The sequence below is a fragment of the Bacillus sp. OV166 genome (assembly GCF_900177675.1).
GTDB lineage: Bacteria > Bacillota > Bacilli > Bacillales > Cytobacillaceae > Neobacillus.
In genome coordinates this window covers 3,385,007-3,846,379 of sequence record NZ_FXWM01000001.1, presented here as the reverse complement: position 1 = coordinate 3,846,379, position 461,373 = coordinate 3,385,007, and the positions used below count along the sequence as shown (strand labels likewise).

General features: G+C 37.9%; 411 protein-coding genes, 1 tRNA gene, 16 pseudogenes, 2 riboswitches and 1 other annotated feature (1 of these 431 running past the window's edge). Of the genes and pseudogenes, 240 read left to right on the top strand and 188 right to left on the bottom strand.

Annotation, left to right across the window (positions count from 1 at the left end; all coding sequences use genetic code 11):
• A protein-coding gene (locus tag CCK98_RS18675; RefSeq protein ID WP_088087946.1) for an aspartate dehydrogenase crosses the window boundary here: on the bottom strand, positions 1–98 show its start. 709 nt of this gene lie to the left of the window's left edge; 98 of the gene's 807 nt are visible here — the first part of the coding sequence; the start codon lies at positions 96–98; its stop codon lies beyond the left edge, outside the window.
• A gap of 674 nt (positions 99–772) precedes the next feature.
• Between CCK98_RS18675 and CCK98_RS18670 the strand changes: the two genes are divergently transcribed.
• The gene (locus CCK98_RS18670; protein ID WP_088087945.1) at positions 773–2,215 is read left to right on the top strand and encodes a hypothetical protein; all 1,443 of its coding nucleotides are present in this window, start codon (positions 773–775) and stop codon (positions 2,213–2,215) included.
• 191 nt (positions 2,216–2,406) lie between these two features.
• On the top strand, positions 2,407–3,114 hold the full coding sequence (locus CCK98_RS18665; protein WP_088087944.1) for a hypothetical protein: 708 nt from the start codon (positions 2,407–2,409) through the stop codon (positions 3,112–3,114).
• A gap of 53 nt (positions 3,115–3,167) precedes the next feature.
• Here CCK98_RS18665 and CCK98_RS18660 read toward each other — a convergent pair whose 3' ends face one another.
• Both CCK98_RS18660 and CCK98_RS18655 read right to left on the bottom strand, forming a co-directional pair.
• Positions 3,168–4,391, bottom strand: a complete 1,224-nt coding sequence (locus tag CCK98_RS18660) for a hypothetical protein (protein ID WP_256942398.1) — start codon at positions 4,389–4,391, stop codon at positions 3,168–3,170.
• A 566-nt stretch (positions 4,392–4,957) separates the two neighbouring features.
• Positions 4,958–5,293 (bottom strand): hypothetical protein, encoded by a 336-nt coding sequence (locus CCK98_RS18655; protein ID WP_088087942.1) that lies wholly within the window; start codon positions 5,291–5,293, stop codon positions 4,958–4,960.
• 345 nt (positions 5,294–5,638) lie between these two features.
• Here CCK98_RS18655 and CCK98_RS18650 point away from each other — a divergent pair, with 345 nt between their 5' ends.
• From CCK98_RS18650 to CCK98_RS18600, 10 genes are all read left to right on the top strand, one after another.
• Positions 5,639–5,968, top strand: coding sequence for a 2Fe-2S iron-sulfur cluster-binding protein (locus tag CCK98_RS18650; RefSeq protein ID WP_088087941.1), 330 nt, complete (start codon positions 5,639–5,641; stop codon positions 5,966–5,968).
• A 64-nt stretch (positions 5,969–6,032) separates the two neighbouring features.
• Positions 6,033–6,803 carry a creatininase family protein gene (locus CCK98_RS18645; RefSeq protein WP_088087940.1) on the top strand — a complete coding sequence of 257 codons (771 nt, stop codon included), beginning with the start codon at positions 6,033–6,035 and terminating at the stop codon, positions 6,801–6,803.
• A gap of 242 nt (positions 6,804–7,045) precedes the next feature.
• Positions 7,046–7,777, top strand: coding sequence for a TenA family transcriptional regulator (locus CCK98_RS18640; protein WP_088087939.1), 732 nt, complete (start codon positions 7,046–7,048; stop codon positions 7,775–7,777).
• Between the two features lie 108 nt (positions 7,778–7,885).
• Complete coding sequence (locus CCK98_RS18635; protein ID WP_218780163.1) at positions 7,886–9,349, top strand: aldehyde dehydrogenase family protein; 1,464 nt, start codon at positions 7,886–7,888, stop codon at positions 9,347–9,349.
• Between the two features lie 29 nt (positions 9,350–9,378).
• A complete protein-coding gene (locus CCK98_RS18630; RefSeq protein ID WP_088087937.1) occupies positions 9,379–9,858 on the top strand; it encodes a heme-binding protein in 480 nt (159 codons plus the stop codon).
• Between the two features lie 39 nt (positions 9,859–9,897).
• The gene (locus CCK98_RS18625; RefSeq protein WP_256942397.1) at positions 9,898–10,572 is read left to right on the top strand and encodes a chromate transporter; all 675 of its coding nucleotides are present in this window, start codon (positions 9,898–9,900) and stop codon (positions 10,570–10,572) included.
• Entirely contained in the window at positions 10,569–11,099 is a 531-nt protein-coding gene (locus CCK98_RS18620) for a chromate transporter (protein WP_088087936.1), read from the top strand. The genes CCK98_RS18625 and CCK98_RS18620 overlap by 4 nt, the downstream gene beginning before the upstream one ends.
• A gap of 43 nt (positions 11,100–11,142) precedes the next feature.
• On the top strand, positions 11,143–11,844 hold the full coding sequence (locus CCK98_RS18615; RefSeq protein ID WP_088087935.1) for a GntR family transcriptional regulator: 702 nt from the start codon (positions 11,143–11,145) through the stop codon (positions 11,842–11,844).
• 184 nt (positions 11,845–12,028) lie between these two features.
• On the top strand, positions 12,029–12,376 hold the full coding sequence (locus CCK98_RS18610; protein WP_088087934.1) for a 2Fe-2S iron-sulfur cluster-binding protein: 348 nt from the start codon (positions 12,029–12,031) through the stop codon (positions 12,374–12,376).
• Between the two features lie 441 nt (positions 12,377–12,817).
• Positions 12,818–13,591 carry an NAD-dependent protein deacylase gene (locus CCK98_RS18600; protein WP_088087932.1) on the top strand — a complete coding sequence of 258 codons (774 nt, stop codon included), beginning with the start codon at positions 12,818–12,820 and terminating at the stop codon, positions 13,589–13,591.
• A 115-nt stretch (positions 13,592–13,706) separates the two neighbouring features.
• On the opposite strand, the gene CCK98_RS18595 is transcribed toward CCK98_RS18600, so the two are convergent.
• The 3 genes from CCK98_RS18595 to CCK98_RS18585 all read right to left on the bottom strand — a co-directional run bounded on the left by CCK98_RS18595 (position 13,707) and on the right by CCK98_RS18585 (position 16,816).
• Positions 13,707–14,843, bottom strand: coding sequence for a CAP domain-containing protein (locus tag CCK98_RS18595; protein WP_088087931.1), 1,137 nt, complete (start codon positions 14,841–14,843; stop codon positions 13,707–13,709).
• 299 nt (positions 14,844–15,142) lie between these two features.
• Positions 15,143–15,820 (bottom strand): YdeI/OmpD-associated family protein, encoded by a 678-nt coding sequence (locus tag CCK98_RS18590; RefSeq protein ID WP_088087930.1) that lies wholly within the window; start codon positions 15,818–15,820, stop codon positions 15,143–15,145.
• A 21-nt stretch (positions 15,821–15,841) separates the two neighbouring features.
• Positions 15,842–16,816: a D-glycerate dehydrogenase gene (locus CCK98_RS18585; RefSeq protein ID WP_088087929.1), complete on the bottom strand. Its 975-nt coding sequence runs from the start codon at positions 16,814–16,816 to the stop codon at positions 15,842–15,844.
• 480 nt (positions 16,817–17,296) lie between these two features.
• Between CCK98_RS18585 and CCK98_RS18580 the strand changes: the two genes are divergently transcribed.
• From CCK98_RS18580 to cysI, 16 genes are all read left to right on the top strand, one after another.
• Entirely contained in the window at positions 17,297–17,608 is a 312-nt protein-coding gene (locus CCK98_RS18580; RefSeq protein ID WP_088087928.1) for a MerR family transcriptional regulator, read from the top strand.
• Positions 17,609–17,810: 202 nt separating this feature from the next.
• Positions 17,811–19,001 carry a MalY/PatB family protein gene (locus CCK98_RS18575; protein WP_088087927.1) on the top strand — a complete coding sequence of 397 codons (1,191 nt, stop codon included), beginning with the start codon at positions 17,811–17,813 and terminating at the stop codon, positions 18,999–19,001.
• A 385-nt stretch (positions 19,002–19,386) separates the two neighbouring features.
• Complete coding sequence (locus CCK98_RS18570) at positions 19,387–20,157, top strand: transporter substrate-binding domain-containing protein (RefSeq protein WP_088087926.1); 771 nt, start codon at positions 19,387–19,389, stop codon at positions 20,155–20,157.
• 61 nt (positions 20,158–20,218) lie between these two features.
• Positions 20,219–20,863: an amino acid ABC transporter permease gene (locus tag CCK98_RS18565; protein WP_088087925.1), complete on the top strand. Its 645-nt coding sequence runs from the start codon at positions 20,219–20,221 to the stop codon at positions 20,861–20,863.
• The gene (locus tag CCK98_RS18560) at positions 20,860–21,588 is read left to right on the top strand and encodes an amino acid ABC transporter ATP-binding protein (protein WP_088087924.1); all 729 of its coding nucleotides are present in this window, start codon (positions 20,860–20,862) and stop codon (positions 21,586–21,588) included. The genes CCK98_RS18565 and CCK98_RS18560 overlap by 4 nt, the downstream gene beginning before the upstream one ends.
• Before the next feature lie 418 nt (positions 21,589–22,006).
• Complete coding sequence (locus tag CCK98_RS18555; RefSeq protein WP_088087923.1) at positions 22,007–22,660, top strand: DUF2238 domain-containing protein; 654 nt, start codon at positions 22,007–22,009, stop codon at positions 22,658–22,660.
• Between the two features lie 162 nt (positions 22,661–22,822).
• A complete protein-coding gene (locus CCK98_RS18550; RefSeq protein WP_088087922.1) occupies positions 22,823–23,755 on the top strand; it encodes an ABC transporter ATP-binding protein in 933 nt (310 codons plus the stop codon).
• On the top strand, positions 23,752–24,852 hold the full coding sequence (locus CCK98_RS18545) for an ABC transporter permease (protein WP_088087921.1): 1,101 nt from the start codon (positions 23,752–23,754) through the stop codon (positions 24,850–24,852). The genes CCK98_RS18550 and CCK98_RS18545 overlap by 4 nt, the downstream gene beginning before the upstream one ends.
• Positions 24,853–24,880: 28 nt before the next feature.
• Positions 24,881–25,300 carry a DUF6526 family protein gene (locus CCK98_RS18540; protein WP_088087920.1) on the top strand — a complete coding sequence of 140 codons (420 nt, stop codon included), beginning with the start codon at positions 24,881–24,883 and terminating at the stop codon, positions 25,298–25,300.
• A gap of 496 nt (positions 25,301–25,796) precedes the next feature.
• Positions 25,797–26,024 carry a hypothetical protein gene (locus CCK98_RS18535; protein WP_088087919.1) on the top strand — a complete coding sequence of 76 codons (228 nt, stop codon included), beginning with the start codon at positions 25,797–25,799 and terminating at the stop codon, positions 26,022–26,024.
• 160 nt (positions 26,025–26,184) lie between these two features.
• Positions 26,185–28,788: a bifunctional acetaldehyde-CoA/alcohol dehydrogenase gene (gene adhE, locus CCK98_RS18530; RefSeq protein ID WP_088087918.1), complete on the top strand. Its 2,604-nt coding sequence runs from the start codon at positions 26,185–26,187 to the stop codon at positions 28,786–28,788.
• Positions 28,789–28,867: 79 nt separating this feature from the next.
• On the top strand, positions 28,868–29,395 hold the full coding sequence (gene hpt, locus CCK98_RS18525; protein ID WP_088087917.1) for a hypoxanthine phosphoribosyltransferase: 528 nt from the start codon (positions 28,868–28,870) through the stop codon (positions 29,393–29,395).
• Positions 29,396–29,498: 103 nt separating this feature from the next.
• Entirely contained in the window at positions 29,499–30,002 is a 504-nt protein-coding gene (locus CCK98_RS18520) for a DinB family protein (RefSeq protein ID WP_088087916.1), read from the top strand.
• 451 nt (positions 30,003–30,453) lie between these two features.
• Positions 30,454–31,599 (top strand): cell division protein FtsZ, encoded by a 1,146-nt coding sequence (ftsZ, locus tag CCK98_RS18515; RefSeq protein WP_088087915.1) that lies wholly within the window; start codon positions 30,454–30,456, stop codon positions 31,597–31,599.
• A 313-nt stretch (positions 31,600–31,912) separates the two neighbouring features.
• Positions 31,913–33,733: an assimilatory sulfite reductase (NADPH) flavoprotein subunit gene (locus CCK98_RS18510; RefSeq protein WP_088087914.1), complete on the top strand. Its 1,821-nt coding sequence runs from the start codon at positions 31,913–31,915 to the stop codon at positions 33,731–33,733.
• A 24-nt stretch (positions 33,734–33,757) separates the two neighbouring features.
• Entirely contained in the window at positions 33,758–35,476 is a 1,719-nt protein-coding gene (gene cysI, locus CCK98_RS18505) for an assimilatory sulfite reductase (NADPH) hemoprotein subunit (RefSeq protein ID WP_088087913.1), read from the top strand.
• Positions 35,477–35,617: 141 nt separating this feature from the next.
• Here the strand turns inward: cysI and CCK98_RS18500 are convergent, their stop codons facing one another.
• The gene (locus CCK98_RS18500; RefSeq protein WP_066255074.1) at positions 35,618–36,073 is read right to left on the bottom strand and encodes a S1 domain-containing RNA-binding protein; all 456 of its coding nucleotides are present in this window, start codon (positions 36,071–36,073) and stop codon (positions 35,618–35,620) included.
• Positions 36,074–36,281: 208 nt separating this feature from the next.
• On the opposite strand from CCK98_RS18500, the gene CCK98_RS18495 reads away from it, so the two are divergent.
• The 12 genes and pseudogenes from CCK98_RS18495 (at position 36,282) to CCK98_RS18440 (ending at position 48,402) form a co-directional block, all read left to right on the top strand.
• Positions 36,282–36,707, top strand: a complete 426-nt coding sequence (locus CCK98_RS18495) for a hemerythrin domain-containing protein (RefSeq protein WP_088087912.1) — start codon at positions 36,282–36,284, stop codon at positions 36,705–36,707.
• Positions 36,708–36,745: 38 nt separating this feature from the next.
• Positions 36,746–37,057 (top strand): hypothetical protein, encoded by a 312-nt coding sequence (locus CCK98_RS18490; RefSeq protein ID WP_088087911.1) that lies wholly within the window; start codon positions 36,746–36,748, stop codon positions 37,055–37,057.
• Positions 37,058–37,075: 18 nt separating this feature from the next.
• Positions 37,076–37,363: a hypothetical protein gene (locus CCK98_RS18485; protein WP_088087910.1), complete on the top strand. Its 288-nt coding sequence runs from the start codon at positions 37,076–37,078 to the stop codon at positions 37,361–37,363.
• Entirely contained in the window at positions 37,353–41,036 is a 3,684-nt protein-coding gene (locus CCK98_RS18480) for a nitrate reductase subunit alpha (RefSeq protein ID WP_088087909.1), read from the top strand. Before CCK98_RS18485 ends, CCK98_RS18480 begins: the two co-directional genes overlap by 11 nt.
• Positions 41,026–42,528 (top strand): nitrate reductase subunit beta, encoded by a 1,503-nt coding sequence (gene narH / locus CCK98_RS18475; RefSeq protein WP_088087908.1) that lies wholly within the window; start codon positions 41,026–41,028, stop codon positions 42,526–42,528. Before CCK98_RS18480 ends, narH begins: the two co-directional genes overlap by 11 nt.
• Positions 42,525–43,127, top strand: a complete 603-nt coding sequence (narJ, locus tag CCK98_RS18470) for a nitrate reductase molybdenum cofactor assembly chaperone (RefSeq protein ID WP_088087907.1) — start codon at positions 42,525–42,527, stop codon at positions 43,125–43,127. The genes narH and narJ overlap by 4 nt, the downstream gene beginning before the upstream one ends.
• Before the next feature lie 113 nt (positions 43,128–43,240).
• The gene (gene narI / locus CCK98_RS18465) at positions 43,241–43,930 is read left to right on the top strand and encodes a respiratory nitrate reductase subunit gamma (protein WP_088087906.1); all 690 of its coding nucleotides are present in this window, start codon (positions 43,241–43,243) and stop codon (positions 43,928–43,930) included.
• A 366-nt stretch (positions 43,931–44,296) separates the two neighbouring features.
• Positions 44,297–44,632, top strand: coding sequence for a zinc ribbon domain-containing protein (locus CCK98_RS18460; protein WP_179195854.1), 336 nt, complete (start codon positions 44,297–44,299; stop codon positions 44,630–44,632).
• Between the two features lie 244 nt (positions 44,633–44,876).
• Positions 44,877–45,209: pseudogene (locus tag CCK98_RS18455) on the top strand (enolase C-terminal domain-like protein); the annotation flags it as partial.
• 159 nt (positions 45,210–45,368) lie between these two features.
• Positions 45,369–46,497, top strand: a pseudogene (locus CCK98_RS18450) (glycerate kinase).
• Positions 46,498–46,620: 123 nt separating this feature from the next.
• Positions 46,621–47,307, top strand: coding sequence for a FadR/GntR family transcriptional regulator (locus CCK98_RS18445; protein ID WP_088087903.1), 687 nt, complete (start codon positions 46,621–46,623; stop codon positions 47,305–47,307).
• 111 nt (positions 47,308–47,418) lie between these two features.
• Positions 47,419–48,402, top strand: coding sequence for a proline dehydrogenase family protein (locus CCK98_RS18440; protein WP_088087902.1), 984 nt, complete (start codon positions 47,419–47,421; stop codon positions 48,400–48,402).
• Between the two features lie 227 nt (positions 48,403–48,629).
• Here CCK98_RS18440 and CCK98_RS18435 read toward each other — a convergent pair whose 3' ends face one another.
• The gene (locus CCK98_RS18435) at positions 48,630–49,055 is read right to left on the bottom strand and encodes a hypothetical protein (protein WP_088087901.1); all 426 of its coding nucleotides are present in this window, start codon (positions 49,053–49,055) and stop codon (positions 48,630–48,632) included.
• Positions 49,056–49,469: 414 nt separating this feature from the next.
• On the opposite strand from CCK98_RS18435, the gene CCK98_RS18430 reads away from it, so the two are divergent.
• The gene (locus CCK98_RS18430; protein ID WP_088087900.1) at positions 49,470–50,621 is read left to right on the top strand and encodes an SH3 domain-containing protein; all 1,152 of its coding nucleotides are present in this window, start codon (positions 49,470–49,472) and stop codon (positions 50,619–50,621) included.
• A 99-nt stretch (positions 50,622–50,720) separates the two neighbouring features.
• Positions 50,721–51,062, top strand: coding sequence for an SH3 domain-containing protein (locus tag CCK98_RS18425; RefSeq protein ID WP_088087899.1), 342 nt, complete (start codon positions 50,721–50,723; stop codon positions 51,060–51,062).
• Between the two features lie 33 nt (positions 51,063–51,095).
• Here CCK98_RS18425 and CCK98_RS18420 read toward each other — a convergent pair whose 3' ends face one another.
• Entirely contained in the window at positions 51,096–51,635 is a 540-nt protein-coding gene (locus CCK98_RS18420) for a methylated-DNA--[protein]-cysteine S-methyltransferase (RefSeq protein ID WP_256942396.1), read from the bottom strand.
• 433 nt (positions 51,636–52,068) lie between these two features.
• Between CCK98_RS18420 and CCK98_RS18415 the strand changes: the two genes are divergently transcribed.
• From CCK98_RS18415 to CCK98_RS18405, 3 genes are all read left to right on the top strand, one after another.
• Positions 52,069–52,893 carry a formate/nitrite transporter family protein gene (locus CCK98_RS18415; protein ID WP_088087897.1) on the top strand — a complete coding sequence of 275 codons (825 nt, stop codon included), beginning with the start codon at positions 52,069–52,071 and terminating at the stop codon, positions 52,891–52,893.
• A 187-nt stretch (positions 52,894–53,080) separates the two neighbouring features.
• On the top strand, positions 53,081–54,079 hold the full coding sequence (locus CCK98_RS18410; RefSeq protein WP_088087896.1) for a VanW family protein: 999 nt from the start codon (positions 53,081–53,083) through the stop codon (positions 54,077–54,079).
• A gap of 102 nt (positions 54,080–54,181) precedes the next feature.
• Positions 54,182–55,939 carry a bifunctional UDP-sugar hydrolase/5'-nucleotidase gene (locus CCK98_RS18405; RefSeq protein ID WP_256942395.1) on the top strand — a complete coding sequence of 586 codons (1,758 nt, stop codon included), beginning with the start codon at positions 54,182–54,184 and terminating at the stop codon, positions 55,937–55,939.
• A gap of 66 nt (positions 55,940–56,005) precedes the next feature.
• Here CCK98_RS18405 and CCK98_RS18400 read toward each other — a convergent pair whose 3' ends face one another.
• Positions 56,006–57,688, bottom strand: coding sequence for a hypothetical protein (locus CCK98_RS18400; protein WP_088087895.1), 1,683 nt, complete (start codon positions 57,686–57,688; stop codon positions 56,006–56,008).
• Positions 57,689–57,855: 167 nt separating this feature from the next.
• Positions 57,856–58,057: riboswitch (cobalamin riboswitch) on the top strand.
• Between the two features lie 135 nt (positions 58,058–58,192).
• Between CCK98_RS18400 and CCK98_RS18395 the strand changes: the two genes are divergently transcribed.
• The 7 genes from CCK98_RS18395 (at position 58,193) to CCK98_RS18365 (ending at position 64,664) form a co-directional block, all read left to right on the top strand.
• Complete coding sequence (locus CCK98_RS18395) at positions 58,193–60,484, top strand: ribonucleoside-diphosphate reductase subunit alpha (protein ID WP_088087894.1); 2,292 nt, start codon at positions 58,193–58,195, stop codon at positions 60,482–60,484.
• Positions 60,485–60,518: 34 nt separating this feature from the next.
• Positions 60,519–61,565: a ribonucleotide-diphosphate reductase subunit beta gene (locus CCK98_RS18390; protein WP_088087893.1), complete on the top strand. Its 1,047-nt coding sequence runs from the start codon at positions 60,519–60,521 to the stop codon at positions 61,563–61,565.
• A complete protein-coding gene (locus CCK98_RS18385; protein WP_088087892.1) occupies positions 61,562–62,014 on the top strand; it encodes a flavodoxin domain-containing protein in 453 nt (150 codons plus the stop codon). The genes CCK98_RS18390 and CCK98_RS18385 overlap by 4 nt, the downstream gene beginning before the upstream one ends.
• 234 nt (positions 62,015–62,248) lie before the next feature.
• Positions 62,249–62,728 carry a PaaI family thioesterase gene (locus CCK98_RS18380; RefSeq protein WP_088087891.1) on the top strand — a complete coding sequence of 160 codons (480 nt, stop codon included), beginning with the start codon at positions 62,249–62,251 and terminating at the stop codon, positions 62,726–62,728.
• A 253-nt stretch (positions 62,729–62,981) separates the two neighbouring features.
• Positions 62,982–63,362, top strand: coding sequence for a CidA/LrgA family protein (locus tag CCK98_RS18375; protein WP_088087890.1), 381 nt, complete (start codon positions 62,982–62,984; stop codon positions 63,360–63,362).
• Positions 63,343–64,038, top strand: coding sequence for an LrgB family protein (locus tag CCK98_RS18370; protein WP_088087889.1), 696 nt, complete (start codon positions 63,343–63,345; stop codon positions 64,036–64,038). Before CCK98_RS18375 ends, CCK98_RS18370 begins: the two co-directional genes overlap by 20 nt.
• Positions 64,039–64,178: 140 nt before the next feature.
• The gene (locus tag CCK98_RS18365; protein WP_088087888.1) at positions 64,179–64,664 is read left to right on the top strand and encodes a hypothetical protein; all 486 of its coding nucleotides are present in this window, start codon (positions 64,179–64,181) and stop codon (positions 64,662–64,664) included.
• On the opposite strand, the gene CCK98_RS18360 is transcribed toward CCK98_RS18365, so the two are convergent.
• Positions 64,606–65,526: a TetR/AcrR family transcriptional regulator gene (locus CCK98_RS18360; RefSeq protein WP_088090459.1), complete on the bottom strand. Its 921-nt coding sequence runs from the start codon at positions 65,524–65,526 to the stop codon at positions 64,606–64,608. The two genes, CCK98_RS18365 and CCK98_RS18360, sit on opposite strands and share 59 nt — an antisense overlap.
• Before the next feature lie 183 nt (positions 65,527–65,709).
• On the opposite strand from CCK98_RS18360, the gene CCK98_RS18355 reads away from it, so the two are divergent.
• The 3 genes from CCK98_RS18355 to CCK98_RS18345 all read left to right on the top strand — a co-directional run bounded on the left by CCK98_RS18355 (position 65,710) and on the right by CCK98_RS18345 (position 68,842).
• Complete coding sequence (locus tag CCK98_RS18355) at positions 65,710–67,248, top strand: DHA2 family efflux MFS transporter permease subunit (RefSeq protein WP_088087887.1); 1,539 nt, start codon at positions 65,710–65,712, stop codon at positions 67,246–67,248.
• 129 nt (positions 67,249–67,377) lie between these two features.
• Positions 67,378–67,980 carry a branched-chain amino acid aminotransferase gene (locus CCK98_RS18350; RefSeq protein WP_088087886.1) on the top strand — a complete coding sequence of 201 codons (603 nt, stop codon included), beginning with the start codon at positions 67,378–67,380 and terminating at the stop codon, positions 67,978–67,980.
• Between the two features lie 88 nt (positions 67,981–68,068).
• Positions 68,069–68,842, top strand: coding sequence for a cobalamin-binding protein (locus CCK98_RS18345; protein ID WP_088087885.1), 774 nt, complete (start codon positions 68,069–68,071; stop codon positions 68,840–68,842).
• A 65-nt stretch (positions 68,843–68,907) separates the two neighbouring features.
• On the opposite strand, the gene CCK98_RS18340 is transcribed toward CCK98_RS18345, so the two are convergent.
• A complete protein-coding gene (locus CCK98_RS18340) occupies positions 68,908–69,207 on the bottom strand; it encodes a hypothetical protein (protein WP_088087884.1) in 300 nt (99 codons plus the stop codon).
• A gap of 257 nt (positions 69,208–69,464) precedes the next feature.
• Between CCK98_RS18340 and CCK98_RS18335 the strand changes: the two genes are divergently transcribed.
• From CCK98_RS18335 to CCK98_RS18290, 11 genes and pseudogenes are all read left to right on the top strand, one after another.
• Positions 69,465–70,142, top strand: a complete 678-nt coding sequence (locus CCK98_RS18335; RefSeq protein WP_088087883.1) for an NAD-dependent epimerase/dehydratase family protein — start codon at positions 69,465–69,467, stop codon at positions 70,140–70,142.
• 22 nt (positions 70,143–70,164) lie between these two features.
• Complete coding sequence (locus CCK98_RS18330) at positions 70,165–70,971, top strand: uroporphyrinogen-III synthase (protein WP_088087882.1); 807 nt, start codon at positions 70,165–70,167, stop codon at positions 70,969–70,971.
• Positions 70,972–71,629: 658 nt separating this feature from the next.
• Positions 71,630–72,985 (top strand): NAD(P)-dependent oxidoreductase, encoded by a 1,356-nt coding sequence (locus CCK98_RS18325; protein ID WP_088090458.1) that lies wholly within the window; start codon positions 71,630–71,632, stop codon positions 72,983–72,985.
• A gap of 32 nt (positions 72,986–73,017) precedes the next feature.
• Positions 73,018–74,304: an NAD-dependent dihydropyrimidine dehydrogenase subunit PreA gene (gene preA, locus CCK98_RS18320; protein WP_088087881.1), complete on the top strand. Its 1,287-nt coding sequence runs from the start codon at positions 73,018–73,020 to the stop codon at positions 74,302–74,304.
• A 21-nt stretch (positions 74,305–74,325) separates the two neighbouring features.
• Positions 74,326–75,744, top strand: a complete 1,419-nt coding sequence (gene hydA, locus CCK98_RS18315; RefSeq protein ID WP_088087880.1) for a dihydropyrimidinase — start codon at positions 74,326–74,328, stop codon at positions 75,742–75,744.
• A gap of 114 nt (positions 75,745–75,858) precedes the next feature.
• Positions 75,859–76,038, top strand: a pseudogene (locus tag CCK98_RS36420) (nitrate reductase); the annotation flags it as partial.
• 1 nt (position 76,039) lies between these two features.
• Positions 76,040–76,258, top strand: a complete 219-nt coding sequence (locus tag CCK98_RS18310) for a hypothetical protein (RefSeq protein ID WP_088087879.1) — start codon at positions 76,040–76,042, stop codon at positions 76,256–76,258.
• A 30-nt stretch (positions 76,259–76,288) separates the two neighbouring features.
• Positions 76,289–76,531: a hypothetical protein gene (locus CCK98_RS18305; RefSeq protein ID WP_373408501.1), complete on the top strand. Its 243-nt coding sequence runs from the start codon at positions 76,289–76,291 to the stop codon at positions 76,529–76,531.
• Positions 76,532–76,614: 83 nt separating this feature from the next.
• Entirely contained in the window at positions 76,615–78,243 is a 1,629-nt protein-coding gene (locus tag CCK98_RS18300; RefSeq protein WP_088087877.1) for a PucR family transcriptional regulator, read from the top strand.
• A 157-nt stretch (positions 78,244–78,400) separates the two neighbouring features.
• Complete coding sequence (locus CCK98_RS18295) at positions 78,401–79,867, top strand: CoA-acylating methylmalonate-semialdehyde dehydrogenase (protein ID WP_088087876.1); 1,467 nt, start codon at positions 78,401–78,403, stop codon at positions 79,865–79,867.
• A gap of 55 nt (positions 79,868–79,922) precedes the next feature.
• Positions 79,923–81,278 (top strand): aspartate aminotransferase family protein, encoded by a 1,356-nt coding sequence (locus CCK98_RS18290; protein WP_088087875.1) that lies wholly within the window; start codon positions 79,923–79,925, stop codon positions 81,276–81,278.
• A 76-nt stretch (positions 81,279–81,354) separates the two neighbouring features.
• Here the strand turns inward: CCK98_RS18290 and CCK98_RS18285 are convergent.
• Positions 81,355–82,913, bottom strand: a protein-coding gene (locus tag CCK98_RS18285; protein WP_088087874.1) for an IS3 family transposase whose coding sequence is annotated in 2 segments (ribosomal slippage) — positions 81,355–82,280 and positions 82,280–82,913 — 1,560 coding nt in all. Because the reading frame shifts where the segments join, the coding sequence is not laid out codon by codon here.
• A gap of 103 nt (positions 82,914–83,016) precedes the next feature.
• On the bottom strand, positions 83,017–83,922 hold the full coding sequence (locus CCK98_RS18280) for a hypothetical protein (protein WP_088087873.1): 906 nt from the start codon (positions 83,920–83,922) through the stop codon (positions 83,017–83,019).
• Positions 83,923–84,029: 107 nt separating this feature from the next.
• Here CCK98_RS18280 and CCK98_RS18275 point away from each other — a divergent pair, with 107 nt between their 5' ends.
• The 6 genes from CCK98_RS18275 (at position 84,030) to CCK98_RS18250 (ending at position 92,762) form a co-directional block, all read left to right on the top strand.
• Positions 84,030–86,273 carry an AAA domain-containing protein gene (locus tag CCK98_RS18275; RefSeq protein WP_088087872.1) on the top strand — a complete coding sequence of 748 codons (2,244 nt, stop codon included), beginning with the start codon at positions 84,030–84,032 and terminating at the stop codon, positions 86,271–86,273.
• 160 nt (positions 86,274–86,433) lie between these two features.
• Entirely contained in the window at positions 86,434–87,231 is a 798-nt protein-coding gene (locus tag CCK98_RS18270; RefSeq protein WP_088087871.1) for a hypothetical protein, read from the top strand.
• A 26-nt stretch (positions 87,232–87,257) separates the two neighbouring features.
• The gene (locus tag CCK98_RS18265; protein WP_088087870.1) at positions 87,258–88,106 is read left to right on the top strand and encodes a DUF3307 domain-containing protein; all 849 of its coding nucleotides are present in this window, start codon (positions 87,258–87,260) and stop codon (positions 88,104–88,106) included.
• Between the two features lie 670 nt (positions 88,107–88,776).
• Entirely contained in the window at positions 88,777–90,423 is a 1,647-nt protein-coding gene (locus CCK98_RS18260; RefSeq protein ID WP_088087869.1) for a spore germination protein, read from the top strand.
• Positions 90,413–91,612 (top strand): Ger(x)C family spore germination protein, encoded by a 1,200-nt coding sequence (locus tag CCK98_RS18255; protein ID WP_179195853.1) that lies wholly within the window; start codon positions 90,413–90,415, stop codon positions 91,610–91,612. Before CCK98_RS18260 ends, CCK98_RS18255 begins: the two co-directional genes overlap by 11 nt.
• Before the next feature lie 46 nt (positions 91,613–91,658).
• On the top strand, positions 91,659–92,762 hold the full coding sequence (locus tag CCK98_RS18250) for a GerAB/ArcD/ProY family transporter (RefSeq protein WP_088087867.1): 1,104 nt from the start codon (positions 91,659–91,661) through the stop codon (positions 92,760–92,762).
• A gap of 10 nt (positions 92,763–92,772) precedes the next feature.
• Here the strand turns inward: CCK98_RS18250 and CCK98_RS18245 are convergent, their stop codons facing one another.
• On the bottom strand, positions 92,773–92,991 hold the full coding sequence (locus CCK98_RS18245) for a hypothetical protein (protein ID WP_088087866.1): 219 nt from the start codon (positions 92,989–92,991) through the stop codon (positions 92,773–92,775).
• Positions 92,992–93,348: 357 nt separating this feature from the next.
• Here CCK98_RS18245 and CCK98_RS18240 point away from each other — a divergent pair, with 357 nt between their 5' ends.
• The 7 genes from CCK98_RS18240 to CCK98_RS18210 all read left to right on the top strand — a co-directional run bounded on the left by CCK98_RS18240 (position 93,349) and on the right by CCK98_RS18210 (position 101,617).
• On the top strand, positions 93,349–93,954 hold the full coding sequence (locus CCK98_RS18240) for an alpha/beta hydrolase (RefSeq protein ID WP_088087865.1): 606 nt from the start codon (positions 93,349–93,351) through the stop codon (positions 93,952–93,954).
• A gap of 348 nt (positions 93,955–94,302) precedes the next feature.
• Positions 94,303–95,415 carry a glutamate 5-kinase gene (gene proB / locus CCK98_RS18235; protein WP_088090457.1) on the top strand — a complete coding sequence of 371 codons (1,113 nt, stop codon included), beginning with the start codon at positions 94,303–94,305 and terminating at the stop codon, positions 95,413–95,415.
• 6 nt (positions 95,416–95,421) lie between these two features.
• A complete protein-coding gene (locus tag CCK98_RS18230) occupies positions 95,422–96,663 on the top strand; it encodes a glutamate-5-semialdehyde dehydrogenase (protein WP_088087864.1) in 1,242 nt (413 codons plus the stop codon).
• 162 nt (positions 96,664–96,825) lie between these two features.
• A complete protein-coding gene (locus CCK98_RS18225) occupies positions 96,826–99,132 on the top strand; it encodes an ATP-dependent DNA helicase (protein WP_088087863.1) in 2,307 nt (768 codons plus the stop codon).
• A 173-nt stretch (positions 99,133–99,305) separates the two neighbouring features.
• A complete protein-coding gene (locus CCK98_RS18220) occupies positions 99,306–99,557 on the top strand; it encodes a FeoA domain-containing protein (protein ID WP_088087862.1) in 252 nt (83 codons plus the stop codon).
• Positions 99,550–100,269 carry a FeoB small GTPase domain-containing protein gene (locus CCK98_RS18215; RefSeq protein ID WP_088087861.1) on the top strand — a complete coding sequence of 240 codons (720 nt, stop codon included), beginning with the start codon at positions 99,550–99,552 and terminating at the stop codon, positions 100,267–100,269. The genes CCK98_RS18220 and CCK98_RS18215 overlap by 8 nt, the downstream gene beginning before the upstream one ends.
• Positions 100,244–101,617 (top strand): nucleoside recognition domain-containing protein, encoded by a 1,374-nt coding sequence (locus CCK98_RS18210; RefSeq protein ID WP_088087860.1) that lies wholly within the window; start codon positions 100,244–100,246, stop codon positions 101,615–101,617. The genes CCK98_RS18215 and CCK98_RS18210 overlap by 26 nt, the downstream gene beginning before the upstream one ends.
• Before the next feature lie 70 nt (positions 101,618–101,687).
• On the opposite strand, the gene CCK98_RS35490 is transcribed toward CCK98_RS18210, so the two are convergent.
• The 4 genes from CCK98_RS35490 to CCK98_RS18195 form a co-directional block, all read right to left on the bottom strand.
• Positions 101,688–101,774: transfer RNA gene (locus CCK98_RS35490), tRNA-OTHER, on the bottom strand.
• Positions 101,775–101,825: 51 nt separating this feature from the next.
• The gene (locus tag CCK98_RS18205) at positions 101,826–102,911 is read right to left on the bottom strand and encodes a Ger(x)C family spore germination protein (protein WP_088087859.1); all 1,086 of its coding nucleotides are present in this window, start codon (positions 102,909–102,911) and stop codon (positions 101,826–101,828) included.
• On the bottom strand, positions 102,904–103,983 hold the full coding sequence (locus tag CCK98_RS18200; protein ID WP_256942573.1) for a spore germination protein: 1,080 nt from the start codon (positions 103,981–103,983) through the stop codon (positions 102,904–102,906). Before CCK98_RS18200 ends, CCK98_RS18205 begins: the two co-directional genes overlap by 8 nt.
• A gap of 25 nt (positions 103,984–104,008) precedes the next feature.
• Positions 104,009–105,505: a spore germination protein gene (locus tag CCK98_RS18195; protein ID WP_088087857.1), complete on the bottom strand. Its 1,497-nt coding sequence runs from the start codon at positions 105,503–105,505 to the stop codon at positions 104,009–104,011.
• Between the two features lie 180 nt (positions 105,506–105,685).
• On the opposite strand from CCK98_RS18195, the gene CCK98_RS18190 reads away from it, so the two are divergent.
• Positions 105,686–106,606, top strand: a complete 921-nt coding sequence (locus CCK98_RS18190) for an LCP family protein (protein ID WP_088087856.1) — start codon at positions 105,686–105,688, stop codon at positions 106,604–106,606.
• Between the two features lie 88 nt (positions 106,607–106,694).
• Here the strand turns inward: CCK98_RS18190 and CCK98_RS18185 are convergent, their stop codons facing one another.
• A complete protein-coding gene (locus tag CCK98_RS18185) occupies positions 106,695–106,994 on the bottom strand; it encodes a hypothetical protein (RefSeq protein ID WP_088087855.1) in 300 nt (99 codons plus the stop codon).
• Positions 106,995–107,141: 147 nt separating this feature from the next.
• Between CCK98_RS18185 and CCK98_RS18180 the strand changes: the two genes are divergently transcribed.
• The 6 genes from CCK98_RS18180 to CCK98_RS18155 all read left to right on the top strand — a co-directional run bounded on the left by CCK98_RS18180 (position 107,142) and on the right by CCK98_RS18155 (position 111,000).
• Entirely contained in the window at positions 107,142–107,423 is a 282-nt protein-coding gene (locus tag CCK98_RS18180) for a DUF1292 domain-containing protein (RefSeq protein WP_088087854.1), read from the top strand.
• Between the two features lie 133 nt (positions 107,424–107,556).
• The gene (locus CCK98_RS18175; protein WP_088087853.1) at positions 107,557–107,805 is read left to right on the top strand and encodes a hypothetical protein; all 249 of its coding nucleotides are present in this window, start codon (positions 107,557–107,559) and stop codon (positions 107,803–107,805) included.
• Between the two features lie 162 nt (positions 107,806–107,967).
• Positions 107,968–108,753: an alpha/beta fold hydrolase gene (locus tag CCK98_RS18170; protein ID WP_088087852.1), complete on the top strand. Its 786-nt coding sequence runs from the start codon at positions 107,968–107,970 to the stop codon at positions 108,751–108,753.
• A 330-nt stretch (positions 108,754–109,083) separates the two neighbouring features.
• A complete protein-coding gene (locus CCK98_RS18165; protein WP_373408539.1) occupies positions 109,084–109,734 on the top strand; it encodes an alpha/beta hydrolase in 651 nt (216 codons plus the stop codon).
• A gap of 30 nt (positions 109,735–109,764) precedes the next feature.
• On the top strand, positions 109,765–110,196 hold the full coding sequence (locus CCK98_RS18160) for a DoxX family protein (protein ID WP_088087851.1): 432 nt from the start codon (positions 109,765–109,767) through the stop codon (positions 110,194–110,196).
• A gap of 21 nt (positions 110,197–110,217) precedes the next feature.
• Positions 110,218–111,000, top strand: a complete 783-nt coding sequence (locus CCK98_RS18155) for a dioxygenase (protein WP_088087850.1) — start codon at positions 110,218–110,220, stop codon at positions 110,998–111,000.
• Between the two features lie 77 nt (positions 111,001–111,077).
• Here CCK98_RS18155 and CCK98_RS18150 read toward each other — a convergent pair whose 3' ends face one another.
• The gene (locus CCK98_RS18150; RefSeq protein ID WP_088087849.1) at positions 111,078–111,440 is read right to left on the bottom strand and encodes a hypothetical protein; all 363 of its coding nucleotides are present in this window, start codon (positions 111,438–111,440) and stop codon (positions 111,078–111,080) included.
• Between the two features lie 230 nt (positions 111,441–111,670).
• Positions 111,671–112,843, bottom strand: coding sequence for a glycoside hydrolase family 18 protein (locus CCK98_RS18145; RefSeq protein WP_088087848.1), 1,173 nt, complete (start codon positions 112,841–112,843; stop codon positions 111,671–111,673).
• Positions 112,844–113,049: 206 nt separating this feature from the next.
• Between CCK98_RS18145 and CCK98_RS18140 the strand changes: the two genes are divergently transcribed.
• The 3 genes from CCK98_RS18140 (at position 113,050) to CCK98_RS18130 (ending at position 117,267) form a co-directional block, all read left to right on the top strand.
• Positions 113,050–114,009, top strand: a complete 960-nt coding sequence (locus CCK98_RS18140) for a rhodanese-related sulfurtransferase (RefSeq protein ID WP_088087847.1) — start codon at positions 113,050–113,052, stop codon at positions 114,007–114,009.
• A gap of 151 nt (positions 114,010–114,160) precedes the next feature.
• Positions 114,161–115,948: an oligoendopeptidase F gene (gene pepF, locus CCK98_RS18135; protein WP_088087846.1), complete on the top strand. Its 1,788-nt coding sequence runs from the start codon at positions 114,161–114,163 to the stop codon at positions 115,946–115,948.
• Positions 115,949–116,079: 131 nt separating this feature from the next.
• Positions 116,080–117,267 carry a CapA family protein gene (locus CCK98_RS18130; RefSeq protein WP_256942394.1) on the top strand — a complete coding sequence of 396 codons (1,188 nt, stop codon included), beginning with the start codon at positions 116,080–116,082 and terminating at the stop codon, positions 117,265–117,267.
• 54 nt (positions 117,268–117,321) lie between these two features.
• On the opposite strand, the gene CCK98_RS18125 is transcribed toward CCK98_RS18130, so the two are convergent.
• Entirely contained in the window at positions 117,322–118,866 is a 1,545-nt protein-coding gene (locus tag CCK98_RS18125) for a glycosyltransferase family 2 protein (protein ID WP_088087845.1), read from the bottom strand.
• Positions 118,867–119,102: 236 nt separating this feature from the next.
• Here CCK98_RS18125 and CCK98_RS18120 point away from each other — a divergent pair, with 236 nt between their 5' ends.
• From CCK98_RS18120 to CCK98_RS18100, 5 genes are read left to right on the top strand one after another with little or no spacing between them, the layout of a single operon-like run.
• Complete coding sequence (locus CCK98_RS18120) at positions 119,103–120,017, top strand: hypothetical protein (RefSeq protein ID WP_088087844.1); 915 nt, start codon at positions 119,103–119,105, stop codon at positions 120,015–120,017.
• Between the two features lie 28 nt (positions 120,018–120,045).
• The gene (locus CCK98_RS18115; RefSeq protein ID WP_088087843.1) at positions 120,046–120,684 is read left to right on the top strand and encodes a DUF4129 domain-containing protein; all 639 of its coding nucleotides are present in this window, start codon (positions 120,046–120,048) and stop codon (positions 120,682–120,684) included.
• The gene (locus tag CCK98_RS18110) at positions 120,681–121,802 is read left to right on the top strand and encodes a DUF4350 domain-containing protein (protein ID WP_088087842.1); all 1,122 of its coding nucleotides are present in this window, start codon (positions 120,681–120,683) and stop codon (positions 121,800–121,802) included. The genes CCK98_RS18115 and CCK98_RS18110 overlap by 4 nt, the downstream gene beginning before the upstream one ends.
• Positions 121,799–122,728, top strand: a complete 930-nt coding sequence (locus CCK98_RS18105; protein ID WP_088087841.1) for a MoxR family ATPase — start codon at positions 121,799–121,801, stop codon at positions 122,726–122,728. Before CCK98_RS18110 ends, CCK98_RS18105 begins: the two co-directional genes overlap by 4 nt.
• Positions 122,679–124,037 carry a DUF58 domain-containing protein gene (locus CCK98_RS18100; RefSeq protein ID WP_088087840.1) on the top strand — a complete coding sequence of 453 codons (1,359 nt, stop codon included), beginning with the start codon at positions 122,679–122,681 and terminating at the stop codon, positions 124,035–124,037. Before CCK98_RS18105 ends, CCK98_RS18100 begins: the two co-directional genes overlap by 50 nt.
• On the opposite strand, the gene CCK98_RS18095 is transcribed toward CCK98_RS18100, so the two are convergent.
• Positions 124,018–124,989: a stage II sporulation protein M gene (locus CCK98_RS18095; protein WP_088087839.1), complete on the bottom strand. Its 972-nt coding sequence runs from the start codon at positions 124,987–124,989 to the stop codon at positions 124,018–124,020. The genes CCK98_RS18100 and CCK98_RS18095 overlap by 20 nt on opposite strands.
• A 114-nt stretch (positions 124,990–125,103) precedes the next feature.
• Between CCK98_RS18095 and CCK98_RS18090 the strand changes: the two genes are divergently transcribed.
• From CCK98_RS18090 to CCK98_RS18080, 3 genes are all read left to right on the top strand, one after another.
• Positions 125,104–125,907 carry an RDD family protein gene (locus CCK98_RS18090; protein WP_088087838.1) on the top strand — a complete coding sequence of 268 codons (804 nt, stop codon included), beginning with the start codon at positions 125,104–125,106 and terminating at the stop codon, positions 125,905–125,907.
• Positions 125,908–126,109: 202 nt separating this feature from the next.
• Positions 126,110–126,493, top strand: coding sequence for a hypothetical protein (locus CCK98_RS18085; RefSeq protein WP_306298951.1), 384 nt, complete (start codon positions 126,110–126,112; stop codon positions 126,491–126,493).
• Positions 126,483–126,983, top strand: coding sequence for an aminodeoxychorismate lyase (locus CCK98_RS18080; protein WP_088087837.1), 501 nt, complete (start codon positions 126,483–126,485; stop codon positions 126,981–126,983). Before CCK98_RS18085 ends, CCK98_RS18080 begins: the two co-directional genes overlap by 11 nt.
• A gap of 1,159 nt (positions 126,984–128,142) precedes the next feature.
• Here CCK98_RS18080 and CCK98_RS18070 read toward each other — a convergent pair.
• Positions 128,143–128,613: a DinB family protein gene (locus CCK98_RS18070; protein WP_088087835.1), complete on the bottom strand. Its 471-nt coding sequence runs from the start codon at positions 128,611–128,613 to the stop codon at positions 128,143–128,145.
• A gap of 348 nt (positions 128,614–128,961) precedes the next feature.
• Here CCK98_RS18070 and CCK98_RS18060 point away from each other — a divergent pair, with 348 nt between their 5' ends.
• Both CCK98_RS18060 and CCK98_RS18055 read left to right on the top strand, forming a co-directional pair.
• The gene (locus CCK98_RS18060; RefSeq protein ID WP_088087833.1) at positions 128,962–129,426 is read left to right on the top strand and encodes a Gmad2 immunoglobulin-like domain-containing protein; all 465 of its coding nucleotides are present in this window, start codon (positions 128,962–128,964) and stop codon (positions 129,424–129,426) included.
• Positions 129,427–129,591: 165 nt separating this feature from the next.
• Positions 129,592–130,416: a GNAT family N-acetyltransferase gene (locus CCK98_RS18055; RefSeq protein ID WP_088087832.1), complete on the top strand. Its 825-nt coding sequence runs from the start codon at positions 129,592–129,594 to the stop codon at positions 130,414–130,416.
• Between the two features lie 87 nt (positions 130,417–130,503).
• On the opposite strand, the gene CCK98_RS18050 is transcribed toward CCK98_RS18055, so the two are convergent.
• The gene (locus CCK98_RS18050; RefSeq protein ID WP_256942393.1) at positions 130,504–130,833 is read right to left on the bottom strand and encodes an ATP-binding protein; all 330 of its coding nucleotides are present in this window, start codon (positions 130,831–130,833) and stop codon (positions 130,504–130,506) included.
• A 21-nt stretch (positions 130,834–130,854) separates the two neighbouring features.
• The gene (locus CCK98_RS37080; RefSeq protein ID WP_088087831.1) at positions 130,855–131,109 is read right to left on the bottom strand and encodes a PAS domain-containing protein; all 255 of its coding nucleotides are present in this window, start codon (positions 131,107–131,109) and stop codon (positions 130,855–130,857) included.
• Between the two features lie 279 nt (positions 131,110–131,388).
• Here CCK98_RS37080 and CCK98_RS18040 point away from each other — a divergent pair, with 279 nt between their 5' ends.
• From CCK98_RS18040 to CCK98_RS18015, 6 genes are all read left to right on the top strand, one after another.
• The gene (locus tag CCK98_RS18040) at positions 131,389–132,381 is read left to right on the top strand and encodes a peptidoglycan recognition family protein (RefSeq protein ID WP_088087830.1); all 993 of its coding nucleotides are present in this window, start codon (positions 131,389–131,391) and stop codon (positions 132,379–132,381) included.
• Positions 132,382–132,567: 186 nt separating this feature from the next.
• Positions 132,568–133,020: a MarR family winged helix-turn-helix transcriptional regulator gene (locus tag CCK98_RS18035; protein WP_088087829.1), complete on the top strand. Its 453-nt coding sequence runs from the start codon at positions 132,568–132,570 to the stop codon at positions 133,018–133,020.
• Between the two features lie 149 nt (positions 133,021–133,169).
• On the top strand, positions 133,170–133,730 hold the full coding sequence (locus tag CCK98_RS18030) for a TetR/AcrR family transcriptional regulator (protein ID WP_088087828.1): 561 nt from the start codon (positions 133,170–133,172) through the stop codon (positions 133,728–133,730).
• Positions 133,731–134,060: 330 nt separating this feature from the next.
• Positions 134,061–135,470 carry a DHA2 family efflux MFS transporter permease subunit gene (locus CCK98_RS18025; RefSeq protein WP_373408538.1) on the top strand — a complete coding sequence of 470 codons (1,410 nt, stop codon included), beginning with the start codon at positions 134,061–134,063 and terminating at the stop codon, positions 135,468–135,470.
• 50 nt (positions 135,471–135,520) lie between these two features.
• Positions 135,521–135,976: a universal stress protein gene (locus CCK98_RS18020; protein ID WP_088087827.1), complete on the top strand. Its 456-nt coding sequence runs from the start codon at positions 135,521–135,523 to the stop codon at positions 135,974–135,976.
• 250 nt (positions 135,977–136,226) lie between these two features.
• Entirely contained in the window at positions 136,227–137,387 is a 1,161-nt protein-coding gene (locus tag CCK98_RS18015; protein ID WP_088087826.1) for a DUF4317 domain-containing protein, read from the top strand.
• 428 nt (positions 137,388–137,815) lie between these two features.
• On the opposite strand, the gene CCK98_RS18010 is transcribed toward CCK98_RS18015, so the two are convergent.
• Together CCK98_RS18010 and CCK98_RS18005 are read right to left on the bottom strand one after the other, a co-directional pair.
• A complete protein-coding gene (locus CCK98_RS18010; RefSeq protein ID WP_088087825.1) occupies positions 137,816–138,784 on the bottom strand; it encodes an NAD(P)-dependent alcohol dehydrogenase in 969 nt (322 codons plus the stop codon).
• Positions 138,785–138,990: 206 nt separating this feature from the next.
• Positions 138,991–139,599 carry a LysE/ArgO family amino acid transporter gene (locus tag CCK98_RS18005; protein ID WP_088087824.1) on the bottom strand — a complete coding sequence of 203 codons (609 nt, stop codon included), beginning with the start codon at positions 139,597–139,599 and terminating at the stop codon, positions 138,991–138,993.
• A gap of 127 nt (positions 139,600–139,726) precedes the next feature.
• Here CCK98_RS18005 and CCK98_RS18000 point away from each other — a divergent pair, with 127 nt between their 5' ends.
• The 4 genes from CCK98_RS18000 to CCK98_RS17985 all read left to right on the top strand — a co-directional run bounded on the left by CCK98_RS18000 (position 139,727) and on the right by CCK98_RS17985 (position 143,711).
• On the top strand, positions 139,727–141,178 hold the full coding sequence (locus CCK98_RS18000; protein ID WP_373408500.1) for a PLP-dependent aminotransferase family protein: 1,452 nt from the start codon (positions 139,727–139,729) through the stop codon (positions 141,176–141,178).
• A gap of 228 nt (positions 141,179–141,406) precedes the next feature.
• On the top strand, positions 141,407–141,490 hold the full coding sequence (locus CCK98_RS17995; protein ID WP_088087823.1) for a YjcZ family sporulation protein: 84 nt from the start codon (positions 141,407–141,409) through the stop codon (positions 141,488–141,490).
• 70 nt (positions 141,491–141,560) lie between these two features.
• Positions 141,561–142,799, top strand: coding sequence for a glycosyltransferase family 2 protein (locus tag CCK98_RS17990; RefSeq protein WP_088087822.1), 1,239 nt, complete (start codon positions 141,561–141,563; stop codon positions 142,797–142,799).
• A 435-nt stretch (positions 142,800–143,234) separates the two neighbouring features.
• A complete protein-coding gene (locus tag CCK98_RS17985; RefSeq protein ID WP_088087821.1) occupies positions 143,235–143,711 on the top strand; it encodes a hypothetical protein in 477 nt (158 codons plus the stop codon).
• 328 nt (positions 143,712–144,039) lie between these two features.
• Here CCK98_RS17985 and CCK98_RS17980 read toward each other — a convergent pair whose 3' ends face one another.
• The gene (locus CCK98_RS17980; protein WP_088087820.1) at positions 144,040–145,518 is read right to left on the bottom strand and encodes a PLP-dependent aminotransferase family protein; all 1,479 of its coding nucleotides are present in this window, start codon (positions 145,516–145,518) and stop codon (positions 144,040–144,042) included.
• Between the two features lie 109 nt (positions 145,519–145,627).
• Here CCK98_RS17980 and CCK98_RS17975 point away from each other — a divergent pair.
• Both CCK98_RS17975 and CCK98_RS17970 read left to right on the top strand, forming a co-directional pair.
• Positions 145,628–146,410 (top strand): annotated as a pseudogene (locus tag CCK98_RS17975) (PhzF family phenazine biosynthesis protein).
• Positions 146,411–146,563: 153 nt separating this feature from the next.
• Positions 146,564–147,835 (top strand): MFS transporter, encoded by a 1,272-nt coding sequence (locus CCK98_RS17970; RefSeq protein WP_088087819.1) that lies wholly within the window; start codon positions 146,564–146,566, stop codon positions 147,833–147,835.
• Positions 147,836–147,893: 58 nt separating this feature from the next.
• On the opposite strand, the gene CCK98_RS17965 is transcribed toward CCK98_RS17970, so the two are convergent.
• Positions 147,894–149,336 (bottom strand): flavin monoamine oxidase family protein, encoded by a 1,443-nt coding sequence (locus CCK98_RS17965; protein WP_088087818.1) that lies wholly within the window; start codon positions 149,334–149,336, stop codon positions 147,894–147,896.
• A 229-nt stretch (positions 149,337–149,565) separates the two neighbouring features.
• On the opposite strand from CCK98_RS17965, the gene CCK98_RS17960 reads away from it, so the two are divergent.
• The 3 genes from CCK98_RS17960 (at position 149,566) to CCK98_RS17950 (ending at position 152,239) form a co-directional block, all read left to right on the top strand.
• Positions 149,566–150,111: a GNAT family N-acetyltransferase gene (locus CCK98_RS17960; protein WP_088087817.1), complete on the top strand. Its 546-nt coding sequence runs from the start codon at positions 149,566–149,568 to the stop codon at positions 150,109–150,111.
• A 133-nt stretch (positions 150,112–150,244) separates the two neighbouring features.
• Entirely contained in the window at positions 150,245–151,534 is a 1,290-nt protein-coding gene (locus CCK98_RS17955) for an AAA family ATPase (protein ID WP_088087816.1), read from the top strand.
• 48 nt (positions 151,535–151,582) lie between these two features.
• Positions 151,583–152,239: a DUF429 domain-containing protein gene (locus CCK98_RS17950; RefSeq protein ID WP_088087815.1), complete on the top strand. Its 657-nt coding sequence runs from the start codon at positions 151,583–151,585 to the stop codon at positions 152,237–152,239.
• 645 nt (positions 152,240–152,884) lie between these two features.
• Here CCK98_RS17950 and phaC read toward each other — a convergent pair.
• The 3 genes from phaC to CCK98_RS17935 all read right to left on the bottom strand — a co-directional run bounded on the left by phaC (position 152,885) and on the right by CCK98_RS17935 (position 155,275).
• Entirely contained in the window at positions 152,885–153,961 is a 1,077-nt protein-coding gene (gene phaC, locus CCK98_RS17945; protein WP_088087814.1) for a class III poly(R)-hydroxyalkanoic acid synthase subunit PhaC, read from the bottom strand.
• Between the two features lie 80 nt (positions 153,962–154,041).
• A complete protein-coding gene (locus CCK98_RS17940) occupies positions 154,042–154,785 on the bottom strand; it encodes a 3-oxoacyl-ACP reductase (protein WP_088087813.1) in 744 nt (247 codons plus the stop codon).
• 88 nt (positions 154,786–154,873) lie between these two features.
• Positions 154,874–155,275 (bottom strand): polyhydroxyalkanoic acid synthase subunit PhaR, encoded by a 402-nt coding sequence (locus CCK98_RS17935; RefSeq protein WP_088087812.1) that lies wholly within the window; start codon positions 155,273–155,275, stop codon positions 154,874–154,876.
• A gap of 323 nt (positions 155,276–155,598) precedes the next feature.
• On the opposite strand from CCK98_RS17935, the gene fabG reads away from it, so the two are divergent.
• The 3 genes from fabG to CCK98_RS17920 all read left to right on the top strand — a co-directional run bounded on the left by fabG (position 155,599) and on the right by CCK98_RS17920 (position 158,414).
• Complete coding sequence (gene fabG / locus CCK98_RS17930) at positions 155,599–156,333, top strand: 3-oxoacyl-[acyl-carrier-protein] reductase (protein WP_088087811.1); 735 nt, start codon at positions 155,599–155,601, stop codon at positions 156,331–156,333.
• 463 nt (positions 156,334–156,796) lie between these two features.
• Positions 156,797–157,987: an acetyl-CoA C-acetyltransferase gene (locus CCK98_RS17925; protein ID WP_088087810.1), complete on the top strand. Its 1,191-nt coding sequence runs from the start codon at positions 156,797–156,799 to the stop codon at positions 157,985–157,987.
• Between the two features lie 220 nt (positions 157,988–158,207).
• The gene (locus CCK98_RS17920) at positions 158,208–158,414 is read left to right on the top strand and encodes a hypothetical protein (protein ID WP_088087809.1); all 207 of its coding nucleotides are present in this window, start codon (positions 158,208–158,210) and stop codon (positions 158,412–158,414) included.
• A gap of 117 nt (positions 158,415–158,531) precedes the next feature.
• Here the strand turns inward: CCK98_RS17920 and CCK98_RS17915 are convergent, their stop codons facing one another.
• Positions 158,532–158,849 carry a hypothetical protein gene (locus CCK98_RS17915; protein WP_088087808.1) on the bottom strand — a complete coding sequence of 106 codons (318 nt, stop codon included), beginning with the start codon at positions 158,847–158,849 and terminating at the stop codon, positions 158,532–158,534.
• Between the two features lie 233 nt (positions 158,850–159,082).
• Between CCK98_RS17915 and CCK98_RS17910 the strand changes: the two genes are divergently transcribed.
• The 4 genes from CCK98_RS17910 to CCK98_RS17895 all read left to right on the top strand — a co-directional run bounded on the left by CCK98_RS17910 (position 159,083) and on the right by CCK98_RS17895 (position 161,225).
• On the top strand, positions 159,083–159,376 hold the full coding sequence (locus tag CCK98_RS17910) for an antibiotic biosynthesis monooxygenase (protein ID WP_088087807.1): 294 nt from the start codon (positions 159,083–159,085) through the stop codon (positions 159,374–159,376).
• Positions 159,377–159,522: 146 nt separating this feature from the next.
• Positions 159,523–159,870 (top strand): n-acetylglutamate synthase, encoded by a 348-nt coding sequence (locus tag CCK98_RS17905; protein ID WP_218780187.1) that lies wholly within the window; start codon positions 159,523–159,525, stop codon positions 159,868–159,870.
• Positions 159,871–159,892: 22 nt separating this feature from the next.
• Positions 159,893–160,396: a GNAT family N-acetyltransferase gene (locus CCK98_RS17900; protein ID WP_088087806.1), complete on the top strand. Its 504-nt coding sequence runs from the start codon at positions 159,893–159,895 to the stop codon at positions 160,394–160,396.
• A 97-nt stretch (positions 160,397–160,493) separates the two neighbouring features.
• Positions 160,494–161,225: a class I SAM-dependent methyltransferase gene (locus CCK98_RS17895; RefSeq protein WP_088087805.1), complete on the top strand. Its 732-nt coding sequence runs from the start codon at positions 160,494–160,496 to the stop codon at positions 161,223–161,225.
• 113 nt (positions 161,226–161,338) lie between these two features.
• Here the strand turns inward: CCK98_RS17895 and CCK98_RS17890 are convergent, their stop codons facing one another.
• The 4 genes from CCK98_RS17890 to CCK98_RS17875 all read right to left on the bottom strand — a co-directional run bounded on the left by CCK98_RS17890 (position 161,339) and on the right by CCK98_RS17875 (position 165,383).
• On the bottom strand, positions 161,339–162,253 hold the full coding sequence (locus CCK98_RS17890; RefSeq protein ID WP_088087804.1) for a pseudouridine-5'-phosphate glycosidase: 915 nt from the start codon (positions 162,251–162,253) through the stop codon (positions 161,339–161,341).
• A complete protein-coding gene (locus tag CCK98_RS17885) occupies positions 162,250–163,347 on the bottom strand; it encodes a carbohydrate kinase (RefSeq protein WP_088090450.1) in 1,098 nt (365 codons plus the stop codon). Before CCK98_RS17885 ends, CCK98_RS17890 begins: the two co-directional genes overlap by 4 nt.
• 47 nt (positions 163,348–163,394) lie before the next feature.
• Entirely contained in the window at positions 163,395–164,462 is a 1,068-nt protein-coding gene (locus CCK98_RS17880; RefSeq protein WP_088087803.1) for a BMP family protein, read from the bottom strand.
• 447 nt (positions 164,463–164,909) lie between these two features.
• Positions 164,910–165,383, bottom strand: a complete 474-nt coding sequence (locus tag CCK98_RS17875) for a hypothetical protein (RefSeq protein WP_088087802.1) — start codon at positions 165,381–165,383, stop codon at positions 164,910–164,912.
• A gap of 272 nt (positions 165,384–165,655) precedes the next feature.
• On the opposite strand from CCK98_RS17875, the gene CCK98_RS17870 reads away from it, so the two are divergent.
• The 6 genes from CCK98_RS17870 to CCK98_RS17845 all read left to right on the top strand — a co-directional run bounded on the left by CCK98_RS17870 (position 165,656) and on the right by CCK98_RS17845 (position 171,827).
• The gene (locus CCK98_RS17870) at positions 165,656–166,138 is read left to right on the top strand and encodes a GNAT family N-acetyltransferase (RefSeq protein ID WP_088087801.1); all 483 of its coding nucleotides are present in this window, start codon (positions 165,656–165,658) and stop codon (positions 166,136–166,138) included.
• Between the two features lie 236 nt (positions 166,139–166,374).
• Positions 166,375–167,649 carry an RNA-guided endonuclease TnpB family protein gene (locus tag CCK98_RS17865; RefSeq protein ID WP_088087800.1) on the top strand — a complete coding sequence of 425 codons (1,275 nt, stop codon included), beginning with the start codon at positions 166,375–166,377 and terminating at the stop codon, positions 167,647–167,649.
• A 214-nt stretch (positions 167,650–167,863) separates the two neighbouring features.
• Positions 167,864–168,352 (top strand): GNAT family N-acetyltransferase, encoded by a 489-nt coding sequence (locus CCK98_RS17860; RefSeq protein WP_088087799.1) that lies wholly within the window; start codon positions 167,864–167,866, stop codon positions 168,350–168,352.
• A 359-nt stretch (positions 168,353–168,711) separates the two neighbouring features.
• Complete coding sequence (locus CCK98_RS17855; RefSeq protein WP_088087798.1) at positions 168,712–169,443, top strand: DUF475 domain-containing protein; 732 nt, start codon at positions 168,712–168,714, stop codon at positions 169,441–169,443.
• A gap of 211 nt (positions 169,444–169,654) precedes the next feature.
• On the top strand, positions 169,655–170,860 hold the full coding sequence (locus CCK98_RS17850; RefSeq protein ID WP_088087797.1) for an MFS transporter: 1,206 nt from the start codon (positions 169,655–169,657) through the stop codon (positions 170,858–170,860).
• Between the two features lie 127 nt (positions 170,861–170,987).
• Positions 170,988–171,827, top strand: a complete 840-nt coding sequence (locus CCK98_RS17845; protein ID WP_088087796.1) for a pentapeptide repeat-containing protein — start codon at positions 170,988–170,990, stop codon at positions 171,825–171,827.
• A gap of 105 nt (positions 171,828–171,932) precedes the next feature.
• On the opposite strand, the gene CCK98_RS17840 is transcribed toward CCK98_RS17845, so the two are convergent.
• On the bottom strand, positions 171,933–172,445 hold the full coding sequence (locus tag CCK98_RS17840; protein ID WP_088087795.1) for a DUF3231 family protein: 513 nt from the start codon (positions 172,443–172,445) through the stop codon (positions 171,933–171,935).
• 191 nt (positions 172,446–172,636) lie between these two features.
• Between CCK98_RS17840 and CCK98_RS17835 the strand changes: the two genes are divergently transcribed.
• Positions 172,637–174,103, top strand: coding sequence for a spore germination protein (locus tag CCK98_RS17835; protein ID WP_088087794.1), 1,467 nt, complete (start codon positions 172,637–172,639; stop codon positions 174,101–174,103).
• Between the two features lie 59 nt (positions 174,104–174,162).
• On the opposite strand, the gene CCK98_RS17830 is transcribed toward CCK98_RS17835, so the two are convergent.
• The 3 genes from CCK98_RS17830 to CCK98_RS17820 all read right to left on the bottom strand — a co-directional run bounded on the left by CCK98_RS17830 (position 174,163) and on the right by CCK98_RS17820 (position 176,651).
• The gene (locus CCK98_RS17830; RefSeq protein ID WP_088087793.1) at positions 174,163–174,927 is read right to left on the bottom strand and encodes a sulfite exporter TauE/SafE family protein; all 765 of its coding nucleotides are present in this window, start codon (positions 174,925–174,927) and stop codon (positions 174,163–174,165) included.
• A gap of 127 nt (positions 174,928–175,054) precedes the next feature.
• Positions 175,055–175,345: a hypothetical protein gene (locus CCK98_RS17825; RefSeq protein ID WP_373408499.1), complete on the bottom strand. Its 291-nt coding sequence runs from the start codon at positions 175,343–175,345 to the stop codon at positions 175,055–175,057.
• A gap of 61 nt (positions 175,346–175,406) precedes the next feature.
• Positions 175,407–176,651, bottom strand: a complete 1,245-nt coding sequence (locus CCK98_RS17820) for an MFS transporter (protein ID WP_088087791.1) — start codon at positions 176,649–176,651, stop codon at positions 175,407–175,409.
• Positions 176,652–176,817: 166 nt separating this feature from the next.
• Between CCK98_RS17820 and CCK98_RS17815 the strand changes: the two genes are divergently transcribed.
• From CCK98_RS17815 to CCK98_RS17795, 5 genes and pseudogenes are all read left to right on the top strand, one after another.
• Complete coding sequence (locus CCK98_RS17815; protein ID WP_088087790.1) at positions 176,818–177,579, top strand: phosphosulfolactate synthase; 762 nt, start codon at positions 176,818–176,820, stop codon at positions 177,577–177,579.
• Positions 177,570–178,115: a histidine phosphatase family protein gene (locus CCK98_RS17810; RefSeq protein WP_088087789.1), complete on the top strand. Its 546-nt coding sequence runs from the start codon at positions 177,570–177,572 to the stop codon at positions 178,113–178,115. The genes CCK98_RS17815 and CCK98_RS17810 overlap by 10 nt, the downstream gene beginning before the upstream one ends.
• A gap of 28 nt (positions 178,116–178,143) precedes the next feature.
• Positions 178,144–178,845, top strand: a complete 702-nt coding sequence (locus CCK98_RS17805) for a phosphoadenylyl-sulfate reductase (RefSeq protein ID WP_306298991.1) — start codon at positions 178,144–178,146, stop codon at positions 178,843–178,845.
• Positions 178,846–178,887: 42 nt separating this feature from the next.
• Complete coding sequence (gene sat / locus CCK98_RS17800) at positions 178,888–180,057, top strand: sulfate adenylyltransferase (protein WP_088087787.1); 1,170 nt, start codon at positions 178,888–178,890, stop codon at positions 180,055–180,057.
• 57 nt (positions 180,058–180,114) lie between these two features.
• A pseudogene (locus CCK98_RS17795) lies at positions 180,115–180,276 on the top strand (adenylyl-sulfate kinase); the annotation flags it as partial.
• Positions 180,277–180,283: 7 nt separating this feature from the next.
• Here CCK98_RS17795 and CCK98_RS17790 read toward each other — a convergent pair.
• On the bottom strand, positions 180,284–180,901 hold the full coding sequence (locus CCK98_RS17790; RefSeq protein ID WP_088087785.1) for a YitT family protein: 618 nt from the start codon (positions 180,899–180,901) through the stop codon (positions 180,284–180,286).
• Between the two features lie 345 nt (positions 180,902–181,246).
• On the opposite strand from CCK98_RS17790, the gene CCK98_RS17785 reads away from it, so the two are divergent.
• Positions 181,247–182,098 carry a DUF2935 domain-containing protein gene (locus CCK98_RS17785; protein WP_088087784.1) on the top strand — a complete coding sequence of 284 codons (852 nt, stop codon included), beginning with the start codon at positions 181,247–181,249 and terminating at the stop codon, positions 182,096–182,098.
• Between the two features lie 151 nt (positions 182,099–182,249).
• Here CCK98_RS17785 and CCK98_RS17780 read toward each other — a convergent pair whose 3' ends face one another.
• Positions 182,250–183,455: an MFS transporter gene (locus CCK98_RS17780; RefSeq protein WP_088087783.1), complete on the bottom strand. Its 1,206-nt coding sequence runs from the start codon at positions 183,453–183,455 to the stop codon at positions 182,250–182,252.
• A 367-nt stretch (positions 183,456–183,822) separates the two neighbouring features.
• Between CCK98_RS17780 and nirB (CCK98_RS17775) the strand changes: the two genes are divergently transcribed.
• The 8 genes and pseudogenes from nirB (CCK98_RS17775) (at position 183,823) to CCK98_RS17740 (ending at position 196,224) form a co-directional block, all read left to right on the top strand.
• Positions 183,823–186,198, top strand: coding sequence for a nitrite reductase large subunit NirB (gene nirB, locus CCK98_RS17775; protein WP_088087782.1), 2,376 nt, complete (start codon positions 183,823–183,825; stop codon positions 186,196–186,198).
• Between the two features lie 56 nt (positions 186,199–186,254).
• A complete protein-coding gene (locus CCK98_RS17770; RefSeq protein WP_088087781.1) occupies positions 186,255–188,402 on the top strand; it encodes a molybdopterin oxidoreductase family protein in 2,148 nt (715 codons plus the stop codon).
• Between the two features lie 91 nt (positions 188,403–188,493).
• Positions 188,494–190,908, top strand: a complete 2,415-nt coding sequence (gene nirB, locus CCK98_RS17765) for a nitrite reductase large subunit NirB (protein WP_088087780.1) — start codon at positions 188,494–188,496, stop codon at positions 190,906–190,908.
• Positions 190,909–190,938: 30 nt separating this feature from the next.
• Positions 190,939–191,262, top strand: a complete 324-nt coding sequence (gene nirD / locus CCK98_RS17760; RefSeq protein ID WP_088087779.1) for a nitrite reductase small subunit NirD — start codon at positions 190,939–190,941, stop codon at positions 191,260–191,262.
• A 21-nt stretch (positions 191,263–191,283) separates the two neighbouring features.
• Entirely contained in the window at positions 191,284–192,060 is a 777-nt protein-coding gene (gene cobA, locus CCK98_RS17755; protein WP_088087778.1) for a uroporphyrinogen-III C-methyltransferase, read from the top strand.
• A 239-nt stretch (positions 192,061–192,299) separates the two neighbouring features.
• A complete protein-coding gene (locus tag CCK98_RS17750) occupies positions 192,300–193,541 on the top strand; it encodes an ATP-binding protein (protein WP_179195850.1) in 1,242 nt (413 codons plus the stop codon).
• A 103-nt stretch (positions 193,542–193,644) separates the two neighbouring features.
• A pseudogene (locus CCK98_RS17745) lies at positions 193,645–194,877 on the top strand (MFS transporter).
• 18 nt (positions 194,878–194,895) lie between these two features.
• Positions 194,896–196,224, top strand: coding sequence for an MDR family MFS transporter (locus CCK98_RS17740; RefSeq protein ID WP_088087776.1), 1,329 nt, complete (start codon positions 194,896–194,898; stop codon positions 196,222–196,224).
• A 69-nt stretch (positions 196,225–196,293) separates the two neighbouring features.
• Here CCK98_RS17740 and CCK98_RS17735 read toward each other — a convergent pair whose 3' ends face one another.
• Positions 196,294–196,806, bottom strand: coding sequence for a gamma carbonic anhydrase family protein (locus CCK98_RS17735; RefSeq protein WP_088087775.1), 513 nt, complete (start codon positions 196,804–196,806; stop codon positions 196,294–196,296).
• 322 nt (positions 196,807–197,128) lie between these two features.
• On the opposite strand from CCK98_RS17735, the gene pruA (CCK98_RS17730) reads away from it, so the two are divergent.
• The 7 genes from pruA (CCK98_RS17730) to CCK98_RS17700 all read left to right on the top strand — a co-directional run bounded on the left by pruA (CCK98_RS17730) (position 197,129) and on the right by CCK98_RS17700 (position 206,320).
• Positions 197,129–198,673 (top strand): L-glutamate gamma-semialdehyde dehydrogenase, encoded by a 1,545-nt coding sequence (pruA, locus tag CCK98_RS17730; protein WP_088087774.1) that lies wholly within the window; start codon positions 197,129–197,131, stop codon positions 198,671–198,673.
• Between the two features lie 78 nt (positions 198,674–198,751).
• Complete coding sequence (locus tag CCK98_RS17725; RefSeq protein WP_088087773.1) at positions 198,752–199,957, top strand: ornithine--oxo-acid transaminase; 1,206 nt, start codon at positions 198,752–198,754, stop codon at positions 199,955–199,957.
• A 224-nt stretch (positions 199,958–200,181) separates the two neighbouring features.
• The gene (locus CCK98_RS17720) at positions 200,182–201,447 is read left to right on the top strand and encodes a Glu/Leu/Phe/Val dehydrogenase (protein WP_256942571.1); all 1,266 of its coding nucleotides are present in this window, start codon (positions 200,182–200,184) and stop codon (positions 201,445–201,447) included.
• A gap of 106 nt (positions 201,448–201,553) precedes the next feature.
• Positions 201,554–201,811 carry a hypothetical protein gene (locus CCK98_RS17715; protein WP_088087771.1) on the top strand — a complete coding sequence of 86 codons (258 nt, stop codon included), beginning with the start codon at positions 201,554–201,556 and terminating at the stop codon, positions 201,809–201,811.
• Positions 201,812–202,010: 199 nt separating this feature from the next.
• A complete protein-coding gene (locus tag CCK98_RS17710) occupies positions 202,011–203,609 on the top strand; it encodes an amidohydrolase (protein WP_088087770.1) in 1,599 nt (532 codons plus the stop codon).
• Positions 203,610–203,732: 123 nt separating this feature from the next.
• Positions 203,733–203,979, top strand: a binding site (T-box leader).
• 90 nt (positions 203,980–204,069) lie between these two features.
• Complete coding sequence (gene ilvA, locus CCK98_RS17705) at positions 204,070–205,335, top strand: threonine ammonia-lyase IlvA (protein WP_088087769.1); 1,266 nt, start codon at positions 204,070–204,072, stop codon at positions 205,333–205,335.
• A gap of 265 nt (positions 205,336–205,600) precedes the next feature.
• Entirely contained in the window at positions 205,601–206,320 is a 720-nt protein-coding gene (locus tag CCK98_RS17700; protein ID WP_088087768.1) for a YebC/PmpR family DNA-binding transcriptional regulator, read from the top strand.
• A gap of 76 nt (positions 206,321–206,396) precedes the next feature.
• Here CCK98_RS17700 and CCK98_RS17695 read toward each other — a convergent pair whose 3' ends face one another.
• Complete coding sequence (locus CCK98_RS17695) at positions 206,397–207,308, bottom strand: DMT family transporter (RefSeq protein ID WP_088087767.1); 912 nt, start codon at positions 207,306–207,308, stop codon at positions 206,397–206,399.
• Positions 207,309–207,461: 153 nt separating this feature from the next.
• Between CCK98_RS17695 and CCK98_RS17690 the strand changes: the two genes are divergently transcribed.
• Positions 207,462–207,875 (top strand): hypothetical protein, encoded by a 414-nt coding sequence (locus tag CCK98_RS17690; protein ID WP_142292177.1) that lies wholly within the window; start codon positions 207,462–207,464, stop codon positions 207,873–207,875.
• Positions 207,876–207,981: 106 nt separating this feature from the next.
• A complete protein-coding gene (locus CCK98_RS17685; RefSeq protein ID WP_088087765.1) occupies positions 207,982–208,497 on the top strand; it encodes a YbaK/EbsC family protein in 516 nt (171 codons plus the stop codon).
• 96 nt (positions 208,498–208,593) lie between these two features.
• Here the strand turns inward: CCK98_RS17685 and CCK98_RS17680 are convergent, their stop codons facing one another.
• Positions 208,594–209,022 (bottom strand): VOC family protein, encoded by a 429-nt coding sequence (locus tag CCK98_RS17680; RefSeq protein WP_088087764.1) that lies wholly within the window; start codon positions 209,020–209,022, stop codon positions 208,594–208,596.
• Positions 209,023–209,199: 177 nt separating this feature from the next.
• Between CCK98_RS17680 and CCK98_RS17675 the strand changes: the two genes are divergently transcribed.
• Positions 209,200–209,529: a hypothetical protein gene (locus CCK98_RS17675; protein ID WP_088087763.1), complete on the top strand. Its 330-nt coding sequence runs from the start codon at positions 209,200–209,202 to the stop codon at positions 209,527–209,529.
• Positions 209,530–209,883: 354 nt separating this feature from the next.
• On the opposite strand, the gene CCK98_RS17670 is transcribed toward CCK98_RS17675, so the two are convergent.
• Positions 209,884–210,276, bottom strand: coding sequence for a hypothetical protein (locus tag CCK98_RS17670; protein ID WP_179195849.1), 393 nt, complete (start codon positions 210,274–210,276; stop codon positions 209,884–209,886).
• Between the two features lie 247 nt (positions 210,277–210,523).
• Here CCK98_RS17670 and CCK98_RS17665 point away from each other — a divergent pair, with 247 nt between their 5' ends.
• On the top strand, positions 210,524–210,916 hold the full coding sequence (locus CCK98_RS17665) for an SET domain-containing protein (RefSeq protein WP_142292176.1): 393 nt from the start codon (positions 210,524–210,526) through the stop codon (positions 210,914–210,916).
• Between the two features lie 262 nt (positions 210,917–211,178).
• Positions 211,179–211,526: a cytochrome c gene (locus CCK98_RS17660; protein ID WP_088087761.1), complete on the top strand. Its 348-nt coding sequence runs from the start codon at positions 211,179–211,181 to the stop codon at positions 211,524–211,526.
• 127 nt (positions 211,527–211,653) lie between these two features.
• Here CCK98_RS17660 and yyaC read toward each other — a convergent pair whose 3' ends face one another.
• The gene (gene yyaC, locus CCK98_RS17655) at positions 211,654–212,253 is read right to left on the bottom strand and encodes a spore protease YyaC (RefSeq protein WP_088087760.1); all 600 of its coding nucleotides are present in this window, start codon (positions 212,251–212,253) and stop codon (positions 211,654–211,656) included.
• 175 nt (positions 212,254–212,428) lie between these two features.
• Here yyaC and CCK98_RS17650 point away from each other — a divergent pair, with 175 nt between their 5' ends.
• The gene (locus tag CCK98_RS17650; RefSeq protein ID WP_088087759.1) at positions 212,429–212,866 is read left to right on the top strand and encodes a GNAT family N-acetyltransferase; all 438 of its coding nucleotides are present in this window, start codon (positions 212,429–212,431) and stop codon (positions 212,864–212,866) included.
• A gap of 44 nt (positions 212,867–212,910) precedes the next feature.
• On the opposite strand, the gene CCK98_RS17645 is transcribed toward CCK98_RS17650, so the two are convergent.
• On the bottom strand, positions 212,911–213,951 hold the full coding sequence (locus tag CCK98_RS17645) for a potassium channel family protein (RefSeq protein WP_179195848.1): 1,041 nt from the start codon (positions 213,949–213,951) through the stop codon (positions 212,911–212,913).
• 208 nt (positions 213,952–214,159) lie between these two features.
• On the opposite strand from CCK98_RS17645, the gene CCK98_RS17640 reads away from it, so the two are divergent.
• On the top strand, positions 214,160–214,384 hold the full coding sequence (locus CCK98_RS17640) for a hypothetical protein (RefSeq protein ID WP_088087757.1): 225 nt from the start codon (positions 214,160–214,162) through the stop codon (positions 214,382–214,384).
• A 48-nt stretch (positions 214,385–214,432) separates the two neighbouring features.
• Here the strand turns inward: CCK98_RS17640 and CCK98_RS17635 are convergent, their stop codons facing one another.
• The 5 genes from CCK98_RS17635 to treP all read right to left on the bottom strand — a co-directional run bounded on the left by CCK98_RS17635 (position 214,433) and on the right by treP (position 220,001).
• Complete coding sequence (locus CCK98_RS17635) at positions 214,433–215,050, bottom strand: RraA family protein (protein WP_088087756.1); 618 nt, start codon at positions 215,048–215,050, stop codon at positions 214,433–214,435.
• Positions 215,051–215,279: 229 nt separating this feature from the next.
• Positions 215,280–215,957, bottom strand: coding sequence for an SOS response-associated peptidase (locus CCK98_RS17630; RefSeq protein WP_088087755.1), 678 nt, complete (start codon positions 215,955–215,957; stop codon positions 215,280–215,282).
• A gap of 138 nt (positions 215,958–216,095) precedes the next feature.
• On the bottom strand, positions 216,096–216,809 hold the full coding sequence (treR, locus tag CCK98_RS17625) for a trehalose operon repressor (protein ID WP_088087754.1): 714 nt from the start codon (positions 216,807–216,809) through the stop codon (positions 216,096–216,098).
• Positions 216,810–216,823: 14 nt separating this feature from the next.
• Positions 216,824–218,491: an alpha,alpha-phosphotrehalase gene (gene treC / locus CCK98_RS17620; protein ID WP_088087753.1), complete on the bottom strand. Its 1,668-nt coding sequence runs from the start codon at positions 218,489–218,491 to the stop codon at positions 216,824–216,826.
• A gap of 85 nt (positions 218,492–218,576) precedes the next feature.
• Positions 218,577–220,001 carry a PTS system trehalose-specific EIIBC component gene (treP, locus tag CCK98_RS17615; protein ID WP_088087752.1) on the bottom strand — a complete coding sequence of 475 codons (1,425 nt, stop codon included), beginning with the start codon at positions 219,999–220,001 and terminating at the stop codon, positions 218,577–218,579.
• Positions 220,002–220,419: 418 nt separating this feature from the next.
• Between treP and CCK98_RS17610 the strand changes: the two genes are divergently transcribed.
• Together CCK98_RS17610 and CCK98_RS17605 are read left to right on the top strand one after the other, a co-directional pair.
• Positions 220,420–220,992 (top strand): N-acetyltransferase, encoded by a 573-nt coding sequence (locus CCK98_RS17610; protein ID WP_179195847.1) that lies wholly within the window; start codon positions 220,420–220,422, stop codon positions 220,990–220,992.
• Between the two features lie 75 nt (positions 220,993–221,067).
• Positions 221,068–221,478 carry a VOC family protein gene (locus tag CCK98_RS17605; RefSeq protein WP_088087750.1) on the top strand — a complete coding sequence of 137 codons (411 nt, stop codon included), beginning with the start codon at positions 221,068–221,070 and terminating at the stop codon, positions 221,476–221,478.
• 45 nt (positions 221,479–221,523) lie between these two features.
• On the opposite strand, the gene CCK98_RS17600 is transcribed toward CCK98_RS17605, so the two are convergent.
• Entirely contained in the window at positions 221,524–222,714 is a 1,191-nt protein-coding gene (locus CCK98_RS17600; protein WP_088087749.1) for a M14 family metallopeptidase, read from the bottom strand.
• A gap of 122 nt (positions 222,715–222,836) precedes the next feature.
• On the bottom strand, positions 222,837–223,229 hold the full coding sequence (locus tag CCK98_RS17595) for a thiol-disulfide oxidoreductase DCC family protein (protein WP_088087748.1): 393 nt from the start codon (positions 223,227–223,229) through the stop codon (positions 222,837–222,839).
• 345 nt (positions 223,230–223,574) lie between these two features.
• Between CCK98_RS17595 and CCK98_RS17590 the strand changes: the two genes are divergently transcribed.
• Positions 223,575–224,216 carry a phosphatase PAP2 family protein gene (locus CCK98_RS17590; protein WP_088087747.1) on the top strand — a complete coding sequence of 214 codons (642 nt, stop codon included), beginning with the start codon at positions 223,575–223,577 and terminating at the stop codon, positions 224,214–224,216.
• 84 nt (positions 224,217–224,300) lie between these two features.
• Here the strand turns inward: CCK98_RS17590 and CCK98_RS17585 are convergent, their stop codons facing one another.
• The 4 genes from CCK98_RS17585 to CCK98_RS17570 form a co-directional block, all read right to left on the bottom strand.
• On the bottom strand, positions 224,301–224,978 hold the full coding sequence (locus tag CCK98_RS17585; protein WP_088087746.1) for a DUF2642 domain-containing protein: 678 nt from the start codon (positions 224,976–224,978) through the stop codon (positions 224,301–224,303).
• Between the two features lie 184 nt (positions 224,979–225,162).
• Entirely contained in the window at positions 225,163–226,653 is a 1,491-nt protein-coding gene (locus CCK98_RS17580; protein ID WP_088087745.1) for a hypothetical protein, read from the bottom strand.
• A 72-nt stretch (positions 226,654–226,725) separates the two neighbouring features.
• Positions 226,726–227,343 (bottom strand): hypothetical protein, encoded by a 618-nt coding sequence (locus tag CCK98_RS35485; RefSeq protein WP_088087744.1) that lies wholly within the window; start codon positions 227,341–227,343, stop codon positions 226,726–226,728.
• A gap of 154 nt (positions 227,344–227,497) precedes the next feature.
• Positions 227,498–228,568: a CotH kinase family protein gene (locus tag CCK98_RS17570; RefSeq protein WP_088087743.1), complete on the bottom strand. Its 1,071-nt coding sequence runs from the start codon at positions 228,566–228,568 to the stop codon at positions 227,498–227,500.
• Positions 228,569–228,877: 309 nt separating this feature from the next.
• Between CCK98_RS17570 and CCK98_RS35480 the strand changes: the two genes are divergently transcribed.
• The gene (locus CCK98_RS35480) at positions 228,878–230,251 is read left to right on the top strand and encodes a hypothetical protein (RefSeq protein ID WP_179195845.1); all 1,374 of its coding nucleotides are present in this window, start codon (positions 228,878–228,880) and stop codon (positions 230,249–230,251) included.
• A 223-nt stretch (positions 230,252–230,474) separates the two neighbouring features.
• A complete protein-coding gene (locus tag CCK98_RS17560) occupies positions 230,475–231,833 on the top strand; it encodes an arsenic transporter (RefSeq protein WP_088087742.1) in 1,359 nt (452 codons plus the stop codon).
• 20 nt (positions 231,834–231,853) lie between these two features.
• On the opposite strand, the gene CCK98_RS17555 is transcribed toward CCK98_RS17560, so the two are convergent.
• Positions 231,854–232,459: a VanZ family protein gene (locus tag CCK98_RS17555; RefSeq protein ID WP_088087741.1), complete on the bottom strand. Its 606-nt coding sequence runs from the start codon at positions 232,457–232,459 to the stop codon at positions 231,854–231,856.
• Complete coding sequence (locus CCK98_RS17550; protein WP_373408498.1) at positions 232,460–233,815, bottom strand: D-serine ammonia-lyase; 1,356 nt, start codon at positions 233,813–233,815, stop codon at positions 232,460–232,462.
• A 213-nt stretch (positions 233,816–234,028) separates the two neighbouring features.
• On the opposite strand from CCK98_RS17550, the gene CCK98_RS17545 reads away from it, so the two are divergent.
• The 14 genes from CCK98_RS17545 to CCK98_RS17475 all read left to right on the top strand — a co-directional run bounded on the left by CCK98_RS17545 (position 234,029) and on the right by CCK98_RS17475 (position 248,903).
• The gene (locus CCK98_RS17545; protein ID WP_142292175.1) at positions 234,029–234,778 is read left to right on the top strand and encodes a hypothetical protein; all 750 of its coding nucleotides are present in this window, start codon (positions 234,029–234,031) and stop codon (positions 234,776–234,778) included.
• 149 nt (positions 234,779–234,927) lie between these two features.
• Positions 234,928–235,668 carry a type I methionyl aminopeptidase gene (gene map / locus CCK98_RS17540; RefSeq protein ID WP_088087739.1) on the top strand — a complete coding sequence of 247 codons (741 nt, stop codon included), beginning with the start codon at positions 234,928–234,930 and terminating at the stop codon, positions 235,666–235,668.
• Between the two features lie 95 nt (positions 235,669–235,763).
• Positions 235,764–236,177, top strand: coding sequence for a MerR family transcriptional regulator (locus CCK98_RS17535; RefSeq protein ID WP_088087738.1), 414 nt, complete (start codon positions 235,764–235,766; stop codon positions 236,175–236,177).
• 89 nt (positions 236,178–236,266) lie between these two features.
• Positions 236,267–237,577 (top strand): hemolysin family protein, encoded by a 1,311-nt coding sequence (locus CCK98_RS17530; RefSeq protein WP_088087737.1) that lies wholly within the window; start codon positions 236,267–236,269, stop codon positions 237,575–237,577.
• Positions 237,578–237,872: 295 nt separating this feature from the next.
• Entirely contained in the window at positions 237,873–238,532 is a 660-nt protein-coding gene (locus CCK98_RS17525) for a sugar transferase (protein ID WP_088087736.1), read from the top strand.
• A gap of 18 nt (positions 238,533–238,550) precedes the next feature.
• On the top strand, positions 238,551–240,011 hold the full coding sequence (locus tag CCK98_RS17520; RefSeq protein WP_088087735.1) for an MOP flippase family protein: 1,461 nt from the start codon (positions 238,551–238,553) through the stop codon (positions 240,009–240,011).
• Positions 240,011–241,204 (top strand): glycosyltransferase, encoded by a 1,194-nt coding sequence (locus tag CCK98_RS17515; RefSeq protein ID WP_088087734.1) that lies wholly within the window; start codon positions 240,011–240,013, stop codon positions 241,202–241,204. The genes CCK98_RS17520 and CCK98_RS17515 overlap by 1 nt, the downstream gene beginning before the upstream one ends.
• Positions 241,205–241,235: 31 nt before the next feature.
• Entirely contained in the window at positions 241,236–242,579 is a 1,344-nt protein-coding gene (locus CCK98_RS17510; protein ID WP_306298949.1) for a UDP-glucose/GDP-mannose dehydrogenase family protein, read from the top strand.
• A gap of 11 nt (positions 242,580–242,590) precedes the next feature.
• A complete protein-coding gene (locus CCK98_RS17505) occupies positions 242,591–243,535 on the top strand; it encodes an NAD-dependent epimerase/dehydratase family protein (protein WP_088087732.1) in 945 nt (314 codons plus the stop codon).
• 24 nt (positions 243,536–243,559) lie between these two features.
• Complete coding sequence (locus CCK98_RS17500) at positions 243,560–244,876, top strand: O-antigen ligase (RefSeq protein WP_088087731.1); 1,317 nt, start codon at positions 243,560–243,562, stop codon at positions 244,874–244,876.
• A gap of 14 nt (positions 244,877–244,890) precedes the next feature.
• Complete coding sequence (locus tag CCK98_RS17495; protein ID WP_088087730.1) at positions 244,891–245,577, top strand: hypothetical protein; 687 nt, start codon at positions 244,891–244,893, stop codon at positions 245,575–245,577.
• A gap of 11 nt (positions 245,578–245,588) precedes the next feature.
• Complete coding sequence (locus tag CCK98_RS17490) at positions 245,589–246,347, top strand: glycosyltransferase family 2 protein (protein ID WP_088087729.1); 759 nt, start codon at positions 245,589–245,591, stop codon at positions 246,345–246,347.
• Positions 246,348–246,353: 6 nt separating this feature from the next.
• The gene (locus CCK98_RS17485) at positions 246,354–247,520 is read left to right on the top strand and encodes a glycosyltransferase (protein WP_373408497.1); all 1,167 of its coding nucleotides are present in this window, start codon (positions 246,354–246,356) and stop codon (positions 247,518–247,520) included.
• A gap of 1,044 nt (positions 247,521–248,564) precedes the next feature.
• Positions 248,565–248,903, top strand: coding sequence for a YmaF family protein (locus CCK98_RS17475; RefSeq protein WP_088087727.1), 339 nt, complete (start codon positions 248,565–248,567; stop codon positions 248,901–248,903).
• A 73-nt stretch (positions 248,904–248,976) separates the two neighbouring features.
• On the opposite strand, the gene CCK98_RS17470 is transcribed toward CCK98_RS17475, so the two are convergent.
• Entirely contained in the window at positions 248,977–249,915 is a 939-nt protein-coding gene (locus tag CCK98_RS17470; protein WP_088087726.1) for a TIGR03943 family protein, read from the bottom strand.
• An 11-nt stretch (positions 249,916–249,926) separates the two neighbouring features.
• Positions 249,927–250,934 (bottom strand): permease, encoded by a 1,008-nt coding sequence (locus CCK98_RS17465; protein ID WP_088087725.1) that lies wholly within the window; start codon positions 250,932–250,934, stop codon positions 249,927–249,929.
• Positions 250,935–251,159: 225 nt separating this feature from the next.
• Here CCK98_RS17465 and CCK98_RS17460 point away from each other — a divergent pair, with 225 nt between their 5' ends.
• Positions 251,160–252,098 (top strand): metal ABC transporter substrate-binding protein, encoded by a 939-nt coding sequence (locus CCK98_RS17460; RefSeq protein ID WP_088087724.1) that lies wholly within the window; start codon positions 251,160–251,162, stop codon positions 252,096–252,098.
• A gap of 103 nt (positions 252,099–252,201) precedes the next feature.
• Here CCK98_RS17460 and CCK98_RS17455 read toward each other — a convergent pair whose 3' ends face one another.
• The 10 genes from CCK98_RS17455 to CCK98_RS17410 all read right to left on the bottom strand — a co-directional run bounded on the left by CCK98_RS17455 (position 252,202) and on the right by CCK98_RS17410 (position 262,760).
• Positions 252,202–253,050 (bottom strand): TIGR03943 family protein, encoded by an 849-nt coding sequence (locus tag CCK98_RS17455; RefSeq protein ID WP_088087723.1) that lies wholly within the window; start codon positions 253,048–253,050, stop codon positions 252,202–252,204.
• Positions 253,051–253,062: 12 nt separating this feature from the next.
• Positions 253,063–253,950, bottom strand: coding sequence for a permease (locus CCK98_RS17450; RefSeq protein WP_088087722.1), 888 nt, complete (start codon positions 253,948–253,950; stop codon positions 253,063–253,065).
• Positions 253,951–254,180: 230 nt separating this feature from the next.
• Entirely contained in the window at positions 254,181–254,807 is a 627-nt protein-coding gene (locus CCK98_RS17445; RefSeq protein ID WP_088087721.1) for a metal-dependent hydrolase, read from the bottom strand.
• Positions 254,808–255,116: 309 nt separating this feature from the next.
• Complete coding sequence (locus CCK98_RS17440) at positions 255,117–255,680, bottom strand: YitT family protein (protein ID WP_179195844.1); 564 nt, start codon at positions 255,678–255,680, stop codon at positions 255,117–255,119.
• 132 nt (positions 255,681–255,812) lie between these two features.
• On the bottom strand, positions 255,813–256,139 hold the full coding sequence (locus CCK98_RS17435; protein ID WP_088087719.1) for a hypothetical protein: 327 nt from the start codon (positions 256,137–256,139) through the stop codon (positions 255,813–255,815).
• 71 nt (positions 256,140–256,210) lie between these two features.
• A complete protein-coding gene (locus CCK98_RS17430) occupies positions 256,211–257,383 on the bottom strand; it encodes an MFS transporter (RefSeq protein ID WP_088087718.1) in 1,173 nt (390 codons plus the stop codon).
• Between the two features lie 313 nt (positions 257,384–257,696).
• Positions 257,697–259,334 (bottom strand): ABC transporter permease, encoded by a 1,638-nt coding sequence (locus CCK98_RS17425; protein WP_088087717.1) that lies wholly within the window; start codon positions 259,332–259,334, stop codon positions 257,697–257,699.
• A gap of 1 nt (position 259,335) precedes the next feature.
• On the bottom strand, positions 259,336–260,088 hold the full coding sequence (locus tag CCK98_RS17420; protein ID WP_088087716.1) for a phosphonate ABC transporter ATP-binding protein: 753 nt from the start codon (positions 260,086–260,088) through the stop codon (positions 259,336–259,338).
• Positions 260,089–260,102: 14 nt separating this feature from the next.
• Positions 260,103–261,002: a putative selenate ABC transporter substrate-binding protein gene (locus CCK98_RS17415; protein WP_088087715.1), complete on the bottom strand. Its 900-nt coding sequence runs from the start codon at positions 261,000–261,002 to the stop codon at positions 260,103–260,105.
• Between the two features lie 204 nt (positions 261,003–261,206).
• Entirely contained in the window at positions 261,207–262,760 is a 1,554-nt protein-coding gene (locus CCK98_RS17410) for an ABC-F family ATP-binding cassette domain-containing protein (protein WP_088087714.1), read from the bottom strand.
• A gap of 162 nt (positions 262,761–262,922) precedes the next feature.
• On the opposite strand from CCK98_RS17410, the gene CCK98_RS17405 reads away from it, so the two are divergent.
• Entirely contained in the window at positions 262,923–263,402 is a 480-nt protein-coding gene (locus CCK98_RS17405; RefSeq protein WP_088087713.1) for a hypothetical protein, read from the top strand.
• 136 nt (positions 263,403–263,538) lie between these two features.
• Positions 263,539–263,757: a spore germination protein gene (locus CCK98_RS17400; protein WP_088087712.1), complete on the top strand. Its 219-nt coding sequence runs from the start codon at positions 263,539–263,541 to the stop codon at positions 263,755–263,757.
• Between the two features lie 316 nt (positions 263,758–264,073).
• On the opposite strand, the gene CCK98_RS17395 is transcribed toward CCK98_RS17400, so the two are convergent.
• Complete coding sequence (locus tag CCK98_RS17395; protein ID WP_088087711.1) at positions 264,074–264,379, bottom strand: hypothetical protein; 306 nt, start codon at positions 264,377–264,379, stop codon at positions 264,074–264,076.
• A 180-nt stretch (positions 264,380–264,559) separates the two neighbouring features.
• Between CCK98_RS17395 and CCK98_RS36845 the strand changes: the two are divergent.
• Positions 264,560–264,730: pseudogene (locus CCK98_RS36845) on the top strand (hypothetical protein); the annotation flags it as partial.
• Between the two features lie 615 nt (positions 264,731–265,345).
• On the opposite strand, the gene CCK98_RS17390 reads toward CCK98_RS36845, so the two are convergent.
• Together CCK98_RS17390 and CCK98_RS17385 are read right to left on the bottom strand one after the other, a co-directional pair.
• A complete protein-coding gene (locus CCK98_RS17390; protein ID WP_088087710.1) occupies positions 265,346–266,650 on the bottom strand; it encodes a nucleobase:cation symporter-2 family protein in 1,305 nt (434 codons plus the stop codon).
• A complete protein-coding gene (locus tag CCK98_RS17385; protein ID WP_088087709.1) occupies positions 266,647–267,243 on the bottom strand; it encodes a xanthine phosphoribosyltransferase in 597 nt (198 codons plus the stop codon). The genes CCK98_RS17390 and CCK98_RS17385 overlap by 4 nt, the downstream gene beginning before the upstream one ends.
• A 131-nt stretch (positions 267,244–267,374) precedes the next feature.
• Positions 267,375–267,476: riboswitch (purine riboswitch) on the bottom strand.
• Positions 267,477–267,686: 210 nt separating this feature from the next.
• On the opposite strand from CCK98_RS17385, the gene CCK98_RS17380 reads away from it, so the two are divergent.
• Entirely contained in the window at positions 267,687–268,685 is a 999-nt protein-coding gene (locus tag CCK98_RS17380; RefSeq protein ID WP_088087708.1) for a nitronate monooxygenase family protein, read from the top strand.
• 139 nt (positions 268,686–268,824) lie between these two features.
• On the opposite strand, the gene CCK98_RS17375 is transcribed toward CCK98_RS17380, so the two are convergent.
• Positions 268,825–269,112 (bottom strand): hypothetical protein, encoded by a 288-nt coding sequence (locus CCK98_RS17375; RefSeq protein WP_088087707.1) that lies wholly within the window; start codon positions 269,110–269,112, stop codon positions 268,825–268,827.
• Positions 269,113–269,448: 336 nt separating this feature from the next.
• Between CCK98_RS17375 and CCK98_RS17370 the strand changes: the two genes are divergently transcribed.
• Both CCK98_RS17370 and CCK98_RS17365 read left to right on the top strand, forming a co-directional pair.
• Positions 269,449–270,639 carry a glycine C-acetyltransferase gene (locus CCK98_RS17370; RefSeq protein WP_088087706.1) on the top strand — a complete coding sequence of 397 codons (1,191 nt, stop codon included), beginning with the start codon at positions 269,449–269,451 and terminating at the stop codon, positions 270,637–270,639.
• 82 nt (positions 270,640–270,721) lie between these two features.
• Entirely contained in the window at positions 270,722–271,666 is a 945-nt protein-coding gene (locus tag CCK98_RS17365) for an L-threonine 3-dehydrogenase (protein WP_088087705.1), read from the top strand.
• Positions 271,667–271,746: 80 nt separating this feature from the next.
• Here CCK98_RS17365 and selD read toward each other — a convergent pair whose 3' ends face one another.
• Positions 271,747–272,802: a selenide, water dikinase SelD gene (selD, locus tag CCK98_RS17360; protein WP_373408496.1), complete on the bottom strand. Its 1,056-nt coding sequence runs from the start codon at positions 272,800–272,802 to the stop codon at positions 271,747–271,749.
• Positions 272,803–272,939: 137 nt separating this feature from the next.
• On the opposite strand from selD, the gene CCK98_RS37075 reads away from it, so the two are divergent.
• Positions 272,940–273,179 (top strand): Rdx family protein, encoded by a 240-nt coding sequence (locus CCK98_RS37075; protein WP_373408495.1) that lies wholly within the window; start codon positions 272,940–272,942, stop codon positions 273,177–273,179.
• A gap of 97 nt (positions 273,180–273,276) precedes the next feature.
• Here the strand turns inward: CCK98_RS37075 and CCK98_RS17350 are convergent, their stop codons facing one another.
• Positions 273,277–273,675 (bottom strand): Hsp20/alpha crystallin family protein, encoded by a 399-nt coding sequence (locus CCK98_RS17350; RefSeq protein WP_088087703.1) that lies wholly within the window; start codon positions 273,673–273,675, stop codon positions 273,277–273,279.
• 169 nt (positions 273,676–273,844) lie between these two features.
• Here CCK98_RS17350 and selA point away from each other — a divergent pair, with 169 nt between their 5' ends.
• Positions 273,845–275,251 carry an L-seryl-tRNA(Sec) selenium transferase gene (gene selA / locus CCK98_RS17345; protein WP_088087702.1) on the top strand — a complete coding sequence of 469 codons (1,407 nt, stop codon included), beginning with the start codon at positions 273,845–273,847 and terminating at the stop codon, positions 275,249–275,251.
• Positions 275,252–275,333: 82 nt separating this feature from the next.
• Here selA and CCK98_RS17340 read toward each other — a convergent pair whose 3' ends face one another.
• On the bottom strand, positions 275,334–275,471 hold the full coding sequence (locus tag CCK98_RS17340; RefSeq protein WP_088087701.1) for a small acid-soluble spore protein P: 138 nt from the start codon (positions 275,469–275,471) through the stop codon (positions 275,334–275,336).
• A gap of 113 nt (positions 275,472–275,584) precedes the next feature.
• Between CCK98_RS17340 and CCK98_RS17335 the strand changes: the two genes are divergently transcribed.
• Positions 275,585–275,854 (top strand): hypothetical protein, encoded by a 270-nt coding sequence (locus CCK98_RS17335; RefSeq protein WP_088087700.1) that lies wholly within the window; start codon positions 275,585–275,587, stop codon positions 275,852–275,854.
• Positions 275,855–275,890: 36 nt separating this feature from the next.
• Here the strand turns inward: CCK98_RS17335 and sspO are convergent, their stop codons facing one another.
• The gene (sspO, locus tag CCK98_RS17330) at positions 275,891–276,043 is read right to left on the bottom strand and encodes a small acid-soluble spore protein O (RefSeq protein WP_066087231.1); all 153 of its coding nucleotides are present in this window, start codon (positions 276,041–276,043) and stop codon (positions 275,891–275,893) included.
• 329 nt (positions 276,044–276,372) lie between these two features.
• Here sspO and acnA point away from each other — a divergent pair, with 329 nt between their 5' ends.
• Entirely contained in the window at positions 276,373–279,078 is a 2,706-nt protein-coding gene (gene acnA, locus CCK98_RS17325) for an aconitate hydratase AcnA (RefSeq protein WP_088087699.1), read from the top strand.
• Between the two features lie 323 nt (positions 279,079–279,401).
• On the top strand, positions 279,402–281,132 hold the full coding sequence (gene abc-f / locus CCK98_RS17320) for a ribosomal protection-like ABC-F family protein (RefSeq protein WP_088087698.1): 1,731 nt from the start codon (positions 279,402–279,404) through the stop codon (positions 281,130–281,132).
• An 85-nt stretch (positions 281,133–281,217) separates the two neighbouring features.
• On the opposite strand, the gene CCK98_RS17315 is transcribed toward abc-f, so the two are convergent.
• Positions 281,218–282,255, bottom strand: coding sequence for an NAD-dependent epimerase/dehydratase family protein (locus tag CCK98_RS17315; protein WP_088087697.1), 1,038 nt, complete (start codon positions 282,253–282,255; stop codon positions 281,218–281,220).
• Positions 282,256–282,438: 183 nt separating this feature from the next.
• Here CCK98_RS17315 and mtnA point away from each other — a divergent pair, with 183 nt between their 5' ends.
• From mtnA to CCK98_RS17275, 8 genes are all read left to right on the top strand, one after another.
• Positions 282,439–283,488 carry an S-methyl-5-thioribose-1-phosphate isomerase gene (gene mtnA / locus CCK98_RS17310; protein ID WP_088087696.1) on the top strand — a complete coding sequence of 350 codons (1,050 nt, stop codon included), beginning with the start codon at positions 282,439–282,441 and terminating at the stop codon, positions 283,486–283,488.
• Between the two features lie 188 nt (positions 283,489–283,676).
• On the top strand, positions 283,677–284,213 hold the full coding sequence (locus CCK98_RS17305) for a redoxin domain-containing protein (RefSeq protein ID WP_088087695.1): 537 nt from the start codon (positions 283,677–283,679) through the stop codon (positions 284,211–284,213).
• Positions 284,214–284,357: 144 nt separating this feature from the next.
• Positions 284,358–284,489 carry an FbpB family small basic protein gene (locus tag CCK98_RS17300; RefSeq protein WP_088087694.1) on the top strand — a complete coding sequence of 44 codons (132 nt, stop codon included), beginning with the start codon at positions 284,358–284,360 and terminating at the stop codon, positions 284,487–284,489.
• A 67-nt stretch (positions 284,490–284,556) separates the two neighbouring features.
• Positions 284,557–284,700, top strand: coding sequence for an acid-soluble spore protein N (locus CCK98_RS17295; RefSeq protein WP_088087693.1), 144 nt, complete (start codon positions 284,557–284,559; stop codon positions 284,698–284,700).
• Positions 284,701–284,825: 125 nt separating this feature from the next.
• On the top strand, positions 284,826–285,059 hold the full coding sequence (gene tlp / locus CCK98_RS17290) for a small acid-soluble spore protein Tlp (RefSeq protein ID WP_373408494.1): 234 nt from the start codon (positions 284,826–284,828) through the stop codon (positions 285,057–285,059).
• Positions 285,060–285,160: 101 nt separating this feature from the next.
• Positions 285,161–287,485 (top strand): AAA family ATPase, encoded by a 2,325-nt coding sequence (locus CCK98_RS17285; protein WP_088087691.1) that lies wholly within the window; start codon positions 285,161–285,163, stop codon positions 287,483–287,485.
• A 27-nt stretch (positions 287,486–287,512) separates the two neighbouring features.
• On the top strand, positions 287,513–287,944 hold the full coding sequence (locus tag CCK98_RS17280) for a thioesterase family protein (RefSeq protein WP_088087690.1): 432 nt from the start codon (positions 287,513–287,515) through the stop codon (positions 287,942–287,944).
• 48 nt (positions 287,945–287,992) lie between these two features.
• Positions 287,993–288,304, top strand: a complete 312-nt coding sequence (locus CCK98_RS17275) for a hypothetical protein (RefSeq protein ID WP_088087689.1) — start codon at positions 287,993–287,995, stop codon at positions 288,302–288,304.
• 55 nt (positions 288,305–288,359) lie between these two features.
• On the opposite strand, the gene CCK98_RS17270 is transcribed toward CCK98_RS17275, so the two are convergent.
• The 4 genes from CCK98_RS17270 to plsY form a co-directional block, all read right to left on the bottom strand.
• Positions 288,360–288,950, bottom strand: a complete 591-nt coding sequence (locus tag CCK98_RS17270) for a CPBP family intramembrane glutamic endopeptidase (RefSeq protein WP_256942569.1) — start codon at positions 288,948–288,950, stop codon at positions 288,360–288,362.
• 20 nt (positions 288,951–288,970) lie between these two features.
• The gene (locus CCK98_RS17265; RefSeq protein ID WP_088087687.1) at positions 288,971–289,150 is read right to left on the bottom strand and encodes a hypothetical protein; all 180 of its coding nucleotides are present in this window, start codon (positions 289,148–289,150) and stop codon (positions 288,971–288,973) included.
• A gap of 47 nt (positions 289,151–289,197) precedes the next feature.
• Positions 289,198–290,349, bottom strand: a complete 1,152-nt coding sequence (locus tag CCK98_RS17260; RefSeq protein WP_088087686.1) for a CapA family protein — start codon at positions 290,347–290,349, stop codon at positions 289,198–289,200.
• A gap of 131 nt (positions 290,350–290,480) precedes the next feature.
• Positions 290,481–291,080 carry a glycerol-3-phosphate 1-O-acyltransferase PlsY gene (gene plsY, locus CCK98_RS17255; RefSeq protein ID WP_088087685.1) on the bottom strand — a complete coding sequence of 200 codons (600 nt, stop codon included), beginning with the start codon at positions 291,078–291,080 and terminating at the stop codon, positions 290,481–290,483.
• Positions 291,081–291,371: 291 nt separating this feature from the next.
• Here plsY and CCK98_RS17250 point away from each other — a divergent pair, with 291 nt between their 5' ends.
• From CCK98_RS17250 to CCK98_RS17215, 8 genes and pseudogenes are all read left to right on the top strand, one after another.
• Entirely contained in the window at positions 291,372–292,250 is an 879-nt protein-coding gene (locus CCK98_RS17250) for a diguanylate cyclase domain-containing protein (protein WP_088087684.1), read from the top strand.
• A gap of 7 nt (positions 292,251–292,257) precedes the next feature.
• The gene (locus tag CCK98_RS17245) at positions 292,258–293,190 is read left to right on the top strand and encodes a sensor histidine kinase (protein WP_088087683.1); all 933 of its coding nucleotides are present in this window, start codon (positions 292,258–292,260) and stop codon (positions 293,188–293,190) included.
• 108 nt (positions 293,191–293,298) lie between these two features.
• Entirely contained in the window at positions 293,299–293,715 is a 417-nt protein-coding gene (locus CCK98_RS17240) for a CoA-binding protein (protein ID WP_088087682.1), read from the top strand.
• Between the two features lie 287 nt (positions 293,716–294,002).
• Positions 294,003–295,981: pseudogene (parE, locus tag CCK98_RS17235) on the top strand (DNA topoisomerase IV subunit B).
• Positions 295,978–298,416 (top strand): DNA topoisomerase IV subunit A, encoded by a 2,439-nt coding sequence (parC, locus tag CCK98_RS17230; protein WP_088087681.1) that lies wholly within the window; start codon positions 295,978–295,980, stop codon positions 298,414–298,416. Before parE ends, parC begins: the two are co-directional and overlap by 4 nt.
• Before the next feature lie 96 nt (positions 298,417–298,512).
• Positions 298,513–299,271 carry a hypothetical protein gene (locus tag CCK98_RS17225; protein WP_088087680.1) on the top strand — a complete coding sequence of 253 codons (759 nt, stop codon included), beginning with the start codon at positions 298,513–298,515 and terminating at the stop codon, positions 299,269–299,271.
• A 191-nt stretch (positions 299,272–299,462) separates the two neighbouring features.
• Positions 299,463–301,190, top strand: a complete 1,728-nt coding sequence (locus tag CCK98_RS17220; RefSeq protein ID WP_088090447.1) for an ABC transporter ATP-binding protein — start codon at positions 299,463–299,465, stop codon at positions 301,188–301,190.
• Entirely contained in the window at positions 301,187–303,085 is a 1,899-nt protein-coding gene (locus tag CCK98_RS17215; protein ID WP_088087679.1) for an ABC transporter ATP-binding protein, read from the top strand. Before CCK98_RS17220 ends, CCK98_RS17215 begins: the two co-directional genes overlap by 4 nt.
• Before the next feature lie 197 nt (positions 303,086–303,282).
• Here CCK98_RS17215 and xerS read toward each other — a convergent pair whose 3' ends face one another.
• The 6 genes and pseudogenes from xerS to CCK98_RS17185 all read right to left on the bottom strand — a co-directional run bounded on the left by xerS (position 303,283) and on the right by CCK98_RS17185 (position 310,218).
• Positions 303,283–304,371: a tyrosine recombinase XerS gene (gene xerS / locus CCK98_RS17210; RefSeq protein ID WP_088087678.1), complete on the bottom strand. Its 1,089-nt coding sequence runs from the start codon at positions 304,369–304,371 to the stop codon at positions 303,283–303,285.
• Between the two features lie 181 nt (positions 304,372–304,552).
• Complete coding sequence (locus CCK98_RS17205; RefSeq protein WP_256942392.1) at positions 304,553–304,972, bottom strand: MATE family efflux transporter; 420 nt, start codon at positions 304,970–304,972, stop codon at positions 304,553–304,555.
• Between the two features lie 503 nt (positions 304,973–305,475).
• Positions 305,476–306,600, bottom strand: coding sequence for an NADH-dependent flavin oxidoreductase (locus CCK98_RS17200; RefSeq protein WP_088087677.1), 1,125 nt, complete (start codon positions 306,598–306,600; stop codon positions 305,476–305,478).
• Positions 306,601–306,814: 214 nt separating this feature from the next.
• The gene (locus CCK98_RS17195) at positions 306,815–307,189 is read right to left on the bottom strand and encodes a MerR family transcriptional regulator (protein ID WP_088087676.1); all 375 of its coding nucleotides are present in this window, start codon (positions 307,187–307,189) and stop codon (positions 306,815–306,817) included.
• A gap of 445 nt (positions 307,190–307,634) precedes the next feature.
• Positions 307,635–308,419: pseudogene (locus tag CCK98_RS17190) on the bottom strand (ring-cleaving dioxygenase); the annotation flags it as partial.
• A 365-nt stretch (positions 308,420–308,784) separates the two neighbouring features.
• Positions 308,785–310,218, bottom strand: coding sequence for an MDR family MFS transporter (locus CCK98_RS17185; RefSeq protein ID WP_088087675.1), 1,434 nt, complete (start codon positions 310,216–310,218; stop codon positions 308,785–308,787).
• A 273-nt stretch (positions 310,219–310,491) separates the two neighbouring features.
• Here CCK98_RS17185 and CCK98_RS17180 point away from each other — a divergent pair, with 273 nt between their 5' ends.
• Positions 310,492–310,743: a DUF2533 family protein gene (locus tag CCK98_RS17180; RefSeq protein WP_088087674.1), complete on the top strand. Its 252-nt coding sequence runs from the start codon at positions 310,492–310,494 to the stop codon at positions 310,741–310,743.
• A 117-nt stretch (positions 310,744–310,860) separates the two neighbouring features.
• Here CCK98_RS17180 and CCK98_RS17175 read toward each other — a convergent pair whose 3' ends face one another.
• A complete protein-coding gene (locus CCK98_RS17175) occupies positions 310,861–311,223 on the bottom strand; it encodes a hypothetical protein (RefSeq protein ID WP_142292172.1) in 363 nt (120 codons plus the stop codon).
• 219 nt (positions 311,224–311,442) lie between these two features.
• Here CCK98_RS17175 and CCK98_RS17170 point away from each other — a divergent pair, with 219 nt between their 5' ends.
• Positions 311,443–312,042, top strand: coding sequence for a hypothetical protein (locus CCK98_RS17170; RefSeq protein ID WP_088087673.1), 600 nt, complete (start codon positions 311,443–311,445; stop codon positions 312,040–312,042).
• 658 nt (positions 312,043–312,700) lie between these two features.
• A complete protein-coding gene (locus CCK98_RS17165; RefSeq protein ID WP_088087672.1) occupies positions 312,701–313,180 on the top strand; it encodes a DUF3920 family protein in 480 nt (159 codons plus the stop codon).
• Positions 313,181–313,300: 120 nt separating this feature from the next.
• Here CCK98_RS17165 and CCK98_RS17160 read toward each other — a convergent pair whose 3' ends face one another.
• Positions 313,301–314,416, bottom strand: a complete 1,116-nt coding sequence (locus CCK98_RS17160) for a mechanosensitive ion channel family protein (RefSeq protein ID WP_256942391.1) — start codon at positions 314,414–314,416, stop codon at positions 313,301–313,303.
• Positions 314,417–314,864: 448 nt separating this feature from the next.
• Between CCK98_RS17160 and CCK98_RS17155 the strand changes: the two genes are divergently transcribed.
• Positions 314,865–315,497: a LysE family translocator gene (locus tag CCK98_RS17155; RefSeq protein WP_088087671.1), complete on the top strand. Its 633-nt coding sequence runs from the start codon at positions 314,865–314,867 to the stop codon at positions 315,495–315,497.
• A gap of 190 nt (positions 315,498–315,687) precedes the next feature.
• On the top strand, positions 315,688–316,206 hold the full coding sequence (locus tag CCK98_RS17150) for a hypothetical protein (protein WP_088087670.1): 519 nt from the start codon (positions 315,688–315,690) through the stop codon (positions 316,204–316,206).
• A 482-nt stretch (positions 316,207–316,688) separates the two neighbouring features.
• Here CCK98_RS17150 and CCK98_RS17145 read toward each other — a convergent pair whose 3' ends face one another.
• From CCK98_RS17145 to CCK98_RS36415, 4 genes and pseudogenes are all read right to left on the bottom strand, one after another.
• Entirely contained in the window at positions 316,689–317,027 is a 339-nt protein-coding gene (locus CCK98_RS17145; RefSeq protein ID WP_088087669.1) for a YolD-like family protein, read from the bottom strand.
• Between the two features lie 128 nt (positions 317,028–317,155).
• Positions 317,156–317,482: pseudogene (locus tag CCK98_RS17140) on the bottom strand (TetR-like C-terminal domain-containing protein); the annotation flags it as partial.
• A 45-nt stretch (positions 317,483–317,527) separates the two neighbouring features.
• Entirely contained in the window at positions 317,528–318,322 is a 795-nt protein-coding gene (locus CCK98_RS17135; protein WP_256942390.1) for an MFS transporter, read from the bottom strand.
• Between the two features lie 16 nt (positions 318,323–318,338).
• Complete coding sequence (locus tag CCK98_RS36415; RefSeq protein ID WP_256942389.1) at positions 318,339–318,749, bottom strand: MFS transporter; 411 nt, start codon at positions 318,747–318,749, stop codon at positions 318,339–318,341.
• Positions 318,750–318,973: 224 nt separating this feature from the next.
• Between CCK98_RS36415 and CCK98_RS17130 the strand changes: the two genes are divergently transcribed.
• Positions 318,974–319,891 (top strand): AraC family transcriptional regulator, encoded by a 918-nt coding sequence (locus tag CCK98_RS17130; RefSeq protein WP_088087668.1) that lies wholly within the window; start codon positions 318,974–318,976, stop codon positions 319,889–319,891.
• Positions 319,892–319,990: 99 nt separating this feature from the next.
• On the opposite strand, the gene CCK98_RS17125 is transcribed toward CCK98_RS17130, so the two are convergent.
• Together CCK98_RS17125 and CCK98_RS17120 are read right to left on the bottom strand one after the other, a co-directional pair.
• Positions 319,991–320,545 (bottom strand): dihydrofolate reductase family protein, encoded by a 555-nt coding sequence (locus CCK98_RS17125; RefSeq protein ID WP_088090443.1) that lies wholly within the window; start codon positions 320,543–320,545, stop codon positions 319,991–319,993.
• Between the two features lie 311 nt (positions 320,546–320,856).
• On the bottom strand, positions 320,857–321,771 hold the full coding sequence (locus CCK98_RS17120; RefSeq protein ID WP_088087667.1) for a VOC family protein: 915 nt from the start codon (positions 321,769–321,771) through the stop codon (positions 320,857–320,859).
• Between the two features lie 405 nt (positions 321,772–322,176).
• On the opposite strand from CCK98_RS17120, the gene CCK98_RS17115 reads away from it, so the two are divergent.
• Positions 322,177–322,518 carry a hypothetical protein gene (locus tag CCK98_RS17115; protein ID WP_088087666.1) on the top strand — a complete coding sequence of 114 codons (342 nt, stop codon included), beginning with the start codon at positions 322,177–322,179 and terminating at the stop codon, positions 322,516–322,518.
• Positions 322,519–322,707: 189 nt separating this feature from the next.
• On the opposite strand, the gene CCK98_RS17110 is transcribed toward CCK98_RS17115, so the two are convergent.
• Both CCK98_RS17110 and CCK98_RS17105 read right to left on the bottom strand, forming a co-directional pair.
• Positions 322,708–323,148, bottom strand: a complete 441-nt coding sequence (locus tag CCK98_RS17110) for a cell wall hydrolase (protein ID WP_088085474.1) — start codon at positions 323,146–323,148, stop codon at positions 322,708–322,710.
• Positions 323,149–323,317: 169 nt separating this feature from the next.
• Positions 323,318–323,866 (bottom strand): hypothetical protein, encoded by a 549-nt coding sequence (locus tag CCK98_RS17105; protein WP_088087665.1) that lies wholly within the window; start codon positions 323,864–323,866, stop codon positions 323,318–323,320.
• Positions 323,867–324,509: 643 nt separating this feature from the next.
• On the opposite strand from CCK98_RS17105, the gene CCK98_RS17100 reads away from it, so the two are divergent.
• A complete protein-coding gene (locus CCK98_RS17100) occupies positions 324,510–324,596 on the top strand; it encodes a YjcZ family sporulation protein (protein ID WP_179196021.1) in 87 nt (28 codons plus the stop codon).
• Between the two features lie 134 nt (positions 324,597–324,730).
• Positions 324,731–325,195, top strand: a complete 465-nt coding sequence (locus CCK98_RS17095) for a low molecular weight protein-tyrosine-phosphatase (RefSeq protein WP_088087663.1) — start codon at positions 324,731–324,733, stop codon at positions 325,193–325,195.
• A 697-nt stretch (positions 325,196–325,892) separates the two neighbouring features.
• Here the strand turns inward: CCK98_RS17095 and modB are convergent.
• Both modB and modA read right to left on the bottom strand, forming a co-directional pair.
• A complete protein-coding gene (modB, locus tag CCK98_RS17090) occupies positions 325,893–326,549 on the bottom strand; it encodes a molybdate ABC transporter permease subunit (protein WP_088087662.1) in 657 nt (218 codons plus the stop codon).
• A gap of 6 nt (positions 326,550–326,555) precedes the next feature.
• Positions 326,556–327,365, bottom strand: a complete 810-nt coding sequence (gene modA / locus CCK98_RS17085; protein WP_088087661.1) for a molybdate ABC transporter substrate-binding protein — start codon at positions 327,363–327,365, stop codon at positions 326,556–326,558.
• 157 nt (positions 327,366–327,522) lie between these two features.
• On the opposite strand from modA, the gene CCK98_RS17080 reads away from it, so the two are divergent.
• The 3 genes from CCK98_RS17080 to CCK98_RS17070 all read left to right on the top strand — a co-directional run bounded on the left by CCK98_RS17080 (position 327,523) and on the right by CCK98_RS17070 (position 330,641).
• Entirely contained in the window at positions 327,523–328,458 is a 936-nt protein-coding gene (locus CCK98_RS17080; protein WP_088087660.1) for a helix-turn-helix transcriptional regulator, read from the top strand.
• Between the two features lie 139 nt (positions 328,459–328,597).
• Positions 328,598–328,933: a YciI family protein gene (locus CCK98_RS17075; protein ID WP_088090442.1), complete on the top strand. Its 336-nt coding sequence runs from the start codon at positions 328,598–328,600 to the stop codon at positions 328,931–328,933.
• A gap of 346 nt (positions 328,934–329,279) precedes the next feature.
• Positions 329,280–330,641 carry an IS1182 family transposase gene (locus tag CCK98_RS17070; protein WP_088085959.1) on the top strand — a complete coding sequence of 454 codons (1,362 nt, stop codon included), beginning with the start codon at positions 329,280–329,282 and terminating at the stop codon, positions 330,639–330,641.
• A gap of 420 nt (positions 330,642–331,061) precedes the next feature.
• Here CCK98_RS17070 and CCK98_RS17065 read toward each other — a convergent pair whose 3' ends face one another.
• Positions 331,062–331,553: a DinB family protein gene (locus CCK98_RS17065; RefSeq protein ID WP_088087659.1), complete on the bottom strand. Its 492-nt coding sequence runs from the start codon at positions 331,551–331,553 to the stop codon at positions 331,062–331,064.
• A 207-nt stretch (positions 331,554–331,760) separates the two neighbouring features.
• On the opposite strand from CCK98_RS17065, the gene CCK98_RS17060 reads away from it, so the two are divergent.
• Positions 331,761–331,964 carry a helix-turn-helix transcriptional regulator gene (locus CCK98_RS17060; RefSeq protein ID WP_088087658.1) on the top strand — a complete coding sequence of 68 codons (204 nt, stop codon included), beginning with the start codon at positions 331,761–331,763 and terminating at the stop codon, positions 331,962–331,964.
• A 35-nt stretch (positions 331,965–331,999) separates the two neighbouring features.
• On the top strand, positions 332,000–332,497 hold the full coding sequence (locus CCK98_RS17055) for an SRPBCC domain-containing protein (RefSeq protein ID WP_088087657.1): 498 nt from the start codon (positions 332,000–332,002) through the stop codon (positions 332,495–332,497).
• A gap of 94 nt (positions 332,498–332,591) precedes the next feature.
• Here the strand turns inward: CCK98_RS17055 and CCK98_RS17050 are convergent, their stop codons facing one another.
• Together CCK98_RS17050 and CCK98_RS17045 are read right to left on the bottom strand one after the other, a co-directional pair.
• The gene (locus tag CCK98_RS17050; RefSeq protein WP_088087656.1) at positions 332,592–332,918 is read right to left on the bottom strand and encodes a hypothetical protein; all 327 of its coding nucleotides are present in this window, start codon (positions 332,916–332,918) and stop codon (positions 332,592–332,594) included.
• A gap of 121 nt (positions 332,919–333,039) precedes the next feature.
• Positions 333,040–333,498 (bottom strand): carbohydrate-binding protein, encoded by a 459-nt coding sequence (locus CCK98_RS17045; RefSeq protein WP_088087655.1) that lies wholly within the window; start codon positions 333,496–333,498, stop codon positions 333,040–333,042.
• Between the two features lie 337 nt (positions 333,499–333,835).
• On the opposite strand from CCK98_RS17045, the gene CCK98_RS17040 reads away from it, so the two are divergent.
• Together CCK98_RS17040 and CCK98_RS17035 are read left to right on the top strand one after the other, a co-directional pair.
• Positions 333,836–334,633 carry a Cof-type HAD-IIB family hydrolase gene (locus tag CCK98_RS17040; RefSeq protein ID WP_088087654.1) on the top strand — a complete coding sequence of 266 codons (798 nt, stop codon included), beginning with the start codon at positions 333,836–333,838 and terminating at the stop codon, positions 334,631–334,633.
• Positions 334,634–334,954: 321 nt separating this feature from the next.
• Positions 334,955–335,830 carry a DMT family transporter gene (locus CCK98_RS17035; RefSeq protein WP_088087653.1) on the top strand — a complete coding sequence of 292 codons (876 nt, stop codon included), beginning with the start codon at positions 334,955–334,957 and terminating at the stop codon, positions 335,828–335,830.
• 170 nt (positions 335,831–336,000) lie between these two features.
• On the opposite strand, the gene CCK98_RS36410 is transcribed toward CCK98_RS17035, so the two are convergent.
• Positions 336,001–336,135 (bottom strand): hypothetical protein, encoded by a 135-nt coding sequence (locus CCK98_RS36410; protein WP_256942388.1) that lies wholly within the window; start codon positions 336,133–336,135, stop codon positions 336,001–336,003.
• 40 nt (positions 336,136–336,175) lie between these two features.
• Positions 336,176–336,349 carry a hypothetical protein gene (locus CCK98_RS35475; protein ID WP_179195843.1) on the bottom strand — a complete coding sequence of 58 codons (174 nt, stop codon included), beginning with the start codon at positions 336,347–336,349 and terminating at the stop codon, positions 336,176–336,178.
• 316 nt (positions 336,350–336,665) lie between these two features.
• Here CCK98_RS35475 and CCK98_RS17030 point away from each other — a divergent pair, with 316 nt between their 5' ends.
• The 3 genes from CCK98_RS17030 to CCK98_RS17020 all read left to right on the top strand — a co-directional run bounded on the left by CCK98_RS17030 (position 336,666) and on the right by CCK98_RS17020 (position 340,849).
• Positions 336,666–338,093: a sorbosone dehydrogenase family protein gene (locus tag CCK98_RS17030; protein ID WP_088087652.1), complete on the top strand. Its 1,428-nt coding sequence runs from the start codon at positions 336,666–336,668 to the stop codon at positions 338,091–338,093.
• 370 nt (positions 338,094–338,463) lie between these two features.
• The gene (locus CCK98_RS17025) at positions 338,464–339,681 is read left to right on the top strand and encodes an ATP-grasp domain-containing protein (protein WP_088087651.1); all 1,218 of its coding nucleotides are present in this window, start codon (positions 338,464–338,466) and stop codon (positions 339,679–339,681) included.
• Positions 339,682–339,820: 139 nt separating this feature from the next.
• Complete coding sequence (locus CCK98_RS17020; RefSeq protein ID WP_088087650.1) at positions 339,821–340,849, top strand: YheC/YheD family protein; 1,029 nt, start codon at positions 339,821–339,823, stop codon at positions 340,847–340,849.
• Positions 340,850–341,013: 164 nt separating this feature from the next.
• Here CCK98_RS17020 and CCK98_RS17015 read toward each other — a convergent pair whose 3' ends face one another.
• From CCK98_RS17015 to CCK98_RS17005, 3 genes and pseudogenes are all read right to left on the bottom strand, one after another.
• Entirely contained in the window at positions 341,014–342,393 is a 1,380-nt protein-coding gene (locus CCK98_RS17015; RefSeq protein ID WP_088087649.1) for a UDP-N-acetylmuramoyl-tripeptide--D-alanyl-D-alanine ligase, read from the bottom strand.
• A gap of 444 nt (positions 342,394–342,837) precedes the next feature.
• Positions 342,838–343,964: pseudogene (locus tag CCK98_RS17010) on the bottom strand (lactonase family protein).
• Positions 343,965–344,124: 160 nt separating this feature from the next.
• The gene (locus CCK98_RS17005) at positions 344,125–344,424 is read right to left on the bottom strand and encodes a hypothetical protein (RefSeq protein WP_088087648.1); all 300 of its coding nucleotides are present in this window, start codon (positions 344,422–344,424) and stop codon (positions 344,125–344,127) included.
• A 1,185-nt stretch (positions 344,425–345,609) separates the two neighbouring features.
• Here CCK98_RS17005 and CCK98_RS16995 point away from each other — a divergent pair.
• Positions 345,610–346,689, top strand: a complete 1,080-nt coding sequence (locus CCK98_RS16995) for a PIG-L deacetylase family protein (RefSeq protein ID WP_088087646.1) — start codon at positions 345,610–345,612, stop codon at positions 346,687–346,689.
• 358 nt (positions 346,690–347,047) lie between these two features.
• On the opposite strand, the gene CCK98_RS16990 is transcribed toward CCK98_RS16995, so the two are convergent.
• The 17 genes and pseudogenes from CCK98_RS16990 to CCK98_RS16900 all read right to left on the bottom strand — a co-directional run bounded on the left by CCK98_RS16990 (position 347,048) and on the right by CCK98_RS16900 (position 363,636).
• Positions 347,048–347,233: a hypothetical protein gene (locus tag CCK98_RS16990; protein WP_088087645.1), complete on the bottom strand. Its 186-nt coding sequence runs from the start codon at positions 347,231–347,233 to the stop codon at positions 347,048–347,050.
• Positions 347,217–348,068, bottom strand: a complete 852-nt coding sequence (locus CCK98_RS16985; protein WP_088087644.1) for a hypothetical protein — start codon at positions 348,066–348,068, stop codon at positions 347,217–347,219. The genes CCK98_RS16990 and CCK98_RS16985 overlap by 17 nt, the downstream gene beginning before the upstream one ends.
• 268 nt (positions 348,069–348,336) lie before the next feature.
• Positions 348,337–348,906: a cupin domain-containing protein gene (locus CCK98_RS16980; RefSeq protein ID WP_088087643.1), complete on the bottom strand. Its 570-nt coding sequence runs from the start codon at positions 348,904–348,906 to the stop codon at positions 348,337–348,339.
• A gap of 873 nt (positions 348,907–349,779) precedes the next feature.
• Entirely contained in the window at positions 349,780–350,349 is a 570-nt protein-coding gene (locus CCK98_RS16970) for a dihydrofolate reductase family protein (RefSeq protein WP_088087641.1), read from the bottom strand.
• Between the two features lie 76 nt (positions 350,350–350,425).
• Positions 350,426–350,788: a CBO0543 family protein gene (locus CCK98_RS16965; RefSeq protein ID WP_088087640.1), complete on the bottom strand. Its 363-nt coding sequence runs from the start codon at positions 350,786–350,788 to the stop codon at positions 350,426–350,428.
• A 380-nt stretch (positions 350,789–351,168) separates the two neighbouring features.
• Positions 351,169–351,816, bottom strand: coding sequence for a 2OG-Fe(II) oxygenase (locus CCK98_RS16960; protein WP_088090441.1), 648 nt, complete (start codon positions 351,814–351,816; stop codon positions 351,169–351,171).
• A 166-nt stretch (positions 351,817–351,982) separates the two neighbouring features.
• On the bottom strand, positions 351,983–352,960 hold the full coding sequence (locus tag CCK98_RS16955; RefSeq protein ID WP_088087639.1) for a ring-cleaving dioxygenase: 978 nt from the start codon (positions 352,958–352,960) through the stop codon (positions 351,983–351,985).
• 138 nt (positions 352,961–353,098) lie between these two features.
• Positions 353,099–353,354: pseudogene (locus tag CCK98_RS16950) on the bottom strand (VOC family protein); the annotation flags it as partial.
• Between the two features lie 94 nt (positions 353,355–353,448).
• Complete coding sequence (locus tag CCK98_RS16945; RefSeq protein WP_088087638.1) at positions 353,449–353,847, bottom strand: DoxX family protein; 399 nt, start codon at positions 353,845–353,847, stop codon at positions 353,449–353,451.
• Between the two features lie 64 nt (positions 353,848–353,911).
• Complete coding sequence (locus CCK98_RS16940; protein WP_179195842.1) at positions 353,912–354,253, bottom strand: MarR family winged helix-turn-helix transcriptional regulator; 342 nt, start codon at positions 354,251–354,253, stop codon at positions 353,912–353,914.
• Between the two features lie 426 nt (positions 354,254–354,679).
• Positions 354,680–355,342 (bottom strand): GGDEF domain-containing protein, encoded by a 663-nt coding sequence (locus tag CCK98_RS16935; protein WP_179195841.1) that lies wholly within the window; start codon positions 355,340–355,342, stop codon positions 354,680–354,682.
• Between the two features lie 207 nt (positions 355,343–355,549).
• The gene (locus CCK98_RS36400) at positions 355,550–357,865 is read right to left on the bottom strand and encodes a TIM barrel protein (RefSeq protein ID WP_256942386.1); all 2,316 of its coding nucleotides are present in this window, start codon (positions 357,863–357,865) and stop codon (positions 355,550–355,552) included.
• Positions 357,862–359,319 carry a GMC oxidoreductase gene (locus CCK98_RS16920; protein ID WP_256942385.1) on the bottom strand — a complete coding sequence of 486 codons (1,458 nt, stop codon included), beginning with the start codon at positions 359,317–359,319 and terminating at the stop codon, positions 357,862–357,864. The genes CCK98_RS36400 and CCK98_RS16920 overlap by 4 nt, the downstream gene beginning before the upstream one ends.
• Before the next feature lie 243 nt (positions 359,320–359,562).
• Positions 359,563–360,669, bottom strand: a complete 1,107-nt coding sequence (locus CCK98_RS16915) for a spore germination protein (RefSeq protein ID WP_256942567.1) — start codon at positions 360,667–360,669, stop codon at positions 359,563–359,565.
• A gap of 41 nt (positions 360,670–360,710) precedes the next feature.
• Positions 360,711–360,953 carry a hypothetical protein gene (locus CCK98_RS16910; protein WP_088087634.1) on the bottom strand — a complete coding sequence of 81 codons (243 nt, stop codon included), beginning with the start codon at positions 360,951–360,953 and terminating at the stop codon, positions 360,711–360,713.
• Between the two features lie 3 nt (positions 360,954–360,956).
• Positions 360,957–362,123 (bottom strand): Ger(x)C family spore germination protein, encoded by a 1,167-nt coding sequence (locus CCK98_RS16905; RefSeq protein ID WP_088087633.1) that lies wholly within the window; start codon positions 362,121–362,123, stop codon positions 360,957–360,959.
• A gap of 25 nt (positions 362,124–362,148) precedes the next feature.
• Entirely contained in the window at positions 362,149–363,636 is a 1,488-nt protein-coding gene (locus CCK98_RS16900; protein ID WP_088087632.1) for a spore germination protein, read from the bottom strand.
• A gap of 165 nt (positions 363,637–363,801) precedes the next feature.
• On the opposite strand from CCK98_RS16900, the gene CCK98_RS16895 reads away from it, so the two are divergent.
• Positions 363,802–364,809 (top strand): DUF3231 family protein, encoded by a 1,008-nt coding sequence (locus tag CCK98_RS16895; protein WP_256942384.1) that lies wholly within the window; start codon positions 363,802–363,804, stop codon positions 364,807–364,809.
• Positions 364,810–364,898: 89 nt separating this feature from the next.
• Here the strand turns inward: CCK98_RS16895 and CCK98_RS16890 are convergent, their stop codons facing one another.
• The 3 genes from CCK98_RS16890 to CCK98_RS16880 form a co-directional block, all read right to left on the bottom strand.
• Positions 364,899–366,146 (bottom strand): OFA family MFS transporter, encoded by a 1,248-nt coding sequence (locus CCK98_RS16890; protein ID WP_088087630.1) that lies wholly within the window; start codon positions 366,144–366,146, stop codon positions 364,899–364,901.
• Between the two features lie 148 nt (positions 366,147–366,294).
• The gene (locus tag CCK98_RS16885; RefSeq protein WP_088087629.1) at positions 366,295–367,074 is read right to left on the bottom strand and encodes a LytTR family DNA-binding domain-containing protein; all 780 of its coding nucleotides are present in this window, start codon (positions 367,072–367,074) and stop codon (positions 366,295–366,297) included.
• Positions 367,071–368,732: a sensor histidine kinase gene (locus tag CCK98_RS16880; protein WP_088087628.1), complete on the bottom strand. Its 1,662-nt coding sequence runs from the start codon at positions 368,730–368,732 to the stop codon at positions 367,071–367,073. The genes CCK98_RS16885 and CCK98_RS16880 overlap by 4 nt, the downstream gene beginning before the upstream one ends.
• 203 nt (positions 368,733–368,935) lie before the next feature.
• On the opposite strand from CCK98_RS16880, the gene CCK98_RS16870 reads away from it, so the two are divergent.
• The 4 genes from CCK98_RS16870 (at position 368,936) to acpP (ending at position 373,027) form a co-directional block, all read left to right on the top strand.
• Entirely contained in the window at positions 368,936–370,480 is a 1,545-nt protein-coding gene (locus tag CCK98_RS16870; RefSeq protein WP_088087626.1) for a spore germination protein, read from the top strand.
• The gene (locus tag CCK98_RS16865; RefSeq protein ID WP_088087625.1) at positions 370,461–371,561 is read left to right on the top strand and encodes an endospore germination permease; all 1,101 of its coding nucleotides are present in this window, start codon (positions 370,461–370,463) and stop codon (positions 371,559–371,561) included. Before CCK98_RS16870 ends, CCK98_RS16865 begins: the two co-directional genes overlap by 20 nt.
• Positions 371,558–372,667, top strand: a complete 1,110-nt coding sequence (locus CCK98_RS16860) for a Ger(x)C family spore germination protein (RefSeq protein WP_088087624.1) — start codon at positions 371,558–371,560, stop codon at positions 372,665–372,667. The genes CCK98_RS16865 and CCK98_RS16860 overlap by 4 nt, the downstream gene beginning before the upstream one ends.
• Before the next feature lie 129 nt (positions 372,668–372,796).
• Positions 372,797–373,027: an acyl carrier protein gene (gene acpP / locus CCK98_RS16855; protein WP_088087623.1), complete on the top strand. Its 231-nt coding sequence runs from the start codon at positions 372,797–372,799 to the stop codon at positions 373,025–373,027.
• 135 nt (positions 373,028–373,162) lie between these two features.
• Here acpP and CCK98_RS16850 read toward each other — a convergent pair whose 3' ends face one another.
• The 4 genes from CCK98_RS16850 to gdhA form a co-directional block, all read right to left on the bottom strand.
• On the bottom strand, positions 373,163–373,576 hold the full coding sequence (locus tag CCK98_RS16850) for a VOC family protein (RefSeq protein WP_088087622.1): 414 nt from the start codon (positions 373,574–373,576) through the stop codon (positions 373,163–373,165).
• A 140-nt stretch (positions 373,577–373,716) separates the two neighbouring features.
• Positions 373,717–374,202 (bottom strand): nitroreductase family protein, encoded by a 486-nt coding sequence (locus CCK98_RS16845; protein WP_088087621.1) that lies wholly within the window; start codon positions 374,200–374,202, stop codon positions 373,717–373,719.
• A gap of 98 nt (positions 374,203–374,300) precedes the next feature.
• On the bottom strand, positions 374,301–374,858 hold the full coding sequence (locus CCK98_RS16840; RefSeq protein ID WP_088087620.1) for a PadR family transcriptional regulator: 558 nt from the start codon (positions 374,856–374,858) through the stop codon (positions 374,301–374,303).
• Positions 374,859–375,015: 157 nt separating this feature from the next.
• On the bottom strand, positions 375,016–376,398 hold the full coding sequence (gene gdhA / locus CCK98_RS16835; RefSeq protein WP_088087619.1) for an NADP-specific glutamate dehydrogenase: 1,383 nt from the start codon (positions 376,396–376,398) through the stop codon (positions 375,016–375,018).
• A gap of 148 nt (positions 376,399–376,546) precedes the next feature.
• Here gdhA and CCK98_RS16830 point away from each other — a divergent pair, with 148 nt between their 5' ends.
• A complete protein-coding gene (locus CCK98_RS16830) occupies positions 376,547–377,458 on the top strand; it encodes a LysR family transcriptional regulator (RefSeq protein WP_088087618.1) in 912 nt (303 codons plus the stop codon).
• Positions 377,459–377,610: 152 nt separating this feature from the next.
• On the opposite strand, the gene CCK98_RS16825 is transcribed toward CCK98_RS16830, so the two are convergent.
• Complete coding sequence (locus CCK98_RS16825) at positions 377,611–377,973, bottom strand: group 1 truncated hemoglobin (protein WP_088087617.1); 363 nt, start codon at positions 377,971–377,973, stop codon at positions 377,611–377,613.
• Positions 377,974–378,082: 109 nt separating this feature from the next.
• Positions 378,083–379,294 carry a sensor histidine kinase gene (locus CCK98_RS16820; RefSeq protein ID WP_256942566.1) on the bottom strand — a complete coding sequence of 404 codons (1,212 nt, stop codon included), beginning with the start codon at positions 379,292–379,294 and terminating at the stop codon, positions 378,083–378,085.
• Between the two features lie 476 nt (positions 379,295–379,770).
• Between CCK98_RS16820 and CCK98_RS16815 the strand changes: the two genes are divergently transcribed.
• Positions 379,771–380,952 (top strand): YsnF/AvaK domain-containing protein, encoded by a 1,182-nt coding sequence (locus tag CCK98_RS16815; protein WP_088087615.1) that lies wholly within the window; start codon positions 379,771–379,773, stop codon positions 380,950–380,952.
• Between the two features lie 238 nt (positions 380,953–381,190).
• Here the strand turns inward: CCK98_RS16815 and CCK98_RS16810 are convergent, their stop codons facing one another.
• The 4 genes from CCK98_RS16810 to CCK98_RS16795 all read right to left on the bottom strand — a co-directional run bounded on the left by CCK98_RS16810 (position 381,191) and on the right by CCK98_RS16795 (position 386,654).
• On the bottom strand, positions 381,191–381,997 hold the full coding sequence (locus tag CCK98_RS16810; RefSeq protein ID WP_088087614.1) for a hypothetical protein: 807 nt from the start codon (positions 381,995–381,997) through the stop codon (positions 381,191–381,193).
• Between the two features lie 231 nt (positions 381,998–382,228).
• Positions 382,229–383,923, bottom strand: coding sequence for a sigma-54-dependent Fis family transcriptional regulator (locus tag CCK98_RS16805; protein WP_088087613.1), 1,695 nt, complete (start codon positions 383,921–383,923; stop codon positions 382,229–382,231).
• Positions 383,924–384,140: 217 nt separating this feature from the next.
• Positions 384,141–385,709 carry an L-glutamate gamma-semialdehyde dehydrogenase gene (pruA, locus tag CCK98_RS16800; RefSeq protein ID WP_088087612.1) on the bottom strand — a complete coding sequence of 523 codons (1,569 nt, stop codon included), beginning with the start codon at positions 385,707–385,709 and terminating at the stop codon, positions 384,141–384,143.
• 30 nt (positions 385,710–385,739) lie between these two features.
• The gene (locus tag CCK98_RS16795; protein WP_088087611.1) at positions 385,740–386,654 is read right to left on the bottom strand and encodes a proline dehydrogenase family protein; all 915 of its coding nucleotides are present in this window, start codon (positions 386,652–386,654) and stop codon (positions 385,740–385,742) included.
• 375 nt (positions 386,655–387,029) lie between these two features.
• Between CCK98_RS16795 and CCK98_RS16790 the strand changes: the two genes are divergently transcribed.
• Both CCK98_RS16790 and CCK98_RS16785 read left to right on the top strand, forming a co-directional pair.
• Positions 387,030–387,458, top strand: a complete 429-nt coding sequence (locus tag CCK98_RS16790) for a hypothetical protein (RefSeq protein WP_088087610.1) — start codon at positions 387,030–387,032, stop codon at positions 387,456–387,458.
• Between the two features lie 29 nt (positions 387,459–387,487).
• Positions 387,488–388,363 (top strand): nuclease-related domain-containing protein, encoded by an 876-nt coding sequence (locus CCK98_RS16785; protein WP_088087609.1) that lies wholly within the window; start codon positions 387,488–387,490, stop codon positions 388,361–388,363.
• Positions 388,364–388,665: 302 nt separating this feature from the next.
• On the opposite strand, the gene CCK98_RS16780 is transcribed toward CCK98_RS16785, so the two are convergent.
• The 4 genes and pseudogenes from CCK98_RS16780 to CCK98_RS16770 form a co-directional block, all read right to left on the bottom strand.
• Positions 388,666–389,817: a metallophosphoesterase family protein gene (locus CCK98_RS16780; RefSeq protein ID WP_256942383.1), complete on the bottom strand. Its 1,152-nt coding sequence runs from the start codon at positions 389,815–389,817 to the stop codon at positions 388,666–388,668.
• 194 nt (positions 389,818–390,011) lie between these two features.
• Complete coding sequence (locus CCK98_RS36395; protein WP_373408537.1) at positions 390,012–391,466, bottom strand: glycerophosphodiester phosphodiesterase family protein; 1,455 nt, start codon at positions 391,464–391,466, stop codon at positions 390,012–390,014.
• 219 nt (positions 391,467–391,685) lie between these two features.
• Positions 391,686–391,958: pseudogene (locus CCK98_RS36390) on the bottom strand (family 16 glycoside hydrolase); the annotation flags it as partial.
• A 24-nt stretch (positions 391,959–391,982) separates the two neighbouring features.
• Entirely contained in the window at positions 391,983–392,339 is a 357-nt protein-coding gene (locus CCK98_RS16770; protein WP_088087607.1) for a hypothetical protein, read from the bottom strand.
• 374 nt (positions 392,340–392,713) lie between these two features.
• Between CCK98_RS16770 and CCK98_RS35470 the strand changes: the two genes are divergently transcribed.
• Entirely contained in the window at positions 392,714–392,887 is a 174-nt protein-coding gene (locus tag CCK98_RS35470; RefSeq protein ID WP_179195840.1) for a hypothetical protein, read from the top strand.
• Positions 392,888–393,073: 186 nt separating this feature from the next.
• Here CCK98_RS35470 and CCK98_RS16765 read toward each other — a convergent pair whose 3' ends face one another.
• The 5 genes and pseudogenes from CCK98_RS16765 to CCK98_RS16745 all read right to left on the bottom strand — a co-directional run bounded on the left by CCK98_RS16765 (position 393,074) and on the right by CCK98_RS16745 (position 398,008).
• Complete coding sequence (locus tag CCK98_RS16765) at positions 393,074–394,069, bottom strand: zinc-dependent alcohol dehydrogenase family protein (protein WP_088087606.1); 996 nt, start codon at positions 394,067–394,069, stop codon at positions 393,074–393,076.
• 204 nt (positions 394,070–394,273) lie between these two features.
• Positions 394,274–395,515, bottom strand: coding sequence for a Bcr/CflA family multidrug efflux MFS transporter (locus CCK98_RS16760; RefSeq protein ID WP_088090438.1), 1,242 nt, complete (start codon positions 395,513–395,515; stop codon positions 394,274–394,276).
• A 441-nt stretch (positions 395,516–395,956) separates the two neighbouring features.
• Complete coding sequence (locus CCK98_RS16755; protein WP_088090437.1) at positions 395,957–396,730, bottom strand: DUF817 domain-containing protein; 774 nt, start codon at positions 396,728–396,730, stop codon at positions 395,957–395,959.
• Between the two features lie 100 nt (positions 396,731–396,830).
• Positions 396,831–396,923, bottom strand: a pseudogene (locus CCK98_RS37070) (DUF2975 domain-containing protein); the annotation flags it as partial.
• 437 nt (positions 396,924–397,360) lie between these two features.
• On the bottom strand, positions 397,361–398,008 hold the full coding sequence (locus tag CCK98_RS16745; RefSeq protein ID WP_088087605.1) for a uracil-DNA glycosylase: 648 nt from the start codon (positions 398,006–398,008) through the stop codon (positions 397,361–397,363).
• A gap of 353 nt (positions 398,009–398,361) precedes the next feature.
• Here CCK98_RS16745 and CCK98_RS36380 point away from each other — a divergent pair, with 353 nt between their 5' ends.
• Both CCK98_RS36380 and mcrC read left to right on the top strand, forming a co-directional pair.
• Positions 398,362–400,842, top strand: a complete 2,481-nt coding sequence (locus CCK98_RS36380; RefSeq protein WP_256942382.1) for an AAA family ATPase — start codon at positions 398,362–398,364, stop codon at positions 400,840–400,842.
• Entirely contained in the window at positions 400,835–401,863 is a 1,029-nt protein-coding gene (gene mcrC / locus CCK98_RS16735; RefSeq protein ID WP_088087604.1) for a 5-methylcytosine-specific restriction endonuclease system specificity protein McrC, read from the top strand. Before CCK98_RS36380 ends, mcrC begins: the two co-directional genes overlap by 8 nt.
• Positions 401,864–402,146: 283 nt before the next feature.
• On the opposite strand, the gene CCK98_RS37065 is transcribed toward mcrC, so the two are convergent.
• The 20 genes and pseudogenes from CCK98_RS37065 to CCK98_RS16645 form a co-directional block, all read right to left on the bottom strand.
• The gene (locus CCK98_RS37065; RefSeq protein ID WP_373408536.1) at positions 402,147–402,227 is read right to left on the bottom strand and encodes a putative holin-like toxin; all 81 of its coding nucleotides are present in this window, start codon (positions 402,225–402,227) and stop codon (positions 402,147–402,149) included.
• Between the two features lie 147 nt (positions 402,228–402,374).
• Entirely contained in the window at positions 402,375–402,749 is a 375-nt protein-coding gene (locus CCK98_RS16730; RefSeq protein ID WP_179195838.1) for a FixH family protein, read from the bottom strand.
• Positions 402,750–402,945: 196 nt separating this feature from the next.
• Positions 402,946–403,644, bottom strand: a complete 699-nt coding sequence (locus tag CCK98_RS16725; protein WP_088087602.1) for an SDR family oxidoreductase — start codon at positions 403,642–403,644, stop codon at positions 402,946–402,948.
• 2 nt (positions 403,645–403,646) lie between these two features.
• Positions 403,647–403,793 (bottom strand): hypothetical protein, encoded by a 147-nt coding sequence (locus CCK98_RS35465; protein WP_179195837.1) that lies wholly within the window; start codon positions 403,791–403,793, stop codon positions 403,647–403,649.
• Between the two features lie 191 nt (positions 403,794–403,984).
• Entirely contained in the window at positions 403,985–405,001 is a 1,017-nt protein-coding gene (locus tag CCK98_RS16720; RefSeq protein ID WP_088087601.1) for an SDR family oxidoreductase, read from the bottom strand.
• A 129-nt stretch (positions 405,002–405,130) separates the two neighbouring features.
• The gene (locus CCK98_RS16715; protein ID WP_179195836.1) at positions 405,131–406,147 is read right to left on the bottom strand and encodes a Gfo/Idh/MocA family protein; all 1,017 of its coding nucleotides are present in this window, start codon (positions 406,145–406,147) and stop codon (positions 405,131–405,133) included.
• 481 nt (positions 406,148–406,628) lie between these two features.
• Positions 406,629–410,636, bottom strand: coding sequence for a carbohydrate-binding protein (locus CCK98_RS16710; protein ID WP_256942381.1), 4,008 nt, complete (start codon positions 410,634–410,636; stop codon positions 406,629–406,631).
• 382 nt (positions 410,637–411,018) lie between these two features.
• Positions 411,019–411,429, bottom strand: a complete 411-nt coding sequence (locus tag CCK98_RS16705; protein ID WP_088087598.1) for a hypothetical protein — start codon at positions 411,427–411,429, stop codon at positions 411,019–411,021.
• A gap of 35 nt (positions 411,430–411,464) precedes the next feature.
• Complete coding sequence (locus CCK98_RS16700; RefSeq protein ID WP_306298947.1) at positions 411,465–412,310, bottom strand: carbohydrate ABC transporter permease; 846 nt, start codon at positions 412,308–412,310, stop codon at positions 411,465–411,467.
• A gap of 3 nt (positions 412,311–412,313) precedes the next feature.
• Positions 412,314–413,243 carry a carbohydrate ABC transporter permease gene (locus tag CCK98_RS16695; RefSeq protein ID WP_088087596.1) on the bottom strand — a complete coding sequence of 310 codons (930 nt, stop codon included), beginning with the start codon at positions 413,241–413,243 and terminating at the stop codon, positions 412,314–412,316.
• A gap of 116 nt (positions 413,244–413,359) precedes the next feature.
• Entirely contained in the window at positions 413,360–414,619 is a 1,260-nt protein-coding gene (locus CCK98_RS16690) for an extracellular solute-binding protein (RefSeq protein ID WP_088087595.1), read from the bottom strand.
• A 216-nt stretch (positions 414,620–414,835) separates the two neighbouring features.
• Positions 414,836–416,626 carry a glycoside hydrolase family 2 protein gene (locus tag CCK98_RS16685; protein WP_088087594.1) on the bottom strand — a complete coding sequence of 597 codons (1,791 nt, stop codon included), beginning with the start codon at positions 416,624–416,626 and terminating at the stop codon, positions 414,836–414,838.
• A gap of 26 nt (positions 416,627–416,652) precedes the next feature.
• Positions 416,653–418,410 carry a glycoside hydrolase family 2 protein gene (locus CCK98_RS16680; protein WP_088087593.1) on the bottom strand — a complete coding sequence of 586 codons (1,758 nt, stop codon included), beginning with the start codon at positions 418,408–418,410 and terminating at the stop codon, positions 416,653–416,655.
• A gap of 281 nt (positions 418,411–418,691) precedes the next feature.
• On the bottom strand, positions 418,692–419,753 hold the full coding sequence (locus CCK98_RS16675) for a GntR family transcriptional regulator (RefSeq protein WP_256942564.1): 1,062 nt from the start codon (positions 419,751–419,753) through the stop codon (positions 418,692–418,694).
• Between the two features lie 192 nt (positions 419,754–419,945).
• A pseudogene (locus CCK98_RS37060) lies at positions 419,946–420,047 on the bottom strand (hypothetical protein); the annotation flags it as partial.
• A gap of 166 nt (positions 420,048–420,213) precedes the next feature.
• Complete coding sequence (locus CCK98_RS16665; protein ID WP_088087590.1) at positions 420,214–421,698, bottom strand: flavin monoamine oxidase family protein; 1,485 nt, start codon at positions 421,696–421,698, stop codon at positions 420,214–420,216.
• 444 nt (positions 421,699–422,142) lie between these two features.
• A complete protein-coding gene (locus tag CCK98_RS16660) occupies positions 422,143–422,922 on the bottom strand; it encodes a fumarylacetoacetate hydrolase family protein (protein WP_088087589.1) in 780 nt (259 codons plus the stop codon).
• Between the two features lie 235 nt (positions 422,923–423,157).
• Complete coding sequence (locus CCK98_RS16655) at positions 423,158–423,493, bottom strand: DUF1904 family protein (RefSeq protein WP_088087588.1); 336 nt, start codon at positions 423,491–423,493, stop codon at positions 423,158–423,160.
• A 57-nt stretch (positions 423,494–423,550) separates the two neighbouring features.
• Positions 423,551–424,636, bottom strand: a complete 1,086-nt coding sequence (locus CCK98_RS16650; RefSeq protein WP_088087587.1) for an FAD-binding oxidoreductase — start codon at positions 424,634–424,636, stop codon at positions 423,551–423,553.
• Positions 424,637–424,939 (bottom strand): (2Fe-2S)-binding protein, encoded by a 303-nt coding sequence (locus tag CCK98_RS16645; RefSeq protein ID WP_088087586.1) that lies wholly within the window; start codon positions 424,937–424,939, stop codon positions 424,637–424,639. It lies immediately after the preceding gene.
• A 109-nt stretch (positions 424,940–425,048) separates the two neighbouring features.
• Here CCK98_RS16645 and CCK98_RS16640 point away from each other — a divergent pair, with 109 nt between their 5' ends.
• Complete coding sequence (locus CCK98_RS16640) at positions 425,049–426,059, top strand: DUF3231 family protein (RefSeq protein ID WP_088087585.1); 1,011 nt, start codon at positions 425,049–425,051, stop codon at positions 426,057–426,059.
• A gap of 253 nt (positions 426,060–426,312) precedes the next feature.
• Here the strand turns inward: CCK98_RS16640 and CCK98_RS34895 are convergent.
• A pseudogene (locus tag CCK98_RS34895) lies at positions 426,313–426,563 on the bottom strand (mechanosensitive ion channel domain-containing protein); the annotation flags it as partial.
• A 253-nt stretch (positions 426,564–426,816) separates the two neighbouring features.
• Here CCK98_RS34895 and CCK98_RS16635 point away from each other — a divergent pair.
• On the top strand, positions 426,817–427,770 hold the full coding sequence (locus CCK98_RS16635) for an LCP family protein (RefSeq protein ID WP_256942380.1): 954 nt from the start codon (positions 426,817–426,819) through the stop codon (positions 427,768–427,770).
• Positions 427,771–428,080: 310 nt separating this feature from the next.
• Here CCK98_RS16635 and CCK98_RS16630 read toward each other — a convergent pair whose 3' ends face one another.
• From CCK98_RS16630 to CCK98_RS16605, 5 genes are all read right to left on the bottom strand, one after another.
• The gene (locus tag CCK98_RS16630) at positions 428,081–428,404 is read right to left on the bottom strand and encodes a FixH family protein (RefSeq protein ID WP_088087583.1); all 324 of its coding nucleotides are present in this window, start codon (positions 428,402–428,404) and stop codon (positions 428,081–428,083) included.
• Between the two features lie 4 nt (positions 428,405–428,408).
• Positions 428,409–428,747 (bottom strand): hydrolase, encoded by a 339-nt coding sequence (locus CCK98_RS16625; protein WP_256942379.1) that lies wholly within the window; start codon positions 428,745–428,747, stop codon positions 428,409–428,411.
• A 980-nt stretch (positions 428,748–429,727) separates the two neighbouring features.
• The gene (locus CCK98_RS16615) at positions 429,728–431,503 is read right to left on the bottom strand and encodes a patatin-like phospholipase family protein (protein ID WP_179195834.1); all 1,776 of its coding nucleotides are present in this window, start codon (positions 431,501–431,503) and stop codon (positions 429,728–429,730) included.
• Positions 431,504–431,777: 274 nt separating this feature from the next.
• A complete protein-coding gene (locus tag CCK98_RS16610) occupies positions 431,778–432,746 on the bottom strand; it encodes a phage tail tip lysozyme (RefSeq protein WP_179195833.1) in 969 nt (322 codons plus the stop codon).
• A 382-nt stretch (positions 432,747–433,128) separates the two neighbouring features.
• The gene (locus CCK98_RS16605; RefSeq protein WP_256942378.1) at positions 433,129–433,476 is read right to left on the bottom strand and encodes an NADH:ubiquinone oxidoreductase; all 348 of its coding nucleotides are present in this window, start codon (positions 433,474–433,476) and stop codon (positions 433,129–433,131) included.
• Between the two features lie 545 nt (positions 433,477–434,021).
• Here CCK98_RS16605 and CCK98_RS16600 point away from each other — a divergent pair.
• On the top strand, positions 434,022–434,567 hold the full coding sequence (locus CCK98_RS16600) for an N-acetylmuramoyl-L-alanine amidase (RefSeq protein WP_088087578.1): 546 nt from the start codon (positions 434,022–434,024) through the stop codon (positions 434,565–434,567).
• A 193-nt stretch (positions 434,568–434,760) separates the two neighbouring features.
• On the opposite strand, the gene CCK98_RS16595 is transcribed toward CCK98_RS16600, so the two are convergent.
• The 4 genes from CCK98_RS16595 to CCK98_RS16580 form a co-directional block, all read right to left on the bottom strand.
• A complete protein-coding gene (locus tag CCK98_RS16595; protein WP_088087577.1) occupies positions 434,761–436,008 on the bottom strand; it encodes a peptidoglycan-binding protein in 1,248 nt (415 codons plus the stop codon).
• 184 nt (positions 436,009–436,192) lie between these two features.
• Positions 436,193–436,561, bottom strand: a complete 369-nt coding sequence (locus CCK98_RS16590) for a hypothetical protein (protein ID WP_088087576.1) — start codon at positions 436,559–436,561, stop codon at positions 436,193–436,195.
• Between the two features lie 303 nt (positions 436,562–436,864).
• Positions 436,865–438,184: a LysM peptidoglycan-binding domain-containing protein gene (locus CCK98_RS16585; RefSeq protein WP_256942377.1), complete on the bottom strand. Its 1,320-nt coding sequence runs from the start codon at positions 438,182–438,184 to the stop codon at positions 436,865–436,867.
• A 17-nt stretch (positions 438,185–438,201) separates the two neighbouring features.
• Positions 438,202–439,068: a LysM peptidoglycan-binding domain-containing protein gene (locus CCK98_RS16580; protein WP_088087574.1), complete on the bottom strand. Its 867-nt coding sequence runs from the start codon at positions 439,066–439,068 to the stop codon at positions 438,202–438,204.
• A 619-nt stretch (positions 439,069–439,687) separates the two neighbouring features.
• Between CCK98_RS16580 and CCK98_RS16575 the strand changes: the two genes are divergently transcribed.
• Together CCK98_RS16575 and CCK98_RS16570 are read left to right on the top strand one after the other, a co-directional pair.
• Positions 439,688–440,749, top strand: a complete 1,062-nt coding sequence (locus CCK98_RS16575; RefSeq protein ID WP_088087573.1) for a M4 family metallopeptidase — start codon at positions 439,688–439,690, stop codon at positions 440,747–440,749.
• A 35-nt stretch (positions 440,750–440,784) separates the two neighbouring features.
• A complete protein-coding gene (locus tag CCK98_RS16570; protein ID WP_088087572.1) occupies positions 440,785–441,102 on the top strand; it encodes a protealysin inhibitor emfourin in 318 nt (105 codons plus the stop codon).
• A 186-nt stretch (positions 441,103–441,288) separates the two neighbouring features.
• On the opposite strand, the gene CCK98_RS16565 is transcribed toward CCK98_RS16570, so the two are convergent.
• The 4 genes from CCK98_RS16565 to CCK98_RS16550 all read right to left on the bottom strand — a co-directional run bounded on the left by CCK98_RS16565 (position 441,289) and on the right by CCK98_RS16550 (position 460,558).
• Positions 441,289–442,257 (bottom strand): hypothetical protein, encoded by a 969-nt coding sequence (locus CCK98_RS16565; protein WP_256942563.1) that lies wholly within the window; start codon positions 442,255–442,257, stop codon positions 441,289–441,291.
• A gap of 11 nt (positions 442,258–442,268) precedes the next feature.
• A complete protein-coding gene (locus tag CCK98_RS16560; RefSeq protein WP_088087570.1) occupies positions 442,269–445,046 on the bottom strand; it encodes a hypothetical protein in 2,778 nt (925 codons plus the stop codon).
• A complete protein-coding gene (locus CCK98_RS16555) occupies positions 445,043–452,581 on the bottom strand; it encodes a neuraminidase-like domain-containing protein (protein WP_088087569.1) in 7,539 nt (2,512 codons plus the stop codon). Before CCK98_RS16555 ends, CCK98_RS16560 begins: the two co-directional genes overlap by 4 nt.
• 102 nt (positions 452,582–452,683) lie before the next feature.
• Positions 452,684–460,558 carry a SpvB/TcaC N-terminal domain-containing protein gene (locus CCK98_RS16550; RefSeq protein WP_088087568.1) on the bottom strand — a complete coding sequence of 2,625 codons (7,875 nt, stop codon included), beginning with the start codon at positions 460,556–460,558 and terminating at the stop codon, positions 452,684–452,686.
• Positions 460,559–461,373: the final 815 nt, after the last annotated feature.

The following is a 461,373-nucleotide window of genomic DNA, read 5'->3' as shown; positions in this document are numbered from 1 at the left end:
AGGGCTTGAAGGGCGACATCACCAGCATGTCCTGACTCAATTAACTCGCTAATACTCTTTCCAAGCGTTCCATATCCAATGATACCTGCTCTAAGCATTTTCATTCTCCTCGGATTAAAATTTTTATAGCTATGAACTATAAAGTTACCAATCTATGTATTAAAAGTAATTTGTATACCATATACCATCGATTTTATACATTTTAGCCGATTCGATCCACAAAAGCAATAGTAATCATATGAATTTATATAAACTTCTAAATTTTCTAAATTATTTGCAAAGATTAAAAAATAATGGTATATTATTTTCAACCTTAAGAAAACAAGGTGTACATAGTGAAAAAGAAGGGGATGATCTGGATTATTCCTTCATAATCAAACTACTTAAAAACCAGTAAAAAACGTGTAAGCGCATTCATATTCAAATTTATTTTTAGGTAGATTGATTGCTTTAGGAAGTCGAAAAATGGTGGTATGGAAGGTTGATTTTAATTCAGTATTTAGTTGTAATCAGAAATTACGAAAATATTTTTTTATTATCATGGTATACAATCTACAATATGCAAGGTAATCTCTTGAATTTATTCTTTTATTGAAAATAGCAATTGTAATCTTTATAGGGAATAAGAAAAGAAATTCAGAAGTAGAGGATATACACCATGGTAACGAGCCATTAATAACTGGTATTCCTTCACCTACGGTTTTTTCCAATAATTAAAGAAATCTTTCGCATCAATCGTTTTAAAAATTTTTTAAAACAACGGAGGGGAAATATGGAATTAACAGCAGCTCATTGGGTTTATCTAGTAGTCACTGTAGCCGTTATTATTATCATGCTTTTTAGAAAAGGTGTTGTCTTACCTCTTATAGTTGGAACCTTTTTAGTAGCTGCCGTGTATAAAGGGAGCGTGATCGGCGGTTTTCAAGCCGTCTTTAATGCAAACCTGGTTGCCGCTAAGGAACTTTTTAGTATTTTCCTAATCATTTCCATCATGATCGGTCTCCTTAATTCCTTGAAGGATCTAGGGTCAGATAAAAGGATGGTCGTGCCGATCCAAAAAATAATGGTAAACGGACACGTTTCTTATTTAGTGTTAATGGTCACTACGTTTGTGATTTCACTATTTTTTTGGCCAACCCCAGCTGTTCCGTTAATTTGTGCTTTGTTAGTGCCTGCAGCAGTAAGTGCAGGATTGCCAGTCATGACTTCAGCAATGGTTATTGTTATTTCAGGACAAGGTATGGCACTTTCATCAGACTATATTATGCAAGTAGCCCCAATGCTTAGTGCGAAAGCCGCAGGAATTGATAAATCCTTAGTATCAGATAAGGCCTTCATACTTTCTCTCATTACTGGAATAACTTCTCTAGCGATTGTGTATGCCACACATCGAAAAGCGATTACAAAAAGATCTGTTAATGAGATTAATAAAGAGGAAAAGGCATTCTTTCAAGTTACCGAAGAACTTGCTGCTACAGTAGAAGAAACTGCTGAAGTTATTAAAGTAAAAGAAAAATGGGGAAAAATCTTTGCGATTATTGTGCCTTTAGCAATGCTTGCTGTTATGATTTTTATGTTCCAAACAAAAATTGGCGGTGGAGCTGGATTTGAGGGAGGCGACGGCGCAGCTTTTATTGGAGGAGTGGCAACCATTCTCTTAGTGTTGGCGACGATCGCTTTTAACCGAATTCATGCACTCGATAAAATTAGTGAACATATTACCGAAGGTTTTGTGTTCGCATTTAGGGCGATGGCACCCGTTATTCCGATTGCAGGCTACTTCTTTATGGGAAGCGGAGACTTTTCAGCGTCAATCCTTTCCTTAGGTGAAGATGCTGCCAAACCAGGCTTTCTATTTGATTTGATCCAAGCAGGTCAAAATTATATTCCACATAGCCCAGTTATAGCAGCATTTAGTATCTTAATCGTTGGAATCATTACAGGGTTAGATGGTTCTGGGTTTGCAGGGCTTCCGTTAACAGGTGCTTTGTCTGGAGCGATTGGACCTGGAAGTAATATCGATCCTTCCGTTCTGGCAGCTATTGGGCAGATGGGTGCGGTTTGGAGCGGCGGAGGTACGCTGATTGCATGGTCATCTCTTGTTGCAGTTGCCGGGTTCCTACAAGTATCACCGTTAGAACTGGCCAGAAAGAACTTCTTCCCAGTTATAACCGGACTTACCATTGCAACAATACTGGCAGTTTTCATTTGGTAAAGTAACAGTTTTAATGTATTTAAGTATACTAGATATAGAAATTAGGGGTCGCAAATAAATAAAGAAGCTATTCCAAAAGTCAGCGCAAAACTGATTTTTGGGATAGCTTTATTATTTTAGTTTGAATGATGACAATTTGTTATCTTGAAAAGACAAAATACATCGGATGAAAAGATGAAAGGGGCTACAAGATGAAACAACAAAGGATTGGTTTAGTAGGGATAGGAAAATTAGGAACAGCGTTGATGACTCATTGGGATAAAAAGTCAATCCCAATAGGTGTTTACCACCCAGTTGAAACAAAAGCCAGAAATTATCTCCACCTTTTTCAAAATGGCTATCACTTAACAGAAAGTGAAATAGGTAATGTAGATATCTTAGTTCTCGCACTTCCTGCTACGGAGATTATTCCGTTTATCTCAAGCTTAAAGCTCCAGAGCAATGCTCAGCATACACCATCTATCATTAATATGGCAACGAACTTTGCTACCAATGAGCTAATGACCAAATTTCCAAGCTTAGAGGTTCATGGCATGAAGTATATGGGTCATTCTAGAGATTTATTGGAACACGCAAATGGTTTATTTATTACTGAATCCGTATTACCCCCAAAGATTAAAGAGCTTTTTGAGGAGATTGGAAGGGTAAAAATTGATCGTGAAAGTTGTTTAACAGAGGTAAATAAATTAGCCACGTATTTTGCCTTAAAAACGGCAATCAATATCGAGACTGAATTTGCGGACAGAGGATTATCTCCAGAATACCTTAAAAGAGCGCTAACATCGCTAGCACCCGAAGTGATACGTTCCTATAATGAGGGGAGTCTTGGGCACTTTGCTAAGGAAATAGTCAAAGAAATTAAAGCAGAGAAATCTAGTGATGGTCCTACAAGCCATTAAATTGCTAAAGGTGTCAATCAAATGATTGACACCTTTAGTGATGAGCGGCTGTGTTAGGCAAAAAACACTTGTAAAATAAATAGATACAACATGACAAATCCGATATAAATACTTGCGAAGGAAAGATTCCAGTTCGATACTTTATAGGAGCTTTCCTTGACGATGTTTGACATAAGTCCCAATGTGGCATTATATGGACCCACTAGAAACGCTGATACAGCTCCTGCTAACATCGCCACAGTCAGAATATGTGGTGAAATCCCAATCACCTCTGGATTCAAGCCTTCTGTCATTAGAGCTAATGAAACTGCGGGATGCAGCCCTAGAAAAGCAAAAGTTAGCGGGATTAAAGGCAGTAATATCAAAAAGATTTCCACACCTGAAAAATTAATAAATTTATTTACCCATGCATCCAGCAATACATTATTATGGGAAACATTAATGGTTGAGATAAAAAAACCTGCTGATAAATAAATGAAGAATTGATCCTTCATACTTACAGAGAAGGATTGAAAATGCTGGACCAACTGGGCTCCGAACTCTTTACTCTGTTTTAAGAGGAAGGACCAGGTAAACGAAAATGGAATGACAAGTAAGGATACTAAAATTAAAAACGGATAAGGAAACTTTGATTCTAGTACAGAAATGACCACGTTAAAAATGATGATTGCCAAGAGAATTTGAAAGACTCTACCCGAACGATTCATCTGACCTGTTGGTTCGACCGTAGCAGCGGTTTCGTGGACGGATAGGTCCTTTTTGTTTTGGATCATGAAATTTGCCTTACGTGATCCGATATACCAATCCACCCCCATACCTACGATGCTTAAGGGAATGACATACGGGAGTATCGAGACCCAGCTAACTCCTGTCATTGTGATAACTATCCCGACAATTGGTGTAACAGGTGCCCATATTAAAGGCATGGCAAACCCGCGCGTAATCGCTCGGCTCATGAACCGTTCCTTATTCTCAACGGGAATGACATCTAATGCTGGCCTAATCGAGTAGTATGTCATTGGTAATGTGGCCAGATTCATAAAAATACTAAAAAAATAAGATAGGCCAGACGTAATCATGTACAATTGACCAGAGGTTTTTACTCTTTTTTGAATAATATTTTGGATGCCCCCGCTATAACCGCCTAGTTTTATCGGTATCCCTAAAATCGGAATCAGTGTAAACATGGTAAGCAAGTCCAGCATAGGGCCGAAAGAAAGAATATATTGATGCCAGGAAGCCCCGCTTGTCCATAATAAGACCACTCCAAGCAACAAAAATGTACCTCCTAAAACTTGAACAAATCGCTTGGCTTGAAATAAGGTAATTAGCACAATCGCAAGACATAGACAGGAGATTAGTACACTCAGATTTAGCACAGGCACTAACACAGAGAATAGATACAATAAAATTACGATAAAAAACATATACCTCAGCATATCAACCACCCAATCTTTAATGAATTGTATACCATATATTATTATTTAGGCCAATTTTGTCACGAATTTGCCATTAATTATGAATAAATATGGTATTTGGTATACAAAAACCTTGTTTTATTGTTAATTCCATTATACAATTACATTATCAAATAACTCAATTAATAGGGGGCTTTTAAATGTTTAACTTTCTATTTAGATCCAAAAGGGCTGCAGAAAAAGCTGAGAAAAAACTAGCTTCACTAAGAAAAACTCTTAAGTTCTAACGTTACTTATTCAACCGCCGCTTAAAAGCCGGCGGTTTTTTGTACTTTAAAAACAATATCAAGACAAAAAAACGGAGAGCCAAACTACCTCTCCGGAAATTATATATAGAAAAGCTATCTTTTTGTACAATAAATTTTCTAAACGGCTACCTCAGCTGATTTTACCAGTTTGGAGTTGACAGAATCCACGCTGTTCCCGGACGCCTTGACAATCTCATTTAATTCCTCGCGAGCAGCTTCAATGGTATCAAACTTTTCAAAAAACTTTACAGCTATCTGATTAACATATTCTTTTCCTTCAAAATTTTCAAATAATCGAATTTTAATCGTTTCATCAAGGACTTCAGCAATCGTATATTTCGCTTTTAAATTGTCAAAGAAATAGAAATGGTAGGTTTCAATCGGTTTTAACCCATCGTTTTCGAGAATTGTTTGGAAGGTATCTTTATTAGTTAAGACAATATATTTCCCCATGTAGAACACTCCTTTGAGTTTTTAATACCCTTTAATTTCAAGTCGGATAAGTATTTAATTTCTGTTCCTCTAAGTATAGTAACTTCCTACGTTAATTTTTTTCTTTTCTCACCTCCAAGGGATATTGTATACCAAACTCCTTATGTGTATTTTATATCAGGATGTTAAAATGTTCAAGGTTATATTCTAAATATTTAAATAATTATCTAAGTTGTTGATAGACTAACTGATTTACATGAAAAAAATTCGTTCCAATTAAAAATTCTAGTTTGCTTATCTAACAAAAAGATTGTATACTTCAGAAAAGTATCAAAATTTTTGGAATAAACAGAAAGGGGTATCAATATGCCAAAAGTGATCATTCATGTTGATGGAACAACAATTGAACAAGAAGTGAAAAACAATGCCAATTTAGTAGTATTAGCAGGGACCCGTCAATTACCAAAATTAAAGTATGGCTGCGGAATGGGGCGATGTACAAAATGCACTTGTATCGTCGTAAACGGAGCTGAGTCATTATCTCCACCGAATTGGAAAGAAGAAAAAATGCTTGGAAATAAGGTCAATGAGGGCTATCGCTTAACATGTCAATTAACCATTAAAGAAGATATTGAAATTACACAGGAAAATATCTCGATCCAAGCCCCGAAGAAACAATCTGCTATCCAATCTTGATAGGGAATTTATTTATATTTTTTATGGTATACAAAATACAATCAACTTAAGTAGGTGAGTTAAAATGGATTGTTATGATTTAACCAGTATGACATGGAAAGAAGTAGAAGAATCGCTTAATACTGTTGAATTTGCGATCATTCCAATTGGTGCTCACGAACAACATGGTCCCCATATGGTAGAAAGTTGCGATGCTGTCTTAGCTGAAAAGATGGCCAAGAAGTTAGGCCAACGAATGTTTCCTTTTGCATTGGTCACACCAACCATTAATATGGGTGTTTCGCAACACCATTTAAATTTTCCGGGAACCATCTCCTTGCAGCCCACTACATTAATTGCGGTTTTAAAGGATGTTGTCTCATCATTGAAGCATCACGGCATTAAAAGGTTTTTGTTTTTAAATTCTCACGGCGGTAACCAATCAACCTTAAACGTTGCTTCTATGATGTTAACCAAAGAACTGGATGTTGAAATTTACTATGCTAAGACGACTGCATCTGCTAAAAAAGCGATTAAGGAAAATGTAACATCACTATTATTTGGTCATAGCTGTGAACGAGAAGTTTCTGAAGCACTTTATTTGGCTCCTGAGCTAGTCCGTCCCGAAAACCTAGAAAAAGGTGATATCCAAGAAGAGGGAAGATGGAAGCAGCTTCGACCTGGAAAAGCGATTCAAGGATTTTATTATTATGAAGAAATGACGAAAAACGGCTGTATTGGGGATGCCACTAAAGCAAGCTGGGAAATCGGTCAGCAGATCGTAGAGGAATCCATAGAGAATCTTTCAAAAGAACTCTATAAATTATTAGAACTGAAAGTGGACGTCCATCAATAATTTTAGTAGTAGAGAAAAAAGAGTATCAATCTTTAAAAAATTCTAAAAATTATATTTACAAATAAACAATATATTGGTAGTATAAACGTAAGGTATACCAAAACGATATTTTCACCGAATTAAAGAGTGCTGGAAGAGGAAAGAATCCACAATCTTTTTATTTTTAATCTAATTTGGTATACAAAATATCAAATACCAAGTTAAACTTGGGTACCTACATAATATTAGAGGAGGAGTTTCAGTTGACAGAATTATTATCTAAAGATGAATTTCGCAAACAATTAGAAGAAGCAATTAAGGGTAACCATAGCCAGAAGGCTCCATTTACAGTAGCTTGGGCTGAGGGCAAACTTGGAAGAAAGCACTTTTCTAGATGGGCTGAAAATCACTACCATTATGTAGGACCATTCGCAGACTATTTAGCGTATATTTATCACAACACTCCATCAGACCCAAAATTTGCAGCTGCAAAAGATTTCACTTTACAGAACATGTATGAAGAAGAAATTGCAGCTGACCGTCACACTGATTTATTGATTCGTTTTGCGGAAGCCTGTGGTACGACTGCAGAAAGAATTATCGATCCAAACAATATGGCTCCAACCACTTTAGGGCTTCAAAGCTGGTGTTTCGCAGTTGCAGCACGCGAGAATTTCGTCGTAGCAACAGCAGCTCTGGTTGTAGGCTTGGAATCACAAGTACCAGATATTTACCGTAAGCAAACACCTGCTTTACGTGAACAATATGGGTTTACAGATGAAGAAATTGAATTTTTTGACTTACACATCGTATCTGATGAAATCCATGGTGAGCGCGGTTATAAAATTGTTCTTGACCACGCCGATACTCCTGAGTTACAGCAACGCTGCTTAGAAGTCGTTCGTACAGGTGCAAAAATGCGCCGTATGTACATGGATGGGTTATGGAGAGAGTATTGTGAGCAGGATTTAGGAGCACTAGTAGAAACAAAGTAATAAGAAAACTTTACCGGCCGTCCTATTAATCTTGTAATTTAAAGGTTTAAGTGACGGCCATTTTTTTATAAAACCATGGAAACAAATAAATGAAAAAAGGTGATAGTTGTGATAACTACAAAAGTAGAGACATTCAATAACTATATAAATGGAGAATGGCAGGAATCGGGGAGCCGAAAAACATTTTTTAGTGTGAACCCTGCAAATACTGAAGATCTTGTTGGGGAATTCCAGGCTTCAAACGAACAGGATGTTAAAATTGCGATTGAAGCGGCTAAGAATGCTTTTCCTAGCTGGTCCCAAACAGCTCCATCCAAGCGTGCGGCTATCTTAAATCAAGCAGCGAGTATCCTAGAACAAAATGCAGATTCTTTGGCAGAAGAATTAACAAGAGAAGAAGGAAAGCATGTTGATGATGCCAAGAATGAAGTCATACGTTCAGCTCAAACGCTCCGTTATTATGCAGTAGAAGGACAAAGTTTTACTGGGGAAACCTTTCCAAATGATGATGCAAATATGAAAGTTTCAACGGAAAGAGAACCGCTTGGAGTGGTGAGTGTCATAACTCCTTGGAACTTTCCACTTTCTATTCCTGCCCGAAAAATCGCTCCCGCTTTAATCACGGGGAATACGGTTGTGTTTAAACCTTCCTCAGATACTCCATTAATAGCTTATCGTCTAGTCGAAGCACTAGATAAGGCAGGAATTCCTAAAGGCGTGATTAACTTTGTTACGGGTAAAGCTTCAGACGTGGGTGACTTGCTGGTAACCCATCCTGCTGTTAGGGCTGTCACTTTCACAGGTTCAACCGCAGCTGGGGAAGACATTCATAAAAAGGCAGGCTTTACAACCCGGACGCAAATGGAACTTGGCGGGAAGAATCCGTTAATTGTTATGGATGATGCTGATCTTAATCTAGCCGCCACTTTGACTGTCAACGGGGGCTTTTCGTTAACAGGGCAAGCTTGTACAGGAACAAGCCGTGTCATCGTCTTGAAAAACATAAAAGAAGAATTTGTTCAGAAACTTGTTGAAAAAACAAGGGCACTAAAAGTAGGTAATGGTTTTGGAGCAGGCGTGAAAATTGGTCCGCTTGCCAACGAAAGACAATTGAAGAATGTTTTAAAGTATATCCAATACGGAAAAGAAGATGGTGCTGAATTAGTATATGGCGGTGAGCCATTAGTGACTGGAGAATTTGAAAAGGGATACTATGTTCAGCCAGCTATTTTTACCAATGTAAATGCTAATTCGCGGATTGCGAAAGAAGAAATCTTTGGACCGGTTGTGGCTGTGATTGAAGTAGATACATATGAAGAAGCCATCGCCGTTGCGAATGACGTCGAGTATGGGTTATCCGCTTCGATTGTTACCAATAATCTCAAAATCGCCAACCAATTTACAAAGGATATCCAAGCAGGAACAGTCAAGGTTAACCGCACAACGACAGGGAACTTAATGAATGCACCATTTGGAGGCCTGAAAAAATCAAGTACTTCTACATTCCGTGAATCCGGAAGAGTGGGTTTAGAGTTCTTTACGCAATTAAAAACTGTCTATATGGGCTATTAAAATAATTCATTAGGTAAAGGAGAACATCCATGAAATCTGTATTGAAATTAGAACTAGAAGAAGCAAAGATAATGATTGAGGCAGCTAAGAAAAAATCAGAAGAGATCAATGTTCTAGAAACCATCGCTATTGTCGATGATGGCGGCAACCTGCTTGCGCTTGAACGTATGAATGGAGCGCGGATCACGGGACCTGAAATCTCGATTGCTAAAGCGTATACGGCTGCTGGCCATAAACGCTCTACCCATTTATTTAACAAAGAGCCGAATGGACCTGCACTTCCTGGAAATGAAGCCTTTGGAATCCAACAGATGCTTCCAGGGAAATTCGCCATTTTTGTTGGTGGGTTCCCGATTGTTGTCAATGGTGAAGTCGTAGGTGGAATTGGTGTAAGTGGTGGAAACGGCGAGCAAGACACGGCCGTGGGAACAGCAGCCTTGAAAGCATTGCAAAGCTTTATAGAAAGTGCCGGATATGAAGTAATCACCGAAGCCGATATAAAAAAATAATAATAACAGGACCTCATTCGAAGCATTTGTTTTAGCAGAATGGGGTCTATCTTAATCTTCGGTTCTATTAAAATATGCGACAGAATGTTATATTGGTATAAAAAGGGGGAGAGTCAACTGAAAGCATATGTTGAGTTAGCTATTGGATTTGCCCGCACCGGTGTGACCGGTTATGGGGGCGGGCCCTCGACGATACCGCTGATTGAATTTGAAGCTGTTAAAAAATACAAATGGATGAACGAACAAGAATTTGTCGAAATCCTGGCATTAGCCAATACTTTGCCAGGACCGATTGCTACCAAAATGGCGGCGTACATCGGTTATAAAGTGAAGGGGTATTTAGGTGCGACCGTGGCTATTCTTACTCACATTTTACCATCAATTATTGCCATGATCGCCTTATTGGGTGTGCTTTATAGGTTTAAAGAATCATCAATTGTTAGTGGGATGGTTCAAGGGGTTACGCCTGTGATCGGATTTATGCTCTTGGAGATGGCTTATCGTTTTTTCCAAAATGGACGTAAAGGCTTAGGTTTTCCGATTATGCTCTCACTATCGGTCGTTTCTTTAATATTTGTCCAGTTTCTTGACTGGCATCCCGGCATCTTGATTGCGGTATTTCTCATCACTGCCTATATCATTGCGGATCGAAAAGAAAAAGCGGCAAAAGCTTCCGCTGAGGTGCTTCTTCAGAGAAAGGAAAAAAGTTCATGATCTATTTGCATATCTTTTGGGCGTTTTTTATTGCTAATTTATTGGGATATGGCGGCGGTCCTGCAACCATTCCGTTAATACAAAATGAAGTGGTCAACAATTACCATTGGATGAGTTTATCCGAGTTTGGGGATGTATTGGCGATTGGGAATGCCTTGCCAGGACCAATTGCCACCAAAATGGGCGGTTATATTGGTTATGAAGTGGGCGGGATTCTTGGTGCAGTAATTGCTCTAATCGCAACGATCCTTCCTTCTGCTCTCGCCGTTATTTTACTTTTTAAGTTTGTAAATCTATTTAAAGGTTCTCCAAAAGTAGCACTTATGACAAAGTCAGTACAGCCAATTATTGCAATTTTACTTGCTGTGATGGCCTATCAATTCTTTTTAACAGCTTATGAGAATAGTGGTGTTTTTCATTTAGTCTTTTTGGCTGTGGTTAGTTATTTTACTTTGATTAGAGTAAAAATGCATCCATCCCTGCTAATTGTTTGCTGCTTGATCTATGGTGGAGTATTTCTTTCGTAAAAATGAATGTTAGAAAATAATAAAAAATAAGCGGGTGGAATTTATGGACGTAAGATGGGAGGAAAACAATCTTTTATCGATTCGGGAACATGCATATATTTATTTAAAGGAAATGATTCTGGAGGGCGAATTAAAAGCGGGCGATCGTTTAATTGAAAGAGAACTTGCCGGGAAATTAGGCATCAGCCGCACACCGATTCGGGAGGCTTTGTTCCGATTGGAATCCCAAGGCTTTGTAAAAACGGTTCCCCGAAAAGGTGTCGTCGTCTCCAATATTTCCGAGAGTGAAGTCATCGAAGTATTTACAATTCTTGCCTCTTTAGAAGTTTTGGCCGTTAAATTAGCTGCGGGGCGGATGGATAGAGAAACGCAACTAGAATTGGATCAAAAGATCGAAGAACTGATGTTGTTAAGAGATCAAGCCGAAGAAAACTTTAATCTTGAACATATACAAATGAATCGTCTGATTAATAAGGCATCGAAAAGCCCCAAATTGTTTGAGATTCTCTCTGGTCTGATTGACTATATACATATGGCTGCAAATATGGGATATGAGACACCAGGCAGAAGAAAAGAATCCTTAAGGGAACATATTGATATCATGAAAGCCTTGCGCGATAAAGAAGCGGAAATGGCAGAGTATTTAATGAGAATTCATATTGAAAACTCGAAAAAGGCGTATATCACTTATATTGAAAATATTAAAGAAAAGCTGTATAAAAAAGAAAAATTAGTGTCGACTTGAAAAATACCAATGAAAGATCTCGTAGCGAGCTATCATCTATGTTAATGACCACACCGACTTCACGATGTGGTCTTATATTTATCTTTTTTTTAAAATAAAAAAATTAAAATATTTGTATTGTCTGAAAATTATAATTATGGTATATTGTATACCAAGAAGATTAATTTTAGGGAGGATACGAGGCATGCCAAAAATAAATTTCATTAACAGCAATAAACAATTAGATGTACCAGAGGATTCGAATATCTTGAGGATGTCCCTTCGTTACGATGGAGAACTCCCAAACCGATGTGGCGGGGGAATTTGCGGCAGCTGCGTTTTTAAGGCGGAAGAAGGCGCTGAATTCCTAGATAAAGTCAAGGTACAAGAAAGAAGAAAATTAGGTGAAGAGTGGTTAAAAGAAGGATATCGCCTCGGGTGTCAAACATTTGTGACAAATGGAGATATTTCGATTTCTTGGGAAGATGCATTTACAGAAGTCGTGAAGAAAAGAAAGCCTGATAAACTCCAGAAAGAAGTCTCTACCATTTAGTAAGCTTAGTTAAAGAAATATATGAATTCGGGGTGAGATCATGTGGGCCTGTGATAAACATATGAAAGAAATATTAACCTTCTTAGAAACTCCCCATATTAGCAAAGCTTCTTATCAAATTAAATGTTCACTTTGTGATAATCATGCACTAGCAAAAATCTATTACACTCATAAACCTTTGCATATGAGAAAAAATAAAAAATTACGTGCATTTGCATAGCATCTATTATGGCCTACCTCGAGTGCTTAAAGTTGTAAAGTAGTGAGGGACAGGCACCATTTATAAAGGCTGTCCCATTTGTTTAACTTGGGGGCAGTTTTTTTATGAAATATATCCTGATTTGTAAATACTATACTTGACATGTACTAGGAATTGTTTTTTCCTATAAACTAAGTATTATTATTGTTGCCCTAACAGCGTATTTAAAGGAGAAGGAATCGATGGAAAACAAACTGATTGAAACCTGTACAAGCCACATTAAAAATGCAAAAAACATCGTTGTGCTAACTGGAGCGGGGATTAGTACAGAATCTGGCATAAAAGATTTTCGTTCAAGGTCTGGGGTTTATCAACTTGCGCCGGAATATATCCTTTCCTTGGATTATTTTTATCGAAGTCCAAGGGAGTTTTATCAATTTGCATTCGAAAATCTTTACCATCCGGATGCTGTGCCGAATGTAGGGCACAAGATTTTGGCGAAGTGGGAAAAAGATGGGAAGGTTTCTCATATCATTACCCAAAATATTGATGGACTTCATCAAAAAGCGGGCAATAAGAATGTCATAGAATTCCATGGAACCATAAAAACAGCAACTTGCTTGCATTGCGGTAAAAGCTATTCGACAGAAGAGATGGAAAATCGTCTCGATACCATCGATGAATTCTATATCTGTGACCATTGTGATACCAGCGATAAAAGCGAACGTTTTATAAAACCGGATGTCGTTTTGTTTGGTGATACAGGCAAGTGGTTTACTGTAGAGGGATTTGATGCGATTTTACATATGATAGATGTTGCGGATTGTGTGTTGGTATTAGGGACGAGTCTAAAAGTAATGCCATTCTCCACTTTCCCCCAATACAGAAGGCAAGGCGTTCCACTAATTATTATTAATATAGGAGAAACTCCTTATGATACTGACAGTAATACATATGTTATTCAAGAGTCTATCGGGAAAACCTTGTCCTTATTGGATCAAAAACTAGGAAACTGAAACCGTACAATAACTATACAAGATGTTCCTCATTTTTCCATCGTAAAAGTAAAATCCACAAAACATAGGGTTTTGTGGATTTTTTAGTGTTCTGAATAATAACCCCTTGGCCGTACTACTTCGCAAAAAAGTTTTCTGTATAGTAGGGCTGCGATTCGTCATTAAAAGCTACGCCTACTCCTAAAAACTCGTAACCCTTCCGCAAAATATTTTCACGATGTCCGAGGGAGTTCATTAAACCTTCATGGGCGAAGATGCTGCTAAATTGTCCATAGGCAAGGTTTTCTCCAGCCATATGAAAACTGATATCATCCTCTTTCATCCGGTCGAACGGTGATTGTCCCTTCAGATTGGTGTGATCAAAATACTGATGGACCGCCATATCGGTGCTATGTTTACGGGCTGTTCCTCTAACATGCTCATCCCATGTTAGAACTGTAAGCTGATGATTGACTCGTGCTGCATTGGTCAAATCGAATAATTGATATTCGAAGCCTTCTTTTAACGCTGAATTGGCTTTGGTGTAAAAGCCTGTTTTCTTCTGCTCAAAGTCTTTACTGATTAATTGTATCGCTGTTACCGTATTATTTTCATGTTTATCATAAAAGATAGTTACGTAAGTTCCCTCAAGCAAGAACACATCATAGTCACTATTTTCCTGTAATTGATAAACTGTCAATCCTTTTTGGATATTGGTGATAGGTTCACCTAGTTTTGCGCGAACATCTATCTTGGAACTTCCGAATTGGATTCCTTTAGTGGATGCAATTAAATCTTGGTTCGTGTATAATCCTGCTGCTTTGTTGTTTTCATCATACATAACCATAAAAAAATCATGGTAATTTTCGTGATAGGCGTACCAATTCGTCCCATATTCATTAAGTGATGACCGATTTGCCTTGCCTAAATTATGATCAATATCTTCTTTTAGATTACCAAGTTCTATATTATTAACTGAAAATACTTGGTTAGTAGGGATATTTAATTCTACTTTTTCTTTTTGTGGTTGCGGCTGTTGTTTAGTGAGTGGAAGTTCACCCGCCTGAAAGCCAAGCTGCCCAACTAATTGTTGAACCTTTTCATAAAAACTATTAAGTGTTTCTAATACTGCTGAGCTATCTTTTATATTCATTTCAGATTGAACAGAATCAATCTTTTTTTCTATATCGTTTTTCCCCATCTGTTTATCAATAACTGGCAATGAAAAATAAAATAAAAGTATAAATGAGATAATCGCAAGTAAACGAACCATGATATTTCCTCCATTTCTATTAGAATTGTACCCAATCTAGATAAAATGTATAAGTAATATGCTTGGGGGGAATGATATTTAGGTTTTTTTTGAAAAATGATGCTATGTCATAATATTTTGATGATATTAATAAGTAATATAGGAAGAAAGTGGGGAATAGAACTGATAGGAGCTGATTGTATAAAAAATTTAGACAACCTTCTGCTTACTTGTGATAAAATTTGCTCTTGCCCTCTTAATAAAACGATCCCGTCTATCTAATTAGATAGACGGGATCGTTTTGAATTTACATCCTCTGACTATTTCTGCTTCCTTCGATATAATTCCATTGATTTATAGCCTTCTCCAAGAACCGTCTCCATTTCTAACAAACGCTTTTCTTGAGTTTCTTTTCTTTTCGCACTATAGACATAACGGGCCCAATCCTTTTGATATCCAAAAGTTAATTGATTAAAAGCTCCCAATAGGTCCTCATTTTTGTTTAAGTACTGTTTAATATCATCCACATGAACAATATAGTCATCCACACATTGGCTAGATTTACTGCTGTCAGCCTTTTTTGTCTTTTTTGGGGCAGACTTTAAGCCCACCACTGTAAAAACATCGTTTAGACTGACCATTCTAGAAAACTTTATATCACTGTCAAGCGTATATCCATCATCATCCATAGCAAATACGTTTAACAAGCTGTCGCGTTCAATGTATTCTTTATATTTTGGATTATTCTTCTTTGGATAGGCAAAGTACACATAACCATTTTTCTCGAGTAATTGGTTTGCAATTACAGATTGAAGTTGCCGCGAAAATTCCTCTAAACTAAAAACGAACATAAATATAAGATCATATTTATCGTTATTAAAAGATGAGTCATAGTCTAATTCATGAAAGTCATCCAAATCTTCCGGTTTCTGCAGAACAAGCTTCCGTCGATATTTATTCAAATTTAGTTTTTCAACAATACTTTTCGGTGAATTCAAGTGTTTAACTCCTTCGTAATATTAATTCAGTACTTCGGGATTAATCAGGTTCCTTGGGCGTCTTCCCGTTAGTCCTGCTAGTAAATTCTCGACCGCAAGCTTGGCCATTTTAAATTCCGTTTCGAAAGTGGATGACCCGATATGCGGAGTTGTCACCACATTTGGAAATTTGAGAAGCGGATGGTCCGCTTTGACTGGCTCACTTTGGAAAACGTCTAATGCCGCTCCGTGAATCTCGTTCGCTCTTAATGCTTCAATTAGTGCCTTTTCATCAACTGTTTTTCCGCGAGAACCATTCACGAAAATAGCAGACTTTTGCATCAAATTAAATTCCCGTGCCCCCATTAAATTTTCTGTTTCAGGTGTGAGCGGTGTCATTAAACAAACAAAATCACTTTCCATAAGTAAGCGGTCAAGCTCTGTATAGACAGCGTGATATTTTTCCTCAGCCTCCAGGTTGCGCGTGCGATTGTGGTAAAGAATATTCATATCAAAGCCTAAATGCCCTCGCTTCGCAATTAATGCCCCGATTTTTCCCATCCCAATAATTCCTAAGGTTTTATGATGAACATCAATGGCATATTCATTTCTAGTTAAATGCTGCTTCCAATTTCCGACTTTCACGAACTGGTCCAATTCAGGGATACGTCTAGCCGCCGCAAGAAGTAGCCCGAAAATCGCATCAGCGGTAGTATCTTCAAGTACACCGGGTGTATTTGTTCCCATAACACCGTGTTTTGTCATTTCATCAATGGAAAGGTTATTAAATCCAGTTGAGTTATTAGATACAATTTTTAAATTCGGAGCTTGATTCAGTAATTCTTGATCGACAGGAAGGGCTAGACCGACAATACCTTCAGCTGCTTTTAGAGATTGTAAAAAAGCCGGGTCTGTTTTGGGATTTATCCCCTCAAAAATTTCAATGTCAAAACTATCTCTTAAACGATCTAGGGTCTCAGAGAATTCAAAATTATAGGCAAGTATTTTTCTTTTCATCGTTATTGAGTTCTCCTTTTGTATCTGAAAGTAAGAATATATTTTTAAAGTGACATAGAATTTTTAAAGAGTCAACAATTCAGAAAATATTGGAATCGAAAATTAATAAAAAAACCAGGGGAATCACGACAAGTCAGTTGAAAGTTAGCAATTTTTTTGATGAATCAAGATTATAGTAGTATATCAAAAAGGAACTATTTGTGTAAGCGCTCAACAAAATCTTTAATAATCTGCTCATAATTATCAAATCTAAAGTTATACGATTTTACCGTGTTAAATAAGTGCAAAACTGAATCCGCTTACATTTTTAAGCTAAATATTTTTAAAATAATAGTAGAATTAGCTTGAAATGAATATTTTTGTAAGAAAGGAATTTCTTGTTTCAGTGTATTACATCTTATGTTAGAATATATAACATAATAATTGTTTTAAAATTCATATTTTTTCAAATAAACTAAAACAAAATTGGCAGGTGGTATTTTGGGAAACGAAAACCCATCCTATCGTGATCAAAAGGTTATCACCATAGGAATTGTGACAGAATTAACAGGTCTTTCCAGCAGACAAATTCATTATTATGAAACGCGGAAGCTAATTTTTCCAGATAGAACCCCAAATGGGACCCGTAAGTATTCATTTGCGGATATTGAAAGACTGATTGAAATTGCGGAAAAAATAGAAGAAGGGGTACAAACACTTGAAATTCGGAGGGATTTAGCGAAACGGGAAAAACATAAGATGATTATAGGTCAAATCAATTCCCATTTTAATCGGAACGGACCAATAAAATAACGAGGTTTTGAAGGATTAACGCGCATTAAAGAGCGAGGTTCATATACTGGACCTGCTCTTTTTTTAGTGTCATCGCCTACATTTTTGAAAAATTTAGCTACCCAAATTTTCAATCATTTCTTTTAATCGTTATAATTGGAGTAATCAATAAAATTTTTACATGTGAATCATTCACAGGATGAAAATTGAAAGGTGGATGTAAATGAAATATAACTTTGATGAAATTGTCAACCGAAGAGGAACCTATTCAATCAAATGGGATGGCGGGGAGTTAATTAAACAGATTGGTCTGACGGAACGATATGACGATGAGACGATTCCATTGTTTACAGCTGATATGGATTTACCTGTACCCCAGCCGTTAGTAGATGCCTTACATAAGACGGTCGATCACCGGATTTTCGGATATACCATCTTTCCAAAAGAGTATTTTGAAGCCATCCAGCATTGGTTTAAAAAGAGACATGATTGGGATATTCCGCAGGAAGAAATCAGCTTTAGTCCAGGAACTGTCCATGCCTTGAATGTTGCAGTCAAAGCATTAACCGATCCGGGAGATGGAATCATTATCCAACGACCGGTTTATCCTCCGTTTACTTCGGCGATTGAAGCCAACGGACGAAAAGTTCGGAATAATGCACTTAAATCGAATAGCGAAGGCTATTATCAAATCGATTTCGAGGATTTTGAAGCGAAGGCAAAAGAAGATACGACGAAAATGTTCATCCTATGTAACCCTCATAATCCAACTGGCAGAGTGTTTACTCGGGAAGAACTAAGGAAATTAGCCGATATTTGTGCGGAAAATGATGTCATCATCGTTGCTGACGAAATTCATGGAGATTTAGTACGCTGTAATCAAACCTTTATTCCAATTGCAAAAGCTACCGAACATGGTGATCGACTTATTACTTTTACTGCCATCAATAAAACATTCAATGTTGCAGGGCTTCATTGTACAAATGTAATCATCTCAAATCCTGAACTTAGAAAAACCTTTAATACTGTTATGGGGATGCATTTACCCTCACCTTTTACCGTTTCTGCACTGATCGCCGTTTACAATGAGGGCGAAGATTGGTTAGAACAATTAAAGGAATATATCGATGGGACAATGGAATGGGCAGTCCAATTCTTAGCGGAGAAAATGCCAAAAGTTAAGGTGAGAATCCCAGAGGGAACCTATATCTTGTGGATGGATTTTAGTGATTATGGACTCTCGCCTGAAGAAGTCCATGATCGGATTTATAATAAAGCAAATGTTCTACTAGAAGATGGGAAGATGTTTGGTAAAGAAGGGTTACAATGGCAAAGAATTTGTATCCCGTCCCCTCGACCACTAATTCAGGAAGCAATTGAAAGGATTGCAAGAGAATTCGAGGATGTCAATTAATAGGTGAAATTATAACCAAAACCACGTGGTATCTATATTCCAAGTGGTTTTGTCTTGTGGATAAAAGTGAGGAAAAGTTATAGGATATTTAATATTGAAATATAAATTGATTAAAAAATGAAAAGTAAATTTTTCCTTTAATGAATGCATTCTTAAAGAATGGATAAAATAAAAGTATTAATAGTATTGATTTGTTTAATCCAAATCTCTATTATTTCAGTAAATCATAAAAATCAATATTATTATATTATGTGTATTATTAAATTTTTTTGTATATTCATATAGTTTAATCCCTTTTTTCTGTTAACTATATGTGATATATTAAATAAGTAAATTTGCTATATTCAGCAAGTGAGAACAATCTGAAAATTAAGGGGAGAATGAAATGAAAAAGTTAGGTCTATTAAGTTTGTTATTAATCCTTTCAATCTTTATCGCTGCTTGTGGAAGCAAAGACACAGCAGACGAGAAAGAAAAAGGTGGAAAAGTATATAAAGTTGGTGTTGATACAACTTACCCGCCGTTTGAATTTAAAGAAGGAAATGATTATAAGGGAATTGATATTGAGTTAATCAATGCAATTGCGAAAAACCAAGACTTTAAAATCGAACTTTCTCCAATGGATTTCGGTGGTATCATCCCAGCAATGCAAGCTAATCAGCTAGATGTGGCCATTGCAGGAATGAGCATTACGGATGAAAGAAAAAAGGTGGTAGATTTCTCAACACCATATTTTGATGCAGGGTTAACAGTCGTTGTTAAAAAAGATAATACAAGTATTAAATCAGTCGAAAACCTTAAAGGCAAAAAAGTTGCTGTTAAAAAAGGTACAACTGGTGCAAAATATGCACAAGATAATGCTGCGAAATTAGGAATTACTGTTGTTCAATTTAATGATAGTCCTGCCATGTTCCAAGAAGTATCTAACGGAAATGCAGATGCACTTATTGAAGATTATCCTGTAATTTCTTATGCAATTGCTCAAAAAGACCTTGGATTAAAAATCGTCGGTGAGCGCTTAAATGGAGATCAATATGGAATTGCTGTTCTAAAAGGACAAAACGCAGATCTTTTGAAAAAAATTAACAATGGTCTTGCTGAGTTAAAGAAAGATGGTACGTATGATAAAATTATTAAAACGTATCTAGGTGAATAAAGGATACGAAATGATTAAGCGCGCTTAATGCGCGCTTTCTTTTTGAAAGGGGATGAACAGGATGGATATTATTTCTGCAGCACTGCCAATGTTATTAAAAGGTCTTCAAGTGACTCTATATATATTTGTTATAGCAATTATTCTAGGATTTTTAATAGGTTTAGTAATAGCGTTATTTCGATTAGCACCGCTCAAGATCTTGAACTGGATTGCTAAGGTTTATGTTGATGCCATTCGTGGAACACCATTTATTGTGCAATTATTTTTTATCTATTTTGGTGTGAATTCTCTACAAGTGGTGTCCCTAAATAGCACTACTGCTGGGATCATCACTGTAGCCATTAATGCGGGTGCATATTTTGCTGAGATTATCAGAGCGGGAATTCAATCAATTGATAAAGGACAAACAGAAGCAGCAAGATCAATTGGTTTTACAGGCTCACAAACCATGCGATATGTGGTGCTTCCTCAGGCCTTTAGAAGAATGCTTCCTACGATTACAAACCAATCCATTATAAGTTTAAAGGATACGTCTCTTTTATCTGTAATTGGGATTGCAGATTTAACACAGCAAGGACAAATTCAGGCTTCTGCCACTTTTGAAGCATTTAAGATTTGGCTGGCTGTTGGTATCATTTACTTTATTATTATTTATTTATTAACCATGCTTGCTAATTTCATCGAAAGGAGGATTCAGCTTAGATGAGCATGATTACAGTTAAAAACTTACGAAAATCGTTTGGTAATGTTGAGGTATTAAAAGATATCAATGCAGAAGTTAAAGAAAAAGAAGTAGTTTGTGTTATTGGTCCATCTGGCTCAGGTAAGAGTACGTTCCTCCGCTGCTTAAATCGCCTTGAAGAAATTTCGGGTGGAGAGGTAGTTATTAACGGACAGGATATAACAGACCCAAAAATCAATATTAACAAAGTAAGACAAGAAGTAGGAATGGTGTTTCAGCAATTTAATCTGTTTCCTCATAAAAGTGTATTAGAGAACATCACCATGGGACCGATTAAAATTCACGCTATAGATAAAGCAGCTGCTGAAAAATTGGCATTTGATCTATTAGATAAAGTGGGTCTAAGAGAAAAAGCCAATAGCTTTCCAGGGGAACTATCTGGGGGGCAAAAACAACGGGTTGCGATTGCAAGGGCACTCGCCATGAATCCAAAAATTATGCTATTTGACGAGCCGACATCCGCACTTGACCCTGAAATGGTTGGTGATGTTTTAGAAGTAATGAAACAGCTGGCACTAGAAGGTATGACAATGGTTGTTGTTACTCATGAAATGGGCTTTGCCAGGGAAGTCGGCGATCGGGTCATCTTCATGGACGGAGGCTACATTGTTGAAGAAAATGAACCGAATGAGTTATTCAGTAACCCTCAGCATGAAAGAACCAAGGCGTTTTTAAGCAAGGTACTTTAAACTATAACATGTTTTCCTACCTGAATTAGGAAAACATGTTTGCAAATTACTTGTTAATACATTTTTTTAAATTGAGGCGTAGCATATATAAGCTATCAAATACTAGAGTATGAACGAATCTAGTATTTGATGGCTTATTTTTATTTACTATATTAGTGGTCCTTGTTGGAGAGGATACCAGTGATGTTAGAAAAATACCTGCGATTTATATATTCCTATTTCGTTCTACTCCTAGATAACTCCATTGATTTAAAACCTACCGCTTTTGATATTCATTTTGAACAGAAATTTAAAAAGCTATGTTGTTTAATAAAAGAAAGGATGGACAACCTATAACAGTTATCTTTTAACTTTGTACCGGAGAGCAAGTTAATTAGTTTTTAACTTTACAACTGTAATATCATTAGGAGTGAGTTAAGTGATAAGAGACAAAAGTGTTTACTTTCATTTACTACTTATCTTGTTTGTAATTGCCGTTTTTATTTGGTCAATCTATAAGCCAGCAGGATATTTAATATGGGCGATGGAAGTACTTCCTGCCATTGTGATATGTATGATTGTACTTATTACCTATAATAAGTTTCGTCTTACTTCGCTATCCTATATCATAATTGCCATTCTTTCGATTCTTACCTTCATTGGTGGTCATTATACTTACGCAAAGGTTCCACTTTTTACTTGGATAAAAGATTATTTTGAATTAAACCGAAACCACTATGACCGCTTTGGGCATTTCTTAAAAGGGTTGTTTGCAATTGTAATAAGAGAAATATTAATCCGAAAAAGAGTGACTAAAAAAGGTCCTTGGTTAATTTCTGTGATATTAAGTTTTTCACTTGCAATTGGAGCTATGTATGAAATTATCGAATGGATATCGACTAAATTAACAAAGAACAGAAAGACTTCCACTGAGTTTTTAGGAGCACAAGGTGATATTTGGGACGCGCAGTGGGATATGTTGTTAAACTTTATTGGTTCTATCCTCGCGTTACTCATCTTATCAAAAGTACATAACAGACTATTAGAAAAAATTAAGGGAATGAAATATAAGAAAGAAAAGGGATTATTGTAATTCTTGTTACTAGTTATTTAAGCCATTCTTTTATTTTGTAGACGTAACACATTTGTAATGGTAAGGTTTTCCTGTGGAGGAAAGTATTTTAGCAATAAATTAGGTAAACAGGGAGGTCTGACGCTTCCTATTCAATTCTAATTGAGAGGAGGAAGCACCTACATGAAATTTTCTCATGATACAATAATTGATGTAAAAGGACTTGTAAAGAACTATGGATCATTTAAAGCAGTGAGTGGTGTCCATTTTCAAGTACGAAAGGGTGAGATATTCGGTCTTTTGGGTCCTAATGGCGCAGGGAAAACGACTACGCTTGAAATGCTGGTAGGCCTGCGTAAACCAGATGAAGGAACGGCCATAATTGGTTCACACGATATCTTACGTGAGCTTTCGAAGGTAAAGGAAATCATCGGGGTACAGTTACAATCAACTTCGCTTTTTGAATTGCTGACAGTTGAGGAAATTCTGAAAATGTACGCAAGCTTTTATCCATCACATATTTCTATTTCTCAACTTATAGAAGATGTGTTGCTTACTGAGAAAAGCAAAAGCCGAATAAAAGGTCTTTCAGGTGGTCAAAAACAGCGTTTAGCGATTGCTCTAGCGTTGGTTCACGATCCACACGTTATTTTCTTGGATGAACCGACCACGGGTTTAGATCCTCAAGCTAGACGAACATTGTGGGATATTGTTCTTCAATTGAAAAATAAAGGTAAAACAATCGTGTTAACCACTCATTACATGGATGAAGCACACAATCTATGCGATCGGATTGCCATCATGGACCAAGGGGAACTGATTGCTTTGGATGCCCCTTCTCAATTAGTGAAAAGTCTCCAGTCAGATAGTGCATTAGAGTTTAGAGTCATAGAACAAGTAGACTTCATTGATTTCTCTAGTATTGACGGTGTTAAGAAACTTGGAAATCAAACAGATATTCATGTTCTTTATACGGATCATTTACAGAACACATTGACAAGCTTAATCCAATTTGCTGCTGATAATAATCTGCAAATAGTTGATCTGCAAACAAGGACAGCGACACTAGAAGATGTATTTATTCACATGACGGGAAGGAGATTAAGAGAAGCATGAAAGCTTACTGGCAGTTAACTCTCGCACAACTGCGCATTTTTCTACGGAATCGACAGGTGCTGATGTGGACTTTGATCTTCCCTATCCTCCTCATGACCATGCTAGGTTTATTTTTAGGTAAAGGAAATGGACTATCCCTGTCAATTGGACTGATTGATGAAGATCACACAGCGTTTTCAAGTGAGTTTATAAAAGCTCTTAAAAAAAATGAAGCTATTCATTTAGAGATAAGAAAAGATGAAGATTCAGCACAAACCAGTTTGAAAAATGGTGATTTACAACTTGTCGTAATCATTCCAAAGGGCTATGAATCTAGCTTGAAAAATAGTGGATCACAAGCAAAGCCCTTCAACATCCCGGTTTATTTTAATGATACGAATTTTGCTGTTTCACAGGTAGGAGTAGCTCTAGTTAATGGAGTAATAGATGAGATCAGTAAACAAAGAGTTTCCTATGAGCCTGTCGTTGTAATGGAATCTCACGGCATCAAAGCTCTTAATTTAAAATATATTGATTTTTTGGTACCAGGAATAGTTGCGATGATGATTATGAGTAACAACATGAATGGAGTAGCTGGTCAGATAGCAGCATGGAGAGAGCGTGGGATTTTACGTAGGATGCAGGGGACTACACTCAAAGCCTCAACTTTCATAGCAGCACAAATTACAGCACGGTTGCTGATGAATGGAATGCAAGCGCTGATAGTATTACTAGTTGCCCATCTCTTATTTGGCGTAGAAGTTCGCGGTTCTTGGTTTACCTTGATATGTTTTATTGTTCTTGGAACACTAGCTTTTATGGCAATTGGTTTCATCATTGCGGGAATTGCGAAAACACCTGAAAGTGCTGCACCGATCGCAGGCGTTCTATCATTTCCAATGTTATTTTTAGGGGGAGTTTTCTTCCCAATAAAAAATATGCCGGACTTTCTTCAACCTATCGTAAAGCTCCTGCCGATTTCACATTTAAGCACGGCATTACGAGAAATCATGAATGTTGGGGCAAGCTGGACGAGTTTGGGTTTGGAAACAGCTATTTTAGGCGGTTGGCTAATTGCTGCATTTGTGATAGCTAGTTATACATTTAAATGGGAGTAAAAACAAAAACATTATAGGAGGAAAAACAATGAATCAAAATTACCAGAATCATCGTAGATTTCACCCATTGTTTCATTATATCTTATCGCTCTTATTGTTACTTACATTGGTAGTAGCTATTTGGTTAATTATTAGAAACGGAATCAGTCTATCTGCCATCCTTTTTTTAGCCATCGTTATTATCTTGGTCATCATGTTTTTATTAATTAGACAGTATCCTTTAAAGGCACAGGACCGAGCGATACGAGCAGAAGAAAATCTTCGACATTATGTTTTGACAGGAAAATTACTTGATGCCAGACTTACAATTGGTCAAATTATAGCTCTTCGGTTTGCTAGTGATGCTGAGTTACCTGAACTAAGTGAAAAGGCAGCTTCACAAAATTTAAGCCCAGATGAAATTAAGAAACAGATTACTAATTGGAAAGCAGATTATGATAGAGTGTAAGATTAGCAAAAATCTACTCTCCAAATTGGATAATCTGTTAAACTGCCAAGAGGGATTGTATTGTTGTAGTAGGCTCCTTAATGACTGAAAGCTGATTTCACAAGGGGTTGCGGTAAGAAAGAGGGCTCCTTAATGACCTTAACCTGATTTCACAGGGGGTTATGGTAAGAATTAGGGCTCACTAATAGACCGTTACCCTCTTTTAAATAATGTTACAGTCACTAACTGTTCGTTTTCAATAACCGTACATATACAATTGATAACTTTGTTTATCAGACATTATTCTGATATATCAAAATAAATGTAATCGTTTTCAATAGATAGAGTATTTCACCAAATATATGCCAATATTATCATTCATAACTATTGATATATAAGGATATAGTACTATTTTTGGTAGAATTAATCACAATTCACACTTTGTTCAACACTTCACAAACCGTTATTCAAAATACATGTTATGATAAATCCATAAACAAACAAGGAGTGATAAGACATGATGGTATGTGAATGGAAAACCTTCTCTACAGATTCTGAAACTTATACCCTAGAAGTATTTGAAGAAGCAGTTGGGGATGAATTTGAGGCAATGTATTTTAAAGAAAATGAAGAAATCCCCGCCTATATCTGGACCGTAAATTATGTGGTTATTGTTAAAAAGTATTCGAAGGTTCTAACTGACATTTTATTTGAAAAGATTCCACGCAATCCAGTTTGTGAGTAAAAATCAAGTAGAGTGTTATTATTTTTAATCAAAAATGTGAAACTTTTCACAAATATAACGATACATGACATCCAGAGAAAATATCAGCTTGATTGTGTATTATTTTTTAAAAGTACTTGTGAAAAACTTCACAAACACTTAATCAAATGGAGGTATTACGATGGCAGTAGTAGAAAAGGCAGTTAATGAAAAACAAACCGTAACACAAATGGTTAACTTTTTGGTGGAAAACGGTCTAAAAGCATTGAATGAATTCCGCAGCTTCGACCAAGACATGATTAATAATATTGTCAAAGAAATGGCTTTGGCCGGTCTTGATCAGCATATGCCACTTGCAAAGCTAGCCGTTGAAGAAACAGGAAGAGGCGTGTACGAAGATAAAATCATCAAAAACATGTTTGCTACTGAATATGTCTATCATAATATCAAATATGATAAAACTGTTGGTGTTATTAACGAAAATGAACATGAAGGAATGATTGAAATTGCGGAGCCGGTCGGGGTGATTGCTGGTGTTACACCTGTAACGAATCCAACATCGACCACCATGTTTAAAGCACTCATTTCAATTAAAACCAGAAATCCAATTATTTTTGCCTTTCATCCATCGGCACAGAAATGCAGCAGCGAAGCGGCTAGGGTGCTTAGAGATGCAGCAATCAAGGCGGGTGCGCCAGAAAATTGCATTCAATGGATTGAAACACCGTCGCTTGAAGCAACACAAGCCTTAATGAACCATTCAAAAATATCATTAGTTCTTGCCACTGGCGGTGCGGGGATGGTTAAATCTGCTTACAGTTCAGGTAAGCCAGCACTCGGAGTTGGGCCAGGAAATGTCCCTTGTTATATTGAAAAAACAGCCAATCTTCATCAGGCAGTTAATGACTTAATTTTATCAAAAACGTTTGATAATGGAATGATTTGCGCTTCCGAACAAGCAGTCATTATTGATAAAGAAATTTACGAAGTTGTAAAACAAGAAATGATAGCAAATAACTGTTATTTTTTAAATGAAGAAGAAAAAGCGAAGGTTGAAAAATTAGTTATTAATGAGCAATCCTGTGCTGTTAATCCAGTAATTGTTGGGATGGCTGCTTCAAAGATTGCACAGTTAGCAGGAGTAAAGGTTCCTGATGATACAAAGATACTTATCGCAGAATTAAAAGGTGTCGGAACAGGATACCCACTTTCAAGGGAAAAATTGAGCCCAGTGCTTGCTTGTTACAAGGTAAGTGATCTTGAGGAAGGATTAAAACGGACCGAAGAAATGCTGGAGTTCGGCGGGCTAGGTCATTCAGCTGTTATTCATACCACTGATCAAACAGTGATTAAGAAGTTTGGACTGCGGATGAGAGCGGGACGTATTATTGTCAACGCCCCATCTTCACAAGGTGCGATTGGTGATATCTACAATGCCTACATGCCGTCCTTAACCCTCGGATGTGGAACGTATGGTGGGAATTCTGTCTCTACAAATGTGGGTACTATTCACTTAATTAATATTAAAAAAGTGGCGAAAAGGAATATTAATATGCAATGGTTTAAAGTTCCATCTAAAATTTATTTCGAGAAAAATTCAACTCAATATCTTGCCAAAATGCCGAAAATTTCGAAAGCATTTATTGTCACCGACCCTGGAATGGTGAAATTAGGATATGTGGATAAAGTCCTTTACTATTTAAGAAAGCGTCAAGATTATGTTCACTGCGAAATTTTCTCAGAGGTTGAACCAGACCCATCGATTGAAACAGTGATGAAAGGTGCAGAAATGATGGCTAACTTCCAGCCAGATGTTATCATTGCGCTTGGCGGTGGCTCTGCAATGGATGCGGCCAAAGGAATGTGGCTGTTCTATGAACATCCAGATACAGAATTCTTTGGCTTGAAACAAAAGTTCTTAGATATTCGAAAACGAATTGTTAAATATCCGAATCTTGGCCAAAGGGCACAATTTGTAGCCATTCCTACCACTTCTGGAACAGGCTCGGAAGTAACATCATTCTCGGTTATTACTGATAAAGAGGCAAATATTAAATATCCGCTTGCTGATTATGAATTGACTCCAGACGTAGCCATTATCGATCCGCAGTTTGTGATGACGGTGCCTAAACATATAACTGCTGATACAGGATTGGACGTGTTGACACATGCGATTGAAGCATTTGTATCCTGTATGGCCAATGATTTTACGGATGGCCTTGCAATAAAAGCAATCCAGCTCGTATTTGAATACCTGCCAAGAGCTTACAAAAACGGTATGGATGAAGAAGCGCGCGAAAAGGTCCATAATGCTTCAACCATTGCCGGCATGGCCTTTGCAAATGCATTTTTAGGCATTAATCATAGTCTTGCACATAAGCTGGGAGCGGAATTCCATATCGCACACGGACGGGCAAATGCTGTGCTTATGCCGCATGTGATTCGCTATAATGCAGCTAAACCTAAGAAATTCACAGCCTTTCCAAAGTATGATCATTTCAAAGCTGACAAACGATATGCTGAAATTGCTAGAATACTAGGTTTACCTGCTAGTACTACTGAGGAAGGTGTGGAGAGCCTCGTTCAAGCTATTATTAAATTGGCGAAGGAACTTGAGGTTCCAATGAGCCTTGAAGCAAATAATATAAATAAAATCGAGTTTGAAAACAAGGTTGACTATTTAGCAGACCGGGCCTTCGAAGACCAATGTACCACTGCAAACCCTAAGCTTCCATTAGTAACAGAATTGGCTGAAATTTACCGCCAAGCCTATAAAGGGGTATAATAATCATTGCCAATACGAAAAATCAAATTAATTGGTTTTTCGTATTGGCATTTTATTTTTTAAGAAGAGGGTGTATTTTGTGGGGTACAGAATTAAAGATGTGATGATTTCCGAGACAGAGATTAAAGACAGAGTGAAACAATTAGCAGAGGAAATTGAAAGTGATTTTAATAATGAAGCAATTGTCCTTATTGTTGTCCTGAAAGGGTCGTTTGTTTTTGCAGCAGATTTGATTCGTGAGATGAAGGGGGAAATAAAAATTGATTTCATCTCTGTTTCTAGCTATGGTGACGAGACCGAGTCAACGGGGAAAGTAAGGTTATTAAAGGACCTTGATGCGAATATTACCAATCAGAATGTGGTTGTAGTTGAGGATATTATTGACAGTGGCCTGACATTGCATTTCTTGCGCGGTCATTTAAACACACATAAGCCGAAACAAATTAGAATTTGTACTCTTTTAGATAAGCCTGAAAGAAGGAAAGTTGATTTGCCCGTGGATTATGTTGGCTTTGTGATCCCAGATGAATTCATTGTTGGTTATGGGATTGACTATGCCCAAAAATATAGAAATTTACCTAATATATCTACTGTAGAGGAGTATTAAGGAATTCTATTATAAAAAAAAATTCCATCGTGGGAAATTTTGTTATATATACCAACGATGATATACTTTTACTGTAAACTATTTAAAGATGGAGGAATGATTAATGTATACTTCTATAACTGAATTTATTGAGGATTGGAATCAAGAAGCAGCCTCTACGCAAAAGGTTTTGGATGTGTTGACAGATGAATCTCTTCAACAAGCGGTATCACCTGAGGATCGTACATTAGGAAGAATTGCCTGGCATGTTGTAACAAGTACACCTGAAATGCTAAACGAGTTCGGTGTAAAGGTTGAAAATGTAGAAAACTCCAATACAGTCCCATCTACTGCCAAGGAAATCGCTGAGACCTTTCGAAAGGTTAGTGCAGACACAATGGACGCTGTGAAGCAGCAGTGGACAGATGAATCCTTAAAAGAAATGAAAAATGTGTTCGGGATGGATATGCAAAAAGCAGTAACACTTTCTCTTTTAATCAAACACATCATTCATCACCGCGGTCAAATGACAGTCTTAATGCGCCAAGCTGGATTAAATGTCCCTGGAGTGTATGGCCCATCAAGAAACGAATGGAGTCAAATGGGGATGGAAGCTCCAGCGCTATAAATGTACATACTAGACTCTCAAGCACACCTAGCAAAGGTGTGCTGTTTTTATGTCTAACATGATAGCGCGTTGTATCATAGTGCTAGCAAACTAATATATATTTGATATTGCTATCCTATTACCGGGTTTCTCTTTATATATCGTTGGTTGTATATCAAAAGAACTACTTTATCTGCACGTTTTATAAATTTTGCATTTATGTTAAATATTTCTACATTATTCTACAAAATAATCTAATTCAAGTGTCACCTTTCTATATTAAATCCTCCATTATTTTGGTAAAATATCAATAAGCAAAAATTATACATACTCAAAAAAAGATTAGTTGTAAAGTTAATCATTCAACAATCTCTACTACTAGATCATTAAAATCTTCAATTAGATCATAAGTCTACGATTATTTTTTTGAATAGTGAGGCAATTAACTAAACGCATGATGAGGAGGAAGAATATGTGGGATTTTGACATGAATATAGATCAAGTTGCAAGAATTAAAGTAATTGGTGTTGGCGGCGGAGGGAATAATGCTGTCAATCGTATGATTGAAGGTGGAGTTCAAGGGGTAGAATTTATTGCAGTGAATACTGATGCACAAGCTCTTAACCTATCAAAAGCTGAGATAAAAATGCAAATTGGTGCACAATTGACAAGAGGTTTAGGAGCAGGTGCTAATCCAGAAGTAGGCAGGAAAGCAGTTGAAGAAAGCAGAAGGCAGTTGGAAGATGTATTAAAAGGAGCAGACATGGTGTTCGTTACCGCCGGAATGGGTGGTGGTACGGGAACCGGTGCTGCTCCAGCGATTGCTGAAATTTCACGCGAAATTGGTGCATTGACTATCGGTGTCGTTACTCGTCCGTTTGGATTTGAGGGACGTAAACGTGCGCAAAATGCAGCAAACGGTATTGAATTAATGAGGGAAGCGGTTGACACCTTAATTATTGTACCTAACGATCGATTATTGCAAATTGTTGACAAAAGAACACCGATGATTGAAGCGTTCCGGGAGGCAGATAATGTACTTCGCCAGGGGGTTCAAGGTATTTCCGATTTAATTGCTGTCCCAGGATTAATTAATCTGGATTTTGCAGACGTTAAAACGATAATGAGTAATCAAGGGACAGCCTTAATGGGCATAGGGGTTGCAAAAGGGGATGACCGCGCGGTTGAAGCAGCAAAAAAAGCTATTTCTAGTCCATTATTAGAAACGTCGATTGACGGTGCCCAAGGGATACTCATGAACATCACAGGTGGTAAAGATTTAAGTCTTTATGAGGTGCAAGAAGCAGCCGACCTTGTTGCTTCTGCAGCAGATAAGGAACTAAATATGATTTTTGGTTCAATTATCAATGAAAATTTTAAAAATGAAATTATGATCACGGTCATTGCTACTGGTTTCGATGATAAACCGGTACGAAGCAAACCGTCTACCCTTTCACATAAGGAACCACAATCAAAATCACAAATACAAGCCCCAACCCGACGTGAGCAAGTGAGACATGAAGAACCAATTCATGTTAACGATCAATATGGGCAGGAATCAGAGGACTCGCTCGACATTCCGACGTTTTTGCGTAACCGAAACAAAAGGAATCGATAGCAGTTCCTGCATCCGGCGCAATGAGTAGTGTGCACAGGACAACACCCTAAATTGGAAAATGTCCCGGTGGACTCCTACCTTGCGCCATTGTTATAAATATGGCAATATTCAATAAAATATTTTAATAAAAATATGAAATAATCTGATTTTAATCGTTTAAATCGTTAAAACCGACTTGACTTATAGGAATAGTAAAACTATTATTATATTAATCATTTTTTGACTGAAAAGTATGTATTGTAAGATTGTTGAAACTAGTCATGATAAATAAATGATCACTGTAAGTTAATAATCCTTTGTGAGGTGGATTTTGGTGCAACTTCAAGTATTGAACAGTCCTTTTAATCAGGAGCAGGCAGAGCTCCTCAACCGCATTCTGCCTACCTTGACAGAATCACAAAAAGTCTGGCTGAGCGGTTTTTTGGCAGCAGCCCAATTTGCTTCGATTCCGGGTTCAGGAAATATTCAGGTGGCAGATGGTCCTGCAGGGAACACCGCCCCAACTATTTCAAAAGATGTGACCATCCTTTTTGGTTCACAAACAGGTAACGCTCAGGGCCTTGCTAAGAAGGCGGGCAAAAAGCTTGAGGGAGAAGGCTTTCAAGTAACGATTCAGTCAATGAGCGATTTTAAACCAAACAATTTAAAGAAGATCCAAAACCTGCTGATTGTCACAAGTACTCATGGAGAAGGTACGCCCCCTGACAACGCGCTGTCATTTCACGAATTTCTAATAGGAAAGCGGGCTCCGAAGCTTGATAATCTCCGCTTCGCCGTATTGGCGCTTGGAGACAGCTCGTATGAGTTTTTCTGTCAAACGGGAAAAGACTTTGATGCTCGGCTGGGGGAACTTGGAGGAACAAGGCTATATCCTCGCTTTGACTGTGACCTTGATTATGATGAGCCTGCAGCTGAATGGCTGGCAGGTGTCCTTATCAGCCTAAATGAAGCCGTTGGCGTAAGTCCAATACCTGAAAAAGAATTAGCATCACAACTAGTTGAATCAACGTATTCAAGAACCAATCCGTTTAAAGCAGAAGTCCTTGAAAATATAAATTTGAACGGCCGCGGCTCGAATAAAGAAACACGTCACCTCGAGTTATCACTCGAAGGTTCTGGACTTACCTTTGAACCAGGGGATAGTCTTGGTATTTATCCGGAAAATGATCCCGCCCTTGTTAAATTACTGCTAGACGAAATGAACTGGGATCCGGAACAGAAGGTGACAGTCAATAAAAAGGGTGAGGTGCTTTCACTTAACGACGCGCTCCTCTCACACTTTGAAATAACGACCTTAACCAAACCGCTTTTTGAGAAGGCAGCATCGCTTTCTGCCAATGAGAAAATAAAGGAACTTCTATCAGCGGGGAATGAAGATAAATTAAAAACGTACCTTGATGGACGTGATTTGCTTGATTTGGTCCGTGATTTTACACCATGGATTGGCTCAGCTCAAGAGTTTGTCTCAATCCTTCGAAAGATGCCGTCCCGTCTTTATTCAATCGCGAGCAGTTTATCGGCAAATCCTGATGAAGTCCATTTGACGATCGGTGCGGTCCGCTATGAGGCACATGGACGTGAACGAAAAGGCGTTTGTTCCATTCTAGCAGCGGAACGTCTGCAGCCAGGTGAAACAGTGCCAGTATATATTCAACAAAACGAAAACTTTAAGCTGCCAAAGAACGCGGATGCCCCAATCATCATGGTTGGTCCGGGGACAGGTGCAGCACCGTTTCGTTCCTTTATGCAAGAACGGGAAGAAACCGGAGCAACAGGTAAATCATGGATGTTCTTTGGAGACCAGCATTTCGTAACGGATTTTCTTTATCAAACAGAATGGCAAAAGTGGCTGGAAAACGGCATACTTACAAAAATGGATGTTGCATTTTCTCGAGACACGTATCAAAAAGTATATGTGCAGCACCGCATGTTGGAACAAAGTCAAGAGGTATTTAAGTGGCTTCAAGAAGGTGCTCACCTCTATATCTGCGGTGACGAAAAACACATGGCACATGATGTTCATAAAACGTTAATTGAGATTATTGAAAAAGAAGGCGGCTTGAACCGTGAAAAAGCTGAAGAATATTTAGCCGAGATGCAGCAGCAAAAACGTTATCAGCGTGATGTATACTGATTTGGATTGGAAAGGAGTTTCAACATGGTAAATCAAATTTTAAAAGCGCCAGATGGCCCGCCAAGTGATGTAGAATGTATTAAAGAAAGAAGTAATTATTTGCGCGGAACTCTTAAAGAAGTAATGCTCGATCGGATTAGCGCAGGTATACCGGATGATGATAACCGTCTGATGAAACATCACGGTAGTTACTTGCAGGATGACCGGGATCTCAGGAATGAGCGTCAAAAGCAGAAACTTGAACCAGCATACCAATTTATGCTGCGTGTTCGCCTCCCGGGCGGGGTTGCCTCACCGGATCAATGGCTTGTTATGGATGAGCTTGCGGATAAATATGGCAATGGCACATTAAAGCTGACTACTCGTGAAACATTCCAAATGCATGGGATTTTAAAATGGAACATGAAAAGCACCATTCAGGGAATCCATAACGCGCTGATGGATACGATTGCTGCTTGCGGCGACGTAAACCGAAACGTCATGTGTTCATCAAATCCATACCAATCTGAACTTCATGCCGAAGTTTATGAATGGTCAAAAAAATTAAGCAATGATTTATTACCTCGGACAAGAGCGTATCATGAAATTTGGCTGGATGAAGAAAAAGTAGCCGGGACTCCGGAAATCGACGAAGTCGAACCAATGTACGGTCCGCTTTACTTACCGAGGAAGTTCAAAATCGGAATTGCCGTGCCGCCTGGAAATGATATTGACATCTTTTCACAGGATCTAGGCTTTATTGCGATTGTAGAAGATGAAAAGCTTATCGGTTTCAACGTAGCGATTGGCGGCGGGATGGGGATGTCGCACGGAGACAAAGCAACCTATCCGCAGCTTGCTAAAGTCATTGGCTTCTGTAAACCAGATCAATTGTATGAAATAGCTGAAAAAACGATTACGATTCAACGGGACTACGGTAACCGTTCTGTCCGCAAAAACGCTCGTTTCAAGTACACTGTAGACAGACTTGGCCTTGAAACCGTTAAGGCTGAATTGGAACATCGTCTTGGCTGGACATTAGATGAAGCAAAGCCTTACCATTTTGACCATAACGGTGACCGTTATGGCTGGGTAAAGGGCGTAAAAGGTCAATGGCATTTAACACTGTTTATTGAAGGCGGCCGTGTCGCAGACTTTGATGATTACAAGTTGAAGACAGGATTGCGTGAAATCGCCAAAATTCATACCGGTGATTTCCACTTAACAGGAAATCAAAACGTAATTATAGCCAATGTGTCCACGCAGAATAAGAAAAAAATTAATGATTTGATTGAACAATATGGTTTAACTGATGGCAAACATGCTTCTGCGCTGCGTCGCAGTTCAATGGTTTGCGTTGCACTTCCAACCTGTGGTTTGGCGATGGCGGAAGCAGAGCGGTATTTACCATCTTTAATCAGTAAAATCGAAACCATTGTCGAAGAAAATGGTCTGAGCGAAAAAGAGATTACTATCCGAATGACCGGTTGTCCGAATGGCTGTGCCCGTCATGCTCTTGGGGAAATTGGCTTTATTGGGAAAGCGCCTGGCAAATACAATATGTATCTTGGTGCCGCCCATGACGGCAGCCGTCTAAGTAAAATGTACCGTGAGAACATAGGAGAAGAAGATATTTTAAACGAACTGCAAGTGTTGCTTCCTCGCTATGCGAAAGAACGGGAAGAAGGCGAGCATTTTGGTGATTTTGTGATTCGAGCCGGTGTGATCGAAGCTACAACTGACGGTACCAATTTTCACAATTAATCAAAAGAGACAGGGAATGAAAATCCCTGTCTCTTTTGTCGTTTAATTCAAATGGAAATTTTATGTGCAAATAAAAAAGGCAAACATGTCTAAATGCATGTTTGCCTTTCGCTATATAATGTTGTATTAAAAACGATACAGTTATCCGCGTCTTCCGCCTCTGCCGCCCCGTTTTGTTTCAGTGCTGCGTTTTAAGGTGGATAAGTTCTCTTCACTAGCCTTTAAAAATTTAGCCATTTTGTCTTCAAAATTTTCTTTAGGTTTAAAAGTGCTGCCGCCTTTTGAACGGAAATCTTTAGAACGGCTATCTACTCTTCCCTGACGTGGTGGACGTTGGGAATAAGACGAGGTTTGTCCTTCGGGCTTATCTATAGCTTTTTTGATGGACAAGGCAGTCTTTCCGTCCTTCTCACTAATTACTTTTACTTCAATTAGGTCGCCAACTTTAAGATGGTCATTAACGTCTTTAACATAGCTGTCCGCTACCTCACTGATATGGACTAACCCTGTTGTGCCACCAGGCAATTCTACGAATGCCCCAAAACTAGTGATGCCTGTTACTTTACCTTGTACCTTAGTACCTACCTCGATTGACATAAAAAAATGTTCCTCCTCAATAATGTTACAACCACCTCATTATAACAAATAGATGGGTATAATATCAATTCTTTCATCAAGTGCCTGACATCTTTTTTTATATAACCCTCAATTTCTAAAGTTTATTGATGTGTTATATGGAAAAGATTATAATGATTTCCATTTTTAGTTAAATAATACCATTCGACAATTAAGGAGTGAAGTGACTTTGTCAGGAACAAGTTTAAGAAAACCAGATGCACATTCGTCGATCCACGAAGCAGCACTTAATGAGGCAGTAGAGTTAAGAGATTTATTCCAGAAATGTCTGGAAGATGGTGAAAAGGAAAAAGCATTTCAGGTGATAGAAGTAGCAATTGAACATTGGGAATCACGAACTTTGAAACATGCGGAGGCTGAGGAGGAAGGACTATATAAGGATATTGTCGATGAGAATCCAGATATGATATCCACTGTAATTCAATTAACCCGTGATCATGATCTTATGCGTAGAATTGTAGAAAACATGAAAGAGAGGCTTCAATCACATCAGCCAGACCAACGGATGATTACTTTATTAGATAGTCTTGTCATCATAGACCAAATACATAATGAGGATGAAATGAATAAACTTTTAAATCACGGAGAAAAATAAGCAGGAAAATTTGGGTAATAAAGGAAATGAGGGTGAAAATGAGTAATAATCCGGCGCTAGATGAAAAGTTATTACGTTTTGCCGCACCAGCATTATATCAACAAATGGCCGACATATTTTCAAGTTATCATATCCACCCTTACGATATCCATGGGACTGTGATAAAAAACGAAAATGGATTTGATGTCACCTTACGGTTTTCTCAATCTTTTTCACAGTCTGTTACAACACAGGTAAGCTTTGACCAGGCGAAGAACCCTGATAAAGATGTGGTTCTTTTTTTTGAAGAAACGGCAGAGAAATGTAAATCACTGTTAATTTCAGATTACTATAAAATGATTAAATTATAGAAGGAGCTGAATAGACCATTGTTTTCATTTGAAACAGATCCATTGCTTGTCAATGATCGGGAGGATTTAATTGCAGTACTCAGGATGCGCTTTGGAGAAATATCTGGAGAAATTATTCAAAAAATCTATGAAATAGACGACATGAATACCTTTCAAAGGCTTATTATTGCAGCAGCAAATGCGGCAAGTTGGAATGTCTTTTTGGAGGAGTTTCAGAGTGGGGAAAACTCATTTAAAATTTTGGGCGAAGAATTTAACCCATTAGGAGAGATGCTGAAAGGAAGGGGTGACGTAGATGCAGTCTAAAAAAAATAACCTGTTCCATTCTCTTAAACATTTAGTGCGCGGGGAACGAATAAATGACGGGTGGACAGAAGAGAATCCCCGTCCTCGGGATTGGGAAGAGGTCTACCGACGTCGCTGGCAGCATGATAAAATTGTACGTTCAACACATGGGGTTAACTGTACTGGTTCCTGCAGCTGTAAAATTCATGTGAAGGATGGCATTATCGCATGGGAAACCCAGCAAACGGATTATCCGTCAACAGGTGATGATTTTCCAGAATATGAACCGAGAGGCTGTCCGCGTGGAGCCAGCTTTTCCTGGTATACATATAGTCCTACTCGAGTGAAATACCCGTACGTACGCGGGGATTTGTATGCATTATGGCAAGACGAACTTACTCGGGCAAGTAACCCTGTTGAAGCCTGGGAAAATATTGTGACCCACCAAAAAAAACGCGAACAATATGTGCAGGCTCGTGGAAAAGGCGGTTTTGTTAGGGGAACGTGGAAAGACGTTTGTCTAATGATTGCCGCATCGAGCATTTATACGATCAAAAAATATGGACCAGACCGAATTGTTGGATTTAGTCCCATTCCTGCGATGTCAATGGTTAGTTATTCTGGTGGAACTAGATTCTTATCGTTAATTGGTGGGACTATTCTAAGTTTTTACGATTGGTATGCCGATCTTCCTCCTGCTTCCCCTCAGGTATGGGGGGATCAAACGGACGTTCCTGAAAGTGGAGATTGGTATAATTCAAAGTATTTCATCATTTGGGGAACGAATATCCCACAAACAAGAACGCCAGATGCCCACTTTATGGTTGAATCTCGTTATAACGGTACGAAAGTAGTCGGTGTAAGTCCTGATTATGCGGAATATGATAAGTTCGCAGATATGTGGCTGCCGGCAAAAGCTGGTACTGATGGGGCCCTTGCGATGGCAATGACGCATGTCATTTTAAAGGAATTTTATGTGGATAAAGAAACACCCTATTTTAGCGGATATGCAAAACAATATACTGACTTACCCTACCTTGTCACGTTAACTAAAAAGAATGGCAGCTATCGTTCCGATCGGTTTTTACGAGCATCCGATATTTCAGACCAGGAAGATAAATTAGGGGATTGGAAAACTGTTGTTTGGGATGAAAATCTTAAGAATTTTGCGATACCTAACGGCAGTCAAGGGTTTAGATGGGATGAAGGGAATAAGTGGAATTTAGATTTGACAGAGGAAGATGGTTCAAAGATTAATCCTCTGCTTAGCTTATTAAATGAAAAAGATGATGTAGCAATGGTTGAATTCCCTTATTTTGCTGAAAAAGAAGGCGGGAAAAGCGAACGTGGTGTTCCGGTTAAGCGTATTAAAGACCAATCTGGAAACGAACTAATTGTTACGACCGTCTATGATTTGATGCTTGCTCATACCGGAATCAACAGGGGTCTTCCAGGTGATTATCCAGCGGATTATAATGACGCAAATAGGCCTTATACACCTGCGTGGCAGGAAAGTATTACGGGTGTGAATAAGGCACATGTAATCCAGGTGGCAAGAGAATTTGCTGACAATGCTGCCCGGACACAAGGGAAATCTATGATTGCGATGGGCGGCGGCACAAACCATTGGTTCCATAGTGATCAAATTTACCGGTCGATTTTGAATCTGGTTTTATTAACGGGTTCGCAAGGGGTAAATGGCGGCGGCTGGGCCCATTATGTTGGCCAGGAAAAGGTCCGCCCCTTAGAAGGATTTTCACAGATTGCGTTTGCGAATGATTGGGTCAAATCACCACGCTTCATGAACGGCACTTCCTTCTTTTACTTTGCAACGGAACAATTCCGCTATGAATATGATATTGATGATTCACAAACTGACTGGGGAAGTCAATATGCCAAAATGCATCCTGCTGATTTTAATGCCATGTCTGCACGTCTTGGCTGGCTGCCAAGCTTTCCACAGCTTTCGCAAAATTCATTAGAGGTCATGAAAGAGGCACGGTCACGGACGCTTAACGATCATGCTCTCATTGAAGATGTGGCCAAGCAGCTAAAAGAAGGTAAGCTTGATTTTGCGATAGAAAATCCTAATGACCCGCGTAATTTTCCGCGTGTTTTTTTTAACTGGCGATCGAATCTACTCGGCGACAGTGGGAAGGGTCATGAATACTTTGTCAAGCATTTAATAGGTTCCACGGATTCGGTCCTATCGGATGTTGAAAACTCCTGGCAGCCAAAAGATGTGAATATTTCTGAAAAGCCGCCGGAAGGGAAAACTGACCTTTTCGTGAGTATGGATTTCCGGATGACAAGCTCAGGACTTTTCTCTGATATTATTTTGCCTGCTGCGACTTGGTATGAAAAACATGATATCAGCAGCACGGATCTGCATCCATTCGTGCATCCATTTAATGCAGCGATTAACCCGCCATGGGATACACGGAGCGATTGGGATGCCTTCAGAGAAATAGCAAAGGTTTTTTCAGAGCTTGCTAAGGAGCATCTTCCGGCCCAAGAAGACCTGATCATGTCACCGCTTACCCACGACACGATTAATGAAATTGCCCAGCCATTTGGAAAAGTCAAAGACTGGCGGAAGGGTGAAGTGGAGGCAATTCCAGGTAAAACCATGCCTAACTTCACGATTTTGAAACGGGATTATCCTCATGTCTATGATATGTGGATCACGGTCGGGCCAAATATTAAGAACGGCTACGGAACAAAGGGTGTTCGGATTCCAGGCGATAAGGTTTATAAGGAATTACTCAGTCGGCTCGGACCGTCCAAGCATGAAGGGATAGGAAAGGGTTATCCTGATTTATATTCTGATAAAAAGGCGATAAATGCTATCCTCCTTATGTCTGGTGCTACAAACGGGAAACGTGCGGTAGAAGGCTGGAAATCGATGGAGAAAAAAACGGGTAAGAAACTTGCTCATATTTCGGAAGGGCGCGAAGAAGAGGATTATACGCTCGATGCATTAACGATCCAACCGCGTCAGGCGATATCGACTCCTGTTTGGAGCGGCCTTGAGAATGATAACCGTCGCTATTCGCCCTTTACGGTGAATAAGGAATACCATATTCCATGGCATACACTGACGGGACGTCAAAGCTTCTATCTGGATCATGAGGTAATGCTAGATTATGGTGAGGGTCTTCCCCTATACATCCCACCAATCTCGAAGGGACCGTTTATAAAGGGTGAAAAAGAATTTGAAGATAGTGGAAAATCGATTACGCTTCGTTATATGACCCCCCATCAAAAGTGGGGCATTCATACCATGTTTACGGATACAACCAATATGATTCAGTTGTTCCGTGGCTGGCAGGTCGTCTGGATGAATGAACAGGATGGGGCCGAAATTGGCATAAAGGATAATGATTGGATTGAGCTCTATAACCGTAATGGTGTCGTTGTGGCAAGGGCCGTTCTCACGTACCGAATGCCGCGCGGGGCTGTTTATATGCACCACGCCCAGGACCGAACGATGGGAGTGCCAGGTAATACGATTAATAAAACGCGCGGCGGTACACATAACAGTGTCACGCGAATTTATCCGAAAGCCACCCATATGATTGGCGGGTATTCACAACTGAGCTACGGATTTAATTATTATGGACCAACAGGAAGCCAGAGGGACACTTTAACGATTGTCCGACCATTAAAGGAGGTCGATTGGCTTGAAAATTAAAGCACAAGTGGCAATGGTCATGCACCTGGATAAATGTATTGGCTGTCATACTTGTTCTGTTACATGTAAAAATGTTTGGACAAACCGCCCAGGGATGGAATATGTCTGGTATAACAATGTGGAGACACGTCCGGGACCCGGTTATCCCAAGGAATGGGAAAATACCGACCGTTACAAGGGCGGCTGGGTCATGCGAAATGGAAAATTACATTTAAGAGCAGGGGGACCTGTCTCGAAGCTGGCTAATATTTTTTATAATCCCAATATGGCCGAAATGGACGATTTTTATGAGCCATGGACCTATGATTTTCAACATTTGCATAAAAGCCCGAAGAAAGAAAATTTACCGGTTGCACGACCAAAGTCAATGATCACGGGTAAGTATATAGATAAGCCTGAATGGGGTCCCAACTGGGATGATGATCTGGCAGGCGGCAGTGCAGTGGTTCCCATGGATCCGAATGTACAAAAGATTCAGGAACATATTGCGATGGAATATGAAAAGACATTCATGATGTACTTGCCAAGAATTTGTGAGCATTGTCTTAATCCATCTTGTGTGGCCTCGTGTCCTACCGGTGCTTTATATAAAAGGGATGAAGATGGAATTGTGCTTGTGGACCAGGATGCCTGCCGGGGCTGGCGTTTCTGCCAGAATGGCTGTCCCTATCATAAGGTGTATTACAATTGGAATACCCATAAAGCGGAGAAATGTAATTTCTGTTATCCAAGGACGGAGGCAGGACTTCCAACGATTTGTTCAGAAACCTGTGTTGGACGTATTCGCTACATTGGCGTTGTGTTATATGATGCAGATAGGGTAAAGGAGGCAGCCTCTGTTGAGGATCCAAAGGAATTGTATGAAGCACAGCTTTCAGTCTTTTTAGATCCGTTTGACCCCAAGGTGATTGAGGAAGCAGAAAAACAGGGAATCAATCATAGCTGGATTGAAAGTGCACAGCAATCGCCTATCTATAAAATGGCGATGAAGTGGAAAATCGCCTTGCCGTTACATCCAGAGTATCGGACATTACCGATGGTTTGGTATGTACCGCCGCTTAGCCCTATCATGAATCATATTACCAATGAAAATGAGTTAAGTGTGGATGGCTATATACCAGCGGTTGATCAAATGAGAATTCCAATGGAGTACTTAGCGTCATTGTTAGCGGCAGACGATACAGATGTAATCCGCAGGGTCCTATTAAAAATGGCAGCGATGCGCGTTCATATGCGTGAAAAAACGGTGGGTGGGGCCGATAAGCTGAAGGTCAGCAAGCTTTTGGAAGAAGCGAAAACCTCACCAGAGGAACTGGAAGAGATGGCTCGGTTACTTGCGGTTGCGAAATATAATGAGCGATTTGTTATTCCAACGGGACGTCGTGAAATGGATGATGATTTACATTATAAGCAAGGGTCCTGCAGCATTGAAGATATAGCACCAGCTGAAGGAATGACGACATATCCATATGAAAGAAGTGAAAGTCAATGACGAATGAATCCTCCGCCCTGTTAGTCATCCTGTCCCGGATTTTGGAATATCCAAATGATGATTTTTTTGACGAGCGCCCGATAATTGAAAAATTCGTCAATGAACAGATTCATATAAAAACGCATCGGAAGGAAATTTTGGATGGGATTGACCCATTATTTGAAATGGGGCAAAAGAAACTCCAAGAACTTTATGTGGAAACATTTGATTATAAGGAAAAAACGAGTCTTTATTTAACCGCACATGAGCTGGGTGACAGTCGAAAGCGTGGCGCCGCCTTGATTAAATTACAGAAGCGCATCTGTGAAGGTGGCTTTGAATACGAAGGGAAGGAATTGGCTGATTATATCCCGATGCTATTAGAGCTCTTGGCAGTGGCACCAGAGGAAGAGAATTTTATTAGACTTAGGCGTCGTTTGTCCTATGCAATCCATAGGCTTTTAAACAATCTTCCTAGCAGCAATCCCTATCACAAAGCCATTGACCTTTTGATGATGTTTGTCTTTACAGCACCAGAAAAGGAGGAAATTGCTTTATTGGAAAATGAACGTGAGGAAGCTGATTTGGATGAACTTCCCTACCCTGTAATGTATCGGTAGAAGAAGGGATGGGGTAAGAATTTGTTTGTTTTGGGTGACTGACAAATTGATATCCGCATCTTTTTCTTGCTAACGCTGTTACCTTTTAAGCTTGTTTACTAAGGAGGTTCGAGATGGAATTAATTTTTTGGTGGACCATTTTTCCTTATATTTGCGGTGCCATTCTCATCGTTGGGACATTTTATCGCTTTATTTTTCGAGGGAAAAGCTGGTATGCCCCGTCAACAGAAATTTTTGAAAAAAAGTGGCTGCGATTCGGTTCCGTCCTGTTCCATTATGGGATTATTTTTGCCTTTATTGGACATGTAATGGGCGTCTTGATTCCAATTGGGGTCTATGAAGCACTTGGCGTTGGTGAACATCTGTATCATATTGGTGCAATTGCAGGCGGTGGGGTCGCAGGACTAATGGTTGTCATTGGCTTGGTGGTGATGATCATTCGAAAGTTGTCGTTTCCAAAGGTACGCGTACATACGACCTTTGGAGATTATTTCACGATTGTTCTGTTACTCATTATTGCAGCCCTTGGAACCTATATGACACTCATTTATAGTTATACAGTGGTAGCCTATGAGTATCGATTAACTATTGGTCCGTGGTTTAGGAGTTTATTCACTTTCCAGCCGCTTTCTGAGCTCATGTTAGGGATACCAACCCTCTTTAAGGTCCATGTCATTTTGTCATTCTTTTTATTTGCATCCATACCGTTTACACAGCTAGTTCATATGTTTAGTTTTCCAGCACGTTATCCAACAAGGGCACCACAGCAATACCGTTCACGTGATGGGTATGATAAGAGCTGATTTGGTGCCGGACACCATTAGAAACCTACAGAATAATTACCTTTATTGGAATCGCCTTTCTTTCCGTTATAGGATAAGTAATTATCAAGAAGCGGCCTTCACATCATTAATGTGAAGGCTGTTTTACTATCCCTTTATTGCTTATTCAGTGGTAGAATACTTTATTTTGTAAAAGACATATCCAGTGAAGAGAGGAATCAATAAATTTTTTAGTTGATTGTGGTATTGCTGATTTTATAAAAGATTTAACAGCCGCCAGGGATATTTCGCTAATTATTCTTGCTTGGTTAATTGTAGCACTCAGTTTATTGTGGGTGATTTACACCTACAAATGGAACGGCTCCTTTTGATCAAATGAAAAGAAGCATGTTAAACCAAGAAAAAATGGGTGAGTTCCGTACAATTGTAGAATGGGTAGCGGCAAAACTAGGAAAGTACTATCTTCTAGCGAACGAACGAAATACCACAAAAGACTGTTGCGTTTGTGGCCACCAAGAGAAAAAAGACCCGTCTATTCGTCGTTTCGATTGTATGATTTGTGGAACAGAAATGATGAGAGACAGTAATGCCAGTGTGAATATTGGAAAGAAAGTGGGTTTCTCGTTAGATGTTCAAAAATACAAACACAAACTAAAAAACTTTACCCATAAGGGCAAAGTAGTTTACGGACAGTCTATTTATTGGATAGAAAACAAGATATAATGGCCACGCTCAGGCTAGTTAGGAGTGCTCACGGCACGATGGTACTAACTATACTTATGATGACATTGCTTTCCCATTCGAGAGCAGATAGTGCAATTTGCACTTGAAAAGGTGTTGTTCTGCCAACAAGGCTCACATTGATTCACAGTCTTGATTTGGAGAAAAGTTTTTTACTCAGGTGTGACAATTCTTAAATTTTATCTATTTTGGTAGAATTGATAAGAATTGAGTAGTAAATTCGAGCGGCTCCCACTCAAACAATCATTTCGATATCTCATTTGCTATGTTTACACATGTTGCCGCTGCAGATCCTGGCGAGATTACTGCAATTGATACTCACTGGATTTGGCAGGAAGGGACAGAACGGTTAACAAAGGAGCCATTCCAAATTGTTGACGGTGACATTACAGGTCCTAACAAACCAGGTCTAGGCGTTGAAGTGGATATGGATCAAATTATGAAAGCACATGAAATGTATAACAACATGGGACTAGGCTCTCGTGATGATGCAGTCAGAATGCAATTCTTAATTCCAGACTGGAAATTCGATAACAAACGTCCTTGTTTAGTTAGATAAAGTTATTAGGGTGGCTGTATGTAAAGTCACCCTTATCTTTTCATATACAGTTTTTGGTCGGGACAAAGCTAAACACCCATTAAATTCTTAGGATTTAAATAGGTGTTTAGGTACTATTTATTTAATAGTTTTTACTTTAATCGTAAAGGACAGATTACTATGAAGTTTGTGTTAGCGCCTGATTCATTTAAGGAAAGTATGACAGCGAAAAATGCTGCCCTTGCTATGGAGAAAGGAATCCTAAAGGTTTTCCCTGATGCGGAATGCGTAATCGTGCCAATGGCGGACGGTGGGGAAGGAACAGTTGAGTCTCTTGTTAGTATGACTAATGGAGAAATTATCAAAACTGAAGTTCTAGGACCATTAGGAGAGAAAAGATTTGCGGAATTTGGTCTTTTAGGGGAAGGGCAAACTGCTGTTATTGAAATGGCTACAGCGAGTGGATTAGAATTAATCCAACCACAGGATCGCAATCCATTAATCACAACAACCTACGGTACCGGTCAGTTAATTAAAATCTGCCCTAGACAAGGGTGTAACCCGTATCCTTATAGGAATTGGCGGAAGTGCAACCAATGACGGCGGCGTTGGAATGCTTCAAGCTCTTGGAGTTTCATTTAAGGATAAGAACGGTGAAGAACTTGTCTTTGGCGGCGGTGCGTTGGGTCAATTACATTCCATTGATTTGAGTGGATTAGATGACCGAATTAACCAAGTCAAAATTGATGTAGCCTGTGATGTCACGAATCCACTAATTGGAGAAAACGGTGCATCCGCAATCTTTGGCCCACAAAAGGGTGCAACACCTGAAATAGTCCAACTTCTTGATCAAAATTTAGCTCTATACGCTGACTTAATTAAGCAAGACCTCGGAAAGGATATCGCATATACGGAAGGTGCAGGAGCCGCTGGTGGTCTAGGTGCAGGGTTAATGGCATTTCTAAATGCTCATTTAAAAAAGGGCGTCGAACTTGTAATCGAGTATACTGGACTTGAGGAAAGAGTTAAGGGTGCAGACTATGTTTTTACTGGCGAGGGCAGTATTGATGGCCAAACTTTATTTGGGAAGACACCGTTTGGGGTTGCTACCATCGCACAGAAATATTCTATTCCAGTCATTGCATTTGCAGGTAGAATTGGAACGGGTGTCGAGCCATTATTTGATCATGGATTCACTGCAATTATTGGAATTTTAATGGGTGTTACTTCTTTAAATGAAGCACTAGAATCAGGTGAAGCTAATCTTGCTTTCGCAGCAGAAAATATTTGCCGGGTATTAAAAATATAATATTTATCCGAAAAAAGTAGCTGTCGAGTTTTCGACAGCTATTTTTCATATAAATTGTTGCATAATATAGGTATAATATTATTAGTCTTACAAATAAAGACAAAAAATTCAAGGGGCGAAATGATGGTTGGTTCTCCGAAAAAAATAATTGTAGAATCCGTTAATCGAAATACCTTATCGAAGCAGGTTGTTGAAAGTATTATTAACTTATTAATTAGTGGACAATTGAAACCAGGTGATAAATTGCCGACTGAAATGGAACTAATGGAAGTTCTAGATGTCAGCCGGCCAGTGTTACGTGAGGCTTTAAGTTCACTCGATACACTTGGTGTAATAACACGTAAAACCCGTGAAGGAACTTTTTTTAACAATAAAATTGGCAGTCATCCATTTTCAGTCATGTTAGCTCTGGCCCATGATAATTTGCCAGCAATCATCGAGGCACGGATGGCATTAGAACTAGGATTAGTTACGATTGCGGCAGAGAAAATCAATGAGGAACAGCTTACGAAATTAAAAGAGACGATAGATATTATCGCCAACAGCAAAGACAATAACTATGTCGAAGCGGATAAGGAATTTCATCAAACCATTGCCTTAAGTGCAGATAATCCAATTGTCGAAGGTATGATCGATTCATTAATTATCACTTTTAAAAAAATCGATAGCGAAATTATATATCGTGAGCGTGAGCGAACACTCAAAGAACACATTGCTATTTACGAGGCATTGGTAAAAAGGGATCCGTTTGAAGCATTTCATCACATGTTCCTACACCTTGATTCTGTTCGAAAGAAACTATTGAAATAAAACCAATTATTAAGCGGTTTCAGGCAATTTATGTTGGAAAATTCGCAAAATAAATTTTATTGAAAGCGTATGCTATAATGATGGTAAAAACAACAGCAAGGGGTAATCGCTATGTTGAAAGACATTTTTATGGGCTTATCACAAAATCAATTTCTGAATAGTACAGCTAAAAAATACGGCTTAAAATTAGGTGCACAAACTGTCGTAGCTGGTACAAATATTCCTGAAGTGATCCAAAGTATTAAAGATCTGAATGCACATGGAATTTCATGTACTGTCGATAACTTAGGTGAATTCGTTTTTAAAGAAGAAGAGGCCACTGAGGCAAAAGAACAAATACTTAACGTAATCGACGCGATCCATGAGAATAAAGTGAATGCACATATCTCCTTAAAACCGACTCAAATAGGTTTAGATATAGATTATGAATTTTGCTTAAATAATTTAAGAGAAATCGTTGATAAAGCCCATCGATACGATATTTTTGTCAATATTGATATGGAGGACTTCAAACATCTGGAGCCAACATTTAATTTATTGGACGAACTGTCGTTGGAGTATGCTAATGTAGGTACAGTCATTCAGTCCTATTTCCACAACGCACAAGAATACCTTGAAAGATATAAAAATTTCCGGATTCGTCTTGTTAAAGGTGCCTACAAAGAGTCAGCAGAAATTGCCTATCAAGATAAGAAGGATATTGATGCAAACTTTATCAAGATTACCGAATGGCATCTATTAAATGGCAAATTCACTTCGATTGCCACACATGATCATCGAATTATTAATCATGTGAAAGAATTTGTTAAGAAGCACGATATTCCGAATGAGAAATTCGAATTTCAAATGCTTTATGGGTTTAGGAAAGATATGCAGCTGCAACTTGCCAGTGAAGGATACAATTTTTGTACCTATGTTCCTTTCGGCAATGACTGGTATGGGTATTTTATGAGAAGGCTAGCTGAAAGACCACAAAACTTAAATCTTGTCGCTAAACAAGTTTTTAATAAAAAAACGAACACAGTGATTGGTGTAGCAGCAGGGGCATTTCTATTAGGAAGAATGACTAAGGCGGATAAGAAAAAGCGTCGTTAATGACCTAAATTCCAATGATAACTAACTGCAATCCTTCAACCTCCCATTTTAAGCAGATGGGGGGTTTTTGTATGGGTTTAAATTCTGCTAAAAAAGTGCGTAAACAATGGAACCACTTATTTTTGATATGCAGTTGCCTTAGAACATCGGATTTTTTTGGACCAAATCTCCCGGAACAAAAAAAAGGCACCTAGCCTTTGTTAGTTATTTTAGTAACAACAAAGGTATTAGGCACCAGTTTTCACTGCATTATATGAAAAATTGCTGTCATCCCATTGGAAAATACCTTCTTGAAGTTTTATGGTGGCATCAAAAGGGCAAGTAATGGCTAAATCACCATCTGCAGGTGTTTCATAAAGGATGTTATTCTTTTGGTCCATCAATTCTTTTTTTAGACGAAGCATGTCCAGTTTTGAAGCGACACGAAGGATTTTATCAAGAGTTATCTTCTTTTCACTAATGCCATGACTGTTACAAATGCTGGTCTGAAAACTCTTGTTATATTGGATCATCATATGCAAATCATTGATACAGGCTACGCCAAAAACCTCTTTTATTACGTCCTCATAGCGCAGCTGGGTGCCAGTTGCAAATTTAATAATATTCTTTTCAGGATTTTCTAAGAAATAAACCGTTTCAATAAAATTTTCCATATAAACACCCTTTCTATATTTTAAATTCTGTTTCCGAGTCATTAAGTTGATTTTCCAATGAGTCAGTTTTTAAGAAACTTATGGCTATTTGAGTCGATTAGGAGCTACTCCCCTTAGTGTTACTCACTGAAAAATCAGTAGGTTATTTCTATTATAACATATTTTGAATGTGTTTGCTGATTCAACTCGAGATATGTAGATATTTGTCGGAAAACTTATTTCTCACGAACTCAGTGTTCAATTAGCGTTTGTCGTTTTTTAATAGATTATGTTACTGATAAAACTAAGTTTTTTCATAAAATACGACAAAACACGAATGGATATCTTTCCCTTGTAAAATTATAGATTATTTTGTAATTTTTGATATAATAATAGAGTTATATTTTATCAGAAAATCACATACGAGGAGGAAAAATGAGGTTTATTGCTAAAATTACTTTTTATATCATTGTGTTAGGATTATTTTTCCCATTGATTTTTCCAGGAGAAAAGGTGCAAGCAAGTACATGTAAGGGGGTAACACCATTAACTGATCCAGTCGCATTAAGAATGGAGAAGGGGGAAATGGTCATATGGGAAAATATTCACCCAAATCTACTAAAAGCGAAAATTAATTATGAAAAACTCCTGAAAGCAAAAGGCTGGAAGATTCAATACAATTCCGCCTATCGACCATATCAATATCAAAATCACTTTTATGAAATTGTTACTGGCGTTGCGTCAACATGTAAAAGGTCTGAAAAGACCAAACATGGGTTGGGGCCTTTAGTTGCTAAGCCCACTGCCAAAGCGCCTCATACGAAGGGGATAGCATTTGATGCCATTGTTTTTGACAATAAAGGAAAGCCTTTAAATGGATTACACTATGTAAATTCTTCACTTTTAAAGCTAGCAAAGCAAGTTGGCCTTAAATTTATTAGTACTAGCAGGGATGGCGTTCATCATGAATTGATTAATGCCAGTCCGCCGAAAGTCAATGACGTGGTACCTCCAGGTGTACAAACTACATATTTAGTAAAAGGTATGATAACTATCAATCCTAGTCTCGATGTGAGAAACTTCCCATATAATGATTCACCTAAAATAGGTAAGGTCATTTTAAAGGATAGAGTTGAAATTTCTGCAAAGTCTGGTGATTGGTACAAAATTAAATATGGAAAAGGTTTTGGATGGATAAAAAGTGGAAATAAAAATCTCTTTATACTTCCTTTTATGCCGATCTTATCAAATATAAAGATTACATACGATGTTAATTTATATGACCAGCCAAGTCTTTTATTGAAAAATAGCGGTGCGCTTACACCGCAAACTGCAAAGGTTATGAAGAATAGCGGGAAGGGATGGTACATGATTCATACCTCCTTAGGAGCTAAATGGGTATATATTAATCCAAAACCATTGAAATATCTACAAGTAAAAAGTCAAGAAAAATTGTATAGTAAACCATCCATATCGTCTAAGACATACGGGCAGATTACTCCACAAAAAGTAAAGGTCTTGGCTGACCGTGGAGATGGATGGTATCAAATTTCCACTAAAATGGGAGCTAAATGGATTAATTATTAATTTTACACGCTAATTTTTTCTCACCTAATTTGGTGAGTTTTTTTATTTCTATATGTAACCGTCTATATAAAAAATAGTACTGGTAAAACCCTTAGCTACTTGAAAAAGGACGTTATAACAAAAGCAGGTACAATCAACCTAGGATACAGCACTGCCTCCCTTGGAAATGGGAAATACTCTGTAGTGATGGCAGCGACAGACACAAGTAAAAATCGTTCGAGCGTGACAACTACTTTCGTTGTAAAAAAAGTGGTCAAACCAAAAATGGGAAAAGTAACTGTATCACGTCTTAATGTACGTGCAACAACATCAACCAAAAGCAAGGTAATTAGTACTTTAAAGAAAAATCAATCAGTAACCATTGTCTCAACAAAAGGTTCATGGAAAAAAATCAAATTTGGTAAAGCAACAGGTTATGTTTCAAGTAAATATATAAAATAAAAAGGGCAGAGACTTTCTCTCTGCCTTTTTGGTTTATTTAGCATGTGTGATTACACCTTTCAAACTGGAGGGTTCTTTTTCCAAATCTAACAGTTTTTCCTTCATATCTAAACCGCCGCGAAAACCAGTTAACTTCCCGTTCTTACCAATCACACGATGACAAGGAACAGTAATTAATATCGGGTTTGCTCCAATTGCAGCGGCAACGGCACGTACCGATTTAGGTTTCTGCAGGAGTTCCGCGATTTCTGAGTAAGTATGTGTGCATCCATAGGGAATTTCATTTAATACGTTCCAAACAGATTGTTGAAAGGGAGTCCCGTGAAAATCGATTGGAAAGGTAAAAGACGTGCGCTTTCCTTGAAAATATTCGGTGAATTCGTCTACAAAAGGTTGTAATTTACTATCATCACGTTCCAAAAGGTGATGAGGGAGTTTTTTTTGGACCCAAGTCACCAGTTCTTCTAAGTCCTTATGATCGGAACCTACATAACAAAGTCCATCTACCGTTGCTGCGAGATACATTTTCCATGGACCATATATAAACAAACTCCAATAAATTTTCTTTTCCATTGTATAAACCTCCATTCTTTATTCCTTTCGGATCATTTGACGATACTCTGATGAAGTATGGCTGGTTATTTTTTTAAAAAGTGTAGCAAAATGGGCTGGGTGAGGGATACCGACTAACATATTGGTTTATCATCATAGGACGGAACATTTTTGATAATTGCCTGCCATCTTTCTTCTGTTAGACCATTCGTCTCCGTCCGTAACTCCTGTGGTGTTTTTACACTCTTCACCATATCACCTCAGAATCAGTATACCTTTATTAAGAAAGGGAGGTAAGATATTTTGAATATAAAAGCAAGATTACAAAGGTAAATGTAAGCGCTCTAAAATAGTTAAAGAAATATTCACAGGATTTTAAAAGAATTTGTTATAAAATAGAAGTATGTTAAATATTTCACATACTAAATGGTTCATTTAAAAAGGAGTATATCATATGGGATATAGTAAACCCGAAACAATCATTGAAATTACCGTTGAAAATGGAGTAAAAAAATCAAAATACCCTCCTTTACAGACCCTGATATTAGGTTTTGAAGCAGGTGCATTCATTGCTTTAGGTTATTTACTTTTCATCCGTGTCACAGCAACTTTAACAGGAAATTTAGAGGGGTTAAGCAGTTTGATTGGTGCGACTGTCTTCCCAATCGGCCTTATCCTCACCTTGCTTGCAGGTGGTGAGCTATTAACAGGAAATATGATGGCTGTGCCTCTAGCTCGAATGGCGAATAAGATTAGCACTAGACAGGTTGTTTATAATTGGTTTCTTGTTACGGTCAGTAACTTTATCGGGGCCATTTTTGTAGCATACTTTTTTGGACATCTGGTTGGACTTACCGAATCAGGCCCCTTCTTGGAAAGAACGATTAGTATTGCTGACCATAAATTAGAAGCAACCTTTCTCCAAGCCTTCGTTTCGGGGATTGGCTGTAATTGGCTGGTGGCAGCGGCAGTGTGGCTTTGTTATGGAGCAAACGATATGGTCGGAAAAATTGCAGGTATTTGGTTTCCAACAATGGCATTTGTCGCAATCGGATTCCAACACGTTGTAGCGAATATGTTTGTGATTCCTGCAGCGATATTTGCCGGCCATTTTACTTGGCTAGGATATATTGAAAATTTTATCCCTGTCTTTCTAGGCAATGCGGTTGGCGGATCTGTCTTTATCGCACTCGCATATTGGCACTCTTATAAGAAAAATGAACGCACATATTCGGAACCATTAGTGGTTCAACCAATGATGAAAAGCAGCGTAAGATAATTTACAGCTTAAAAAAATTATATATCTTCACTGATTAAGCTCCTTACATCTAAGGGGCTTTTTTGCATATTAATCAATACTTATAAGTCATATTGACATGCAAACGGGAATAAAATCCAAGAATGAATGGACTTCGTTTGGAGGTCAGCATTTACTGCATGAAAATAAAGGATAAGAGGTTGGGGAAATGACAAAGAGCTCGTGGCTAGTATCAATTTTATTAATCTGTAGCTTATTAATTATTGCCGGATGTACAGAAAAAACGAATACAAAAAAGACAGTTGAAGAAAAAGTATCTGAATCAGGACAACAAAAGCCTAATAAAACACCAGAACCACCACAGAAAGAAGAAAAACCAAAACCAATTACGGTAAGTGTCATTGATCCGAATACAAATGCTATTTTGGAAACCTTTTTACCGGTGGAAATGGGTTTTGGAACCGATAATGAAACCTACAAAAAGGAACTTGAAAAATGGGCAAAGGATTTAGCAAGAGGGACGGAAAGTACCAAAGGATATGACCAACGAATGGTTCTTGATAAGATTGGCCCCAATGGTCAAATCATTAAAGGCAAACCTAGAATTATCTTAGAGGAATCAGAGTTAGTTGAAAAGGTCATAACAGCATCGGCAACGGGTGGAGATATTGAACTACCTTTATATGTGACCGAGAGCGGTTATAAGCCTGAGGATGTTGACCAGTTAGGGGAAGTTGTCGTGGCAAGCTTTACAACGAGATTTAATAGCGGAGTTGTAGGCCGTTCAAAGAATATTCAGCTGTCGGCCGAGGCCATTAATAATATCATTGTCGGAGCGGGAGATATTTTCTCATTTAATACCACTGTTGGTCCAAGTGATGCCGCCCATGGATATCAAAAGGCGAAGGAAATTGTAAATAAGCAACTAGTCGACGGTATCGGGGGAGGAATTTGCCAGACGTCATCAACCCTGTTTAATGCAGTGGATCAAGTAGGTGTTAGTTATATTGAAAAACATCACCATTCCTTGTCTGTTGGGTATGTACCTGCTGGCAGAGATGCAACCGTATCTTATGGTGGACCGGACTTTCAATTTCAGAACAACACTGGTGCTCCATTTATTATCAAATCCATCTATAAAAAGGGGACCTTGACCATTGAAGTAAGAACATCAGCAGCCTACCAAAGTCTGATCGCCAAACATTAATAGTGTCAGGCACCAAGCTCCTTTGGTGCCTTTTCTGTATATTCCAAACCTACAATGCGAAAAATACCCTTGGCTCTTTTAGAAAATTGTGGGAGGAATTGTATGAAATTGATTCAGAAGGCGTTTCTTGCCTTAACGATCCTAGCCTTGGTGGGAATAACAGGAAATCAAAGTGCTTCAGCTCGTGCCCTAAGGGATATGGATAATCAAATTCAAACTGTTACAAAGCCTCAAGTTGTAGAGGTTAGCAAACCGAAACCCTCGGAAGGAAAGAATCATGGGTTATCTGAAGAATATCATGGGCATAAATCCAACCGTCCAGAAACGGTCAATCCCAAAAAGGGAAAACCACCGGCCGCAAATAATCGTTTCATTCAAGTTCAGCTTTTAGGTATTAATGACTTGCATGGTCAATTAAATGTGACCCGGAAAGTTAACGGGAAACCGGCTGGTCGGGTCGATTATTTAGCAGCTTATTTAAAACAGCGTGAAGCTGAAAATAAAAATACGCTATTGGTTGAAGATGGAGACATGGTTGGGGCCAGCCCTCCAATTTCGGCCCTTTTACAGGATGAACCGACAATCGAGATCTTGAACAAACTGGGTTTTGACATCGGTACTGTTGGTAATCATGAGTTTGATGAAGGCCTAACGGAACTGATGCGCCTTATAAAAGGGGGAACACATCCGAAAACAGGAAATTTCGCTGGATCAAATTTCCCATGGATTGTTGCCAATGTGGTCAATGAGAAAACAGGAAAAACGATTCTCCCTCCTTATCAAGTGATCAAAGTAAATGGGATGCCCATCGGTTTTATCGGTGTGGTAACTACTGAGACCCCAACACTTGTTGTCCCTAGCGGTGTGGCAGGATTAAAATTCACGGATGAAGTAGAAGCAATTAATCAGAATGTAGCTGAGTTGAAAAAACAAGGGGTAAAAGCGATTGTCGTTTTAGCCCATAACCCAGGTACATCAGGTCCAAACGGAGAAAATCCAAAAGGACAACTTGTCGATATCGCAAACCGGGTCGACGATGAAGTGGATATTATCTTCGGCGGCCATAATCATGCCTATATGAACGCAACGATTGACAATAAACTAGTTGTTCAATCCTATTCCTATGGAACTGCTTTCTCTGATGTTGATCTTGAGATAGATCCTAAAACAAAGGATATTGTCTCAAAAAGAGCTGAGATTGTAACTACCTTTCAAGAAGGAATCGAGCCCGATCCGGAAATAAAGAAAATGATAGAAGGCTATGAAGCAAAAATAGAACCGATTGTTAATCGAGTTGTTGGCTCTTCATCTGAAAGTCTGACGGCAAAGCAAAATGAAAATGGTGAGTCAGTGCTTGGCGATTTCATTGCGGATGCACAAAGGAAAGCGTTGAATACCGAATTAGCCTTTATGAATCCTGGCGGTATTCGAGCCGATATTGACCCTGGCGATATCACCTGGGGAGAAATTTACACAGTTCAGCCCTTTAATAATGATCTTGTCAAAATGTCGATGACGGGACAGCAAATCCGAGAATTGCTCAACCAGCAGTGGGGGGCAACAAAAACGAACATGCTGCAGATTTCTGGCTTAAGCTATACTTGGGATCCAAATAAACCAGCAGGGCAAAGGGTAGTGAGCATCAAGCTTCCAGATGGCACGGAAATGGTTCATAATAAATCCTATTCTGTGACAGCGAATATTTTTCTTTCTGGAGGCGGAGATGGATTTACTGTATTTACTCAAGCTAAAAACAAAGAAGTCGGACCCGTTGACCTTGATGCATTAGTTAACTTCAGTAAAGCCCAGCCAAAACCGTTCACCTATGGCATTCAAAATAGAATACAAAGGGTTCAGTGACATCCTTGGTGTTTTAAAAAATGGGTGTCCGGCACTAATTAGTGCAGGACACCCATTTTTGTTTCCCTATTGTAATGCATCTATTACTAACTCTTTTGCCGGCAGGAAGTCTCCGCCAGTGTCCAAGTAGCGAATGGTTACTTTATCTCCTTCTTTTAAGTAGATAGCTAGCGGGACTCTTTCCGAAGAGATGATAAAGTTTTGGCGATTGTCTAATAAAAAAGAAACAATGATGAAATCTTCTCTTTGTTCTTTATAGACTCTCACCACTGTTCCGCTGATTTGCTTTTCAACCGCTTTAGAACTGCCGTCTACAGTGCCCTTGCCTCTTTGTAGGGCTGTTTTATATTGTTTTAGGGCCTCATTTGGAGTATTGGCGTACACAGAAATTTCTGGATTTGCTGCAGAGACGATAAAGTAATTTTGCAGAAAACCGTTCGAATCCAATACAGACGTTAACCAGCTTGCTTCTCCGTAAAAATTGTAAAGAATCGGCATTTGCCCATGCCATTTCTTTTCAATAAATTTCTTCTCAATGATCTGTAAGGCACCCTGTGAATCCATATAAGATTGCTCTGGATTTCCGGTATAGAAAGTTGCTTTTCCCGTCCTTGAGTTAGTCAACGAGTAACCAAGCATAGAATCTACGCCTTCTTTGGGACTTGTGAAATCAGTAAAATAATACATCTTTCCATTTTCATCAAAGATCGGACTTACATTTGACTCAGTTCCTTCATCAGATGGGAGTTTCACGTCAGATTTTCCGAATTTACTATTCCAAAATCCATGGACGAGGTTCCCATAATAGCTGTTTTGCAGACTAACTGCCTCAGGTGAGACCGCGCCATCAATAAATTCGGGGACATTTGAAATATGATAATCTTTCATTGCGCCACTCTTAGAATCAACTACGACTAGCCCTTTGGCCGTAAATCCATTTCGGGCTGAAATAAATTCACCATAAGTACGGATGTAAAAAGGTTTTCCTTCTTCGTTAATTTCTAATTGAACATCTCCGTAGAAAATCTTCTTGGGATATTGCATGCGAATATGCCGCTCGATTTGTCTATTAAAATAAGAGGAAGGGGTATAAACCATTTCGGCCTTAATAAATTTTGGATTAGCGCTAGAATCCGTTGCACTTAATGAAAAGTAACCAGGAGTTCTTTCGCCTTTCCACCATTTAAAAAATCCAGAAAATTCAACGGGAGCAATATATACATAATCACCGTTCAGTTTTTGAATCTGAAGATTTCCAAGCTCAAAGTAGCTTGTGTTCGGTACTTGCCCAAAAGCCTTTTTCATTTTGTTACGTGCAAACTGCGGTGGAACGCTAGCTGGTGTTTCCTTCTCATCAAAGGTCTGAATCTCTACCTTTGCATCCATCTTTGCTACTTGATATTTTTCATCGGCATTAAAAATGAAGGCGGTTAAGAAATAAATTCCTAGACCTAGACTTGCTAGAAAGAGAAGTCCTTTAATCTTTCTTTCTGTGCCTTTGGCAAGAACTGCTCCTCCTACAGTTAGGAAGATTGCTAACGGCCATAAAGAAGTGAAGTTTCTATCAAAATTACTAAAATAAAAGAATGAAAACACTGGAAGCATAAGAAAAACCATAACAGCAATGAAGACGCCGATTTTTTGTTTTTTATCAACTTTTTTATTTGCCTCTTCATGTTTAAAAATGGGTATTAAAACAAGTGCTGAAGCTATTCCAATGATCATCGTAAATAGAAAAATGTTCCCCATAAAATTGCCCCTTTTCACCTTGGACTTTCTTAATATACGGAAACTAAACCAGATAGGTTTCATTTTTATTTAATAATAGACTTGAATTATTTTGGTGACTATACTATTATTTAAATTAATTGATTCACTATATATTGTTTCAATAAATAATAATCAAACTATATATTGTGTTAGCCTTAAGAGACGATGCCATTGTGGCTTAATAGGGAATCTGGTGTAAATCCAGAACTGCCCCCGCAACTGTAAATGCTGACGAAATGAGCAAACCACTGTATAAGAAATGTCTAATATATTAGGCAATTATATGGGAAGGGTTCAAAGTAGGATGAAGCATGAGTCAGGAGACCTGTCTTTCTTAAGTTGTTTCAACTTCTTCGGGGATTGAGAAGATGAACGGTGGCGACAGGAGGCATTGGATACTTTTATTTTAGTCCTTTTGTAGTGTTATCGTTTCATCCGCTCAATTCCCCTTGAGCGGATTTTTTTATTATAGGGGGAAATGAAATGGTAACAAAGGAGCTTCAAGTTGATTTCAATTATGTTTTAGAATCTATTAATCAAGTTACAGAAAAATATCAGATGGATACAACTGAGCTTAAAAACCGTATAAGCGAACTGGAAGTAACAGAGGTGGAAGCAAACCAACAAGCTTTAGTCTATGCAATAAATCAAGTGGCAATGGACCAACCGAATTGGACATTTGTCGCTGCCCGTTTATATCTGAATGAATTATATGGAAAATCTGCAAAAAGTCGAGGCAATAATCGTTCTTTAAAATATGGAGACTTTTATAGATTAATAAAAGAATTGACTGATAAAGGTATATATTCTAATGATCTCCTAAGTTTATATAGTAAAGATGAAATCGATCAACTAGCAAAAGAGATAAATCCAGATAAAGATTTATTATTTAATTACATAGGGTTATTTTTACTAGCGGATCGTTATCTTGCTCAAGATCATAATAGAAACGTATATGAACTCCCGCAGGAGCGGTTCATGGTTATTGCCATGACGATTATGAAGGATGAAAAGGAGTCCATCCGCTTACAGCTTGTAAAGGAAGCATATTGGGCACTAAGTAATTTATTTATGACAGTTGCTACCCCTACTTTAGCGAATGCGGGCAAAAGCTTTGGGCAGCTTTCCTCCTGCTTTATTGATACAGTAGACGATTCCCTTGATAGCATTTATTTAAATAATTGGGATATTGCTCGGCTAAGTAAGGATGGCGGAGGTATTGGGATCTATTATGGTAAAATTCGTGCCCTAGGTTCCGATATTAAGAAATTTAAAGGAAACTCCTCTGGAATTGTACCATGGATTAAATTGCTAAATAATACAGCTGTCAGTGTCGATCAGTTAGGTCAACGGCAAGGTGCCATTGCTGTTTATCTAGATTTGTTTCATAAAGATATCATGAACGGATTTCTCGATTTGAAAACCAATAATGGAGATGAACGTCGTAAAGCCCATGACATTTTCACGGGTGTCACCATACCAGACCTATTTATGAAAAAATTAGAAGAGAAAGATGAGGATGGAAGAAGTATCGGGCAGTGGCATACATTTTGTCCCCATCAAGTAAAACAATTTATGGGCTGGAAGGATGAAAAAGGGAACCTTCTCGGACTTGAGGATTTTTATGATGAAACGGATGTTAAATACTTTACCGAGAAATATGAAGAGGCCGCAGGTAACCAGCTTCTTCCTCGTAAAACCTACCGTGCAATGGATATTATGACACGAATAATGGTTGCTCAATTAGAAACAGGAACACCATACATGTTCTATCGTGATGAAGTAAACAGGCAAAATCCAAATAAGCATGTATTAGGCAAGGGCCGTACAACTATTTTCTGCAGTAACCTATGTACAGAAATTGCTCAAAATATGTCAGCTACGACCATAGTTAACGAATACCAAAATGAAGATGGCAATCTCGTGATTGTTCGTAAACCAGGTGATTTCGTTGTTTGTAATTTATCTTCTATTAATTTGGCAAAAGCAGTTCCTGCAGATGTTTTAGAGCGTTTAATTAGGATCCAAGTAAGAATGCTCGATAACGTGATTGATTTAAATACAATCTCAGTTGGACAGGCTCAACTAACAAATACAAAGTACAGAGCCGTGGGTCTTGGTACATTTGGCTGGCACCACCTTTTAGCACTTAAAGGTATATATTGGGAATCTGAAAAGGCTGTTACGTATGCGGATCGCTTGTATGAAGATATCGCCTTTTATACCATTCGTTCTTCAATGGAACTAGCCAAGGAGAAAGGGTCTTATAGTCTATTTAAAGATTCAGAATGGCATACTGGGAGCTATTTTGATCGGAAAAATTACCAAACGAAAAGATGGATTGAACTAAAAAGGGATGTCGTCAATCATGGTATTCGAAATGGTTGGTTAATGGCTATCGCTCCCAACTCATCAACAGCGAAAATAGGAGGTTCCACTGATGGAATAGATCCTATCTATTCTGTTGAATATGCAGAGGAAAAGAAGAATTTTAAATTTAAAGTAACGGCACCTGATTTAGATCATATTACGTACGAATTTTATCGCCGGTCCAGACATGAATTAGATCAAGTTTGGAGTATTAAACAGAATGCGGCACGAGGGCGTCACATTGATCAAGGCATTAGCTTTAATTTATATGTTAGGCACGATATAAAAGCAAAGGACTTGCTCAACCTGCATATGGAAGCTTGGAAGCAAGGATTAAAGACAACGTACTATGTAAGAAGCACATCTCAAACGGAAATTGACGAATGTGAGGCTTGCCATAGCTAACACCTTTTTAGAATAGATTGGAGAAGATTATTTTATGGATATTCATTTACCGCTATCAAGAATAAAACTGTTAAACCCTGAGTTTCCCAATAAATCAACCGGTATTATCAACGGAAAATCATCAGGCTTGCTCAACTGGAATGATATTGCCTATCCTCAGATATACGATTTATATCAAACTTTATTGTCAAACTTTTGGAAAGCTCAAGAGATTAATATGCAAGATGATATAAAGCAATGGGACTTTCTAAGTTCAACGGAGAAAGATGTCTTTTTACGAATAAATACACAACTTGCTTGTTTAGATAGCCTGCAGACCCCTACCATGTGTCAAGTGATGGATTATGTGTCGGATTCTAGCTTTAAAGCAATATTTGCCGTCATCGCTCAGCAGGAAGCAGTTCATAATGAATCCTATTCCTATATATTAAGTTCTCTTGTCCCCTTAAATGAACAAAAGGATTGGTTCAATCAAGCCAAAAATGATCCAATCGTTCAAAAAAGAAACCAACTGATATTAGATGCATATGAATGTTTCCGTGAGAATCCTACACCACAAAATTTATTTCAACTAGGTGTGAATTCTATTAATCTAGAGGGTATATATTTTTATGCTGGGTTTGCTTTTTTCTATCATCTTGCCCGCCAGCAAAAAATGCTTAAGTCTAGTACAATGATTAGCTATATACAACGGGATGAAATGCAGCATGCGTATTTCATGGCACAGTTTCTACGAATACTTTTAACAGAAAATCCGGATTTACATACAGAGGCTAACATTGATTATGTGTATAAAGTGGTTGGACAAGCTGTTCGACTTGAAAAAGAGTGGGCACATATGATTTTGAAGGATATAGATGGTATTGAATTGAGCGAGTACGAAAAATACACCGAATATCTTGCTAATAAGCGGCTTCGACAGCTAGGTTTACAGAACTTATATAAAGAAAGAGTAAACCCTATGCCTTGGATCCATGTTTTCAGTGATGAAATGATGAATGGAACAAAATCCGATTTTTTTGAACAGAAGTCAAGAAGCTATGCAAAGGTAACACAATCAAACGGTTTCGATGAATTATGAAAATTGCCATCGTATATTCTTCCAAAACAGGAAATACTGAAGAATTAGCTCAACTAATTTTCCATTTATTTTTAAAGAAGAATGTAATGGTTTCTCTCTTTCGGATCGAGCAATTTCGAGTTAGGGATTTATCCCAATTTGAGGCTGTTGTAATCGGAACCTATACTTGGGGAAATGGCGAAATTCCTCAAGAAATGATGGAGCTATATCGTGCATTCGAAACTCAGGACGTAAAAAAGGTACTGACAGGTGTAATCGGCACAGGGGATAGTGGTTACCCGAAGTTTTGTGGAGCTGTTGATGAATTTAAGGATATGCTTTACGTACACACAAATTTAAGTGCCACCCTAAAAATCGAGGTTAGCCTCCAAATGAAGGATATTGATCGGTGTAGTAGATTCGTGACTATCTTTTTGGATCAATTAAGCCGGAAGCAGGGTATAGGGTAATTGCAGAGGAGGTTTGGAATTAGTAGTCTAATTGTTTTTTTTTGCTCCATATTGAGTCTATTTGTTATTACTACCGAAATATTCAGAAGAAAACCCTTGCATCACAAGGGTTTTTTCTTTTCTGAATTATGTGAAATATTTGGATTTTCTAATATTTTGTCTATTGATTGACCAGGGAATTTTAACAATGTTATCATGTCTATGAAAGCGTTTTCGGTGAAGGGGGAGAAATTAATGGAAGATAAAGTTTTAAAAGCAATTCAGGATGATTATCCGGATGATTTCGCCTGGTGTTATGGCTGTGGTCGATTGAACGAAGGGGGACATCATTTTCGAACTGGCTGGCAGGGTGAACAAACAGTAACTATATTCACACCAGAAGCAGAGCATCTAGCACTTCCAGGTTTTGTTTATGGTGGAATTGTTGCCTCTTTAATAGATTGTCATGGAACAGGGTCTGCTGCATTGGCGCTTCATCGAAAAAATGGACATGAAGCTGGTGATGGAGAGGAGCCCCCAAGATTCGTAACGGCTTCATTAAATGTGAACTTTCTCAAGCCCACTCCACATGGTATACCATTAAAAGCAATCGGAACTGTCCATGAAATACACCCTAAAAAGTTTAAGGTTGAGACAGAAGTTTATGCGAATGATATTCTCTGTGCTCGTGGAGAGGTCGTCGTTGTTGTCATGCCTAAATCCTTTCTTAAATAGGCATTAAATATTCAGTTTTAGCCGGTCCTACTATTGGGAATCGGCTTTTTTTGCTTTATGAAGGTAACTCGAAATAAAAGTAAGTTATTCTACCATGTATTAAATCAAATTTTATAAATCTATGTTAGATACCATTCCACATTTACAGAAAAACTCAAAAAGGTATGCGATACTGACTTTAGAGAAATAAATTGTGACCACATTTGTTAAAAAATAATGGGGCATTAATCTTAATGTAGGGGGTTGGAGCCGAATGGTTCGTACTATTGCTCAGTTTCTCACAATCTTAGTTATATATTTGATTGGAACAAGACTCGTTACTTGGCTTGATCTTCCTGTCCCTGGAAGTATTATCGGAATGGCGCTCTTATTCATTGCATTAATGTCAGGTGCTTGTAAGCTCAAATGGGTCGAAGCAGCCGCCCAGCTGCATATCAAACATATAACTCTTCTATTTATTCCATTTATCGTAGGTGTTTGGCATTTTGCAGGGATTTTTAGAGTAGAAGGAATAAAATTAGCAATCATCCTAGCAGCAAGCAGCCTGGTTGTCCTACTTGTTACAGCTTTTATTGCTGAGTATTTAGAAACTAAAAGAAAAAGGAGTAAACAAAATGGGAACAATGATTTCTAATATATTGTTATGTACCTGCATTACTGTTATGAGTTATGCAGTAGGAAATAAGGTGTTTAAAACTTATAACAAGTCATGGTTAAATCCGTTATATACTGTAACAGTGTTCATCATTGGTTTATTGACGCTTTCTCATATACATGTTGCCCAATATTCTTCTGGAACAGGTATATTTTCACTTTTATTAGGAACTGCTACTGTGTCCCTTGCTGTTCCCTTATATAGAAATGTAAGCATTATTAGAAAAAATTTCGTAATTATTTTCTGGGCGGTTATGCCAGGCACATTAACTGGTGTAATTTCAATTGTCTTGTTGACGAAGTATTTGCACATGAATAAGGAAATTATGTTGTCGCTAATTCCAAAATCGGTCACTGCTCCCATTGCCTTATCAGTATCCCAGTCATTAGGGGGGATACCGTCATTAACGATTTTGTTTGTTTGTATTTCTGCGGTTTTTTCTTTAATGGTTGGGCCATTTCTTTTAAATATTACACGGATTAGAAGCAGAATTGCTAAGGGATTAGCGTTAGGAACCTCAGCCCAGGCAATCGGTGCCAACCGTGCATTTGAATGGGGAGAAATAGAAGGGGTCATGGGGAGCATAGCGATGATTACTTCCGCATTGATCATGTCTATTATGATACCCCTATTATTGCAGCTTTCCCTTTCTTAAACTAACTCTAAATACTAATTAATAAATTCATTACCGACATCTTAAATAATTTTAATGAAAATGATATATTTCTATCTGAAACCAAAAATACCCATCCGTCGTCAAATTAAATAGTAGCAGATAAATAAGGAGGCGAACGGGTGGAGGGTATTAGAAAAATGGCCGTTATCCTAGTGAGTGTTTTGGTCATAGGATTTGGTCTAGTTGTCAGCAGATTTGGTTCTGCGCTTTTTCAGGAGGGAAATCCAATACCATTAATTGTTTCTGCAATGAAGCTTCACTTATGCGATTCAGAATTTGAGCTGTTCTCAAAAACAGATAAACGAAGCAGATACTTATCCGAAAGTAGTCAAGATAGCAGCTATAATGTTGTGAAAAAATATATGAAATCAAAAGGATGGAAGTTTCAAGAACAAATGGGTTTAGGGTTAATATTTACAAAAAATGGTGAAGATGCAATCGTGGTGGTAAAACAATATTCAAGGAATTACTTTATTTGGGAAATTCAGCAACGCTTTTCAAATAATAAAAGCCTTACCTACACAAAACAAACCCCTAATCCTTGGATTAGGGGTTTGTTTCTTCCGACTCTGTCACACTATAAAAAGACTCGATCAATTCATTAAGCTGCCCTAGTTCTTTTTTCCAAAGTGATTCGGGGTTTTGCTTTAATGATAATAGGGCACTTTGAATAAGAAACTTTCTTGGTGATTTTGTATGGATGATTTCTTCTTGAATAAAATCCAGAAGTTCATTGTATTTGCTTTGTTCTTCTACATCTTGAATGCTTTTCGTTATCGATGCCCTTAACGTTACCGCCATTTTCATCAACTGGGTGATAATCTCGAGATTGTTTTTTTGGCAGCCAGGGACCCATTTTTCTAAAGTATTTGGTTCTATTAATTGATCCCCTGATTCAGAAACCTCATCAACTATTTTAACCAATCGCGCCACGCTGTAGCGGACAACACTGCTTACTTTTTCTCCAGATTCATGGGCCATTCTATTGTATTGAACATTATATTGTAATATCCCTTGAAACATAATCGCACAATCTAATAGGAATGGTTTTTTCTCTTCGCCGAAGATGTCGATAAACCGATTGTAATACCAACGAAGTGAATTTAAACGAAGTCGTTGGATAAATTGTTTGAGGTCGGCATCATTAGAGGACAATACTTCCTCGTAAAGGGCAATTAGTTTATTTTTCCTATTAGAAATCATTTGCAGTTCCACTTGCTTAATGAAAATTTCTATACTGGAAGGGTTTTGACCAATTAATAAATCGTTTCGATCCTTTTCGAGCCTCTTAAAAATTGTTTTATAAATCGCGATTAATAATTCGCTTTTCGATGAAAAATAATTATAAAACGTTCCTTTAGAAATCCCGCTATAGTCTAAAATATCTTGAATAGATGTTGCTTGGAATCCTTTTTCGATGAATAATTGATGAGCCATATTTACTACATGCTGCTTTCGGTCATTCATAAAATCACCTTTATTTCCATTTGTACTATTAGTATAAAAATATAGTACATTATTTAAAGCATTATTACAAACCCATAATTTTGCAGGTTTTTTTAATTGCAAAAATTGAACACTGCGTATATTATTATGTAAGTGTGAAACAGGTGTATAAAAAAATGAACATATATTATAGGGGGAAATTGAATGGATCAAACCATAAAAAAGACTGCTGGCCCACCGTATGGCGTTCTTGCCGTACTGATTGTCGGAGCTTTTATTGCATTCTTAAATAACACATTATTAAATATCGCACTGCCTTCAATCATGGCTGACTTAAAAATAGACCCATCAACTGGTCAATGGTTGATAACCGGTTTTATGTTAGTAAATGGAATTTTGATTCCATTATCAGCATTTTTAATTCAAAAATTTTCGGTCCGGCAATTATTCCTAGCAGCCATGCTTTTATTTACTTTTGGAACTGTTTTAGCTGGCTTTGCTCATGACTTTCCACTTTTATTATCTGGTCGGATGATTCAGGCTTCTGGGTCAGCGATTATGATGCCCTTGTTAATGAATGTAATGTTAACAAGTTTTCCTGTTGAAAAACGTGGATTAGCAATGGGGGTTTTCGGGTTAGTATTAATGTTTGCTCCGGCAATTGGACCGACTTTATCGGGTTGGATTATTGAACACTATGACTGGAGAATGCTCTTCCATTTTGTCACACCAATCGCGATTCTCGTCGTATTGCTTGGCTTTTTCTTACTTAAAGATAAAAAAGGTAAGGTTGATATTCGTCTTGATTTCTTATCTGTGGTGTTATCAAGCATAGGTTTCGGCGGAATACTTTATGGATTCAGTTCCGCTGGTAAAGAAGGATGGGATAGTCCGCAAGTTTATGGGACGCTTGCAGTTGGTCTCATTTCATTGGTAACATTTATTTTGCGTCAATTAAGACAAGAACGGCCACTTCTTAACTTCCGGATTTATAAATATCCAATGTTTGCATTATCTTCTGCTATATCCATGGTAGTTACAATGGCGATGTTTTCCGGGATGCTTCTTCTACCAATTTATGTCCAAAATATTCGCGGGATTTCCCCGATAGATGCGGGTTTAATGTTGTTGCCAGGGGCAATTCTAATGGCCATTATGATGCCGATTACAGGTAAACTTTTTGATAAATTCGGTGGTCGTGCTTTAGCTATTATTGGTTTAGCTATTACAGTGATAACAAGTTATTTATTTAGTAAATTAACACTGGAAACCACCTATACTCATTTAATTATTTTATACACGATCCGTATGTTTGGTTTTTCGATGGTAAATATGCCAATTACGACCAATGGCTTAAACCAGTTACCGGCACGGTTTTATCCTCATGGCACGGCGATGAATAATACGATGTCGCAGGTATCTGGTGCCATTGGTACAGCGTTGTTGGTTACGGTTATGACAACTCGTGCCAAAACACATGCAACTGAAATCGTTGAGGCTGCAAAGAAGGTTGTACCTAACCCTTCAATAAAGATTACAGAAGCCATGAAACTAAAAATGCAACATCAAATTGAGATGCAAGCTCTTTTGGAAGGAATTAATGATGCTTTCTTTGTAAGTGTATTTATCGCTGGCCTCGCTTTAGTTCTTGCCTTATTTATTAAACGGGCAAAACAAGCAGAAGATCCAGGTGAGATAAAACCGTCCGCTCATAAGGTAAAAACGAAATTAGCGGAAAATTAAATAGCTATTAGAGGGGGGCTTATATATAGTCACCTCTTTTTTTTGCAAAAAAACATTATCATATTTGCTTTTTTACACATAAACACTCAAAATTAAAGATGAAAAGTGAATCATAGGAGGACATTCCTTATGTTAAAAGACCAAATCAAACAGTACATATCTGAACAGAAAAATAACTCAAACGGCAATAGTATTACCATTTTTAAAGAAGAAAAGGAGTATCTCGAAAAAAATCAGCTGGGTGATAATATCCAATTTTCGGAGAAGGATGTTAGTGTCCGCTTTGCAGACGCCTACATTGAACGTTGTGATAAAGAAACAGAAAATATGCTAAAGAATGAATCGACTTCATTCTTGGCTCAGCCTCTCGATTACTTAAAAATGCATAAAAATGAATTTATTTATTTGGAGTCTAATTGGTTTGATTTAATTGGTGTCGAGGCTGTTTCAATAGAAGCGGATGATGTATTTGGGACATACGATGTAATGTTGGGATTAAAACTGCAAAAGAAATTTGAAAAAGCGTTAAAGGAAAATTTAAATACCCAATTACACGGGGATGAAGCAAAATTTGACTTAATGTTCAGCTTGGAAGATGGATTATGGAATTTGAATTTTGCCTTAAACTATGTGGAAGGTTTTACCGAAGAGATATCCATAGGTGAGGCGTTCCAGCTTATTTATCGCTTTTTATTTCAGTTGGTTGCGGCCGTAGAAGGGGAAAGGAAATAAAAATACCCAAAAACGCATGGATGATTTTCCATCCATGCGTTTTATGATTCCTTTGCTTTAACTATATCGAGAGGAGAGATGGTAGAACATGCGAGTCATTTCCTTGTGCCCTAGTAATACCGAAGTTATGGAATATCTGGGTTTAACACACTTATTAGTAGGAGTTGATGACTTTTCCGATTGGCCAGCCTCAATCAAAAATCTACCAAAGTTAGGTCCTGATTTATCGATTAACATGGATCTAGTTGAACAATTGCAGCCTGATATGGTCCTTGCTTCTTTAAGTGTTCCAGGGATGGAAAATAATATTGAGGATCTAAAGAAACGAGATATCCCCCATCTTGTTTTAAATCCACAATCATTAACAGATATTGAAAACGATTTAATCACAACCGCTGGAGTTCTTGGCGAACAAGAACGGGGAGTGGAGGCGGCTCGGCAATTTCGTTCCCGGCTTGAAAAAGTAAAACAGCAGAGTGTAAATCAAAGTTACCGACCACGTTTGTACTGGGAATGGTGGCCAAAGCCGATATTTACACCAGGAAAAATAAATTGGCTCACGGAGATATCCGAAGCTGCTGGGGCAATAAACATCTTTCAGGATATTGAATTGGCCAGTGTTCAAACGGAGTGGGAAGATGTAATAAGTCGCAAGCCCGATTTTATTTGTCTTGCTTGGGTAGGAGTGAGGAAAGATAAGATTCAAAAAAGCCTTGTTAAAAAGCGAACTGGATTTGAAGAACTAGGGTTTAAAAGTGATGACCAGATTCTCATTCTTGAGGAAGAACTGTACTGCCGCCCCTCACCCAGACTGCTCGATGGATTAGAAAGGTTAGTAGATTTGATTCATAGATTTAAATGACCACAGAAGCACTTTTTTTATTTTTGGATAAATGAAAAGGGAGGGTATTACCTCCTCCCTAAAAATCAACTAAAATCCTGCTCTGTAATCGAAATGGCTGAACCCGTTGATGTGTGCTGGTTTACCCAGTCTAACGAGGTTTCCGAGACATTAGTCCAATTGGGTATTTCTTCCTTATGCTGTTCAACCCAACTCATGCAGTACTGTGGGTCAATATTATAATCGAGGCACTGGGCTAGGAAAGATTGAATCGTTTCTTGGTTGCAATTCTCCCATGAACCACAAGTATTACTCCACACATTCTCCATTTTCGTTTGCAGCGATACATCATTAATAAAATTACTAAATTGGAAATCGTTAGGCATCCATGTTCCTCCTTAAAAAAATTTTCACTTCCTCAGTATGTCCAAGGAAAAAATAATTGAACAAAAATAATCTATAATATTGACAACTTTATCGTGATTTACCTTATTGAATTTTGTATCTTCCTTTTTAGGGTAAGATACAAAGTCAAAATTATACATCTAAGGATTAATATTCTTCATTATTCACGAGGATTGTGTAATAATCTTAATGATACCGATTTAATGAGATAAAGGTTGGATCGTAAAGGGGATTAGATATGAAAAACAGAAAAAAAACGGCACTTGTTCTAGGTGCTAGCGGACTAGTAGGAAATGAATTAGTAAAAATCCTCATTCAACAAAAAAATTATGAAAAGATCCATATATTAGTCCGAAGACCAATTGAAAGCAATCATCCCTCCTGTGAAGTGCATGTCGTTGATTTTGACAAGCTAGATACATACTCGGAATTATTTCAGGTAACAGATGTTTTTTGTTGTTTAGGGACTACTATTAAAAAGGCAAAAAGCAAGGAAGCTTTTCGAAAAGTAGACTATGAATATCCGGTCGAGGCAGCAAAAATCTCATCAAAAACTGGTGTAGAAAAATTTCTCATTATTACCGCGATGGGGTCAAATTCTAAATCATTAATTTTCTACAATCAAGTGAAGGGACGAGTGGAGGAAGCTTTACGTAAGTTAATTATACCATCTGTTCATATTTTCAGGCCATCATTATTGTTAGGAGAGCGGACAGAGTTTCGTTTTGGGGAAAGAATTGCGGAAAAAGCAAGTGCCTTTTTAAATATACTCATGGTTGGCGCATTACGACCTTATAAAGCGATTGAAGCAAGGAACGTCGCAGCAGCAATGGCAGCCGTGGCCCAGACTGATAAAAGTGGTGTGAACATTTATCCTTCACATGAGATTGAAAGAATCGCAAGAGAAAAAAATTAATACGATTTGAGAGGTTAGTGCAATGGAGAAGGGTTTAACTGGAAAGCGAGTTGTCATTAGCGGTTCGCGAAAAATAGAAGAAATAAGTACGATAATTGGAAAACAAGGAGGTGTTCCTCTAGTCCGTACTCTTCAAGGGACTGTATTTTTAGCAGAAAAGGAAGTGGAACCTGATTTACGCGAATTTGTAAAGAAAGGTGCCGATTGGGTGATCTTCACAACGGGGATTGGTTTTGAGACACTTGTGGAATTAGCAACAAAGCTTGGATTAAAAGAGTCCTTTTTAAAGAACCTTCGTGAAGCACAGATAGCATCTAGAGGCTATAAAACCCTTTCTGCATTAAAGAAATATGAAATTAAACCAATCGTGGTCGATGATGATGGAACAACAAAGGGATTAGCTCAATCACTCGAAACCGTAGATCTCTCTGGAAAAAGAGTTATGTTACAACTTCACGGGGAAACAGCACCAGTATTAACAAAATTTCTCGAAGATCGCGGTGCCATTGTCCAGAAGTTACTCCCATACCAGCATATAGCACCTGAAAAAGAGATGGTGGCAAGGTTATGTAATGAACTTCAGTCAGGTGAATGTGACGCGGTATGCTTTACTACGGCAACCCAGGTTCACTCGCTTTTTGACTATGCAAGAGAACATGAAATATTTACAGACATTGTTAATTCATTCAAGGAAAAAACAGTAGCTGCAGCCGTTGGAAAAGTTACCGCAGCAGCATTAAAAGAGCAAGGGGTAGAACGGATCCTTGTTCCTGAAAATGAGAGAATGGGAGCAATGGTTATCGAGTTGTCTAAATATTTTCAAAGTTAAACATGGCTGGGTGTACCTTCTAAATGGGGTACACTTTTTTTTTATAAAAAGGGGGGTCATTTCCTCCACATTCGTAGAAAATGTCGAGAAGTTTTTTACGATTGTTTTATAATAAGTCAGTTTTCCTTAGAAGGAAGAAGCATTGTTAGGTAAGTAATACTTTACTGATTAGACATTTGAAAATGAACAAATAAAGCTTGTAAGATTAATTGACAATTCGATTTCTTTTTACAATATTTTTGGTATTATTGTGTTAAATTGAAAAAGGATTCAGAAAAGTGTACAAGCAATCTGCCCTCTGATAAAACTATTTACAATATTCCATATAATTTCCAATTTACATCTAACAACAATACTCCCCTTAGGGTTACATTCATAGTAAACTACTTTCTTTTTACATAATGATTAAATAAATGCTTGCATCAATTTACAGATTGTTAGGTGAAATGTCTAAAATCAGTCTGTAAAATAATAATAAGATGCAGAATTTTCTGCGAAATAGATATTTGACTAAAGGAGTTGGTCCCTTTTTGGTAATATCAGTTTATTAAAGCGCTTACATTTTAAAGATCAGCACTTAAATAATTTATTTATTCCATATGTATTGGCCATAAACCATTCATATAAGAAGGAGGGCTTCTCTTTGGCGAATGAAAAAATGCAGCGTATATCCTTATCCAATCTTGAAAAGAACTTTCTAGAGGTGGAGCAGGGACTGACAAACCAAGAAGCTGTTGAAGAATCCAATCGGTGCCTCTATTGCTATGATGCTCCATGTATAAAGGCCTGCCCGACAGGTATTGATATTCCAACCTTTATTAAAAAAATTGCCTCAGGAAACTTACTAGGTTCCGCTAAAACAATCATGTCTTCAAATCCAGTTGGTGCAAGCTGTTCTAGGGTTTGTCCAACCGATGAACTATGTGAAGGTGCTTGCGTCCTAAATCATTCAACCAAGCCGATTATGATAGGCAATCTACAAAGATATGCTACGGATTGGGCAATGACAAATGAGCAAGTACTTTTTCGACCAGGTCAAGCGAATGGACGAACAGTTGCTGTCATCGGCGGTGGTCCGGCTGGACTATCGGCGGCAAGGGAACTGGCGAGATTGGGATACGAGGTTACAATATTTGAGGGGGCCGAGAAAGCAGGCGGCTTAAATACGTATGGAATTGTCTCTTTCCGTTTACCTCAAAGAATTTCCTTCTGGGAAGTAGAGCAGGTTGAGAAATTGAATGTAACCATTAAAACGAACACAATGGTCGGCAAGGATATTTCAGCCGAAGAAATTACTGAAAATTTTGATTATATAGTATTAGCAATAGGTATGGCACATGTTCCAAACCTGGGTGTTGAAGGCGAAAACTTAGCGGGTGTATTTGATGCGATTGAATTTGTCAAGGCAACAAAAAGTGGCCAGTTATCCGAAGAGTTTGTTGGAAAACGGGTTGTCGTAATTGGTGCTGGGAATACCGCGATTGATGGTGCGACTTGTTCCGTTCGGTTAGGAGCTGAAAACGTCAAAATCTTATACCGGAGAACGGAAGAAGAAATGACGGCCTATGAATTTGAATATGATTTTGCCAAACAAGACGGTGTGGAATTCCGCTGGTTAACAGCACCAAAAAGGATTATCGGTGATGAAACCGGGAAGGTAACCGGAATAGAGTGTATCAAAATGAAACTTGGGGATCCAGAAAAAGATGGACGGCGCAGACCTGTAGCAATCGAGGGTTCCGAATATGTACTTCCTGTCGATGCTGTGGTAAAAGCAATCGGTCAAACCAGACACCTGAAGTTAATTGAAGGGTTCGATCTTAGCCATGATGGCGGGGTTGTCAAGGTAAATCAAGAAACGTTCCAAACCTCCAATCCCAAAGTGTTTGGATGCGGAGATGTTGTGTTTGGTAAGGGGAATGGGGACGCCATGGTCGTAACCGCTGCGCAACAGGGAAAAGATGTGGCCTATGCCATTCATAAACAATATTCTGTTGTCGGAACGGCAAAATAACTTCTTATTTGATAAAAAGGGGAGAAAAATAGATGGCTGATTTACGTATTAATCTTGCAGGGATAAAATCTCCTAACCCGTTCTGGCTGGCATCAGCACCGCCTACCAACTCTGGCTATCAGGTACAAAGAGCCTTTGATGCTGGTTGGGGCGGGGCAGTCTGGAAAACATTGGGTGATCCTATTTTGAATGTATCATCAAGGTTTGCTGCAATTAGTTTTAACGGACAAAGGGTGGCCGGTTTCAATAATATTGAACTAATCACCGACCGACCTTTAGATGTCAATTTAAAAGAAATCTATGAAACCAAAAAGCGATTTCCTAACCATGCGATCATTGCTTCGTTAATGGTGGAACCAAAGCAGGAAAAGTGGCATGAAATCGTTAAACGTGTGGAGGATGTCGGTGTTGATGGACTTGAGTTGAATTTTGGCTGTCCCCACGGGATGGCAGAGCGCGGCATGGGTTCGGCTTCGGGCCAGGTCCCTGCACTTGTTGAGCGTCAGACCTTTTGGGTGAAAGAAGTTGCAAAGACACCTGTGATTGTAAAATTAACGCCAAATATCACTGATATTACGGCGACCGCAGAAGCTGCCTGCAATGGCGGTGCGGACGCGATCAGTATGATCAATACGATTAACAGTCTCATGGGTGTTGATCTCGATTCATGGAATACGATTCCACATGTGGCCGGAAAGGGTGCACACGGCGGCTATTGCGGACCTGCAGTTAAGCCGATTGCCTTAAACATGGTCGCTGAATGTGCAAGACATCCGCATATTAACGTGCCAATTTCGGGGATTGGCGGTATTTCCAATTGGAGGGATGCCGTTGAATTTATGTTGATGGGAGCCGCTGGCGTTCAAATTTGTACGGCCGCCATGCACCATGGGTTCCGAATCGTTGAAGATATGATTGAAGGACTCAGCAATTATCTAGATAGTAAAGGAATTGCCTCTGTGACTGAAATCATCGGAAAATCCGTCCCTAAATACTCGGATTGGGGCAACTTGGATTTAAATTACAATATCGTCGCAAAAATCAATACCGATGTCTGTATCAATTGCAATAAGTGTCATATTGCCTGCGAAGATACCTCGCATCAATGTATCGATATGTTGACGGACGCAAATGGAAAGAGCTTCCTCAAAGTGAGGGAAGAGGATTGTGTCGGTTGTAATTTATGTTCGATCGTATGTCCTGTAGATGGGGCGATTGATATGGTCGAAGCAGCAAGAGAACTGCCGCCGATGACTTGGAATGAACGACAGGCTGCCTTAAGTGGAGTTGTAGAATGTAAAGCAGATCTAACCAAGTAGAAGATATGGAGGGAATTATTGATGAAAAAAATTATCAAAAACGGAACCATTGTCACGGCTACAGACACATACCAAGCAGAAATATTAATTGAAGATGGTAAAATATCACAAATCGGGACAAATCTATCAGCGACTGGCGCGGAAATAATCGATGCGAAAGGTTGTTTTGTTTTTCCTGGAGGGATCGATCCACACACCCATCTCGATATGCCATTTGGTGGAACGGTGACAAAGGATGATTTCGAATCAGGGACCATTGCTGCTGCCTTTGGCGGAACGACAACGGTTATTGATTTTTGCTTAACCAATAAGGGGGAGCCGCTGAAAAATGCGATTCAAACATGGCATGATAAATCAGGAGAAAAAGCTGTTATTGATTATGGTTTCCACTTAATGATCTCAGAAATCAACGAGAATGTTCTCAGTGAGCTCCCTCAAGTTATTACTGAAGAAGGAATTACCTCTTTTAAGGTATTTATGGCTTACAAAAATGTATTTCAAGCGGATGATGAAACATTGTTCAAGACACTTATCTCTGCAAAAGAACACGGAGCCTTGGTCATGGTCCATGCAGAAAATGGGGATGTCATTGATTACTTAACGAAAAAAGCCCTTGATGAAGGGAAAACGGCCCCGATTTATCACGCACTAACGAGACCGCAGGAATTAGAGGGCGAAGCTACAGGGCGTGCAGCAAAATTTACGGGACTTGCCAATTCACAGCTATACGTAGTACATGTCTCTTGTGCAGATGCAGTGGAACAAATAGCGATAGCCCGAAGCAAGGGCTTTGATGTCTGGGGAGAAACCTGTCCTCAATATTTAGTCCTTGATCAAGACTGTTTAGAAAAGCCTAATTTTGAAGGGGCTAAATATGTTTGGTCACCGCCATTAAGAGAGAAGTGGAATCAGGATGTTCTTTGGAATGCTTTGAAGAGTGGTCAATTGCAAACGATTGGTTCTGACCAATGTTCCTTTGATTTTAAAGGGCAAAAGGATTTAGGAAGAGATGATTTTACTAAAATACCGAACGGCGGTCCAATTATTGAAGATCGTTTGTCGGTATTATTCTCTGAGGGGGTGAAGAAGGGACGGATTAGTCTAAATCAATTTGTTGATATTACCTCAACCCGCAGCGCAAAGCTTTTTGGCTTATTCCCGAAAAAAGGGACAATCACCATCGGTGCAGATGCAGACATTGTTATCTTTGATCCGAATATCGAACGTGTGATTTCGGCCGAAACACATCATATGGCTGTTGATTACAATGCGTTTGAAGGTATGAAGGTAACCGGCGAGCCGGTTTCGGTGTTGTCACGTGGGGAATTTGTTGTTCGCGACAAGCAATTTGTTGGAAAACCAGGTTCTGGCCAATATTTGAAGAGGGCAAAATATAATAAAAATACACTAGTAAACCAAAGTGAAACACTATCTATCTAGCTAATTATCTTAGCTTCACTTAAACACTAATCGAACTACTCCTATCTGCAATTGCTCAGATTTGCTGAGCAATTGCTTGATTAATTGTTGTTGACCGTTTGTTGAATTTGTCAGGCAACAGCTGCGGGCAGAGAGGTCTGGAGTTGGGTCGAGTCCCCTGTAACCGGCGGCGCTGCTTTTTCAGCCTTTTTAGTTGTTATTTTTAGTAATATGGGTTTTTGGGCGACATTAAGTGCAGATATTCCCACTATTTCACGCTTCATCAAGGCACCAAAAAATAAAAGGGGGAGATTTGATGTCAGATTATCAGCAATTTCTAGATGAAAGAGACAAAATTGATTTCCTTATTCAGAAGGGCTATCGCATAAATGGTGTTAAAGAACATTTAAATGGGGCTACTGTGGAATTTTTACATCCCAAAGGAAATGTATTTGAAACACTTTTGATTGGAACAGCAAATGCACGAAAATATTTTACTAGTCTTTTATTGAAGCAGAATCACACAAGTTCGTGAGGTGCTAAGTGTTAAAAGATAATAATAGGGGTGGGAAGTTTGGAATTCTATTTAAGATCAAAGGATAATGCGTACCCTTGTGTAGTCACAATAGATGAAGACAATGGACGTTATACGATACGAAAATCTGATTCTAGCGGTGAGTACTTCAACTCTCCTAAAGAATTAGTGGCCTGGATCATGGAAAATTGGCAGTCTGAAGACTTTCTAGATCGAAATGAATTTGAGTCAATGCTTAGTGAAATAAAAGTAAACTTCCCGATAATACTCTAGATATATATTGAAAGGATTGGTTGCAGGACCAATCCTTTTTCACCTATTCAATCTGTTTTCACTTTTGCGAGGAGAGCCAAATGATGAAAGAACATTTTCAATTAACGGTGGCAGATATTTTAAATCGAAAGCATTTTGAAAATGCACGGGTTATCGCTGGGGAAGACGGTATTCATCGATTCGTCAAATGGGTTCATATCGTCGAGGTCACCAGTATTCGAAATCTTCTTAATGGAGATGAACTTATTCTAGCAACAGGTGTTGCCTGGAAAGATAATACCGATTTATTTGTTTCGATGATAATGGAATTTCTTGAAAACAATGCAGCTGGTTTATGTATTGAAATGGGGACATACATGACAGCCATCCCAGCGGAAGTCATAGATATTGCTAATGAACATCAATTTCCGATTATTATTTTTACACAGGAAGTTCCGTTTGTGAAAATTACTCAAGACATCCACTCAATCATTATTAACCAGCAATACCAGAAGATTTCAGATTTAGAGCATTACTCGCAAAGCTTAAATAAACGACTTCTAACGATGGAGAGTTATGGTGATATTCTTCAATGCATTTTTTCTGCATTGGACTTACAAATTATTTTCCGCTTAAAGAATCTGGACTATGAATTTGTCCCGGAAATTAGTCAAACTGAACAAAAAAAACTAATGACCCAGCTTGAAGGGACCAAAATACACCCATGTGATCATATAGCGTCTGCCCCTATATTCTTGTTTGGACAAGAATATGCAGAGTTATTTATTTGTTCAGAGGATATCCCTATCAGTGAATACGATTTATTGATTTTGGATCGTACCGCAACAGCACTGGCCCAGCATTTATTAAGGGAAATGTATGTTGAAGAAAAAAAGCGTGTCGAGGAGTTTGAGTGGCTTTACGGCTGGCTTGAGGGTGAACATTCACTCGAAAGCATTAGTGAATATTTTACCCTGAACGGGATTAAAACAAAAACGAATGAAGCAGTGGTCTTAATCACAAAGCTTATTCCTCTAAAAGAAAAAATAACCCAAGATGTTACCTATTTAAAGTTATTATTTCGCTCGGTATTTGAACAGAATGGCTTCACTGTGTTTCCTGTTGAAAAAAGGAATGAGCTTACATTCATTCTTGTAAATAATCGGACGAAAAAGAATGTAAAGGAACGGATTAAGAAGGCAATTGAATCCATTACCGAATCAGAGTTTATTAGAAAACAGTGCTCAGCAAAAATCTTGATTGCGGTAGGAAATTTTATTGGAAATTTAAATGAAGTACATAAAAGTTATCTCACAGCGAAGGAAACTCAGCGAATACAACAAAAGATGACCAATAAAGCGACCTATTATTTTTATGAGGATCTGCATTTATATCGTCTTATTTCACAAATGAGTAAACACGTTAACCTAAAAGAGATTGCAGCAGAGTATTTACAGCCTGTTATTCAATATGATCAAAAATATAATGGCAAGCTGCTAGAGACATTAAAGGTCTATTTAGAATGTAATGGATCAAAACAAGAAGCCGCAAGCAAGCTTTTTATTGTCAGGCAAACACTGTACCATCGCCTACAAAAGCTTGAAAACATTCTGGGAGAAGACTTTATGGAACATGAAAAACGAGTAGCTATCGAATTCATGCTACTTGTCCAAGATTACTTATCAGCTTCCCAACAAAATACAAGCAATACCAGTTTCAGAAAAACAGAATAAATGTCCAATTGACTATTCAAATCGTCAAAGAATTGGTTCGCCTCAATTAACAGTTCGTCTAATGAAAGCGTGGTTTAGATACGAGATAATGAGATTATAAGGCTATCAAGGTAGAAAATTCAAACACTATATATAAAAAATTTAGGAGGTTAGATATATGAGTGTAACAAAAAAAGATACGGCCATTTTAAAAAATTTCATTAACGGTGAATGGGTGAACTCGAACAGCGTCCAAACACTAGATGTACCCAATCCTGCTACGAATGAGCTGTTAACAAAGGTGCCTGTGTCAACGAAAGAGGATGTAAATCTAGCAGTGGCAGCGGCTAAGGCTGCATTTAAGGAGTGGAAGAATGTCCCGGTTCCAAAAAGAGCCAGAATTCTTTTTAAATACCACCATCTGTTAACTGAAAACCATAAAGAATTAGCAAGATTAATTGTGCTAGAAAATGGAAAGGCATACAAAGAAGCTTACGGTGAGGTCCAGCGCGGGATTGAGTGTGTTGAATTTGCATCAGGTGCTCCAACGTTAATGATGGGAGAAACGTTATCAGGTATTGCTGAAGATATTGATTCCGAAATGTTCCGTTACCCTGTAGGGATTGTCGGCGGGATTACACCCTTTAACTTCCCGATGATGGTCCCGCTATGGATGTTCCCGCTAGCGATCGCTTGTGGTAATACGTTTGTGCTAAAGCCATCTGAACGCACACCAATATTAGCTAATAGATTAGCAGAGTTGTTCATGGAAGCTGGTGCACCAAAAGGCGTGTTAAATGTGGTCCACGGTGCTCATGATGTTGTCAATGGCTTACTCGAGCATATGGACATTGCGGCCATTTCATTTGTTGGCTCACAACCTGTTGCAAAGTATGTTTATCAGCGAGCTGCTGCAGAAGGAAAGAGAGTTCAAGCCCTATCTGGAGCTAAAAATCATCATATTGTCATGCCTGATGCAGATATGGATAAGGCTGTCCAACATGTGATAACTTCTACGTTTGGAAGTGCGGGACAACGTTGTATGGCCTGCAGTGCAGTTGTTGTTGTCGGTGATAATGAGCCGTTTGTAGCCGCATTAAAGAAAAAGGCAGATGAACTAATCATTGGTAACGGAATGGATGATGAAGTGTTATTAACACCGATTATCCGGAGGGAACACCGTGAAAAAGTACTTGGCTATATTGAAAAAGGCCTTGCGGAAGGCGCTGATTTGATTAGGGATGGACGCAGAGAAATGGATGAGCTCCCAGAAGGAAATTTCTTGGGACCTACTATTTTTGATCACGTCACACCTGAAATGACAATTGCCAAGGAGGAACTCTTTGCCCCGGTATTAAGTCTCCTTCGTGCCAATGATTTAGACGAAGGGTTGGAATATATTCGAAAGTCCAGGTATGGCAACGGCGCAACCATCTATACGAACAATGCGAAAGCGATCCGTCAATTCCGTGAAGAAGCAGAAGCAGGTATGCTTGGCATTAATGTTGGCGTACCGGCAACAATGGCATTCTTCCCATTTTCGGGCTGGAAGGATTCCTTCTATGGTGACATGCATGTAAACGGGAAAGACGGCTTAAATTTCTATACGCGCAAAAAAATGATTACATCTCGTTTTGACGGTTAAGCAAGTGGCAAAATTACTTTTGGTGTCAGGCACCTTTGAAATGGAGGGAAGCACGATGGTTCAAACAAGTCGTCCTCAGGAAACTTTATTGGAACAGGATGATAAATATGTATGGCACTCAATGAAGCCTTATAACCCTAAAGCCACAATCGTTGCAGCCAAGGCTGAAGGGTCATGGGTGACTGATGCCGACGGGAAACGTTACTTAGATGCGATGGCAGGCCTTTGGTGTGTGAACGTCGGTTATGGCAGGACCGAGCTTGCCGAAGCGGCCTATGAACAACTGAAGGAAATGGCCTATTTTCCACTTTCTCAAAGCCATGTTCCAGCAATTAAACTAGCAGAAAAGCTGAATCAGATGTTAGGAGATGAATATGTCATCTTTTTCTCAAACAGCGGCTCCGAGGCAAACGAAACCGCCTTTAAAATAGTAAGACAGTACCATCAGCAAAAGGGTGAACAAAATCGTTACAAAATTGTCTCCCGCTATCGAGCGTATCACGGGAATTCTATGGGGGCCTTGGCTGCCACCGGGCAAGCGCAAAGAAAATACAAGTACGAACCGCTTGCACCAGGTTTTATTCATGTCTCACCACCGGATTCCTACCGGGATGATACGAATGTAGGAGATCCGAAGGAATTGTCTTCCGTCAAAGAAATTGACCGGACCATGACATGGGAGTTAAGTGAAACAATTGCGGCAATGATTATGGAACCGATTATTACCGGAGGTGGTGTCCTCATTCCGCCCGATGGCTATATGAAAGCGGCAAAAGAGGTATGTGAAAAACACGGGGCACTGCTCATTGTCGATGAAGTCATTTGTGGCTTCGGCCGTACAGGAAAGCCATTCGGGTTTATGAACTATGGCGTGAAGCCAGACATCATAACGATGGCAAAAGGGATTACCAGTGCGTACCTGCCCCTTTCCGTTACAGCTGTCCGTAAAGACATTTACGAAGCATTTAAAGGCACAGAGGAGTATGATTACTTCCGCCATGTCAATACGTTTGGAGGAAATCCAGCTGCTTGTGCGCTCGCTTTAAAAAATCTTGAAATTATGGAAAATGAAAAATTATTTGATCGTTCCCGTGATTTAGGGGAGCAACTCTTAAATGATTTAAAGAATCTTTTACAAGACCATCCCCATGTTGGCGATGTCCGTGGAAAAGGGTTATTGATCGGAATTGAATTAGTAAAGGATAAGCGGACCAAGGAACCATTGGAGAATGACCTTGTCAATCAGGTTATCGTCAATTGTAAGCAGGAAGGAATTATCATCGGAAAAAATGGCGCAACAGTAGCAGGATATAACAATGTATTAACACTGGCACCGCCATTAACGATTAAGCAGGTAGATTTAACCTTCCTGATCAAAACACTTACTGAGTCACTTCAGAAAATTAGATGAAAATAAAAAAAGAACCCATGTATTTACAAATTGAACTGCCCCCCGTCAAGTAGACAGTGGAAATAATAAAAATGCACTAAGCGGCTTTAGCTCTATATTCCATAGGGCTAAGGCCGTTTAGTCGTTTTTGATATCTTTCATAATTATAAAATTTAATGTAATCGTCTATCGCAATAGAAAGTTCTTCGAATGTCTCATACTTATGTAAATAATACTTTTCACATTTAAGTGTTCCCCAAAAAGATTCCATTGGCCCGTTATCAATACATCTACCCACCCGCGACATACTATGCGTCATCTCTTCGGCATCTAACTTTCGTTTAAATCCATGAGAGGTGTATTGATACCCTCGATCACTATGAATAAGTGGTTTGTCTCCATCTAAATGGGTTATTGCTTGGTCTAGTGTCTTAAAGACAAGGTTATTATTATTTGAATGTCCTAAAACATAGCTAACAATCGACCCATCATATAGATCACGAATCGCACTTAAATAAGCCTTTTTTGATTGGCCATATTTAAATTCGGTGACATCCGTAACCCATTTTTCATTCGGTTTTTCCGCTGTGAACTCACGATTGAGCACATTTTCTGCAACGTGTTGGGGAGTTGAGGGCTTATAACGTTTCTTCTTTTTCCGAATGACGCTTTCAAGGCCAGATATCTTCATTAGTCTATAAATTCGCTTATGATTGAGGTCCTCCTCGAATTTTCGATTCATATTTAAAGTCATTTGACGGTATCCATAGATTCCATCAACTTTCTCATGAAGAGACTTCATTTCCTTTATAATTTCTTCATTTCGAATCTCACGAACAGAAGGTGTGCGATTTAGCCACTTATAATAAGCAGATCGTGCAATTCCTGCAACCTCACAGAGTAAGACAATAGCGAGATTTTCTTCCTGATGTAGCTCTTGAATTGCGATATACTTATCTTCAAATCGAATTTGACTTATCTTCGCCTCCTTTCGATCTCCTCTAACTTTTTTAAGAATTCGTTCTCTGCACGTAAACGTTCATTTTCTTTTTCCAGCTTTCGCATCTCGAGTTTAACCTTCTCTTCTGGAGAAAGCTCTGCTTCTACTTTATTCTTTCCTCGCTTATCCCTAAGCGCTTCGTCTCCACCATCTTCATGCTTTTTAACCCACTGATATACTTGTTGATAAGAAACTTGATAGGTCTCGGCTGCTTTTTGATAATCTTTACCGTTCTCCAAGCAATAATAAACAATTTGTTTCCGTTCATCTAAAGTGGTTTTTCTTCCTTTAGTCATAGAGCTCGTCCTTCCGTGTGACGTATCCTTTAATTCACTATGACTATTATACTTGTTAATCCATTTCCTGAGGACCGATAAATCCGATATTTCATACCTTCTTGTAATCTCTCGTAAAGAATATTTACCAGAAAGGTAATCCCTTATGGCGGATAGTTTTAGTTCCTTAGAATACCTTTTCCAAGTGGAAGACTCCTTTAGACCGTCCGTCCCATACTTATCAAATTTATGTTTCCATTCCAAAATAGAGGAGTGGTGTACTTTATAAATTGATGCGACTTCGTTTATCGAATATTGATTATCCACCAACACTTTCAATATCTCGAATTTTTCTTCTACAGAATAGGACCTTTTAGACATAATAAATACTCCCCAATAAGTAGCCAGATTTTTTATTTTTTAATCTGTCTACCTATTGGGGAGCATATCAAATGTAAATTTCATGGGTTCTTTTTTTCAAAGGTTATCTATTTTTTCTCCTTCTAGGTCGAAACCGGAAATCGTCACTACTTTCATAATCGGTAAAGGTATTAACAACTGGGGCAGCATCCACAAAATTATTTTTCACTTTTTTAGGCATCACAGCCGCCACTTTAACCTCCTTAACTACATCAGCTATTACCACTTCAATTTCCTGTTGCGGCTTTTTGTTCTTAGCATTTCCAGTTTCATCTTGGACACCTTCAACCTCATTACTCAGAGTCTCAACATCAGTACTAAAAGTTTTTACGTCAGTACTTAAAATTTCACCATCAGTACTTAGAGTTTCATCATCAGTACTAAAACTTTTTAATTCAGTACTAAAACTTTTTAATTCAGTATTAAAAGTTTTTAATTCAGTACTATGAGTTCTAACTTCAGGTACTTCCTCTTTAATTTCATCCATTACATCGATCACCTCAACCACCACTTCTTCATCGGCAACAACGTCCTCATTTTCATTACTTAATTGCGCTTCATCCTCAGTTACTTCAAGCATTTCGTCATCTTCGATTAAAGGTTGTTGTTTTACTCTTATAATTTTTCCAAGTGCATTTGTCCTCTTAACAGCGATTCCAATTATTTCATCAATTAGAGCAGTGAATTGATCAAAGTCCACATAATTTTCACCGCTAGTTTGGATGACTTTTAGAAAATCCTGATGAAATAGATTAAATTCTTGTTCGAACTGTTCGCGGTCCATTTCTCTAAAAGATGTTCCTTTAATACGAATAAATCCATAAATTAATTTACTCAATACCTTAGAAACGGCTTGCAATTCCTCCTCACTTAAATCAGAATCATTCGTTAGATAATAATGGACATCCCGTAGGGTTTGATAATAACTCTTAAAATTCCGGCTTATTTGTAGAAAATCAAAATTACTCATAAGAAATATCCCTCCATATATATTTAATGTATAATATTCGGAAGCAACGCAATGGTCTTTTTTATTTAAGATATGTAGGGATTATGCATATAGAAGGGATTATTTTTATGAAAGTGATAAATTTTATTAAAGAGTGGCAGCAGGCTCTTCAAAATGAAATATTCCATTTAAAAAAATTTGGCAGTAATAAATTTCAAGTTTCAAATGGCAGGTTGCTTTCAACGGAAGGTTCCTATACATACTACTTTGATACCGCTATTTCTATCCGTATACCGATTGGGTCTCAGGTTCGACTGGAATGGGGAAGCATGAAACTGAGTGGACGAGTCCTTTCTTCAGAAGGTAAAGGAGTGATGCTCTCCTTGGAGCAATCTTTCGGAGATTTAATCCCTGAAGCGCAGCTTTTTCACGATCCTTGGGAGCTGCTAGACCAGCTCATTGAACGTCTCGATGAGATGAAAAAAAATAAGCAAAAACGAATCAGAGTGAAACGGTTGATGGACCCTTCGATGCCTGCTAAGCATCCGGTTGAAAAAAGTAAAAGCAATGTTCATGAGTTAGTTTTACGTTCCAAATACAACCCAGTTACCTTCGTTTGGGGCCCACCTGGAACAGGTAAAACCTACACCTTGGCTCGGGTAGCTGCTAATAAGTATTTTCAGGAAAAAAAAGTGTTGATTTTATCGCACAGTAACCAAGCGGTCGATGTTTTAATTAATGAGATATCGACCTTTATTAAAAAGAAAGACCGGTTCCGTGAAGGGGATGTTCTCCGCTATGGCTTAAATACTGGAGAGCAGCTCGTACATCATGAAGCGGTTACAACAAGCCAGCTCCTTCAGAAAGAAGACCCTCAGCTTGCGGAAGAGAAAGAAATGTTAATAGAGGAAAGACGGAAACTAAAACAGGGTATCGCCCGTTCTTTTAGCAAAAGGGATACAAATCAATTGCTAGAGCTTGAGACCAAGATTGCCAGGGTCCTCGAAAAGATTCGCCAAAAGGAACTTGAATTTATCAAGGAAGCGTTTATTGTCGGGACAACATTGGCTAAGGCAGCGGGAGATGCAGCCATCTATGAAAAAGAATTTGAGATTGTAATCCTTGATGAGGCAAGCATGGCTTATGTTCCTCAGGCGGCATTCGCTGCTTCACTCGGAAAGCGTGTCATTATTTGTGGCGATTTTAAACAATTACCACCAATTGCCTCTTCTCGAGATCCGTTAGTCACGATGTGGCTAAAAGAGGACATCTTCCACCGGGCAGGCGTTGTCGATTGGGTAAAGAATGGGATGCTTCATCCGCACTTATTTTTATTAAAAGAGCAACGGAGAATGCACCCGGATATTTCTGCGTTTACGAATCAGACTATTTATCATTCGCTTGTGGGGGATCATGAAAGTGTTCTAAAAAGTAGAAAAAGAATCGTCGACCTAGCGCCTTTTCCAGGAATGGCAGCGGTACTTCTTGATACAAGTCATCTTGGGGCACATTGCATGACAGAAAAGGGGTCAAATTCACGGTTGAATTTGTGGCAGGTATTATTGTCCTTTCAATTAATCCATGAATCCTACCAGGCTGGGTCAAGATCGATTGGATATGCCACACCATACCGTGCTCAAGCCAATTTAATGGAGCTGATTCTATCAGATTTATATGAACAAGAACTCTTAGCAGCCGATATTATTGCTGCGACCGTACACAGATTCCAAGGCAGTGAGCGTGATGTCATGGTTTTTGACACCGTTGACAGTGAGCCACAAACACGGGCTGGGATGCTTCTAACTGGCAAGGATAGTGAACGGTTGATCAATGTTGCGATCACAAGAACGAAGGGAAAGTTCATTCATGTCAGCAATCAATCCTTTATCCGGAAGCATGTCTATAATCGTAAAACAATGCGTCAGCTTGTAGAACATCAAGAAAGAAATCAGCAAACTATCGGGACAAAAGATATTGGAAAATGGATAAAGGATCAGCACCCAAGATTGCAATGGATCCATGCACTTAAGTTAGAGAAAGTATTCAGAGACATTGATTCTGCTAGATCATCGATCATTATTTCTTTACCAGAACAAACATTTCTTTCCGCACAATGGAAGGATAAGCTGAAAAATAGGAGCCATTCTGTAAAATTAACTGTCTTTTCAGGAGAGCCTTGGGCGGAGTTGCAACCAAATCAATTGTTGCACGAAAGCCTGTCGTTTCCATTTATCATGATTGATGAGCAGCTTTTGTGGTTAGGTTTACCGGTTGAGGCGGTAAAAGGAGTACAACCGCCTTATATTGCAGCCAGACTCAATTCAGAGATGGTATGTGAGTATTTTATGGGACAGTTTCAGGCTCGGGAGTAGTTGTAATATAAGTTTGAGTGGAGGGGAGTCCCTCCACTTTTAAATAACCAGAATGATAATTTCACTAAATGAACTAATTTGTCTATAGTTTGACATAATAACCTAATTTAATTAAAATTAGATTATATAATCTAATTAATTTGGTTAAAGGGGATAAAAAATGAATTATCCTATATCAATTTTTATACTGGATGTAAGCAATTCCTCATCAGAAAAAATGGGGGAGGAACTCACCGTTTATTTGGATGAGTTAGTCGACAGGATTACTTGTTGGACAAAGAATATTGGTCCTATTCAAATAAAGCATCGTGCTGGAGATGAAATTATTTTTGTTGGACCTGGTTATTCGACCGCTTATAAGATTGCATTTTTTGTAAGCAGGATATGGAGATACAAGGATCATATGCCTTATTTTGGCTTGGCATTTGGTGATATTGAAAAGGAATTAAAGGAAGTAGATCTTGAAAAATGGATCCATCCATTAGTCAAACAGGCTAGATATGCAAATGATTTAATAAAACAAGAAAAGAACAGAACGCTATTTAAGTTTGAACTGGACCAGTTTTACCCAAGTGATATGAATTACTCGTTACCATATCACCAGTTCAGAAATGAATTTGAGACACTGATGAATACGTTATTAAATTTGCAGCTAAAATTTATTAGGAGTCAAACGGAAATTCAGGAGCTCGTATGTTCACTCTACCTTATTTTAAATCAGCAAAAGGCGATTGGAAAGCTTCTAGGGAGAACGGCTCCTACAATATCGAGCCATTTTAAAAAGGGAAATAGTGAAGAAATCCTAGATACTTTTTCAAAAATTATTAGTATACTGCATTCATTACAGGAAAAGGCCTACCCTGAATGTACAAACAATCCACAACAGATAAATGAAAAATTAACTAAAAGCATCCGGAATGATTTGAAGGGAAGAATGAATACATTCATTGATTCTTAGATTCCAACATAGAGAGAGGAGAAACCATGTTATTTTTCTGTCTAGTTATTGCACACTTAATTGCTGATTTTTATTTACAAACAGATGACATGGTCATTGAAAAACGAAAGAATTTACGAAAGCATATCGTTCACCATTTTTTCATGACTGCCCTTGTCCTAATCAGTTTCTGGATTTTCCAGTTCAATGTTGAGAATGTCCTTAAAAACCTATTAATCCCCTTGATTGTTATCGTGCTGACGCATCTTTTGGTGGATTTTTTAAAGATTAAACTGTTTGAAAATATAAAATTGACTAACGAAGAAAACATGAAGCGGTTAGGTTTCTTCGTTCTAGATCAGTTACTGCATCTAGGAGTAATTATTTTAGCATGTCAGTTGTGTTTTGATTTTAAAATTGAGCGTTTTTTTCAGAAGCAATCGGACCTGAATTTTATAGATTCTGTCCTATTTATAGTCATCATTGTCATCTTAGCAACAAGTGTAAGCGGGCATATGATCAAAATTCTCCTAGGCTCTTTACCCAACCAGCTTTTAACCTTTGAGGGGAAATATACATTTAAAAATGAACGAAATGAAGCAGCGTTTGTACATAAGGGTAATAACGGATTAACCGAGGTATACAATTATACTATATTTAGTAAGCATGAACTTTCGCGTGGCAAATTAATCGGCTATATTGAGAGATTACTAGTTTTATTGCTAACGTTTTATAGTGCCTATCCAGCAATAGGATTTATTGTTACTGCCAAATCGATTGCCCGGTTTAAACAAATGGATGACAGGGACTGGGCAGAATATTTTCTGCTGGGAACACTTTCCTCAATGTTTCTAGGAATTACACTTGGCATTTTGTTAAAAGTGGTATTGACGTAGGTTCGTATTGCGCAAAAAGTATCCATTTGGTGCTTTTTATTATTTATTGAGTTAATTGTGACACATCAGCTGGTTTCACATGATCCATACTTGACGCTTGAGTTAACGCAAATAATCCGGTTGAAGAACAGCTCAAAAATTACAATGTGGATAGTGAATCTTATAATATTGGATGTAGGAAAACAAGATTCTTATAACCTAAAATTGGTAAAATATGAAAGGGATTTGGCTTTCCACCATAAATGTCTGAAACCCCTATAAAATCAAGGATTAACAATAACTTGTGATACCTATGGGAAACCAGAAATTAAAAGTCACCAGTTTTTTCCTGCAAAATCACAGTACCAGTGCGACTGATTCTATGTGTACTAGAATGTCAATTCCACCAAATTTTGTATGAAGGGTGGATTTTTTTATGCCTACTTTTATTTGGAAAGGCCAACATAGTAAAACGCATAACCTCCGTCCTCTTAAGAGCAATTGAATTAAAAACTAATTTGATAGAGTCCCTTTAGGAAATTCCTTCTTTTTATGTTCTGAGCCACTAATGGATTAATCTGGCCCACTGCTTCAAAAGAGAATAAAAAATGGAAAAACGTAGAGTATATATAATTAGATAAGACTTAGGATTCTTGATTGAGTACATTCTAAATTTGGAGTGTAATAAAACATGAATAGTGCATGGAATCGGTTAATAAAAAAACGAAAAAAAGGAAAGGCTCCTTTTCATTATGAGGACTTAGAAATAACCTCAAACACAGAGGAGCTCAGTTTATACTTAGATGAAAACATTAAAAGGATTAGGGAATCTTTAGGTAACAGCGGTGATTTAGCCGTTCGCGAATTCAAAATGGGAAAGCCTTTTCTCCACAACGTTGCTTCTATTTATATAAATGGGTTAACGGATAAGGAAATCATGGGAAGTTCTATCATAGAGCGGCTCATGAATGATGTTCATATGGCGGATAGCAATGAATCTTGCTTACCAAGCCAATTAGGTACATATATTAAAGAGCATATTTTGACGATTACAAACGTGGAGGACATTACGGACTGGAAAAAGATGTTGTTTTTGCTTTTATCGGGCCAAACCATTGTTCTCGTTGATGGCTGGAAGCGAGCACTTGGGTGTTCTTCTCAAGGAGGGGAATTAAGATCTATTACAGAACCTACCTCAGAATCTTCCGTGCGAGGACCTAAAGATAGCTTTACGGAATCGCTTATTACCAATTCAGCTATGATTCGTCGTAGAATTAAAAGTCCCAATCTATGGCTTGAAATGATGCAAATAGGTAATATTACTCAAACCGAAGTTGGAATTATGTACGTAAAAGGGATTGTCAATGACAAGCTTCTTACCGAAGTGAAAGAACGGCTAGGTAAAATTGCAGTAGATGAAGTTCTTGGTACTAATACCATTGATGAATGGATTACTGACGAAACATTTACACCTTGGCCGACCATCTTTTCAACCGAACGTCCGGATGTTGTGACAGGAAATTTGCTGGAAGGTCGTGTTGTGATTTTTGTGGATGGGACACCGAATAATTTGATTGTACCTGCAACATGGAACCAATTTTTTCAAACGGCTGAAGATTATTACCTAAATTGGATTATGGTTAGTTTTTTGAGGTTTTTAAGAATTGGTTCCTTTTTAATTACTCTTCTTGGACCTTCACTTTTCATTGCGTTTGTTTCGTTTCATCCAGAATTGATTCCAACTCCCTTACTCATTAACTTATCAGCACAGCGCCAAGCAATTCCATTTCCCATCATTATAGAGGCCTTGTTAATGGAATTTACATTTGAAGTTTTGCGGGAAGCAGGTATCCGGATGCCACGACCTGTTGGCCAGGCTGTTTCCATTGTTGGTGCACTGGTATTAGGAGATGCGGCTGTTACGGCCGGAATTGTTTCAAGTGCCATGGTCATAGTGGTGGCAGCGACGGCAATCGCTAGCTTTACAATCCCCCATTATTCGATGACTGATTCGGTACGTTTACTTCGATTTTGTATGATGATTTTGGCGGGTTTTTTGGGTATTTATGGGATTGGTTTAGGAATCATTTTATTAGTTGCTCATTCTTGCAGCCTCCGCTCTTTTGGTATCCCTTACATGGCTCCCTTTGCTCCAATTATTTTTGACGATCAAAAAGATGCCATCTTGCGCTTACCTTTACCATTTTTGTCAAAACGACCTCGGTTAGTTAACCAGAACAGAGTCAAAAGGACAGATAATACTCAAAGTCGTGGACCATCATCAAGAGAAGAGAACAAAAAAGACCATGAATCACAGAGGGATTCCAATGAGAGGTAAACTATCCTTAATTTTTTTGCTCTGTTTAGCGACTGTATTGTTATCAGGATGCTGGGATAGTGCAGAATTACAGAATTTGAGCGTTGTATCTGCAATAGGCATTGATAAAGGTGGTAACAAGGTGAAGAACAGGTATCGTGTTACCGTTCAAATTGTCAATCCATCACAAGTAGCTGGTGGCTCAACAGGGGGGAAAACGCAAGCATCTCCTGTTTTAACCTTTACCAATACAGGAAGCACCCTTTCAGAAGCGCTTCGGAAAATGTCAGGCACGGCGCCTGAAGAGCTTTTTTTTCCTCATCTCCAATTAATGGTAATTAGTGAAGAAATGGCTAAAGAAGGAATTGGAGATTTGTTTGATATGATAGAACGCGACTCCCAGTTTCGGCTTCTTTTTCCAGTCTTAATCGTAAGAGGCCATTCAGCAGAGGATGTTCTTAAAGTAACGACACCTTTAGAAGCGATCCCTTCGGAGAGAATTGTTGATACCTTAAAATCTTCTAAAAAAGTATGGGGGGAGTACGCGTTATATGCCGGTCAAGTCATAGATCGATTAGAGGAAGGCAGTTTTGGGATTACTGGAGTTCAACTAAACGGAGCTGTAGAAAAAGGGAACACATCCAACAATATGCAAAAAATTTCTCCAGATGCAATGATACAAATAAGAGGGCTTGCTCTTTTTAAAGATAGAAAATTTAAAAAATGGCTAGATGGAGATGATGCACATGGTGTAACGTGGATTATGGATGAAATGAAAAGAACGGTTATGAACATTGATTGTGAAAAGAGGAAGGATGCAATTTCTATTGAGATTGCACGTTCTAAATCAGACATTAAGGTTAAAATCAAAAGCCAGAGACCTGTTATTAATATAACAGTCCACTCAGAAGGGTCTGTTATAGAAAGTAATTGTTCTATTGATCTAAGTAAAAATAAAATAATTGAAAAACTAGAAAAACAGACGGAAAAAAAAATAAAGGCTGAGGTAATGGCAGCGGTAAAAGCTGCCCAAAGGCATAAAAGTGATATTTTTGGGTTTAGTGAATTTATCAACATTGCAGATAAAGGACTATGGAAAAATATAGATAATAAATGGAATAATGAGGTCTTCCCTGAAACGGAAGTCAATGTAAAAGTAAAAGCTTTTATCCGTCGGACAGGCATGCGAACAAAATCATATCTAAAGTAAATAAAAAAACTAACCAAATTGGGTAAGAAGGGAGGTTCTCTCAGACATGGAGAAAGCTAAAATTAGTGCCATTCAACTCTTTGCCATGATGTTTATATTTGACTTGGGAACTGCAGTGGTCGTAAGTTATGGAATAGATGCCGGAAAAGATGCCTGGCTGGCAATTCTTTTTGGAATGTGCGGGGGAATTGTCCTATTGTTTATTTACTACTTATTATTTCGTCAATATCCAACTCTGCCCCTTACCGGATATGCAATAAAAATATTTGGTAAATACTTGGGGGGGATCGTTGGGTTGCTATATATTTTTTATTTTTTGTATATTGCTGCCAGAAATGTGCGTGATTTTAGTGAGTTGCTGATTTCATCGACATTGACAGAAACACCTTTATTAGTGGTTCATATCACTTTTGTACTTGTAGTATGTTTTGTACTATATCTAGGAATTGAAGTATTAGGGAGAACAGCAGAAGTATTTATAGTCATTTTACTCTTGTTTGGAGCTACAGGATATTTTTTTATCCTTGTTTCAGGTACTATTGAATTTCGGCATTTACGGCCATTTCTGGAAAATGGATGGAAACCAATTTTAACTACAGCCTTTCCTTTCTTGACAGATGTCCCTTTTGGAGAAATGATTGTCTTCACGATGCTTGTTCCTTATTTAAATAGGCCTAAATTATTGAAAAAAGTGTGGTTGTCTGCTTTAGTTTCTAGCGGTCTTATTTTAGGTTTTACAGCAGCTTTAAATATCGCTGTTCTTGGTGTCGAAGTAATGGAGAGGGCTACATTTCCTTCGTTAGCAACAATTGGAAGGGTTAATCTTTTAGAATTTATACAAAGACTTGATGCTATTGTGGTTTTTACTTTATTGATTACGGTTTTTTTCAAGGTATCTATCTTTCTTTATAGTGCTGTAATCGGAGTAGTCGATTTGTTCAAGTTGAAAAATCATCGACCGATTCTCCTGCCAGCCGGAGGGACCCTCATCTTTTCATCCATGATGATTGCCTCTAATTATTCCGAGCATATAGAAGAAGGTCGTTACGTAGTAGGCCCTTATTTTCACACTGTTTTTTTTATAATTCTTCCATTACTAATGGTTTTTGTTTCCATCATCCGAAACCGTTTCAACAAGAAAACTAATTAGAGCCATTTTGTTATTCAGTTCTATTTTTTATGACGATAAAGATTTGTTGACCAATGATAAGCAAAAAAAGACATACTAACATTAAATATTCTCCTGACTCGATTACCCAAAAAGGATTTACAAGATGGTAGAATGCATGAGGGAGGCTAAATCCTAAAAGGATGTCCAATAATAAAATGAATGAAAGAGACGATAATAATACCAATACATAAATACCTAACACTTTCATGGCTTTTCTCCCTTACTTAATTATGTTTTAAATGTAGTATTTGTCAGAAGAGAATTTCTTAATAAAAATAATAGACGGCTTTGGTTGTTTTATGAAATAGTTTCATTTCATAGTTGTTTATATTTCCATTTATGATTACACGATGTTTTAAAATGGGGAAGCTAGTTGACGTGAAAAAAATTTAGTATTACTATTATCTCATAATCGAGATATTTGTAATTAAGAGATTTTCATATTTGGACGATTATGAAATAATCAAGTCAAATATCGGAATCACTTCCTGTAAGGGTAACACCTTCTGATGTAGCTGTGATAACTGTAAGGAAACTTTTATATTAAGGAAGGGGACGGACGACGATGAAACATATTTTTCAAAAAGGGAAAGTCGCAAGCAAACCAACTTTTTTATTGCTGCATGGGACAGGCGGAACAGAATTAGATTTGATTCCTATAGCAGGGAAAATTGATGAGGAGGCTTCGTTTCTAAGTGTGCGTGGAAATGTCCTTGAAAATGGGATGCCGCGTTTTTTCCGAAGATTAGCGGAGGGTATTTTTGATGAAGAGGATCTTATTTTTCGCACAAAAGAATTATATGAATTTCTAGATGATGCAGCTAAAAAATATGAATTTGATCGAAACAATGTCATTGCGATTGGGTATTCAAATGGTGCAAATATTGCTGCCAGTTTGTTGTTCCATTATCAAGATGCCTTAAAAGGAGCCATTCTCCATCATCCAATGGTTCCTTTAAGAGGGATTTCTTTGCCTGATTTATCAGGAACATCCGTTTTTATTGGTGCTGGAACAAATGATCCTATTTGTTCACCATTGGAATCAGGCGAACTCGAAAAGATGTTGGAGCAGGCTCAGGCGAAGGTCCATCTTCATTGGGAGCATAATGGACATCAATTAACCTTTGATGAAGTTGAGGCAGCAGCTCAGTGGTATAAAAAACTCATTTAAAAGAGCTAATCTATTTAGCTCTTTTTTCAATAATTTAAAATATTCTATTGACTTTTATCCAATTTCTAAGGATAATCAAAGAAATATAAATCGAAAACAGTTTGGGATTAGTAAATCTTTGGAACGTGATAGAGAGTGAAACCCGTTGGCTGAAAGGTTTCTCACGGAAAAAAGTCTGAACCTGCCCTCACACGCTGCTTATGCAAACATAAGCCGTCACCCTCGTTACGGGATTAAAGTGGGTGCATGGCATCAATAAAGGTGGTACCGCGGAAACGACTTTCCGTCCTTTTTTTTAGGACAGAAGAGTCGTTTTTTTATTTTACAAAAAGAAAGGTTCGGAATGCGATGAAAAAACAGCTGGTGGTTGTAAAGATTGGGAGCAGCTCGCTCACGAATGCCTCAGGAACAATTTCTGAAGAGAAAATACGAGACCATGTAGAGGCACTTGCCTTTTTGAAAGAGCAAGGGCATGATGTTCTCCTTATTTCATCCGGAGCAGTTGCTGCAGGATTTGGCTCACTTGGATATCCATCTCGTCCAAAGACAGTTGCTGGGAAACAAGCGGCCGCAGCTGTGGGACAAGGGTTGTTGATGCAGAATTATATACAGTTATTTAAAGAGTTTGCGATAGTGCCAGCCCAAATCCTATTAACTCGTGAAGATTTTTACAGCCAGGTTCGGTTTCATAACCTCTTTAATACCATTCATGAGTTACTTCAAAAAGGTGTTTTACCGATCATTAATGAAAATGATTCGGTTGCGATTGAGGAATTGACTTTCGGTGACAATGATATGCTCTCAGCGCTCGTAAGTGGTTTTTTACATGCGAATGCATTGATTATTTTAACAGATGTGAATGGTTTATATGATGGCAATCCAAAATCATCGAAAGAGGCAAAAAAATATCATTTTATTCCTGAAATATCTGAAAAACTCCTCGGTGTTGCCGGAGAAAGTGGTTCTTCTGTTGGAACAGGTGGAATGAAATCAAAATTACTAGCATCAAAAAAAGCTCTTTCCCTTGGTGTCAGTGTCTTCGTCGGCACTGGTGCTGGAAAGGAAAAACTGGTTGATATTTTAACTGGTAAGGGTGATGGGACTTATATCGGCGGACCATTCCAGACGCAAATGCAAATGAGAAAACAATGGATTGCTTACCACTCTCAGGTCGGTGGTGTGATCGAAATTGATGATGGCGCGGAAAAGGCCGTTGTGTTCCAGGGTAAAAGTTTACTTCCAGTGGGTGTCACGAATGTCATTGGTGAGTTTAACGCCTTAGATGTGGTCGTTGTCCAGAATCAAAAAGGCAAAATTGTCGGGAAAGGCCAAATTTATTATTCTTCTAAGAATTTACTAAAAGTAAAAGGTTTGCCAAGTGAACAATCGAAGGATTATTCCATTAATAAAAAAGCAGAAGTCATTCATCGTGACAATTGGGTCACAATGCCAAAGGAGTGAAACTGAATGAGTGAGTTGTTAGAAAAAGCCAGTAAATTAAAGAAAGCCGCTAAACAATTGGGAATGGTGTCAGCGGAAGAAAAAAACAATGCGTTATCGATGATGGCTGACCATTTATTAACAGAAAAAGAATGGTTAATTACTGAAAATGCCAAGGATATTGAAGCAGGAAAAGAAAATGGATTTTCCGCTTCACTGTTGGATCGACTTATGTTAACAGAAGAAAGAATCGAGCAGATCGTGGATGGAGTTCGCCAGTTAATTGATTTGAAGGATCCAATTGGTGAAATAATCGAAGCATGGGACCGTCCGAATGGTTTACAAATAGAGATGATCCGTGTTGCTCTCGGGGTGGTTGGAATGGTGTATGAAGCACGACCCAATGTTACCGTTGATGCGGGAAGTCTTTGCTTAAAAGCCGGAAATGCTGTTCTTTTAAGAGGGAGCTCTTCAGCCATTCATTCCAATAAGGCACTTGTCCATGTAATGCGCAAGGCACTTGCAGAAACCGCAATACCTGTCGATGCCGTTCAACTATTGGAGGACACGAGCCGTGAAACAGCTTCAGAAATGTTTAAACTGAATCAATACCTAGATGTTCTTATACCACGCGGTGGAGCTGGATTAATTCAATCAGTAATCCAAAACGCTACGGTTCCAGTTTTGGAGACGGGTGTAGGCAACTGTCATGTTTTTATTGATGAAACAGCAAATGAAACGATGGCAATAGATATCGCAATAAATGCAAAATTGCACCGTCCATCTGTTTGTAATGCAGCCGAAACCGTAATTATTCACAAAAAGTGGCCTTTTGCAGCTGAATTATTAAGGTCGCTTTATGACCATGGGGTGGAGTTGCGTGGAGATAAAGAATTAGCTTCTGCCTATTCATTTGTAAAACAAGCAACAGAAGAAGATTGGTGTTCAGAATTTTTAGCACCAATTTTGGCGGTAAAACTGGTAAGTGATGTGAAGGAAGCAATTGACCATATCGATCAATATGGAACAAAACATTCTGAGGCAATTATCAGTGAAAATCCTGAAAATGTTGGTTTGTTTTTTCAGGCAGTGGATGCAGCGGTGTTATACCATAATGCATCGACTCGGTTCACCGATGGTGAGCAGTTTGGATATGGGGCAGAAATTGGAATTAGCACACAAAAGCTTCATGCTCGTGGACCAATGGGACTCCGTGCACTCACAACGACAAAAGCGATTGTCCGTGGCACTGGTCAGATTCGGTCATAATCATTTCAAGAAAAGAACAAGTAAGGAGGCTGGTTAGTCCTTACTTGTTTTTTATTTGAATTGGCTTTCGGTCGATGCTATCAGATGGTTATGAAAATATGGTATACTTTAAGTAGCAAACATATATTCTCATGATTGATTTTCTAGTAAGTTGGTGAGCCAATGTCAGAGGCTATTCATATATCGGTAAGAACGCTCGTTGAACATGTTTTCAAGGGCGGCAGTATTGATTCACGTTTCCGCTCTCAATCGACGCTTCTGGATGGGACAAGGATTCATCAAAAGATTCAAAAAACGTATCAAGAAGATGATCAAAAAGAAGTGTATCTCCACGCGGAAGTCCCGTTTGATGAGCTTTCCTTCTTTATTGATGGCAGGTGTGATGGGCTATTGTTTCGTGGGGATGAAGTGATCATCGACGAAATCAAATCATTTTCACAGATGTCAGAGCAGATACAAAATGGAGGGTATCCTGTGCACTGGGCGCAGGCAAAGATGTATGCCTATATGTATGCCAAGAACAAGGTGCTAGAGGAAATCTTTGTCCAACTTACCTATGTCCACGTTGAAACAGAAGTGAAAACATATTATAAAAAGAAGTGCGCGATTTCAGAACTTGAAGCATTTGTTGGAAAGATAATTGAAGACTATGCCCCATACGCTAAGCTGCTGCACGAGCATCGGGAAAAACGAAATGGAAGTTGTAAAGAGCTAGCCTTCCCATTTGATTCCTATCGCGAGGGACAGCGGAAATTAGCTGGGGTGATTTATAAGACGATTTTAGATGAAAAAAATCTGTTCGCTAAAGCGCCAACCGGAATCGGCAAGACGATATCGACACTGTTTCCATCAGTAAAGGCAATCGGGGAGGGGCTTCTGAATCGAGTTTTCTACCTTACGGCTAAAACGATTACCCGTACAACTGCCGAAGAGGCGTTTAAGAAAATGCGCTCTTCAGGTCTTTGTATCAACACGCTGACCATTACGGCCAAGGACAAGGTTTGTTTTAAAGAGGAAACTGTTTGCCAAAAAGATTATTGTGAATTTGCAAATGGCTATTATGATCGGATCAATGACGCAATTCATGATATTCTAACAAATGAAACCGGCATGACCCGTGAAGTAATTGAAATATATGCAAGGAAACATACGGTCTGTCCATTTGAATTTTCGATTGACCTTACCTATACAGTGGACTGTATCATCTGTGACTACAATTATATTTTCGACCCGCGGGTATCGCTAAAACGTCTGTTTGAAGAGCAAAAAAAACATACCGCACTCCTAGTCGACGAGGCACATAATCTGGTGGACCGGGGGCGTGAGATGTTTTCAGCAACCTTAAACAAAGAATTATTTCTCCAATTGAAAAAGGATTTTAAGGGTGTCAATAAAGCAATATATGAGTCTGCAACCAAGCTAAATGCTTGGTTTATTTCCCTCAAAAAAGAAAATCTAGATAAATATGAATTCACCATTGATCATTTGGATGAAGAATTAATTGAACAACTGATTCAATTTGTAGAAAGCGCAGAACAGGTTCTTCAAACAGAAACGTCCCAAACTCTTTTGGAAGCATACTTTGTGGTAAATAATTTTTTAAAAATTACCGAGTTGCTTGATGAACATTATGTCGTTTATGCCGAAAAAATTAAAAACGATTTACTCGTGAAGCTTTTTTGCATTGATCCTTCAAAGCTTCTAAGACAAATGGGGAAGGGCTATCGATCAAAACTATTCTTTTCGGCCACATTGTCACCTTTATCCTATTATCAAGAAATCCTTGGTGGGCAGGACGATGATTATGCAATATCCATCCCTTCACCATTTTCAAGCGACCAAGTCGACGTCTTTATCAATCCATTATCTACTCGTTACCGAGACCGGGAACAGACAAAGCGTTCAATTGTATCTTCAATCCAAGCCTTGATTAAAAACCGGCCTGGGAATTATTTTATCTTTTTCCCATCCTATCAGTATTTACTTTCTGTTTATGACCAGTTCAAGCAACAAGACCAAGAAACCAATACGATCATCCAAGCATCAGGGATGACCGAAACTGAAAGGGAAGCTTTCTTGGCGGCATTTAAACCCAATCAAACAGAAACATTACTGGGCTTCGCTGTCCTCGGCGGTATTTTTTCGGAGGGCGTTGATTTAATCGGAGATCGTTTAAATGGGGTTGTCGTTGTAGGTGTAGGATTGCCACAACTTTGTTTTGAGCGGAACCTCATTAAGGAACATTTTTATCAAAAAGACAAAAACGGTTATGACTATGCCTACGTATATCCTGGCATGAATAAAGTGCTGCAAGCAGGGGGAAGGTTGATTCGCTCGGAGGAGGACCACGGAACCATCGTATTGATCGATGACCGATTCCTCCAGCGACAGTATCAAATGCTCATGCCGCTGGAATGGCAGCAGTATACAGTTGGTTATCCACAAACACCTCTATTAAAAGGCAAATAAACCCTTATGGAAAATATCCATAAGGGCTTTTTTAGTTAAATTTTTGATAAAATCCTAGTTTCCAACACGCAGATAATATTTATTTTTACAAATAAGGTGACAATTTTGGAAATTAAACATATAATTAATAAAAAGTTGCACAAGGTAAAAACTTTGAAGGAGGGGAAAGAGAGATGGATAACCCTAACATTATCAAATTGGTAAATGGTGAAAAAGGCAATTTAATTAAAATTACTTCTTTAAATCTGGACGGTGTGATGAGAAGAAGATTATTAGACTTAGGATTTGTGGCAGGTGCATTAGTTGAGGTCATGCGTAAAAGTCCGTTGGGAGACCCGATTGCCTTTCGTGTCAGTCAAACAACGATTGCTCTTCGGAGAGAGGAAAGTTCAAGAATAGAGGGGGAGCTGGTGTCTTATGAGTAATGAATATCGAATTGCCTTAGCTGGAAATCCGAATACGGGTAAAAGCACCTTGTTTAATGCCTTAACGGGCCTAAGACAGCATACCGGAAATTGGGCTGGGAAAACGGTTTCACTTGCGCAAGGGACTGTTCAGCATAAGGATAAAACGTTTAATCTTATTGACCTTCCTGGCACCTATTCGCTATTCTCGAATTCAACGGATGAAGAAGTAGCGCGAAATTATATCGTTTTTGAAAAACCAGATGTGACAGTTGTGGTACTAGATGCGACCTCATTAGAGCGGAATTTTAATCTAGCGTTGCAGGTATTAGAGATGACAACAAATGTTATCATTTGTATCAATTTAATTGATGTTGCGGAAGAACAAGGAATTCAGATTAATGAGCGATTGTTGACCAATCGGTTGGGAGTTCCCGTCATCAAGATTTCTGCCAGGAACAAAAAGGGATTTCCTATGCTCTTAGATACGATTGATCGCATTGTGACAGGGGTGATTGAATGCAACCCGGTTCAAGTGACGTATCCTGCTGAAATCGAAGCCAAAATTAAAAAAATTGAACCTAAAGTACGAGAATTTGTTGGAGATCAACTATCCGCTCGTTGGGTTTCTTTGAGATTGCTAGATGGAGACGAAACATTACTGAATGAAATTAGTAACCGATTGGTTGCAGGAGGTGGTATAGAGAATGAATATTCAAAAGCTTTATGCTGAAGCTCAGGAGCTTTCGACACCAAAGCTAAGAGATGACATTGTTCAACATCTTTATGACCGCAGTCATAAATTATGTGGCGAAGGAATCACCTATACCAAATCAAAGAGGGATACTCGAACCGAAAAACTAGATGCGGTTTTTACCTCACCAATTTTTGGTTTTCCCATCATGATTGCTATGTTAGGAGTTCTATTTTATTTAACAATCGCTGGAGCAAATATCCCATCCTCCATGATAGCTGAGTTTTTCGGATTCTTAGAGGGGTATATTACAGCATTTTTTACTTTCCTGCATGCACCCGATTGGTTGCACGGAGTCCTTGTTCTCGGTTTATACCGAGGAACAACATGGGTGATTAGCGTTATGCTACCGCCGATGGCGATCTTTTTTCCAACATTTGCATTATTAGAAAATTATGGTTATCTTCCAAGGGTAGCCTTTAACATGGATCGGCTCTTTAAAAGGGTAGGTGCCCATGGGAAGCAATCATTAACAATGGCGATGGGATTTGGCTGTAATGCGGCAGCCGTTATTTCAACAAGGATTATTGAATCACCAAGAGAGCGGATGCTGGCCATCCTGACAAACAACTTTGTTCCATGTAATGGCAGATGGGGAACTTTAATTGTTCTAGCTTCGTTATTCATGGCTGCCAATTTTACAGGTGGGGCAGCATCACTTGTTACCACAGGGGTCGTTGTCGGTATTGTTTTATTTGGTATAGTGGTAACCTTTTTTGTTTCTTGGGTTCTGTCGAAAACGGCCCTTAAAGGAGTACCAACTCATTACACGTTAGAACTGCCGCCATACCGTAAACCGAAGATATTTGATACCGTGATTCGCTCATCTTTAACAAAGTCTTGGTCTGTGTTAGTTCGCGCCGTTAAAGTTGCTGCTCCAGCAGCGATTTTGACTTGGGTGTTCGCGAATATTTACATTGGTGATACCAGTATTTTGATGTATGCTGTTGAGTTTTTGGACCCATTTGGAAAAATGCTTGGTCTTGACGGCTATATCATGATGGCGTTTATTTTGGGGTTACCGGCAAACGAAATTGTCCTTCCAATCTTATTGATGGGTTATTTATCAACAGGATCTTTAACAGAAGTTGATAGCATGGTAGATTTGAAGAAAATCTTTCTTGATCACGGTTGGACGTGGCTTACAGCATTAAATATGATGTTATTTTCGCTTCTTCATTATCCATGCGGCACGACGTTGCTTAATATTTATAAAGAAACAAAGAGTAAGAAATGGACCTTTCTTGCCTTCCTTATACCGACCGTTATCGCGATCCTTGTCCCACTTATTATTACACAAACCGTGAAATATTTTGGCTTACTATAAAATCGCTATAACAAATGTTTAAAAGGGACTGACACTTTTGTCAGTCCCTTTACTAATGCTGGAAGATATTTGGGCTTGGTGGGATTTGAACCCACAAAGACACACTGCAGTCAACAAGAGGGACTACAGGTTGCTCTACACATTGAGCTACAAGCCCTGATTATATTTTGACCATGTTCCTCGAAAGTATCCTTTTCATTTTAAAGAATTAATCTACAGTTCCAGTTTGTTTGATTTTCACCTTTACATGTACATGAACTTTTGCTGTTGGATAGAATCTCTTCCATTTTTTTTCATTAAAATCGCGATCATGCTCTCTATATTTTGCACCTAGACCTAAAGGGTCCACGCCATGTTTTTGAAACTTTTTGATGAGTTTTAATGAGTTTTCTTCTAATTGCCCGGCAATATCTTTTTGGATATGTTTTTTATCCAATGCTACCCTTTTTTTCTTTGGAGATGTGAATTCTTGAAGCCTTGTTTTCAACTTAAGATTAATCGTAAATTCCGGTCGGCCTTTTTTTATTTTTACTTGATAGTGTGCTTTTGAATGAAGATTATCTAGAACGACCCTTTCACCATTTTCTAATGTGAAACGCTGTAAGCCTTGTATATATTTATCAACTAAACATTTAAATGTGAATGCATCCTCCATAAAAATAGGAAAGACATATCGATCATCTTTTAATATCGCCAGGCCAATAATTTTAATATTATCTTCTATCTGTTTGATTAATGGCAAGTAGGGATCCTGTCCATCTTGGTTAAATTGAAATGAATATGTTTGTAAATTTGATTCAGGAAGATTATCTGATTTCATGGAGTGATCCAGCATTTCTTGTACAAACAACGAAACATTTTCTTTTTTGAATTTCTCTATTTTAAGTAGTTCACTGGCATCCCCATCGACGACAGCCATTTGAATAACACTGCCTATGGCTGGGTCACGGTTTAGGGTGTCAACCACATCAGTAATCCCTTTTTTTGCTAGTGATTTTCCAAAAAGTGCAACCCGTAATTGACCGCTGACTAATGGATACCGTGACTCATTATTTATGTTGCTCCGAATTTCTTTACTCGTTTCACCTAAGGATATTTTGACTTCAGTGGTAGAGGGCTTATCCTTCTTATAAATTGGATAGGTAATGGTTCCTTTTATCATTTTCTTTCCGGCCCAATCATATCCTACACCCTGGGCCATATTTATTTGATTGACGATATTGGTGGGTATCAGAGAACAACCGGATAATAAGAAAATAAGAACCCATATTCCTATTAAGGCTCGATTAGGCATTTTGTTTTCTCCTTCTTAGTATTATGAAAAGTATTAGGAGGATTGGGATGTAGCCGTAAAAGATCCATAAATTCATTTGGGTAACGTATTTATCCAGTGTTTCTTTCCATTGTTCGTTTATTAATTGAGATATAACCACACTAATTAGACTTAGAATAATTAAAAAGTTCTTTTGTTTCTTTTTAAAAATTCTCTTTAAACCTCGTGTTGAACACCATAATAGAACTGCGATTAATGCTGAAACGATAATTAAATACATGGAGATATATAGGTATTCAAAGCGTTCTAAATAAGATAGCCGGATAATTTTTATTAAAGTTAATTCTGGCCAAATGGTTTCTTTTAATTGTCTCTCACTATAAAACGTAAATGATACAATCGCAGAAAGCGTATATAGTAAGGTAGTAAACAATACCGCTAAATGAGCGAACTTTTTTGACGATTTAGGATCTCTAATAAATGGATAGAATATGAGTAACGTTTCTGTTCCTGCTAACGTATACATAGAACTTTTGACTGCATCCAGCATATCCAAAAAAGAATGATTCATGATTGGCAGTAAATTGGTAAAATGAGAAGCCTTCAATGGAAAAATATAAAGTGCGATTAGTATGATTTGTGGATAAATAAATGACAAAAAAGAAACACCAACAACAACTCGAAATCCTCCAGACACACAATAATAAACTAAAACTAAGATTAATGAACAAAGTATCCATGAAGGTAATGTAGGGAACATCCAAACTTGAATAATCTCAATAAAACCAAGCAAGACCGAGAGACTAGCCAACCAGTAATAAATCATAATGATAAAACTAAAAAAATTACCAAGAATATTCCCAAACACTTTTGAATGGACATCAACGATATCTCCATCGGCTTTTTCGAGCAGTTTAAACATCATCCATATGAATAGTTGAACTAAACACCCTGCCAAGATTACACCAATCCATGCATCATATCCTGCTTTCGCAGCAATGGTTCTTTGGAATCCTAATATGCCAACCCCAACTTGTGAATTGTAAACAATAAAGAAAACTAAATAGGGAGAAACTTGATGCCTTTTATTCACTTGCAATGGAATACCCCTTTACGATTTATTCATAAAAATCGTTCACTGGTTCTGGGTTTTCTCGATTCCCAGTTGATTTTCTTTTCTTTTGTGGTCTAAGGGTGGTCGGATTTTCTAGCTGTTTGGAAAAAGGAAGTCTAAACCAAAGATCTTGAAAGGATGTAGAGCGTATTGGGTACATGCTTAAATAAGGACGCCCGAGAGAAGTTAAGCGTAATACATGGAGAACTGTAAATTGGACTCCTAAAAACACCCCAAGCAATCCAAACCATTGGGAAAGAATAATAAAAGGAAACTTAATAAACCGAACAGTGTTGCTAAATTTATAAACCGGCGCCGTATAGGAAGCTAAGGTTCCTAGACCTACTAAAATAAGCAATACATTACTAGTTAACCCCGCTTCAACGACTGCCTGTCCGATAACAATACCACCCACAACCCCAAGAGATTGCCCGATTTTATATGGTAATCGAATCCCTGCTTCTTTTACCATTTCAATCATGAGTTCTAACATTAAAGCCTCTAAAAAAGGAGGAAAGGGAACAGTTACCCTTGAACCAACTAGAGTTTCGAGCAATGGGGCAGGAATCAATTCATAATGATAGGTCATGATCGCTACATACAATGGACTAGCAAGCGCGGAAATGAACATAGCACCAAAGCGTAAGAGTCGAAAGAAATTTCCAATAATCCAGGAATAACTATAATCTTCCATCGAAATAAACGATTCAACCATGGTAACTGGAACAAGGACAAGATTTGGTGACCCATCCACTGCAATGATTATTTTGCCTTCCGTTAACCCTGCAGCCACACGATCGACTCGCTCAGTTGAAATCGATTGCGGAAACAAAGAATTCGAATTGTCTTCAATCATTGAAGAGAGATAAGCACTGTCCTGGATATGATCATATTGAACATCGTTGATTCTTTGAACAACCGTGTTCACATTTTCCGGATCGGCAATCCCATCCATATAGATAACGGCAACATTTGTTTTTGAAAGTTCGCCGACATTCATTTCGATGACAAGCAGTTCAGGGACAGGTAATCGTTTTCGAATAAGATTAATATTGGTGTCTAATTCTTCAATAAAACCCACTTGTGGTCCAACAGCCGAAGATTCCATCATTGCTATGCTAACATCTCGAAATTTACTGTTTGCAATGTTAATTAATAGACAATCTTTATCTTGGTCATGCTTTTGTATCACCAAGAATCCCCGCATCAGGTTTTCAATGATTACCTTAGGATCATTTGTACAAAGAATTTCTTGTACAGGTATAACACTTTTTAATTCCTCTAATGATAGCTGCTCATTCAAAAAGGGCAAAACATCCTGATGGAGGATGTCAGATGAAATCAGTGTGCGATAATACGAAAGCCAAAAAGGATGATCTTCTTTTATGGAAGTATGCTCATGAACAAAGTCATTTGATTTTGATAAACGTTGGAGCCAATCTTGTTCGTTAGATTTTTGCAGAGTTCCTTCCTTGCCTGGTTGTTCTGCCTTAGGTGTCATTGGTATCCCTCAAAATATTTTTTTTTATTTTGTGTAGAATAGGAATTTTTATGCAAATTTTCCAAGGATAGAAAATAGGAAAGATAATGGTAGGAAGAATAAACAAAAGTAATAAATGAGAAATTAAGATGGTAGCAACTTTTATCTTTGAGCGAATATTATTGAAAGTTGGTGAAAAGTGTGAAATTAATCAAATTAATTGTACTTTCCTTGTTATTAGGAGGTTGTTCAGCGGGAGATTTCAGTGATCAAAATCAAGTTCAACCCTCTTCACCATCAAAAATTGAAGACAGTACACATAAAGATTCAAAAGGAATCATGAATTTTCTTTTAATTGGCAGCGATTCAAGAGGCGAACCTCAATCCTTCTCAGATGCAATCATTATTGCCCAATATGTTCCTAAAGAAGGTAATATCAAGTTAATTTCCTTGATGAGAGACAGTTATGTCAAAATTCCAGGGCATCCAAAAGGGTACGACAAGCTTAACATGGCCTATTTTATCGGCGGAAATGAATTATTAAAAAAGACGATTAATGATAATTTCGGAATTAAAGTGGACCACTCCGTTTCGATCGATTTTGAAGGGTTTGCTAATTTTATTGATCTGATTGCCCCAGAAGGAATCACAGTGAATGTAAGTCAAAAAATGATTGATGATTTCAATATGAAGGTAAAACCTGGAGAAAATGCGCTTAAAGGAAGGGAGTTACTTAAATATGTACGGTTTAGACACGATGATGAAAGTGATTTTGGTCGCGTTCGACGCCAGCAAGAAGTCCTTGTAAAGGTAAAGGAACAATTAAGGAATAAATTTAGTCATTTTGAGTCGCTAGCAGCACTTCCAGATTTTGTGGATCAAGGTTTAAATCATGTGGAGTCTGATATGGAAAAAGGAGAAATTTTATCGGTTTTATCTAAATTGGTCTTTTATCCAGTTAAGAATATCGATAGTTTACGGATTCCAGTTCAAAATAGCTATGTAAATAAAACCTATCCACATTCGGGTGCAGTTCTTGAGATTAATTTGGAAGAAAATAGAGAGGCTTTAAAAGATTTCTTGCTCAAGCCTTCCCCAGTTAACAGGGAATATAATTATTAAATAGACCATTAAGCAGACATAGCTGTTAAGTATGTCTGCTTTTTAGCAATGTCTAAACGTAAAAAACCACTCTGGAATTGCACAAAACTTATTTTTTCAATTTGCTTATTTCTTCTGTAACAACAAAAGCAAGATCATCATTGCCAAACAACGCCAACACACCCAGTAAGGTTTGGTCACCCACTTCGCCCGCTTCTTCTTTCGAAACGGTTAGCTCAATCGCTTCTTTTAAGGCAGGATTGGAGGCCTGATTCGGATAGGCTCGCAAGTATAACTTTTCTGGATCAAGATCATGATTCACGCACCATTGTGCAAATACAAGAATCATCATATTTTCTTCTCCACGATAGTTTTCGATAATTTTTTCTTCTAGCTGTTTTTGATTCATTGGGATTCTCCTTAGAAAGCTTAATAAACTTATTATATTAGATTTTTGTCGAATATGTAGTGGTAAACCATGTTTTCGAATGAAAACTAATCTTTTTAGGGATACTGTGTTAAGTATATACTTTTTATATGAAAGGGGAACGTATAGATGAGTAAAATTGAAGTAGGCGAAATTTTTACCATTAGCGATGAAACCGGCGAAGAACAAGAAGTGGAAGTGCTAGGGGTAATGACTATAGAAGGAAATGAATATGTGGCTGTCGGATTTGCTGAAGATGTCGCACAAGAATCCGATGAAGATATTGATATCTTCTTTCTGAAGGTAGACGAAGATGGTGATTTTTCCGCGATTGAAAGTGATGAAGAGTTCGAAAAGGTGTCTGCAGCATTTGATGAAATAATGGACGAAGAGGAGGAAAAGGGAGAGTAATATGCCTTGGTCTGGGAGGGATTAATTAATCTCTCTTTTATTTTTTCCTGATTCAATTGGGAAAATTATGTATGTATAAAATCTTTCTTGGCATACTACTACCTATGAAAAACATATAAAAAGGAGTAATCTAATGTTAATTGAAGAAGGTATGAAATATCAAATTTCACAAGGTATTAAAGGTTTTTTTAATTCAGCTGAGACAATGACTGTCAAAAGTTATAATGGTGTTACTGTCCAATTCATACTTGCAGATAGCAAAGGTCACGGTTCCATGCCGATTGAACATTTAACGTATTTATTGAAAAAATCAAATTTAACGCAAATTCCAAGTAAAAGAACCTTACTGAGTATTGATAATAGTGAAGAGCAAATTAGTTGAAAAGTTAAATATAGAAAAGTTAAAGAGAGGGCAATTATGCTCTCTCTTTTTGAAAGTGAAGATTTTTAAAGGAAATACCAAGGAAGACTCGAATATTTAGTAATGAAAACTAGTAAGCAGCAATTTTGAATAAAATAAAAATGAAAAGGAGCTGGTACCAATATGGAATCTAAGAAAGTTACGCTTCAAGATTCAACGATAGCCTACATAGATAAGGGTGAAGGGAAACCAATCGTTCTTTTGCACGGTTTTTGTGGAAGCTCCCGTTACTGGGAACATGTTATTCCTGTGTTGTCAGACAGCTGCCGGGTGATTGCTCTTGATCTTCCGGGACATGGACAGTCAGGACCTCTAAAAGGAAGCAGTACGATTGAGAATCTTGCGGATCAAGTAAAAAACCTTTTGGCTGAATTAAATTTACAGGAAGTAACGATGTTTGGTCACTCTTTAGGCGGCTATATCACCCTGGCCTTTGCAGAAAAGTACAGCAATCAATTAAACGGCTTTTCGCTCATTCATTCCACGGCCTTTCCAGATTCGGAGGAAGCGAAAAAAGGCAGGCTGTCAAATATTGAGAAAGTAAACAAGTCAGGCATTTATTCGCTTATCGACGGCTTGGTACCGAAACTATTCTCGCCTGTTAACCAGGATGAGAATTATGTTGGAGCAGCAATGGAAATAGGCTATACTACTTCCGCAGAGGGCGCAATCGATGCATTAAATGCAATGAAAGACCGTACTGACCGTAATCAAGTATTAGAAGCTTCTACCATGCCCGTTCTATTAATCGCAGGTGAACAAGATCAAATCATTCCGGCAGAAAAGACATTTTCGGTCAGCAGAGCGAATATTAGACAATCAATCATAAAAGATTCCGGTCATATGAGTATGTATGAGAATCCACATGATCTGATTAAAGAGATAAAGGATTTTGTGTCTACTATATAAGTATCTTGAAAGATTATCGATACCATTTAGAGAAACCAATTCGGTTTCTCTTTTTATGTGTTTTCTAATGTGAAACAAATTTTTATATTAGAAAATATTTATTGACAATCTGACTAGGTCTTTGTTATCCTATAAACAATAAATATTCATATATAAAAACAAATGAGCCATCTTCTTTTTTTGCCTATTTGTTTCTTAATATGAATCATTTTTATTTATTTGTATTTAAGGGTTGATGCCGTTAGAAGATATTTACCTTTTATAGAGGTTAAGTATTCAAATAAACAGCCACCCTAATGGTATTAGGAGTGAATTTTTTAAGAAAGGATGATGGAATTGAATTCACCGATGATTTATGAACTTCGTCGACCAGCACAAATCGAACCTGGTAAAAAATATCCTGCACTGTTTCTAATGCATGGAATTGGAAGTAATGAACAAAATATGCTGTCTTTGGTTAACGGGTTAGAAGACCACTTCTTTATTTTTAGTGTCCGCGGGCATCTTTCGCAGCCGCCAGGCTATGCATATTTTACTATTCAGGGATATGGAAAACCTCATCGGGAAGTGTTCGATGAAGGAATTAGTAAACTGACTAGTTTTATTGATTACGCCTGCAGCGAATACTCGATTGATGAGAGTCAGATATTCTTACTCGGCTTTAGCCAAGGAGCAATCCTTTCTATGACGCTTGGCCTATCACTGGGAAATCGGATCAAGGGTATAATTGCCCTCAGCGGTTACGTACCTGCTTTTGTCAAAGAAGAGTACAACATTCTGCCCGTCGAACAATTATCCTTGTTTATTTCACATGGTGAGATGGATCAGGTGCTTCCATTTGAATGGGGTCTAGCTAATAACGAATATTTTCGTAAGCTCGGGGCGATGGTAACTTTTAAAACGTATCAAGAAGGACATTCAGTATCAGTAGAAAACCATAAAGATTTCACGCAATGGTTATTAGAAAAAGTGGAGAAATAAAAACAAATTTACTAAAAAGGGGAAATAATAATGTTAAAAAAATATGAGGCAAGTACATTAATTTTAAGAGTAATATTAGGTGTGACGTTTTTTGTTCATGGGTTAGTTAAATTCCAAGGCGGAATCGAAAATATCGTAGGATGGTTTGAAAGCATTGGTTTACCTGGATTCTTAGCATATGGTGTTGCTTTAGTAGAAATGATCGGTGGAGCTGCATTAGTTTTAGGTTTAGGCAGTAGAATCGTTTCAGCTTTATTGGCTTTGTTAATGATTGGTGCAACAATCAAAGTGAAACTAGCTATAGGCTTTTTAGGGAATGGACAAATGGCTGGTTATGAATTAGATTTAGCTTTAATGGCGATGGCTGTGTTTATTGCCATCAATGGCAGCAAAATGTTTGCATTAGATCAGATTATTTTTAAAGGTCAACGAACAGATTCAACTTCATTAACAAGAAATTAATCATAAAGAGGGGGAAGTAGTATGATGCCATCATTTTTTATTGCTCATGGTGCACCTTTACTTGCGGTTGAGAACAATGAATATACTCAGTTTCTAAATCAACTCGGGCAAAATCTGCCCCGCCCAAAGGCAATTATCTTGTTTTCGGCCCATTGGGAATCATCAATGCAAAAAGTAAGCGAAGTTGATACGTATGATACTATTTATGATTTCGGTGGATTTGATCCAGCTTTATACCAGATTAAGTATCCAGCTCAAGGTAATCCGCAGCTTTCACAAGAAATTAAGGATCTGTTTGCAAAAAACGGTGTTCCATTTGATGTCGAATCAAAACGCGGCTTGGATCATGGGGCATGGGTGGTTCTTCGTCTACTTTATCCAGATGCTGATATACCGGTCATTGCGATGTCAGTCAACCCGAAACTTAAACCAGAGGAACAATATAAAATCGGCAAAAGCTTATCGGCATTACGAGCTAATGATGTTTTAATTATTGCAAGCGGGGGAACAGTGCACAATCTCCGCGCGGTGAAATGGGCAGATAACGAGATTGATCAATGGGCCCTTGAGTTTGATGATTGGTTGGCAACCCATCTGAATAATTGGGATTTGGATTCCTTATTTAAGTATGATTCACTTGCTCCAAATGCTGAATATGCCGTACCTCGCTATGGCAATGAACACTTCATCCCGATTTTCTATGCGATGGGAGCAGCCGATGATAGTCAAAAAGCTACTTTGCTGCATCGCAGTTTTCGATATGGAAACCTTAGTCATAGTGTTTGGCAGTTTGGGGATAAATAGTGGAAATAGCTCCTCCCTAAATAGTTCGAATGTAAAACTAAAAAATTCCCAACCTAATTGGTTAGGAATTTTTTTTATTATTCCATATCGGGTGCAGGTCCAACGTAATCACCATTTACAAAAGCATGTCTTTCTATAATTCCTTCTTTATTTGTAAATAGTACTCCAACCGCGGTAACGCCCTCAAATTGATATACCTCGATAGAATTTGCACCATTCCATTTATATCCATCCTCTTGAAGATCTTTTTTCGCTTCCTTGAACACGTCGCTGCTAATTAACTTTGCAACAATCTTATTTCTTTCTGCACCCTGAAGTGGTAAAAGATTATGACAGGTGCAATCATCATCTGGACCTGCAGCTTTTGCCGTATTCCCAGTAGTCACAAACAACGATAATGCAATAATGACTCCACATAAAACTGTTAGCAATTTCTTCATATATATTTCCTCCTTTATTTAACCTCCTTAACTTGATTCTCTCTTTTTCGACAATCTCCTTCAAAAATTTTGGAAAAATATTCGACAAATACCAATATTTATTACAATTTCGTGTCAAAATGGGTGTCAGGCACCTAGTTGTTTGAAAAGGGGAAAGAGGCTTCAGTCGAAGGTATGGAGGCTATTGACGTCCGAAAAAAGGCCGTTCCTGTGGGAACAGCCTTTTCTTGTTAATATCCTTTTGCAGTATAATATTTAACTGGTTCTTTACCCGATGCTTTAAGTTCTGTAAAAATTGTCCCTGTCAGACTATGTGACCCTTGTGCATCAAGACCAACTTCCCACATCATCATGCCGCCAAAGCCGTGATCGAGGGCCAGACGTGTTTTTTTTATCATCGTAACACCGCCATTATAATGGTAGGTCGTACCATTCATCTGAACAGTGTCCTTTCCAGCATTGGCAGGATTATTGTTAATTATTGCAGCAAAGGATACCTGTTTGATTTTAGGATCTTCCGGTGTGGCGTAAGACGGGACGCCCAATACTAATTTTTCCTTTGAAAGTTTCTGAGTTTCAAATAGGTTCGTCCAATAGTTTACGATTTTCTCTGTATAGGGATAGGGCGATAAATTTGCGGCATTGTAACTTCCGTCATACTGACCATCGTACGCCATAATATTAACATGGTCTACCGTTTTGAACATAGATGGATCATACTGAATAAAGGCTACTTCCGTTAACGTTACCGCATGAATCTTTGAATTAACAGCAATGGATAGCTCTTTCTTTTTTGGATGAAGCTGGGCACTTAACTCTTTCGCAAAAGCAGAGAGATTTTGTGCATCCTCTGTTGAACGAGGGTGTTCAAAATCGATATCTATCCCATCCAGCTTTTCACGGACTGCGATATTAGTCAGCTCTTTAACTAGCTTTGCCCTTGATTTAGGATCAGAAATCGCCGGTTTAAAATAATTATAGGATTCTCCACCCTTGATGTGGTACCATCCACCAATCGCCAGCATCACCTTCGTATCATGCTTTTTTGCATTTTTAACAACAGCTCTAAGGTTTTTTAAAGCTTGATCACCATTAAATAAAATTCCTCCATCCTTAGTAGGATGAACAAAGGAGAAAATGACATGTGTTAATTTGGAATAATCAACCATGTTTGGATCACGAAAATCCTGAACATAGCCGATCATCACTTTTGATGATGCCTTCTTCAATTTAGGGAGTTCTTTTGAATTTGGCTTAATGGCCGATTTAGGTGCATCTTCTAATATTTGCGTATTGGGACGATCTTGCTTTTCATTATTTTTAGTGAAAATGACTCCAGTTAGTATTCCTCCAATGAAGGTCACCGCAATTACCAGACCAAGGAGGAGATGACGTTTATTCATAGATTGTGTTCCTCCTTATTATTTCTCATATAAAAAATTGTAACAGAAAAAACGAGCAAGAACGGTTGGTAATATCAACCTATATAGGTACAGCAGCCTTCGAAGAGTAAAATAATTTGAATTTATTTGTTGGTTTTTGCTATAATTATAAGGTTAATGTTAAAAAATTAAGTATTTAATATATATAAAATTGTAAGGTGGTAAACATGAATCAAGACTATAGAGTGTTATTGTATTATAAATATGTCTCAATAGAGAATCCTGAAGAAGTGACCCAGGAACATCTTAACTACTGTAATGAACTAGGTCTCAAGGGTCGAATTATCATTGCGGCGGAAGGAATTAATGGAACGGTGTCAGGCACCATTGAACAAACTGACGCTTACATGAAATATATGGATGAGCATCCACTTTTTGCAGGAACTATTTTTAAAATTGATGAAGTGTCCGAGCATGCTTTCAAAAAAATGAAGGTACGGTTTAGACCGGAGCTTGTTACTTTGCGTTTGGAAGATGACGTGAACCCCAATTGGCAAACCGGTAAGCATTTGAAACCAAAAGAATTCTTTGCGGAAATGCAAAAGGAAGATACGGTTGTCATCGATGCTCGAAATGATTATGAATATGATTTAGGTCATTTTAGAGGGGCTGTAAGACCGGATATTCTTAACTTCCGTGACCTCCCACAATGGATAAGAGAAAATAAGCAGGAGTTTGAAGGCAAAAAGATACTTACCTATTGTACGGGTGGCATTCGTTGTGAAAAATTCTCAGGCTGGTTATTGAAAGAGGGCTTTGAGGATGTATCGCAACTAGAGGGCGGAATTGTTACCTACGGAAAAGACCCAGAAGTTAAAGGGGATTTATGGGATGGTCAGCTCTATGTTTTCGATGAGCGAATAAGTGTTCCTGTTAATCAAAAAGAGCACGTAGTTGTCGGGAAGGATTATTACACTGGTGAGCCTTGCGAGCGCTACGTAAATTGTGCTAACCCAGCATGTAATCGAAAAATTCTTTGCTCTGAGGAAAACGAACATAAACACTTACGAAGCTGTTCGCATGAGTGCCGGGTTCATCCTCGCAACCGTTATGTTGCACAACACGGTTTAAGCGAAGATGAGGTAAAGGAAAGATTAGCGGTGATTGAGAAAGAATTAACCATATAAGTATTATTTAAGAAGTAGGTCAAAATTAATGGCCTGCTTTTTTTGTTCTTCTTTTTTAAGGTTTACGAATAGGAATTTAAGAATAGATTTATTATGATAGAGAGTATAAGTTGATTGTAATTTTTTACATTGAGAGGAGCGAATTGGATAAATGGTAACCTATACAAATCGAAAAGAAGTCCCAGCGCATGAAAAGTGGAACTTAACTGATATTTATTCGGATATCAAGAAATGGGAAGAAGATTACCTGCTAATAGAAAAGATGGCAGCTAACCTAAAACAATATGATGGTACCATTCAAGACGGACACTCACTATATCAATATCTTAAGCAAAGAGAAGAGTTATCTTTTCTATTCAACAAAGTTTATGCCTATGCTATGTTGAGTGTAGATGAAAATACAAGGGATAACCAGGCACAGTCCCACTTAGACAGAGCAAAACAACTGAGTGTTAAGGTTAGTGCTGCCACCTCTTTCTTTATGCCTTATTTATTAAGCCTGGATGAAAAGACTTTATCAGGGTACATATCATCTGAAAAGAGGCTGGATTACTTTGAAGAGGATTTATGGGAGTCGTTTCGATACAAGCAGCATGTATTAACAAAGGAACAGGAAGCAGTTCTTTCCCAATTAGGTGAAGCACTCTCGGCCCCAGGTAATATCTTTGGAATGATGAATAACGCTGATATTAAGTTTGGGGAAGTAACCAGTGATAACGGGGAACGGGTGGAATTAACAAGGGGCATGTATTCAAAATTAATCGATGAAAAAGATCGTGAAAAGCGAAGAGAGGCCTATAAAGCTTATTATCAACCATACCTGCAATTGAAAAATTCGATAGCCGCCACCCTATCCGCCGCTATCAAAAATAATGTGACAACTGCTAAAATCCGACAATATCCTTCTGCATTAGAAAAGGCATTATTTGGGGATAAGGTACCAAAAGAAGTCTATGAGAATCTAATCAAAACAACCAAACAAAATATCGGTCCACTCCATCAATATTCACGCATCCGCAGAGAAAAATTGGAGCTAGATGAACTACGTCAATATGATATGAGTGTCCCGCTTGTCAGTGGAGTCAAACAAGTGATTTCATATGATGAAGCCTATGACACGATGTGTAAAGCTTTAGCACCGCTCGGGGAAGATTATATCCAGATTCTTAAGGAGTTTAAAGATGCTCGTTATCTTGATGTTAGGGAAACACCTGGGAAGCGGTCAGGTGCCTACAATCTTGGTGTCTATGGGGTCCATCCCTATATTCTCTTAAATCATCAGGATGATTTGGACAGTTTATTCACGCTGGTCCATGAATGCGGGCATGGTGTCCACAGCCGGCTGAGTTCGCAGTACCAGCCACAGATTACGGCTCGTTACAGCATCTTTGTGGCCGAAGTGGCGTCAACCGTCAATGAAGTTCTGTTAATTAACTATTTACTAAACAACGAGAAAGATCCTGATGTTCGAAAACATTTAGTTAATCATTTTATCGATCAATTTAAGGGGACATTTTTCACACAAGTCATGTTTGCCGAGTTTGAGATGAAGACACATGAAATGGCTGAAAAGGGGCTGCCTTTAAATGTGGAAGTATTTAATCAAACCTATGAGACACTATTCCGGGAATACAACGGGGATGAGGTTGTCTTTGATGAGGAAGTAAAATTTGGATGGTCCAGAATCCCTCATTTCTACCGCCCATTCTATGTTTACAAGTATGCCACAGGATTTGCATCTGCGATTCATTTGGCGACTAAGATTCTTGAAGGCGACCAAGAAACGCTAACTTCCTATTTGGAATTCTTAAAGAGCGGTAGTTCGGATTTTCCGCTTGAACTGTTAAAAAAGACCGGCGTCGACCTAACTACTCCATATCCAATTGAAAATTCTATGAAACGGTTTGGTGAATTAGTAGAAGAATTCTCGCGAATGTAAAAATAACTACTCCAAAAAAACCCATGTTGTCTTCCTAAAGGAAACTAACGTGGGTTATTTTTTTATAGAGGAAATTTTGAACTTATTGTAGAATTAGGAAAGTTCAATAAATAAAAGGGGTAATTGGTACTATGATGAGTAGAAAAGACAAAAAACGAGGAAAAATGAAATCATTGGTACCGTTCATTATCATTGCGGTTATATTACTTATTACTGGTGGTTTTTACTTAAATAGTAGTATGAAGGAAAAGAATGCTGTTTCAAAAACAACCAAGATTAAGGAAAAACCTGTTAAGAAGATAAAAGAGGAACCAAAGCAAGGAACTAAACCGGAAGTAAAACCTGAACCAGTTAAAGAAACAACGATAAAAATAAGTGCTGCTGGTGATTTTACACTTGGGTCGGATGAATCATTTAATTATAGTTCTTCCTTCATCAAAGCAGCTTCTGACAATGGACTAGCGTATTTTGTCAAAGGCTTGGATAATATTTTTTTAAATGATGATTTCACAACGGTCAATTTGGAAACGACACTAACAAATGCAACCCAAAAAGCGGTGAAGACATTTCGTTTTAAAGGTGATCCATCCTATGCGAAAATTTTAGAATTGGGCGGAATTGAAGCGGTAAATCTAGCAAATAATCATATCCATGATTACCTAGATAAAGGCTATCAGGATACGATAACTTCATTGCAAAATGAGAAAATTGGTTACTTTGGTTATGATCATAAATATATTACGACTGTCAAAGATTCGAAAATTGGCGCTTTAGGTTATGAGGGGTGGGCGGACACACCAGAAATACGCAGTCAGGTGGAGCAGGATATTAAGGATTTACGGGCACAAGGTGCCCAAATTGTTCTCGTTCATTATCATTGGGGCAGTGAACGGCATTATGTCCCTGACAGCTCTCAAAAGTCATTAGCACGGTTTACCATCGATAGCGGTGCAGACCTTATACTTGGACATCATCCTCATGTAGTCCAAGGGATTGAAGAATACAAAGGGAAATTTATTGTCTATAGTCTCGGCAACTTTATGTTTGGCGGGAATAGAAATCCAAGTGACAAGGATACGTTTGTTTTTCAACAAACCTTTCATTTGAAAAATGGAGTACTTTCAGATGCCAAAGAAATTAATGTGATTCCATTTTCGATTTCTTCGGTTTCCTCGAGAAATGATTATCAACCTACGTTATTAACTGGCTCAGAACGGAAAAGAGTCAAGCAGAAAATCATTGATGGTTCCAACAAAATCAATGGATCAGATTGGCTGGTATATGAAAATAATGATCAAGTTGTGAAAAAAGAGAACTAGTCTTTTTCTAGTGGCTTAATAATAAAGTTTAAAGGGACAGTAACCACTGACCCTTTATTTTATGGAAGATATTTTTAAGCCAACGTTCGAGTAGGTGGTATTGTAAAAAGTAAAATCACGATTCTTATATTGATATTGTTTCTTACTTTGGATCTGTTTTCTGATATTAATTTTTAAATAATCATTGAAACGTAGAAAGATAGCATAATTTGATGACGGATAATGGTTTAGTAGCTCTAAATCCAACTCTAATATCCCATTCCCACTCTTATCAACGTTCACAGGCAGGGAAGATTCAAGCAGGCCATTGTTTGTATCACGAATCAGTCCATCTGTGAGTGAATCCAGATGATCACCAAATACCTTAAATTTAAGATAATATTTATTCTTATCAACATATTCTTCTTCAAATGTCGAATGCATTGGAATTCTTATATATTTGAATGGGTCTTCTAGAAAGGGGACAACAACATAGGGAAGATTATCTTTAATGATAACATCCTTTATTTTTTCATTCTTATCCCACGCAAAAAGGTTCTCAAGTTGCTTATATTTTCGATCAGTGTACAAGTTATATACGACTTTGTTCATTGGTTGAAAGAATTCCCCTGAAAACTCATAATTTAACTTTTTCGTTGTTTTTAACACTTGATTAAACTTATAGTAATAGACGCGCTTAAGTCTTGTTTTTTGAAAATGAGGTGTAGTGAAAAATCTCGTAATTGAATCAAATTCATATAATCGATTTAAAACCATCTTCTTTTTTTCTATTTCTAAATTCTTGTTGATAATATGGTTAATCACTTTAAGATTACAATTTGTCTTTTGGATAATGTTGGTCTGATTTGACAAACGAGTGTTTTGATTATCGATTCGATTCAAATAATAAATTGGATGTTGCGTCGTGGAAATTGAATGACAATGCGTTAAAACGTCAATGAAAAATTGTTTGTCTTCAGCAAATTTCATTTCAGGAAAAAAAATCTGATTATCCTTAATTACACTCGTTTTTATCATTCGTGCCCTGGGTCCTAAATGATGAAAGATATGTGGGATCGTAAATGGTGATTCACTTCTTCTTTCTTTACATGATTCATGCTCTCCGATAATAATTGTCTTACCTTTTGCCTGAATCTGAATGGTTTTCCCAACTGCATAATCATCACTTGTTTCCTCTAAAATGGTCGATAATACTTCGAGTCCATTGGGTTCAAGCCAATCATCCGCATCCAAAAAAGTCATATATTTGGAGCTAGCCAATTGAATACCAATATTACGCGGACGACCAGGTGTACCAGTATTTTTTTTAAGAAAAACGACAATGATGTTATCAAATTTTGAAGAGTATTCTAATAAAATATCTCTTGAGGAATCGGTAGAACCATCATCGATTAATATATATTCGAAATTTTCCATGCCAAGGGATTGATTTAGGACAGAGTTAATCGTTTTTCTCAGATATTTTTCAGCATTATAAACGGGGGTAATGACAGAAACTAATGTGGGATTCCGCTGGGTGTTTAATTTTTGATCAACGATATAATATCCTTCAGCGTTATAATTCATTATTTGCTGATTTTGTTTCCATTTCCATAGCATGTTTTATACCTCAACTTTCTGTCCCTCTTTTTCTTACTTTTACTAATATGTAAAAAGCAAAACCATTATTTATTCTTTGACAAAAATTACAATATTATTCGAAAAACAGATCTCCTACGTATAATTACTTTGGAAGCAGTCCATAATTTACGATCTTTGACAACTTTTTACACTAAATATATCTGAATAATGTTAAAATAATTCTTATTGATAATTATTCTAGGAGGATATTACCAGTGGATAAAAAGTTTTCTAGCCCAAAAGGTTTTGGAGAAATACTCGATCATACTTTTCATTTAACTAAAAATCGCTTTAAGGACTTTTTTATGATTTTACTGATTTTCATGGGACCGGTTTACTTGCTTCAAGCGATACTCCAGCTCATGGCTGGAACCAGCTTTTTTCGAGAGGTTGGCAGCGATGGTGCTTGGTTTGAGCAAATACTTACGAGCTTTGAAGAATCAGGGACCTTCGATTCCAGCAGTTTGAGCGCAGACATCGGATTAATCGTAGTTGGCTTGATTAGTGCCATTTTGGCACCTGTTGCGGAGGCAGCGATCCTATTTACTATCAATCATGTTCGAAAAAATGAAGAATATACCGTCGGTTCCGTAATTAAACAAGCCTTTTCACGATTTTGGCCGATGATTGGCAGCAGTATCTTATTCTTTCTGATTACCATGGGGATTATCATTATTCCACTCGCGATCGTCGGAGTCACCGGTGGTGTGGTTGCGACGACAGTAAATCCGGTTTTAGGGATCCTTCTAGGAGTTGTCCTATTTCTGGGGTTTGCCCTTGGAATTGGACTATTATTAACCCGCTGGAGCTTTTATTTTGGCTCTGTCGTACTGGATAAGGATTCACCTGGTTTAGGAAGAAGCTGGAGATTGTCAAGGAAGCGTACATGGGTGTTGATGGGTCTCTATATCGTGTTTTATTTTATTATTTCAAGTATCAGCTTTGGTGTCCAAGTAACGTTTGGAATGGTTTTAGGTAATAGTGTGTTGTTAACCTTGATTTCAAACCTCGTCACTCTAGTTACGACAATGATTTTCTCCGTGGGCTATGGGGTTATGTATCTTGATTTAAAAACAAGACACGATGCGGATGATATCAAAGAGATGCTAGAAGACTATAAGACTGTTTAATAAAAACCTATTATGTTAGGTGATGATTATGTTAGATGCAAACAAGGCACGCGATGACCTTGAGGAAATATTAAAAACAAAAGAATACACAGTTTATTACGAATCAAAGGGTATCATTGCAACATGGTGGGATCATGCCAAAGACTGGATCGCAGCACAGCTCGAAAAATTGTTTCCTGCCATCGATTCAGCAAGCGGAGCTTCCGGTCCGATTCTTATTTCAATCATGGTGGTTATCATCTTCCTGTTAGCTTTATCAACTTTTTTTCTCATCCGTCATACTCGCCGAACTCGGCTCCTTCGCAAACAAAAGCCGCTTCAATCGATGAAGGAAATAAATTGGACGTATCAAAAACATCTGGAAGAGGCAGAAAAACAAGAGGCGTTAGGAGCATATACACTTTCCACCCGCCATTTATTTTTAGCACTACTTCTTTACTTTCATGAAAAGGGATTGCTGGAGGCTAGAATTTGGAAAACGAATTGGGAATATTATGATGAACTAAGAAAAGTAGAGTCACAAAAGGCAGAACTCTTTTTTAAGCTTGCACACTTCTTTGAGGAAGTGACCTATGGGGAACGCAACGTACAGAAAGAAGAATACTCCCAGTTTCATTATGAAGGAAGAAAAGTACTTGGCGAAACAGGGGAGGAAAATATTTTATGAAATCTCTTTCCAAAATACGCACTTGGATCGGGCTTTTGATCCTGCTCAGTTTATTTCTAGTCTTCAGCTATTTTAGCTATTCGCCTAGACCGCAAGTTTTCCCAGCATATCTTACTGATTCACCTTCGCCGACTGGTGTGAAGGCATTTTATACATATGTAAAAAAAGATAAAGCTGGGGAAATCTGGAGTCAATCACCAGATTTACTAAAAGCAACAGCTGACCACCAATTACTAGTTATGGCTGAACCTGCTTTTATTCCTGAAAAGGAAGAAATGAACGCTTATATCAATTTTATGAAGGCCGGAAACACCATCTTGTTATTACAAAACGATCCACAAGGGATGTTTGACCTAAAAACAGTATCAGTTGACACACAAGAAACAATGAAGGTTTACACTCAAGGTCATACTTCTTACCGTGCTCAAATCGATTCAGTCATCCGTCTGCAGACCAAGAAGGAAGAGGAAGTATTAATATATGATGAGGCTGGTCCCATTGCAGTTAAACAATCATATGGAAATGGTCATTTAATTGTGGCGATAACCCCTGGGTGGATGACAAATGAGGATCTATTAAAAAAAGACCATTTACGACTTCTTCTCTATCTGATCAATGAAGGGTCCACGGATAAGATTCTGTTTGATGAATACATTCATGGTGGAGAAAATGCGTCTACTTTTTTGAATGTGTACCCGAAGTGGTTTTTACTCCTGGTTTTGCAAGGGGGACTATTGATGATTCTCTGGTTATGGTCGAAGGGAAAGCGTTTCGGACCTATTTTCGTCCCAAGGGAAGAGTCGGTTCGTTTTAGTGATGAGGGAATCCAAGCGGTAGCTGCCTGGTTCCTCCGCGGCAAACGCTATCGTGATTCAATCATTATCCAAGCAGACTATGTCAAACTGCTTCTCCAGGAACGATGGCAAATTCCATATAATCGGGAATGGAATGATTTATCTAGTTATTTTGAAAGAAAATGGACTAAAGTGCCTGCAAATGAAATTAGACCTTTTCTAATAGGGTTAGTAAACATCCTCGAAAAAGAAAAAATCACAAAACAGGAATACTTATTATGGTCGAAAAAGCTTGAGCAATTAAGGAGAGAGGTTGAAGAATGAAAACAGAATTAACATCCTTTTTGGAAAAATATGAAGAGAGGATTTTAGGTCAGAGTCTAAATTTAAGACTCCTTTTATCCGCTATTTTAGCAGGAGGGCATGTCTTGCTAGAAGGAGTGCCTGGCACCGGAAAAACTCAAATGGTACGTACTCTAGCGAATCTTTTAGGAGGTACCTTTAATCGGATCCAGTTCACACCTGACTTATTGCCAAGTGATATTACCGGAAGCACGATTTACAATATGAAGGAAAACACTTTTCAAACGTTAAAGGGACCAATTTTTACAAATATCCTTTTAGCTGATGAAATAAATCGGACACCTGCAAAGACCCAGGCTGCCCTTTTAGAAGCAATGGAAGAAAAACAGGTGACGATCCAAGGTGAAACGTATCCGTTACCCGAGGTGTTTTTTGTTGTCGCCACTCAAAATCCGATTGAATTTGAAGGTACCTACCCGCTTCCAGAAGCACAGCAGGATCGATTCCTTTTTAAACTGAGAATTGAATTTCCAAGCTATGAGGAAGAGAAAAATGTCTTAAAACAAGTAATTGAAAACAGCTTTAACGAAAAGGTTGTTTCACCCATCTTAGATATGGAAGATTTTTTAAGGATTAGAAAAGAAATCGAAAAAGTTACTGTTAGTGAGAATGTATTAGATTACATGATGAAAATTGTCAGAAAAACGCGGGATGCAGATGCCATCCGATTTGGTGCCAGTACCCGAGCAGGAATATCGATAGGAAAGGCAGCACAAGCATGGGCCTACCTTTCAGGAAGGGATTATGTGACGCCAGACGATATCAAAATAGTCGCCAAACCGGCCCTGCGCCATCGCATTCAGTTATCCCCGCATGTAGAATTGGAGGGAGCAACCGTTGACCAAATTATTGAAGAGCTGGTGGGCTCGGTTCCTGTTCCAAGATAGAGGGATTTTACCAACTAAACGATTACTACTTGTTTTCCTAATTCTATCTTTAGGTTTAGGTCTCGGTACGATTTGGGAAATTTCTTGGGGTTTTGTTATTACTACTAATATCATTGTGCTTTTCATAAGTCTGACAGACTTGTTTTTTTCACCCAAAAAGAAGCAACTATTCTTTCAACGATTGATGGCGGAAGAGTTTGAAAGAGGAATTTCATATACAGTAAAGATTGAGGTTCAGAATGACTCTCCTTATCCTTTTTCATACCGAATGGTCGATGGTTTACCGCAGTCCTTCGAAATGCCGTTTCCTATCATTGGATCAATATCTAAGGAATCAACGGTCGAGATTTCGTTTCGTACGAGTGCGTTGATGCGGGGAAAATACGAGATCAATAAGCTATATTTTCGTTATGCGAGTTTACTGGGTTTGTGGGAAAAGCAAATGACAGTTGAATTAGCGGATACAGTGAAAGTCATTCCTGATTTAACCGAGACCAAACAGTATTTAGAAAATGCACAGAAGTATTTGGTTTACGAAGGGTTAAAGATTCGAAGACAGCGCAGTGGAGTTGGCGAATTTTCCAAGATTAGAAATTATGTCGTCGGGGATGATCCGCGTAAAATCAACTGGCGCCAAACAGCGAAGCTTCGTGAAGTGATGACAAATGAATATGAACCGGAGCATGGAAAGTATATTACGATCTTAATTGATTGCGGAAGAATGATGGGGGCAGAATTATCGAAGGGGAATCGCTTAGAAAAAGCATTAGAAGCGGCATTAACCGTTACAGCGGCAGCACTCCAAAAGGGAGATTATGTGTCGGTACTTGCCTTTTCAAAGGACATAAAGGTCTTTGTGCCCCCTGCCAAAGGGATCGCCCATCTACAGACCATCCTTCAAGCAATCTATTCATTAAAAGTGGATGCAGCCGAGTCTAATTATGCTGCCATCCTGCAATATTTAGAAATGGTTCAAAAGAAACGAAGTCTGCTCCTATTATTTAGTGATGTCCGCACCTTTCTTCATGAGGAAAGTGCTCTTATGCTATTAAGACGTCTAAGACAACGGCATTTATTTTTAATGATTGGGATTGAGGATCAGACACTTTTAAGAAGAGTCAAAGAGGAGCCGAATACGGTCCAAGCAGCGATGCGAAAAAGTATTGCACAGCAGCAAATTCTTGTTAAGAAAAGAGAAAAAATCAAATGGGAAAAACAAGGCCTCCAAATGATAGAGGCCCGTGAGGAAAAGTTGGCGATTACAGCTGTTTCGCATTATATTGACACTATCAATCAGAATCTTTTATAACCTTTGTAAGTTTTAGCTTTCCAATTACAATATAAAGGAGCAACCCGATTACCGTTAAGAATGCAACAATATACTTTGCTTCTAATGAAATATCTGCTGGTGTGATAAACCCTTCAATGATGCCAGCAATAACAAACAAGGGAATTGTTCCAAGCAGAAGTTGAACGGAGCGCATCGCTTGCTGCTTTAATTGAAAACTCCTTGAATATTGCCCTGGGACAAACAGCTTATAGCCCATTAAAAGACCAGCTCCTCCGGCAATAAATATGGCTGTAAGCTCAATTATCCCATGGGGAACAATAAATGCCCAAAAGTCATACGATTTACTGTGATGCCAAAATAGGGCAGCGAGCGCACCAATGATGATGCCATTGTAGACCATCAAATAAACGGTCACAAGCCCAAATGTAATACCACCGGCAAAAGCAAAGATCGCGACCTTGATATTATTTGTCATAATGCTTGCCGACATGAGGGATGAGTCCACCGCATCATGGCTCTTCCCAAGTTGTTCCGGGTCCACACCTTTTGCGATTTCCGCTGGGAGAATGGAATAGATATGCAGAGGGTCATTCATGACTGAAAGAAAGCTTCCCAAAGCACCAATCATAAATAAGACCATTGCAAACATGACAAATTTCCATTGCTCTAACAAGAGCCCAATAAATTTTTCACTAAAAAAATGACGGATTTGTTTGAAGCTTGATACCTGGTCTTTATACAATAGATTATGTGATTTAGCTACAAGTCCGTTCAAATATTGGGTGACATCATCATTAGGAAAATAAGTTTGACTGTAGGAAAGATGTTGGGCCGCCTTTTGATAGAGACGATGGTATTGAGTGATTCGGTCACCAGTTATATTATTTCTGTGCTTGCTTATCGTTGTGATTAACTGTTCGAGCTGTTTCCATTCTTCACGATGTATTTTTACAAATTGTTTAACATTCATCCTGACACCTACTTTAATGGGGCTATGTATTAATTTTGTCTTTATTCTCCTTATTATAGTAATATTGTAGAAAAATAGAAATAGAAATAATCAACCATGTGACGGGGGAAGCTTATGAATGAAGATCATGTAGATATAAAAACACCCGAATTCGTGTCGATTCAGTTTCAAATCGCTGGTTTAGGCAGCAGGTCTGCAGCCTTTATCATTGACCAGTTACTATTAATGGCTTTTAACATTTTGTCCTTGATTGTTCTTTTTTTCATCCTGGACGGGATGTCAAAAATGGAATTTGTTTTGATCGGGAATTCACTGCCTATTGCAATAACGATTATCATGTTGTTTCTCGTTAATTTGGGCTACTTTTTTGCGTTTGAGTTTTTCTCGGGGGGGAGAACACTTGGGAAGAAGTTAATGGGAATCCGGGTCATTCAGGAAAACGGTCATAGCATCACGTTGCTTTCCAGCTTTATCCGGAATCTGATCCGAATCATTGATTCCTTGCCGACAGCTTATTTTCTAGGTATTATTATGATCTTTTTCCATTCTAAACATAAACGGCTCGGCGATCTTGTCGCTGGGACGATTGTCGTTCATGAGCGCAAGGCAAAACGGAATAAGAAACCATCACCTCTCGAAGAAGAAATCAACAACAGAGAGCTTACCAAGGAAGATCTCACTATTGATGAATGGACGCTGAAATCATTGGGAACTAAGGATTGGAAGCTCGTCAGTACATATGCCAGCCGTTTTTTGCAAATCCCGTTAATGGAAAGAAATCAACTCACGGAACAAATCGCCGAACTGTTATTTCCGAAAATCGGCCTGGTTCCAGAAGGGGAAAAAACCTTTGATTTAGAAAACACTCTTCTTGTCCTTTATTTAATTCTTAAGGATGAATGGGAGTTTGAAATGTGAGGATGAATATAAAACCACGAAAAAAGTAATGCATTCGTACCTGCATTGCTTTTTTTCGTGTAGTAATTTTATAGAAAAGGAGGTTCGATTTGTCAAATCCATCCGACTTGTGTCTCATTTAGTCGGTTTTAATCGAAATATTTATATTTAGGATGTATAATAGGGAATTGTGGATTGCTATGTAAAAAAGGAGGAAACTAATATGATGGAATGGACTATAATTCTGTTGATTGCGATATCAGCTGTGTTGCTAATCGTTTCAATTATATCGAATCGCAACTTAGAAAAACAAAAACATAAGGAAATTGATATGGTTCATGTGGCTGTTATGAAAGATATCAATAACGTGCACGAGCAAATTCGCAATTTGGAACTTGATATAGAAGTGGTCACAAAGGAAGCAGGCGTTCAACTGACTCCAGAAGAAATGATATTTAAGCGTGAAGTACTAGATTTATATAAACGCAAATATTCGATTGAGACTATTGCTCAGAAAAAACAAGTTTCAGAGAGTGAAATTAACCAATTCCTTGCACCTTATCTAGCAGCAAAGGATGAAAGGAGCAAAATAGCAAATGAAATTTAATGTAGTGAGCAGCTTTGCGGCCGGAATTCTTCTAGCTTCGACCATTTGTGGTGCTGTTTACTTCACTGAAGATCCTGCAGTCACAAAAGCAGCTCCCAAACCTACCAAAAGCGAGCAGAAAACAGTCCTTCAGCCAACTGAAGCAGAGATGAAAGATAAGCTTTTAACAGCTGGGTATATTGTTCAACCGAAGGCAGACTATGATAAGACAATAGAGGCAACCAAAAAAGCTGCTTCAACAGCTTCAGCAGCTTCAGCCAATAATAATTCCAAAAAGATCGTCTATCGAGCAGTTATTTCAGTGACACAAGGGATGACCAGCATCGATGTTGGTAGAATGCTTGAAAAAGCAAAAATCGTACCTGATGATTTTAAATTCTCAAGAGATGTAGAGAAAAAAGGTGTCGAGAAAAATTTGCGTCCGGGTACATTCACAGTCGATACAGAAATGACCTATGATCAAGTCATCGCGACTATTTTTAAAAAGTAACCATCTATAAAACAAAGACGGACAGTATCTACCGTGAACTATAACCCGAATAATGGACACTTTATAAAAAGTCCCTTATTCGGGTTTTTCTGTGTCCATTTCACAAAAACCCGTTTATAATCAAACTCAATGATGTGAGCGGAGGACATATAATGAGTAAAATTATTTTTAATGAAATTCAAATGAAACTACTAGAACAGAATCCAAATGTACAACACGAATCGGATCTAGAAAGGATATCAATGGAGCCTAAATAAAATGACTCCGGCACAATACCGGAGTCACTTATTAGCAGCTTAAAATATTCGGTCTTTATTTAGACTGTCCATTTTATGGGTCTCAGTTCATTTTATTCAATAAAGGGTTTTTATATTTTCTTATTTTCTCAAACAATAATTGAAAGCTATATAAAAGCAAGGCTCTCATTTGAAGGAACAAAAAATGCTGGAATGGATTTATTCTGACTAATGTAACTATTCGTTTTCGTTTTAAAAGTTTTAATCCCCAAACATCAAATAAAATATGAACTATAATATTTGTAATTAGATACAAAGGAAATCTACTGTATGTCAATTTAAGAATCCAGAGTGCTGAAAGAAAGAAAGGACCAAATACAAATGCAGTGTCACCGCTTATTTTAGGATTTACTTTTGTATAAAACAACCACCACCTACGCTTTTTACCTATCGTGTATAATATTTTTGAGATGACACTAATTAAAATAGTGGCGGGTAAAAATCTAATTATTGTTCTCCGACCTAATAGAGGGAATGAAAGCCAGGGAAGAACAAACAGTAATATTAATAGCATTTTTGATTTCTTCATTTTGCACCTCTATTTTTCTCCTTAAGCAAATAAATGAGCGATTAGTTTTAACCTTTATATTTTATCCGTGAATAATAAATCCATTCAAACTACAAAATTCCACCCCTAAGGGTTCACGGAAGAGTTCAATTAAAAACCTGGTGCTTGTTGAGCTAACGCACGGGTGCAATAATTGAAACTCAGGTTGCTGCTGCAGCCTTTTTTTCTTTTTCCACTACCGGGCAAGTTAGTGGAAAAAGAGAAATGAAAATATCTATCTCGTTAATGCCACATTTGACACAAACTGTGTAATAATAAAGGTGTACCATTTTTTTGTTATCCAAGATGGAATTGCTTAATCCCAGATACGGATTCTTGGAACCCCTGCGGTCCTTAAATAATCCAATAACTGCCCAGTATGAACGGATTCGTGATAGGCAACACGTAAAAGCATATCCCCTAAATCTCTTATGTACCCCGATTCAGAGCGGTCAATTTTTATATTTTCTAAATCACCTTCAGAAAATGACTTAATAGTATCAATGAATTGCTTTCGGTAGGGTTCTGCAAATTCCAATTCTGCATTTACAGAAGTGAAGGGCTGATTTTCGAAAGGGGAATCGAAAGCGGCTAAACTCCCTCTATTTCTAATTGCAAGGTCATAGTAATGTTCGCTTTCTAGTACGTGCCTAATCATTTCTAGGCAATTCATTGCTTCATCATCTGGCTTCCAGAGAAGCTTTTCTTCAGGAATAGATGTCCAGACCTTTATGCTTCTCCTTCTTACTTCATTAAAGTTTAGAATAATTAAATCGATTGACTTCATAAAAATTCCTCCTTAGTAAGGCATATATTAATTATATGCGAATGAACGTTCGTGCGAAATTTTCCTATATAATTTTCATCAGCAAGAACACCAGAATAGATCCCATCATACTCTTTATCATCCCACTTAATAAAATCAACCCAATCAATTACTGTATGTTGGCCTAATGTCTGGCAGCCTGTTAGGACCATCAATCATTAATAAAAATAACAGACTTTTTGATTTCCGCATATTACCACCTCAAAAATATAGACGGATTATATTTTTTTTAGTTTCGATGTTTAAAAACAGGGTTTTTATGAAAAGAAATACAATATAATAAGTTAAAAGAAAAATAGGTGGGATAAAATGATGAAGAAAATTGCTTATTTGTTCGCGATGATAATAGCTGCAATCAGTTTAGCGGCTTGTAACCAACAAAAAGACGTGGTGAAAGATAAACCACCTATAACTGAACCAAAGGGAGAAAATCCATCCAAACCTGAAGAGCCTGTTACACCTGAACCAGAGGAAAAAGTGTATCAAAATGAAGTGTTTAAAGATGTTGTCGTCACGGAAACTTCAGATACACTCACAATAACCGGAAAAGCCCAAGTATTTGAAGGGGTGTTTCAATATGCTCTTTACGATGGCGAGAAAGTGGTCAAAGAAAGTAACTACCAAACAGCGGGTGCACCTGCCTGGGGTGAATTTAAAATCACTTTCGAAAAAGGGTTAGTATCTTCTAATAATGCTAAATTTGAATTATTTGTTTACTCAGCAAAAGATGGATCAAAAATAAATACGTTAGAAATTCCAATTTCAAAGCCTTAACCAACTAACTAAATGTATTTTCGAAGACCTCATCACAACTGAACGCCCTTTTCTTGAACTATTTGGCATGCAAATTACCTTAAATGTATTTTGTTTTTTGAAAAGAAGGAATGACACGGCATGGTCAAGAATAGGAATAGGTGAATATGAACAGAGGTGAAATGAATGCTAACAAAGGAAGAATTGATAGAAATAAAAGCACTTCAAGAGGTTTGTGAAAAAGAGGGAGGATTTCAGCTCAAGCTGAATTTTGATATGCTTGAAAATCGGTTAGGAAATAAAAAGGAAGACTTCTTCCATTATGGAGATGGCAGGCTTGTCGGTTTTCTTGGATGCTATGGTTTTGGAGATAAAGTGGAGCTTTGCGGGATGGTGCACCCGGATTATCGAAGGAAAGGGTTATTTTCTAAGTTGCTAGAAATGGGACTTGGAGAAGCGAAAAAACGTTTTACCACTGTTTTGTTAAATGCTCCAACAGAATCACAATCTGCCAAGCAGTTTTTAAAGAATATTCCATGTGTATTTTCGTTAGCAGAATATCAAATGAAATGGCAGGAAACTGAATTGTCTATGGATCCCAATATAACCTTAAGGAAGTCCTTTACAAATGAGGATTGGGAAGCAGAAATACGACTCGAAGTCTTGGGATTTGGATTGAATGAAAATGCAGCAAGGGAATTTAATCAGTTGATTCGGGAGAACAGCAGTGATCAACGTTTACTTATTGAAGTAGAAGGAAAAACTGCTGGAAAAATGCGTGTTTCCGAATCCAATGGAGAAGCATGGATTTATGGTTTTGCTGTTTTTCCAGAGCTTCAGGGAAAAGGGATTGGGAGAAACGCTTTATCAAGAGTGGTAAAAATGGAACATCAAAAAGGGCTGCCTATTTTTCTAGAGGTTGAAGCCAAAAATTCCCATGCCCTAAGGCTCTATGAATCATGTGGATTTAAAAGTTACCATTCCCAGGATTACTATAAATATCTTGATTAATTTCAAGTACTGTAGAGGGAGTAGCTTGGCGATTGCCAAGCTATTTTTTTAATATGGTATTAAATAGAGCCAAAATCATAAAAAATCTTAGACCTTTTTAACTGGAAGTTGAATATGGAACGTTGTGCCTTTTCCAACCAAGCTTTGAACCGAAATATTTCCCCCGTGCTCGTGTACCGTTGTAAACACTTGCGTCAATCCTAGTCCCGTTCCATCTGGTTTACTAGAATAAAAAGGTGTTCCTAAAATGACCAACTTTTCTTCAGGAATACCTTGCCCTGTATCACTCACCTTAATATGAATCCAACCTTCATGATAATAATGCTCAATTTTTATTTTTCCATCGGCCATTATTGCTTCAATGGCATTCTTGATCAGATTGAAAAAAGATTTTAAGAGTAAATTTTTTCTTTCCATAAAATCTCTTATCAGAATCTCTTAAGTCCATTTCAACCTCAACGGAATAAAATTTTTAACCCTGGTTAATCCTTCATTGCACATATCATGAAGATTAGGAGGGAGGAATTGGCTTATTTTTTTATTTAATATTTGATCTAGAGATGGAAGATTTAGTAAGTGTAAACCAGCTTTGTTACAGTAGCGGATCGTTTGATCTTCACAAACAATCAATATCGAGTTAAGGGAATTCTCAACTAATTGGTGAAAGTCTAAATTATCTATTGTTAGATTCAATTAAATCCCCACTTTTTATCTCTTTTTGTCAGAAATTAGTTTATCAATAAAGTAGCCAAACTTAAATACCAATTTATGTATTCAATCGTGTAGTAACGTCTTAAAAACAAAATGTTCACAGAAACGACATAATTACTTAAAAGTAGTACAAAATAATAGGTAAAAGTCATGAAAAGTTCGAAAGAATACAATGCAAGTATGCTTTTTTAATGCTATTTTATTTCACGTTCCTTTTAAGTTTGCAAGATTAAACTGATTTACTTTGAAAGGATATGTAAAATGAAAAATAATTTTGTCATTGTCTTTGGTTTGATTGTAATCATGCTTATTCATCCATTTCCTGCTCAGGCTGCTGGTAATAAACCTAGTAATATTTATTTGGTAAAATCAGGGGATACTTTACCTGGAATAGCAAATAGATATAACACTTCAGTTAATGATCTCAAGGTAACCAATGGATTGCAATCCAATTCATTATTAGTGGGGCAGAAGTTGTGGGTTCCAATCATGTATGAAGTGATTGCCGGAGATACCCTGAGGGGAATTTCATTAGCCTTTCATTCTACAGTCGACAGTATAAAAGCAAAGAATCAACTTTCATCAGAAGACCTTTATATCGGGCAAGTATTAAAGATTCCTCCTAAAAAAATGACCATGCAAGGTCAGCATATCCTGATGACGAGGGAGGAATTTAGCGACTGGTTATTTAACGCTAGAATTAATAGGAAGGTAACTATCATTCAGCAGCATCACACATGGTTACCGTCATATAAGCATTTTAATGTATCCAATCATTTTAGAATGTTGATGGGGATGGAAAATTTCAATAAGAGAAGAATGGGCTGGAGTAATATCGCTCAGAATATTACCACCTTTCCGGATGGAAAAGTAGCTGTTTCAAGGCCTTTTAACATAGCCCCCGAAGGCACTATTGGGCCAAAGGCTAATAAAACAGGGATTACCATCGAAAATGTTGGCAACTTCGATAAAGGTCATGATGTTATGACTGCCGAACAGAAGGAAACCATTGTTTATATTACCGCCATGTTATCTATAAAATTCGGATTAACTCCTTCCATTGATACTATTACTTATCATCATTGGTGGAATTTGAGAACGAAGGAAAGAGTGCTAGATAGAGGGCCAGATTATAATGTAAAAACGTGCCCAGGGACAGGATTTTTCGGGGGAAATTCCACAACTAGCGCGATTAACAATTTTTATCCCCTCGTGTCACGCAAGATGCAAGAAATTTTAGCGAATAGGCATTAAACAAACATTTCATGAGGACAAGTTTTATCTATATAAAGAATTTATATTTTATATGGAGTGCAGTATTTATTTGAGAAAATGAAAAGATTTAGCTAAGGTTATTATCTTCTTTAGCACCTTGTCGGGCTATGGAAGTAAACCAAATTGACAACCATTACCGTATTTTGTATAGTAGGTGCGAGGATTATGATTGGAGTGAATCATTTGATTTCAAACGCTGAATTACAAAATTTAGATCTTATCGACTTATTAAGTGAGCGTCATAGTTTGGTCCGAAGTATCTCAGAGAAAGCTTGGAACGATCAAAGTGAGATTTATATTTCAAATTCTGAATGGTATATCATGGCTAGGATTTATAAAAAACAGCCTAGCATTTCGTATGTTACAAAAAATGTAGAAATTTCACGTCAGGCGATACATAAGTTTATCCAAAAGCTTTCTGAAAAAGGATTAGTTGAAATCAACAATGTAGAAAACAACAAGAAAGAAAAGTGTATCCAGTTAACAGATTTAGGAGAAGAATGCTACGAAAAAAACGCGGCCCTTAAAGCCCAACTTGAGAATAAAATTGCAGAAAAAATAGGGACTGAACAAGTAAGTATTCTAAAAGGAATATTAAAGTTAGATTGGAAGATATAAAAAATAGCAAAAAACCCCCGCTTTGTTAATCTAATTAAATGATTTACTCCTTTTTTGATGGAAATTACCTTAAAATTCTTGAAATATGGAAAACTTTATTGATATAGTAATAAAAAGACCGGTCCGTATGAAGGAGTTTTTCAACAGAAATGGATACAAAACTACATATAATCAACATTGCGACTACGCTTTTCCAGCAAAAAGGATATAAAGGTGTAGGCTTAACCGAAATTTTAAAAGCATGTGATATTTCAAAAGGTTCGTTTTATCATCACTTTCCAAATGGAAAAGAAGAATTACTAATTGCTTGCCTTCAGTCCATAAAGGAAGTGATTACTGCGGATATTGATAACACTTTCAAACGGTTTCCAACTACTCAAGAAGCCACACAGGCGATGATTGATAAATTAGTAGTTGACTTTGAACGCGAAGGTACGATTGCTGGTTCTACGTTTACGAGTATTGTTAGTGAAATGGGATCTTTAAGTGAACCAGTCCGAGATTCCTGTTCGGACCTTTACTCAAAAATGCAAGAGATTTATTCGATCAAGTTAGTAGCAGATGGGTTTTCCAAAGAGACTGCTCATTCAATTGCTCTCATGATGACGGCTTCTATTGAAGGTGGAATTATGCTTTGTTTGACACAAAAAGAAAGCAGTCCACTCAAAATTATTTCGCATGTATTACCCAATCTATTAAAGAAATTCTAATGAATCAATAAATCATTGAATTCTAAAAACCCTTGCTTTGTCAATCTATTTGACGAAGTGGGGGTTTTTTCTTTTTCTAAAATAGTCAACTCAGTTGATAATAACTTAATAAAAAAATATTGTCAACTGAGTTGACATAAGGAAAAAATTTTTGATATAGTTAACGAACCGTTTAGTGTTCGGGGGTGTACTACGGAAATGCTCTTTGCTGAAATTGAAATTACGACAATTCTTTTTTAGTAAGAAGGGAAGACGAAGGGGTAAATGAAATTTTAATTAAAGGAGTTTTTATTAGTGAATCAACAAATCAATACAGTTCAGAAACAAAAAATCAAGACTGACACGATGGTGAAAAAGAAAAAACAATACAAAACAGCTCCGATTATGGCGGCTCTTTTTGTAGCTGGATTTGTCGGGCTTTTTAGTGAAACGGCATTAAATATCGCCTTAGGAGATTTAGCCCAAATATTTAACGTGAATGCAACGACGATCGGATGGTTAGCAACAGGCTATTTCTTAACATTAGGTATTTTAGTACCAGTAACGGGTATTTTGATGCAAAAATTCACAACAAGACAAATGTTTTTGACTGCTATATCACTATCCCTTATCGGGACCATTCTAGCAGCAATAGCTCCTATATTTAGTCTTTTATTGGTGGCACGTGTTATCCAAGCAGCAGGATTAGCGATTGCTTTACCTTTAACGCAAAATGTTATTTTTACCATCTTCCCACCAAATAAACGAGGCGCCGCGATGGGAATTATGGGCTTAGTTATGTTAGCTGGTCCAGCCTTAGGCCCAACCATTGCAGGGCTTATTTTAGATACATTATCCTGGCATTGGATTTTCTGGGTTACCTTACCTTTCTTACTGTTCTCTCTTATTTTTGGACTCCTTTATTTACCGAATGTGAATGAGATTCGTAAGGTTTCGATAGATGCAGTATCTGTTATTCTCTCAACCATTGGATTCGGTGGGGTCGTTTACGGATTCAGTGTATCTGGTGATGCCGGTTGGACTAGCGCTGCCGTACTTGGGTCCATCATTGTCGGATTAGCAGCACTTATTCTTTTTTCCATTCGTCAAACGAAAATGGAGAATCCGATGCTGAATCTAAGAGCATTTAAGTACCCACTGTTCGTACTTGGTGTCTTTATGAGTTTTATTACGTTCTTTAATATGTTGTCCATGCTTGTTATTTTACCAATGTATATGCAAATGTCTTTATTAATTGCAGCTTTTACAACAGGTCTTATCTTGCTGCCAGGCAGCTTACTAAACTGTGTATTAGCTCCAAGCATTGGTAGTCTATTCGACAAATATGGTCCGAAAGCGGTTATTATACCTGGAACCATTTTAGTAGCGATTGGTTATGCACTCTATGCACAATTTGGCACTGAAACGGCTTTATGGATGGTCGTGGTAACTCATATTTTCATGATGTTGGGTATAGGGGCGGTGCTTGCTTCTGTACAAACAAACACATTAAATTCTCTTCCGAAACAATACTATCCAGATGGAATCGCAATCACTCAAACGATTCAACAGGTAGCGGGCGCTATTGGTATTGCGGTAATGGTATCGATTTTTTCATCCAAAGAAACTAGTTACTTAGCAGCCACTGCCAATGAATTGCCACATGCAGCAGCAGCGGGAACTTCCCTAGTGTTTACCATTAGTTTAGTGTTAGCGGTGATTAATGTTGTATTGTCATTATTTATCAAAAAGCCAAATTAATCTAAAGAAAAAAACAGTTTTCTAATAATTTTAGAAGGGAATTAGGACAGATGCTAAATCATTATAAAAGTATTTTAGTAGCTGTAGACGGTTCAAAAGAAGCAGAATACGCATTTCAAAAATCAATCGATGTTGCAAAACGTAACAAAAATTCAATTTTAACCATAGTAAACGTAATCAATTCTCGTTCATTCGAAGCATATGACCGTTCAGTTGTTGAGCGAGCACAGAGGTCATCAGAGGAACTGTTAAATAGCTATAAGTCACAAGCTGAGGGCGCTGGTATTAAAAACGTAATAGTAATCATCGAATTTGGTTCTCCAAAAGTGATCATTACTGGAGATATTGCAAAGGTAGTTAAGGCAGATTTAATTATGTGTGGCGCTACAGGGTTAAATGCTGTTGAACGATTCTTGACTGGTTCTGTTTCTGAAGCAATTGTACGATCAGCTAAATGTGATGTTTTAGTAATCCGCAGACCTAGTATACATGCTGTTATAGGGTAAATATACTTCAAACATCAACGGGCGAATAGATTATTATAACGTAATTAACATCAATCCAATGTTTTTTAAGATACTTTTGATTAAAATATTTAATAGCTGCTAATGTCAGTTAACCATTCGTAAAAGCGAGCATTTACGAATGGTTTATTTATTTTTAGCAAAAATTGAAAAATAGAACAGGTAGGAGATGGTAAAGAGTATTCCTATTTTCCTGTCTGAACAGTATAATCATGAACGGGAGCTGATACATATGAATAAAAAAGATATCGCTGAAATCCGTAAGCAATTTAAATTCGACAATGATCTCATGAAAATTCGAGAAATCTTCAATGTTTATGTTCAGAAAGAAACAGGTGAGATTTACCATCATGTCAGTCAACCGTTTCAAATGTTAGAACTAGAAGCACAAGAATTGTTTTTGGCCAACTTTAAAAAGGTTTTGACTGGTTATCTCGATGCCAAACTGTTTGAACTCAAATTTATCCGGGATGTAGAAGACAGTACACAACATATCCTCTTCGATGGATTACGAGCTGATTCAACAGAAGATTGGAAAGAAAACATGCTGCAAATTGTCGGAAAAATGTTTGCTCATACGGTTTATGAGTTTGATACGATGGTGACATTTATTCGAGGAGAATATCGAAAGGTTACCAGGAAACGAGACCTAGAATCCGAAGAAGGTGGGAATGATGAAGTTTATTCCAACGAGTTTATCCTCTGCAGTCTCAATAAAACGGATCAGCCGAAAAAAGCCTTGCTGTTTGATTATATCGAGAAAGAATTCAAATCGAATAACGTCTTTGATCCAATTATCAATCTAGCGTCTCCGTTGTCAGGCTTTCTGTTCCCTGCTTTTAATGACAATTCTGCAGATGTAAACCATATTCTTTATTGTGCAGGAAAAGCGAATCAACCAGATGGGACATTTATTGAAGTGGTCCTCAATTGCGAAGAGATCATTACTGCCCAGGAAGATAAGGACAGCTTCGAACAGATCTTAAAAAAAGTAATAGGAGACCAAGTGGATTCCAAGGTCATTTCGAATGTCTATGAGGAAATCGATAAAATGGTGCAGGAAAATGAAGAAAGCGAAGAAAGTGAAGCTCCTACATTGGATTATCGGGACATCGAACGCATCTTAACAGTAAGCGGGGTTGAAAATGTCGAGACTGCCCAAGTGGAACATGCCTTCAAAGCTGTCGTTGATGACGAAAAACATGAATTCAAAGCAAGCAGTTTAGTTCCTAAATCCATAAAAATCAATACGAAAGTGGCAGATGTATCCATCAGCCCGAAAGAGCTGAAAAATGTAAAATATATTATGTACCAAGGAAAACGGTGCCTATTATTGGAGATTGATGAAGATGTGGTCGTGGAAGGATTTCGACTAGAATCGGAGACGCTCTAATCCGTTTCAGGGACAGATAACGAACTTTCCTTTGATAGTTATAACAAACATAGAGAGAACGCAAACTTTAGTTAGGTCTAAATGTGCGTTCTCTTTATAATTAAAGATGATTTTTGATTATTTTTATAACAAATACAATTCAGTTAATAAAAGACCGAGGTTATTGATAAAAGCGATTTATATAGCCCGCTTGGTTTAATAATTTTAGGAGATGGGTAATAAGAAGTATTTATAAAGCCCGTCTGCGCTAATAAATCATTGAAACGGTCCATAAGAAGGGTTCATAAAGCCCATCTGCGCTGATAAAATCACTGAAGCGGTCATAATGAACGTATATACGAGTCGGGTTGCTAACTGGAACCACAAAGCCTTAAATTATCTAACAAATTGACTTCTTTCTACTACTTTATTATTCTTTTAAAGATGATTCACATAGTAATGACAACTTTTCCCTGAGCATGACCTTCTTCAAAATACCTGAAAGCTTCGGGCACTTCACTCAACTTATAACGTTTATCAATAACGGGTTTTACTTTACCGGCTTCAAGCAGTTCTTTAATATATATCAGATCTTTTTGGTTTGACCTTTGTAAAAAAGTACCCATTTTCTTACTTCCGGTCATTGAAATCCAAGGCCCAAGGACCATTGCTTGAAACATTTGTGCTCCGGAACCCCCGACGTGAACAAAAATTCCATTGGGACTTAATGTACGCTTATAGTCTGAAAGTGGTTTATGTCCGTTCACCCCAAGAATAAGATCATAACTCTGCATTTTTTGAGAAAAATCTTCCTTTGAATAATCAATGGCATGGTCAGCTCCAAGCGATTGCAAAATATCTAAATTTCTCGTACTGCACACCCCAGTTACCTCAGCCCCGAAGGATTTGGCAATCTGTACGGCGAAAGTTCCCACACCACCAGAGGCACCATTAATCAATACCTTCTGTCCCGACTGGATCTTGCCTTTATCACGGAGGCCCTGTAACGCAGTGACTCCCGCCATAGGTACAGCTGCAGCTTCCTCAAATGAAAGATTGGCTGGTTTCAAGGCTAATACATTTTCGGGAACAGAAACATATTCGGCAAAACCACCCCAACCACATCCAGATAGGTCTCCGAATACCTCATCGCCTGGTTGAAACTGCGTAACATCTTTGCCAACTGCTTCAACCATACCTGCTATGTCGCCTCCAGGTATAGGGTATTTTGGTTTCAGAAGACCAAAAGCAAACCGTGCTAAGAACGGTTCACCCTTCAAAAGGACTATGTTACCATAATTCACCGATGCTGCATGAATTTTCACAAGTACTTGATTGTCCTCTGGGATAGGCTTTTCCACCTCTGTTAATTCAAGCACATCAGGTGGACCATATTTGTTAGAAACGATAGCCTTCATAATTAACCTCCTAATTGCCTTCGAATTTCTCCATTTAATCCATTAAACAGATAAATCTTTCTAAAGACCCTCAAATTAAAAGATATTCTAGTTAAAGATATTCAGACTGGAATTAGTAAAAAAATTAAAAACGAAGATTTTCATGGACTTGTCCTTGTAAGGAGGGGGTCGCTTGTTGGAGAGCTGTCTAATGGCCAGAAATTATTTTATAAAAGTGAAGAACTAATATAAACAGCTGTACCCCACATGACGATAGCAGAAATTTTATTTAGGACCACTAGGTAATTACCTGATTTGTCTATTTTTCCGAGCATTCTTCCTGTTATGCCCAATCCTGCAAACCATACCCACGAAACGAATATACATGCCACAGCAAATGCTACTTTCTCAAAGCCTATGTATTTTAAGGAACTTGTTCCGATTACACCAACGGTATCTAAAATGGCATGTGGGTTTAATAATGACACTGACATAGCAAAAGATATTTGTTTTTTGTATGAAAAAGCTAATCCTACTTCCTGTACATTTTGAGGCTTAGACCTCCATACAACAAAACCCATGTAGAGTAAAAATAAACTACCAATTATATAAAGAACTATTTTTATCCAATAAGAACCAAGTACAACGACTGACACTCCTAAGACCGCTATTGAAATAAGCAAAGTATCACAAATAGCTGCGGTAATAATGACTGGCAGTGCCCTCACGAATTTGGGCTGACTTGCACCTTGATTAAAGACAAAAACATTTTGTACCCCTAAAGGTAGGATTAAACCGAATGCTAAGATCATTCCGTGTAAAATTGCTTCTAACATTTTTCTCCCCCTGATATGTAATAACTGCATTGTATTAGATTTGATTACACTCGTCTCCAACCAATTGGATGGAATATTACCCAACCAATCATTTATAATTAATATAAAAATGATAGGGGAGTTCCTTTTGATAGAAAAAGACTGGATCCTAAACAAATCCTCCTTGATTCCACTCCATCAACAAATCTATGAGTTTATGAAAAGAAAAATAATAAACGGTGAATGGACGGTTGGAACTAAAATTCCTACGCAAAGAGATTTAGCAAAGAAATTCAATGTGAATCGGAGTACCATTGTTTTTGCACTTGATGAGTTATCAGCTGATGGGTTAATCGAATCAAAAGTTGGAAAAGGGACATTTGTGGTCAATAATACGTGGAGTTTACTTGCTTCAACCCCGCCACCTGATTGGAACAGCTACGTTAAGTCGGGATCTTACCAACCCAATAACAAAACAATTCAAGAAATTAATAGAGCAGAAATTAATCCAAAAGTAATACGCCTTGGAACGGGAGAACTTTCACCAGAGTTGCTGCCTGTCAAAGAAATGGAACAAATGTTCAAGAGGCATTCTCCCCATACGATTTCGTTAGGATACTCGGAGCCAAAAGGAAGTCTCTATTTAAGAGAAATGATAAGCAATTATTTAAAAACGAAGAAAATAGAAGTTTCTCCAACATCGATAATGATTGTTTCAGGAGGACTACAGGCATTGCAATTGATTTCATTAGGATTATTGTACCGTGATTCAACAATTTTTCTTGAAACTCCTTCATATCTAAATTCAGTGCATGTATTTCAATCAGCAGGAATGAACTTACTTGGAATTCCCATGGATGATGAAGGGATTAGACCCGAGTCGATTAGGAGGTTAAAAAAGCAGCATAATGGTGCATTACTTTACACCATCCCAACTTTCCATAATCCCACGGGTATTTTAATGTCAGCTAATAGAAGAAAGGAATTGTTGGATGTTTGTAAGAATGAAAAGCTGCCAATTATTGAGGATGATGTATACGGAGATTTATGGTTTGAGAACCCGCCACCGAATCCATTAAAATCAATTGATGGTCAAGGACTTATCTTATACATAGGGAGTATGTCTAAAACTCTGAGTCCTGGCTTACGAATTGGTTGGATCGTTGGACCCGAACCAGTGATAGATCGGTTAGCCGATATAAAAATGCAAACTGATTATGGCTCAAGTTCTTTATCTCAATTCATCGTCGCAGAGTGGCTATCAAGTGGTTTATATGATGAACATATAAAGAAGATAAGGACAAAACTAAAATTCCGTAGAGATTTCACCCTTGAAATACTAAATACACATTTTAAGCAATTAGCCACATGGAATATCCCACAGGGTGGTTTTTATATTTGGCTGCAAATCAAAAAACAAATTTCAATTAGAAAATTATTTGAAAAAGCACTAAACGAGGGGATTTTACTAAACCCAGGAAATATTTACGACAGTAATAATCACTTTCATCTTCGTTTGTCCTATGCCTATGCATCACTTCACGAATTAAATAAGGGGCTAATAAGACTTTCAGAACTGATTGAAGAAATTTCCTATTAGGCTAATGGGTGCTTGAATTCAAAAAGGGTTGCTGCGGCGATCCTTTTTCTTATTCGAAGGTGGCAGGTTACTTGAATAAGCAAAATATCTTTGAAATGTGGAGCAAGCTAATAGCATTTTTAAATATTAAGATTATGTAAATATATGTAAATTTTTGTTCTTGTCCAATTCGATTTTTAATGTTCTGACATACGATGTTCTATCAAATAATTAAGGTGGTGATCTATTATGTCAGATGGTTATGGCGTTAATTTTGCTTTATTCGTGGTGCTTTTCATCCTTTTAATTATTGTCGGTATATCTTTTCGTTAAATACTAGTTTTAAATAAAACAAATTAAGCCGAACTTTATAATTGTTCGAGCTATAGGCTCTCAAGGAGGAATGAGTAAACACATGGAAATTGAAGTCACAATCATCATGCCTTCATATAACCGCTATCCCCTTAATCTGCTTAGCCTTTATGCATTGGAGAAACAGTGCTTTGATTTATCCAAAATGGAAGTGATATTGATTGATGACGCCTCTACCGACCAGACCCCAAAAATTAAGGAATATTGCCCTCCCTACCATTTTCAATATATTCGCAATAGTACCAATGTTGGTGTTGCTGCTTCAAGAAATATTGGACTTAGGCATGCGAGGGGAGAGATTATTATCATTTTGGATGCAGAAACCATCGTTTCCCCTAACTATGTTACCCTTAACCGCCAGCATCATCTAACTCACGAGAAATCCGTTGTTATTGCAGGAAGCAAGCGGGGGCGCATTTATACTTTTTTATCCCCGAATTTTACTAATAATCAAATCAACGCGATTTATAAGTGGAGCGAAAAAAATTCTCTCTTCAACCAACGCCTTAAAGAGGTGGTATCGCAAGAACAGACACTTAGTAGCTTAACGACTCATATTAGGCATTTACAAGAGCCCCAACAAGTGGTTAATAGAGAGGATATTGACGATATAAAAAATTTATACTCGATGGTAAAATACAGAAGTTATGCTCATCATTTATTAAAATACCTTAGGGAACATTTTTATAGCAGCCCATTGCGTTGGATGGCTTGCTTAGGTTTTCTTTCTATTAAAAGAAGTTTTATGGAGCAAGTCGGCGGCTATGAAGAGAATTTCAAAGGATGGGGACCCGAGGATGCTGAGCTTGCTTATAGATTATATAAGGCCAATGCTAATTTTATTATCGAAGATGATTTAGAAACGTTTCATCAAGAACATCCGCCTTCGAAAACGAAGGAGGAAGATATGAACTTAAATCGTCTGTTGTTTCAACTAAAGCACCCGGTTCTTGATGTATCCATTAGAGCCCTGCACTCTATTCATCCGACGGATTATGGACTCATGGAAAAGATTATATTAGAACATCAATCCCTTACTGCAAGCTTTCCCGATGAGTTTCATGAATTTAACAAAGCAATCATAACATTACTTCATCAAATTCGTATAAATATTGCTGAAAACCGTCCCCCTGTTAACCTAGTTCAAAATACCGGGTTCGGCGACGACTCGATTGCAATGGAACGTATCCTGATCGAGAGAGATCACATACAATCCTGTGGTAAATACAATCATCTTGTATGGTTATTCGATAAACTGAGTACGATCTAAAGATGAGTGGAGCAGGTCTTTCAGCTAGGGGAAGAAGCAATTTTACTGAGCAATCTGGTGCCGACCAGGATAGGTTGACTACACATAAATGTTGGTCTTTCTATTTCAGTCTGCCAACCTCTCCATGTATTTCATGCTTCCATTCTAGGAGGCTTTTTCTTATTGTGGGTAATTTATCTGGAAACTTGAATAAGACATATAAAGGTAGGTAAAACAAATTGTTAAATGTTTTTTGCTTACTTCGTATGTGACATGCGCCCATTTCATACATATGAACTATAGGGATTTCAGTTTAATCATGTGTTTTTCATAACGATAATTAACACTAACCCTAGAAAAGTCTAATGGTAATTACCATTCATCAGTTTGACGCACCTGCTGTAAGTAAACCTAAGCATTTGAGGAGAGGTAAATGAAAAACAGGAGGGGCTGAGAATGAAATTCACAATACAGTATATACCACTGAACAAAATCAAACCTGATTTATCGGTGAAAATTACAGAGCACATCAAAAAACTGCAGAGATTAATGTGGGACTGCATGTTTGTTTTGGTTGTCAAAAAAAATCGGAAGGATGACAATTACATCATTGTTAGCGGGCAAGATCGATTTGAATCCCTTAAAAAACACACTAAAAATATTTATGCGCCATGTATAGTCGATAAAAGTAGAAGTTCAAACGGAATGATATCATGGCTTCAGCGTTTCCGAAACAAACAACCCCTAGATGACTTTCCGTTAATGCCGACTAGCTGGTCAATCGTACGCTCCTTTTTGAAACAAGAACCCCGTTTTAAACATCTCTCCCGATCCGAACAGATAAGAGTGCTACTTATAGCAGTTCGGTACAAAAAAACCGTGATTTATTCCATGAAAACGACAGTAAATGAAATTCTAAGAAGTAAAAAGTAATTCAACCTTCTTTTATAAAAGACTATGTTAAAGCTTTTTGTTGATATTGGCACCCTGTTGACCTTCGTTCCAGGCGCCGAAGACTCCTGCGGGAGGACGGGGCAGGGGAGACCCCGCAGGAGCGCAGCGACGAGGAGGCGGTTAGTACCCGCGAACCGCACGCGCCTGGAGCGGAAATCAACAGGCAAGTTTAACAGAGTTTTATAAAAAACTAAAGGCACAGTTGAAAAAAGAAATTTAAGGACAGTCCGATTATACTTCAGGATTGAAGTATAAGCAGGCTGTCCTTAAATTATTTACTTCCAAAGCCTTTTACACCTGATTTGTATCAAAAATATGGTGAGCAGTCATGGACTGTTTTTGATGTAATTTGGGAATGAAGAATATTACATAATGTTGTAACCCCTTGTTGTAATAATTGCTCGTTCATATAAGAGTAACTCACTCGTAGGTGATGATTTTCTTGCTCAACCGGATAACACGCTGATCCGGGCAAGAAGGTTAGTTGCTGTTTTTTTGCCTCTATTAGAACATGATTACTATCTAACCAAGAAGGTAAACTGATCCATAGATTTAATCCCCCCTCTGGAATTACCCATGATACGCCATCAGGCATATGTTGTGAAAGTAATTCAAGAACCAAATCACGTCGAATCCTTAAAGCTGTTCTCAATTTTTTATTGTGATCCATCATTCTTTTAGAGTTGATAAACGGTAAAATGGATTTTTGGGTAAGTAAAGGACTTCCCAGGTCAGTATTTGCCTTGGCGGCCAATAAACGATTGAATACGGAGCCAGAAGCAGATAATATTCCAATTCTACAACCCGGCGCAAGTGTTTTGCTTAAGCCTCTCAAGTAAATCACATGACCATTATGATCTATACTTTTAATAGGAGCCGGCGGCTTTTTACCAAAGTAAATCTCATTACATGGGTCGTCCTCAATAATAAGGCTCTGGATACTTTGTGCTATATCAAGAATTTGTCTGCGGCGTTTAGAAGTCATAACGGCACCAGTTGGGTTATGAAAAGTAGGAATCGTATAAATAATTTTCGGTTTATGTTTGTCACATAAATTTTGGAGGATATCTACGCGCATTCCGTCCTTATCAACAGGTACAGTGAGTATCGTAGCTCCTCTCCCTCGAAAAACATCAATCGCTCCTGGATAGGTAGGAGCTTCCATTACTACTACATCTCCCGGCCCCACAAATGTACGGGCAACAAGATCAATCCCTTGTTGTGAACCACTTGTAACTAAAATGTTCTCAGGTGTAGAAGGAACTCCTGAACTTTTCAAATACTCAGCCATTTCCTTTCTAAGATGTGTGTCTCCTTGAATCTCTCCGTATTGAGACAAAATTCTGGGGTTTTCCGAAAGCATTTGCTGAATTTCACGTTCTAAATATCGATTAGGGAGAAGTCCGGGATCAACCATAGAAGAGGAAAGGTTAATCTTTTCAGGGACAAGATGAAATCGGCCAAATTGTGATCTAGGTAAATAATCTTGAACAGATAGCTGCCAATCAAACGAAAAAATCTCTTCTTTTCTTTCCTCTACCGCTATTCTTTTCACTTTTACAAACGTTCCTTTTCCTTGGACAGATGTGATAAACCCATCTTGCTCCAATTGCTGGTAGGCCTTCACTGCTGTAACCAAACTAACTCCAAGTTGTTTCGATAAGATGCGCACAGAAGGTAATTGTAACCCTTCTTGCAATAGTCCTGAACGGATACGATCCACAATCGATTGATATATTTGCTTTGATAGTGAAACATCAGCATTTCGTTGAATTTCGATTTGCATCATGAATATCCCCTTAGTGTTATACATCTGTATTGAGTGTTATATAGTGTTCAATATAAAATACCCATAAATAATTAATTTACATTATAACACTAGGAGGGAATTATCAATGAAATATTTTGTTATCGATGCCTTTGCAGAAAAAGTTTTTGAAGGAAATCCAGCGGGAGTATGTATTATGAAGAATTGGATTCCGGACGAGATCATGCAGAAAATAGCGATTGAAAATAATCTATCGGAAACGGCATTTGCGGTAAAGGAAGAGAAAATGTATCAGCTTCGTTGGTTTACTCCCGGTGGGGAGATCAACCTATGCGGTCACGCAACGTTAGCTACTGCATACGTCATTATGAACTATATAGAAATGCAAGTGGATACCTTGCAATTTGAAACGATGAGTGGAGTGCTGACAGTAAACAAATTAGGGTAATTGTATGAAATGGATTTCCCAGCTGTTCCATCAGAAGAATTGCCTATCACGGAACAGATGATCGATGCTTTGGGAGTTAGGCCCGTAGAAACCTATTTAAATAGAGACTTAGTATTTGTATTAGAATCAGAAGAAGCTGTGAAAAATGCCAATCCTGACTTTTCAAAATTAGAAAAATTACCAGAAGGTCTTGGCGTCTGTATTACCGCAAAAGGAAGCGAATATGATTTTGTTTCTAGAGGATTTTTTCCAAAGTTAAAAATCAATGAGGATCCCGTGACTGGTTCTTTGCACTGCAGCTTGATTCCATTCTGGTCCGAAAGATTAGAAAAACGAGAGATGGTCGCAAAGCAGTTATCCAGTAGAGGCGGTACGCTATATTGTAAACATGAAGGTACACGAGTGAAGATGGCAGGAAAAGCAGCACTCTATTCGATCGCTGATTTACATATCGGATATTGACAATGAAAAAATTGAAATATAACGAAATGAATGAAGGAAAATGGATCAATTAAAAGCGGTATTTTATGCCGCTTTTCTACACACCATTCCAGTGTTGACAAGTGGGATCTATTAATTTATTCTGAATATTCACAACAACTGGAGGGTAAGGAATTGAGACGTATTCATTATAGTTGGTTTATTTTATTGATAACATTCTTTTCTATTATTGTAGCAGGAATTGTTCGCTCCTCATCAGGAGTGTTAATTGTCCCATTTGAAAATGCGTTCGGATGGGATCGTTCATTAATCTCCATTGCCTTTGCGATTAACCTTCTATTATACGGGATTTCTGGTCCTTTTATGGCTGCGCTGCTGGAGGAAATTGGATTAAAGAAAATGATGATTTTGGCTATGACAACGCTAATGGTCGGTGTTTTGCTCACCCTTTTTATGGTGAAACCATGGCAATTAATTTTAATTTGGGGATTGATTATCGGCTTAGGATCTGGGTTATTCTTAACGATATTAAGCCCATATGTTGCGAATCATTGGTTTGAAAAAAGAAGAGGACTTGCAGTTGGTATTTTGACCGCAAGTACAGCGACTGGACAATTAATCCTACTTCCGTTGTTAGCTATTATTATAGAATCGTATTCGTGGAAATGGGCGATAGGTTTTATTCTTATCCTTAGCTTTATTATGTTGTTAATCATCCTATTATTTATGAAAAATTCACCAAAAGAAGTAGGACTCCTTCCATATGGACTTGAAGAAGAATCACCTGTGAAGCAAGTGGTCCAAAAGAATAACCCCATAATAATAGCCTTTCGCACTTTATTTGAAGCGGTAAAAGTGAAGGAATTTTGGTTATTATCAGGCAGCTTTTTTATATGCGGACTTTCGACTAGTGGATTAATCGGTACCCATTTCATCTCTTATTGTATAGGGTTTGGATTTACTGCTGTTACAGCGGCCTCTATGCTTTCTTTTATGGGGATTTTCGATTTGATTGGAACCACTCTTTCTGGCTGGTTATCAGACCGTTTCGATAACCGTTGGTTGCTGTTTTGGTATTATAGTCTAAGAGGGGCTTCACTTGTATTTCTTCCTTTTGCACTAAATGAAGGTTCTATTACTCTACTTATTATTTTTTCTGTGTTTTATGGACTAGATTGGATTGCGACTGTACCGCCAACTATTAACATTTCAAGGCAAATCTTTGGAATTGAAAAAAGTGTAGTGGTATATGGCTGGATCTTTGCAGCCCACCAATTAGGTTCAGCTGTTGCCGCAGGTGGGGCCGGGATAATATATAAAATCTTCACCTCATATACATCGGCATTTGTACTTGCAGGAATGTTTTGTTTATTAGCAAGTCTGTTTGTAATAGTGATAAAAAAACAAAAAATAAAAGTTGAAGTGAGTCAATCTTATAAAGCCTAGATTGTTCATCTATTTTTTCAAAAGTGAGAGGCTGTCTAGCAGCCTTTTTTTACTAAGATTATTTTGGTAAGTCATTTACATCGTTTGCGACTCGTATTCCTGATTCAATTGCACCTTGTATCCAACCGTGGGTAAGTGAAGTATGTTCCCCAGCAAAGTGCACTCTTCCTTCGGGTATAGAAATATAAGGATATAGCTCCGAGTCCTGTCCAGGTTCAAAAGCAGTAAATGCTCCGCAAGAATATGGATTCTTACTCCAACTAAAAGAAGCCCCTGTAACGAATTCTGAATAAACCTGATACCCAAAAATTTCTGCCAAGTTCAGTAGAGCATATTGGATCAGCTCTCTTTCAGATAAGCTTTCCAATGTTAAAGCCTCATCTGCCCATGTATAGCTCGCGATAACTACCGCAGGTCCGGTTGTGCCAATACCATAACTTGGGTAATATGAAAATCGAATCGGCAAATCCGTTATTGATTTACCACCCAATTGACCTACTTTTTCCCAAAACCTACTTTTAAACTCGATCGCGATCTTTGAAGAGGCCATATAATTGAGTTCGCGAATCGCTATCCTTTTATAATAGGAAAAAGACTCATATGGTTCGACTTTCACAAATCGTAAGGTTGAAAAAGGTATCGTTACAATCGCAAGATCACCGGTTATACTGAAACTCTCGTCGGTTTTTTGGTTTTTACAATGAATCGTTACACTGTTTTGAGATTGAGATATTTTCATCAACCTTTGGTTGAACTGAATATCCTCGTTTAATTGCGGCAGGAATGCTTTTGGCAATCGGTCCATGCCACCCGTTATTTCATAAAATTTCTTTGTTTCTGTTAAGATGATGAGTTCTCGTATGACTTCAACAAAGGTCATCCCCATATATGCTTCCAAATCAATAAGTACACCTATCATATCAATGGCACCGATTGAAAAATAATAGTTTAAGTAAGAACCAAAGGCTAGATTTCTATATTGTTTTTCTATTAGAGGCCAATTCTTTTTAGGATCTTTGTTAATAAAATTGATAATTGGTTGAATGACTGAAAATAAAAGTTCTTCCGACGATTTCCCGCTTTCATTAGGAGTAACTGGGAATTTTATAATGCTTGGATTTTTTTCATATACATTCAGACGTGTTTTGATGCCATTTGCGTATATGTGGTCATTAGGAGTCCGGTTAATAAATAGATTTGTAGGCAATTTGAATTTATTAATATATTCCAAGGTTAAATGATGTTTTTCGGGAATTCGCATGGGTCCGACATTGAAATATAAGTTATTGCTAAAGGGGGCCCTTATGGTGTAAACACGTCCTCCAACTCGATCATTGGCTTCCAGAATTGTGACTTTATGTCCCGCTTCCTTTAATAAAGAGGCAGCGACGAGTCCAGCCATGCCTGCACCGATTATAAGAATATGTCTAGGAACTTGTGATGTTTTTAGACCATCCCTAATAATTTTGAGCATTTGATGATCAGTTAGTTGAGAATTCATGTAATGTGGCATCCTCCCTTGCTTTTCCAAAAAATGACTTATTGCATTATATACAAATTTAAGGATGCATATGTGCTATTTTCCAGTTAGGTCATTACTCTTACAGTCGATAACACTTGTGGCTCCGGCATAACGAAAATCAACCATTATTGTATTTATTTTACTTAACGTATGTGCTATAACCTATTTAGATTAAAAAGATGGTCTTATTAAAAAGGGGGGCACCGTAATGAGAGTTGAGCAGAAAGAATTTCATGTTCAAAATTTACGTTATGTTATCAGGTCTGCCATAGAGAATGATGCAAAAAACTTATCTGAATTAAGATTGCAAATAGATGGTGAAACAGAAAATTTAGATAGAGAAAAAGGCGAAGCGTACATAGATGAATTAGGTTTCAAACAGATCATTAAAGAAGATACCGAAAGTAATAGCAATCTATTTTTAGTGGTTGAAGTTAATGATAGAATTGTAGGTTTTTCAAGATGCGAAGGGAATAAATTGATAAGATTTTCTCATAAAGTAGAATTTGGAGTTTGTGTATTAAAAGATTATTGGGGATTTGGGATCGGAAAAAACCTTTTAAAAGAATCTGTTCATTGGGCAGATTTAAATAACATAAAGAAAATAATATTGAATGTTCTCGAAACGAATGTTAATGCCATAAAACTTTATGAAAAACTTGGTTTTGAAGTGGAAGGTATTTTAAAAAAAGACAAAAAGCTATCTGATGGAAAATACTATAATACCATAATGATGGGGAGGGTTAATGGGTGACGATAGGAGAACAATCCGATATCTCAATATAACATCTGTATATAGGAAATGGTATAAACTAGATTTACCTAATGAAAGATAAAAATGCTATCATGTTAGTAAATGGGAAATTACTAATGCTAAGGAGAACTAGATGAAAACTAATGTTCTGTTTGACACTAATAAAATCGATCGTAAGGCATTGCCGTATTATTATGACTATGCAAAAATTGTTTCTACACTTCAGGAGAAACTAATAGACGAAGTGGGAATCGATTTTCATATGTACTCGGATGAAGATACCTCAAATGAGATTTGGGATATCCTTGAGGAAGACTTAAAGGAGGAATCTCCCGAAGTACAATTAATTTGTCATGTTTATAAAGAAGGCGAGACCAAAACGATCTCATCTAACCATACCGATAAAGCGATGGAGCTCATTGTAAAACCACGGATCACCAACGGTCTTTTTTACTATCCGAATTATCAGGTTGCGCTGGCCAGATTGGTCATTTTTCAAAGTGACGGAGAAATGACCCGGGATTTCATTTTTGCCAAAAATGATGCTTGCTTAGTTACCTTTTTGAAATATGTTCTTAAAAGAAAAAGAGATTATATTAAAAACTATGTGACTGTTTTTACGGATACAGAAGATGGGGTAGAAACAGAGATTGATAGTATTACTACTTTGGTAAGAAGAGAAGATGTATTTTTAGAGGATTCCTTAAAGAGAGAAATTTATCGATCGATTGACGAATTTTTTTCGGAAAGCGGTCAGTTTTTCAAAACATATGATATTCCCTACAAACGCGGGATTCTTCTCTACGGAAAACCTGGGAATGGAAAGACCACTCTTGTGAAATCTATCGCCAGCAGCATTAATGCTCCGGTAGCGTATTGGCAGATCACTGAATTTACATCAAGCTATACGATTAAAGAGGTCTTTACGTCTGTATTAAAATTGACACCATTAGTGTTAGTCATTGAAGATATTGATTCCATGCCAGCAAGTGTCCGGTCCGTCTTCCTGAACATATTAGACGGTGCTACCTCGAAGGAAGGAATCTTCATCATCGGGACAACGAATTATCCGGAAAAAATAGATCCTGCCCTTATGAACCGCTCTGGCCGGTTTGACCGGGCATATGAGATCCATGTACCAACAAAAGAGCTTCGCTATCAGTATCTATTAAACAAGAATATTGCTCGAATTCTTTCAGAGGAAGAGATTCAGCAAGTAGTTGATTCAACAAAGGATTTCTCTTATGCACAGCTCAATGAATTGTATACATCGATTGCCCTTGAATGGCATTACGAACAGCAGGTTGATGTGAAGAGACTTTGTGCGGACTTAAAATCAATGCAGCAAAAACAACAAAAACAAGAATGGGACCAAGCTCTTGCCTCTGCATCGATCGGATTTTCTGGGTTTGGAGATGATTAATTTTGATGTATTAACTCTAGTAAAACCAAAAGAAAGAGAAGATTGCTGATGAGAGTAATAGGGATTGATTTGTCCGGTCCAAGTAATCATAAAGATACTGTTTTGACGGTATTTGAATTACAAAATGATCAATTAAATTTTATTAAGTTAATAAGCAATATTGGGGATCTGGACATTTTAAAAGAAATAGAGGCACAAAGTCACTTAGATGAAGTCGTTATCGGAATAGATGCCCCTTTATCTTATCAGGACGGCGGAGGAGATAGACTAGGTGATAAACTGCTGCGTCAGTTTATTGTTTCTATTGGGATGAAGCCTGGATCAATTATGCCGCCAACTTTAAATCGAATGGTTTATCTTACACTACGAGGAATAAAGCTTAGTAGAGAAATAGGGTATCTATCTTCTAGTTATCCGATTTCAATCGTGGAAGTGCATCCAGGTGCAGTGATTGGCTCAAGACTCTCTCAAGAAGAATTGGAGTATGTTTTGAGTTACAAACAAAGTCTATCAGCGAGAAGTTGGATTCGGAACTGGCTTGGTGAGCAAAAGTTAACTAAGCTTCCTGTTTTTATTGAGGAAAGTCATTTAATTGATGCCTGTGCAGCAGCATTAGGGGCCTGGCATTGGAAGGATCCATCCTTGCAGCCAAAGTGGTCAATTCCTGCGAATTCTCCACTGCATCCGTATGATTATTGTTGTTAATGGTTATTCTGCCACAGTACTGGATACTGTGGCGTTTTTTTATTTGTCTGTACAGCGAGAGAATTGTATGATGCCAGTTGAATGGTGAAAATTGATTCAGCGGTAACTAGTGGAAGATACTAATGCTCGAGGATGTTAAAAAATCAATTCAGATGGATTCAAAGGAGTCGTCTTAAGCTTGTGGGAGAGTGGATACAGAAGACAAAAAAGTCCCCGGGATATTTCTAATAAACCACTGACCTAATCTTTGCTTGCTATGCTGAAAATCATATTGGCAGGAGAAGAAGGGGACTAATGACTATTTCCATTAGTTGGTACTAAGCATAGAGTGGAGGGAAAAGGGAGGAATCTTCCAGTTTTAATTGATTTATTCTTTAGTTTAAATCTCGGCAACATTTTAATAGGAAGGACAAATCACTCTATTAAGCCATATACAAGTATTCACTGAATTAATAGAATATTTTATTTATTTATCTCTTGTCAATTCTCTGAAAATTGCATATAATTAATTTTACCACTACTAATAACTTGTTTTCCTCGCAGAAGTGTTTGCTACTAGATATAATAAAAAATGAGTGCCCCACGTGTTTCGGGACACTCTTGTAATATAAAAGAAATTCCACATTGATTAGACTTTCTCTATAATTAGTTGGATCGTTCTTCTAACCAGTCGGAAATGGTTGGATAAGTTATTTTTGTTGCTTGACTGCCATAAGTAATGGAGGTATGCCCAACAGGTAAAACTTTAAATTGTTTATCTTCACTAGATATCTTGTTCATCAATGCTTCAACTTGATGTGGTGGGGCAATGAGGTCGTTTATCCCAGCTAAGTTGAGCACATTTGCCTTGATATTTTCAAGTTTGACCTTTTGACCACGAATAACCATTTCACCTTTTATCAGTTTGTTTTTTTGATAAAAGTCTCTAATCCACTGACGGTAGGCTTCACCAGGGAATAAAATTCCGTCGTTTAACCATTTTCGCAGTAGTTTAAAGCTCTTTATGAAATTTTCGTTGTCAGCACGCTCAACAAGACTAATAAATGGTCCAAAGTTAGTTCCCATTGGATTGATCATTTTGTTTCCAAAGTCAATCATTTCTGGTGGAATCACACCAAGGGTTTCTACCACTTTATCAATATTAAAATATCGCTCATCTAACATCGAACCATATGCGCCGCTATTTTCAAAATCAAAAGGACTAGTCATAAAGATGAGGTTGCGGATTGGCAATTCAGGATGTAGTGCCGCAAATGCAGACGTGATCGTTCCACCCATGCAATAACCAAGGATCGATACTTCCTCAACATTAGATCTTCTCATTACTTTACGAACGGCACGTGGTATATAGTCCATAATATAATCATCCAGTTTCATATGTCTATCTTCGTAACCTGGTGTACCCCAGTCAAGAAGGTAAACATCAAACCCACGTTCAACCAAAAATTCTATTAAACTGCCACCCTTGGTTAGATCCAATATATAGGGTTTATTAATTAGAGCATAAACTAAAAGAAGTGGAGTTTTATGTTTTTTTGGGTGATCGGATATATACCGATAGAGCTTCGCTTTATTTCTAGTCCAAACAACTTCTTTCGGTGTAGGTGCTACTTCCGGTTCGGGATCGGTCGTTAACACTTGAGATGCCCTCATTACACGTTGGTACATCTCTTGATACTTTTGAGGTGTAGCCTCTAGCATCTCATTCCATTCTTTTAACATTTGAGCGTTAATGACTGTTCACTCCTTACATGATTTATTTACTCTTTTAATATATAAAGAAGTTTGTACATTCATTACACTTACATGTAAAGTCCACCGTTAATATTTAATTGCTGACCAGTAATATAGTCACCATCTTTACATAGGAAAACAACACCACGAGCGATTTCTTCTGGTTTGCCTAGGCGTTTTTGTGGTACTTTTTCAACGATTCCTGCAAGAACTTTTTCAGGAATGGCTTGGACCATCTCGGTTCCAATAAATCCTGGGCAAATCGCATTAACTGTTACTTTACTTCTAGCAAGTTCAAGAGCGAGAGATTTAGTGTATCCAATTAGTCCTGCTTTTGCTGCAGCATAGTTTGTTTGTCCAAACCCGCCTGCTTGCCCAATAATAGACGAAATGTTGATGATGCGGCCTGCATCTGATTCAAGAAGATAAGGTAATGCTGCAGATGTATTGTTGAAAACACTGTTTAAATTAACATCAATTACTTTTTTCCAATCTTCTTCTTTCAATTTTTTGAACGTGCTGTCTCTTGTAATTCCTGCATTATTAATCAGGATATCTAATTTGCCATAATGGTTGATGGTTTCTTGTACAAGGTATGCTGCTTCATTACTTTCTGAAACATCTGCTTGAACTGCGTATGCTTCTCCGCCAAATTCATTTATTTCTGCGACTACTTTATCTGCTAGTTCTTTACGAATATTATAGTTAATAACAACTTTCGCGCCATTTTTAGCCAGTTCCAATGCAATTGATGCACCGATTCCTCTGCTGCCGCCTGTTACGATTGCTACTTTATCTTTTAATTCTGTCATTGTTGTCCACCCCATCTATTGTAGTTGTAAAAATAATCCTGATAGTTTACTAAATTACTTGGTTTTACATGCATTATGTAATGCGTTTCTATTTCGCTTTTTCTGGTGTTTTTAATAAATTTAGGATTTGATTCAATTTTTGATCTAAATTCTTCATATCCTTTTTTAAATTCGACAATTCTGTTTTAAATGACTCTTGGTCTTGGTTATCCAAGTTCTCTTCCAATCTTTCTTCTAAATCATCTACTTTTGCATCGACATTGACAATCAGCGAAGAAATGTTAGCAATGTCATTTCGAGTTGGTACATTCATAAATTCTAAAGATTTTACCGTTGACTCATCAATCATTTTTTTTAATTGAAGATTCATCTCCAATACCTGTCCCATGCCTTGAGAAGGGAAATCATTGCTTACTTTCTCATCGAAAAACTTACTGGAGTGTGAATAAAGATCCTTCCACATATCATAAAAATTAAAGTCTGTGCTCATTTTTTTCCTCCTACATTTGTTTTGTTGACCTATCCATCATACTAACTTCATCGAAATTTTAAAAGGTGAAAGATTAAAAATTCTCAAAATACATTTCATCATTTTTTGACAAATTTCTCACTTTCTTGCGAATTGTAAAGTATTTTAACAAGAGTGATAATTAGCGATAATCCATCATAATATGGGTAAAAATGGATTTAATTTTGTCCAAAGCCTAGTTTCATCGCCACTTTTTTGTTTTGGATTTCTTTTCTCATTTGCCTAGGGATGCTGATGAAAGTGCAGAGGTCTATTCTGAAAAGAAAAAAACGAGGTGATATATTTTGGAGTTTAGTAAAAAGGTTGTGTTAATTACAGGTGGTGCACAGGGGATTGGAAAAGAAACGGCTAAACAATTTCTCCAAGAGGGTGCAAACGTCGTCATCTGTGATTATGATGAGTCGGCTGGTAAATCTGCATTAGAAGAATTGAATCATGAAAAAGTAGAATTTTATAAAGTCGATGTAACGGACAGCACCCAGATAGAAGAAATGGTTCAATCCACAATAGGTAAGCATGGCCGAATCGATATCTTAATTAACAATGCCGGAATTACACTTGATGGTTTTTTAACAAAGATGGAGGAATCGGATTGGGAAAGAGTCATTTCTGTCAATCTATCAGGTGTTTTTAAATGCACGAAGGCTGTAGCTCCTAGTATGTTAAAGCAGGGGTCGGGCGTTATTCTTAACGCATCTTCCGTCGTTGGTTTATATGGGAATATTGGTCAAACAAATTATGCTGCAACAAAGGCGGGCGTCATTGGGCTGACGAAAAGCTGGGCAAAAGAATTTGGCCCTAAGGGGATCCGAGTCAATGCAGTTGCTCCAGGTTTCATTGAAACAGGTATGACTGCAGCGGTGCCAGATAAGGTGCTTCAATTTATGAAGGAAAAGACTCCGCTTAGGAAGCTTGGCAAACCAGAAGATATTGCCGCAGCATATGTATTCTTGGCTTCGGATAAGGCGAATTATATTAACGGAACCATCTTAAGTGTGGATGGCGGATTAGTTATTTAGACAATATATCTGCAAATTGAGGGAGAAAATAATGATTTTCTCTCTTTTTGGTTTATTAAGGTAACCACTATTACTAAATTGTTATATTACAATATATGGAGGTTCGGTCATATTCTGATCGTTCATTTATTTGTTCAAATGCCAAGTTAGTATAAACTCGAAAATTATTCTACAAAACATGTCAATTTACACTAAAGTTCGACAGGTTTTTTTTGCCTGTTTTATTAATATTTTCAATCGATGTAATTACACCTTTTACTTTGCCAATAGTGGATTTTCTAGGCCTTTTTTAAAGGGGATAAACGTTGAATATGTCAGGTTTAGATCTTAATTTTTTTATAGCGATAAATAAAAAAACTCTGAATTTGTCGAATAGTTTGTCACGAAAAATACCGCGAAATGTAGTAAAATTTGTGAGGAATTATTATTCGAATACATAAATCACTTTTTGGGGGAAATCAGAATGACTGTAAATGAAGTTGTAATTGTAAGTGCGGTAAGGACAGCAATTGGTAGTTTTTTAGGGAGTTTAGAAAATGTTTCAGCTGTACAGTTAGGATCTACTGTAATTAAAGCAGCTATTCAAAAAGCTGGAATTAATCCTAATGATGTAGATGAAGTGATTATGGGGAATGTTTTACAAGCAGGAGTTGGACAAAATCCGGCAAGACAAGCTTCCCTTGCTGCAGGTATTCCTCAAGAGGCACCAGCTATGACAATTAATAAGGTCTGTGGATCAGGATTAAAGGCTGTTCACTTAGCAACACAAGCGATTCTTGCTGGAGAGGCAGAAGTGGTTGTTGCAGGCGGTATGGAGAATATGAGTCAAGCTCCACATCTGTTAAAAGGCGGACGAAATGGATTTAAAATGGGCGATCAGAAAATTTTAGACAGTATGATTAAAGACGGATTATGGTGTGCAGAAAATGACTATCATATGGGAACTACAGCTGAAAATCTTGCTGAGAAATATGAAATCACACGTGCTGAACAAGATGAATTTGCTGCATGGAGTCAGCAAAAAGCTCAAGCAGCAATTGAATCCAATCGATTTGCTGATGAAATTGTCCCAGTTGAGGTACCTGGCCGTAAAGGACAAGTGACATTATTCAGCCAAGATGAGTTCCCACGGTTTGGAACTACTGCAGAAGGATTAGGTAAGCTTCGTCCTGCATTCAAAAAGGATGGATCTGTTACTGCTGCTAACTCTTCAGGAATTAACGATGGTGCGGCAGCATTTGTAGTAATGAGCCGTAAAAAGGCAGAAGAATTAGGCGTCACTCCTCTAGTAACAATTAAAGCAAATGCTACTGCGGGTGTGGATCCGAGTATAATGGGAATCGGTCCTGTCCCTGCAGTGAAAAAAGCTTTAAAAACAGCGTCTTTATCTTTAGAAGACATTGAATTAATTGAAGCAAACGAAGCATTTGCGGCACAATCGATTGCAGTAGATCGCGAGCTTCAATTTAATAAAGAAAAGTTAAATGTTAATGGTGGTGCGATTGCACTTGGTCACCCAATCGGTGCAAGTGGAGCAAGAATTTTGGTGACTTTAATTCATGAAATGAAGAAAAGAGAAAACCGCTATGGTTTAGCTACGTTATGTGTCGGTGGAGGACAAGGTGTAGCAACCATTATCGAAAATGTTAAGTAAGAATGAATAAAAATTGTAAAAAATGTCTTGGAGGAAACTCCGAGGCATTTTTTTTCGAGGTAATTTTTACCTTAAATAAAAATAAAATGCATGGTGATGATATAGAAGTAATTTAAAACAAAGGCTGTGTTAAAGGTTATTGTTGATATTGTAACTTTGTTGATTGGAGCGGAAATCAACAAACTAGTTTAACACAGCCGAAACAAAAGGAGAGAAACTCATGCCACAAATTGATGTAAATCAACTAAACCAAGCAAAAGCAAATGTAACACTAACCCAAGAATTGTTAACAAAAGCAATTGAAAAAGCAAATTCCGATCCTACTCTCGCCCAGGAAGCGATGAAACAGGCATCAAACGAAATTTCGTCTGCTTTAACGGCCGTAACACAAGTACAAAACACATCTAAAGCCCAATCCACAGAATGATAAAATAGTTTTACCAAATATTACTGTGTAAAATAGTTGACCCATGCAAGGCTAGATACCTGATAAATCAAAGAACACCCCATAGAAATGGGGCGTTCTTTGTCAATATGAACGAAATCATCTTTCGATTTCAATATGTTGAAAGCCATTTTTGGTGGCATACACTTCATACCATTTGTAATTTGGGGTTTTGAACCATTCGTACTGCGGCAAATAAACCAAATATCTTACATTGCCATCGGCATCAAACATTGTTTTAAATATTTTTACCGGTCCAATTCCAAATGTTTGATCCAAATAACCTTCCATGCCATCTCTAACAATATTTTTTTTATCTTCCTTTTCTTGCTTATGCAGCCTCATCAGCCCATCAATAAAAAGACTCAATAAGATTAGAGTAATAGCAATTAAAACGAATATTAGTAAATTGAACAAAAGAACAACCTCCTAAACTTTTATGTATAGATTCCGATAAATAAATAGACAATGCTCCTTTTCTTTTAATAGATTCACTACGATTGTACATCCGATTGTTAAAAGGAGATGTGATGAAAAATACATATAAGCGACTTTCTTAAGAATTATTCGACTGTAATAAAGGAAAAAAATAGATTTATGTCGAATTTTTCACTAAACGCCAAAGGCAAATCTATTTAAGGGGGAATTAGATGATATTGGAAGCAGTTATGCTTAAGGTTAGACCAGGAATGGAAGAGGAATATGAGGAAGCATTTCGTCGGGCATCAGAAATCATTGCATCGATGAAAGGTTACATATCTCACGAACTACAACGTTGTATAGAAGTTAAAGGGAAATATTTGTTAATGGTAAAGTGGGAAACATTAGAAGATCATACAGTTGGATTTAGGAAATCAAACGAGTACCAAGAATGGAAAAAAATGTTACATCGTTTTTATGACCCATTTCCCACTGTTGAACATTTTGAAAATATTCAACTTTGATAGGTGTTATTATTTTTGTTCATTCTTAATATCAATATAAACATTTCCTCCTGTTCCAACTACAGCATATGAGATATCAATAACAGAAAGATTTCTTTTTATTAACTCAGACATTAACCATTTTTCCTTACTAGGGAGGTAGAATGTTGATAAATTACAATGGACGAAAATTTGTTTCAGTCAAAAATACAGCTAACGGTGAGGTTTCAATAGAAACATTTTTTGAGTACCAACAAGAGGGAAACATACTTTCAGCTACATATTATGGAGGAGACATTGTAAAAGGATCACTTATTGGAATAGTTGAGGAAAATGGCAGTTTACAGTTTAGATATAACCATGTAAATACAAAGAACGAAATAAGAGGCGGACAATGTTTCTCTACGCCAGAAACTCTGCCAGATGGAAGAATTAGATTACATGAGAAGTGGAAATGGACAGATTCCGACCATAGTGAAGGGGAATCTATTATTGAAGAAGTTAAATCAAAATAAATAATTTAATTCAGGTGGAACAATGGAAAATTCTATTATTATTGATAATATGCAAAATGAGGATTGGGATCAGGTTCGTGAAATCTACCAAGAAGGAATTGCGACTGGAAATGCAACATTTCAAAAAGAGCCTCCTACATGGGAAGATTGGGATATGGGGCATATCTTAGAGTGTCGTCTTGTCGCACGTTTAGCTGGTAAAGTTCTAGGTTGGGCGGCGTTAAGCCCAGTTTCCAGCCGATGTGTTTATGCCGGTGTGGCTGAGGTTAGTATTTATGTTGGACAAAATAGTAAGGGAAAGGGTATTGGTAGTAAGCTATTAAAATCTTTAATTGAAATTAGTGAACAGTACGGGTACTGGACATTACAATCTGGGATTTTTCCTGAAAATATATACAGTCTCAAATTACATCTTAAGTTTGGGTTTCGGAAAGTTGGAAGGCGAGATCGTATTGGAAAAATGGATGGCGTATGGCGTGATACGATATTGTTAGAAAGAAGAAGTCATTCAGTTGGAATTAATTAAGATTGTTTAATAGCAAGTGCGATGCATTAAAAAAGCATCGCACTTTCCTTGTTTACTATATAATTTTCAAGGTTTGATTTAATAAGGGGGAGATTTAATGGAGTTTAGTGGTGCATCGGCTTACGACAATGATCAATTTTTTGAAAATTACATCACACGAAGAAATCGTGAGGAAAGTCCCAATAATATGATTGAAAAGCCTATCTTGCTTGAACTAATTGGTGATATAGAAGGAAGAAAGGTGTTAGATTTAGGTTGTGGTGACGCTAAATTTGGTATTGAACTCCTGCAAAAAAGATGTATTTCGTACGACGGAGTAGAAGGCTCAAAAAATATGGTAAAAGAAGCTACTAAGAATCTAAATGGTTCGTTGGGAAAAGTACATCTTTCTTCAATGGAAACATGGGATTTTCAACCAGATCAATATGATCTAATTGTGTCACGATTAGCGCTCCATTATTTAGCAGACTTAAAGGATCTATTTAAAGGAGTTCATTATTCTCTTACAGAAAACGGAAGATTCATATTCAGTGTCCAGCATCCATTATTACTTTCATCCATAAAAAGTGCAGAGGCATCATCCTTAAAAACAGATTGGATCGTCGATGATTATTTTACAAGTGGTAAAAGGGTTGAGCCGTGGATAGATAAAAATGTTGTTAAATATCATCGAACAACTGAAGAATACTATCAACTTTTAAAACAAACTGGATTTAAGATTGATGATTTAAGAGAAGGTACTCCAAGGCCAGAAGAATTTAAGAATGAAAGTGAGTATAAACGAAGGATGAGGATTCCGCTCTTTTTAATATTTTCTTGTGTAAAATAGCAGCTAAACTTCCAATAGAATCCTATATCAAGAAAAAAGCTTGCAGACTCATCTAGAAGCTAGATTGTGTCTGCAAGCATGAGGTTGCTGCCGGAAAAAGTGTTTTTCAATCCTTATTTCATACCATTAAAACTTACAGCTATTTGAGCTCCCACAACTGCATTGTTTTTAACTAAAGCAATGTTTGCATCTAGGCTCTTACCTTCAGTTAATTCTTTCACCTTACCTAGTAAGAATGGCGTTACATTTTTACCGGATATGTGTTTTTCTTCTGCTTCTTTTAAAGCGGCTTCAATTACGTTAGTAATGGTTTTTTCATCCATAGCGAATTCTTCAGGTATTGGATTGGCAATCACAGCTCCGCCTTTTAGGTTTAAATCCCATTTAACTTTTAACGTCGAGGCGATTGTTTCCGCATCGTCTGCACGGAAGTTCACTGAGAATTCGCTATTGCGCGTATAGAAGGCAGGGAGTACATCGGTTTGATAACCAATAACAGGTACGCCTTTTGTTTCAAGATATTCCATTGTTAACCCTAAATCTAGAATCGATTTGGCGCCTGCACAAATGACAGCCACGTTGGTTTGTCCGAGTTCTTCTAGGTCTGCAGAGATATCCATGGTAGTCTCTGCACCACGGTGAGCACCGCCAATACCACCAGTTACGAAGATATTAATTCCTGCAGCCTCGGCACAAATCATCGTTGCGGCTACTGTTGTTGCCCCCAATTTTTTTGTAGCGAGTAAATAAGCTAAATCACGTCTAGATGCTTTTGCTACATCTGTACTCTTACCGAACATTTCTAGCTCTTCGTCGGATAATCCAATTTTAATTTTTCCATCAACGATTGCAATTGTTGCCGGAACAGCACCATTATCACGGATAATTTGTTCCACTTCACGTGCGGTTTTCACATTTTGTGGGTATGGCATTCCATGAGAGATAATTGTAGACTCTAAGGCAACGATTGGTTTTCCTTGTTCCTTTGCGATCCGTACTTCTTCAGATAATGTAATGTATTGTTTCATGATAATTCCTCCATGTCTTTTTGTAGTTGTTCTGCTGATAAATCCTGTCTAACTGTATAAGATGATTGCAATGTTTTAGATGCATTCATGCTCCCAGCTTTAGCAATTTCGACCAACGATTTACCTTCTAACCAAGAGTAAATAACAGCGGAGGAAAAAGCGTCTCCTGCACCCGTTACATCGACGACTTCAGTAATTTCAATAGAAGGTACATGAAAAATTCCTTCTTTTTTATTACCTATCATCGAGCCTTGTTTTCCATTCGTAATAACCACATTGGCTATCCCTAGTGCCAGCCATTTTTCTAGTGCGTTCTTCCAATCTTCCTCATTCTTGATTTCAGTTTGGAAGTAAGTTTCTGATTCATCTCGGTTCGTAATGAGCCATGCAACACCTTCTAAATTATCTGGTAATCGATTCATCTTTGGTGATGAAACGGGTATTAACACAATCGGTAAATCATGGCTATTTGCGAAATGACACAAGAATTGAATCGTTTCTTTCGGACAGTTTAAATCGACCATAATACATTTGGCGTGACTTAATTGTATGTCATGTTTAAGCAGTAAATCAGGTGTGATGGCCTCATACACTTCCATATCCGCTAACGCAATAACTAATTCTCCGTTAGAGTCTAAAACAGCCGTGTAGGAACCTGTTGATTTTTCAGGAAATTGGGTCACGGTTTCTAAGTTCATGTAAAGAGATGATGAATCTTCAATGACCGACCAGTCCTTATCGGTGCCGCATGTAGAAATAAGTGATACATCCATTCCAAGTCGCCCTAGATTTTCAGCGATATTCCGGGCAACCCCGCCGGCATTCTGAGTGGCGTAAATCGGATTGGATGTACCTAACTGCGCTTTGTCTTTGATATGGAATTTACGGTCAATATTAGCCCCGCCTATACAAATAACATGTTGTGATTCACTAAGAATATAAGCTCTTCCTAGAATATTACCTTTTTTAATTAAGCCAGAAATAATATTTGCAATGGAAGGCCTAGATAAGCCTAATATTTCAGCCAGTTCTTGCTGAGAAACATAGGGGTTCTTACGTATTAAATCGATAATCAATTGTTCTTTATCATTCATTCTTTCAGGCACAAACTCACCCCATTTAATCTTCCTAATCAGTACGATTACTTTGGACTAAAAGTTTTTAATTCTTTACGTGATTCAGGAACTTTTACATCACCTGATTTAATCTTTTCAACCCATTCTTTTATGGCAGCTTCAATTTCTGCTTTGTTTGTAGCTTTTGCATTGATAGGGGCTAAGCCAACACCATCTTCTGCTAAACCAAATAGCGCAACTTCGCCGCCTGGGAAATTACCTTCTTTTGTTTTTGTTGCCAGTTCTTTAACAGCTACATCAACACGTTTTAAAGCAGATGTAAGAACCACATCTTTACCCATATCAGCTTGATCGCGGTCTACACCGATAGCCCAAATATCTTTGCCAGGTTCTTTTGCTTTTCGGTCATTTGCTTCTTTGAATAAACCGACACCAGTTCCCCCTGCGGAGTGGAAAATCACGTCCGCACCAGATGAATACATTTTAGAAGCGATTGTTTGACCAAGTTCTGCCTTGTCAAACGCACCTGCATATTGCACGTCCACTTTTACCTCAGGTTTAGCAGCTTTAACCCCGGCTAAAAAACCAGTTTCGAAACGTTCAACCACTGGAATTTCCATGCCGCCAATAAATCCGATATGGTTAGATTTTGTTGTTTTAGCCGCTGCTATTCCAGCAAGGAATCCAGCTTCTTGCTCTTTGAATAAGATACTTGCAACGTTTGGCTCCTTTACTTCAGCATCGACGATTGCAAATTTGGAATCTTTTTGCTGGGTTGCAATTTCCTCAACTGCTGCTGGCATCAAGAAGCCGATCGCATAAACTAAGTCAAATCCTTCACGAGCAAGTTTATTTAAGTTTGTTGTATAATCGGCATCCGATTTGGATTGAAGGTAATCGTAACCGCCTTTACCTTTTTTTAAACCGTTTTCTTCGCCAAAACTTTTGAGACCTTCCCAAGATGATTGGTTAAATGATTTGTCATCAACACCCCCGATATCAGTCACCATTGCAGCAGTGAAAGTTTGATCATTCCCACCGCCTTTGTTGTCATTACTTTTTCCACAAGCTCCTAACAGTGTACCTGCAGCAAGAACAAGTGATAGTGCCATCCCAACTTTTTGTTTTTTCAAAATATGTACCCCCTTATGATGTTTGTTCGGTTAGAAAAACGGCCTTATAAACTTTTGTTTAAAGGTTAAACTTATGTTTGGATTATACATCCTGCCAGAAGTTAGGTCAACCTATATATAAAGGCATTTCATTCAATTGGTAGGAAAATAAGGAGGAATTATTAATGGGAAATTAAAAGCATCATTAAGCGGCACTTATGAAGGACAAATCTATAGCTTCAGCGTAGACCTATGTCCTTCATAAAGGATAATTGTGCCCGTCACCATAGAAAAAAGGAGTCAACGGTAACAATTAGAGGATAATTGTGCCCGCCACCATAGGAAAAAGGAGTCAACGGTAACAATTAGGGTTAATTGTGCCCGCCACCATAGAAAAAAGGAGTCAACTTTGACAATTAGGGGTTAATCGTGCCCGTCAACATAGAAAAATAGAGTCGTCGGTAAAGATTAATGGTTATCAAAATCCGGTTCATTTAAACCTGAAACGAGTGCGTCTCGAGCGGCTTCTAAACTTAGTTTAATGAAAAAGAGCTGCCCATTTAGTCGATCATTTTTACCGCTTAACAGAATTGCTTGGTCAAGGTAGTTAATGGTATCTTCCGTCTTATCTAATGCCAGTGAGATACGGTTATCGGATAGTTGAATAAGGTGTTGGTTATCTTGGCTTTGGGGAACAATAGGGGCATTTGGAAAAACGGGATCACTAGGAAAATGAGTATCGAAAGGTAAAGCTTTCATGGCAAGATATGCCTCTGTGAGATTATCGACGACATCTTGGTAGAATTGTACTTTAATTGGATTCGGTGGTAAAGGAAATGCGGACATTTCTAAAAAAAGGATTAAGGCACTATCGGCATATCGAATGGCCTGTACCGTGTAAGCCAAGGCTGTTCTAACATTTGTAACTAAGTTAGAATACATTTATTTCACTCCCAAACTGTTGAATTGTTTTAGTGTATGTAAATAAGACGAGCCCGTAAAGGACACTTAGGTAAATTTATTTACTCAGGCTGAAAACATTTTACTGGAATAATTTTGTAATAAAATAGGAAGGTAAGTGTCTTTTTTGTTCATCGTCATTTTGTTCCACAAAGCAAGAATCCAGTTAGTTAGGAAGGATTCGCAGCATAGTATTTAGAACTCTATTTATCCAGGAAATGTTCATTTTTGGAATTAACAATCAGGAGGATATTATGTTGGATTTTAGGATTGAGAAGATAACAAACCTAGCTTCTATTGATTTAACGCTTTTAATGAAAGAAAGCAATGAGAATGGGTTTCGTTTTACCGAAAGGTTGGTTAATGATTTTATAAATGGTAAAAATACATTTAATCAAAGAGGTGAGGGTTTTTATGGGGTTTTCAATGAGGAGGGTGTAATAATTGCGATTGGAGGAATTAATATTGATCCTTTTGCAAATGATCCCCAAATAGGCCGCATAAGAAGATTTTACGTATTAAAAGAGTATCGAAGAAAAGGTATTGGGAGGTTCTTAATAAACAAGATTCTTTTTGATGCAAGAAAAACTTTTAAAGAAGTAGTTCTCCATACAGAAACTGAAGACGCAGATCAGTTTTATACTTCGCTTGGATTTTCAAAAAGCACCAGTTATCAAAATTCTACACATCATATTAAGTTAAAACTTTTCATGCAAAAGCTCTACAATCCAGAATGACAAAGTAATAAATTCAAGATAAAATCTAATAATCATTAGTTGAGAGTGGCTTAAACTGTCACTCTTTTTGTAATGCTAGAAATAATACTGTAAGAATTATCAAATAGTGGCGTAAAACCCCTTTCTTCAGAAATGGGGATATAAGCCATATTTTTTTCTTTTTACTATCAATTCCTATTCCATAGTAGTATAATAAGTATATAGAACAAGTGTTCCGTTAGGTGTTGAAAAAAGAAATGGAACCCCCTAAAAAGAACATGAAAGAACAAAAGAAAAAAGTATCGAAAGGAGATATTGTCATTCGGAAATTTCCGCTCCGTTTAACCGGCGAGGAGGGAAGATTAGTCGATACTCTACGTATGGAAGCAGCGAATCTGTGGAATGACTGCCTAGATCTCCATTGGTGGCTATATGATGAATATAAAGTTTGGACAAGTGCATCTGAAAAAAAGCAATGGTACAATGCCACCACCCATAAATTACACTCGCAAACGATTCAATCGATCATCGAATTACATGAAGAAACCTGCAAAAGAACAAGGGAGTTACGGGCAAAAGGTGAGAAACAGTGGCGGTACCCTTGGAAATACAAAAAGTTCTTTTCCGTTAAATATAAAATAACTGCGATTACATTGTCCGGTAAGAAGCTCAGGATTAGCAATGGGAAACAACAATCCCCCTTAGTGATTCCTCAACCGAAGCATATTGATTTCCATACGATAAAAAGTGCCGAAATCGTTTGGCACAAAAACCAATACTGGATGCATCTAGCAGTGGAAGTACCAAAACAAAAGCAGGTTCAAGGTAAAAAGGAAGCCGGCTGCGATTTAGGGATTATCCATGCGGCCGTTTTAAGTAATGGGAAAATTCACCTCATTGTAACAGGAAGAGAACTTCGCTCGTTACAGCGCTACAGAAACAAAAGGTTGAAAGAATTTCAGAAGCTGATTACCCGGAGGAAGCCGGGTTCGAATAAAAGGCAAAACCTCATTTTGCGTAAACGCCGTTTTTTAGAAAAACTGGAGCGGAGAATGGAGTATCTATTGCATTCTATTTCGAAAATGGTCACGGATTGGTGTGTGGAAAACCAAATTAAAACACTCAATATAGGAACACCGGATGGCGTTCAAAAGAATACGAAAAAGAAAAAGAAAACCCGTAAAGAAATTCGTCAACAATTGTCCAATTGGAGTTTTGGGCAATTAATTGAAAAGATAAAATACAAATTAAAACTTCGAGGGGTCAAAGTCCAACTAGTGGAAGAGTCCTATACATCCGGCACGTGCCCGTCATGTGGGGAATTCCGCAAACAAAGGAATCGAAACTTCGGCTGTCAGTGCGACGCGGAAGGACATCGGGATGTAGTAGGTGCCATGAATATTTTGGACAAGTCTGTTAATAAACAGCTTACGAAAAATCGGGAACTACCTAAAATAGAAGATACAAAGTATCGCCGAGTCCTTTTAGCTCCTATTGTCTCGCACAATGAGGCTAAAAGGGCAGTGGCGTAGTGCCTATGATTGGGCTGCGGTATGTGGTTTTTACTACATGTCGTAATGAACTGGAGAAGTAGTAGGACCTGGAGGCCACGGTCAAAAGGCGGCTTTGATGAAGGTTTAAAAAAGAATCCCCTGGATTTATCCATGGGGCGAAGTCAATAACGAAAATAACTAAGGAGCTGCATTCACAGAGCCATTTGGCATTTAGGAAGAGGGATAAATTAATATGTTAAAAATTCGAAACGTAAAAATGGAAGATTTACCTGAACTAATAGTAATTGAACATCTTTGTTTTACAAAAGAAGAGGCTGCGACGAAGGAAGCATTTGAAAAGCGCATTCAATTTATTTCAGATAGTTTTTTTGTAGCTGAAGAGGAGGGGGTGATTGCTGGTCTTGTTAATGGTCCTGTCATTAATCAAGCACACATTACAGATGACCTCTTTAGTGATATAAGGGAGAACCCTGTGTCTGGCGGGCATCAAAGTATTTTAGGATTAGCGGTGTCCCCGTATTTTCAAAAACGAGGTGTGGCATCAGCGTTACTTGCACATATAGAAACAGAAGCAAGTGAAAAAAATCGTGAGACGATGACCCTCACCTGTAAAGCTGACTTAATTCGCTTCTATGAAAACCATGGATACCTCAACAATGGTGTTTCAAGCTCCCACCATGGCGGAGTGATTTGGTACAACATGAGTAAAAAATTAGTATGAATGTTTCGGTGATATAATTAACTATATAGAAAAAAACTTACAGAAAAAGGAATGAAAAAAGACGATTCGGGACCGAATCGTCTTTTTGATTAGGATAAATTTATACATTTAGCTTGGCATTTCCGCGATAGTACCTTTGTTGCTCATTTTTCAATCAAATAGTAAAAATATATAATCTCATTCAAAGTTAGGGATGTTTTTGGTTCATTAATATCAGGGCTATACATACATATAAAGTAGGATGCGAGAAAAGGGACAACATCAATGGGGTGAATGATTGTTTATTGGGACAAGCACCGGAAGTATAGAATTTGAACTGAGAAGCTTAAAGTAAAAAAAGTAATGGAAAGGGAGAAAAAATGGAATTTCTACAGGAAATTATCAATAGCTATAGTTCATTTTTTTCACTAGAAGCATTTGAAAAGGTATTTTCTAATCCAGCTAGTTGGGGAGTCATTGGGACCCTTGTTGTTCTTGAAGGGCTATTATCTGCCGATAACGCCCTTGTTTTAGCTATTTTAGTGAAAAAATTACCTAAAGATCAACGAAAGAAAGCCCTATTCTACGGTATTTTTGGTGCGTATCTTTTCCGAATTTTAGCAATAGGTGTAGGAGTTACTTTAATTAATATTGGTTGGATAAAAATTGTAGGCGGTCATTACTTACTTTGGATTGTCATTCAAAACTTTATCAAGAATAATGAAGGCGAAGATGAAGTCCCAAATAAAAAAATGGGATTTTGGAGAACCGTGTTAACGGTTGAGTTAATGGACATTGCCTTTAGTTTGGACAGTGTAATTGCGGCATTTGGAGTTTCTAATCAAGAGTGGGTTCTCTTTCTAGGTGGTGTGATCGGGATTTTAATGATGCGAGGGGTAGCTCAACTATTCCTAACATTGATTGAAAAGGTTCCTGAAGTAGAAACTACCGCGTTTATCTTAATTGCGATAATCGCGATAAAAATGATCATTTCTGCATTTGGATACCAATTAGATGAATTTGTTTTCTTTTCCATATTAATTGCGGTATTCTCAGGTACATTCCTGGTTCATTCAGTCAGGAAAAATTCCGGAAAAGAAAAAACCCTTTAATTAAAATATCAAGCTCAAAAGATCAGGAATCCTGGTCTTTTTTTTGTGGTAGAAAGAAAAGCTATTCTTTCATAGAATCCATATATTTCTGTATACAAATATTTCGGAAGTGAAAATAAATGAACAGTATGTTATTATTAACCAAAATAAAATGATCATTGGTAAGGAAGAAAATTGGTACTAATTTGATCAAACATTGGAGATGGAATGCATGCTAAACTGGAAGCGGAATTTATGGGTACTTTGGGTTGGGGTCTTTTTTACAGCCGCAAGCTTTTCTATGGTCATTCCCTTTTTACCAATTTTTCTTCTGCAAATTGGTGTGCACGAACATACGGAAATATGGTCAGGGTTATTATTTAGTTCCGCCTTTTTTGCAGGGGCGATTGCATCCCCGTTTTGGGGGAGGATGGCAGATAAGTATGGAAGAAAACCGATGATTATCCGTGCAGGATTTGTCCTCTTTGTCATCTATACGTTAATGGCTTTTGTTACGAATCCCTATGAAATATTAGTTCTGCGCATTTTGCAAGGATTACTTAGTGGATTCATTCCTGGTTCAATCGCTTTGATAGGGACCAATACTCCTAATAATAAGGTAGGGTATGCCCTTTCCTTGATTTCTACCGCATCAGCATCAGGAACGATTCTTGGTCCCTTGTTAGGTGGGGGGATATCTCATTTAGTCGGAAATCGCTGGGCCTTTGCGACTGCGGGTATGATTGTTTTCATTGCCACCCTCCTCATCATTTTTTGGGTAGTTGAGGAAAATTTCACTCCAAGTAAGGTTCGGGGTTCTATTAAGACTGACTTTAAAGTAGCGTTGTCCAATCGCCCTTTTTTACTCGTCCTTATTCTAACTGTTCTCACTAGTTGTTCCGTAATGACGATTGAGCCCGTGCTCCCCTTATATATCGTGAAACTGGGTGGGTCGTCTGAAAATGCCTCATTATTAGCGGGTGTAGTGTTCTCTTTGCCTGGAATCGCTAGTGCTCTTTTTGCTCCAATATGGGGGAAATGGGCGGACAAAGTTGGATTTCATCGTGTTTTATTTATCGGGTTATTGGGCGGCGGATTAGGAACCATTGCTCAAGTTTTATTTAGTGAGATTTGGGGATTTTCGTTCATTCGCTTTGTATTTGGGATATTTTTCTGTGCAGTCTTCCCAGCGTTAAATGGGCTCGTTGTAAAGTCGACCCCAGAGGATTTCCGTGGCAGAGCATTTAGTTTGAATCAAACTGCTAACCAACTAGGCGGGATGATTGGGCCGATGATTGGAGGGTTCCTCGGTGGAATGTTCCCGGTTCAAAGTGTTTTTATTGTAACAGGTATCTTATTATTAATTGCTACCAGTATGGCTTTTTGGAATGGTAATAATTTAAACAGTAGGGCGCTAAAGAGAAAAGCACTTTCCTGAATGATTCATTGGTCATAAACCCTCTTATCTATTGCGGATAAGAGGGTATTTTGTGTTTAATTAGAAGTATAGAAGATTTATAAATAACTTGGCGCAATAGCTGATTTACATAAAAGGATGTGAAGGAATGTCTAGTCAAATAAAAGAAAACAACACTAATCTTAAAAAATTTAGTGCGGACTGTGAAAATTGTTTTGGATTATGCTGTGTTGCGCTGCCCTATGCTAAATCGGCTGATTTTGCATTTGATAAAGAAGCAGGTACTCCTTGTCCCAATTTACAATCAGATTATCGTTGTGGTATCCATAAAAATCTCAGAAAAGAAGGATTTAGAGGCTGTGTTGGATATGAATGCTTTGGTGCAGGTCAAAAGGTATCACAAGTGACATACAATGGAAGGGATTGGCGGGATAACCCAGCCATAGCTAAAGAAATGTTTAATGTATTTCCAATTATGCAACAACTTCACGAGATGCTTTGTTACTTAAATGAAGCGCTTAGCTTAGAAGATGCACAGCCTATCCATAAAGATTTGCAGTCAGTACTAGAAGAAACGGAGCATCTTACCCATCTGAATCCAAAATCTATCATAGAGCTTAATGTACAAGCGCATCGAGTGGTCGTTAATGATTTACTTCTCCGCACTAGTGAACTTGTCCGTGCTAAAGTTTCACCTAAGAAAGACATAAGAAGGGGGAAAGACCTTTTTGGCGCAAAATTAAAAGGTGTTGACCTAAGGGGAGCTAATTTAAGAGGAGCGTTGCTAATTGCTGCGGATCTCCGGAAATCTGATATGAGAGTAACAGATCTGATTGGTGCAGACTTTAGAGATGCTGATATACGTGGTGCTGATCTCACCGGAAGTATCTTTCTCACACAAGCACAAGTCAATTCGGCATTGGGAGATAGTACTACCAAATTACCATCTGCTTTAAGAATTCCAGATCATTGGATAAAAGTTGGGTAATAACATGATTTTTGAAATATGCACAAAAAAATCCACCTGACTTTGACATGGTGGATTTTTTGAATTAATTATTGAATGTTATAACTCGTATTCTTAAAACACTGTTTAGCAATCATGATGTTTATTTAGATGCAGTGGAGGTGGGATTAACCAGCCTTTTTCTTTGTTCAAGCGAAGGACTTTTGCTCCGAGTGCTGCCTTTTGAATATGAAATTGACCATACATCATTGCAACATCTTCTCTAATGGATTTACCTATAATCATGCTGCAAGCAACTAAACCAGCAGCTAAATCTGCTGAAAGTGTAGCGGCAATGGCTGGATCCGGGATTCTTGCTCCAACCGGGATCTCTTCTAGGCATGCTTCTGGCGGCTCAGGTGCTGCAGGTGGTAATCCAATACCATTTTCTTTTAAAAGTTCTTCCACCTGTTTCTTTTGCTGCTGGCAGGTTTCAATCGCTTCAACTAATAACTTTTTTAAATCATCGTCCCCGGTATGGTTTAACATCGTTTGATAACCAGCTATCATACTATTTCCGACTAATTGAGAAGCCCAAATATCAAAGACTTCACCGTAATGTAAAGGTTCTTCCTTAGGATTTCCACTTAAAATTCCCATTGTTGCCCTCCTCAGTGTATAAGAAATTTTATTCATCTCCAAGTGCCACCTTTCTTTAAGCACAGCACGAAAATAGTTTTTCCGAATCATTAAACATTAATGTATAGAACTCCTTAATGATATTGAAAAGAGAATATTAACCTCAAACATGTTGCAAAATACCAATAATGAAAATTTAGGAGTTGGCATGTTTGGGAAAAAAGGGGACTCAAATTCCGGTTAAGGAAAAGTTTGAAGATAATATAGAATACTTAATAAAAGAATTACGAATTGGAAAAAGCTTTGATGTGATTCATCGACCGTTGGAATACGGAGGACTCCGGTTCGGGATGTTTTTGATAGATGGGTTTGCTTCAGCTAATCTCTTACTTTTAATTATGAAGGAAATTGAGAAACGCAAACCAGAGGATTTTGGAAATAATCCCATTGATAAGCTATTTAAAAGTTTTATTCCTCATGTAGAGGTGAATACATCAGATGATTTAGAGGAAGTTATAGCCCAAATTCTTGCAGGACAAACTGCAGTAGTAGTAGAAGGCGGGAAACAAGTAATCCTGATTGATTCACGTGAATATCCAATCCGTTCTCCTCAGGAACCAGATATTGAACGGGTTGTACGGGGACCCCGTGATGGCTTTGTTGAAACGATTGTATTTAACTTAGCGTTAATTCGCAGGCGTGTACGGGATCGTTCCCTTGTAATGGAATACGTCCAAGTAGGAAAACGATCCAAAACAGATATTGCATTAGTATACATAGATAGCATTGTTGACCCGGATAATGTAAAAATGTTAAGGAATGAACTTGAAAAAATATCCATAGATGGGATTCCTATGGCGGAAAAAACGATTGAAGAATTTGTATTTGGCCGAAATTATAATCCATATCCATTAGTTCGATACACAGAAAGATCAGATACAAGTGCCGTTCATTTAATGGAAGGCCATGTATTAATAGTGGTGGATGGGTCACCAAGTGTAATGATTTGTCCAGCAACCTATTGGCATCACCTGCAGCATGCTGAAGAATATCGTCAAAAGCCGGTAATTGGGATTTTTTTACGTTGGGCACGATTTATCGCTGTGTTATCCTCCTTATTTCTCTTACCACTTTGGTATACTTATGCGACCAATGAACAATTACTCTCCGATCGATGGAAGTTTATCGGTGTAGAAGATCAAGGGGAGATTGGTTTAATCTGGCAATTTCTCATTGCTGAAGTCGGAATCGAAATTTTGCGAATGGCAGCTATTCATACCCCGAATGCCCTTGCTACAGCACTTGGTATCGTTTCTGCAATTATCATTGGAGATGTAGCTGTAAAGGTAGGGATTTTTACTCATGAGGTCGTCCTATATGTGGCTGTTGCTGCAATTGGAACTTTTGCCACACCAAGTTATGAGTTAAGCCTTGCCAATCGACTTTTTCGGGTTTTCTTTTTAATCATGGTTGCTTTATTTAAAGTTCCAGGGTTGATCATAGGAATAACGTTATGGATCATGCTCCTTGTTGTAACTAAGAGCATGAATACACCTTTTTTGTATCCGTTTATTCCATTTAATCCACGAGATTTTCGGATAATGCTCTCTCGGACGCCAATCCCGCTTAATAATACAAGGGCTGCAATCCTAACGCCACAAGATAGAACAAGGCAATAAAAATAAAGTCTATCAAATTTGATAGACTTTTTAGCTGTTACAGAAGTTAATTGATTATATTAAATTAGTTTAAACCCACTAATCAAAATCATCAGTGCCATAATGGTTCTTAGAGGTTTTGCGGGTAACTTAGAGGATAAGGTGCTTCCTAAAATAACACCGGGGATTGACCCCATTAATAGGTTAAACACTAATAGATAATCAACATTGCCGATTCCTGCGTGCATAATCCCTGCAGCGGAGACTAATAAAAAGGCATGAGCGATATCGGTTCCGACCAATTCTGGAGTTCTCAATCTGTACAAGTAAATCATAGCTAATGCAAACAATGAACCAGATCCAATCGATGTCAAGCCTACAATAAAACCTAATATAGCACCAATCAGAATGGTTAAGCTCCGTTTTTCATGGATCGGCTTCTTTTGAAAATGATTCCATTCTAATTTATTTTTCATAAATGTTTTAAAAAGGGTAGTCAATGCTACCAATATTAAAACGTAACCTAATGCGTGTTTAATCACTACTTCTTGATTATGAAAAAAAGAATCAAATAAATGAAGAATTCCTACTGCACAGATCGCACTTGGAATACTCCCAATCGCTAGATACTTAACTAATTTGAAGTTTATCGTCTTCTGCCTCCAATGTTGAATTGAACCAAAAAGTTTAGTTATGGAGTTATAAACAAGATCAGTACCTACCGCAATAGAAGGGCTGATACCTAATAAAATTAAAATTGGTGTCAACAAAGCGGCCCCTCCAACACCTGTTAATCCGACCATAAAGCCGATTAAAAGACCCATTACAATGATCCCCATGCTCATTCACGCACACCCCGAATATCTAATCTAATGTTGATTTATAACATTAAAATATGAAAGAGTTAGACACCTGTGACATGGAAGGTATGCAAAAAAAAAAGTGGACCCAGCTTGGAGTCCACCTAAACCATTATTTATCTTTTTCTTCTTCATTCAAATTTATTTTTTTACATCCAACATATAAACAAGAGAAAATATCTAATCCGGGCCGAGCCTTAGCTAAACCTTTTATATAAGGTGTGACTAAATCCTTAAAATCCGCTCCGACTTCTATTTCTTCTAAAATTCCATAAACATAAAGCTTTTTTTCATCAAATAGAAGAGCCACGTTTCCTACTGCTTTGTTTTTTCCATCCACCACATTTAATACCTGAAACTGCGGTGTGATTACCTCAGGAGAAAAATAAATTTGCAATGACATCTACTCCTTTTTATCTTGCTCCATTGTCAAGTAAACTCTCCTAAACGGACCTTTTTCAATTTTATGTGAAAGATAATTTTTCAAACAAGGAATCACTATCTTCTGAAGGCTCCTTTTTAGCAACATGGATGAGCATCATGGAAAGCAATCCACATAATAATGTTAAACCTGCTGTAGATAAGAACATCCCTGAACGGGACCATTCCATTAATGCCCCAAAAATAGGTGGACCAATGGCAACACCTAAAAATCTAACAGATCCATAGAGGGAGGTAACGAATCCACGCCGGTCTGCCGGTACTGAACCAGTAATAAAGCTATTGATACATGGAAGAACGAGTCCAGTTCCAATACTGCTTATGACTAAGACTGCAAAAAATGGAAGTAAATTCGTAAAGAAGACCAATGATGCAAAGGAAGCAGTCATTAATAAACAGCCAATGACGATTAATCTTTTCATTACCTTCATTTTTTTTCCAATATTACTGCCTGTAAAATAGGAGGTTGTTGTCATAAATAAAAGGGGGATCGCTAAAATGGCACCTTTTAGTAAACCATCAATCTGATGATCTTTCTCGAGAATATCGGATATATAAAACAAAATCCCAAATAGTGTAAAAAGGCAGGAGGAACCTGTGAAATAAGCGGCAAATAACCAGCGTCCTTCTGTTTTGAAAACAGAAACAAGGCCCTTTACATATTTTCCTAAAGGGGGAGGTTCTTTCTCTGCTTTCTTTTCCTTGATAAAAAAGATGGTAAAGAGGACTGATAGGGCACAAAAAATTGGAAAGGCAAAAAATGCTGCGTACCAAAACAGAAGGGCTAGTAGCGAACCGATAATTGGGCTGATTACCTTCCCGAATCCATTCGACGCTTCCACTAAACCTAAAACTTTACTTTGTTCTCCACCCTTAAATAAATCGCCTGCCAATGCCATGGCAATTGGAGCCGTACCAGCAGCACCCATTCCTTGCAAAATCCTCCCTGCTATAATCCATGTATAAGAATTGGAGAACCAGGCAGCTGCAGCTCCAGCTAAAAGGCCTCCGCTGCCATATAAAATAAGTGCAGGGATAATAATCGCTTTACGTGAAAATCGGTCAGATAAATATCCTAATACAGGTATAGATATTGCCGCTGCAATCGAAAATACGGAGATAATTAAGCTAGTCTGAAATTGAGTTATATTCAATTCTGATTTCATTTTTGGGAGAATTGGGATTAGCATTGAGTTTCCTAACACCAAAATAAGCGGGATTGAACTGATTGCAGTAATCGTCAAGCCTTTATGCTTTTGCTTCGGCAATGTATGTACACCCCTAACTGTAAAATTAAGCCCTATTATTATTTGGAATGAGACAGCAGATTATACAATCGCAATTGCTTACTTCCTAGGAATAATGCCCATTATATACACATTCACCCATTTTTCGAATAATCTATTCTAGAAAAATAGAGGAGGCGCATTCCCTATGAGTTTTTTAACCATTCCTGAAAGGACTTCAGGAAGTAGATCATACGGTCTAACATCTGTGATCGATTCAGGGACCCCGCTGGGAGAATTAATGAATATCTTAGCTGATTATGGCAGCTTTATTGATATAGCTAAGATCGGGATTGGTTCAGCATATGTAACGCCAAACATAAAGGAAAAGGTTCAGCTGTACAAGGAATATCATATTCGGACTTATTGTGGCGGTACATTATTTGAAAAATGCTTTTACCAAAAAAAAATTCCTGAATACTTATCCTTTTTACAGGATTTAGGGATTGAATGGCTTGAAATATCTAATGGGACACTAGATATTCCGATAAATGAACGCCTTCGTTTAATTTCACAATTAAAAAATGACTTTCATATCATCGCCGAGGTTGGTTCCAAAGATCCTAATCAGGAAATGTCTATTTCTGGGTGGAAAGAAGAAATATCGATCTTCTTAGAAGCCGGTTGTGAATATGTGATTACAGAAGGGAGAGAATCTGGGACATCAGGTATTTATGAAAAATGTGGTGATCTTAAGTCCGATTTAATACAAGAGTTGGTTAGCGATGTTGACAGCAAAAAAATCATCTTTGAAGCACCATCGGCAAAACATCAAATGTATTTTATTAAAGAAATTGGACCGAATGTCAATTTAGGAAATGTGAAAATACGAGATGTTCTAATATTAGAAGCGCAACGCTGTGGTCTTAGAAGTGAAACATTTTTTTTGGAGGGAAATGAATGCAAATAACGCTAATCAGACATCTCCCCACCGAATGGAATAAAAAAACCTGGCTGCAAGGCAGGAGAGATATAGAACTATCCCCATTAACAGATGAATTATATTTAGGAATCGAAGAGAATGCGCAGCGGCTAAAACAATTAGCACCATTTGAACTTGTTTTGGCCAGCACCCTAAAACGAACTCATCAAACAGCTCAGTTGTATGGACACGTATGCCAAACAGAGGGTTTATTAGATGAATTAGATTTTGGTCCATTTGAAGGGCGTCCAAAGGAAGAACTTTTCGAGAAATATCGTGAGCTTTGGATTCATAATCCAAAAGATCTCGTTTTAGGAGAAAGTATTAAGAATTTAGAAGATAGGGTTGTTTTGTTTATTGAAAAATATAAAAAGTTGTCCAATATTTTAGTGTTTGGCCATGGATCGTGGATTAGGGCAATGATTTCTTATTCGCAGTTTGGCGATGTTAATCACATGAATAAAATAATTGTAGAAAACAATGCCTGTATTACACTCGCATTGAATTCCAATCTTCGTGAATAGAAAGTCGAGGTGACCTTAATTGTCTGATCTGTTGACGTATGAAAATTGGGATGAAAAAAAGGTAGGTACCCTTTTGGACCATCCTCGTGATTTTCTAGATATATTAAAATGGGCATACCAAAATTATGGAGACAGAATTGTCTATTCGTGCAGCTTTGGCGCTGAAGGAATGGTCTTAATCGATTTAATTCATAAAGTAAATAAACATGCGAAAATAATTTTCCTCGATACCGGCCTCCACTTTCCAGAAACTTATCAATTAATTGAGGAAGTTAGGAACAGCTACCCATCGCTGCAGATCAATCTTATTAAACCAAGGATATCGTTGGATGAACAAACCAAATGGTATGGAGACGAATTGTGGCAGAGTAACCCCAATCTGTGCTGTCATTTAAGAAAGGTGGTTCCTCTTAAGGAAGCATTACAGGATGTTGAAGCATGGATCTCAGGTCTAAGGCGAGATCAATCTTCCACAAGGAGTAACACCCAATATATAAATAAGGATGAAAAATTTAAGAAAATAAAAATATGCCCCCTCATTCACTGGTCATGGGAAGACATTATGACTTATATTCATCTAAATCATTTACCCTACAATCCCTTACACGATAAAGGGTACCCAAGTATTGGCTGTGCTCCCTGTACAAAGCCTGTCGCAGATTCAAGAGACTCCCGTTCCGGACGGTGGGCTGGTCAATCGAAAACTGAATGCGGACTACATGAAACATAATATGCTACAAAGGCAAATTCAAGAGATTAGGGAGGGAGTAAAATGAGTGAAAGTGTCCCCCATGGGGGTGAATTGGTAAATAGGATCAACCTAAATACTCCAATTGATTACACTCGTAATTATGTAGAACTAGGAAATTTAGAATTAAGTGATTTGGAGTTAATTGCAAATGGTGCCTATAGTCCGCTTACAGGGTTTATGGGTATATCTGATTATAATTCAGTCGTTAGAAATATGAGATTGTCCGATGGACTCCCGTGGTCGTTACCGATTACATTAGCTATCAACAAAGATAAAGCGAAGGAACTTAAAACCGGTGAGATGATCAATCTAATCCATAATGGCACTGTGTATGGTGTAATGGATGTGAAGGAATTATTTATCCCTGATAAAAAGTTTGAAGCTGAGATGGTATACAGAACAACCGATATTCATCACCCAGGGGTTAAAAGGCTGTTAGAACGACCGGATATCTATCTCGGAGGTCCCATTACCCTGATAAAAAGACCTGAGAAAAGTAAGTTTGAAAGCTATTATTTGGACCCCATTCAAACAAGGAAGCAGTTTAAGAGATTAGGTTGGAATACGGTAGTAGGTTTCCAAACTCGAAATCCCGTGCACCGGGCCCATGAATATATTCAAAAAACAGCATTAGAGACTGTCGATGGGCTTTTCTTAAATCCGTTGATGGGTGAGACCAAATCGGATGATATTCCCGGTGAAATCCGTATGAAAAGCTATCAAGTCTTAATCGAAAATTATTACCCGAAAGATCGGGTGTTCCTTTCTGTTTTTCCTGCCGCGATGAGATATGCTGGACCTAGGGAAGCTATTTTTCATGCCATCGTCCGGAAGAATTATGGATGTACTCATTTTATAGTAGGGAGAGATCATGCTGGAGTAGGAAACTATTATGGAACATATGATGCCCAAAAAATATTTAGTCACTTCACTGACGAAGTACTCGGCATTAAACCGCTCTTTTTTGAACATAGCTTTTATTGTAAAAAATGTGAAAACATGGCCTCTGAAAAAACATGTCCTCATGATTCACAGCAACACGTAATTTTATCAGGTACAAAGGTTAGAGGTATGTTAAAAAACGGGGAACAGCCGCCAAAGGAATTTAGCCGGCCTGAAGTGGTCGAAATTCTAATCCAAGGAATGAAAGAAGCTTACTTAGATGAAACCCGCCGTTTGGAGACCCCTTAAGTCGAACCATTTGTAAAAAATAGAGGGGAGATGAAATGGGAAATAGATGCGGCCTGATATAAAAAAGCAAGAAATGGAGAAATCCCTGACTTTACGGGAATATCCTCTCCGTATGAGGTTCCAATTGATCCAGAAATCATGATTGAAACTAATACAATGACACTTGATCTATCAGTTGAAAAAATTTTAGCCTATTTAAAGGAAGAGAAGATTCTTTAGGATCTTCTTATCTTTTTCTCCAATTTGTCGTTAGGATTCTTATTTTTTGTAATTTTAATTCAAAAATAAAATCAATGATATTCGTCGAAAAGAATTGGCAAATAACCGCGAAAATAACAATTTTATAATCAATCACAAGGGCGGTTAATAAAAAAATCAAAAAGTTTATTCCCATCATTACTTTTCCAGGACTCCATTTCTTATAGGAAGCGATCATTAATGCTGGAATGACCATTCCGCCGCTGGATGCCCCCGCTCGAATCAATAATCCTACACCAATACCAAAGAAAACACTTCCACATAGTATATCCACCATAATATGGATATGAATATGTGGAACTAGGGCTGTTAGAAAAGTTACGGTCGTGGAGGTAATAGCAACCGAAAGAATCGTTCGAATGGTCCAGGTGTATCCAAAATACTTTAAAGCGAAAAGTAGAAAAACAATATTAGATAGCCATAAAGAGAAACCAAGAGATAAATGAAACCAGTGATTTACCAAGATCGCAAGTCCCGCTGCCCCTCCGGAAGGGATGGAGTGAGGAAATAAAAACAAGGACATCGACATGCCCTGAAGGGTAGCCCCAAATAAAATGCAGAAATAGGTTAAATAAGTTCTTTTCATAGTTTAAAGAAATAAACCATATCAATTGTATTTTTCACTTCCACATAAATACCTCCTCAGGACTATCACTCCTTGTCCATTTTATGAGAAGAAAAAAAGGAATATGTACAATTAACAACCAAAAACAAGGCCAACCCAATAAAAACCCATTATTATACCCCCTAATTTATCATTTCTACAATAATAAATATATGTATGTATGTTAACTTCATTTATAATCCATGAAATTCCGCTTTATTTCATTATGTTTTAAGGGGGAAACTTTTGAACCTTTTATTGCGGTATATTTATATGAATTTATTAATAAGAATAGAACGAATGAAGTATTTACTGGGGGGGTTTTGAATGAATGGGAATGAAAACTTACAACATCCTGATACAGGTGTTACATCCGGAATGTTTGTTGAGCGATCGTTAAATGAAATTCGTTTTTGGTCTAGGATCATGAAAGAGCATTCTTTATTTCTTCGATTAGGCTTTAGAGCAGAGGATACTCAACTAATCCAAGAGGCTAATCAATTTTATCAATTGTTTGAACGCATCGAACAAACTGCACATTCCACTTCCAATCAAGCAGATCCTGAACAAATAAGAAGATTTAATTCGGAAGTACAACAAGCTGCAACCAGCATTTTTGCATTTAAACGAAAAGTACTAGGTTTAATACTTACATGTAAATTGCCGGGGGCAAATAATTTTCCACTATTAGTTGATCATACAAGTAGAGAAGCTAATTATTTTAGAAAACGATTAGTGGAATTAAACGAAGGTAAATTAAAACCCCTTCCAGATGCCATAATAAAGGAAAATGTCTTCTTCCTAAGAATTATGGCAGACCATGCTAAATTTATTGGTCATCTACTAGATCCATCCGAAAGGAAGTTAATTGATATAGCCCAAAATTTCAGCAATGACTTTGATCAATTGATGTATCAAGCAAGAGACTTAGAATCTATGAAACCACAATCTCAAACCGTTCCTCTTTTAGATCAATTCCTGGATCAGAATCGTGTGTCGGTCTCCTCTCTACGGGACTTCAAGAAAACGGCACGTGATTTAATTGAGCAATGTAAAATAAAGAGTATCATCCATCCACTATTAGCAGACCATGTTTTTCGTGAGGCTGATAGATTTCTTGAAATTATTGATATGTTTGATGCGCATCTTACAAGTGGTAACCCACAACCTAGAATTTAGAAGATGGGTGAATGCATCATATACAAAGAAGCAGTTAAATTGAAGAAGGCTATTCTAGGACCCATTTAGGTTCAAGAATAGCCTTCTTCAGGTTCTGCTTCTTTTTCTTACTATTTAATACTATTTAGTAGCTGTCCATAAAAAATTATCTCTAATTTTTTATGGAGGCTTCCTTTGGCGACCAGGTTTTTCGCCATGACATTTGTGCAATAAGTAACACTATTAAAGCCGTGATTCCAACCCCTGTATAAACGATAAATCCAGATCCGTACGTTCCGGTAATTTCCTTAAGTGATCCAAGTATATTTGGTACAAAAAATCCGCCAACCCCGCCAGCTGCTCCGACAATCCCGGTAATCATTCCAATTTCCTCTTGGAAGCGCTGTGGAACCAATTGAAAGACTGCACCATTTCCCATTCCTAGGCAGAGCATTCCGAAAAACAATAAGGTTGTCACAATAGCCAAAGATGGAAGCTGACTCACGCCGAACATAGTAAGAGCTACCCCGATAAATAAAAAGGTCAGAAGACGTACGCCGCCGATTTTATCGGCTATGAAACCCCCAACCGGCCGGAAAAAGCTTCCTGCTGCTACGCAAAGAGTGACAAAATCACCTGCTCTTACTTTTGATAAATCGTATTGATCCACAAAAAAGATGCTTAAGAAACTGGACAAACCGACAAATCCTCCGAAGGTAACACTATAAAGCAAACAAAAAAACCATGTATCTTTTTGTTTAAATACTTTCAAATATTCAACCACCGGTTTTGCTGCTGGTTGTGAAGGTGCATCTTTCGCAAGAAGAATATACAAGATAAATACAATCAAAAGAGGAATAATAGCTAATCCCATTACATTATGCCAGCCAATATTTTCTGCAAGACGCGGACCGAATAATGTAGCAAAAAGTGTTCCGCTATTCCCAGCACCTGCAATCCCCATCGCTAGTCCTTGTAAGTGTGGCGGGTACCAACGGCTTGCCATTGGTATGGCAGCCGCAAAACTTGCTCCTGCTACTCCGAGTAGGATTCCTATCAAGTAAAGTTCGGTTAACGTCTGTCCGAATAACCAGCCCCAAGCTAGCGGGATGATAGTGACGAGCATCCCGCTTATTGCTGTTTTTCGAGGACCAATACGATCCGTTAAGACTCCAAGGATGAGCCGGAAAAACGATCCGCTTAGGATTGGAACAGCTACGATGAAACCCTTCTGAGCGGGAGATAGTCCAAAATCCTTTGTTATATAAACCCCTAGTGCCCCCAAAATCACCCAAATCATGAAACTAACATCAAAATATAAAAATGACGCTGCTAATGATGGCGTATGCCCGCTTTTTTTTAGATCTGATAACCTCATAATGTTGTTCTCCCTTCAATTTGTATCATAGTTAACTTCCAATATACATTTTTACTTTTATTACCATTCAAAACAGCTATTTTTTGAAAACATGACCCTTACTAGTAAAACCAAGAATGAAAATAAACCGATATTGTTTTTCATCACTTTCCCTCCTTAACATTGTTGGTATTTGTGTTTCCCTTGCTTTGTTAAACAATAACGTATTGAAACAGGAGATGTCTCATAGCGTGTAAGGAACTCTAACATAAAACTTATTGTGTTAGAAAATGTGACACACTGAATTTCTTTTGATGAGTTTTATGGAATAATAGGTGATATTTATCGTTGCAGTTACCCAAATATCGAACATACGGAGGCTTTTAGAATGAATAAGCAAAAACTCGTACTGATAGGTAATGGAATGGCAGGGGTGCGGTGCATTGAGGAGATTTTAAAGCATTCACCTGATTCCTTTAACATTACGATTTTCGGAAGCGAACCACACCCTAACTATAATCGGATCCAATTGTCAGCCGTCTTGCAGGGTGATACATCGTTTAAAGATATTACAATCAATGATCGTGATTGGTATAACCAACAGAATATCAGACTGTTTACCGGAGAAACGGTGAAAATAATTGATACCGAAAAACAACTTGTTAAGACGGATAAAAATCAGGAGGTTCCTTATGACCGACTAATTATCGCAACAGGTTCTGTTCCATTTCAGCTTCCTCTGCCAGGTGTTGATAAAGAAGGAGTCATCACGTTTCGTACCATGGAAGATTGTCAGAAAATGATTGAAACAGCGAAGCGACATAAAAAAGCGGTAGTCATTGGAGGTGGAGTCTTAGGTTTAGAAGCTGCCAAAGGTTTGCTCAATCTTGGTATGGAAGTAACAGTGATTCATAATGCCCGAAATTTAATGGAAAGACAACTGGATGAAAGCGCAGCGAAATTGTTGCAAACAGAGTTAGAAAGGCAAGGATTTCATTTTCTTTTTGAAAAAGAAACAAAGGAGATTTGGGGAAGCAAGCGCGTGGAAAAAGTGTCATTTAAGGACAGTACCGAAGTAGAAGCTGATTTGGTTGTAATGGCAGTAGGGGTGCGACCGAATATACAGTTAGCAAAGGAAAGTGGAATCGAAACTAACCGTGCCATCCTCATTAATGATTATATGGAAACGAATATACCGAATATTTATGCTGTTGGTGAATGTGTGGAGCATCGAGGAATTGTCTATGGATTGGTAAAACCTCTTTATGACCAAGGGAAGATTTTATCCAAACGTCTTTGCGGGTTGGAATCTAAAGGATACGAAGGAACTATTCTTTCCACTCAATTAAAAATATCGGGTGTGGATGTGTTTTCGGCTGGTCAGTTTACTTGTGATGATGGTCTTAAATCAATTGAAATTCATGATGAGTTAGCTGGCGTTTATAAAAAGCTTGTCTTTGAAGATTCTAAAATAGTTGGCGCCGTTTTATTTGGCGATACAAGGGATCGTACAAGATTGCTAGATATGATCATGAAAAAACAAGATGTGTCGGACGTAGAGAAAGTTACTTTGTTTCAATCTTTAAGTGGAGGTGGAGATTCCATCGCTTCTATGGCACATAGTGAAATGATCTGCAATTGTAACGGAGTGCCGAAAGGGGCCATTATTGAAGCGGTTCTAAAAAATGGTTTAACGACCGTGGAACAAGTAAAAAAGTGCACCAAGGCGTCCAGCTCGTGCGGCGGCTGTAAACCGTTAGTATCCGATCTTCTTTCCTATATCCAGAGCGATGAATTTGATGAGGTCATTGAACAAAAATCGATGTGCCCTTGTACATCATTAACAGAGGATGAAGTGGTTTATGAGATGCAATTGCAAAGCTGCACTACGGTACAAGAAGTAATGGAGGTGCTTGATTGGAAAAGTAAGGAAGGATGTACTACCTGTTGTCCTGCCTTGGCCTATTATTTAGGAATGATCTATCCGGAGTATGAGAGCCAACAAGAAACACTTTTTGTATCCGAACAAATGAATGCAATTGTTCAACAAGATGGTACTTACACCGTTGTCCCACAGATGTACGGCGGGAAAACGACAGCAGAACAATTGCGAACGATTGCCAATGTTGCTGAGAAATATAGAATCTCTAATGTTGCGATAACAAGTGAACAAAGAATTCATTTGATGGAGGTGAAGAAAGAGGACCTGGCTGATGTTTGGGCTGATTTGAACATGGATGTTAGTTCGACTTATGGAAATATGGTTCAAAATATTAAAACAAGTATCGGTGAACATATTTGCCGATGTGACAAACAATCTTCGATTCAACTGGCTGTCAGTCTCGAAAAAAATTTGGAATTTCTCACCACGCCCTACCGTGTGAAAATGGGCATATCTGCTTGTATGCATAATGGTGCAGGTTCGACTACGAAAGATATTGGTGTAATTGGAACAGGTCTTGGCTGGGAAATTTATGTCGGTGGCAGCAGCGGACGAAATGTACGCGCAGGAGAGTTATTATGCCTTGAATCATTGAATCATGATGTGATCGAAATTATTTGTGCATTTATTCAATATTACCGTGAAACGGCCAATTTCCTTGAACGTACATGGCAATGGATCGAACGAGTTGGTTTAGTGCATGTGCGCGAAATTCTCTTTGACTTAGAACATCGCCAGCAATTATTGCTGCGGTTAGAGAAAGATCGTTTCTTACGCAAAAAGCTTTTAGTAAAAAGTTCCAGGTCATCAACCGTCCTGTAAGGAACGTTCGTTAAAGTTAACTATTACGAAAAAAGGTGAGAAAAGGGTGAGCTATTTTGACGGAAGCATTTTTAAAGTATTTTCGTACAAAGGAACAAGAAGTGAAATCAGAAAAAAAATACGAGTCTCAATGTCCATACTGCAGTATGCAATGTAAAATGCAATTGATTGAACAATCGATTGTTACGAGAAAAAAATATATAACCATTGGTAAAGAGAATCCAACCTCGGAGGGGCGTTTATGTATTAAAGGTATGAACGCCCATCAACATGCATTTCATAAGGACCGTTTGAAATATCCATTATTAAAAGTAAATGGAGAATTTGTTCGTGTTTCTTGGGAGACGGCCTTGAATGAAATTAAAGAAAACTTTACTAAAATCCAGGCGGAATCTGGACTGAATGCCTTAGCTGTTTATGGGAGCGCGTCAATCACAAATGAAGAAGCTTACTTATTGGGTAAATTCGCCCGGGTTGCTTTAAAAACAAAATACATTGATTATAATGGACGCCTTTGTATGTCTGCAGCTGCTTCGGCGGCAAGTCAAACCTTTGGGTTGGACCGAGGATTCACGAACAGCTTGGCAGAAATTCCATCGACTCGTTGCATTATATTAGCCGGGACGAATATTGCTGAATGTCAGCCAACGATTATGCCCTATTTTGAAAAAGCGAAAGATAATGGTACCTATATTATCGCTATCGATCCTCGGGAAACAGCAACAACGAAAATAGCAGACTTGCATTTAAAACCTAAACCGGGAACAGATGCTGTGTTAGCTAATGGGTTATTGAAAGTTATCATTGAAGAAAATTATGTTGATAAGGATTTTATTCAAGAACGCGTGAACGGATTTGAAGAAGTTAGAGAGTATGTATTATCCCTTAATTTAGAGGAAATTGAAGAGATAACCGGCGTTCCAATTGAACTCATTCGCAAAGCGGCAGTAAGGTTTGGTAAAGAAGAAACAGGAATGATATTTACAGCGAGAGGGGTAGAGCAGCACACAAATGGCTCGATGACTGTCCGTAATTTCCTAAATATTCTGGTATCAACTGGGAAAATCGGCAAACCGGGCTGCGGTTATGGTGCTATTACAGGCCAGGGAAATGGCCAAGGGGCGCGAGAGCATGGCCAAAAAGCAGATCAACTGCCTGGATACCGTTCGATTGAGAATGAAGAACATCGAGAATATGTGGCCAGTGTCTGGGGAGTTAACAAGGACGATTTACCACGTAAAGGTGTTTCTGCCTATGAAATGATCGAGAAAATCCATGAAGGTGAAATTCAGGGCTTGTTCCTGATGTGTTCCAATCCGATGGTCTCCAATCCAAATGCCCACTTCGTCAAAGAGGCAATTAAAAAATTAAAATTTTTTGTCGCGGTGGAGCTGTTTGTTTCAGAAACAGCAAGATTAGCCGATTTAATATTGCCGGCTTCTTCCTACCTAGAAGATGAAGGAACGATGACGAATGTAGAGGGGCGGGTAACATTACGGGAAGCAAGCTATCCTTGTCCGGGAGAAGTGAAGCATGATTGGCAAATCATTTGCGAAATTGCCCGTGTGCTTGGAAAAGAAAAATATTTTTCCTATTCATCTGCTGAGGAAATTTTTACTGAATTAAGAATGGCAAGCTGTGGGGGTAATGCTGATTATTTTGGAATGACATATGAACGTCTTAGAAAGGAAGGCGGAATATTATGGCCATGCCCAGCTCCTGACCATAGAGGTACGAAAAGAGTGTTTGAGACATCCTTTGCCCATTCAGATGGAAAGGCAGCGATGGTGGTTGTACCGAACATCCCTGAGGTTCCAAAAGAACAACTATCTGAAGAGTTTCCACTCTATTTAACAACAGGAAGAGTCATGTCACACTACTTAACAGGAGTGCAAACAAGAAAAAGTCCAGCCTTAGCGGCAAGGAATGTGGAACCATTTATGGAAATTCACCCTGCAACCGCATTGAAATTTCAGATCCATGATCAATCATTAGTGAAAATTGAATCCAGAAGAGGAAGTATAGTGGTTAGAAGCAAATGGTCGGAAACGATTCGTCATGATACCATTTTTGTTCCCTTTCACTGGGCAGATTCACAAAATATTAATCTCCTCGTTTCAAAAGAATTGGATCCTGCCTGTAAAATGCCTGGATTTAAAGTTAGTGTTGTAAAGGTAAGTCCAGTAAAGGATTTCCTAAATTAAAATTTCTATGTTAGAAGACCTTACACATTGAGTTAGTTATTGAATGCTCTGTGCTATAGTTTAAGAAACATTCTAAGGGAGGAAACCTAACGTGAATAAGAAAAAGTTGGTTCTTGTAGGTAATGGAATGGCGGGAGTTAAAGCCATTGAAGAGATTTTAAAACTATCTAAGGAGTTATTTGAGATTACCATTTTTGGAAGCGAACCACATCCGAATTATAATAGAATACTGCTTTCAAAGGTTTTACAAGGTGATACGGAGGTAAAAGACATTACGCTTAATGACTGGGATTGGTACACAGAAAACAATATTCAGTTGTTTACAAGTGAAACAGTGATCAAAGTTGATCCGATGAAGAAAGTCGTTGTAACTGACTTAGGAAGAATCGAACCGTATGATGAGTTGATCATTGCATCAGGGTCACTCCCATTTATTCTTCCGGTTCCAGGAGCTGAAAAGATCGGTGTGACTGCTTTTCGGGATATCAGGGATACCGAAGTGATGCTTGAGGCCTCGAGGAAGTATAAAAAAGCGGCCGTAATTGGCGGCGGATTACTCGGGCTCGAAGCTGCTAGAGGACTTTTAAACCTAGGAATGGATGTTTCTGTTATACATCTCGCCCCTTATTTGATGGAAAGACAATTAGATCCGCAGGCAGGGAAACTATTACAGTCGGAATTAGAAAAACAAGGAATGAAGTTTTTATTAGAAAAACAAACGCAAGAAATTGTTGGAGATGACCGCGTAGAAGGTGTAAGGTTTGGCGATGGAACGGTCCTTGATGCAGACTTAGTCGTGATGGCTGTTGGTATTAAGCCAAATATCGAATTGGCCAAAGTAAGTGGTATTGCTATTAATCGCGGTATTGTCGTGAATGATTTCCTACAAACGAGTGTTCCTAATATTTACTCTGTAGGAGAGTGTGCCGAACACAACGGATCGGTATACGGTCTTGTAGCACCATTGTTTGACCAAGGAAAAGTATTAGCTCATCACATTTGCGGAGCGAAGACCAATGGCTATCATGGTTCCGTTTTGTCTACACAACTGAAGGTTTCTGGGGTCGAGGTATTCTCTGCCGGAGATTTTATGGAAGGTGAAGGAAAGGAAGCCATTAAAGTCTTTGATGGAAATGACAGCATTTATAAGAAGATCGTGATTCAAGACAATAAAATTGTTGGCGCCGTGCTGTTTGGTGATAGCAGTGATGGAAATCGCCTTTTTTCGATGATTCAAAAGCAAGCAGATGTCTCCTTTACCACGAAGGTATCACTTTTACAGCCACTAAATGATGATTTCGGGAGCAGTTTAGTAGCTTCCATGAGTGAGGAGGACATTATTTGCGGATGTAATGGTGTAACCAAAGGAACTATTATCCAAGCGATACAGAATCAGGGTTGTTCATCAGTTGATGAAATCAAAGCTTGTACCAGTGCTTCTCGGTCTTGCGGGGGATGTAAGCCACTTGTGGCAGAAGTGTTACAACATACACTTGGGTCAGCGTATGACGGCACTTTACAGAAAGAAGCGATTTGCAGCTGCACTCATTTTTCGAGAGATGAAATAGTGGAAGAGATTAAAACCAAAGGTTTGACCCATATCAAAGAAATGATGAATGTTCTTGGGTGGAGTACTGAAGAAGGTTGTTCAAAATGCCGCCCTGCTTTGAATTACTATTTAGGGATGGTCCATCCGATTGAATATACGGACGAAAGAGAGTCCCGGTTTGTCAATGAGCGGATGCATGCCAATATACAAAAGGATGGAACATATTCTGTTGTACCACGAATGTACGGTGGTGTAACGAATTCACAAGACCTACGCCGGATTGCTGACGTGGTAGATAAATACGAAATACCATTAGTAAAACTAACAGGAGGACAACGGATTGACTTACTCGGGGTAAAAAAGGAAGACTTGCCAAAAGTATGGACTGATTTGGATATGCCTTCAGGATCTGCCTACGGAAAATCACTACGTACAGTGAAAACATGTGTCGGTGAACAGTTCTGCCGTTTTGGAACCCAAGATTCCATGGGGCTGGGAATCGACCTCGAGAAGAAATTTGAAGGACTACAAACACCTCATAAAGTGAAAATGGCCGTTTCTGCTTGTCCGAGAAGCTGTGCGGAGTCGGGGTTTAAAGATATTGGGTTTATTGGAATTGACGGGGGCTGGGAACTTTATGTCGGCGGGAACGGCGGAACCCATGTACGCGGGGGAGATTTACTATACACCGTGAAAACATCAGAAGAGGCGGTGGAAATTACCGGTGCGTACCTTCAATATTACCGTGAAACAGCCAACTATTTAGAACGTACTTCGGCATGGATTGAACGTGTGGGGTTAACACATGTACGAACGGTTCTTGATGATAAGGGAAAACGTCAAGAATTAAATAAACGTATGGATGACGCATTATCTGTAATTAAGGACCCATGGAAGACAATAACAGAGGATGAAAAAGTAAGAAAAGAATTGTTTGAGAGTGTAGTAATGTCGTAAGTACTTACATTTAAAGGAGGAAATAGTCAAATGACAAAGAAAAGTGTTGAAGCGGTGTCGATCGGTTCTGTACGGGATCTTCCAGAACGATTAGGAAAGACTGTTTGTGTCGGGGATAAAGAAGTGGCTGTATTTAAATTATTAAATGGTAGCGTGCGTGCCGTTGAAAATCGCTGTCCACATAAAGGCGGGGTTTTGAGCGAAGGAATGGTAAGCGGCGAATTTGTTTTCTGTCCCATGCATGATTGGAAAATATGTTTGGATAATGGGAAGGTACAAGAGCCGGATGCAGGGTGTGTGAAAACCTATAAAACCAGAATAGAAGGGGAAGAAGTATTTCTCTTAATCGATTAGTTCAGTAAAATGGAGGTCTTTATGATTCAAACAAAGGGGAAAGTCTATATTGTTGGAGCTGGTCCTGGTGATCCTGATTTAATTACGGTTAAAGCAGCGAAATGTCTTGAACAGGCAGACGTTATTCTTTATGATCGGTTAGTTAATCCGGTGTTGCTGAAATACGGTAAGAGCGACGCTGAGTTCATCTATTGCGGAAAAGAGCCGGGAAACCATTGTGTTTCCCAAGAATCCATCCATCAAATATTAGTAGATAAGGCCTTGGCAGGTAAAACAGTTGTTCGATTAAAAGGGGGAGACCCATTTATTTTTGGCAGAGGCGGTGAAGAAGCGGAAGTGCTTGTTCAAAATGGGCTCGAATTTGAAATTGTACCTGGGATTACTTCTGGTATTTCTGCCCCGGCTTATGCGGGAATTCCTGTCACTCACCGAGAATGGAGTCAATCGTTTGCTATGATTACAGGGCACTGTTTGAGTGGCAAACCTAAAAACATTCGGTGGGACCATCTAGCCCATGGTGTCGATACACTTGCCATATATATGGGTATCAAACATATTCCTTTTATATGCAGCCAACTAATTTCCTGTGGAAAGGAGTCTCAAACACCTATAGCTGTAATTGAACAAGGGACAACAGGAAATCAACGGACAGTTGTCGGTACACTTGAGACGATTGTTGAAGTTGTAAATGAAAATCGAATCACAAATCCAGCCATGATAGTCATCGGAGAAGTTGTCAAACTATCTGAAAAACTATCCTGGTTTCCGGAAAGAATCAAAGAAAAGATACTTATATAAAAAAATGAGATTGTAAGAGTTTATAATTAAATATTATAGACTCTTTTTTTGTGATAAAATATGATATTACAATCAGAAAAAATTCGAAAATCGTCGAACTAAAAATCATTGTCCTTGAAATTTGGTGGATTTTTTCTGTTTCTCTCCATAATAATAATAATTAATAAATTTTAATGGAGGATTAAATAGAATTATGTCGAATAGCATAAGTAAATATACCTGATTAAGAGGGCGGAATAATGAATAAATCTGGTCAAATTATCCTGGTGCTGATTTCGGTTGTATATAGCAGTTACCAAAAGATTTACGATCATCATCCTTTTTTTTCGATAGACTTTTTTCTTTTTACCCTTATTGCATGGGGAGTGGGTTGGCAATATGATAAAGCACGCTATTATGAAAAAAAGGCACGTGCTAGTGAGGAGAGCTATAAGAAGTTAATAGATTCATTGCCTGCACCCGTCTATATTACGAGTAATCATAGGTTTTTATATGTAAATAAGGCTGCCATGAACTTGATTGGTGCTACCAAACTAGAAGATGTAATGGGGAAATCCATTTTTGAATTTATTATTCCAGACTATAACAGTCGTTTGTTTGAACGTTTTAAACAAATAAAGAAAGAAAAGCAGCCCGTAAACACAATCGAATACAAAGCAAAACGTTTGGATGGAACACAATTTTTCTTTGAAGTATCTTCCTTGTTTATTGTTTTTGGGGGAAAAGAGGCGGTGTTGTCCATTGGTAAGGATATTACTGAAAAAATGGAAGAAACAGAACGTCTCCTTCAAAAGTCTGAAAAATTGGCATTATTAGGCCAAATGGCCGCAGGTATAGCCCATGAAATACGAAATCCACTCACATCTATAAAAGGTTTTATCCAACTCCTAAGGACCAGCACTAGGAAAGAGGAATACTTTGATATTCTGTTAACAGAGCTTGACCGGATCAATGATATCGTCGGGGAGTTCCTCGTGCTTGCCAAACCGACAGCTGCCGTTTACATTACAAAGGATATAAGGATATTATTAAAGGATGTTGTCACTTTAATTAACAACCAGTCTCTTTTAAATAATGTTCTAATCTTTATTGAATATGACAATGATTTGCCGTTGATTAGCTGCGAAGAAAATCAACTAAAACAAGTTTTTTTAAACTTACTTAAGAACGCGATTGAAGCAATGCCTAAAGGCGGAAATATTAATGTATATGTTATGAAAAAAGAAGATGGGAAAATTTCGGTACAAATCATTGATCAGGGGGTTGGGATTCCTGAGGAACGAATCTCTACTCTAGGGGAACCTTTTTATACTACGAAGGAAAAGGGAACTGGACTCGGCTTAATGACCTGCTACAAAATTATCGAAGGCCATAATGGGGAACTAAACATCTATAGTAAAATTAACGAAGGAACTACCATTGAAATAATTTTACCAACAATTACTCAGCCATTATTGAAGATGGAAGTGAGCCATTCATAGCGAATGGCTTATTCTATTTACTTGAAAAAATGATAAAATATCATAATAGACAGAGATTCAAGAGATTAGGAGGGGGTTTGTGGGTTTGTTACAAACTAAACAGATGCTTCGTGAGGTTTCTTATTTGCAAATATTTAGGAAATCTAGACATTTTACCGCGTTGCTTTTTGGCCAAATTTTTTCATTGTTTGGAAGTTCGATTACAAATGTGATTCTCCCGATTGTAGTCCTTCAAGTATCAAAATCAACGGCGATGATGGGTACTGTCATGGCAATCTATATGCTGCCATTTGTTATTCTTCTCCCATTTTCAGGTGTACTTGTCGATAAAATGAACAAAGTCAAAATTATGTTTGTTGTTGATATTGTTCGTTTTTTTCTGATGATGATTTTAGCTAGTTTTGCTATTTTGGATCAGCTAAATATGATTTATCTTTTTATCATAATGTTTATTATGGGAACAATGGATAGCTTCTTTCAGCCAGCGTATTCTGCAGTATGAGCGAAGGTGTTTACCCAGGATATTCGAAATGCTGCAAACTCCATGACTCAAGTAAGTGTGCAGGCATTACGAATATTTGGTCCGATCATAGGTGGATTGATTGTCACCTCTTTTTCAGCGGCCTGGGGTTTTGGTATTGATGCGCTAACATATATAATTTCTTTGTTCTTTTTATTTAGCCTGCGTTCTTTGTCTTTTCAAAAACCCACAGAGATGCTTGGAAAGGAAAATTCTCTTAAACAAGATTTTTTCGAAGGGATCGTGGTACTGAAGGAGGAGTCATGGCTTTGGATTACCATTCTGGCATTCTCGTTAATTAATATTTTTTCAGGCGGGATTATTCGAATCTTAATTCCATGGCTCATTAATATATATTATGAATTTGAACCAGTTGTGTATGGCTTGGTCCTTTCCGCTTCAGGGGCTGGTGCCATCGTATGCGGGCTTGTCTTTGGAATACGGCAAGAATGGAAGAAAAGAGGATTGCTCGCATATGTTGGTGTGGCGATAAGCGGTCTTGCCTTACTGTTTATGCCATTCGTGTCGAGCATCCCCTTATTGATGCTATGTATGTTTCTAGAGGGTGCAGGGATTATGTTATTTGGATTGATCTGGGAAACTAGTCTTCAAGAACTTGTTCCCGAAGACAAATTCGGACGGGTAGCGAGTTTAGATATGCTGGGGTCCTTTTCCTTACTGCCTGTTGGTTATTTAGTTACGGGGTGGTTAGCTGAAGGGATCGGTGAAATCTTCACCTTAGTTACTTTTAGTATTGTAATAGTAGTTATATCTATTTTGGTTATGTTCAACAAAGGAATTAGGAATTTTAATTAAACTGTGTCGGAGGAATGTATGAAAAAGAATAGGTATGTGTTTTGGGGTCTTGTAATATCTACCCTAATATCAGCACTTGATGCAAATATTATGCAAACGGCAAGTCCCACCATAGTGAAACAGCTCGGAGGGATGGAGCTGTTTGCTTGGATATTTGTTGTCTATATGTTAGCAAGTACGGTTACGGTCCCGCTTTACGGGAAATTATCTGATATGTATGGTCGGAAAAAGCTGTTAATTATCGCTGTTTCAATATTTACCTTAGGTTCGATTCTCTGTGGAATGGCCAATTCCATTAGTACGCTGATTATTTTTAGAGGTGTCCAAGGAATAGGGGCAGGCGGGATGATCCCTCTCTCCATGATCATCGTAGGTGATTTGTTTACAATAGAAAACCGAGGGAAAATTCAAGCGGTCTTTAGCAGCATATGGGCAATTTCATCCATTGTTGGACCTGTATTGGGTTCCTTCTTTGTTGAAGCACTAACGTGGAGATGGATTTTCTTTATCAATATTCCCATTGGCATTGCAACGGTTCTTTGTATGATTCCTTATAAGGAAAAAATCGAATTTAAAAAGACACATATCGACTACAAAGGTTTCTTCTTATTTGGGATTTCGATTACGCTATTATTGTTATCTACGAATGTAAAAAATTCTATTTGGTACATTATCATTGGGATTATCGGTTTGATTGTTTTCATATTGGTGGAGAGGAAAGAAGCACATCCGTTCCTTCCAGTATCATTGTTTAAAAACAAAGGAATCCTAATGACTAACCTTTTCATGTTATTTTACTGTCTGTCCTTTTTTGGAACATCCAACTTTATTCCATTGTATCTCCAAGAAGGAAATGATATGAGTATTTATAAAAGTGGACTAATTCTTCTCAGTATTGCGGTGGGCTGGATGTTTGGCAGTACCCCGGCAGGGAAGTGGATTATACGCTATGGTTATAAAAGCTTATTTATTATCGGAAGCTTCATCACAACTGCTTCAGGCTTAGCATTATACCTATTCATCACTGATTTATCTTATCTCGGCCTGTTTCTAATCTTAACTATCCAAGGAGTTTCCTTTGGATTATTATTTGCGGTTGGAACGATCGCTTCCCAAGAATTTGCTGAATCCCATATCAGAGGCATGTCCACTTCGCTGCAAATGTTTCTAAAAAACATTGGGACATCGATTGGGGTTACCATCATGGGACTCATCATCAATCAGGCAGCAAGCATCGTTATTGGAATGAAAAACGTGTTTCTTTATGCCCTTTGTTTGAGCTTAATTACGATTGTACTCAGCTTTGTCATTCCTGCTAAAACAACTGCTTTAAGTGAGAGTAAATAGTTTTAAACTTCATGGTGCCTGACACCCAGCAATGGTTGGTGTCAGGCACCACTTTTTTATTCTTAAGGTTTATTTAAGTATTTCCCTAAACTCTTTTCCCCTTTGGACATAGTGCTCGCTGGACATTTGTAACAAGTCCAGGTCCTTCTGAGTAATTTCGCGGACCACCCTTCCTGGAGAACCCAACACAAGTGAGCGAGGGGGAATTTTAATGCCTCCAGATAGCAGCGTATTGGCTCCTATAATACAATCCTCGCCAACTTCTACATTGTCTAAAAGCGTTGAACCCATTCCAATAATACATCGATTGCCAACCTTACAGCCATGCAAAATAACATTATGGCCAATTGTCACATCATCAGCAATTTCGACTGGGAATCCTTCGAATAAATGAATCGTTGAATTGTCCTGAATACTGCACCGTTCACCGATGATAATTGGCCCGTCATCACCACGTAATACCGCATTAAACCAAACAGATGAATCCTTTCCAATTCTCACATCACCAATTAAATAAGCGCCAGGTGCCACAAAAACTGATTCATGAATATCTGGGGAAATTCCTTTGTAAGGGATAATCATATAAATCTCTCCTTTGAAATAACTGAATTATCTTTCTATTAATCTAAATATATCATGAAATCAAAGACAAGATGTCTAATATGTATTTATTCAGTTCCAATGAACTCTTTTTGCACATTCGATTAAAACAATTTGTATGCACCTATTTAAGTATTGAGTTTTTAAAATGCAAAATTTTTTTGCTGTTTTCAATTAATTATATATTTTGCGCAAAATATTTTGGCACATATTGAACAAGAAATCCTTTATTCATGCAAAATCAATGTTGGCACGGAACTTGCATTATAAATAACTGTAACAAACGACAAGGGGGAACAAACAAATGAAATCGTATACACATGAACCATTTACAAACTTTGAAGATGAAAAAAATATACTAGCTTTTCAAGCTGCTCTTGACTACGTTCAATCGCAGTTAGGAAAGGATTATCCAGTTGTAATTGGAGGGGAATCAATTACAACAGAAGAAAAAATTATCTCTATTAATCCATCAAATACAGAAGAAATCATTGGTAGAGTTTCCATGGCTGATCAACAGTTAGCAGAAAAGGCTATGCATGCCGCATTAACCACATTCGAAACGTGGAAAACATGGAAGCCGGAAAATCGTGCCAACATTTTGTTCAAGGCAGCAGCAATTATGCGCCGCCGGAAACATGAGTTTTCTGCTTATCTTGTCAAGGAAGCCGGAAAGCCATGGAAAGAAGCAGATGCCGATACAGCAGAAGCAATTGACTTCATCGAATATTATGGCCGTCAAATGCTGAGATTGAAAGAGGGCTCACCAGTACAAAGCCGTGACGGAGAATACAATCAATATAATTATATTCCACTAGGTGTGGGGATTATCATTTCACCTTTTAACTTCCCATTAGCGATTATGGCAGGAACAACAATAGCAGCCATCGTCTCTGGGAATACAGTTCTTCTAAAGCCAGCTAACTCGACACCAGTAGTAGCAGCAAAATTCGTTGAGTTAATGGAGGAAGCAGGACTTCCAAAAGGAGTTCTAAACTTCGTTCCAGGCAGCGGTGCGCAAATCGGGGATTACCTTGTTGATCATCCAAAAACACGCTTCGTATCCTTTACCGGTTCTCGTGAAGTTGGCTGTCGCATTAATGAACGTGCTGCCAAGGTTCATCCAGGCCAAAAATGGATCAAACGAGTTATTGCTGAAATGGGCGGTAAAGATACCGTAGTAGTAGATAATGATGCGGATTTAGATTTAGCATCAGCAAGCATTGTCTATTCCGCTTTCGGCTTTTCAGGTCAAAAATGTTCGGCAGGATCTCGTGCAGTTATTCATCAGGATGTCTATGATGTCGTACTTGAGAAGGTGGTTGCTTTAACAAGAACACTAACTCTTGGCAACCCTGAAGATGCAAATACCTATATGGGACCTGTTATTGATGGAAAATCCTTCAAAAAAATCATGAATTATATTGAAGTTGGCAAGCAAGAAGGCAGGCTTATGACTGGCGGAGAAGGCGATGATTCTAAAGGTTACTTCATCCAACCAACAATCTTCGCTGATTTAGATGAAAATGCACGCCTCATGCAGGAAGAAATTTTTGGTCCAGTTCTTGGTATTAGTAAAGCACGTGACTTTGATCATATGATGACCATTGCAAATAACACTGACTACGGATTAACAGGTGCATTAATTTCAAATAATCGTTCGCATATTGAACGAGCACGTGACGAATTCCACGTTGGAAATCTTTATTTTAACCGCACATGTACCGGCGCGATTGTTGGTTATCAACCGTTTGGCGGATTTAATATGTCGGGTACAGATTCCAAAGCAGGCGGTCCTGAATATTTACTGCTTCACATGCAGGCTAAAACAACATCTGAAACACTATAAAAACTACAGCTTAGATGCCTCGATAGGTGGAGGTGGGTTTTACTCCACCTGTCGAGGAAATTTGAAGGAGGAACTATAATGACAGTAACTGAGACAACTAAAACAAATCAAATCATAGAACAAACAGATAAATTTGGTGCAAATAACTATCATCCACTGCCAATCGTTATTGCAAAGGCAGAAGGAGTTTGGGTAGAAAGTCCAGAAGGTAATCGGTACATGGATATGCTAAGCGCTTATTCTGCTGTTAACCAAGGACATCGTCATCCAAAAATTATTCAAGCATTGAAAGACCAAGCCGATAAAGTAACGCTTACTTCCCGTGCTTTTCATAATGATCAACTTGGTCCATGGTACGAGAAAATTTGTCAGTTAACCAATAAAAATATGGCACTCCCAATGAATACTGGAGCAGAAGCTGTTGAAACAGCACTAAAAGCAGCACGTCGCTGGGGTTATGATGTAAAAGGGATTGCTGAAAATCAAGCAGAAATTATTGCCTGCGTAGGGAATTTCCACGGCCGTACAATGGGTGCCGTTTCCTTATCATCTGATCCGGAATATAAGCGTGGTTTTGGTCCGATGCTGCCTGGAATCAACTTAATTCCTTACGGTGACCTCGAAGCATTGAAAGCAGCGATCACACCAAACACAGCAGCATTTTTAATCGAGCCAATTCAAGGTGAAGCAGGAATTATTTTACCACCAGAAGGATTTTTGAAAGCGGCATCTGATTTATCTAAAGAAAACAAAGTATTATTCATTGCTGATGAGATTCAAGTAGGCTTGGCACGTACTGGAAAAATGTTTGCATGTGATTGGGAAGATGTAAACCCTGACATGTTGATACTAGGTAAAGCACTAGGCGGCGGTGTGTTCCCAATATCTTGTGTTGTTGCCAATTCGGATGTATTAGGCGTATTCAATCCAGGTTCCCACGGTTCAACGTTTGGGGGAAATCCACTTGCTTGCGCAGTATCGCTTGCAGCCTTGGATGTAATTGAAGAAGAGAAACTAGCCGAACGTTCACTTGAATTAGGTAAATACTTCTTTGAACAATTACAATCTATCGATAATCCAAAAATTAAAACAATAAGAGGCAGAGGATTATTTATCGGAGTAGAACTTACAGAAGCTGCAAGACCTTATTGTGAGCAGTTAAAAGAAAAAGGTTTATTATGCAAAGAAACACATGATACCGTTATTCGTTTCGCACCACCGCTTACTATTACAAAAGAAGAAATCGATTGGGCTTTTGAAAAAATCAAAACAGTTTTAAGCTAATTTTTAAATAAAGGCTATGTTAAAGCTTATTGTTGATTGGAGCGGAAGGCGCGAAGACTCCTACGGGAGGACGGGGCCGAGGAAGGCTCCCCGGACCGCCCGCGGAAAGCGAAGCGCCTGGAGCGGAAATCAACAGCCAAATATAACAGAGCCTAAATAAAAAAGCTAATAATCTATTATACGACGGGGTGTAAGTCATGTCTGTTAAAGCGATAGTAACTGAAATGGAAAAAGAACAACAAAAAGAACAAGAATCATTAAATTTATTCAATTCAACCCAAACAATTATTCAACAAGCATTATCAAAATTGGGCTATAATAGCGAAATGTATGAATTACTAAAAGAACCGATCAGATTGTTAACAGTCCGCATTCCCGTAAAAATGGATGATGGTTCTGTCAAAATATTTACGGGCTATCGCTCCCAGCATAATGATGCGGTCGGCCCAACTAAAGGCGGCGTCCGTTTCCATCCTGAAGTGGATGAAGAAGAAGTAAAAGCGTTGTCCATTTGGATGAGCTTAAAGTGTGGAATCACGAATCTTCCCTATGGCGGCGGTAAAGGCGGTATCATTTGTGATCCGCGAAATATGTCCTTTAGAGAGCTGGAAGGTTTAAGCCGCGGCTATGTTCGTGCGGTCAGCCAAATCGTAGGACCTTCAAAAGACATTCCAGCACCAGATGTTTATACGAATTCACAAATTATGGCATGGATGATGGATGAGTACAGCCGTTTACGTGAATTTGATTCACCAGGATTTATTACTGGGAAACCAATCGTCCTTGGAGGTTCTCAAGGCCGTGAAACAGCGACTGCCCGTGGTGTAACAATTTGTATTGAAGAAGCAGTCAAGAAAATAGGGAAACAGTTGCAAGGAGCCCGTGTAGTCATTCAAGGCTTTGGGAATGCGGGAAGTTATTTGGCCAAATTTATGCATGATGCAGGTGCTAAGGTTGTTGCTGTATCCGATGTGTATGGCGCTATATACGATCCAAACGGACTTGATATTAATTACTTGCTTGATCGAAGGGATAGCTTCGGCACCTTCTCGCAACTATTTAAAAATACGATCACAAACCAAGAGCTACTTGAATTAGAGTGTGATATTCTAGTGCCTGCAGCTATCTCGAACCAAATCACAGCCAAAAATGCTGCCAATATTAAAGCAGCGATTGTTGTGGAAGCAGCGAATGGTCCGACAACAATCGAGGCAACAAAGATACTAACGGAACGTGGTATTATTCTTGTTCCTGACATCCTTGCAAGCGCAGGCGGGGTAACTGTATCTTATTTTGAATGGGTGCAAAATAATCAAGGTTATTATTGGACTGAGGAAGAAGTAGAAGAAAAGCTGAAGAAGGTAATGGTTAGCTCGTTTGATACTATCTATCAAACTTCTAAAACACATCAAGTAGACATGCGTTTAGCAGCTTATATGGTTGGAATAAAGAAAGTTGCGGAGGCCTCTCGTTTCAGAGGATGGGTTTAAAAGGAGTAGAGTAACCTTTAAATGATTGAAATCTCCCTACAAGGATGGACGGAAAAATCTCTATCTGTTCTATGACTGTACGAAATTAAAAAAGGAGTGACGAAAATTGTCAGTAGTAGTGGAAGAAGTTATTTTCAGTCCATGTTCTGGGACCGTGGAAACTGTTTTAACAGAGGAAAACGACCATGTATATGAGTGGGAAAAACTGTTTTTAATAAAAACCCAGAATGGTAGAATTGAAGAGATTTCGATCGGGATCAGCGGGTATATCACATCTATACCTATTAAGAAGGGCCAAGAAGTTACTACTCAAACAGCCCTAGCAACCATCCAAGATGATTTGTTAATTACAGGATCTGATTAAATAACTCGATAAGCTGTTAAAAAACTCTTTCCATTCGACCGGAAAGAGTTTTTTTGCATGTTTGCGATAATTTTTTCATGAATTTTTTTAAAATTTGTTTTGCTGTATACTAAAAGGGTTCAACCGTTTAATTATAAAAATAATATAATCACTCATAATTATAATAGGAGATAAGTTCTATTTAGGTAGGAGGGTTTTGATGACAAAGACAATTTTTACAAATGGAACAATTTATACTTTGGAAACGAATCAGCCGGTAGTGGAAGCTGTGGTTGTTGAGAAAGGTAGAATTGTAGATATAGGTTCTCACGACGAGATGATCCTACAATGGGGTAGAAAAGGGTCAAACATAATTGATTTACAGGGGAAAATGGTTACACCTGGATTGACTGATAGCCACCTGCATCTTTCAGGTGTAGCTTTCAACTTTTTAGACCTTGATTTAACTGGTGTAAAATCAAAAAGCGAAATGCTTGATAAAATTAGGGAGAAGGCGAATAAAGTTGCGCCTGGAAAGTGGCTTGTCGGTATGGGCTGGGATGAAAACCTTTTTAAAGGAGGAACTATTCCTACAATAGGAGAGTTAGACTTTGTTGCACCACACTGTCCTGTTTATCTAAAACGGATTTGTCACCATGCCTTTTTAGTGAATAGCAAGGCACTTGAAATGAGCCAGTATTATCCGGAGATTAATATTCCAACTGGCGGAACAGTTGTACTTGATCCGATTACCAAAAAGCCGACAGGGATGCTGCTCGAATCGGCTTCCCAGCTGATAACAAAATACATACCGGTACGAACATATCAAGAGTTAAAGAATGGCTTGCAACAAGCGATGCAATTTGCAGTGAAGAAGGGTTTAACAAGTGTACATACCAATGATCCTGCTTATTTAGGCGGTTTGGAATCAACGTATAAAATGTATGATGAATTAATTAACCATGAAGCCCAAGGCTTACGCTGTAATCTGCTCATTGATTACCCCTATCTTAATCAATTGAAAGAAAGAGGATTGTATGCAGGCTATGGAAATGAGAAATTACAAATAGGAGCAATAAAAATTTTTGCTGATGGAGCATTTGGGAGAAGAACTGCGCTACTTTCAGAACCCTATCACGATGAACCAAACCAGCTTGGGGATGCCATGTTTGACCAAGAAACCCTTTATAGAGTGGTAAAAGAGGTACGAGATTACTCCATGCCAATAGCTGTACATACGATTGGTGACAAGGCGTTAGAAAATGTTCTAGATGTACTTGATCAATTGCCAAGAGTGGAATATCGTGATCGGATTATTCACACATCCCTGGTTCGGAATGATTTAATTCACCGCTTAGTTGATTCGAGTCGGATTGCTGATATTCAACCAAGGTTCGTGGTGGGTGATTATCCATGGGTGAAAGAAAGAGTAGGCAAAAAGAGGGAGCCATATTTATATGCATGGAAAACGTTACTTGATTCGGGCGTATTATGTGCTGGCGGGTCCGATGCACCAATTGAACCTATAGACCCTCTGCTTGGCATCCATGCTGCGATAACTCGTAGAACTCCTGGGGATCATCATGAAGGCTGGAACGCCAAAGAGAAGCTCTCGATGATTGATGCCGTTAAGTTATTTACAGTTGGGGGCTCATTTGCCACCAATGAAGAAAATCAAAAAGGTACGATTTCAAGAGGAAAACTAGCGGATCTAACGGTTTATTCTAAAAACTTATTTACAATGGAGAATCCTGATGATCTACTCCAAACTGAAATTGAAATGACGATCATCGATGGCGAAATAAAATATAAAATTTAAGGGAATGAAATAGGTGAAAGAACCCTAAAAACGATGTAAGCGCTTTATAATTAACTAAATAATTAAAATAGTCAAAAAATATTGACAGGTTATTTTTTCAGTGGTAACCTTATAAAAATTGAAGATGAATCAATGATGAGAAAAGTAGATTAAGCCCTTGTTCTACAGAGAGTCGACAGTTGCTGAAAGTCGATGTCAGGACGTATTCGAAGATCATCTCGGAGATGTGTAGCTGAAACTGTTAAGTAAGCTAGACCGGAAATTCCGCCGTTACAATGGAACACGTACTTAGAATGGTACGTTGATCGAGAGCCGCAGTGTTTGTTTGTTGCGGAAGTAGGGTGGTATCGCGAGTTAACTCGTCCCTATACATTGGGGGCGAGTTTTTTGTGTTTAAAAAATGTATTTATTCTAATGAAAATTTCTTTATGGATGCAAAAAATTAGGAGGGAAAAGGAAGATGAATCAACAAGTTGATAAGAAAGTGTTTAATGTGGAGGATATTATTATTGCCAGCCATACCATTAAGGATGTTATTTCGCCAACTCCCCTGCAATACAATCACTTGTTGTCAGAACGATACGGCTGCCATGTCTACTTAAAACGAGAGGATTTACAAAGCGTTCGTTCCTTTAAAATCCGCGGCGCATATAATCGAATTAAGAAACTAAATGAAGATGAGTTAAAGAATGGAATTATCTGTGCAAGTGCAGGAAACCATGCGCAGGGGGTTGCTTATTCTTGTCATCTCTTAAATATTCATGGGAAAATCTTTATGCCAAGTACAACACCAAAGCAAAAGGTAAAACAAGTTAAATTTTGGGGTAAAGATGATGTTGAGATTGTTTTGGTTGGGGATACCTTTGACGATGCTTATGAAAAAGCAAGGGAATGCAGTCAAGAGGAAAATCGGACATTTATTCACCCCTTTGATGATCCCGATGTGATTGCTGGACAAGGGACGGTTGCCGTTGAATTGCTCAATGATTGCCCTGAAAAAATTGACTATCTGTTTGCCGCAATTGGCGGAGGCGGGCTTTTATCTGGGGTAGGCACGTATTTAAGGCACTATTCTCCAGAAACGCAATTAATTGGTGTCGAGCCACAAGGTGCACCTGGTATGAAGGAATCATTTTTAAAAGGGGAAGTTACCTCATTGAAAGAAATTGACCCGTTCGTGGATGGTGCAGCTGTGAAGACGGTGGGATCAATGACCTTTAGCATTTGCAAAGAAATCGTTGATGATATTCTTGTTGTTCCGGAAGGAAAGGTTTGCACGACATTATTATCGTTATACAATGAAAATGCCATCGTTGTGGAGCCGACTGGAGCCCTTTCTGTAGCAGCCTTGGATATGTATGCAGATGAAATTAAGGGCAAAACGGTTGTCTGTATCGTAAGTGGCGGTAACAATGATATTGGTCGGATGCAGGAAATCAAAGAGCGCTCAAAAATTTATGAAGGACTGCAGCATTATTTTATTGTCCAATTCCCGCAACGCCCGGGTGCGTTACGTGAGTTTTTGGATGATGTCCTTGGACCAAACGATGATATTAGCCATTTTGAATATACGAAAAAGAATAATCGAGAAACAGGTCCAGCCTTGGTTGGAATTGAACTAAAGGATAAGGAAGACTATACACCATTAATTGAACGAATCAAAGCGAAGGGCTTTTTATATCGCGAAGTCAATAAAGATAGTACTCTGTTTCAAATGCTGGTTTAGTTATCTAATACTATGAAGAGGTCGAAACTCATCGGTTTCGACCTCTGTTTGTCATTTAATCTATACTAAAAGCAATTTCTTAACTGAATTTAAGTAATAGACTCTTAACAAATGATGCAATTACTGTATAATATTATTTGTCAATGATAGAAACAATCAAATAAGTAATGAACACTTAATTATTATTTGGAACATGTCTTGAAGTAGATCTAGTTTCATATTAATAATTTTGTGTAGATTCAAAAGCGGAAAGAGAGTGTTCATAATGGGACGTAAGTGGAACAATATTAAAGAAAAAAAAGCTTCAAAGGATGCAAATACGAGCCGTATTTATGCGAAATTTGGGGTTGAAATCTATGTAGCTGCTAGACAGGGTGAACCAAATCCTGAATCGAATCAATCTTTAAAATTCGTATTAGAGCGTGCAAAAACATACAATGTACCCAAACACATTATTGACCGAGCAATTGAAAAAGCTAAAGGCGGTTCTGAGGAAAGCTATTCTGAACTTCGGTATGAAGGCTTCGGTCCAAACGGGTCGATGGTTATTGTTGATGCCCTAACAAACAACGTGAACCGCACGGCTTCCGATGTACGTGCTGCATTTGGTAAAAACGGCGGAAACATGGGAGTAAGTGGATCAGTTGCTTATATGTTTGATGCAACTGCTGTTATCGGCGTCGAAGGAAAAACGGCGGACGATGTACTTGAATTGTTGATGGAAGCAGATGTTGATGTACGTGACATCATTGAAGAAGATGAGTCGGTGATTGTTTATGCTGAGCCAGAACAATTCCATGCCGTGCAGGAAGCATTCAAAAATGCGGGGATTACTGATTTTACTGTGGCTGAACTAACGATGCTTGCGCAAAATGAAATTGACCTTCCTGAAGACGCACAAGCTAAATTCGAGAAAATGATTGATGTATTAGAAGACCTAGAAGACGTTCAACAAGTGTACCATAACGTTGATTTAGGTGAGTAAATAAAAGAAGCAGACCTTTGTAGGTCTGCTTCTTTTATTTACTTAGTGGTGTCAGGCACCATTTTTAAAGCTATGATTACCGTTTAACAGCAGATAAAATAAAAATAGTTGAAATTATTGAAATGGACCCAATCCATTCGGCAGGGCCGAATGATACTTGGAGCCAGGCTACGGCTAAAAAGGCCGCTGATAATGGCTCGACACAAGCGAGAAGACTAGCTTCAGAAGCACGAATGTATTTAAGGCTTTCCATAAAACAAAAAAAGGCGATTAATGTACCGAAAATAATCACAAAAACTACAGCTAGAAAGGACGTTAAGCTCCAATGGCCTTGAAACTTCCATGGAGGATGAATTAAGCTAAAGCCAATCCCACCGATCATCATTCCCCAGCCAACAGTAAGAAGCGACCCCCATTTATTCAACAAACTTCCAGGATAGAGTGTATAAAAAGCGAGTGCAAAAGCAGATAGAATTCCCCATGTAAAGGCAGAGGATGAAATGGAGAGTGAATGGATATTACCCTTCGTCACTAGTAGAAAGGTTCCGAAGATGGCTAATCCAATCGCAATTACTTCATGTATTTTGGGTAATTCCTTTGCACGAAAACTTAAATAACAGACAATAATCACTGGTGCAAGGTACTGCAAAACGGTTGCCGTTGCTGCATTTCCTTGTTCGATGGCAGCGAAATACGTATATTGTACGCCAAACATGCCAATAACACCAAAGATTACTAGGCGGACGATATCCTGTTTATTTCTCCAAATGGTCCAGATATTCTGTTTCCCCACCGTATGAGAAAAAAATAACAAACCAAAACCTGAAAAAATCAGCCTGTTAACAACTAGCCAGTTGGTACTAAATCCTTGTTGATGAAATAAGTATTGAGCGACAGTTCCTGAAACACCCCATAATGTCGCAGCAATCAGCACTAAAAAAATGCCTTTTATCCTTGGGGAGGACATTACTGCTACTTGCGAATTCATTTGATCCCTCCGTTATGAACCAATACTAATATCCTAATCTTTTAAATATAACAATGATTATAACACTTCTTAGGAAACTAGTTTAAAAAACTTATGGAAAAATCATTTTTAATGAAAGGATTATATGAGGGGAGTAGCGAATAAAGAAAATATATGTTTGAAGTTGAGAGGAGAAGAGAATTTATGGTCTATAAGAAAGCTGGTCATGCAGATTTGATGGATCAAATAGTAAGTGATTCCCAATTAGATGAGGAGATCAAAAAGCACCCGCGATTCGGCAAACCCATTCCATCCCTTCTATTTTCTGGGGATGTCTATTCCAATTTCCTCAACACAGCTAGCGAGGCTGGTTATCTCCCCCCATTTGTAATTTTGCAAAAGGAAATCAGATATGAGATTTCTAAAGCCATAACATTAAAAGAACTAGAATCCGCTGAATTTGAAATAATGAACTTGATAGATGCCATTAATGAAATAATCCTGAAATATAACTCGATTTGTCCTCCAAAGATGAAAAAAGGAAGAATTGATTTTGACAATATTGAAAATCATTATAAAATTTGGTAATAAAAATATAAACATTACCTAACTTACTGGTACAAGACGTCTTTTCGCTTTATCCCTTTAAAGTATGATATTATTCTAATAATACGTTAGGGAAAGGATGTATAAGATGTCATTGGAAAGTGTGATGGCCCATTTTAAACAATGGGATCGTGATGGAGATGTAATGGAATTTGACACCTCAAGTGCCACAGTGGAACAGGCTGCCGAGACCATCGGAGTAGCTTCAGCTCGAATTGCGAAAACTTTATCTTTTAGAGGGAGCGAGGAAAATGCTATTTTAATTGTTGCTGCAGGTGATGCAAAAATTGATAATAAGAAGTTTCGTCATCAATTCGGATTCAAAGCAAGGATGCTCTCACCAGATGAAGTTCTCGAACAAACTGGTCATGCCATTGGCGGTGTTTGTCCGTTTGGGCTGAATAATGAGCTTGAAGTCTATTTGGATGTATCAATGCAGCGCTTCGAGACAGTTTTCCCCGCTTGTGGCAGCACGAACTCTGCAATCGAATTAACGAAAGATGAATTATATCAGTATTCATTTGCTAAAGAATGGATTGATGTTTGCAAAGGGTGGGGACAAGACGAAGAGCAATCAAAAGTAAGTCAGCAAATCGAGGTTTAATGGTACCCTTAGGAAGCGTATGATGCCCTTATAAAAAATTCAAAATAAACAAAAAAGGACCGGGCAAATTTGCCCGGTCTTCCTTATTAAACCCAATTACATTACGCTTTCGCCATTATCGTAATTAAATTGCCATTCAATTCCAAACTTGTCTTTTAGGGAGCCGTAGCATTTGCTCCAGAATGTTTCTTGAAGCTCCATGACTACCGTGCCGCCTTCTTGAAGTTTGTTAAAATAAGATTTAATTTTATCCAAGTCCTTATTTACAATAGCAAGGCTTATGTTGTTACCAGCTACAAAAGGCATTCCAGGAAAAACATCAGAGAACATGACGTTGCTTCCATCAATGTTCAGTCGTGTGTGCATAACCAAGTTTTTTGCTTCTTCTGGAAGTTGATATTCTGGGTTTGGAGGCGCTTCCCCGAAAGTCATAATTTGTGGTTTTTCTGTACCAAAAACCACCGCGTAAAACTCTGCTGCCTCACGACAGTTTCCATTAAAATTAAGATAAACATCAACTGACATTTGCGATAACCCCTTTGTAATAAACTTCAATGGCAATTATACCATTAACTGGAACAATATCAAATTCTTTGGAGGACCTATCTTCAATCAGACTACTATAAATAATTATTAAACTGCGGGAATACAATTTACAATAATCATATTTTGAATTTTTCAGTTGAAAGAGGGTATTGGGTGATGAAATTCAAAATACATCGTTGTAATTGTCGAAAGCTTTGGTCTGTTCAAACCAGAAAAACAAAGTTTACCGCATGTTCCGTTCTTCTAGATGGCAGTTGGAGTACAGAATTAAAGCCCGAAAGGAAATATAACCCAAAAGGATTTGTTACGACACATGGAAAACAAGATATCATTGTAAACCCATCAAAAGAAGTCGTTGAGAAATTTGAAAAATTAGCAAAACTGATTTATGACAAAAAAAATGTTAATTTCAACGTGAAAGAAGGGGAATCTTTATTTTTTGCCGAAGATGGAACTTGCTATATTCTTAAAAAGTTAATGAATTGAAGGAAAACTAATACTCCAAATGCGTTACCCATTCAGCAGGAATTCCCTCAATGATTGTTTTTTCGAAGTTGATATCTGGTGCAAGAGGGGTTAAGGCGGATAATGCTTCTAATCCGAGTCTAGCTGTTTCAATATCAGTTCCTGCTGTGGCTTGCTTTTGCAGTCTTTAAATATTGTCTTACAAGTAAACTTTCTTGACTTGCCATAACGATATTCTCCTTTCAAAGAAATATGTAAGCGTGTATATATATGTATTTCTTTATTGCTTCCTAAATTCCTCCTTTAATTTACAACGATTTTATGAAAAAAAAAACCCTGCATCAAAAGGGTAGATGCGGGGGTCTTTGTCATACCTTATCTTGGTGTGATTGGTTTCACTGAAATAGCAGGGGAGCTAGTCGAAATTATGCAGCCCTCTAAATGATCGGGATTTAATAAGCCTAGGTTAAGAGCGGCTTTGATTTTTACATCATCTGGTTTTTTCACCACTTGGATGAGCTCATTCATCTGTAATTCTTCTAATCTTTTAATGGTTTCAACCTCGTCATATTTTTCTGTTTTTCGTATTTGCCGTTGAAGCTTATAGCCGCTTATGGTAATTTCTCCTTTATGATTAGATCCTACTAGATTATTAAAGTAATTTTGAAAGGCATCCTTTAATTCATTCATTTCCATTTCTATTTCCTTTTTCTGTTTATTCAGCTCGTAATACTTAACCAACATTTCTCCTGTAATCAAGTTCCCCATGCACTCGCCTCCTGTTGCGAACATATATTCTTATTTTATGTTTTCCTCTTCAAAAAAATGACTTATTCACCTAAAGCTGTGAAGAATATCTTTTGACAGTTTTTTGATGATTGTAGTTTTATCTGTCTTGGTGTCAGGCACCAGCGAAAAATGTGTGGAAAGAAAAAACATTTGCTTTCTTCTGTAGATAATGGCAAGCTATATTATGATTAAAAACTTTAATGGAAAGTACAAATAGGTGATTAAGATGATTGAGATTAAGACTTCGAAGCTTAGTGATGGGGAATTAAATAGAGGGGTATTTGCGACTCGTGATATTGCAAAAGGTGAGCTGATCCATGAAGCACCCGTTATTCCTTATCCTAATGAGGAGCATGTTCATATAGAGAAAACACTGCTTGCTGATTATGCATTTGAATATGGGATTAACCACACCGCACTTCTTTTAGGATACGGGATGTTGTTTAACCATTCATATGAGCCCAATGCTACATATGAAATTAACTTCCCGAATCACACGTTTGATTTTTACGCGTACAAGGATATCAAAGCAGGGGAAGAAATCCTTATTAACTATAATGGTGAAGAGGATAATAATGATCCACTTTGGTTTAATAAAGATGAATCCGAAAGTGAATAAATGAAAAAAGGATAGATAAGGGCAGGTTATCTGCTTTATCTGTCCTTTTTTCTTTGCAAAAAAAATCACTCGGTCAAAAAAGTCATACAGTGGAATCAAAATAGAAAATTAAGTAACTTAACCATAGTATTTATGAAGGAATAATCATAGGACTTTAGAAATAAGATGTCATAGGGCATGTTTATTTTTACCTGTGAGATTGCCAGTAGGCCTCTATTTCCAATATGAAGCATTCCGAGGAAACCAAAAAAGGGGTGGAAGCTTGAAAAGGATTTTTGGTTTGGGATTATTTATTTTAATGATTGGTTTATTGAGTGCCTGTAATGATGATGACACATCAAATGAACCGTCTAGTAAACCAGCAAGTGAAACCGCTAGCACGGTTGCAGGGGATGACATCTTTCAAAAAAGCTGTATTACCTGCCATAGTTCTGGTGATATTACTGGCGGTCAAGTAAAACTGGATTCAACGAAAATTCATGCCGATTTTCAAAAGAAAGAGGATCTTTATAGTTTTGTAGAAAAGAAGATGCCTAAGTCCGCTCCAGGTTCATTATCAAAAGAACAATATGATGCCGTTGTCAATTATTTATGGGATCAAAAGGAATAGTAAATGAAGGAAGATAATAGTCCGGAGGAATCTCCGGGCCATTTTTTCATTCTCTCTTGAAGTGGTTCGTTTCAATTAATAGAAATATCTGATACTATAAGTATAGTACATAAATCGACCTCATCCATTACCAGCAATTATGCAAAATTGGATGGAGCGAAGGATATTTGTAATATTGCCTCACAGCTAGTGATATCCCTTTGGCAATATTTGTTGCCATAGTGAAAATAAGATGCAGATTCGTGGAAAGGAGAGAGCATTCCAATCGCGGATCATTATCTTGTACAACCCCCATAATGCTGCAATCTCCCATCGGAGGAAGTTTTTTTCCTAACCCTTCCCCAGGCAACAATGAACCGTCTCGAACAACAATAGTGTTAACGATTCTTTCATACCCTAGAACACTATCAATGGCAATGACAAAACTATTTTGGGGCAAAGTAAGCCGAGAAACCTGTGGGATAAGTGTTTGTGCATCTAAGGGAGATTCAAGGTTTCCGAATACTGTTAAGTGTTTGGGGTATAGATTATGTAGTAAGGTACCAACAAATGGACCTAGACTGTCACCACTTATGACATTTGAACCAATCCCTATTACGTAAATATGTTCTGTGCCTTCCGGAATGAGAGAATGTAAGCTGTCTCGAATGAATAGTGGTGCTAGCCTATGATTGAAAGGAATAATTCTTTCAGACAAAGCGTGCCTTACGTCTAAAGAAGTGTTCATGTCTAATTACCCCCAAGCAAAATTATTCTACAGAGTTGAACAAACGACCAAATATCGTGTTCAATATTAATGTTTTAATATTCTGCATTTACTTAAGATAATCCTTCTGTAATATTGTGAATTTCACTCAATCTCATAGATTAGTAAACTGTTCTTAACTAGGAGGAAATAAAAATTGATTATCCAAAAAGCAACTATTAATGATCTCGAATCGTTGACGGTATTGTTTGATTTATATCGGGTATTTTATGAGCAAACGTCCGACTTGGAGGGAGCACGAGAGTTTTTAAAAGCAAGAATAATGAATGACGAATCCGTTGTGTTAATGGCTGTTGATGGGGAACATCCCATTGGTTTTGTTCAGTTATATCCATCTTTTTCTTCTGTTAGCATGGTGCGATCATGGGTATTAAATGATTTGTATGTAAAAGAACAATTCCGTGGCAGAGGAGCAGGGGAGAAATTAATACATAACGCGATTCAGTTTGTAAAGGAAACAGGAGCAAAAGGGATATTGCTTGAGACAGGTAAGGAAAATAGTAAGGCCCAACGACTTTATGAAAAAGTTGGTTTTGAAAGGGAATCAAACTATTTTTATTATTATTCGATTTAAAAAACAGGATGCTAGCCATGGCATCCTGTTTTTGTGCGGTTAAGCTAATTCAGTTGAGAAATGGTCTCTTTATCACATATAACAAAAAGTTGTGCTTCTTCTGGAATTATCGTGTCAAGTTTTTGATTTATCTGGAGATCACCGCGATCCGCCACCAATGTAGCCCCCTTGTTAAGAAGATCTTCAAAGGCATCACGATACGTCTTCCATTCTGGTCGTGTAGGAATTTCATACATTGTTTCCCGATATTGGCTGCTCATTAATTCAGAATACATATGGGTCACACCGTGTGAAAATAAAGATCGCACTGCTGCATGGGATATCATTTCTTGGGTAGGAATAAACTCATCGACATTCACATGCTCAAATAACCGGATATGCTTTTGGTTAATTACCTCGGCAGTGACGTGGATGGATTTATGTAATTTTTCTTCTATGGAGGTGATTGCGGTTGCAATTAATAGTGTTTTTCCATCGACTAGTACTGGATCTGTGGTTGCATAATTGTTCTGTGTTATTTGGTCTGCAAAAATGATAACGCCCTTTGCCATCGCTAAATTTGCATTATACAGTGTTTCTTCATCTGTAGCATCTCCGCGAACATAATATAGCCGTTGCTCCATTAATGGAGCTTTTTCTAATAAATCAATGATAACAATTTCAATTTTCTTATCAGATTTTAATATTTCTTCAATCGCTAATTTCGATTTCGCACTCCAGCCGATCAAAATGATATGATTTTTACCAGTAAATTTCATTTTTCCTCCATCTTTCAGTTTATCCATTAAATATATCGAATTTATGACTTTTCCAATTACTAGACTGACAAGTCCGATTCCGGTGATATAGAGGAAAATTGTATATACTTTCCCAGGATGAGTAACTGGTGCATAGTCTCCAAATCCAACGGTTGCCAGTGTGGTAAGAACCCAATAAACCGCAGTTATATATGTTTTAAATGTTTTCGGCTCAATCAAATAAATCCCATATGCCGCCATTAATATGTAAAAAAAGACAAATGGTATAAAAATTTTGTCCCGAAGCTTTATTAAATGATAGAGCATGTTTTTAATCTTCATCCCCATGAGCATCCATCCTTATCTCTTGCACGTAAATATAGCTTATATTTCCCAATATTTGTAGATTAATGCTATAGAAACTCAGTGGTCACCCCACTCCAGAGATAGTAGTTCCTTTAAACTAGGAAATGGCTCAAAATTTCGTTATTTTTTATTTTTTGAAGCATTTAATCTGCTAATCTGAGAATAAAGTAATGTAAGGAGTTGGTGAGTCATGAGAAATTTAGTAGCAGAAAATGAAGATATGAGCGGAAAAGTTTATATGGTTGAAATGAAAGATGGGGAAATCAGTTCCTTTCGAATAATAGGCGAAACATCCACCCACTATATTTTCTCTTATTCCACTAACGAAACGGTAGAGGTTTTTGAAAAAGCTAAAAATGAAGTCATCGGCATTTTTGAGGTTCGGGAATGGTGGGACTCGAAAGGGAGCGAATAAGATAATAGCTAACCCCAGTTCCGCATGGAAAAGGGGTTAGTTAGTCTTTTACCTATTAATGAGTTCATCTAAATGTTTCATAACTGCCTCACGATTACCAGCTATACGTTCTTCTCTAATCTGATCGTTTTTTAATTTTTCGAGGGACTTTTCCAATACAGCTTGTTCAACCATTTGTGGAATGACTACGACGCCGTCCGCGTCCCCAACAACGATATCGCCTGGATGTACTGTCATTCCGCCGCATGAAATCGGGATATTAATCTCTCCAACTCCGGCCTTACCACTTGCTGCAACGGTAGTGCCCCTCGAGAAGACAGGGAAGTTCAAGCCCTTGATTCCAACAATATCACGAATAACTCCATCAACTACGATTCCACCGATTCCAAGTGTTTGAGCCATGCCAACCACAAAATCACCAGCAATGGCACGATATGGATCTCCTTTAGCATCAATAACTAAAATATCCCCTGGTTTTGACGTGCGGATGGCCTTTAGGACGGCAAGATTATCACCGACAGGAATCTTCACTGTTAATGCTCTTCCAGCAAGCTTATATTCCTCTTTTAGAGGTTTAATCGCAGGGTGGAGGTTATTTAAGCCATCCATAGCGTCGGATATACAAGTTGTGGGAAGGTCCAGAAATTTTTTTACCAGTTGGTCCATGAGAATTCTCCTCTCATTTTTTATCTCTTTACCGCCATTATAGCGCGGTTTGCTGGCCTTTGCCCATTTTTATCCATAAAAAAAAGAAAGTGGCCGATTACCACTTTCTAAAGAAGGAAAACTTTTATGGGTTAATACATGATATGTAGAACCTTGGACATGCATGTAGTAAACATGTCCATATGGAAAAAATATTTTTAAAAATTTAAGCCTATTTTTTTAAAAAGGACTAACAAATTTTTTGAATAAGCTCAACGTTGTTATTTCTCGGTGAGTTTACTAAGGAAGAAACTTCGTAAGTCTCCATTAAGTTTTCATCAAAGGGGATAAGTAGTTTACTTAAATCATTGGTATCGGAGATGGATGGATCCAGCCATGTTTTTTCATCGTCTGGCTTCAAAATAACGGGCATCCGATCATGAATATCTTTCATTAGTTCATTGGGTTCGGTTGTAATCACGGAACAAGTATAGAGCGTTTTTCCTTCAGGTGATTTCCAAGCCTCCCATATGCCTGCCATGGCAAACAGATTATCGGACTTTAGTTTAATTCGCATCGGGGTTTTGCTTTTATCCTCATGTCGTTTCCATTCATAAAAACTATCGGCGATGACTAGACAACGCTTCTTTTTAAAGGCAGTTCGGAAGCTCGGCTTTTCCGATAATGTTTCTGCTCGGGCATTAATCATCTTATGGCCAATGGATGCATCCTTTGCCCAGGGCGGAACTAAGCCCCATTTTAAAAATCCCATCCGATTTGACTTGCCGTCGTTAATCACGGCAAGTACGGCCTGAGATGGAGCAATATTATAACTTGGAGCATAATTTTCTTCCTCAAGAAAAGTAATAATATCGAAACGATCAATGATTTCCTCGAACGTAGCTGTTAACGTGAATCGGCCGCACATACAATTTTCACCTCACGATTTGGTTACATCTATTGTAACAAACATAATGGACAAAATCCTTTTTATACGAAACTCTAAATATGTCGTGAAGTAAAAAAAGGAGACCCCCGAAATTGGATTGGAGGTCTCCTTGTGAAATCAATGGGATCTGCGAGCAAAATCTACAAACCGAAATTTATCAGGCCGATGCCTTGATTCCGTAAATTGAAAGAGGGTGGCATCATCTAAATAAACATAGTTTTTTATGACGACTACATTGTGAAAGCCTTCAAGGTCTAATAGGGAGCGATCCTCGAATGAAGGTTCTTCAACGACAATTTCTTTTTTGGCAAAACTAATGGTCAGGTTTAATTGATTTTCAATATATTGGTAAATGGAATCCGCACAAATTTCTTCTGTTAGCGAAGGAACATGCTTTTTAGATAAAAAATCTTTATCTAAAATGATTTTCTCTCCGCCCATTTCCCTTGTACGAACTACCTTCCATACCAGGTCCTTACTTCCCAGCTGAAGCTGCTGCCTGACAAAGCCATCGGGCTTGATTAACGAGAGCTCGTTCACAATCGTTTTTGGTTTACTGCCCATTTTATTTGCCAGTTCTTTAAAACTAACCAGCCCCGAAACAGGAAAATCAAATTTGCTGATGTCGATCACTATCGAACCTTTTCCTCTAACTTTTTGGATATAGCCATTTTGCGAAAGCAAATTTAACGCCTTTCTAATCGTTTCTCTCGATGTATCGAATTGATCTTTTAATTCGTTCTCAGAGGGAAGAAGGGTTTGTGGCGGAATTTCTCCACTTTTTATTTGCTCGACAATAATGTTGTAAATTGTTAGGTACTTGTTCGTCATTATGACATCTCCGTTCATCTTTTCAGGTAATACACAACCGACTCGTATGGCCGCAAGGAGATTTCCGGGCCAATTGGTGTCGAATCCTCATAATTAGAGAGTAACATCTCACTATCATACTCATCAAGATGTAAATCAGCTGGGAGAACGAAGGCTTTCTCTTTACCGTAAAAATTGTTGATTACTAGTAATTTTTCAGAACCACTTGTTCTAACATATGCAAATATAGCATCATCTTCATTAGAAATAGGGAGATATTTTCCATCTGTAATCACATCATACCTTTTTCGTAATTGTATAAGTTTTTGATAGTGGAAAAAGATAGAGTCTGAATCTTTAAGTGCCTGTTCCGCATTGATTTCCTGGAAATTACTTGCCGTTTGAATCCAAGGAGTCCCGCTTGTGAAGCCTGCGTTTTCATTTGCATTCCATTGGACTGGCGTTCTTGAATTGTCACGGGATTTTTGTTTTAAGATGTCAATAATCGCCTGCTCGTCCGTGCCTTCCTTTTTCTTGATGTTAAAAATATTTAAGGACTCAACATCTCGATATTCATCGATCGAGTTGAAGTTTGGATTGGTCATCCCAAATTCTTCGCCCTGATAAATATAAGGAGTCCCCTGAAGCATATGAAGGGCGGTGGCCAGCATTTTAGCCGATTCCTTATGATATTTTTGATCATCGCCGAAACGGGACACGACTCGTGGCTGGTCATGATTACACCAGAAGAGGGCATTCCAGCCGCCGCCATGATTCATTCCAACCTGCCAATTAGATAAAATCTGTTTTAAGGAATGAAAATCAAAGTCCGCTTTAGTCCATTTATCACCATTGGGATAGTCGACTTTTAAATGATGGAAGCTAAATGTCATGTTTAATTCTTCTTGAGTTGGGTTCGTGTATTTAATGCAGTTATCAACCGATGTGGATGACATTTCACCGACCGTCATAATATCGTATTTTGAAAAAACTTGTTCGTTAACTTCATGTAAAAATTCATGGATTCTTGGTCCATCGGTATAGAATTTACGACCGTCACTGTCATCCTGTGGAAAACTTTGGTCTTTGGAAATTAGATTGATGACATCGAGGCGGAAGCCGTCGACACCTTTTTTTAACCAAAAGTGCATCATTTCGTATAGGGCTGCCCGGACCTTTTCATTTTCCCAGTTTAAATCTGCTTGGGTCACATCGAATAAATGTAAGTAATACTGTTCAGTTGTCTCATCATATTCCCATGCCGAACCACCAAATTTAGATTCCCAGTTTGTCGGCGTCTCACCGTCCTTGCCGTCCTTCCAGATGTAGAAGTCACGGTAAGGATTATCTCGAGAGGACCGTGCTTGTTTAAACCATTCATGCTCAGTGGATGTGTGATTAATGACAATATCCATAATGATTTTTAAGCCTCGTTTGTGGGCCTCTGCTAACAACTGGTCAAAGTCTTCCATCGTTCCATAATCTTCATGAATGGTATAGTAATCGCTGATGTCATAACCATTATCTCTTTGAGGAGATTTATAGATGGGAGTAAGCCAAAGGACTTCTACCCCGAGATCTTTTAGATAGTCTAATTTTTCAATAATGCCTTGGATATCTCCGGTTCCATTTCCAGTCGTATCATTAAAGCTTTTTGGATAGATTTGATAGACGACTGCTTTTTTCCACCATGCAACTGACATTTCAAAACACCTGCCTATTTAATTTAAGTAATTTAATGGAGAAAAGGAGGGAGCATGTCTCCCTCCTAAATATGTGAATTAGCTTTTATTTTTTAAAAGTAAATTTATTCATGCGTGTTTTAGCAAAAACAATTGTTAGTAGGAATGGAACGACAATGGCTACAACCATTGAAATGGCAAACATCGTCATGTGCTGACCTTGGATGGAAAGGAAGCCTGGAAGACCACCGACACCGATTGAGTTAGCCATAACGTGGCTACCAACGGAGACAACGCCTGCAATCATGGAACCAATCATCGCAGCAAGGAAAGGGAAGCCATACTTTAAGTTAATCCCGAACATTGCTGGCTCTGTTACTCCAAGGTAACAAGAGATGGCTGCTGGAATCGATACTTGTTTTTCTTCTTCATTTTTACGATTGATAAAGATCATCGCAAGTACAGCTGAACCTTGGGCAATATTAGATAGTGCAATCATTGGCCATAGGTTTGTTCCGCCAAGTTCACTCATTAATTGTAAGTCAATCGCATTCGTCATGTGGTGCAACCCTGTAATAACAAGTGGTGCATATGCGAACCCGAAGATTGCCGCAAATACCCAGCCAAATGCAGAAGTTAAGCTTGAATACACTACATGAGAAATTCCAGAACCGATGCTCCAGCCGATAGGGCCTAAAACAGTATGAGCGATTAAAACAGTAGGAATTAACGCTAAGAATGGAACGACAATCATCGAAATGGAATTTGGAACAATTTTACGTAATCTAGTTTCTAAGAAAGCAAGCACTAATCCAGCTAAAATGGCAGGAATTACTTGTGCTTGGTAACCAATCATTTCAATTTTTGCAAAACCGAAATCCCAGACAGGAATATCCTTTGCACCTGCTACACCATAGGCATTAAGCAATTGCGGAGACACGAGGGTAATACCAAGGACGATACCTAGGATTTGTGAACCGCCCATTTTTTTCGTAACCGACCAGGTAATTCCGACTGGAAGGAAGTGGAATACTGCTTCACCAATCAACCATAGGAAGGAATGAACACCTGCCCAGAACTGTGAAACCTCGATGATGGACTTTGTTCCATTCTCAAGTAATTTGATATCACCGATGATGTTTCTAAAGCCGAGGATTAAACCTCCGACAACTAGTGCAGGAATTAATGGGGTAAAGATTTCGGCTAGGTGGGCCATCATTCGTTGCAGCCAGTTCATATTCTGTTTGGCTGCTTCTTTTGCTTCTTCTTTAGAAGTTCCATCCACACCAGCAATTTTTACAAATTCATTATAAAAGCTAGATACTTCATTCCCAATGATGACTTGGAATTGTCCGGCTTGGGTAAATGTACCTTTTACCAGCTTAATGGACTCGATTTCTTTAATATCCGCTTTGCTTGGATCGTTTAAAACGAACCGCATTCTTGTAACACAATGGGTAACGGCTGCAATGTTTTCTTTACCGCCAATGTGTTTTAATAGATCATTTGAAGGATCTGTGTACTTCGTCATTTGTCTTTCCCCCTGTTTGAATGGGTATGTCCCCATTTTCTATCCTCTATTTTTTTATCACTCTATATACAGTCAATGGGTACGTTTTCATAAACGATCGTTGCTTGTATATACAAGTTATGATTACGATTTCATTTTAACTTGTATATACATGTATGTCAACTAGGAAAATTTTTGTTTTTTAAAATTGCAAAAACTTTTACACTTTAAAGTAATAATGATTGAAAGAAAATTTTGAAAATGGTAATATAAAGATGTTTAAATTCTTCTGAGTTTAGACCTCCTAATTAAGGACTTGGCCTAGACCACCAAGTTCTCATTTGGACCTTTGATTTTATTTCAAAGGTCCTTTTTTTTATAAAAATCTTCCTTACTGGGTATTTTGGTAATAAAAGAAAAATGTAGGAGGCAAACTGCCTTGGAATTTCAAACAATAAATCAATGGGATGAAAAACTTTGGAAACAGGTGAGTCCTATTTACCATCAAGCTTTCGATGGCAAAGGAGCGAAGCCGGAGGAGATCATTCTGAATATGTTTCAGAAACAGCTTTGTTTCCTACATATTGGAGTTGAAGAAGGTCAAATAGTGGCGATGGCATTGACCGGAAAGTTGGAAGGAACGCAGGCACTACTAATTGATTATTTGGCTGTCCACCACAAATGGCAGCATCGTGGGATAGGCATGAAAATGATGAAGTATATTCAAGAATGGTCAATGACCAAAGGAAATATGAAAAATTTGGTGATTGAAGTTGAATCCGAAGAAACGCCAGAGACACTTTCAAGGAATCATTTTTGGAAAAAGTGCGGTTTTACCTTAACTGATTACATACATGATTACAAATGGGTGCCCGAATCTTACCGAGCTATGTTTTTGAACATGGTGCCTGACACCAACTTGCCTGAAAAGGGTGAGGAACTGTTTAAGTTAATTGAAAAGTTTCATAAGGCATCTTATCAGGGATCAGAAGTCGGAGGAAATAAAAATTAATTTTTAGGAATAGCAGGTCTTGTTGCGGTAAGTGTAGTAATTAATATTGATGTTAATCAAAAGGGAGTGTTATAAATGAAGGGTCCAGCGACACCATACTTAATGTTCGATGGAAATGCAAAAGAGGCATTAGAGTACTACCGTGAAGTATTCGGCGGTGAAATATCAAATCTTCAAACTTTTGGTGAGGCAGACTATCCGACACCGCCAGAGGCGCATGATCGTGTAATCCATGCTCAATTTAAAAAGGATGATCTTTTCCTAATGGCCTCAGACGCGTTTCCGGGGAATTCTGTCGTAGTAGGGAGTAATATTTCATTAACACTGGAATTTGAAAGCGAAGATGAAATCCGTGAGATATATGATACTCTTAGTCAAAAAGGAACGGTTTATATGGAGCTGCAAGATACTTTTTGGGGAGCAAAATATGCGAAGGTAAAAGATGCCTTTGGTGTGATTTGGGATCTTAATTATACAAAAGCCTAATATTATCTAGAGGGAAAGGAGGCAGGAGTTTTTCGGCCTCCTTTTTTACATATAAAGCCCCGCCAAGAAAATTCCCAGTGATTTTTGATAGATCTCATCAAATTGTGACAATGGAAGTGGATTTATTCCTCGGCCGAGTTCAATCGTAAATCCTGGTCGCTTCCAATCTTGAATAAACCAATCCTTGCAACCGGCATAGCTCTCGATCGTTTTGATAGGCTCGTAACCACTTACTCGGCTAAATTCTTTCACAATGTCCTCTGATTCAGGAGGTTCAAGATTTTCAAAACCCCAGTAGATGACCTCACCTTGTGTATGAAAGGCTAGAACTCTTACAAAATCTCGTTTTTTTATTAGTTTTGCCATTGCCATTGCTTCAGGCTCCGATAAAGGTTTTTCTCCCACAAAATCTCTTGGTCCAGGCTCAGTCTGATTCCTTGCCTTTTCTAATTCCCATCTAGCCGGGAATTGGTCATTTAGGTCAACCCCTCGAATATTAGCTTTCCAGTCCGTAAAATCTGTACTGCCCTTATTGAAATCAACCACTCTTTTATTCCAATTTTCGATTTCTGGGGGGCCATGTAGAACGAGGTCTACTCCATCTGGATTTACCATTGGGACAATAGATAAAATGCTTTGTTGGTAAAGTGGGAACATGGGTAATCCGCGGATCAGATTATGATTTGTCAGGGCTAATAAATAATCATTTAAAAAGGTCATGATGATTGATGTGGTTATCCATTCATTGGCATGAAATGATCCATTATAATGAACTCTTTTTTCACCCGTTCCGATGACGATCTCTGGGATTTTTTTCCCAAGAACAGTCTTACCAATCACAGGTATCTGCATAAACGGATAAACGTCTAATAATCTCTTGATATCATTCATCAATTTGATGTAATCATAACTTTGGCCACTATCCACTAATCTCCAAGTGATCCTAGTTGGAACCTTAATGGTTTGACCTACATTTAAATTTTTTTCATCCAGGTTGGGATTAACCAAAGTAATAGCCTCTAGGGGAAGAGATCTGCGTTGACCAATACTCCATAAGGTATCGCCAGGGCGAATCTGATAATCCTGGGCAGTAAAGCCTGGTATTCGTACACGTTTGCCTTCAGAAAGATTATTATGATCGACATTCCTATTCGAATCATTTATTAGCTGCAAATTTATATGAAACATCTGGCTGTAATGCCATAATGAATCTCCTTTTCTAACCACAACCTCCATATATACCCTCCTGCAGTAAAAAATAGTATTAATAATATCTATGCTATAGGGAATAAAATATTAGTTAGAATTAGAGTGTCTGCAACCATTTACCAGTTACCGATGTATTAAACAATTCACCCTTAGTCCAAAAATCTCTGCTTCCATTTTGGCAAAGGGAGGATACAACTTTCTTCTTTTCCAAACCATTTATAACGATTCTTTGCAACTATGTCGTAAAGGAAATCCCTGAAAAGTGGAGGGAGGAAGCGGAAGATCGATAATATGCGCCAAGTCCCGCCTAATTGACTGCAAACACGAAGAGCAGCACTTGATTTTATATAGACCTTTTCCTTTTCAATTAGGACGAAACTATTGAGGTCATAGTTTAAGCTATGCTTTTTTAATAATCTTTGGCCAGTCTCACCTTGGAGTGAGGCAAATTTAAAATAGCCCGAGGTGTCTCTTTTTATTATAAATTTCACACTGTTGTTACACAGATTGCAAACCCCATCAAACAAGATAATCCGATCCACCATTCCACCACCTTCACAACTAAGTTTGTGTTGTAATTTAGTTTAGCATAATTTCATCCTGGGACACTTTTGTAAGCACTTGGAAATTCAAAAATTGTCCATTGGAGACGGACAAATTATTAGAAGTGTCCACGAATGGTGCCTGACACCAAAGATGACAACAAAGATCACAACAAAGATGACACCAATGTAGTGGAACTAAAAAAGGACTCCAAAAAAATTTGAGAGATGTATGGAAATTTCGTTTATTTTTACCGTATTTGTGGTACCATGGAGTGTGTTCGACTATTTCTGTATAGTAAACTAGAAAATTAGGTTTTTATATATATTAAGGGAGGAATATGATTGAAAAGTTTAATAAAAAAAGCTCCCTATTTACTATTTTTGCTTGTGATTCCTCTTCTAGCCAAAATTTATGAATTATTAAATTCCCGTTCACATAGAGCTGTAGATATTAGTACGTCAATTGACCAAGCGATCCCGTTTTTGTCGGTCTTTATCATTCCATATATCCTTTGGTATGCTTATATTTTTTGTTATTTAATCTACTTTTGTTTTAAGGACACAAAAGTATACCTTAAAACGTTAATTTTAATTGTTGCAGCAGAACTGATTTGTTTTGTTATTTATTTCTTTTTTCAAACCACAGTCCCAAGACCAACTATTGAAGGTAATAATATCTTTAATCATCTTGTTTTGTGGATCTATGCAAATGATCGTCCGTTTAATTGTTTTCCGAGTATCCATGTACTTACCACATTTGTTATCATGCTTGCTTCACTTCATATTAAAAACAAACATCTAATTAACAATGTTTGTATCCATGTTGTCGGGACTTTGATTATCATTTCAACCCTATTTGTTAAACAGCATGTCATATTTGATATGATTGGTTCGATGTTCCTTGTTACTTTCCTATACGGAATTGCGTTTGAATTATTGTCATTTACTCGAAAAACGGAAACAGCTTATGTAAAAGAAAAATAGTTTTATAAAAAGAGTGTCTTTAGACACTCTGTTTTTTTGTTTTAAAAGCTTGTTTACAAATAAGCTATAGAAAAAATAAACCAGTTAAGTCAAATGGATTGTTTTAATATGTTGAAGATTAATAAAGACTGGATCTTCTTTTGCACCGATTAATTCCACAAAATTATCCTTAATCCCTTTTACCTTTCCGATAACATTTTCATTCTCTCCGATATTAAAGACGATCAATTCTCCAGTTAGTTTTTCAATTTGAACCTCAAACGATCTGGCAAAGGTGATATTGCTCGGATTTACTGGCAGATTTGCGTTGCTTAGACCGTATGGACGTTGATTATTTGTGTATGGAATTAGCCATTTTAAATGGTTAAGAGATATAAACATGGTTTTGTATATTGGCGAGTAGAAAACAAAATAATTATTCATAATACTTATGATATAACCATGTACTGCTTGATTGCTTGTTACATATATTTCTGTAAAAATACCTTTAGCAGCTGTCAGAGTTTTTCTTAGTGAAATTTCTTCGTTATTATTATAAATAGGTGTTGGTTCGTCATTAAGGGTAATTTCATCAAATTCTTTAATTTCATCTTGTTTTAAATATCGCCAATTTTGGCAATGAATAGCAGGGATGTAAAGGTAGTCATAACCATTGAAAACAACCCATAAATCGCTGCCGACATCAATTAATATTCCCCTAATGAATTTCTTTCCCGAAATCTCCAATTGGATAAATTTTCCGATATTATCTTTCAACTTCATGAATTCACATCCTTTCCTAGGTAATCCCATTTACAAATAGAGAGGGCTGAATAGATTAATTGCCTTTTATAAATTTACTCACTAGAACTGCCCAACTCATATTTGTATGGTTTTTGGGGATTTTAACAGGGGCAATATGAAGGAATGGACTTATATATATTTTCACTATTACGATGAGATTTCATTAATTCAATCTTGATGTTCGATTGTTTCTGTTTGGCCATCCGGAAAACGGGAAAGCTATTTTGCTGTCAGGATTAACTGGTTCACCTGAATAACGAAGAACTTTTTGCTCTTTCTCCTTTTGTGTCCATACATTCTGATTGTTGATATTAGTATTCATATCATTTGGTTTATTATTTTCTGATTTCTTATTTGCTTGGTTTTGTGTAGTTGCTGATTTAACTACATTCGCTGCTTCTTCTTGTGTTTTTGTTGATTTTGTTTCAATCTGTTGTAATTTATAAGGTGGAGCTGGCTGATTATCTGTTTTTTGAATAGAAACTGCTTCTTTTACTGGTTTCATTTCAGTGGAATTTTTGAATGAGTCATTTTCGTCTGTTTGTGATTTCTTAACCTTAAAGATATTAGAAACGACTTCATCCTTGGTTTGAACCATTGTTGACTCAATTTTTATTGGTTGTGACCAAACCATTGTATTATTAGGTTCAATCACTTCTTCTTTAACGGGCTCTTCTTTTTTCTTAGCAGAATTTTCTTTACTATTCGAATTTTTTTGTTTCTTCTTTTTGGAATCCTCTTTATCACCGGAAGACGATGAATGATTCTTTGAGCACTCTTTATCACCGGAAGACGATGAATGATTCTTTGAGCTCATTTTATCACCGGAAGACGATGAATGATTCTTTGAGCACTCTTTATCACCGGAAGACGATGAATGATTCTTTGAGCTCATTTTATCACCGGAAGACGATGAATGATTCTTTGAGCTCTTTTTATCACCGGAAGACGATGAATGATTCTTTGAGCTCATTTTATCACCGGAAGACGATGAATGATTCTTTGAGCTCTTTTTATCACCGGAAGACGATGAATGATTCTTTGAGCTCTTTTTATCACCGGAAGAAGATGAATGATTCTTTGAGCTCTTTTTATCACCGGAAGAAGATGAATGATTCTTTGAGCTCTTTTTATCACCGGAAGACGATGATTGATCCTTTGATTCGTTTTTATTATCAGAATCTTTATTACCTTTTTCATTTTCGTTTGATGAAGATGTCTTTACAGCCTCTTCTTTAATAATCCCTTTGAGGATGTTGGACACATGTGTTAATTTAATTAAGATTCGTTCATCACCGTTAATTAAAGTAGCAAAGTCTGTATCAATTTCGCTTAAAACACCGGTAAATCTTTGTTTGTTGATAGTCAATATCGTTATCCAAGTATGCTGAAAGGAATGGAGTAAATCTATTAAACTTTGTGTTTTTTGAAACGTTGCATTTGTTTTCTCAGGTTGAAACTCTCTTGTGTTTTTTGTGATTGCTTGAATTTTATCAATATTATAATAAAAAACGTATTTATTATCAGTTTCCAGCACTACATGGTCTGCCTCAACACCGATTAGTTTTCCATTAAATACGTCTTCACCCACATAGAGATTTACACTAAAGCCTTTTAATAAACCCAATGCAGCTGAAAATTTATCTATCCCCATCTTTAATCCTCCTTAAAGAGATAATAGGTCGCTCCTCTAGAGGGAGAAGCGACAATATTTTTATTCGTCATCTTAGTTATCGTTGTTCTTTTTGTTGTTACTGTTGTTCTTGTTACTGTTGTTCTTGTTACTGTTGTTCTTGTTACTGTTGTTCTTATTACTGTTGTCCTTATTACTGTTGTTCTTGTTATCATCGTCTTTATTGTCGTTCTTGTTGTCGTTGTCATTACCATTAGATCCATTGGAATCATTTTTTTGAGAATTATCAACTTTCAGTCCGTAGCTTATGTTTCGAATATGTTTCATCGAGACACGGACAACTTCTTCTTTAACAATCAGTGAAGCAAAATGTTTGTTTACATCGCTTAGTACGCCTTCAAATGATTCAGGACCGCCACGATTAATTTTCACCCATTGAAATCTTATTTTTCTTAAAAGCTTCACAAAGTTTTCGGCCGTATTAATATCAAATTTATTGGGGACCTTCAATCCAAACTTCATATCATCTTTTGAACTTTCTGTGATACTTCTGACATGATTTGTCTTATAATATACGACTCCATCGTGTTCGGTTAAGATGGCAAAGAAGTCATCAAATACTGCCAGTAATTTTCCACTTCTTGATTCTGGACCACCCCGGTCAACTTTAATTATTTTGCCAACAAATTGTTCCATCATTTCTCTATCCATAAAAGAATTATCCTCCTTTAAATTAAATAAACATTTACACTGCATCTATATGTATCACGGGATGATGTTGTACTAATAAAGGAGCCTTTTTTTACTGTTTTGGGTAAAAATAGGCAAAAAAAAAAGTATATGATTAGATTCATATACTGTTTATCTATACGAATAATGCTAGTTCTTCTTTAAGGTAAGAGCTTCTTTTTTTAATAAAATTAAAATAAACCTTTTTTTCTTGTTCTAATGTTGCTGGGTTTGAACTAATAAAGGGATCTAGACTCATGTGTGGTTTTAAATAATTAAATAATTCATTAATAATTGGTTTTTGGACATCCAGAGTAAAGTCATTTTCCAAAATACTTGAAAGTATTTCTTTATATTGTTTTCTAAAGTGTTTAAAGTGGAAAAGTCTTGCTGAAAGTGTGTTAAATCCTGTTAATGGTACATAATCATAATCAAGTTTTCTGCCATGGAGGTTTCTACCCCATGTCCCATCATAATCCCAAGGAGTAATTTCATATAGTCCGGTTTTACCATTTTTATATAATGCATAATTATGGATAAACCCGTCATAATTTTGGACACAAACAGCTCCAGCGACCCATCTGAAATATTTCTCGACATCCAATACATGTGGGATTTCTTTTTCAAAATCTTGATTGTTTAGGGCATTAATCATCGCGATAAAGTTTTTTAAATCAAGGATATCTTCTTTATCACCATATTTTAATGTATATCCCTGGTCTAAACGTTTTTTTATCTCCTTTTTCTTGGTTATTAACGAGAAATTGGCTCGATTATTGGTTGCATAAATAATTGCGCCATCTGGCAATTTTCTTTTTTCAAGAAGATATTGATCAAAAGATTCAATCTCTAAATAGATGCCCTTACTATATCCATTGATATTCAGCAGAACATGCCGGGAGTGGGGAGATATGACTCCAATTCGATCAAAAAAATCCAGCGATAATTTGTTTCTACTTAATGATACATCTGAAAATTCCGCATTAAGATGAATTTCATGTGCACCATTGACCTTGTAAGGATTTTGAAAAACAATTCGATAAGATTTTTTTTTCTTATCCCTTATTACATTTCCTCGATAGGAAATTTTTATATTAAAACGATCTTCTCCTATCTTTAATACTGCAGGTACTAATTCATCATTCCAAATGTCTTTATCCAATTTTTTTAACCACTTCGGATTAATTAAAATTTCATATTTTAACACTTGAATTCTCCTAAATAACATTTTTTTTAGATATATGCATTCTCTTGGGTGGTTGTGTATAGAAACTCTAAAAAATATGGTTTAAAAATATATGATTGTCTATGTCAAATGGATAAAATCATCATAAATTGAAATAGAAAAGAAAAATTTGTTAAGAAAGTGGTGGAATAATGGTACTAAAGCTTGATATTGAACAATTACTTTCACAAGCTAAAGAAAATGGTGTAGTTGGGTTTCTAGATAATAATCCTGTTGGTAAAAAAGGAGGTAACAATAAGTCAAGTTCAGACAGTTCAGGATCTACTGGCAGTGGTAAAAGTGGTAGCAGCAAAAGCAGCAGCGGTAGCTCTGGCAAAAGCAGCAGTGGCAGCTCAGGCAAAAGTGGCAGCGGTAGCTCAGGCAAAAGTGGCAGCGGTAGCTCTGGCAAAAGCGGAAGCGGTAGCTCTGGCAAAAGTGGCAGCGGTAGCTCTGGCAAAAGCGGAAGCGGTAGCTCAGGCAAAAGTGGCAGCGGTAGCTCTGGTAGCGGAAGCAGCGGTAGCTCTGGTAGCAGAAAAAAACCAAAAGGCCCTAAAGGACATAAACGCCCTAAAGGTAGCAAGGGTAGCAGTGGAAGCTCAGGCAGCTCAGGCAGCTCAGGCAGCTCAGGCAGCTCAGGTAGCTCAGGTAGCTCAGGCAGCTCAGGCAGCTCAGGCAGCTCAGGCAGCTCAGGCAGCTCAGGCAGCTCAGGCAGCTCAGGCAGCTCAGGCAGCTCAGGCAGCTCAGGCAGCTCAGGCAGCTCAGGCAGCTCAGGCAGCTCAGGCAGCTCAGGCAGCTCAGGCAGCTCAGGCAGCAAAGGCAGCAAAGGCAGCTCAGGTAGCAAAGGCAGCTCAGGTAGCTCAGGCAGCTCAGGCAGCTCAGGCAGCTCAGGCAGCAAAGGCAGCAAAGGCAGCAAAGGCAGCAAAGGCAGCTCAGGTAGCAAAGGCAGCTCAGGTAGCTCAGGCAGCTCAGGCAGCTCAGGCAGCTCAGGCAGCTCAGGCAGCTCAGGCAGCTCAGGCAGCTCAGGTAGCTCAGGCAGCTCAGGTAGCTCAGGCAGCTCAGGCAGCAAAGGCAGCGGCAGTCACGGAAGCGGCAAAAAACCAAAAGGTCCAAAAGGTAAGAAAGGTCCAAAAGGTAGCAAGGGAAGCAGCGGTAGTGGCAGCTCAGGCAGCTCAGGTAGCTCAGGTAGCTCAGGTAGCTCGGGTAGCTCAGGAAGTCACGGTAGCTCAGGTAGCGGTAGCAGTGGCAGCAAAGGCAGTGGCAGCTCAGGTAGCTCAGGCAGCTCAGGCAGCTCAGGCAGCTCGGGCAGCTCAGGAAGCTCAGGCAGCTCAGGCAGCTCAGGTAGTTCGGGCAGCTCAGGCAGCTCAGGCAGCTCAGGCAGCTCAGGCAGCTCAGGAAGCTCAGGCAGCTCAGGCAGCTCAGGCAGCTCAGGTAGCTCAGGCAGCTCAGGAAGCTCAGGCAGTCACGGTAGCTCAGGCAGCTCAGGCAGTGGAAGTCACGGTAGCAGTGGCAGCTCAGGCAGCGGAAGCTCAGGCAGCAAAGGAAGCAGCGGTAGTAGCGGAAGCCACGGTAGCCATGGTAAAAAAGGTCCAAAAGGAAAAAAACACTAACAGTAGCAACCGATACTTTCAAAAGTATCGGTTTTTTTGTTCATTTCTTGTTACATAAACCTATTAAGATGCATGTGTGGCATTCGTCTATATATAAAAATATAGGTAAAAATCTAGGAGGATTTTTGAAAATACTTCTAGTTACATGCTGATTTATGAAAAGACGAGACATTCGTTTAGAACAAGCCTTCACATTGGGACGTAATATAAAGCAAAGGACAAGAAGGAAATAAACGGAAAATAATGAAGGAAACTTATGTGAAGGGAGTAAATTAATTTATATGTATCATCAATCGACGGTAATCATTACCATCCTTGCTTTTATTCTAACAATGGTCCTGATCTTTATCCGTCCAAAAAATATGAACGAAGCAATCCCAGCAGCAATAGGCGCCATTATTGTTTTTGTAAGTGGAAGCGTTTCGATTGGGGATTTAGTTGACATAAGTTCAAAGGTTACAGGGGCAGCAATTACCATTATCGCCACAATCGTTATGGCTATCGTACTTGAAAGCTTTGGTTTTTTTAGCTGGACCGCTGCTTTAATGTTAAAAATATCAAAAGGGTCAGGAATTCGCTTATTTTGGAATACCTTGATACTCTGCTTTTTAATGACACTATTTTTTAATAACGATGGAAGTATCTTAATTACTACACCAATTCTGATCTTAATTTTAAATAATTTAAAATTAAAAAACAGGCAAAAGATACCGTTTCTCTTAAGCGGTGCGTTAATCGCGACTGCTTCAAGTGCTCCAATAGGTGTTAGTAACATCGTTAATCTAATAGCCTTGAAAATAATAGGAATGGATTTGTATCTCCAAACGGAAATGATGTTTGTTCCTGGGGTTCTGGGATTACTATTTTTATCCTATCTATTATTCCTAGTTTTTAAGAAAGATATTCCGAAAGAAATCCGCTTCCATTCCTACTCCATTCCACTGCATAAAAACCGTCCATATCATCCCTTACAACAAGGCTCTGAAACTTTATTCAATCAACAAAAGAAACTCATGCTCAATATGCTCATCTTTGTATTCCTTGTACGGATTAGTCTTTTCGTCGCATCCTTTATTGGCATCTCAGTCTCGTTGGTAGCTGTGTGTGGTTCGGTTATCTTACTTATATGGAGATGGATTCACTTAAAGGTAAATCCAAAAGATGTAGTCGGCAAAATTCCGTGGCATATCTTAATATTCGCCTTTAGTATGTATGTCATCATCTATGGTTTACACAATATTGGATTATCGAATCTTCTTATAAGCTATCTAAAACCAATCGTTAATGATAGTCTGATTCATGCTAGTTTAACCATGGGTGTCATAACAGCATTTCTTTCAAATATCTTTAACAACCATCCAGCCTTAATGATTTCAACCTTAGCCTTGACGGATATGGGACTAGAACCCTTATTAACGAAAACCGTTTACTTATCAAACATCATTGGCAGTGATATTGGGTCGCTGATCCTCCCAATCGGAACTCTTGCAACACTACTTTGGATGCATATTTTAAAGACTAATAAGATTAAAATAACTTGGATGGAATATATTAAAGTGACCATTGTTGTCATACCTCTAACACTAATTTTCACGCTAATTAGCTTGTATTTATGGCTATTACTCGTATTTGCAGCTTGATAATAAATGATAAAAAGGACTCATCTATCGATGGGTCCTTTAGTATTCGGGATATTCACTACTTGTTGAACCAAAGGAAAGAGAACGCAGCCAAGATAAATTCCAAGTAAATTTAAAATCAAATCGTCTATGTCCAAGCTCCCGCGATGGGAAACAAATTGAAAAACCTCAATGCAAGCAATGATCAGTGAAGCAATAAATATTGCCTTCCATTGAGAGAAACGTTTAAACCTAAGGAAAAGGCCGTAGGGGATGAACAAACCAATATTAGCAGCCAAATTATAAAAGGAAATTAACCAGTTTACCTTTCCTGACAAATAAAATGTAACTGTGGAAAAGGGGACAAGATTCATTGAGTTATAGCTTTGCTCGTTCGGTCGGAAAAATAACAAAATCACAAGTGCAACCGAGTAGAGAGTTAACCCTACCAAAAACAGTGGGTAGGGAAGATTGATTGTTTCTTTCCGGATAAATAAAACCAACCCTATGACCAACCAAACAATACATAACAGGACCACTACTAAAACGATTGGGTGTAAATATGAAACTAGTCGAATAAAAACAGGTGAAAAAAGAATAAATATAACAAAAGAAATCATCGTTGAAATAAATAATGTTTTTCTCAATTATTTTGATCCTTTTTGATAATATTCTGCCATCATTTCTGCAGGAACCATGCTTCCGCCAGTTGCCCAAACGATATGTGCAGCATTGCTCATTTTATCCAATAAATTATGGTCTCGTAAGTAATCAATTCCCTCTCTAAATAAGAAAACCGGTCCAATCATGCCTGCGAGTGCAGAAGGCTCTAAATGAATTTCTTCAGTATCGACAAGATCCTTGAGCAATTTGTATAATTGTTCGTCGCATATTGTATAACTTCCACTTAAGAAGGGTTCAATTATTTTGCCGACAAATCCCGAGGGTCTACCGACAGCAAGTCCATCTGCATCTGTCACATTATCAATCCCAACATCTTGGACAGATATTTGATCATGTAATCCCGTCATTATTCCGAGTAACATACAAGGAGAATGGGTGGGTTCAGCAAAGAAACAGTGTATGTTATCTTTAAACAATTGCTTCAATCCAAATGCTACGCCTCCGGGACCACCGCCAACCCCACATGGCAGGTAAACGAATAAAGGATGATTTTCATCGACGGTGTACTCTAATTGTTCTAACTGCTTCTTTAAGCGGGAAGCGGCCACCGCGTATCCTAGGAATAAATCACTTGAATTTTCATCATCCACGAAATAACATCTAGGATCTGCTTTTGCTTGGATTCGTCCTTGCTCGACAGCTTTGCTGTAATCGGCTTCATATTCAATTACCTGCACATTTTTGCTGCAAAGCAAGTCCTTTTTCCATTGTTTTGCGTCCGCGGACATATGAACTGTTACCTTAAATCCTAATTTAGCACTGATGATACCAATACTTAGCCCTGAATTTCCAGTAGAACCGACGGCAATAGAATAAAGGGAAAAGAAGGATCGGAATTTTTCACTTGCTAGAATCGAATAATCATCTTGGATGGTAAGCAATTGATGTGAAAGAGCCAATTCTTCTGCATGTTTGAGTATTTCATAAATACCGCCTCGCGCTTTAATTGATCCAGAGATTGGCAGGTGACTATCACACTTTAGTAATAAATCACCTAAGATAGGCTGTCCGTAATCCTGGGCTAATTTTTGCTGCATAGATGGTATGCTCACTAATGGAGATTCAATGATCCCATTAGCTGCTTTTGTTTCCGGGAAAACCTTAGCGAGATAGGGAGCAAAACGATTTAATCTTTCTTCAGCATCTTTAATCTCCTCTAAAGTCAGCGGAGATTTTTCGATTCCTCGCTGAGAATTTTCAAGGGTAGGATTCACCCAAAATACTTCATCTAATGATTTGAGTTTTTCTAATAATGGGAGTTTTTTGCTATCGAGCCATGTTTGTATTTCTTTGTTAATCATGTTCTTCATGTTCTTCATTAGGATACCTCTGTCTTTTTGGAATATAATAAAGCTCTTTTTTAGAATATATAAATTTTATCACAAGAATATTTTTCTACGTTATTAATTGTATAGTAGTCGCTTGTCTTTAACACTTGTTTTCTTCTTGCATATGATTTAAATAAAAGGCATGTGAGGGACATGTATTTAGTTGGCTTTTACTCTCCAAAAGCAAAATCAGGTGTAACTGAATTGTCTTTATCCATTTATAATTGGCTTAAATTAAATACAAATATAGCTGCAGCATTCATTTCTTACGGGACTTTAGAAAAAGAAGAGACTTCAAATGAGCTCATCCACGAATTTTCGAAATTAACTTTAATCGAACAAAAACGAAAAGTGAAGTTAATGAAAAACGAGTATGATATCATTATTTATGATGCATCAAGTCAACTTTCCGAGGGAGTCTTAAAGCTTTTACCGATTGTTGACCGGCTATTTGTTGTGGGTGAAGAACATACTGATTTTGCCGTTAAACTGCAAAAAATTATTCAATTTGATAAAATTTTTGATAAAAGCGTCAAAAATTTTATTACACATTTACGAGGTAGTAAAACGTTTATTATTCGTGAAAATAAGGAAGATCGTGTGATTGGATTCAACTTCTCAAAAAATGAAACAAATACTATTGGTCAGATGGTGTATACAGACTATGTAACACGGTATATAGAAGAGAAATTCATTGAAAAAAATATTAAAATATTTAAGAAGATCTTACGTATACCTAAGAAGGACTTATATAAAGGCTTACATGAATTAGGTATTGATTTTGAAAAAGCACTGCTCTTTCATGAATATGTTTTTCTCCGGGAAGCGTTAGGTCAAGAATACCAAGAAGCACTAGAAAACCTCTTTCCACTTTTAATTAATTCCACCTACAAAGAAATTTTTGAAAAATTTCTAAATGAAATAAATTTTATCAAAAAAGTAAAATTATTATGATGGATAAAAAACAGTGTTACATTGGGTAACTCTGTTTTTTGTTGTTTTAAACTTCATGAAATTATTATGCTTGGATTTTATCTGAGGATAAATGTACAATCTAATAGGTGAACGTTTATTAAGATAAAATAATTTAGGTGGGAAAAAGCATGATTGCAAAGACGGAAGAGGATTTTAATGGATTGAAAGAAATTGGCAGAATCGTTGCCGGGATTCGCGATGAATTAGTGCAACGAGCGGTACCTGGGGTAACTACTAAAGAGCTCGATGATATAGCTGGTCAGTTATTTGAGAAGGAGGGTGCCATTTCTGCTCCAAAGGGGGAGTACGATTTTCCCGGGTTTACGTGTATTAGTGTCAACGAAGAAGTGGCTCATGGAATTCCTAGTGATCGAGTGATTCAAGAAGGAGATCTTGTTAATATAGATGTTTCTGGTTCCAAGAACGGTTATTTTGCAGACACAGGCGTCTCGATTGTCGTTGGAAAAGGTGAGGAAATCTTATTGAAAATTTGCGACGTTGCAAAAGAGGCATTTGAAGCTGGTCTTAAAAAAGCAAAACCAGGTTCCAAAATAAACGGGATGGGTAAAGTCGTTTTCCAAACGGCTAGAAATCATGGATTAACCGTGATTAAAAATCTTACAGGACACGGTATTGGACGAACCATCCATGAAAAACCTGAATATATTTATAATTATAATGAAACCTCTGACAATGGATTGCTTAGAGAAGGCATGGTTATTGCATTTGAACCATTTATCTCCACCCATGATGAAGAAGTATTTCAACTAGAGGACGGCTGGACCTTTGTTACAGAAAGAAGCTTTGTCGCTCAGTACGAACATACACTTATCATAACTAAAAACGGACCAGTCATATTAACACGATGATAACCATAGATCAAACCGGAACGTTGACTGTACGGTTTGATCTATGGTATATTTAATTTAACATTAAACTGGGAAGGGGTGAGTAATTTGGGGAGTTGTATCGAATTGGTGAAATAGCAAAATTAAAGAATATTTCCAAACGGACAATTGATTATTACACCCAAATAGGCTTACTTAACCCTATTCGGACGGATTCTAATTATCGATTGTACAATGAGGAGTGTCTTCAAATTTTAAATATGGTTGAACATTATAAAAATTTGAATATGCCCCTTGAGGAAATAAAGTCTTCCATTGAATTGATTAAGTCAGACAATACAATTGATAAACAAAAAGTAGAAAAACATGTTGAACAGATTGCTAGTATTATGCAGCATCTGAAAGAAGAAATAAATGTCATGGAACCTATTCTTCAAAAATTAAACAACCAGCAAAAAGAATCACTTGTTAATAAATTATCATCAGAAGGCGTTACATTGGCTCAAACATTATTATTATTGCTTAGCTAAGTTTTAATTTATTATTTTGATAGAAAATAATTAATCTCGTAAAAAAACAGGAGGTGTATTCCTTACTTATCTATTAAGTAAGGAGACCATTGATAATTAGTAATCTACTAATAATAGCAATTTTAATTGCATTTACAGCATTTTTTGTAGCATATGAATTTGCTATTGTTAAAATCCGCGGTACACGTATTGATCAGCTCGTTAGCGAAGGGAACAAGAACGCGATCGCGGCAAAAACGATTGTTACTAATCTTGATGAATATTTATCTGCATGTCAATTAGGAATTACCGTTACAGCTTTAGGGCTTGGGTGGTTAGGAGAACCAACGGTGGAACTTATCCTTCATCCGTTGTTAAGTTACTTTAACATGCCAGAATCTATATCAGGTATTACTTCATTTATATTAGCGTTTGCATCAGTAACTTTTATTCACGTAGTTGTCGGGGAGCTTGCACCAAAGACGTTTGCCATACAAAAAGCGGAACAGGTCACTTTGATTTTTGCACGACCGATGATTCTCTTTTATAAAATAATGTATCCATTTATTAAAGCACTAAATGGTTCTGCTCGTTTCATTGTCGGAATTTTTGGACTGAAACCTGCATCAGAACATGAAGTAGCACACTCAGAGGAAGAACTTCAATTAATCATTTCCGAAAGCTATAAGAGCGGGGAGATTAATCAATCTGAATATAAATATGTGAACAATATTTTCGAATTTGATGATCGAAACGCCAATGAAATTATGGTACCTCGCACTGAAATTATTGCTTTTGATATCTCACAATCTTTAAATGAATGTCTTCAAATCGTGACGGAAGAAAATTATACAAGGTATCCGGTCATCGATGGTGAGAAGGATAACATCGTTGGTATGGTAAATATGAAAGAGGTTTTTACCGAATATATTAAAGGCAAAAATGTTGAAACATCGATTCAAGAGTATGTTCGCCCAGTTATCCAGGTTATTGAATCGATCCCAATCCATGATTTGCTCCTGAAAATGCAAAAAGACCGTGTTCATATGGCCATCTTAATGGATGAATATGGCGGTACAGCAGGATTAGTCACTGTCGAAGATATTTTAGAAGAAATTGTTGGTGAAATCCGTGATGAGTTTGATGCGGATGAAGTCCCTGAAATTAATAAAATTAGTGAAAATAAAACCATCGTTGAGGGTAAAGTCCTTATTGATGAAATTAATGATTTATTCGGTTTAGACCTTGACGATTCAGATATGGATACCATCGGTGGATGGATCTTATCAGAAAAAATGGATGTCGTCGAAGGCGATAAAGTTAGATATGATGATTATGAATTTAAAGTCCTTGAAATCGATGGCTACCATATTAAATCATTAGAAATTTTAAAAATTGCCAAGCAAGAATCGATTGCTTAAACTAACTCCCTCTTGTCTAGATAAGAGGGAGTTTTTTTGTAACCCTATAAGAATCTAAGAAACTGACACAAAAAGGAAAAGTCCAAATCCTAATGTGTCAGTTTTTTTCATTATATCGTTATATCTGCCTATACTTTGTAAAAATCTTTACAAAGTATTTAGAAACTTAATAAATATTCTAAATATTTTACAAACTCTTCACCAGTACTCAACAGCAACTTCAAGTTTTGTACCTATACTTTACGTATGGATTAGCAAAGCACTTTATTAATAAATCTTATGGGGTGGTACATTTGTGAGTACTGAAAAAAGCTACAATATCTACCAAGATTATTTGACGGTCCCAGAATCAAATCTCACTTTATCAAAGAATGTGGAACATTACCTCTATTTAAAAAGAGTGTATGATATTTTTCTTGCATCCACTGGGTTTCTTATCGCACTGCCAATCGTTGTTATATTTGCTGCCCTCATCGTCCTTGAAACACCAGGTTCACCATTTTATGTTCAGGAGAGGATGGGGAAGAATGGAAAACGTTTCAAGATGGTAAAGTTACGATCCATGAGGAATGATGCTGAAAAAGAGGGGGCCAAGTGGGCAGTGGTAAATGACCCTCGTATAACAAAAGTTGGGGCTTTTATACGAAAAACGCGCATTGATGAGCTTCCTCAATTGATATCGGTTTTAAAAGGGGATATGTCAATTGTTGGTCCAAGGCCCGAAAGACCTGTTTTTACAGCACAATTTAATAAAGAGATAAAAGGTTTTGAAAATCGTTTGCTTGTTAAACCAGGCCTAACAGGACTTGCCCAGGTTAGTGGGGGTTATGATATTTCTCCAAGAGAAAAACTTAAATATGACTTGTTGTACATACAAAATCTAACATTCTCTCTTGAACTAAAGATTATTTTGAAGACATTTAAAGTCATTTTCACAGGAGATGGAGCACGATAAAAAAGGCAGGGAATGTATATGTCAGACATCAGAAACCAACTACATAAAGGAGTAAAGTGGACTGGAATTTCTACACTTATGATTTCATCTATTCAAATCATCCAGTTTGCATTACTTGGAAAACTAATGAGTATATCCGAATTTGGGCTAGTAGGAATGATTACAACCATAGTTGTGTTTGCTCAAATAGTGCTAGATTTAGGCTTTGGTTCAGCCGTGATTCAAAAAGAAAAGGTTTCATCTCGTGTGTTGTCAACTCTGTTTTGGCTCAATGTGGGGGTTGGTTTGGGCTTGTTTGTTCTCTTATTTCTATGTAGCCCACTGATTGCGATGTATTTTCAACGAAGTGAATTAAGCGAGCTGATTCGTATATTGGCGCTGATGTTTTTAATCGCTCCAATCGGTCAGCAATGCCAATATTTGTTGCAAAAAGAATTACGTTTTAATTTGCTGGGGGCAATTGAAGTGGGGACTACGTTGATCTCCTTTTTAACATTGGTTATTCTCATGTTTACAATTCGTCCGATTTATGCATTTGTCATTTCACAAGTTGTCCTGAATTCGTTAAAAGGCATTCTTTATTATATTAGTTATCAAAAGAAATGGCGTCCATCTTTGGTATTTGATATGTCAGAATGCAAAGAATACATGACATTCGGGGCATTCCAATTAGCGTCACGGTTAGTTAATCGAATTGGCTCCAATCTTGATGTTATATTAATTGGCCGATTTATGGGTGCTGAGGCACTTGGTATTTATAATCTTGCCTATCAAATCGTAACCATTCCGGTATTAAAGATCAATCCGATTATTACAAGAGTAGCTTTTCCGGTTTTTTCGAAAAGTCATCAAAATCAAGTTGAATTAACTGATGGATTCTTACACATGACAAGGCTTTTAAGTCTAGTTTCTTTTCCCATCTTGATGGGTTTGACTGCGGTGTCAAATGTTTTAATCCAAACTATTTTTGGACAGAAGTGGCTGGAAGCTGTTCCTGTTTTGCAAATTATGGCAGTCGTAGGCATTCTAAGGGTTTTAATGAATCCAAATGGATCTGTAATTTTAGCAAAAGGAAAAGCCAATCTTGCATTTTATTGGGATGCCTGCGTTCTTATTTTCTATGGTGTTTCTTTATGGCTAGCGGTCATGACGAATAAATTGGAAATTGTAGCTTGGACCTATGCAGGGGTAAGCCTGGTGAATTTCTTAGTGGGGAGATGGTTCTTAAACTGGTTGATACAGCTGCGTTTTCGGCAATACCTGAAAACCATTTCTATTCCATTCCTATTATCTTTGCTCATAACAGCAATCGCCTTTTGTATGAAAGAAATTTCTGTCTTTTATTTTTCTCAAACCAGCATTTGGCCACTAATTTTTTCGGTGGGCGTAAGTGCGGTCGTCTATATTTTGCTTTTGTATAAGATGTATCCCCATTTTTTCTTGAGTATCGTAAAAAAACAAATAAGAGGGCAATCCTAATGAAGATTTTATGGATTACAAGTGTATATCCTAGTGACGAAAAACCTGGTCTTGGTGTATTTCATGAGACTCAGGTTCAAGCATTGATACGACTAGGAGTGGAGGTTACAGTGATTTGTCCTGTACCGCGGAATCCCGTTTTGATCAGATACGCGCGAAAGAAATATCGGGCTAATCAGGGTATTCCTTTTCAGTATCTCCGAAAAGGAGTGACGGTCTATCGCCCGTCCTATTTAGCTCTTCCTGGCCAACTAAGATGGGCCCAGCCAGATAAACGAATTGCAGCTTCCATATTAAAAACAATGTCGGATTATCAGATAGAGGCCGATTTAATTCACGCACATTTTGCCATGCCGTCTGGAGGGGCAACGAGAATTGTTGCTGAACAAAAAAAGCTGCCCTGGGTACTAACGTTACATGGTAGTGATGTAAATATTTATCCCAATTTTAGTGCTAGTGCAAAAAAAGCATTCAAACAAACTGTACAGGCGGCAAATCAAGTAATAGCAGTGGGTGAGAGTCTTAAAAAGAGGGCAAAAGAATTAGCAGGTAGGGATAGTATAGTTCTCCCCATAGGGATTGATCTATCAAAATTTCAACAAACAACCGAAACCAAAACTCAACTAAGAAGACGTCTTAACCTTCCAGAATACAAGAAGATTGTTGTTTTTGTAGGAAGGTTAACAAAAGCAAAAGGTGTTTTTGAACTCGCTCATTCACTTGGATGGCTTTCTAATGATGTAGCCCTTGTGTTTGTTGGAGATGGGCCCGCTAAAGAAAAATTACTTCAGCATTCTGATTTTAATAGCAGATTGTACTTAACAGGGCAGGTTGAAAATGAAAGTGTAAAAGATTATTTGTTTGCTAGTGATGTATTGGCCCTCCCGTCTTACACAGAAGGGATGCCAACTGTAGTCATTGAAGCATTAGCCTTGAAAACACCAGTGATATGTACAGCAGTAGGAGGTGTTCCGGATTTATTTGGGGAGCATTGTCCACTTTTAATAAAAAGTAAGTCGGTATCAAGCCTAGTAAATCGTATTAACGATATCCTAAGTAGGAATCTATATACTCCTGAGGTTCAGGATCAACTGTATGAAAATATACAAAAAAACTATCATGCCGATCACAATGGAGCATTGCTAAATGATGTCTATACACGGACGATAGAATCTATTTATGTAACTAAATAGTCTTTTCTTCAAGTAAAAATCATCAGGAGGATTGATAAAGATGAAAAAAATTGCTGTCATTGGAACTGGATATGTTGGTCTCGTATCAGGCACATGTTTTGCTGAATCAGGAAACCAAGTTACTTGCTGTGATATTGATCAACTGAAAATAAATGACCTCATACGGGGGATCATGCCTATTTATGAGCCTGGATTAAAAGAGCTGGTCCACAAAAATGTACGGAAGGGAACGCTAAATTTTAGCGCTAATATAAGTCAAGAGATTCGAGATGCTGAGGTAATTTTTATTGCAGTTGGTACCCCAATGACATCATCAGGCAAAGCGGACTTAACCTATGTAAAACAAGTCGCTAAATCCATTGGTGAAAATTTAAATAATTACAAGGTGATTGTCACAAAAAGTACGGTACCCGTTGGAACTGGAAAATTAATTGAAACTATTGTTCATGAATTCAACAAGGAAAAACAACCTTTTGATGTTGTTTCAAATCCTGAATTTTTAAGAGAAGGGACAGCTATTCAGGATACGATGAATATGGAGCGTGCAGTAATTGGGGCCAAAAGCGAAAAAGCTTTTCAAATAATTTCGGAAATACATCAACCGTTTACAGCAAATATTGTGAAAGCCTCTTTAGAAACGGCGGAAATAATTAAATATGCTGCCAATGCTTTTTTGGCTACTAAGATTTCATTTATCAATGATATAGCTAATATTTGCGAACGTGTCGGTGCTGACGTAACAAAAGTATCCACTGGAATTGGCTTAGATAGCCGGATTGGTAATAAATTTTTACAGGCAGGCGTTGGATTTGGCGGTTCCTGTTTCCCAAAAGATACCGCTGCACTTCTGCATATTGCCGAGGATTGTGGATACGATTTTAAATTAATCAAAGCGGTTATTGAAACAAACGAAGGGCAAAGGGTGCAATTAGTGAATAAATTGTTACTTAAATTAGGTTCTTTGAAAGGGAAAACAATAAGTGTTCTTGGATTAGCGTTTAAGCCTGATACAGATGATATTAGGTCTTCTCCAGCAATGGATATTATTCCTTACTTAACAGAGCAGGGTGCGATCGTTAAGGCATATGATCCAATCGCGATTGTAGAAGCAAAAAAACAGATCGGTTACCAGTGCATCTATTCAGAAGATATATATGAAACTATCAATGATTCAGATGCGTGTATGATCTTAACAGACTGGATGGACGTAAAAAAATTGGATTTACCATTAGTCAAACAATTAATGAAGCAGCCTCTGATTGTTGATGGGCGGAATCTCTTTGATTTAGAGATGATGAAAGGTCTTGGATTTACGTACCTTTCGATTGGGAGACCAGCTATTCAATCGGAATCAGTCATATCAAAGGTAATATAGGAGGGTTTTTGATGAGTAAAGTGATTGTCACAGGCGGCGCAGGGTTTATTGGCTCCCATATAGTAGAGGAATTGCTTCGAAAAGATTTCAAAGTTTCGGTTATTGATAATTTTTCAACTGGTCGAAGAGAAAACATCGAGCATTTACCTATTGAAGTCATTAATTACGACATTACCGATCCAAGTGTTATTGAATTAATTGTTTCCCTATGTCCAGATTATATTATCCATCAAGCCGCACAAGTAAGTGTGGCAGAGTCTGTCAGGGACATTCTATTTGATGAAAAAGTAAATATTAGGGGATCTCTTCACATTATTAAAGCTGCGATTAAATCAAAGGTGAAAAGAGTTGTTTTTGCTTCATCCGCAGCTGTATATGGAAACCCTATGGAATTGCCTCTGACGATCGCTCACCCAACGCAGCCTGAGTCACCATATGGTCTTACAAAGTTATCAGTTGAAAATTATTTGAAAATGTCGAGTAAACTGTATCAACTGCCATATAGTATTTTGCGCTACAGCAATGTATATGGTCCAAGACAAGACTCAAAGGGTGAAGGTGGAGTAGTAGCTATTTTTTCAAATCAACTTACTGAGAATAGAGCACCCGTTATATATGGAGATGGAGAGCAAACGAGGGATTTTATTTTTGTTAAAGATGTGGCATCTGCAAATGTAAAGGCGCTTAATGCAAAGGAAAATATTAATGTCCATGTGTCATCAGGATCATGCATTTCCATCAATGAATTGTTCGAAACGATGAAAGAAGCTACTGGTTCGAATTTATCTCCAATCTATAAACAGGAGCGTTCAGGCGATATACGTCATAGTATTCTTGCCAATGAAGAAACAAAAACAATACTGAATTGGGAGCCCTCTATGACACTATTCGAAGGATTACAAGAGACTCTCCAGTTCTCAAACAAAGCTTATCAATTGCAGCTAGTAAATAGTTAATGTGAAAAAGGAGAAGGAAGTTTGATGCAAAGTAATCCACTAGTTAAACAGGCAACAGATGTATCAGCTTGCGTTATGTACATTTTTGTCATGACAACTTTTCTGAATCAATCGGTTTTACACATTCATATTGGATTTTTTAGTTTATTTTTGTATCGCTTGTTCCTGATAGCTGCGGTTATTCTCTTTATCTTTCAAGCTATGAAGGAAAAGAATCTTCCGCAATATTGGAATGAGGTACATGTAAAAGGTGTTCTCTTTTTTCTATTGTTTTGGATGGCCTATGGAGCGGTTTCACTACTATGGGCAAAGTCCATAATAGAAGGCATTAAGTCATTAATTCTTTTGGGTATGGGAATATCATTTGTTTTTCTGGCAGTTTTTACTTTCAGGAAAATGATCAATTTGGTTCTGTTTTATGGAATTTGGATGTTTATGACAGCCATTTTATTGGTGATTGGATTAATAAATCATTTTGCACACATCCAGCTGCCTACATCAACTTTATACGGAGGCTCTGAGTATAAGTTGTCATATCCAACATCTGTTTTCTTTAATCAAAATGATTTTGCCACGTTTCTTACCATATCATTCTTTTTTTATCTATCTTTAACAAAAAATAGTAAACTAGTATTTTTGAAAACAACAAGTTGTATACTTTCGATTTTATGCGTGTATTTGATCTATTTGACGGAATCACGCGCTAGTTTGCTTGGAGTCATGATCGGCTTAATCGTTTATATGTTTATCCTTCTTCCGAGATTTTTAAAGAAAGTGGCAGCCATTATCGGTTCAACAGTTTTCCTATTTTGTGTAATCGTATTTTTCGGCAGGTTTATCAATATGTTTGAGCGTTTGTTTAGCGCTGCAACCTTTTATCCAAGTAATGAACTGCTTCCATCTAATTTAGCGAGATTAAATTTACTGAGAAATACCCTTCACTTTTCATTAGAAACATTTGGATTTGGGGTTGGTGCTGGCAATATCCCATTCTATTTAAAAAACGAGTCCATCTATGCAACAAATCATGTGGTAGAAGTGCATAATTGGCTGGCCGAAATAATGGGTAATTTTGGAGTAATAATTTTGCTTGGTTATGTAACCATGTATGCTTATCTTTTCGTAAGTCTCTATAAATTTTATAAAGAATGTACCAACCGGAACCATAAAGGGTTACTTGAAGCGTGTATGATGGGCTCTATTGGATTTCTAGTTTCAAGTATCAGTCCAAGTTCCGTTAGTAACTTATATTTTCATTGGGTATTTCTTGGATTAGTTATTTCTATTGTTTCGGTATTGACAGGCAAGAAAAATCAACACAATGTGGAAAATTCCTATTAAGGAGCAAGGTTCAAATGGGACAAATGATTCAAGCTTTAAAAGACAGAATGAACAAATACATCCTAATAATATTAGCAACAACCGTTTTGCTTGGAGTGATGGGGTGGTGGCTGCCGGTAGGAAAAGAGGAATCAAGTTATACAGTAGAAGCATCCCTTACCCTTGGAAACTACAAATACCCAGAGTTAAATAATCCTAAAAGTGTCATTATTTTGTTAACTAGCGCCCGATTTTATAAAGAACATTTTGCGGATCTATGGGAAGAAAAGTATGACGAAATAAGTACGAAATTAAATGTAACAGCAGGAACGGATAACATGATAACACTTTCGTATTCCGATCATTCGAAAGAAAGCGCTGCTAAGGTTCTTAACGAAATCATAAGCGCCTTTATGGCCAATGACCAAGCTAAGTTCCAACAAAAACAGAAAATCATTCAGGAATCTATTGAATCATTAAACAATGAAAAAGTAGGTCCAGAGGCATTAGTAGATCAGCGATTCTTATATGAACAGAAGACAGCTCTAGATGAAATTAAACCGGCTTTATTAATAAAAAAAGCAGATGAAAATGCAAGTAATACTGAAAATAGAGCCTTCAACTCAAAAGAGAGAGCGGTTTTAGGGGTGTTATTGGGCGTAACACTAGGCTTTTTCTGGATAGTTTTCCCCGTAATTTTCCGGGAAGGGTCATATGAATAGGAGGTTTTTTTATGGGTCCACAGCAGCCACTGATCTCAATTATAACACCTTCATATAATGCCAATTTGTTTATAGAAAATACAATTGATTCAGTTCGAAAGCAAACCTTTCAAAACTGGGAATTGGTTATTGTAGATGATTGTTCTACTGACGATACACCAGATAAATTAAAATTCTATGAAAAAATAGATGAAAGAATACATGTTATTTATTTAAATCAGAATAGTGGGGCTGCTGTTGCAAGAAACATTGCTTTGCAGCATGCAAAGGGCAGATTTGTGGCATTTCTTGATAGTGATGATTGCTGGAAACCAGAAAAATTGGAAAAACAGCTTAATTTTATGCAAACAAACGATTATGCTTTTACGTTTACAGGCTACGAATTTGTATCAAATGAAGGAGTACAATTGAACAAACGGATAGGAGCTCCCAAGCAGGTTTCGTACAATGATATGTTAAAGAATACTATAATAGGATGTTTGACAGTAATGATTGATCGAAGCATTGTCGGTCAAATTCAAATGCCTAACATACGAACACGACAGGATTTAGCCACCTGGCTTGCCATTTTAAAAAAGGGCATTATTGCATACGGGTTAAATGAAAATTTGGCCGAGTACCGGATAGGAAATCCTTCCATTTCGAGAAACAAGTGGAAAGCTGCAAAAATGAATTGGTTTGTGTATCGCAAGGTTGAAAAGCTAAACTTTATAAAAGCATTTTGGTGTTTTTCTCATTATGCCTTGCATGCGGTTGTTAAAAGGATCTAGAAAGGGATGGGACAAATGAAAAGCATACATATCATTGTGGCAACAGGTGAGTGGGATCAAGATCAACTTCGGTATCGTAGACATCGGCTTGCAGAATATTTGCAAAATCAACCTGAAACAAAGGAAGTAATCTGGTTATGTCCAACACCAAACCAAAAAGAAAAGCACAATAAAAGATTATCAAATGGAATATATCAGTGGACCATCCAAGATTTGTTTCCACAAAAAGTGTTTCGGTTTGGCCGCTATATCGATGCATTTCATAAAATAAAATTGCAGCCATTACTATTATATTTAAAAAAAGCTAAGGAAAGGTATACTGTTAATTTATGGTATACCTTTCCTGGATTCCCAACACTTTCTAACCTTTTTTCTTGGAATAAAGTGGTTTATGATTGCAGTGATTTATGGACCTCTCCTATTAATGGGAAAAACTCTATCCTATCCAATTTTAGAAAAAATATCATATCAATTGCAGAAGAGCGGATTATTAATAGGGCAGATGTGATTTTTTGTACCTCTGATTATTTACGTACAAGAATCATAGAAAAATTAGGTACTGAAGAAAAGGTGTTTACCTTTGAAAATGGGGTGGAATTTGATAGGTTTGCAAACTATCCGACAAAAATGGATCATATTCTACCTGATCATTTTGACGGAACGGTTTTAGGCTTTATCGGGGGAATTAAACCTAAGCTGGATTTTGATTTGATCCAGGAAGTAGCACAAAAAAAGCGTGAGTGGATTTTTCTGTTTGTGGGTCCAGATGGTACCAATGATCATCCTAAATTTAAAAATTTATTAACTGAGCGGAATGTTTTATGGACTGGAAGTGTCGCTCCTTCCGAGGTTCCAAAATATATGAACTTAATAGATATTGGAATTATGCCCTACAAGTCATCTCGGTATAACCAAGCGGTCTTTCCATTAAAGTTATTTGAATTTTTAGCAGCGGGGAAGTCTGTAATTGGCATGCATTTGCCATCTACTAAAAAATATGCTGAGCAGTCTGTATATGCTCTTTTAGATACCAATGATTCTAGCCAATTTATCAGTGCATGTGAACATTTAGAGAGCATCAAAAATCACGAAAACTATATCCTTAGACGTAAGACACTTGCTAAAACAAAAAATTGGAACGAAGTATTTGAGGATATGTTCCAATTAGTTTAGATTAGAACAAACCTAGTTTATTTCCATTGTAGGAGACCCAAAAGGGTTTCCTTATTTTTTGTGTTTATTAGTCCGTTGGAAATATACAGAGTCTACATAGGCACAGGTGCGTAATTTTAGGGGAAGGACATGAAATGAATAGATAACTTTGTGGATAAGTTGATGGATAATGATTGGGTGTAGCAATCAATGTTTATTCGATTTTGTTTTAAAGAAAGAGTAATAAAAAATTCTTATAAAGGCAACCGAGATATACATTAAGAACAGAAAATTTAGAAAACTATACATGCAACTTCCTCCTAGTCAGAAAATGTACTTATAAGAAGAGCTATTGAATAGGTATCGCTATAGTTACATTTTATGCTGTTAATACGAAGAAATAATGGATTCCATGTTAATCTTTTGTAAAGTAATGAGAATCTTATTTAAAATGTAAATAAGCCCATCTCCATCTTAAAAGACAAGCGAACCAATAACAGCCATAAGCGGGACTGGAATGCCCAGAAACGAAGCGACAAAGAGGCTGACACGGACAGCAAATACAAATAGTAGGACGTTGCGCATAAACCTTGAACGTTCCTCCTCAGAACCATGTTTCATTGAACTTGGCTTAAGAGGATGATAAGAAGGGAGTGACAAACCAGTTACCTTAGTAGGGACAGTTTTCGGTAAGACTTTTTTGAAGCGAAGGAACAAGAGCCATGTCAGCAGTGTATATGTATAACAACTAAGACAGGCTTTAGGTTTGTACCTGTTTTTCCATAAATCCGCTGAAGTCTAAAAAATAAAATCTTGTTTTTGGTTGTCCAAAACATATTCCTAGTATTAAGTAAATATCATTAGTAATAAAGCAGCAAAGGAGGTTCATCATACAAAATCAGCCGCAACTTCCAGTTCATGTATATAACGACAAGTTTAATCAGATGTTAGATGCTCCAGAATCATTCGCAGGAAGATCTGAATCGCTAACCGAGCAACTAGTAAATCGTGCACAAAATCTATAAAACAACGAAATTAGCCCAAAAAATTAACTGAGGTGAGGACGTGAGTAAGGTAAGTAAAGATGATTTTGTTCAGGGGTTTGTGGCTAACCATAATCATGGTTCGGTTGATTATACTTCTGTGGCTGCAGGTCATGTCCATCAGTGTTTAGATGTTACTTCGCCTCCAATCCAGACTCAGGATCAAAACCATATTCATTTTACAGAGGGATATGTTGTTTTCGAAAATGGCCATACCCATTATTATAAGGCATATTCCGGTCCAGCTATTCCGGTAGGAAATGGAATGCATGTACATCATTATGATTTTTATACTACAGAAAATGATGGGCATAAGCACCATATAAGAGGTGTGGACCAACCTGCACCAGGAAATAAATAAAAATCACTGGAAATTTTTTATTATTAATTATTCTCAACAAAAAAAAGAGACAGTGAGTCTCTTTTTTTTGTGTTTAATCAATCTTCACTCCAACATCAAATACATAAGGCTGCTTTGGAGCAGCAATTTTTGAAATCTGCTTTATTTTTATCATAGGGATCGTACCACCATCATATTGGGTTTGCCCAATTAAACCAGTTACTTGTACCCATTTATCTTTCGGTAAGGCTGCTAAATTACCACTTGCCATAATTCCATAGACTGAAGCATCTGCAACACAACAAGAAATTCCAAATCGCGCAACTATGATTTGATTTTGCATGAAATTCTTTTCCCTATAAACAAATCCTTTTGTTGAAACCGTTTTACCAATCATACTTGGTAGATTATCTTGGATGATACTCATCATTGGAACATAAAGCTGATCATTAATATTTATTATCTTTGACTTTAACAAGTCATTTTTTAAATTGTCGTATTCCTTTACTGTTAATGGCTCAGGTTGATTATCGAGATAGTCATTGGTATTTGACGTGGAATTCGATTTATTCTTATCATTTGTAGAATTTAATTTTTCCGGTTTATTATTGTTTTTAACCGTCTTGATTTGATTTGTATCTTGAGAATTTGATCCAAGTTTAATGGTTCTGTTCATCGCCACGGAGCTATCCAGCACATTGTTTGCAAAAAGAAAGCCCGTGCTTATAGGAATAACAAATAATAAATAAAGGAATAGACTTTTACCTGTTGAAGTAGGATAAGAATGATTCCCGTCACAATCACAATGATAAGAATGTTTATGATCCGAAGTTCCTCGGATAACCAAAAGAACACCCAGAATAAGTAAGACAAATAAAGTAAAGTAAAGAAAACGAATCATTTTCGGTGCAATCAGAAGTGTAATATTACCGGTTAGAAGTAATTTAAATAGAAGCAACATAAATCCAATTAATATGATTCCCCTAATAAGGTGATGGAAGGAGAAATTATAGACTTCATTTGTCTTCTTCATAAAAGCATCTCCTAAATAAAAAATAGCTGAAATATATAGACGGACAAATAGACGACAACTGGAGTTACTATTAGTAAGAAAAGTACAAACCGTTTCTTAAAATACCCGAACAACATTAAAGTGTTTTTAATATCAATCATTGGGCCGAAGACTAGAAAAGCAAGGATTGATCCTTCCGTAAAGGTAGAACCGAATGAAGAAGCAACAAAGGCATCCGCTGAAGAACACACCGAAAGGACATAGCCAAACCCCATCATAACCACTGGTTCTAAGTTTGTGCTTGTCCCAATGGATAAGAGAACATTGCGATCTAAAAAAGTCTGAAATAAACTTGCAAGGAAGGCTCCTATGAATAAATATTTTCCAGTATCAAATAATTCATCACTTGCATGATATAAGGTTTCTAAAAGTTTATTTCCTTTTGTATGGTGGTGATGATGGTCATCATGAGGACCATCATTAACTGTTTTAAGAATATTTTCCCCCTTAAATCGTCGGTAAATGATTAATCCAATAATGATTGAACTAATAAATCCTATAACCATCCTGGCATTGGCAATATAGGGTGTACTCTTAAAAGCGAAGTAGGTAGACGCATAGACGACAGGGTTTAAGATCGGAGCACTAAGCATAAACACAACGCCTACGTGGGATGGCATGCCTTTCTTTATTAACCTGCGAACCACAGGAACGATGGCACATTCACAAATGGGAAAGATTATTCCCAGCAATGCAGCGGGTATGACGGCTAAATAGGCATTACGAGGTAACATCTTTCGAATTGCATTTTCAGATACAAATGATTGAATAATGGCTGATACAAATACTCCTAACAAAATAAAAGGAATAGCTTCTAAAATAATACTCAGGAAAATCGTATTGATATTAAAAAAAGAACTTGGGATTCTATTAAAAAAAGAGATATTTTTAATTTCCTCAGCAAAAAGAAAGAGAATCAAGAATAAACCAAATAATAGAATACAAATGATATCCTTTAGCAGCTTATTTAAATAGGCCATAGCAAATTACCTCCTCAAATCTATCATCCCATTCATATTGATATGCACTTATCTGAGAATATTTCATTAAATTTCATATTGACATAAATAATGAATCGTTATAAGATACAATTCGTAACGATTACGATTTGTTAAATCTAATAAACTAATATTATATGGAATAATTATTCGTTTTAAATCGTAATAATTCCTAATTAAAAACTAGTATGGAGAGGAAAAAAGATCATGAAAAGACTTATATGCGCTTTAATTATTTTTCTTATGATGATAAGCGGCTGTTCCAATGCCGTTCAGACAAAAGGAGAAAAAGGTAGTGGAGGTACAAAAAAATTACAAATTGTCACCACGTTTTATCCAATGTATTATTTTACCCAAAAAGTGGCTGGCAATTCAGCAAATGTTGAGTTATTAATTCCGAACGGTGCAGAACCACATGACTGGGAGCCAACTGCAAAAGATATGGCAAAAATTCAAGATGCAGATATGTTTATATACAATAGCCGATACTTTGAAAGCTGGACTGAAAAAGTATTAAAGAGTATTAATGATTCAAATTTAACTGTTGTAGAAGCTTCAAAAGGGATTGAATTGATGAATGCATTAGAATCAGAGGAGGAACATCATTCTGATCATGCATCTTCAAAAGACCCCCATGTTTGGCTTTCACCCGTGTTAGCCCAGCAAGAGGTCGACACAATTGCTAAAGCAATTGAAAAGCTAGATTCAAACAATAAAAATCAGTATGAAAGGAATGCAGAGAATTTTAAATCCCAACTTGCTGATTTAGATCACTTGTACAAGGAGACAATTGATAAGGCGAAGAAAAAAGAATTTGTAACACAACATGCAGCATTTGGATATTTAGCAAAACAATACGGGTTAACTCAAATTCCGATAGCTGGATTATCCCCAGATGTAGAACCAACCCTAGGGAAATTGAAGGAATTAGCAGAAGTAACGAAGAAGAAAAATGTAAAGGTAATTTATTTTGAGGGACTTACTTCTTCTAAAGTGGCTCAGACATTAGCTAATGAAATAGGTGCTACAACTGAAGTTTTAAATCCATTAGAAGGATTAACTAAAGAAGAGCAAGAAAAAGGTTTAGACTTTATTGATGTTATGAAAAACAATCTTGAGGCACTAAAACCATCTATTTTAGAGTAATATTCCTCGAACGAAAAATCACAAAAAGGTCAAACCTGAATTCAAGTTGTCGTTCTGAATTCAGGTTTTCAAGTAGAAAGAGCCACCGAATTCGGTGGCTCTTTTAATATCCTCTAAAAACATACTCTTCTTTAGGAGCAGAAGTAGTCGACCAATCTTCTACCTTTAAATAGGGAATGTTTGTTTTAAAAGGTTGATAATAGATTGTTGATATTTTTCCTTTTACAGTTACCCATTCATCGTTTTTAAATTTCTTGCCATCAGGCATTTCAACTAACATTCCGAAGACACCTGAATCTGCAATACAATGGATCACACCAAAGCGGAACACAAATATCTGGTTCTTATTTATTGTTTCTGAATCATTGAAAACAAAACCTTTAAACTCGATTTCTTTTCCAAGAAAATCACCAGGGAAGTTATAAATAGTTTCCATACCTTTTAAATAATTCTTATCATTCAAGACAATCGTTTCTTTATTTACATACTTTTTCTTTTCCTTTTTCATTAACACATCATAATCTTCTTTCCCATAATACACACTTGTATCTGGTCGCAAAAATTGCTGTTGCATAAAGGAATCGCCTTTTCCTTCATCGTAAATGGGAAAATGAAATCCTTTTGCTTTTACAATATTTGAATCAAGTGTTGCAATTGGAAAAAATAATCCTGAAATAATTGGAAAGGCGAAAATTGGATATATGAAAACTTTTTTATACCATTTATTCTCTTTTGAATGATTATGCCCACAATGATCATGATCACAGCCAGCATCTTTTGACTCGCCTTTACTGAGCATAAAGATTTGGACAATCGTTAATACAAGTAACGCATAACCAGCAGTTGCAGAAAGATAAGAATATTTCATGTTGATATATTTATTAATATCCCCTGTAAGATGCATTTGAAAGATTAAATAAGTAAAACCAATTAATATTAAGCTTCTTATCATAGTTCCCACTCCTTAAAACAACAAAGAGTATACAAATACAACAGCGAAAACGGTAGAAACAATCATAAAAACTAGCCGCTTTTTAAACGTTGCAAGCATCATCATTAAATTTTTTATATCCACCATTGGCCCAAACACAAGAAACGCTAATAATGAACCAGTTGAAAATGTCGTTCTAAAAGATGAAGCGATAAATGCATCTGCTTCGGAGCAAAGAGAAAGAATAAAAGAGAGAGTCATCATCACGATGGAAGATGATGCTTGTCCCTGACCAATCGAAACAAGAGTCGATGTCTTAATATATGTTTGAACGGCTGCGGCAATTAGTGACCCGATAATTAAATATTTACCCATGGAGAAAAATTCTTCAACAGCATGTTCCAAGGTCAACCAGATCTTTTTGAAAAATGGGGTCGATTTTCCATCAGAATGGTGAATATGGAAATGCTCTTTAAAAGGGCTCCCTTTATATCGAAAAGCGATCAAAATCCCTACTACAATAGCTACAATGATTGCTCCCAACGCACGGTATAACGCCATCTTCCAGTCACTTCCGAATGCAATAAAAGTTGCAAATAAGACAACTGGATTGATGATCGGAGCTGTCAGCATAAATGCAATCCCCGCTGAAATCGGAACTCCTTTTGAAACAAGCCTGCTAACGATAGGCACAATCCCACATTCACATGAAGGGAATAGAATACCTAAGAAACTAGCAAAGATTACAGCTAGTACTTTATTTTTAGGCATGATTTTTGCAATCATTTCCTCGGTTACAAATATTTGAATGATCCCTGAAATTAGTACACCTAATGTCACGAATGGCAGGGCTTCAATTAAGATCGAAATAAAAATGGTATTCATCTGTAAAAAAGATTGCGGTAAGGATATACCAAACATAAAAGGCCTCCTATAATCCAAGACTCATGGAGACTACTATACTCTTATTCTATTAGTTCGTCTAACGAAAAATCTGGAATAAGTTATATTTATTAGCCATGAGTAATTTAAGTACTAAAAAAGGTCAACCATAAATATCTGGCGAACACAATGAAAGGCATGGGTACTTTCTTCAAAATATAATTATTACTAAATAACCTGATATACGAAAAAAATTTAATGCTACTTTATTAAATTTCTTTCGATGAAACAGGTAAAAAAAGCTTAATCCCCCGTTTATTGAACGGTAAGATTTTAAAATCTGCAATCAAATGACTTATGTATCCAGCAAGACAGGTGTAGAAAACGCCGTCAATTCCTAGGGATCTTTCTAATTTAGAAGCAATAATTCCGAAGAAAACAACCCCTAATATGGAATGGGTATAGCTTCGGTGTGATACTAGAGACGCGATTAAGATATAAATCCCAAGCAGTATTAACCAAATTTCTGTTAAGGAGAATCCACCTGCAATTACACCGATTCCTGTGATCGTTAACATGTGCTTTTGCTTGATCAATGAGGCTGCAATCATCAACCCCATTCCAATTCCTAAACCAATCCACTTCTCTCGAGTAGTTCCTTCATAAAAACTATAAAAGACCATCAGTATTCCAATTAACTGTCCCACTATTCGAATCACCTTATGAGATAAGGTGATTTTGCCCCGAAGCTTCCCGTCTATATCGAGATCGGGGATTAAGCCTGAAATACCACCTAATCCGACTAGAAAGAGTGTGGTTGAAGGGGAGGTATGGAAAGTGTTCGCAACTATAAAACCTGTTGCTGCTCCTATTGCTGCATGTGCCGTTCCGTTCACTTTTATTTCACCTCTATATGTTATTTATGGTATTTTACAAAACACCACAACATATTTAATATACTATAAAACATTTGTTCTGTTTAGAGGGAAGTTGAATTTGTTTTAAGCAAAATATATTTTGATTAGAGTCTTTTTATCAATCAGATAAAAATCGAATCATGTTGTTGTTTGTTTTGTCATTCCGTATAACATTTACATAGGGTAAAATAAAAATAAAAAGGGGGACTTGTCATGGACCTATTTTCAAGAATTGCAGAAGATAAAATAAAAGAAGCGATAAAAAATAAGGAGTTTGAAAATCTACCATCAAAATGCATCACTTTTATAATTTTTTACTAGTAATGATGTGATGAATCCAAAAGAAAGTATAGTTAGTATGGAATAGAAGAAACTTTGTGATCCGAGCACTCTAAACCCTGATAATAAGACTAAACCATCGACAACCAAGATAATGACTCCGATATTAAAAGAAAAGGATTTTGCTAAGAAATGCGCTAACAATTCTGTACCTGCTGTGCTTGTCTGATAGCGAAGCATTAATCCAACACCCAGTCCGCCTAGTGTTCCACCGATTATTGCACTAATAATAATTGGGAGTGGAAAATGATTTTGTAAAGGAGCCAGTATATCAATAAAAAATGAGGAAACCATTAGACCATGAAAGCTACTGTAAAAGTAGTTCCGTTCTCGGAACCATGCATAGATACACAGAGGCATACTAAATAAAATTACACATAAGCCCGTTTGAAAATCGAAATAATAATGGAGAATGAGTGATATGCCGATGATCCCACCATCTAGTAAATGATGAGGGATTAAAAATGCATTAACCCCAATCCCTATTAATAGGCTCCCAATTAAAATAGCCATTAACTTTTGCAGGATACCTCACCTTGCCTTATTCCATTTGTTTGAGTACTTAACTTTTACTAAACCTATATCCACGGATTTGGAAAAGCGATAAATCTTCTCAACAACAAAGACCGCTGACATTAGCGGTCTTTATTGTTGATCATCATCCCAATATTGCAGCGTATCTGTTTTTCCAGTAGGCTCACTCTTTAGTACATTCCCATCTTTGTCTTTATATACCTCATACTCCTGGTACGTTTCTACGATATAGCCATCCACTTTTTCGATTTTCTCTAGTTTTTCCTCCAATACTGGAATATCGTTAGAAGGCTCAACTTCTACTGGCTGTGCCATCACAGGTTGATCGGCAGAATATGCATAGTCTTTATTAATAAATGAGTAGGGTGAATCAAGATAAGCTGCAAATCCTAAGGTTACCAACAGGAGACAAATACATAGAACGTTTTTTAATTTCATAAACTGGGCTCCTTTTTACTTACATCCTCGTAACCCATTTTATGCATGTCCTAAAAACATATTCCAATTGATTAGTTTTGAATATTTGTTATTTTAACGGTATCGATCTGTGGGCGAAAAAGTAGAAATAGGATAAATGCTGCAATTGAAATAATCGCACCTGAGATATAAGGGAGGCCCATTGCCATCGAAAACAGCCATCCTCCAAGTGGCGGCCCAATAATCCTGCCTAGAGAATCAAAGGATGATAAAAGCCCAGTTGAACTTCCATAACCTGCCGTTGACGTCTTCGTAATTAGTGAAGAAACACTAGGACGAATTACGCCATTTCCTAGTCCAAAAATAGTTAAAAAAATGGCTGCAGTTGCAAAACTATTTACTAATAAAATTAAACCAAATCCAAGTGCAGAAACAATGATTCCGCACTGAATTACAACCTTTTCACCGTATTTCTTGGTCAATCTACCGACCAGACCACCTTGGACGATCGCACTTGCAAACCCCATGATCATAAAAATGTATCCAAGTTGAGTGGCGCCCAAATCTGCCTTTTTAGCGGCAAAGTAGGCAAACGTTGCTTCCAAACCAGAAAGTGATAAGGAAATTAATAATTGCACCAAATATAGTACGGTAACAGTACCACTAAACGCCTTCCCAAAAGAGGGTTTTTCTTTGCTAACCGATTCTTTTTTCTGTTTTGATTCTTTTAGCAAAATAAAAACAAGAATTAAGGTGATGAACGAAGATCCACTTGCAAGATAAAAGGGCATATTCAAGCTAAATTTTGAGAAAATCCCACCGATTGCCGGACCAAAAACAAAGCCTAAGCCGGTTGCTGCACCAATTATCCCCATTCCTTTGCCGCGATTTTCTTCCGTGGTGATATCTGCAACATATGCCATGGCTGTTGGCATATTGGCAGAGGAAAGAATGCCACCGATAATTCTTGCCGCAAATAACATCCAAAGCTCCGTAGACAATGCTTGAATTAGAAAAGAGAGACCAAGACCTGCAATTCCAATCATCATGACTGGCTTCCGCCCAATTCGGTCGGAAACTTGCCCCCATATCGGAGCGAAAATGAGCTGCATGAGCGAATAAACTGCCATTAATAATCCTAATTCGGTTGGATTCGCTCCAATTTCTTCAGCATAGAAAGGTAACACTGGAATGATAATTCCAAATCCCACCATCACCAAAAACATAACTATAAATAAAATCGGTAAAGCGGACTTAGTTTGCAAAGAATTTTCACCCCTTGATGACTTTTGAAGTCGTTGATATTACTTACTTCTTCCTATCAATAGGATAATTGAAATGTTCGTAGAAATACAAGCCTCATTCATCAATTATTTCCTTTGATGGAAATAGTATGCAGTTAGGGTTGATAACACAGGCTAAATTGGATCATATCAGATACTTAGGAGTTTGATAGCGATTAGCTAGCAGAGCATGTCAAACGGATATCAATGATTAATACTAAAAGAACACCGTTCCTTTCGAAGGAACGGTGTTCTTTTTATTGTGGATACCATTGAATAGTTCTTTGCGAGCATCTTATTTTACTGCCTTTCTCGTACTTTCTGAAGCAAAGTCAGCGATGACGACGAGAATCATATAACAAAGAAGTAACAGGGTGATTTCAGTATAGTGGAAATAACTCATCGCGAGCTTAAACTCCATTCCAAGGCCGCCTGCACCGACAAAACCGACAACTATCGTTGTCCTCATAATGACTTCCCAACGATATAAAATATAGGTAAGAAATCTAGGTAAGACACTTGGCAAGATCCCGTAGAAGAAGATCTGGATTTTGGAGGCACCTGCGGATGCTAAATTACGGATTGGTCGAGGGTCCATATCCTCAATTACCTCGGCCCAAAGCTTACCGAGTATCCCAAAGTTATGGAGTGCAAGTGCGATTGCTCCTGGCAATAACCCTGGTTTAAAAATAAAAATAATCAACATTGCCCAAACCAACTCAGGAACGGCACGTGAAAAGATATAAGTGATTCGGACGAATCCATAAAGAATCCAATTATACCATCTCTTTGATGAAGTTAAACTTCCATTTGCTATATTTCTAGCTGCTGGAATAACAGTTAAAAAGGCAGCAACCGTCGCAAATCCGATGGCCATGATACTCATTTCCAGTGTTTCAAGAGTGAGCTTTAATGCGGCAGACCAGCTTTCAGCATTTAGGAAAGCAGGATGCTTATCATTTAAACCTAATAGGCTGCCAAAAAACTTCTTCGCATACTCGATATTTTTATCCGACAGCAATTCAAATAACTCAGCATTCTCACCTATGGTAATAAATATCCATGAACCGATGATTAATAGCATGGTGAATAGGGTGGACCCCCATCCAGGACTGAATCCGTTCCGACGTTTTCGTTCCGTCAATCCTTTTCTAACATAATTACTCCATATATCCACGAACAAGACGAGAGCAATCAGGAAAAATATATATGCCCATACCTGATCATATTTCAAATCAGCGAGCGATAATTGAATTTGATAGCCTAAGCCTCCGAGTCCGATAAAACTCATAATGGCCGAAGAACGAATCGCACACTCAAAACGGTACATTGTGTAGCTGATCATATCTGCCCAAATCAATGGAAGGTAGCCATAAATAAGGATTTGAATTCTTGAGGCACCAGTAGATTTTAATGCTTTGATGGGCTCCTCCGGTACATCATTTAACATATCAGCAAAAATACGGCCAAGAATTCCTCCATATGGAATAGCAAGAGCAAATATAGCCGCATAAGGGGAAAGACCTACAGCAGCAACAAAAAGCCATGCCCATATTAACTCATGAATCGAACGAGTAAACCCTAAAACACCCCTAAAAATTACTTTAGATGTTAAACGAGCAACCCTGCCTGAGGTTAACGTTCCAGATGCAAGAATCCCTACAATCAGTGCATAAACTACAGCAAGAGACATTCCAGCAATAGCATAAGCAAGAGTAATCCAGGCAGATTCGAGCCCGTTGATCAATACTTCTGCTGACAAATCAGGTTGAATTAGGCCTTCAAATATTTGCAGTATCGTCGGAATTCCGCCTGCATGGAAAAGGTCGTCATTCCATTGAATCGAAAATAAGCTCCATACGAAAACTGACATCAATAGTAATGTAAGGATTAGGCGATTATACCTACCCAATACTGATTTTCGTCTCAACATCTTAACCTATCTCCTTTAGTCGATAAAGGTTGGTTAACAGATCATCCGTTACTTTTTCAGTCGGCAAATCAAAAAGGATTTCACCATTTTTAAGAGCGATGATTCTGGTGAAATATTTACGAGCATATTCGACGGAATGCAAACTGGCAATTAACGTTTGTTTTTCCTCAGAAACGATATTTATCAGCATAGCTAATACATCTTCGGCTCTTGCAGGGTCTAGGGAGGCAACTGGTTCGTCAGCCAAAATTACTTCAGGTTTTTGGACCATTAATCGCGCCATCGCGACACGCTGCTGTTCGCCTCCAGATAAAGTGGAGGTAATTTCGTACATCTTATCAGTAAGACCCACTCTTTCAAGTGCTTTTAAGGCGATTTCTTTTTCTTGTGGCACAAGTAACGACAAGAGGGATTTGAAAAGTCCCCAATCAGCTAATCGGCCAGCCAGGACATTATGGATAACCGCGATTGAGCCAATCAAATCAAATTGTTGACGAATCACACCAACCTTTTTTGCAAATTTATGCCCATTTTTATAGGCTGATATCGGTTTGCTATCAATCAATAGCTCGCCAATTTGGATTGGCACAAGGCCGGCAATTGAATTTAATAACGTTGTTTTACCTGCACCGCTAGGTCCAATTATCGCTACCAATTCCCCTTGCTTAATAGAAAAAGAAAGGGAAGATATGGCTATCTTCCGCTCAAAGTGTTTCGATATATTTCTTGCTTCAATCATTATTTTTGAAGTCATCTCTACGACACCTACTACTTAATAATCTGTAATTCTTTTGCTACTTGTTCAATTTTTTTGTAATTATCGTTATTCGTTTCCACAAAGCTATCTGTTTGGAATAAGTCCGCAATTTCCTTTTGCTCGCCAGTAATCGATAGAAGGGCGTCTTTTACTTTTTGCTTTGAACCTTTACCAAAGACTTCCTCCACATTGCTATTGATTGTCCAGTTATAGTCATAGTAAGCAGGAGTTGTATAGAATACTTTAACTTTTTTCGTATCAACTTTGCCTTCTTTTACAGCTGCTTCCCAAACTGCTTCATTTAGTGCACCCGCTTTAAAGGCACCGGATTCAATTAATTTGTAGGTTGTATCATGGGAACCGGAGAAATTAGGTTTGCCGTCAAAGTCTGTATTGGCATCAATTCCAGCCTCTGATAAATAGTAACGTGGCATTAAATGACCAGATGTTGAGCTTTCACTGCCAAAAGTGAATGACTTTCCTTTTAGATCTTCAAGCTTATTAATATTTTCTGATGTTTGGGTGATAAATACGGAATGGAATTCCGCGTCACGTGGTCGTTGTACTATCGATTCTGCTTCAGGGACAAGGTTCCTGGCTTGTACACTTGTTAATCCGCCAAACCAAGCCATATGAATTTCACCGCGTTGAAAACCAGTGACTAGTGCAGCATAATCAACAGACGGTACAAATTCAACTTTCATACCAGTCTTTTCGCTTAGGTATTTAGCTACGGCAGTCATCCCTTTATCTAAATCGGCGGCATTTTGGTCAGGAATTGCCCCAATTTTAAATACTTCATTCGTTGTCGTTTCTTTCTTACCTTCATTTGTTTTTTCATCACTTTGGCCACATGCAGCTAACGAAAATACAAGTATAGCAAGCATAATGACAGATATCCATTTTTTCATTAAAATTTACACCTCTATAGTATATTTTAAATAACTTAGAATTGCTTAACCCTATATATTATAGGAGAGGTATATGTAAAAATAAATTCAAATTATCTATTTGTTCAATAAAAATCCATCGGTTATATAGATTGAAGGGTGTTAGGTAATGAAAATATAAAAAAACCCCTGCCGCTAGAGCAGGGGGAATTAAACAATATTTCTTTACACTGTCTGTTGTGACCATTCTTCAACATTCCATACTTTTGTTACCCAATCTTCATAAAAGTCTGGTTCGTGGCAGACAAGGACGACAGTTCCTTTGTATTCTTTTAAAGCACGTTTTAGTTCTGCCTTGGCATCAATATCAAGGTGATTGGTCGGCTCGTCGAATAGGATCCAGTTACTTTCATTCATCATCAACTTACAAAGTCGGACCTTGGCTTGTTCTCCACCGCTTAGCTGATTCATTGGACGAGAGATGTGATCATTTTTCAAACCACAGCGGGCAAGAGCGGCACGCACTTGATTTTGATCCATGGATGGGAAGGCATTCCAAACCTCATCAATCGGTGTAATGCCGCCTGCTTTTACTTCCTGTTCAAAATAAGAAGGGAAGAGGAAGTCGCCACGTTCAACCTTGCCATTGATCGGATCGATTTTACCAAGCATCGTTTTTAGAAGGGTGGATTTACCAACCCCATTACAACCGATGATAGCGACCTTTTCGCCACGTTCTATGGTCATACTCATTTTCGGTAATAGTGGTTCTATATAGCCGATTTCTAAATCCTTAGCCTCAAAAACGTAGCGACTGCTGCTGCGAGACTCTTTGAATCCGAAGGTAGGCTTTAACGCTGTTTCTGGACGGTCAATCCGTTCAATCCGGTCCAACTGTTTCTGACGGCTTTTTGCCCGGCCAGTTGTCGAATAGCGTGCTTTGTTTTTAGCAATAAAGTCTTCTTGTTTTTTAATGAATTCCATTTGTTTCTCATAAGCATTAATATGCTGATTCTTATTAATTTCCGCTAACTCTAAGAATTTCTCATAGCTTGCTGTGTAGCGTGTAAGCTTCGAAAATTCTAATTGAAAAATAACATTGGAAACAGGATTCATGAATTCAGTATCATGAGAGATTAGGATAAACGCATATGGGTATTCTTTTAAATAAGAAGTTAACCAACGAATATGTTCAACATCCAGGTAGTTGGTCGGCTCATCGAGCAGAAGAACTTTTGGTTGTTCCAAAAGAAGCTTAGCTAGAAGAACCTTTGTTCGCTGCCCGCCGCTAAGTGCTGCGACGTCACGGTCTAAACCAATTGCATCAAGTCCCAACCCGCGTGCTGCTTCCTCAATTTTTATATCTAATGAATAGAATCCGCCAGCGTCTAAGACATCTTGGATTTCACCCATTTTGTCTAAAAGAACCTCTAGCTCTTCAGGTGAGGCATCAGCCATTTGAGCAATTACTTCATTTAGTTCCTTTTCTTTTTCGAAAAGAGGGAGGAAAGCATCGCGAAGAACGTCACGCATCGTTCTTCCTTTTGTCAGCACCGTATGCTGATCCAAATAACCGTAATGAACACCTGGTGTCCATTCTACACGACCGCTATCGTGAATCAATTGACCAGTAATAATATTCATTAATGTTGATTTACCGACGCCATTGGCGCCAACAAGTCCCACATGGTCTTCAGCTAATAATCGAAAGGAAACGTCTTTAAATAAAGTACGGTCTCCGAATGTATGACTTAAATTTTCTACATTTAGTAAGCTCATTTTTTGTAATCCTCGCTTCGTCAAGAATTAATACATTAGTACATCATACTAGATTTTTAAGGATTCGACTAGATTTTTGATGAGAAAAACACTGTATTTTTATTGGAAATAGTATAGGATGCCTAACTATTTGGGTATTTTAAATATAAAAAGGAAAAAGATATGATTGGATTACTTATTGCCATTATCACATTTAATTTTTTTGCTTTCAAAAATAATAAAATACTAAGTGCTAATCAAATTGTACATATTTGGTCATTTACAATTTCATTACAGGTCATCTTCGATGTGTTTATTGAATTCAAATACCACGGATACTGGTATTTTGACAATGAAATTGATTGGGCGGGATTGCTTCCACATTTATTCTTAGTTCCTGCTGTTAATATGATTTTTTTAAATTGGTTTCCTCATAAATCAAAAGTTATTAAGCAATTTTTTTTTATTACCATTTTTGTTATTGCCATTTTGATATATGAAGTCATTACATTGCTGCCTCCTCCTTGGGGATTCTTTCATTACGGCTGGTGGAAGCTTTGGCATGCAGCTATACTTGATCCGTTTTTGCTTCTTATCTTATTAGGATTTTATAAGTGGATTTGCAAGTTAGAAAAGGATGCATGCAAATCTCCAAAAACATAATTATGAAAAACAAATGGGCCTCACACGTGGCTCTTTTTGAAATTAAGAAGCATTAAAAAATAAATAATGAAAATGCTTAAACAACCGAATAACCTTGTCCATATAATAGTAAATAAGCGTGGAAGGGGGTGATTGGTTGGCGACCAATCATGATTGTATTACTATTGGGACCATTTCTGGGGGGATCGTAAACTTTGGTGGTGCAAATAATATTTCTCCAATATCGGTAACTAAAACAAATTCAGGTTCAGGAAGTGATAATACAGGGACTGATATTACGACCATCACTGGTTTAAGTTCTACAACTAAAAGAAACATAATTGAACTCTTAGAAATGATTAAGGCGATGCTTTAGAATGGCATCGCCTTTTTTGAAATTATTTAGATCCATTTCTAGCGTTTCGTAACATACATTTCCTGAACGAGAAACAACAAAGACGATACCAAATCAGTATCGTCTTTTTACTATTTCTTTTTCATTAAGAGGAAATTTGATTATTTGCTGCCTTAATTTGCTTTGTTGACTTTGTTACATTGAAAACAATGTTTAGGGTGTATTTGTATTAGATTTAAGTAAAATGGCTTAAATCAATTCATAAACGAGTCTGACAGTGTCCTAGATAAATTGAAAAGAGATGAAAAAAAGAAGCTCTTTATGAGCCACCTTGTAGTTAATCTAAATCAATTTTCTTAATTTCTAAAAAATTTTTAATAACAGTTTCAACAGTCCCTAATTTTCTATTAATATAACTATGCGGTTCTGATGTTTCTATATGCCCTTCTAACTGTTGTTCAATTACATCACACAGCATACCTGACATTCGACATAAATGGTCAATTGTATCAAGTAATTGAAGTTCTGTAAGCCCAGCGTTTGATCTAGTTTGATAATGGGTTACTTGATAGAAGATGTGATTGAGTCTTTGGTCTAATGCCTTCATGTCATCAATCGTAAATTTATCTTTTAAATTTGCCATAGTAACCATTCCCCCTAAGAATATTTACAGTTTAAAGGTATCAGATTGGCAAGGTAAATAGAACACAATGGCATGTTTCTTTACATGGAATTAATAATAACTCAACAATGCTTGAAAGGAGTGATGACTTCCAATAAAACAAGAAATTTATTAGGTGTATGGGAGGTGGATCAAAATTGAATAAGGAAAAGGACTTTGTATAACTATATAACCGAATTATAATTAGATGGTTTTCGTACCATTTGGACTAAGTTTGATAATAAAGTAAGAACTTATACAAGACACAAGAATGAAATTACATCTAAGTCTCCTGAGTTAGTTAATCTACCTATACCTGACGGATCGATTTTATCAATACCTAAATCCTAAAAAAACATAAAAAATAAAGGGTGATACATATTAGTCATGTCTAATATGTATCACCCATTTATTCAATTAAAGCGCCCTTTAATGGAACAACAAGGAGATTCTCTTTTAACCTTTAATTGGTCTGCAGTAGTCAAACTTCCTCTGTTAGATACTAAGTGTACAATGAAGATACGTGGGGTCGGCAGTCCCTTGAGGGGGATAAGTGCAATCGGAGTTTTCATTTAGCAGTTAATTAAACTTAGTTCTATTTCTTATAGTAAGAAATGATAAAATTTTTAAAATCCTCTGCATAGGATGAAAGATGTTTGTCTTTTAACCATGATATGTTACCAAGATAATCGTCATATGCTAATAAATCTGTAAATAACATGAAGAAGACGCTAATCGTAATTTTTTTAACGATTGGCGTCTTTTTCATTTTTTATGGTTTTGTAATAACCCTATTATATGCTGTGTAAATATCATCTTTATGGCATTGAAATAAAGATCTCTAATATTTGTCATCGCATTTACGATTATTTCCTCAGCTGTTATTTTTAGTCGTTTCTGATAAAAGCCATTATGGTGCTGAGGAATGTGTTGGATATATGATGTTATTTAAACAGCACTTTGATTATTTGCTGCCTTAATTTGCTTTGTTGACTTTGTTACATTGAAAACAATGTTTAGAAAAATAGCAGTAAGGCTTCCTGTTACAATTCCACTGCTGGTAAGGATTTTAACGCCTTCTGGCAGGTGGGAAAACATATCTGGTACGGCAGTTACGCCCATCCCCATACCGACAGAACAAGCAATGATTAGAAGATTTTCTTGTGATGCAAAATCTACATTTCCTAGCATTTTTATTCCGTAAGCAATGACCATTCCAAACATAGCCACCATTGCGCCACCAAGGACAGGTGTTGGAATAACGGTAGTGAATGCCCCGATTTTAGGAATAAACCCTAAAAATACTAGCATCCCGCCCATGGTATAAATGACGTTTTTGCTTTTTACACCTGATAGCTGAACAAGTCCCACGTTTTGAGAGTAGGTTGTGTAGGGAAAAGCATTAAATAAAGCCCCGATTATACTCGCGAGACCTTCAGCACGATATCCTCTTGATAAATCCTTTTCATTTAATTTTTTTCCTGTGATATCACTTAGAGCGAAATATACACCTGTTGATTCTACCATGCTCACAATTGCTACGAGAGTCATAGTAAGAATCGGGGTCCATTCAAAAGTAGGTGTACCAAAATAAAATGGCTTCACCATATGGAACCATGATGCATCAGCTACCGCTGAGAAATTTACTTTCCCCATAATAGAAGCAGCAATAGTACCACCAATTAATCCTATTAGAATGGAAATGGAGCGAATAAAACCTTTCGTAAATCGATAGAGCAAGATGATAAAAAGCAAAGTTCCGAAAGCTAAACTGATATTTGATAGGCTTCCAAAATCTGGGCTGCCTTGACCACCGGCGATGTTATTCATTGCCACAGGGATAAGTGTAATCCCGATTATGGTTACAACCGAACCAGTCACAACAGGTGGGAAGAACTTAATTAATTTTCCAAAGAATTGAGAAATAATAATGACGATAAGTCCTGAGATAAGAATCGATCCATAAATAGCGGAAATACCATACTGTCCACCAATGGCAATCATTGGTCCAACTGCAGTAAACGTACAGCCAAGTACAATCGGTAAACCAATTCCGAAAAAGCGATTCTGCCAAACTTGTAAAATTGTCGCAATTCCGCACATTAAGATATCGATCGATACCAAGTAGGTTAATTGTTCTCCGGTAAATTTAAGTGCTCCACCGACGATAAGTGGGACGATTACCGCTCCGGCGTACATGGCTAATACATGTTGAATTCCTAATGAGGCTATTTTAAACGGATGTTGTTTCATTTGATTAATTCCTCCACGTTCTCATTTATAAATGACACTTTTCCGTTTGAAAGCGAGGCAATTCGTGCTAAAGATTCAACCCTAAAACCAAGGTCCTTTAATTTTTGAGCGCCATGTTGAAAGGACTTCTCGATGACAATGCCAATTCCAACAACTGTTGCACGGCTTTTTTGAACAATATCTACTAAACCAAGTGCAGCCTCCCCATTTGCAAGGAAGTCATCAATGATTAGGACTCTATCATTTTCATTTACATATTTCTTTGAAATGGAAATTTCGTTTGTTTCATTTTTAGTAAACGAATGGACTGAAGCAGTTAATAAATCATCGACTAGTGTCAAGGATTTTCTTTTTCTTGCGAAGATTACAGGAACATTCATATATAAACCAGCCATAACTGCGGGGGCAATTCCTGAAGATTCAATGGTTACGATCTTAGTAATACCATCACCTGCAAAAATCCTTGCAAACTCTTTTCCTATTTCAAGCATTAATTGCGGGTCTATTTGGTGGTTCAAAAATGAATCAACCTTTAAAACATTTTCCGAAAGAACCTTTCCGTCGGTGTTGATTTTCTCCTCTAGTAATCTCATGTTAGATTCTCCTTATAAAATAATAAAAAGCCCAAAGGTCATTAACTCACATCAAAAAATTGAGTGAGATAATGATCTTTGGGCTACATGTCCGAAAGAATATGGAATTAGTGCACTCAAATAGAAGAGCGACTTTCCCATTACTCACTCATAGTCGGATGGTTAATGGCAATCCGGTAGAAACTTGCGGGCCATATCCCCGCGATTATATGAGTGAAACCATATGAATTTATTCACATTATAAAGCACAGGAGAAGAGTAAATCAATCATTTTTCGCAAAAAACGAACATTTTATCAATTTAATTAAAAATCGTTCGTGGATGGTAAGCGTTTTGATAGACAGAAATAAAAGGTTCATGCAAAGATTGAATACTCATTCATTTTCAGGTACTATGAAAGTGAATCATTTATTCTGAAAATTCTAAAATAAAGGGTGATCAAAATGAAGAAATCAATTCCTGAATCATGGTGGAACCAATTAAAATTACCGGTCATTTCGGCCCCGATGTTTTTGGTGTCAGGCACCGAACTTGTGAAAAATTGTTGTTTGAATGGCGTGATAGGTTCTTTTCCTGCTCCTAATGCAAGACCAATTGAGGTTCTTGATCAGTGGATGGGGCAATTAAATGAAGAGTTAGAAGAGGCTCGTGCGCTCGATCCTAGCCGAAAAATTGCTCCTTGGGCGATGAATATGGTCGTACATAGCTCTTACAGCCGCCTGCAGGAAGAACTTGCATTGATTAAAAAGCATCAGCCGCAATTGGTAATTACCTCCTTAGGAAGTCCGAAACAAGTAGTCGATATTGTGCATGAATATGGCGGGCTCGTATTCTCTGATGTGAGTGATTTGAAGTTTGCTCAAAAAGCAGCTGAATCTGGTGTCGATGGACTTATTTTGGTGGCAAGCGGGGCGGGTGGTCACGCGGGTCAAATCAACAGCTTTGCCTTCGTAGATATGGTCCGTAATTTCTGGGATGGTATCATTGTCCTTGCTGGTTCCATTTCAACAGGGAAGGGAATTTTAGCTGCACAGGCAGCAGGCGCTGACCTTGCTTATATGGGAACCCGCTTTATTGTTGCGACAGAAAGTATGGCCAATGATGAATACAGGGAAATGCTGGTTGAAGCCACACAAGAGGATATCATTTTAACGGATGCTTTCTCCGGCATCATGTGCAATATGCTGGTACCTAGTATTAAAAAGGCAGGTTTGGACCCAGATACACTTGTTAAAAAAGACAAGGTAAACTTTGATAATATGCAAAGGGAGACGAATGCGAAAGCATGGAAGGATATTTGGTCAGCAGGACATGGCGTCGGGGCAATAAATAAAATAGAATCGGTTTCTGAAATAATTAGTAGTTTAGAAAAAGAATACAAGGAGGCATTACAAAATATCAATCGAAATGTAGGGAAATTGAGTTCGGTGTCCGTAAAATAAGAAAAGCACGTTAGCGAAATGGGACTCTCATAGTGAAGCAAACAAATGTCCTTGACGAGGAAAATTAAATAGATGGAAAAAAAACCGGGAATTCCCCGGTTTTTCTTTTGGAGTAAAATAACTTATCCCCGAATTTTGCTTACATTTTGTTTTTCTCCTTTGGTACCATATTGACTACTTTATAACCTGGTTTCATCTTAATCTTCTTAATACCACTATTCATTGTGACTTGGTACATGGTAAATTTTCGAGGCTGATGTTCCAGTCTATCAATTTTTTTAATGGTTTCTTTTTGAAAATATTTATGTATTTTCTTCGTTTGTTTTTCTGGTTTTTCACCGTAAAGAAAATCGTAGGCAATAATAAATAGAAAAATAAATACCGCCCCTATAACTAGTGTGTATAAGATTGAATACAAAAATGACAAGGTTGACATCCTTTCTTTGTTGCGTTGGAGATTGGCTCAGTACGATTAAAAAACCATTATAACTTAAAACCATGCCATTATAAAATAATTCATTGATAGCAGTTTGGTTATCTTAAGAAATAACATTATTGTTAATAGGGCATTCTAAAAGATATAAAAAATATTTTTGCTTTTTTGTCCACTAGATATGCACAACTATAAAAATTTATGATAAAGTATAGTACAGGAATCCTTTAATACCAGTGTTTAACAAAGGTGTGGATGTCCGCCTGAAACGGACGATTGTTTTTCCGTTAACGACAAAGCACGTTCAAATGAATATAGGGGGAATTGAATATGTCCAGTACTTTTTTGGTGCAATTTTTAAATGAAAATCTTGATAATTTAAAGGGAAAAGGTTTGTACAATGTCATCGATCCGCTCGAAAGCCCAAATGGACCAGTTATAACAATTAATGGCAGAGAGCTAGTCAATCTATCTTCCAACAACTATTTAGGCCTAGCCACGGATGAACGTTTGAAAAAAGCCGCTACTGAGGCGATTGAACAATACGGAGTTGGGGCAGGGGCCGTTCGAACCATCAACGGAACGCTTAAACTCCATGTTGAACTGGAAGAAAAATTAGCTGAATTCAAACATACAGAAGCAGCGATTGCTTACCAATCTGGATTTAATTGTAACATGGCGGCTATTTCCGCAGTAATGGATAAAAATGATGCGATTCTTTCGGATGAATTAAACCATGCGTCGATAATCGACGGCTGCCGTCTTTCTAAAGCAAAAATTATCCGTGTGAACCACTCCGATATGGAAGATTTACGCGAAAAAGCAAATACAGCAAAAGAGTCAGGCCTTTACAATAAAATTATGGTGATTACAGACGGCGTGTTCTCGATGGACGGAGATATTGCTTTACTGCCTGAAATTGTCAAGATTGCTAAGGAATTTGATCTGATTACATATGTAGACGATGCTCATGGATCAGGTGTGCTTGGTGATGGGGCAGGGACCGTTAAGCATTTTGGTCTTTCTGATAAAATTGATTTTCAAATCGGTACATTATCTAAAGCAATTGGCGTGGTTGGCGGTTATGTCGCTGGTAAGAAAAATCTCATTGACTGGTTGAAAGTTCGCAGCCGTCCATTCCTATTTTCTACCTCATTAACTCCTGCCGATGTGGCTGCAAGTAAGAAGTCAATTGAAATCCTTATGGAGAGCACGGAACTGAACAAAAAGCTTTGGGAAAATGGAAATTATCTAAAAAAAGGCTTGAACGAGTTAGGCTTTAATATCGGCAACAGCGAAACTCCGATCACCCCTTGTATTATCGGGGACGAAGCACTTACTCAACAATTCAGTAAACGTTTGAATGATGAAGGGGTTTATGCCAAGGCGATTGTGTTCCCAACCGTTCCAAAAGGGACTGGACGAGTGCGTAACATGCCGACAGCTGCACATACAAAAGAAATGCTCGACCAAGCGATTGCTATTTATGAAAAAGTCGGCAAGGAAATGGGCGTTATTTAGGTATCACCCTAACTGATTAAGTAACGTAAAAATAAAGTAAATCACTATTTTTAGTAAGAGTGAAGAGGACGGAGAAACGACGATGAAGCGTATTTTAGTCACAGGTGCTTTAGGGCAGATTGGATCAGAATTAACTTTAAAGCTAAGAGACATATATGGTGCGGATAATGTCATTGCTACAGATATTAAAAAGAATGACAGCGAAGCCGCTCAAAGTGGTCCTTTTGAGACTGTCGATGTAACGGATTTAAACCAAATGGTGGAAGTAGCCAAAAAATACAACGTTGATACTGTTATGCATTTAGCCGCTCTTTTATCAGCTACAGCAGAAGCCAAGCCTGTGTTTGCTTGGAATTTAAATATGGGCGGGCTATTGAATGGTTTGGAAACTGCAAGAGAGTTAAAGGCGCAATTTTTCACACCAAGTTCGATTGGCGCTTTTGGTCCATCCACACCTAAGGACAGCACCCCACAAGATACGATAATGCGTCCAACGACGATGTACGGTGTCAATAAAGTGGCAGGGGAGTTATTGTCTGATTACTATTTCCAAAAGTTTGGTGTCGATACCCGCGGCTTGCGTTTTCCAGGGTTAATTTCCTATGTTGCACTTCCTGGCGGAGGGACTACGGATTATGCCGTTGAAATCTATTATGAAGCGATCAAGAATGGCCAATATACTTCATACATTGATAAAGGTACCTATATGGACATGATGTATATGCCCGATGCCCTAAATGCAATTGTTGACTTAATGGAGGCAGATTCATCAAAATTAATCCACCGTAATGCTTTCAACGTGACAGCGATGAGCTTTGATCCTGAAGAAATTTCGGCTTCTATCGCTAAGTATGTACCTGGATTTGAAATTTCTTATAATGTTGATCCAGATCGTCAAAAAATTGCGGAAAGTTGGCCAAATTCAATTGATGCTAGTGCGGCAAAAGAGGAATGGGGCTTTAAATACGCGTTTGATTTGGATAAAATGACCAAGGATATGGTAGAGAAGCTGCATCAGAAAATATAATAATTATAATAATCCTGGACCAAAATGGTTCAGGGCTTTTTTTGCATAAAAGAAACAGCGAAGCAACTAAGGCTTCGCTGTTATCTTGTTACATAGATATATTTGTCTTTTTTCTCGGTAACTCTCCCAATAATCGCAGCATATGCAAGACCATTAGAATGTAGCTTGTCGACATATTGAGCCGCTTCCTGTTCACTAAGTGAAACAAACAGACCCCCAGATGTAATCGCATCACATAGGACCAGCTGCTCCTCCTGAAGAATATCCTCATAAACAACATCATCAGCTATCCATTTATGATTCGACTTAGAACCACCAGGCACCACACCATTTTTCGCTAATTCAAGAGCACCTTCTAAAACAGGGACTTGTGAGAGTGAGAATTCAAAACTAACATTACTACCACGTGCCATTTCACTGCCATGTCCAAGTAATCCGAATCCAGTTACATCAGTTACAGCGTGAGGATGAAATTCTGTTAAAACTTCAGCTGCCACCTTATTTAGCGTAGCCATTGTCTCTGTCACAATCTGTTCCTGCAGAGGAGTTACGACACTTCTTTTTATACCGGTTGTGATAATACCCACACCAATCGGCTTAGTTAACACGAGAACATCACCAGGCTTAGCGCCGACATTTTTCCAAACTTTATCGGGATGGACTATACCTGTAACGGAAAGTCCAAATTTAGGTTCCTGATCATCAATTGAATGGCCGCCAACGGTAATCGCACCGGCTTCTTTTACTTTATCTGCTGCACCACGAAGAATATCAGCCAGCATTTCGGCACCCAACTTTTTAATCGGAAAGCCGACAATATTCATAACTGTTTTAGGTTCGCCGCCCATGGCATAAACATCGCTTAATGCATTTGCAGCCGTGATTTGACCAAACATATATGGATCGTCGACGATTGGGGTAAAGTAGTCAACTGTCTGTATCAAAGCGATGGAGTCGGTTATTTGGTACACTCCAGCATCATCAGAAGTATCAAGTCCCACTAATAATTCAGGAACAGGTTCTTGTTTCGGTAATTGACGCAACACTTGCGCCAGGTCCTCAGGACCAATTTTGCAGCCTCAACCGGCTTTTGTTGACAAAGAAGTTAGGCGAATTTTATCTTGTTCACTCAACATGTCCACCTCCATTTATTTAGTATAACTCTTTCAAAAAAATTGCGCACGAATAGACAAAAAAATTGCTGAAGGAAAAGGAATAGGTTAAAATATTAACACTATCCTTATGTAGGAAACACTTTTTGGAGGGTATTTTTATGAAGAACTATCATGTTATTGTTGAATTTTGCATGCAATGAAATTACGCGCCAAAAGCCGCGAGTTTCGCGGAAGAGCTATTTAATCATTTTTTTAGAGATATTCAAAAGTTAGAACTGATTCCAAGTTCAGGCGGCGCTTTCGAAGTGACCGTGAATGGAGAGAAGATCTATTCAAAACTCGAAACAGGTGTTTTCCCTGATACCGATGAAATGATAGAGATCATTACTAAAAAATAAAAAACACCCCTCAAATTCGGTTGGAAATGAGGGGTGTTTTTTTACAGATAAAATTATTATGTTAACTGAAGCATAAAAAATAATGCCACAAGTTTTCTTAAGGCAGGGTAATGAATCTATTTTTTCCTACTCCTCTATCTATTTTTGAAATAATTACCTCTAGAGTTCCATTTGTAAATGTAGCAAATACGTTCTGATTAATGACTAGAAACGGAAAATTAATGGAACGGACTCTTTTTTGTTTATTCATGTAAGGGGGGTATTTGGATGCAGTAATCATTAATATATTTCCTTCTATATAAACCTTTATTTCCGAAGCCTCGAATTCGCTTAAAATGGCCTCAACAATCCATTCCTTTTCTGTTTCATAAAGATCGATTGGAAATTGTGTTTCATCATAATAAGAAGTAAGTGGATCTAGAAAATAGTTTTCCAGCCATTTCTCCACTAAGTCAAAATCAAAGGTTTGATTTTTAAGTTGTTTCTTTTTTGACATATCTAATCCCCCTTGCTCGTTTCATTTTATTCAATGTGACTTAAAACGTGAAACTGATGTGATATAATTGGGAAAGTTAAAGCGCCCGTTTGTGAATTCCACTCATTCATATATGCTGCGACTAGTCAAATGTCAGAGAAAAAGAACATGTGATAAAGGAGTTTTTATGTTGAAAGAATGGCTACGCTCAATTCCACCTGTCCATGAACTTCAAAATCATGAGAGGTTTTTAACTCTCCTTCTAGAAAGTCAGCTTGATCATACGCATCTGACCAAACAGCTTAAAGAGGTCATTGACAACATTAGGGAGGCAATCCTAGATGATAATTGGCCAGGTGGCAGGCCAGGGACCAATCATTTTATTGAAGACCTATTTTTTATTCTCGAAACAAAAATACAGAAACAGTATTCTTATACCTTAGAAAAGGTCATCAATGCGACAGGAACTATTTTACATACAAACCTAGGAAGGGCTAGATTAAGCGAAAATGCAATCAACCATGTGATTGACACTGCAAGGAACTATTCAAATCTTGAATATAAGCTAACGGAAGGTGAAAGAGGTTCAAGACATAGTCATGTTGAAGCATTAATTAAAGATATCACCGGTGCAGAAGCGGCTATGGTGGTTAATAATAATGCTTCTGCTGTCTATCTGGTTTTAAGAGCTCTAGCCGCTAACAAAGAAGTCATTGTTTCAAGGGGACAGCTTGTTGAAATCGGTGGCTCTTTTCGAATCTCATCTATAATGGAAGAAAGTGGGGCAAAGCTTGTAGAAGTTGGCACCACTAATAAAACACATCTTTATGATTACGAAAAAGCTGTCAGTTCAGAAACTGCAATCGTCATGAAGGTACATACGAGCAACTTTAAGGTCATCGGATTTACCAAATCTGTTGATACCGAAGATCTTGTTGGGCTTACGAAACGATTAGATCGTGTCATTTTTTATGAAGATCTCGGAAGTGGTGCTCTATATGACTTTAGAAAGCACGGAATTGGTGAAGAACCGGTAGTAAAAGAGGTCATTGAATTAGGGGCAGATGTTGTAACCTTTAGTGGTGACAAGCTTCTTGGCGGTCCACAGGCCGGTATAATTGCTGGAAAAAAAGAAATCATTAGTCGTTTAAAAAAACACCAGTTGGCACGCGTTGTCCGGGTTGATAAGATGACGTTGGCTGCGCTTGAGGGGACATTAATCGATTATGCCCGTGGAGAAAATGGCTTAGTAAATATTCCAACCGTCCGTGATTTATTAGTTTCCTCTGAAGAATTAGACGTACGATCGCAGTCGTTTGTTACAAACTTATTACAAAATACTGGAAAATATGTTACAAAAATTACAGAAGGAAGAAGCCAAGTGGGTGGGGGTACGATGCCGGATGTTGAGCTTCCAACCATGGTCGTGTCCTTAAAACATCGTGAATTGACGGCAGAACAGCTGGGAAGAAAGCTTCGATCCGAAGTGAAACCAGCAATTGTTGGAAGGATTCAAAAAGATGAATTTATCATTGATTTACGAACAGTGACTCCAGAAGAAGAAGAGGACTTGCTTCGGTCATTAATCAATGTATAGAAAAGCTTAGTAATCGACGGATGCCCCAGCACTTAAACAAAGTGCTGGGCATTTTTTTGACTTGCGCCTATCTTATAGGTTTCTACATATCGTGATGTGTATTATGTTTGGCTCTAGTATGGTTGCGATTCTTGACTTTGTGGGAACCGCTTAACGGTTCAGGCTGCCCTGATTGTTTTGGTGCATTTTTTCGCATGTCTTTGCCATCGTTTTTGTTCATATTGCATCCCTCCTATATGTTAGGATGCAGTGATAAAGTCCTTTTATACCGTATATTTTTTGTTGTTCTGTGCAATTTAACGGTAAACAAAATGAAGGAGTGAATGAAGAAAGATGGATAAATTCCCATACAATAAAGATAAACAACAAGCATTTCAAGCAGCACAGCAGGGGTATGAGAATGCACAAGGACTATTCGAGACAATTGTAAGTGATAGTGCAAGTTATGGTCATCAACTAAAGCATCTAAAAGACGAAGTCAATGAAGCCTACCAACAAATTGAAAATGCACTAGAAGTGGCATCGGAACATCAACGATCGCAGCTAGAGCGTTTCCAGCAGGATCTGCAAAGCATGGTGACAGAAGTAAACCAAACAGAATAGGAAAAGCAGGCGGGGGAGCCCGCCTGCTTTTTGTTATTATTGATTTTTCTTTCGTTTTTTGTTATTCATTCTTTCTTTTGCAGTTAATTCTGGTTCACTCGCCAATTCCTCATTAAAACCTGCACCTTTTCCTTGCCCCTTGGCTGCATTCATCCCTGGAATTACATGATTAGACTTTCGTTTCACCATTCTAATCACCTCCTACACTTTTACTATTTCCTCCATAGCAAAAAACATGACAATGAAAAAGTTTTTTGAGATAATAAATAATGAAAAAGGTGGTTTTCCCTTGTCTTAAATCATATAAGCACAAATAGTGTTTTTTGAATTTTCGGAACAAAATACATAAAAAACATAAGTGAAACTTATCAATCGCAATAACTTTCTTGTTATTTACTTATGTAATCGCTTGTATTAAGATTAGAATTGTGAGAAAAGTTAAGCAGGATGGGAAAATTCAAATTTTTCAACTTTTCGTTAATTTTCGATTTATTAATGACGAATTAGGGGGTTTTTACATGGTAAAAAATGATGTATTTAACGCACGCACTTCCTTTGAAGTGAATGGTAAACGTTACAACTATTACCGTTTAAGTGCACTGGAAGAGGCCGGAATTGGAAAAGTTTCTAAATTGCCCTACTCTATAAAAGTACTTCTTGAATCTGTATTACGCCAATTAGATGGCCGAGCAATTTCAAAAGAGCATGTTGAAAACTTAGCAAAATGGGGCACAAATGAGCTAAAAGAAGTGGACGTACCATTTAAGCCTGCTCGTGTTATCCTTCAAGACTTTACAGGTGTTCCAGCAGTCGTTGACCTTGCTTCTTTAAGAAAAGCAATGGCAGACTTAGGCGGAGACCCTGACAAGATCAACCCTGAAAAAACGGTTGATCTTGTAATCGACCACTCCGTACAGGTTGATGCATATGGAGCTGCTGATTCCTTAAAAATTAACATGGATTATGAATTCGAACGTAATGCTGAACGCTACCAATTCTTAAGTTGGGCGCAAAAATCATTTAATAACTATCGCGCCGTTCCACCTGCAACAGGTATCGTACACCAAGTAAACCTTGAATACTTGGCTGATGTTGTCCACGTTGCAGAAACAGAAGGTGAATTAGAAGCTTATCCAGATACTTTGGTTGGTACGGACTCCCATACAACAATGATCAATGGTCTTGGTGTTCTTGGATGGGGCGTTGGCGGTATTGAAGCTGAAGCAGGAATGCTAGGTCAGCCTTCATACTTCCCTGTACCAGAAGTAGTAGGTGTTAAATTAACAGGTGAGCTTCCAAACGGTGCTACAGCAACTGATCTTGCTTTAAAAGTAACTCAAGTTCTTCGCAGCCATGGGGTTGTAGGGAAATTCGTTGAGTTCTTCGGACCTGGAGTATCAGTACTGCCACTTGCAGACCGTGCAACAATTGCAAACATGGCCCCTGAATACGGTGCAACTTGCGGATTCTTCCCAATTGATGATGAATCACTTGCATACATGCGCTTAACAGGCCGTGAAGAAGAGCATATCAATGTAGTAGAACAATACTGCAAAGCAAACGGTTTGTTCTTCGATCCAGCGATCGAGCCAGTTTACACAGATGTAGTTGAAATCGATCTTTCCGTCATTGAAGCAAATCTATCTGGTCCAAAGCGTCCTCAAGATTTGATTCCACTTTCTAAAATGAAAGAGGAATTCGTGAAAGCTGTTTCTGCTCCACAAGGAAACCAAGGCTTCGGCTTACAAGCAAATGAGCTTGAAAAGTCTGCAACTGTTAATTTCCTAAACGGTGACGAAACTACTATTAAAACTGGTGCCGTTGCGATTGCATCGATTACAAGCTGTACAAACACATCCAACCCTTATGTTCTAGTGGGTGCTGGACTTGTTGCGAAGAAAGCTGTTGAATTAGGAATGGAAGTTCCTAAATTCGTTAAGACTTCTTTAGCACCAGGATCTAAAGTTGTAACTGGATATCTTCGTGATTCGGGGTTACTTCCTTACCTAGAGCAAATCGGCTTCAACCTCGTTGGTTATGGCTGTACAACATGTATCGGTAACTCCGGTCCTTTAAAAGAAGAAATCGAAAAAACAATCGCGGAAAACGATCTTTTAGTTACATCTGTACTTTCAGGTAACCGTAACTTTGAAGGACGTATTCACCCGCTTGTAAAAGCTAACTACCTTGCTTCACCACCATTAGTTGTTGCATATGCTCTTGCTGGTACTGTAAATATTGATTTTGCAAATGAAGCAATTGGTAAAGATAAAGATGGAAATGATGTCTTCTTCAAGGATATCTGGCCATCAACTGCTGAAGTAAATGATGTTGTTAAACGTACAGTAACTCCTGAACTATTCCGCCGGGAATATGCAAACGTGTTCGGTGACAACGAGCGTTGGAATGATATCAAAACAAGCAATGAGCCTTTATATACTTTTGATGAGGATTCTACTTACATCGCAAACCCGCCGTTCTTTGAAGGCTTATCACCAGAACCAGGTATCGTCGAGCCATTAGCAGGACTACGTGTTGTTGGTAAATTTGGTGATTCAGTTACAACTGACCACATTTCACCTGCAGGAGCAATTGGTAAAAATACTCCAGCTGGTAAATATCTGCTAGAAAAAGGCGTTGCAATCCGCGACTTTAACTCTTACGGATCCCGTCGTGGTAACCATGAAGTGATGATGCGCGGAACATTCGCAAATATTCGTATTCGTAACCAAATCGCACCAGGAACAGAAGGTGGGGTAACTACCTACTGGCCAACTGGCGAAGTGACATCTATTTACGATGCTTGCATGAAGTACAAAGAAAACGGTACTGGATTAATCGTTCTTGCTGGTAAAGATTACGGAATGGGTTCTTCACGTGACTGGGCTGCTAAAGGTACAAACCTTTTAGGTATTAAAACAGTTCTTGCTGAAAGCTTTGAACGTATTCACCGTTCAAACCTTGTGTTAATGGGTGTGCTTCCACTTCAATTTAAAGATGGCGAAAGCGCTGAAACACTTGGCCTGACAGGTAAAGAAACCATTGATGTTCAAGTAGACGAAAATGTAAAACCACGTGATCTTCTAAAAGTAACTGCAACGGACGAAGCTGGTAACAATAAAGAATTTGAAGTTCTTGTTCGCTTTGACTCTGAAGTTGAAATTGATTACTACCGTCACGGCGGAATTCTTCCAATGGTTCTACGTGAAAAATTACAAGCTTAATATTGGAAAACACCATGCCAGCTGGTATGGTGTTTTTTCGGAAGAAATGTTTGACAAAGTTAATGATCGTCTACTAAAATAAAACTAACAAACGAAAAGGAATGATTAAGGTACGATGAAATTATAATCTTATTTTTCAGACATGATTCGAATAACGAAAAATGTTGAACCTGAAGAATAGGATTAGACTGTCCTTTTTTATGTCCTGATCGTATATACCTATAAAACCTTTAAAAGGTTTATTTGTTGTTCATTTTAACGGCAAATGGTGATCATTTCTAAGACATAATCTCTCTTCAGGTTCAATTGAAGGGAGTTTTTTTATGCATTCAAATCAAAAAACAGTCATTAAAGTAATCGGCTTAGAAAAAAGTTTTCATTTAAGAAAGGTATTCGAAAATATCCAATTTGATATAAAGAACGGGGAAAGGATTGGCCTTGTCGGGTACAACGGTACAGGAAAGACAACACTAGCCAATATCCTTTTTGGAAAAATAACACCCGATAAAGGGGTCATCGAAAAATCAAGCGAGTTAACAATAGGCTATCTATCGCAGTCGATTGATTATGAGATAAGTGATTTTCATCAGTCATTATCAGGAAGCACAAGGAAAGAATTATTCCAGCATGCTAGTGAATTAGGTCTTCAAAAAGTCTATGACTGGGAGGATGACCGATTAAATCATTTAAGCGGAGGCGAAAAATTAAAACTGGCACTCTCGACGGTTTGGGCATCAAGACCTGACTTCTTAATTTTGGATGAACCGACAAATCACTTGGATTTTCATGGGATTAAGTGGCTGGTAACCGAATTAGAAAAATTTCAAGGACCTGTCTTAATTATCTCTCATGACCGTCATTTTTTAGATGAAACAGTGCATCGTATTTTCGAAATTGAACATGGCAAACTCCACTTTTACAATGGTAACTATAGTGACTATCGTGTTGAAAAACAACATCGGGCGGAGAATCAGCGCCATCAATATAGCGCCCAGCAACGGCAAATAGAAATGGTTGAATCACAAATGGAACAATTAAAGTCATGGTCGGAAAAAGCCCATCGTGATTCAACCAAAAAGGGAACAGGACCCAGTAAAAGACAAAATGGTATTAAGGAATACCATCGGGCTAAGGCTAAAAAAACAGACAATCAAGTGAAATCAAAAATGAAACGTCTGCAAAATGAGCTTGCAAAAAATAAAATTGATAAGCCTTTAGATGAAGTCCAAGTAAGGTTCCAGTTTGACACTCAAGGGAAGAGAGGCAAACGGATTGTCGAGGCCAAACGTCTAAATAAATCGTACGAGGATCGAACACTCTTTCATAGCTCTAACTTCTACATTAATCATGGAGAGCGAATGGGACTCTTAGGGGAAAATGGCTGCGGGAAAACGACATTAATTAAGATGATCCTAGATCAAGAGACGTATACAGATGGTAATCTATGGAAGAGCGACTCGATAAACGTTGCTTATTTAAGTCAGGATGTTGATGATTTACCAGACGATAATTCGGTGATGGAGGCTTTAGGTTTCACAGATAGGGAAGATGTGTTAAAAGCGCGGACCTTGCTCGCCAATTTAGGCTTAAAAGACGAGTTCTTTACAAAACCTATTAGGACATTGAGTTTGGGCGAACGAACAAGAGTAAAGCTAGTCGATATATTAATGAAAGAATACGATGTTCTTATCCTAGACGAACCGACGAATCATTTGGATTTGCCGAGCAGGGAGCAGCTGGAAAAGACATTAGCAGAGTTTAATGGGACGATCATAACGGTTTCCCATGATTATTATTTCTTAAATAAATTATGCAACCGGCTGCTAGTATTTGAAAACCAGCAAATTAAACGTGTAGAAATGACACCAGAGGAATATTTTAATAAAGAAATAAAGAAAGAGGATAATCAAGAAGAAGCATTATTAATCATTGAAAACAAGATCGCGGTGATTTTGGGAGAAATATCATTAATCGATCAAAATGATCCTAAATATCTTGTATTAGACCAAGAATTTAAAGAACTTCTTAAGCAAAAACGGGATTTAAGCAATTAACAACGGAAGAGAGCAGGGATATCTGCTCTCTCTTTTGTTGTTTTCCTCCGATAATTGATGGTTTATTTGCGAATCCACAAGTTGATTATTTTTCATTTAATATGGAAAACAGTTCTTTCTCTTTTTCCGCTTGCATCCCCGATTTCCACTCATATTCCGTCAAATGGCGAGTCTTCTCCCACTCATAAATATCAGTGATACTTTCCTCAAGCGGTCTAAAAGTAAGTCCACTCTGAATCGCTTTATCCACGTTGATGGAGAAAGCACCTTTCCAAGGCTCTTTAGTCTCAGGTGATAAAGGATAATTCTCTGGTACCCAGAGAGGCATCTCTGTCCAAGGAGCCACTTTTTGATCCAAAAGGAATTTCTCATCTGCCCAAACCACTTCTGCATTTGAATCAGTCACTTTGATACATGCGTCGATAAACTCTTTCATCGTTAGCGGATAATCAGGCCCTGTTGCATTAAAGGTTCCTGTGGAATCCTGCTCTTCCATATCGAGGATCCAATTCGAAAGGTCTTTATTGTCAATCACCTGCACACGTCGATGAGGGCTTCCGGGCACCAAAACCTTGCCGCCTTTTGCTATTCTGTTAATCCAATAGGGAACACGGTCCGTATAATCATTCGGCCCAATTAATTGACCCGCACGAACGTTTAACACTCGTCCAGGCAAATTTTTTTCAGCAATCTGCTCACATAACGCTTTAAAATGTCCATAATATTCATAAACTGGCTCGTCTGAATCCATTGAAAGTTTATTAGCTTTCTCAAGTGACATTTCTAAAACAGAGTAGCCTTCATCTAAATTTTCTGGAACCCAGTCTTGGTAAACGGATATACTCGAGATGAATGTATAATGTTTTACACGATCCTTCAATAAATTGGTTGTATTTTGGACCGTATATGGAATAAATCCGCTTGTATCCAAAACAGCATCCCAGTGGCGGTTTTGAAGCGCTTTCAAATTACCAAACCGATTCCCAGTAAGGACTTCAACGTCTTTTATTCCTGGATTTTGAATTCCGCGATTAAAAATCGTCACTTCATGATTTCGCCTCAAAGCCTCTTCCACAAATGTTCTCCCCAAAAAGCGACTTCCACCTAAAACAAGAATCTTAATAAGAATCCCCTCCAGTCTTGTTTTTATTTTAACAAATTTTCGCGCAATTTAGTTAATATTTAAGAATTCCATCTTACAAAAATGAAAGTATTGCATATGTCATGGATATTGTTAAAATTACATAGGTAGAAGTTGAAAATTAATACATAATAGAAGTTATTTAAGCAGAAGGGATGTTTCTCCATGGAAAACACATACTTACAATCCGTTTCTTATGAAAACGGAGTCCTTAAAATACTAGATCAAACCAAAATTCCAAATATAACAGAATTTCTTGAAACGACGAAAATTGAAGACGCCTGGGATGCAATAAAACAGTTAAAAGTCCGCGGTGCCCCAGCGATTGGAATTGCAGCAGCATACGGTTTAGTGCTCGGTATAAAAGATGCACCTGAAGATTCCTTTGAAGATTTTTATGCTCATTTTAAAAAGCAATCCGATTATTTGGCCACTTCACGACCTACCGCAGTTAACCTATTTTGGGCACTAAAACGAATGAATGACAGGGCCTTAAAAGAAAAAGAATTACCGATCCATCAAATCAAAGAAGCACTAGAAATTGAAGCACATACTATTCGCAATGAAGATGAAGAAGTTTGCCGCACGATCGGGGAGCATGCATTAAACCTTTTAAAGGATGGGATGGGCGTTCTCACACACTGTAATGCGGGAGGCATCGCAACAGCAAGATATGGAACAGCCCTTTCTCCGCTTTATTTAGCAAAAGAAAAGGGCTGGGATATAAAGGTGTTTGCGGATGAAACAAGACCGCTTTTACAAGGTGCTCGTTTGACAGCTTGGGAGCTTATGCAAGCTGGCATTGATGTCACCCTAATCACAGACAATATGGCAGCAATGGTCATGCAAAAAGGCTGGGTTGACGCTGTTATCGTCGGTTGTGATCGCGTAGCGGCAAATGGTGATGTCGCCAACAAGATTGGTACATACGGTGTGGCATTATTAGCGAAGGCCCATAATATTCCGTTTTACGTAGCGGCACCGCTCTCTACCATTGATTTAGAAACTAAGACAGGTGCTGATATCCCAATCGAGGAAAGAGATGCCTCCGAAATAACTGAAGGATTTGGAAAAAGGACAGCCCCTGAAGGTGTGAAAGTATTTAACCCAGCATTTGATGTCACTCCTAATGAATTGGTAACAGCAATAATAACCGAAAAGGGTATATTAAAAGGAAATTATCAGGAAGAGCTTCACAGACTTTTTATATCCTAAAGAAAAGAAAGCAATTAACCAAATCGTTGAAATTGTCACGAAAAATATTTTAGCTGAATTGGGAAACATCTATAAAAACATGTAATCTTTGTGAATTGTCACAGTTTCGGCATATCCATGTTTTGTTTCACCTAAGTTTATAGTGTAAAATCGAAGTAGCAGAGTATGAAGTAAAGGAGGATTCGGGGATGATTAAAAAAGTAATTGCTGCCGTAATATTAGTTACATTACTTACTGTAGCGATTGTTCAGGCAATGGATAAAAAAACAGAAACTCCCGAAACTACAAGTCAAACAACAGCTAGTCAAGAAGGACTCGCTATTGGAGCAAAGGCACCTGATTTTGAACTTAAAACATTAACAGGTGAGACCGTGAAACTCTCCAATTTAAAAGGAAAAAAAGTTATGCTTAACTTTTGGGCAACATGGTGTCCGCCTTGTAAAGCAGAAATGCCAGCTATGGAGAAATTTTCCAAGCAAATGGAAAAGGATATCGTTATTTTAGCGGTTAACATTGATCCACAATTAGATGTCCAAGGATTTGTTGATGAAAATAAAATTACTTTTCCAATCCCTCTTGATGCCGATGATAAAGTAAATGAAACCTATCAAGTACTTTCCATTCCAACTACGTATTTTATTGATAGTAAAGGGATGATCCAGAATAAATATGTCGGTGGAATGAAACTTGAAGATATGAAAGATTTTACAAATAAACTAAAATAAACAAAAGACGTTGGATTACTCCAGCGTTTTTTTTCTTTTATAATAAATATTTAAAAAACGATATAATTTTCAAAAAGTTGTAATAATTGCAACCGTTTCCGGGCATAATAACTGTTACAATAGGAAATAAGGACGGTGATACCGATGAGAAAACCTAGAAAACGCTCGTTTGCAGAGCTTGTATCTGAAAATAAATCACAACTTTTAAAAGATCGTGCTGCAATTGAAAAAATCGAACAACGCTTGGAAGAAAAACGTCTCGGTAAAGCAGAATAACTAAAAAAGATTACCAATTATGTTTCCCGGCCATATGGACAAAATGTACATAAGGAGGGATCAGCACATGGGTAATCCAAAAAAAGACCACAAACATTTTACTCCAAGCCATGTAGGTACCCAGCCACGAGGGTTCAGTGGGAATAAGGGTAAGAAAATGAATGATACATCAGGGCAGCATGCACAAGTAATTCAAACAAAAGGTGAATAGGAATGGATGATAAGACTCAATAGGCGAAAGCCTCTGGGTCTTTTTTGTTATCAAAAATTTTCTTTGTTTATTTTTCCTGCTCAGTAACAAACTATATTTGTACCAATTACACCATAGGAGGAATTATGATGGCCTATAATAACAAACCGAATCCAGATGATCGCAGCGATAACGTTGAAAAGCTTCAAGCAATGATTCAAAATACGGAAAATAATATCGAAGCAGCTGAAGAATCTTTAGCATTAACAGACAGTGAGACACAACGTCAGGAAATTGAAGCAAAGAATGAACGCCGACGTGAAAGCATCGACTCCTTCCGTTCAGAAATTAAGGATGAGGCGCATAATCAAGAAAGCTAAAAAAGTGGGAGACCTGTTCATTATGGACAGGTCTTTTGTTTAGGTATGGAGCGACTGTTATGGTAAGATAGAAGGGAAATTTTGAAGAAGAAGTGATAACCTTGAGAGTACTTGTAAATCAAAAAACAATAAACGAAGACCTATTAAAGCAATGGGAAATTGAATTGAACGAAAACGGGTCCATTTCAAATGAAAGTGCATTAATTTCCGCTCTTACGTACGAATCCAATCCCGTCATCCAATCAAAGTTATTAACACTTGCCGCTTTGTCACGGATTGGTCGAAATAAACAGGATAAAATGGCAGCGGTATGGCTTGAAAGAGCGCTTAAACTATTTCCTGATAATCAAGCCGCAAAAGAATATATGATGCAATCGGATTGGAAAAAGATGGAGGGCTTACTTTCGCAGCTTACCTTTCCTGCAATGAGAGAAACGGATAATCGAACAGCCAAAAAGAAAACAGCGGAACAATACATAGAAGTGTGTCAGAACTTTTTAACGGATGCCGATGAGATTCAACATGTATTAGAAACGAAAAGAGATCTTTCCTCAACATTAGAAAATAAGGATTTATTCCAAAAACATCAGCTTCTTTACGGGTTGTTGTCTTCTGCTATAGACGAAACAGGAAGTTTATTAAAGGCGGCTGAGGAGTACGATCAATCGATTACAGGTGTTTTCCATACTTCCACCTATTATGATGACTTGAAATTGCATTTATCTAATTTAGAGGAAATTAAAGCTACTTGGCAACGGGAATTTATTGAAGAAGAAACTGAGAGTCTTCCTGATCGAATCAACGCCTTAGATCAACTGAATGAAATGATTGGGATGGAGTTTGTTAAAAATCGGATCAATGATTTTTACCGATTTTTAAAGTACCAAAAACAGCGGAAGGAGCTCGGTTTTCAAATAAAGGACGAACTGAGCTTGAACATGATCTTAACCGGTAATCCGGGTACAGGAAAAACAACACTTGCCCGCTTACTTGCGAAAATTTATCACGAATTAGGTGTCTTGCCTCGTGAGGAAGTGATTGAGACGGATCGTTCGCAGCTTGTCGGTTCATTTGTCGGCCAAACAGAAGAAAATGTTCGAGCGGTTGTTGAACGCTCAATTGGCGGGGTGTTATTTATTGACGAGGCCTATAGTCTAAAACGTGAGGGGCAAACAGGCAACGATTATGGTCAAGCGGCTATTGATACACTGGTTTCACTTATGACAGGAAATGAATATGGCGGGAAATTCGCGGTCATTATGGCAGGCTATCCTGAGGAAATGCGTTCCTTTCTAGAGGCTAATCCAGGTTTACGAAGCCGTTTTCCTCAGTCCAATCTCATTCATTTGCCAAATTATTCGAATGAAGAGTTAATAAGCATAGCAGAACATGTGGCATCAGATAATGATTACTTTGTTAGCGAAGAAGCCAAAATCGAAATCAATCATCGTCTCGATCGTGAACGGGTGGATGATTCCTTTGGAAATGCAAGAACAGTCCGCAATATTGTCTTAGATGCGATTTTTAAAAAGGGCTCGGACAAGGAAGTAAATGATGATAACATCTTAGATTATATGTTACTGAATAAAGAGGACTTTCTTTTAGACAAAGAGGAGAGTGTTGAGTCTCCTTATGAAAAATTGGACCGTCTAATCGGTTTAAAAGCCTTAAAGGTGGAGATGAGATCACTTATCTCATTTGTAAAAATGCAGCAGTACCGGATGAAAAAAGGGCTGCCGCCCGTACCTATTCAGCTTCATGCTGTTTTCACCGGAAATCCTGGTACAGGGAAAACAACCGTAGCTAAGATTTATGCGGAGCTTTTAAAGGAATGTGGCATTTTAAAACGAGGGCATCTTATCGTAGCAAGCAGGGCAGATTTTGTAGCCGGATATGTGGGTCAAACGGCAGGGAAAACAAAGAAAAAAATTAGGGAAGCGCTCGGTGGTGTCTTATTTATTGACGAAGCTTATTCCCTTTTCAGTTCGACAACAGGTGATTTTGGTAAAGAGGTCATAGATACACTTGTTGATGAAATGACCAAGCATAATGAAAACCTAGTCGTTGTCTTGGCAGGTTACCCACATGAAATGGACTTGCTCCTAGAAAGCAATCCTGGTCTTCGCTCCCGATTTAAAAAGTTCTTTTTATTTCCTGATTATTCACCAGAAGAACTGCTTGAAATCATGGCGGTCTATGCTAATAGTTTTCAATACCACCTAACAGGGGAAGCAAAAGTGCTGTTACTACAAAAGATGGATGAAGAATCCTTCAAAGGGAATGGCCGTTTTGCAACAAACATGGTGGATGAAATGATTCAAGCACAGGCCTCAAGATTAATGGATGTTGCAGAAGATGAAGATCTTTTTGAAAAGTCCCTGCTGCTTGAAGTAGCAGATGTAATAAAGGCAATCAATAAAATGTAAAATATGATCACGAAAGGGTCGTGACCTGTGGAAAATTTATTTATTTCGACTAGAGAAATTCAGCTCTATTATGCTGATACAGATATGATGGGTGTTATTTACCATGCTAATTATCTAAAGTTTTTTGAACTTGGCAGAACCGGATTTATTGAGGATCTCGGCTATAGTTATCTTGCAATGGAGGAGTCAGGTTATTTTGCTCCTGTTTATGACGTTCAAGTAACCTACAGAAAACCGTTACGCTATGGTGATAAAGGATTTGTAAAAACATGGGTAGAATTAAATGATGGCATCAAAACTGTTTATGGATATACGATTGTAAATGGCGATGAGGAAATTTGTGCAGAAGGAAAAACAACCCATATTATTGTTAAAAAAGATAATTTTAGACCTACTTCATTCAAAAGGTCATTTCCTGAATGGTATTTAAAATATGAAGAAATTAAGAAAAAGGACTAAAATTCTGACTTATATCAGCGAAATAATCTATACATTGAGGTGTCTTGATTGGCCTTTGGAATTAAAAAACAGCAAATAAGCGAATGGAAAAGAAAAATTGACAAAGGAGAAATTGCGTTTTTAACACATTATTGGCTTGATGATCGCTTTCCAGGTTCAAATACAGTCACTAAGGTGGGCTGCAATGACCTTGCAAAATTAGCAGTTTGGGGCCAAAAATATGGGTTAAGGAAAGAATGGATCCATCATCGGAAGGATGGTTATTCGCATTTCGATTTAATAGGTGAACGACAAAGAGAAATTTTACAAAAAGAAGGTTTGTTTGAACATATATGGCAAAAAAGAAATCCGTCCACTTGAAGAGTAACCACTCTAAGAGTGCGGATTTCTTTTTAGGTTAGGAATTTCGGCAAAATTAAACGGGAATCATCACCCATCCAGATATTATTAAAAGAGTCGTGATCAAGGTATGAACAATGAAAGCTGGAATGATACTTTTAGATGATAACGTTAATAATCCAAATAATAATCCTAGAAAAAAATAAAGAATTGATATTAAGATTGAAAATCCAAACATGGTCGTATGTAAGCCAAAAGCAATGCTGGTGACTATCATGCCTAATCGTTGATTGGTTATCGTAATCAGTTTAGAAAGAAGTATTCCGCGCCACAAAACCTCTTCTAGCAATGCATTGAAGCTTGAAAACAATAAAATGAATAGCAAAGGATGCCATTGCACTTCATCTTTTTTTATCAAAAGTATCCCAATAATAGCTAGTATTGAAAGAAGGCAAAGGATAAGAAAAAATTTTCTTAACGAAAAAGCGATGTTAAAAGGGAGTTGAATTTCTCCTGATAGCATAGGTTTTTTTAAAAATGGACTAATTTCTAGTTTAAATTTCTTAATAACATAGCTAATAATAATGATTGGAATTAATAATAACAATTGACTAGACATGACAAGCGAATAAGCTGATAAACGAAAACTTTCTATGAAGTTATCCATATACACTAGCAATAGATTACCTAAAAAAATGATATGACCATCCAGGCAAATAAGCGTTTCTCTTCCTTAAAAAAAGCAACTAATAATAATAAAGCAATCAGAAAAACAAAAAAGGGAGTGTAGTAACCTCTTGCAAAAAAATAGGTCATGGTTAAAAATAACAGACTTAACAAGATACCTTGTCGATTAATACCTTCCATCCGCTTTGTTCCTCCTACCTTTCTTTTATGAGTAAAAAGGCCCCGCTTTACCGGAGCCATTGTTGCATATGTGTTTGAATTTCTTTAAATTTCGCATTAGCATTTCGAAGACCAAATGATCCTGCTTTCTCTAATGGAACCACGCGGAAATTATGATTCTTTTTACTTGCGACATAGGTTGGGTAAAAAGCCGGGTTAGAAAAATCAATGGTGGTTCCTTTTTCTGATACATGTTTTGTAATATCAATGGTGGTTAAACCGCCAATATCTTTATAGTCGCCATGTTGGGCGGAAATAAAATTCCCTAATGAATAAATGACAAACGTTCGTTTGCCTTCTGCTGTTTTTATCCATTCCATTGGCTGCAGGACATGGGGATGAGAGCCAAAGATGATGTCGACTCCTTCATTAGCAAGAAATTTTGCAAGGTCTTTTTGTTCTTTTGTCGGCATTCGCTTGTACTCATTACCCCAATGGATGCTCATGACGACTACATCTGATTGTTTTTTGGCGCGATGAATTTCTTCTTTCATCGATTCGCGGTTAATAAGGTTGACGAGAAAATCTTTTCCGTCTGGTATGGGGATTCCGTTCGTTCCGTAGGTATAGGAGAGAAAAGCAAGCTTAATCCCATTTTTATTTAGTATCCTCAAATTTTGGCGGTCCTTTTCATCAATGAAGCTTCCCACATGTGGCAGTCCAATACTTTCTAAATAAGCGGCTTCCGACTTAATCCCTTTTTCGCCTTTATCTAACGTATGATTATTGGCTGTGGAAACTATATCGACCCCTGAATGGACGAGCGCATCTGCTAGCTCGTATGGGCTATTAAACCTCGGATAACCTGAAAGACCCAGTGCATTTCCCCCTAACATACTTTCTTGATTGGCAGTTAAAACATCTGGCTTTTCTAATAGAGGTTTTACATTTTCAAACATTGGGTCAAAATTATATCTCGCCCCATTAAAGGCATCTTTATAAACTTTGTCGTGAATCAGTATATCCCCAATGGCACCAAGTGTTATTTTTTCTGTCATCTCGCGATTGATCAATAGTGAAGATCGAGGCTTATGCTCTTTTGAAGGATAAACTTTTTCGTCTTCATCTGAATGTTGACTTTGTTGAATTAAGAGGTAAGAAGCTAAACTGATACATGCAATAATAATTAAAACTGAAGGTATAAAAGCATTCCGTTTCATAATTACTCCTTATTAGGCGCTGGTTTTTTATGTAATCTCTTTTTTAGACTGTTAGTTATACTATATTATACTCTTGTATAATTTTAAAACTATTTAAAAAACAAAAAGGAACCGGTATCGGTTCCTTTTCATTATAACCATTTAATCTTTGGTTCCGTTTTATTAATAATTCTTTTAATATTGGCTCGGTGCCGATATATTACAAACGAAGCTAGCAGAAATACTACGATGAGCAAAGGGATGTCCCAATCACGAATAATACCAGTAACAATGGCAAACAAAACAGCTGTAATTCCTGCGATCATCGAGGATAAGGAAACATATTTTGATATGTATAAACTGATAAAAAAGATAACTAGGACCGTGATAAACATATAGGGTGCATAGAACAATACGACACCACCTGAAGTAGCAACGGCTTTTCCGCCACGAAACCCGGCAAAAATAGGATAGGTATGACCGATAACAGCCAATACTCCAGCCAGTAGTGGATTCACATCGACATGAAAAAGATAGGGCAGGGATGCTGCTAATGTCCCTTTCAGTATATCAGCAAGTGTCACCGCCATTCCCGCCTTAACACCGAGTGTCCGAAACGTATTTGTTCCGCCTAAATTTCCGCTCCCATGCTGGCGAATATCTGTTTTATAAAATACTTTTCCGATAATTAAACCAGAGGGGATTGAACCTAGTAAATACGCAAGAACCAAAACTAAAATAATTTGAACCATTAACAAATTCTCCTTCAACAAAAAGATCCAGTCCTTCTATTTTACCATGTATTATAGAAAAAACACCACGCTTTTCCTTTTCTGTCCAAAGTAAGTACAATTAGAGTCAATTTTATTACGAAAAAATGGAGAATTTTCAAACCCTATGTTAATCCATTGAAAGCAAAGTATAGAGACAATATAATTTAGATAAAATCATATAAAACATATAAAACCGGCCGACGATACAAGTGAATTGGTCGGTTTTCACATATCCAATCATCCTGAAATTATAAGAGAGGTGAAAAACCAATGGCAACAAATCTTCAGCAATACCTAAATGATCAATACCAAGATGTTAAAGTCTTATATGTCGAAGAGGAAAAGTTTTCTAGGGAAAAACTAGTGCGAGTTCTAAAGCGTCGTTTTGCCAATGTATATGCTGCAATTGACGATGTGGAAGGATTTCAGCTTTACCAGCGTTACCAACCGGATTTAATTATTTGTGATATTAAAATGAACCAAATGAGCGGGTTAGAACTGATTAATAAGATACGAGCCTTGAACGAACAAGTCCAGGTGATTGCAACAAGTGCTTATGATGAAAATGATTTCTTTATCCAGTGCGATGCAAATAAAATTAATCATTTTATCTTCAAACCGATTGACTTAGGTCAGCTTTTGCACGCGATTCAAAAATCAGTCTATAAAATCAAACTAGAGAAAGAGCCAATTGATGATATCTTGGAAATGGAAATTAGACGTGCCGAACGATTAGGCCAGCCTTTTTCGATTATTTCGATGGATATTGATTTCTTTAATCATGTGAATGAACGCTTTGGACCACAGGCTGGGGATACAATCCTTCATACGATCTCTACCATTGTTCAGCAACGGATTAGAGAATCAGATATTTTTGCCCGTTGGGGTGGCGAAGAGTTTATCCTGCTAACTACTGCTACGGATAGTAATGGAGCACAGGAGTTAGCCGAATCTATCCGTTCCATTATCGAAGACTTTAAATTTAATAATATTGAAAAGATAACATGCAGCTTTGGGATCGCCGAGTTTTCTAAAGGCAAAACGAAAAATAATTTAATTTCTGAGGCAAATCAAGCACTTACTCAGTCTAAAAATAAAGGACGAAACTGTGTAACACTTTACAGCCAAGAATGTTTTGAGGGTGGTTAGAGTGATAATGTGGTATTTTATCCTATCCTTTGTTAGTGGAACCTTCATTTATGTCATTTTCCAATCTTTTTATAAGCGCCGTGAGTTGTTGAAAAAGCTAAAGGAAAGTGAAAAGAGCTATCAGGACTTAGCAAAAATATATGATTCTGTAGAGACTGTGAAACAAGATTTAGAACAAAGAATTCAGGAAGAAGTAGCAAAAAACCGTGAAAAGGATTATGTCCTAATCCAGCAATCAAGACTTGCTGCAATGGGGGAAATGATTGCAAGTATTGGACATCAATGGCGTCAACCGTTAAATAGTTTATCACTATTAATCCAGGATGTAAGAGAAGCACGAGAGTTCGGAGAAATTGATGATCAATATATTGACCGTTTTAATCGAGAAGGCTTGCTCCAAATTAAGCATATGTCGAGGACGATTAATGATTTTCGCAAATTTTATAAACCGAACAAGGAAAAAGTCCCATTCTCCGTGGGGGATTCCATTGAAGATGCTCTTTCTATTTTTTCATCAAGTTTAATAAACCATGAAATACTGGTTGAATTTGAATACAGAGGTCGGAATATGGCATATGGATATCCGAATGAATATAGTCAAGTTGTCCTTAACCTTTTCACAAATACTAGGGATGCATTTGTTCATAACACAATAAATAATCGAAAAATACTAATCAAAATAGATGAAACGGATAAAGAAATATCGGCTGAATTTATCGATAATGCTGGTGGAATTGAACCCTCACTGCTTGAGAAAATCTTCGAACCTTATTTTACTACAAGACATCATGGCACCGGTTTAGGACTTTATATGGCCAAGAAAATATTGGAAAACATGGACGGAAGTGTCTTAGCAGAAAATACTGGTGATGGAGCTCGATTCTGCCTTACCATTCCAAAGGTAGCAGTCGCGGTCAAACCGAAACTTTTATCCAGTTAAAGAATATTTTATGCAGCCTCTTCTACCATGGGTTTTTTCTGTTAAGAACTTTTTATTATGTATTTTTTGAAAATATAGGTAAAATAAAGAGAAAAGGGAGTGAGACATATGAGCATTGAAAATCCAAGTCGTAATGAAATTGGGATAATTTTAAAAGAGGCAAAAAGAATCGCTGTTGTTGGTTTGAGTGATAATCCTGAACGAACATCCTATCAAGTTTCTGCTGCTATGCAAAAAGCGGGTTATGACATTATTCCAGTGAATCCTACTGTCGATCAGGTTCTTGGTGTCAAGGCAGTTGCCTCTCTGAAAGATATTGAAGGACATGTAGACATTGTTAATGTTTTCCGCAGGTCAGAACAATTGTTCGATGTAGCCAAAGAATTTGATGAGATCGATGCCGATGTATATTGGGCGCAGCTTGGACTAGAAAATGATGAGGCGTATGAGTTTTTAAAAAACAAGGGCTATACCGTTATTATGAACCGCTGCATCAAAGTCGAACATGCATTAACAAAAGCATAATGTTTACCAAAAAACTGCTAATTATTAGCAGTTTTTTTCTTTCAATCCCCCAAAAAACGCTAGATAATAATATTATAAAAATATGTTGTTTCAAATTTCGTATTTGCCAAATTAAAATAAATCGCTACAATATAGCATAGACGCCGCAAGATTTATGATAAAATAAGAAGCGGCAAACATTGGTTCTATTTTAAATATAAAAAGATAATAAAAAGATGACTAATCAATTAGTTCATGAAGCAATTAGAAGGATACTTCTTTTTGTAGGGAATGAAAGGGGTATTTTAGTGGCAAGGAATCAGCAAGCTTTTGATTATAATGATGATGCCATACAGGTACTAGAAGGTCTAGAGGCGGTTCGAAAGCGTCCAGGAATGTACATTGGCAGCACCGATTCACGCGGTCTTCATCACCTCGTTTATGAGATTGTCGACAATTCTGTCGATGAAGCTCTTGGAGGATTTGGTGATCAAATCATTGTAAAATACACAAAGATAATTCAATTAGTGTTAATGACCGCGGGCGCGGCATGCCTACGGGTATGCACAAAATGGGGAAACCGACACCAGAGGTTATATTAACAGTGCTTCATGCCGGCGGAAAGTTCGGCCAAGGCGGATATAAAACAAGCGGCGGTTTGCATGGTGTTGGTGCATCGGTAGTTAATGCATTATCTGAATGGTTAACTGTCACGATTAAAAGGGACGGTTTCGTATATGAACAGCGCTTTGAAAATGGCGGAAAGCCAGCAACCACTCTCGAGAAAATCGGCAAAACCAATCAAACGGGAACAACGATTCATTTTAAGCCAGATCCGACCATTTTTTCTACGACTACTTACAATTTCGAAACATTATGTGAGAGGTTACGAGAGTCAGCCTTCTTGCTAAAAGGATTGAAAATCGATATTATCGATGATCGTAATGATTTCCATGAAGTCTTTCATTATGAGAATGGGATTGAAGCCTTCGTTGCTTATTTAAACGAAGAAAAGGATGTCCTTCATCCGGTTATCAGCTTAGAAGGATCTCAGCATGGAATAGAAGTGGATTTTGCGTTTCAATTTAATGATGGCTATTCCGAAAATGTCCTCTCCTTTGTCAATAATGTCCGCACTAGAGATGGCGGTACCCATGAAGCAGGGGCAAAAACAGCAATGACAAGGGTATTTAACGATTATGCCCGCAAGGTTTCATTCTTAAAAGATAAAGACAAAAACCTTGATGGTGCAGATATCCGCGAAGGTTTATCGGCAATAATCTCCGTTCGAATCCCGGAAGAACTACTTCAGTTCGAAGGACAAACAAAGGGGAAATTAGGAACTAGTGAGGCTAGGTCAGCAGTCGATGCTGTTGTTTCTGAACATCTCTCCTACTTTCTTGAAGAGAACCCTGATATTAGCTCCCTTCTTATCAAAAAATCGATTAAAGCCTATCAAGCTCGAGAAGCTGCTAGAAAAGCGCGTGAGGATGCAAGGAGCGGTAAAAAACGGAAACGTTCGGATGCCGTTTTGTCTGGTAAACTAACACCTGCACAATCACGTAATCCGCAAAGAAATGAACTATACCTGGTGGAGGGTGATTCCGCGGGAGGTTCCGCAAAACAAGGGCGTGACCGCCGCTTTCAAGCCGTACTTCCACTTAGAGGTAAAGTAATTAATACGGAAAAAGCAAAACTCTCTGACATTTTTAAAAATGAAGAAATCAATACGATCATCCATGCAATTGGCGGTGGGGTCGGTACGGATTTTAATGTAGAAGATATCAACTATGATAAAATTGTCATTATGACGGATGCTGATACTGATGGAGCACATATTCAGGTCTTATTACTTACCTTCTTTTATCGATATATGAAGCCGCTGCTAGAAGCAGGCAAAGTGTTTATTGCCCTCCCGCCGCTTTATAAAGTGAGTAAAGGGACAGGCAAAAAGGAAATTATCGAATATGCTTGGAGTGATGATGAGCTCCAGGGTGCCCTGAAAAAAGTTGGCAGAGGCTATATTATTCAGCGTTATAAAGGACTGGGTGAAATGAATGCCGACCAGCTATGGGATACAACAATGGATCCAGAAACACGGACTTTGATTCGTGTAAAAATCGATGATGTTGCACGAGCAGAACGCCGCGTTACAACCCTTATGGGCGACAAGGTTGAACCGCGCCGTAAGTGGATCGAAAGTAATGTAGCATTTGGTTTAGAAGAAGATGACACCATTTTAGAAAATGAAAATATTACGGTCTCCGAGGAGGGTTCTGAAGGATGAGTACAAATGAAAAATTCCGTGACTTGCCTCTAGAAGATGTAATTGGTGATCGTTTTGGCAGATATAGTAAGTACATCATTCAAGAACGTGCCCTTCCGGATGCCCGTGACGGCCTAAAGCCTGTACAGCGAAGAATTCTTTATGCGATGCATGTGGAAGGAAATACGTACGATAAAGGCTTTCGAAAATCAGCAAAAACCGTTGGTAATGTCATCGGTAACTACCACCCACACGGTGATACCTCTGTTTATGAGGCAATGGTGCGGATGAGTCAGGACTGGAAGGTTCGAAACGTTCTCGTTCAAATGCACGGAAACAACGGTAGCGTTGATGGTGATCCGCCGGCAGCAATGCGTTATACTGAAGCAAGGCTTTCAGCGATTGCTGCTGAATTAATGCGCGACATCGAAAAAAATACCGTTGAATTTATTCCAAACTTTGATGATACATCGAAAGAACCAACGGTCTTGCCAGCGATGTTCCCGAACCTTCTTGTCAATGGTTCGACAGGAATTTCAGCAGGTTATGCAACGGATATTCCCCCGCATCACCTTGGAGAAATCATTGACGGGGTAATCAAGAGAATGGATCAACCGGATGTATCTGTTGACGAACTGATGACCATCATTAAAGGGCCAGATTTCCCTACAGGCGGTATCATTCAAGGGATTGATGGGATTAGAAAAGCCTATGAAACTGGTAAAGGGAAAATTATCGTCCGGAGCAAAGCAGAAATAGAAGAGGTACGCGGCGGTAAGCAGCAAATTGTCATTACCGAAATACCCTATGAAGTTAATAAAGCCAATCTTGTTAAAAAAATGGATGAATTCCGTCTCGATCGAAAAGTAGAAGGAATTTCAGAAATCCGCGATGAAACGGACCGAACAGGCTTAAGAATAGTCATTGATTTAAAGAAAGATGCCGATGCAGAAGGTGTCTTGAACTATTTATATAAAAATAGTGATCTTCAAGTAACCTACAATTTTAATATGGTTGCCATCTATAAAAAGCGTCCAAAATTAATGGGACTAAGAGACATGCTGGATGCCTATATCGAGCACCAAAAAGAAGTTGTTACAAGAAGGTCGCAATATGACCTTAATAAAGCGAAAGAGCGTCAGCATATCGTTGAAGGATTAATGAAAGCTTTATCCATCCTTGATGAAGTAATTGCCACCATCCGTGCATCCAAGGATAAACGCGATGCAAAAGATAATTTGATGGCAAAGTATGGTTTCACAGAGATGCAAGCTGAAGCGATCGTTTCCTTACAGCTTTATCGCTTAACAAACACCGATATCACTGCACTGAGGCAGGAAGCGGAAGAATTAGCGAAGAAAATTGACGAGCTTACTAGTATTTTAGCAAGTGAGAAAACTCTTTTCTCTGTCATTAAAAAAGAATTAAAAGATGTGAAGAAACGTTTTGCAGATGCGCGTCGTTCTAAGATTGAAGCTGAAATCGAAGAATTGAAAATCAATCTTGAAGTAACCGTCCCTAGCGAAGACGTGATTGTAACGATCACAAAACAAGGGTATGTAAAACGGACGAGCCCACGTTCATATGCAGCTTCCAATGGCCAGGATTTAGCGATGAAAGATTCAGACCGTTTGTTAGCTCAGCTTGAAATGAATACAAAGGATGTCCTTCTCCTCTTCACGAATAAAGGAAATTATTTATTCTGCCCTGTTCATGAGCTTCCGGATATAAGGTGGAAAGACCTTGGACAGCATGTCGCGAATATTATTCCAATTGAACGTGATGAAGAGATTATCCAAGCGATTCCGGTGAAAGACTTTGAGGCAAATCTATTCCTTGTCTTTGTCACGAAAAATGGCATGGTTAAGAAAACAGAGCTTAAACAATATAAAGCACAGCGATATTCCAAACCGCTTGTTGGCATCAATCTTAAGGATGATGATCAAGTTACTGATATTCATTTAACAGATGGAACGAAAGAATTATTCTTAATCACCCACTTAGGTTACTCCTTATGGTTTCATGAAGAAGAAATCAGTATTGTAGGTGCACGTGCTGCAGGAGTTAAAGGGATGAATTTAAAGGATGACGATTTTGTCATTGGCGGAAAAATCATTCATCCAGATAGTAACGAAACGATCGTTATTGCGACGCAGCGTGGAGCTGTGAAGAGAATGAAAATGAAAGAGTTTGAAAAAGCAACTCGAGCCAAGCGCGGGGTTGTCATTTTAAGAGAGCTTAAATCAAACCCACACCGAATCACCGGATTTGTTATTGCTAATGAGCTGGATGTTATTTATCTCCAAACGGAAAAAGGACATATCGAAACACTTCATACAGTAGATATTCACTTCAGTGACCGTTATTCGAATGGCTCGTTTATACTTGATGAGGATGATAACGGCAAGATAACCACTGTTTGGAAAGTAGCAGCACCTGAAAAACCAAATGAATAATTTTTTGTGGACTCTCTTAAAATTAGAGAGTCCCTTTTTCATCTTTTTTCCAAAACTGGACATACTAACTAATAACAGAGTTGGGAGGGTTCATGGATGAAAAAAGAGATGCTTCTGGTGATTGCTTCGTTTTTTCTCATGTCACTTACTGCGATTACTGGGGTTTATGCAATTGAAGAAACTACAAAAACGGTCACCATAACAAAAGAGCAAGCAGATATTACAGGAGACGAAAAGGAGGAACAAATCCTTTTAAAGGGTGTTCCTTATCAGAAAGAAGATACATTTTTAGAGAAAATCTATATTGAAATTGCCGCCTCCAATGGAAAGACCTTTTCCTTCCCTTTGGAAAGTGGTGCTAAGGCGTCACTCCTGCTAGTGGACTTAAACCATGATGGGGTGAAGGATGTGTTTGCAAGTGTGTTAACAGGAGAAAATAAGCGAATTGTTCATAACTACTCTTATTCTATGAAGGATTTTGTCCATACGAATTTAGCCTTACCTGAGCCAATTGAAATGGATAGCCATTTTTTAAATGGGTTTAAAGCTGAAATCAAACTTGCTAAAACAGGAAAATCCTATCGGTTTGATTTAAAGGACCGTCAAAAGTATTATAAAAAGCTCGGTCTTTATTATAAAGGAAAATTAAATGAGCCTACAGAACTAACCGTTAACCCTTATAGCAGTCTCCAACCGATACAATTAGAGGGCAATAAAGTGGGATTACTTGGGGAGCAGAAGGTAACAGGAATCGCAAATGCGGATCTTATTGCATTGGTTAAATCTACTTGGTCGTTTGAAAAAGGGCATTGGAAGCTCATCGGCACGGTGGTTAATAAAGAAATAAATAATTGATCGCTAAACACAGGATTCCCTGTGTTTTTTTTTGCAAAAATTTGACGGAATTTCCAGTCGGGAATATACTTATGTTTGCTTAACAAGCCAAATGATCTTCTTAATAAACTAAATAAATATATTTGTTCATATTTAGTTCATAAAAATAGGATAAAGTTACTTATCAATTATTAAAATGGAGTTGAGAGATGTTGATCAAATTAACCAGATTTCTAAAACCATTTCAATTACCCATCTATTTGGTGTTAGGCCTAGTGCTTTTACAGTCATTGTCAGAACTTTATTTGCCAACGTTAATGGCTGACATTGTTGACAAGGGTGTCGTGACTGGTGATACCAACTACATATGGAAAATTGGTGGTTTCATGCTGCTCGTCGCGGCAGGAGGGATGATTTGTTCCATTGCTGCGAGTTTCTACTCAGCAAAAGCAGCATCAGGGTTTGGAAAGCTCTTGCGGAGCAAAATTTTCTCCCACGTAGGAAACTTTTCACTGCACGAGTTTGATAAACTTGGAACTGCTTCATTGATTACAAGAACTACCAACGATATTACTCAAATCCAGCAAGTATTAGTAATGATGTTACGAATGATGGCGATGGCACCGATGATGTGTATTGGCGGCATCATTATGGCCTATTCAAAGGATACCAAGCTAACGTTAGTTCTTGCTGTCGCTTTGCCAATTCTCGTACTGGCGATCGTCATAATCGCAAGAAAAGGAATTCCACTATTTAAAGCAATGCAGGTAAAATTGGATAATCTCAATCGCGTTTTACGAGAAAACTTAACTGGTATTCGTGTTATTCGCTCATTTAATCGAGTCGAGCATGAGAAGAAGCGTTTTGATGAAGCCAATTGGGATTTAACGCAAACAGCTATAAAAGTAAATAAAATCATGGCTGCAATGATGCCGATTATGATGATTGTTCTAAACCTCTCCACGGTAGCCATTGTCTGGTTTGGCGGACTGAGGATTAGCAATGGGCATATGCAGGTCGGTGATATGATGGCATTTATCCAATATGCCATGCAAATTATGTTCTCTTTCATCATGCTATCAATGATGTTTGTGATGATACCAAGGGCATCGGTATCTGCTGTCCGAGTCAACGAAGTGCTGGAGACGGTAGCCGATATTAAGGATCCATCTTCGACGTTATCAGGAGAAGGCACTAAAGGGCACGTAGAATTTCAGGATGTTACCTTCAGTTATCCTGGAGCAGAAATGCCTGCAATTTCAAATATTTCTTTCTCGATGAAGCCTGGTGAAATAACAGCTATTATTGGGGGAACAGGCTCTGGAAAATCGACACTGATTAACTTAATTCCTCGTTTTTATGATGTCGATAGTGGTAAGGTTCTTGTCGATGGAATTGATGTAAGAGATATGACCCAAGAACAGCTTAGAGAAAAGATTGGGTTTGTCCCACAGCAATCAGTGCTATTTACAGGCACAATCGCAGAGAACATTCGTTATGGGAAAGAAAATGCATCGAAAGAAGAGGTTGATCATGCTGCCGAAATTGCACAGGCGAAAGAATTCATTTCAAACATGCCAGAAGGTTTTGATGCGGTAATCTCCCAAGGGGGAACAAATGTTTCTGGCGGACAGAAACAGCGGTTATCCATCGCTCGAGCCCTCGTTCGGAAGCCTGAGATTTATATATTTGATGACAGCTTTTCCGCATTGGACTTTAAAACAGATGCCAAGCTGCGCGCTGCACTAAAAGGGGAAACTGGCAATTCAACGGTATTAATCGTAGCACAACGAGTGAGTACAATTATCGACGCAGACCAGATTATTGTCCTAGATAATGGAGAGATAACCGGAATCGGCACGCATAAAGATTTGATGGAGTCGAGTGCGGTTTATCGAGAGATTGTGATGTCGCAGCTGTCAGAGGAGGAAATCGCATGAGCAAGCATCAAAAACCAGAACAAGAGTCTGGGCCGCGCAAACCTGGTCCTGGCCCCGGCGGTGGATTTGGCCCGATGGGTATGGGCATGCCTGTCCAAAAAGCAAAGAATTTTAAGGGAACGCTAAACAGATTAATCAGCTATTTGAAGCCTTATAAATTACAGCTTCTTTCAGTATTAATAACTGCCATTATCAGTACGATTTTTGCTATTGTCAGTCCTAAAATCATGGGGAAAGCAACCACAAAATTATTTGAAGGCTTGATGATGAAGCTCAGAGGAGTTCCAGGGGCTAAAATAGATTTTGAGTATATCGGTCAAATTATTATTTTACTAATAGGTCTTTATATATTGAGTGCGATTTTTGCCTATTTACAACAATATATCATGGCTGGTGTCGCACAAAAGACCGTTTATAATCTCCGTAAAGAAGTGGAAGAAAAGCTTAACAGGCTGCCGTTAAAATACTTTGATTCACGTACCCATGGGGAAATTCTCAGCCGTGCGGTCAATGATGTCGATAATATCAGCACAACCTTACAGCAAAGCTTAACCCAGTTGATTACCTCAGTAGTTACAATTATTGGAGTAATCATCATGATGCTATCAATCAGTCCTTTGATGACATTGATCGTGATTGTGACACTGCCACTAAGCGGTATAGCGATTGCAAAAATCGCCAAAAAATCACAACTGTATTTTAAAGGCCAGCAAAAATCACTAGGCGAGCTAAATGGTCATGTAGAAGAAATGTATACAGGCCATAAGGTAGTCAAAGTATTTGGCCATGAGCAGAAATCGATTGACAAATTTGAAGGAATTAATGAAACACTCTACCAATCAGCCTGGAAGGCACAGTTTGTTTCTGGAATGATTATGCCGCTTATGTCATTCATCAATAATATTGGCTATGTCCTTGTATCAGTCGTTGGTGGAATCTTAGTCACTAAAAAAGCGATTGAAATTGGTGATATTCAGGCCTTTATCCAATATGCGCGGCAATTTTCTCAACCAATTGCACAAACAGCATCGATAGCCAACGTGATTCAATCAACTATCGCAAGTGCCGAACGTGTGTTTGAAATATTGGATGAAACTGAAGAGGTCCCTGAAGCGGTTGCTGCAAAAGTGATTTCTACTCCGAGGGGTGAAGTAACATTTGAACATGTTACTTTTGGCTACGAGGAAAATGAAATCTTAATCGAAGACATGCAAATTGATGTGAAATCTGGCCAGACGGTTGCAATTGTCGGACCAACAGGGGCAGGGAAGACAACACTTATTAATTTGTTAATGCGTTTCTACGAGATTAATTCCGGGCGAATTTTGATTGATGGCATTGACACGATAGATTTAAAAAGGGAGCACTTAAGGAGTTTATTCGGTATGGTGCTTCAGGATACCTGGCTATTTAACAGTACGATTTTTGATAATATTGCATACGGAAGGGAAGGGGCAACAAAAGAGGAAGTGGTGGCAGCGGCTCGAGCAGCCAATGCGGACCATTTTATCCGAACTCTTCCAGACGGTTATGATACGATATTGAACGAGGAAGCATCCAATATTTCTCAGGGCCAAAAGCAATTGTTAACCATTGCCAGAGCGATACTCGCGAATCCAGCAATTCTAATACTCGATGAAGCAACAAGTAGTGTAGATACTCGCACAGAGGTACAAATTCAAAAGGCGATGAACCATTTAATGAAAGGGCGCACAAGCTTTGTTATAGCACACAGATTGTCGACGATTCGTGATGCAGATTTAATCCTTGTGATGAATAACGGCAGTGTGATTGAAAAAGGAAATCACATCGAATTACTTGAAAAAGGCGGCTTTTATGCAGATTTGTATAATAGTCAGTTTACTGGAAGCAATTCGATGAAAAATGTAGGATAAAAAAATGCGTTTGGAGAGCATATGAGCTTTCTAAACGCATTTTTAATTTTGCAAGGTGAAAAATATTAAAAAATTTATTCCGTCTCATTTTCTTAAGTATACTTTGAAATTGAGATTTTTTCATTTTTTGTTACATAATAATATTATGTAAACTGATAAAATAAAAAAATTAACTGCCTTTTTACAGACAGTCATTATTAATCCAGTTGTTCTTTTGGCATATCCATTTTATCAACAGCAATTTTTAAATCATCATTTTTAATATGAGTGTAAATCATTGTGGTTTGGATCGATGAATGACCTAATTGACGTCTTAATTTTGGTACATCATTGATTTCAGCATGGTATCTGGTCGCAAACGAATGCCGCAGCTTATGTACAGATAATGCTGGTTTACCAAATGCGGTGGCATATTTTTCAATTAATTTTTCAACGGATCTTCCCGTTAATCTTCGTGATTTTCCTTTTGGTCCTATAGGTGCAGAAATAAACAACGCCGTATTGGCCTTATCAACCTGGTACTTAGCAGTACGAATCGACAGATATTCTTTCAGGTCAGCCATTGCCACTTGGCTAAAAAAAACAAATTGTTCTTTATTACCTTTTCGAATGACTCGTACACAATACTTACTAAAATCGATATCGTCTAATTCAATTCCAACTAACTCCGAAAGACGAAGACCGGATCCTAAGATTAATGACACAATCGCTGTATCACGCTCCTTATTTAATTGATAAAAGTTAGAGATTTTTTTGTTATCTTTGTTCATTTCGCCATAATCCTTAGCAACAAAGAGGCGAAACTTCTCATATTCATCGCCAAGAAGGATTTTACCTTCCATTTTATTTGCTTTTGTTTCCATGCTGTCTTTTACTTCATTAAATTCAATTTTCGCCATGACATTACGATTAATGTATGGTTTTAAATCTGGTGTTTCAGCAATGTTTTGCATGTAATTAAATAGTGATTTTAATGCAGATAATTTCCGATTTACGGTGAGTTCTTTATTATTTAATTGATAATGGAGATAGTTTAAAAAACTTTCAACCTCTAAAACTGTCATTTGCTCCAGACGTTCCAAAGGAATATCTTTGACGTTGCCAGACACTAATTGCTCGCTTATCATCCAGTTGAAGAAGATTTTATAATCATGACAGTAATTATATAAAGAAGCCGTCGAAAGTTTTCTGAGTTTGTGGTTTATGTATTCATCAACATACCACGGTAATTCGTTAAGTATGGTTTGCAATTTTTTATAATTTGTTAATTTATCCTGATTTACCATAAAATCACCTCACTTCTATATTTTACATAATTGAGTTTATTACGTCAAATTTATATTTTACGTAATAATATAAATATAGTTCAATTGCCTTTTAATGGTCCATCCTTATTTGTTCAGCTACTGTACAGCGACACAAATGTGCCTACCATTATATGTCCTCCGCTCACATTATTGAGTTTGATTATAAACGGGTTTTTGTGAAATGGACACAGAAAAACCCCAATAAGGGACTTTTTATAAATAGTGGTTTGATTAGATAGATAATAAGCATGATGATAATAGAAACAGCACCAGCAAACCATACCAATTGATTAGCTGCTTCCCTTGATTCTTCCAGCTGTTTCCTGCCCAAGTATTGTCCCGCAATTACTGCCCCACCTGTTGCAAGTGCTGCAAACAAACTAATGAGTAAAGCCATAACAAAGTCTACAAGAGAAACTCCAGATACTGCAGATTCACCTACATGGGCTACCATAATAGAATCTGCCAATCCCACCAAATATTCTAAACCCTGCTCTATGATAAGCGGCACAAATAATATGAATAAATCCCTATTGGTAAATAACTTTATGGATGGCAACGCTAAAGACTTCTGTTGCAATTTAATCCCCCCGATTTTACTGCTTCATTTTATTGCAAATCTTCTTAACGCTAGTTGTTTTAAAATTAAATATTGATTCATTAATGAACAACTGTAAATAATTATAAACAGATATAGGATGCTTACAATTGTTAATTCAACGCAATATGTTTACTAATGAACAAATCAATTAAAATTGTTCATTATCTTTAAGAAATTTTCAACCATGTTAGCAAGTAAGGGAGCTCCTTCTTTTCGTAGACAATTCCATGAGTCGTGTTTTGACGAATAAAAATGCTGTTTATAGCAGTGTGTTTAAATGGGAAAAAGCCTAAAATGAGCAAGTATTGTATAAAACTTGCATATTTTAGGCTTATTAATTTCATTCCTTATTGTGTAGTAAAGCCGCCGTTTGATTAATTACAAAGCTTCACAAGCTTAGAATTCAATCTTCATTTTAATTGTATTAATGGTCTTAGATACCAAATAAGCAGCCCCAAAAACAGTAACTATTCTTTTCGATTTTAATCTTCGATCTTAAACCATGGACCTGAAGCTTGAATTATCCCCCAAAGTTTTTCTGGAAGCTCAAGACCGCTCACTTGTGAAGTATTAATTGCTGTCTTAATTTCAGTTTCTTTTCCATTTTGAACCTTTTCTACCCAGTCAGGATTCATGATTAACGTATGACCAACTGCTGCTAGGGATAGACCCTTATCTAATGCTGATGCAATATCATCTGCAGTTATCATAGAACCTGCAGCCATTACAGGAACTCTGCCGTTTACTTGTTCAAGAATTAATTCAAGCCGTGTTTTTCCATCTTCAATGCCTCGTGGTCTTGAAGATACATCATCAAGCGATACATGGATGTAATCCAAATCCTGTTCAACCAGACGGTCAATTAATTCATAGGCATCTTCCATCCCATAACCGCCTTGTTCTTCAGGTGATATTCTGTATCCGAAAATAAACGGCTTTGTTGCATGGTTCTTAATCACTTTCTCGATTTCCTGAATGACTGCCAATGGGAAACGCAAGCGATTTTCTAGAGAGCCACCCCATTCATCCTCACGTCTATTGAAGAAAGGAGAGAAGAAGTTTTGAAGTAAAAATCCGTGTGCACCATGAACTTCAACACCATCAAAACCAGCTTCAATAGCTCGTCTGGTTGTTTCTCCAAACGTATGTATCACTTCCAGTATTTCATCATTTGATAGTTCTCTAGGTAATACAGAAGGAGCAAATGCAGTAGCTTCAGTCTCTACAGCACTGGAACTAACCACATCACTATTTGGAGTTAAAGATGGCAGTGCTTTGTTGCCTGCATGGAAAATTTGAAGTAACGCAGGAGCTCCTCCACTTTTCGCCGCTTCCGCCAATTTCCGTAGACTTGGAATAAATTTATCGTCATAAGCTGCGAATTCGTGTGTAAAACCTATACCGTTGGGTTGCACATGAGTACAGCCAGTAATAACAAGTCCTACTCCATGGACTCTTTTTTTATAATAGTTCACTTCTTGATCTGAAACAGTGTAATCATCATTGCTGGACCAAGTAGTCATTGGTGTCATAACAACTCTATTTTTAATGGTGATTCCATTTTTAAATGTCAATGATTCAAATAAGTTACTATATTTTGTGTTCATTTTCTAACCTCTTTCAGTATGTTAGTTTATATGTTCTAATTAGTTTTGCACTATTTTATTAAGGTGTATCATATGGTGCATGAATAGATTAATCCTTAGAGTTCACTCTAAAGCAAGTGCTTTTAAATGAATATTTTTTCCGAAAAAACATGATTTCGAAAGTTGTCTGTACGGATTAATCAAAAAGGAGGCAAATGTGAAAACCATTTGGCTGCTAATTTGTAGAGAAACAGTCTCCTAATTCATTTTCATAAAAATTAATTTTATTATCCAGATGCTCTAAACTTTGACGAAGCTTCTCAAATTCTTCCACTACTTTTTTTCGATGATTTTTAAGTAAAGCCAACCGTTCTTCCATTGTTTCATCTCCGAGATGACCCCACATGGCAAATTTCCTCATGTCTTTTAGTGACATCCCCGTATTTTTTAGGTGGAGCAAAGATTCAATCCACAATTTATTTTCATCCGAGTAGATCCTGACATTGTTATCGTCTCTGTTTACTTTTATTAATCCTTCCTTTTCATAAAACCTCAATGTATGTTCGCTTAACCCAACGATTTTAGAAAATTCTCCAATAGAATATGTCAATTTAACCGCCTCCATTAAATCTGATATGTCTATATCTTCCTTCATTTTTAATTTGTGACACAAAGTAAGAGTAATACTTAGAGCGTACTCTAAGTCAAGGGATTATTTTTTGTCTCTCTTTGACGCACTAACATTTTTTAGATTAATATGTTCGTCAGGCAATAAAAAAAGAAAACTCGCCAACACTACGAATTTTCCTTTTTTAAAGTTATCCCATTCCTTATTCTAAACTGACCCGTTAATACAATAAGTTCAGCTTGATAACTGTGTATAAATATAACCAACTATACAGTTTTGTATCAGAAACGATAAAAAAGGCTAGGAAATGTGATACCTAGCCTTTCTCTAATACTTTTCACTTATACTAAGAGCAATTACACTAATTCATTTCCTCAGAAGTAGTCAAGAACTTCGTAAGTATCTGTTTGTTTAATATTTTTCTTTTTTATTCTTTTATGAATTCCTTTGTACTTCTCACTGTATCAATTGGGCGAACTAATTTTTCTATTTCTGTACGTTTAGGCTCTAAGAATGGGGGTAAAGATAATTTTCCCCAAGTGTTTCATAAGGTTCGTCTCCCATAAAACCAGGACCATCTGTAGCAAACTCAAATAAAATTTGCGGTGCCAATCTTGCGTATAATGATTCAAAAAAGTGACGATTTACATAACCGGATGTATGAAAACCAAAACTATTCATTCGTTCAATCCATTCTTCTAAAACAGAGCGATCTTCTACACGGAATGCCGCATGGTGAACCGTCCCAAAACCTTGTTGAGATTCAGGAAGAACGGCATTATATTCTACAATGACCGAGGCACCATTTCCGCCTTCCCCCACTTCAAATAAATGGAATGATCCTTCTTTATCTGTCTCTTTAAATAATAGAACTTTTTCCATCATTTCTTTAAAGTAATCAAAGTTCGCAATACGGATAAAAACAGGTCCTAAACCAGTAATTGCATATTCCAGTGGAATTGGACCTTTTTGCCATGGTGTGCCAGATTCCACCCCTATATTGAATTCATCTGAAATCAATTGATATTGCTGATCATCAAAATCAGCGAAAGAGAGGGTTTTCTTGCCAAATTGCTCTTTGATTCCAGTATGTTTGACTTCTAAACGATCAAAACGTTTTACCCAGTAGTCTAAAGATTCATCACTCGGTACACGGAACGATGTCTTTGAAATCTCGTTTGTCCCATGTACGCCTTTAGGAATGCCGGGAAATCAAAGAAGGTCATATTGTCAATAATATTAAAATTGCAACCCATCCAAAAAAATTCAAATATGATTGGCATTTCAAGAGATAAATATTACCCATTAAGGAGCATGTATTCTAAAAGTAAAACAGATGATGAATTTAACAAAATAATTCGACTAGGCTTATTGCTAACCCGCCCTGTTAGCCATCCATGAAGCATTAACCTTAACTGGTTCCCATTTTATTTGGATAACCTTAAGGAAACCTTAAGTTCTTAACGGTAGAAAACAATGAAACAACAACGGACCATTCTAGTAAAACTTTAATTAGTGAAAAAATGTTGTGTCCCCCGTTAACTGAAAAGGGAGCCCCTAGGCTCCCTTTTCGAACATTAATGGATCGAATTCATCGACGCATGTTTGACGACAACGCGTCGGATGAAGAACGCCATAGCCAGACCGATTAGCGTAACGGTCAACGTGAACAAGAACACGTTCTGTGAGCCGAACGTCATCGCGTTAGCCATCTCAGACTGTTTCGTTGGCGTTGGGGAGTTGTGCAAATATTTATCCATACCGCTTGTAAGGATGATAATGGCAATCGCTGTTCCAATTGCTCCTGCGACCTGCTGAAGCGTGTTCATGACTGCCGTACCATGTGGGTAAAGCTCCGGTGGCAGCTCGTTCAGCCCGTTAGTCTGCGCCGGCATCCAGACCATTGAGATACCGACCATTAATCCGATATGCAACGAGACGATAAAAGCAATCGAAGATGCAGCTGATATGTCGGAAAGAAACCATATCGATATCGCGACGACGATGAGACCGGGAATAACTAGCCACTTCGGCCCATATTTATCGAACAAACTCCCCATGCGCGGCGACAGGATGCCGTTCAACGCGCTGCCCGGCAACAGCATAAGTCCAGCGGCAAACGGTGACAGGCTCATACCATTCTGAAGAAACATTGGCAGAATAATCATGCTAGACAAGATAATCATCATCGATGACAGTACCAAAAGCAGCCCCACGTTGTACATCGGGTACTTGAAGACGCGCAAGTCCATCATAGGTTCGCGCATAACTGTCTGCCGTCGCGTGAACAACACGAGTGCGACTAGCCCGATGATGATTGAAGTGACCACGACCGGGCTGGTCCAGCCTTCGGTGCCTTCTCCTGCCTTGCTGAAGCCGAAGACAACGCCACCGAAGCCGATCGTTGATAATACAACTGACAATAGATCAATGCGAGGTTTCGTCACCTCTGTGACGTTTTCCAAATACTTCAACCCTACCAAAAGTCCTATCACCAAAAAAGGCAGTGATAGCCAAAATATATAATGCCATGTTAAGTATTCAATTAGGAGACCAGCTACTGTCGGGCCGGTCGCCGGTGCGAACATAATGACAAGTCCGACAAACCCCATCGCCGCCCCACGTTTCTCAGGTGGATACACGACGAGGATCGTATTGAACATGAGCGGAATCAACAGGCCCATTCCGACCGCCTGTAAAACACGAGCGACCATAAGAATTTCGAAATTGAATGCGAGCGCCGCAATTAAAGTGCCGACAATCAAGCTCGTAAGAGAACCAGTAAACAATTGCCTTGTCGTAAACCATTGTAGCAGTAACCCAGTCATCGGCATCAGAATGCCGAGTGTAAGTAAGAACCCTGTTGTCAACCACTGTGCGGTTGCAGCTGAAATTTGGAATACATCCATTAAATTACTAATCGCTATGTTGAGCGCCGTCTCGCTGAACATGCCAACGAAACCGCAGATAAGCAGCGACGCCATAATGGCTCGCGTATTGTATTGTTTCATTTTCGACTCCACTTCCCCCTACTAAAAATGTACACCTAATTCTTTATAAAGATTATTTTAGATTTTAACATTAACATATCCTTAATAAAACTAATTTATCTCCCTCCGTCTTCGGGTTTGTTTACCCCAACGTAATCGATGCTGACTTTAGAATGTGAGTCTAATATTTTACCATACATTTCTCCTGAAGCTTCAACATAAAATCTTATTGAACTGATAAAAATTATCAATTATGGTATGATTGTATAAGTTAATTATTTAAGGAGTGAAATCATGAGTGTACATAAAGATTTAATTAAACATGCGGCAAATCAACATGAAACCTATCAAAAATTCTTAGCGCTCGATCAACAACGCGAACAATATATCGAAGAAGCGATTGAGTTATGTAAGCAAGGTAAACCTTTTTCAACCGATAAAATCAATGCAGTCACCAATAGTATTAATAAAATAAACCTGCGCTTTATTCCATCGAGGCAAAACGTTACGGGTGAAATGATCCAGGAATTCGTGAAAAAAAACTAATAATAAATAAAGAACGGACAGCATCGTTGAACTGTGACCCATAAAATGGACAGTCTAAAAAAAGACCGAATATTTTAAGCTGCTAATAAGTGACTCCGGTATTGTGCCGGAGTCATTTTATTTAGGCTCCATTGATATCCTTTCTAGTTCGTCTAGCTTTTTTAAGAATTCAAGCTCCGTTTCTAGGAATTTAATTCGTGCTTCAGCTTTCTTTAAGTTATCCTCAACTGAAAGAGGCTTTGAAGAGGGTCTACCAGTGCTTGCTTTTCCACGCCTTTCTGTGAAGAAACCATCCTCCCCAAACTGCTCAAATCTTTTCCTCCAGCGTTTTAAACATTCACTAGGTTTATCAGACCCAATCATTTCTAAGTCAAATCCATGTTCAATAAAAATTTGGGCAGGTCCTTTACCATTTGAATTTTCTTTAATTGCTTCTACCTTAAATTCAGGCTTATATGTTTTTGCCACCTTCTTCTTCAACTAAGAAAGCTGCCCCAATATAAAAGTAGGACATTGTTGTTTTGTATAATTGATTAAATCGATCAAGCGGTCTGGATGGAAGTAACATTCTTTAAAACCTTGTCTATTTTTCTCTTAGGTTATGAATAAACAGGCTGTTTTATTAGGACAGTATCATCCCGTGATACATATAAATACAGTGTAAATATATTTATAAAATTTATGGGGGGGGAATTTTTTATGAGTGAAGACATGAATAATGACATCAATAAATATTTCATAGGAAAAGTAATCAGGGTTGATCGAGGCGGACCAGAATCCAGAATTGGGAAGTTACTAGATGCAAGTGAAGATCATCTCTGCCTTCTGACAAAAGAAGACGGAATCTTATACTACAACACTAAACATATTAAAAGTTTTACAGATAAAATAAAGGGTGAAATGGAATTCAACATTGAAGTTCCTAAAGATTTGAAATTTAATAAGGCGGATAATTTCCAAGACCTGCTTGACTCATTGAAATTAAAATGGGTACAAATTAATCGTGGCGGTCCTGAGAGGTTAGAGGGTGTAATCAGTGATGTAAGTAAAAATTTTGTTTCTTTGATCCATAATGAGGAATGCGTTCGTCTTTCCAAGTTCCACATTAAAAATATTAGTCATGGAGTAAAAGGTGAAAAGGCTGAATCCAAAAAACAAAAGTCAGGTCGAAATAAAAAAAATAAGACCAAAAGTAGCAAAAAGGGACCCTTGCATAAAACAGCTGTTAAAGATGCTGATCTAACAAATCTCTTATCCTCGATGGAAAAGTTTTTACGAAATTATTCAAAAAACAAATGAATTTAAATTAGAAACATTTGGGTATAAGTCTTGCACCTTTTAGTTCAAGAAGGAGCCTCAATATTTTAATTAGAAAAAGCAGGCTAGGTTTCCCTATTCCTGCTTAAATCCCATTAACTCCGATATATGTTCTAATTCAATGTTGTTAAACGATAACCCGCTAATTTTTGACCCTCTAGTGAATACCATTAATTCCATTATATTACTTTAAATTTAAGAATACTTTATTAAATTTTGTACCTTTATGAACATTTACCTTGTTCAGCTAGCCTGCTCACATTAAAAAAACTATATATCAGAGGTATAAAGTTTTTTATTAAATAGTATAAATATAGTATTCCGGGCATAAATCTCTCCAACCTAGTTCGACATATTTACTGTTCCTTCGGAACATTGGGATCGCTTCAACATTAGAATTTGTCAATTCAACCTCATTAAAAATACTAATGTGCAAAAAGTGTAAGAAAATTTAGGAGGATTTTATTTCATTTAGCATTGCGTTTAAATTATATAAATTTTGTAAATGATGAGACTAAAGTTTACGAAAAATCTTAAAAACCACAATAGATTGAAGCCTATTGTGGTTTTTAGTCTACTATCAGGAAAAATGTTTTTAATATAAGAATAATTGATAAAAATGTATTGGAGGTTTTTATGCATGTCTTTAAGTCAAGTTCTACAAAAACGCATTATTTTTCACCAATATAAAAATTGGTACGTGCTGGATGATGAATTTTATTGGGACATCAAAACATTATACAATACTATTTTTAAATACTTAGACTCAAATTTTAATATTCCAGTTATTTTTTGTTCTATTCGTCAAGCGAATAAAATTATTTGTGACTTAGGGGATGAAGAAGATGAATATTTACGATTCGCATCAGGTATTTATTGGAGAGAATTAAAGATTATCTTTATTTTTCGCTTCAGTGAATATATCCCATTAATTGAGACTCTTTTTCATGAATTTCGTCATGTTATGCAAGACTTCAATCCTGATTTTAGACATCATTTTGAATGTGATAAAAAATTACCTTATCTAGAACGAACGACTGAAATTGATGCCTTTCAATTTGCAAAAGAAAAAACAAATGAATATTTAGCATCTGAATCATATAAAAAAGTTGACTTATAATCAGTTCAAAAAAAGGAACCATTCCACTCAGGGAGATGAATCCTTTTCTGGTTATATTTTTTTGTTTCGAGTTGGCAAAACTCAAAAACTTTGTTTTGCTTTGGAACAACTAAACTAATTTCAATCAAAAGAACCCATTGTTTGTAATAATTCATTCGATTGTGGAGTGACGTAAATGGTTCGGCTTGGAAAAGCAACTTCCACTCCCTCTTCCTCTAATATCCCCATGATTTCTAAATTGATTTCATGTTTAATTTTAACGTGTTCTGCCCAAACAGTAGAATTCGTGAAAAAATAGATAAGAATATCGAGACTACTCTCATTATAATGATCGAATGCGACCATAATCGTATCCGGATGGATCTCTTCATGAATTCTCAAAAACTGTTCAATCCGTTTAACGACTATTTGAATTTTTTCCTTGGTGGTTTGATAGTTAAGTCCTAAGTGGAAAGAGATTCGTCTTTTCCCCATACGACTCCAATTGGTAATGGCCTCGTTTGCAAGTGTCGCATTTGGAACTGTAACTAGAGCTTGACTAAAAGTGCGAATTTTAGTACTTCTGAAATTAATATCTTCTACTATACCTTCCACGCTAGGTGTTAAAATCCAATCTCCAATGGAAAAAGGTTTTTCTGTTACAATCACGATTCCACCAATTAGATTTCCAACCGCTTCTTTTGCAGCTAAAGCAAATGCCAGACCCCCTAACCCAAGGCCTGCAACCAACCCATTTACGTCATAATCAAATTCCTGGCCAATAATGCTTATACTGATTGCAATTATGATGACACGGATCGTTCTTGAAATAAACGGTAAAAGAATTAAATCAATCTTATTGTTGATCTTTTGATTAACACTTATTAAGATCCCCGTAGTAGGAGATGACAAATTAAACAATCCCCATGTAATTAAAACAATCACCATGGAACGTAAAAATTTTAAAAATAACGCATTATGTTGTTCTATAAAAGGGAAATAATCCATTGCTAAATACAAACCTACAATGATAAAGAACCATCCTAAAGGACGTTCAAACCCTAAACAAATTTTGGTAAAAAAATCAGTCGGTGTTTTTCTAGACAATTTTAAAATCAACTGAAACACATACTTTGTAAATAAGTTTCTAAAAAGAATAAATAAAACCAAAATACCTATAGAAATTCCTAAATTTTTTAACATGTCATAGTCTATCCCCGCCATTGAAACAGCCATGACAAATGAACCAAAAGACATTCTAATATACCTTCTCTCTTTTTACGATAATTTTTTAGCACCACAATTGATAGAAAACTCGATGTAACGTGGAAAAATAAGACCCACGATCCCCGGCTATTGAAATTATTACATCCTCATATAATAACTTTTCAAACAAGATATTTGAATACAACAAAAGTCTTAGATTATAGAAATAATTCTGCTTCAGAAAATGGTGAGAGTTGAAAAAGGAAGGGTCTAATCATCTGTAAGCAATTATACAAACTACAAAACGGGGACAAAGGTTACTGTACTAAACGGGGTTAATTCAACTTATTAGGGCTGATTCTTCAACTCAAGCACCCATTAGTTCAACAAGGAAATCTATCAAATAAGGTTTATGTTCAATTAATAACACGATTTATATATAATATAATGTAAGAATCACATGATCAGTACTCATCATAATCAGAAAGGTGATATTAGAATGGAAAATTTTTATCTGTTTGTCATTATGTGTATTTTTCTAATTATTTTACCCGGTCCCGATACGGCAATTGCTACAAAAAATACTGTCACCGTTGGGAGAATCGGGGGTCTTAAAACAGCTTTAGGTACTTGTTGTGCCCTTCTTATCCATACTTCTGCTGCTGTATTAGGTCTTTCAGCCATCATTGTGAAATCAGCATTATTATTTTCTGTCTTCAAATACGTTGGCGCTGTTTACTTAATTTATCTGGGTGTTAAGACATTATGGTCTTTGAAGAAAAAGGAAGAAACAGCAAGCGTTGAGATGAACACAAAAAGCCAGTTTGTAAACACATCTTGTTTTAAACAAGGGTTCATTACAAATATCCTAAATCCCAAAGTTGCTGTCTTTTTCTTAACCTTTTTGCCTCAATTCGTGGACTCTGGAAGTAATACCTTTATACCGTTTCTTATAATGGGTATGACTTATACTCTATTGACTGCCGTATGGTTTTTACTTTATGTCTATTTAATTAATCAGATTAGTTCATTTATGAAAAAACCTAAAACACAAGATATTATTGAAGGAATCACAGGTACTATACTGATAGGTTTTGGTATAAAACTAGCTCTTGAAAAGACTCATAATTAGCTCATTTTTATTTATATGTAAGACCCTTGATTTCCCTCAATCAAAGGGTCTTATTTTTTGCCGGAATAAAAAAAGCAGATCAGATTTTCCATGGTACCAATCGGGAAAATGATATAAAATATCTTGTTAAGAACAGATAAAACATACTCAAAACAGAATTGGGGGACACTAAAGATAGGAGATGATAGATGTGAAATTAAAGGTATTAATCTTATCTTTACTTGTTGTATTTTCTTTTGTTGCGCCGCAATTCATAAAAGCTGACAGGATCTCTGAAATTAAAGTCATATCAGATGAAGCCAATCCGTTTATGAACGAACTCATCCTGACGAAAGAATACAAAGAAAAATTTAATAAACAAATATATGGACCTGGTTATTTTCCCTTTAAGATTACGCATGTGAGCGGGAAAATTTCTGGCGAGAAAATTACTTTATATTATAAGAATGTGAAAACGCCCTGTGTAGTGAAAATACAAGCAGAGCCAACGGCAGGCGAACTCATTTTGCCAAAAGGGAACATGTATAAACCAACAAAACTTCAAAAAGGCTACAAAGGTTTTATCGGGGAATTACCGGAGGGATATGAATTAATCTTGCTAATCGATAATATCCAGTACAACGTAAAGTTGGTTGGTAACAGGACCAATTATAAACCATCTAAAAGTGATTTAATTAAGGTCGTAAATTCGATGTTTCCACCCAAATGACGACAGTTAAGAATAAATTAAACAATTACATTTTTGTAGGCGAGATTCATAAACCACCTTCATAAATCTCAATCGACTCTCCAAGTGGTTGTGATTTGTTTTTCCTTGTTGTTGATAAAGGTCCAAAGATTCCCGTTCCTGATAAAAGCTGGATTGACATAGCGCCAATTTAGGCGCTTTTATCTTTTTCATTGGAATTCCATGCTACTGCTCCAAATAAAGCTCCAATGATTAATATAATCCATTTTATTGCTTTTTTCATCTTCTGCCCCCCTTTGTTTCATCCTTTTGCTCAAATCTGATAATATCGAGGTAGTTTTTCTTGTTCAACAACTATTCTGTCCCATTAGCATATTAACAAAAAGACTGCCCTTTTATCACAGCCAGTTCTGAGAAAGACATCCCCTTTTCATATCTGCTTTATTTTTATACGAATTTTTCCAGAAAAAGGTTTCAATATAGTTTGATAATTTGAGCCACATTTAATCAACGACTGACACTCCTATAACATCCTCGAAATTAATCCGCCGAAACTCGCCTCCCAGTAGTTCAATCCGAAGTTGGTACGATATGGGATCAACGTTATGAATGCGGCCGGTTATATCTGATGTAAAGCCGTTAGACCATATCGTTATCTTTATCGACAGGTTGTACTCCATCGCATAGCAGATACGTCGGTCAAACTCTTCCTTCTCGTATTCATCAATCATTGGCTTTATAATTCGCTCCTGGTCGGTCCATAGATCTCGCTGTGCCTTAATTAACTCCGGCATTCCAAACGCAAACTGCCATTTCTTTTTACCGCGGTCTCGTATCGCCATATAACGCACCTCGTAATCATTATATACGTACAAATGTTCTGTGGATACACAAAAATAAATAGGACCAATTTAGGTCCTAAATTTAAAATCATTAGTTGATACTTGTTTATTAATGAATGATCTTAGAATCATTGCACTCTGTACATTAAATAAATTTGATCTGCGATATAATCTGAACTAAAATGAAGCCCCTTCTTTTTCCACCACATGATGATGCCTACCAATGAGGCTGTTTTAATATCAATCGCAACATAATCAGCAGGTAAATCCTCCTTACTATTCTTCCTTCTTGTTCCTACTAATTGGTTTAATAATAAAAACAATTTTTCCTCGAACTGATTCATATTAAATAAAATAAGTAAATAATTACGATGGATATATAAATAATCAAGCAATTGGGTTAGCTGTTGTTTTTCTGATAAATCTTTTGCATGTATTAAAGCAACAATTTTATCAATGACAACTATTAACTTCCTTTTAAAATTAAAAAATATAATTACTTACGCAGACCCAGTGTGTCCTGTTGTTATTTCGACTTCCTCATGAGGTTTGGTTCTCCATAAGATAAACAACGAGAAAATCACAATTGCGAGACACGCCCAATAAACATGACGAAATCCTATAAACTGAGCAATCATACCGCCACCCATATTTCCCACTAGCCTTCCAAGGATGGACCCGTTGTAATAAATCGTTGTGGACATCCCCGGTGAACCAGGTAATAAGTTAGTGAAATAGCTTAGTCCATTGCCCATGACAATCGCTACATACGTTGCCTGTAGAAGCTGTGCTGCAATAAGTTGCCAGGTTTGGGTCGATATACTTAAGAAAGTATAATAGATAAGAGCTACAAAACAGCCGAACATAATTAAGGAATGGTTCGATATGTTTCTGCCCAGGGCACCTAATAAAAGCATAATGGGAATTTCCAAACCAGCAGAAATACTCACGACTAAAGCGACATCCGTATGCGTACCACGGAGTTCATTTACAATAAACAACGGCGTGTTAATTCCATTAATAGCATTGACTGCAAAAAGAAAGATAAAGGAGATAAACGGAAGCATGATTTGCCTGCTTTTAAGTGAAAAGGTGCCTATACTTTTGATCTTCCTGTCATTGCGTTGAACAGATTTTCGTTTTTGCAGAAACAGGAAGACAAGAGATGACATCGTTAGATAGATGGCGGATGTCCCTAGAAAAAGTCCCTTGTATCCAAGTGCCCCCAAAATAAATGTACCGACTAATGGTCCTATTAGGAATCCGAGAGATACAAGGGAACGTAATGTAGACATCGCAAATGTCTTATCATCATTTTGGCTTGCATTTTGCGGATTCCTGTGCGGAGGCGTAGATTTGCGGCATGGCAGGAGCCCCTAATCCATTAAAAAGAGTAATCACAATCAACAGAATAATGAAGTTATGAAAAACTAAATACGAAGCATAACCCAAGGCAGATGAAATCATGGCTATTATAATCAACCATTTTCGATCCAGCCCGCCATCCGATCGTTTAGCAATTAGCGAATTGACCACCACTCCGCTTAATGAACTCACTGCCATGAAAACGCCAAAGGCTCCCACACTCATTCCCAAATCTTCTGTAGCATACAAGGATAAATATGGCTGTGTAATGGAAATTCCGATACCAACCAGCAGCACACAAATGTCGAATAAACTATATCCTTTTATTGCAAACAGTTTTTTTACGCGTGTATACAACTTTTAGTCCTCCTCCTTAGTTCTCACACAATAGTTGTTTTATTTAATTCCGGACATAAAAAATTTTCAATAAAACTTTGACCTCCTTATTATGCAATAAATGAATAAGAAACCCATTTCCCATTCCTACCAAATGATTGCCTAATACTATCACAGCCAGTTCCGCAATCGGAGAATATGCATTAGAATAGAACTAGCAAGAATATAGAAACAAGGAGGATTCTATGACTGATTCAATCTATAAAAACCAGGTTGAGCTCGCCAAAATTATAGAGAAATATTCAGGACAGGATGGTGCTCACGTAACTGCGATTCCGTCTTTATTTTTTCTTCGCCGCTCCAATGTTACCGAATTAAATCACAGAATTTACAAGCCTTCCATATGCATTATCGTTCAAGGTGCGAAGGAGATATTTCTGGCACACGAACGCTTTAGGTACGGTCCTAGTGATTATCTTGTTGCATCGGTTGATCTGCCTGTTTCCGGGCAAGTGACGGAAGCCTCTCCCGACGTTCCGTATTTGGCACTCAATCTTGTATTCACACCAAGTCAAATCTTAGAAGTTATACGTGATTTTAAAATTCAAGGCGAAAAAAAAGGAAATGCTAAGCGTGGTATGTTTGTGAGCCCAATTGAGTCATCGATGTTAGATGCGGTAATCAGGTTAGCTCGTTTGCTAGAAAATCCGAACGATATTCCGGCACTTGCTCCTCTATATACGAAGGAAATTCTCTATAGGGTTTTGCAAGGTCAACATGGAGGGTCGCTGGAACAAATTGCAATAGAAGGAAGCTCTACCTTTCTTATCAGAGACGTTATCGAACAGATCATGAATAACTATGACCGCTCTTTTCGGATTGAGGAACTTGCGGAGATAGCAAATATGAGTGTTTCTTCACTTCATCGGCACTTTAAAGAGATAACCGCGATGAGCCCAATTCAATTCCAAAAACAACTGAGATTACAAAAAGCGCGGCAATTGTTATTGTCCGAGTCAACAGATGCCGCTGATGTCGCATTCCGGGTTGGTTATGAAAGTCCATCGCAATTTAGCCGTGAATATTCCCGCATGTTTGGTTTTCCACCCAAAGAAGATATAAAGCGCTTGAGGGAGAACTATGACGAAACGATAAACGTGTGAATCCCCTGCCTAATAGTGGGGGTTCTTTTGTGTGGAGGAAAGGACAATTTTCAAGTGGGATGCAAACAAAACTGTAGTTGAAAAGGTAATAATCTCCCCCTACTTAAAAAGGGAAAGATGATGAAAATTATTTTTTATATAATGAAGCATAGCAAGTTGACCTAATTTTTCTACTTTGGTTAATGTGTAATTTAGAGTAATATCATCTCCGATATAAAGAGAGATTCCTTTCCCTAAAATTATAGGTGCAATGGCAAGTTGGAATTCATCAATTAAATTTTCTTTGAAAAATTCACGAGCTAAGTTTCCTCCACCAATTAACCATATATCTTTACCAGGCTTTTGTTTTATATTATTAATGAAAGTTTTGACATCTTCATCAATAAATGAAGCATATTCATCTGATCCACTAACAGATTTAGAAAATACATAATATTTATAATCACTATAAGGATAATTCATATCAAATCCACGAATGACATCATAAGTTCCTTTTCCCATAACAACAGTGTCAATTCTTTCTAGGAGTGAATTGTAGCCAGAATCTCCTTCTACTTCTGTTGATTCTAACCATTCTAATGTACCATCATCATTTGCAATATAGCCATCAATTGAAGTACCAATGTATAAAATAATGTTACGCTGTTTTTTCATCAATTAACTGAACCCCCTAGGAACATAAACTTGATATTTCTTCATACTTATAATTTTTTTTGTCAATAACCTTTTTTATCTTAAGTTAGATATAAATTTTGTTTTTTCTTGTTGAACTAAACTGCTACGTTAGTCGAAGAACACAAAATCCGGCTATGTAGCCGGATTTTCAACAACTTAAACCCGTTAATTCAATAACATTTTTATGTAAATTATCATTCATCAAGGGAAAATTTAGTTTTGTATAAACATTTCTCATAACTCTCATCATTTGATCGACTAACTCTGATCTTCCGTAGGCTGTATTCTCATTATCCCTTGTATGCTTTCTGCAATTTCACAAGATCAAATTTCTTCATTTTTAGAAATGCTTCCGTTAGGCGCGCAAGTTGCTCCGGTGTGCCCTTGCTCATCATCTCGTCCATCACACTTGGCACAATCTGCCAGGATAAGCCATTCTTATCTTTCAGCCAGCCGCATTGCTCGGCTTCAGGAACTGCAGAGAGCCTTTCCCAGTAGCAATCAATCTCTTCTTGTGTGTCGCAGTACACCATAAATGAGATTGCCTCGTTAAAACTGAATTTGTGCTCGTGCGCGCTATCCATTGCGGTAAACCACTGATTTTCAAGCATGAATTCAGAGAACATGATTGTTCCTTCTTTGTCAGGTTCCATGCCTTTAGGGTAGCGGGCGATAAGTCCCTGCTTTGCGTTCTTAAAGACTGATAAATAAAAATTAATAGCCTCTTCCGCTTTGCCGCATTTATCGCCGACAAACAAAAGTGACGGCACTAATGCAGGCCGCTCTTCACCTTCTGGATTGGTAAGGATTAACTGCCAAGACAAACCAAACTTATCCTGAATCCAGCCATACTTCTCACTGAACGGATACTTATCAAGTGGCATTAACGCTGTGCCCCCTTCGGACAATTTGTTCCAAACCTCATTTATTTTTTCTCTCGCGTCTTTTTCTCGCGATGGGTCAAAATTAACTATGAAAGACACCGACGGATTGAACTTGAACAACGGTCCTGCGCTGATTGCCATGAACTTCTGCCCCCAAAGCTCAAAAGAGACTATATCGGAGTCGCCTGATGGTGTGTCGTGAATTGTTGTTACATTAGTAATTTTTGAGTCCGGGAATATGGAAGCGTAAAACTCGGCTGCTTCTTTTGCCTCCTTGTCATACCATAAATGCGGAACGATTTTTTGATTTGTTTTTGACATAGTTATTCCTCCTTAATTTTTATTCGACAAGAATGTGACCAAAATTCCAGTATAAAGAAATTAGTTATCATTCCAATTTATTTTACCATTTTGCTCCATTATTGGGTCCACCAACATCTTTGCTATCTAACAATATTATTTGTTCTCCTTCATTTTCGTGTGTTGCAACAACATTTAGTTTTCCACTGATAAAATCTTACAATCTCACTATCATCATAAATAATACCTAAACGACCTTTTTCACCAATCATTGTGTAACCAACAGATTTAATTAAAGTACTTTCTGTCCAATTTTGTGTTTGTTTTTTTCATTCACATCGATTGCGCTTTGTGACAGGCGAACTCCCACTTTCGTATAATGAAAATGGATAGAATACCAATCAAAAATAAGATGGTGAAGCTCGTATGAGAATAAATTTATCAGAGAAACAAATTGCAGATATAAAACGACTAGTTCAAAAAGAACTTTTGATAAAAGGAATAGAACCAACAGATGAATATCTATTTATCCACTGTTTTTCGAAAATACAGAAAGAAACTGTATATTATCATCTGTTTAAAGAAAATAATACGTTGATAATCCGCTGCTATGCACGCGTGTTTGACAACCTAGGTCTGAGCGCGATGATCAGAAGCACAGCAAAAAATGTATTTGAATATCTGGTAAACCAAACCGGATTACAAAACACAATCTATATAGAAAACGGGATAGAATATAAATTAAAAAAAGAAGGACCCTATAGTTAAATATATATAAGGACAATTAAATTCCGATTGATACAGGCAGTTTTTTTAATATTTCTTATTGAACTTACGCACCCGTTAGCTTAAGTACAATATTTCACAATCTTGCATTCTTGGATAAAAACTATTACTAAAAGTTTTATTTTGTGTAAATATTCTAAATATGTAAAAAAGCTTACTCAAAGAGTAAGCTTAACCACTATAAACACTGTCACATGTACCGGGTTTTGGTTCATAAAAACAATGTTCTTTAAATTGACCAGATTTAGGTTGTCCGTACCATGTTGGAGGGCATGGAGCATGTGGATTAAAATACCAAAGAGCAAATTTCGCTGGGTGGTCTCTCCAATAATCCAAATTCTGTTTTGCTAATCTTCTTTCAGATGTTCTTGATCTTTGATAAAATACATTCCCTTTTTGAACTGCTTCAAAGGAATAATTTCCTCCTTGTACTTGAAAAATAACCTGGCGAATTAACCTAATATCTTTAAAGTCTAAACAATTTGCTACAAGACGATTTACAATTACATTTCCAACATATAACATTCCCTGTTGTCCTTCACCTTCAGCTTCTGCTCTCATCATCCTTGCCATTAAGTCGACGTCCGAACTTCGGTAATTTACTCTTGGCATTTTTCCACCCCCAAAATATAGTATGAAAAAAAGCCTACATTCATGTCATTGTTTATATAATAAGAATGCTTAGTTTTTAAAGCTTACAGTTTTTTAGTAAAATGAAAACTATTGCATTCTTTTTATCCCTTAATTCAAGTATACTGCCCCACGGCTTATAACATGTTGGTTATAAAAAAGAATGAATTAAAAATAGAATTGCAAAAGCAACACCAGACCGCAAATGCCACTTCCGGTCAATCCTCTGATATCGAAATAGTCCCGATATAGGAACTGGAAGCAGGACTAGCAAGGAAAGCAATCCACTTATATTATTAAAATCAAATTTGAAGCCGTGCATAAAGACAGCTACCGTATGCACGATAATAAAAGCAATGGCGATAATCGCTGTTGGAGTATGCCATCTTCGGGAAAAGCGCAGCAAAGTGGACAACCATTTTTTCACCTTGCCTTGACCTTTCAATTTACGAAGCCTAATAACACGAAGAAGCGCATAATAAGCAAGTACAAAAAATAAGGCAATTCTTGCATTGGAGCCAAACCCTTTAAATGTATGTTCGAACTGCCTGCTGTGCAGAGTGGTTAATGAAAGCTGTAATAGTCCCTTAAGTTCCCAAAGCATTATCGAAGCAGCGATAATAATCGCCACGATTACCCATATACGTTCCTTTTTAGGAATCCAGCCTTGTTTTTGGACCTTGATTTCTCGTGTATTCATTGATCTGTCCTCCTATAAATAACAGTAATGTATACATTACATCTCTGCATTTTTAAATTAAAAAACAACTTTTAGATCTTAACTTGGTCCTTTTCACCAAAACCTCATCTTCAACTTAAGTAACCGATAGATTATATAAAATACTTCACATCCTTTAAATTAATACTGTAAGAACCTTACATGGGGTTTCATCACTACGTTGTTCAAATAAACTTATTAAATATGACATATAAATGCCTCCATTTTTTCCGAAAACAAACTACTTAAAGTTAAAATAACCTTCAATTTTATTTAAATACAATGTAGCACGATAAATGAATGCATTTTCTATATTAATGAATTCTTAATTATAAATTAATAGAAAAAAAATAGATTAATATGAATAAGACAAAAAGGCTATTCGCTTTTAGGTCACTAGCTTTTTCACATTGAATACTAAATTAAAGTTTTTTAACCTTGATTGGGCTCACAATTAAAACAGTAAGGATTAAGGTAATCCATGCATTGCTATTTGAAAAGAATCAGGGTCGCCAACTCGCATAGCATCTTTAATTATTTATTAGAAACAATTTATACAATGGTGCCGTTCCATATTTCTGTTTTGTACATACTTTGTAATTACGAATGGTAGGAGGCTCTGTACGTGGCAAATGGTGGATACGGAGCTGGTTTTGCTCTAATCGTCGTATTGTTTATCCTTTTAATCATCATTGGAGCAGCTTTGTATTAAAAGACACCAATAATTGATGGAGGTGTGAAAAACAACACACCTGTCCAATCCACTATTTTGTAAATACATAATTCATTTCAAATAAGACTATTAAAATGCAAAAAAAATAAGATAAATTTAAAGGGGCAAAGTACATGATCAACGTTTTATTTGTATGCTTGGGGAATATTTGCCGTTCACCGATGGCTGAAGCTTTGTTTCGCGCCTCAGTCAAAAAAGAAAATTTGCCTAACAAAATCGCTGTTGATTCCGCTGCAACCAGTTCATGGCAAATCGGCTTCCCTCCGCACGAAGGAACTCTCGATATTCTAAAGAAATACAATATCTCTTCTGATGGGCTTGTTGGACGCCACCTAAAGAAAGAAGACTTTTGGAAGTTCGACTATATTATCGGTATGGACGAAAGCAACATAAAAAATATTTACAGAATAACCGGCAAGCCTAATCATCCAAAGATCATTAGGATGCTTGACCTGACCAAATACAAGAAGAATGTCCCCGACCCATTTTTCACAGGTGATTTTGATGAAACCTATCGTCTTATTTCAGTCGGCTGCCGGGCATTACTCAAGAAAATACGCAGCGAACAAAACTTATAACAACAAGGCATCCAACTTAATCCGACGATCAAAACAGTTTCTGTGACAAATTTATAACAATATCCAAACAAAAAATACCTTTGATCTATAAAATCAAAGGTCAAAGTTGAACTTAGTGGTCTATGCTAAGTCCATATTAGGAGGTCTAAATTCAGAAGAATCTAAACTATTATTATATTAACATAAAATGAATATTTATTCAATATTTTTAATAATTATACCTTGTCTATACCTTTTTGAATTCAATCCCCCATTACTTTAAGTACATTCCTTCACAATTATCACTACAAATTAAAAAGAGTGACAATGCCGTTACCTCAAAAGGAAATTTTATTAAATCTAAACTTTTTACTTATTTGTATCATTATTAATTAAGGAATCAATGTATTCTTTAGATTCCTTTAAACCAATCCAGTAACCATTCTATATCTTTTAATTGCTTTAATTCTTTTAACTTTTACAATAAGACTTTTTAATTCTTCATTTATCTCTTCTGTTACTGCATCGAATACTCCAATATGTTTAGCTATTTTATCAAGAGTTAAGTTTAATCGTGCACACAATCTGCCTCGCTAATCAACCCAAAAAAGGCGATGCCTTGTAAAGGGCATCGCACCCTTCATCAATAAAAAAAGACATCCCTAATGATAGGAATGCCTCCATTTGTATTAAAAAAAGATTATTTATTCATATGCCATCACGATTTCATTAGATGTACGCATATTAACATTAAAAATGAAATACCTATCATACTCGACACCCATAACCAAGCCAATTCCATATTGCCTGAATCAATGGCTACATATATAGCTGTTGGAATGGTTTGGGTTTTTCCTGGGATGTTTCCTGCGAACATTAAAGTGGCTCCAAATTCACCTAATGCTCTCGCAAAACTCAATATTGCACCTGAAATGATGGCTTTAAGTGCAAGCGGAATCGAAATAAACATAAATAATTTGAACTCATTTGCCCCGTCCACACGAGCTGCATTCTCAATTTCCTCATCAATGGCTTCAAACCCTGTCTTAACAGATTGATACATAAGAGGGAAAGCTACAACAGAAGAGGCAATAACAGCAGCCCACCACGTAAACATAACAGTTTGTTTAAACAATTCTTCTAACATTTGTCCTATGGGACTATTCCTTCCAAATAAAACAATTAACAAGAAACCTATGACAGAAGGTGGCAATACCAATGGTAAAAGGAAAACAGTTTCAACTACGGTCTTCCCTTTAAATTTCGTATTAGCCATCACCTTCCCAAAAAATAATCCTAAAATTAATACCCATACTCCAGAGACAGTTGCTATCTCGATGGATAGTCTGACTGGTGACCAAAAGTCAATTGTCATTGTATATTAATTTATTCCTTTAAACCCATTCTTCTCTAAAGTTTTCATCGATGTTTCATTTTGAAGATAATCGTAGAATAGTTGGGCTTCTTTAGGATGGCTGCTGTTCTTAATCACACCTAGAGGATAAATAATAGGAGCGTGAGTATTTTCCTCTGCGGTTGCTACAATTTTCACCTTTTGAGAAATCAAAGCATCTGTTTTATAAACAATTCCTGCTTCCACATTGTTCGTTTCTACATATGTAAGCACCTGTCGAACATCTTTGGCATATACCACTTTCCCTTCAATCGCTTTCCAAACATTTAATTTTTCTAATGTTTCCTTCGCATATTGTCCTGCTGGTACAGCCTCTGGGGTACCAATGGAAATTTTATCTGTTTTGGTAAGGTCCTCGAATGATTTAATCTTCTTTTTTGAATCGTTTGGTATCACTAATACTAGTTCATTTCCAACTAAATCAATTCGTTTTGACTTGACGATTAGTCCGTCTTGCACTAGTTTATCGAATTTGTCCTCAGCGGCAGAGAAGAAAAGATCGACAGGTGCTCCCTGAGAAATTTGTTGTTGAAGTGCCCCTGAAGATCCAAAGTTATAGTTTACTTTAACATTAGAATGTTCCTTCTCAAAGGTTGCTTTAATCTCATTTAAGGCATCTTGTAAACTAGCAGCAGCTGAAATCGTCAACTCCACCTTCTTTTCAGAAGCTTTTTGATTCTGCTCTTCTGGCTTTTTCGTTTGTTCATTGGCTGAACACCCAGACACGACCAGTAATAATAGCATCATCGAGTAAATTATAAGATTTCGTTTTTTCATAATCCCTCTCCCTTTCTAACTAATTATAATTAGTTATATCTTATTATAATTAGTTAGAATTAAAATGAATAGAAGAAAAATCACATTTGTTCATTTTTTTATCTGGAATATACTTTTTAACAGATAGTAAGTTAAAATAAAGGATGGAGGGATGTAAATGTCAAAGGAGCTTTCCTATACGATTGAAGAGGTGTCGCAGCTTTTAAAGGTATCGAAATTAACCCTTTATGACCTGGTTAAAAAAGGGGAACTACCTGTATTCCGTGTAGGTAGACAGATGAGAATTGATTCAAAAGACTTGGACAATTATATAAAAAATCATAAAACGAATCAGAATACTACATTCCCACCCTCTGTTACCGATCCTCACAGGAACGAAACAAAGGATTCCCAAAACATTATTATTAGTGGACAAGACCTAGTTTTAGATATTCTAGGTAAACACATCGAGAAAAATTCAGCCTATAAACCATTAAGATCTTTTACAGGAAGTTTAAACAGCTTAATCTCTATGTACAATGGAGAGGGTGACATCGTTAGCTTACATCTGTTTGACGGAGATACAGGCGAGTATAATCTACCATATATAAAAAAAATTTTAGTGGGATACCCTTTTATTTTAATAAACCTCCTTTCAAGAAAAGCAGGTTTTTACGTTAAAAAGGGGAACCCTTTAAACCTCACCTCTTGGACTGATTTAAAGCGAAAAGATGTGAAAGTCATTAATCGAGAGAAAGGATCAGGAGCACGAATCCTTCTTGATGAACAACTCAGAATTAACGAGATTCCTTCTAGGAACATTCAGGGTTATGAGCACGAAGAGAACAACCATTTAAGCGTGGCTTCAGCTGTCTCTGCTGGATTAGTAGATGTAGGGGTCGGAATTGAGAAAGCTGCAAAAATAGTGGGCATTGATTTTGTTCCATTAATAACAGAACAGTATGACCTGGTTATTCTTAAAACCCCGAAAACGGAACGACTAATAAACACTGTAAAGGGAATTTTATCATCAAATCAGTTTCAGTCTGAAGTTAACTCTTTAGGAGATTATGATACATCCCAGACAGGAAAAATTATTTATGAAACATATTAAAAAGAAGGCTGCTGAGATTTCAGTAGTCTTCTTTTAATCTACATAAAAGGTGGTTCATTGTTTTCGAAAAGGATTTATAGAATAATTGATGTTGAATGTCGTAACTAAAGAAATTTTAAGTGATGGAGGTAAATTAGGAATGTCGGACAATACCGCAAGTAAAGCTACAGCTAAAATGCACTTTATGCTAAAGTCAACTCCGCCTAGAACAACTTTTCATCAGGATATGACTGGAGAAGAACGGGACATTATGCTAAAACATATTACCTATTGGACGGACAAGCAAAACCAGGGGATTGCTCTGGTCTTCGGTCCTGTTTTAAATCCTTCAGCTCCCCACGGACTTGCCATAATTGAAGTTGAAAATGAAGCTCAAGTTCCAAAACTTATAGAAGAAGACCCAGCCGTAATTGCTGGTATAATGAAAACTGAATTTTATCCGATGAAAGCAATGCTACCGAAACAACACGCTTGACGCTGTAGGCGGTGTTAAATAAAACTTGAAAAGACAAAAGTAAATGGCTCAGTATTGGACTGAGCCATTCAGACTGTCGACAAATCCGAAAAACTTGGGTTTGCCGGCAGTCTTTTTTATGTCTTTGTTAAATTGTTTGTTGATTTGCGCTCCAGGCGCTTCGCTTTCCGCGGGCGTAGCGGGGAGCCTCCTCGGCGCTTAAGCGCCTGCGGGGTCTCCCCTGCTCCGTACTCCCGCAGGAGTCTTCGCGCCTTCCGCTCCAATCAACAAGTTTTAAAATCAATAATGACCTTTAAATCAGTCCTTTGTATAATTAAGATACAGACATATAGATGAGGTGGATGAAATGCTAACTAAAAATACACAGATGAATCGTGATCAAATAGAAATGATAGCTTTAGAACAAGTTGTACCCGCGAACCACTTGGTTCGTAAGATAGAAGCTGCTATTGATTTTTCATTTATCTATTCACTTGTTCAAGATATGTACTCATCTGAACGGGGACGTCCGAGTATTGACCCTGTGGTATTGATAAAGATGGCTTTCATTCAATATACCTTCGGTATTCGCTCTATGCGTCAAACCATTGCAGAAATCGAAACGAATATGGCATATCGTTGGTTTCTCGGCTTTGGTTTTTATGATAAGGTACCTCACTTTTCAACGTTTGGTAAAAACTACGAGCGACGCTTTAAGGATACTGATTTATTTGAACAGATATTCTATCGTATTTTAAAGGAAGCCTCAGAAAAGAAATTGATTAGTAGCGAGCACGTATTTATTGATTCTACACATGTTAAAGCTAGTGCAAATAAGCGTAAATTTGAAAAGAAAGTAGTTCGAAAGGAATCGAAGGTTTATGAAACACGTCTACAAGAAGAGATTAATAAAGACCGGGATGATCACGGAAAAAAGCCATTTCCTCCAGATAAATTTGAAAAAGAAGAATTAAAGGAAATTAAAGAAAGTACCACTGACCCAGAAAGTGGTTATTACGTAAAGGATGAGCGAACGAAACAGTTCGCATATTCATTTCATGCGGCTTCGGATCGAAATGGGTTTGTTTTGGGTGCAATTGTAACCCCGGGGAATATCCATGATAGCGTCATTTTCGAGCCACTACTTGAGAAGGTCATTGAAAAACACGGGAAACCTGAAGCTGTTGCTGCTGATGCTGGATACAAAACACCTGCTATTGCTCAATTCGTAATTGAAAATGATATGACTCCTGCATTACCATATACACGACCTCGTACGAAGGACGGTTATATGAAAAAACATGAGTATATTTATGATGAATACTACGATTGTTATATCTGTCCGCAAGGACAAATACTGAAATATGCAACGACGACGAAGAATGGAAAGCGTCAATACTTCTCTAATCCGTTTGAGTGCCAAAATTGTCCTTTACTTTCAGAATGCACGCAGAGTAAAGAACATAAAAAATTGATTGAGCGACATGTTTGGGAACATTACATAGAAGAAGCCGATCATCTTCGTCACACACAAGAAAATAAAAGCATTTACGCAAGACGTAAAGAAACGATTGAACGGGTCTTTGCGGATGCTAAGGAAAAGCATGGTATGCGTTGGACAACCTTAAGAGGCTTAAAAAAATTGTCCATGCAAGCGATGCTTACTTTTGCTGCCATGAACTTGAAAAAGATGGCCAGCTGGACGTGGAAAGGTCCAGAATTGGCGTAATAATAGTCAAAGGTAGGTCTAAATTTTGCTCTTATGAGCAAAAATCCAATAAAAAGGCATCCGAATGGGCTCATTCGAATGCCTTTTGTCTACAATCTGAATGGCTCAGTATTGGACTGAGCCATTTGCTATCCATTGGTGCTATCACATAAGTGGTACACATTTTTAATTACACAGTTTGTGTCAAATGTGGCATTAACGAGAAAGATATTTTCATTTCTCTTATTCCACTAATCTGCTCCGTTTGCACAATAGAAAGGCTGCCTTATGACAGCTACAATTCAGTTACAATCTTCAACTTTTGCACTCAGTTATTTTTACAAGAAAAAAGACACCAGGATGGAAGATAACTCATGAATCCTTGCTCCCGTTCGTAGAAATATGGGGAAGAAATCGAATCCATTATGTCTCAAATATTAATTAATCTTCAGTTCCTAATACGTCTGTACATGGGGGGACATACCCCATCTGACGTATCATAGCTACAATTTGTCCCTTGTGATGAAATTCGTGAGTAATGGTATGCATTAGCAATTTACCTGGCGTAATGGTTATTGTTTCTGGTGCTTCTCTCCAAGGGATCTTCTTCTGAATTGGCTCATTTAATTGATTTCCGTGTAATTTAAATACCTCATTTACAAAAGAATCCACCAGTTCAAAGCGTACCATTATTTCGTCCAATTTGAAATTTAGCAGGTCTTCCTTTGGAGTAAGTGGCTTCTTTGTTTCTAATAACACAAATGAACCGAGCCAAGCAATATAACAATCTGCTATGTGTACCAATGAGTCTCGCACACTTTGCCAACCGTATCCATTTTGGCGGGTAAAATCATTTGGTTCTAGTTCCCTACAAAAGTCTAACAGCGTTCCTCTAGTCTGTCGGACCCATTCATATTCATTTTGATGGAACATTCTATACACCCACTTTCTCGGAATAATAATACATATTCTAGATATGTAAAAATAAACCTTCATATGATATTGCACAAAAGTCCGTTAGCCTTAGTAAAGTCTTAATAATTTGTGATGAAGATTTATTTTAATTATACCTTTACAGGGATATTCCTTTTTAGGTATATTCAGAAAGAATATTGATAAAAGGAGCTTGGAAAATAAGAGATGGATTATACAACAATCTTAAGAACTCTTGCCGAGCCCAGTAGGTTTCAGATTGTTAAATTACTTCGTAAGGGCCCACTAACAGTACGGGAAATAGCAGTCCATCTTCATATTCGCCAGCCTCTAGCATCTAAACATCTCCGTGTACTGCATGAAGCGGGTATGGTGGAGTTTGATGCAGGATCTGCGAAAGAGAGAAAATAAAGAGAATGAAAACTAAACTTATTGGAGGAATCACAATGTCAACTCAAATCAAAATCACTCATACTTTCAATGCTCCACGTGAACTTGTGTTTAAGGCATTCACTGAATCAGAACACCTCAAGAACTGGTGGGGGCCAAAAGGATGGACGTTTGAGGTTTCTAAATCAGATTTCCGTCGGGGCGGTGTCTTTCATTACAGCCAGAAACCTGCTGACGGCAACGTAATGTGGGTTAAATTTGTATACAGTGAAATTATTGCACCAAAGAAAATCGTTTACACCAGTTTCTTTTCTGATGAAGAAGGTAACACTGTACGTGCACCCTTTAACGCAAATTGGCCTATGGAAACCCTGAATACAATTACGTTCATCGAGGACGAAGGAAAAACAACCCTTACAATGATTGTGGTTCCCGTATCCCCGACTGAGGAAGAGATCAAAACCTTCGAGGATTCAAAAGAGATGGCTCAGGCAGGATATACCGGCACCTTTGAACAATTAGATGTATACGTAACAAAGATATTAACCGTTTAAAATAGCCGCAACAAAAAACACTGACTGGTGTTTTTTGTTATTTATGAGTATCCCCATAGCTAAAGCTAGAGGTTTTACGCTGCTTTTTGATAAATCAATGTATGTTATAAAATCCGGTTCCTGATAATTCTATGACCCGAATTTTCCAAACAAGATGGTCATTTATAAAAATCTCTACAGTCTGAGAATATTGGTCAAGAATCACGCTATTTATACTCCATATTTTCCCCAATCCCTGTATACAGTACATATTTTCCAGTCCAGGTTTTCTGCCTTCTCTAAGAAAAATTCGAGCAGAACCAATTCCGTTTGCTGGATAATGTCCGAGTTCTTCTACTTCATCACATGGTGTGGGCAATTGACCAAGGAGTATTACAGTTATAAAGCCGTCTTTTCTAAACGCTTCAGCTTCGGTAAGCATAAAATTTTCTCCTCGTATTAATTTAATAAATTAAATGTAGTTTTATTATATGTATTCACCCATGGCATGGTACCTAAGTCTACACAGCCGCTAACCATTGTTCAACTCTAGCACCTATTCATTATTCTATAGTAAAGGAATACAAATCAATGGCACCATCACCTTGGTAGGTAAAATACAATGCATTCACTCCATCATTTATCTTCATAGGAGCCCTATACCTTAGCCAGTCTTCCTCAGGAGAAATAGGAATCCGCGTAACCTTTTCACCGCTAGTTGTTGTGCTTACTTGAAGTTCTCCTTTTCCTGTTCCTCTTACTTTAACAGAAATCTTAGAAACCTCTTTAATATCGAAATACTTAAATCCTGCTTTAGCTCCAGCCGTCATGTTTGCAATATTTTGATTAGGATTATCCTCCCTGTCCCCACTCTCCTGAGTAAAGTACGGATGGGATTCATCAACTACATAACCAAACTCATAACGAACGGCACCTGATCTGCTCATAAGGTTGCAAGCGATATATGCAGGGTATTCCCCTTTTCCAATCAATGGATCACTATTCAGTCTGCAGCTTGTCATTTCTACTTGCTGGATACCTCCATCGCTTTTAATTTGAATTTCTTCTGCGCATGCCTGCCTTGAAAATTGATGCTTGATACTTGTTCAAATCGAATCATCTTACCTCTCTCCTTTTCATAATTGCTTACCCAATTTTCCGCTTTGTGAAAATTTCCCATTACATAGATATCTATATATTTTCAAGTGGATGATTTCTAATATTGGAATAATATTTTTAGCTTGCATAGAACCTTCCCTTGCTTCCCAATAAACTTTATTTAAACTGTACACTAAGTTTACAAGGCCTTAATATTCAGATGATATGCTTGCATTATCAACGAATGAGGAGGCAGTAAAAATGAATGTGCGTGCAATATTTATTGATATGGATGGTACACTACTAAACGCCTCAAACAACATATCCCGCCGAAATATGGAAGCCATTTATACACTCATTAATCAGGGAGTCAAGGTTTTTCTAGCTACTGGTCGACACTATGAAGTTACCGCTCCCTACCATAAAGAAATTGGATTACGAACTCCAATGATCTGTTTGAATGGTGCAACAATCCACGATGCAGAGACAGGAAGAGCATTGCAAATGAAAACCGTCAGACTGAATGAAGAACGATTCCACCAACTGACCGCTGAAAATCCTTGTAATGTTATGATCCATACAGCAAATGGGCTTTATTGTAAGGAAACAAATGAAGAAATCGATTATTGGACAAAAGTTGGGCAAATTCCGCCACGATATATTGGAGATTTGAGACTGGCAAATTATCAAGATGTTCTTAAATATAGTGTTCGAACAGGTGCACCAAGTTCTGAATTATCCGCTTTGTTTAAAAAGGAAGCAGAAGTCATCAATTGGAATGACGGTTTTGAAATCGTTGCTCCTAATGTTTCCAAATGGTCTGCTATAAAAAGCTTACTTCGCGCATATCGAATTAGTCCAACTGAAGTCGTAGCCATTGGGGACGGACCCAATGATATAGAGATGCTTCGTCATGTCGGTACTGGTGTGGCAATGGGTAACGCTAGCGAGGATGTTAAAACAGCAGCTGATTTTGTTACAGGACACCACGAAAATGATGGATTAGCTGAGTTTATAGAACGTTATCTTCATAAATCATATGAATCATATGTGATTTAGGGCTATTTAAAATAACTTTTTGTAAAAAAATGACAGGTGTAATCTATTTCGTTAGATTCATACCTGTCATTTTTTATCTCGTTTGTATATGGTTCTCGCTGACATTTCGCGGATTTTATACGGTAAAAAACTTAATATTCTGTTATAATAAATCATAGATAAATGTAGCTAGATTGGACTAGAGGTGAATCAAAATGTATTGGACTCCATTATTTGAAAATGATGTACCAGTAGTACTCTTCGTCTCTTAATGGAGTGAAGGTGACTACCTCTCTCCGTTAGGGGCATTTTCGACCTAAATAAAGACGGAGGGTATAAAAAATGAAAAACACCATATTAGGTTCTATATATTTAGTTTTAGCTTCCAGTATTTGGGGTGGTATGTACGTTGTTGTAAAAATTGTAGTATCCGTCATACCTCCACTGGAACTTGTGTGGATGCGATATTTAGTGGCTATTGTCGCACTTCTCTTTATCGGCTTAATAACACGACAAAAATGGCGAATTGAGAAACGTCATTTCTTAATAATTATAGCCATTGGAATAATTGGTAATGCCATTTCAATTGTTACACAGGAAACTGGTACAATGCTATCCACAGCACAAATGGGAGCCATTATAACTTCTTCAACACCAGCATTTATGGTTATTTTTGCTCGCTTACTCCTTAAAGAACGGTTGACGTTAAAAAAAGGACTCTCCGTTTGTTTAGCGACAATTGGGGTTATTCTTATTGTTGGCGTCGGTCATATGGATTTGTCCAGTAAACTTGGTGGTATTTCACTGCTTATTGCTGCTTTGACATGGGCACTCATGTCTGTACTTGTAAAGCGTGTGCCGAGTAATTATTCACAAATTGTAGTAACGACGTATTCCATCTTGGTAGCCCTAATCGTGTTGACCCCATTTGTTTTGCCACGGTTACACGCAATTAATATCTCTCAATTGACTCACCCGACTATTTGGGGAGGACTCTTGTATTTGGGCATTATCTCAACAGCCGGTGGATTTCTACTATGGAATCGTGGATTACAAATGCTTAATGCCTCAAGTGGGGGGATATTTTTCTTCTTTCAACCCGTGGTTGGAACATTACTTGGATGGCTTATTCTAAAAGAGAACATAGGTGTAACGTTTTGGATTGGCTCTATCCTAATTCTCACAGGTGTTTTATTCGTTATCATCGAGAAAAAATAGTAATTAAACCCCTTCAACTATATTGAAGGGGTTTTGCTTGAATAACAGCACTTATTATTAATATTATGGCTTATAACCCCATTTCTGAAGAATGGGGTTATAAGCCACTTTTGATAAAGGGTGCCTTTTTCTATTATTCTATCCGCTTAGGGTTTACCTCTTTTATTTTTTCATTCACTGCTTTGTGTAGTATTAAAAAATTCAGACTGATCTTTTTTGTTAGCCTTTCCCTTATTGTTGTTTTTACCCATTTTTCCATCTGATTCATAACTTAATTTCTGCGGTACCTTTTTATTCTCTTCCATAATTTCCCCTTTCAAAACTAGTATCACTTGACTTAAATCATTACGTTTCTTGGTTATTGATTGTATTGTTAACTAAGTTTTGAGTTGCATCTCGAGACGACACTGCCGCATTTTCAATAGCTGGCTGCACGTAGTTTAAAGCTGACTGATTTATGTTATTAAATTTTTTCATTTTATTTTCAGGATCATTCTGATTTCGATTACTTTCCTTCATTGTCAATTCCTCCATTGTTTTCTTTCATCTTTTTATTCTCTGATTTATTTTGAAAAATATACAAATCAACTCCTTTTTCCTTCTTGCACTAACCTGCCCCAGTTAGTAGAAGAACATTTCTTCTTCACAATCTCGAATATAGAATAATCATTCCTACGATTATGTTTACTCATAAAATAGATCGTCGATAAACGCTCTCTTCTACTATTAAAGTATCAGGATAGTTGTCAGACTCCCCTGCCCTAATTTGGTACTAATAGAACAGTGCTAATCATATTCTTAAAAAAGAAAACAATTAAAAAGGAGGTAACGTTAGTTGATCAAAATTAAGGTTAGTTTACGACCCATTGTAAGTAAGATAAATTTACCCACTGTTTTGAAATCAACTATACTTCCGGGTGACTCAATTGAAAGATTATTTATTGCAACCCAGGTAGGAGAGATCTTTTACATAGGAAACTCAAGTTTAAGGCCTTTTTTAGATATTCGCCCGCTTGTCATAAAACTAGGTGTTTCTGGTGGTGGATATGATGAACGGGGATTGCTAGGGCTAGCGTTTCATCCCGAATTTTATTATAACGGTCTGTTTTATCTTCATTATTCAGTAGCCGGAACACAAGGTCCAGGTGCCCTTCCTGAACCTTTTAATCCTAACCCGTGTGATCCCAGCACTTTAAACCTAAGGTGGATAAATAGAGAAACTCAATATGATCATATTGATACAGTTGAAGAATGGATCTTACAATCGAATGGTCAACCTCATAAACGACGGACATTACTTAACTTAAGAAGACCATTTTTAAATCATAATGGTGTCAATAGTTTAAACTTTTCACCTGAAACAGGAAAACTTGTTTTAACAACCGGAGATGGTGGATCAGGCTATGATCCATTTAATTTAAGCCAGGATAATTTGGAAATAGCCGGTAAAATCATTGAAATTGATGTAGGTAAGAATACATTTATCAACAATCCACCTGTAGTCACACGTTTTAATGAACTTCCTGCAACTATTCAGGAAACGCTCACGGTAATTGCCAAAGGGGTTCGCAATATACCAGGCATTTCATTTCAAAAGTTTAATAAACAGTATATCAAATATGTGGGAAATGTCGGACAGGATTTGGTAGAGTCGATTTTTTCATTTGTTCATTATAAACCAATACCGGTTACTCAGCTTGTTCAAGCTTCTTTAAGAAACACCGAACCTGACGAAGAAGGATTTATTAACTTTGGCTGGCGAGGGTGGGAAGGTGCTTTTCCTACGTCAATTATAAGGAGCTGTTCTGCAAATCCGACTTTGGATGAGAAAACAATTGCTTATTACAATGAAGCTGTAATCACTTCTGTGAGACGTCTTCAGCCTCTAACTAGTTATTTTCATAAAGATCCCCGCCCCGATAGGTTTGGAGGAACGGCACTTACAGGGGTGCAAGCCTTTATGGGGCATGGAATCCCCGCTTTAACGGGAAGTGTTGTGTTTACCGACCTTGCCCGTGTTGAAGAATCTCGACCTCCGGTTAGAGGGGTTTTAGCTTATACCAGGGTTAGAACAGATGGTAAACTAAATGATTTTAGTGTGATTGAAACCGATTATAATTTTGGGTCTCAATCAGCTTATTATGTTAATTTGGGAACGAATCTGGATCAAACAAGACTATATTTAGGGGTTTATAGCTCTATGAAAGTGACTGATTTTAACCAGGGGACTGTTTTTGAAATTGTACCACCTACTACATTTTAAATGCAGATGTATATGGTACAACTGATATTGTTATTGAACTAACCTGTCATTTACTTGAAGCGTAAAAGAACAATGGGACTGCTGAAACAGCAGTCCTATTTTTTTGACACGTAAACCCAGTCGTTTGTAACTTTTTAAACTTCCACAAATATTACACAAACCCCTTCTTCCATAAAACTGCACCGGTAGTACAATAACACTCCTTTTATGAACTCTGTACAAATTCTCATTTAATTGTCTTAAGAATAATGACGATTGTCCATACCACTGTTGTCTTATGACAATATAATAAATTGTACTTATCAGTTTATAAAACTGGTAAAGCTAAATCCTTCAATAAAAAACCTCCAAAGATAGGATGACAAAGCTTATGCAAACCATTGTATTTATTGAAACGAACAAATCCGGATCCAGTAGAGAAGCAATAAAAGCTGCAGAGAGACTCGGATATTTTACGGTGTTATTAACTAATAGGCAAAAATATATTCAACAAAGAACAGAATTTCCCGAAGTCCATCAAATGATTTTAGTAGAATTATCCAATTATGATGAAATAAAAAAAACCCTCAGCAAACTTCAAAGACAAGGTAAACCAATAAAAGGCATTTTTAGTTTTGTACATTCTTACGTTCATGTAGCAGCCGCCTTATCAGAAGAATTTTGTTCAGGTGTAGTCTCTACGGATTCAATATTAAAAATGGAAAATAAAGTTTTAACTCGTGAGCTTCTCAAAGGACACCCAAATTCTCCTTATTATGCCCTTTATAATCCAGATGATTTTTCCTTAGAGAATTTTATTGGTCAAGCTAAAAACTATTTACCCCTAATTGTAAAGTCTCCCACATCTGCCGGCTCAAAAGATGTCCATTTGGCAAATAACGAGAATCAGTTGAGACTGGCACTACAAGAATTACTAAAAAAAAATGAACAGATTTTACTGGAAGAGTATCTATTAGGACCCCAATATTTAATTGAAGTTTTAGTACACAATGGAAAAGTTCATATTGTCGCGGTAATCGAACAACAGATTACTTTTTTAAAACGATTTATTGTAACCGGATATTGTTTACTAACAGATGTCAATCAAAGGATGTACAATAGTATCCTTGAGACAGTAAGTTCCATCTTAAAGACTTTTCAAATGAAAAATGGTGCCTGTCACCTTGAAATGCGTTTAGTAAATGGAGTTTGGAAATTAATTGAAATTAACCCAAGAATCTCAGGTGGAGCGATGAATCGAATCATTGAAGTCGGATATGGAATTAATTTAGTAGAGGAAACCATTCAATTAATGTTAGGAAATGAGCCTTGCCTTACTAAAAAGCACAGTAAGTATGTATATGCACATTATTTAACAGTTTATTCTAAAGGAAAATTAATAAAGGTAACGGGAAAAGAACGCGTCTCTAAATATCCCGGTGTAGAAGAGGTGTATATAAAACCCCGACAAGGACAGATCGTACGTCCGCCTTTATCAATGGGAGATCGTTGCGGATACATTTTGGCATCCTCAAAGGGTAAATTCGAAGCAAAAAGAATTGCTATGAGAGCAGCTAGCGAAATACAATTCTCCCTTGACCCAATTTAAAAATTCCGAGTGACAAATAATGAGTATGATCTATAAAAACAGAGGTTTTAAGAAATTAGATGAGTTATTAATGATTGAACAAATATTCTAGTCTTTTTATCAGAAAAAGAAGAATGTGGAGAGGTGGAAAAGAACTATAATGACGTTAATTGGCATGCTTCATCATCGCAGTGATCCAAGTAATGTAAAGAAAGCATATGCTTATGCCGCTGCAGCAAAAGCAGAAGGTGTAACCTTTTTTTACTTTACCCTAGGGAAGGTAAATATAAAACAGCAAAAAATTTTAGGAAAAGCCTATGAAAATGGACAATGGATTGAAAAGGAATTTCCTTTCCCTGATGTCATTTATAATGCAAGTTATCTTGCAAGTGAGAAAACTAAACAAATCTTTGATTATTTGTTTGATAGGATTCCGTTTACAAGTCATTCTATTGGGGACAAATTAACGGTATATACCAGAATTAAAAAGGCAAATAAATTTACACATTACCTTATTCCCTTTTATGAATTAACTGACGTTCAGATTTTTTTTGACATGATCCATCGTTATAAAAAAGTTATTATCAAACCGTTAACGGGGCATCAAGGGGGGGGCGTTGTTTTTATTGAAAAATATGGTTCAAATCATTACAAAATGAATGATGCAGGCTTAGTATCAACCTTAAATGAAAAACAATTGCTAGACTTGTTATCTCTTAAAATACAAGAACAAGATTACGTAGTTCAACAGTTTATTACAAGTCAAACAAAATCTGGTCATGTTTTTGATTTCCGGTTGCATGTACAAAAAAATGGAGAAGGAAAATGGGTTATTACTTCTATTTATCCACGGATCGGGCGTTTAGGGACCATCACATCAAATATGAAAAGTGGTGGTTATAGTACTTACCTGGATATTTTTTTAAAAACAGAGTTTGGTAACTCCTGGTATGATATTCAAAGGTATCTTGAACAGTTTGCGATAAGTTTCTCAAATCATTTTGATTCTTTATATGACAATGAATTGGATGAATTAGGAATTGACGTCGGAATTGATGCCAACCAAAAACTTTGGCTTTTTGAAGTAAATTGGAGACCAGGCCCACCTAATATGTTTAATCTTGAATTAGATGTAGCCAAAAATACGATTTTGTATGCAAAATATTTAGCTGATTCAAACAGAAAATAAAATAAAACCAGATTAGCCAGTTATTCCAGGTTATCGTCTTGGAACAAAAATTAAATCCCCAAAAAGGCAGCTTGCCGCTCATGAACTGCACCTCAAATTGTGAACAATTGGGTTGCCGTTCATTAAAGGAAAGCTGCCTTTTTATGAGAAAAGTTTCTACCATTTTAACTTCTTAAATAATCGATGACATCATCGAAGTCTGAGTCATCCCCGCCCGTTTTGAAATAAACAATGTCATTTGGGATTAAAAATGAATCAAAAAACCTCTTTATTTCATCTGCATCTGAAAAATGATAAACATTATGCGGATTTACTCCTGCCTCTATAGCTGGCTTTTGAAAATCTTTTGCAATAAACCCTTTGGTGATGAGAATATCGACCCCCGAAGCACCGATTAGGTTTCCTGCCTTTTCGTATTCTTCATCTGCATATTTTCCCAGTGCTGCCATTCTTCCCAGAACAGCAATTTTTCTTTGGGATGGCAATGCAATCCTGCTTAATGTTTCTAAGCCTTTTCTTAAGGAAGCAGGATTTGACTTCCAAGTATCATCCACCAACGTAATTTGATTTCGTCCTTCAATGATTTGAAAATGGGATCTCATGTGATGATAAGTAGATAATCTCTTTATAGCATAGTGAATATCCACTCCTAAGATTGCAGCAGCTGCTACTGAAGCGGCTGCATTATATACACTATGCTCACCAAGTCCCGGTATATATCCTTTAAATCCCCTTTGTTTATATTCCATCCAAAAAGTCATGCCGGATGAATGATATTGATACTTCTTAATCCTAAAAATAGCATCCTTGTTTTTTCCGAACGTAATAATCTCTCCCTTAAATTTAGAAGTATCTAGGGTAGAGAGATATGGGTCGTCCGAATTTAGGATGAGAATTCCTTTATTATTCATACCTTGCATTATTTTCGACTTTTCTGCTAGATAATTATCAAATGATCGAATTTTATCCGTATGATCCACATCAATCATTGTCATAATCCCAATCGTCGGGTAAAAATACTTACAGGACTCCGTCATATCCCCTTTTGAAGATACGGCTGTTTCAAACACTGCCACATCCGTATCTTCATCAATTCCCATTAAATAAGGAAGGTTGTAACAATTGGCATTTTTGCTTGATATTGTTGCCTGCACCTTGTGTGTTTCTTCCAAAATGTGTTTTAGCATTTCTTTCGTCGTAGACTTTCCGCATGTACCAGTAATGGCGACAACAGGAATGTTAAACAGATGCCTGTAATACGATGTGAATTTAAAGAAACTGTCTTTGAGATCCTCTACCATAATGATTTGATTAGGATTTAATCTTTCCATATGAGAAAATGGTGTATCGGTAACAATGAATACATTTTTGTATTTCTTTATCGTTTCAACAGGCACCGCTCTATTGTTCCAACGAAAAAATAACGTATGACTCCTAATTTCAAATCTGTTATAAGTGACGTTATTGATTCGTATACCTTTTTGCTTTTCATTAGGTTGAATGTTCATTGCAGTTAAAATGTTTTCCAATAATAATGTCTTCAAAATGTCCCTCCTGAAATTCCTTTTTTGAAAAAAGCCTCTCCCCCATAATACTGTTCTATATGGCAGAAGTGATTGAATCACTTTGAATTCAAATGCTAATGTATCATATGACGAGTCCCCTATTGCAGGTGTGTGATAAATACTCAGACAAATAGCGGAAAATTAAGCATTGTTTGTCATAAACTTATGAGTAAATGTCCAGTACATGGTGAAATTTCCATTTTATAAAATTGTTAGGAAGAAATGGGTGCCAAAAGAGCTAGTGAAACAAGAAAAAAGCATTACCGTTGTTCCAGTAATGCACCCGTTTGATTAAGTGAATTTCTTCACAACTTTGCTGGCAATTATGTTGTCTCATAATAAAAGCCACCAGTATGTCGGCAGCCCTGTTTTTTGTAACTCCTGTATTTTTCTATTTCGAACAGTATGGTGTATCCAATAGAATCAAAGAACAGCTAAACCTTGTGATCCATAGTATGAAAAGTTAGTCCAGGCAGCAACCTGCAATCTTTCTAGACTACCATCATCTTGAATATTGAATACTGACACTGTTCCCTGATTTCCGTTAAGAGTGTAAAAATGCCGTCCATCTCTACTCACTCTAACATCCATCGGAAGACCCGGTGCTGTACCTGGCGGTGTACTGGTAATATGCCTTACCACCGACAAAGCTCCATTTGGATCAATTTGGTAGGTCGAGATGGTGCCGCTTAAAGTGTTGGTAATGTATGCAAAACGTTCATCCCTCGTTGTTACAACCCAACAAGCAGTTTTATATCCGCTTGGTACAGAGCCGCTGATCACCCGAAGGATACCGTCATTACTCAATGAATAAGATGACAGTGCATTTGAAACTGCTTCTGTAACTAAGAGGATTCCAGACGATAGAAAATATACGCCCAATGGTCCTTGACCGTAAGAATCATTAACGATTGGACCTGTAAGCGTACCATTTTGATTCACACGAAATACACTAAGATGGTTTGAAGTAAGCTCGGATACAAGGATTTTGCTACCGTCAGGAGTGAAGAGAACCTGAGCCGGCTGAGCATTGAAGGTACTGAGAGAATAGGTGGATCCAGGAATAGGAGTAAGCCGTCCGTTTTCATCTATGCGAAAACCAGTGATGTTGGAAGCAAAATTGTTAGCGGCATTCCCTACATTGGAAACATAGACAATATTACCAAACACATCTACGCTGTTGGGCTGAGCTCCTCCTGATGGCTTCACATCAACAAGAACAGGTGTTCCGCTGTCAGTTATGATGAAACTACTTATACTATTGCTACCCGCGTTAACACCAAGTAGGAAACGCCGATCACGGGACAAAGTTAGGGCGCCTTGTGACGCAAGAGGGTCGATGCCATCGTTTGCAGTTGCAGTGGAGACTTCCTTTGTACCAGTACCTCTACCATAAGTTGGGTAGGCACCCACAAAGGTCAGCATTCCATTCATGTCCCGGTAAAAGACAATGATTTGATTCATTATTTCATTATTGGTCATCATGTACACAATACTCACACGTACACCATACTCACACGTACACGAAAATAATTGTTGATGATCTGCATTTTATGACTCTCCTCCTTTTCATAATTTTATATGATTCTTTTGCCCTTTAAATTCCCAAAATGGATGTTAAATGGTTTACAAACAGAGGTGGACGATCATCCACTTATCTACTAACCTCCACCGTTAGTACAACAACACATCTCCACCATACTCTACTTCTTAATCAAAACGTTCTGTATCTAATCCATCCAAAATATCCTCTAATTCTGTAAGAAAATTTAGTTGTACAGGAGCAGGGATTTGCTCCATCCACTTTTTTATTTCTGGTAACTCCTCAGCCTCATCTATATTCGTTGGTTTTGGATGAAGAGTTGCCCACCATTTCTTCAATTCATCGATAAATTCATAAAAGTAGCGTTCAAATCTTTCTGCCCATTCTGCCCCTTCATCACCAGAAGTCTTTTGCATCATACTCCAGGCTTCCATCGCTGTTTCGAAATACTCATCAATCATCTTCATGTGGAACTCCTTTCTACATACTGTTATTTTCTTTCATTCTCTCATTGTAACAGTAGAAAGCTATGGTCGGTACTAATGACACCTCGTTGTTCATCTGAACATTTTTTTTAAACATAATTATCATTTCTAATTGAACAACCCTCCTCGTTAGTAAAAAAGCGACTGCTCTTATTGAACAATCGCTCCAAGTAATTGAATGATAATTTTTCATTGTTTCATATTCTTTTAAGGGTAGCTTTTTTGCTTAAGGTTTTTAATTTATACATATTTTTATCCGCAATCTTAATTAGACTATCCATATCTTTTCCATCATTTGGATAAATTAGTTTTGGGGAAATCTCCTCAATAAATCGTCTATTATAAAGCCCAGTTAAATAGTCTTTTTCGGAATAAAACTTAGCCTTGTCATATTGTTTCCCAGCCACCAGAGTATCATGGTAGTTACAATCAAAACGGTTGTATCTATGAACGTCCTAATCGAACTTTGAAGTGTTTTATAATTATTAGCAACATAAGGTATTCCAACAATTATACTAATTAAGGTTGTTACTATTCTTCCTTTGTATTTCAAGGTATGTATCACTCTTTCTTTCCGAATTAAAATACCTATTTTTTATTTTTATTATTTACAATAATGTTACATTATAGTTTTCTTAAAAATATTATCATAATCAAATCATAAAACTACTTGTTCATCCGTACCAAATGAGGCATAGCTATGACACTCACTTATTGAATAATGGTGCACCTCTTAATGCGGATCTTTGCTTTTGCCAAGAGACGCTGGAAACACTTTAAACTCACTAAACTAAATTGAGAATTACGCCTCACTAAAGGTCATTAGCGATAAGTCAAAATTTTGGCGTTATCCCTTTAACAAAACAACGTTCGCCTACATAGGTTAATTTATCTTCACTTAATTTTATTGGTGTTCCGAATGTAGTAAAATAGGGATCGTTTACAATTAACCATATCTATGTATCTACAAAGTAAGTGCATGCTAATTGATAGTTCAAGACTGACTTAAAGGATTCTCAACTTCCTCCTCATCAACTCTATCGAACTTTAGATTATTTCCAGGATATTTATCTACTCGTGGAGTTTTCCAGTTTATCTACTTCAAAAACCCCTTGTCCCATCTTACTTGGCAATACTAGAGTCTATATAAGAACGGAGGAACAAGCGTTGTTTGAAAAAACGTACAGAAATCTACCTGTTTACTGGCCTTACCTAAATCAGACTTGTCCGTGCTATCTCTGTTACTCTATTCTGTTTCCTAAACCCTCAATGCACTTGTCAGGACCAATATTTCCAATACAAATAGCACCTTTCTTATCAGTACAATCCGTACCTATACCATTTATTTGGTGTAACTTATCCAAAACTATTTATGGTCTTCAACCAGGTAACTACGTGACCAACACCAAGCCTATCGATTTGCTGGTTTTCGCCCCTCATCCCGACGACGAGACGCTAGGGACAGCGGGCGTGATCATGCGCGCAGTGGCGGCAGGAAAGCGGGTTCATGTTGTTATTTTTACGAATGGAGATGGTTACCCGAGGGCTGCCTCCCAGCTGCTCAAGAAGAATATTGACGAGCTCCGTCCCGAGGATTACTTCGAATTGGCGCGGGTGCGCCAGTTTGAAGTGTATGCTGCTACGGCAGAGTTGGGACTAAAGCCGTCGGATATTACCTTCCTGGGCTATCCCGATGCCGGACTGGATCGTGTTTATAAGTCCGAGGGCCCCGAGCCTTTCCAGCAACGCTTTACCCTGATGAGAAAAACGTATAGCATAGTACACCCGGACTATCACTCGCTTGTTTATGGCATGCCTGCGCCCTATCTGAAGGAGTTTGCCCTCTCCGATACAATGGACCTGATTAGGTGTCTGCAACCAAAGGAAATCTACGTCACCGACGGTGCGGATGGGCACCCCGATCATCAGGCAGCTTACTTGTTTGTTCGTGACGCCGTGCAGGCGACTGGTTACAGAGGCCACGTGTATACCTATTTGATCCACAGCGGACCAGACTCCCAATGGCCATGGCCACGTGGGATTACCCCCAGATTGCCGTTTGAGGCACATGAGTATAAAGAAGAGCGAATTCCCAGCTTTGTACCGTGGCCTCCGCCAGTGCGGGTGCCAATGACCGAAACTGAAGCCATTCGAAAGTTGAAAGCGATTCAGGCTTATCGTTCTCAGCTTGCTACGGACAGGGAATTTCTCGAATCGTTTATAAAGAATGAAGAAATTTTTTGGTGAACGGGGTGGAGGTAATACTGAATAATATAAATCATATGCCTGGCGAGTGGTGACGAATATAAAACGCCTATGGTCTTAAATCAACCGTATGATTTTGGAGCACTGAGTAATTTGTGTATTGAATTTTAAATAGTTAATTTTATATAAATTACACTGTCCTTGTGATGATTCAGTTTCATATTTAACTATTTTAGGATGTTTTATTTGTTGTAGGATCCAAACCAAATCCATTAATTATTAGTGCGATAGAAATGTAAACGGGCTTGAATAATCCAAGCTCGTTTACTCTTATTTATTGGTTTTTTTCTTTTTAAGGATTTTACTTCACAATAAAGAAGCAATAAAATGCTGTTCCTTCTTATTTTCTTGTATGATAGCCATTTTCTCCATTTGGTTGGACCTGATCGAACCACTTCTCATCCAGTTTTCGCAGCTCTTCTTTTTCATTAAAGGATCCTGTTTCCTTCTTTTTGAGGACTTCCAAAACGTCAATTTCAAAGGCATCCCCAAAAACCGGATTGGGCCGATTATGTCGAATTTCCAACCTTAACCAGTCTTAACGTGTATTTTTCAATCAGTATAAAAAAAAGTAAACTTGCTGCTCGGATGCAGATCAGGTAACTCAATTTCCAATCGTCATGAAAAACTAATATCTTCATGTTCAAAAGGATCACATCGCCTAAAAGCAAAATAAAAAAAGGAACCACATTCCAATATTTCTTTTTTGGTATGTAAATACAAAGAATAACAATTACGGCCATACATACGTGATACAAAAAACCACTAAATAATGTACTGTCCCGGTAAATGTTTTCAACCCAATTTACATGAAAGAACTGTTTTCCAAAAAGCATAAGTACGCTTGATGGAGTTTGTAGAATGATCCATGAGATTGTCCAGAATGTTATGATTCGCGGGGATTTATGTCTTTTTCCATTTACTATGGAATACCACTTTTTCATAGTCATCATATAGATAAATGTTACAATGCCAGTCATATATGTGTGCCACCAATGGTGAGTGTAGACATCCGCTTTAAGAAACACAACCTCTACCAGCATGAAAACGATGGATATTAATCCAATCCAGCGGTATGAGAGCTGAAAAACCATTACACTAATCGCTGTTGAAGACCATAATGCTGTATTGGCTATAATATGCCCTATGATATTTTCGGCAAAAGGATCAGAATAAAGTCCGGGTTTATATGCGTAAGCATTTAGTGCAAAGAGTACAACAGCTTCACCAATCCATGACCAAGCAGTTGCGAATACAAAATATGAAAACAAATCAAATACTTTTCTTTTTTTATACATTGTATAGACGGTAATTACCGCCCCGATAACTATTAAACCGTAGTACCAGTATATATTTGGCATAGGTCGCTCCTCCTGTAAATCCGCGGTACCTCCCGGGAATGGGAATACAACATTTATGAACTCTCCCGGTTTTTATAGCCATGTTTATATTTCCAATATACACAACGATTCATACATAGGCATTATGCTATTTATATTCACCTATTCCACTCTGCGCCTGTAACTGCAGGTTAAAAGGCCATTCATTTCGTGGAATGGCCTTTTAACTTGCAGTTATGTTAACGCACGAACGATTAAGGATTACCTTTTTCTTTTTACTTAGCAAAATTCAATAATTGCCTCCCTCTCCAATACGCCATCGTATATCGCTAGATCTAGGTGGACCTATGGTAACTGTTTGATCGATAGGCTTGAGAACTTCAGCTAACTGGGGAGCATTAACACCATAAATTGCCTGGAACACCTCAGGAGGTGTCTTTCTTAAGATGTCGGACCCATATACGACCTGCGTGGAATTATTGTCGAAAATAGCCAACAAGTGGGTGTGATCCGTTACCGCAATTGCCCAATGCCACCAACCCATAGGGATATACACCGTTTGGGGTGGCTTAACACGGTAACTGAGTACTTGAAGGGTAAATGGATTGAGAATAGAAACGTCAGCTTCACCTTGTATCATATAGGCGAGTTCATTCGCGTTCGGATGCCAATGAGCCTCTACGCTATGTTCTCTACTCAAATAAACGTCAAAGATGCTTAAGTTTTGCATGACGGGAAACTGTTTAGCGGTTTGCTGAAGAATAAAGTTTTGACTGTTTTTCTGGAAGTATGGAGCACTTTTTAAGTCAAAGGATAAATTTAATGAAGAGGAGCTTAATATATCACTGGTGGTATACATCGGATACTCACGCCTTCCTTAATTGGATGATTATGGATTCAATCGTTAAGCCCACATACATAGATACATATAGATATGCATGAATCCAGAAATCGTGTTTCTAATGATTCCTGATTGACGAGTCATGATTCTTGCCCACTTGTTTCCAAAGACAAAGCCAAATCGTCAAATTATAATTGCGGCGACCTTAACCTTTTTATTCGCATTTACATTATCCAAAAACATAATCCAACACTTGTTCATCGGTTTGAAAATTGTTCCGCTGTTTATCCTCATCCCATTTCAATTTATCATTCCATTAATATTAGTTATTTGTTTACTCATAAAAAAATACATAATGAAATCATTATAAAAGAGTCCTACCGTTCATTTCCTACTAAAGTGAAAAAAGTCGTAGTAAGGTTCTAATTCTTGATATTACTACAAAATGACGTGTGAAAAGCACACGTCATTTTATTTTATTGTTAAACAGCCAAAAAATGATTGTTCCTAATTCTTTCTTTCAATACCCTGCCCCGTTAGATAAAGATCTACTTAAGTTATGTGTCGGGAAAAAATGTCGCCAGTGGTGAACGTCAAGGAGGCGCCCTGATCCTGGCGGCTTGGGGAAAAACAAAAAAAGACGCATTATTTAGCGCCAATTTCTTTCGTTTTGCTCTTATTAATGTACTTTTTGAGATTCCGGTCATTTCTTCTACTTGTTTTTTTGAACATGATCTGACGCTTCCAATTTGTGTCCGATTTTGTTTACTAGTAAAAGAAGGCAAAAAAAATAGACCGCATTAGCGATCCGACTTCCTAGGGTAAAAGCATCCTTTAGCACAATAAAAAGCCCAATAAGCAGCTCAAGATTCTGAATGAATGCGTAATATTTTAATCCCTTTTCAAATGATAGATTAGTTGAACAACGCCAGAGGTGAATGATTTTGTATTAACCAATTTCAAATTTACCCTTTCTTGTATATCAATAAACAACGGTTTTCCTTCGCCTAAAATAACAGGGTGAACAGATAATCTAAATTCATCAACAAGCCCTAAATGAATAAAACTTGTAATAAGACTGGCTCCGCCATATAACCAGATGTCTCTACCAGGCATATTCTTTAATTTATTGACTTCTTCAAGGATCTGATCATTGATAAATATAGCTTTTTTTTCAGTTCCTTTTTGCGTTCTGGAAAACACATATTTTTGTTTACTATGAACTTCTTCCCATAATTCTTTATCAGTTTGAGGATCTTCTGTTCCTGGAGTATATTGCCCCCATAAATCATAGCTCTTTCTCCCATATAAAATTGTATCAATTTGATTTAAAAAATGAATAAACCCCATGTCCGGGTCCATTATGCACCAATCAACTTCTCCATTTTCCCCTTCAATAAAACCATCTAATGTAACTGCTAAATCTAAAATTATTTTTCTTTGCTTTACCTTTAAAGACATAGTTCTCCCTCCTGTTAGTTATTTAAAGATTACATCATTAAATCTCGTTTTCTTATTTTTCTTCAATATCACGTATTTATAACGGATCAAATGCTTTTACTTTACTAATTCGATAGGCTATTAAATAGATAACAATCCAAATGAGAAAGGAATAAAAAACGTTCCATTTTAACATTGTATATAACCCGATCCACTCAAATAAAGGTTCACCAATAAAAGAAGTAAGTACGGAATAAATAACAGCTTTAATAAAGGGATTTATAGTTGGTTTAAATTGTAACCAAAGCATTATCGTTACTGGTATTAAAGAAAAGTCCCAAGGAAAAAATGACGGAATAGTTGGCAAGACTCTACCCGAATAATGCCAAGAACCAAATACAAGTCCTAAAAAGTCAAACCAAGAAGCAATACATAACGTGAAGCCTCCTGCTAAAAGCAATCTTGCTTCACTTCCACGCTTACGAATTCGTAACCATACCAACCAAGGAATGATGGATAGAGCTACTGAGAGCCAAAATTCCCAGTTCCATAGCGTGTGCTCTTTCCAATAGTAAAAAAGTCCACTTCGACCTGATGAATCCTTTGAAAAAACTCTTCAGAACTCCTAATTTCTTCTTTACTAATTAAAGGCTTCATCTAATTCACCCTTTGATCGAGATTGCTACTAGTATCCCCTTAAATTTTTTCATCTAACCTGCCGTAGTTCGTTCAATTTCTTTTAAGAAGCGAAAACGGTTTTCACGAGTTATAGCTCTGTTCAGATTTGGACTGGGCTGCTTATTTGCATAAAAAAGCACCGCAAAATACGGTGCATATTACCTAGTTTACTCTTTTTCTTCTCATCCATTTTGTTGCCGCCCATTTATCTCCAATGATAACAGGTGCTCCGCCATGCAATGTTAACTCGTTTAACGTAGGATCATTATAAAAATACTCGAAGTACACCGCCATACCCTTTTGTGGAGAGACTGAAAAATTTAGCTTTGGAAAATAAGTTTCTCCCCCTTGCTCTACATCATTTAAGTACATGACGAGTGTGCTAATTCTGGGATTATTAACAACATTAGAATTTGAAAAGAAATCAAAATGAGCTTTATACTCCTGACCCATTTTATAATTAAGAACTTGAAGACCTTCTCCATGTTCAACAGGAATATTCATGATAGAGGATATTCTTTTTTCAATTCTGGCAACAAGATCATTTTCGCCTTCTTGCAAAAACATACTGCTGCTTGTTCTGAGTTTATTTACCTCACGTGACCCTCCGATTTTTGAACGCTGAAGCTTGTCTTTTGATAACCCAATTAACTCATAACACTCTTCCTCACTTAAAACATTTCCTAAAACGACGACTAATGGTTCTTCTAATCTAGCAATTATGTGGATGTCTCTATCTTCTGTTTTAATTTTGTTACCAATGTGATGAAAAATAGTTTGTTCCTTCAACGATAATTCTTTCGAATCCATAGTCAATTTCCATCCACCCTATAATTATTTTAATTTTTAAAATAATTATATGAAGTGTCTGTTGCTGAAAGTACTATATTGTAAGATTTACCTTCCTTCTACTATTTATTCTGAAGTAAAAATTATTCCTCACTCAGGTTTAGTAATTGGTTGAATATTTTTCCTTTTATTCTTTGATGAATTCCTTTGTACTTCTCACTGTATCAATGGGGCGAACTAATTTTTCTATTTCTACACGTTTAGGCTCTAAGAAAGGAGGTAAAGATAATTTTTCCCCAAGCGTTTCATAAGGTTCATCTCCCATAAAACCAGGACCATCTGTAGCGAACTCAAATAAAATTTGCGGTGCCACTCTTGCGTATAATGACTCAAAAAAGTGACGATTTACATAACCGGATGTATGGAATCCAAAACTACTCATCCGTTCAATCCATTCTTCTAAAACAGAGCGATTCTCTACACGGAATGCCGCATGGTGAACCGTACCAAAGCCTTGTCGGGCTTCAGGAAGAATGGCATTATATTCGACAATGACCGAGGCACCATTCCCGCCTTCCCCCACTTCAAATAAATGGAATGCCCCTTCTTTATCTGTCTCTTTAAATAATAGGACTTTTTCCATCATTTCTTTAAAGTAATCAAAGTTCGCAATACGAACAAAAACAGAACCTAAACCAGTAATGGCATATTCCAGTGGTATAGGACCCTTTTGCCAAGGTGTACCAGATTCCACGCCTTTATTGAATTCATCTGAAATTAATTGGTATTGCTGATCATCAAAATCAACGAAAGAGAGAGTTTTCTTGCCAAATTGCTCTTTAATTCCAGTGTGCTTGACTTCTAAACGATCAAAACGTTTTACCCAATAGTCTAATGATTCATCACTCGGTACACGGAAAGATGTCTTTGAAATCTCGTTTGTACCATGTACGCCTTTCGGAATACCGGGGAAGTCAAAGAACGTCATGTCTGTGCCTGCGCTGCCTTTATCATCTGCAAAGAATAAATGATAGGTTTGAATATCATCTTGATTGACTGTTTTTTTAACTAAACGCATACCTAAAACATATGTGAAAAATTCATAGTTCTTTTCTGCACTACTTGTAATAGCAGTTACATGATGTATTCCTTTTAGATGGTTCAATATATATTCCTCCAAGATTTAATTTAAGATCAATGGTCGTAATTTTTCTTCAATCTCTTTTCGATTGGGTTCCAAAAATGGTGGAAGTGCTAGTTTTTCCCCCATTGTTTCCATTGGTTCATCTGTTGCAATCTGAATTTCTACCCCTTAGTGATACAGTAGAAATATCTGAAGTTCCCCTGTATGTTTGCCCAAGATGAGGAATGTCAAAGAACGTAACTTCAGTTCCTGGGGTTCCTTCCGCGTCAGCATAGAAAAGATGATAGGATTCTGTATTATCTTGGTTAACTGTTTTCTTTACCAATCTCATTCCTAAAATTTTTGTATAGAATTCATAATTTTTTTCCGCTTTTCCTGTTAATATTGATACATGATGTAGTCCTAAGAGTTCCATCTCATTTCACTCCTGTCACAATATTAACTTAATTCTTTTGTTCGAAATTAAAGTTCCCCTTTAATAGGTAATGGTCTCATAAAAGACCGATATTTTAGAACAAAAATGAATCTAGAGCATATTGACCGGGACCGATCAAAGCTATACCAATAGCAACTGCAAGTAAAGTTAAGTTGTATTCATATCCATTTGCTGTTGACCATAATCCGTTTGGAGCATGGACTTTTACAATAGCCATTACCATAGTCCCTGCAATCATAATTCCTGCAAGTGGCGTTAATAGTCCTAAAGCAAATAAAAGTCCCCCAATAAGTTCTGCTAACCCTGCGAAAAGAGCCATGGTCACTCCTGGTTTCATGCCAATGGATTCAAACCATCCACCGGTCCCTTTCAATCCATAGCCACCGAACCAGCCAAATAATTTTTGAGCACCGTGACCCACAAATAGTAAACCAATTACCAAACGAATGATTAATAAACCAATATTTATCATCTTAAAATCCTCCTAAATGTTATTTATCTCGAATTCGAGATAATGTATTAAAAAAAATGAAAGTTTAAACTTTATTCCTTACTTTTTTCAAAAGCTGCACCAATATCTCTGCCTCATCAGAATCTAATGATTTAAACATTTGATTAATAAGCTCATGATATTTCGGCATGATTTCGTTCATCAATTCATTTCCATTATCAGTTAATGTCACATGTATCACCCGGCGATCATCTGGACAGGCATTTCGGCTTAATAAACCTCTTTGTTCTAGCTTATCTAAACAATAGGTCATTGAACCACTTGAGACCAATATGCAATTTCCAATTTGTTGAATGGTTTGTTTCCCTTTTTGATAAAGTACCTCTAAAACAGAAAATTCCGTAATACCAAGCTTGTTTTTTGTCATTTCTTCCTTTATTCAATCATGAATTGCTTTAGATGTTTGCATTAATAACAGAAAGGGCAAATTATTGCATTTTCTCTCCATTAATTTCACCTCCATAAAAAATCTTGAATTAAGTTATCTTGAATATGAGATAATAATAATCCTTATAAATTTTTTTGTCAATAACATTTTATTATATTGAAAGAAACTGCCCCGTTAGCGGAACAAGGAAAAGAGTTGCAGCAGCAACTCTTAATTAAACACAGGCTACCGTTAGTGAAAAATCATAAGAATTTGTAAAGAGTGAAAAAAATGCCTCATTGTTTATCTGAACATTTTTCACACATAATTATCATTTCTAATTGAACAACCCTCCTCGTCAGTAAAAAAGCGACTGCTCTTATTGAACAATCGCTCCAAGTAATTGAATGATAATTTTTCATAGTTTCATATTTTTTTAAGGGTAGCTTTTTTACTTAAGGTTTTTAATTTATACATATTTTTATCAGCAATTTTAATTAGACTATCCATATCTTTTCCATCATTTGGATAAATAGCAAATCCAGCAGAAACTGAAATTTTTTTTTCTGTATTTTGGGATAGTTCTCTCAATCCGTTTTCAATCCTCTTAATCATTACTTCAGTTTCAGTTTGATCTGAGAAGGGGGAAATGATTAAAAATTCATCTCCTCCCCATCTTGCGATAATGTCACTGACGTTAGTGCTTTTTAAAAGTATAGTCGAAATATTTTCAAGTACCAGATCTCCATATTTATGGCCATATGTATCATTTATTTGTTTAAAGTCATTACAATCTAATATTAATATACTAAGTTGTTCGATTTTTTTCGCTGATGATATTAGTTTTGGGAAAATCTCCTCAATAAAACGTCTATTATAAAGCCCAGTTAAATAGTCTTTTTCGGAATAAAACTTAGCCTTATCATATTGTTTTCCCAGCCACCAGAGTATCACGGTAGTTACAATCAAAACGGTTGTATCTATGAACGTCCGAATCGAACTTTGAAGTGTTTTATAATTATAAGCAACATAAGGTATTCCAACAATTATACTAATTAAGGTTGTTACTATTCTTCCTTTGTATTTCAAGGTATGTATCACTCTTTCTTTCCGAATTAAAACCTATTTTTTATTTACCGTTATAAATAACCTGTATATTCTCCTAATATACCACATCCTGATGTTTTACATTAATCGTAATGTAAACTTGTTCAATAAGAAAAGCCGCATCAATGGCAGCTGGTTCTTTACTATAAGCACCAGTTAACCATCCATGAAGCTTTTCAGCAACTATATTTATTTGTTTTGATGAATAATATAATCCGCTGTCCGAATTGCCAATGCAACTGTTGTAAGTGTAGGATTGGCCCCTAAAGTCGGTAAGATACTGTTATCAGCTACATAAAGTCCTGAAATGCCGTGAATTTGACCGAATTTATTAACTGCTGAAGTGTAAGGGTCATTACCCATACGGCAAGTTCCCGATTCATGGTTATCATCCCCTGGTGCACGCAGATAAATCTTGGGCTTCCCGTCAATGATTCCTAAGGACGAAATAACCCTTTCCATTCCTGCAGCCAATTGCTGAATGACAACTCGATCCCGATTACTAAAATTGAAATGAGCCTGGATCTTTGGTACACCATATTTGTCTCTCTCATAGGGATCAAGAAAGATTCTGTTTTCAAATCGTGGTTCTACATTTCCATAACCATGGAAGATCATCTCTAACTCATCTTGAAGCGGTTTTTCAAGCATGCCAAATTCGATTTGATAAGGGTTTTCCATCGTATTTGGAATTAAAATGCCAATCCGACCTAAATCCTCTGGTAACAACTTCCGGTTGATTCTTCCAGTTGCACGTAAAGCAGAATGATCTAAAAGAAAGTGGCCGATTGCTGCCCCTGAAATCCCTGAATGAAGGAGGAGACGTGGTGTTTCAAAAGTACTTGCCGACAAAACAATCGTTTTTGCTTTGATCCAGTACGATTTCATATTCGGAGATACGACCTTCACACCCGCTGTTTTTCCTTTTTCAATAAGCAGTTGAACGGCACGAGCATTGACAGCGAGATCAAATGGCATGTAATTTAAAGCTTCTGCAAGAAAAAGGATGGAACTAAATACAGCGTTGGAATGGATCGCGCCATATTTAGTAGGTGTTATGTCGACAGCAAAAGGAATACTTGTCGCATTAAAAAATCCATTTGCCCAAAGACGGTTTAGAATGATTCGAGTGGGTAAACTCGATTTCGAAAAAGATTTATTCACATTCATGACCTGTTCAGCGATTTTGTAGTAAATATTCATCTCTTTTATTGGGATAGGCCATTGTGAAATAAGATAGGAAGGAATTCGAGGACTAGCTGCTGCCCACTGTATAGTCCGGCCCCCAAGGCCAAAAACTTGTTTTGCACCTGAAAATTCAGGAAGTCTTTTCCCAAGTGGTCTTGTTATAGAAGAAATATATTGTAATGCTCGTTCGCGGGAGAATAATCCGAGATTTTCAATATGTGTTGGCAACAATAGGTCTCCTGCTTCAATCATTCCAACTCGTTTTCCTTTATTTCTCCATTGATCACAAAGCCGCCATAAGGCAGCTCCTCCTCCTGCTCCACTCCCTACAATCAACACATCATAATCTGTTTGCGCCATTTTTTCTAACGGGGTGAGTGGAATCCAGGAATCAACAGTTTCCGGTGAGATCACCTGAGGGCAAGCCGGGGGAAAAGAAGCTTGTTTCTGTTTAATGGCAGATGAAGTAGAAAATTTACTGGAAGTATCCAGATAGGGATTATTTTTATCCCATTTTAATCCTATTTTATTTAAAAGCCTTTTTAATTCTTTTGCTGCAACCAAGAAGAAATCCCGATCAGCAATACCTGGCATACCCTTTGGTTCAATCGATATAAATCCGGAATATCTTTTCTCTTGTAATGAAGTAAGTAATTTTACAATTTCAGCGTCTCCTTTACCAGGCGGAACCACTTTACCAGTAGCTATTTGAGCATCCTTCAGATGAATGTAAGAAATATAAGGCTCTACAAGAGGATAGGCATGTGTCATTGGCAGCACTGAGGAGCGTAAAAAATTAACCGGATCAAACGCAAAACGAAGATTAGTGGAGTTGATACTTTGAAGAATATCAAGTGTACGTTCCCCGGTATCCCCATACATTGTCGTATCGTTCTCAAGAAGTAGGATGACACTTTCATGTTCAGCGATATGAGTCAGATCTTTTATTCGCCTTAAAACTTCAGCTCTAAACTTTAAAGGATTTTCTCCTTGAGGAATGATAAAAGAGCGAATCCGAATGTAGGGTGTACCAAAAAATTTGGCTAAATAAATGGCCCGTCTCATGTCATTAAGCTGTGGAATAAAATCATCTGTTATAGGAATAATCCCGATCGGTGAAGCGATGGAGGAAATGCGAAAACCTCGAGCATCCAGGCGTTTTTTTACTTCTGCTACTTCATCATCATTGAGTTGTAAAACATTTTTTCCTCCTACACCACGTAAATCAATATAATAAATCCCTTCGGAGGCCAAAGTATCCATTTGAATTTCCAAATCGGGTGAAATTTCATCACCAAAAGCTGTTAATGTAATCATGTGAAGGCACGCTCCTGATCCTGATGGATGATATAATCTGCTGTTCGAATGGCTAAGGCAACAGTCGTCAGTGTCAGGTTTGCCGAACCGATGGAAGGAATGACACTGTTATCAGCAACATACAGTCCCTCCACACCATGTATTTGCCCATACTTGTTGACTGCAGAGGTTGATGGATCAATACCCATTCGGCAGGTTCCTGAGTCATGATTCTGATCACCCGGCGGCATTAGACAGATGGAAGGCTGGCCCGGTTTCGAATACATACTTATACCACAAAAAGAAGATATCTGTTCAATTGCACCAGCAATTTCACGGATGATGGCTTGATCCTTTTCACTATAGGAAAAATGTATTTGTACTTCTGGCACCCCGAATTCATCCGTTTTATAGGGATCTAATGTAACTTTATTTTCAAATCTAGGTTCAACCTCACCAGAACAATGAAAATTTATTTCTAATTCCTTTAGAAAAGGTTTTATTTGGTATGGTTGATACCAAAAATATCCATTTGGTCCTCTTAGCTGTATTTGATAGTGCCTATCAGGTGTTGAAGGAATTAAAATGCTTAAAGTTCCTAAAGGTTCCGCAAACTCCTCACGGCTTATGGTTCCAGTGGCTAACACATAAGAATGATTCATTAAATAATGACCGATGGCTTGCCCTTTAATTTCCGAGTGAAGAAGCAACCGAGGTGTTTCAAATGTACTTGCGGACAATACAACGGTCTTTGCTTTTAAAATATAAGGTTTTTTTTCTGAAGATATGACCTTTACGCCAACTACTTTCCCGCTCTCAACTAGTACTTGAACGGCCCGAGTTTTTACAGTTAAATCGAATGGGCGGAAATTTAATGCTTTTGCAAAGAAATCGATTGCTCCAAAAAATATATCTGAACCCTCCTGTCCATAAATTCCAGGACCAAGTTCGGCGGCTATAGGAGCAGGAGCAGCTTCTGTTAAACCCTTCCACTGCAATCTATTCAACAATATTTCTGTGATCTGGGAACCTTTTGTATATTCTCTTGATACATTCATAACCCTTTCTGCAACTCGATAATAAGATTCCATCTCTTGGACCGTGACAGGCCATTTTCCAAGTTCTAACTGATTCAACCGTGGGGTGATTGCATTCCAAAATAAAGTTCTTCCTCCAAAAGCAAAAACTTGTTTAGCCCCCTGAAATTCGGGATTTAATCTACCTAATGGTTTTGATACATACTCATGAAGTTTGTTCATACGTTCACTATTCATTGTAGGAATATTGGCGGCTTGTGTTGGGAGCAAAAAATCACCAGATTCAACGACACCTACTTTTTTTTCATTTTTTCCCCATTGTTCGCATATTCTCCAGGTAACTGCTCCCCCGCCTGCACCAGTGCCAATAATCAAAACATCGTATTCGGTATTGGCCATCTGTTCTAAAGGAGTAGAAGGAATCCAATTATTCCTCAATGACTTCTCACATCCCTTTATTGATGCTTATCTATAATCAGAATCTGAAAGTTAACGAAAGTGATCCATATTAAAAAGGTAAAATTACAGATCTCGTCTCCTCATTCATATTATTCAAGATACCTAGTTATTCCTAGTTGTTAGAGCACAAAAAGAAGTAGCCAAGTGCTTTAAAAAAGCCTTGGCTGCTTATCCTATACAGATGAAAATGTATTCCCTTGGGAAACCCACATACGGCAACAACTAAAAGCTATCGTCTTTCACTTCTATTTTCTTTCCCCTGAAAAATGCCATGATGGTAATAAAAAGCATAGGAAGAACGACAAGGGTAGTAACAACTAATGGCCAAATAATAAATGTTGCTTCAACATGCTCCATCCCTGACTTGAACATGGTAAGTGTGAGAAGGAGGGTAATAAACGTAACAGGAAAGATAATAATCTGTTCATCCTTTAATTTTAATAATCTTGATAGGGTCACATTTAAAACAAACAGCATGATGGTTACTTTCATATAAGAACCGACAATCAAGGCGATCCCAATGAAAGACTCATTCCTTGTAATAATTTCCCTAATATTAATCAAACGTGCCAATTCAAAAAGTGAAAATTTAAATGTACCGGAAAGTGGTCCTAAAGCCATAATCGTGCAAAGAATAGAGGTAATGATTAAAAATCCTTGAAGCAAAAGAGCTGAGAACATATATTTTTTTAAAGACCCAGCCTTGTCCTTATTAACGAATGGAAGTAAAAATGAAAATAGGACTATTTCGCCATATGGGAAACCCAGTATGGAATAAGTACCATGTATAACCGGTTTCATTCCTTCTGGAAAAACAGGCAGGAGATTTCCTACGTGATAATTTGGTAAATTCAATATTAATACTAACAATGCAAAAATGATTGAATAGCAAAGAAGCAAAATAAACATTCTGGCCATTACCTCGATACCTGCTCTGACCGTTAATACAGCTACCAGCAATATGAGAACATGAAATACATAAACTGGTGTTTCCGTCATCATTGCAGTAGTGAAAAATCCTCCAATATCAATGATAATGTAAGAAATAACTAAAAAAAGCACGATCAGTAACGGAATACAAATACATAGCGTCATCCATTTTCCTAGTAATTTCCTGCTATAATCGATTAAAGTCCAATTAGGATTTTTACCAAATAAATATAAAATACATGCCAATAAAAATAATCCATAACCATTAGCAATAATCACTGATAGCCACGCTCCATTATTAGCAGCTAACGTCAAAGGCTGTGGGATGTTAATATAGGCAGATCCAAGCATAAAAGAGAGAAATAAACACGCCATTTGTCCAGAACTAACCGTTTCCACTTTCTTCAATTTATTCTCTCCTTTCCTATCCCATTAAGAGCTTATATGGGTACCTTGATAGCTTCGACAATTTTATGGGCAGGTTTTGAAAAAAAGAAGTGAACGAGTTCATCTAAATTTGGCCATGCTAAATCCAACACATAAACGCCACTAAGGTATAGGATGGGCAGTGCCAATAGTCCATAAATGATACGATCTCTACGATTTGATTGCTTTAATTTTGGAGCGTCGCAAAACAAAATACCTAAGCACACGATAACAAGAAAAACAGTTTTCTCAACCAATGTCTATTCCCCCGTTACTTTTTCGCCAATAGGCATGCCCGTACTTCTAATATTCACTTCAACATCAATGATAAATTGGAGGTCAGCAAAGATGTCATCCCAATCCTTTTCCCATTTTTTCCATAAGGCAGGATCTTGTTGATACAGTTTATTCCCAATTCCCAACACATCCACTTTCTCTTCCTGCATACGTTCAATCACTGATTCGATCTTCTCTTCTATTATTTTTTTTATATGATCTTCTAATTTTTTTTCTTCGCCAACATTAGTTATAGTAGTACAACTTAGTTCACCAATCGTTCCTTCAATTTTAGTCAACATGTGAATAGAGGGTCGTTTCATGGTGAATTTGGGAGTTATTTTTGTTTTTATATGGGAAGTTTCTAACGCTTCCATTTTCGAAGACTCTTGACTCCCATCATCCAAACAAGGAAACTCAATCATCCCGCTTTTAAATTTATTTATTAACATAAGTACTTCATGAACGTCACTCGGTTCTAGGAGTTCTGCCATTTTCCCTTTACTAATAATTGCCATTCCGCTGCTATAGAGAGCTTTTGGTTGTGCTTCATTCATTTTAAAATACGGGATTAATGCCGTTTTCGTTTTACTTTTTAATTGCAAATCTATATCTAACATGCTAGCTTTAATTGTCTTACCTGCATATTTAGTAGAACTTTCGATAATAGTTTGCAATTGCTGACTTACTGTTCGTTCAATAAACGGCTTTATTGTCAAATAGTCAGCGGCTTTTCCATTAGTAACAATAACCAACGTAGTGAGGCGAACATCTTCATTACGATTAAAAAAGGAAAGAATCTCCCCAATATCGTGATCCTTTGCAAACTCTTCTCCAATTAATATGACACGCATATGACTCCATCGGGGTACACGTCCTAAATATCGATTTATGTCACGAACTCCGTCAAAGACACTTTCATTTATCGTTTTTATATTTGTATAGGCTTGTTTTTCCCCGCCACCTACTCCTCCTGTCTTTTCTGTCGGTGAATAGGATTGAGCGTTTATTTCAATCGTGCCTTCTTCTGTTTGGTCTAAACTAATCCCCATTATAAATCCAAATTCCGTTAACTCCTTACTGTCCCAACACCCTGTTAAAGATAGTAATAAAAACATAATAGGCAAAGCTTTCATGGCGATTGAATTCATTGTCTACCATACTTTCTTAGGTGATTTAATTTTTACGCATTCCACGTACTCGTGGGGACTTCCACAATGTTTTAAGTGGTGCACGAATGAATACATCGAGTAACAGCCTCGGTCTGAATGGAGTTAGTGGACTAAAGTATGGCTGTCCTAATGACCTTAACTGTGTTATATGTAACATAATGAGCAGGTAACCGATCATAATCCCAAATCCCCCCAATACAGCAGCTAAAACCATCAAAGGGAATTGGAGAATCCGTAAACTGATAGAGATGCTGTAGTGAGGTATAGAAAATGAAGCAATTCCAGTTAATGCGACTAAAATAACAATAATAGGAGAAGCGATGTTGGCAGTAATGGCTGCATCACCAACTATTAATGCTCCAACAATACTTACCGCCGAACCAACTGGCCTTGGCAATCGAATGCCGGCTTCTCGGAGTAATTCAAAGAAAAAAATCATGATGATTGCTTCAACAAACGCCGGAAAAGGAAGCCCTTCTCGAGTATCAAGAATGGCCATTAAAAGGCTGGTTGGTATGAGTTCAGGATGAAAAGTGGTTAAAGCAACATAAATACTCGGTAATGTTAGAGCGATAAAAAAGGCAGCAATTCTTAACAGACGAATACATGATGAAAACACGACACGATGATAATAGTCTTCACTTGCTTGGAAGAATTCCGTTAATAATCCGGGGCAAATTAATATGGTTCCGGTACCTTGTACCATTACAACTATTTTCCCTTCTAATAAACTAGAAATAGCTACATCAGGTCGTTCAGTAGACCGATATTGGGGAAATGGTGAATAAGTTGAATCTTCAATCAACTCCTCAATATATGCTGTTTCTAAAACGTCTCCTTTTTTAGCAGCTTCGATCCTGTTTTTAAATTCAGCTAACATTTCCTCGTTAACCTTTCCCTCTAAATAACCAAAGGCGATCTCGGTTTTAGTAGCTCCTCCTGCTCTAATTTTCTCAATTTTAAAATGAGGGTTCTGTAATCGTGTTCGAAGTAACCCGATATTTCTTTGCAGGTCTTCAACGGTTCCTTCACGGGGGCCTTGTACCACAGATTCAGTGACAGGTTCAGTGACTTGTCGTGAGTTAATTTGACTCGCTTGCGCATAAGACAACACTTTGTTCCAACCATCAAAAAAGATCACAATGTGTCCTTGTAAAACGTTGTCCACAGCCTGGTCAAAGCTATCAACTAGAACAGCGTTTTGACCAGATATTCCATGTTGACTGAAAAATTTTATGACATCTCTCGGTGTAATCACCGTTGCTGGACCAACTTCATGTGGTACCAAATCCTGCATGGATTCTTTCATATAATTTACGCTTTTCTCTTGAACCAACGTCTCGAAATAAACCGAGAAAGCGTTATATATTAAATCCGGCCCATATTGCCACGGAAAGATTTTTAGATCTTCGCAATTAGAAAGAACAGCTTTTAACTTCTCTAGATTTTCGTTTGAATTTTTAGAGATTGTTGTAGATTCTTTAAAAAACATTACAGTAACCTCTTTTTTCTTTTATTGTCTTATTATGGTATAAATGTTAAGGATTATTCCGAAAAAGAAGGAAGGCTCGACTCCTGATTGAAGTAACGTTTTAAAATTGACTAATTCCCGTCCCTTTGAACACACTAAAATTAAAAAGTCATGGAGGTTATAGATTTGATTCTAACAAACCCAATAAGTGCACCAGAGGTGGGTACACTTTGGCTTACATACATAGAAAAAACCCTTATTATGAGAATATTGGAATACTTTATAGAGAAATCGGATGACCAAGAAGCTAGGAATATTATGGGCGGTTTGTGGCAAGAACTGAATTATTTTGTTGTGCAAATGGAAGAGATATTTACAAACCAAAAAATGGCGAAACCTGTTGGATATACAAAAGAAAACGTCAACGTAGAAGCTCCTAAGTTATTCGATAATGGATTTGATATTATGTTGGTCCGTATATTAAAAGAAGTTAGCATGGGTATGTACACCATTAATATGAATATGGCATATAACGATAAAGTTATTCAGATTTATGAGGGACTTACTTCTGTTACTCAAAAATTTTATAAATTGTCTACCCTTTATCTGCTAGAAAAAGGGATTCTTACCCTTCCCCCAAAAGTTACTATGCCAAAAACAACTGAATTTATTAGAAGCAAAAAGTACATGCAAGGATTTAAGCCTTTTGGTGACAAGAGGACTTTAAATGACATGGAGCTTGGTATTATTCACCATGGAATTGAGACAAATAATATTGGGATGCAATTGATTACTGGTTTCGCACAATGTGCAGTTAACAAAGATGTTAAACAATATTTTGTAAAAGGAATTGAACTTTGTAAGAAACAAATCAAAACATTCGAGGAAATGCTTTTAGAGAGTAATGTTCACTTCTCTGCTACATCTGGAAGCACGGTAACTACTTCTACAATGGCACCATTTTCGGATAATCTCATGATGCATTGCGTCTACCTTCTCAATGGATTTGGACTTGTAGGAGGTAGTTTTGGAACCTTTTTTAGTTTAAGAAATGATATATGTATAAAATTTTCATTAATTGCTAAAGATATATATTTCTACGGACAAGAAGGAATTGAAATTAAGATTAAGCATGGGTGGTTTGAAGAACCTCCACAAATGGAGGATAGGGCTCAAATAATAAAAGGTGATTGAATCAATTTGTTTTCTACCTGCTTTTTATCAGATAAAAAAAAGGCACCGCTCCCGATTGGGTTCGCTGCCTCTTTTTTCATAGCGATCATTTAACTTGCTCGTGTCTCTGGTGAAAGACTGCGAATCTCTCCATGATTCCTTTTCTTCTTCGTTTTCGGCTCGCCAAAATTTGGTGCCTTGATGGTCAATGCGATGAGTAATGAAACAATGCTCAGTACAGCAATAAGCTTAAAGGTCGGTATGAAACCACCTAAGGCAGAAGCAATAAATGATCCAGAAATGGCTCCAATTCCGAAGCCCTGATAAATGATTCCGTAATTTTTGCTCTGATTTTTCAAGCCAAAGAAATCAGCTACAATTGCAGGGAATATCGTAATATTACCGCCAAAACAAAAGGCAATCCCTGCAACACAGATAAAGAACAAGGCATAATTAAGCTGCACAAAGCTTAATACTGTTACTGCTGCAGCTGTTACAAGAAGTGCACCTGATACCACTCTTAAACGGCCCACTTTATCTGATAAGGCCCCGAGAATGATGCGCCCGCTTGTATTAAATATGGCAACCAATGCCACTGCATTACTTGCTGCTTCAATATCAAGTCCTACCAATCGAACACCAATATCCTTCACGATCCCAATCAAGAATAAACCACTCATGCACGCTGTAAAGAAAATAAAGAATAATAGGTAGGCTTGCTTTGTTTTAAGCATTTCTTTAACTGTATAATCTTTTTGGATACTGCCACCAACGGTTTGTGGCTCATAACTCATTTTTGCTTCCCGGACAAGGAATGAACCACCCACAACCAAAATCAGGACAATTACTCCCCAGTAAAAGAAGGCTTGAGACACACCAACAGATTGGATAAGTGAACCGTTAATGAACTTGAATAACAAACTGCCCGTACCGTATGCACCAACAGAAATTCCAGAAATAAGTCCTTTTCTCTCTGGAAACCACTTAATTAAATTAGATAAGGATGTGATGTAAGCTGTGCCATCTGCTGCCCCAACGACAACCCCTACTAAAATATAAAGCATCCATAATGATGATACCTGGGAACTAAGGATTAAGCCTGCCCCCAGCACAAGACCTGCACAACCAATTACACGGCGAAGCCCCCATTTATCCTGTAGCTTCCCGGCAAATAAAGTAGAGAATGCCAAGGCGAAGCTCGTAATTGAAAAAGTAATAGCAACTGAATTTAACTTCCAATGAAAGAGTTCTACTAACGGCTGGTTAAAAAGACTCCACGTATAGATGGTACCTAAACCCATCTGTACGATAATAGTTCCTAACACAATCAGCCATCGACGATCTGTATTTGATTTCATTGTGATCTCCTCTTTTCTTCCTTATAAAAATGATCATGTTTAACATCAGAATCTTTAATTGATTTTATTTACATGATCATCATAGCATTGAAAAAAAGAGAGAAACCGTTTTCAGAATGAGATGCCTATTATTCGGAATGAATGGAGGTTATAGATGCATAATTTGTCGAAACGCTTTCACTTTGCTTCGGCTTACCGGAATTTCCGCTGTAAGATCTTTCAGACGGAGCATGTAGGTTTGATTAAACCATGGAACAATTTCAAGGATTTTGGTCAAGTTAACTGTATACGAACGGTGACAGCGAAAGAAAAGATTCTCAGGCAATAGGGAATCGAATTCCGTTATGCTCATCGGCATGGTGTACTCCTCCTTTTTGGTATACACCAATGTAACTTTTTCGTTGGCGATAGCGTAATAGATATCATTCGCATCTGTTACGATAATTTTATCGTTCTTTTTCAAATTGATTCGATTAGAAGCCTGCGTTGGGAATTCTCTTTGCTGTCCTTGAGAATTCAAATGAGATTTAAGGTTGCTATTCGGGAGCGTTATTTCGACGTGATCTCGTTTAAAGGCAGATTCCAACCTGCTTAACATCCCAGCAATCCGCTTCTCGTCATAGGGCTTTAAAATATAATCAAAGGCCTCAAGTTCAAAGGCTTGTGCTGCATGCTCTTTGTAGGCAGTGGTAAAGACAATATAAGGCCTTTTTGTAAATTTACTTATGGTACTAGCTAACAACATGCCATTTAAGGAAGGAATATTAATATCTAGAAAGATTACATCTGTTTCATGCTCCTGCAAAAATTTTAAAACATCTAAGCCATCATCAAAGAAATGGGTCACTTCAATTTCACTATAGGCTTCCACTAAATACTCCAGTTCTTCACGAGCTGGAACTTCATCTTCCACAATAATCGCTCTCATAGGTTCTCCTTTACGATATCAAAAAAAACTTCTGTTCCTGGTGACAAGCGGTGAATGACCAATCCATGTCCATAAATGAGTTTCACTCGCTGGTGAACATTATACAAACCTATTTTGTTGGCCGGTACATCATCATGCAGCAAATGCTGAATGACATCTTCGCTAATTCCAGCCCCCGTATCCTTCACACTAATTCTTATTTTATTTACCATATCCTTAACCGCTATCGTCACCACCCCTGGGCCCTTTATCGTTAAGATCCCATGAATAATGGCATTTTCGACCAAAGGTTGGATGAGCAGGCTCGGGATATTTACATTTACTTCGTCAATATCGTATTCCACCGTTAACCGGTTGCCAAAACGCGCCTTCTCTATTTCAACGTAATCACGGACTTGCTCCAATTCTTTATGGATATCAATCAATTCATCACTAATTTCTAAATTGTAACGCATATAGCCTGAAAGATTAATAATCAACTCACGTGCCTTGTCCGGATTTCTGCGTGTGGTGGAGGCAATTGCATTTAGGGCATTAAATAAAAAGTGCGGATTAATCTTCGTTTGGAGCGCCTTCAGCTCCGCCTTGTTCGCACCTTCCCTAATTTGTTCAATCCGGGAAACCTCCATAAGTGTGGAAATGATTTGCGATAGTCCGATGGCCATCGTTTGCAACGAATAGGTCATTTTATAGGCTTTGCGGTAATAGATCTTAAGTGTACCCGTCACCTCGCCATGCTCCTCAAAGGGAACAATGAGCAGGGAGTGAATTTGGGGTGTATGGTGATCGGCCACTTGATTCCGAATGATGAATTTCCCGCTGTGAATCGCCTCTTTTGTCAAATCACTAATGATTTCCTGCCCGATTACATACCGTTCTTCACCAAAGCCAACATAAGCAAGCACATTATGCGTATCTGTAATCGCAACCGCGTCGGCCTTGATATCATTTTTTATAATACGGCAAATCTTCTTCAAAGAATCAAAATTAACAGATCGAAAATAAGGCAGTGTCTTGTTTGCAATATCTAAGGCTAACTTTGCCTGTCTCGCTGCAATCAATTCCTTCTCACCTTCGACGCTCATCACAAGCAATACAATTAGGCCAATGTTTACCTCTCCTACAATCATAGGAAAAGCGATTTTAGAAACAATGTCCAAACCTAGTTCAAACGGATTCGCCATCGCAAGAATCAGCACCATGGTCAATATTTCGGACAATATGCCGGCAACTATTCCATAAACCCAGCGCAAGGACCTCTTCACTCTTCGGTTAATATAACCCGAAACAATTCCCGCTAAAATGCTTGTAATGAGACATGGGATCGAAGTGGGTCCACCAATATCTATTAAATATCGATGGACTCCTGAAACAATACCGGTAATAATTCCTACCCAGGGGCCAAACAAGATTCCCCCCGAAACGACAGCAATAATCCTGACATTCACAAGTGATCCTTCCACATGAATCCCTGAATATGTACCAAATATGGCAAATAAGCAAAACACAAGGGTAATGACCACACGCTCGGTGGGAGAATGCTGTTCTTTTTGAAGAGATTCCTTAAATCTCGGGATCCGAATCATAAAGAACAGGCAAATCAAGAGCAAGGCAGCTCGTTCGAATAAATGGATCAGCATTTCTAATGATGTATTCATCTAAAGTTCCTTTCTTTTTATATCAAATCTTTTGTCTATTTGATTATCATTTACTTCACAACTAATCATACTACCAAAACCTATATCATCAACCAAAGTGTTTTTAGCATTGACTTCATTATTATTAACTAGAACAAGCAAATACATAGTTATACCATATATTGGGGATGATAATGGAAACATTTTGATAATGGAGTAAAAAAATGAAATTCATTTACCCTGCTTTAAAAAAGTTCATGAAAAAGGATATCCAACCAATTGCTTCAAATCAGGACTCTATATTCTTTAAGGACGTTTTCCATACCATCGATGAAAATATTTCTTTTTTTAAACATACATTTTCCGATTCAGCTGATTTAATGATTAAGGAATTAAATGAAAGAAATAATCGGGGAATTTTGATTTTCTTAGATACGATGGCAGATAAGGATAAGATTCAAAGAGATATTGTAAAACCGATGATGGAATCGGAGTGTGCCCCGTTCGCAAGTGTACTTTATTCTAACTTTCTTAAATCAGATAACTTATTCAAAGCTCAAGAAGCACTCTTGAATGGATCCTGTATCCTGTTCTTGGATGGTGTCAAAGAGTTCTACATGGTGGAAGTTGGCCTCTCCAAAGAGAGGACCATTATAGAACCTAGTAATGAACAAGTCATTCAGGGGTCTCATGAAGGTTTTATCGAAAATATTTCAACCAATCTTCATTTAATTAGGAAATCTTGTAGAACTGCAAACCTTACCATGGAACATATAACAGTGGGTGACCAGATTCAATCCAAAATAGCTATGGTTTATATGAAAGACCTTGCCAATAATGAAATGGTCACCGAATTTAAACGGAGGGTCCATCATATTTCAATGGATTATATCCCCAGTACTGGAGCTCTTCAGGAATTGATCGAAGATTCCACCTGGTCACCCTTTCCTCAGGTTTTAAGTACAGAGAGAGTAGATCGTGTTGTAAGTCATCTGAATGAAGGACGAGTGGCGGTGTTGATGGAAGGGTCTCCTGCTTGTTTAATTATTCCCGTCACTTTTTTTGCCTTTTTCCATTCACCTGATGATTATAATTCACGCTGGATGATCGGAACCTTTATCCGTTCCATGAGGCTCGTAAGCATTTTCATTGCGGTTAATTTGCCTGCTATTTATATTGCGGTGATTGGTTTTCATTTTGAAGTACTGCCGGATGATTTAGTTCTCCCTGTTGTAAGTTCAATCAAAAATATACCTTTTCCTCCGTTAATTGAAGCACTTGTCATGGAGTTGACCATTGAACTGATTCGTGAAGCGGGGGTACGCCTTCCATCAAGGATTGGACAAACCATCGGTATTGTCGGAGGTTTGGTTATTGGTGATGCAGTTGTCCGTGCAGGCCTCATTTCGAATACCATGATTGTGGTTGTGGCGATTACAGCCATTGCAGCCTACAGCATCCCGACCACAGAAATGAGTGATGCCGTACGATTTTTGCGTTTTCCCCATATGATTTTGGCATCAACCTTTGGATTTGTAGGGATTACCTTTGGGTTTATGTTTACTTTAGCTCATTTATGCAGGTTAGAATCATTTGGCACAGCCTACTTTGCACCTTGGGCACCATTTCGATTAAAAGACATTAAAGATACGTTTATCCGTTTGCCCCTATGGAAATTTAATTCACGTCCGCTTGATTCAAAACCGAACACCCTTAAAAAGCAATCTTTGGCAAGGGGCTGGGATAGTAATGAAACAAAACAAGAATAGAATTACGAACAAACAGCTTGTCTTTATGATTATCCAGGCCCAAATTGGTGTAGGAATATTATCGTTGCCCCATGATGTGGCATTATTAGCCAAACAGGATGGCTGGATTTCCACTCTACTAGCAGGAGTCATCTCGCAGGCGATTATTTTTGCCTTTTGGGGACTAAGCAGAAGATTTCCTTCGTCATCTTTGTACGAAATACTTCCAAAATTACTGGGGAAAGTTGTCGGGAAGCTATTCATTCTCAGTTATGCACTCTATTTTATGGTAACAGGGAGCTTAGTTTTAGCAAGATATAGTGATATCCTCGATAAATGGATCTTACCGCGTACCCCTAATTGGATTACAATGGTTTTAATCCTCATCACCTGCATTTACATCGTCAGTGCAGGATTAACCAGTATTGCGAGATTTTATGTATTGGTATCCCCCATTCTGTTTGTATTATTAATGTTGATTGTGTATGCAATGAAGGATGCGAACTTCCTGTATATCTTTCCAGTAGGGGACCATAGCATTCTAACGATATTGAAAGGTTCAAAAGAAGCTGCTTTCTCTATGTTGGGCTTTGAACTGTTTCTTTTTATCCATCCCTATGTGCAAGCTTCCGGAAAAGAGAAGCTGATCGCTATCACAACAGCGAACATTTTTGTCACCTTCTTTTATACCTTTTTGGTGTTTGCAGCCCTTGTCTATTTCGAACCCAATTTAGATATCGGACTGACTCCAGAGCCATTATTATATATGATTAAAGCCTATTCGTTTCAGGTTATCGAAAGGACGGATTTATTTTTCTTATCGCTCTGGCTTGTAGTTGTTGCAACTTCGATTGCGAACTGGCTATTATTATCTGCAATGGGGTTGGCCAGCCTTTTTAGAAAAAAACACTATGCCCGCTTCCTGCCTATTGTTGCAGGAGTCAATTTAATTTTGGCTCTTCTTCCTGATCAAGGAAGAGACTTTGAAAATTTTAATCACTTTCTTGGGCCGACGCACTATATTTTCATCGGCATCATACCTGTACTTTTACTTATTCTCTCGTGGGTTTTATCGAAAAAAGAAGTGGTGAATAAGCCATGAAAAGCAAAAAGCCTATCCTTGTACTTCTATGTTTATTACTTACTGGATGCTGGGACCAGCACCTGATGAAAAATGCAGTATTGGTACAGATATTAAGTTATGATTTAGCAGATAACGACGAAATGTTATTAGGGGTTTCCATTCCCATAGTCGAGGAGTCCTCCGAGGGACCGCAAGCTAGGGTAAAAAGTGAAACACTTTCTGCAAAAGGTCATACACCAAGGGATTGTCGGCTTAAAATCGATCGAGGAGTATCTGGAATATTAGATTCATCTAAAAATAAACTGATTTTGTTCGGCGAGCGGATGGCGGCTGCAGGTATTTATCCACCATTAGATGTCATTTGGAGAGATCCGCGCAATTCGCTTGGGGCGACACTAGGGGTAGTGGCCGGTGAAGCGGTGAACCTGCTTGAAATTAATCCAAAACATGAGCCAAACGTTAGCGAATATATTCAAGAAGCTCTTACTAGCGCAGAAGAAAACTCGATCGTTCCGATTCAAACCATCCAGACACTAGCCTCAGAAATGATTGATCCGGGAGAAGATATCGTCCTCCCTTATCTTAAAATGAATAAAAAGAAAAGCGCAGTAGTGGTCGGCCTAGCCCTAATGAATGAAAAAAAATATTCGGGAAGTTTATCGCCGCAAGATTCATGCCTCCTTCTTTTATTGAATAACAAAAAAGGAAAATACGCACGATTTACAAAACGAGTGAATAAAAAAGAGCAGCAGAAAATAAAAAATTATATTTCATATAATGTCAACAATATGAAAAGAAAATTAAAAGTTCATGTAAAAAATGGAGAGGTTTCTGTTCAATTAAACCTACATTTAAAGATAAACGTAGAAGAATATCCCAAAGGGGATGTTCCAAAAGATATAGAACGACTAAACAAGGTTTTATCAAAGGAGCTTACAGAAGACGCGAAACAGGTTATAACAAAATTACAGCAGGCGAATTGTGATGTATTTGGAATTGGGAGGAGATTGATCGCGTTTCACCCCAATACTTGGAAAATACTAGATAAGAAGGATTATTTTAAAAATATAAAGATTCAAACGAATGTAAAAGTCGAAATCATCAAACAAGGTATTGTCTTGTAATGTTTAAGTAATCAACCATGAACACTAAGAAAGGGAGATGTTCGCCGGATATTGGCAATACTTTTATGTTTTCCGTTCCGATATTGGTTGTTATAATGGAGGTTATGAAATACTTAGGGGGATGGCACAATGACCACATTTGAAAAGTTAAAACCTATTATCGCAGACCAACTGGGAGTGAAAATGGAGAATATTAAACCGGAAGCATCATTCAAAGATGACTTCGAAGCTGATTCACTTGATATGGTGAACCTGACGATGGAAATTGAAGATGAATTCGCTATCGAAATTAGTGACAAAGTTGCAGCGACGCTTCAAACGGTGGGAGATGTCGTAAACTTTATTGAAAATTTTCGTTAACAAATAAGTAAAGGCGGATGACCCAACGCAGGCGGACACTTGAACGCAGTTGGACGTATCGCAGAAGGCATCCGCTACAATCGATATTACATAAATGCTCTTATCGCCGCAGAATATTTCCCTTATAATCCTATCTCATTCTTTCGGCATTTTGCTCATATCCATATACAACACATTCCACCGATGACCATCCAAATCAGTAAAACCGCAGCCGTACATCCATCCTTGGCTCTCTGAAGGCTTTCCAAATATTTTACCGCCAGCCTCTTCTGCATTCTTTGCCATTACATCTACTTCTTCTCTGCTGTCGGCATCCACGGATAGCAATACTTCCGTAGCTTGCTTTGTATCAACAATTACCTGTCTGGTAAAGTTTTCGAAAGTAGACTCTGGAAATAGCATAACCGTAGCATTATGATCCCCGATGATCAATTGTGCTTGGTCGCTATTGCCATGTTGCTCATTAACAATAAATCCTACTTTGCTATAAAACTCTTTTGATTTATTGATGTCTTTTACCGGCAAGTTAATCCAAAATTGTTTTGGCATTGTTATTTCTCCTTTTTTACTATTCATTCGATTGGCATGGCTATTCGAAAATTTTGGATTGGTGTTTATACCGCACTTATTTTTACTTCTAAATCAATTGTAATTATACCATATTATGTAAAACTCGTAATTTTCCTTTTTTAAGAAAGGTACTTTATTTTTTCTTGAATAGGAGTCCTTTCTTTTGGTTCATTGATTTCTTCTGGGTACCCTACACCAAAGATCCCAATCACATCATACCCATCCGGAACACCTAGAATTTCACGGTTTTTCGGAGCAGCCCCCATGGATGACCAGAATGTTCCAACCCCTTCTGCCCAAGCGGCTAGATTAAAATTTTGTACAAAGCAGGCTGTAGCATGTGCGTTTTCTACTTTTTCAATTTCATTGGCACCGTGTTTGGATAAAATGGCAAGTACAACAGGTGCATGGAAGAAATTGGTTTTGTGGTTTAACTTTTCTCTTGTCTCCACACCAACCATATACACTTCCCATGGTTCAGTCATTTTATGATTGGGAGCCATTGAGCCGGCTTCCAGCCATTTGCTGATTTGCTCTATAGTGACCGGATCTGATTTGAAATTTTTTATATTACGTCGAGAATAGATAATATCGATGATATCCAAGAAAATTCCTCCTATTAGTTCTAATTTTACCCCTAAATCTGTCCTGTACCTTGTAGCGTGGAAAACCTTCTACATGGGTATTCGTTTGATATGTTTTCTCACTTCTTGTTTGACCACTGAATCAAGTGAGCCCTTCCGATCTTAATGATTTCGGCAAGTTCTGGTGCAAGTGAAGGCTCATGCAATACTCTACTTACTGCGTATTGAAACTCCAATTGAAATTTATCCATCTCTTCGCGCAGTAATCCAGCTTCCTTCGATTGCTTCCACAATAAATGAAGGCGCCATTCCTCCCAAAACACCTGATCCTCATCGTGAACCGTCTCTGACAGAAATTCCAAGCCATCAGGAGTTAACGTACATACTTTTTTATCTGTTTGTTCATCAATTGAGATCAAACCTCTTTCGGATAAATCCTGCAAAGCTGGATAAATTGTTCCTGCACTCGGAGAATACACACCTTTACTCCGCTCTTCCAGCAGCTTCATCACTTCATAGCCATGTCGCGGCTCCTCCTTAAGCAGCTGAAGGACTGCTATTTGTTTTAATCGATATACATAGATAAAGCAATAGATATATCGATTATTTTTTTCGATATAAAAATTACCTATCTTTTCACATTTTCCTAATATGTTCTCAGTTTGTTCAATTAACAAAAATTCAAACGACTATTGCTTCCACGTTACTTAAAAAGATAAGTAAACGATTGATAGAAAAGAAAAAACAACGATGAAAGGCCACCAATCTGTGACCTTTTATCGTTGTTTTGAACGGTATCAATATTCTATTATTATCATAACAAGATAGTATATTTTATATAACACCCTGTTCGATCATGGGATTAGCTACTTTTACGAATCCAGCTATATTAGCACCGACAACAAGATTTCCTCGAGCATCATAATCTTCTGATGCCTTCATACTCTTACTATAAATATCTTTCATGATGCCTTGTAATTTCATATCCACTTCTTCTTGTGTCCAAGACAGCCTTGCACTATTTTGCGCCATTTCTAACGCGGAGACTGCAACCCCGCCTGCATTTGCTGCTTTGGCAGGTGCAAATAAAACATGATGATACAAATAGGTATCGATGGCTTCTAGAGTAGAAGGCATATTTGCACCTTCGCCCACTGCCTTTACCCCATTTGAAACTAACAATTCTGCCGCTTCCTTATCTACCTCATTTTGCGTTGCACACGGTAAAGCAATATCGCACGGGATCGCCCAGATGCCTGAACACCCTTCTTGATAGATAGCATCTGGATGTTCTTTGACATATTCAATCATTCTTTTATTCTCTACTTCTTTTAAACGTTTAACCGTATCTAAGTTAATTCCATTTCGATCATAAACATAGCCGTTTGAATCACTGCATGCTACCACTTTTGCACCAAACTGCATCGCTTTTTCCATTGCATAAATCGAAACATTTCCTGAACCAGATACCACAACGGTACTTCCTTGAAAGCTTAATCCCTGACGTTTCAGCATTTCTTCTACAAAATAAACCAATCCATATCCTGTCGCTTCTTTCCGGCCTAAGCTTCCTCCATAACCAATGCCTTTTCCAGTTAGCACACCTGCTTCATAAGCACCTTTTAATTTTTTATATTGCCCGAACATATAACCGATCTCTCTTGCCCCTACTCCTATATCCCCAGCGGGAACATCGATATCCGGCCCAATATGTCTGCTAAGCTCTGTCATAAAGCTCTGACAAAAGCGCATAATTTCTAAATCAGATTTACCTTTTGGATCAAAGTCGGAACCGCCTTTTCCACCGCCTATTGGCTGACCTGTTAATGAGTTTTTGAAGATTTGCTCAAACCCGAGAAACTTGATTATACTTGCGTTAACTGACGGGTGAAATCTTAGTCCCCCCTTATAAGGTCCAATCGCGCTACTAAACTGAACACGATATCCACGATTCACTTTTACATTCCCTTTATCATCTACCCATGGAACTCGAAAGGTAATCATTCGCTCTGGTTCGACCATTCTTTCTAGAACGGCCTGTTTGATATATATCGGATTTTTCACAAGGACAGGTACTAAAGAATCAAGTACTTCTTTAACAGCCTGTTGGAACTCCCATTCATTTGGATTACGCATTTGAACACTTTCAAATAAACGATTTACGTAATCTTTCACGATTTGCGTTTGATTTTCTTCTACTTTGTCCAGCATTTTCATAACGTTCGCCCCTAAAAATTTATTAAATACAGTGAAAAATTACTTTTCTTAAATGTATTTTCATTTTATAATTTTATAATTAATAGTTTCAATCTTAATTTCCGATGAAATTAATGCATTTAACGCATGAATCTGGAGTGATTAAAAAATGGAGACGAGGCAAATTCAATATTTCCTAGAAGTGGCTAAAAGAGAGCATGTAACAGAGGCAGCAGATGTCTTACATGTTGCCCAGTCTTCCGTTAGCAGGCAAATCTTCAATTTAGAAGACGAATTAGGTGTGAAACTTTTTATTCGTGAGGGAAGAAGCGTAAAGTTAACCCCTATAGGAAGAATTTTTTATGATCGTATGAAACACGTGTGGTATTTGATGGAGGATGCAAAGAGAGAAGTAGAAGAAAATTTAAATCCGGAAAAAGGAACCGTTCGAATTGCGTTCCCTATTAGCATGGCCGCCCATACATTGCCTTCCATCATTTATGCTTTTCGCACTCGGTACCCGGATGCGAAATTTCAAATGAGCAATGCTCTTTATTATGATTTAATTGATGGTGTGGTAAATGGGGAATTTAATTTGGCCATGATGGCACCCATGCCCAATCCGGAAAAAGAAAAAAAAATCAAAGGAGTTACGTTATTTACAGAAAATATCGTTGCCCTCATCCCTCTTCATCATCCATTATCTGATCGGGAATCGATTCGGTTACGGGATTTAAGAAATGACCCATTTTGTGTCCTACCTGAAGGATTTGTATTTCGCGAACAGGTTGTTCAAGCATGTAAGGATGCAGGTTTTTCACCACAAATCGCATTCGAAGGGAAAGATATTGATGCATTAAAAGGGTTAGTGTCTGCTGGCTTAGGGTTAGCATTAATGCCAGAGATGACATTGGTAGATAACACACCGCGCTCCACCGTCGTGATTCCCATATCAGATGCGAGTCTCTCACGCACAGTCGGTGTCATCTACCCGACACAACGTCAACTGCTCCCAACCGAAGAATTGTTTTATGATTTCTTACTTGAAACCTACGAAAGATTAAATGAGTTTAGAAAGTAAAAATTTCTTAAAGAACATTCTCCGGGTCGTGCCAGGCCCGGAGATTAACAATATTCTTAAGAAAGAAACGTGCAAACTCACATTGTTAAAAAGAAAAAGCTACCTTAGTGGCAGCTCGATCTTCCTTCTAGGATCCATTAGCAGAATAGCAGTTATTGATACAAAATATCGTCTCTTAGTGAAGCTACTTTAGTTAAAGCTGTATCTATGTCTCTTTCATTCACTCCAAAGTGAGCAAGAGCATCGTGAAGATGTTTTACAATAGCATTAAAATGGGCTGGTTGGAGATTCATTCCTTGGTGAGCTTTTGCCATAGATTGACCAGAATATTGATTTGGACCGCCTAATGCAAAACTAATAAATTTTGACTGATGACGGCGTTGTTTTTCCATATCCGTTTCTTTAAAGAAATGATTAACTGTCTCATCCTTAAGAACCAACTCGGAGTAAAAATAGTCCACAACTTTTGCAATCGCTGCTTCTCCGCCAACTTTTTCATAAAGTGTTTGTTCCATATATACACTCCTATTTTGAATTTAATAGAAGTATTTTCTGCAGAAAAATTGTTATTATTCCTGATCAAAAAAAGGGATTGTTCAGCATTCTTACATTAATAGTTAATCTTTAGGATATCTGGGGTAAAAGAATAATAACTTCTGTCCCTATATCCTTTTCACTGTTCACTTGTATTTTACCATTGAAAGAATGGACAATTTGAAAACTTACCATCATTCCAAGTCCTGTCCCACGTTCCTTTAAGGAATAAAACGGAGATCCAAGCCTATTTATTTGCTTTTTTGTCATACCAATTCCTTGGTCCTTAATGATAATCTTTATAAATCCATCTTCTGTTGAAGTACATGTAATCCAAACCATTCCACCATTCGGCATAGACTCTATCGCATTTTTTAAAATATTAATCAATGACTGGTTCAATTTTTGAGGATTAGCATAAATCCAACAGTTATCCAAAAAATCAGTTTTAATTTCAACATTATGTTTCAGGGAGTAACCTTGAAGGATATTTACTACACGTTGTAACTGATAACCTACGTCGATTCTATCGCTGTTATTTATTGTGGGTTTTCCAAAGGATAAAAAATCATTAATAATTTCATTTGCACGATCTAATTCTTCAATGGAAATTTGGATATATCCCTTCTTTTCTTTAGGCAAATCAGGCTCGTCTAGAAGTTGCAGAAAGCCACGAGTCACTTGCATCGGATTTCTAATTTCATGAGCGAAAACACTTGTTAACTCACTTATCACTCGTAATTTCTCTGAGTTCAGCATCTCTGATCGAAGCTGATGAATCTCCCTAATCGTTTCATTTAACATAGTGAAGAACCAAGTAACTACCACTACAAAGATAAGATGAATAATCGGTACTTTAAGATGATCTATGGAAAAACCTCTTAGAATACCAAAAAAAGTAAGGCCAATTAGACAGTAGTAAAAGGAAAGACCAACAGCAATTTTAATCCTTTTATCTTTATGCGAACTTGCAAATGATTTTTGAAAAAACAATATAACAGGCAATGTAAATAATAAGACAAGAAAAGTATTATAAAATCCTATACTGATTCCAGAATAAAGTCGATAAAGTATGATTAGCACTGAAAGGAAGATGCCTGGCCAAAATCCGCCGTATAAGGTCCCTAATAATAGAGGAATAATTCTTAACTCCAAACGAGCATTTTGGCCAAAACTCACTGGAAAGGACATGCAAAATAATATTGATATGCCCCACAAAATGGACATTATTACGTTTCTATTTTTATCACTTTTTACCCTCTCCGTAATAAATGTAAAGTACGTAAAAATGGGTATTACCATAAACGTTAATTGCAGCAAAAAATCCTTTATTATACTCATTTTTGTTACCTTTCATAATCTGTTCAATACCTGATTGGTGCAGAAGATATTCATTTTCAATATGTTTGCTACTGTTCCCTACAAACATATTTCATATTATACTTTAAAGTTTTCATAATTCCCCCTATAAAATAAAAATAGTGACAACTTCTCTTTAATAGAAATCGGCACTTCGTTTATTCGTTATACGTTATCGTGTCGCTTTTGGCGGTGGTTGCGTCACATTTACGTTGGTTATTATTTTTAAATTTCGGAAAGTAGCTCTAGAAATGTGCCTATTTGACTTGTTTTTAGGTAAACTTCTTATTTTTTTTACAAAATATTATCCTTCATTTCGATTTTTACATGTTTCAAGTGGATACCTCTCGGGTAGATATACATTAAATGCGGATGTACTTTATATTCCACATTAACTATATTTTAGGAGGTACGATAGAATGAGTATGGAAAAAAGAATCGTTGGAACCTTTAATTCGGAGCAAGAAGTCTTGTATGCGATTGAAGAATTGAAACGTCAGGGGCATCGTGAAACAGATATGATGGTAGTGGCAGAAAATAGAAGTCGCATTCCATTGGTCATTTCACACACTGGAGTCATGGTAGAAGCGGATGTACAAGTGAGTACTTTAGCAGGTGTTATGATGGATAACTTTATTACCATAATGACTGCAGGAATGGGCGGAGGAAAGGTAAACACTATATCCAACAGGCTTATTGAAAGAGGACTACCAGTATTTACGGCAAAACTGTGTGAAGAGGAAATTAATAAAGGGAAAATGATTTTGCTGGTTGATACGAATGGAACTTACGACAGCTCTGTTAATAAAGCACAATATGAGACTGAAAGATATGAGACTGAAAAAACAAACGCCGTCCAACTCCGTGAAGAACAGCTTGATATCATAAAAGAGCGTGTCCAAGTCGGCGAATTACAGCTCCATAAAGAAGTAGTTGAAGAGCAGCGAACAGTGCATGTTCCACTCATTCGAGAAGAAATATATGTAGAGCGCCGTCCTGTCATTGATGGAAAGGTTGATGGCAGCCCGTTTACTGCGGATGAAATTATTCGTATCCCCATTATGGAAGAACGGATAGAAGTAACGAAAAGACCGGTAGTCGTTGAAGAAGTAATTGTAGGCAAGCGAAAAATTCAAGAAACAAAGCAGGTACAGGATATCATTAGAAAAGAAGAAGCGCGGATTGAGCGCTCTATCCCCTCGCCAATGGAAGAAAAGAAACTGGTCACCCAATTGGCCGTTGTAGAGCAAGAAGAGGTTATTACGGAAAGTCCCAATATTTTGATTGTGGAAGGAAATCCCGATATTGCAACCATAATGAATGAGGTTAAAAAGCAAGAAACCCGCGAAAAACGCACAGGTTCCCTCGCGGTTCAAAGTGAGAAAAACAAATCAGAATCATCTGCCAGTAAAAATGAAAATGCCAGCGGGACGCTAACAGATTCTCCTGTTCTTAAGGAAAATGAAAGTGAAAGTTATGTACCGGTTTCAGCAGCTACTGTAAAAGAAGAAGCATCTCACAATAATGAAAATTCTTCCTTAGATGAGGAAAATAAAAATAATAAAAATCAAATGAAAAGAAGAAAAAATACTACTCAGTAAATAGGATTGGATAGAATATGAAATTCTTAGATACGATAAAAAAGCTGATTTCAAATCACTAAAATGTGATCTTTTGAAGTCAGCTTTTTTTCTGAAGGATTTAAAATAGAAAACTGTAGGATTCTTACCTACAGTTTTTCCACTACTATTGATGTTTTCACAACTTAACCTATTACCTTTACCCTGTATTTATTATCTTTTACCTACCACTTGAAACACTTTCTGTAGAAATTCAACATCACATCTTTTCACATGCTCCTAATAATTTCTCAGTCTGTTCAATTAGCAAGAACATTTCATCCCAAGAATTTTGGGTATTAATATTCTGGGAATGTGCCAAGTTGTTTCTTAATTTTTCTAATTGTTTGAAATAATGGTTCCCCTTGCTTTTTGTTTCAATACCCAAACGTTCCCTTAATGGTTTCTCATTAAGGACAATGTCTCTTTTATCACAAATCTGTAGACAATCACTTAATTGAATAGCTTCATTTTGTGACTTTCTAAGTGAAAATAATTCCTCAGCTAAGCTGATTCGATTGGGACTTAAATGTGTCTTCCAGGTATCTTCAGGAAAATAATGATTAATAATCCGATAAAGGTGCATCTCTAATAATGAAATCAACCCAAATAATAACATTCGAATCGGAGGTTTCTGGAGATCGGCTAGTGTCACAACCTTTGTTACCCTATTTCCTTCTAGTATAAATATTCTATCTATCTCTTTTAAAAAAAATAACGTATCGATCAGTGGTGTTGATTCTGAGACGAGTTCCGTCGGACTAAAACTCCGATAATATTCTTCACAGGATCCTTCCTTCAATTCATTTCTAACTACATAACCAATGACGATTCCGTTTTCTTCAACACCTAAAACATCATAGTCTTTTATAACCATCATACGTTGAATCATTTCGGCATCGTCATGAAGATGACAAGTATCCATAGTTTCTGAAATACTGTTCACAGTGATGTTTTGCTCGTATAAAGAACGTAAATTTTTATAAGAACTCACCTTATCACGCTGTTGCTTTGGAATATATGACAAAGCTTTACCCTCCTATATGTATGTAAATGACATTACGGCAACGATTAGACTGGCAAAAGCAATCGTAATCCTTAATGTTTCAAAAACGGTCAATCAGATCATCTGTTGAACTTAGGCTTTTTCTTAATTCAAAAATTAAACTGAGAAACTGTGTTAGGAACCCCATTCCTTCAAATATAAAGGAAAGTAAAGATTCAACAAAAAATACACCAATGTTGGTGTATTTTCCGTTTAATTTAATCCAAATTCTTTTATTTTGTTATATAATGTCCCTCTTGAAATCCCTAAAAGGTTAGCCGCTGCACTTTTATTTCCATACGTTTTCCGTAATGCTTCCTCAATCTCTAACACTTCAGAATTTATTACAACATCTTCCTGTTGATCGCTTTCCCCTATTGGGCTATTCGTTTGTTTCACAATCAACTGACTCTTCATATTATCAGGCAAATGTTCATCGGTAATAACGGATTTGTCATTAAGGAGAACCAAGCGCTCCATTGTGTTTCTAAGCTCACGGATGTTTCCTGGCCAATCATAGTTCACTAACTGGTTCATCGTTTCAGAAGAGATCTCCGGGACAGGCTTTTTATACTTAGAGCTGAATTCTTGAATATAATTCTGGGCATGAGCAATGATATCCTCTTTTCTGGTTCTTAATGGCGGGATATCGATCGTAATAACGGATAAATGAAAATAAAGCTGCTCGTTAAAATTTCCTTGTTTCACGAGAACCTCAATCGATTCTGAGGTGGAGGTAATTATTCGTGTGGGCGAGGTAATTTTCTCAACTCCACCCACCCGGTAAAAACGATGATCGACCATATAATTTAATAGTTTCCCTTGGACCTGAAGCGGCATCTTATCAATATCTTCTATGAATAATGTACCTTCTAAGGCTTGCTCGATCCGGCCGATTTGTAAGGTTTCTTGTTCCGCTGTAAAGGTTTCCTTTTGAAATCCGAAAAGTTCCATTTCCAACAAGGCAGGAGGGATGACCGAACAGTTTAGGGTGATAAAAGGACCTTCGGCTTTTGTGCCGCCATAATGAATCGCTTGTGCCAGCATTTCCTTACCAGACCCAGGTTCCCCTGTTAAATGGATGGGGATATCCGCATGGGCAACCTTTTGCGCAATCTTCAAGGTTTCCTGAAATTTAGGACTCCCGCTTACCAGAGTTGAAAAGGGATTGGATTTTTGAACAAGCAAGGTTGAGTTTGAATCCAATTCTTCGTTAAGCCGGATAATTTTCGTGATATTTTGTTCGGTCGCGACGCCGCCAATAATCCTATTTTCGATCATGATGGGTGAAGCGTTAATGAGAACATGCGTATCCTTATCAGGTCGATGATATTGTCCTCTTACCGGGCGTCCTTCATTTAAAATTCGGTGAAGGACAATCGATTCATCACGAAAGTGTTCCCCTATTTTTTTTCCGAGAATGTACTCTTTTTTAATCTTATAGGTTTCTTCTGCTGTAGTATTCCAATAGACGACATGTCCCGCTTGATCGACCGCTGTAACCGATTCATTAATCGTCTCCGCTAAGCTCTGAAAATAAGCAGAAACTTGGCGGTTTTCTTCTTCAAGCATTTCGATCCTCTTTTCAGCTGAAAAAACACCGATTATTCCCTTTTCGTTTTTAACTAGAACCGGTCTGCGCCAATCAACAGAGGTATCGATTTCATTGACATCAGAAATGACGGTGGATTCCAGCCAATGGAGCTGTTCAAGCCAATCAATAATGGGTATGGAGTCGTCACCTAAGGCCATCAGGCTGTTTTCATCATGAGTAATGATAAAGTAGGTTCCACCTGATACAATAACAAAATTGTACTCGTTAAGTTTCTTTTTTATTTCTAGTAATGGTATATGATAATTTACATTTGTAAAGGAGTCATCCAGTATAAATGGTGCACTTTTGAACATACTAAAATCCTTTCAAGCTTTTTCTTCACTTTAACATAAATTCAACGGCTATTCTAGCGAACCAGCCCTTTAGGTGTGATATCGTAATAGCGCACCAGTAGGACTCTCCTAATATGAATGAACATTAATAAAAAAAGCTGAACCCGTATTTTTGTACGGGTATCAGCTTTTTCACAAAACTATTCTATAACCCCATACCCATCTTGTTAGGATGTGATTAAAGTTTTCTAGATTTCAGTTTCGCTTGCGTAAACAACAGCAGGTAATCGTATCCGCCAGCTTTTGAATCGGTTCCTGACATGTTGAATCCGCCAAATGGATGGGCACCAACTAATGCACCCGTACACTTTTTATTAATATAAAGGTTTCCGCAATACATGTTTTCAAGGGCATACTGAATGCGTTCTTCATCCTGGGAATGATAAGCGCCCGTTAATCCATAGTCCGTATCATTATAGATTTCAATCGCTTCCTGCCAGTCAGCTGCTTTCGCTAGGGCAAGGACCGGGCCAAAGATTTCCTCCTGCATGATCCGGGCTTTTGGTTTAACATCCGCAATCACGGTTGGTTCAATGTAGAAGCCGTTCCCATCTGCTTTTGAGCCGCCTGTAAGCAATCGGCCTTCTGTTTTGCCAATTTCGATATAGCCCATGATTTTATCTACTGATTTTTGGTCGATTACCGGTCCAATCGCATAGTTCTCTTCAGGAAGACCCACTGTTAGATTTTTTGTTAACTCCGTTACTTTCTCAACCACTTCATCATAAACCGATTCCACAATAATCGCTCTCGAGCCCGCGGAACATTTTTGTCCTTGGAAGCCAAAAGCCGAAGCGACAATCGCCGCTGCTGCTGCATCCAAGTCGGCTGTTTCATCGACTACAACCCCGTCCTTGCCGCCCATCTCAGCAATAACACGCTTTAACCACAATTGGCCAGGCTGAACCTTTGATGCTCTTTCATAAATACGGCATCCGACAGCACGTGAGCCTGTAAAAGAGATAAACCGAGTGTTTGGATGCTCGACCAAATACTCACCCACATCGATTCCATCCCCTGGCATATAGTTGAGGACGCCTGAAGGAAGACCGACCTCTTCCATTAATTCCACAAATTTGGCTGCAATCACAGGAGTAGCATCCGCTGGTTTCAAAATAACGGTATTTCCTGATACAATCGCTGCGACCGTTGTTCCCGCCATGATAGCCAATGGGAAGTTAAACGGAGAAATGATAATCCCAACACCAAGAGGAATATAAGAAATTTGATTGTCTTCCCCTTGAATTTTTACAAGCGGCTGATGAATGCTTGTCTCGCTAAGGCGTATCATTTCTCTTGCATAGAATTCCATAAAATCGATGGCTTCTGCTGTATCAGCGTCAGCTTCAGCCCAGTTTTTCCCTGATTCATAGACAAGGTAAGAAGAAAACTCGTGCTTGCGCTGTCTCATTAAATCTGCTGCTTTGAATAGATATTCCGCACGCTCAGCCGGAGCAACCTTTTTCCAGGTTCCAAAGGTTTTCAACGCTTCCTGCATCGCTTGTTCAGCTAATTCCTTGTTCCCTTTACTAACTGACCCGATGACTTCATCTACATTTCCTGGATTAATGGAAATGGTTTGTTCTTCGGTAAATAACTTTTCATTGCCGATCACGAGCGGATACTTCCTGCCTAGCTCCGTTTTCACTTTTGCCAGAGCTGCAGTCATCGATTGCTTATTTTCTTCCAGAGAAAAATTGGTAAAAGGCTCATTTTTGTAAGGTGCTTGTTGTGTTGCAGTTGTCATAATTTTCCGACTCCTTTTTATATAAAATTGCTATTTTAATAGATTTTTAAGAACAAACCAGACATTGGCGGGTCTTTCAGCCAACCGTCTCATAAAATAACCAAACCAGTCTACCCCGTAAGGCACATACACACGGACATTAAACCCTTCTTTTACTAGTTTTGCTTGAATATCCTCACAAATTCCATAGAGCATTTGAAACTCAAATTGTTCTTTAGCTATTCGGTGTTCACTGACTAGCGTTTTTGTATATTCAATCATCGCTTCATCATGGGTGGCTACCGCTGTATAGTTGCCGTTTAATAGATGCTGCTTAATAATTCTTTTAAAATTTTCATCGACCTCTTTTTTCTCCGGAAAAGCAACGGTTGGAGACTCTTTGTATGCCCCTTTTACGAGACGCAGGTTTGCATTCAGTTGATGTAAATCGGCGATATCCTGTTCTGTTCTAAAAAGGTAGGCTTGAATAACGAGTCCTACATTGTCATATTCCTTCCGAAGCTCTTTATAAATATCCAATGATACTTGACAGTGATCATAATCTTCCATATCGATTCTGACAAAATTCTGATGGAGTTTAGCCCGGTTAAGAATTTTACGCATATTCTTCATACATAACTCTCTGCTAATATCTAGGCCAAGCGATGTCATTTTAAGAGAAAGATTGGAGTTGACCCCTGCTTCAGCAATAGCATCGAGGGTTTGAACGCACATGGCAGTTGATTCCTGTGCTTCTTCTTCTGTATAAACAAATTCCCCCAGGTGGTCTAAAGTGACCATTTTCCCATCACGATTCAACTTTTTCACGGAATCAATAGCTGTTTGGATGGATTCCCCCGCTACAAATCGCCCTGCTCCAAAACGCAAGCCGTATTTTTTTGCTAGTTTGTTAGCTGAGGTATTCTTCCCAAGCGATTGAAACATATTTCTCATTAATAATTCCATGCCTTCAAACCTCCTTCATAGAATGAACATTATTGTTTATTATGTAATTCCTTTATCTAATCTTATAACATATTACACAGAAGTGTCTATATGTTTTTAAAATTTAAACATATTTGTTAACTTGTTAACCTGAATATACACCTTATTCTGTAAATTTTGAACAATATTGTAAGGGAATCAGACATAGTTTTTTATGAATGGTTTTACCTTCCATACGTCAATAAAGACAATCTATGAAAAAAGGCCCTGCAAGCGGCGATATCCCGCCACTCCATGCGATAGGAATAAAGTCTAAAGGAAAATAGATGGATTTACTTTCTACTATTATTTCTTAAAAATAAGAGTAGTAGATTTTGAAAGGTAGCGATCGAGAAAATGCTTTATATAAGAGATATTGAGGCAATAATTGAAAATACTTTGCAAGAGCACCAATTAACTATTGATTATGAAATGAACAATAAACTCCTTGCACCTATGAGCTTTAATGTATCGACGAATACGATTAAGTTTAACTATTTACAAATTAATGGATATATTGCAAATATTAACTTTAAAATTAAAAAGACAGATGAAGATTGTGTTAAAATTATTCTATATCGTCAACTCGGTTATTATTTAGAATTTAAGAATAACAAACATGATTTAAGGGTATTAAAATATTTCGAGGATGAAGAAAAAGCACAGCTTCTAGCTAAAATAGAAAAGAATGCTTGGGATTCTGGCAGAACATTGGTACCTGAAAAATTAGTAAATTCCTATGATAAAGTCCGTGAATTAGATAAAATGCTATTAAAAAACTATTAAATATGATCTGATAGACAAGGAGAAATGAAATGACCTGGATAATTATTTCCACAGTACTAGCTGGATCTGTTGCTTGGCTTATTTTTATCGTAAAAAAGGAAAAGGCGAAACAAAAAGAAATGAGAAGCAACCATTTCCAAGAAGTAACAGCCATTAAAGAATGGCAAAAGGCTTCGATGGAAACTGCAGCAACTAAATTCGATGAGAAGGTCATGCGTTTGAACGAATCATTCCAACGTGAAATAGAAAAACTGTTGATCGAAAACGAAGTGATTCGGAAAAATTATCGAAACGGTGAGGAAATCATTACCCATCAGGTACTAGAAAATTTCAAATCAGATCTAGTTAGAAAGACACTTATCTCACCAGATGAAATGATTATTATGCCGAACATTTTTATTCCTGAGATAAACGGTACTACGCGGCAGATCGATCACATCGTCCTTTTATCAACCGGTATATATATAATAGAAACAAAACACTGGAAAGGCCACATCGTTTTGGGATTACAAAGAATGGGCGGCCACAAGTTTTCGTTCTTAACAGAGATAATAGATAGTGAAAAAGAGGAAACGCTCGTATTTGATAAGGATGAGTCGGGAGCTTTAACTGTGAAGACATATGAAAATCCAATTATTCAGGTTCAGGAGACCGCCGTCTTCCTATCCAATTATTTACAAGATCAAGATATTACCACATGGATCAACACATTGGTATTCTTTAATTACGATGAAAATGAAAAAGAGGTTCACGATTGGTCGGATAACAGCATCGTAAAACGGGTTACGGATAAAGAACAGTTACAACAGTATTTTATCCATGAGCTTACCTCCAAAGATAGAATATATGGCGCTTTTCAGCTTCAAAATATAAAGCATCTGATCGAACACGCTAATTATATTTAAGTTTGCTAGAATTTAAGAGAGGTAGGATACGAGTTTCCTCTTTAGGAGAAAATGCGCCTAAAAGAAGCTTTAATCGTTTTTTTTCGACTTGATTTATTGAATATTAAAGACACAAAAAAGGCAGATGAGGATTCATCTGCCCTTCCTTTGTTAAGCTTTAAAATTCATTCTTTACAGTCAAGTAGAGGGTGACTGATGGCTAAATCCACTAATTTTTACGAAAAATCATTAATGGATTTTAACTTCTTACAACTTTTTCATGCTTTTTGCTTTCATCAATAGGAGCTGGAGCAATACTCTGATCATTGGCTGTTATCAATGCCATAGTCCTTAGCAAACACCATATGTGTTTCCACTAGCACGTTCTCGGTGTTTTCATCTAAATTGAACACCCTGGCACCGCGCAATCTATTTCGTTCTGCCCCTGGAAGGCCGTATGTACCAAAGCCAGTGCTGCCAGCATAGCCTAGCAAGATTCCATAATAATTGCCCATATACGTGTTCACATGGTCATGTCCGCAGAAGACCCCTTTTACATCGCCTCTCTCCAGCATAGCTGAAAACATGCCGCCGTTAATTGGACCCGGGCATTCCTCTTCATTTCTTTCTCCTACAATGCTGTATTTGTTCAGAGCAGTGGCATGATGTGCTTCCGTTCTTCCGTCAACACTTCCAAACCACATAAATCTGTGTTCCCAGAGAGGGATATGAATAAATACAAGTGAAGGAACCTTATGCCCCCATTGCTTCTCCAGTTTTTTTGACGTCTCATAATACCAGCTAACCTGGTTGAAACGAAGCCAGTCCCATGTTGGGTATCCTTTAAAGTCTTGACCTGCAATCGTTGAAGGAGCATATCTTCCACTGTCAAGCAGCCAGAGGTTGAAAGCGGCATCCGTGCCTTTGGAATTTTTGATAAGCAGATTCATATTCCCTGTTCCAGTAATGTCTTTTACTCCAGGCTTGTTCATATTGTATCGGTATGACATATAAATCCGGAGCATGTCCTCCTCATCAAGGCCGCTTTTTGGCGTTGAATCCTCATCATGATTCCCGAAAGTAATGGCCCATTTAATCCCTCTTTGCTCCATTGGCTGGGCTATATTATTAATCGCTTGTTTCATCTCCGTAGGCGTGTCACAGCCTCCTGTGATGTTGTCTCCGTTAAGGACCACAAAATCAGGTTTTTCTGTATCTAGCACTTTTTCCATCAGCTGTATAGTCCGGCGGTCAATGTTTTCATCATCCTGTGTATCGTTAAACTGTACGATTTTGAGTTTTCCGTCCTGATTAAATTGAAGCTTGATATCATCATTTAATTCGGCATGTGCTGTACCAGTGAACAATTCAGCTGGAAGGCCGGCTGATCCAAGTGTTAAGGCAAGTGTACTCATTCCACCGATTTTGATAAATTTCCGTCTGTCCATTTCTAATTTAGAATCCTGATTACTCATAACAAAGCCTCCTAATTTCTTTTATTAAGGATTAAAAAAACTAAACCTATTAATAGATTAGCAAGGCGATATTAAGTCCATGTTTCCTTTTTGTAAATTATCTATTATTTATTGGTAAAGATAGAATTTGGATAATCGTTACCGATAACAATAAAATGAGCCTCCCATTGAAAGAGGCGCATTTGTCTAACTTATCATTCTGTAACCGTTACTTCAATCGGCTCAGCTACTAAATGCCATTCCTTCCCAAGCATTTGGAAGGTATGCATCGCAAATACATTAACCGTTCCAGGCTCAATCGCTTGAATGGTATTTCCTTGGATTTTCACCTTTGTTTCTCCGCTGTTTACAAAGAGCGTCGTCGAAATATTTTCCGTTTTGGCTTCACGATAGTTCACAAAGGATTTCACCTGAATCGTTGCTGATTTTCCGACCTTCAGGTTGACCTTTTTGTTCGGAATTTCCAGACGTATCGGCGCATCCGTCAGCCACTGAGTATAGTCTGTGATTGGTCCAACAACGCCAGCCTCCAAGGCTTGGCCAAACGGATCCTCGTTTCTAAACGTCCAATGCATATTCAGGAATCCGCGCTGGCGCATGAATCGGATGAATTCCGGATTCAGACTCCCATAGTCTGCGTTCAGTGTCGCGTTCATGCTGGCCCCGTACTGCATCATTTGCTGGGCTTTTTTCAGCCTGCTTTCTACCGTGGATGGTACACCTGACGAATAAAGATAACCAGTGCCAACTTCAGGGTTGAGACTGCGGGTATTTCTGATATGATTGGCATTAAAGCTTTGAATCACGACGTTATCAACCATACCGGCTTGCTCGATTTCCTCCATCACTTGCTTCTCGATACCATCCGCCTTAATCTCGACAAGCAGGACTACATCTTTCCCCTTGAACTCATTTAAATACTCTATAAATGTAGGTACCTTCTCCCCTTTGAATTCTGGACTAAACTTGATGCCGGCATCCAGGGAACGAATCTGCTCAAATGTTAAATCCTTTACATACCCTTTACCGTTGGTTGTACGGTCCACAGTATAGTCATGCATAATGACTAGCTTACCGTCCTTCGTCCTCTGAACATCAGTCTCAATCATATCCGCACCTAATTCATAGGCCTTTCGATAGGAAGCCATCGTATTTTCAGGAGCAATGGAAGGTACGCCTCGATGTGCAGCAACCACAGGACGCTGCACAAGGGTATTCTCTGGATACTGCCCCAAAGCTTCAATGGAAGCTGAAGGTTTATCTGTTACAATGCCGTCTATTCCAAGATGAATAATCGAATGGGCCGCTTGCACATCGTCAGCACCGATTCCCCAAACGGAAATGGCACGGCTATGAAAATAATGAACGGTATCAGGGCTAAGATTTTTTTGTGGTATTACTGCCACCATTGCATCACTTTTATGAATGTCACGCGCAAATGCGGCAATGTCATTCTTATTGAAGGATGTCTTATTGTAAAGAAGGGCACCGCGAGCCGTTTTAATATAACCCCTCATTTCTTTAACGATTGCAGGATTGCTGGATAAAATTTGAAAATCCTGTGTCTGTGTTTCCTTCATGATATTCGCGAGACCTTCAATATCCGTATGTTCTTCCACTTGAACAACCGGAATGAATTTGCCTTTCATATTATCTAGGGCTTTTTCAATAGGTGCCCCGTCAACCGTCCATTGCCCCTGCCCGTTCCTATTTGCATGCAGAAGAACTGAAGCTGCACCTTCTTGTGCAACAGATTGCGAAATAATCGTAGGCGGGTTTACTATATTCGTTTTCGCTTCTTTCGGTAGAAATGCGTTCGTACTTGCTAAAGAAGGAAGGGCATTTGGATATTCATTCACTTGAACATTATCGAACTGAACTGTGGTCCCATTCGCTTGAAAGCCAACATCTCCATTTGTCCATTTCCCGGCCTGGTCCGTATCAACCACAAGCTGGCCATCGATAAATTGCTGCACACGATTTCCGCTTGCAATCACTTTTATATGATAAGTCTTATTAAAAGTCATATTTTCAGGATAAAAATTCGTTTCGGGCACAACCCACTGATTGCTTTCATTCCGAATCGCAAACTCCAGCCCGTTCAACGCCGTAGTGCCTTTGCGCATCGCGAATTGATAATACGGATAAGAATTCGGCTGAACACGTTACATCAATGAAGCCCATCGGGTGTCTTCTACTGCACTTTGAAACGTCATGTCTGCTTCAAAAACGTAATTCCCTGTTTGGTTTCCTAAAGGAATCACTACTCTGGCAGGAGCGCTGGAAGATGGAGACGATAATACTAGCTTGCCGTCAACGACCTTGGCATCTCCCTGTACAAGCTTCCAGCCGGAAGGCAGCAATCCATTAGCGATTTGGTCGAAATTCTCCTGTTTGATAGTTTGCTCCGCTGCATGAGCCTTGGTTAAACTATCAATCGGAGCCATCCATAAACTTCCGAAAATACTTGCTGATACTAAAACAGCTGTCAATTTTTTTGATTTTCCCCTGTAATTTGGCACCTAAGTCAGTCTCCTTTTTATTTGGTAGAAACACTGTGACTGAATGACGAGTGTTTTTGTGTATTCTAATAGATAGAGTGCAAAGAAATACATACACTTACTAGGGAAATTGTACTCAATGAAGTTATATGTAGCATTAATGTATTTTAAAGATATTGTAAAAAATTGCAGGCCTTTTGTATTAAGGTATTTTCTACCATTCTCGATATCTAGGACATACTAGGTCTAAATAGTAGTGTTTAACATGTATTCATTTTCATAAACCTAAACAAACTATTGTTGAAATAAGTGAAAACGTTCACAAATAAGTGTGGTAATCGCTTACAAAATCGTATATAATTATATTAAAATTACAACTTGAGAGGTGAAACAGCATGAAAGAATATATTTTTCTTCTAGAAGAACCAGTGGGTACTAGAGAAATTAAGATTTTCGCATCAGGAATGATGGATGCCTTCAAAAAGGCAAAGGAATTTCGAAAAAATATTGTCCAAGGTACTAAATTAAAGGTCAATATGATCTTAAAAGGTGTTAGATATACGGATTAACCTTAAATAAAAATATATTGAAAGGAAAAATCCTAAACTATATGTTCTTATTAAGATTAATAGTAGATAAATAAAGGAGAACACATTCGCTGGTTAACGAAATGTGTTCTCCTTTTAATTTATATTTTTAAAAACTTGGCTTCTTTAGTAATACTAGTATATGTTAATTAGAATTTTCCCCACTACTTACCATTCATTTGTAATTACGACCTTTCCAATTGCCTTTTTAGATTCCAGTAAAGTATGTGCTTCCTTTACTTCATCAAAATTAAAAACTCTTTCATCGACTAAAGGCATGAGTTTCCCTTCCTCTACAAGCTTCGTTACCTCTCTCAAAATCTTCCCGTATTCCTGCCTTTTCTCTTTATTAATTACTTTTAAAAGCATGAAGGTAATATGTAAGGTTAGTGCCTTGGCATGAAGAAGAGACAAATCATGCGTTGAGCGGGCCGCGATTGCTAATACTGTTCCGTATGTGGCAGCAGCTTGGAACGATCGATCGAGATTTTCGCCACCAACAGTATCAAACACAATGTCAAACCCTTTTCCATCTGTATGTTCCTTTACGTACTCCTCCACTGATTGTTCCCTATAATTAATGGACACATCTGCACCCAAACGCCTTCCTATGCTTAACTTTTCCACAGATGAAGCCGTTGTGAACACTTTGGCACCGGCTAGCTTTGCTAGTTGAATTGCCACATGACCTACTCCGCCTGTGGCTGCATGAACAAGGACCGTTTGTCCGTTTTGAACATTTGCACGATTATAAAGTGACTCCCATGCAGTAATTGTTACTAGAGGAAGCGCCGCTGCTTGTGCCATCGTAACATTTTTTGGTTTAGGAGCTAGAAGCTGCACATCCGCAAGCATATATTCAGCAAGGGCACCGTCTGTTCCTTTAAAACCACCTGCGCAACCAAAGACTTCATCACCGACCTTAAACTCTGTTATTCCTTCTCCGACCTCTACAACAACTCCTGCTACATCGCCGTGTAACACCGCCGGAAACTCTGGTGCAACTGCTGGTACCGCTCCGCCGCGAATCTTTGTATCAATCGGATTTACACTTGTTGCTTTTACTTGAATAACAACATGCCCAGGAATTGCTTCAGGGTTAGGAACCTCAGCAATCTCGAAAACAGATGGATCTCCAAATCTTTTAATCACCTGTGCTTTCATTTGTTATCACACTCCTCTCCTATCATTTTACTATAAGCCTCTACAATTTTTAAAATAATGCGAATCCTGGATTTATCTTTTACTAACCTGCGCCCTCAAGCTGCGAAGATCCATCCGTACGTTTAACTTTAGATTAATAGTAGATAAATAAAGGAGAACACATTCGCTGGTTAACGAAATGAGTTCTCCTTTTAATTTATATTTTTAGATACTGGGTTTCTTTACTGAGCACTGTTCATTGGATAGTGGTATCCGCAGTGAAGCTTTTCGTACCAACACAAAATAGGATAGGAAAGCCAGTAAACTGGAGCAAAAGATGATGACGCCCATAGGAACGCCTGAATACGCCCCAGCTACTCCCACAAGTGGAGCCGTTAATGACCCAAGAACAAATGGCAATAAACCTAATAAGGCAGAGGCACTACCCGCAATATGTCCTTGGTTTTCAATCGCTAAAGTAAAGGACGTGGTTCCAATAATACTGATGGAAGATACAAAAAAGAAAATCGGAATCGCAACTGCGAGAAGTGGTGCGTTTAATAGTAGAGCAATGAGTAAACCGGCACCCGCTATATTAGCGATGGCTAAACCTATTTTTAAGAAAGTCCGCTCCGAAATAGTGTCTGCAAATCGACCGACCAACTGACTTCCAATAATTAAAGCTAATCCATTGGTCCCGAATAATAAACTAAATTGCTGTGGTGTGACTTCGTAAATATTCTGATAGACAAACGGAATCCCAGATACATAGGCAAAGATTCCTGCAACAGTAAATCCTTGAGTCAGTGCATACCCCATGAACGTTCGATCTCTGAATAAAGAACGAAAGTTGTTCATGATTTGTGGTAAATTGCTTGGAACACGGTTTTCTGTTGGCAGCGTTTCTTCTAATTTAAAAGCAACCGTGAAGAGCAGCACCGCACCTATACAAGCCAATGCAATAAAAACCCCATGCCAATTGGTAAAAGCAAGAATCCCCCCTCCAGCAATCGGTGCAACGATCGGCCCAAGGTTCCCCACTAACACCATCATCGTAAAGAACTTGGTCAGTTCCCTCCCACTAAAGAGGTCTCGAACAATCGCTCTAGAGATCACAAGTCCGCCGGCAGCAGCAAAGCCCTGGACCAAACGAGCAATGATAAGGAAATAGATATTCGGCGCCAACGCGCATGTTATTGAAGCAAGTAGGTACAAGGTAATAAAGATGAGCAAGGGTTGTCGGCGGCCTTTCACATCACTCAAAGGTCCAATGATCAATTGCCCCAATCCCAGGCCTAATAAACAAGAGGTTAAACTAATTTGTACAAGTGAAGCCGTCGTATGAAAATCTTTTACAATCGTTGGAAAAGACGGTAAATACGTATCGATTGTAAAGGGTCCTAACAATCCAAGTGATCCAAGAAGTATGGCAAGCTGTATTCGTTTTTTTCCACTAGGTTTATTCAATTTCCATCGCCTTTCAATAAAAGAAGTATTTTTTGCTCGTTGCATTTATTTCGATATCCAAAATAATAAATTTTATTATAACCTGAGACTTGCTCAGGGGTAAACAATTAAATTATATGGAAACGATTTCAATTTTCGCCTTTTTGTAATGAAAAATGAATCAAGGGACGGTTCTCATGCTCCGTCCCCTTGCTTTATAGTAAAATCCAATTTAATTATCTCCTTTACTGTAAGATCAAGCCGGACATGAAAAGGATATTTTACAAGCAATGAAGACAGTAAACAAAGCAAATCAGGGCAGATCCTGATTTCTAGTGGGTTTTTATTTTGGCTTTTAACATTAACATGAACGATAACAACAACCAGAATATTTACATCAATAGTAATCCGAATATTCACATTAATATTAAAAGGCAGTCGTTAATTAAAATTATCTGAATATTATTTTTTAGTGGGATTTGTCCCCTTAACCTGCTTTAACGTCGCTAATATAAGAAAGCTGACGATCACTAATAAGACCCATGAACTCACCTTTCCTAAATCAACGAGGCCCCATGGATCGGTTTGGTTTGGATATTTCCATGCTCCAAAAAACGTTGCGATATTTTCGGCTATCCATATAAAAAATCCGATCAGCACAAAAGAAAGTGCGAGTGGCATACGGTAACGAGTTCCAACAACCTCGTATGTGACCCATGATTTCCAAAAGACGATTATGACAAGTCCAAATAACCACCAACGAACATCAAACCAATAATGGTGAGTGAAAAAATTCAAATAAATAGCAGCTGCAAGAGATACAACTACGGAAAATGGCGGCCACTTAATCAGTTTAACCTTAAGCCTCCTCCACGCCTGGCAAAGATAACTCGCCACACTTGCATACATGAATCCGCTATACAAAGGCACTCCAAAAATTTTGAAATATCCTTCCTCTGGATAAGACCAGGAGCCCATATGTGTCTTGAAAAGTTCAAGAGCGAGTCCAATCAGGTGAAACAGTGTGATTACTTTTAGCTCATCCCTTGTTTCAAGCCCAGAACGGACCATCCACCACTGCATCAGAAGGGAGATGATGAGCAGCCAGTCATACCGTGGCAGGAGGGGAAGTGGAAGGATTTGTGTAATAGCCAAAGAGGCAAAAATAACAACAGGAAACAAACATGATAGAGCCTGCTCCCCACCAAAACGAACGAGCTGTTTTAGAGCTGCGATGAATTGTGCCTTCAAAGGTTTCCTCTGAGAATCATGTTGTATAGGTAAATTCATAAGTAATTCCCCTTTTATGAATTGGATTGATTGGAATAATGGAAAAACAAAAATTGATATTCTTCAGAGCTTTAACAGACCATTCAGAGAATGCTTGGTTCTTGTGAATATAGCTTAAAAGTTTATATGCTCGTATCATAAAAGCACCTCACTATATTTTCTTAAAATTGATTATAAGATAAAATTTATTGAATATCAATAAATTTTTATCTATATTTAATATATTATTATCGATTAATCAAATTCATAAAAAAGAACGGACATGCAGCTGCATGTCCGGTAAGCAAAAGACGGTTCCTATCTAAGGAGACCGCTGTGAAGAGATTTTATTAAAAGTTTAAAGAAGTGCCTGACACCCAATCATTTCGAATTCGTAAATTGGGTACTATTGTGCCTTATTGTAAACAATCGAAAATCTTTTTTATTATTTGTATCATCCATACTTTTTTTATGCTAAGGTCGATATTTTCTTGGACCTCTTTGATCCTCTTTTTATTAGCAATTAAAGTACTCATCTTCTTAGTCCGCCCAACTTATTATTTTTTGTATAAACCTTTCTATTATTATGGTATCTAACTAAATATTTGCCCTATTCGTATTTGTAGCGGACGATTTAAAAATATTGAATTCTAACCATTCTTTCAAAATTTGATAATCTTTAAGTTGTTGATCCATGTTTCTGTGTATATTCATCACTTTAGGGCTAGTATGATATAGTGGCATTAGGAAAAATCCATTCCAAAGATGAATTGTTCCTGCGTCCTTGCTTAATTTTAACGTATGATTTCTTATTTTACTTAATGCTTTTAATGCACTAGACCCTAATGTAATAATAATTTCCGGTTTAATAAGTTCAATCTGTTCGCTTAAAAAATTGGAACAGTTCTTAATTTCTCCATCTTTAGGAGTATCATTATTCCCCTCAGTATCTAAAGGCAAGCATAATACTGCGTTAGTAATAAAAAAATCGTCTCTGGTTAAACCAATTGAAACTATCAATTTTTCAAAATTATCACCAGACTGATCACCGCTCATCGGAATCCTGCTTATCTCTGCTCCAAACCTCCCAGGTGCTTCAGCAATAAACATAATTTTCTTTTTGATATCTGCTTCAGTCATTGAAAACACTGGATTACACCGATTCATTCTAGGACAATTTGGGCATTCTTTTTTTTCTATCTTCTCTAACAGTAAATTAAGCTTTAATTTCTTATTGTGTCCCATTGCCAACACCCCGATTTTTTTTAAAACAGCTTCCTTTTAATTGTGGGGGCTTTAAGACCATAATCCAGGCCCTCTGAATCCTCTAAACGGTCGATAAAATCCTTTCTAACACTTCCCTATCACCCTGTAAAAGTTACTTTTACTTACAGACCGATAGAACTATAATTAAATTCGATTTATTGGGTGAATATTCCTGTTTCGTTTTAAAAAAATAAAGCAATAACGGAATGGCAGAAGAATAAAGTAAGCTGTTATACAAGAAATAATTTGATAAAATTGTAATAACTTCCTTATATTTAGTCTGGGAATGGTAGCATTTTTGTGAAAATATATGATAAATGCAGGTGAAAAAATTGGGAAAAACAATTTCAAATCAAGAAGCAGAGACCCTAAGGAAGGAGTTCCGTACATATTTAGCAGAAAATCATCCAGATTGGAGTGATAACACCATTGCCGTCCACTATTCTGACGCATTCTTCGCATATAATAATAATGTAGGGATAGATTTTTGGTCGAGCTTTTTAGATGAGGCATCATTAAACATAGCTGAAGACAAAATCCGGGATTATCTTAAATCGCACAACCAATCCCATCGTGCCAAAGAGCGAGCTAGTGGGTATTTGCATTCTATGAAGCATTTCAAGGCTTTTTTAGATGAAAGGCATCCTAATCTAGCAATAGACTGGAGTGGCAAAACTGCAAGCAATACATATTTAAAAACGGCTTTCCAAAATTGGATGCGGCGACAGAAAAAATCAAACGGAGAACCGTATAAATCTAATACCATTACTGCTTATACCAATTCACTTAAAAATGCTACAGCTAAATTAAACATTGATGATTTACCAGAAACTGATTTATTCCATATAACATCAGTTGCTGGATTTGAAGAGGTATACAAAACCATTACTTCTGCACCTAATTTTCATGAAGTGGACTTAGCTGCTGGCAATAAAGCGTATTCTAATGGATTGGTATTATACTCAAGATTTCTAAAGGAATTAGAAGAACCGTCCTGCTGGGTATTCCAGGGAAACCCTAAATTTTATGATGTTATTGGTGCTGTTCATGATCTTGATACCATTACTTGGGCTGTCAATCAAAATCCTAAACAAATTAAAAAAGGAGACAAAGTGTACATCTGGCTATCAGGACCTCAAGGCGGCATCGTCGCTTCTGGTACCATTCTTTGTGATCCAGAGATTAAACAGCCCGAACGAAACGATCCGTATAACCGTTCCGAGGATCTAAACAAAGAGCCCTATTTAGGTGTTGATATTGATATACAAAGAAAGCTAATTGACTCTATTGTAGAAAGAACTACTTTACTTGCTGATGAACGGACAAAACGTATGGAGATACTAACCTATCCAGGTGCAACTAATTTTCGTGTCAGCAAGAAAGAATATGAAGTCATCGAAAGTATAATAACAGGCTCTTATAAAAAGGTACCTTCATCTCCCACCCCAACTCCAGCGGTACAAAAAGAAAAAAAACGGTATTGGATCTATGCCCCAGGGGAAGGCTCCAGCAAATGGGAGGAATTCTATGATAAAGGAATCATGGGAATTGGATGGGACAAACTAGGTGACTTAAAACAATACCCTACAAAGGATTCAATGAAGACTAAAATGAAAGAGATATATGGTGAAGAATATTCCTATATGAATGCAGGACACCTCACATGGCAATTTGCGAATGAACTGAAAATTGATGATGTTATCATTGTGAAAAAGGGGCTTAAGAAAATCATTGGCCGGGGTATAGTCACTTCTGACTATATTTTTGATGACTCAAGAAATGAATTTAAGCATATACGTAATGTTCGGTGGACGCATAGAGGTGAATGGGATCACGAGGGACAAATTGTTTTAAAAACTCTCACGGATATTACACCCTATACGGATTATTATAAGAAACTAGAAGATATGTTTATTTCAGAGACAGATACGGAAGTTCCAGAAGATGACCCAGTACACTATGAAAGCTATACGGCAGAAAACTTCTTATCTGAAGTGTATATGAACGAAGATAAGTATCACACCCTTAAGAAGATTCTTCTTAAAAAGAAGAATCTTATTTTGTTAGGTGCCCCCGGTGTTGGAAAGACCTTTGCTGCAGAACGCTTGGCCTACTCGATTATGGGTGAAAAAGATACCAGTCGTGTTATGATGATACAATTTCATCAAAGTTACAGCTATGAAGATTTTATCATGGGTTACCGCCCTACCGAAAAAGGCTTTTCCTTATCTAAAGGCCCTTTTTATAAGTTCTGTAAAGATGCTGAGCCAGATGAACGGCCCTACTTTTTTATCATTGATGAGATCAACCGGGGAAACTTAAGTAAGATATTTGGGGAATTATTAATGCTAATCGAACATGACAAACGTGGTAAGGATGTCCGTTTGCTTTATTCAGATGAACAATTTTCCGTACCAGAAAATGTTCATATTATTGGAATGATGAACACAGCTGACCGCAGTTTAGCGATGATTGATTATGCCCTTCGCCGCCGGTTTGCCTTTTATGAATTTGACCCGGCATTCAGCAGTGATGGTTTCAAAGAATATCAAGGAAACATTGCGAGTGAGAAGTTTGACCGGTTAATTGATACGGTAGTGAAACTAAATCTGGATATCTTGGAAGATGCTTCCCTTGGAAGTGGCTTTCAGATTGGGCACAGTTATTTTTCCACTAATGAATACGTTGATGATGGATGGATATCAGATGTGATTGAATATGAATTGATCCCTTTGATTAAAGAATACTGGTTTGACGAGCCATCCAAGATTGAGCACTGGAGCAGCAAGCTGCGCGTTGCTATTCATGATTAAGATAAAAAATATTTACTATATGCTGGCTTATGCCTATCAGTCACTGAACGAAGCCAGCTTCAAAAATATTCAATCAGAAGAATTTGAAAACCTTCATGATTTGATGGCAGCCATTCTTATACGCGGTGTTTCAAACCAATTGAAACGAGGTTTACATAAGGATTATCTCGTTTACACTGAAGCCACAGGTAACTTAAAAGGCAAAATAGATATAACAAGCTCTATTCGTCAAAACACGTTGATGACACGGCGGATGGTTTGCCATTACGATCAATTTTCGGAAAATACACCTTTAAATCAAATAGTAAAGACAACCATGGAACTACTTATTAAATCCGGCGATGTTAGAGTTGCCAATCGTAAGGGATTGCAAAAGCTTACCTTGTATTTTAGGAATATAGAAACTCTTAATCCATTCGCAATCAACTGGAACGCATTAATCTATCACCGTAATAATGCTACCTACAAACTACTCATTAATATCTGCCAGTTAGTCATCAAAGGTCTTTTAATGACGACTGAAACCGGTGAATATAAAATGAATGAGTTTTTGGATGACCAATTAATGCATCGCTTGTATGAGAAATTCTTACTTGGTTATTACAAAAAAGAGTATCCTCATTATTCTGTCAGTGCTTCCTACATTGACTGGAATGTGGACGATGATATCACCGATTTTCTACCGACCATGAAAACAGATATCACACTTACCCATGGGGCTAAAACACTGATTATTGATGCCAAATATTATGGGCGTACCATGCAAACACACTCTTTGTTTAATAGCAAATCGATTATTTCTGCTAACTTGTATCAGATTTTTACTTATGTAAAAAACAAGGATCGAAATGGGAGCGGAAATGTCAGCGGAGCCCTTTTATATGCAAAAACTGATGAAGATATCACTCCAGATAACGATTATTCAATTGGCGGGAATCGGTTTAGTGTGAAGACTCTTGATTTGGGGGCAGATTGGCGAGAAATTGTCGTACAACTAAGGGCTGTTGTAGCGCTTTTATAAAAGTTTCACTATAATTAAGAGAAAAGAAACCATGATAAGTATGGTATCATGGGTAATACTGTAAAATATTTATTAAATTTTCACAAAGAAGAAAATGTGTGAACCTAATCTTTTGAAAAATTTGGAGATAGTAATGGTATAGGTTATAATAAAACCAATTATTGAATAAATTAAAAAAGACCGAACATGCAGTAACATGTCCGGTCCAGCAATAGACGGTTCCCTCAAAAGGGATCAACTATGAAGTGAGTAATCCACCCGAGCCTCTAAACTCAAGGGTGGATTATTTTTGTTTAAATGACAGTACGGCTACGATTAAACTGGCAAAAGCAATCGTAATCATTAAAGCTTCAAAAACTGTCATTCAGCATCACCCCCTTTCTATTGGGAGTGTGCCGACCACCCTTGAGAAATCCTATTCTCTAATATCATTAAAGTATAAACATGAAAAGATTTTATTATAGTTTAAAGATGTCTGACACCTGATCATTTCGAATTCGTAAATTGGGTACTATTGTGCCACATTGTAAACAATCGAGAATCTTTTTTCGCCCAACCATTTTTCTCCGTTGGCATCTATTTTAATGGTAGCCGTATAATCGCCTTCCATTTCAAATGTAGCTTGTCCAACATACACACCATTTCCTGTTTCCTGCATTTTCATAGAAATATCTCCATGACTCATCCCTTGCATATCCAAATCTGCGCTAACCTTCGCACCTTTTACTGGTTTACCTTCTCGATCGAAAATCTTCATTTGAATAGGAGTAGATTGATCGGGTGTAAATGATTTGGGAGTAACTAGCTTGATTTCAAAATTATTGGAACTGCAGCCTGTTATCAAAATTAAAATGAGGCTAATAATTAAACTAGTAAATTTGTTCATTACTCCCCATCCTTTCTTTAGTTTTATATTGATAAAATAAAATGAGGCATTCACCATCTAAGATTATCATCCAAAACCATGACAGTTACAAATATTTAATTTGAGCGGAAGGGCTATATTTTTTATTGTGGAAAAGAAAAAGCCAGATATGCTTCGGCATATCTGGCTTAGTGTTGTCCTTCTAGTTCGTATCCTCTTAGATCGGCATCTCCTTGCCGGTATGATCGACGAATTGGAACCTTGTCTTGGGCATCACTTTGCGTTCGATCAGATCCAGGATGCCGCTTGCGGCTTCGCGGGGATCAGATGGCGCGTTCTCTCCGCCCATATCCGTCTTCATCCAACCGGGATGAATGCTGAGCACCTGAATTCCCCGGTTTTTAACGTAAACCTGTAGTTGTTGGCTGAACATATTCAGCGCCGTCTTCGAGATCGAGTATGGGTAATCGTCTGGATAGGCGTTGCTGATGCTCCCCGCTTCCGAGGAAATGTTGATGACCGATGCGTCATGCTCCGTCAGCAGCTGCAAAAAATGCTTGACAACACGCAGCGGACCGTACAAATTCGTATCGAACGACTTGATGACTTCGTCCATATCCAGTTTCTCGATAGGGGTGTTGCGCGCCGTAAGGATCGCCGCATTGTTCACGATCGCGCCAAGCTCCCTGCCTTCATCCTTCAACTGAGAGGCAAGCGCAGCGATGCACGCTTCGTCCGTTACGTCCAGGTCGGCCACAATCAGACGAACTCCGTGCTTATCGGCAAGCTCGACCAGTTTGCCGTTGCTCGCTCCTTGCCTGCGAACGCCGGCAATCACGGTATGACCGCGCCTCAGCGCTTCGGCCGTCATTTCATAGCCCAATCCGCGGCTCGCGCCTGAAATTAGCAGATTCATAGTTAATCCTCCTTTATTATGCCATCGGTAATGATGATATGCGGCTTCTCAAAGCCAAAAAATTCCGTGTACGCCTGGCTCACCTTCTCGATATCATGGACCAGAATTCCGATATGCGTAATGACATTAGTGCTCTGCAGTTCTGCCATCTTTATCATCCTTTCGATAAAAGAAATTTCTTTGAATATCGAGGGGTGACCGTATTAAAGCCTGCATAGCCGCAGGAGTTCTGTCTGTCGTGGAAGCGTACCAATCTGCTTTCGTTGAGCAAACGTTATGGGACAACAAAGCTCTTGGACTTGTAAAAATGCAAATCGAAACGTCTAAGTTACGGCACCGGCTATTCCCTAACGGATGCTGCTGCTCTTTCAAGCGCTAGAATCACCTTATCGCACCACATATCGAATTCCTTGTCTTCTTTCTGAAACTCGGGATGCTCCAATACGTACTTCAACGTTTGCTTAATCCCTTGGTCAAAGCGGGTCGTTGCGACAAAATTGGGCACCAGCCTCTTAAGCTTGGAGTTATCGAATACAACGGAATTCGCCTTATCCCCTATCAAGGCGCCTCTATAATCCTCTGTACTGCACGCAGCCAAAAACTCCGATGAAACATGAACCGCACGGAGTTCGACCCCGAGCGCATCGGCTATCGCCGCGTAGATTTGATTCCAGGTCAAAGTTTCGTCGGATGTAATATTGACGGATTCCCCGATGGCATGCATATTGTCCATTAACCCGATAAAACACTTTGCAAAATCGCTGTTGTGCGTCATCGTCCAGAGGGATGTTCCGTCTCCGTGAATGATGACGGGTTGGTTGTCCAACATGCGTCTGACAACCTGCCAAGTTCCATTCTTTCCGTGAACACCCAGCGGTATGGAACGTTCGTCATAGGTGTGGCTGGGCCTCACGATCGTAATGGGAAAGCCGTTGTTCCGGTATTGCTTCATCAAATATTCTTCACAAGCGATCTTGTTTCTCGAATATTCCCAATAGGGATTGGATAACGGCGTGCTTTCGGTAATCCGATAGTCAGCTAGTGGCTTATGGTAGGCGGAAGCGGAGCTGATAAACATAAACTGCTTTGTTTTTCCTTGAAACAAGCGGTAGTCTCTTTCCAGCTGTGCAGGATGAAAAGCAATGAAATCCGCAACGACATCGAAGTTCAGATTTTGGATCAGCTGCGATACATGCTCCTCGTCGTTAATATCCGCTTGAAGAATGTTTACGTTGGCCGGCAAGCCCTCATTACGGGTGCCCCTATTCAGGAGATACAGCTCGCAACCTTGTTCCAACAACAACCTCGTGATAGCAGAGCTAATCGTTCCAGTTCCTCCAATAAATAACGCCTTCATATTCCGCCTCCTCAAAAATTTTTTACGGTTTGATCTCTGACATTCATGAGACCCATCCCTTAAACATTCTCAAAAATAACCTCCTTGTCTTTTTCTCTCCTTCCATTTATGTAAGAATCACTTCGTTCATTAGTCTTCAAAAGGATATTTAAGCCCCCATTGACGTCGTAATTCATCACACTGCCTGATAATGGATAAGCTTTGTTTCCATGTCATGATTGGCGATTCTTTCAGATTCTTCCTTATACATTCATTCACATGTGCAATCTCATATTGAAATCCTTCATCATTAATGCCTTCGACCTTTTGTGGTATATTTTCTTCATAAGTAGTGATCTTACCATCCTTCATCACATTAATTAAGGTAGGTTTCCAAAAGGATGGCACTTCAATATAGCCTTGAGTACCATAGATCATTGCACCATCAAGCATATCCGTTCTCACACCGCTACTCATGACGACAAGTTCACCTTTGTCATACTTGGCAATGTAACTTGCTTGCTCATCGACTTGAATATGGTATTCATCAGAATCAATAGTTGCGTATCCTGTATGTGCAACTGGATATTTCCCTAATATTTCTTCAGCAAAATGAAGATTATATACACCTGCATCGAGAAGACCGCCACCAGCAAGCTCCGGATTCATCCATCGTTGATCACGGAGTTCAACCGGTAATCTGAAAGAAAATGCCATATTCATGGCTCTTACTTCACCGATGCCATCATCATTGAAGAGTGACTTTATCTTATTCATTATTGGAAAAAATCTTGTCCACATGCCCTCCATGAAGAATACATTGTTCTTCTTAGCACATTCCAACACTTCAATCAGTTCGTTTTCATTGACACATGCCGGTTTTTCTACCAATACTGATTTTCCATGCTCCATTGCCATGATTGCCAATTCTTTGTGTGCTGTATGTGGTACTGGAATGTAGACGACATCAATATCCGTTCTCTTTACCAAAGCTTCATACTCTAATGCCAAGGAAATATTGTGCTTTTGGGCCATCTTCTGCGCACTTTCTATTGTTCTAGAGGATATAGCCACAATTTCCATATCATTCAACTGTTTTGCACCACAAATCCATTTGTCTACAATGCTCCCTGACCCCATTAATCCCCACTTTATTTTACTTTCCATGGTTATATCCATTCCTTTCGCTTCGCTCAAGACACAAAACGGAATGTAATCCGTTAGCCTTGAGCTGTTTTTTTGTATTCCGAATATACACCCTAATTGGCCTACAGACAGGGAAATCGTTCATCGACATTCATGTGGTCGTTCGTGCTTTTTTGTTTTGTTTGCGCTTTCATCATAACAAAATCCCAGAATCAGAGAATTGGAGAATATTAACATTTTAATTGGACATTATTGAATCGATTGTCTGGCCGAATTGCGCTTAACACCCTCCAGACCTTGTGTCGTTATGTGTTTGGCTCAGTCAAGAAGTTGCATCTGCATCCCTCAACCAATTATTGAACCTAAATCAGACTAAATGCTGAAAAACCTTCCAATAAGGAGAAAATGGAAGGTTTTTCGGCATGCCCTTTTGAAGTATATCATGAAGAATTTAGATTTTTATGAAAAATATTGATAAACTATTTGCTGATTTAGCTCCTAATCATTCATTAATTTTATCATCTATTTTTTTTAATAGTCTTAAAGAGTCTGCCTCAAGTACTTGCTTTACATCCTCTGATAAATTACTCCCCTTTTCCAGAAACACTCGGAAATCATTAAGTTGTTTCATGGATTGTTCAAATCTACCTTTATCTAAATGATGCTTTGACTGCTCTAGCTTATTTATTAACTTATTATATTCACTTTTAACAACATCACCAGATTTTGTCATCTTATCAAGATAGTTCATAATTGATGAATGAGTTGTCTCTATAGGATTCAGTTCAAAATTATCAAACCTCGTGTAATTATGGTTTGATCTAAATCCTACTTTTCCTTGTGTAAATGCTGTGCTGCTGTTGTCAGTATAATCTATTTTAGGAGTTTCCATATCTCCAACAAATATCTTTATATTGGTTCCTTTTGCAACAACTTTCATATGCTGCCATGTATTTAAGGGGTCATCGATTTCTGCACCTTTTAAGTATGTCCAATTATAATTAAATTTCCCTAAATGAACACCATCCTTATTGATATAAGCTACATAACCTTGCATGAAATTTGGATTATTTTGACCAAGTTCAATACCATTGGCTGGATTATTTACTCTAAAAATTAAACCACCGTCACCTGTCCCAGCTCCAATATTAATATCTGCTTCAACCGTATAATCCTTCCACTTACTGTCTCCGATTACCGATTTCGCAAAGGTACCAGGTGCTGTACTATATTCCCCTTCAGGTGCTGTTGGTTCTTCGCCTTTATCTGATGTAAAATTAATACTTCTAAAGTCAAATTCTCCTTTTACCATTTCTGCCTTAATAGTATGTTTTCCAGCTGGTAAAGAAATATCTTCTTTAATAACACTTTCCCAGTTATCCCAGCCCCCTGTTTTTGGCACATCTATGATACCTGTTAAATCGACAGTATCATCAAGCCAAAGCCTAATTTGACTTCCCTCTAGATCTGTTGCAACTCGTATATCTACTTGATAATTGTCCTCTTTTTCAATATCGACATTGTATTTTAACCATTCTCCTGCTTGATTCCAGCCAACATTATAACCGCCCTCTGGATTAACGCGGATATCTACAGAATCTCTCCTATATTTACCACCAATGTTATCAGGAGAATTATCATGATAACCAATACCTTCTCCACCAGTAATATAGTCAACCGCCATTATTTTTCCTGGAAGCTTCTTATGATTATCAAATCTGTGGAGTGTTAATCTGGAAATATCAAATTCTCCCTGTAGGGTTACTAGCTTTAATGTGTGTTTTCCAGCTGGTAATAAAATGTCCTTTAATGAAATGTTTTGCCAACTATTCCAATCTCCTGTATTTGGTATGGTCATTTCTCCTGTTAAATCGATCTTATCATCTAAAAGGAGCTTTACTTTTCCTCCATCTCTAGTTGCAGATGTAAGAATATCTAAACCATATGTGCCCTCTTCTTCAATGTTAACGTCATATGCCAGCCATTCTCCTGTTTGGTTGGAGGTAACTGCGTAACCCCCTTCTGGATTAACTCGAATATCTACAGAATCGTCTCGGTATTCTTGTCCACTTTCCTCCTCAGTGTTATCGTGGTATCCTACACCCTCACCACCAAGATTGTATTCTGCGGCTTCAATGATTCCAGGAACCGGTTTATGAATATCAAAAGAAGTAAAATCTAGACTAGTAAAATCAAATTCTCCTTCTACTATCTCTACCTTAATCGTATGCTCGCCCTCCGGCAATGTAATTCCTTTTTTAATAACTGGCTGCCAATTATTCCAATCACCCGTGTTAGGAACATCCAACACACCCGTTAAATCTGTTTTATCATCTAGCCATAAACGAACTTTTGCCGCATTAAATGTTGTTGCTGTATTTAATTGAACATTATATAAACCTGTTTCTTTAATAGAGACATTGTATTTAAACCATTCTCCTGTTTGATTCCATCCAACTGCAGTACCACCTTTTGGATTATCACGAATATCTACAGAATCTCCTCTTAATACACCGCCAATATTTTCGGGAGTTGTTTCATGATAAGCTACTCCCTCACCACCAGTTATATAATAGGCAGCACCGATTGAGCCTGGTATCGGTTTGTATGCATCAAAGGTGCTAGGTTTATTTGTTTTAACCGTCCAAAATCCTTCAATTTCCTCCCAGCCTTCACTCTTTCCATCATTAAAATCTGATGACACTTGATTTACTTCTTTATTTTTTTTGAAATTCATATTCGATAAATCAAACGTTCCATCCTCGACGACTAAATTTAATGTATGCTTACCTTTTGGTAAATCAATTCCCTCAATCGAAAATGTTTTACAATCGTCTGTTTTTGGAATATTTAATACACCTGTCAATTCAGTCGAGTCATCTAACACTAATTTTACTTGTGCATTATCGCTCGAAGCAGATACTCTAAGGTCAACATTGTAAGCAGCTTCTTCTGCAACATTTACATTGTAGTTGAGCCATTCGGTTTTATTCAAACTTACGTTATATCCACCCTCAGAATTCACTTTAAAATCAACAGCATCTCCTCTATATTTTCCCTTTGTACTTTCAGTAGTTGTATCATGAAAGCCTATCCCTTCACCGCCTTCATTATAGTGAACTGCTTCTACCTTTCCTGGTAAAGGTTTATAAGCATTAAAAATGTTACTTCCGTTAACTTTATTGCTGAATGCAGTAAAGCCAAATGCGGCATGTAGATTAAAAGCGGTATATCCGATTTGACCTCCATTTAACCCAGCAATTTCACGAGTTTGTTTTTGCATTCCATCTACAAAAATCTTAAAGGTGCTGGAAGACTTTTCTACTCGAATTTGATGGAGCTTAGAATAATCATAGCTCTCTGGTAAATCCGTTGCTTCGCTGCTTTGTTCGACCCCGTTTACAATAAAGAAAGTTTCTAATTGATTTTTCTTAGGACTTAGTACCGCTAATCCGTAGTTGTTTTCATCCTTATAAGAGAAAACAGCACCCAATTGTGGATTATTTTTTGATCCTTGTTCAATCGCTTTCATATTAAATTCTGCCGTATAGTCTGAGGCAGTGGAAGCTTTCGTCAATTGTTTAAACGAATTAGTATTATTTATTGTTGTTTGTTGAAGCCACCCAGGCATATCTGAAGTAATAGTCCAACTTCCCCCATTTATATTTTTCCAATTCTCATCAAGTGAAGCTTTGGCAAACCTCTCACTAAAATCGGGTAAATCCGGGTTAGGCTGTTCTGTAGTAGTTGGACCAAGAACAAGCATCTTATCTCCATTCCAAGCGATTCGATCTAGATTCATATATCTTCCTGGATTCGCATGACTGTGATACACCATATAATCAGAGTCAAGATCTGGCCCCCGAACGACTGAATTATGCCCTAATCCTACATTCTCCCCTTCTGTATTTAGCAATATGGGATTTTGTGCAAGGTCATAAGAAAAACCAGTAATCGGACTATCGCTGCTTGCATAGTCAACACGATACGCTTTGTTCCATACATGATTTCCTGTATAGGTCATAAAATATTTACTATTTCTTTTAATAATCGTTGGCCCTTCTGTCCAGCCATCCATTTCTGCACCAGTGTTTGATACTTGACCAAAGGTATAGGGATTTGTCATTGGACGTGCATCAATTCTTCGATCTCCCGTACTGTAGAAATACCATTTTCCATCATCATCAATAAACACATGACCATCAATTCCCATGCCTAAGTTACCAGTTTGCTTCACAAAGGGACCTAATGGATTTGAACTTTTGTACACATAATGACCATTTCCCCCAGGTGAAGTGTACATATAAAAATCACCATTCCAATATACAACCTCAGGGGCATAGGCAGCCTTGGTTGTAGGTTCTTCCGTCACTAGGCCACCATACTCCCAATTGACCAAATCTTCTGACTTCCAAGCTTTTACACCACTCTTATCATCCACCGTACTCACATAAAGATAATAAGTACCGTTGTGTTTTAAAATATAGGGATCTCCTTCTCCATAAAACACTCCTGTATCCCATGTCCATGAATTTGATAATTTTAAGGGGTTATTGTAGGCAAAGGCCGATAATGGCAAGGATAATATTAAACCAGCTAAAATGGCTATCGTTACAAACTTTTTCAGAAAAATCTCCTCCTTTATTTATTCTCCTAGTAATAATTCAAACTAACATTCTATTTAAGCACTGAGCTTAAATTTTCAAATCCTACTACACAAAAATGTAACGGTTTAACTTGTGAAACTCTCAATATCGGAAAAACAAACAAAAAAAAATCAACCTATAACCAAAGGAAATGATTGAAAATTAACATCCCTTTGGCTATATACTTTTGATTTTCTATATATCCATAGCGATTGAATAGTGAGACTAATAACTATATTATTGCTTTTAAAATTGATAGTTTCCCATCTTTGATATTGATTTATTTTTAGCTAAAGCTAAAATTCCTGCCGATAGAAACATTAAAGCCCCTAAAAGATCCATCACAAGATAGGATCCAAACCCTAATAGGATAAACCATATAGGTTTTTTAACTTCTGCTGTATCATCCTTCAATGTTTTAGCTAAAACAAAGTTTAAGATTCCCATTATAACAAATAGCAATCCAAAGCTAACTGAAAACATATACAAACTACCAAAAATGGATTGAGCAGCCTCAAGTCTAGCAAGTGTGTTATACGAAGAATTCAGTCCTTCATTTTTAATATATGAAGCATAAACAAAAATGGTAAGGAGCCCTGAGACTATTTGCCAAATAGAACCGAACATAACTAATCTTCTCTCTAGTTTTCTATTCACAATAAAACCTCCTTAACAAGTAGCATTTGTTTTAATCATCCTTTAACTCCGGATGACAAAGATAGTGATTCCATAAAGTATTTTTGTGTGAATAGATAAAGAATAAATGTTGGAACAATTGCTACCAGTGCTCCAGTTAAAGCATGAGCAACATCAAGCGCATACATTCCCTGAAGTAATTGTAATCCTGGTGTAATTGGCATTTTTTCAACATCATTAAACACAATGGATGGCCATAAGAAGTCATTCCAAGAGGCTGTAAATGTAAACAACGCTACAACAGTCAATACAGGTCTTATTAATGGCAATATTAACTTAGTGAAAATTTGAAAATCAGAAGCACCATCCACTCTTGCAGATTCATCAAAATCCTTCGGAATCCCCTGCATAAACTGTCTTACGAGAAAGATATTAAATACTCCAGTTGCCCCTGGAACAATTGCTGCTAAATAATTATTTACCCATCCTAATGTATCAATAATTTTATACAGTGGGATAAGATTTACGACTGCCGGGAACATCATCGTTGCCATTAAAAAGACAAAGAGAGCATCTCTTCCTTTAAATTTCATTCTTGAATAACCATAACCAGCTAATGAAACGATTACTAAAACTAATACTGTTTGTGATACAGATATAATAAGTGAGTTCATAAACCATTTTGCAACAGGAGCACTTGTGTTACCAAAAAGTACATCCTGGTAATTACCAATAACCCAGTTAATTGGTAAAATCGTAAAAGCACTTGATTGAATATCAGCTTCATTTTTGAAGGAAGTAATAGTTGTATATAAAACCGGTACAATCCATATAAAAGCCATGAGTAGTATAAAGATTAAAGAAACGAATTTTGAAACTCTTTTTTTCTCCAAAGTAAGCACCTCCTAATCACGTTGTCTTAAAAAGAAGAATTGAATTGCAGAAACAACCATGATACATATACCCAGGATTACAGCCATTGCTGCTCCAATCCCAGCAATGGAAATTCCAGACCCAAACGCGTTTTCTTGAATGTACATTAACAAAACTGTAGTTGAACTCGTTGGTCCCCCTTTTGTTAACATGAGTGGTTGCCCATATACATTGAATTGCGAGATTGTCGTAATGACAACTGTGTATAATATTTGAGATCGTATGCTTGGTAGAGTGATTCTAAAAAATCTTTGGATACTACTTGCTCCATCTATAGAGGCGGCTTCATGTAAATCTTTTGAAATACCGTTCAGAGCCGCCTGATAAATAATCATATTAGCACCGATTGTCCACCAAACAGTAACAATAACTAATGTAATCCAAGAGAATGGCTGCGTAGCTAGCCAGTTAGTATCAACCTTTAGATAATGATTAATTGGTCCAAAAGAAACACTAAAAAGCATTGAAAAAACAATCATTACTGCAGAAACCGAGAACAAAGTTGGCATGTAAAATAAAGCTTGAAAAAACTTCAATCCCTTTGGTTTAGTATTAAGGCCTGCAGCTAAAAGTAGAGGAACAATAATACAAGCTGGAACCGTAAAAATCACAAATTTAAATGTATTCCCCAACCCAATACGAAGTTGGTCGTAAAATGTAGATTCTTGATTAAGCAAAATTTCTTTATAATTAGCGAATCCTACAAATTCGGGATCTCCTATTAGATCCCAGTTGGTAAATGAAATATAAATACCATATAAAGTGGGAAGTAGAAAAAAAATCGCAAATAATAGTAGATGGGGTCCGATGTAAAGATACGGAGAAAGAAATCGTTTTCGACTCGATTTTTTGTCTATAACTGCAGACATATTTAATTCCTTGTTCACTCCAGTATTTATCATAAGTTTTAACTCCTATTCTTACGTTATCGAATAGAGAGAGAAACCCTTATGCTCTAATAAGGATTTCTCTATAATTCCACTAACAACCAATATTTTTAAGCTAATTATTAGTATTCTTATTTTTTATTATTTGCTATTTTATCTTCAACCGCTTTTTGAGCCGCTTTTAGTCCTTTATCAATATCCAATTTTCCATATATAGCATCACCGACCAATTTATCAACTTCTTCGGCTACAAAACCATTGTACTTATAATCAAAGATTTTAAGCGTATTTTGCATTTCAGGATTTTTCACTAAAAATGATTGTGGTAAGTTTTGATATTCAGGATCTTCTAATGTCGCTAATGCTGCAGGGTTTTGTCCTGCTTTAGCCCATGGAAGCGAGTTTTCTCTGACATAATCAAGGAAATCCATAATACCCTTCGTCTTCTCTTCAGAGCGATTTTTGTCCTTAAACATAACGAATTGATGAGAAGAAGTCCAGTTTACAATTTTATCAGGTGAAATCTGAGGAAAGCTTGTTAAACCCCAATTTAATTTTTTCGCTTCATTTAAACTATTTTGCATCCATATTCCTTCTGGAAAAAAGATTGCTTTACCGGATTTGAATAACTGTCCAGGATCTTCCCCATCCTTGTTAGTAATTTTGTCATCAACTAACCCTTTTAATAATTCTAATGCTTTCTTAGCTTCTGGAGTATTAAGAGTTGGTGTTTCACCGTCACTAGTTATATCTCCACCCAGTTGATTGTAAATCGATAAAAAGATTGGTCGTGTCCACGTTATTCCAATACCTGCAATCTTGTCTTTTTTAGATAATTCTCCAGCAGCTTTTATTTCATCAAAGGTTATAACATTATCATCGAGTGCATTTGGTGCATATTTTTCTAGTAAATCTTTATTGTAATACATTACAAAACTGTGTACATCTAATGGAACACTATATCTACTTCCATTGATTTCACCAATTTTCCAACCAGCAGGTACATAGTTTTCAGCTTTAATTTCAGGATAGTCAGCCAACTTATCGTCATAAGTTGTTAATAGGTCATTGTCAACAAACTGTTTAATTCTCTCAGCATGGACAATTGTAAGGTCAGGGATACCTTTTCCAGAGTTAACAACAGTTGGGATCTTTTTATACATATCATCAGCTTCAATTGATACATTCTTTATCTTGAATTTTGGATTTGTTTTGTTATATTCATTAACGATTTGTTTCATATTTTCGCCATCAGGTCCTGTAAACGGATTCCAATATATAATTTCATTTTTAGCCGAGGCTGAAGAACCTGAACTGGATGAACTACATCCTGACAAAGCCAACATAATTGTAAAAAGTATAGAAAACATTAATACTGCTTTTCTCTTCATTTGTTTTCCCCCCGATTTTTTATTATTAAAACTAATCCACTAACAGCTTGTAACTTGGACCCCCTCCTACTTAGGCACAGATTAATTAATAAAAAACACATTTATAATTAAGCATTTTACTATATATAAACCCATTTAACTGAATTCCCATAATTTTCAATCAAACAGGTGCATACCTACTTGTTATCAATCTTGATAATGATGTAAAAAATTAATTTAAACATTTTTGTGCCACATATCATTTATTTCACGAATCGTTTTTAAATTACATTTTGGGGTTCGATCATATGTTAAAATACCATTGATCTCCTGTTCTACATCTGTTAACTGTGTATAACAAAAACCATGTAATGAATTAGATTCATAGATTGCTTTCATAACTCGTTCAAAATCAGCTATATAATCTTCTTCACTCAAAACGGAAGTATAACCCCATCCACTTTCATTTCCAACTTTATAACCGATTCCACCAAACTCTGTTAAAAGAATTGGTTCACCACAGTGATCGAATCCTTTTGTGTAAATCCTTCGTCCTGCTGGTCTTGAGTTAAGTAGGTTTTCTTTTGTTAATACTGAATTTCGAAACTCATTGTATTTTTCAAATTCATCCTTATGTCCATGGTTATAATTATGAATAGCACATATATCAGTTTTCGTTAATTCCCATCCATCATTAGAAATGACTAACCTTGTTGTGTCAAGTGAATGTATTAAATGATACATAGCTGCCGAGTGATGCTTTTGTTGTTCATTATTACAGATAAGAGGAACTCCCCAGCTTTCGTTTAGGGGAACCCAAGTTACAATACACGGATGATTGTAGTCACGATTAATGATTTCAATCCATTCATTTGTCAGACGTGCAACTGCGTCCTCACTATATGAAGGAGCCGCAGCACATTCTCCCCAAACCAGAAAACCTAATTTATCCGCCCAATAAAGAAATAGTGGATCCTCTACCTTTTGATGTTTCCTACAGCCATTAAACCCCATTTCTTTTGATAGTTCGATATCTCTCTTTAAATCTTGCTCTGTTGGAGCAGTTAATAACCCTTCTGGCCAGTATCCCTGATCAAGTACTAGTTTTTGATAATATGGCTTGTTATTTAAATAGACCATCCCATTTTCAGTATGAATTTTTCTCATCCCGAAATAAGTAGTAATTTCATCTAGTACTTGCTCTTTCTCTCTTACACGTATATTCAAATCGAATAAATTAGGACTTTCTGGTGTCCAATTCCATCCAGCATGATGGAAACCTGTTCGAAAAATTTTCCTATTATAGAGATTAATTGATCTCCTAAAAAACCCTTCATGAATTTTCACTGAATCATTCGCTACATTATCACCTTTAAACGTGATATCAATTTCAAGAGTTTTATTAATATAGTCACCTGTTAATTCAACATCAATAATAATATCGCCATTGTCAATATCTGGAGTGAATTTCACCTTGTTTATATGAGTTTTATTCACCGCCTCCAACCAAACCGTCTGCCAAATTCCTGTAGTCCGTGTATACCAAATTCCATCTGATTTCTCAATCCAATATTGCTTTCCACGAGGAATCGTCTCTTCAATAGAGGGATCTTCAACTCTTACAACAACAGATTGTGTTCCATTTATTAAATAATTAGTAATATCGAATAAGAATGGTGTGTGCCCACCTTCATGAGTACCTACTAAATTTCCATTTATGAATACCATAGCTCGATAATCTACTGCACCAAAATGCATGATAATTTGCTTTCCAATCATTGAATCAGGAATTTCAAATTTACGACGATACCAAACCCAGTCATGGAAAGTAGAATCGTTTATTCCGCTCAGCTTAGACTGATAGGCAAAAGGGACATTTATTTTTTGTTGGAATTCCCTATTATTTTTAAACCATTTTTCATCTAATCCTATATTCTGATCATCAAATTCAAAATCCCATTCCCCATTTAAATTAAGCCAGTCTTGTCTTATTAATTGTGGGCGAGGGTATTCATGGCGAATTGTCATAACTGTCTCCTTTTACTATTGAAAATTTATTTACTGTTAATTTCTCTAATTTTGTTTAAGTCTACTTTTGGCACTCTATCTTCCTTTAGCAATCCATTAACCTCTTGCTGCACATCGGTAATTTGTGTATAGCAAAATCCACTAATATATGGAGTATTTTTAATAGCTTGAGTAATAGATTCATAACGGTGTAAGAAGTCCTCTTCACTTTTTACCTGATTACCATAGCCCCAGCCTTTTTCGGAATTGAATGCAATACCGCCATATTCACTTATAATGATTGGCTGCCCCTTATATTTATAGCCTACTGCCATAGCATGCTTAGAATTATTAAACGCTATTTCGTTATGAACTACTTTTTCTTTATTTCCATAGCGGCTTAGAAATTCATCCCCATACTCTTCATAATCGTGTAACGTAATAATATCTGAAACTGTATGCTCCCAACCATCGTTTACAATAACAGGTCTCATACTGTCGATTGCTTTAGTTAGATGATAGATTCCTTCTGTAAACTTTTGCTGCTTAACGTCTGTATAAATATTTTTCACACCCCAAGATTCATTAAACGGAGTCCAAGTAATGATACATGGGTGATTATAATGTTGTTTTACAACCTCCATCCATTCCTCTGTAAAATTTTGAACAGCCTCATCGGAGAACTCATATGTTGCAGCCATTTCAGACCAAACAAGTAGACCCTTTTTATCTGCCCAATATAGAAATCGTTGATCTTCCACTTTCATATGTTTTCTTACTCCGTTAAAGCCCATCTCTAATGTACGATCAATATCCTCAATAATCGCTTCTTCTGAAGGTGGTGTTAAATGTGACTCTCCCCAATAACCCTGATCCAAAATTAATTTTTGATAAAGTGGAATATTATTAAGCAATACGTTCCCATTCTCTATAGAGATTTTCCTCATCCCAAAATATGATTTTACATAGTCTATCACTTTACCATTCTTAGTTAATGTAAATTCTACATCATATAAATTGGGAGATTGTGGACTCCAATATACAACTCTCCAATGATGAAAATCACTTGCAATATTAGTAGTAATTGTTTGATTTGGACGGCATACGGTTTGGTCGAAAGATTTTATTTGCTGACCTTTAAAATATATGGATGTCCTTAACTCTAAGGAATGATCAATGTTACCTGAAACTTCATATGCAAACTCAACTGATTCTGTATCTATATCTGGAGTTATTTTGACTACCTGAACATGTGCTTCATTTAAAAACTCAAGCCATACAGTTTGCCAAATTCCCGTTGTTTGAACATACCAACATTCATAACTATGATCTAACCATCTTTGTTTTCCTCTTGGCTGAAAACAGCTTTGACTATCTTCGTTTTTCACAACAATATTTAATTCATTTGTCCCATCTAAAAAATCAGTAATATTGAAAGAAAAAGCTATTTGCCCACCCTTTTTTTTACCAACAAAGGTGCCGTTCACCCATAGCTTCGTTATATAATCAGCAGCTTGGAAATGAAGTATTATCTCCTTATTTTCATATTCACTTGGAATAATTATGCTTTTTTGATACCAGACATTAGGACAAAATACATCCTCTCCAATGCCGCTGGATTCTGTTTCATATGTAAAAGGAACAATAATTTTTTTATCAAAATTTAATTTTTCATACCATCTTTCCTTTTCACCTTTGTTTTCACTATCAAATTTGAAATTCCACTCCCCATTTAAATTCAGCCAGTCTTCCCTTTCAAAATGGGGACGTGGATATTCTTTTCTTGGAATGTTTTTTTCTGTCATTTTATATAACTCCTTTTAAATGAAACTTATTAATGATTTCTTGATAATCCAGCCATTGGAAGTGCTTACATTTACATCTTATATTAAGTAAATTAACTTTTATATACTAAATTTAATATAAATTATACTATTTATTGAAAAGTTAATTTTTTCCAACCTTTTTCACCTTAGAAATAATCACATGAAAAAACCCAAACGACGACAGAGGACGTTTGGGTTTACTACCTTTTGAATGGGATATATACATTGAGGTACTTTATTTTCATATAGTGTAACCATAGTTAGGTTATTATAGTTTCCAACCAATCTACATTTTCACTTACATTAAGATGGACAGGTACATAAATTTTTTTCGGTTTATAAATTCCTCCAATTTGTTCTAATAGTAGGTCCACTGTTTTTTTACTACATTCAGCAATATCCTGCTTTATAAACGAGATTCCAGGTATACCTGGTGAATCAAAGGTTAATAATTCAATATCTCGACATGTTTCATTCTTAAGAGAACTTATTGCTAAATGAGTATACACAGCTAATTCAGCATTCATTGTAAATACAGCTGTCATTTCAGGTCTACTCATTAGAAATTCTTTAATTAACTTTGGAGTTTTATTCTGAGAAATTTCATTGAAACCTAATGTCAGCCATAGATTCTTATTAATGGTAGTTCTCCTTTTCAAAAAAGCGTTTTCAAACCCTCTAGCTCTCTCGTCAGTTACTGTATTTGTAATAATTGGAGACACAAGACCAATATTTTTATGGCCTTTATTTAATAAGAATGAGATAGCTTCTAAAGTCCCAACCTCATTTTCAGAGGTAACACTATAAGTTAAAATATTCTCCATATACCTGTCAATTAATACTAATGGAAATTTATCCAGTGTAAGCCTTAGCACTGCTTCGTTATAATTATCTTTTTCGGTAGGAAAAATAATCATTCCTTTAACTTTCATTTTTTTAAACATCTCAATAGCATCTGCTTCTTCAAATTGAGACTCTCTTGTTATTTTTATTATTAGATTATGGCCATTCTTTGAAACATACTTTTCAATAAAATTGACAAACTCTAGTTCAATCCTTGTTTTCATACTAGGAAGAATAAGTCCAATTAATTCAGTCGGTTTATTCGGTTGTCTGATTGAAGTCGTTAGGTTACTTTCACGAACAAACGTTCCTTTCCCTTTAATTCTTTCTACTATCCCTTCTTCCGCAAGACCAGAAAGTGCGTTTTTAGTAGTAATCTGACTTACATGAAATTCCTCTGTTAACTCTTTTTCGGAGGGAACACGATCACCTACTCGCAGCCTACCAGATAGAATTTGCTCTTTAATTTTATTTTTTATTTGTTGATATAGAGGTTCATTTTTTATCTCAGCTCACCCTTAGCTCGATTTATTCTATTCTTATACTAAATATATTAATACTTAGTATAAATTTTAACAACAAATTTAGTTACTCTGCTAAAAAAGAAAACCTCAACTAATACAGGAATTTGGTTCCAAAACCACCAATCTGCTAAACTAACATCCGCACCAAGCGCCGTCTCCCGTGCTAATGTCTGCAGATTGTCCGCCCCTGTGTTCTAAATTACATAAAATCGTTATCGCATGTTCCACGATGTCGTGTGACTTTTTTCCGCACTACAAACGTTTCCTTCTCCTTTGAAAGATAAAAAAGCCTAATCCCTCCGTATTTTTAGCAGGGAATTAGACTTATGATCTTCCAAAAACGCGCCCTTTAATTGAATAAACACACATTTTTTATTTGCTAGTATTGTTGAATAAACCTTACCTTTTTTGCTGATTAAACCTGAATTAAAGTTCTTGGTAAGTCATTGACTTCAAATGCAGCATGTATTCCGGACTCGATTGCACCTTGGATCCAAGCATGAGTAGTTGAGGCATGTTCGCCAGCAAAATGAACTCTTCCTTCGGGAGTAGAAATATAAGGAGATAATTCTTTTACCTGTTCGGGTTTAAACATCGTAAATGCCCCAGCAGAATACGGATATCGAACCCAACTGTGGCTCACTCCTGCTTGAAACTCACTAAACACCTGTTTACCATAAATGGCTGCCAAGTTTTTTAATACATATTCCAAGCGATCATCATTTTCCAAACTGTCCCAAGGTACAGCATCATCCTCCCATGTATAACTCCCTAAAATAACACCCGATCCTTGTGTACCGAGGTCATAACTCGGGTATTGAATATATTTAATAGGGAGATCCGTAACCGTTTGCCCACCATACAAACCTTGCCTTTCCCAGAACCTGTTTTTAAACTGGATGCCGGTCTTCGTAGAGCCCGCATAATTAAGTTCCCGAATTGCCTTCCATTTGTTTTCAGAAAAAGAATTTCGCGGTTCGATTTCCACAAATTGTAACACTGAAAAAGGAATGGTCACAATCGCAAGATCACCGGTGATTTGAAATGGCTCTAAGATTTTATGGACAGAATAAATGGTTACTTGGTTGTCATGCTGCACAATTTTCCTCACTTTTTGTCCGTAAAATATTTCTTCTTTCAATTGAGTCGTAAATGCTTTAGGAAGTTGATCGTTACCGCCCGTGATTTCATAAAAGGTGATATCAGGGGTAAATAGGATTAACAGTTCACGTAACAGTTCCAAGAAAGAAAGCTCCATAAGTCCTTCCAGTGTAAGAATTACTTTAATCATTTCGATGGCACCCGGAGATAATGTGACTCCAAACGGGTTATATCTCAAATAAGTGTCCATCGAGTATTTATCCAATTCTTTTATGACCCAAGGCCAATTTCTCTTTGGGTTTTGTTCAATAAAATCTGTCACCGGTTTTATTGCTAATTGAAGCAACTCCTTAGCGGTTTTACCTTTTTCTTGTGGGTACACGGGAAAGCGCAAAATATCAGGGTTCTGTTCATACACCTTAAAACGAGTTTTGATTCCTTTAATATAGATAATGTCATTAGGAGTCGAATTGAGAAACCTATTAACCGGAAGTTTGAATTTTTTTATATATTCCAAAGCCAACAAATGAGTATGAGGAATTCGCATTGCCCCAGCCTCAAGATATTGCCCATCCCTTAAATCGCCTCTTAACGTATAGATCCTCCCTCCCACCCTATCATTAGCTTCAAGGATTGTAACATTGTGTCCAGCTTGCTTAAGTAAAGAGGCCGAGACCAGTCCTGACATACCTGCGCCAATAATAATGATCTTCTTAGGTGTTTTGGTTTTTTCAAGTCCATTTCTGATGATTGAAATCATTTGATCAGAGGATAGCTTAGGAAATACGTAATTTAACATGTTTTTTCTCCTCTACACTTCTAATTAGACCGTAATATGGCTTACTGCCATCTTATTCAACTAGAAAGTAGAATTATGCATGGAAGGACAAAAAATCTATTAAACTTGGACATACTGACATTACCTCTCAAAAAGGTGGGATTGATAGCCGTTGAATCTGGAATACTAGCAGCTAAAGAGTCTATAGGAGAATGAAGTTAGATTCAGCATAGGGAGAAATCAAATCAATCCGTTAAGGTTCAGAATTTTGGGGTTAGGGAGGATAATATGCATCACTGAAGTTGATCTTAAAAATCTGCCTATCAGTTCAATAAGAATATTTAATTAAAACAACTACAACCTCTTTTACCACAATATAACCCAATACATAAAGAACGAGCGCAATTCTTGCTACAGAATTGCGCCCTATTATGGAATTTTAATGTATATTCACTTATTTAGTGCTTAAGATTTAAATTGCTCTGTTGCCAATACAAATGAATTGCTTAATATCCCAATCTCTTTAATTTTACATTCAATTGTATCTCCAGCACCGACAAACTCTGCTCCAACCGGACTACCAGTCAGGATGACATCCCCCGGCTGAAGTGTCATCACTTTTGTCAGATAGGATACCATTCTTCGGATCGGAATAATCATTAGCTCGGTTGCACTATTTTGCTTCTCCACACCATTTAGTTTTGCTTCCACCTTCACAGCAAATGGATCTAATTCTGTCTCAATAACGGGCCCTAGTGGTGTGAAGGTATCAAAGGACTTACCAATGGTCCAATGCCCATCCTGATGAAAAAATTGAGGAGCTGTTACATCGTTTCCAACCGTGTATCCGAATACGTAATCCGACACTTCTGATTCAGGAACATTTTTAGCTTCCTTACCAATGACATTAGCTAACTCTGATTCGAACTTCACCTTTTCGATCCCTTCCGGAATGATGATATCTTCCTCAGGCCCAATAACGGAGGATATTGGTTTAAAAAAGAATATAGGAATTTCTGGAAGCTCTGAAGGTCGGTCTTCAAGTTTAGAAACATAGTTTGCTCCAATTCCAATAATTTGGTTTGGCTTTATAGGCGCCAGCAGTGTTACATCTGTTATAGAAAATATTTGTCCTGTATACTCCCAATTATCGCCAAAAATATCTCCATTAATTTCTTGTATCGTGTTTTCAGACATCACACCTGTGTAAACGGACGAACCTCTAGTAAATCTAGTAAATTTCATTGCGATACTCCCTCTCAAACAGTGTATTCTAGTTCAATCTTCTTTCGAGCCACTTCCGTTTTGATGGCAGCCTCAGCGGTTCTGTCTAGAAACCCGGTGTAATGTTTTAAAAAAATAGCATGATGATCCAATTGATTTCAATTATTTTATAAAAATGGCGTGCCCAAACTGATAATAGTTTAGGAACGCCATTTTTTTACTAAAAGTTATTTCTAATAAATAAAAATCTTTTATGTCACGATGAGGCAAAACTCTTTCCGTTCAGATAATAAGCGGACTCCTGAAATGTGCTGAAAGCGACTTCTACTTCTGGAAATTCGAGTGCTTGAATATGTTTGGTTACAATGCTGGCAAATTGATCTTGAATTTCCTGACCGCGATTGAACCATTTTACTTCAATTAATGGGTAACCCGGCACTTCATTGCCATCAAAAACATAGGTAGAATGGACAATTTCTAAGGTAAAATTGTCCGTTCCACATGCACATAAATCCGCCAAATCTTGTACTAACGAAGTACTAATCGTTTTAACCTGATCCACTGAAACTCCTCTAATGATTAAATGTGGCATACAAATCTCTCCTGTAAGGGTTTAATAAATTTTTATTATATAAATTATGACACTAATTTATCTAAGGGCCAAATCAAACCTGCTGATGGAATAGCGATCAATTGGGATTGTAGTTTCACCATCCAGAATTAACTCAGTCATAAGAGTCCCTATTAGCGGCGATAGAGTTACGCCGCTATGTGTAGCTGCCACATAAAGGTTTTCAATACCTGGGATATTCCCCAGAATGGGAAAACCATCTTCCGGCATGGCTCGAATTCCTGAAAAAGCGCGAACAACCTTTGCTTTTTTTAATTGCGGAACATAGTGAACAGCCATATTAGCCGTTTCTTGAATAACATCCAATGTGGTTGCTCTGTTAAATCCTTCTTCTTCCATTGAATAACCGATTAATACCTCGCCATTAAAGGCCTGTCTTAACCCGCTGATGGTATAATGTAAAAATGGTTTTAGGGGTTCGGTAACAAGAATCTGCCCTCTTAACTGGTTGATCGGAATGTTGATATCTACTAATTTTCCTAATTCTCTTGACCAGGTGCCGCCAGCAAGAATAAGATTCCTACAAACGAACGTTTCCTTTTGTGAGACAACAATGAATTTCCCAGGAAGCTTTTTAATTTCCGTTACTTTATTATAAGTAGAGTATTGAACTCCATTTTTCTTGGCCGCCCTCATATACATATCGACTAACCGAAAAGGATTTACATTGCCATCAATGGAACTATACGTAGCGCCTGCAACCTCCGGATTGAGCGATGGTTCCTTTTCTAAGGCTTCCTCACGGGATAAAACCTTAATTTTGATGCCAATTTTTTTGTAGGACTCCGCAAGCCGTAACGCTTTTTCACGATCGGCTTCATTAAAAAATGGGGAAAGTCCGCCAGTCCGTTTATATTCTACATCCCCAATTTTTTTTGATAAATAAGGATAAAGTTCGGCACTGTACATATTAAACTCTGCATACCAAGACGGTGTTTTATTATGAACCCATACCCACGCTTGTGTGGAACCTGAAGTTCCCGACAGAGGGAATTTTTGATCCAGTACCAGAACTCCTTCCTTTTTTCGTTCCGAAAGGTGATAAGCGATGCTGCTTCCGACGGCCCCTCCTCCGATAATGATCGTTTCATAACTAGTTTCCATTTATCTCACCTTCCCATCCTCTAGCTCCACCTCATCTAAAACAGATTTCACCAAGGAAAATGAGGTACTATTCGTCGCAAGGGTTTCAAGCTTAATTGGACTTATCGGCATCCTCATACGCGGCAGTGGAATCTCATGAATAGGCATGCCTGTTTTCTCATGAATGATAGTGGCCACCAGGCTATTGCATATTTTTGACTGGCATGGTCCCATGCCGCAGCGTGTCATTCTTTTAATATCATCAAATCTCTTGGCGCCATAAATAAAAAGAATAAAATGGAAAAAAGGACGGATCTTGTTCATCCTTCCAAGGAAGTGAAAGCTCAAAATTTTAGTCAGCTCAATTATACATAATTAATTTAACACAGGAGAAATTATTGCTAGGGAATAAATAGTTGGAGGAAACAAATTCATGGAAACAAAACATCATATTGATTTAACATCTGCAGAAATGGCAAATCTTTGGACGGCTTACCTAAATGATACGATGATCATTTGTGTTGTTAAATATGCTCTAGCCACTGTTCAAGATACAGAAATTCGTAGCGTTTTAGAATTTGCGTTACAGTTATCTCAATCACATGTTCAACAAATATCTACTATATTTAACGAAGAACAAATTCCGATTCCGGATGGATTTAACGAAAATGAGAATCTTAATTTACAAGCCCCTCCTTTATTTACGGATACGTTCTTTCTGACATACATTCACAACATGGCCAAAGTCGGAATTGAATCATATGGGATGGCTCTAGCTAATTCTTCTCGAACAGACCAAAGTCAATATTTCACCAACTGTCTAACTGAATACACTCAACTATTTAACCAAGCCTTACAAGTATTGTTATCAAAGGGAAACCATACGAGATCTCCGCATATTCCAAAACCAAAACAGGTTCAATACGTTCAAAAACAAAGTTATTTAACAGGTTGGTTTGGCAAGCGTAGACCTCTTAATGCAATTGAAATAGCGAATATCTATTTTAGTATGATACGAAATATATTAGGAGAAGCATTGGTCACGGGATTTAGTCAAGTGGCGAGGTCTCAAGAGGTTCGTAACTTTATGATAAGAGGAAGAGACATTTCAGCCAAACATATTGAAATTTTCGGCTCTGTATTAAGTGAGGATCACTTGCCTCCAGCTAGTAAATGGGATGCTGAAGCAACAGATTCAACGGTTGCCCCATTTTCCGATAAACTGATGATGTTTCATGTAACAGCGTTAGTTTCGATAGGAGTTAGCCATTATGGGGCTAGTCTTGGGACAAGTGCACGACGCGATTTAGGAGCTCTTTATTCTCGATTAATGGCGGAAATTATACAATATGCAGAAGATGGAGCCAATATAATGATTGATAACGGTTGGTTAGAGCAACCGCCACAGGCACCGGATCGTGATCAGTTAGCTAATAAGCAGTGAATGCAATGTCTAGGGAAGGACGAATTTAGAAAATCTGAAGAAATCAACCTATTCCTTCTTCCCGTTTGTCTTTAGTGCTTATATTGTAACCGTAGGGCTGATCTATTCCTCAAGTTTAGAGTTATTCGGGATGCTATTCGGTCCTGTTTTTTTACCTATGTTGTTTTTGATTCCTGGAATGAGCATTGGTACACTTTTTGTCATTCAGTGGTAAAAACTATGTCAAGGATGGTACATTTCATTGGCTGTAATAAGTTAAGATCCAATCTCCAATGGAAAAAGGTTTTTCTGTTACAATCACGATTCCACCAATTAGATTTCCTACCGCTTATTTTGCAGCTAAAGCAAATGCCCCCCCCCCCCTAACCCAAGTCCTGCCACCATTCCATTTACGTCATAATCAAATTCCTGACCAATAATACTTATACTGATGGCAATCATGATTACACGGATGGCTCTTGAAATGAACGTTATAAGAATTAAATCAATCTTATTGTTCATCTTTTTATACCCCATGATATTAAGAACACTTGGAAAGTATCAGTAAAAAATGAAAATGTAATCAGAAATTCAGATAAATGTAACCTTATATTAAAAAAGGTGAAAACTATTTATGGGATAATCACTACTTTAAGGAATTTTTAATAGATTAGAAGCCCTTATTCATTTTTACTTTATCAGAAATTAATATTCTAATAGATTCCATTTAAATAATATATCGAAGTTAATGATTATTCAGCTTAGGTGGTGCAAAAATTTGACAAAGTCGAAAAAGCATAGAATAAGAGTAAAATGGAGGAGAGTGTTTGGCACACTTCTTCTAATAGGAATCTTTATGGTTGGCCTTTTTCATATATTTCAGTACATAGAAGGGACTATAAAAACCCTCAACCAACCACTTAAAAAAGTTGAAGGAAAACAAATATTTCAAGGAGAGAAAAATAAACTTGATGCAGTCAATGTTCTCTTATTAGGAAGTGACTCACGGGGAGAAAAACAAGCTCGAACCGATACGATAATGGTTGCACACTATGATCCACAAATCCATAAAATAAAACTTATCTCTCTTATGCGTGATATGTTAGTATCTGTACCAGAACATGGACAGCAAAAATTAAATGCTGCTTATTCGATTGGAGGTCCTGAATTACTAAGGCAAACGATTAAAGAAAATTTCGGTCTGGATATTCATTATTATGCGATTGTTGACTTTAAAGGATTCGAAAAAGCTGTCGATCTGCTCGTCCCAAATGGCATTGAAGTAGATGTACCATATGAAATGTCTTATGGTATAGGAATGAAGTTAGAACAAGGGAAACAACAACTGCATGGTAAAGAGTTGTTAGGATATGTCCGTTTTCGTCATGATCGTTTAAGCGACTTCGGACGAATTCAAAGACAGCAAGAAGTGATCTCAAAATTAACGAAAGATGCTGTCAGTATTCATAGTGTTGTAAAATTCCCTAAGCTATTAGGTCTTATAAATACATACATAGATACAAATATTGAAAGTTCCACCCTTTTGACGATTGGAAAAGACATTTTAATTAAGAAAAGTAGAGATATAGAAACAATACGCATCCCTGAAGATGGCAGTTTTCAAAATAAAAGGGATGAAGAGCTTGGTGACGTATTAGAAGTGGACTTCGATAAAAATATAGAAGCCCTTAATAATTTTTTAAGAGGAAAAAGTGTTGCCCAAAATGAATAACACAAAGAATAAATGAGATTATTAAAAACGCTAAGATATGTTTGTCCTAGCGTAGTACGACCAGGAAGCAGGGGGACGGTTCTTAACATAAGCACTTGGAAGTTTTGCTCATATTTCGAAGCACTTTATAGAGCAAAGGATTATTCATATAAAGGGAACTTTACTCAGTAATCATCGCAAAATTTTCAAGTGCTAAGAAGCAGGATAGTTTTTTAAAGTTTTTGTGTAACATAATTCGACATTCAATATAAAATTTCCTGCTTCTTCTGCTCCGTCCCCCCTCCTTTGTATAAAACCCTGTTTTCTAACACTATTGTGCATTATTGTTAACAATCGAAAATCTTTTTTCGCTATTCCATTTTTCTCCGTTGTAATCTATTTTAATGGTAGCAGTAAATGTAGTTTGTCCAACATACACACCATTCCCTGTTTCCTGCATTTTCATTGAAATATCTCCATGACTCATCCCTTGCATATCCAAATCTACGCTAACCTTCGCACCTTTTACTGGTTTACCTTCTCGATCTAAAATCTTTATTTGAATAGGAGTAGATTGATCTGGTGTAAATGATTTGGGAGTAACTAGCTTGATCTCAAAATTATTTGAACTGCAGCCTGTTATCAGAATTAACATGAGGCTAATAATTAAACTCGTACCCCAGTATGGCCTGTTCGTTTACAAAGTCTTCATTTAATATTCCCATTTCGCGAATATGTGCCCGAGATTTTTCATCACCCAAATAATATAATAAGGTATAGATCAGCAAAATTCGTAGGTCATATTCTTTATTTTGGGGCTGATGATGATATTCAAGATAAGGAATGTGGGCTCGGAAATAACTTTCCCAATCTGTTTCCTCGGTTTTATCAAACAGCCGTTCTAAGACAGCAACTTGACTTTCCGTTGCTTTAATCTTAAAATCCCATTCTGTTCCATTCATAACATCTTCTTTAATAAGAGTATTGCTTTCATCCACCCAAGCCCCCTTCCCATCTACCGATGTAGCTCCGCCAAACATTTTATAAAACTGTGTAATCGCCTTATCTTCCAATTGATTGTGTTATTCGTTAGAATCATGGGAAAACAAGAAGATAAACAAAATGCTGAAAGTGAGAATCTCATGAGAAAACGCCATCCTTTTCAAGTATCTACTAAAGGAATAGCGTTTTTGGCTTTTTAGAAACACCATTTTGATATGGCTTTGAAGGCATTGGCGGTACCCCATCTATGTATAAATATTTATTTTTTTTATATTCTATATTAAAGAAGAACTAATTCTAAAATCTAAAAGGAAGATTTGAAATATCAAAAAATGAGGGAGGAAAATTATTTGTTAAGTCCTTTCTATTATCGGATTACAACATTTTCCACTTTACCAAATCTATTGATTCTGCTGGTTTGTTTCGTTCTGCTCTATGCAATTTTAAAATTATATGGCATTCCACAACTCAAGATTTATTCCCAAGGATTTGGTTTAATTGATTCAAAACCATTCTATAGTCCTGAAAGAGCATACGAAATGCTTTCCTCATATGGGGAAAAAGGCAGGAAATTCTATATATATTTAGAGATTTTCGATTACATATTTGCAGTTATATACAGTCTTTTTTTCACCATTACCTTACTTTATATGTTTCCTTCGTACAAAATAATGATTTTTCCTTTTTTGATTATTTTTTTTGAGTATATTGAAAATACTTGCATTCTTTGGATGTTGCTGCGATTCCCAGAAAAAATGACGAGAGTTGCGCAAGTTTCTAATATTTCTACAATATTTAAAAGCTTATTAATCATAATATCATTCTTAACAATACTTGTTTCTCTTTTTATATTCTTGGTTAACAAGTTAACTAGTTAATCGAATCTGGAAAACAGCCACAAAAAAACGCTATCTTTTCCTATGCTTTCACAGAAAGAGCAGCGTTTATTTTCGTTTTGGGAAAATGATTTACTTTCTTATTTTCCCTGAGGATTCACCCTTAGATCCCCTTTTGACTTTTTTTGTGCCCTCTCCAACACCTCCAAACGTCCTAAGTGCAAAAATAGACGGTCAAATGTAAGAAGATGAATTCCGATAAATACAGACCCTATCAATGATATAAGTGCCGTTGGCAAACCATTTAACAAAAATCTTGCGACGGGATTTCGATATGAAATATATCTACTAAAATAAAAACCAAAAAGGATTATAAGAAGTAATAGTATTAGCAGTATATTCTCATTTTTTGTAGAATCATTTGTCCATTGAATGAACTTATGACTGTAATTATTGATAAGTACTGCACATATGAAGGCAACCACTAGCTTAATGACTATGCTCCATAATAAGCTCAATTTTACAACTCTAAAAATTCGTTTACTAGCTGATTCTAGATGTCTCTTATAATAATGGTCAACGATTGGTGAAGATACCCACTTTTCAATCTTGAAAAATTGATATTTTTTTTCCCTTAATGATGTATTTGTGACAAGATTGATAATATTGGTACAATTGAATTCATATTCGCTCATTTTATATCCATCCAGCATGAGAGAAAAAGCTTCTACCTCTGAAAAAGAGTCTAAATCCGTACGGACTCGTGAAAGAAGAGTTTGGACATCTTCATTGACTCCAAAAGCCTGAGAAGAAGGTTCTGTTTTACGAAGAACTGTCTTATTATGAAGTTTATGATCTTTATCAAAATAGGAAATTTCCTTTACAGGTAATCCTTTTTTTAGATGTAAAAGGGCTACATTATCTACGTGCTCCTTCAGAAGCCTTGACAACTGTTGTTCACGGATTCGATCCATAAAAATACTATTTATTCTCTTTAAAACCTTTGGTATTTGTACCTGAGGTTCCTTTTCATCATTCATCTGTCCTGAAGCATCACTTATGATAAAATGTGTACACTTTAATTTCTTATCCAATAATCCAACTATCCCTTGGTTATCATGAGTACCGCCGTCAACTAGCTGTACGCGAATCCCGTCATCGTAAAGATCGCTAATCGCAAGGGGAGCAAAAACCCCTGGTAGGCATGCCGAGGCAGCGACTGCTACACCAAGCGGAAAGTCTCCATGTTTGTATATATTTTCATATAATTCCGTTCTTTTTAATCTAAAATTTTTATCAATTGTTTCATCTGGCTCATCGATAGTTGACTCACCCATGTATTCTGCGCTGAAGCGCCAGTTATGTCCATCATTTAACACAGTTGCATTCATAAGAAGAATCGGTACTTTTGCTTTTCTTGTTTTATTTCCCACAGATGGGTGGAAAGATAGCCCCTCACCTAAGGGTCTTATTTTTAGATCCTTCATTTTGATTGGCACTATATTTTTAGGATCCAGAACATTCCGGAATAAAAATTTGTCATAAAGTTCCCCAATATAATCGCTCCGGGAGTAGTTGGCTAAACTCATTTTTAAATTTTTTAAGGGATTGAGAAAAGTGCGGAAACGCAAATTTCGTTGTACGGCCTGAAGAAAGTCAACCTCGATTTTCCCAATAATATTCTGATAGTCTTCATCTGTAATTCTCATATCTTCCTTTTCTTCGAGTAATTTTTTTACATGTAGATAGTATAGTGCACCGATGATGGAACCACCGGATACGGTGGATAGTACTTCCACATGACGAAGCAGACCTAAATCAGCCAGTCTTGCAAGAACACCTATATGAAAAAATGATGCACGGAATCCTCCACCAGAAAGAGCAAGCCCAAGCTTAGTTGATGTTTCGTCGGACAAGTTCATATCTCCTTTCTTGTTTCAAGTAAAGAGTAATATAAAACACCCTATAACGGTTATATTTCCTTTCCTTATAATAATTATACCAGTGTCAACAGGTTAGATATGGACCAAGCGATATTAAAAGTTGGACATCGGACAATGTAATAACGCCAGTAGGAATTTCCCGCTGGCGTCGTTCATTTTCCATTCACCAATATCAAACTAACGGTGGCGTTTTGGACGTTTAACCCGATTTAAAACCGAAGTTTCGAAAGCCGATTTTCCTCCATACCTATGCTCTCACAAATCGAATGTAAATTTTATAAGCAAATACAAAGCGGCATGGATAATCAGTATAGCGAGGGTTTGCTCGTTCAAATGCTTCTTGAAATTTCACAACGGCCTTCTCAATGTCCCTCAATCGCATGAAATCTTCCAAAGGACCTAAACTTCTCCTAATATAATTTGTGTCTGGAATTACTGTTAACTCTTTTAAAAGGTATTCAAGTTGTAAGAGTAAATCCCATTCACTTTTACGTACTTTTTGGGCGTAGTTTACTAATTGTTCCCAACGTCCTGATCCACCTCTGCTTTTAGCTTCCCACTGACAAAGTCCTCGTCCCGGCTTATTAGGATTATTGCCTTGCAATTTACGTGGGTCCATTTCAGACTCCTGTTGGATGTTACCCATTATGCCGGCAGTTGCTTCATCTGAAAAACCTTTTTGTTTAAAGAAGTTCCAGACTTTTTCATGGTTGATACTCCACTTTACATCGGGATGATTACAATGGCCACTAGATGGCGGATGTGGCAGCGGTGATGTTGGTCTGGATGATGTACCATTCGGCGCCTTAGGTATTTTGATCACTTGTCCAATTTGAAGATTCTTTTCTTCAATATCTGGATTTGCTTTTTTAATCGCATCCACACTTACATTGTATTTTCGTGATATATTCCACAGGCTGTCACCTTGTTCTACCTTATACTTAATCACTTGAGGAGTGGTGTTAACAGGCCCTCCTTCAGTCGGTGTGGAATATTTCTGTAACAAAGCCCATGTGTCCTTTCCAACTATTCCATCCACCTTTAAATGATGGTGTATTTGAAAATCCCTTACAGCCTGTTCTGTTTTCAAGCCAAAATCTGAATCAATGCGACCTGGTGAGAATCCTACATTTTGAAGTGCTTTTTGAATGCTAGCTACATCTGGGCCCTTTGAGCCTATTTTAAATATTGGTCGGGTGATTACAGCAGTAGCCATGTCAACACTCCTTAGAATTAGAATGAACGACAATTGTGCTTTTCGCACATAAATAATTTCTGAAGAAACGTTGAATACTATGTCATCTATTTTTTTACATTTAGGCACCGGAAACATATTTTTTTAAAATTTGATCAAAATAATGATTTGAAGGTGAAAAAAACGGATGAATTATCTTTTTATGGATCAAAAAGTTTCATTTTAAGATAGCAAAAAATGAAAAAAGCACATCCGTTTTAATTACGAAGTGCTTACTTCTTTTGAGAAATATAAAATTCTAAGATTGTCCAGTCCCCACTCTTATCTCTGCTCTCTACCTCAAAAAATGGTTCATTTATTTTTCTCTTCCTTAGGTAAAAAGTTATCCTAAAGGGCTATTAATTTATAAAAGTTGATTTGCTGGAATGTCTTTAAAGGTATGATTTGATATCGTTCCATCTTTTGTAAACGGTGCTACTATTGTAACTAATTCTTCTCCTGTAGAGGTAACAAAAACATTATGGATAAAAATACGAGTATTAGCTGGAACAGTATCACCTGTTGGAAGTCGTACATCTTTTGTGAGAGTATACTGTTCACCAATCATTTCTGCAAATTTGGGATCCCTACAGTAGTAATCTGCAGCATTTTGAAATTGATACAGATTACTAGGATATTCATTCGGATAGCTATTAGGATTTTGATTCAAATTTGAATATCCATACTGATTGTTGTAAGGATTCTGATACATATATGAATTTCTAATCGCTTTGTTGTAGTGATTTTGATATATATTTATATATCCATTCGGATAATTGTAGGAACTTATATTCATAAATACTTTTCCTCTTTTCCAATTTTAATATTACATTTACCTATATATTCATTAAAACTTGCATAGGTTTGGGCTATTAAAAATTTTAACCCCACATGCCCTTCCTACAATTCTATTGACTAGCCCTATCTACAAATCCATCACTTCAGGTGATGATATAGTAATATCAACATCCTACGAAAAGCTGACCTAATATTTTTCGTGGCAGTTAAGTTTTGTTCGCCTTCTCCCCCCTTCGAATTACCTTTTGCCAGTAGCTGAGGTTTGTTTAGTCTATTGTCCATGTTATTTTTTATGTTCAGTAATCATATACATTAAACAGTCTGGCATTTTTACAAGCGGGACTAGTATAGGAAAGCTTTGTAACCTCGGTTCATAAGTATTTCCGTAATGATGTATAGAAGGAACCCCCATCAGCTATGAAATCAATTCCGGAGAGTGCAGGAGAAGGGAGTTAAAAAATGGCAAATTGGGAATATGGCGAATTGTTCAATAATTCAGATGAATTTATCAATTGGCTCAAAAAGATAAAAATCACTTCAAAAATCACCAAAGTACATGTTCATCATACTTATCATCCGGCTCATCAAGAATTTAACGATAATAACCATCTTAAATTACAAGATGGAATGAGAGAACACCATCTTAGGGTTCGAAAATTTGCTGAAATTGCTCAACATATTACCATTTTTCCAGATGGTAAAGTGGTAACAGGACGTGACATAAATAAAGCACCAGGATCTGCAAAAGGAGGATATAACGGAAATAATAAGGAACACCCATTTATGTTTGAGATGGTTGGAAATTTCGATTATGGTCAAGACCAACTTAGAGGTCAACAGCTAAATAGTGCGATAGCGATTACTCGTTATTTTTATACCAAAGGGGCAGAAATTGTCTTTCATCGAGAGTGCTTGTTCAATGGAAAACCACCTAAATCTTGTCCGGGAACTGGAATAGAAAAAAACTGGTTTATTAATTTGGTTGCCAATTCAAGAAACTTCTAAGCATAATCTAAACTGGGAAGTTACCAAACATACAGTGCTATACTGTGTGAATGCAACTTCCTTTCGCACCACTAAGCAAATAATCGGCAAAAATGAGACGGTCTAATCGTGGCTACTGAAAAACTTACTTTTTTTCAGTAGCCTTATATCTTTAAATATCTTTTTGGACACTGCACTGTGAAGATAAATTGTATTATCTATATGTTGCTAATATGGAATAGTAAAGAGAAGATATTTTATACCAAGTTCGAAAATCTACATTTCCGTCTTGAGGTATGGAGAATATTTGTTGAAAAGTTTTAACGGCTTCTGTTGTTATGTTTATAAAATTTCCATCTTCCTTAATTTTAGGTATTTTCCTATATCTTTTAGAAATTTCGTTTAACATAACCTGGATTTTACGTACATCAGAACCTGATGATCCTTCTTTTAAAATTGTTTCTAGAGTAGGAGTAGGACGACCTCGGAAAATCACACCTGACCCAGATGTGATTCTAATTGGTCCAAAACACAGATCATAAAAATAGTTAAGAATATCTAGATAATTGTATCCTTTTTTTGCAAGTTCTTGACTTTTAAATTGTCCAAGTTTACAAGGTTTTTTTCTTGTATAATGAGCACGGTATTCCGTTAGTAACGGTTGTTTTTTCTCATGGTCTGGATGTTTAATATATTGATTAAATAGAGTATCTACTAATTCTATTATGTTTTTATAGGTTGTTTGAAAATGATTATATCTAAAATCGAATTGCTTTAGACATGTAACATCAAAACCTAAATATGCTTGGGTGAATATTTTATTTAAGGTATAAGAAGTAATACAAAGTATATTAGCTTTTAGAGCTTCTGGATGCCAAGCAGGGTGAATTTCTGCACAAGCTACTTTTGTAATATAATCTGTAAATTTAACTTTAATTTTAGCTGCAGGTTCTTGAGGTGCTCCACAGTGTACGATAATATATTCAGGTATTAACAGTCCTATAGGAGAACCATCAGGAAGGGATTGCGGATGTGGCAGTGGCTTGGGTTGTGGATCTGGAATAACTATTGGATCTATAACAGGTTTTATAGCCTCAGGCTGAGTTAACTTATGAGGTGTAATTTTGTATTCTTCTGTAGAGCGATCATTATCCGTCTGTATTGAAAGAGTCATTTGAATTTCTTGTATACCTGTAGTATTTGGGACAACTTGAACACCTTCAAGTTTCACAGAATTATACCCGATTGCTGAAACATTGACAGAATACGCAAAGTAAGGCTCTCCAGCTGGTAATACGACTGTTTGAGTTTGTCCAGATTCATTTGTTTCAAGTGTTACATTTTGATTGTGTCCTGTTATCGTTACTTTAGCTCCAATAATAGGTTTGACCTTTTCTCCCCCAAATACAAATACCATTAGTTTTCCCGTAGATTGTCTTGTATTTAAATTATGGTTATACATTCCTTATTCACTTCCCCTGATTAGATGTATATCTTAGGATTATTCATTATTTTTGAGTTGATTTTCATTGTTTGGTCTCTACAAGGGTTTTGATACATAAAATAAATTTTTTTGTCCTTTTTCAAATATAATTTTGTGCTTTTTGTCTTTCCATAAACGGAAGACGACAGGGGTGCACCATGGCTTAGAACCTGGACCCCAAATCCACCTGATGGTTTGAGCAAACTGCTCCTGGTACTCCAGATTGACTAATTCGAGTAATGTTTCTTGCATTCGTATGATATGTGTACATCTGTCCACCATTGTTAATTGTGTAAGAAACATCACCATAAATTGCCTGTGTTTCGTCCGGTTCAGGAGAAACAAAATCAAGTTTAGCATTACAAATTTTTTGACCGTTATCTAATTCTATATCAACATAAAAACCTACTAAATTTATTATTTCACCAGGGGTCACACGTTGGCGAGGTATAACGCTATTATAATAACGATTATAATGATTATTGTTGTAACAATAATGGTTATTGTAATAATATGGGTTATTGTAATACATCAGACGTTCTAACTCCTTTTAGACTTTTAAGCTAAAATATGTATTTAAAAAAATATTGTTCCATATTTAGCTAATATTTTCTGTACTTAAAAGTTGAACACAAAAAAGGGCCACCTGAGCCCATTAATCGTTTTTATATCAGCTTTTCATTTTTCAGTGGTAGAGCACCTCATGTTCATTTCCCACAAATAATTCAATTTGCTTTGACTCTTTTTCGTTTTATATTTTCTTTCTTCCTTTTGAGCTTTAAAGAAATCTTACTATTTCACTAATCTTACTATTTCACTAAATGGTAGTTTACCGCTAAGTCGAATCCCCTCCATTAGTTTGATAGCTTAGAGGAAATTTTTTAAATAGTGTTTCGACTTGTTTCATTCCGCCCCATTGTTCAAATAACTTTTCTCCCTCCTCTGTAATTTGCTGAGAAGTTTTGGGCGTACATGCGGTATCACCGCTCTGTGCAAAGATGATATATAAAATTCCGTCCTCCACCCCTCCTGTTTTAGGACTAGAGAGAATTCCTAGCTTTTCAGCAAGTGCGATAGAACCAATTCCTATAGAATTGTCCGGCTCAATATCCCCCACAATTGCGTAACTTCTTTTATTATTCATCGTATTAATGACTAAGCAAAAATCCCCAATCTTTGCACCCATCATGTGGCGTGCAGGAAGTGCTATATAAGGGATTACTTCAGCATCCAAATACCTCGTTGGGTCGGTAACGGGCTTACTGCAATCCGATAGTGCAGTCTTGGAGATATAGTATCCTGGGGCAGGATCATTGGCCCCTTGAACGATTGGTGTCCCCGAAGAATTCGTTACCAGCCCCCACCAGTATCCAGTAATTCCTGCTCTGCGCAGAAATTCATATGCCAAGTTGCTATTCTGATGATAAGCTTTAGAGGAACCCGCCGCGGTAACCTCCAGTTTACTAACAAAGAAATATGCATCTTGCCCTTTTTTTGAAACTGCTTTCCATATTTTGAGCTTTGCTTGCAAGCCATCATCGAGAAAAGAATTAAACACGACTTTATATGGAGAGATAGCAGGCGGGGATTCAGGTCTCTGGTCAACAGGATATTGTATTTTACGAGACCTTGTAGTTATGGTCAGGGTGCGTCCTGCCGGTATTGCTACACCTGCCATTTGATTTTCCTGCATGATGGCTTCTTTGGTAGTGTTAAATTTAGCGGCTATCGATTCTATTGTATCCCCAATTTGCACTACATATTTTTGAACGGCTCTGATTGAATTGTCGGTTGGCGAGGTTTGAACTGATAGGCCCTTCACTGGTGTGTTATAGTACGGGATGATATTATTTTCGTACCGAGTTTCGATTTGCAATGATTGCCCAGGAACGATTAGATCATTTTGTAAATTATTCGTTTGCATGATTGCATGCTTAGTGGTGTTGAATTGTTGTGCTATGGAACTTAATGTATCCCCCACTTTAACAGTATAGGTTACAGTGGCCCTTGAAGCTAAGGGGATAAAAAGCCGCTGACCAATATAGATTATTCCATTAGCTATCGAATTTGCCTGAACCAAATTCTGTACTGGCACGACAAATTTTTGGGAAATACGAGATATGGAATCTGTTGGTTGAACGAAATACCACATCATCCTTCCTCCTTTCAGCGCTATAACGTGATATTATAGTGTTCTTTCAGCACGAACTTGACCTGCTCCCAACCACCCCATTTTCTAAAAGCTTCATGTGCATCCCTGTTTATTTCCTCGACACTCTTAATGGTTCTAACACCGTTTGCAGAACCTGGAAAGATGATATATACCATCCCAAAAGGTTCGAACGCTTGTTTCGGGTTTGGTGCTATGTCTTTGATATTGAGCTGTTTTCCTAGATGGATGGAACCTTCACCTATTTTACCTGCAAACCTCGTACCCTCTACAAGTGCAGTAGACTCATGTGTTGGACCCCAATCTGCACAAATTGCGTATGACGCTTGTTTAGTTCTTGTATTGATGACCACTCCATAGTCTCCAAGACTTACCCAGTTTGTATTATGAGGCATAACATAGAAGGGAGTGGATTCACTTTTAAAACACTTGCCACATGGACGGACCGATTGGTCGCAAATGGAATAGCACCCTGTTAATTCTACTGCCATTTTACTCATATAGAAGTATGCCGCTCTTGAATTGTAAATAGGTATGTCTTTACGTATATCTTTCGCTTTAAATACTGCAATTTTTTGACCTTTCTTCCATTCTGGCTTACTTGGCCAATAATCAGGCAGTGGTTTTGTTTCCTCAGGACTAGGCACTTGTCGCCCATCATAGTTTTCGTTCAGTTCCTCCCATAGTGCTTCCTCACCTGTCTCCGAATTAAGGCTTTCCCTTTCAGAATGGAACGGGATGATAAGCATTTGACCTGGCATCACAGTAGGAGCTGTCATTTGATTGGCAGCCATTAGCTCCTCTGGTTTAACTTGAAATCTCTGACAGATATGATGAAAAGACTCCCCTGGTAATACTGTATAATACATCGGTCCTACACCTCCCTTTTTATGTATAATTTATTTATCTAAAAATATGAATTTTTTATAGAAAATTATGGTAAATCGTTACAAAAGGCCTATTTGTATCAATAGCCAAAGATTAAGTTTTATTTCCCACCCCTCAACAACCTATTAAATGGTTGTCAGTGTAATCAAATCAATATTCTTCCTCGCTCGGTTTAACTCTATCATTCTTCGCATTAATTCTTTATGCTTATATTTTCTAGCTGTTCAGATTGAATCACGGTACCCTTGAGTAAATAATACTCCGCTTACATTAATCTTCCTAAGAACGCTTTTTCGACCCTACTCAATACTCTTCACCTGACGTTAAATCAAGTTCAAATCCACGTGGAGTTTGTCTTCCGGTAGGGTACCGATTGGCATTTCAATCCCAATCATGGTGTACAGATAAAAATGGACACGCTACTAAACCAGTAAGAGATTATAATCATACAAATTTTAATCATTAATCCAATATCTAATATGTGAGTTAGGCATTGAAGACAATAAATGGTTATGGTGAATTATGGAAAAATGTATAAATCGTAGTTAAAGAAGCAAATTAATCGAGTGTTTAAGACTACTATCAAAAGGAGTGTATATGATGCACAGAACACCCTGTTCCCACAAAAATTGTCAATGTTTTGTTATTCCAAATTATATTCTTGAGAATTTGGCACAAAATGAAGTAGAGGAAGCACGGATCAGTTTAGCAAAAAGTAGACAAGTACGAAGACGCAGAATATTAAAAGACTATGATATTAATGGTGTTGTTGCTCTAACCGATGCAAGGCCAGGACCCCATGGAGAATCAGCTCGCCATGTTTACGATTGCAAAGGGGGAACCCAACTTCGCCTAACTGAGGTTATGAAAGAAGGAGACAGGTCGAGTAAGGACAATGTTGTGAACCATGCCTACGATTATTCTGGAGTTGTGCGTGATTATTTTAAAAATGTTTTACATCGTGATTCTATTGACAACCATGGCCTGGACCTTATCCTAAATGTCCACTATGGGCATAATTTTATGAATGCTTTTTGGGATGGAGACGAAATGGTATTTGGAGATGGAGATGGGCAAATTTTTATTAATTTTGCGAATTCTCTCGATGTGATTGGACATGAGCTTGCACATGGCGTTACTCAGTTCACATGTGGATTGGAGTATGATGGTCAATCTGGAGCTTTGAATGAACATATCTCAGATGTATTCGGTATCGCAATTAAGCAACATTATTTAAAGCAAACAGCCAGCGATGCAGATTGGCTCATCGGTGCTGACATTATGGGACCGACATTAAAAGGACAGGCGCTGCGTTCTATGAAAACCCCTGGTACTGCATTTGACAATAAATTGATGGGTAAGGATTTGCAGCCTGATCATATGAGAAATTATTATCAAGGCGATCGGGATCATCACGGCGTTCACATCAATAGTGGTATACCAAACAAGGCATTTTATCTTGTATCAATGGAAATTGGAACAGATAAAGCAGCTTTAATCTGGTATAATGCAATACGAAAGCTATTCGCAACAGCAGACTTTAATCAATTTGTGAATACCGTTATCAAAGCAGCACACAGACTTGCTGATAGAGGAGAGTGTCCTAATACTGCTGCAAAAACAGTAGAATCTGCTTTTAAAGCTGTCGGATTGCCTCAGTAACAAATTTTCGCAATAAGTGGAGGTTTAACACTAACATGTACATACAATTTATTTGTACCGGAGGGATTGCCAACCTCCACTTAACTTTTCAAACAGATACAGACAAGATGCCGAAGGAAAAAGCTAACAAAATACTAGACTTCATTAAGCAAGCTGATTTTTTCAATCTAAATACAAATAATATGGATGGTTCTATGACTAATGGAGCAGATGCTTTTTCATATCAGTTAAGGATAGAAGACGGATCAAAGAAAAAGTCCTTCTCATTTACAGATGTAACCGCTCCACAGGTAGTACGACCCTTATTAGATTATTTGCGAAATCTAGCCATTGAGGAGAAAATGGGAGAATAACAAAAATATTGTAACTTCAACAATTTGGAAACCTCTCAGGTTTATAAATGGTAACTTCTTAACTTGTAAAAGATAATTAATTCACTAATCTATCTTTCCCAAATAACAAAAACTCCTCTTACTTAAAAGTAAAAGGAGTTTTCTAATTGGGATGGTGATGCCCTCACACATTCTCGTCCACGGAAACTATTGGTTGCCCCATGTCACCAAAAACCAGAGATCCATCATTGTATTATCGGTGAAGTAGAGCTTCACCTTGCCAGCAGGCTTGTCCGGCATAGCAATTCCTCCTGGTACGCCACTTAACTTTCCAACTAACAGGTTATCCAGATTCGAATCCTTTGTTAAATTTTCCTTTGCAGTCCCGTCTACTGTGTCAAAAATATCAAGGTTGGTAACGGCTCCCGTAGTACGGGCCAGAATATCAAAATGTTTTACTTTTTTCAAGCGTCCCTGACTCCAAAACGGATAGTGTTCTTCGCGCAGGTTGAGTTCCAGTTCAAACCGTTGTTGATTGGACCCTGCATGTGGCTTCTGACTTTGAAATTTCGCCCATTCTGTGGGGAATTCGTGCCGTATCGAGAACAGCCTCACAGAACCTGGTGCCTGCGCCTCTTTGATCAAATTGTTTAGATTTTTAACCGCACCCTGACGCAAAAGACCACCGCCTTCTCGTGCGGTATAGCGCATGTGCATAATAACGTCGCTGATCGTGTTGTAGTCAAACTGCCGAAGATCCTTCGGCAGTTCCAACTGCCATTCGCTCACAACACCGAAGTTTTCGAAAGGCAAATAGCGCTCGTCACGAAGATTGGTCTCGAACATCCCACTGTCATTCTGTGCTGTGCTTGTTACGATAGCTTGCAGGCTGCCATAGTAATCACTAAAGCGATGGTCTTCGTCCTCAACATGTCGTGCATAATCGTTACCGTCACCACTTACGACTGGATCTTTTCGAATTGAGTTTCTGGTCAATGTCAAAGTACAGTTTACTGACGTGTAAGGACCTGTGACGGAAGGAATTGTGACAGATACGGTTTTGATGCGACGGAAGTAGTGGCCCGGCCCGTCCATGTCGAAAAGTTCTTCAGGCAGCGTGACCGTGCAAGTACCCGTTATTCGAAGCTGCAACAACGCCATTGGGTTTAACTGCAACAAGCTTATGTTTATTCACGCCGGTTCAACTCGTAATAGGCCATCTCCATACGCTTTAAGTCAAAATACAGCTTTTCCCCTGCCAGCAAACCTTCTTTGCCGGACATATAGCCAACCTCCAAAAAGGTCAAATTGGGCTTTCCCAGTTCGTGCTGTAATGCACGCTCAGCTTTCTTCGCCACTTCAAAAGCAAATTGGAATACCTGTGTATACATACCGCGCACTTCGCGCTTCATCCAGGCGTAAAAGGCCTGATTGGTCTTTTTACCGTTCTTTTCGTTGGTCAAAAAGTCTTCAATTTCTTGCGACTGTTGTATCTGTTTCTGATGGTTGTGCCACTCGCGCTCTGCAATGCTTTCACGGATCTGTGCAGCACGCAGCTGCTTGAAGATCTGGTTGATTTCACCTACCGCTACATTACTTTGCTGCACCCAGTCCTGCTCCCGTCGGGCGTATGTTCCGACTTTAGCAGCCCGGCCAGCTTCATAATTCATACGATCCGCAGCCGCAAGGGCGACGTTGGCCGCAAAACTGCTGACATCGGAGAGCTTCGTTCCGCCAGAGATATCGGTGGATCCTCCCAGACCCCAATAATGGAGGTCAATCTTGAAATCTGGAATCAGGGATAAACCTTGTGCAGCAAGATTTAAAACTTTTACAACATCTTGGATATCTCGTGCTGATTCCGTCAAATCCAGTTCTTTTGCCTCATAACTGTTCATTATTTTTCCGCCCGAGTCACCTAAATCCTGAGCAATGTCTATGTCAACAGGTCGACGGTTCATTTCCGGTTCGGAGCTCTTAAACTTGAACTGTTCCAAACTCTCTCCATCCAGCGCATCTAACCCCGGTATGATAATTTCACTCTCTTTTTTGCCAAGTGAACGCTCAAGATAAATATATCGCTGAACCGTATTCGTTAGAGATGTCTCCAGCCCTTCACGGTTTTTGATTGCTTCCTGCCACTGAGCATATTTCACCGTCTCGGCTAAGCCCAGAATGACCTTCTCGTGTTTGGCACGCAGTATAGCCAGTGCTTCGCTATCTTCTTTCTCTAGTGCTGAGAGAAGGTTGTTCCCTAGGGATTTAACCTCCTGGCAAATCTCTCCGGCCTTTTGTATCAGCAATTGAAAGCGTACCAATGGAAGAGGTTGATTGATGCCCGAGACAACCGCACCCACATCCAGCCCCGTTGCCGCAGCCCTTGCCAATAATGCAGGGTCAATGGGGGGCTCAAACAACGGCAGCTGTCGAAAAATGCCCTGCAAGTTAAGACTGTTGCGTATCTTAAACAGGCGGTCGGCTACTGTATCCCAATAGCTTAACAGCTTGTCATTGCGAGGAACGCAGAAGTACAGCGTAGTTCCAATACTGCTTAGTGCTGCAAATCGATCATCTGCCCCACCAGTCATGGGTAATGGCGCCAGATCAAAAGGAATTTCGCTCTCCAACTTCTCCATGGTGTTGCCGAATTCATCCCATTCGTTCCGCTTACTGGCATAGGTAAGTGGCGCAAGCGTTCCTTTCTTTGGAATGACCTGTGGCCGATTCCCCAAGATCAACGCAGCCAGCACATAGATCTGAGCCGCCTCGTTGATGGTTTCACCTGTATCCTGACGGAACAGGTCATCGCCCCAGTCGATCAAATTATCCAAATACGCCATTACAGCCTTAAACATATACGCAGTCTGGCGGTACCGCGCGACAACGTGGGGACGAAAAGGTGAATCTTTCCAGGCGTTTATCCCGTTGATCGTATCCTGCTTTAAGATTGAATCTGCTCCAGAAGACAAATTCACCAATATTTCTTGGATTTGCTTGACTTCGGTGAATTGAAAGGGCTTTACCTTCCAAAAACGCTCGGGTGTTGGACCATCACTGTCATCGGTAGGATCGAAAATAAAATGAAACCACTTCTGCGCTTCCTCGTACCGCTGATGCTTACTTAGATGTATGGCTACCGCAAGCGGGATATGAAAGAACAATTCCCAGTTATAGACCGAGTATGCTCCGCTGGAACTGAAATCAAGGTCCTCCACCGGGTAAGGCTGCTGCACCACTTCGGATGGGGAATAATGCTTCTCAGTGAAAATTTCCCTAAACAAAGTTGGGCACGGCTTGCCGCCAAGCAGGCTGACATTTGTTCCAGCCTGCACTTCCACGGTGGCTGGCTCTGTTAGCCTGCGCAGCATGTTATCTTCCCCGGTAATGATGATTGCTTCAGGTAAGTCCACCTTTGTTGTGACAGACAACGAGACAATAGCACCTATTTCGAGGTCAACCTTGCTTTTTCCCTCATCTTGAACAACGCGTGTGCCGCGCTTTGAATCATGGGCAATAACACAGCCGGGCAAAGTTCCTTCGCTGCCGTTTGCGAGTTTTATTTTGACGCCGTCAGACAGATTAACCTTCACACTGCTTGCGAGTTTAATGGTCTCAAACTCGCCGGGTTGGCCGGGCCGCGGTAAACTTAATTCTAATCCGACTGGTAAATCCACTTGATAACTGAACGGCAATGTTTCAAACGTGCCGTCGCTGTTCTGAACATAATCCGTATCGGCACCTTGTAAGCCGGTTACAGATTTCTCGATCAACCGTTTTGCCAACTCTCCCACATACGGGTGAAAATGTGGATAGAAGCGGTAACGGAGCGTGCGGGTCTGTTCTACAATATGCCGTTCGCCTGTTAGGGGTATTACCCCTTCCCTCCAAAAATCTATCCCCTTACTGGCGATTGAATCAATTAAACCGTGAAAAGCGACATTACCCGTAACAGTTGAGTGATTCATAATGTTCTTGCTCCTCTAATTGTCATATTTCCGCCAACACTCCTGATCACGCGCGCATTATTTCCAGGATGATCCATTCGTCCTGTACGACCCACTAGGGTATCGCCAAATTGTAGGGCAACACCAGGCTGAGTTAGTGCATCTACATTCACTTTAATGGAATGAAGTGCCACTGGGTCGATCGGATCTGGCTTTGAAATGTTTCCATTCAAAGCCTCCTGCAGATATTTAGACGCAATAAGCGGACTGATATTAGGTGGACGCATGACATAGTCAACCCACCTGGATTTCTGCGATGGCGGGGTGATAGCGTATCCCTCCCACGTATCTATCGTCTTCTCCGTCAATGACGGCTCCACAAAGAATGTGTACATGTCGTCCGCATAAAATATAGGGCTGATCAATGGCGCAAATTCCTCGCTTAGCAATCTCATTTTGTTACTGGTCGGTAATAAGGTATAGTTTCCGACATTTGACAATATGTTTTGTGGATCAGGCGGATTCTCTTTCCTGTCTCCATCTATCGTTACAATTCGCTTAACAAAAGTTACCGATAATGTGCCGTTCCCTTCGTAAAGATTATAAGTTTCATTACTATGAGAATATGGAAAGGCTTGATCGTTCATGTTTCCTTTCCCAAACTGAGGGCGGCTATTCTTGCTAACTACACGAAAGTAGGCTGGGACACCCATCAAGTTTATCAGGACTGCATCTGTCGTTGAGTCTTCCTCCTTTGACACCCTTACAGATATTTCCCCCGGGTTAAATGGCCCTGAAAGATCAATTACATTTCCAATCCCGCTGGATTCCCGTGGAGTCCATGAACCTTGAAAGTATTCAGACCAGTTCAGTTGTATATCTAGTTTGCGCTGGGCCACCCCTTTCGAGATCTGTCCCGCCTCACATACCAATGTGTCAAAGCGAATATCACCCAAATTACCAGTTTGACCTGTTGTAGGTCCATTAGGATTTTCATCTACTTTTTCCATAAATGTCAGCCAAAATAAATGCAGTCTCTCACGCCATATAACGGTAACAATATGATCACTATCTATCTCAGCAGTTACCGGCTCCCACGGTGTCCACATCTGATACGCGTAACGTCGATAGAAGTACTGGTGCGGCTTCGAATAGGTTCGTCCAATTACATGTATGGTTGGTGGACCGAACGGATTCTCCTCAGCGTACATTGTTACCATTTCAAGCCGTGCCAATTGGTCTAGCTTCTTCAGATATACATACAAAGCATCCTCAGCAAGCTGGTTCGTCACATCACCCTGCAACAGGCTGCTTTCCAACTCTTGATACAAATGTGTCTTGTCATCGCGCCACTCCGGCTCGAGCCAGTTTTCGGGAAAAAGAAAAATCTTGCGGTTCGCCTCCCATACTCGATAACGCTTCATCCAGCCCCAGTGCTTTGCGTTCAACACCGATGGATGTACTTGCTCTTCAAGATTCAGGAAGCACCTTTGAATGAAAGTCTGTAAAGACGATATAGCCAGTCTTAAGCGCGATGTTTGTACAACCGGTTCTGTGCCAGGGTCAATTAAGAAGTATTCAAACAGTTTCTCTATACTGTCCAATTTTTCATTGATGTGGATGATGTGGGCAACGAGCGCATCCCGTTTGCGCTGACGTAAAGGATCGAAGATTGATTTAGCTATGCGCTGCCACACCTCCGGCTCATACCTAGACTTGATGGAATTACGGACCTCCTTGGACACATCTGGATTGGGCTGAGGGGTAAGCCACTTCTTGAGCGATGCCATCGACACACCGAATTTCTCCACGATCTTGAGTGCTTGCCACAGGCGTTCCATATTTGCTTCGACTGCAACTTGTTCGGGTACTGTCATCTTCAATTCAGCTGCCACATCTTCCACAACATCAGACTTTCTCCTTGTCAACTTTGCGATCTGTTCGTACAATGTCTTCACATCTGCAAGATTTTTTTGCCGTGCATGTTCAAATATGGAAATGAGACCATCTCCCCCACCCGCCATGTCACGTTTTAGTAAGGAGTAGTGCAGCAGACGCATAAATCCATTAAAAAGAGCGACAGCATCTTCGGGTTTGTTCCCGGGCTCTTTTGTGGGTAATAACCGCCAGTTCACGTTACCAAAATCCGATGGGTGCGATAGAATATGGCGAACCTCCCGTTCATTAAAGCCCAGGCCTTGTGCAATCTGTAACGATTTGGCTAACATCTTGAATGCTCGGGTTGCGCCCTCCACCTCTGCCTTTGGTATAGCGATAAACTGGCTGAGGTTATCTTTGGGTGTGATCTCCCCTTTGACTAATAATTCAAAGGGACTGTCCTGCAATTTGCCAGCCTCCAAGGTGAAGGTATAGAGCACACCCGATTTTAGGTCAATACTACCACTCAGTTCGTCATCATCCTTCATAGCGCTGCCGCTCAAAATCGGTTCAACCACAGAGTCGAGGTGGAGATAAACTTCTGCGTCCTTTTTGCCAAGCTTTGCATAAAAGCGGTATGCCCCGTTCTCCGGAACTTCAATAAACCCCCTCCATGCCGCCTGCCTGCATTTATCTGATGCTGTGATTTCAACTTTTTCTACCGTCTTCTTGATGGTCTGTGCATGTGGATCTGTAGGTGTAAGTTCCATACTGATCCCACCTTGTTCCAGGCCTTGAAACTGTGCCACGAGCGGTTGAGAATCTGCATCCGTTATAGCAAGAAAGTCCTTGTTGGTAAGCAATGCTTCGATCAATGCTGCATCGCTGCCCGTTTGTATCGTCAGCTCCTGCATGATGGTTTGGCGTGCAATCTTCGCCTTGATCAATGGCACGATCTTTTTCAGCAGAATCATACGCTTCTCAACCTGAATCGTCGTTACTGCCGTGCCAAAAAATTCATCAAAAGTTAGTATCCCAGCTAACTGCTTGTCAAACAACGCCTTATATTGGGCCGTTGATTGTGTCTCTATTTGATCAAGTAAATCCGAGAATATTTTTCGTGCATTAATCGCATCCGGATCGCTTGATGATGGTATTTGATTCAGCAGAGCCGTTTTTGCAGAAGCGGTCAACACGCCCAAATGTGTTACCTTTTGCTGCTGACGTATCTCGTCGTATGTGACACTGAACCCATTAACCTCATAAACTTTCGGATCCAGACGATTTTGCGGCAACACAGATTCTTTGGTCTTTGTGAAAGGAACTTTATCCAATAACATCTCAACCACATCCGGCGCGAATACAAGCGTCATTTTCTGCCGCAATGTGTCGTCACTAACGCTGTCAGCTTTGTCTGGCACGGCATACTCATTGGCAATTGTTCTCAACTGTGTTGCCAATGTCCTAATCCATGCCAGATTGAACCCGCTGTCTTCTCGATATTTGCCGAGAGGATCGAAGTGATCCCGAAATAGATAGTCCAGGTCATCTACGGAAAAACTACTCACTTTTACCTGTTGTGCGCAGCGCACAAATTCAAGCGTCTGTGTAAGTGGGTAATCATCTTCGATTCCGTTTAGCGGATCCGGGCTCAGAGGATGAAACGGATTCAGCCCGCTCAACACTTTGAGTGTGATCAATTCGCCAATGGACAAATTCAAAATTTTTGACAACAGAGCATAACGATAGAGCATGGAGACATTGTTCAATGAAAGTATTGCATTGTTGATAGCGTGTTCTTCACCTGCAATTCCGTCCTGCAAAATTTGGGCAATTTCGGTTGCTGTCAAGTTCAACGCAGCCTGCAGCGCTGGAAGATGATCCTTTATAAACACATTTGGTTTGCTTAAGTAATCTCCCAACATATCATCAAAAGTGGGATCTGCCTTCAGGATGTTACGGGTTAAGAACAACTGCTCATACAACGAGTTTTTTCCATGAGTTGGCAGAGTAGCCCACAACGTCAGAAGTTTTAACCGGCTGCCAATACCGGTTAGTTCAGTGAGTTCTTTTAGATGTGCAAGATAGATCAAAGCAGTCTTCATCGCATTACCCAGTGTCGCTTCACTCATGTCCAGTTTTGAAGGAATGAAGGTTTGAAGGGCATGGTCTGTCTCCTCTATGCTCCAACCTAAACGTTTCCACAACCGTACAAATAGGTTCAGTTTTATAAAGGTTAACGCATCCGTGGTGTTGCCGTCTGCAAACGTTACTAAAATGTTGTCAAAATTGCATGTGTCATCGGATCCTCTAAGCGTTACTATTTTCTCAAATTTATGTTCGTCCCAAGTAATATTCAACCATTGCTTTGCATCATGCCCAAATTTCTCTGAGAGCTGCGTGAGGCGGTACTCGAATTCGGCCTCTTCCTCTGACGAAAAAGTTGTGTAGCCATCGTGTTTTTTATAGCGGAAAACATCGGTTACTTCTATCCCCAACTTATGTAACGTCACCAATGAACTCAGATTCGGATTTACAAATAACGTCTGTATCAGAGCAGTTAGCTCTTTGTAGGTCACTCCCAAACGTTTAGAAAGTGTTTTAGCAGACTTTAACGCAGCCAATGTAGTGTCTGCGGTTCCACTTGGATTGTCGTAGCCATAGAGTACTGGCCAAGTTGAAAACGCAGAATCTGTATAAATTTCATATTCTTTGGAAGAGAGACCGAGATATTCTGCAAAAATCTGCGCACGGTAATAGGTCTCCGGGTTCGACTCAGGCGCAAATAAACTTTCACTCGGACGAAAGCTGTCCAGCACCATCCACAATGGAGTCTCAAAATACTCGCAGAAGCTGCGGACACTTTCCAGCCACAAATTAAACGGTAATGTGAGCGGGTATCGAGCATTTTCCAATTTGTCGTACGCTTCAGGGACTATGTTCTGCGGTTCAGACAATAACTCGGCTGATTCGGCATCGCCTGTATCACGAACAGCGTTGGCATCCAGATGATTATTGGCAACATAATATTCAAGAATTTCATTTACAAGATCAATATAAGGCATTGCCTTGTTCGTGTTTTCACACGTTAATGGCAGATAGGGAAGATCCGGCCGGCGTTGAATCAGAGCATTATACGGTTTTAAATAGTTGTAATCTGGACCTGTGTATTCTCTGTTATTATGCTTTTCCTTCCAATCCTTCATTGTTTGGTCCCAATCTTTAGACGGAAGATCAAGGAATCGCAGTAAATCCACTAGATACGCGGCAGGGCTCAGTACCGAGCGGCAATGCTCACATTCACAGAAATCCAAGGAACCAAAGAGTGAGTTCATTGTCGGATAGTCTTTGAGCAGCGATTTCAAATCTTCTTTTGCCTGATTATGGCGGTCATGCTTACCGGAAATAGCCATCACCGGCGGCGTGCTGTCGAGCTGCTTCGCCATAGTGAAGATGTTAAAGGTAACAGAAGTTATCTGTACACTCTTATCCCATACCGCCCCCGTTATTTTGCGTGAACCAAACTTCTCCCAGTATCGTGCCACAAACTCATTCTTTGGGATGGCGGTAACTTCCCTGGCAGAGGTAAACCCTAGCTCAAGCAGTGTCTTCATCGACTCATCGTTGGGGGTCATCTGGTAGGTTCGCGTTAATAGCTTCACACCTTCTTTGGCGAGTTTCTTATTATCATCATTAAAGCCGTTAAACACTATTTCACCATGCTTTTTGAAAAATTGTTCCACTGGCGTGCGCCCGAGATGAAATCCTATATTGACAGCGTTTTTCAAAAAGGTATGCACCGGCGCTTTCATCTGGTCATGTTGTTCACCCAGTTTCAAATCATTCTTCCCCAGCATGCGGTTAACGACGTGGGTCGGAAAACTTTTACGCACCTTTTGTGCCAGATCGTCGGCATAAGCAGCGAGTCGGTCATTTAAATCCTTCTGGATATAAGTTGATGGAATCAAACTGGCCAATTTATCCTCATTTACGACGCCATGGTCATCGCTTGCCAGTCCTTTTAGCCGGTTCACCCATGTCTCTTGCTGATAGAAATCTTTTTCAACCAACTCAGCCAGATTGTCTTGCGACACTATATCCTGCTGCAGTGATTCTGTGAGCGGTGCATTGTTTAACGTCAAAAATGACAACTTCCCCTGCAACTGTAATTTTGCAATCTGCTTCTGAGGGATGCCCTTTTCTTTTGCGCCATTCCATAATTCTGCCTCGTCACCATCATGCGATAACAGCAGCTTTTCAAAAACATCTCGATGGGTTGGATCGTCAATCGGTGCTCTTTCCAGCATTTCACTTAGGCTTGATAAGGCTCCTGGTACAATCATTTTTCGCCGTGTCTCTTCGGAAAACGTAGCGAAAGCAGACTCGGCTGCCTTCATCTTTTGATCATCAAGCGCAATTATTCCAGCATCCTTCGCACGTGTTAGTCCCAATGCGAATGCTTCCGTGGTTACTTGTGCCAATGCTTCGGAATCAGTGGGTAGCCCTGCACGGAAAGCACCATATAAAGCTTCCAGCCCAATGCCTGTCTTTGTATTCACTTTTGCAGCAATTGCAGCAGTAGCAATTAGGCGTGCATCCCAGCCTGTAGGTTTATACAGGAGAGATAGATCCTGTCGGTCATTGTCCTCTTTGGCCTTTGCAAGATTGCTCAGATCATTGCCCACAATTGGCTTCAAATCCCCTGCCATCAGTGTAAATTCGTTAGCTTTCGATTGCACCGTGGACGGCGCATCGAGGTTGATCACTTCGCTGCGGTCAGCGTTCAGTTTAGGATTAGAGAGCCGAATTTGTTTATTATTTTGGTCAAACGTATATACTTCAATGTTAGCTGTCCCAATATTTTGGTCATACTGTAGCGCATAGAAACCAAGGTCGTTTGTCTGGGTATCGCCCAACACGACCGCTTCCTCGCCAAAGCCTTTGTTAACAATACGCACGTTGATCTTTGCAGCGGGCAAGCCGTTATCGAGAAAGATTCGGCCCTCGACCCGTCTTGGATTTTCCACATTACCAACCGCTTTGTCAAGGGCGTTACGCGTTTCGTTATCAAATATACCGGTTAGAGAAAGGCCATTTTTCGCTTGCAATTGAAGTAAAGCATCACGAGTCCCAACGCCGAAGATGGCTTCAGTCGTTTCGATTGCAGGCAATACAACACCTAATCTCATCAATTGCGTCTGCAAATCTTTCACCGCCGCACCGCGAGCGTTGAGTGAGAGTGGAAGAGACGGTAGTTTTCCAAGCGTACCGATCTTCTCGTCAATACTCGCCAGATGATCGGTACCAAGGCGGATGGTGCTCAGCGTTTGACCCTGTGTATTCAAAATCTCGGCTAGCTTAGCCCAACCTCCGTCATCCAGTAGCCCCAACTCGCTCAAAATTGCATTGATTGCATTCGCAGTCGTTTCATCCACCATTCCTCGAGTCTCAACAGTCAGCTGATGCTCTTCCTGAAAAATGCTCACTACTTTCGCAGTGACATCCTTGTAGATTTGATCCGCGAGTTCGCGTTTGAGTATGGTAGACAGCTCCCGCCGGGCTCCCTCGTCGTTGCTGAGGATCATGGCCCGGTCAAGCAACAAGAGGAGCACAGTTTGCAAATCACCCACACTTGGGCCTTGTGTTCCCGGTTTTAGGGGAAATATGATCTTGTTCATGGTAAGCCTCCTTGGATACCCTCAACGGAATTTAAATGAGTTCCCCATCCTGAAAATTGTTATGGGGCACTTAAAGCAGGTCTATCACTTTACATTTCAACATCAAAAACCATTCCTAGCACCCCAGTCTAATATGCCACGGATTATTTTACCAGCTGCGTGTTGTACTGGTCCAGAGCCATAATGGTCCCAATATTCCATTACCGGTGCAGGAGAACCAGTCGTTGCCGTCGCAAAAGCAGCTAACGCATCGTCTACCGCTCCTGCCGGGACTCCTACAGCGGCTGTGGCAATCCACATCAGCCCTTCATTCAGTGCGCCACGATTGTTTCGACGTTCAAGTTCTGCAGTTCTGTTCGCTTCGTTTACAGCCCCATAAACCGTAAGAACTTCCCCGGCGACTTTCAAAACCGATGTTGCCGCCTCAGCCGCCCGAGCAGCACGGCCAGAAAAGGCTGTTACTGATGAGGGTTCATGAGCAACTGGATTAGGTGGATGTTCGTTGATGGGTGCATTTGGTGCAGGTGAAGTCATAGCTGTGGTGCCTGTTTTAGGCACTGTTAGCGGAGGCTCCGAAGATGGCACTGAAATTGACGGATTGACAGGCTGGCCGGGGTCACTAAACGCCCGTTCTATGATTGCCCCAGTCATAGTGGACGGTGGTCCACCAGATTGCCGTAGTTCAGAAGCGGTCTGCTCCGCCCGCTCTGACAATGTTGCAAGGTTGCTAATGATGGCACGATCCAATGCTTGGGGGTTTACTGTCACTCCAGTCGTCTCCCCCGCCAATCGGTATGCTTCGCGTGTCGCCTCAATTAATTCCGATTCACTGGTAATCATACCAGCTCGAACCCGCTCATTTATCTCTGCCTGCAGACGACCTACCTCGGTATGAAAGTAACCCTTTCCTGTTTCTACCAATACGGTCTGTTCGCTGCGTGCAGCTGAGACAGTTCGACTATATAAACCTTGGCGCTGTTCGCTGCGAAGACTAACCTGTATCGGATGATCTCGTTGCACATTATGCCCAATTGATCCACGATCCGGTACAGGTGTACCATAACTCCAATTTCCCATCAATTCAGGACATGATGCTTTAGTTGGATCACATTGTGTGCCGGTAGGGTCATTGTATTTTACGGGGTTTTCGTGAACAAAACCATATAGGTTGGTCCCATCGATCATACACATTGGATCGCAACTCATCCATCTTCCCAGCCATGGCCCATAGTATCTCGCTCCATGATAGTAGAGTCCGCTTTCTTCATCCCGTTCCTTACCCGTATATCGGTAGCGTTTTAAACTCACCTCGGCAACGCTCCTCCCGGCACAGTAAGCCGTGCTTCCGTATGGGGTGTATTCCTCATAGGTGATCACCGCAGCATTTTCGTCCAGTTCCAGGTTGACAGAACCTAAGTGATTGCTAAGTTGGAAGCGAACTAGTGGCTGAAGGTTAGTAACTGGAGATTGGTCCTTAATCGTTTCAGTCTCGATCAGCGCCACACGTTGCTTATCATCCATTACATGAAGCGATTCCCGCTCTAAAGTGACCGTTCCACTGCTATATTCCCGATACACCTCGAATCCGTCGAGATATATACGCTGTTTGCTAAGTGCACCAGTTTGCGTTTCGGTTATCTTACGCACCCGCCTACCTGATGAGTCGTAGACATAATACGTTTTCGCTGTATTTGTATCTCCATTATTGATCATTCTTGTTGTAGCACTTAATTGATCTTTAAAGTCCCAGTTCATTTGCGGCAAGTGTGGCATTGCTGTGATGTTGCCATGCAGGTCGTACGCGTATTTTGAGCTGTAACCAGGCGTTGCGTTATATTCGGGCAGATTCTCAGAGTCACCGGGCAAGCTTGTGGCAAGCAAGCGGTTGCTTTCTAGTGCATATTGATAACGCCGGTTCCAGATCACCTGACCCGGCTGCTCAAGATTACGCCCTGAATGATGCATCATTTGCATGATGTTTCCGACCTTATCGTAGCGATACGTTTCGACGTAGTTCTGCAATGCCTGACAGTCATTGGGAATGGTTGTTACAAATCGGGAAACGTCATCCCAATCATACTGCTGTCTATTTCCCTTGTGTTCCCGTCCGCTGGCAGCAATTAGCCGGTACAGTGCGTCATAACGATACTCTGCACCCGGCTGTACGCACTGGTTGCTATGAAATACTCGATCCTGCGCATTGTCCTGGATCTGGGTGATGTTACCTACCGCATCATACGTGTAGTCCAAGTCTTGCAGCAAGGCACCATCATTGATTCGCGTGGTCCTTAATCGCTTCAGCCGGAAGGTGTCCGAATCATAAGAGTAGGTGGTTTCTGAACCATTGCCGTATTGCAACAATAAACGCTGTCCCTTGGCGTTGTATTTGATGTTCTTCACCGGATGTTCGTTTGCACTACTTGTGTCGAGTAACGTCTGCGGCTCTCCCGATTGGCCGAGCCACAAATCCACACTCCCCAACCTCCCAGCTTCATTGTACTTATACTGAGTTATATTGAAACGTTTTGGGTTGGATTCTGTACTGTATGGTGAAATAGATTGTATGGGCCTGTTCAATGCGTCATAACGGGTAGTTGTAGTGAACCACTCTGTTTCCAACACAGGCTGATTCAGCAGCAACCAATCAGGGGTTGCCTTGTAATCGACGGTCAGGCGGCGTAAGGTACGCAACGGATTTCCTTTGAAATCGAATCCATCAAAGGTCAAGTTCCCTGCTGTGTCAAAATGTATGTAAAGCTTACCGCGCAAGTTCTTTTGCTTATCATCGGCCTGCCCTTCTCCGTAAACCAACTTCTCGAATTGCATCTCACGCTTAGAATGAACTGGATCAGCACCGGTGACAAATGATCCGGTCAACCGATGTAATCCATCGTAGGACATCCTTGTAATGAATGAACGGCTGTTCCAGACGAACATCGGTTTCCCCGCTGCGTCGTTCAACATCCAGCGGTCTCCAGCGTCCATGCTGTGCTGAAAAAGCAGGTTCCCTGCAATGTCGTAACACGGCACAAAGCCTTTCGGATTAATATTGTTTGGATCGTTAAACGGGGATACCCCTTCAGGCAAAGGCGGATTGATATATTGCATCACTCTGTTTCCGCGCGAGTCTTGCACCCAAAGTGGTTTGCCCTCATTATCAAGCTTGGTAAAGGTGACGTATTTCTCATCAGTCAATCCATTAACCGGTCCTACCCGGTTGTGAGCAATGGCGACGACTTCACGCCCGAGACAATCGAACACACTTACCGATGGTGTATCCGCATGTTCAGCAGCAAGAAGGGCAGCCCTTTGCTCTTCCGCCGTTGCAGTCAGTGAACTCTTTTGAACATACCATGCGTTACCCGCTTCCTTTACCGTATCGTTCGGATCGTAGCGAGTCACATGCCAAGGAGAGGACTCTATTCGGGTGTAGGAACCATCTGGTGATTCTGTGCGTATGTTTCGCCCGACGGCATCATAATACATTATGGTCGCCACGCCCGTTTCAGGAGGATCCTCGAAACGATGCCCCACTGTCGGCAAGCTGAAATACGGCTCATACTGTTTGACCGTTTTTCCCTTGTTGTTCAAAATAGTTTTGGCGCTTCCGATCCACCGTAAAGGACCGCCGGAAAGTTCCGGCTCTGCCTGAACTTTCTTGACCACCACGTTTCCTGTGCCATCCGAATACTCAAACGCACTTTGTAACGGGCTGTCTGGTTCATCAGTCACGTGGCGCTCCCTTATGATGCCACAGGCACAGGCTGGATGCTGTTCCCAGATTGTAATGCCGTCTTTAATCATTTCGCCAAAATAATACACATACCGTGCGCTGGCATCGGACAACAGACGCTTGGCTTCTTCAACATCATAGTCACTATTTATGAAGAATTCCTGTAGACTTTCTAGATTCGGGTTCAATAATACGTCATCAAAAGCATTTAGGTTGTCGGCTTCACTACCTTTACCCATTAGAGCCATAGCAGTGGGCATGCCTAAAATATCGAAGCGCACCTCTGTAAGATTATCGTTTGCATCTTTCATTTGAGCTGGGGCCAGAACGCGAAAGTCAAACTTAGTGACTTCCGTTCGGCTGAGCAGTGCATCCATACTCGAATGTACGTAAAGATCACGTGAATCGTAGGTTAGTACCGTCTGGTTATCAAAAGGGTCGGTATAGCGCTCGGGCAAGTAGAAGTGCTGAGGAGCATCCGTGTTATAGCCCGCTAAACTTGAGCACATCCAGTATCCCCCTCCTGTGTTTGTGCCAAAGTACAAATCCAAGTCAGCACCAGTCAAGTAGCCGCTTATTTTCTTGTTCGTGAGTGCATCCTGCACATCCGTGTTCAATTTGTCCTTGAAGACAGTTCCAAGAATTTCATCAGTAAGTGCGAGCTTGTAGTTTTGATAAGGCAAACCCAGTGCATTCAATGTTCCAAATGGCAACGGCTTGTCCAAATGTGAATCGAAGAATAGCACACGTGTATGTTCCACGACTCGTTTTTGCGGCAAGGTGCGGTTGGGCAGCAGGTGGTAGTCGATCTCCTCAACGGGGAACACTTGCAATCCGATATTCGGGTATTTATCACTCAGTTTATACTTGCACAACTGTTCCAACGTAAAGTAGCGAATCGTAAGGCCGCCGTCAGTTTGTGCAATATCTAAGCCAGTCAATTCATAGGTCATCACCTCACATGGTAGACGCAGGCGATAGTTGTCCTGATCAGAGTTTCCTGGACTGGGCACGTCGTTGGTGTAGCGCGTTTCCGTATAGGATATATGTAGCTCTGACTGTACCTTCTGAATCAGATCCTCTGCATCGTCCCTTAATGTGTTGTCCACATACTTTTCCAGTCGTGGATAAACCACAGTAACTGACTGCTGGATATTGCCATATTCGTCGGTGCTCAGATTGAGCGTATGCACGATGCGTGGATCGGGCGTCAGCTGATTAGGACGAATGTCTAACTCATAGTGGTAGGTAACCGATTCACTCTCGGTAACGAGAAAGACCGCATGCTGGTTGGTTGCTTTCGGTTGTACCCGGTGAATATGGCAGTTGTGATTTGCAGCCGAGAACAGTTTTACCGGCTTGTGAATACCACGTGCCAGTTCATCCACATCAAGTTCATATACCTCTTGTCGCAGCATGATGCCTTTGCACGCGCGCAGTGCTTCCCGCCACTCCTCTGGGTTAAGTCCCAGCGTTTCAAAATCAGGTTCTGACAATTCATTCTCTTGAAATGAGCCAAGTAACTGCTTAACCGGTTCCTCTCTCTTTAGCCAATTTGGGAAGTACTCGTCCTTGAAGTGGCTAAGGGTGCTTTTGTGGTACAAACACGCACCAGTGTGATACCAGCTTACGGTTTTTACAGGCGGTTGATACAGGGTTTGGTCGTCAGTAATGTAGGGACTGTTTTTGTTTCCCTGCGTAAACTTGCCATATTCTTCGATATCGGTCTGTTCGACGCGGCCAAAACCGCGAAATTCCCGCTCCTCCCCATCAAAGTAGCCATGGTGATAACTATATGTGGTTGTAAAAGTGGTGTTCCGCCACTTGTCCTTCACCGTGACTTTCTCCACACAGTGTACGGGAAATGGCAACTTTGTAATCCATGGCTTACCCTGCTTTTTATCAAATAAATAGAACTTGGTTGACGGCGTATAGTCGATTCTAGTCTCCAGGCCCAAATTGTTAACCGTTCTGACCAGCAGGTGCGGCTTTTGTCCGCCCATCAAATCAAGGTATCGAAGTGGAAGACCCGCATCACCAGACAACGGTGATGACCAGATTAAACAGGCTGTGCCATTTCCGAGGAGATCCAATGCCTGTACATTAACTATGCTGTCAATTGGAGGAAATTGTTTGATCGTCGTTTCTGTACTCCAACAATTGCCGGAACGGTTAAAATATACACGCACGCCATCACGATGGAGATATAAAATGTCGGTCGTGCCCGTACCGTCGATATCAGCTAGCCGGATACGGTTGGGTTCAAATTGATCACAATGGTCAAATAGCGGTGCGTTATCCATTGTAATTTTCACGCCGAAGCAACCATATCCAAGGTTCGGCCAATAGCATACCTCATTATTGCGTATTCGCACGATATCATTCATTCCATCTCCCGACATATCTGATAGAAAGATGGACTGGCCTGCATCAGCAAAAACAATGTTTGGCCCCTTTTCTTCGTCCCAGGTCTTGCTTGTGCGCTGCGCTTCGTCAAAGCCAATTTCGCCCAGTGAGCGATGCCACACAAACACATCGTGCTCGCTGATTAGAATATCGGAGCGACCATCACCGTCAAGGTCGATGAATTTCAGATTGGGGTCACCCCAGTTTACATTGGGCAGAGAAGCAAACGGCACGAATGGGTCCCAAAGCTCGTCCATGGTCCTTTCATAAAATCCCGGTATCGGGCCTGCATATTCTACAACGTCCGGACGGCCGTTACCTGACAAATCGAGAAACTGCACATGGTTAGAAGCCTCAAACATCGGCTTTGGTGATACACATTCCATCGGTGCGAATTTCGCCTGAATGTGTGAACGATTATCACTAACAACGAAGTTAGTCGGGCTAAGATTGCGTTTGTAAAACCATGCACCATCCTGTTTGGACAGTACACCCGAAAGCCCTTCTCCGTCGAGGTCTACCCACTGATATTGTGCACCGTCAATTCCGATTGGAAGATTTTCTAAGCTGTCCCCGTCACGTAACTCGTGTAATTCAGTCTGAATGATTGCATCGCTGTAGGTGAATTCCAGAGGGGGGTGAGGCTTGGAAAGATAGTCTCCGCGTACCGTACGTTGATAGCTCCGTTGCGTTACCCCTGTAAGTTTGGAGTAAACAGGCATTCCAGAATTTGCAGATTCCTCATCGTACTGATAGGTAAAGTCGGTCGAACGAACAAGGCCGTCGTATCCTTTTTGGCCTTCTGGATCATCAGGTATGTGATGAAACATTAACACGCGTTGGCACAATCGATAAGTACGCACTTCAAACGTTGAGCGATAAGACGAGAACGGGTCTTTGCGAACCGACCATTCGCCTGTTTCCTTGGGTGAGGGATTGTCCTTGCTATGCTCACCATAGTCGAACACTACTTCGAAGTACCAGTTATCGTCCCTTGTGGGCTCGGGCCACGTATGATCTGCTTCAAGCCTAGGAAGAAAAGGTGTGTCATTACCGTAACGGATGTACTTGAGATACCTATTGACAGAGCGTCGAGGATCCAAGTTGTCGCCTCGATTTTGCTCGTGAGCATGCGAAAGCTCAATATTAACGGCATTCTCTGATTTGTAATGATATGAAATGACATTGCCTTTATCATCATGGCTTTGGCAGATAAGCCAACTGTATATACGTTCAGGATTCTCAGGATCTGAGATTCGTGAATTTTCAGATCTGCCGTACCAAGTTGTGCTGTTATCTTTCGAGATTGACCGCCAAAAAGTATCACCTGGTATTTCCGTGTTTGTCCATCGCTCAATTCGGGTGAACAAGCCCTCTATACGAGAGCAAAAGCGGCGAATGCTATAGGTTGTGCCATTAACGATTCGTATATCTTGATCATTCTTTTTTAGTATGGGTACTAAATCTTCGGTACCCGACAAAATGAACACATCAGAGTCTAGCGTATCCTGGTAGCGTGGCAGCCCTTTATCTGTTTTGCGCTTGATGGAAGGCAGGGAGAGATTCCATCCCATCCCAAACGGTCCATTCCCTGCACCGGAATCATATGTTAGGGACAATTGTGGACCAAATCCAGAGCGACCAGGGCTGGTAGCTATCGGTACGGTCATTGAACCTGTACCGGTTACTGGGTTTGCTGCGAACTTCTCGCCAATGTTACGAATGGCCCCCCCACCTTTAGGTAAATCAATCGTTGGGATATCAAGTTTGAAGTTCGATTGCTCTTCATTAGCCATTGATCTTTTGTCCATCGTTTGTCTTTCTTTATCCGGAATCAATGATAACCCCTCGTTTCAAATATAGTAAAATTTTTTTAGCTACAATTAGACTATGTATGAAAATGGAACAGTTTTTCTTCACCTTTAAGATTTGAAATTGTATCAGAATATCTACTTATTATTACCTCGGCGCATGATTCCGGACTATTCTCAACTGAATCAATTTCCTGGCTGCCAAATAAATTTACCTTTTATTTAATGTAATAATTTGTTCCACCTCCTGTAACATTCGGATTCTGATAACAATTTCTTCTTCTGAAAACTGCAGGAGATTGCTAGGGAATTATTTCCTTTTGGTCAAAGGGGGAAATGGAAGCTTGAACAATAAATATAAATATAGCGTTCTATATTGAAAGGCGGGACTGTTTCCTGAACACATCTAACTAACGATTCATTTCTAATATAATGTGTTGTTAAAAAACTTACGTAGATTTAAAACACTCCACTCAATTAGGATCATCATTTTAGTTAGGGCATTCTCATCGGGTTATAACTATCGTTCTTAAAAGAAAAGGCATGCGGAGTTTCCTGTAAACTCAATGTAGAGTTTGTACCGAATAATAGAATTTACTGCAATAAACGAATATATACCAAATTTCTGTTATTTAAATATAAAATTAGTATTTGAAAATAATATTAAAATACTTAGAAATATTATGAAAATTGCCATTTTTTCTTTTTTTTTTAAATGGAGATAATAAAAATCTATTTCTTTCCCGCCTTGATAGAAAGTTATGTTCCGGACTTAAGCCAATAAGAACTGCGTGAACTTGTGTCTAATACATAATCCCACTTCCGAAGAATGTTAGAATCGT

Bases quoted from the DNA above. Each gene is read 5' to 3' on its own strand.
- CCK98_RS18670 (WP_088087945.1), top strand. From the start codon at position 773: ATGGAATTAACAGCAGCTCATTGGGTTTATCTAGTAGTCACTGTAGCC.
- CCK98_RS18665 (WP_088087944.1), top strand. From the start codon at position 2,407: ATGAAACAACAAAGGATTGGTTTAGTAGGGATAGGAAAATTAGGAACA.
- CCK98_RS18655 (WP_088087942.1), bottom strand. From the start codon at position 5,293: ATGGGGAAATATATTGTCTTAACTAATAAAGATACCTTCCAAACAATT.
- CCK98_RS18650 (WP_088087941.1), top strand. From the start codon at position 5,639: ATGCCAAAAGTGATCATTCATGTTGATGGAACAACAATTGAACAAGAA.
- CCK98_RS18645 (WP_088087940.1), top strand. From the start codon at position 6,033: ATGGATTGTTATGATTTAACCAGTATGACATGGAAAGAAGTAGAAGAA.
- CCK98_RS18630 (WP_088087937.1), top strand. From the start codon at position 9,379: ATGAAATCTGTATTGAAATTAGAACTAGAAGAAGCAAAGATAATGATT.
- CCK98_RS18625 (WP_256942397.1), top strand. From the start codon at position 9,898: ATGGGGTCTATCTTAATCTTCGGTTCTATTAAAATATGCGACAGAATG.
- CCK98_RS18620 (WP_088087936.1), top strand. From the start codon at position 10,569: ATGATCTATTTGCATATCTTTTGGGCGTTTTTTATTGCTAATTTATTG.
- CCK98_RS18615 (WP_088087935.1), top strand. From the start codon at position 11,143: ATGGACGTAAGATGGGAGGAAAACAATCTTTTATCGATTCGGGAACAT.
- CCK98_RS18610 (WP_088087934.1), top strand. From the start codon at position 12,029: ATGCCAAAAATAAATTTCATTAACAGCAATAAACAATTAGATGTACCA.
- CCK98_RS18600 (WP_088087932.1), top strand. From the start codon at position 12,818: ATGGAAAACAAACTGATTGAAACCTGTACAAGCCACATTAAAAATGCA.
- CCK98_RS18595 (WP_088087931.1), bottom strand. From the start codon at position 14,843: ATGGTTCGTTTACTTGCGATTATCTCATTTATACTTTTATTTTATTTT.
- CCK98_RS18585 (WP_088087929.1), bottom strand. From the start codon at position 16,816: ATGAAAAGAAAAATACTTGCCTATAATTTTGAATTCTCTGAGACCCTA.
- CCK98_RS18575 (WP_088087927.1), top strand. From the start codon at position 17,811: ATGAAATATAACTTTGATGAAATTGTCAACCGAAGAGGAACCTATTCA.
- CCK98_RS18570 (WP_088087926.1), top strand. From the start codon at position 19,387: ATGAAAAAGTTAGGTCTATTAAGTTTGTTATTAATCCTTTCAATCTTT.
- CCK98_RS18565 (WP_088087925.1), top strand. From the start codon at position 20,219: ATGGATATTATTTCTGCAGCACTGCCAATGTTATTAAAAGGTCTTCAA.
- CCK98_RS18560 (WP_088087924.1), top strand. From the start codon at position 20,860: ATGAGCATGATTACAGTTAAAAACTTACGAAAATCGTTTGGTAATGTT.
- CCK98_RS18550 (WP_088087922.1), top strand. From the start codon at position 22,823: ATGAAATTTTCTCATGATACAATAATTGATGTAAAAGGACTTGTAAAG.
- CCK98_RS18545 (WP_088087921.1), top strand. From the start codon at position 23,752: ATGAAAGCTTACTGGCAGTTAACTCTCGCACAACTGCGCATTTTTCTA.
- CCK98_RS18540 (WP_088087920.1), top strand. From the start codon at position 24,881: ATGAATCAAAATTACCAGAATCATCGTAGATTTCACCCATTGTTTCAT.
- CCK98_RS18535 (WP_088087919.1), top strand. From the start codon at position 25,797: ATGATGGTATGTGAATGGAAAACCTTCTCTACAGATTCTGAAACTTAT.
- adhE (WP_088087918.1), top strand. From the start codon at position 26,185: ATGGCAGTAGTAGAAAAGGCAGTTAATGAAAAACAAACCGTAACACAA.
- CCK98_RS18520 (WP_088087916.1), top strand. From the start codon at position 29,499: ATGTATACTTCTATAACTGAATTTATTGAGGATTGGAATCAAGAAGCA.
- ftsZ (WP_088087915.1), top strand. From the start codon at position 30,454: ATGTGGGATTTTGACATGAATATAGATCAAGTTGCAAGAATTAAAGTA.
- cysI (WP_088087913.1), top strand. From the start codon at position 33,758: ATGGTAAATCAAATTTTAAAAGCGCCAGATGGCCCGCCAAGTGATGTA.
- CCK98_RS18500 (WP_066255074.1), bottom strand. From the start codon at position 36,073: ATGTCAATCGAGGTAGGTACTAAGGTACAAGGTAAAGTAACAGGCATC.
- CCK98_RS18490 (WP_088087911.1), top strand. From the start codon at position 36,746: ATGAGTAATAATCCGGCGCTAGATGAAAAGTTATTACGTTTTGCCGCA.
- CCK98_RS18480 (WP_088087909.1), top strand. From the start codon at position 37,353: ATGCAGTCTAAAAAAAATAACCTGTTCCATTCTCTTAAACATTTAGTG.
- narJ (WP_088087907.1), top strand. From the start codon at position 42,525: ATGACGAATGAATCCTCCGCCCTGTTAGTCATCCTGTCCCGGATTTTG.
- narI (WP_088087906.1), top strand. From the start codon at position 43,241: ATGGAATTAATTTTTTGGTGGACCATTTTTCCTTATATTTGCGGTGCC.
- CCK98_RS18460 (WP_179195854.1), top strand. From the start codon at position 44,297: ATGTTAAACCAAGAAAAAATGGGTGAGTTCCGTACAATTGTAGAATGG.
- CCK98_RS18445 (WP_088087903.1), top strand. From the start codon at position 46,621: ATGGTTGGTTCTCCGAAAAAAATAATTGTAGAATCCGTTAATCGAAAT.
- CCK98_RS18440 (WP_088087902.1), top strand. From the start codon at position 47,419: ATGTTGAAAGACATTTTTATGGGCTTATCACAAAATCAATTTCTGAAT.
- CCK98_RS18435 (WP_088087901.1), bottom strand. From the start codon at position 49,055: ATGGAAAATTTTATTGAAACGGTTTATTTCTTAGAAAATCCTGAAAAG.
- CCK98_RS18430 (WP_088087900.1), top strand. From the start codon at position 49,470: ATGAGGTTTATTGCTAAAATTACTTTTTATATCATTGTGTTAGGATTA.
- CCK98_RS18420 (WP_256942396.1), bottom strand. From the start codon at position 51,635: ATGGAAAAGAAAATTTATTGGAGTTTGTTTATATATGGTCCATGGAAA.
- CCK98_RS18415 (WP_088087897.1), top strand. From the start codon at position 52,069: ATGGGATATAGTAAACCCGAAACAATCATTGAAATTACCGTTGAAAAT.
- CCK98_RS18410 (WP_088087896.1), top strand. From the start codon at position 53,081: ATGACAAAGAGCTCGTGGCTAGTATCAATTTTATTAATCTGTAGCTTA.
- CCK98_RS18405 (WP_256942395.1), top strand. From the start codon at position 54,182: ATGAAATTGATTCAGAAGGCGTTTCTTGCCTTAACGATCCTAGCCTTG.
- CCK98_RS18400 (WP_088087895.1), bottom strand. From the start codon at position 57,688: ATGGGGAACATTTTTCTATTTACGATGATCATTGGAATAGCTTCAGCA.
- CCK98_RS18395 (WP_088087894.1), top strand. From the start codon at position 58,193: ATGGTAACAAAGGAGCTTCAAGTTGATTTCAATTATGTTTTAGAATCT.
- CCK98_RS18390 (WP_088087893.1), top strand. From the start codon at position 60,519: ATGGATATTCATTTACCGCTATCAAGAATAAAACTGTTAAACCCTGAG.
- CCK98_RS18385 (WP_088087892.1), top strand. From the start codon at position 61,562: ATGAAAATTGCCATCGTATATTCTTCCAAAACAGGAAATACTGAAGAA.
- CCK98_RS18380 (WP_088087891.1), top strand. From the start codon at position 62,249: ATGGAAGATAAAGTTTTAAAAGCAATTCAGGATGATTATCCGGATGAT.
- CCK98_RS18375 (WP_088087890.1), top strand. From the start codon at position 62,982: ATGGTTCGTACTATTGCTCAGTTTCTCACAATCTTAGTTATATATTTG.
- CCK98_RS18370 (WP_088087889.1), top strand. From the start codon at position 63,343: ATGGGAACAATGATTTCTAATATATTGTTATGTACCTGCATTACTGTT.
- CCK98_RS18360 (WP_088090459.1), bottom strand. From the start codon at position 65,526: ATGAATGACCGAAAGCAGCATGTAGTAAATATGGCTCATCAATTATTC.
- CCK98_RS18355 (WP_088087887.1), top strand. From the start codon at position 65,710: ATGGATCAAACCATAAAAAAGACTGCTGGCCCACCGTATGGCGTTCTT.
- CCK98_RS18350 (WP_088087886.1), top strand. From the start codon at position 67,378: ATGTTAAAAGACCAAATCAAACAGTACATATCTGAACAGAAAAATAAC.
- CCK98_RS18345 (WP_088087885.1), top strand. From the start codon at position 68,069: ATGCGAGTCATTTCCTTGTGCCCTAGTAATACCGAAGTTATGGAATAT.
- CCK98_RS18340 (WP_088087884.1), bottom strand. From the start codon at position 69,207: ATGCCTAACGATTTCCAATTTAGTAATTTTATTAATGATGTATCGCTG.
- CCK98_RS18335 (WP_088087883.1), top strand. From the start codon at position 69,465: ATGAAAAACAGAAAAAAAACGGCACTTGTTCTAGGTGCTAGCGGACTA.
- CCK98_RS18330 (WP_088087882.1), top strand. From the start codon at position 70,165: ATGGAGAAGGGTTTAACTGGAAAGCGAGTTGTCATTAGCGGTTCGCGA.
- CCK98_RS18325 (WP_088090458.1), top strand. From the start codon at position 71,630: ATGCAGCGTATATCCTTATCCAATCTTGAAAAGAACTTTCTAGAGGTG.
- preA (WP_088087881.1), top strand. From the start codon at position 73,018: ATGGCTGATTTACGTATTAATCTTGCAGGGATAAAATCTCCTAACCCG.
- hydA (WP_088087880.1), top strand. From the start codon at position 74,326: ATGAAAAAAATTATCAAAAACGGAACCATTGTCACGGCTACAGACACA.
- CCK98_RS18310 (WP_088087879.1), top strand. From the start codon at position 76,040: ATGTCAGATTATCAGCAATTTCTAGATGAAAGAGACAAAATTGATTTC.
- CCK98_RS18300 (WP_088087877.1), top strand. From the start codon at position 76,615: ATGAAAGAACATTTTCAATTAACGGTGGCAGATATTTTAAATCGAAAG.
- CCK98_RS18295 (WP_088087876.1), top strand. From the start codon at position 78,401: ATGAGTGTAACAAAAAAAGATACGGCCATTTTAAAAAATTTCATTAAC.
- CCK98_RS18290 (WP_088087875.1), top strand. From the start codon at position 79,923: ATGGTTCAAACAAGTCGTCCTCAGGAAACTTTATTGGAACAGGATGAT.
- CCK98_RS18280 (WP_088087873.1), bottom strand. From the start codon at position 83,922: ATGAGTAATTTTGATTTTCTACAAATAAGCCGGAATTTTAAGAGTTAT.
- CCK98_RS18275 (WP_088087872.1), top strand. From the start codon at position 84,030: ATGAAAGTGATAAATTTTATTAAAGAGTGGCAGCAGGCTCTTCAAAAT.
- CCK98_RS18270 (WP_088087871.1), top strand. From the start codon at position 86,434: ATGAATTATCCTATATCAATTTTTATACTGGATGTAAGCAATTCCTCA.
- CCK98_RS18265 (WP_088087870.1), top strand. From the start codon at position 87,258: ATGTTATTTTTCTGTCTAGTTATTGCACACTTAATTGCTGATTTTTAT.
- CCK98_RS18260 (WP_088087869.1), top strand. From the start codon at position 88,777: ATGAATAGTGCATGGAATCGGTTAATAAAAAAACGAAAAAAAGGAAAG.
- CCK98_RS18255 (WP_179195853.1), top strand. From the start codon at position 90,413: ATGAGAGGTAAACTATCCTTAATTTTTTTGCTCTGTTTAGCGACTGTA.
- CCK98_RS18250 (WP_088087867.1), top strand. From the start codon at position 91,659: ATGGAGAAAGCTAAAATTAGTGCCATTCAACTCTTTGCCATGATGTTT.
- CCK98_RS18245 (WP_088087866.1), bottom strand. From the start codon at position 92,991: ATGAAAGTGTTAGGTATTTATGTATTGGTATTATTATCGTCTCTTTCA.
- CCK98_RS18240 (WP_088087865.1), top strand. From the start codon at position 93,349: ATGAAACATATTTTTCAAAAAGGGAAAGTCGCAAGCAAACCAACTTTT.
- proB (WP_088090457.1), top strand. From the start codon at position 94,303: ATGAAAAAACAGCTGGTGGTTGTAAAGATTGGGAGCAGCTCGCTCACG.
- CCK98_RS18230 (WP_088087864.1), top strand. From the start codon at position 95,422: ATGAGTGAGTTGTTAGAAAAAGCCAGTAAATTAAAGAAAGCCGCTAAA.
- CCK98_RS18225 (WP_088087863.1), top strand. From the start codon at position 96,826: ATGTCAGAGGCTATTCATATATCGGTAAGAACGCTCGTTGAACATGTT.
- CCK98_RS18220 (WP_088087862.1), top strand. From the start codon at position 99,306: ATGGATAACCCTAACATTATCAAATTGGTAAATGGTGAAAAAGGCAAT.
- CCK98_RS18215 (WP_088087861.1), top strand. From the start codon at position 99,550: ATGAGTAATGAATATCGAATTGCCTTAGCTGGAAATCCGAATACGGGT.
- CCK98_RS18210 (WP_088087860.1), top strand. From the start codon at position 100,244: ATGAATATTCAAAAGCTTTATGCTGAAGCTCAGGAGCTTTCGACACCA.
- CCK98_RS18205 (WP_088087859.1), bottom strand. From the start codon at position 102,911: ATGCCTAATCGAGCCTTAATAGGAATATGGGTTCTTATTTTCTTATTA.
- CCK98_RS18195 (WP_088087857.1), bottom strand. From the start codon at position 105,505: ATGACACCTAAGGCAGAACAACCAGGCAAGGAAGGAACTCTGCAAAAA.
- CCK98_RS18185 (WP_088087855.1), bottom strand. From the start codon at position 106,994: ATGAATCAAAAACAGCTAGAAGAAAAAATTATCGAAAACTATCGTGGA.
- CCK98_RS18180 (WP_088087854.1), top strand. From the start codon at position 107,142: ATGAGTAAAATTGAAGTAGGCGAAATTTTTACCATTAGCGATGAAACC.
- CCK98_RS18175 (WP_088087853.1), top strand. From the start codon at position 107,557: ATGTTAATTGAAGAAGGTATGAAATATCAAATTTCACAAGGTATTAAA.
- CCK98_RS18170 (WP_088087852.1), top strand. From the start codon at position 107,968: ATGGAATCTAAGAAAGTTACGCTTCAAGATTCAACGATAGCCTACATA.
- CCK98_RS18165 (WP_373408539.1), top strand. From the start codon at position 109,084: ATGGAATTGAATTCACCGATGATTTATGAACTTCGTCGACCAGCACAA.
- CCK98_RS18160 (WP_088087851.1), top strand. From the start codon at position 109,765: ATGTTAAAAAAATATGAGGCAAGTACATTAATTTTAAGAGTAATATTA.
- CCK98_RS18155 (WP_088087850.1), top strand. From the start codon at position 110,218: ATGATGCCATCATTTTTTATTGCTCATGGTGCACCTTTACTTGCGGTT.
- CCK98_RS18150 (WP_088087849.1), bottom strand. From the start codon at position 111,440: ATGAAGAAATTGCTAACAGTTTTATGTGGAGTCATTATTGCATTATCG.
- CCK98_RS18145 (WP_088087848.1), bottom strand. From the start codon at position 112,843: ATGAATAAACGTCATCTCCTCCTTGGTCTGGTAATTGCGGTGACCTTC.
- CCK98_RS18140 (WP_088087847.1), top strand. From the start codon at position 113,050: ATGAATCAAGACTATAGAGTGTTATTGTATTATAAATATGTCTCAATA.
- pepF (WP_088087846.1), top strand. From the start codon at position 114,161: ATGGTAACCTATACAAATCGAAAAGAAGTCCCAGCGCATGAAAAGTGG.
- CCK98_RS18130 (WP_256942394.1), top strand. From the start codon at position 116,080: ATGATGAGTAGAAAAGACAAAAAACGAGGAAAAATGAAATCATTGGTA.
- CCK98_RS18125 (WP_088087845.1), bottom strand. From the start codon at position 118,866: ATGCTATGGAAATGGAAACAAAATCAGCAAATAATGAATTATAACGCT.
- CCK98_RS18115 (WP_088087843.1), top strand. From the start codon at position 120,046: ATGTTAGATGCAAACAAGGCACGCGATGACCTTGAGGAAATATTAAAA.
- CCK98_RS18110 (WP_088087842.1), top strand. From the start codon at position 120,681: ATGAAATCTCTTTCCAAAATACGCACTTGGATCGGGCTTTTGATCCTG.
- CCK98_RS18105 (WP_088087841.1), top strand. From the start codon at position 121,799: ATGAAAACAGAATTAACATCCTTTTTGGAAAAATATGAAGAGAGGATT.
- CCK98_RS18095 (WP_088087839.1), bottom strand. From the start codon at position 124,989: ATGAATGTTAAACAATTTGTAAAAATACATCGTGAAGAATGGAAACAG.
- CCK98_RS18090 (WP_088087838.1), top strand. From the start codon at position 125,104: ATGAATGAAGATCATGTAGATATAAAAACACCCGAATTCGTGTCGATT.
- CCK98_RS18085 (WP_306298951.1), top strand. From the start codon at position 126,110: ATGATGGAATGGACTATAATTCTGTTGATTGCGATATCAGCTGTGTTG.
- CCK98_RS18080 (WP_088087837.1), top strand. From the start codon at position 126,483: ATGAAATTTAATGTAGTGAGCAGCTTTGCGGCCGGAATTCTTCTAGCT.
- CCK98_RS18070 (WP_088087835.1), bottom strand. From the start codon at position 128,613: ATGAAGTCAATCGATTTAATTATTCTAAACTTTAATGAAGTAAGAAGG.
- CCK98_RS18060 (WP_088087833.1), top strand. From the start codon at position 128,962: ATGATGAAGAAAATTGCTTATTTGTTCGCGATGATAATAGCTGCAATC.
- CCK98_RS18055 (WP_088087832.1), top strand. From the start codon at position 129,592: ATGCTAACAAAGGAAGAATTGATAGAAATAAAAGCACTTCAAGAGGTT.
- CCK98_RS18050 (WP_256942393.1), bottom strand. From the start codon at position 130,833: ATGGAAAGAAAAAATTTACTCTTAAAATCTTTTTTCAATCTGATCAAG.
- CCK98_RS18040 (WP_088087830.1), top strand. From the start codon at position 131,389: ATGAAAAATAATTTTGTCATTGTCTTTGGTTTGATTGTAATCATGCTT.
- CCK98_RS18035 (WP_088087829.1), top strand. From the start codon at position 132,568: ATGATTGGAGTGAATCATTTGATTTCAAACGCTGAATTACAAAATTTA.
- CCK98_RS18030 (WP_088087828.1), top strand. From the start codon at position 133,170: ATGGATACAAAACTACATATAATCAACATTGCGACTACGCTTTTCCAG.
- CCK98_RS18020 (WP_088087827.1), top strand. From the start codon at position 135,521: ATGCTAAATCATTATAAAAGTATTTTAGTAGCTGTAGACGGTTCAAAA.
- CCK98_RS18015 (WP_088087826.1), top strand. From the start codon at position 136,227: ATGAATAAAAAAGATATCGCTGAAATCCGTAAGCAATTTAAATTCGAC.
- CCK98_RS18010 (WP_088087825.1), bottom strand. From the start codon at position 138,784: ATGAAGGCTATCGTTTCTAACAAATATGGTCCACCTGATGTGCTTGAA.
- CCK98_RS18005 (WP_088087824.1), bottom strand. From the start codon at position 139,599: ATGTTAGAAGCAATTTTACACGGAATGATCTTAGCATTCGGTTTAATC.
- CCK98_RS17995 (WP_088087823.1), top strand. From the start codon at position 141,407: ATGTCAGATGGTTATGGCGTTAATTTTGCTTTATTCGTGGTGCTTTTC.
- CCK98_RS17990 (WP_088087822.1), top strand. From the start codon at position 141,561: ATGAGTAAACACATGGAAATTGAAGTCACAATCATCATGCCTTCATAT.
- CCK98_RS17985 (WP_088087821.1), top strand. From the start codon at position 143,235: ATGAAATTCACAATACAGTATATACCACTGAACAAAATCAAACCTGAT.
- CCK98_RS17980 (WP_088087820.1), bottom strand. From the start codon at position 145,518: ATGCAAATCGAAATTCAACGAAATGCTGATGTTTCACTATCAAAGCAA.
- CCK98_RS17965 (WP_088087818.1), bottom strand. From the start codon at position 149,336: ATGAATTCTCAACTAACTGATCATCAAATGCTCAAAATTATTAGGGAT.
- CCK98_RS17960 (WP_088087817.1), top strand. From the start codon at position 149,566: ATGAGAGTTGAGCAGAAAGAATTTCATGTTCAAAATTTACGTTATGTT.
- CCK98_RS17955 (WP_088087816.1), top strand. From the start codon at position 150,245: ATGAAAACTAATGTTCTGTTTGACACTAATAAAATCGATCGTAAGGCA.
- CCK98_RS17950 (WP_088087815.1), top strand. From the start codon at position 151,583: ATGAGAGTAATAGGGATTGATTTGTCCGGTCCAAGTAATCATAAAGAT.
- phaC (WP_088087814.1), bottom strand. From the start codon at position 153,961: ATGTTAAAAGAATGGAATGAGATGCTAGAGGCTACACCTCAAAAGTAT.
- CCK98_RS17940 (WP_088087813.1), bottom strand. From the start codon at position 154,785: ATGACAGAATTAAAAGATAAAGTAGCAATCGTAACAGGCGGCAGCAGA.
- CCK98_RS17935 (WP_088087812.1), bottom strand. From the start codon at position 155,275: ATGAGCACAGACTTTAATTTTTATGATATGTGGAAGGATCTTTATTCA.
- CCK98_RS17925 (WP_088087810.1), top strand. From the start codon at position 156,797: ATGACTGTAAATGAAGTTGTAATTGTAAGTGCGGTAAGGACAGCAATT.
- CCK98_RS17920 (WP_088087809.1), top strand. From the start codon at position 158,208: ATGCCACAAATTGATGTAAATCAACTAAACCAAGCAAAAGCAAATGTA.
- CCK98_RS17910 (WP_088087807.1), top strand. From the start codon at position 159,083: ATGATATTGGAAGCAGTTATGCTTAAGGTTAGACCAGGAATGGAAGAG.
- CCK98_RS17900 (WP_088087806.1), top strand. From the start codon at position 159,893: ATGGAAAATTCTATTATTATTGATAATATGCAAAATGAGGATTGGGAT.
- CCK98_RS17895 (WP_088087805.1), top strand. From the start codon at position 160,494: ATGGAGTTTAGTGGTGCATCGGCTTACGACAATGATCAATTTTTTGAA.
- CCK98_RS17890 (WP_088087804.1), bottom strand. From the start codon at position 162,253: ATGAAACAATACATTACATTATCTGAAGAAGTACGGATCGCAAAGGAA.
- CCK98_RS17885 (WP_088090450.1), bottom strand. From the start codon at position 163,347: ATGAATGATAAAGAACAATTGATTATCGATTTAATACGTAAGAACCCC.
- CCK98_RS17875 (WP_088087802.1), bottom strand. From the start codon at position 165,383: ATGTATTCTAACTTAGTTACAAATGTTAGAACAGCCTTGGCTTACACG.
- CCK98_RS17870 (WP_088087801.1), top strand. From the start codon at position 165,656: ATGTTGGATTTTAGGATTGAGAAGATAACAAACCTAGCTTCTATTGAT.
- CCK98_RS17865 (WP_088087800.1), top strand. From the start codon at position 166,375: ATGGAACCCCCTAAAAAGAACATGAAAGAACAAAAGAAAAAAGTATCG.
- CCK98_RS17860 (WP_088087799.1), top strand. From the start codon at position 167,864: ATGTTAAAAATTCGAAACGTAAAAATGGAAGATTTACCTGAACTAATA.
- CCK98_RS17855 (WP_088087798.1), top strand. From the start codon at position 168,712: ATGGAATTTCTACAGGAAATTATCAATAGCTATAGTTCATTTTTTTCA.
- CCK98_RS17850 (WP_088087797.1), top strand. From the start codon at position 169,655: ATGCTAAACTGGAAGCGGAATTTATGGGTACTTTGGGTTGGGGTCTTT.
- CCK98_RS17845 (WP_088087796.1), top strand. From the start codon at position 170,988: ATGTCTAGTCAAATAAAAGAAAACAACACTAATCTTAAAAAATTTAGT.
- CCK98_RS17840 (WP_088087795.1), bottom strand. From the start codon at position 172,445: ATGGGAATTTTAAGTGGAAATCCTAAGGAAGAACCTTTACATTACGGT.
- CCK98_RS17830 (WP_088087793.1), bottom strand. From the start codon at position 174,927: ATGAGCATGGGGATCATTGTAATGGGTCTTTTAATCGGCTTTATGGTC.
- CCK98_RS17825 (WP_373408499.1), bottom strand. From the start codon at position 175,345: ATGTCATTGCAAATTTATTTTTCTCCTGAGGTAATCACACCGCAGTTT.
- CCK98_RS17815 (WP_088087790.1), top strand. From the start codon at position 176,818: ATGAGTTTTTTAACCATTCCTGAAAGGACTTCAGGAAGTAGATCATAC.
- CCK98_RS17810 (WP_088087789.1), top strand. From the start codon at position 177,570: ATGCAAATAACGCTAATCAGACATCTCCCCACCGAATGGAATAAAAAA.
- sat (WP_088087787.1), top strand. From the start codon at position 178,888: ATGAGTGAAAGTGTCCCCCATGGGGGTGAATTGGTAAATAGGATCAAC.
- CCK98_RS17790 (WP_088087785.1), bottom strand. From the start codon at position 180,901: ATGAAAAGAACTTATTTAACCTATTTCTGCATTTTATTTGGGGCTACC.
- CCK98_RS17785 (WP_088087784.1), top strand. From the start codon at position 181,247: ATGAATGGGAATGAAAACTTACAACATCCTGATACAGGTGTTACATCC.
- CCK98_RS17780 (WP_088087783.1), bottom strand. From the start codon at position 183,455: ATGAGGTTATCAGATCTAAAAAAAAGCGGGCATACGCCATCATTAGCA.
- nirB (WP_088087782.1), top strand. From the start codon at position 183,823: ATGAATAAGCAAAAACTCGTACTGATAGGTAATGGAATGGCAGGGGTG.
- nirD (WP_088087779.1), top strand. From the start codon at position 190,939: ATGACAAAGAAAAGTGTTGAAGCGGTGTCGATCGGTTCTGTACGGGAT.
- cobA (WP_088087778.1), top strand. From the start codon at position 191,284: ATGATTCAAACAAAGGGGAAAGTCTATATTGTTGGAGCTGGTCCTGGT.
- CCK98_RS17750 (WP_179195850.1), top strand. From the start codon at position 192,300: ATGAATAAATCTGGTCAAATTATCCTGGTGCTGATTTCGGTTGTATAT.
- CCK98_RS17740 (WP_088087776.1), top strand. From the start codon at position 194,896: ATGAAAAAGAATAGGTATGTGTTTTGGGGTCTTGTAATATCTACCCTA.
- CCK98_RS17735 (WP_088087775.1), bottom strand. From the start codon at position 196,806: ATGATTATCCCTTACAAAGGAATTTCCCCAGATATTCATGAATCAGTT.
- pruA (WP_088087774.1), top strand. From the start codon at position 197,129: ATGAAATCGTATACACATGAACCATTTACAAACTTTGAAGATGAAAAA.
- CCK98_RS17725 (WP_088087773.1), top strand. From the start codon at position 198,752: ATGACAGTAACTGAGACAACTAAAACAAATCAAATCATAGAACAAACA.
- CCK98_RS17720 (WP_256942571.1), top strand. From the start codon at position 200,182: ATGGAAAAAGAACAACAAAAAGAACAAGAATCATTAAATTTATTCAAT.
- CCK98_RS17710 (WP_088087770.1), top strand. From the start codon at position 202,011: ATGACAAAGACAATTTTTACAAATGGAACAATTTATACTTTGGAAACG.
- ilvA (WP_088087769.1), top strand. From the start codon at position 204,070: ATGAATCAACAAGTTGATAAGAAAGTGTTTAATGTGGAGGATATTATT.
- CCK98_RS17700 (WP_088087768.1), top strand. From the start codon at position 205,601: ATGGGACGTAAGTGGAACAATATTAAAGAAAAAAAAGCTTCAAAGGAT.
- CCK98_RS17695 (WP_088087767.1), bottom strand. From the start codon at position 207,308: ATGAATTCGCAAGTAGCAGTAATGTCCTCCCCAAGGATAAAAGGCATT.
- CCK98_RS17690 (WP_142292177.1), top strand. From the start codon at position 207,462: ATGTTTGAAGTTGAGAGGAGAAGAGAATTTATGGTCTATAAGAAAGCT.
- CCK98_RS17685 (WP_088087765.1), top strand. From the start codon at position 207,982: ATGTCATTGGAAAGTGTGATGGCCCATTTTAAACAATGGGATCGTGAT.
- CCK98_RS17680 (WP_088087764.1), bottom strand. From the start codon at position 209,022: ATGTCAGTTGATGTTTATCTTAATTTTAATGGAAACTGTCGTGAGGCA.
- CCK98_RS17675 (WP_088087763.1), top strand. From the start codon at position 209,200: ATGAAATTCAAAATACATCGTTGTAATTGTCGAAAGCTTTGGTCTGTT.
- CCK98_RS17670 (WP_179195849.1), bottom strand. From the start codon at position 210,276: ATGGGGAACTTGATTACAGGAGAAATGTTGGTTAAGTATTACGAGCTG.
- CCK98_RS17665 (WP_142292176.1), top strand. From the start codon at position 210,524: ATGATTGAGATTAAGACTTCGAAGCTTAGTGATGGGGAATTAAATAGA.
- yyaC (WP_088087760.1), bottom strand. From the start codon at position 212,253: ATGAACACTTCTTTAGACGTAAGGCACGCTTTGTCTGAAAGAATTATT.
- CCK98_RS17645 (WP_179195848.1), bottom strand. From the start codon at position 213,951: ATGGGGATGAAGATTAAAAACATGCTCTATCATTTAATAAAGCTTCGG.
- CCK98_RS17640 (WP_088087757.1), top strand. From the start codon at position 214,160: ATGAGAAATTTAGTAGCAGAAAATGAAGATATGAGCGGAAAAGTTTAT.
- CCK98_RS17635 (WP_088087756.1), bottom strand. From the start codon at position 215,050: ATGGACCAACTGGTAAAAAAATTTCTGGACCTTCCCACAACTTGTATA.
- CCK98_RS17630 (WP_088087755.1), bottom strand. From the start codon at position 215,957: ATGTGCGGCCGATTCACGTTAACAGCTACGTTCGAGGAAATCATTGAT.
- treR (WP_088087754.1), bottom strand. From the start codon at position 216,809: ATGACGAACAAGTACCTAACAATTTACAACATTATTGTCGAGCAAATA.
- treC (WP_088087753.1), bottom strand. From the start codon at position 218,491: ATGTCAGTTGCATGGTGGAAAAAAGCAGTCGTCTATCAAATCTATCCA.
- treP (WP_088087752.1), bottom strand. From the start codon at position 220,001: ATGACGAAGTACACAGATCCTTCAAATGATCTATTAAAACACATTGGC.
- CCK98_RS17605 (WP_088087750.1), top strand. From the start codon at position 221,068: ATGAAGGGTCCAGCGACACCATACTTAATGTTCGATGGAAATGCAAAA.
- CCK98_RS17600 (WP_088087749.1), bottom strand. From the start codon at position 222,714: ATGGAGGTTGTGGTTAGAAAAGGAGATTCATTATGGCATTACAGCCAG.
- CCK98_RS17585 (WP_088087746.1), bottom strand. From the start codon at position 224,978: ATGAAGTTGAAAGATAATATCGGAAAATTTATCCAATTGGAGATTTCG.
- CCK98_RS17580 (WP_088087745.1), bottom strand. From the start codon at position 226,653: ATGGGGATAGATAAATTTTCAGCTGCATTGGGTTTATTAAAAGGCTTT.
- CCK98_RS35485 (WP_088087744.1), bottom strand. From the start codon at position 227,343: ATGGATAGAGAAATGATGGAACAATTTGTTGGCAAAATAATTAAAGTT.
- CCK98_RS17560 (WP_088087742.1), top strand. From the start codon at position 230,475: ATGTATCATCAATCGACGGTAATCATTACCATCCTTGCTTTTATTCTA.
- CCK98_RS17550 (WP_373408498.1), bottom strand. From the start codon at position 233,815: ATGAAGAACATGAAGAACATGATTAACAAAGAAATACAAACATGGCTC.
- map (WP_088087739.1), top strand. From the start codon at position 234,928: ATGATTGCAAAGACGGAAGAGGATTTTAATGGATTGAAAGAAATTGGC.
- CCK98_RS17520 (WP_088087735.1), top strand. From the start codon at position 238,551: ATGTCAGACATCAGAAACCAACTACATAAAGGAGTAAAGTGGACTGGA.
- CCK98_RS17515 (WP_088087734.1), top strand. From the start codon at position 240,011: ATGAAGATTTTATGGATTACAAGTGTATATCCTAGTGACGAAAAACCT.
- CCK98_RS17505 (WP_088087732.1), top strand. From the start codon at position 242,591: ATGAGTAAAGTGATTGTCACAGGCGGCGCAGGGTTTATTGGCTCCCAT.
- CCK98_RS17500 (WP_088087731.1), top strand. From the start codon at position 243,560: ATGCAAAGTAATCCACTAGTTAAACAGGCAACAGATGTATCAGCTTGC.
- CCK98_RS17495 (WP_088087730.1), top strand. From the start codon at position 244,891: ATGGGACAAATGATTCAAGCTTTAAAAGACAGAATGAACAAATACATC.
- CCK98_RS17490 (WP_088087729.1), top strand. From the start codon at position 245,589: ATGGGTCCACAGCAGCCACTGATCTCAATTATAACACCTTCATATAAT.
- CCK98_RS17485 (WP_373408497.1), top strand. From the start codon at position 246,354: ATGGGACAAATGAAAAGCATACATATCATTGTGGCAACAGGTGAGTGG.
- CCK98_RS17470 (WP_088087726.1), bottom strand. From the start codon at position 249,915: ATGAAGAAGACAAATGAAGTCTATAATTTCTCCTTCCATCACCTTATT.
- CCK98_RS17465 (WP_088087725.1), bottom strand. From the start codon at position 250,934: ATGGCCTATTTAAATAAGCTGCTAAAGGATATCATTTGTATTCTATTA.
- CCK98_RS17460 (WP_088087724.1), top strand. From the start codon at position 251,160: ATGAAAAGACTTATATGCGCTTTAATTATTTTTCTTATGATGATAAGC.
- CCK98_RS17455 (WP_088087723.1), bottom strand. From the start codon at position 253,050: ATGATAAGAAGCTTAATATTAATTGGTTTTACTTATTTAATCTTTCAA.
- CCK98_RS17450 (WP_088087722.1), bottom strand. From the start codon at position 253,950: ATGTTTGGTATATCCTTACCGCAATCTTTTTTACAGATGAATACCATT.
- CCK98_RS17440 (WP_179195844.1), bottom strand. From the start codon at position 255,680: ATGGCTATTTTAATTGGGAGCCTATTAATAGGGATTGGGGTTAATGCA.
- CCK98_RS17435 (WP_088087719.1), bottom strand. From the start codon at position 256,139: ATGAAATTAAAAAACGTTCTATGTATTTGTCTCCTGTTGGTAACCTTA.
- CCK98_RS17425 (WP_088087717.1), bottom strand. From the start codon at position 259,334: ATGTTGAGACGAAAATCAGTATTGGGTAGGTATAATCGCCTAATCCTT.
- CCK98_RS17420 (WP_088087716.1), bottom strand. From the start codon at position 260,088: ATGACTTCAAAAATAATGATTGAAGCAAGAAATATATCGAAACACTTT.
- CCK98_RS17415 (WP_088087715.1), bottom strand. From the start codon at position 261,002: ATGAAAAAATGGATATCTGTCATTATGCTTGCTATACTTGTATTTTCG.
- CCK98_RS17410 (WP_088087714.1), bottom strand. From the start codon at position 262,760: ATGAGCTTACTAAATGTAGAAAATTTAAGTCATACATTCGGAGACCGT.
- CCK98_RS17405 (WP_088087713.1), top strand. From the start codon at position 262,923: ATGATTGGATTACTTATTGCCATTATCACATTTAATTTTTTTGCTTTC.
- CCK98_RS17395 (WP_088087711.1), bottom strand. From the start codon at position 264,379: ATGGCAAATTTAAAAGATAAATTTACGATTGATGACATGAAGGCATTA.
- CCK98_RS17390 (WP_088087710.1), bottom strand. From the start codon at position 266,650: ATGAAACAACATCCGTTTAAAATAGCCTCATTAGGAATTCAACATGTA.
- CCK98_RS17385 (WP_088087709.1), bottom strand. From the start codon at position 267,243: ATGAGATTACTAGAGGAGAAAATCAACACCGACGGAAAGGTTCTTTCG.
- CCK98_RS17380 (WP_088087708.1), top strand. From the start codon at position 267,687: ATGAAGAAATCAATTCCTGAATCATGGTGGAACCAATTAAAATTACCG.
- CCK98_RS17370 (WP_088087706.1), top strand. From the start codon at position 269,449: ATGTCCAGTACTTTTTTGGTGCAATTTTTAAATGAAAATCTTGATAAT.
- CCK98_RS17365 (WP_088087705.1), top strand. From the start codon at position 270,722: ATGAAGCGTATTTTAGTCACAGGTGCTTTAGGGCAGATTGGATCAGAA.
- CCK98_RS17350 (WP_088087703.1), bottom strand. From the start codon at position 273,675: ATGTCAAAAAAGAAACAACTTAAAAATCAAACCTTTGATTTTGACTTA.
- CCK98_RS17340 (WP_088087701.1), bottom strand. From the start codon at position 275,471: ATGAACAAAAACGATGGCAAAGACATGCGAAAAAATGCACCAAAACAA.
- CCK98_RS17335 (WP_088087700.1), top strand. From the start codon at position 275,585: ATGGATAAATTCCCATACAATAAAGATAAACAACAAGCATTTCAAGCA.
- sspO (WP_066087231.1), bottom strand. From the start codon at position 276,043: ATGGTGAAACGAAAGTCTAATCATGTAATTCCAGGGATGAATGCAGCC.
- acnA (WP_088087699.1), top strand. From the start codon at position 276,373: ATGGTAAAAAATGATGTATTTAACGCACGCACTTCCTTTGAAGTGAAT.
- abc-f (WP_088087698.1), top strand. From the start codon at position 279,402: ATGCATTCAAATCAAAAAACAGTCATTAAAGTAATCGGCTTAGAAAAA.
- mtnA (WP_088087696.1), top strand. From the start codon at position 282,439: ATGGAAAACACATACTTACAATCCGTTTCTTATGAAAACGGAGTCCTT.
- CCK98_RS17305 (WP_088087695.1), top strand. From the start codon at position 283,677: ATGATTAAAAAAGTAATTGCTGCCGTAATATTAGTTACATTACTTACT.
- CCK98_RS17300 (WP_088087694.1), top strand. From the start codon at position 284,358: ATGAGAAAACCTAGAAAACGCTCGTTTGCAGAGCTTGTATCTGAAAAT.
- CCK98_RS17295 (WP_088087693.1), top strand. From the start codon at position 284,557: ATGGGTAATCCAAAAAAAGACCACAAACATTTTACTCCAAGCCATGTA.
- tlp (WP_373408494.1), top strand. From the start codon at position 284,826: ATGATGGCCTATAATAACAAACCGAATCCAGATGATCGCAGCGATAAC.
- CCK98_RS17270 (WP_256942569.1), bottom strand. From the start codon at position 288,950: ATGGATAACTTCATAGAAAGTTTTCGTTTATCAGCTTATTCGCTTGTC.
- CCK98_RS17265 (WP_088087687.1), bottom strand. From the start codon at position 289,150: ATGGAAGGTATTAATCGACAAGGTATCTTGTTAAGTCTGTTATTTTTA.
- CCK98_RS17260 (WP_088087686.1), bottom strand. From the start codon at position 290,349: ATGAAACGGAATGCTTTTATACCTTCAGTTTTAATTATTATTGCATGT.
- plsY (WP_088087685.1), bottom strand. From the start codon at position 291,080: ATGGTTCAAATTATTTTAGTTTTGGTTCTTGCGTATTTACTAGGTTCA.
- CCK98_RS17250 (WP_088087684.1), top strand. From the start codon at position 291,372: ATGGCAACAAATCTTCAGCAATACCTAAATGATCAATACCAAGATGTT.
- CCK98_RS17245 (WP_088087683.1), top strand. From the start codon at position 292,258: ATGTGGTATTTTATCCTATCCTTTGTTAGTGGAACCTTCATTTATGTC.
- CCK98_RS17240 (WP_088087682.1), top strand. From the start codon at position 293,299: ATGAGCATTGAAAATCCAAGTCGTAATGAAATTGGGATAATTTTAAAA.
- parC (WP_088087681.1), top strand. From the start codon at position 295,978: ATGAGTACAAATGAAAAATTCCGTGACTTGCCTCTAGAAGATGTAATT.
- CCK98_RS17225 (WP_088087680.1), top strand. From the start codon at position 298,513: ATGAAAAAAGAGATGCTTCTGGTGATTGCTTCGTTTTTTCTCATGTCA.
- CCK98_RS17215 (WP_088087679.1), top strand. From the start codon at position 301,187: ATGAGCAAGCATCAAAAACCAGAACAAGAGTCTGGGCCGCGCAAACCT.
- xerS (WP_088087678.1), bottom strand. From the start codon at position 304,371: ATGGTAAATCAGGATAAATTAACAAATTATAAAAAATTGCAAACCATA.
- CCK98_RS17200 (WP_088087677.1), bottom strand. From the start codon at position 306,600: ATGAACACAAAATATAGTAACTTATTTGAATCATTGACATTTAAAAAT.
- CCK98_RS17185 (WP_088087675.1), bottom strand. From the start codon at position 310,218: ATGAAACAATACAATACGCGAGCCATTATGGCGTCGCTGCTTATCTGC.
- CCK98_RS17180 (WP_088087674.1), top strand. From the start codon at position 310,492: ATGAGTGTACATAAAGATTTAATTAAACATGCGGCAAATCAACATGAA.
- CCK98_RS17170 (WP_088087673.1), top strand. From the start codon at position 311,443: ATGAGTGAAGACATGAATAATGACATCAATAAATATTTCATAGGAAAA.
- CCK98_RS17165 (WP_088087672.1), top strand. From the start codon at position 312,701: ATGTCTTTAAGTCAAGTTCTACAAAAACGCATTATTTTTCACCAATAT.
- CCK98_RS17160 (WP_256942391.1), bottom strand. From the start codon at position 314,416: ATGTCTTTTGGTTCATTTGTCATGGCTGTTTCAATGGCGGGGATAGAC.
- CCK98_RS17155 (WP_088087671.1), top strand. From the start codon at position 314,865: ATGGAAAATTTTTATCTGTTTGTCATTATGTGTATTTTTCTAATTATT.
- CCK98_RS17145 (WP_088087669.1), bottom strand. From the start codon at position 317,027: ATGGCGATACGAGACCGCGGTAAAAAGAAATGGCAGTTTGCGTTTGGA.
- CCK98_RS17135 (WP_256942390.1), bottom strand. From the start codon at position 318,322: ATGTCTACATTACGTTCCCTTGTATCTCTCGGATTCCTAATAGGACCA.
- CCK98_RS17130 (WP_088087668.1), top strand. From the start codon at position 318,974: ATGACTGATTCAATCTATAAAAACCAGGTTGAGCTCGCCAAAATTATA.
- CCK98_RS17125 (WP_088090443.1), bottom strand. From the start codon at position 320,545: ATGAAAAAACAGCGTAACATTATTTTATACATTGGTACTTCAATTGAT.
- CCK98_RS17120 (WP_088087667.1), bottom strand. From the start codon at position 321,771: ATGTCAAAAACAAATCAAAAAATCGTTCCGCATTTATGGTATGACAAG.
- CCK98_RS17115 (WP_088087666.1), top strand. From the start codon at position 322,177: ATGAGAATAAATTTATCAGAGAAACAAATTGCAGATATAAAACGACTA.
- CCK98_RS17110 (WP_088085474.1), bottom strand. From the start codon at position 323,148: ATGCCAAGAGTAAATTACCGAAGTTCGGACGTCGACTTAATGGCAAGG.
- CCK98_RS17105 (WP_088087665.1), bottom strand. From the start codon at position 323,866: ATGAATACACGAGAAATCAAGGTCCAAAAACAAGGCTGGATTCCTAAA.
- CCK98_RS17095 (WP_088087663.1), top strand. From the start codon at position 324,731: ATGATCAACGTTTTATTTGTATGCTTGGGGAATATTTGCCGTTCACCG.
- modB (WP_088087662.1), bottom strand. From the start codon at position 326,549: ATGACAATTGACTTTTGGTCACCAGTCAGACTATCCATCGAGATAGCA.
- modA (WP_088087661.1), bottom strand. From the start codon at position 327,365: ATGAAAAAACGAAATCTTATAATTTACTCGATGATGCTATTATTACTG.
- CCK98_RS17080 (WP_088087660.1), top strand. From the start codon at position 327,523: ATGTCAAAGGAGCTTTCCTATACGATTGAAGAGGTGTCGCAGCTTTTA.
- CCK98_RS17075 (WP_088090442.1), top strand. From the start codon at position 328,598: ATGTCGGACAATACCGCAAGTAAAGCTACAGCTAAAATGCACTTTATG.
- CCK98_RS17070 (WP_088085959.1), top strand. From the start codon at position 329,280: ATGCTAACTAAAAATACACAGATGAATCGTGATCAAATAGAAATGATA.
- CCK98_RS17065 (WP_088087659.1), bottom strand. From the start codon at position 331,553: ATGTTCCATCAAAATGAATATGAATGGGTCCGACAGACTAGAGGAACG.
- CCK98_RS17060 (WP_088087658.1), top strand. From the start codon at position 331,761: ATGGATTATACAACAATCTTAAGAACTCTTGCCGAGCCCAGTAGGTTT.
- CCK98_RS17055 (WP_088087657.1), top strand. From the start codon at position 332,000: ATGTCAACTCAAATCAAAATCACTCATACTTTCAATGCTCCACGTGAA.
- CCK98_RS17050 (WP_088087656.1), bottom strand. From the start codon at position 332,918: ATGCTTACCGAAGCTGAAGCGTTTAGAAAAGACGGCTTTATAACTGTA.
- CCK98_RS17045 (WP_088087655.1), bottom strand. From the start codon at position 333,498: ATGACAAGCTGCAGACTGAATAGTGATCCATTGATTGGAAAAGGGGAA.
- CCK98_RS17040 (WP_088087654.1), top strand. From the start codon at position 333,836: ATGAATGTGCGTGCAATATTTATTGATATGGATGGTACACTACTAAAC.
- CCK98_RS17035 (WP_088087653.1), top strand. From the start codon at position 334,955: ATGAAAAACACCATATTAGGTTCTATATATTTAGTTTTAGCTTCCAGT.
- CCK98_RS36410 (WP_256942388.1), bottom strand. From the start codon at position 336,135: ATGGAAGAGAATAAAAAGGTACCGCAGAAATTAAGTTATGAATCAGAT.
- CCK98_RS35475 (WP_179195843.1), bottom strand. From the start codon at position 336,349: ATGAAGGAAAGTAATCGAAATCAGAATGATCCTGAAAATAAAATGAAA.
- CCK98_RS17025 (WP_088087651.1), top strand. From the start codon at position 338,464: ATGCAAACCATTGTATTTATTGAAACGAACAAATCCGGATCCAGTAGA.
- CCK98_RS17020 (WP_088087650.1), top strand. From the start codon at position 339,821: ATGACGTTAATTGGCATGCTTCATCATCGCAGTGATCCAAGTAATGTA.
- CCK98_RS17005 (WP_088087648.1), bottom strand. From the start codon at position 344,424: ATGAAGATGATTGATGAGTATTTCGAAACAGCGATGGAAGCCTGGAGT.
- CCK98_RS16985 (WP_088087644.1), bottom strand. From the start codon at position 348,068: ATGCCAAATATATACTGGTACTACGGTTTAATAGTTATCGGGGCGGTA.
- CCK98_RS16980 (WP_088087643.1), bottom strand. From the start codon at position 348,906: ATGTATACCACCAGTGATATATTAAGCTCCTCTTCATTAAATTTATCC.
- CCK98_RS16970 (WP_088087641.1), bottom strand. From the start codon at position 350,349: ATGTCTTTAAAGGTAAAGCAAAGAAAAATAATTTTAGATTTAGCAGTT.
- CCK98_RS16960 (WP_088090441.1), bottom strand. From the start codon at position 351,816: ATGGATTCGAAAGAATTATCGTTGAAGGAACAAACTATTTTTCATCAC.
- CCK98_RS16945 (WP_088087638.1), bottom strand. From the start codon at position 353,847: ATGATAAATATTGGTTTATTAATCATTCGTTTGGTAATTGGTTTACTA.
- CCK98_RS16940 (WP_179195842.1), bottom strand. From the start codon at position 354,253: ATGACAAAAAACAAGCTTGGTATTACGGAATTTTCTGTTTTAGAGGTA.
- CCK98_RS36400 (WP_256942386.1), bottom strand. From the start codon at position 357,865: ATGATTACATTAACAGCTTTTGGTGATGAAATTTCACCCGATTTGGAA.
- CCK98_RS16905 (WP_088087633.1), bottom strand. From the start codon at position 362,123: ATGAATTCAATCGCCATGAAAGCTTTGCCTATTATGTTTTTATTACTA.
- CCK98_RS16900 (WP_088087632.1), bottom strand. From the start codon at position 363,636: ATGTTTTTTAAAGAATCTACAACAATCTCTAAAAATTCAAACGAAAAT.
- CCK98_RS16890 (WP_088087630.1), bottom strand. From the start codon at position 366,146: ATGAAATCAAATACAGATCGTCGATGGCTGATTGTGTTAGGAACTATT.
- CCK98_RS16885 (WP_088087629.1), bottom strand. From the start codon at position 367,074: ATGAGAGCGATTATTGTGGAAGATGAAGTTCCAGCTCGTGAAGAACTG.
- CCK98_RS16880 (WP_088087628.1), bottom strand. From the start codon at position 368,732: ATGAATACATCATTAGAAATGCTGATCCATTTATTCGAACGAGCTGCC.
- CCK98_RS16870 (WP_088087626.1), top strand. From the start codon at position 368,936: ATGAAATTCATTTACCCTGCTTTAAAAAAGTTCATGAAAAAGGATATC.
- CCK98_RS16865 (WP_088087625.1), top strand. From the start codon at position 370,461: ATGAAACAAAACAAGAATAGAATTACGAACAAACAGCTTGTCTTTATG.
- CCK98_RS16860 (WP_088087624.1), top strand. From the start codon at position 371,558: ATGAAAAGCAAAAAGCCTATCCTTGTACTTCTATGTTTATTACTTACT.
- acpP (WP_088087623.1), top strand. From the start codon at position 372,797: ATGACCACATTTGAAAAGTTAAAACCTATTATCGCAGACCAACTGGGA.
- CCK98_RS16850 (WP_088087622.1), bottom strand. From the start codon at position 373,576: ATGCCAAAACAATTTTGGATTAACTTGCCGGTAAAAGACATCAATAAA.
- gdhA (WP_088087619.1), bottom strand. From the start codon at position 376,398: ATGAAAATGCTGGACAAAGTAGAAGAAAATCAAACGCAAATCGTGAAA.
- CCK98_RS16830 (WP_088087618.1), top strand. From the start codon at position 376,547: ATGGAGACGAGGCAAATTCAATATTTCCTAGAAGTGGCTAAAAGAGAG.
- CCK98_RS16825 (WP_088087617.1), bottom strand. From the start codon at position 377,973: ATGGAACAAACACTTTATGAAAAAGTTGGCGGAGAAGCAGCGATTGCA.
- CCK98_RS16820 (WP_256942566.1), bottom strand. From the start codon at position 379,294: ATGGTAATACCCATTTTTACGTACTTTACATTTATTACGGAGAGGGTA.
- CCK98_RS16815 (WP_088087615.1), top strand. From the start codon at position 379,771: ATGAGTATGGAAAAAAGAATCGTTGGAACCTTTAATTCGGAGCAAGAA.
- CCK98_RS16805 (WP_088087613.1), bottom strand. From the start codon at position 383,923: ATGTTCAAAAGTGCACCATTTATACTGGATGACTCCTTTACAAATGTA.
- pruA (WP_088087612.1), bottom strand. From the start codon at position 385,709: ATGACAACTGCAACACAACAAGCACCTTACAAAAATGAGCCTTTTACC.
- CCK98_RS16795 (WP_088087611.1), bottom strand. From the start codon at position 386,654: ATGGAATTATTAATGAGAAATATGTTTCAATCGCTTGGGAAGAATACC.
- CCK98_RS16790 (WP_088087610.1), top strand. From the start codon at position 387,030: ATGCTTTATATAAGAGATATTGAGGCAATAATTGAAAATACTTTGCAA.
- CCK98_RS16785 (WP_088087609.1), top strand. From the start codon at position 387,488: ATGACCTGGATAATTATTTCCACAGTACTAGCTGGATCTGTTGCTTGG.
- CCK98_RS16780 (WP_256942383.1), bottom strand. From the start codon at position 389,817: ATGAGTAATCAGGATTCTAAATTAGAAATGGACAGACGGAAATTTATC.
- CCK98_RS36395 (WP_373408537.1), bottom strand. From the start codon at position 391,466: ATGAAAGGCAAATTCATTCCGGTTGTTCAAGTGGAAGAACATACGGAT.
- CCK98_RS35470 (WP_179195840.1), top strand. From the start codon at position 392,714: ATGAAAGAATATATTTTTCTTCTAGAAGAACCAGTGGGTACTAGAGAA.
- CCK98_RS16765 (WP_088087606.1), bottom strand. From the start codon at position 394,069: ATGAAAGCACAGGTGATTAAAAGATTTGGAGATCCATCTGTTTTCGAG.
- CCK98_RS16745 (WP_088087605.1), bottom strand. From the start codon at position 398,008: ATGGGACACAATAAGAAATTAAAGCTTAATTTACTGTTAGAGAAGATA.
- mcrC (WP_088087604.1), top strand. From the start codon at position 400,835: ATGATTAAGATAAAAAATATTTACTATATGCTGGCTTATGCCTATCAG.
- CCK98_RS37065 (WP_373408536.1), bottom strand. From the start codon at position 402,227: ATGACAGTTTTTGAAGCTTTAATGATTACGATTGCTTTTGCCAGTTTA.
- CCK98_RS16730 (WP_179195838.1), bottom strand. From the start codon at position 402,749: ATGAACAAATTTACTAGTTTAATTATTAGCCTCATTTTAATTTTGATA.
- CCK98_RS16725 (WP_088087602.1), bottom strand. From the start codon at position 403,644: ATGAATCTGCTAATTTCAGGCGCGAGCCGCGGATTGGGCTATGAAATG.
- CCK98_RS35465 (WP_179195837.1), bottom strand. From the start codon at position 403,793: ATGGCAGAACTGCAGAGCACTAATGTCATTACGCATATCGGAATTCTG.
- CCK98_RS16720 (WP_088087601.1), bottom strand. From the start codon at position 405,001: ATGAAGGCGTTATTTATTGGAGGAACTGGAACGATTAGCTCTGCTATC.
- CCK98_RS16715 (WP_179195836.1), bottom strand. From the start codon at position 406,147: ATGGAAAGTAAAATAAAGTGGGGATTAATGGGGTCAGGGAGCATTGTA.
- CCK98_RS16695 (WP_088087596.1), bottom strand. From the start codon at position 413,243: ATGATAAATACTGGAGTGAACAAGGAATTAAATATGTCTGCAGTTATA.
- CCK98_RS16690 (WP_088087595.1), bottom strand. From the start codon at position 414,619: ATGAAGAGAAAAGCAGTATTAATGTTTTCTATACTTTTTACAATTATG.
- CCK98_RS16685 (WP_088087594.1), bottom strand. From the start codon at position 416,626: ATGACAATTCGCCATGAATACCCTCGCCCACAATTAATAAGACAAGAC.
- CCK98_RS16680 (WP_088087593.1), bottom strand. From the start codon at position 418,410: ATGACAGAAAAAAACATTCCAAGAAAAGAATATCCACGTCCCCATTTT.
- CCK98_RS16665 (WP_088087590.1), bottom strand. From the start codon at position 421,698: ATGTTAAATTACGTATTTCCTAAGCTATCCTCTGATCAAATGATTTCA.
- CCK98_RS16660 (WP_088087589.1), bottom strand. From the start codon at position 422,922: ATGAAATTTACTAGATTTACTAGAGGTTCGTCCGTTTACACAGGTGTG.
- CCK98_RS16655 (WP_088087588.1), bottom strand. From the start codon at position 423,493: ATGCCACATTTAATCATTAGAGGAGTTTCAGTGGATCAGGTTAAAACG.
- CCK98_RS16650 (WP_088087587.1), bottom strand. From the start codon at position 424,636: ATGGAAACTAGTTATGAAACGATCATTATCGGAGGAGGGGCCGTCGGA.
- CCK98_RS16645 (WP_088087586.1), bottom strand. From the start codon at position 424,939: ATGAACAAGATCCGTCCTTTTTTCCATTTTATTCTTTTTATTTATGGC.
- CCK98_RS16640 (WP_088087585.1), top strand. From the start codon at position 425,049: ATGGAAACAAAACATCATATTGATTTAACATCTGCAGAAATGGCAAAT.
- CCK98_RS16630 (WP_088087583.1), bottom strand. From the start codon at position 428,404: ATGTTAATTCTGATAACAGGCTGCAGTTCAAATAATTTTGAGATCAAG.
- CCK98_RS16610 (WP_179195833.1), bottom strand. From the start codon at position 432,746: ATGGCTACTGCTGTAATCACCCGACCAATATTTAAAATAGGCTCAAAG.
- CCK98_RS16605 (WP_256942378.1), bottom strand. From the start codon at position 433,476: ATGTATCAGAATCCTTACAACAATCAGTATGGATATTCAAATTTGAAT.
- CCK98_RS16600 (WP_088087578.1), top strand. From the start codon at position 434,022: ATGGCAAATTGGGAATATGGCGAATTGTTCAATAATTCAGATGAATTT.
- CCK98_RS16595 (WP_088087577.1), bottom strand. From the start codon at position 436,008: ATGTATAACCATAATTTAAATACAAGACAATCTACGGGAAAACTAATG.
- CCK98_RS16590 (WP_088087576.1), bottom strand. From the start codon at position 436,561: ATGTATTACAATAACCCATATTATTACAATAACCATTATTGTTACAAC.
- CCK98_RS16585 (WP_256942377.1), bottom strand. From the start codon at position 438,184: ATGATGTGGTATTTCGTTCAACCAACAGATTCCATATCTCGTATTTCC.
- CCK98_RS16580 (WP_088087574.1), bottom strand. From the start codon at position 439,068: ATGTATTATACAGTATTACCAGGGGAGTCTTTTCATCATATCTGTCAG.
- CCK98_RS16575 (WP_088087573.1), top strand. From the start codon at position 439,688: ATGCACAGAACACCCTGTTCCCACAAAAATTGTCAATGTTTTGTTATT.
- CCK98_RS16570 (WP_088087572.1), top strand. From the start codon at position 440,785: ATGTACATACAATTTATTTGTACCGGAGGGATTGCCAACCTCCACTTA.
- CCK98_RS16560 (WP_088087570.1), bottom strand. From the start codon at position 445,046: ATGAATCACTCAACTGTTACGGGTAATGTCGCTTTTCACGGTTTAATT.
- CCK98_RS16555 (WP_088087569.1), bottom strand. From the start codon at position 452,581: ATGAACAAGATCATATTTCCCCTAAAACCGGGAACACAAGGCCCAAGT.